This window comes from Pseudomonas sp. TE3728, from assembly GCF_056279145.1.
Genome location: NZ_JBWBQT010000001.1, coordinates 6255696 through 6715799, shown reverse-complemented (window position 1 = coordinate 6715799; position 460104 = coordinate 6255696). Strand labels below are relative to the sequence as shown.

General features: G+C 57.7%; 409 protein-coding genes, 5 tRNA genes and 37 pseudogenes (1 of these 451 cut by a window edge). 226 read left to right on the top strand and 225 right to left on the bottom strand.

Annotated features, from left to right (window positions below):
- Positions 1-216 precede the first annotated feature (216 nt).
- Positions 217-378, bottom strand: coding sequence for a hypothetical protein (locus ACZ89R_RS29940; RefSeq protein ID WP_429547211.1), 162 nt, complete (start codon positions 376-378; stop codon positions 217-219).
- 300 nt (positions 379-678) lie between these two features.
- On the opposite strand from ACZ89R_RS29940, the gene ACZ89R_RS29935 reads away from it, so the two are divergent.
- Complete coding sequence (locus ACZ89R_RS29935) at positions 679-867, top strand: AbrB/MazE/SpoVT family DNA-binding domain-containing protein (protein ID WP_429547212.1); 189 nt, start codon at positions 679-681, stop codon at positions 865-867.
- Between the two features lie 377 nt (positions 868-1244).
- On the opposite strand, the gene ACZ89R_RS29930 is transcribed toward ACZ89R_RS29935, so the two are convergent.
- Positions 1245-1820, bottom strand: a complete 576-nt coding sequence (locus ACZ89R_RS29930) for a TetR/AcrR family transcriptional regulator (protein ID WP_123494052.1) — start codon at positions 1818-1820, stop codon at positions 1245-1247.
- Positions 1821-1967: 147 nt separating this feature from the next.
- On the opposite strand from ACZ89R_RS29930, the gene ACZ89R_RS29925 reads away from it, so the two are divergent.
- From ACZ89R_RS29925 to ACZ89R_RS29905, 5 genes are all read left to right on the top strand, one after another.
- Positions 1968-3089 carry an alkene reductase gene (locus ACZ89R_RS29925; RefSeq protein WP_429547213.1) on the top strand — a complete coding sequence of 374 codons (1122 nt, stop codon included), beginning with the start codon at positions 1968-1970 and terminating at the stop codon, positions 3087-3089.
- A 52-nt stretch (positions 3090-3141) separates the two neighbouring features.
- Complete coding sequence (locus ACZ89R_RS29920; protein ID WP_123494049.1) at positions 3142-3930, top strand: SDR family NAD(P)-dependent oxidoreductase; 789 nt, start codon at positions 3142-3144, stop codon at positions 3928-3930.
- 47 nt (positions 3931-3977) lie between these two features.
- Positions 3978-4847 carry an alpha/beta fold hydrolase gene (locus ACZ89R_RS29915; protein ID WP_429547214.1) on the top strand — a complete coding sequence of 290 codons (870 nt, stop codon included), beginning with the start codon at positions 3978-3980 and terminating at the stop codon, positions 4845-4847.
- Between the two features lie 77 nt (positions 4848-4924).
- Positions 4925-5923, top strand: a complete 999-nt coding sequence (locus ACZ89R_RS29910; protein ID WP_429547215.1) for an NADP-dependent oxidoreductase — start codon at positions 4925-4927, stop codon at positions 5921-5923.
- Between the two features lie 423 nt (positions 5924-6346).
- Positions 6347-6802: a hypothetical protein gene (locus tag ACZ89R_RS29905; protein WP_095631877.1), complete on the top strand. Its 456-nt coding sequence runs from the start codon at positions 6347-6349 to the stop codon at positions 6800-6802.
- Between the two features lie 428 nt (positions 6803-7230).
- Here the strand turns inward: ACZ89R_RS29905 and ACZ89R_RS29900 are convergent, their stop codons facing one another.
- The 5 genes and pseudogenes from ACZ89R_RS29900 to ACZ89R_RS29880 all read right to left on the bottom strand — a co-directional run.
- Entirely contained in the window at positions 7231-8604 is a 1374-nt protein-coding gene (locus tag ACZ89R_RS29900; protein WP_429547216.1) for an IS1182 family transposase, read from the bottom strand.
- Positions 8605-8750: 146 nt separating this feature from the next.
- Positions 8751-8987, bottom strand: coding sequence for a hypothetical protein (locus ACZ89R_RS29895; protein WP_048381736.1), 237 nt, complete (start codon positions 8985-8987; stop codon positions 8751-8753).
- A gap of 202 nt (positions 8988-9189) precedes the next feature.
- Positions 9190-9495, bottom strand: coding sequence for an NIPSNAP family protein (locus ACZ89R_RS29890; RefSeq protein ID WP_253549348.1), 306 nt, complete (start codon positions 9493-9495; stop codon positions 9190-9192).
- A 122-nt stretch (positions 9496-9617) separates the two neighbouring features.
- Complete coding sequence (locus tag ACZ89R_RS29885; RefSeq protein ID WP_429547217.1) at positions 9618-10178, bottom strand: nucleotidyltransferase family protein; 561 nt, start codon at positions 10176-10178, stop codon at positions 9618-9620.
- Between the two features lie 311 nt (positions 10179-10489).
- A pseudogene (locus tag ACZ89R_RS29880) lies at positions 10490-11041 on the bottom strand (SDR family NAD(P)-dependent oxidoreductase); the annotation flags it as partial.
- Positions 11042-11199: 158 nt separating this feature from the next.
- Between ACZ89R_RS29880 and ACZ89R_RS29875 the strand changes: the two are divergent.
- Positions 11200-11824: pseudogene (locus tag ACZ89R_RS29875) on the top strand (AraC family transcriptional regulator); the annotation flags it as partial.
- A gap of 148 nt (positions 11825-11972) precedes the next feature.
- Here the strand turns inward: ACZ89R_RS29875 and ACZ89R_RS29870 are convergent.
- Positions 11973-12368 (bottom strand): cupin domain-containing protein, encoded by a 396-nt coding sequence (locus tag ACZ89R_RS29870; RefSeq protein ID WP_429547219.1) that lies wholly within the window; start codon positions 12366-12368, stop codon positions 11973-11975.
- A 102-nt stretch (positions 12369-12470) separates the two neighbouring features.
- On the opposite strand from ACZ89R_RS29870, the gene ACZ89R_RS29865 reads away from it, so the two are divergent.
- Complete coding sequence (locus ACZ89R_RS29865; protein ID WP_429547220.1) at positions 12471-13082, top strand: TetR/AcrR family transcriptional regulator; 612 nt, start codon at positions 12471-12473, stop codon at positions 13080-13082.
- Here ACZ89R_RS29865 and ACZ89R_RS29860 read toward each other — a convergent pair.
- Complete coding sequence (locus tag ACZ89R_RS29860; protein WP_429547221.1) at positions 13079-13654, bottom strand: TetR/AcrR family transcriptional regulator; 576 nt, start codon at positions 13652-13654, stop codon at positions 13079-13081. The two genes, ACZ89R_RS29865 and ACZ89R_RS29860, sit on opposite strands and share 4 nt — an antisense overlap.
- A 173-nt stretch (positions 13655-13827) precedes the next feature.
- Here ACZ89R_RS29860 and ACZ89R_RS29855 point away from each other — a divergent pair, with 173 nt between their 5' ends.
- The 6 genes from ACZ89R_RS29855 (at position 13828) to ACZ89R_RS29830 (ending at position 18003) form a co-directional block, all read left to right on the top strand.
- Positions 13828-14625 carry a crotonase/enoyl-CoA hydratase family protein gene (locus tag ACZ89R_RS29855; protein WP_429547222.1) on the top strand — a complete coding sequence of 266 codons (798 nt, stop codon included), beginning with the start codon at positions 13828-13830 and terminating at the stop codon, positions 14623-14625.
- Between the two features lie 130 nt (positions 14626-14755).
- Positions 14756-15067, top strand: coding sequence for an AMP-binding enzyme (locus ACZ89R_RS29850; protein ID WP_429547223.1), 312 nt, complete (start codon positions 14756-14758; stop codon positions 15065-15067).
- 47 nt (positions 15068-15114) lie between these two features.
- On the top strand, positions 15115-15945 hold the full coding sequence (locus ACZ89R_RS29845; protein ID WP_429547930.1) for an alpha/beta hydrolase family protein: 831 nt from the start codon (positions 15115-15117) through the stop codon (positions 15943-15945).
- A gap of 4 nt (positions 15946-15949) precedes the next feature.
- Positions 15950-16684 (top strand): nitroreductase family protein, encoded by a 735-nt coding sequence (locus tag ACZ89R_RS29840; RefSeq protein ID WP_429547224.1) that lies wholly within the window; start codon positions 15950-15952, stop codon positions 16682-16684.
- Positions 16685-16724: 40 nt separating this feature from the next.
- A complete protein-coding gene (locus ACZ89R_RS29835) occupies positions 16725-17558 on the top strand; it encodes an enoyl-CoA hydratase/isomerase family protein (protein WP_429547225.1) in 834 nt (277 codons plus the stop codon).
- Between the two features lie 7 nt (positions 17559-17565).
- On the top strand, positions 17566-18003 hold the full coding sequence (locus ACZ89R_RS29830) for a hypothetical protein (RefSeq protein WP_429547226.1): 438 nt from the start codon (positions 17566-17568) through the stop codon (positions 18001-18003).
- A gap of 130 nt (positions 18004-18133) precedes the next feature.
- On the opposite strand, the pseudogene ACZ89R_RS29825 reads toward ACZ89R_RS29830, so the two are convergent.
- Positions 18134-18977, bottom strand: a pseudogene (locus ACZ89R_RS29825) (LysR family transcriptional regulator); the annotation flags it as partial.
- Between the two features lie 453 nt (positions 18978-19430).
- Between ACZ89R_RS29825 and ACZ89R_RS29820 the strand changes: the two are divergent.
- Together ACZ89R_RS29820 and ACZ89R_RS29815 are read left to right on the top strand one after the other, a co-directional pair.
- Entirely contained in the window at positions 19431-19949 is a 519-nt protein-coding gene (locus ACZ89R_RS29820; RefSeq protein ID WP_429547227.1) for an isochorismatase family protein, read from the top strand.
- A 152-nt stretch (positions 19950-20101) separates the two neighbouring features.
- Positions 20102-20671: a DJ-1/PfpI family protein gene (locus ACZ89R_RS29815; RefSeq protein WP_429547228.1), complete on the top strand. Its 570-nt coding sequence runs from the start codon at positions 20102-20104 to the stop codon at positions 20669-20671.
- A gap of 204 nt (positions 20672-20875) precedes the next feature.
- Here the strand turns inward: ACZ89R_RS29815 and mqo are convergent, their stop codons facing one another.
- The 3 genes from mqo to ACZ89R_RS29800 all read right to left on the bottom strand — a co-directional run bounded on the left by mqo (position 20876) and on the right by ACZ89R_RS29800 (position 24179).
- Positions 20876-22522, bottom strand: coding sequence for a malate dehydrogenase (quinone) (mqo, locus tag ACZ89R_RS29810; RefSeq protein ID WP_429547229.1), 1647 nt, complete (start codon positions 22520-22522; stop codon positions 20876-20878).
- Between the two features lie 318 nt (positions 22523-22840).
- Positions 22841-23551: a GNAT family N-acetyltransferase gene (locus ACZ89R_RS29805; protein WP_429547230.1), complete on the bottom strand. Its 711-nt coding sequence runs from the start codon at positions 23549-23551 to the stop codon at positions 22841-22843.
- Between the two features lie 58 nt (positions 23552-23609).
- Positions 23610-24179, bottom strand: a complete 570-nt coding sequence (locus ACZ89R_RS29800; RefSeq protein WP_429547231.1) for a YceI family protein — start codon at positions 24177-24179, stop codon at positions 23610-23612.
- Between the two features lie 256 nt (positions 24180-24435).
- On the opposite strand from ACZ89R_RS29800, the gene ACZ89R_RS29795 reads away from it, so the two are divergent.
- Positions 24436-25197: a hypothetical protein gene (locus ACZ89R_RS29795; protein WP_429547232.1), complete on the top strand. Its 762-nt coding sequence runs from the start codon at positions 24436-24438 to the stop codon at positions 25195-25197.
- Positions 25198-25233: 36 nt separating this feature from the next.
- Here the strand turns inward: ACZ89R_RS29795 and ACZ89R_RS29790 are convergent, their stop codons facing one another.
- The 8 genes from ACZ89R_RS29790 to ACZ89R_RS29755 form a co-directional block, all read right to left on the bottom strand.
- Positions 25234-25674: an SRPBCC family protein gene (locus ACZ89R_RS29790; RefSeq protein ID WP_429547233.1), complete on the bottom strand. Its 441-nt coding sequence runs from the start codon at positions 25672-25674 to the stop codon at positions 25234-25236.
- A 51-nt stretch (positions 25675-25725) separates the two neighbouring features.
- Positions 25726-26355, bottom strand: coding sequence for a Rossmann-fold NAD(P)-binding domain-containing protein (locus ACZ89R_RS29785; RefSeq protein WP_429547234.1), 630 nt, complete (start codon positions 26353-26355; stop codon positions 25726-25728).
- Between the two features lie 122 nt (positions 26356-26477).
- Positions 26478-26864, bottom strand: a complete 387-nt coding sequence (locus tag ACZ89R_RS29780; RefSeq protein WP_429547235.1) for a nuclear transport factor 2 family protein — start codon at positions 26862-26864, stop codon at positions 26478-26480.
- Between the two features lie 29 nt (positions 26865-26893).
- Positions 26894-27274, bottom strand: coding sequence for a nuclear transport factor 2 family protein (locus ACZ89R_RS29775; RefSeq protein ID WP_429547236.1), 381 nt, complete (start codon positions 27272-27274; stop codon positions 26894-26896).
- A 79-nt stretch (positions 27275-27353) separates the two neighbouring features.
- Positions 27354-28388: an aldo/keto reductase gene (locus tag ACZ89R_RS29770; protein ID WP_429547237.1), complete on the bottom strand. Its 1035-nt coding sequence runs from the start codon at positions 28386-28388 to the stop codon at positions 27354-27356.
- The gene (locus tag ACZ89R_RS29765; protein ID WP_429547238.1) at positions 28381-29502 is read right to left on the bottom strand and encodes an alkene reductase; all 1122 of its coding nucleotides are present in this window, start codon (positions 29500-29502) and stop codon (positions 28381-28383) included. Before ACZ89R_RS29765 ends, ACZ89R_RS29770 begins: the two co-directional genes overlap by 8 nt.
- 60 nt (positions 29503-29562) lie before the next feature.
- On the bottom strand, positions 29563-30822 hold the full coding sequence (locus tag ACZ89R_RS29760; RefSeq protein ID WP_429547239.1) for a cation:dicarboxylate symporter family transporter: 1260 nt from the start codon (positions 30820-30822) through the stop codon (positions 29563-29565).
- A 113-nt stretch (positions 30823-30935) separates the two neighbouring features.
- A complete protein-coding gene (locus tag ACZ89R_RS29755) occupies positions 30936-31361 on the bottom strand; it encodes a VOC family protein (protein ID WP_008013629.1) in 426 nt (141 codons plus the stop codon).
- Between the two features lie 120 nt (positions 31362-31481).
- Here ACZ89R_RS29755 and ACZ89R_RS29750 point away from each other — a divergent pair, with 120 nt between their 5' ends.
- Positions 31482-32357 (top strand): LysR family transcriptional regulator, encoded by an 876-nt coding sequence (locus tag ACZ89R_RS29750; protein WP_476241483.1) that lies wholly within the window; start codon positions 31482-31484, stop codon positions 32355-32357.
- Between the two features lie 26 nt (positions 32358-32383).
- Here the strand turns inward: ACZ89R_RS29750 and ACZ89R_RS29745 are convergent, their stop codons facing one another.
- On the bottom strand, positions 32384-33715 hold the full coding sequence (locus tag ACZ89R_RS29745; RefSeq protein ID WP_429547240.1) for an aminotransferase-like domain-containing protein: 1332 nt from the start codon (positions 33713-33715) through the stop codon (positions 32384-32386).
- Positions 33716-33802: 87 nt separating this feature from the next.
- Between ACZ89R_RS29745 and ACZ89R_RS29740 the strand changes: the two genes are divergently transcribed.
- Entirely contained in the window at positions 33803-34699 is an 897-nt protein-coding gene (locus ACZ89R_RS29740) for a DMT family transporter (RefSeq protein ID WP_429377002.1), read from the top strand.
- A 145-nt stretch (positions 34700-34844) separates the two neighbouring features.
- On the top strand, positions 34845-35390 hold the full coding sequence (locus ACZ89R_RS29735) for an Hsp20/alpha crystallin family protein (RefSeq protein ID WP_123494025.1): 546 nt from the start codon (positions 34845-34847) through the stop codon (positions 35388-35390).
- A gap of 85 nt (positions 35391-35475) precedes the next feature.
- On the opposite strand, the gene ACZ89R_RS29730 is transcribed toward ACZ89R_RS29735, so the two are convergent.
- Positions 35476-36393 carry a universal stress protein gene (locus ACZ89R_RS29730; RefSeq protein WP_429547241.1) on the bottom strand — a complete coding sequence of 306 codons (918 nt, stop codon included), beginning with the start codon at positions 36391-36393 and terminating at the stop codon, positions 35476-35478.
- A gap of 440 nt (positions 36394-36833) precedes the next feature.
- On the opposite strand from ACZ89R_RS29730, the gene ACZ89R_RS29725 reads away from it, so the two are divergent.
- Positions 36834-37754, top strand: coding sequence for a universal stress protein (locus ACZ89R_RS29725; RefSeq protein WP_429377007.1), 921 nt, complete (start codon positions 36834-36836; stop codon positions 37752-37754).
- Between the two features lie 104 nt (positions 37755-37858).
- Positions 37859-38284 carry a potassium channel family protein gene (locus tag ACZ89R_RS29720; protein ID WP_429547242.1) on the top strand — a complete coding sequence of 142 codons (426 nt, stop codon included), beginning with the start codon at positions 37859-37861 and terminating at the stop codon, positions 38282-38284.
- A 45-nt stretch (positions 38285-38329) separates the two neighbouring features.
- Here the strand turns inward: ACZ89R_RS29720 and ACZ89R_RS29715 are convergent, their stop codons facing one another.
- Both ACZ89R_RS29715 and ACZ89R_RS29710 read right to left on the bottom strand, forming a co-directional pair.
- Complete coding sequence (locus ACZ89R_RS29715) at positions 38330-39007, bottom strand: dienelactone hydrolase family protein (RefSeq protein ID WP_429547243.1); 678 nt, start codon at positions 39005-39007, stop codon at positions 38330-38332.
- A 1-nt stretch (position 39008) separates the two neighbouring features.
- Positions 39009-39704, bottom strand: coding sequence for a phosphoribosyltransferase (locus tag ACZ89R_RS29710; protein ID WP_429547931.1), 696 nt, complete (start codon positions 39702-39704; stop codon positions 39009-39011).
- Between the two features lie 253 nt (positions 39705-39957).
- Between ACZ89R_RS29710 and ACZ89R_RS29705 the strand changes: the two genes are divergently transcribed.
- Positions 39958-40524 (top strand): phosphoribosyltransferase family protein, encoded by a 567-nt coding sequence (locus ACZ89R_RS29705; RefSeq protein WP_429547244.1) that lies wholly within the window; start codon positions 39958-39960, stop codon positions 40522-40524.
- Positions 40525-40729: 205 nt separating this feature from the next.
- Here the strand turns inward: ACZ89R_RS29705 and ACZ89R_RS29700 are convergent, their stop codons facing one another.
- A complete protein-coding gene (locus ACZ89R_RS29700; RefSeq protein WP_123494005.1) occupies positions 40730-41227 on the bottom strand; it encodes a BCAM0308 family protein in 498 nt (165 codons plus the stop codon).
- A 388-nt stretch (positions 41228-41615) separates the two neighbouring features.
- On the opposite strand from ACZ89R_RS29700, the gene ftsH reads away from it, so the two are divergent.
- A complete protein-coding gene (gene ftsH / locus ACZ89R_RS29695; RefSeq protein WP_429547245.1) occupies positions 41616-43442 on the top strand; it encodes an ATP-dependent zinc metalloprotease FtsH in 1827 nt (608 codons plus the stop codon).
- A gap of 6 nt (positions 43443-43448) precedes the next feature.
- Here the strand turns inward: ftsH and ACZ89R_RS29690 are convergent, their stop codons facing one another.
- Positions 43449-45830, bottom strand: a complete 2382-nt coding sequence (locus ACZ89R_RS29690; RefSeq protein ID WP_476241482.1) for a phosphoketolase family protein — start codon at positions 45828-45830, stop codon at positions 43449-43451.
- Positions 45831-46041: 211 nt separating this feature from the next.
- Between ACZ89R_RS29690 and fnr (ACZ89R_RS29685) the strand changes: the two genes are divergently transcribed.
- The 3 genes from fnr (ACZ89R_RS29685) (at position 46042) to ACZ89R_RS29675 (ending at position 49769) form a co-directional block, all read left to right on the top strand.
- Positions 46042-46788: a fumarate/nitrate reduction transcriptional regulator Fnr gene (gene fnr, locus ACZ89R_RS29685; protein ID WP_429547246.1), complete on the top strand. Its 747-nt coding sequence runs from the start codon at positions 46042-46044 to the stop codon at positions 46786-46788.
- Between the two features lie 33 nt (positions 46789-46821).
- Entirely contained in the window at positions 46822-47805 is a 984-nt protein-coding gene (locus tag ACZ89R_RS29680; RefSeq protein ID WP_429547247.1) for a zinc-dependent alcohol dehydrogenase family protein, read from the top strand.
- Positions 47806-47960: 155 nt separating this feature from the next.
- The gene (locus ACZ89R_RS29675) at positions 47961-49769 is read left to right on the top strand and encodes a DAHL domain-containing protein (RefSeq protein ID WP_429547248.1); all 1809 of its coding nucleotides are present in this window, start codon (positions 47961-47963) and stop codon (positions 49767-49769) included.
- A 58-nt stretch (positions 49770-49827) separates the two neighbouring features.
- Here the strand turns inward: ACZ89R_RS29675 and ACZ89R_RS29670 are convergent, their stop codons facing one another.
- Together ACZ89R_RS29670 and ACZ89R_RS29665 are read right to left on the bottom strand one after the other, a co-directional pair.
- Positions 49828-50646, bottom strand: coding sequence for an aldo/keto reductase (locus ACZ89R_RS29670; RefSeq protein WP_123493992.1), 819 nt, complete (start codon positions 50644-50646; stop codon positions 49828-49830).
- Between the two features lie 122 nt (positions 50647-50768).
- Positions 50769-52052, bottom strand: coding sequence for an NTP/NDP exchange transporter (locus tag ACZ89R_RS29665; protein ID WP_429547249.1), 1284 nt, complete (start codon positions 52050-52052; stop codon positions 50769-50771).
- A gap of 122 nt (positions 52053-52174) precedes the next feature.
- On the opposite strand from ACZ89R_RS29665, the gene ACZ89R_RS29660 reads away from it, so the two are divergent.
- Complete coding sequence (locus ACZ89R_RS29660) at positions 52175-52963, top strand: alpha/beta hydrolase (RefSeq protein WP_429547250.1); 789 nt, start codon at positions 52175-52177, stop codon at positions 52961-52963.
- Position 52964: 1 nt separating this feature from the next.
- Here the strand turns inward: ACZ89R_RS29660 and ACZ89R_RS29655 are convergent, their stop codons facing one another.
- From ACZ89R_RS29655 to ACZ89R_RS29610, 10 genes and pseudogenes are all read right to left on the bottom strand, one after another.
- Positions 52965-53477 carry a DUF6644 family protein gene (locus ACZ89R_RS29655; protein ID WP_429547251.1) on the bottom strand — a complete coding sequence of 171 codons (513 nt, stop codon included), beginning with the start codon at positions 53475-53477 and terminating at the stop codon, positions 52965-52967.
- Positions 53477-53827 carry a DUF6152 family protein gene (locus ACZ89R_RS29650; RefSeq protein WP_007895167.1) on the bottom strand — a complete coding sequence of 117 codons (351 nt, stop codon included), beginning with the start codon at positions 53825-53827 and terminating at the stop codon, positions 53477-53479. The genes ACZ89R_RS29655 and ACZ89R_RS29650 overlap by 1 nt, the downstream gene beginning before the upstream one ends.
- Before the next feature lie 71 nt (positions 53828-53898).
- The gene (locus ACZ89R_RS29645) at positions 53899-54219 is read right to left on the bottom strand and encodes a hypothetical protein (protein WP_429547252.1); all 321 of its coding nucleotides are present in this window, start codon (positions 54217-54219) and stop codon (positions 53899-53901) included.
- Positions 54220-54669: 450 nt separating this feature from the next.
- Positions 54670-55004: pseudogene (locus ACZ89R_RS29640) on the bottom strand (DUF1016 N-terminal domain-containing protein); the annotation flags it as partial.
- A 210-nt stretch (positions 55005-55214) separates the two neighbouring features.
- Positions 55215-56030 (bottom strand): YfaP family protein, encoded by an 816-nt coding sequence (locus ACZ89R_RS29635; RefSeq protein ID WP_429547253.1) that lies wholly within the window; start codon positions 56028-56030, stop codon positions 55215-55217.
- Between the two features lie 3 nt (positions 56031-56033).
- On the bottom strand, positions 56034-57653 hold the full coding sequence (locus ACZ89R_RS29630) for a DUF2300 domain-containing protein (protein WP_429547254.1): 1620 nt from the start codon (positions 57651-57653) through the stop codon (positions 56034-56036).
- Positions 57654-57655: 2 nt separating this feature from the next.
- Complete coding sequence (locus ACZ89R_RS29625) at positions 57656-62230, bottom strand: alpha-2-macroglobulin family protein (RefSeq protein ID WP_429547932.1); 4575 nt, start codon at positions 62228-62230, stop codon at positions 57656-57658.
- Positions 62227-62892 (bottom strand): DUF1175 domain-containing protein, encoded by a 666-nt coding sequence (locus tag ACZ89R_RS29620; RefSeq protein WP_429547255.1) that lies wholly within the window; start codon positions 62890-62892, stop codon positions 62227-62229. The genes ACZ89R_RS29625 and ACZ89R_RS29620 overlap by 4 nt, the downstream gene beginning before the upstream one ends.
- Positions 62862-64571 (bottom strand): DUF2138 domain-containing protein, encoded by a 1710-nt coding sequence (locus tag ACZ89R_RS29615; RefSeq protein ID WP_429547256.1) that lies wholly within the window; start codon positions 64569-64571, stop codon positions 62862-62864. Before ACZ89R_RS29615 ends, ACZ89R_RS29620 begins: the two co-directional genes overlap by 31 nt.
- Before the next feature lie 35 nt (positions 64572-64606).
- A complete protein-coding gene (locus tag ACZ89R_RS29610; RefSeq protein WP_429547257.1) occupies positions 64607-65398 on the bottom strand; it encodes a YfaP family protein in 792 nt (263 codons plus the stop codon).
- Between the two features lie 342 nt (positions 65399-65740).
- Here ACZ89R_RS29610 and ACZ89R_RS29605 point away from each other — a divergent pair, with 342 nt between their 5' ends.
- From ACZ89R_RS29605 to ACZ89R_RS29585, 5 genes and pseudogenes are all read left to right on the top strand, one after another.
- Entirely contained in the window at positions 65741-66490 is a 750-nt protein-coding gene (locus tag ACZ89R_RS29605) for an SDR family oxidoreductase (protein ID WP_429547258.1), read from the top strand.
- A 198-nt stretch (positions 66491-66688) separates the two neighbouring features.
- Entirely contained in the window at positions 66689-66958 is a 270-nt protein-coding gene (locus tag ACZ89R_RS29600; protein WP_007985568.1) for a hypothetical protein, read from the top strand.
- A gap of 237 nt (positions 66959-67195) precedes the next feature.
- Positions 67196-68063: pseudogene (locus tag ACZ89R_RS29595) on the top strand (AraC family transcriptional regulator).
- Between the two features lie 170 nt (positions 68064-68233).
- Positions 68234-68448 (top strand): annotated as a pseudogene (locus tag ACZ89R_RS29590) (hypothetical protein).
- A 196-nt stretch (positions 68449-68644) separates the two neighbouring features.
- Positions 68645-69025 carry a hypothetical protein gene (locus tag ACZ89R_RS29585; protein ID WP_008075478.1) on the top strand — a complete coding sequence of 127 codons (381 nt, stop codon included), beginning with the start codon at positions 68645-68647 and terminating at the stop codon, positions 69023-69025.
- Between the two features lie 356 nt (positions 69026-69381).
- On the opposite strand, the gene ACZ89R_RS29580 is transcribed toward ACZ89R_RS29585, so the two are convergent.
- Positions 69382-69837, bottom strand: coding sequence for a hypothetical protein (locus tag ACZ89R_RS29580; protein ID WP_123493965.1), 456 nt, complete (start codon positions 69835-69837; stop codon positions 69382-69384).
- A 239-nt stretch (positions 69838-70076) separates the two neighbouring features.
- On the opposite strand from ACZ89R_RS29580, the gene ACZ89R_RS29575 reads away from it, so the two are divergent.
- Positions 70077-70373 carry a DUF3144 domain-containing protein gene (locus tag ACZ89R_RS29575; RefSeq protein ID WP_429547259.1) on the top strand — a complete coding sequence of 99 codons (297 nt, stop codon included), beginning with the start codon at positions 70077-70079 and terminating at the stop codon, positions 70371-70373.
- Positions 70374-70492: 119 nt separating this feature from the next.
- A complete protein-coding gene (locus tag ACZ89R_RS29570) occupies positions 70493-70810 on the top strand; it encodes a hypothetical protein (RefSeq protein ID WP_123493961.1) in 318 nt (105 codons plus the stop codon).
- A gap of 179 nt (positions 70811-70989) precedes the next feature.
- Here the strand turns inward: ACZ89R_RS29570 and ACZ89R_RS29565 are convergent, their stop codons facing one another.
- The 3 genes from ACZ89R_RS29565 to ACZ89R_RS29555 form a co-directional block, all read right to left on the bottom strand.
- Complete coding sequence (locus ACZ89R_RS29565) at positions 70990-72909, bottom strand: FAD-binding oxidoreductase (protein WP_429547260.1); 1920 nt, start codon at positions 72907-72909, stop codon at positions 70990-70992.
- Positions 72910-73067: 158 nt separating this feature from the next.
- Entirely contained in the window at positions 73068-73592 is a 525-nt protein-coding gene (locus ACZ89R_RS29560; RefSeq protein WP_429547261.1) for an SPOR domain-containing protein, read from the bottom strand.
- A 454-nt stretch (positions 73593-74046) separates the two neighbouring features.
- Entirely contained in the window at positions 74047-75099 is a 1053-nt protein-coding gene (locus ACZ89R_RS29555; RefSeq protein ID WP_429547933.1) for an alpha/beta hydrolase family protein, read from the bottom strand.
- Positions 75100-75579: 480 nt separating this feature from the next.
- Here ACZ89R_RS29555 and ACZ89R_RS29550 point away from each other — a divergent pair.
- Positions 75580-76178, top strand: a pseudogene (locus tag ACZ89R_RS29550) (class I SAM-dependent methyltransferase).
- Between the two features lie 146 nt (positions 76179-76324).
- Here the strand turns inward: ACZ89R_RS29550 and ACZ89R_RS29545 are convergent.
- The 6 genes and pseudogenes from ACZ89R_RS29545 to ACZ89R_RS29520 all read right to left on the bottom strand — a co-directional run.
- Positions 76325-77351: pseudogene (locus ACZ89R_RS29545) on the bottom strand (IS1182 family transposase); the annotation flags it as partial.
- A gap of 74 nt (positions 77352-77425) precedes the next feature.
- The gene (locus ACZ89R_RS29540) at positions 77426-78043 is read right to left on the bottom strand and encodes a LysE family translocator (RefSeq protein WP_429547262.1); all 618 of its coding nucleotides are present in this window, start codon (positions 78041-78043) and stop codon (positions 77426-77428) included.
- Between the two features lie 186 nt (positions 78044-78229).
- Positions 78230-78655, bottom strand: a complete 426-nt coding sequence (locus ACZ89R_RS29535; RefSeq protein WP_123493953.1) for a GNAT family N-acetyltransferase — start codon at positions 78653-78655, stop codon at positions 78230-78232.
- 27 nt (positions 78656-78682) lie between these two features.
- Positions 78683-80041, bottom strand: coding sequence for an MATE family efflux transporter (locus tag ACZ89R_RS29530; protein WP_429547263.1), 1359 nt, complete (start codon positions 80039-80041; stop codon positions 78683-78685).
- A 223-nt stretch (positions 80042-80264) separates the two neighbouring features.
- A complete protein-coding gene (locus tag ACZ89R_RS29525; RefSeq protein WP_429547264.1) occupies positions 80265-80771 on the bottom strand; it encodes a hypothetical protein in 507 nt (168 codons plus the stop codon).
- A 395-nt stretch (positions 80772-81166) separates the two neighbouring features.
- Positions 81167-81592, bottom strand: coding sequence for an ester cyclase (locus tag ACZ89R_RS29520; protein ID WP_429547265.1), 426 nt, complete (start codon positions 81590-81592; stop codon positions 81167-81169).
- 238 nt (positions 81593-81830) lie between these two features.
- On the opposite strand from ACZ89R_RS29520, the gene ACZ89R_RS29515 reads away from it, so the two are divergent.
- Both ACZ89R_RS29515 and ACZ89R_RS29510 read left to right on the top strand, forming a co-directional pair.
- Positions 81831-82781 carry a LysR family transcriptional regulator gene (locus ACZ89R_RS29515; RefSeq protein WP_429547266.1) on the top strand — a complete coding sequence of 317 codons (951 nt, stop codon included), beginning with the start codon at positions 81831-81833 and terminating at the stop codon, positions 82779-82781.
- Between the two features lie 177 nt (positions 82782-82958).
- On the top strand, positions 82959-83219 hold the full coding sequence (locus ACZ89R_RS29510) for a hypothetical protein (protein WP_429547267.1): 261 nt from the start codon (positions 82959-82961) through the stop codon (positions 83217-83219).
- Positions 83220-83273: 54 nt separating this feature from the next.
- On the opposite strand, the gene ACZ89R_RS29505 is transcribed toward ACZ89R_RS29510, so the two are convergent.
- Entirely contained in the window at positions 83274-84230 is a 957-nt protein-coding gene (locus ACZ89R_RS29505; protein WP_429547268.1) for an AraC family transcriptional regulator, read from the bottom strand.
- A gap of 199 nt (positions 84231-84429) precedes the next feature.
- On the opposite strand from ACZ89R_RS29505, the gene ACZ89R_RS29500 reads away from it, so the two are divergent.
- On the top strand, positions 84430-85383 hold the full coding sequence (locus tag ACZ89R_RS29500; protein WP_429547269.1) for a diiron oxygenase: 954 nt from the start codon (positions 84430-84432) through the stop codon (positions 85381-85383).
- A gap of 81 nt (positions 85384-85464) precedes the next feature.
- Positions 85465-85887, top strand: coding sequence for an MAPEG family protein (locus ACZ89R_RS29495; protein WP_429547270.1), 423 nt, complete (start codon positions 85465-85467; stop codon positions 85885-85887).
- A gap of 282 nt (positions 85888-86169) precedes the next feature.
- Here ACZ89R_RS29495 and ACZ89R_RS29490 read toward each other — a convergent pair whose 3' ends face one another.
- Together ACZ89R_RS29490 and ACZ89R_RS29485 are read right to left on the bottom strand one after the other, a co-directional pair.
- Complete coding sequence (locus tag ACZ89R_RS29490) at positions 86170-86796, bottom strand: LysE family translocator (protein ID WP_429547271.1); 627 nt, start codon at positions 86794-86796, stop codon at positions 86170-86172.
- Between the two features lie 110 nt (positions 86797-86906).
- Positions 86907-87818, bottom strand: a complete 912-nt coding sequence (locus ACZ89R_RS29485) for a LysR family transcriptional regulator (RefSeq protein ID WP_429547272.1) — start codon at positions 87816-87818, stop codon at positions 86907-86909.
- 116 nt (positions 87819-87934) lie between these two features.
- Between ACZ89R_RS29485 and ACZ89R_RS29480 the strand changes: the two genes are divergently transcribed.
- From ACZ89R_RS29480 to ACZ89R_RS29455, 6 genes are all read left to right on the top strand, one after another.
- Complete coding sequence (locus ACZ89R_RS29480) at positions 87935-88351, top strand: ester cyclase (RefSeq protein WP_429547273.1); 417 nt, start codon at positions 87935-87937, stop codon at positions 88349-88351.
- A gap of 10 nt (positions 88352-88361) precedes the next feature.
- Positions 88362-89402: an SDR family oxidoreductase gene (locus ACZ89R_RS29475; RefSeq protein ID WP_429547274.1), complete on the top strand. Its 1041-nt coding sequence runs from the start codon at positions 88362-88364 to the stop codon at positions 89400-89402.
- A gap of 89 nt (positions 89403-89491) precedes the next feature.
- Positions 89492-90037 carry a histidine phosphatase family protein gene (locus ACZ89R_RS29470; RefSeq protein WP_429547275.1) on the top strand — a complete coding sequence of 182 codons (546 nt, stop codon included), beginning with the start codon at positions 89492-89494 and terminating at the stop codon, positions 90035-90037.
- A 41-nt stretch (positions 90038-90078) separates the two neighbouring features.
- On the top strand, positions 90079-90399 hold the full coding sequence (locus ACZ89R_RS29465) for an isochorismate lyase (protein ID WP_429547276.1): 321 nt from the start codon (positions 90079-90081) through the stop codon (positions 90397-90399).
- A 48-nt stretch (positions 90400-90447) separates the two neighbouring features.
- A complete protein-coding gene (locus tag ACZ89R_RS29460; protein WP_429547277.1) occupies positions 90448-90948 on the top strand; it encodes a GNAT family N-acetyltransferase in 501 nt (166 codons plus the stop codon).
- Positions 90949-91207: 259 nt separating this feature from the next.
- Positions 91208-91762 (top strand): lipid-binding SYLF domain-containing protein, encoded by a 555-nt coding sequence (locus ACZ89R_RS29455; RefSeq protein WP_429547278.1) that lies wholly within the window; start codon positions 91208-91210, stop codon positions 91760-91762.
- A gap of 106 nt (positions 91763-91868) precedes the next feature.
- Here ACZ89R_RS29455 and ACZ89R_RS29450 read toward each other — a convergent pair.
- Both ACZ89R_RS29450 and ACZ89R_RS29445 read right to left on the bottom strand, forming a co-directional pair.
- Positions 91869-91997: pseudogene (locus ACZ89R_RS29450) on the bottom strand (LysE family translocator); the annotation flags it as partial.
- 221 nt (positions 91998-92218) lie between these two features.
- Positions 92219-93745, bottom strand: coding sequence for an MFS transporter (locus ACZ89R_RS29445; RefSeq protein WP_429547279.1), 1527 nt, complete (start codon positions 93743-93745; stop codon positions 92219-92221).
- Between the two features lie 192 nt (positions 93746-93937).
- On the opposite strand from ACZ89R_RS29445, the gene ACZ89R_RS29440 reads away from it, so the two are divergent.
- A complete protein-coding gene (locus ACZ89R_RS29440) occupies positions 93938-94798 on the top strand; it encodes a LysR family transcriptional regulator (RefSeq protein WP_429547280.1) in 861 nt (286 codons plus the stop codon).
- A gap of 220 nt (positions 94799-95018) precedes the next feature.
- Positions 95019-96152, top strand: a complete 1134-nt coding sequence (locus ACZ89R_RS29435; RefSeq protein WP_429547281.1) for an aminotransferase class V-fold PLP-dependent enzyme — start codon at positions 95019-95021, stop codon at positions 96150-96152.
- Positions 96153-96486: 334 nt separating this feature from the next.
- Here ACZ89R_RS29435 and ACZ89R_RS29430 read toward each other — a convergent pair.
- Positions 96487-96630: pseudogene (locus ACZ89R_RS29430) on the bottom strand (ATP-binding protein); the annotation flags it as partial.
- Between ACZ89R_RS29430 and ACZ89R_RS29425 the strand changes: the two are divergent.
- Both ACZ89R_RS29425 and ACZ89R_RS29420 read left to right on the top strand, forming a co-directional pair.
- Positions 96599-97105: pseudogene (locus ACZ89R_RS29425) on the top strand (type 1 glutamine amidotransferase domain-containing protein); the annotation flags it as partial. The pseudogenes ACZ89R_RS29430 and ACZ89R_RS29425 sit on opposite strands and share 32 nt — an antisense overlap.
- Positions 97106-97120: 15 nt before the next feature.
- Complete coding sequence (locus tag ACZ89R_RS29420) at positions 97121-97843, top strand: SDR family oxidoreductase (RefSeq protein WP_429547282.1); 723 nt, start codon at positions 97121-97123, stop codon at positions 97841-97843.
- Positions 97844-98017: 174 nt separating this feature from the next.
- Here the strand turns inward: ACZ89R_RS29420 and ACZ89R_RS29415 are convergent, their stop codons facing one another.
- A complete protein-coding gene (locus ACZ89R_RS29415) occupies positions 98018-98947 on the bottom strand; it encodes a LysR family transcriptional regulator (RefSeq protein WP_429547283.1) in 930 nt (309 codons plus the stop codon).
- 155 nt (positions 98948-99102) lie between these two features.
- Here ACZ89R_RS29415 and ACZ89R_RS29410 point away from each other — a divergent pair, with 155 nt between their 5' ends.
- Both ACZ89R_RS29410 and ACZ89R_RS29405 read left to right on the top strand, forming a co-directional pair.
- The gene (locus ACZ89R_RS29410; protein WP_429547284.1) at positions 99103-99861 is read left to right on the top strand and encodes a sulfite exporter TauE/SafE family protein; all 759 of its coding nucleotides are present in this window, start codon (positions 99103-99105) and stop codon (positions 99859-99861) included.
- Between the two features lie 288 nt (positions 99862-100149).
- On the top strand, positions 100150-100590 hold the full coding sequence (locus ACZ89R_RS29405) for a phage infection protein (RefSeq protein ID WP_429547285.1): 441 nt from the start codon (positions 100150-100152) through the stop codon (positions 100588-100590).
- Between the two features lie 200 nt (positions 100591-100790).
- On the opposite strand, the pseudogene ACZ89R_RS29400 reads toward ACZ89R_RS29405, so the two are convergent.
- Positions 100791-101348 (bottom strand): annotated as a pseudogene (locus ACZ89R_RS29400) (Ppx/GppA phosphatase family protein); the annotation flags it as partial.
- 183 nt (positions 101349-101531) lie between these two features.
- Here ACZ89R_RS29400 and istA (ACZ89R_RS29395) point away from each other — a divergent pair.
- Entirely contained in the window at positions 101532-103046 is a 1515-nt protein-coding gene (gene istA, locus ACZ89R_RS29395) for an IS21 family transposase (protein WP_429545484.1), read from the top strand.
- 20 nt (positions 103047-103066) lie between these two features.
- Positions 103067-103816 (top strand): IS21-like element ISPsy14 family helper ATPase IstB, encoded by a 750-nt coding sequence (gene istB / locus ACZ89R_RS29390; RefSeq protein ID WP_429545483.1) that lies wholly within the window; start codon positions 103067-103069, stop codon positions 103814-103816.
- Between the two features lie 110 nt (positions 103817-103926).
- Here istB (ACZ89R_RS29390) and ACZ89R_RS29385 read toward each other — a convergent pair.
- A pseudogene (locus tag ACZ89R_RS29385) lies at positions 103927-104310 on the bottom strand (Ppx/GppA phosphatase family protein); the annotation flags it as partial.
- A 198-nt stretch (positions 104311-104508) separates the two neighbouring features.
- Between ACZ89R_RS29385 and ACZ89R_RS29380 the strand changes: the two are divergent.
- Positions 104509-104901: a VOC family protein gene (locus ACZ89R_RS29380; protein ID WP_192342667.1), complete on the top strand. Its 393-nt coding sequence runs from the start codon at positions 104509-104511 to the stop codon at positions 104899-104901.
- Between the two features lie 310 nt (positions 104902-105211).
- Entirely contained in the window at positions 105212-105517 is a 306-nt protein-coding gene (locus ACZ89R_RS29375) for a panthothenate synthetase (protein ID WP_429547286.1), read from the top strand.
- Positions 105518-105692: 175 nt separating this feature from the next.
- On the opposite strand, the gene ACZ89R_RS29370 is transcribed toward ACZ89R_RS29375, so the two are convergent.
- Together ACZ89R_RS29370 and ACZ89R_RS29365 are read right to left on the bottom strand one after the other, a co-directional pair.
- Positions 105693-106028, bottom strand: coding sequence for a hypothetical protein (locus ACZ89R_RS29370; RefSeq protein ID WP_050683375.1), 336 nt, complete (start codon positions 106026-106028; stop codon positions 105693-105695).
- A 124-nt stretch (positions 106029-106152) separates the two neighbouring features.
- The gene (locus ACZ89R_RS29365; RefSeq protein ID WP_192342665.1) at positions 106153-106542 is read right to left on the bottom strand and encodes a c-type cytochrome; all 390 of its coding nucleotides are present in this window, start codon (positions 106540-106542) and stop codon (positions 106153-106155) included.
- Positions 106543-106675: 133 nt separating this feature from the next.
- Between ACZ89R_RS29365 and ACZ89R_RS29360 the strand changes: the two genes are divergently transcribed.
- Positions 106676-107473, top strand: coding sequence for an alpha/beta fold hydrolase (locus ACZ89R_RS29360; protein WP_429547287.1), 798 nt, complete (start codon positions 106676-106678; stop codon positions 107471-107473).
- A 411-nt stretch (positions 107474-107884) separates the two neighbouring features.
- Entirely contained in the window at positions 107885-108478 is a 594-nt protein-coding gene (locus ACZ89R_RS29355; RefSeq protein WP_429547288.1) for an AidA/PixA family protein, read from the top strand.
- A gap of 145 nt (positions 108479-108623) precedes the next feature.
- Here the strand turns inward: ACZ89R_RS29355 and yfcF are convergent, their stop codons facing one another.
- The gene (gene yfcF, locus ACZ89R_RS29350; protein WP_429547289.1) at positions 108624-109256 is read right to left on the bottom strand and encodes a glutathione transferase; all 633 of its coding nucleotides are present in this window, start codon (positions 109254-109256) and stop codon (positions 108624-108626) included.
- A 241-nt stretch (positions 109257-109497) separates the two neighbouring features.
- Here yfcF and ACZ89R_RS29345 point away from each other — a divergent pair, with 241 nt between their 5' ends.
- Genes ACZ89R_RS29345 through ACZ89R_RS29335 form a run of 3 tightly spaced genes read left to right on the top strand, consistent with a single transcriptional unit; the run spans position 109498 to position 111164 of the window.
- Positions 109498-110070: a thioesterase family protein gene (locus ACZ89R_RS29345; protein ID WP_429547290.1), complete on the top strand. Its 573-nt coding sequence runs from the start codon at positions 109498-109500 to the stop codon at positions 110068-110070.
- Positions 110071-110127: 57 nt separating this feature from the next.
- The gene (locus tag ACZ89R_RS29340; RefSeq protein ID WP_123493859.1) at positions 110128-110631 is read left to right on the top strand and encodes an SLATT domain-containing protein; all 504 of its coding nucleotides are present in this window, start codon (positions 110128-110130) and stop codon (positions 110629-110631) included.
- Positions 110632-110678: 47 nt separating this feature from the next.
- Positions 110679-111164 carry an adenosine-specific kinase gene (locus ACZ89R_RS29335; RefSeq protein ID WP_123493857.1) on the top strand — a complete coding sequence of 162 codons (486 nt, stop codon included), beginning with the start codon at positions 110679-110681 and terminating at the stop codon, positions 111162-111164.
- 200 nt (positions 111165-111364) lie between these two features.
- On the opposite strand, the gene ACZ89R_RS29330 is transcribed toward ACZ89R_RS29335, so the two are convergent.
- The 3 genes from ACZ89R_RS29330 to ACZ89R_RS29320 form a co-directional block, all read right to left on the bottom strand.
- Positions 111365-112186: a MinD/ParA family protein gene (locus ACZ89R_RS29330; RefSeq protein WP_008008512.1), complete on the bottom strand. Its 822-nt coding sequence runs from the start codon at positions 112184-112186 to the stop codon at positions 111365-111367.
- Between the two features lie 285 nt (positions 112187-112471).
- The gene (locus ACZ89R_RS29325) at positions 112472-112858 is read right to left on the bottom strand and encodes a cupin domain-containing protein (protein WP_429547291.1); all 387 of its coding nucleotides are present in this window, start codon (positions 112856-112858) and stop codon (positions 112472-112474) included.
- A gap of 90 nt (positions 112859-112948) precedes the next feature.
- Entirely contained in the window at positions 112949-113761 is an 813-nt protein-coding gene (locus tag ACZ89R_RS29320) for an AraC family transcriptional regulator (RefSeq protein WP_429547292.1), read from the bottom strand.
- 253 nt (positions 113762-114014) lie between these two features.
- Between ACZ89R_RS29320 and ACZ89R_RS29315 the strand changes: the two genes are divergently transcribed.
- Positions 114015-114875 carry a CAP domain-containing protein gene (locus ACZ89R_RS29315; RefSeq protein ID WP_429547293.1) on the top strand — a complete coding sequence of 287 codons (861 nt, stop codon included), beginning with the start codon at positions 114015-114017 and terminating at the stop codon, positions 114873-114875.
- Positions 114876-115095: 220 nt separating this feature from the next.
- On the opposite strand, the gene ACZ89R_RS29310 is transcribed toward ACZ89R_RS29315, so the two are convergent.
- From ACZ89R_RS29310 to ACZ89R_RS29300, 3 genes are read right to left on the bottom strand one after another with little or no spacing between them, the layout of a single operon-like run.
- Positions 115096-116328 (bottom strand): nucleoside permease, encoded by a 1233-nt coding sequence (locus ACZ89R_RS29310; RefSeq protein WP_429547294.1) that lies wholly within the window; start codon positions 116326-116328, stop codon positions 115096-115098.
- A 50-nt stretch (positions 116329-116378) separates the two neighbouring features.
- Positions 116379-117482, bottom strand: a complete 1104-nt coding sequence (locus tag ACZ89R_RS29305; RefSeq protein WP_429547295.1) for a sugar phosphate isomerase/epimerase family protein — start codon at positions 117480-117482, stop codon at positions 116379-116381.
- The gene (locus tag ACZ89R_RS29300) at positions 117479-118645 is read right to left on the bottom strand and encodes a Gfo/Idh/MocA family protein (RefSeq protein ID WP_429547296.1); all 1167 of its coding nucleotides are present in this window, start codon (positions 118643-118645) and stop codon (positions 117479-117481) included. The genes ACZ89R_RS29305 and ACZ89R_RS29300 overlap by 4 nt, the downstream gene beginning before the upstream one ends.
- Positions 118646-118846: 201 nt before the next feature.
- On the opposite strand from ACZ89R_RS29300, the gene ACZ89R_RS29295 reads away from it, so the two are divergent.
- Together ACZ89R_RS29295 and ACZ89R_RS29290 are read left to right on the top strand one after the other, a co-directional pair.
- On the top strand, positions 118847-119848 hold the full coding sequence (locus tag ACZ89R_RS29295; RefSeq protein ID WP_429547297.1) for a LacI family DNA-binding transcriptional regulator: 1002 nt from the start codon (positions 118847-118849) through the stop codon (positions 119846-119848).
- Between the two features lie 10 nt (positions 119849-119858).
- On the top strand, positions 119859-120356 hold the full coding sequence (locus ACZ89R_RS29290) for a heme-degrading domain-containing protein (RefSeq protein ID WP_429547298.1): 498 nt from the start codon (positions 119859-119861) through the stop codon (positions 120354-120356).
- 219 nt (positions 120357-120575) lie between these two features.
- On the opposite strand, the gene ACZ89R_RS29285 is transcribed toward ACZ89R_RS29290, so the two are convergent.
- The 5 genes from ACZ89R_RS29285 to ACZ89R_RS29265 form a co-directional block, all read right to left on the bottom strand.
- Positions 120576-121229, bottom strand: a complete 654-nt coding sequence (locus tag ACZ89R_RS29285) for a peroxiredoxin (RefSeq protein WP_429547299.1) — start codon at positions 121227-121229, stop codon at positions 120576-120578.
- A gap of 119 nt (positions 121230-121348) precedes the next feature.
- Complete coding sequence (locus ACZ89R_RS29280; protein WP_429547300.1) at positions 121349-122089, bottom strand: TorF family putative porin; 741 nt, start codon at positions 122087-122089, stop codon at positions 121349-121351.
- 110 nt (positions 122090-122199) lie between these two features.
- On the bottom strand, positions 122200-123942 hold the full coding sequence (locus tag ACZ89R_RS29275; protein ID WP_429547301.1) for an amidohydrolase: 1743 nt from the start codon (positions 123940-123942) through the stop codon (positions 122200-122202).
- An 18-nt stretch (positions 123943-123960) separates the two neighbouring features.
- A complete protein-coding gene (locus ACZ89R_RS29270) occupies positions 123961-125841 on the bottom strand; it encodes an amidohydrolase (RefSeq protein ID WP_429547302.1) in 1881 nt (626 codons plus the stop codon).
- 289 nt (positions 125842-126130) lie between these two features.
- Positions 126131-127018 (bottom strand): LysR family transcriptional regulator, encoded by an 888-nt coding sequence (locus ACZ89R_RS29265; RefSeq protein ID WP_429547303.1) that lies wholly within the window; start codon positions 127016-127018, stop codon positions 126131-126133.
- Between the two features lie 173 nt (positions 127019-127191).
- Between ACZ89R_RS29265 and ACZ89R_RS29260 the strand changes: the two genes are divergently transcribed.
- Together ACZ89R_RS29260 and ACZ89R_RS29255 are read left to right on the top strand one after the other, a co-directional pair.
- Positions 127192-128724 carry an MFS transporter gene (locus tag ACZ89R_RS29260; protein WP_429547304.1) on the top strand — a complete coding sequence of 511 codons (1533 nt, stop codon included), beginning with the start codon at positions 127192-127194 and terminating at the stop codon, positions 128722-128724.
- 421 nt (positions 128725-129145) lie between these two features.
- Entirely contained in the window at positions 129146-129502 is a 357-nt protein-coding gene (locus ACZ89R_RS29255) for a DUF6124 family protein (protein WP_429547305.1), read from the top strand.
- A gap of 232 nt (positions 129503-129734) precedes the next feature.
- Here ACZ89R_RS29255 and ACZ89R_RS29250 read toward each other — a convergent pair whose 3' ends face one another.
- From ACZ89R_RS29250 to ggt, 3 genes are all read right to left on the bottom strand, one after another.
- Positions 129735-130757, bottom strand: coding sequence for a helix-turn-helix transcriptional regulator (locus ACZ89R_RS29250; RefSeq protein ID WP_429547934.1), 1023 nt, complete (start codon positions 130755-130757; stop codon positions 129735-129737).
- A 110-nt stretch (positions 130758-130867) separates the two neighbouring features.
- Positions 130868-131401 carry a cysteine hydrolase family protein gene (locus tag ACZ89R_RS29245; protein ID WP_429547306.1) on the bottom strand — a complete coding sequence of 178 codons (534 nt, stop codon included), beginning with the start codon at positions 131399-131401 and terminating at the stop codon, positions 130868-130870.
- Positions 131402-131631: 230 nt separating this feature from the next.
- Positions 131632-133359, bottom strand: coding sequence for a gamma-glutamyltransferase (ggt, locus tag ACZ89R_RS29240; RefSeq protein ID WP_429547307.1), 1728 nt, complete (start codon positions 133357-133359; stop codon positions 131632-131634).
- 152 nt (positions 133360-133511) lie between these two features.
- On the opposite strand from ggt, the gene ACZ89R_RS29235 reads away from it, so the two are divergent.
- Positions 133512-134030: a methylated-DNA--[protein]-cysteine S-methyltransferase gene (locus ACZ89R_RS29235; RefSeq protein ID WP_429547935.1), complete on the top strand. Its 519-nt coding sequence runs from the start codon at positions 133512-133514 to the stop codon at positions 134028-134030.
- Between the two features lie 41 nt (positions 134031-134071).
- Here the strand turns inward: ACZ89R_RS29235 and ACZ89R_RS29230 are convergent, their stop codons facing one another.
- From ACZ89R_RS29230 to ACZ89R_RS29205, 6 genes and pseudogenes are all read right to left on the bottom strand, one after another.
- Positions 134072-134890, bottom strand: coding sequence for a helix-turn-helix transcriptional regulator (locus ACZ89R_RS29230; RefSeq protein WP_429547308.1), 819 nt, complete (start codon positions 134888-134890; stop codon positions 134072-134074).
- Between the two features lie 5 nt (positions 134891-134895).
- Positions 134896-135435: a kinase inhibitor gene (locus ACZ89R_RS29225; RefSeq protein ID WP_030130954.1), complete on the bottom strand. Its 540-nt coding sequence runs from the start codon at positions 135433-135435 to the stop codon at positions 134896-134898.
- 125 nt (positions 135436-135560) lie between these two features.
- Complete coding sequence (locus ACZ89R_RS29220; protein ID WP_429547309.1) at positions 135561-136154, bottom strand: NUDIX domain-containing protein; 594 nt, start codon at positions 136152-136154, stop codon at positions 135561-135563.
- A gap of 112 nt (positions 136155-136266) precedes the next feature.
- A pseudogene (locus ACZ89R_RS29215) lies at positions 136267-137301 on the bottom strand (chitinase); the annotation flags it as partial.
- Positions 137302-137341: 40 nt separating this feature from the next.
- On the bottom strand, positions 137342-137977 hold the full coding sequence (locus ACZ89R_RS29210; protein WP_429547310.1) for a lytic polysaccharide monooxygenase auxiliary activity family 9 protein: 636 nt from the start codon (positions 137975-137977) through the stop codon (positions 137342-137344).
- A 222-nt stretch (positions 137978-138199) separates the two neighbouring features.
- Positions 138200-138637 (bottom strand): hemerythrin domain-containing protein, encoded by a 438-nt coding sequence (locus ACZ89R_RS29205; RefSeq protein ID WP_429547311.1) that lies wholly within the window; start codon positions 138635-138637, stop codon positions 138200-138202.
- Positions 138638-138784: 147 nt separating this feature from the next.
- Here ACZ89R_RS29205 and ACZ89R_RS29200 point away from each other — a divergent pair, with 147 nt between their 5' ends.
- Positions 138785-139213: a GNAT family N-acetyltransferase gene (locus ACZ89R_RS29200; RefSeq protein ID WP_429547312.1), complete on the top strand. Its 429-nt coding sequence runs from the start codon at positions 138785-138787 to the stop codon at positions 139211-139213.
- Between the two features lie 110 nt (positions 139214-139323).
- On the opposite strand, the gene ACZ89R_RS29195 is transcribed toward ACZ89R_RS29200, so the two are convergent.
- Positions 139324-139674, bottom strand: coding sequence for a hypothetical protein (locus tag ACZ89R_RS29195; protein WP_429547313.1), 351 nt, complete (start codon positions 139672-139674; stop codon positions 139324-139326).
- Between the two features lie 163 nt (positions 139675-139837).
- On the opposite strand from ACZ89R_RS29195, the gene ACZ89R_RS29190 reads away from it, so the two are divergent.
- The 9 genes from ACZ89R_RS29190 to ACZ89R_RS29150 all read left to right on the top strand — a co-directional run bounded on the left by ACZ89R_RS29190 (position 139838) and on the right by ACZ89R_RS29150 (position 144854).
- The gene (locus tag ACZ89R_RS29190; RefSeq protein ID WP_429547314.1) at positions 139838-140092 is read left to right on the top strand and encodes a hypothetical protein; all 255 of its coding nucleotides are present in this window, start codon (positions 139838-139840) and stop codon (positions 140090-140092) included.
- A gap of 2 nt (positions 140093-140094) precedes the next feature.
- Positions 140095-140424, top strand: a complete 330-nt coding sequence (locus ACZ89R_RS29185) for a DUF6388 family protein (protein ID WP_038982575.1) — start codon at positions 140095-140097, stop codon at positions 140422-140424.
- Positions 140425-140452: 28 nt separating this feature from the next.
- Entirely contained in the window at positions 140453-141157 is a 705-nt protein-coding gene (locus ACZ89R_RS29180) for a YoaK family protein (protein ID WP_476241481.1), read from the top strand.
- Positions 141158-141379: 222 nt separating this feature from the next.
- Entirely contained in the window at positions 141380-141772 is a 393-nt protein-coding gene (tusD, locus tag ACZ89R_RS29175) for a sulfurtransferase complex subunit TusD (RefSeq protein WP_218394454.1), read from the top strand.
- Between the two features lies 1 nt (position 141773).
- Entirely contained in the window at positions 141774-142136 is a 363-nt protein-coding gene (tusC, locus tag ACZ89R_RS29170) for a sulfurtransferase complex subunit TusC (RefSeq protein WP_123493807.1), read from the top strand.
- Positions 142136-142429 (top strand): sulfurtransferase complex subunit TusB, encoded by a 294-nt coding sequence (tusB, locus tag ACZ89R_RS29165; RefSeq protein ID WP_429547315.1) that lies wholly within the window; start codon positions 142136-142138, stop codon positions 142427-142429. Before tusC ends, tusB begins: the two co-directional genes overlap by 1 nt.
- On the top strand, positions 142426-142761 hold the full coding sequence (locus ACZ89R_RS29160; protein WP_429547316.1) for a TusE/DsrC/DsvC family sulfur relay protein: 336 nt from the start codon (positions 142426-142428) through the stop codon (positions 142759-142761). Before tusB ends, ACZ89R_RS29160 begins: the two co-directional genes overlap by 4 nt.
- Positions 142758-143759 (top strand): glycosyl transferase family protein, encoded by a 1002-nt coding sequence (locus ACZ89R_RS29155; protein WP_429547317.1) that lies wholly within the window; start codon positions 142758-142760, stop codon positions 143757-143759. The genes ACZ89R_RS29160 and ACZ89R_RS29155 overlap by 4 nt, the downstream gene beginning before the upstream one ends.
- Positions 143760-143849: 90 nt before the next feature.
- Entirely contained in the window at positions 143850-144854 is a 1005-nt protein-coding gene (locus ACZ89R_RS29150) for a glutathione S-transferase family protein (protein WP_429547318.1), read from the top strand.
- A gap of 122 nt (positions 144855-144976) precedes the next feature.
- On the opposite strand, the gene cysG is transcribed toward ACZ89R_RS29150, so the two are convergent.
- The 6 genes from cysG to ACZ89R_RS29120 form a co-directional block, all read right to left on the bottom strand.
- Entirely contained in the window at positions 144977-146371 is a 1395-nt protein-coding gene (cysG, locus tag ACZ89R_RS29145) for a siroheme synthase CysG (protein ID WP_476241480.1), read from the bottom strand.
- Entirely contained in the window at positions 146372-147652 is a 1281-nt protein-coding gene (gene serS, locus ACZ89R_RS29140) for a serine--tRNA ligase (protein WP_429547319.1), read from the bottom strand.
- Positions 147653-147667: 15 nt separating this feature from the next.
- On the bottom strand, positions 147668-148042 hold the full coding sequence (crcB, locus tag ACZ89R_RS29135; RefSeq protein ID WP_008008558.1) for a fluoride efflux transporter CrcB: 375 nt from the start codon (positions 148040-148042) through the stop codon (positions 147668-147670).
- A complete protein-coding gene (locus ACZ89R_RS29130) occupies positions 148042-149364 on the bottom strand; it encodes a replication-associated recombination protein A (protein ID WP_429547320.1) in 1323 nt (440 codons plus the stop codon). The genes crcB and ACZ89R_RS29130 overlap by 1 nt, the downstream gene beginning before the upstream one ends.
- A 165-nt stretch (positions 149365-149529) precedes the next feature.
- Positions 149530-150153 (bottom strand): outer membrane lipoprotein periplasmic chaperone LolA, encoded by a 624-nt coding sequence (gene lolA, locus ACZ89R_RS29125; protein WP_007904916.1) that lies wholly within the window; start codon positions 150151-150153, stop codon positions 149530-149532.
- A gap of 68 nt (positions 150154-150221) precedes the next feature.
- A complete protein-coding gene (locus tag ACZ89R_RS29120) occupies positions 150222-152627 on the bottom strand; it encodes a DNA translocase FtsK (RefSeq protein WP_032830114.1) in 2406 nt (801 codons plus the stop codon).
- A 306-nt stretch (positions 152628-152933) separates the two neighbouring features.
- Between ACZ89R_RS29120 and trxB the strand changes: the two genes are divergently transcribed.
- The 4 genes from trxB to infA all read left to right on the top strand — a co-directional run bounded on the left by trxB (position 152934) and on the right by infA (position 155913).
- Complete coding sequence (gene trxB, locus ACZ89R_RS29115; protein WP_429547321.1) at positions 152934-153893, top strand: thioredoxin-disulfide reductase; 960 nt, start codon at positions 152934-152936, stop codon at positions 153891-153893.
- 67 nt (positions 153894-153960) lie between these two features.
- Positions 153961-154641 carry a leucyl/phenylalanyl-tRNA--protein transferase gene (gene aat / locus ACZ89R_RS29110; protein ID WP_192342631.1) on the top strand — a complete coding sequence of 227 codons (681 nt, stop codon included), beginning with the start codon at positions 153961-153963 and terminating at the stop codon, positions 154639-154641.
- An 87-nt stretch (positions 154642-154728) separates the two neighbouring features.
- Positions 154729-155436: an arginyltransferase gene (locus ACZ89R_RS29105; RefSeq protein ID WP_429547322.1), complete on the top strand. Its 708-nt coding sequence runs from the start codon at positions 154729-154731 to the stop codon at positions 155434-155436.
- A 258-nt stretch (positions 155437-155694) separates the two neighbouring features.
- Positions 155695-155913: a translation initiation factor IF-1 gene (infA, locus tag ACZ89R_RS29100; protein WP_002553999.1), complete on the top strand. Its 219-nt coding sequence runs from the start codon at positions 155695-155697 to the stop codon at positions 155911-155913.
- A 248-nt stretch (positions 155914-156161) separates the two neighbouring features.
- Here the strand turns inward: infA and clpA are convergent, their stop codons facing one another.
- Both clpA and clpS read right to left on the bottom strand, forming a co-directional pair.
- A complete protein-coding gene (gene clpA, locus ACZ89R_RS29095; RefSeq protein ID WP_007905018.1) occupies positions 156162-158432 on the bottom strand; it encodes an ATP-dependent Clp protease ATP-binding subunit ClpA in 2271 nt (756 codons plus the stop codon).
- 30 nt (positions 158433-158462) lie between these two features.
- Complete coding sequence (clpS, locus tag ACZ89R_RS29090; protein WP_015094394.1) at positions 158463-158825, bottom strand: ATP-dependent Clp protease adapter ClpS; 363 nt, start codon at positions 158823-158825, stop codon at positions 158463-158465.
- Between the two features lie 224 nt (positions 158826-159049).
- On the opposite strand from clpS, the gene ACZ89R_RS29085 reads away from it, so the two are divergent.
- A complete protein-coding gene (locus ACZ89R_RS29085) occupies positions 159050-159331 on the top strand; it encodes a cold shock domain-containing protein (RefSeq protein ID WP_429547323.1) in 282 nt (93 codons plus the stop codon).
- Between the two features lie 57 nt (positions 159332-159388).
- Here the strand turns inward: ACZ89R_RS29085 and icd are convergent, their stop codons facing one another.
- The gene (gene icd / locus ACZ89R_RS29080) at positions 159389-160645 is read right to left on the bottom strand and encodes an NADP-dependent isocitrate dehydrogenase (protein ID WP_123358348.1); all 1257 of its coding nucleotides are present in this window, start codon (positions 160643-160645) and stop codon (positions 159389-159391) included.
- A 493-nt stretch (positions 160646-161138) separates the two neighbouring features.
- Here icd and ACZ89R_RS29075 point away from each other — a divergent pair, with 493 nt between their 5' ends.
- The 24 genes from ACZ89R_RS29075 to ACZ89R_RS28960 all read left to right on the top strand — a co-directional run bounded on the left by ACZ89R_RS29075 (position 161139) and on the right by ACZ89R_RS28960 (position 188374).
- Positions 161139-163364, top strand: a complete 2226-nt coding sequence (locus ACZ89R_RS29075; RefSeq protein ID WP_429547324.1) for an NADP-dependent isocitrate dehydrogenase — start codon at positions 161139-161141, stop codon at positions 163362-163364.
- A 213-nt stretch (positions 163365-163577) separates the two neighbouring features.
- Positions 163578-164024 (top strand): NUDIX hydrolase, encoded by a 447-nt coding sequence (locus tag ACZ89R_RS29070; protein WP_008014882.1) that lies wholly within the window; start codon positions 163578-163580, stop codon positions 164022-164024.
- Positions 164025-164083: 59 nt separating this feature from the next.
- A complete protein-coding gene (gene mnmA, locus ACZ89R_RS29065) occupies positions 164084-165217 on the top strand; it encodes a tRNA 2-thiouridine(34) synthase MnmA (protein WP_429547325.1) in 1134 nt (377 codons plus the stop codon).
- On the top strand, positions 165214-165837 hold the full coding sequence (gene hflD / locus ACZ89R_RS29060) for a high frequency lysogenization protein HflD (RefSeq protein WP_401177492.1): 624 nt from the start codon (positions 165214-165216) through the stop codon (positions 165835-165837). The genes mnmA and hflD overlap by 4 nt, the downstream gene beginning before the upstream one ends.
- Positions 165838-165964: 127 nt before the next feature.
- On the top strand, positions 165965-167335 hold the full coding sequence (gene purB, locus ACZ89R_RS29055) for an adenylosuccinate lyase (RefSeq protein ID WP_123493780.1): 1371 nt from the start codon (positions 165965-165967) through the stop codon (positions 167333-167335).
- An 86-nt stretch (positions 167336-167421) separates the two neighbouring features.
- Positions 167422-168591, top strand: a complete 1170-nt coding sequence (locus tag ACZ89R_RS29050) for a ribosomal protein uL16 3-hydroxylase (RefSeq protein ID WP_123493778.1) — start codon at positions 167422-167424, stop codon at positions 168589-168591.
- Positions 168584-169009 carry a GNAT family N-acetyltransferase gene (locus ACZ89R_RS29045; RefSeq protein ID WP_095631549.1) on the top strand — a complete coding sequence of 142 codons (426 nt, stop codon included), beginning with the start codon at positions 168584-168586 and terminating at the stop codon, positions 169007-169009. The genes ACZ89R_RS29050 and ACZ89R_RS29045 overlap by 8 nt, the downstream gene beginning before the upstream one ends.
- 226 nt (positions 169010-169235) lie before the next feature.
- Complete coding sequence (locus ACZ89R_RS29040) at positions 169236-169997, top strand: secretin N-terminal domain-containing protein (protein ID WP_429547326.1); 762 nt, start codon at positions 169236-169238, stop codon at positions 169995-169997.
- A gap of 513 nt (positions 169998-170510) precedes the next feature.
- Positions 170511-171836 (top strand): isocitrate lyase, encoded by a 1326-nt coding sequence (gene aceA / locus ACZ89R_RS29035; protein ID WP_095053167.1) that lies wholly within the window; start codon positions 170511-170513, stop codon positions 171834-171836.
- A 622-nt stretch (positions 171837-172458) separates the two neighbouring features.
- Positions 172459-172872 carry an NADH-quinone oxidoreductase subunit A gene (locus ACZ89R_RS29030; RefSeq protein ID WP_007905050.1) on the top strand — a complete coding sequence of 138 codons (414 nt, stop codon included), beginning with the start codon at positions 172459-172461 and terminating at the stop codon, positions 172870-172872.
- A gap of 10 nt (positions 172873-172882) precedes the next feature.
- Positions 172883-173557 carry a NuoB/complex I 20 kDa subunit family protein gene (locus tag ACZ89R_RS29025; RefSeq protein ID WP_007905053.1) on the top strand — a complete coding sequence of 225 codons (675 nt, stop codon included), beginning with the start codon at positions 172883-172885 and terminating at the stop codon, positions 173555-173557.
- Positions 173558-173629: 72 nt separating this feature from the next.
- Positions 173630-175414, top strand: a complete 1785-nt coding sequence (gene nuoC, locus ACZ89R_RS29020; RefSeq protein ID WP_008014895.1) for an NADH-quinone oxidoreductase subunit C/D — start codon at positions 173630-173632, stop codon at positions 175412-175414.
- 2 nt (positions 175415-175416) lie between these two features.
- Positions 175417-175914 carry an NADH-quinone oxidoreductase subunit NuoE gene (gene nuoE, locus ACZ89R_RS29015; protein WP_007905058.1) on the top strand — a complete coding sequence of 166 codons (498 nt, stop codon included), beginning with the start codon at positions 175417-175419 and terminating at the stop codon, positions 175912-175914.
- A complete protein-coding gene (nuoF, locus tag ACZ89R_RS29010) occupies positions 175911-177266 on the top strand; it encodes an NADH-quinone oxidoreductase subunit NuoF (protein WP_007905061.1) in 1356 nt (451 codons plus the stop codon). Before nuoE ends, nuoF begins: the two co-directional genes overlap by 4 nt.
- 137 nt (positions 177267-177403) lie before the next feature.
- The gene (nuoG, locus tag ACZ89R_RS29005) at positions 177404-180118 is read left to right on the top strand and encodes an NADH-quinone oxidoreductase subunit NuoG (protein WP_429547327.1); all 2715 of its coding nucleotides are present in this window, start codon (positions 177404-177406) and stop codon (positions 180116-180118) included.
- On the top strand, positions 180115-181122 hold the full coding sequence (gene nuoH, locus ACZ89R_RS29000; RefSeq protein ID WP_052967022.1) for an NADH-quinone oxidoreductase subunit NuoH: 1008 nt from the start codon (positions 180115-180117) through the stop codon (positions 181120-181122). The genes nuoG and nuoH overlap by 4 nt, the downstream gene beginning before the upstream one ends.
- Before the next feature lie 12 nt (positions 181123-181134).
- Positions 181135-181680, top strand: a complete 546-nt coding sequence (nuoI, locus tag ACZ89R_RS28995; protein ID WP_008014903.1) for an NADH-quinone oxidoreductase subunit NuoI — start codon at positions 181135-181137, stop codon at positions 181678-181680.
- A 9-nt stretch (positions 181681-181689) separates the two neighbouring features.
- Positions 181690-182193 (top strand): NADH-quinone oxidoreductase subunit J, encoded by a 504-nt coding sequence (gene nuoJ / locus ACZ89R_RS28990; protein WP_095631557.1) that lies wholly within the window; start codon positions 181690-181692, stop codon positions 182191-182193.
- A gap of 2 nt (positions 182194-182195) precedes the next feature.
- Positions 182196-182504: an NADH-quinone oxidoreductase subunit NuoK gene (gene nuoK / locus ACZ89R_RS28985; RefSeq protein WP_007905077.1), complete on the top strand. Its 309-nt coding sequence runs from the start codon at positions 182196-182198 to the stop codon at positions 182502-182504.
- On the top strand, positions 182501-184354 hold the full coding sequence (gene nuoL, locus ACZ89R_RS28980; RefSeq protein WP_429547328.1) for an NADH-quinone oxidoreductase subunit L: 1854 nt from the start codon (positions 182501-182503) through the stop codon (positions 184352-184354). Before nuoK ends, nuoL begins: the two co-directional genes overlap by 4 nt.
- Before the next feature lie 39 nt (positions 184355-184393).
- Positions 184394-185926 carry an NADH-quinone oxidoreductase subunit M gene (nuoM, locus tag ACZ89R_RS28975; protein WP_429547329.1) on the top strand — a complete coding sequence of 511 codons (1533 nt, stop codon included), beginning with the start codon at positions 184394-184396 and terminating at the stop codon, positions 185924-185926.
- Between the two features lie 7 nt (positions 185927-185933).
- Entirely contained in the window at positions 185934-187397 is a 1464-nt protein-coding gene (gene nuoN / locus ACZ89R_RS28970) for an NADH-quinone oxidoreductase subunit NuoN (RefSeq protein ID WP_123493766.1), read from the top strand.
- Between the two features lie 322 nt (positions 187398-187719).
- Positions 187720-188070, top strand: coding sequence for a toxin (locus ACZ89R_RS28965; protein WP_429547936.1), 351 nt, complete (start codon positions 187720-187722; stop codon positions 188068-188070).
- Positions 188060-188374 carry a helix-turn-helix domain-containing protein gene (locus ACZ89R_RS28960; RefSeq protein WP_429547330.1) on the top strand — a complete coding sequence of 105 codons (315 nt, stop codon included), beginning with the start codon at positions 188060-188062 and terminating at the stop codon, positions 188372-188374. The genes ACZ89R_RS28965 and ACZ89R_RS28960 overlap by 11 nt, the downstream gene beginning before the upstream one ends.
- A 177-nt stretch (positions 188375-188551) precedes the next feature.
- On the opposite strand, the gene ACZ89R_RS28955 is transcribed toward ACZ89R_RS28960, so the two are convergent.
- From ACZ89R_RS28955 to ACZ89R_RS28930, 6 genes are read right to left on the bottom strand one after another with little or no spacing between them, the layout of a single operon-like run.
- A complete protein-coding gene (locus tag ACZ89R_RS28955; RefSeq protein ID WP_123496647.1) occupies positions 188552-190294 on the bottom strand; it encodes an ABC transporter substrate-binding protein in 1743 nt (580 codons plus the stop codon).
- Between the two features lie 47 nt (positions 190295-190341).
- Positions 190342-190614, bottom strand: coding sequence for a DUF2160 domain-containing protein (locus tag ACZ89R_RS28950; RefSeq protein WP_032830117.1), 273 nt, complete (start codon positions 190612-190614; stop codon positions 190342-190344).
- A 10-nt stretch (positions 190615-190624) separates the two neighbouring features.
- Entirely contained in the window at positions 190625-191425 is an 801-nt protein-coding gene (locus ACZ89R_RS28945; protein ID WP_007896138.1) for a carbohydrate ABC transporter permease, read from the bottom strand.
- Positions 191426-191433: 8 nt separating this feature from the next.
- Positions 191434-192300 (bottom strand): carbohydrate ABC transporter permease, encoded by an 867-nt coding sequence (locus tag ACZ89R_RS28940; protein WP_007896139.1) that lies wholly within the window; start codon positions 192298-192300, stop codon positions 191434-191436.
- A complete protein-coding gene (locus tag ACZ89R_RS28935; protein ID WP_429547331.1) occupies positions 192297-193394 on the bottom strand; it encodes an ABC transporter ATP-binding protein in 1098 nt (365 codons plus the stop codon). The genes ACZ89R_RS28940 and ACZ89R_RS28935 overlap by 4 nt, the downstream gene beginning before the upstream one ends.
- Entirely contained in the window at positions 193394-194488 is a 1095-nt protein-coding gene (locus tag ACZ89R_RS28930) for an ABC transporter ATP-binding protein (protein WP_030130905.1), read from the bottom strand. The genes ACZ89R_RS28935 and ACZ89R_RS28930 overlap by 1 nt, the downstream gene beginning before the upstream one ends.
- Before the next feature lie 454 nt (positions 194489-194942).
- Between ACZ89R_RS28930 and ACZ89R_RS28925 the strand changes: the two genes are divergently transcribed.
- Complete coding sequence (locus tag ACZ89R_RS28925; protein WP_429547332.1) at positions 194943-196793, top strand: sigma-54-dependent Fis family transcriptional regulator; 1851 nt, start codon at positions 194943-194945, stop codon at positions 196791-196793.
- Positions 196794-196969: 176 nt separating this feature from the next.
- Here the strand turns inward: ACZ89R_RS28925 and cysS are convergent, their stop codons facing one another.
- On the bottom strand, positions 196970-198352 hold the full coding sequence (cysS, locus tag ACZ89R_RS28920) for a cysteine--tRNA ligase (RefSeq protein WP_429547333.1): 1383 nt from the start codon (positions 198350-198352) through the stop codon (positions 196970-196972).
- An 18-nt stretch (positions 198353-198370) separates the two neighbouring features.
- Positions 198371-200068: a glutamine--tRNA ligase/YqeY domain fusion protein gene (locus tag ACZ89R_RS28915; RefSeq protein ID WP_429547334.1), complete on the bottom strand. Its 1698-nt coding sequence runs from the start codon at positions 200066-200068 to the stop codon at positions 198371-198373.
- Positions 200069-200333: 265 nt separating this feature from the next.
- Between ACZ89R_RS28915 and ACZ89R_RS28910 the strand changes: the two genes are divergently transcribed.
- Complete coding sequence (locus ACZ89R_RS28910; RefSeq protein ID WP_429547335.1) at positions 200334-200837, top strand: peptidylprolyl isomerase; 504 nt, start codon at positions 200334-200336, stop codon at positions 200835-200837.
- On the top strand, positions 200834-201562 hold the full coding sequence (gene lpxH / locus ACZ89R_RS28905) for a UDP-2,3-diacylglucosamine diphosphatase (protein WP_429547336.1): 729 nt from the start codon (positions 200834-200836) through the stop codon (positions 201560-201562). Before ACZ89R_RS28910 ends, lpxH begins: the two co-directional genes overlap by 4 nt.
- Before the next feature lie 140 nt (positions 201563-201702).
- Here lpxH and ACZ89R_RS28900 read toward each other — a convergent pair whose 3' ends face one another.
- The 7 genes and pseudogenes from ACZ89R_RS28900 to ACZ89R_RS28870 all read right to left on the bottom strand — a co-directional run bounded on the left by ACZ89R_RS28900 (position 201703) and on the right by ACZ89R_RS28870 (position 212942).
- Positions 201703-203232: a DHA2 family efflux MFS transporter permease subunit gene (locus ACZ89R_RS28900; RefSeq protein ID WP_429547337.1), complete on the bottom strand. Its 1530-nt coding sequence runs from the start codon at positions 203230-203232 to the stop codon at positions 201703-201705.
- A 201-nt stretch (positions 203233-203433) separates the two neighbouring features.
- Positions 203434-204637, bottom strand: a pseudogene (locus ACZ89R_RS28895) (HlyD family secretion protein).
- A gap of 15 nt (positions 204638-204652) precedes the next feature.
- The gene (locus ACZ89R_RS28890) at positions 204653-206122 is read right to left on the bottom strand and encodes an efflux transporter outer membrane subunit (protein ID WP_429547339.1); all 1470 of its coding nucleotides are present in this window, start codon (positions 206120-206122) and stop codon (positions 204653-204655) included.
- Positions 206112-206591 (bottom strand): MarR family winged helix-turn-helix transcriptional regulator, encoded by a 480-nt coding sequence (locus ACZ89R_RS28885; RefSeq protein ID WP_123496625.1) that lies wholly within the window; start codon positions 206589-206591, stop codon positions 206112-206114. Before ACZ89R_RS28885 ends, ACZ89R_RS28890 begins: the two co-directional genes overlap by 11 nt.
- 237 nt (positions 206592-206828) lie before the next feature.
- On the bottom strand, positions 206829-210503 hold the full coding sequence (locus ACZ89R_RS28880; RefSeq protein ID WP_429547340.1) for a translocation/assembly module TamB domain-containing protein: 3675 nt from the start codon (positions 210501-210503) through the stop codon (positions 206829-206831).
- Entirely contained in the window at positions 210500-212227 is a 1728-nt protein-coding gene (locus ACZ89R_RS28875) for an autotransporter assembly complex protein TamA (RefSeq protein WP_429547341.1), read from the bottom strand. The genes ACZ89R_RS28880 and ACZ89R_RS28875 overlap by 4 nt, the downstream gene beginning before the upstream one ends.
- Before the next feature lie 64 nt (positions 212228-212291).
- Entirely contained in the window at positions 212292-212942 is a 651-nt protein-coding gene (locus tag ACZ89R_RS28870; protein WP_429547342.1) for a GNAT family N-acetyltransferase, read from the bottom strand.
- A 300-nt stretch (positions 212943-213242) separates the two neighbouring features.
- Between ACZ89R_RS28870 and xthA the strand changes: the two genes are divergently transcribed.
- Both xthA and ACZ89R_RS28860 read left to right on the top strand, forming a co-directional pair.
- Positions 213243-214055 carry an exodeoxyribonuclease III gene (xthA, locus tag ACZ89R_RS28865; RefSeq protein WP_429547343.1) on the top strand — a complete coding sequence of 271 codons (813 nt, stop codon included), beginning with the start codon at positions 213243-213245 and terminating at the stop codon, positions 214053-214055.
- 153 nt (positions 214056-214208) lie between these two features.
- Positions 214209-215549, top strand: a complete 1341-nt coding sequence (locus ACZ89R_RS28860; RefSeq protein WP_429547344.1) for a substrate-binding domain-containing protein — start codon at positions 214209-214211, stop codon at positions 215547-215549.
- 165 nt (positions 215550-215714) lie between these two features.
- Here the strand turns inward: ACZ89R_RS28860 and ACZ89R_RS28855 are convergent, their stop codons facing one another.
- Positions 215715-216944 (bottom strand): acyl-CoA dehydrogenase, encoded by a 1230-nt coding sequence (locus ACZ89R_RS28855; RefSeq protein ID WP_030130892.1) that lies wholly within the window; start codon positions 216942-216944, stop codon positions 215715-215717.
- 165 nt (positions 216945-217109) lie between these two features.
- On the opposite strand from ACZ89R_RS28855, the gene ACZ89R_RS28850 reads away from it, so the two are divergent.
- The 4 genes from ACZ89R_RS28850 to ACZ89R_RS28835 all read left to right on the top strand — a co-directional run bounded on the left by ACZ89R_RS28850 (position 217110) and on the right by ACZ89R_RS28835 (position 221537).
- The gene (locus ACZ89R_RS28850) at positions 217110-218039 is read left to right on the top strand and encodes a LysR family transcriptional regulator (RefSeq protein WP_007904083.1); all 930 of its coding nucleotides are present in this window, start codon (positions 217110-217112) and stop codon (positions 218037-218039) included.
- 206 nt (positions 218040-218245) lie between these two features.
- On the top strand, positions 218246-218647 hold the full coding sequence (locus ACZ89R_RS28845) for a MerR family transcriptional regulator (protein ID WP_008068244.1): 402 nt from the start codon (positions 218246-218248) through the stop codon (positions 218645-218647).
- A gap of 147 nt (positions 218648-218794) precedes the next feature.
- Positions 218795-219694 carry a hydroxymethylglutaryl-CoA lyase gene (locus ACZ89R_RS28840; RefSeq protein WP_063343084.1) on the top strand — a complete coding sequence of 300 codons (900 nt, stop codon included), beginning with the start codon at positions 218795-218797 and terminating at the stop codon, positions 219692-219694.
- Between the two features lie 781 nt (positions 219695-220475).
- Positions 220476-221537 (top strand): 2-oxoglutarate and iron-dependent oxygenase domain-containing protein, encoded by a 1062-nt coding sequence (locus ACZ89R_RS28835; protein ID WP_429547345.1) that lies wholly within the window; start codon positions 220476-220478, stop codon positions 221535-221537.
- A 38-nt stretch (positions 221538-221575) separates the two neighbouring features.
- Here the strand turns inward: ACZ89R_RS28835 and ACZ89R_RS28830 are convergent, their stop codons facing one another.
- Positions 221576-223282, bottom strand: coding sequence for an AMP-binding protein (locus ACZ89R_RS28830; protein WP_429547346.1), 1707 nt, complete (start codon positions 223280-223282; stop codon positions 221576-221578).
- Positions 223283-223612: 330 nt separating this feature from the next.
- On the opposite strand from ACZ89R_RS28830, the pseudogene ACZ89R_RS28825 reads away from it, so the two are divergent.
- From ACZ89R_RS28825 to ACZ89R_RS28810, 4 genes and pseudogenes are all read left to right on the top strand, one after another.
- Positions 223613-224777: pseudogene (locus tag ACZ89R_RS28825) on the top strand (isovaleryl-CoA dehydrogenase).
- Positions 224778-224789: 12 nt separating this feature from the next.
- A complete protein-coding gene (locus ACZ89R_RS28820; protein WP_429547347.1) occupies positions 224790-226397 on the top strand; it encodes a carboxyl transferase domain-containing protein in 1608 nt (535 codons plus the stop codon).
- A 13-nt stretch (positions 226398-226410) separates the two neighbouring features.
- A complete protein-coding gene (locus ACZ89R_RS28815; RefSeq protein ID WP_123496604.1) occupies positions 226411-227226 on the top strand; it encodes a gamma-carboxygeranoyl-CoA hydratase in 816 nt (271 codons plus the stop codon).
- A complete protein-coding gene (locus ACZ89R_RS28810) occupies positions 227226-229181 on the top strand; it encodes an acetyl/propionyl/methylcrotonyl-CoA carboxylase subunit alpha (RefSeq protein WP_429547348.1) in 1956 nt (651 codons plus the stop codon). The genes ACZ89R_RS28815 and ACZ89R_RS28810 overlap by 1 nt, the downstream gene beginning before the upstream one ends.
- A gap of 39 nt (positions 229182-229220) precedes the next feature.
- Here the strand turns inward: ACZ89R_RS28810 and ACZ89R_RS28805 are convergent, their stop codons facing one another.
- A complete protein-coding gene (locus ACZ89R_RS28805) occupies positions 229221-229886 on the bottom strand; it encodes a LexA family protein (protein WP_123496600.1) in 666 nt (221 codons plus the stop codon).
- Between the two features lie 129 nt (positions 229887-230015).
- On the opposite strand from ACZ89R_RS28805, the gene ACZ89R_RS28800 reads away from it, so the two are divergent.
- On the top strand, positions 230016-230357 hold the full coding sequence (locus ACZ89R_RS28800; RefSeq protein WP_123496598.1) for a DUF6124 family protein: 342 nt from the start codon (positions 230016-230018) through the stop codon (positions 230355-230357).
- A 481-nt stretch (positions 230358-230838) separates the two neighbouring features.
- The gene (locus tag ACZ89R_RS28795) at positions 230839-231990 is read left to right on the top strand and encodes a M14 family metallopeptidase (protein WP_429547349.1); all 1152 of its coding nucleotides are present in this window, start codon (positions 230839-230841) and stop codon (positions 231988-231990) included.
- 98 nt (positions 231991-232088) lie between these two features.
- Here the strand turns inward: ACZ89R_RS28795 and ACZ89R_RS28790 are convergent, their stop codons facing one another.
- Positions 232089-232535, bottom strand: a complete 447-nt coding sequence (locus ACZ89R_RS28790; protein ID WP_429547350.1) for a winged helix-turn-helix transcriptional regulator — start codon at positions 232533-232535, stop codon at positions 232089-232091.
- 97 nt (positions 232536-232632) lie between these two features.
- Here ACZ89R_RS28790 and ACZ89R_RS28785 point away from each other — a divergent pair, with 97 nt between their 5' ends.
- The gene (locus ACZ89R_RS28785) at positions 232633-233832 is read left to right on the top strand and encodes an MFS transporter (RefSeq protein WP_429547351.1); all 1200 of its coding nucleotides are present in this window, start codon (positions 232633-232635) and stop codon (positions 233830-233832) included.
- A gap of 140 nt (positions 233833-233972) precedes the next feature.
- Here ACZ89R_RS28785 and ACZ89R_RS28780 read toward each other — a convergent pair whose 3' ends face one another.
- Both ACZ89R_RS28780 and ACZ89R_RS28775 read right to left on the bottom strand, forming a co-directional pair.
- On the bottom strand, positions 233973-234518 hold the full coding sequence (locus ACZ89R_RS28780) for a cytochrome b (protein ID WP_429547352.1): 546 nt from the start codon (positions 234516-234518) through the stop codon (positions 233973-233975).
- The gene (locus ACZ89R_RS28775; protein WP_429547353.1) at positions 234515-235612 is read right to left on the bottom strand and encodes a catalase family peroxidase; all 1098 of its coding nucleotides are present in this window, start codon (positions 235610-235612) and stop codon (positions 234515-234517) included. Before ACZ89R_RS28775 ends, ACZ89R_RS28780 begins: the two co-directional genes overlap by 4 nt.
- A gap of 164 nt (positions 235613-235776) precedes the next feature.
- Here ACZ89R_RS28775 and ACZ89R_RS28770 point away from each other — a divergent pair, with 164 nt between their 5' ends.
- Both ACZ89R_RS28770 and ACZ89R_RS28765 read left to right on the top strand, forming a co-directional pair.
- Positions 235777-236283: an RNA polymerase sigma factor gene (locus ACZ89R_RS28770; RefSeq protein ID WP_429547937.1), complete on the top strand. Its 507-nt coding sequence runs from the start codon at positions 235777-235779 to the stop codon at positions 236281-236283.
- Positions 236280-237032 carry an anti-sigma factor family protein gene (locus tag ACZ89R_RS28765; protein ID WP_429547354.1) on the top strand — a complete coding sequence of 251 codons (753 nt, stop codon included), beginning with the start codon at positions 236280-236282 and terminating at the stop codon, positions 237030-237032. The genes ACZ89R_RS28770 and ACZ89R_RS28765 overlap by 4 nt, the downstream gene beginning before the upstream one ends.
- 132 nt (positions 237033-237164) lie before the next feature.
- Here the strand turns inward: ACZ89R_RS28765 and ACZ89R_RS28760 are convergent, their stop codons facing one another.
- The gene (locus ACZ89R_RS28760; RefSeq protein WP_429542897.1) at positions 237165-238001 is read right to left on the bottom strand and encodes an IclR family transcriptional regulator; all 837 of its coding nucleotides are present in this window, start codon (positions 237999-238001) and stop codon (positions 237165-237167) included.
- 244 nt (positions 238002-238245) lie between these two features.
- Here ACZ89R_RS28760 and ACZ89R_RS28755 point away from each other — a divergent pair, with 244 nt between their 5' ends.
- The 9 genes and pseudogenes from ACZ89R_RS28755 (at position 238246) to ACZ89R_RS28715 (ending at position 246826) form a co-directional block, all read left to right on the top strand.
- Positions 238246-239271 (top strand): ABC transporter ATP-binding protein, encoded by a 1026-nt coding sequence (locus tag ACZ89R_RS28755; protein ID WP_429547355.1) that lies wholly within the window; start codon positions 238246-238248, stop codon positions 239269-239271.
- Entirely contained in the window at positions 239268-240137 is an 870-nt protein-coding gene (locus ACZ89R_RS28750) for an ABC transporter permease (RefSeq protein ID WP_429547356.1), read from the top strand. Before ACZ89R_RS28755 ends, ACZ89R_RS28750 begins: the two co-directional genes overlap by 4 nt.
- 6 nt (positions 240138-240143) lie before the next feature.
- Positions 240144-240938, top strand: coding sequence for an ABC transporter permease (locus ACZ89R_RS28745; RefSeq protein WP_007896923.1), 795 nt, complete (start codon positions 240144-240146; stop codon positions 240936-240938).
- A gap of 7 nt (positions 240939-240945) precedes the next feature.
- Positions 240946-241236: a (2Fe-2S)-binding protein gene (locus tag ACZ89R_RS28740; RefSeq protein WP_429547357.1), complete on the top strand. Its 291-nt coding sequence runs from the start codon at positions 240946-240948 to the stop codon at positions 241234-241236.
- Between the two features lie 121 nt (positions 241237-241357).
- Positions 241358-242713, top strand: a complete 1356-nt coding sequence (locus tag ACZ89R_RS28735; RefSeq protein ID WP_429547358.1) for an FAD/NAD(P)-dependent oxidoreductase — start codon at positions 241358-241360, stop codon at positions 242711-242713.
- Entirely contained in the window at positions 242710-243825 is a 1116-nt protein-coding gene (locus tag ACZ89R_RS28730; protein ID WP_429547359.1) for an NAD(P)/FAD-dependent oxidoreductase, read from the top strand. The genes ACZ89R_RS28735 and ACZ89R_RS28730 overlap by 4 nt, the downstream gene beginning before the upstream one ends.
- Positions 243826-243843: 18 nt before the next feature.
- Positions 243844-244890, top strand: coding sequence for an ABC transporter substrate-binding protein (locus ACZ89R_RS28725; RefSeq protein ID WP_429547360.1), 1047 nt, complete (start codon positions 243844-243846; stop codon positions 244888-244890).
- A gap of 243 nt (positions 244891-245133) precedes the next feature.
- Positions 245134-245311 (top strand): annotated as a pseudogene (gene zapE / locus ACZ89R_RS28720) (AFG1/ZapE family ATPase); the annotation flags it as partial.
- A gap of 210 nt (positions 245312-245521) precedes the next feature.
- Positions 245522-246826, top strand: a complete 1305-nt coding sequence (locus tag ACZ89R_RS28715) for a leucine-rich repeat-containing protein kinase family protein (RefSeq protein ID WP_429547361.1) — start codon at positions 245522-245524, stop codon at positions 246824-246826.
- Between the two features lie 150 nt (positions 246827-246976).
- Here the strand turns inward: ACZ89R_RS28715 and ACZ89R_RS28710 are convergent, their stop codons facing one another.
- Positions 246977-247681 (bottom strand): YebC/PmpR family DNA-binding transcriptional regulator, encoded by a 705-nt coding sequence (locus ACZ89R_RS28710; protein ID WP_007903391.1) that lies wholly within the window; start codon positions 247679-247681, stop codon positions 246977-246979.
- A 231-nt stretch (positions 247682-247912) separates the two neighbouring features.
- Here ACZ89R_RS28710 and ACZ89R_RS28705 point away from each other — a divergent pair, with 231 nt between their 5' ends.
- On the top strand, positions 247913-249337 hold the full coding sequence (locus ACZ89R_RS28705) for a type VI secretion system Vgr family protein (RefSeq protein WP_429547362.1): 1425 nt from the start codon (positions 247913-247915) through the stop codon (positions 249335-249337).
- Between the two features lie 3 nt (positions 249338-249340).
- Here the strand turns inward: ACZ89R_RS28705 and ACZ89R_RS28700 are convergent.
- Positions 249341-249415: pseudogene (locus tag ACZ89R_RS28700) on the bottom strand (hypothetical protein); the annotation flags it as partial.
- 123 nt (positions 249416-249538) lie between these two features.
- On the bottom strand, positions 249539-250402 hold the full coding sequence (locus ACZ89R_RS28695; RefSeq protein ID WP_429547363.1) for a LysR substrate-binding domain-containing protein: 864 nt from the start codon (positions 250400-250402) through the stop codon (positions 249539-249541).
- A gap of 113 nt (positions 250403-250515) precedes the next feature.
- Here ACZ89R_RS28695 and ACZ89R_RS28690 point away from each other — a divergent pair, with 113 nt between their 5' ends.
- The 3 genes from ACZ89R_RS28690 (at position 250516) to ACZ89R_RS28680 (ending at position 253344) form a co-directional block, all read left to right on the top strand.
- Entirely contained in the window at positions 250516-251625 is a 1110-nt protein-coding gene (locus ACZ89R_RS28690) for a 2-aminoethylphosphonate--pyruvate transaminase (RefSeq protein WP_429547364.1), read from the top strand.
- Positions 251626-251777: 152 nt separating this feature from the next.
- Complete coding sequence (gene phnX, locus ACZ89R_RS28685) at positions 251778-252605, top strand: phosphonoacetaldehyde hydrolase (RefSeq protein ID WP_429547365.1); 828 nt, start codon at positions 251778-251780, stop codon at positions 252603-252605.
- 190 nt (positions 252606-252795) lie between these two features.
- Positions 252796-253344 (top strand): cytochrome b, encoded by a 549-nt coding sequence (locus ACZ89R_RS28680; protein ID WP_429377180.1) that lies wholly within the window; start codon positions 252796-252798, stop codon positions 253342-253344.
- A 170-nt stretch (positions 253345-253514) separates the two neighbouring features.
- Here the strand turns inward: ACZ89R_RS28680 and ACZ89R_RS28675 are convergent, their stop codons facing one another.
- From ACZ89R_RS28675 to ACZ89R_RS28665, 3 genes and pseudogenes are all read right to left on the bottom strand, one after another.
- A complete protein-coding gene (locus ACZ89R_RS28675) occupies positions 253515-254441 on the bottom strand; it encodes a 1-aminocyclopropane-1-carboxylate deaminase/D-cysteine desulfhydrase (protein ID WP_429542888.1) in 927 nt (308 codons plus the stop codon).
- A gap of 188 nt (positions 254442-254629) precedes the next feature.
- Positions 254630-256669, bottom strand: coding sequence for a 2,4-dienoyl-CoA reductase FMN-binding domain-containing protein (locus ACZ89R_RS28670; RefSeq protein WP_429542887.1), 2040 nt, complete (start codon positions 256667-256669; stop codon positions 254630-254632).
- 336 nt (positions 256670-257005) lie between these two features.
- Positions 257006-257164, bottom strand: a pseudogene (locus tag ACZ89R_RS28665) (LysR family transcriptional regulator); the annotation flags it as partial.
- 226 nt (positions 257165-257390) lie between these two features.
- Here ACZ89R_RS28665 and ACZ89R_RS28660 point away from each other — a divergent pair.
- The 3 genes and pseudogenes from ACZ89R_RS28660 to ACZ89R_RS28650 all read left to right on the top strand — a co-directional run.
- Positions 257391-257485, top strand: a pseudogene (locus ACZ89R_RS28660) (hypothetical protein); the annotation flags it as partial.
- A 1219-nt stretch (positions 257486-258704) separates the two neighbouring features.
- Positions 258705-258857, top strand: a complete 153-nt coding sequence (locus ACZ89R_RS28655; RefSeq protein WP_429547366.1) for a helix-turn-helix domain-containing protein — start codon at positions 258705-258707, stop codon at positions 258855-258857.
- A gap of 64 nt (positions 258858-258921) precedes the next feature.
- Positions 258922-260808: an SRPBCC family protein gene (locus ACZ89R_RS28650; protein ID WP_429547367.1), complete on the top strand. Its 1887-nt coding sequence runs from the start codon at positions 258922-258924 to the stop codon at positions 260806-260808.
- 302 nt (positions 260809-261110) lie between these two features.
- On the opposite strand, the gene ACZ89R_RS28645 is transcribed toward ACZ89R_RS28650, so the two are convergent.
- The 10 genes and pseudogenes from ACZ89R_RS28645 to ACZ89R_RS28600 all read right to left on the bottom strand — a co-directional run bounded on the left by ACZ89R_RS28645 (position 261111) and on the right by ACZ89R_RS28600 (position 269962).
- Positions 261111-261911 (bottom strand): HvfC/BufC family peptide modification chaperone, encoded by an 801-nt coding sequence (locus ACZ89R_RS28645; protein ID WP_429547368.1) that lies wholly within the window; start codon positions 261909-261911, stop codon positions 261111-261113.
- 2 nt (positions 261912-261913) lie between these two features.
- Positions 261914-262747, bottom strand: a complete 834-nt coding sequence (gene bufB, locus ACZ89R_RS28640; protein WP_429547369.1) for an MNIO family bufferin maturase — start codon at positions 262745-262747, stop codon at positions 261914-261916.
- A gap of 60 nt (positions 262748-262807) precedes the next feature.
- Complete coding sequence (bufA2, locus tag ACZ89R_RS28635; RefSeq protein WP_429547938.1) at positions 262808-263062, bottom strand: BufA2 family periplasmic bufferin-type metallophore; 255 nt, start codon at positions 263060-263062, stop codon at positions 262808-262810.
- A 357-nt stretch (positions 263063-263419) separates the two neighbouring features.
- The gene (locus tag ACZ89R_RS28630) at positions 263420-263653 is read right to left on the bottom strand and encodes an anti-sigma factor family protein (protein WP_429547370.1); all 234 of its coding nucleotides are present in this window, start codon (positions 263651-263653) and stop codon (positions 263420-263422) included.
- Positions 263647-264255, bottom strand: coding sequence for an RNA polymerase sigma factor (locus ACZ89R_RS28625; protein WP_429547371.1), 609 nt, complete (start codon positions 264253-264255; stop codon positions 263647-263649). Before ACZ89R_RS28625 ends, ACZ89R_RS28630 begins: the two co-directional genes overlap by 7 nt.
- Before the next feature lie 194 nt (positions 264256-264449).
- A pseudogene (locus ACZ89R_RS28620) lies at positions 264450-264866 on the bottom strand (DoxX family protein); the annotation flags it as partial.
- 50 nt (positions 264867-264916) lie between these two features.
- Positions 264917-265387: pseudogene (locus tag ACZ89R_RS28615) on the bottom strand (DUF2063 domain-containing protein); the annotation flags it as partial.
- Positions 265305-265619 (bottom strand): annotated as a pseudogene (locus ACZ89R_RS28610) (multinuclear nonheme iron-dependent oxidase); the annotation flags it as partial. The pseudogenes ACZ89R_RS28610 and ACZ89R_RS28615, both read right to left, overlap by 83 nt.
- Positions 265620-265767: 148 nt before the next feature.
- Positions 265768-266997, bottom strand: coding sequence for an anthrax toxin-like adenylyl cyclase domain-containing protein (locus ACZ89R_RS28605; RefSeq protein ID WP_429547372.1), 1230 nt, complete (start codon positions 266995-266997; stop codon positions 265768-265770).
- Between the two features lie 226 nt (positions 266998-267223).
- A complete protein-coding gene (locus ACZ89R_RS28600; protein WP_429547373.1) occupies positions 267224-269962 on the bottom strand; it encodes a TcdA/TcdB catalytic glycosyltransferase domain-containing protein in 2739 nt (912 codons plus the stop codon).
- A gap of 344 nt (positions 269963-270306) precedes the next feature.
- On the opposite strand from ACZ89R_RS28600, the gene ACZ89R_RS28595 reads away from it, so the two are divergent.
- On the top strand, positions 270307-270507 hold the full coding sequence (locus tag ACZ89R_RS28595) for a hypothetical protein (RefSeq protein WP_429547953.1): 201 nt from the start codon (positions 270307-270309) through the stop codon (positions 270505-270507).
- 105 nt (positions 270508-270612) lie between these two features.
- On the opposite strand, the pseudogene ACZ89R_RS28590 reads toward ACZ89R_RS28595, so the two are convergent.
- Positions 270613-270794 (bottom strand): annotated as a pseudogene (locus ACZ89R_RS28590) (IS5/IS1182 family transposase); the annotation flags it as partial.
- Between the two features lie 103 nt (positions 270795-270897).
- On the opposite strand from ACZ89R_RS28590, the gene istA (ACZ89R_RS28585) reads away from it, so the two are divergent.
- On the top strand, positions 270898-272412 hold the full coding sequence (istA, locus tag ACZ89R_RS28585) for an IS21 family transposase (protein WP_429547374.1): 1515 nt from the start codon (positions 270898-270900) through the stop codon (positions 272410-272412).
- A 20-nt stretch (positions 272413-272432) separates the two neighbouring features.
- Positions 272433-273188, top strand: a complete 756-nt coding sequence (gene istB / locus ACZ89R_RS28580) for an IS21-like element ISPsy14 family helper ATPase IstB (RefSeq protein WP_429547375.1) — start codon at positions 272433-272435, stop codon at positions 273186-273188.
- Positions 273189-273293: 105 nt separating this feature from the next.
- Here istB (ACZ89R_RS28580) and ACZ89R_RS28575 read toward each other — a convergent pair.
- Together ACZ89R_RS28575 and ACZ89R_RS28570 are read right to left on the bottom strand one after the other, a co-directional pair.
- Positions 273294-274416: pseudogene (locus tag ACZ89R_RS28575) on the bottom strand (IS1182 family transposase); the annotation flags it as partial.
- Positions 274417-274473: 57 nt separating this feature from the next.
- Positions 274474-274752 carry a helix-turn-helix domain-containing protein gene (locus ACZ89R_RS28570; protein ID WP_429547376.1) on the bottom strand — a complete coding sequence of 93 codons (279 nt, stop codon included), beginning with the start codon at positions 274750-274752 and terminating at the stop codon, positions 274474-274476.
- A gap of 1206 nt (positions 274753-275958) precedes the next feature.
- Between ACZ89R_RS28570 and ACZ89R_RS28565 the strand changes: the two genes are divergently transcribed.
- Together ACZ89R_RS28565 and ACZ89R_RS28560 are read left to right on the top strand one after the other, a co-directional pair.
- Positions 275959-276594, top strand: a complete 636-nt coding sequence (locus ACZ89R_RS28565; RefSeq protein WP_429547377.1) for a response regulator — start codon at positions 275959-275961, stop codon at positions 276592-276594.
- A 221-nt stretch (positions 276595-276815) separates the two neighbouring features.
- On the top strand, positions 276816-277208 hold the full coding sequence (locus tag ACZ89R_RS28560; protein ID WP_429547378.1) for a cell wall hydrolase: 393 nt from the start codon (positions 276816-276818) through the stop codon (positions 277206-277208).
- A 44-nt stretch (positions 277209-277252) separates the two neighbouring features.
- On the opposite strand, the gene ACZ89R_RS28555 is transcribed toward ACZ89R_RS28560, so the two are convergent.
- Entirely contained in the window at positions 277253-277945 is a 693-nt protein-coding gene (locus tag ACZ89R_RS28555) for a response regulator (protein ID WP_429547379.1), read from the bottom strand.
- A gap of 437 nt (positions 277946-278382) precedes the next feature.
- On the opposite strand from ACZ89R_RS28555, the gene ACZ89R_RS28550 reads away from it, so the two are divergent.
- From ACZ89R_RS28550 to ACZ89R_RS28535, 4 genes are all read left to right on the top strand, one after another.
- Positions 278383-280758: a type I secretion system permease/ATPase gene (locus ACZ89R_RS28550; RefSeq protein WP_429547380.1), complete on the top strand. Its 2376-nt coding sequence runs from the start codon at positions 278383-278385 to the stop codon at positions 280756-280758.
- A gap of 8 nt (positions 280759-280766) precedes the next feature.
- Positions 280767-281999: an HlyD family type I secretion periplasmic adaptor subunit gene (locus ACZ89R_RS28545; protein WP_429547381.1), complete on the top strand. Its 1233-nt coding sequence runs from the start codon at positions 280767-280769 to the stop codon at positions 281997-281999.
- Positions 282000-282001: 2 nt separating this feature from the next.
- On the top strand, positions 282002-283804 hold the full coding sequence (locus ACZ89R_RS28540) for a TolC family protein (protein WP_429547382.1): 1803 nt from the start codon (positions 282002-282004) through the stop codon (positions 283802-283804).
- 234 nt (positions 283805-284038) lie between these two features.
- Positions 284039-287653 carry a transporter substrate-binding domain-containing protein gene (locus tag ACZ89R_RS28535; protein ID WP_429547383.1) on the top strand — a complete coding sequence of 1205 codons (3615 nt, stop codon included), beginning with the start codon at positions 284039-284041 and terminating at the stop codon, positions 287651-287653.
- A 189-nt stretch (positions 287654-287842) separates the two neighbouring features.
- Here ACZ89R_RS28535 and ACZ89R_RS28530 read toward each other — a convergent pair whose 3' ends face one another.
- From ACZ89R_RS28530 to ACZ89R_RS28520, 3 genes are all read right to left on the bottom strand, one after another.
- The gene (locus ACZ89R_RS28530) at positions 287843-288781 is read right to left on the bottom strand and encodes an OmpA family protein (RefSeq protein WP_429547384.1); all 939 of its coding nucleotides are present in this window, start codon (positions 288779-288781) and stop codon (positions 287843-287845) included.
- A 251-nt stretch (positions 288782-289032) separates the two neighbouring features.
- On the bottom strand, positions 289033-289956 hold the full coding sequence (locus ACZ89R_RS28525; protein ID WP_429547385.1) for an OmpA family protein: 924 nt from the start codon (positions 289954-289956) through the stop codon (positions 289033-289035).
- A 124-nt stretch (positions 289957-290080) separates the two neighbouring features.
- Complete coding sequence (locus ACZ89R_RS28520) at positions 290081-295507, bottom strand: Ig-like domain-containing protein (RefSeq protein ID WP_429547386.1); 5427 nt, start codon at positions 295505-295507, stop codon at positions 290081-290083.
- A 492-nt stretch (positions 295508-295999) separates the two neighbouring features.
- Between ACZ89R_RS28520 and ACZ89R_RS28515 the strand changes: the two genes are divergently transcribed.
- Genes ACZ89R_RS28515 through aqpZ form a run of 6 tightly spaced genes read left to right on the top strand, consistent with a single transcriptional unit; the run spans position 296000 to position 300225 of the window.
- Entirely contained in the window at positions 296000-297541 is a 1542-nt protein-coding gene (locus tag ACZ89R_RS28515; RefSeq protein WP_429547387.1) for a catalase, read from the top strand.
- A gap of 59 nt (positions 297542-297600) precedes the next feature.
- The gene (locus tag ACZ89R_RS28510) at positions 297601-298425 is read left to right on the top strand and encodes a mechanosensitive ion channel family protein (protein ID WP_429547388.1); all 825 of its coding nucleotides are present in this window, start codon (positions 297601-297603) and stop codon (positions 298423-298425) included.
- Positions 298426-298453: 28 nt separating this feature from the next.
- The gene (locus ACZ89R_RS28505; RefSeq protein ID WP_429547389.1) at positions 298454-298939 is read left to right on the top strand and encodes a histidine kinase; all 486 of its coding nucleotides are present in this window, start codon (positions 298454-298456) and stop codon (positions 298937-298939) included.
- A gap of 4 nt (positions 298940-298943) precedes the next feature.
- Entirely contained in the window at positions 298944-299252 is a 309-nt protein-coding gene (locus ACZ89R_RS28500) for a hypothetical protein (RefSeq protein WP_429547390.1), read from the top strand.
- A gap of 25 nt (positions 299253-299277) precedes the next feature.
- Positions 299278-299499 (top strand): hypothetical protein, encoded by a 222-nt coding sequence (locus ACZ89R_RS28495; RefSeq protein ID WP_429547391.1) that lies wholly within the window; start codon positions 299278-299280, stop codon positions 299497-299499.
- Positions 299500-299526: 27 nt separating this feature from the next.
- Entirely contained in the window at positions 299527-300225 is a 699-nt protein-coding gene (aqpZ, locus tag ACZ89R_RS28490; RefSeq protein WP_429547392.1) for an aquaporin Z, read from the top strand.
- Between the two features lie 97 nt (positions 300226-300322).
- Here the strand turns inward: aqpZ and ACZ89R_RS28485 are convergent, their stop codons facing one another.
- The 8 genes from ACZ89R_RS28485 to ACZ89R_RS28450 all read right to left on the bottom strand — a co-directional run bounded on the left by ACZ89R_RS28485 (position 300323) and on the right by ACZ89R_RS28450 (position 306174).
- Positions 300323-300724 carry a C40 family peptidase gene (locus ACZ89R_RS28485; protein WP_429547939.1) on the bottom strand — a complete coding sequence of 134 codons (402 nt, stop codon included), beginning with the start codon at positions 300722-300724 and terminating at the stop codon, positions 300323-300325.
- Positions 300725-301241: 517 nt separating this feature from the next.
- Entirely contained in the window at positions 301242-301859 is a 618-nt protein-coding gene (locus ACZ89R_RS28480) for an LbetaH domain-containing protein (RefSeq protein WP_429547393.1), read from the bottom strand.
- A gap of 256 nt (positions 301860-302115) precedes the next feature.
- Entirely contained in the window at positions 302116-302547 is a 432-nt protein-coding gene (sseE, locus tag ACZ89R_RS28475) for a type III secretion system effector protein SseE (RefSeq protein WP_429547394.1), read from the bottom strand.
- 1 nt (position 302548) lies between these two features.
- Complete coding sequence (sseD, locus tag ACZ89R_RS28470) at positions 302549-303130, bottom strand: type III secretion system translocon protein SseD (protein ID WP_429547395.1); 582 nt, start codon at positions 303128-303130, stop codon at positions 302549-302551.
- Positions 303131-303146: 16 nt separating this feature from the next.
- Complete coding sequence (gene sctE / locus ACZ89R_RS28465; protein ID WP_429547396.1) at positions 303147-304634, bottom strand: type III secretion system translocon subunit SseC family protein; 1488 nt, start codon at positions 304632-304634, stop codon at positions 303147-303149.
- Positions 304631-305116 carry a SycD/LcrH family type III secretion system chaperone gene (locus ACZ89R_RS28460; protein ID WP_429547397.1) on the bottom strand — a complete coding sequence of 162 codons (486 nt, stop codon included), beginning with the start codon at positions 305114-305116 and terminating at the stop codon, positions 304631-304633. The genes sctE and ACZ89R_RS28460 overlap by 4 nt, the downstream gene beginning before the upstream one ends.
- A gap of 130 nt (positions 305117-305246) precedes the next feature.
- Entirely contained in the window at positions 305247-305795 is a 549-nt protein-coding gene (locus ACZ89R_RS28455; protein ID WP_429547398.1) for a hypothetical protein, read from the bottom strand.
- 19 nt (positions 305796-305814) lie between these two features.
- Positions 305815-306174 carry a hypothetical protein gene (locus ACZ89R_RS28450; RefSeq protein WP_429547399.1) on the bottom strand — a complete coding sequence of 120 codons (360 nt, stop codon included), beginning with the start codon at positions 306172-306174 and terminating at the stop codon, positions 305815-305817.
- Positions 306175-306517: 343 nt separating this feature from the next.
- Between ACZ89R_RS28450 and ACZ89R_RS28445 the strand changes: the two genes are divergently transcribed.
- The 9 genes and pseudogenes from ACZ89R_RS28445 to ACZ89R_RS28405 all read left to right on the top strand — a co-directional run.
- Entirely contained in the window at positions 306518-307243 is a 726-nt protein-coding gene (locus ACZ89R_RS28445) for a helix-turn-helix transcriptional regulator (protein ID WP_429547400.1), read from the top strand.
- A 6-nt stretch (positions 307244-307249) separates the two neighbouring features.
- Positions 307250-307465: a type III secretion system needle filament subunit SctF gene (gene sctF / locus ACZ89R_RS28440; RefSeq protein ID WP_429547401.1), complete on the top strand. Its 216-nt coding sequence runs from the start codon at positions 307250-307252 to the stop codon at positions 307463-307465.
- Entirely contained in the window at positions 307462-307797 is a 336-nt protein-coding gene (locus tag ACZ89R_RS28435; protein ID WP_429547402.1) for an EscG/YscG/SsaH family type III secretion system needle protein co-chaperone, read from the top strand. Before sctF ends, ACZ89R_RS28435 begins: the two co-directional genes overlap by 4 nt.
- Positions 307779-308105: a type III secretion system inner rod subunit SctI gene (gene sctI, locus ACZ89R_RS28430; RefSeq protein ID WP_429547403.1), complete on the top strand. Its 327-nt coding sequence runs from the start codon at positions 307779-307781 to the stop codon at positions 308103-308105. Before ACZ89R_RS28435 ends, sctI begins: the two co-directional genes overlap by 19 nt.
- Positions 308102-308836 carry a type III secretion system inner membrane ring lipoprotein SctJ gene (gene sctJ, locus ACZ89R_RS28425; protein ID WP_429547404.1) on the top strand — a complete coding sequence of 245 codons (735 nt, stop codon included), beginning with the start codon at positions 308102-308104 and terminating at the stop codon, positions 308834-308836. Before sctI ends, sctJ begins: the two co-directional genes overlap by 4 nt.
- Positions 308833-309423, top strand: a complete 591-nt coding sequence (locus tag ACZ89R_RS28420) for a type III secretion system domain-containing protein (RefSeq protein ID WP_429547405.1) — start codon at positions 308833-308835, stop codon at positions 309421-309423. The genes sctJ and ACZ89R_RS28420 overlap by 4 nt, the downstream gene beginning before the upstream one ends.
- Complete coding sequence (locus ACZ89R_RS28415) at positions 309420-310094, top strand: hypothetical protein (protein WP_429547406.1); 675 nt, start codon at positions 309420-309422, stop codon at positions 310092-310094. Before ACZ89R_RS28420 ends, ACZ89R_RS28415 begins: the two co-directional genes overlap by 4 nt.
- A complete protein-coding gene (locus ACZ89R_RS28410) occupies positions 310078-311175 on the top strand; it encodes a TyeA family type III secretion system gatekeeper subunit (protein WP_429547407.1) in 1098 nt (365 codons plus the stop codon). The genes ACZ89R_RS28415 and ACZ89R_RS28410 overlap by 17 nt, the downstream gene beginning before the upstream one ends.
- 438 nt (positions 311176-311613) lie before the next feature.
- A pseudogene (locus tag ACZ89R_RS28405) lies at positions 311614-311766 on the top strand (transposase domain-containing protein); the annotation flags it as partial.
- A 119-nt stretch (positions 311767-311885) separates the two neighbouring features.
- On the opposite strand, the gene ACZ89R_RS28400 reads toward ACZ89R_RS28405, so the two are convergent.
- From ACZ89R_RS28400 to ACZ89R_RS28380, 5 genes are read right to left on the bottom strand one after another with little or no spacing between them, the layout of a single operon-like run.
- Entirely contained in the window at positions 311886-316220 is a 4335-nt protein-coding gene (locus ACZ89R_RS28400; protein WP_429547408.1) for an AvrE-family type 3 secretion system effector, read from the bottom strand.
- Between the two features lie 41 nt (positions 316221-316261).
- Positions 316262-316489 carry an EscE/YscE/SsaE family type III secretion system needle protein co-chaperone gene (locus ACZ89R_RS28395; RefSeq protein WP_429547409.1) on the bottom strand — a complete coding sequence of 76 codons (228 nt, stop codon included), beginning with the start codon at positions 316487-316489 and terminating at the stop codon, positions 316262-316264.
- Between the two features lie 26 nt (positions 316490-316515).
- Complete coding sequence (gene sctD / locus ACZ89R_RS28390; protein ID WP_429547410.1) at positions 316516-317733, bottom strand: type III secretion system inner membrane ring subunit SctD; 1218 nt, start codon at positions 317731-317733, stop codon at positions 316516-316518.
- A 16-nt stretch (positions 317734-317749) separates the two neighbouring features.
- The gene (locus ACZ89R_RS28385) at positions 317750-319210 is read right to left on the bottom strand and encodes an EscC/YscC/HrcC family type III secretion system outer membrane ring protein (RefSeq protein WP_429547411.1); all 1461 of its coding nucleotides are present in this window, start codon (positions 319208-319210) and stop codon (positions 317750-317752) included.
- 20 nt (positions 319211-319230) lie between these two features.
- Positions 319231-319626 (bottom strand): hypothetical protein, encoded by a 396-nt coding sequence (locus ACZ89R_RS28380; RefSeq protein WP_429547412.1) that lies wholly within the window; start codon positions 319624-319626, stop codon positions 319231-319233.
- Between the two features lie 133 nt (positions 319627-319759).
- Between ACZ89R_RS28380 and ACZ89R_RS28375 the strand changes: the two genes are divergently transcribed.
- Entirely contained in the window at positions 319760-320398 is a 639-nt protein-coding gene (locus tag ACZ89R_RS28375) for a two component system response regulator (RefSeq protein WP_429547413.1), read from the top strand.
- Here ACZ89R_RS28375 and ACZ89R_RS28370 read toward each other — a convergent pair.
- Genes ACZ89R_RS28370 through ACZ89R_RS28350 form a run of 5 tightly spaced genes read right to left on the bottom strand, consistent with a single transcriptional unit; the run spans position 320367 to position 323096 of the window.
- Positions 320367-320627: an Hpt domain-containing protein gene (locus ACZ89R_RS28370; protein WP_429547414.1), complete on the bottom strand. Its 261-nt coding sequence runs from the start codon at positions 320625-320627 to the stop codon at positions 320367-320369. The two genes, ACZ89R_RS28375 and ACZ89R_RS28370, sit on opposite strands and share 32 nt — an antisense overlap.
- The gene (locus ACZ89R_RS28365; RefSeq protein WP_429547415.1) at positions 320570-321844 is read right to left on the bottom strand and encodes an ATP-binding protein; all 1275 of its coding nucleotides are present in this window, start codon (positions 321842-321844) and stop codon (positions 320570-320572) included. Before ACZ89R_RS28365 ends, ACZ89R_RS28370 begins: the two co-directional genes overlap by 58 nt.
- The gene (locus ACZ89R_RS28360; RefSeq protein ID WP_429547940.1) at positions 321789-322103 is read right to left on the bottom strand and encodes a histidine kinase dimerization/phospho-acceptor domain-containing protein; all 315 of its coding nucleotides are present in this window, start codon (positions 322101-322103) and stop codon (positions 321789-321791) included. Before ACZ89R_RS28360 ends, ACZ89R_RS28365 begins: the two co-directional genes overlap by 56 nt.
- Entirely contained in the window at positions 322048-322686 is a 639-nt protein-coding gene (locus ACZ89R_RS28355) for a hypothetical protein (protein ID WP_429547416.1), read from the bottom strand. The genes ACZ89R_RS28360 and ACZ89R_RS28355 overlap by 56 nt, the downstream gene beginning before the upstream one ends.
- 8 nt (positions 322687-322694) lie before the next feature.
- The gene (locus ACZ89R_RS28350; RefSeq protein WP_429547417.1) at positions 322695-323096 is read right to left on the bottom strand and encodes a hypothetical protein; all 402 of its coding nucleotides are present in this window, start codon (positions 323094-323096) and stop codon (positions 322695-322697) included.
- A gap of 244 nt (positions 323097-323340) precedes the next feature.
- Between ACZ89R_RS28350 and ACZ89R_RS28345 the strand changes: the two genes are divergently transcribed.
- The 10 genes from ACZ89R_RS28345 (at position 323341) to ACZ89R_RS28300 (ending at position 331734) form a co-directional block, all read left to right on the top strand.
- Entirely contained in the window at positions 323341-323709 is a 369-nt protein-coding gene (locus tag ACZ89R_RS28345) for a hypothetical protein (protein ID WP_429547418.1), read from the top strand.
- Positions 323706-325748: an EscV/YscV/HrcV family type III secretion system export apparatus protein gene (locus ACZ89R_RS28340; RefSeq protein ID WP_429547419.1), complete on the top strand. Its 2043-nt coding sequence runs from the start codon at positions 323706-323708 to the stop codon at positions 325746-325748. Before ACZ89R_RS28345 ends, ACZ89R_RS28340 begins: the two co-directional genes overlap by 4 nt.
- Before the next feature lie 73 nt (positions 325749-325821).
- Positions 325822-327090, top strand: a complete 1269-nt coding sequence (gene sctN, locus ACZ89R_RS28335; protein WP_429547420.1) for a type III secretion system ATPase SctN — start codon at positions 325822-325824, stop codon at positions 327088-327090.
- Positions 327069-327452 carry a hypothetical protein gene (locus tag ACZ89R_RS28330; RefSeq protein WP_429547421.1) on the top strand — a complete coding sequence of 128 codons (384 nt, stop codon included), beginning with the start codon at positions 327069-327071 and terminating at the stop codon, positions 327450-327452. The genes sctN and ACZ89R_RS28330 overlap by 22 nt, the downstream gene beginning before the upstream one ends.
- Positions 327453-327454: 2 nt before the next feature.
- Positions 327455-327919 carry a hypothetical protein gene (locus ACZ89R_RS28325; protein ID WP_429547422.1) on the top strand — a complete coding sequence of 155 codons (465 nt, stop codon included), beginning with the start codon at positions 327455-327457 and terminating at the stop codon, positions 327917-327919.
- Between the two features lie 83 nt (positions 327920-328002).
- On the top strand, positions 328003-328875 hold the full coding sequence (gene sctQ, locus ACZ89R_RS28320; protein WP_429547423.1) for a type III secretion system cytoplasmic ring protein SctQ: 873 nt from the start codon (positions 328003-328005) through the stop codon (positions 328873-328875).
- An 86-nt stretch (positions 328876-328961) separates the two neighbouring features.
- Positions 328962-329612, top strand: coding sequence for a type III secretion system export apparatus subunit SctR (gene sctR, locus ACZ89R_RS28315; RefSeq protein WP_429547424.1), 651 nt, complete (start codon positions 328962-328964; stop codon positions 329610-329612).
- 12 nt (positions 329613-329624) lie between these two features.
- Positions 329625-329894 carry a type III secretion system export apparatus subunit SctS gene (gene sctS, locus ACZ89R_RS28310; protein ID WP_429547425.1) on the top strand — a complete coding sequence of 90 codons (270 nt, stop codon included), beginning with the start codon at positions 329625-329627 and terminating at the stop codon, positions 329892-329894.
- 2 nt (positions 329895-329896) lie between these two features.
- A complete protein-coding gene (gene sctT, locus ACZ89R_RS28305; RefSeq protein ID WP_429547426.1) occupies positions 329897-330685 on the top strand; it encodes a type III secretion system export apparatus subunit SctT in 789 nt (262 codons plus the stop codon).
- On the top strand, positions 330682-331734 hold the full coding sequence (locus ACZ89R_RS28300; RefSeq protein WP_429547427.1) for an EscU/YscU/HrcU family type III secretion system export apparatus switch protein: 1053 nt from the start codon (positions 330682-330684) through the stop codon (positions 331732-331734). The genes sctT and ACZ89R_RS28300 overlap by 4 nt, the downstream gene beginning before the upstream one ends.
- 54 nt (positions 331735-331788) lie before the next feature.
- Here ACZ89R_RS28300 and ACZ89R_RS28295 read toward each other — a convergent pair.
- The 3 genes and pseudogenes from ACZ89R_RS28295 to ACZ89R_RS28285 all read right to left on the bottom strand — a co-directional run.
- Positions 331789-332706: pseudogene (locus ACZ89R_RS28295) on the bottom strand (IS3 family transposase); the annotation flags it as partial.
- A gap of 310 nt (positions 332707-333016) precedes the next feature.
- Positions 333017-333724, bottom strand: coding sequence for a hypothetical protein (locus ACZ89R_RS28290; protein ID WP_429547428.1), 708 nt, complete (start codon positions 333722-333724; stop codon positions 333017-333019).
- Between the two features lie 243 nt (positions 333725-333967).
- Positions 333968-334217 (bottom strand): annotated as a pseudogene (locus tag ACZ89R_RS28285) (transposase); the annotation flags it as partial.
- Between the two features lie 160 nt (positions 334218-334377).
- Between ACZ89R_RS28285 and ACZ89R_RS28280 the strand changes: the two are divergent.
- Positions 334378-334506 (top strand): annotated as a pseudogene (locus tag ACZ89R_RS28280) (IS481 family transposase); the annotation flags it as partial.
- A gap of 119 nt (positions 334507-334625) precedes the next feature.
- Here ACZ89R_RS28280 and ACZ89R_RS28275 read toward each other — a convergent pair.
- From ACZ89R_RS28275 to ACZ89R_RS28215, 13 genes and pseudogenes are all read right to left on the bottom strand, one after another.
- Positions 334626-335549 (bottom strand): hypothetical protein, encoded by a 924-nt coding sequence (locus tag ACZ89R_RS28275; protein WP_429547429.1) that lies wholly within the window; start codon positions 335547-335549, stop codon positions 334626-334628.
- Positions 335550-336042: 493 nt separating this feature from the next.
- Positions 336043-336522 (bottom strand): annotated as a pseudogene (locus ACZ89R_RS28270) (transposase); the annotation flags it as partial.
- 131 nt (positions 336523-336653) lie between these two features.
- Positions 336654-337230 (bottom strand): annotated as a pseudogene (locus ACZ89R_RS28265) (IS66 family transposase zinc-finger binding domain-containing protein); the annotation flags it as partial.
- Between the two features lie 167 nt (positions 337231-337397).
- Positions 337398-337599, bottom strand: a pseudogene (gene tnpB, locus ACZ89R_RS28260) (IS66 family insertion sequence element accessory protein TnpB).
- Between the two features lie 41 nt (positions 337600-337640).
- Positions 337641-337889, bottom strand: a complete 249-nt coding sequence (locus tag ACZ89R_RS28255; protein WP_429547430.1) for a hypothetical protein — start codon at positions 337887-337889, stop codon at positions 337641-337643.
- Positions 337890-338038: 149 nt separating this feature from the next.
- A pseudogene (locus tag ACZ89R_RS28250) lies at positions 338039-338988 on the bottom strand (IS3 family transposase); the annotation flags it as partial.
- A 59-nt stretch (positions 338989-339047) separates the two neighbouring features.
- Positions 339048-340334 carry a group II intron reverse transcriptase/maturase gene (gene ltrA / locus ACZ89R_RS28245; protein WP_429547431.1) on the bottom strand — a complete coding sequence of 429 codons (1287 nt, stop codon included), beginning with the start codon at positions 340332-340334 and terminating at the stop codon, positions 339048-339050.
- Positions 340335-340929: 595 nt separating this feature from the next.
- Positions 340930-341151, bottom strand: a pseudogene (locus tag ACZ89R_RS28240) (transposase domain-containing protein); the annotation flags it as partial.
- A gap of 104 nt (positions 341152-341255) precedes the next feature.
- Positions 341256-342917 carry a group II intron reverse transcriptase/maturase gene (gene ltrA / locus ACZ89R_RS28235; protein ID WP_429547432.1) on the bottom strand — a complete coding sequence of 554 codons (1662 nt, stop codon included), beginning with the start codon at positions 342915-342917 and terminating at the stop codon, positions 341256-341258.
- Positions 342918-343494: 577 nt separating this feature from the next.
- Positions 343495-344844 (bottom strand): annotated as a pseudogene (gene tnpC / locus ACZ89R_RS28230) (IS66 family transposase); the annotation flags it as partial.
- A 61-nt stretch (positions 344845-344905) separates the two neighbouring features.
- On the bottom strand, positions 344906-345241 hold the full coding sequence (tnpB, locus tag ACZ89R_RS28225; RefSeq protein ID WP_429547433.1) for an IS66 family insertion sequence element accessory protein TnpB: 336 nt from the start codon (positions 345239-345241) through the stop codon (positions 344906-344908).
- Positions 345238-345555, bottom strand: a complete 318-nt coding sequence (tnpA, locus tag ACZ89R_RS28220) for an IS66-like element accessory protein TnpA (RefSeq protein WP_429547434.1) — start codon at positions 345553-345555, stop codon at positions 345238-345240. The genes tnpB (ACZ89R_RS28225) and tnpA overlap by 4 nt, the downstream gene beginning before the upstream one ends.
- Before the next feature lie 502 nt (positions 345556-346057).
- A pseudogene (locus ACZ89R_RS28215) lies at positions 346058-346486 on the bottom strand (transposase); the annotation flags it as partial.
- 104 nt (positions 346487-346590) lie between these two features.
- On the opposite strand from ACZ89R_RS28215, the pseudogene ACZ89R_RS28210 reads away from it, so the two are divergent.
- A pseudogene (locus tag ACZ89R_RS28210) lies at positions 346591-346886 on the top strand (IS3 family transposase); the annotation flags it as partial.
- A 112-nt stretch (positions 346887-346998) separates the two neighbouring features.
- Here ACZ89R_RS28210 and nhaA read toward each other — a convergent pair.
- Positions 346999-348210 (bottom strand): Na+/H+ antiporter NhaA, encoded by a 1212-nt coding sequence (gene nhaA / locus ACZ89R_RS28205; RefSeq protein ID WP_429547435.1) that lies wholly within the window; start codon positions 348208-348210, stop codon positions 346999-347001.
- Positions 348211-348644: 434 nt separating this feature from the next.
- Between nhaA and ACZ89R_RS28200 the strand changes: the two genes are divergently transcribed.
- Entirely contained in the window at positions 348645-349058 is a 414-nt protein-coding gene (locus ACZ89R_RS28200) for a DUF4398 domain-containing protein (protein WP_429547436.1), read from the top strand.
- 10 nt (positions 349059-349068) lie between these two features.
- On the top strand, positions 349069-349842 hold the full coding sequence (locus ACZ89R_RS28195) for an OmpA family protein (protein ID WP_429547437.1): 774 nt from the start codon (positions 349069-349071) through the stop codon (positions 349840-349842).
- A 357-nt stretch (positions 349843-350199) separates the two neighbouring features.
- On the opposite strand, the gene ACZ89R_RS28190 is transcribed toward ACZ89R_RS28195, so the two are convergent.
- From ACZ89R_RS28190 to ACZ89R_RS28180, 3 genes are all read right to left on the bottom strand, one after another.
- Positions 350200-350910, bottom strand: coding sequence for a hypothetical protein (locus tag ACZ89R_RS28190; protein ID WP_429547438.1), 711 nt, complete (start codon positions 350908-350910; stop codon positions 350200-350202).
- Positions 350911-350945: 35 nt separating this feature from the next.
- A complete protein-coding gene (locus tag ACZ89R_RS28185; protein ID WP_429547439.1) occupies positions 350946-351650 on the bottom strand; it encodes a hypothetical protein in 705 nt (234 codons plus the stop codon).
- 352 nt (positions 351651-352002) lie between these two features.
- On the bottom strand, positions 352003-353178 hold the full coding sequence (locus ACZ89R_RS28180) for an ATP-binding protein (RefSeq protein ID WP_476241501.1): 1176 nt from the start codon (positions 353176-353178) through the stop codon (positions 352003-352005).
- Positions 353179-353703: 525 nt separating this feature from the next.
- Between ACZ89R_RS28180 and ACZ89R_RS28175 the strand changes: the two genes are divergently transcribed.
- Entirely contained in the window at positions 353704-354660 is a 957-nt protein-coding gene (locus tag ACZ89R_RS28175; protein ID WP_429547440.1) for a DNA-binding protein, read from the top strand.
- 836 nt (positions 354661-355496) lie between these two features.
- On the opposite strand, the gene ACZ89R_RS28170 is transcribed toward ACZ89R_RS28175, so the two are convergent.
- Entirely contained in the window at positions 355497-356276 is a 780-nt protein-coding gene (locus ACZ89R_RS28170; RefSeq protein ID WP_429547441.1) for a hypothetical protein, read from the bottom strand.
- A 456-nt stretch (positions 356277-356732) separates the two neighbouring features.
- On the opposite strand from ACZ89R_RS28170, the gene ACZ89R_RS28165 reads away from it, so the two are divergent.
- The 6 genes from ACZ89R_RS28165 to ACZ89R_RS28140 all read left to right on the top strand — a co-directional run bounded on the left by ACZ89R_RS28165 (position 356733) and on the right by ACZ89R_RS28140 (position 364934).
- Positions 356733-357398: a restriction endonuclease gene (locus tag ACZ89R_RS28165; RefSeq protein ID WP_429547442.1), complete on the top strand. Its 666-nt coding sequence runs from the start codon at positions 356733-356735 to the stop codon at positions 357396-357398.
- Complete coding sequence (locus tag ACZ89R_RS28160; RefSeq protein WP_429547443.1) at positions 357361-359208, top strand: hypothetical protein; 1848 nt, start codon at positions 357361-357363, stop codon at positions 359206-359208. Before ACZ89R_RS28165 ends, ACZ89R_RS28160 begins: the two co-directional genes overlap by 38 nt.
- A complete protein-coding gene (locus tag ACZ89R_RS28155; RefSeq protein ID WP_429547444.1) occupies positions 359201-360133 on the top strand; it encodes a TniB family NTP-binding protein in 933 nt (310 codons plus the stop codon). Before ACZ89R_RS28160 ends, ACZ89R_RS28155 begins: the two co-directional genes overlap by 8 nt.
- Positions 360134-360142: 9 nt before the next feature.
- The gene (locus ACZ89R_RS28150) at positions 360143-362143 is read left to right on the top strand and encodes a hypothetical protein (RefSeq protein ID WP_429547445.1); all 2001 of its coding nucleotides are present in this window, start codon (positions 360143-360145) and stop codon (positions 362141-362143) included.
- A 615-nt stretch (positions 362144-362758) separates the two neighbouring features.
- Complete coding sequence (locus ACZ89R_RS28145; RefSeq protein WP_429547446.1) at positions 362759-363889, top strand: carbon-nitrogen hydrolase family protein; 1131 nt, start codon at positions 362759-362761, stop codon at positions 363887-363889.
- A gap of 4 nt (positions 363890-363893) precedes the next feature.
- Positions 363894-364934, top strand: a complete 1041-nt coding sequence (locus ACZ89R_RS28140; RefSeq protein ID WP_429547447.1) for an AraC family transcriptional regulator — start codon at positions 363894-363896, stop codon at positions 364932-364934.
- On the opposite strand, the gene ACZ89R_RS28135 is transcribed toward ACZ89R_RS28140, so the two are convergent.
- The 13 genes from ACZ89R_RS28135 to ACZ89R_RS28075 all read right to left on the bottom strand — a co-directional run bounded on the left by ACZ89R_RS28135 (position 364931) and on the right by ACZ89R_RS28075 (position 375863).
- Positions 364931-365113 carry a hypothetical protein gene (locus tag ACZ89R_RS28135; protein ID WP_429547448.1) on the bottom strand — a complete coding sequence of 61 codons (183 nt, stop codon included), beginning with the start codon at positions 365111-365113 and terminating at the stop codon, positions 364931-364933. The genes ACZ89R_RS28140 and ACZ89R_RS28135 overlap by 4 nt on opposite strands.
- 162 nt (positions 365114-365275) lie before the next feature.
- Positions 365276-366130, bottom strand: a complete 855-nt coding sequence (locus ACZ89R_RS28130; protein ID WP_192342579.1) for a DUF2242 domain-containing protein — start codon at positions 366128-366130, stop codon at positions 365276-365278.
- A gap of 229 nt (positions 366131-366359) precedes the next feature.
- Complete coding sequence (locus ACZ89R_RS28125; protein WP_427622722.1) at positions 366360-368231, bottom strand: SurA N-terminal domain-containing protein; 1872 nt, start codon at positions 368229-368231, stop codon at positions 366360-366362.
- Positions 368232-368333: 102 nt separating this feature from the next.
- Positions 368334-368410 (bottom strand) — tRNA-Asp (locus ACZ89R_RS28120).
- Positions 368411-368463: 53 nt separating this feature from the next.
- Positions 368464-368736 carry an HU family DNA-binding protein gene (locus ACZ89R_RS28115; RefSeq protein WP_002552737.1) on the bottom strand — a complete coding sequence of 91 codons (273 nt, stop codon included), beginning with the start codon at positions 368734-368736 and terminating at the stop codon, positions 368464-368466.
- A 149-nt stretch (positions 368737-368885) separates the two neighbouring features.
- Positions 368886-371282, bottom strand: a complete 2397-nt coding sequence (lon, locus tag ACZ89R_RS28110) for an endopeptidase La (RefSeq protein WP_008073094.1) — start codon at positions 371280-371282, stop codon at positions 368886-368888.
- A gap of 263 nt (positions 371283-371545) precedes the next feature.
- Positions 371546-372829 carry an ATP-dependent Clp protease ATP-binding subunit ClpX gene (gene clpX, locus ACZ89R_RS28105; RefSeq protein ID WP_007946893.1) on the bottom strand — a complete coding sequence of 428 codons (1284 nt, stop codon included), beginning with the start codon at positions 372827-372829 and terminating at the stop codon, positions 371546-371548.
- Between the two features lie 113 nt (positions 372830-372942).
- Complete coding sequence (clpP, locus tag ACZ89R_RS28100) at positions 372943-373578, bottom strand: ATP-dependent Clp endopeptidase proteolytic subunit ClpP (protein ID WP_007901795.1); 636 nt, start codon at positions 373576-373578, stop codon at positions 372943-372945.
- A 93-nt stretch (positions 373579-373671) separates the two neighbouring features.
- Entirely contained in the window at positions 373672-374982 is a 1311-nt protein-coding gene (tig, locus tag ACZ89R_RS28095; RefSeq protein ID WP_429547449.1) for a trigger factor, read from the bottom strand.
- 400 nt (positions 374983-375382) lie between these two features.
- Positions 375383-375458: transfer RNA gene (locus tag ACZ89R_RS28090), tRNA-His, on the bottom strand.
- Between the two features lie 78 nt (positions 375459-375536).
- Positions 375537-375621 (bottom strand) — tRNA-Leu (locus tag ACZ89R_RS28085).
- A gap of 57 nt (positions 375622-375678) precedes the next feature.
- Positions 375679-375754 (bottom strand) — tRNA-His (locus tag ACZ89R_RS28080).
- Between the two features lie 32 nt (positions 375755-375786).
- Positions 375787-375863, bottom strand: a tRNA-Arg gene (locus ACZ89R_RS28075).
- A 275-nt stretch (positions 375864-376138) separates the two neighbouring features.
- On the opposite strand from ACZ89R_RS28075, the gene folD reads away from it, so the two are divergent.
- Together folD and pbpG are read left to right on the top strand one after the other, a co-directional pair.
- Positions 376139-376993 (top strand): bifunctional methylenetetrahydrofolate dehydrogenase/methenyltetrahydrofolate cyclohydrolase FolD, encoded by an 855-nt coding sequence (folD, locus tag ACZ89R_RS28070; protein WP_429547450.1) that lies wholly within the window; start codon positions 376139-376141, stop codon positions 376991-376993.
- 238 nt (positions 376994-377231) lie between these two features.
- Complete coding sequence (gene pbpG / locus ACZ89R_RS28065; protein WP_123496540.1) at positions 377232-378170, top strand: D-alanyl-D-alanine endopeptidase; 939 nt, start codon at positions 377232-377234, stop codon at positions 378168-378170.
- A 68-nt stretch (positions 378171-378238) separates the two neighbouring features.
- Here the strand turns inward: pbpG and ACZ89R_RS28060 are convergent, their stop codons facing one another.
- From ACZ89R_RS28060 to ACZ89R_RS28050, 3 genes are all read right to left on the bottom strand, one after another.
- Complete coding sequence (locus ACZ89R_RS28060; RefSeq protein WP_123496538.1) at positions 378239-378463, bottom strand: hypothetical protein; 225 nt, start codon at positions 378461-378463, stop codon at positions 378239-378241.
- A 12-nt stretch (positions 378464-378475) separates the two neighbouring features.
- The gene (locus ACZ89R_RS28055; protein WP_123496536.1) at positions 378476-378691 is read right to left on the bottom strand and encodes a DUF6021 family protein; all 216 of its coding nucleotides are present in this window, start codon (positions 378689-378691) and stop codon (positions 378476-378478) included.
- A gap of 96 nt (positions 378692-378787) precedes the next feature.
- Positions 378788-379516, bottom strand: coding sequence for a cysteine peptidase family C39 domain-containing protein (locus ACZ89R_RS28050; protein ID WP_429547451.1), 729 nt, complete (start codon positions 379514-379516; stop codon positions 378788-378790).
- Positions 379517-379687: 171 nt separating this feature from the next.
- Here ACZ89R_RS28050 and ACZ89R_RS28045 point away from each other — a divergent pair, with 171 nt between their 5' ends.
- The gene (locus ACZ89R_RS28045; RefSeq protein WP_429547452.1) at positions 379688-379858 is read left to right on the top strand and encodes a hypothetical protein; all 171 of its coding nucleotides are present in this window, start codon (positions 379688-379690) and stop codon (positions 379856-379858) included.
- Between the two features lie 79 nt (positions 379859-379937).
- Here ACZ89R_RS28045 and ACZ89R_RS28040 read toward each other — a convergent pair whose 3' ends face one another.
- Together ACZ89R_RS28040 and ACZ89R_RS28035 are read right to left on the bottom strand one after the other, a co-directional pair.
- Positions 379938-380687, bottom strand: coding sequence for a TerC family protein (locus tag ACZ89R_RS28040; protein WP_007901783.1), 750 nt, complete (start codon positions 380685-380687; stop codon positions 379938-379940).
- A gap of 27 nt (positions 380688-380714) precedes the next feature.
- The gene (locus ACZ89R_RS28035) at positions 380715-380957 is read right to left on the bottom strand and encodes a hypothetical protein (protein WP_123496528.1); all 243 of its coding nucleotides are present in this window, start codon (positions 380955-380957) and stop codon (positions 380715-380717) included.
- Positions 380958-381138: 181 nt separating this feature from the next.
- Here ACZ89R_RS28035 and nhaR point away from each other — a divergent pair, with 181 nt between their 5' ends.
- Positions 381139-382038, top strand: a complete 900-nt coding sequence (gene nhaR, locus ACZ89R_RS28030; RefSeq protein ID WP_429547453.1) for a transcriptional activator NhaR — start codon at positions 381139-381141, stop codon at positions 382036-382038.
- A gap of 4 nt (positions 382039-382042) precedes the next feature.
- On the opposite strand, the gene ACZ89R_RS28025 is transcribed toward nhaR, so the two are convergent.
- Positions 382043-383197, bottom strand: a complete 1155-nt coding sequence (locus ACZ89R_RS28025) for an MFS transporter (RefSeq protein ID WP_123496524.1) — start codon at positions 383195-383197, stop codon at positions 382043-382045.
- 330 nt (positions 383198-383527) lie between these two features.
- Here ACZ89R_RS28025 and sstT point away from each other — a divergent pair, with 330 nt between their 5' ends.
- Positions 383528-384778 carry a serine/threonine transporter SstT gene (gene sstT / locus ACZ89R_RS28020; RefSeq protein WP_429547454.1) on the top strand — a complete coding sequence of 417 codons (1251 nt, stop codon included), beginning with the start codon at positions 383528-383530 and terminating at the stop codon, positions 384776-384778.
- Between the two features lie 140 nt (positions 384779-384918).
- Here sstT and ACZ89R_RS28015 read toward each other — a convergent pair whose 3' ends face one another.
- Complete coding sequence (locus ACZ89R_RS28015) at positions 384919-385428, bottom strand: DUF1993 domain-containing protein (protein WP_429547455.1); 510 nt, start codon at positions 385426-385428, stop codon at positions 384919-384921.
- A gap of 140 nt (positions 385429-385568) precedes the next feature.
- Between ACZ89R_RS28015 and ACZ89R_RS28010 the strand changes: the two genes are divergently transcribed.
- Positions 385569-386216 (top strand): YceH family protein, encoded by a 648-nt coding sequence (locus tag ACZ89R_RS28010; protein WP_429547456.1) that lies wholly within the window; start codon positions 385569-385571, stop codon positions 386214-386216.
- A 168-nt stretch (positions 386217-386384) separates the two neighbouring features.
- Here ACZ89R_RS28010 and ACZ89R_RS28005 read toward each other — a convergent pair whose 3' ends face one another.
- Entirely contained in the window at positions 386385-386903 is a 519-nt protein-coding gene (locus tag ACZ89R_RS28005) for a cupin domain-containing protein (RefSeq protein ID WP_007901772.1), read from the bottom strand.
- A 226-nt stretch (positions 386904-387129) separates the two neighbouring features.
- Positions 387130-387948, bottom strand: a complete 819-nt coding sequence (locus ACZ89R_RS28000) for a shikimate 5-dehydrogenase (RefSeq protein WP_429547457.1) — start codon at positions 387946-387948, stop codon at positions 387130-387132.
- Positions 387949-388189: 241 nt separating this feature from the next.
- Between ACZ89R_RS28000 and ACZ89R_RS27995 the strand changes: the two genes are divergently transcribed.
- The 3 genes from ACZ89R_RS27995 to ACZ89R_RS27985 all read left to right on the top strand — a co-directional run bounded on the left by ACZ89R_RS27995 (position 388190) and on the right by ACZ89R_RS27985 (position 389446).
- Positions 388190-388564, top strand: coding sequence for a hypothetical protein (locus ACZ89R_RS27995; protein WP_429547458.1), 375 nt, complete (start codon positions 388190-388192; stop codon positions 388562-388564).
- A gap of 404 nt (positions 388565-388968) precedes the next feature.
- On the top strand, positions 388969-389163 hold the full coding sequence (locus ACZ89R_RS27990) for a hypothetical protein (protein ID WP_030131554.1): 195 nt from the start codon (positions 388969-388971) through the stop codon (positions 389161-389163).
- A 100-nt stretch (positions 389164-389263) separates the two neighbouring features.
- Positions 389264-389446 (top strand): hypothetical protein, encoded by a 183-nt coding sequence (locus tag ACZ89R_RS27985; protein WP_429425658.1) that lies wholly within the window; start codon positions 389264-389266, stop codon positions 389444-389446.
- Here the strand turns inward: ACZ89R_RS27985 and ACZ89R_RS27980 are convergent.
- Positions 389443-390504 (bottom strand): AI-2E family transporter, encoded by a 1062-nt coding sequence (locus tag ACZ89R_RS27980; RefSeq protein WP_429547459.1) that lies wholly within the window; start codon positions 390502-390504, stop codon positions 389443-389445. The genes ACZ89R_RS27985 and ACZ89R_RS27980 overlap by 4 nt on opposite strands.
- A gap of 176 nt (positions 390505-390680) precedes the next feature.
- Here ACZ89R_RS27980 and trhP point away from each other — a divergent pair, with 176 nt between their 5' ends.
- Entirely contained in the window at positions 390681-392006 is a 1326-nt protein-coding gene (gene trhP, locus ACZ89R_RS27975) for a prephenate-dependent tRNA uridine(34) hydroxylase TrhP (RefSeq protein WP_429547460.1), read from the top strand.
- A gap of 217 nt (positions 392007-392223) precedes the next feature.
- On the opposite strand, the gene ACZ89R_RS27970 is transcribed toward trhP, so the two are convergent.
- From ACZ89R_RS27970 to ACZ89R_RS27960, 3 genes are all read right to left on the bottom strand, one after another.
- The gene (locus ACZ89R_RS27970) at positions 392224-393468 is read right to left on the bottom strand and encodes a lipoprotein-releasing ABC transporter permease subunit (protein ID WP_429547461.1); all 1245 of its coding nucleotides are present in this window, start codon (positions 393466-393468) and stop codon (positions 392224-392226) included.
- Between the two features lie 64 nt (positions 393469-393532).
- Positions 393533-394216 (bottom strand): lipoprotein-releasing ABC transporter ATP-binding protein LolD, encoded by a 684-nt coding sequence (gene lolD / locus ACZ89R_RS27965; RefSeq protein ID WP_020700644.1) that lies wholly within the window; start codon positions 394214-394216, stop codon positions 393533-393535.
- Between the two features lie 7 nt (positions 394217-394223).
- Positions 394224-395474, bottom strand: a complete 1251-nt coding sequence (locus ACZ89R_RS27960; RefSeq protein WP_007907747.1) for a lipoprotein-releasing ABC transporter permease subunit — start codon at positions 395472-395474, stop codon at positions 394224-394226.
- A gap of 94 nt (positions 395475-395568) precedes the next feature.
- Here ACZ89R_RS27960 and ACZ89R_RS27955 point away from each other — a divergent pair, with 94 nt between their 5' ends.
- Positions 395569-396150 (top strand): PilZ domain-containing protein, encoded by a 582-nt coding sequence (locus tag ACZ89R_RS27955; protein ID WP_429547462.1) that lies wholly within the window; start codon positions 395569-395571, stop codon positions 396148-396150.
- Positions 396151-396164: 14 nt separating this feature from the next.
- On the top strand, positions 396165-396887 hold the full coding sequence (locus tag ACZ89R_RS27950) for a glycerophosphodiester phosphodiesterase (protein ID WP_429547463.1): 723 nt from the start codon (positions 396165-396167) through the stop codon (positions 396885-396887).
- Positions 396888-396929: 42 nt separating this feature from the next.
- On the opposite strand, the gene sthA is transcribed toward ACZ89R_RS27950, so the two are convergent.
- From sthA to ACZ89R_RS27935, 3 genes are all read right to left on the bottom strand, one after another.
- Positions 396930-398324, bottom strand: coding sequence for a Si-specific NAD(P)(+) transhydrogenase (gene sthA / locus ACZ89R_RS27945; protein ID WP_008073074.1), 1395 nt, complete (start codon positions 398322-398324; stop codon positions 396930-396932).
- Positions 398325-398530: 206 nt separating this feature from the next.
- Entirely contained in the window at positions 398531-399565 is a 1035-nt protein-coding gene (locus tag ACZ89R_RS27940; RefSeq protein ID WP_429547464.1) for an FAD:protein FMN transferase, read from the bottom strand.
- 183 nt (positions 399566-399748) lie between these two features.
- Entirely contained in the window at positions 399749-401212 is a 1464-nt protein-coding gene (locus ACZ89R_RS27935) for a glyceraldehyde-3-phosphate dehydrogenase (RefSeq protein ID WP_429547465.1), read from the bottom strand.
- Positions 401213-401566: 354 nt separating this feature from the next.
- On the opposite strand from ACZ89R_RS27935, the gene mfd reads away from it, so the two are divergent.
- From mfd to ACZ89R_RS27920, 3 genes are read left to right on the top strand one after another with little or no spacing between them, the layout of a single operon-like run.
- Positions 401567-405016, top strand: a complete 3450-nt coding sequence (gene mfd, locus ACZ89R_RS27930) for a transcription-repair coupling factor (RefSeq protein ID WP_427625569.1) — start codon at positions 401567-401569, stop codon at positions 405014-405016.
- A 10-nt stretch (positions 405017-405026) separates the two neighbouring features.
- A complete protein-coding gene (locus ACZ89R_RS27925; RefSeq protein ID WP_429547466.1) occupies positions 405027-405602 on the top strand; it encodes a CsiV family protein in 576 nt (191 codons plus the stop codon).
- Position 405603: 1 nt separating this feature from the next.
- On the top strand, positions 405604-408294 hold the full coding sequence (locus tag ACZ89R_RS27920) for an SNF2-related protein (RefSeq protein WP_429547467.1): 2691 nt from the start codon (positions 405604-405606) through the stop codon (positions 408292-408294).
- Positions 408295-408431: 137 nt separating this feature from the next.
- On the opposite strand, the gene ACZ89R_RS27915 is transcribed toward ACZ89R_RS27920, so the two are convergent.
- From ACZ89R_RS27915 to ACZ89R_RS27905, 3 genes are all read right to left on the bottom strand, one after another.
- The gene (locus tag ACZ89R_RS27915; RefSeq protein ID WP_429547468.1) at positions 408432-409169 is read right to left on the bottom strand and encodes an S-methyl-5'-thioinosine phosphorylase; all 738 of its coding nucleotides are present in this window, start codon (positions 409167-409169) and stop codon (positions 408432-408434) included.
- A gap of 12 nt (positions 409170-409181) precedes the next feature.
- Positions 409182-410192: a beta-N-acetylhexosaminidase gene (gene nagZ, locus ACZ89R_RS27910; RefSeq protein ID WP_429547469.1), complete on the bottom strand. Its 1011-nt coding sequence runs from the start codon at positions 410190-410192 to the stop codon at positions 409182-409184.
- Between the two features lie 158 nt (positions 410193-410350).
- Positions 410351-411058: a TetR/AcrR family transcriptional regulator gene (locus ACZ89R_RS27905; RefSeq protein ID WP_007907768.1), complete on the bottom strand. Its 708-nt coding sequence runs from the start codon at positions 411056-411058 to the stop codon at positions 410351-410353.
- Positions 411059-411287: 229 nt separating this feature from the next.
- Here ACZ89R_RS27905 and lexA point away from each other — a divergent pair, with 229 nt between their 5' ends.
- Positions 411288-411896: a transcriptional repressor LexA gene (gene lexA / locus ACZ89R_RS27900; RefSeq protein WP_007907770.1), complete on the top strand. Its 609-nt coding sequence runs from the start codon at positions 411288-411290 to the stop codon at positions 411894-411896.
- Between the two features lie 10 nt (positions 411897-411906).
- Entirely contained in the window at positions 411907-412380 is a 474-nt protein-coding gene (gene sulA / locus ACZ89R_RS27895; RefSeq protein WP_123496491.1) for an SOS-induced cell division inhibitor SulA, read from the top strand.
- A gap of 93 nt (positions 412381-412473) precedes the next feature.
- On the opposite strand, the gene ACZ89R_RS27890 is transcribed toward sulA, so the two are convergent.
- The 7 genes from ACZ89R_RS27890 to ACZ89R_RS27860 all read right to left on the bottom strand — a co-directional run bounded on the left by ACZ89R_RS27890 (position 412474) and on the right by ACZ89R_RS27860 (position 420979).
- The gene (locus ACZ89R_RS27890; protein WP_007907774.1) at positions 412474-412707 is read right to left on the bottom strand and encodes a hypothetical protein; all 234 of its coding nucleotides are present in this window, start codon (positions 412705-412707) and stop codon (positions 412474-412476) included.
- A 141-nt stretch (positions 412708-412848) separates the two neighbouring features.
- On the bottom strand, positions 412849-413373 hold the full coding sequence (locus tag ACZ89R_RS27885) for a DUF6586 family protein (protein WP_429547470.1): 525 nt from the start codon (positions 413371-413373) through the stop codon (positions 412849-412851).
- Between the two features lie 138 nt (positions 413374-413511).
- Positions 413512-416139: a type I DNA topoisomerase gene (gene topA / locus ACZ89R_RS27880; protein WP_123496489.1), complete on the bottom strand. Its 2628-nt coding sequence runs from the start codon at positions 416137-416139 to the stop codon at positions 413512-413514.
- Positions 416140-416253: 114 nt separating this feature from the next.
- A complete protein-coding gene (locus ACZ89R_RS27875; protein WP_007907781.1) occupies positions 416254-416490 on the bottom strand; it encodes a DUF1653 domain-containing protein in 237 nt (78 codons plus the stop codon).
- 98 nt (positions 416491-416588) lie between these two features.
- The gene (gene fadA / locus ACZ89R_RS27870) at positions 416589-417764 is read right to left on the bottom strand and encodes an acetyl-CoA C-acyltransferase FadA (protein WP_008007076.1); all 1176 of its coding nucleotides are present in this window, start codon (positions 417762-417764) and stop codon (positions 416589-416591) included.
- A gap of 30 nt (positions 417765-417794) precedes the next feature.
- Positions 417795-419942, bottom strand: a complete 2148-nt coding sequence (gene fadB, locus ACZ89R_RS27865) for a fatty acid oxidation complex subunit alpha FadB (RefSeq protein ID WP_429547471.1) — start codon at positions 419940-419942, stop codon at positions 417795-417797.
- Positions 419943-420541: 599 nt separating this feature from the next.
- Positions 420542-420979, bottom strand: coding sequence for a hypothetical protein (locus ACZ89R_RS27860; RefSeq protein ID WP_429547472.1), 438 nt, complete (start codon positions 420977-420979; stop codon positions 420542-420544).
- 104 nt (positions 420980-421083) lie between these two features.
- On the opposite strand from ACZ89R_RS27860, the gene ACZ89R_RS27855 reads away from it, so the two are divergent.
- Positions 421084-421521, top strand: a complete 438-nt coding sequence (locus ACZ89R_RS27855) for a universal stress protein (RefSeq protein ID WP_030128421.1) — start codon at positions 421084-421086, stop codon at positions 421519-421521.
- A 148-nt stretch (positions 421522-421669) separates the two neighbouring features.
- Here ACZ89R_RS27855 and ACZ89R_RS27850 read toward each other — a convergent pair whose 3' ends face one another.
- On the bottom strand, positions 421670-423589 hold the full coding sequence (locus ACZ89R_RS27850; protein ID WP_429547473.1) for an ATP-binding cassette domain-containing protein: 1920 nt from the start codon (positions 423587-423589) through the stop codon (positions 421670-421672).
- 214 nt (positions 423590-423803) lie between these two features.
- On the opposite strand from ACZ89R_RS27850, the gene ACZ89R_RS27845 reads away from it, so the two are divergent.
- Positions 423804-425732, top strand: a complete 1929-nt coding sequence (locus tag ACZ89R_RS27845) for a transglycosylase SLT domain-containing protein (protein ID WP_429547474.1) — start codon at positions 423804-423806, stop codon at positions 425730-425732.
- Between the two features lie 172 nt (positions 425733-425904).
- On the opposite strand, the gene ACZ89R_RS27840 is transcribed toward ACZ89R_RS27845, so the two are convergent.
- Entirely contained in the window at positions 425905-427692 is a 1788-nt protein-coding gene (locus ACZ89R_RS27840; protein ID WP_429547475.1) for an ABC transporter transmembrane domain-containing protein, read from the bottom strand.
- 257 nt (positions 427693-427949) lie between these two features.
- Here ACZ89R_RS27840 and ACZ89R_RS27835 point away from each other — a divergent pair, with 257 nt between their 5' ends.
- Positions 427950-428129: a PA1571 family protein gene (locus ACZ89R_RS27835; protein WP_095634240.1), complete on the top strand. Its 180-nt coding sequence runs from the start codon at positions 427950-427952 to the stop codon at positions 428127-428129.
- A 190-nt stretch (positions 428130-428319) separates the two neighbouring features.
- Here the strand turns inward: ACZ89R_RS27835 and pdxB are convergent, their stop codons facing one another.
- Positions 428320-429462, bottom strand: coding sequence for a 4-phosphoerythronate dehydrogenase PdxB (gene pdxB, locus ACZ89R_RS27830; RefSeq protein ID WP_429547476.1), 1143 nt, complete (start codon positions 429460-429462; stop codon positions 428320-428322).
- A gap of 293 nt (positions 429463-429755) precedes the next feature.
- Between pdxB and ACZ89R_RS27825 the strand changes: the two genes are divergently transcribed.
- Positions 429756-431165: an MATE family efflux transporter gene (locus ACZ89R_RS27825; protein WP_429547477.1), complete on the top strand. Its 1410-nt coding sequence runs from the start codon at positions 429756-429758 to the stop codon at positions 431163-431165.
- On the opposite strand, the gene tusA is transcribed toward ACZ89R_RS27825, so the two are convergent.
- Both tusA and rlmM read right to left on the bottom strand, forming a co-directional pair.
- Positions 431162-431413: a sulfurtransferase TusA gene (tusA, locus tag ACZ89R_RS27820; RefSeq protein ID WP_007907805.1), complete on the bottom strand. Its 252-nt coding sequence runs from the start codon at positions 431411-431413 to the stop codon at positions 431162-431164. The two genes, ACZ89R_RS27825 and tusA, sit on opposite strands and share 4 nt — an antisense overlap.
- Before the next feature lie 180 nt (positions 431414-431593).
- On the bottom strand, positions 431594-432667 hold the full coding sequence (gene rlmM / locus ACZ89R_RS27815; RefSeq protein ID WP_427625553.1) for a 23S rRNA (cytidine(2498)-2'-O)-methyltransferase RlmM: 1074 nt from the start codon (positions 432665-432667) through the stop codon (positions 431594-431596).
- 221 nt (positions 432668-432888) lie between these two features.
- On the opposite strand from rlmM, the gene acnA reads away from it, so the two are divergent.
- The 3 genes from acnA to ACZ89R_RS27800 all read left to right on the top strand — a co-directional run bounded on the left by acnA (position 432889) and on the right by ACZ89R_RS27800 (position 438283).
- Positions 432889-435630 (top strand): aconitate hydratase AcnA, encoded by a 2742-nt coding sequence (gene acnA / locus ACZ89R_RS27810; RefSeq protein ID WP_429547478.1) that lies wholly within the window; start codon positions 432889-432891, stop codon positions 435628-435630.
- Between the two features lie 191 nt (positions 435631-435821).
- The gene (locus ACZ89R_RS27805; RefSeq protein WP_123496468.1) at positions 435822-436613 is read left to right on the top strand and encodes a CPBP family intramembrane glutamic endopeptidase; all 792 of its coding nucleotides are present in this window, start codon (positions 435822-435824) and stop codon (positions 436611-436613) included.
- A gap of 104 nt (positions 436614-436717) precedes the next feature.
- Positions 436718-438283 carry a methyl-accepting chemotaxis protein gene (locus ACZ89R_RS27800; RefSeq protein WP_429547479.1) on the top strand — a complete coding sequence of 522 codons (1566 nt, stop codon included), beginning with the start codon at positions 436718-436720 and terminating at the stop codon, positions 438281-438283.
- Between the two features lie 99 nt (positions 438284-438382).
- On the opposite strand, the gene ACZ89R_RS27795 is transcribed toward ACZ89R_RS27800, so the two are convergent.
- A complete protein-coding gene (locus tag ACZ89R_RS27795; protein WP_429547480.1) occupies positions 438383-439057 on the bottom strand; it encodes an alpha/beta family hydrolase in 675 nt (224 codons plus the stop codon).
- A 95-nt stretch (positions 439058-439152) separates the two neighbouring features.
- Between ACZ89R_RS27795 and ccoN (ACZ89R_RS27790) the strand changes: the two genes are divergently transcribed.
- The 8 genes from ccoN (ACZ89R_RS27790) to ccoP (ACZ89R_RS27755) all read left to right on the top strand — a co-directional run bounded on the left by ccoN (ACZ89R_RS27790) (position 439153) and on the right by ccoP (ACZ89R_RS27755) (position 446078).
- Positions 439153-440577, top strand: coding sequence for a cytochrome-c oxidase, cbb3-type subunit I (ccoN, locus tag ACZ89R_RS27790; RefSeq protein ID WP_074875101.1), 1425 nt, complete (start codon positions 439153-439155; stop codon positions 440575-440577).
- 10 nt (positions 440578-440587) lie between these two features.
- Positions 440588-441196 (top strand): cytochrome-c oxidase, cbb3-type subunit II, encoded by a 609-nt coding sequence (ccoO, locus tag ACZ89R_RS27785; protein ID WP_074875099.1) that lies wholly within the window; start codon positions 440588-440590, stop codon positions 441194-441196.
- 21 nt (positions 441197-441217) lie between these two features.
- Entirely contained in the window at positions 441218-441424 is a 207-nt protein-coding gene (locus ACZ89R_RS27780; RefSeq protein ID WP_427625570.1) for a cbb3-type cytochrome oxidase subunit 3, read from the top strand.
- Entirely contained in the window at positions 441421-442374 is a 954-nt protein-coding gene (ccoP, locus tag ACZ89R_RS27775; RefSeq protein WP_429547481.1) for a cytochrome-c oxidase, cbb3-type subunit III, read from the top strand. Before ACZ89R_RS27780 ends, ccoP (ACZ89R_RS27775) begins: the two co-directional genes overlap by 4 nt.
- 482 nt (positions 442375-442856) lie before the next feature.
- Positions 442857-444299 carry a cytochrome-c oxidase, cbb3-type subunit I gene (ccoN, locus tag ACZ89R_RS27770; RefSeq protein WP_007905436.1) on the top strand — a complete coding sequence of 481 codons (1443 nt, stop codon included), beginning with the start codon at positions 442857-442859 and terminating at the stop codon, positions 444297-444299.
- Positions 444299-444907, top strand: a complete 609-nt coding sequence (ccoO, locus tag ACZ89R_RS27765; protein ID WP_009042961.1) for a cytochrome-c oxidase, cbb3-type subunit II — start codon at positions 444299-444301, stop codon at positions 444905-444907. Before ccoN (ACZ89R_RS27770) ends, ccoO (ACZ89R_RS27765) begins: the two co-directional genes overlap by 1 nt.
- Before the next feature lie 5 nt (positions 444908-444912).
- Complete coding sequence (locus ACZ89R_RS27760; RefSeq protein ID WP_003175465.1) at positions 444913-445098, top strand: CcoQ/FixQ family Cbb3-type cytochrome c oxidase assembly chaperone; 186 nt, start codon at positions 444913-444915, stop codon at positions 445096-445098.
- On the top strand, positions 445095-446078 hold the full coding sequence (ccoP, locus tag ACZ89R_RS27755; RefSeq protein WP_429547482.1) for a cytochrome-c oxidase, cbb3-type subunit III: 984 nt from the start codon (positions 445095-445097) through the stop codon (positions 446076-446078). Before ACZ89R_RS27760 ends, ccoP (ACZ89R_RS27755) begins: the two co-directional genes overlap by 4 nt.
- Positions 446079-446157: 79 nt before the next feature.
- On the opposite strand, the gene ACZ89R_RS27750 is transcribed toward ccoP (ACZ89R_RS27755), so the two are convergent.
- Positions 446158-447153, bottom strand: a complete 996-nt coding sequence (locus ACZ89R_RS27750) for a metallophosphoesterase family protein (RefSeq protein ID WP_429547483.1) — start codon at positions 447151-447153, stop codon at positions 446158-446160.
- Positions 447154-447954: 801 nt separating this feature from the next.
- Between ACZ89R_RS27750 and ccoG the strand changes: the two genes are divergently transcribed.
- From ccoG to ACZ89R_RS27710, 8 genes are all read left to right on the top strand, one after another.
- Positions 447955-449370 carry a cytochrome c oxidase accessory protein CcoG gene (gene ccoG / locus ACZ89R_RS27745; protein WP_429547484.1) on the top strand — a complete coding sequence of 472 codons (1416 nt, stop codon included), beginning with the start codon at positions 447955-447957 and terminating at the stop codon, positions 449368-449370.
- 11 nt (positions 449371-449381) lie between these two features.
- Positions 449382-449921: a FixH family protein gene (locus ACZ89R_RS27740; RefSeq protein ID WP_123360013.1), complete on the top strand. Its 540-nt coding sequence runs from the start codon at positions 449382-449384 to the stop codon at positions 449919-449921.
- Between the two features lie 186 nt (positions 449922-450107).
- Positions 450108-452558: a heavy metal translocating P-type ATPase gene (locus ACZ89R_RS27735; protein WP_429547485.1), complete on the top strand. Its 2451-nt coding sequence runs from the start codon at positions 450108-450110 to the stop codon at positions 452556-452558.
- A gap of 22 nt (positions 452559-452580) precedes the next feature.
- A complete protein-coding gene (gene ccoS / locus ACZ89R_RS27730; protein WP_008075166.1) occupies positions 452581-452799 on the top strand; it encodes a cbb3-type cytochrome oxidase assembly protein CcoS in 219 nt (72 codons plus the stop codon).
- Positions 452792-453475, top strand: a complete 684-nt coding sequence (locus ACZ89R_RS27725; RefSeq protein WP_429547486.1) for a sulfite exporter TauE/SafE family protein — start codon at positions 452792-452794, stop codon at positions 453473-453475. The genes ccoS and ACZ89R_RS27725 overlap by 8 nt, the downstream gene beginning before the upstream one ends.
- Before the next feature lie 171 nt (positions 453476-453646).
- On the top strand, positions 453647-455029 hold the full coding sequence (gene hemN / locus ACZ89R_RS27720; RefSeq protein WP_429547487.1) for an oxygen-independent coproporphyrinogen III oxidase: 1383 nt from the start codon (positions 453647-453649) through the stop codon (positions 455027-455029).
- A gap of 93 nt (positions 455030-455122) precedes the next feature.
- Positions 455123-455857 carry a fumarate/nitrate reduction transcriptional regulator Fnr gene (gene fnr / locus ACZ89R_RS27715; protein ID WP_218394353.1) on the top strand — a complete coding sequence of 245 codons (735 nt, stop codon included), beginning with the start codon at positions 455123-455125 and terminating at the stop codon, positions 455855-455857.
- A 79-nt stretch (positions 455858-455936) separates the two neighbouring features.
- Positions 455937-456494, top strand: a complete 558-nt coding sequence (locus tag ACZ89R_RS27710; protein WP_429547488.1) for an adenine phosphoribosyltransferase — start codon at positions 455937-455939, stop codon at positions 456492-456494.
- Between the two features lie 26 nt (positions 456495-456520).
- Here the strand turns inward: ACZ89R_RS27710 and ACZ89R_RS27705 are convergent, their stop codons facing one another.
- The 4 genes from ACZ89R_RS27705 to dnaX form a co-directional block, all read right to left on the bottom strand.
- Positions 456521-457669, bottom strand: coding sequence for an acyl-CoA dehydrogenase family protein (locus ACZ89R_RS27705; RefSeq protein ID WP_429547489.1), 1149 nt, complete (start codon positions 457667-457669; stop codon positions 456521-456523).
- Between the two features lie 163 nt (positions 457670-457832).
- A complete protein-coding gene (gene recR, locus ACZ89R_RS27700; protein ID WP_123496446.1) occupies positions 457833-458435 on the bottom strand; it encodes a recombination mediator RecR in 603 nt (200 codons plus the stop codon).
- Between the two features lie 204 nt (positions 458436-458639).
- Positions 458640-458978: a YbaB/EbfC family nucleoid-associated protein gene (locus ACZ89R_RS27695; protein WP_007905413.1), complete on the bottom strand. Its 339-nt coding sequence runs from the start codon at positions 458976-458978 to the stop codon at positions 458640-458642.
- Between the two features lie 67 nt (positions 458979-459045).
- On the bottom strand, positions 459046-460104 hold the 3' portion of the coding sequence (gene dnaX / locus ACZ89R_RS27690; protein ID WP_429547490.1) for a DNA polymerase III subunit gamma/tau. Its footprint extends 1029 nt past the window's final position; only the last 1059 of its 2088 coding nucleotides appear in the window; the start codon falls outside the window, past its right edge; its stop codon occupies positions 459046-459048.

Genomic DNA, 460104 nt, shown 5'->3' with positions numbered 1-460104 from the left:
TCAATGAGAAGATCCTCTTCTCATTGAGGGAAAGCCTAATATGCTAAAAACGTTTTGTAAACATTTTCTGAGTATAAGATTCGCCGGAGACTCGCAAACGCATCTGCGTACTAGCTAAAACAAGTGTTCACCGCCCGACGGTCCCCCACCACCAGATTTGGACATCGAGATCAAGCAAGCGTGAGCAACCCTGCGGTGAAAGCAATCCTCGCAAAATCAGGCTTCTGGTTCAGCGTAAAAAAAGGTGGATAAAGACTGTTGTGTGCGGAAGTGATCGTAACCACGAAGGGCATCGCCATGATCGATACCGTGGACGTTGCGCAGGGTGCTGCCAAAGCGAAGTGATTGGCTGCTCTTGGCCGAAAGTGCTCCCGCCATGAACGTCCGCTTGTGGCCCAGGCTGTGTAAAAACGTTTTAGAACAGGTTTGGCAGTCAGGATGGGGACGAAAATCGCGTTTCTACGCAAATTTTTGCGCCACTGACCAACCAACCGCCGACAGATTTTACATAGCAACGCAGTCTTCAAGATGGTGACCGCGTTTTTACACAGTCTGGGCCGGTTTCAGCCGGTCGTGGCAGACAGTACTCTGCCAGAAGATCAGCATCACGCTTCAACTTGCGAAGACATTGCAAGCATAATCAGTCTTCCCCACCAAGACCAAAGCGTAAGAGACATCATGACCGAAGCCCAACGCTGGACAGTGAAATGCCAGGATCCTGCGGATGGAAGTGACGACGTTATAATTGACTTGCCGCCTGAGCTACTCGCCAGCTTAGGACTGAGCATCGGTGACGTGCTGACGATTGAAGTGATCGACGACGCGATAGTTCTGACGCCGAAGTCGAGCGACTCAGCTACACCCTGAGTCGAGGCCGCGCGCTCCACCTAATCTTCAAACGGGCATAAGCAAACGGCACGTCTTAGCGGCGGCGATTGGCATGAGTCGCCGGCGGCGGTAGTCCGTATTGGGTCGATTGTGTTGAAAAAGTCGACCCGGCCGGGCTTCCCGTGCGTTGAGCGGTGAAAGCGCCTTTTTTTGTACGCTGCTACCTCAAATCTGAGTCCTAAACCTTCTGCGCAAAACCCAGCTTTTAATCTCAGGCGCGTACTTTTCTGTCGTGGAAACCGAAGCCGACTTTTTCAACACAATCGGCCAAAAACGGTCATTCGTGCGTGTCGTCCAACGACGAAGCGAGTCAGCGCGCTTTGTGCTACATCCATTTATCCCCTCTACGACTGAATCTACGATTGAACAGATAATGATGCGGTCATTTGCGCGTGACACACCGCCAGAATTTCATCGGCCAGCGCCGAGTCGTCAGGACAGGCGCGCGATAACATGATCGCGCCGACCGCGCGCGCGAGCAGGTCGATCATTTTCACCCTCGCCTCACCCGGCGCCGCATCCGGCCCGGTCGGGTATTTTTCGCCGAGCGTTTGCAACGTGCGCTCGATGCCTTCAGCGAATGCCGACTTCAAATCGCCTGACTGACGCGCCGCGTCGCCGCACAACGCCGCCATGGTGCAACCCGTGGCGCGCCCGTCGCGATGATCCCTGGACACATACACATCGATGAAATCCTTCACGCTCAATGCTTCGGCGCTGGCCAGTGACTGCGCAAGACTGTTGGCCGAGGCTTCGGCCATCAGGTCAGCCTTCGAACCGAAATGTTTATAGAAACCGCCATGGGTGAAACCGGCGGCGGCCATCAGGTCGGCCACGCCGACACCGTCAAAACCGCGCTCGCGAAACACGACTGAGGCCGTTTCGACGATGTGTTCCCGATTTGCCTGGGCCTGGGCCTTGGACACTCGCATATTCGATACCTCACTACCGCTGGAAATTCATCACCTGATGATACATAGATGTTGACCATAATCAAAACCATTGACAGTTTAGATTTCGATCATCATCCTAATCGTAAGCGATATGACCATTTACCCACGGGCACGGAACAAACACCCATGAGCGACCAGAATCTGTTTACCCCTTACACGCTTGGCGCCCTGACGCTGTTGAACCGCGTGGTTCTCGCTCCACTGACGCGCAATCGCGCAGGCAAAGGCTTTGTGCCGAGTGAGTTTGCTGCTGCCTATTACAGCCAGCGGGCCAGCGCGGGCTTGCTGATTTCCGAAGCCTCGCAGATATCCCAGCAGGGACAGGGCTATCAGGACACCCCGGGCATTTACACGCAGTCGCAGATAGAGGGATGGCGCAAGGTGACCGATGCCGTGCATGCCAAGGGCGGGAGAATTTTCCTGCAGCTGTGGCATGTGGGCCGTGTTTCCCACGTGGATCTGCAACAGCAAGGCGCGGCGCCGGTAGCCCCTTCCGCGCTTCGTCCCGCGACCAAGGTGTTCGTCAACAACCGATTCGAGGACGTTTCCGAGCCGCGAGCGCTGGAGACTGACGAACTGCCGGGCATCGTCAACGATTTCCGCCAAGCGGCGGCAAACGCCATTGCGGCAGGCTTCGACGGCGTGGAAATCCACGGTGCAAACGGCTATTTGCTGGATCAGTTCATTAAGGACGGCGCCAACCTGCGTACTGATGCCTACGGCGGCTCGATCGCAAACCGTGCGCGTCTACTGCTGGAAGTGACGGCTGCCGTGGCCGCCGAGATTGGTGCTGATCGCACGGGCATTCGCCTTTCGCCTGTCTCGCCGGCCAATGGTGTATCGAGCAGTGATCCACAGGCTCAGTTCGATTACATCGTCGACCAACTCAATGCTCTGGACATCGTTTATCTGCACGTCGTCGAAGGCGCGACCGGTGGGCCACGCGACGTGGCGCCCTTTGATTTCGACGCCTTGCGCCAGCGCTTCAAGAACACCTACATCGCCAACAACGGCTATGACCTGGACCTGGCCACGGCACGCCTTACGCATGACAAGGCCGACCTGATCGCCTTTGGCCGCCCTTTTATCGGCAACCCTGATCTGGTGGAGCGGCTCAAGAACGGTGCGCCACTGTCCGCCTTCGACCCCTCCACGCTCTACGGCGGCGGTGCGGCGGGATACATCGACTACCCGACGCTTGCCGAATCAAGCGCTGCCGCGAACCAGGCACAAGCTGATCGGGCCTGATTTCGATCGTGCATCCATCCCCATTCATGTTCCCGAAAAAAGAGCTGACATCATGACGACTCACCCTACCGTTCTCATCACTGGCGCTTCCACCGGCATCGGCGCGGTTTACGCCGAGCGTTTCGCCCAACGCGGGCATGATCTGGTGTTGGTCGCCCGCGACCATTCGCGCCTGGAAACGCTCGCCGCAAAGTTGCGTGGCGAACACAACGTCGCCATTGAAGTGCTTCAGGCCGACCTGACTCAACTCAGCGACCTGCACACCGTCGAAGCGCGCCTGCGGGATGACGGACGCATCGGCATCCTCGTCAACAATGCCGGCGCCGCACAGTCCGGCAACTTCATCGAGCAAAGCACTGACAGCGTTGCGCAACTGGTGGCCCTCAACACCACCGCACTGGTGCGGCTCGCCAGCGCCATCGCGCCACGCCTGGCCAAAGCAGGTGAAGGTGCGATCATCAACATTGGTTCGGTGGTGGGTCTGGCGCCTGAGTTTGGCATGTCGGTCTACGGGGCGACCAAGGCGTTTGTGCTGTTCCTGTCCCAAGGCCTGAGCCTGGAACTTTCGCCTCAGGGTGTTTATGTGCAGGCCGTACTGCCCGCCGCCACCCGCACGGAGATTTGGGATCGCGCCGGTATCGACATCAACACCTTGAGCGAAATCATGGAAGTGGGTGATCTGGTCGATGCCGCACTGGTTGGCTTCGACCGTCGCGAACCGGTGACCATTCCTCCGCTGCATGAAGGCGAGCGCTGGGATGCCCTGCAAACCGCGCGTCAGGGTCTTTTGTCGCAGATCAGGCAGTCCGCCGTGGCGCAACGCTATTTGACTCAAGCCTGACCCATGTCGAGCAGGTCGGCCTCGCCCCGCAATCGGACGGAATAAACATGACTGTTTTGGCTAGAAGCAATCATCCAGGTTCGCAGTCGTCATTTATCAACGCGGCGAACCAGTCGGTTCTGGTAGGCGGGATCCCCTTCGCCTATCGTGACCTGGGACCCAGGACGGAGGTCCCGCTGGTCATGTTCAACCATTGGGGGGCAGTGTTGGATAACTTTGACCCCAGGATCATCGACGGTCTGGCAAAAAACCGGCGTGTCATCACCACCGATTACCGCGGTATCGGTGGCTCGGGTGGCGCCGCGCCATTGACCGTCGGTGAGATGGCTGACGATGGCATCGGCTTTATTCGTGCGTTGGGTTTGGACAAGGTTGACCTGCTCGGCTTTTCACTCGGCGGCTTCGTCGCTCAAGACATCGCCATGAAAGCACCCGAACGAGTGCGCAGATTGATCCTCACCGGATCCGGACCGGCTGGCGGCATAGGCATCGACAACGTCGGCTCGGTGACCTGGCCGTTAATGATCAAGGGTCTGCTGACGCTCCGAGATCCCAAGTTCTACCTGTTCTTTACCACCACGGCCAACGGACAACGCGCCGCGTCCGAGTATTTGCAACGATTGAAAGAGCGCCGGCAAGACCGGGACAAAGGCCCCACATCCCGCGCGTTTTTACGGCAATTGAAAGCCATAACTGCGTGGGGCAAGCAGGCGCCGCAAGAACTCGGTCGCCTGCGTATGCCGACGCTGATAGCCAACGGGGACAACGACATCATGGTGCCCACTGTCAACTCGCTTGAGCTGGCAAAGCGAATCCCCAACGCGCAACTGATCATTTACCAGGACGCCGGGCACGGCAGCATTTTCCAGCACCATACCGATTTCGTGGCCAACGCTTTGGCATTCCTCAACACCTGACAGCCTGGCACGTCTAATCGCATCAACGTTGTCGGGGCCTGCCCCATTCTCATTCCACCGACAAGAGCAGCTGCAACATGAAGGCATTTTTTATCGACCGCTACGGCAAGCAGAACGGAACGATTGGCGAAGTGCCCGACCCCGCGGTCGGTGTGCATGACGTTCTGATCCAGGTGCATGCAACGAGCGTGAACCCGTTGGACTCGAAGATCAGAACCGGGGAATTCAAACTGATCCTGCCCTATACATTCCCATTGGTATTGGGCAATGACTTGGCCGGAGTGGTCGTTCGTACAGGTTCGGCGGTGAAGCGATTCAAGCCAGGAGACGAAGTCTATGCACGCCCTCCCGAGGCACGGATCGGGACGTTTGCCGAACTGATCGCCGTGAACGAAAACGCGCTCGCGCTGAAACCCTCGAATCTCGATATGGCCGAAGCGGCGTCCGTCCCCTTGGCCGCCTTGACGGCCTGGCAGGCGCTGGTTGAGACCGCCCAGGTGAAAAAAGGCCAGAAGGTGTTGATTCATGCCGGATCCGGCGGTGTCGGCACGTTTGCCATCCAGCTCGCCAAACACCTCGGCGCCTTCGTTGCGACCACCACCAGCACGGCAAATGTCGAATGGGTGAAAGCACTCGGGGCGGATGTGGTCATCGATTACAAACAGCAGGATTTTGCAAACGAGTTGCGCGATTTCGACGTGGTGTTGAACAGCCTCGGTGCCGATGTACTGGAGAAATCGGTCAAGGTTCTCAAGCACGGCGGACAGCTCATTTCCCTCTCCGGACCACCGACAGCAGAATTTGCCCAAGAGCAAGGCTTGTCCTGGATGCTACGGCAAGTCATGCGCCTGCTGAGCAGCGGTATTCGCAGAAAAGCCCGCAAGCATGGGGTGAGCTATGCATTTTTGTTTATGCGTGCCGACGGGGTACAACTGCAAAGAATCACCTCGCTTATCGAGGCTGGCGTCATCAAACCGGTCATCGATCGTTCCTTCCCTTTTGAATCGACTGCAGAGGCGTTGCGGTACGTCGAGCAGGGCAGATCAAAAGGCAAAGTCACCATAACAATCAAATAAGCGCACTACAAAAAATGTCAGTAGATAACGTGCATGCCGCCGAGTGTCACATTCCAGCGCCTGAACCAGAGGAGCAGCCACCGCACAACAGGCCCACACAGGAGCAGTTGCAACCGGAAGTCGTGCCTGTAGAAAAGCCGATGATCATTTGGCGCAGCTTGATGCTCGAGCAGTAACGAGAAATGGTTGAAGCCACTCCTCAATCGAAACAATGCTCACATCGCCACAAGCTCGGAGCGAATGGCAAGTTTGCATCAAAAGCGGATGTAGGCCGAACGTCCGCTAATGGCCCGATTTCTGCCTGTCACGAGGGGCAGAAATCGGCCAGAAGCGGTCAGTCGGCGGATGAAATTTGGCTTGTACCAACCCACGATGTTGTATGTAATTTCACGCCAATTCAGTGCATAAAGGTCGTTCGCAGTTATGGAAGCCAGTACCCTCACATTTCAAGAGTTGTTTCGTCCGGGAAGCGCCTCAAATGGCTGCACCGTGGCCGAACGATGCTCCTCCGATTTTCTGATAAACGAACGTTCGTTGCTCAATGCTATCGTTATGGCTGATGGTGGACATTCCGACTTTATGGGTTGTTTTGTTAAGGGCTTCCTAGAGCAAAACAAACAATCTAATTCTCGTCTGCTATTACGCGAGCCCGCTGAAACAGAAAGCGGTCGGATACTCCTTTACATCTGCCCCGAGTGCGGCGACATCGGGTGTGGCGCCTACGCAGTATCTGTTCGCCAAAACGATGACTTTTTCACGTGGGATTCCTTTGCTTACGAGAACGGTTATGAAGAGCCTCGCATCATTGAAGGAGTCGGCCCCTTCACATTTGAGAAGCATGCCTATGAGGCAGTTATCAACGATGCGGCTACGTTCTGAAAGGTAATTCAACTTGCACTGCAAAAGCGGGCCGATTGTGTCCGTCGACCGCCGCTTTTGGTCAATCGTGATAGGCAGAAATCGGCCGATTCTGTTGAAAAAGTCGGCCATGGTTTCCACGGTAGAAAAGTACGCGTTTGAGATTGAAATCTTTACATTGAGCAGTGGATTCCGGGTTCAGATTTCGCGTAGCAGCGCGCAAAAAAGGTGTTTTCAGCGGTCAGTATCCGGGCCGTCTGGAAGAACCGACTTTTTCAACAGAATCGGCCGATTCTGTTGAAAAAGTCGGATTTTCAGATCACCTGAACTCAGGCACGACCACCACCGAAGAACCAACTCACCACTTTGAGTGGTTTCTCGGCCCTTCGTTGAGCTTTGCAGCTCGGTTATTGGGTTGGTTTGAGGTTTTTGGCTTAGTGCAGGCGCACCTATCCCGTGACCGGTGGCCCTTGAGACGTAAATTTGGCCAGCCGGCGCAGGTTCTGCACCGCAGCGGCCAGCGTGAACTCATCGGTCGCACCGCTCATGCCACGTAGTCGCAAGCGATCCAGTTTCAGGATGCGTTTGAGGTGGGCAAACAACATTTCGACCTTTTTACGCTCGTGGCGAGAGCGCACGTACTCCGGCGTCGCTGCGATGCGCCGAGCCACATCACGAGCGGCTTCATGGACGCTGCGAGCGATCTTGCAAAACGCAGTGTTGGGGCAACACTTGGCCTTCATCGGACAGACTACGCAGTCGACCTGTCGGGATCGGAAGATGATGGTGTTGGCTTTTGTGACGTGCGAACGCTCGTTCTTGAAGGCTCGCCATTCGCTGCGTAATACGTTGCCGGCTGGGCAGCTGTATTCCTCAGCCTCTTCATTCCAGAGGAAATCGTTACTCGAAAAGCTGTCGTTCTTGCGCTCAGTTTTGTCCCACACCGGCACATGCGGTTCGATGTCTTTTTCCTCCACCATCCAGGCCAGCATCGGCGCGGTGCCGTAAGCGGTGTCGCCAATGAGGCGCTCTGGCTTGATGTCGAACTGCGCTTCGACCCGATCGATCATCGTCTTGGTGCTCTCGACTTCTGCGGTTCGATGAGCCGGTGTGGGTTCCACATCCATGATCACGCCGTGCTCGGTATCGATCAGATAATTCGTGGAGTAAGCGTAGAACGCTGGGCCACCTGGAGCTGCGGTCCAGCGGGCTTGAGGATCCGTCAGCGACAGGCGCTTCGGTAGCGTTTCGGCCAGAGCCTCTTCATCGAGGCCTTCAAGGTACTCACGCACGGCGCGGGTACTCAGGGCCGGATCGCTCCAGTTGACCTGTTCATCACCCGGTACGCCGCGCTGCCGGCTCGCATCCGCTTTGATGATGCTGGCGTCCACGGCAAAGCCTTCGCCTTTGACCAGGCCAGCATCCATGCAACGACGCAGCACCTCGTTGAACAACCAGCGAAACAGATCGCTGTCCCGAAAACGGCCGTGTCGATTTTTGGAAAAGGTCGAGTGGTTGGGGACTTCATCTTCAAGGCTCAACCGGCAGAACCAGCGATACGCCAGGTTCAAATGGGCCTCTTCGCACAACCGCCGTTCGGAGCGAATGCCGTAGCAGTAGCCGACGATCAGCATGCGAATCATCAGTTCTGGATCAATCGACGGACGCCCAATCGGGCTATAAAAATCGGCGAGGTAATGGCGCAGGTCGCTCAGATCGAGACATTGATCAATGCTGCGCAGAAGGTGATTGGCTGGGATGTGATCTTCAAGGTTGAACGAGTAAAACAGTCGATCCTGCCCACTCGATAACTGTCCCATCATGCTGCGTACTCTCTCGCTGGCCGATGGAGTGATTTTGCCGTAGACGACACAGGGGCGCCATTCTTAGCAAAGTCGACCCAAAGCAGACCATGGCAAGTGGTTATCAGATAGAGAGGGTTCCGCAGTTTTATCCGACTCTTGACTGGTCATTCCCAGCCCAGTTTCCTGTAGGAAGTCTTGTCTTGTTCGGGAAAGTCCGTCAGGTACTCGCCCCACTGCATGTGCGCATAATATTTAGTCATCGCTTCGAAATGACTTTCAGCCTCAACCTCCCAAACAAGCTTCGCTTCCGAATGCATAAGCGCACGCGCACCATCACCTTCAGCACCGGCTAGACAAAAGGTCTGACAGCCATCAGGTTCCTGCCAAAGTTCATGATTCATATTCAAGGTTCTGTTTTTTAAGGTCGTTATGGTGCCCGAAACTCTGATGGAACGGCCGTTATGGATCGGCTCTGTAGAAGAGACTGAATCCGAACGCCGACTTTTTCAACAGAATCGGCCGATTCTTGCCTGTCGCGAAGTGCTGCAATCGACCCATATCGGAAAAGGGTGCAACCGACCAACGTCCGAAAGGTTAATTAACTCAATCCAGTACGGGGCGCAGAAAAGTGCGTTCATAGCTCAAGATAAATCTTTGCTGGGTAGCCTCCGCCACCAATCTGATGCACTCCTCGTCCAGCTCGCTTTCTTTGCGATAGCGCTCGTACTCAGCGAGGTTGGCAAAGCTGAACAGGCAGTAAGCAATGTTGTTGGCACCTTCAGCCGGTAGAAAGTAGCCGTGATGCTGGCCGCCCATGCGGGTCACAACACCGATCCACTGGCGGGAATAGCTTTCGAAAGCCGGGAGTTGGTATGGGTCAATGGCATACCTGACATGGCAAGTAATCACTGGTCAGTCCTTTGAGAGGGGTGAGGCCACCATTTTACACTCCCAACGGCGCAACGCCGAGTGGACCGCTTTTGGCTGACTGCTGCTTGTCGCGAGAGGCTGCAACGACCCGCAGCGGACGTTTAGCTGACTAGTGTCAACCATGGCCAGCGCTCCCGATAGCTAGCCGCTTTTTGGCTAAACAAGCTAGGCAGAGGGTTCAGTTCGTTTAGTCTGAGCAGGTTGTTCTGAAGATCGTCCAGGCCGTGTGTGCTGTACAACTCCCCTGTGGAGACATCAACTCCCAGGCAGGTCGAGTTGATCAGATAGCGATCTATGCCATCGGTTACCTTTCTCAATTGAGGATAGGCAGCGCCGAATTTGGATTCGTACCACAAGTGAACGCGGGCCTGATTGCGTACCTCTACGTTGACGTCGAGATGGGAACAGGCATGGCGAACCCGTGTGATCACTCGATCCTCGGCTTCCCATGAAAGATCCTGATCGAAATAAGCGATGTCGTAATCCTTGATTCCCCATTCGGCAGGCTGTCCTGCTTGATGATTCCAGAAGGTCTGGAACAGACATCCCGCTGTCAGCATGCAGTGAGGGACTTCCAGCGTCGGCAGGAGCGTCAGCAATTGCTGGTTGATGACGTTTCCTTTGGCGATCGCCAGTACTTGCTCGTTGGTCAGTGAATGCATCAATACCCTCCATGGTGACTGGAGGTGAGCTTACCTGACCGAGGCCTTGGGTGAATTATTTAATGTCCGCTTTTGGCCCGATTGCGGGCCTTCGCGACAGGCAGAAATCGGCACAGAAGCGATTGGATTTAGGGTGCTTGCGCCTCTAGTTGTAGCTTTGCAGGATCCTGCGAGCGCACCGACATTAGCGGTTCACATGAACAGCAGATCAAGCCTGGAAATCGAGGGTGTTGATTTAGATTCCGAGACTTCGATTGCGCTGCTATCAGATATGGAGGGTCTTCTGCTTTGAATCATGAATGCGGCTGTGGCTACAGCAACTGCCCGCCCGAGACATCAAAAGTCGTCCCGTTAGCCCAGGCCATGTCATCGGACAGGATCGCGGCAACCGCACCGCCTATGTCGTCCGGTAGACCGACACGGCCCAGCGCGATGCTCTGTGCTACATAGGCGTTCACATCCTTGTTATCGCGCACCGCACCACCGCCAAAATCGGTTGCGATGGCGCCTGGGGCAATCGCATTCACCCGAATTTGGCGCGAACCAAGCTCTACGGCCATGTAACGGGTGAGCACTTCAACTGCGGCCTTCACCGCCGCATAAACGCTGTACCCCGGCAAAGTAAAGCGCACGAAGCCGGAGGAAACGTTCAGGATACGACCGCCGTCTTCCACGAGCGGTAACAGCTTCTGAGTCAGGAAAATCGGGCCGCGAAGGTGCGTGGCGACCAGTGAGCCAAACTGGTCTTCGGTCGCGTCAATAAAGTTCGCAAAGAGGCCATTGCCGGCATTGTTGACGAGGAAGTCGAAGCGCTCGCGGCCGAAATCGGTCTTCAGCGTATCAGTCAGTGCGTTTGAAAAAGCCTGGCGGTATCGCTCGCGCGGCCCTGCGCCTCTGCTGAAGGGGGCAGCCCTCGGCGGTGATGGCCATACGGCGGAGCGGCGACCATGCAAGAGCGAACAAAAAGGGATTGGCATCCTGATAAACCCGATGCCTTGCCGCCCTGCGCCTCTGCTGAAGGGGGCAGCCCTACGTTGCGGTATCGCTCGTGCTGGATCCGGCCATACTGGCGGAATTGGCGGCGACCATGCCGCCGGTTCGCAAGAGCGAACAAAAAGGGATTGGCATCCTGATAAACCCGATGACCGCTTCGCTTCGCGACACATTGCTGCGCTTATTGTGATTGCTCGACACGCCTGCCGATATCCCGGTTCTCGGCTCCATGGTCGAACGGGAATTGCTCTATCGTCTTCTACAGGGCGCCCAAGGGCGGCTGTTGCGTCAGATTGCCCAACCCGATGGCGCACTGGGTCGCATCCGGCGATGCCGTTGCCTGGATCAGGGACAACTACAACACTAGACTTCGCATCGAGGCGTTGTGCGATGCAAGCGGGATGAGCCGGGCAAGCCTGCATCGCCATTTTCTGTCGATGACAGGCCTCAGTCCCATCCAGTATCAGAAACAGCTTAGGCTGCAGGAAGCTCGCCAGCTTTTGCTTGCTGGCGAGCATCGCGCGTCTGACGTGGCGTTCGCTGTCGGCTATGAAAGCGCATCCCAGTTTAGCCGCGAATACCTACGGCAATTCGGCGCATCGCCTGCCCGCGACGCGCGCGAGATACGGCAGGCAATCACTGGCGAGGCTTGACAACCATGAGTGGAGCCAGCCAAGACTGCTTGATTAAACCGATTGCCACTTATGCGGCAGCAACTGATCGATCTCGCTCACTCCGTGCAAGACGGAGGTTCAGGCTACGTATCGAGTCAGCCTGAACGCACGATACGTCCGAGCTAAATCAGTCAACGGTTCCGCTGGTAACCACAGTGAATTTACGGCTGAATTCAAGTACCTCACAGACCCCCGTGTGCCCTGCCGGAATCGAAACGGCATCGCCCGCCGTCATCTCGAATCGTTCCCCTGTATCCATAGTGATAGCAATGCGTCCTTCGATCAGCACGAAAGCTTCATCGTTGTCGAAGCGCCAATCGAACTTCGAAGGTTGTGAAGTGAAGAATGCCACGACTTTGTATGGAGTTTTCACGCCGACAGTACGAAGAAGCTTCATCCGGGTATCGGGATTGCCTTCGATCACATCATCACCCAGCGGGTATTCAAGCCAGCCGTCGGGTGCGTCCAGTGATGCCAGCGCTACGGAGTCGATCGGGTTGGGAAGCGTAGGACGAGTTGTCATTTTTTTGTTGCCTCGTATCGGAAGAGGTGGATAGCGGCTATGACAAGTGGCATAGTCGAGCCTCAGACTACACCAGAATATGACGGATGGCATAATTTTTAGATGAGCACTTCTACGCGTGACCGAATGATCGTGGGGGCAGCGGATCTGCTGCGCCGTAAGGGCATGACAGCGACCAGCATGCGTGAGGTTGTGCGCCACTCGAACACCCCTCGCGGGTCCATCGCCCACCATTTCCCCGGCGGTAAGCGCCAATTACTTGAAGCTGCTGTTGAACATGCCGGCCGGGAAGTCAGCGAGCCGCTAACACTGCTTTTGAGCAAACATGGGCCAGTGAAAGGTATGGAATTATTCGTTGCTTCATGGCGGAAAATGCTTGAAGAGACAGCCTTCCAGGCTGGCTGTGCGGTGTTGGCCGTAGCGGTTGAGCAGTACACGTCCGACCAGCGCGGCGAGTCTGCTCCCGAGTTGGAAGCGCAGATCCAGCAGCAGCTTCTGGATCAGGCCAATGCAATCTTCGGGGAATGGAGAGAAATCGTTGCCAGAGCTCTACAGCAGGCTGGAGTGACTGCCGTCCGCTCGCATAGTCTTGCACTGTTGGCAATTGCTTCTATCGAGGGGTCCGTGGCTCTCTGCAGAGCTGCGCGTAGCGCGACGCCGCTCGATCTCATCTGGCAGGAGCTTAAGCAGAGTTTTGAGCGGGAGCTAGCCTAGACACCAGCGCCAACGGGCTCCAACTGATGGAGCCCACGGGCGGTCACTGCATCGATGTAACTCGGATCACCGTAGATCCGAGCCAGCAAAATTGCCCCCTCAAAATCGGCTACGAGTTGCCGCGCCAAGCTTTGCGCCTCAGCTTGACTGTGGGCGACGCTATAGAGCTGGGCGAACGCCGCAGTCCAGTCATCCAGAAAGCGCCGGATCGGTCCCATCAGCTCTGTCTTTCCATAAGTGGCATCGACCGCAACGACACCCATGAGACAACCAATAGAGTCGTCTTGAAAGAGCCTCTTGGCCTTGCGCCCCATGCGTGTGAGTCGTTCTTGCACATCCAGGCTTTCATCGAACGCGATGGAGAACAGCGTCTGTTTCAATCGCTCGTGCGTCCAGTCCAGCACGTCCCGCAGGAGCGCTTCCTTGTTGGGATAGTGGTGATAGAAAGACGCCTTGGTCAGGCCGCAGGCAGACGACAACACATCCATAGTGGTGCCGTGGTAGCCAAAACGTTTGAAGGTGTTGGCGCAGCGCTGCAGAAGCTCATCGCGTGGAATTTTCAGTGGTCGCACGGGCAACTCCTACTCTAAATCATGCAGATTGATTCTACGTCATAAGCGTTGGCGTCTCAATTTGACGGTTACCGAATGTTTGTTTAGTTTCTAGTAACCGAACGTTCGGTAGGTTACTAGGCTTGCCTGAAAAAACAGGCAACACCCTCTCATACAACCAGGAGATGCCTCCAATGAGCGAAGCAAACAGCGGTCCGGGTCGCGTCACCCGAGAGCAGCGTGATCATCTGTTCCTTATCGGCCTGGACCGGGCTGGCAAACGTAATGCTTTCGATAGTGTCATGTTGAACGACCTGGCTCTGGCCTTGGGCGAATACGAACGCAACGATGAGATGCGTTGCGCCGTCGTGTTCGCTCACGGTGCGCACTTCACAGCGGGACTCGATCTGATGGAGCTGACGCCGAAGCTGGCGTCGGGTGGCTTCAAATATCCGGATGAAGGCATCGATCCATGGGGCGTCTCGAAACCGCGTCGCACTAAGCCGGTGGTACTCGCCGTGCAAGGCACTTGCTGGACCGCCGGCATCGAACTGGTGCTCAACGCCGACATCGCGATTGCTGCCAGCAATACCCGCTTCGCCCACCTGGAAGTACTGCGCGGCATTCCGCCGTCCGGTGGCTCCACCGTGCGCTTTACCCAGGCCGCAGGCTGGACCAATGCCATGCGCTACATGTTGACCGGCGAAGAGTTTGGGGCTGACGAGGCGTTGGCCATGCGTTTGCTGACCGAGGTCGTTGAGCCCGGCCAAGAGCGGGTGCGCGCCATCGAATATGCCGAGAGCATCGCCAAAGCGGCACCGCTGGCAATCAAGGCCACGCTGCAGTCGGCTTTCCAGGCGCGCGATGAAGGTGATGCCGCTGCGCTCTCCAAGCTCAACGAACTGCTGTTCACGCTGATCAAGAGCGAAGACGTGCGTGAAGGCGTCATGGCGATGATGCAGAAACGTGCACCGGTATTCAAAGGCCGTTAACGGATAAGTCAGGGGCAAGAAATGCTGAAGTGCCAAGCACCATTGGAGGAGTTCAACCTCCTCGCTCGCAAGGTTCTTCAACTTTCAGAGCTGTTGCCTCTATCTGCGCCTGGTCGACCGCAAGAAGGAAATGATCATTTCCTCGGGATTCAAAGTCTTCCCCTCGGAGATCGAGCGAGTTCTGAACGCTCACCCAGGGGTGATGGAGTCGGCGGTCGTGTCGGCCCCTGACGAGAAGGCCGGGGAGATACCCATCGCCTACGTCGTTCGTCGCCAACCCAATCTGGAGGAGATCCACGTGATTGCACACTGCGAAAAGCATCTGGTCAGCTACAAACGTCCTCGTCGCATCATCTTCCTGGACGACTTGCCCAAGTGCAATGTCGGCAAGATTCTGTGCAAAGAACTGGTCGGTGCAAAACCGCAGGAGTTTTCTCGGTGATTGATCAGCTCACGCTAGTGGCCGACGACGGCTACCGCCTCGCCGCCATGCGCTATTCAGCACAAGGGGCATTGAAGGGCAACCTCATCATGGCGGGCGCAACGGGTGTACAACAGCGCTTCTATCGCCGCTTTGCCGAGCACGCCAGCAAGCAGGGCTTCAACGTCATGACGGTCGATTACCGAGGTATTGGAAAGTCCAGGCCCAAACGCCTCAAAGGTTTCGAGATGTCATATCTGGATTGGGGATTTCTCGATCTGGCGGCCGCCGTCGAACACATGGACGATGGTACGACTCCCCTGTACTGGATCGGTCACTCCTTTGGTGGGCATGCTCTGGGTCTGCTGCCGAACCATCATAAGATCACTGCAGCCTACTGCTTCGGTACCGGTGCCGGATGGACTGGGTGGATGCCCAAATTCGAGGCCTTCAAGGTTCGCTTGCTGTGGTCGGTCATTTTGCCGCTGATCGTCGCGCGCAAGGGCTATATGGCCTGGAGTCTGCTGGGAATGGGTGATGACCTGCCACTCGGGGTCTACGAAGATTGGCGACGCTGGTGCGCCTACCCTCATTACTTCTTCGACGACCCGTCAATGGCTGCTATCGCACAACTCTATGCAGAGGTGCGCATACCCTGTGTGTTCTCCAACGCCGTAGATGACCCGTGGGCCCCGCCAGCGTCACGCGATGCGTTTGTCAAAGGCTATTGCAATGCTGCAATACACACACGGGATCTGCAGCCCGAATCAAGGAAGAGCCCGATCGGTCACATGGGCTACTTCCGCCCATCTGCCATGCCGATTTGGAACGAAGTACTCGACTGGCTCGCCGCTCAAAAATCCGCAGCGGCGACTCAGCACTGTCTGGCCGAGGCCTGAAAACATGAATTCACTGGCACCTCATTCCAAATTTTCGGAGTCCGCAACGACATTTCGCACCTTGGTGGAAAGCCGGCGAGCTGCACGCCAGTTCACGGCTGAAACAGTCCCCGAAGCGATCATCCGAGACTGTCTGGAACTTGCGACGCTGGCCCCCAGTTCCTGCAACCTGCAGCCATGGTCTTTCCAAGTAGTGCGTGATCCAGCCTGTCTCCAACAACTGCAGTCGGTTTGCCTTGGACAAAGTGCCGCGAAGGCACCTTTGATCATTGCTGTTCTGGCGCGAACGGACGCTTGGGAGCAGGCCTGTGCGGACGTCCTCAAACTATGGCCTGAACCTGCGGTGCCCAGAGTCATTGATCAGTTCTACAAGAGAGCGGCTCCCTACCAGTACAACCAGGGCTGGATGGGCTGGCGTGGTTTTATCAAACGCCAGATGGTAAGGCTGCTCGGTTACAAGCGGCCCATCATGCGCACCCCCAACAGTCTGGCGCAAATGCAACTCTGGGCGGTGAAATCGACAGCGCTGGCGGCACAGAACCTGATGCTGGCATTCCAGAGCCACGGCTACAGCACCTGCCCCATGGAGGGCTTCGATGTGAAGCGCTTGCACAAGGTATTGCCCCTTTCTAAAGGCGCTATTCCCATCATGCTACTGGCGGTGGGAATGCCGGGAGAGCGTGCGATTCGTAATCCCCGATTACGCTTTCCTCTCGGTCAAAACGTGACGTGGCATTGACCCATCCCAACGGCTGAAAACAACAAGAGGACTACCCGTTATGGCCTTTCTTGAGATCGAATACGAAGTGCATGGCCCGATAAGAGTCATCCGCTTCAATCGCCCGGAGAAGCGCAACTGCATCGGCCCCACCACCCACCTGGAACTGGTGGAAGCCTGGACCCGCTTTCGGGACGATCCCGAGGCTCTGGTCGCCATCATCACCGGTGCCGGCGACAAGGCGTTCTGTGCCGGTGGTGATCTTGAAGCAGGTTTTGACTTGGTACCCAGTAGCCCGGACGAGATTGCCGCACACGACCGCGGTGAACGTCCAGGCATTCTCGGACCCAGCCGCTGGACCGATATCTACAAACCGGTGATTGCTGCAGTAAACGGTGCAGCCTATGCCGGTGGCCTGGAATGGGCGTGCTTTGCCGACATGCGCATTGCCGAAGAACACGCCTCCTTTGGCGTGACCTGTCGGCGTTGGAATATCGGTCTCGCCGATGGAGGCAGCCAGCGTCTGCCACGAATAGTGGGAATGGGCCGGGCGATGGAGCTGATACTCACGGGTAAAGTCATCTGCGCTGCAGAAGCCCTCAGCATTGGCCTGGCCAATGAGGTAGTCCCCACAGGGCAGTCGCTGCCACGAGCGATGGAATTGGCACAGTTTCTCTGCAGCCTGCCCCAACCTGCCATACGCTCGGACAAGGAGGCGGCTGTCCGGGGCTACGGCCAGCCCTTGGCGGAAGGCTTGCGCATCGAGGCGCAATGCTTCAACCGCTCCATACATAAAGAAGAAACTCGTGAGGGGTTGCGCCAATTCCTGGAGCGCGACCACCCCGACCGGTCCACCAAAACCATGGCCAAAACACCTGGCCTGGTCAGGGACTGAGGTGACCATGCGATTCGACATCCTGCTTCAGCTGCACCTGTTCGCCGTGGCCTTCTGGCTGGGTGTCGTCGCGGTCGAGTACCTGATCGAGCGAAGTCGTGCGCAGAGCCGCAGCCAAGGGTTCACCGTCGCCAGGCTGCATCGCAAGATTGATTTGTTTTTTGAGATGCCGGCCTTCAGCGTGGTGCTGGTGACCGGGATATTGCTTATCGAGCCTTCACGCTTCGATGGAATCTATGCCCTGAAGGTGTTTGCCGGCGGCATCGCGGTTATCGGCAATCTGCTTTGTCTGGTGCCGGTTCTGAAGCGCCGTGCCGCAGCGGAAAACGACGACCTGTCGGATGTGATCCGTCAATCCAGACTAATCGACATCATTTCCCTGGCGGCTATCCCGGCAGGACTCCTCACGCTGGCTTGCGGTGTTTACCTGATGCTGCAACGCTGAGCCTCTGCTTGGTCAGCACTGCGTACATTCACACAGTGCTGGACCTCCTGAGCCTGTGTTCATGTCCCTTTAACCGCCGCGTAGGCGGTTTTTTTTACGATGCCTTCAAACCAATACTTCATCCTTCACGCTAAAGGTTTCCCGACGCTTTGATGAAGTCTACAAACGCTCTCAGCGGTGAGGGCAGGTAGCGGCGGCCGGGATAGTAGAGAAAGGGCCGGAGAAACTTTGCCACCAAGGTTCGAGCACCGGTTCCAATGCTCCGCTTGCGTATCCAGTCTTCAAATAGGTGGATGATACCCAAGCCGTCGACTGCTGCTTGTACCGCAAGGTCGGCAGCACCACCGATACGCACTACCAACGGCCCGGTGGGATCGAGGCTGATGGTTTCGCCGTTGCGTTCATAATCCCACAACGGCATCGCTCCGCTGGGAAACTTGCCGCGCAGACAGGCGTGATGCAACAGGTCCCGCGGGTGCTGCGGGCGACCGCGAGCGTTGAGGTAGGCCCGAAGCAGCTGTGGCGCAACGTTGCCGGCGCGGACCAATGGGTACGGCGATCATGTCCTGTTCCAAGCGTTCGTCGTAGCGAATACCGGCATCGCAACCGGCCGCCAGTACATCAACAAAGCTTTCCTCGGCGATTACTTCAAGACGAATGTCAGGGTAGGTTTGCAGGAACGGGACGATGATCGATGGCAGCACTAGCCGCGCCGCGCTCAAGGGCACGTTGAGTTTCAAGGTGCCGGAGGGGCGGTCTCGGAAGTCGTTGACTACATCCAGTGCCGACTCCACTTCGCCCAGCGCCGGCACGATGCGCTCCATCAATCGCGCACCGGCTTCGGTGGGTTTTACGCTGCGTGTGGTGCGGTTAAGCAGGCGCACACCTAGCCCGGCCTCCATACGCCGCACCACATCACTGAGGCTGGAGGCGGATTTTCCGCTGAGCCGCGCCCCTTCGCGAAACCCACTTGCAGGAAAACCTTAGCGCCAGTGAGTTGGTGATTACGCCTGAATTGCTGGCGGAGCTGGATAGACTGGCGTAGCGCTAGAGGAGAATCGGGACAGCTTCGCCGGTTGCTGCCTCAACCATTCGTTCTTATAAGTCCATCCGAAATCCAAGGGATAGACACTCCAAATTAAATCGACTCTCAACGGCTGCCCTCGGCCAGAATCGGCCCCCAACGATCAATATAAGAAGTAGCCGTTGTGCAGGTCATGTCCCCTTGCCAACCAGGCACCGTGCGGCTACTGTCGACTTTATGAATCAGTTACGCATTGCCTCGACCACCACTACCACGACCGCCCGAGGCGGGTCGTGAGAGGTGTCGTGAACCAATAACGCACGAACTTCAAAGGCCCGCCAGCGATGGATAGGGCCTTTTCTTTTGCCCTTGTGTCGTTGGTCCAAACGCAAGGAAAAGCACTATGCATGCACTGTTGATTCTCGATATGCAGGTTGGATTGTTTCATGGCCCGGATAAACCATGGGATGGCGAAGCGCTGCTGAATACTTTGAACAGCCTGTTGAGCAAAGCCCGCAGGGCAGGCGCGCCTATTTTTCTTGCTCGCCACGTAGGTCCGCCTGGCTCGCCTATCGAACCTGGGAGCCCGTTGACGCAACTGGTGCAGGAACTGTTACTGGAAGGCGACGAGGTGATCTTCGAAAAAAGCCGACCCAACGCTTTCTACATGACTGATCTGGCCGATCGGTTAAAAGCTTGTGGATCTCAGGGCGTGGTTATTGCCGGAATGAAGACCCAGTATTGTGTCGACAGTACCTGTCGCGCTGCACGAGATCTTGGATTCGATGCGGTGCTGATCGCCGATGGTCATACTTGCGCCGACACTCCTGCGTTGAAGGCCGAAAATATCGTCGCTCATCACAACGCAACCCTGGGCGGCCCATTCTGTCGTGTAGTGCATGCTGAGGACTGGCGTTTCTAACCGGCATTGATAGATCGGCTCAAGACTGGGTCGATCTCCACTTTGGGTCGATTGCAGCCCTTTGCGACCGGTTGAATCCACCACCCAAAGCAGCCCTTGATGTATGTTTGTTGTCGCCATATGTTATTGGCATTCATGGAGGATTCTGACTGATGGCACGCGTGGGATTGATACTGACACCCGGCTTTGCGGACTGGGTATATGCTTTCATTGCTGGAACTGCCTCCCCGTTTTACGGGATCGACGTCAGGTTTTTCGCTTCTGCTATGGGGCAGTTCCGCTCACAGGGTGGATTGGCTGTAACGGTTGATAGCAGTTTGCAACAATGTCTGGACTGGAAACCGGACGTTGTTGTCGTCATTGGAGGAATGGTCTGGGAACGTGCAGAAGCACCGGATATTCGAGACTTTCTTCATGCTAGTCGTTCAAGTGGAGCGACAATTGCCGGTATCTGTGGGGGAACGCTGGCACTTGCGAGGGCCGGGCTTCTCGACACGGTTCCTCATACCTCGAACAGCGCTGACTTCTTACAACAGAATGCCGTAGGTTATGAGGGGCGCACGCTTTATCGAAGCAGTCCAGTGGCTGTGGTTGCAGACCGCATCATAACTGCTCCAGGCCCTGCACCCGTTAGCTTCACCTGCGCAGTGTTCGAAGGTGCCGGGCTATCTTCAGAGATCATTTCTCAGTTCAGGTCAATGTTGGCAGCGGAACATCGGTGACTGCTTGGTCCTACAAAACAGCCGATCAGGTGATGTGTTCGAGTGGCCGCTCATGGCTGATAGCGGAACGTTCATGACTAACCGCTTGCGGCCCGAACGCTGACACGTGAAACGAGATGAATCTGCCCCTTGCAGAAAACACTCCCCCACAAAAAAGCCCACTGACCGTCACCGATCCAGTGGGCTTTGCGATTACGCTTCTACTTACAAAGCCATATCCGTCGCAGCATTAGCCTTCGGCGCCTTGGCCGGAGCAGCCGGAGCAGCAGCCGTAGCCGCCACCTGACCAATCGCCGGCGGCGGAGTCAGCTCCAGCACCTTGGAGGTGTAAGCCCACTCTTGAGCCACTTTCTCAGGGTTGCTGTTCAGCTGAGTGCCATAGCTAGGCACGATCTGGTGCAGCTTTTCCTGCCAGGCTTGCGAGGCAACCTTGTCCTTGAACACTTTCTGCAGCACGGTCAGCATGATCGGTGCGGCAGTCGATGCACCCGGCGATGCACCCAGCAGGCCGGCGATGGTGCCGTCTGCGGAAGCAACGATTTCGGTGCCCAACTTCAGCACGCCACCGGCAGCTTCATCACGCTTGATGATTTGCACGCGTTGGCCGGCTTGCCACAGGCGCCAGTCTTCGGCTTTGGCGTTCGGGAAGTATTCTTTCAGGGCGTTGAGGCGGTCTTCGTCAGACAGCATCAGTTGGCCTGCAAGGTACTCGACCAGCGGGTATTCCTTGATGCCGACCTTGGTCATTGGCCACACGTTGTGTGTGGTGGTGGTGGTCAGCAGGTCCAGGTACGAGCCTTCTTTGAGGAACTTGGTGCTGAAGGTCGCGAATGGGCCAAACAGGATGACGCGCTTGCCGTCCAGGACACGGGTGTCCAGGTGCGGAACCGACATGGGCGGTGCGCCAACGGAGGCTTTGCCGTAGGCCTTGGCCAGGTGTTGCTCGGCAATGGTCGGGTTTTCGGTCACGAGGAACGAGCCGCCAACCGGGAAGCCTGCGTATTCCTGGGCTTCAGGAATGCCGGACTTCTGCAGCAGGTGCAGTGCACCGCCGCCCGCGCCGATGAAGACGAACTTGGCGTCGGTTTCGGTTTTGGTGCCGTCTTTCAGGTTTTTGTAGCTGACGCGCCAGCTGCCGTCTTCGTTCTTGGTGATGTCTTGCACTTCGCTAGACAGTTTCAAGTCGAACTTCGGCGTGGTTTGCAGGTGCGCGACGAACTGGCGGGTGATCTCGCCAAAGTTCATGTCGGTACCGAGCGGGCTCCAGGTGGCCGCGACTTTCTGGTTCGGGTCACGCCCTTCCATCATCAGCGGAACCCACTTCTTGATGACAGCCGGGTCTTCGGAGTACTGCATGCCGGCGAACAGCGGGCTCGCTTGCAGGGCTTCGTAGCGTTTCTTCAGGAACTTGATGTTGTCATCGCCCCACACAAAGCTCATGTGCGGAGTGGAGTTGATGAACGAACGCGGGTTCTTCAGCACGCCTTGCTGAACTTGCCAGGCCCAGAACTGACGGGAGATCTGGAAGGCTTCGTTGATTTCAACGGCTTTCGCGATCTGAACGTTGCCCTTGTCATCTTCCGGGGTGTAGTTCAACTCGGCCAGGGCGGAGTGACCGGTACCGGCGTTGTTCCAGCCGTTGGAGCTTTCCTGGGCGACGCCGTCGAGGCGTTCGACCATTTCCATCGACAGACCAGGTTCCAGCTCATTGAGCCAGACACCCAGCGTTGCACTCATGATGCCGCCGCCAATGAGCAGCACATCGACTTTCTTTGCCTCTTCCGCGTGAACGGACGTGATCCCCATCGACAAAGCCAGCCCCAGCAGGGCCGTGTTCAGTTTCTTAAACATCTGTAGCACCTATGATAAACGCCATCCGCCTCCAATCCTCAACATGAGCAACCCAAGAGTACGGGTACGCAGGCAGCGTGCCATGGGTTCCTGCACTTACAAGGATTTGAAGGTGGGCACACAAGGCCGACGTGTCTCCATCGACCTCAGTTATATGTCCCTCGTGCACTGACTTTTTATCATTATTGGCTCAGTTACTTGAGCGACATTGATTCTGTCGGACGTCTATGGACGTACGAACCGAATAAGTCAAACCAAGTTAATGCGACAGAATATCACGCCTCGACCAGCCTGCGCGCCCCGAAAGGACTCAACAGTCTAGACGGGACGGGGTCCGCGACCGGCGTCTTTGCTCAAACGATCCAGCACAAACGCCTTGGCATTGCGCGTCATCTGGTCGAGATGCCGGTCGCGCTGCTTCTCCGCATCGATCATCGCCCGCTTGCCGTGTTTGTGCAGCAGATACGTATGTATCTGCCGCACCTCCAGAGAACTGTAGATTGATGTGACATCCAGTAAGCCCATCAAGCCTTCGGTGCCGTGATCACGGGTGTTCATCAGTACCTGAGTGCCACGCACGCCCAGCACCTGGAAGCCCATCGACTCGAACCAGGGCACCTTGGCGACGGTGCAGGTCAGTTCGGCATGCGGGTAGCGATCGAGCATGTCTTGCAGCATCGCCCGGGCGACGCCCCGCCGCCGGTGGCTGGCCTGCACCGCCATGTACGCCACGCCGCACGCCTCGGGGTCGTCCTTGACCGGCAGGTACAGCAGAAAGCCGATGACCTGCTCAGGGTCTTCATCATCCGTGGCGACGATCAGTTCGACCGCAATGCCTTTGGCGCCGCCGAGCGCTTCGAGGTAGAGATGAACCTCATAGCCCACCGCGTATTGATAGACGTTGTACAACGGGTTGCTCGGCGCGATGCCCACCATGCTGATGTCGGTCAGGTTGTCGACGACCATCTGCAGAATCTGGCTGTTGATGGGCTCTGGGCATGGGGTGGCAAAGTGGGTGAGCTGGGGCATTGCGTTTTAGACTCCGGGTTAAGCCCGCTATTGTCACAGATCGAGCCCTCGCAGGAAATCAACGCTCGGGCGCGACGATGCGGAAGCGGATGTTGATGTCGTTGGAGACAACATTGTCCGCCCACTCCCCTTCGCCGATCTTGAAGTCCCTGCGTTTCACGATGATGTCGCCATCGAAGATGCCAATGGCCTTCTCCGGCTTCAGCAATACCTTGACCTGCAACTCACGCGTCATGCCCCTGAGCGTGAGATTGCCGGTGATCAAGTAGCGATGGCCGCCCAGCGCTTTCACCCCGGTTGATTCAAAGGTCGCCACCGGATACTCCGCCGTGTTGAACCAGGCAGGCTTTTGCAGCTCGCTGTTGGCGTCGCTGCCCCCGGCGTCGATGCTGGCAAGGTCGATGGTCATCTTGGCGTGGGCCGCGGTGGGGTTCGCCGTGTCGAAATCGAGCGTGGCGTCGAACTTGCCGAAGGTGCCATACGCCCTGGAGCCGAACTGGTTATAGGTGAAAGAGATCTTGCTGGCGGTGGTGTTCACCTGGGTGTATTCGACGGCGTGGGCGCAGGGCAAGGTGCCGACCAGGAGAATGGCGAGCAATGCGGCGAAACGCGGGAATCGAGGGGGCATGGGATTCTCCGGTTGAAGCGCCCTTCAGGAATTGAAGTACCGCACCGACGTGGCTGCGATAGCTGGACTTAAGCAAATAATCGTTGGTTATTCCAGTGCAGCCGTACCGCGCGCCTTTACCCACAGCGCCATTACTGGATAATGGCATCCCGCCACAATCAGGCCCCTGACCTTGATATTTCAAGGTTTTCTATTCTACAGCCTGACAGTCGCCTTCAAGGACGGACGATCGGCTACGAAACAAGGAGTCAACACAGTGATATCCCCGCAAGATTCAGCAATACCGCTTACCCGCACTCAGAAATTCACTTCATTGATCACCCGCGGCATGGCAGGGCTCAGTATCGTGCTGGGCGCCATGTGGGCGTTAATCACTTATGCGGTGCCGGACCCCAGCGTGTTCGGCTTCAGCTTCATCAGTTGGAAAAACGTGGTATTGCTGGTGAGTACCTTTCTGTTTCTGGGAACCGTTTCAATCGGCTGGCAGATTCGTAACTTCACACCGATGCTGCGCGGAACGCTGCAGTTTTTCATGGTCGCCGGCTTGTCTTTCGGCTTTTTTATCCTCGGCACCGAATACGCCAAGCCCTCTTTCGAATTCGCCAAACTGCAAGCCAAGATCGTCGAAAACGAAGGCAACAACCTGCTCGGCAAGCGCATGGAAGTGCTGGATAACGTACGCATCGAATTGGAGGGCTGCGAAAATATCGGCCGTTTGCCCACCTGTACGTTTGAACTGACCAACCTGAACGTGGACCGCAGCTTTCGCTTCGATGACGGCACCCGGCTGTTTGACGAGTCCGGCGGTCCGCTCGAGTTCGAGTCGATCCGGGTGGGCCAGGTCGAGGACAGCGCCCGGCTACGCTTTCAGCTGATTCGCAACGTACCTACCCGAGTGACGCTGATCTTCCAGCAGAGCAACAGCAAGCTGAGCAAAACGCCTGCGATCAAACTGGCGTTTCGGGATGGGAATGATGAGACGCTTACCGTCAAATTCAGTGAGATTGTAATGCGCTAGGTGCAGGAATAAAGGCTCTTCACTGTCTGGTTCAGCTCAGCTCTGCCCCAGGAATGTCTGGAGGCTGTGATGCCCCTCGACGATCAACTCCCGAATAACTTCCTGGTACTGTTCTGCCCTACTCGGTTCGCGCAGCTCAAAGCTGGCGGACCAACTGATAAACGCCTTGGACTGGCCTGTCAGGGGCGCCAGTTTCACGGTGGCCACGTAATTATCCAAGGGTAATGGCGCCTCTTCGAAGCGGTATGAGAATGTCAGATTGCGGTCATCGACTGACAACAAACGCTCCCTGACGACCGCGCCATCGGCCAATACGAGTTTGCGAATGCAACCCACCATGCCATCAGGCTGGTTGTCCTCAATGCCGCTTTCGACAATCGTCGGATGCCACCTTTGAATCTCGCCAAACTTCTTCAACACGCTCCACGCGTGTGCTGCGTCACTGTCCAGAACAGCGGAAAATTCAACCATCGGCATTTGTGTTCCTCCTAGAAAAAACCTGCTTAAAAACCCCCACCGAACCTGTACTCAAATGCAGCGTTCGGAGGAGATGACATGAATGCCCGGCGCGCGCTCAAGGGCGGACTCGAGTAACGCTCGGGCGATCCGCGACGCGGGGTTAAGTCGCCAGCGAGCGGGCAACAGCCGTCCGGTCAGGCCAAGTGCGCAAACCAGAGCACACTCACCCAATCGCAACTCGTCCCGCTGCCCACCGATGACGCCGGGCCTTACATAGGTGAGTGAGTCAAAGCCAAGCCCGGCCAGATGCATCTCCAGTTCGCCCTTCACTCGGTTGTAGAAGAAACGCGAAGTCGGATTCGCCCCGATGGCCGAATTGAGTACATATGCTGAGGTGCCATGCCGCTTGGCCAAGCGCGCCACATGCATCGGGTACTCGAGATCGACGCGTCGAAAGGCGTCTCTCGAACCGGCACTGCGCATCGTTGTGCCCAAGGTGCAGATCACGGCATCGGCCTGCCACCAGTCAACCGTTTCGGGCAAAATGTCGAAATCGACCAGAGGCGCCTGCAGCTTGGGATGAGCGACAAGTGCCCGGCGAACCGGAGCTACCACACGACTGATACGTGGATCGGCGAGCGCCAGTTTCAGCACCTCTCGCCCTACAAGCCCAGTGGAGCCAACCAAAACCAACTTCATTGCGAATACCGCTGGTCGAGTCCGCCCGCGCCGATGATAAAAACGTCACTCACGATCGCTTCTCCCCTTGGTGATGGACGAACTCCGGTCCCGGCACTGCCTCAACCGGGACCGGTGGACGCTCAACCTTCGAACTGGTGATAGACCTTGGCGATGACCTTCCAGGCACCATCGATTTTGATCAGGGTCAGGTAATCGTTGTAGTCGGCACCGATCGCATCCTTCTCCATATCAACACGCACAACAGCGGACGTCGGCGTGATCGCCAGTACGTCGAGACGGGTCGTAATGTTGGGGGCACTGCCGTTTTTCTGAACGAAATCAAACAGGTTTTTGATCGGGCCGCCGAGCAGTTGGCCATTAGTGAAGCCATACATCACCGCGTCTTGGTGGAATGCCTTCGCGACACCTTCCGTACTACCCGCCCGCAGTCCTTCAACGTATTGATTGGCGACTGCAATGACGGCGCTGTACTCGGCGGTCGGTACTGCCTTGATGTTCTTTGACATGGTGCTCTCCTTTCAGTGAGTACGAGGGATCAGGCGTTCGGATGGGTGTGGTAGATCTTGCTGACGATGGTCCACTTGCCCTCTACCTTCAGCAGGTTGAAGAAGTCGGTGAAGCGGAATCCGGAAACGTTGTCGGTATCGACCCGCGCACTGGCAGCCGTGCCGACGATGTCGATGCGTACGATGGCGGCTTTGGCTTCCGGGGACGGACGGAACGCGGTGTCGATGACGTCATAGAGATTCTGGATCGCGCCGCCGACGAGCTTGTCGCCATCGACGCCAAACATGGTGGCCTGCTCGTTGAAGGCGGGCTTCATCAGTGCGCTATCGGCCTTCGCGCCACCTTCGTTGTACTGGTTAAGCACCTCGACAATCGCGTTGTATTCCTGAACGTAAGTAAGACTGCTCATTGCATGACTCCTGATAAGTAACTGACACGGGATTAGTTTTTTTCGCTCTCATGCGCGGTTGCAAGGCGCCGGCCTGCAATCATTCAACCGGCGCTTTTTCGGGGATCAAGCCGTGCACTTTCAACGTTTCCCAGAAGGCCTTGGGGGCTGATCTGGACGCCGCTTGAAGATTCGTGCTGACGGCCTCTGCGTTCTGCACACCGAGCAACACCGTGCTGACGGCGGGGTGCAATTTGACGAACTCGATCGCGGCGGACACGAGTTCGACATTGAACGCATCGCACACTTTTTCGATGCTCCTGACGCGCGTCAGGATGTCCTCGGGGACGGTGTTGTAGTCATACGTCAGGTTGCCGGCTTTCGTTCCTGTCGCCAGAATTCCCGAGTTGAAAACACCTGCCGCGATGATCGAGACATTGCGCTTTTGGAGTTCGTCAAAGGCACCGTCCAACGGCGCGTGATTGAGCAATGAGTAGCGCCCGGCAATCAGTGCACAATCGAAGTCGAACTCGGACGAGGCGCGAAGTACCGAATCGGTGTCGTTTACGCCGAGGCCAACGGCCGATATATAGCCGCCTCCGCGCAACTCATCGAGCGCCCGGTAGCCACCGCTTTTATTGAGCTGATCCCAATAGATGGCGGCCTGATCGCCGTGCCAGGCTTCGCCCACATCATGCAAAAGCAGAACGTCGATGAAGTCTTGCCCCAGGCGAAACTGGCTGTCTTCGAACGAACGCATGATGCCGTCGTAGGAGTAGTCGTACTCCGCCACAAAGGGCAGCGGCTCGACCCAATCAATTGCATATCGCCCCTTCACTTCCCTGAAGCGATTGGCGGGCTTCAGAATCCGGCCAGCCTTGGTGCTGAGCGTTACGTGTTGGCGAATTCCCAGCTCTCGGATCGCATGCCCCAAGTAATACTCGGCCTTGCCATGCCCATAGAACGGCGCTGCGTCGAAGTGTTGGATGCCTCCTTCGAAAGCCACACCGATGGCTTCTTCGAACTGGCGATAGTTGACGTGGTTGTTGAAGCCCGCCATGCCGACGGTGCCCAGCCCGATGGGGCTGACCAGCGCCTGGGATTTGCCGAGTGGAGTTTTCCGTTGATCAGACATTCACTTCACCTCCAGCGTCGGTGGTGGGCCAGTCGGTGTAACCCTCTGCCCCACCGCCGTAGTAAGCCTCACGGGGTGCAACGACCAACTCGAAGCCAAAGCGCAGACGCTCGACCAGATCCGGGTTGGCGATAAAAGGTCGGCCGAATGCGACGGCATCGACCTTGCCTTGCGCGCGCCGCGAAACGGCCAGATCAAGGTCATAACCGTTGTTGCCAATGTACGGGCCGTCGAACAACGCCCGTAGCGCGTCCAGGTCAATGCCTTCCGGTACATCGCGAGATGTGGCGGTGGCCCCTTCGACGATATGCAGATAAGCCAGTTGGAACGCGTTCAGTCGCTTGATCAGATAGCCGTAGGTGACCATGACGTTGCTGTCGGGCGGTGTATTGCCCGCGTCCGGCGTCACCGGCGAGAGGCGGATGCCAACCCGGTCGCTGCCCCAGATCGCGACCACGGCTTCGGTGACTTCGAGGGTCAACCGAGTCCGGTTCTCGATGGAACCGCCGTATTGGTCGGTGCGCTGATTGGTGGAATCGCGCAAGAACTGGTCTAGCAGATAGCTGTTGGCAGAGTGAACTTCAACGCCGTCGAAGCCTGCGCGTTTTGCACATTTTGCTGCGTGCTTGTACTGCTCGATGATGCCCGGGATCTCCGATGTCTCCAGAGCGCGGGGCATGGACACTTCAACCACGCCGTTGGCGGTGTAGGTGGTGCCTTGGGCTTTGATCGCCGATGGCGCCACCGGAAGTGCGCCATCCGGTTGCAGGTCTACGTGGGAGAAGCGTCCCACGTGCCACAGCTGGCAAACGATTCGCCCCCCCGCGGCATGGACGGCATCGGTCACCTTCTTCCAGCCAGCCACCTGCTCTGGCGTCCAGATACCAGGGGTCATGGCATAGCCGCGACCCTGGGCGGAAATATTGGTGGCCTCGCTGATAAGCAGTCCGGCGCTGGCCCGCTGGGCGTAGTAAGTGGCATGCAGTTCGTCAGGCACACCGTCTTCACCCATGCGGCTACGGGTGACTGGCGCCATGACAATACGGTTGGGGAGATCGAATGCGCCCATTCGGTACGCAGAAAAAAGATCGGCTCTCAGGCTGTTATCGGTCATGTTTTACCTCGAATAAAAGACCAGAGCCATCGCCCGGGGTTGGCCGACGGCTCTTCATGGCTAGGTTTTCTGCACCACCCGGGCTACACCTGAAGGCTCAATGCTGACCTTTTCCCACTTGGCGATGACCAAGGGTGCAATCGCATTGCCCAGCACGTTCAGGGTGGTGGTACCGCTGTCGATAATCCGGAAGATGCCGGCAATCAGTGCGACCCCTTCCAATGGAAGACCGGCGGATGCCAAGGTGGCGGACAGGATGATGATGGCGAAGCCGGGAACCCCGGCGGCCCCTTTGGAGGTCAGCACCATCGTCACCACCAGCAGTATCTGCTGGGACAGCGACAGGTCGATCCCATAGAGTTGCGCGACAAAAATCGTTGCTACGCCGAGGAAGATCGACGCGCCATCCAGGTTGAATGCATACCCCACCGGCACCACGAAACTGACGATACGGCGCGGCACGCCATAGTGTTCCAGCTTGCTCATCAGCTGCGGCATGACTGACGCCGATGCGGCGCTGGAGAACGCCAGAATCAGCTCATTACGGAAGTACTTGATGAGTTTGAAAATATTCTCGCCAATCAGGTAGCAAATACCGCCCAGCACCACCAGCGCAAAGACAATCAGTGCCAGGTAAACCACACCGATCAACTTGAGCAAAGGCAAGAGTGAGGCAAAACCGAAGGTCGCCACGGTAGCGCCGATCATGCCGAACACCCCGATCGGCGCATAAGCCATGACAATACTGACGACCTTGAACATGGCATCAGAGATGCCTTGAACCACCGCCACCACCGGTGCGCTTTTTTCTCTGGGGAGCGAGTTCAATGCCAGGCCAAACAACACGGCGAAGAACAGTACCGAGAGCAACTTCGCTTCCGACATTGCGACAAAAACGTTATCGGGAACGATGTTTTGCAGGATGACGAGAGCGCCCTTCGAAGGCTCCATGTTGACCGACGCAGTACTGTGGGAAATGCCCGAAATATCAGTGCCCGTGCCGGGCTCGAAGATATTGGCGAAACACAGCCCCATCACAATGGCCAGGCCGGTAATCGCGAAGAAATACCCCAGCGACTTGACGCCCATGCGCCCAAAAGACTTGTTATCACCGCCGCCGGCAATCCCCAGAATCATGCAACAGAACACAATGGGAACCACGACCATCTTCATCATCTTGATGAAGATATCGCCAAGGGGTTTGAGGACTTCAGAACTGATCCACCCTTGATACTGCGGGTGTGTATTGAAGTACCAACCGACGAGCACGCCAAGCAACAGCCCGGCAACTATTTGCCAAACCAAAGGGATACGTTTCATGTCTAGCCTTCTTGTTGGAATGAAAGGACTGCGTTACGTAGCAGTTGCTAGAGTCATGAGCTTCCAGCTCACTTGAAATCGAATGGCACAACAAGGTTGTGCCATTACTTCTATTACTTGGCGAAGAGCTGGCTCATATCCTTGAACGCCTTGAACTCAAGTGCGTTGCCACACGGATCGAACAGGAACATGGTGGCTTGTTCGCCGACCTGCCCCTTGAATCGAATGTAGGGCTCGATCACAAACTCGGTACCAAAGGACTTCAGGCGCTCGGCCAGGGCTTCCCACTGCTGCCACTCCAGGATGATGCCGAAGTGCGGAACGGGGACGTCGTGCCCGTCTACCGGATTGCTATGCACGCTCTCCTGAGAAGCAGTCTTTGGGTGCTCATGAATAACCAGTTGGTGACCGTAGAAATCAAAGTCGACCCACTGCGTGCTGGAGCGACCCTCTTGCAGCCCGAACACTTCACCGTAAAAGGTGCGTGCCGCCGCGAGGTCATAAACAGGGATCGCCAGGTGAAAAGGAGAAAGGCTCATCGGAACTCCAATCAAGGTGTTTTTATCGGTTTTGTTTTTGAGAACGGAGCCAATCGTAGAGCCGCAGACCAAACAAAAAAATCAATATATATTTCTTAGAAACACAATTAATATTTGTGAATGATCAAAGAACTGAAAACACTTATCGCCGTCGCACGGGAAGGCACCTTTGCCGCTGCCGGCAACAGGATCGGGCTGACGCAGGCCGCCGTGAGCGCCCAGATGCAACGTCTGGAGGCCGAGCTGGGTTTCCAGATTTTCGACCGCAAGGGCCGCTCGGCTCACCTGAACAGGATGGGGCATCAGATACTTCTGCAGGCGCAGGAGCTGCTTCGCCTTTATGACAATCTGGGTTCCACCACGGTTGGGCTGCCGGCCAGCGTGCTGGTGAACATCGGCGCCATCGCTTCCGTGCAGCGCTCGTTCTTGCCGGATGCGCTCGCCAGATTTCACCAGCAATGTCCGCAATGCCGAACCCGTGTGATCCCGGGCCTGTCGATGGAGTTGGTCAACCTGGTGGATGCCGGCGAGATCGACATGGCGGTGATCATTCGCCCGCCCTTCTCGCTGCAAAGCGATCTGCGCTGGACGACTCTGGCACTTGAGCCCTACCGGCTGATCGTTCCGCGCGATGTGCCCGGAGAAGACTGGTCGGCACTGCTTTCCAGCCAACCCTTCATTCGCTATGACCGGTCATCGTTCGGCGGCAGGCAGGTCGATCGCTTCTTGCGGCAGATGCATTTCACCTTGCGTGAAGTGTGCGAGCTGGATGAACTGGAGGCCATTATCAAGCTGGTCGAAAATGGCGTCGGTGTAGCGCTGGTGCCGCAGACGGCGACCCATCAGGATTGGCCGGCCGGGGTGCGTGCGCTGGACTTGGGGCCACACACCTTTCATCGTGATATCGGCCTCGTCCATCGGGCTCGGCAAAGTTTTACCGAGCCGGTACGGGTATTGGCCCAACTTATTAGTGAGCAGGTTCAGAGCGGCGCTTGAATCAAATCTGCACAGCCCTCTTCCGATTACGAATAAGCCCCAATCATCCACTTCACTTTTTCCAGCGCCTCGCGTAATGCACCCATCTCCACCGAGCCCAGCGCCAAGCGAAACGCATGCGGGACGTTGACCGAAGTGGCAAAAGGTTCGGCGGTGGAAACCGAGACGTTTTCCCGCATCAACGCCATGGCGATCTGGTCGGCTCTTGCGTCTTCCGACAACGGCAGCCAAAGAAAATACGACGAGGGATGGCGAATGCAGCGCAGCCCCGCCAGTACCTCGCCGGCCACGACTTGCCTCGCTTGCGCGTCCTGGCGCTTCTCGGCTTCCAGTTGCATGACGGTGCCGTCGTCGAGCCATGCAGTGGCGATTGCTGTCATCACGCCCGGGGTATTCCAGGTGGTCGCTTTGATCGTGCGTTCCAGCGCGGGCACGTGTTGAAGGGGGGCGACGACGAAGCCGATGCGCAGTCCGGTGGCCACGCTCTTGGAGAGGCCTGATACGTACACCGTTCTCTCAGGGGCGAGGTCCGCCAGCGGTGCGGGAGGATTTTCCGCCAGGAAGGCGTAAGCGGCGTCCTCAATGATCAGCAGCCCATGACGGCGCGCAATCGTCACCAGGCAGTCGCGTTGATCGGCACTCATCACCCATCCCAGCGGATTGTGCAGGGTCGGCATCGTGTACACGGCCCGCACGCGCCTGTGCCGGCACAGGCTTTCCAGCGCCTCCAGATCAGGGCCGTGATCGAGCACCGGAATGGGCACGATTTCAAGGTGCAGTGAGTCGGCCAGGGCCTTGAATCCTGAATAGGTCAAGGCATCCGCCGCAATCACGTCACCGGGTTGCAACAGCGCCATCATCGTCACGGCCAGCCCCTGCTGGGCACCGGTAACGATCAGCACCTGCTCCGCCTCAACCGCCAGGCCTCGGACGCGCAGATGGCGCGCCACCGAGGCGCGTTCATGCAGGCGCCCCGCGTGTGGCTGGTAGCGCAGCAGCGATTCCAGATCGCCGGCCGATGCGAGCTGGCGCAGGGCATTTCGTAGCAGTTCTGCCTGCCCGGGAAGCGCTGGATAGTTGAAGTTCAGGTCCGTCATGCCAGCGGCAACGCTATGCTGGTCGATACTCTGACCCGGTGACCACGAGGTTTCCCTCACAAAGGTGCCCCGCCCCATTTCCCCGCTGACCAGGCCCATGGCTTCCAGCTCCGCGTAAACGCGGCTAGCCGTCACCAGCGCCAGGCCTTCCGTTGCCGCCAACTGACGGTGGGTCGGCAAGCGCGTGCCCGGCAACAGTCGTCCTGAGCGGATGTCCGCGGCAAATTCATCCACCAGTGATTTGTAGCGTGAACGAGGCATGCGCAAGTGTATCCATGACAATATTTTGATTGTATTGAGTTTCGTCCATAGGATGCCTCCCATGCAACCGGCATAAAGGGAGTCCTCATGGAACGCACATCGAATCTGCAAACCCACACCACGGAAAAGACCGCGAGCGGCTGGCTCAACGGGTTTATCGGCGTGCTCATTTTCAGCGGCTCGCTGCCGGCGACGCGGGTGGCCGTTCTGGAGTTTGACCCGGTCTTTTTGACGGTTGCGCGGGCCAGCATCGCTGCCCTTCTGGCGCTGTGCATGTTGCTGCTTTTCAACGAAAAACGACCGGCCAAGAGTCAGCTTCTCTCCCTGGCAATCGTGGCCTTGGGCGTTGTATTGGGGTTTCCGCTGCTGACGGCGCTGGCACTGCAATATGTGACGTCTGCGCATTCCATCGTCTTCGTTGGCCTGTTGCCACTCGCCACAGCAGCCTTCGGCGTCTGGCGCGGTGGCGAGCGTCCCCGGCCGGTTTTCTGGTTCTTCTCAGTGTTGGGAAGCCTGCTGGTGGTAGGTTTTGCCGTTTCCCAAGGCCTGACCGCCTCTCCTGCGGGGGACATTCTGATGTTGCTGGCCATCCTCGCCTGCGGATTGGGCTATGCAGAAGGCGCAAAGCTTTCAAGAACACTGGGCGGCTGGCAGGTGATTTCCTGGGCCCTGGTGCTGTCGCTTCCCGTCATGGTGCCGCTGACCTGGTTCCTGGCCCCGCCTTCGCTCTCGGGAATCACCCCGACCGCATGGTTCAGCCTGGCTTATGTCTCGCTGTTCAGCATGTTTCTCGGCTTCGTGTTCTGGTATCGCGGGCTGGCCCAGGGCGGGATTGCCGCCGTCGGTCAGCTTCAGCTGCTACAGCCGTTTTTTGGCCTGGCGCTGGCGGCCACGCTGCTGCATGAGCAGGTCAGCCTTGGCATGTTGGGTGTGACCGTTGCGGTGATCCTTTGCGTGGTCGGTGCGCGCAAGTTCTCGAAATAGACGGCTCGCCGTCAGAAACCGACTGTTGGTCGGTCTGGCGGCTGCAGGAATACTAACCTTTTAAGGTAAGGCCTGAATTTGTCGTGGTGGACCGGCCTCCGAGACGTTCCCGGCCCACCGCAGTGCTCGATAGGAGGAATGAAAAATGGCCAATTTCGAGAAGAAAATGCCGGTGCAGACCGACGACGAAAAAACCGATCAGCAACCGACGGTGGCAGACCCTTGGCGGCCCCTGGAAAAACTGCGCCAGCAGGTCGATCACCTGTTCGAAGACTTCAATCGTGGCTCGGGGTTGACCCCTTTCCGGCGTGGGCTGTTCGATGTCGAACCGTTCTGGAGTCGGGAATTTATCGGCCGCAGCCTGCCTGCGGTAGACATTACCGAGAAGGATGAAAGCTTCGAAATCACCGCCGAACTGCCGGGCATGGATCAGGAAAATATCGACATCAAATTGTCCAATGGCAACCTGATCATCAAGGGTGAAAAGAAAGAGGACAAGGAAGAAAAAAGAAAGGGCTATCACTTGTCAGAGCGTCACTATGGTTCCTTCCAGCGGGCATTCAGCCTGCCTAAAGGTGTCGATGCCGACAAGATCGAAGCGAACTTCAGTAAAGGTGTGCTGAGCATTTCGCTGCCGAAGAAGCCCGAAGCCATGAACGCGGACAAAAAGGTGCAAATCAAATCAAGCTGAATCGCCCTTCGCGCGACAGAAAGCCCCTTGCCGGGAAACCGGTCAGGGGCTTTTTTGTGGTCGCGAGGGCGCCAGGCAGAACCTGTCAGTCGACCCGGGGCAATGGCTTGACGATCGTCAGACTGGAGGGCGACCGGTTCAACACACTTTCGGCCGTACTGCCGATGAACATATCGATCCCGCGATGGTAGGTTGTCCCCAGTACTACCATGTCGAAGGCATGTCGTTGTACAAAATGTGCGATCACCTCAGAGGGAATCCCAGGCAGTAGATGTTGCTGTTGTTTCTCGATTCCGTAGCGCTCGGCAAGCACCTCAAAGGCCTCCAGCTGAGCATCGATGACCGCGTCTCTCAAACTGCCATCCAGTGTCGCTGTCGGCACGTTCACCTCAGACTCCCCCAACTCCGACCAGCCGTCGACATTGAGCAGGTGCAAGGTGGCGCCGCAGGATTCAGCCAGCGTCGAGGCCAGGTCGAGAATCCGGTCATTAAGCCCTTGGGTCAGCGCCTCCAGATGGGACAGGTCAACGGTGGCGAGTATGCTCAACGGGTTTGCATTTGCGGCATCGGTGACCAGGTGCAAAGGGGCCGGACAGTTGCGCAGCAACTGCCAGTCCAGAGGCCGGTGAAAGACGCGATCGAGTGCCGACACGCGATGTGTGTCCTTGATCACCAGGTCCGCATGGAAGTCATTCACGTACTCAAGCAGATGCGCCAGGCTCGGTCTGGCCCAGACCACTTCAGTGGTCACCTGCAACCCTTCGCATCGTTGAAACCGGGCTTGCTGCTCCAGCCAGTGACGATGCACCTGCAAGTAACCTTCCCGCGCCTGAGCCATTGCGTCGTGGTCAAACAGGCCGGCCACCGCCAGTGCCTGGACATGATCGAAAGCGACGATGTGAAACATTGCACCGGTTGCACAGGCCAGGGCTCGCGCCCGATCGAAAGCCGGGGTGCGGACCATTTCGGTCGGGGCAATCAATAGCAGACGTTGAATTTTCACCACTACTCTCCTTGCAACATCGGCAATTGTATCGCGCGGGCCAACATGGTGGCCCGGTCGAACGCTGGAGTACGAGTCATGGCGGAAGGAGCGATCAACAGTAAACGCTGTGTCTGCGACATAGGGCACCTCGGCGCACGGCCATCTCGATGCAGTGGGTAGAACCACAGAGTGAGCGCTTCAGAACCGGGGGATTTGATCTTTGTCAGCTATAGGGTCGACCGTTCTTCTGAATCGTCAGTTTGCTGGAAACAAACCCGAAAGCGGCTCTACAACGCCCCCACCACACGTCGGGGCGCATGCAGCATCACTCGCCAGGTTGATAAAGATCAATCCCGTTCCTCCCGTCAGTGACAGGATAAAAAACAGGGCATCGGTGCCCAAACGCATGGGTGCCATGGAGCACAGGTGTTTCCGCAGTTTTTGACAGGAGCTTGGTCATGTCTGAGCAATTACGCTTCATGCTGGTCGTCTCGCCGCTCATGGAAAACAGCCCCGCGTTCGATCGGGCCGCCGCGTTGGCCAAGGCCGCGGGCGCGGCCCTGCACATCGTCGCCTTCGATTACCTGGAAGGTTTGGCAACGGCCAGCCTGGTCAATGAACAAGTGCAGGAGCAGATGCGGCTCGGGTATGTCGAGCGCCATCGCCAGTGGCTCGAAGAACAGGCCCGTCCCTTGCGTAAAATCGGTGTGCCTGTCACCACTGAAGTGGTTTGGGTAGAAAGACCGTTGCAGGAAATCCTCGTTCACCTCAAAGAACAGCCGATGGCAGTCCTGATCAAGGCTCTGGAGTACGAGTCGCTGCTGTCACGGATCATGTTCACGCCCCTGGATATTCATCTGCTGCGCGAATGCCCGGTTCCGCTGCATTTTGTCAGCCATGTGCAGCACGCGTTGCCACGCAAGATCGTCGCCGCGGTCGACCCCTTCCACAGCAATACTCAGTACAAGGATTTCAACGACAGGATTCTGCGCGAGGCGTCAAAGCTGGCTAGTACCTGCAACGCCGAGCTCGATGTTATCTATGCCCATGACCTGTCATCGATCAGCGCGGACGAGTTCGATTTCGACAACGCCTCGACGTTTTTCTCTTCAGGCAAAGCCAAGACACTGTTCGATGCACAGGGCGATGCCTTCCGCGAATTGGCCGAGCGCAACGGTATTGCGCCGGAGCAACAGCACATGATCATGGGCAACCCGGCCAAGGTCCTTACCCATTACGCCGATGCGTACAACGTCGATGTGATTGTCATGGGTCGGGTCGGCCATCGTGGCATGGGTCGATTGGTGGGCAGCACCGTGGAGCATCTGCTGTACAAAATGCCGTGCAGTGTATGGGTGGTTTCACCTGAAGATCTGTAGAGGGACAGGCTGTGATGACAGCATCTGGCGTTATGACCGTGGGGGCGTGATTTTTGTCAATTAATGACCGGTTAGTGATAGCCGGACACACTCACAGGTGCATGATGCTCGCGGTCACATTGATCAATACGCTGGTGGTGATCGTCGCAGTGGTGATCCATTACGAATGCCTGTTACGCCTCAATGACTGGTTGCCGAGGCTTAAACTCTGGAGCCGCTTCAGGATTGTCGTCGGGGTGTTCGGTGCTCTGCTGGCCCATGCCATAGAGGTGTGGTGCTTCGCGCTGGTCTATTACCTGATGGTGCGCTCCGGAGAATGGGGCAGCCTGACTGGCAACTTCGATGGTTCACTGATGGACTGCGTGTACTTTTCATTCACCACGTACACGACAATCGGTTTCGGCGATATTGCACCGGTGGGCAACCTCAAGTACCTGACGGGTCTGGAGGCCCTGACCGGTCTGGTACTCATCACCTGGACGGCATCCTTTCTGTTTATCGAAATGCAGAAATACTGGAAGCGCAAATAACCCGCCGCCCTTCCCTTGCACGGACCATTTGGCGTATGACAAGCATCAGACAGTGGTGGTCGACGCTGGACGACCCTCGTGCAGATACCGCTCGAACCAGTCGCCAGCCAGCCTGGCGACTGTTTCAAGCGCGCCTGTTTCTTCAAAAAGATGCGTAGCGCCCGGCACGACTTCCAGACATTTCTCACACCGCAAGGCATGACTGCTTTGCACATTCAGATTGATCACCACCGGATCTTGCTCACCGACAATCTGCAGGGTCGCAGCCTTCACGCGGGCCAGCGCCGCACCCGCAAGGTCGGTCCGCCCTCCTCGGCTCACCACGGCATGCACCACGTCCGCACGCTCGGCCGCTGCCATTAGCGCCGCAGCGGCACCGGTGCTGGCGCCGAACAATCCGATCCGAAGCTGTTGCAGTTCGGCATCCTGGCCAATCCAGTCGATCACCTTCACTAACCGCCCGCAAAGCAGTGCGATATCGAAACGCAGCTCCCGGGTCTGATTGTCCAGGCGTTGCTCCGGTTCAGTGAGCAGATCGAACAGTAATGTGCCCAGCCCTCGCCGGGCCAGCGACTCGGCAACTTGTTGATTACGCGGGCTTGAACGACTGCTGCCGCTGCCATGGACGAAGACCACCAGGCCGACAGCGTTCTTGGGCAGACGCAGGTCGGCAGACAGCGCCACGTCCCCCAGGTCCAGCTTTCGATAGCGAGCCTCAATCATTTCAATCCTCCTGACCGGGAACACTCCCGCCGGATTCTCTGTGCCAGGCCCGTTGCAAAAGATCGATGACTTCATCGTCCGAGGTCTGGGAAAAGTTCATGTACCAATAACCGATCGACATCATCCACTCAGGAATCAGCGGGCAGATCACCTCATCGACTTCGCTATACAGGGCCTCTAGCGTATCAAGCGGTGCCACTGGCACCGCAACGACGATGCGCGACGGTGATTGCAGGCGCACCGCGTGTATCGCCGCCATCATCGAGGCGCCGGTCGCCAGGCCGTCGTCAACCAGAATCGCCACCTGATCCTTGAGTTGCACCGGCGCCCGCGTCCCACGGTAGGCACGCTCGCGACGCACCAGCTCCTGCGTTTCCCGTGCAACCACGTTATCGAGTGTGCGTTGATCGATACGGTTCGCCCGCAGCGCCTCTTCATTGACGATTTGTATGCCGCCACTGGCAATCGCGCCCATGGCGAACTCCTCATGGAATGGCACCCCCAGCTTGCGGACCAGCATCAGGTCGAGGCGCACCTCCAGAGCCGTGGCAATTTCATAGGCAACCGGCACGCCGCCACGGGGCAAAGCGAGAACGATGACATCGGGTCGATGAGCGTATTTGAGCAACGGTTCTACCAGTCTCCGACCGGCATCAACCCGGTCGCACAAGAGGGTTTGCGATGAGGGACTCCGAATCACTTGAAACCTCCCCGGCGATCACGCCTGTCGGTTCGTATCACACCGCCCTGACTTCTCCAGACCGTGGGCAGCTGTCGCGTCCTCACTGAATCAAGCATCATCCTTAGTTTAGATTCCGCTCCTGAAATCTCCTTGTTGTTGATTTATATCAAGTCCCCGCGCAAGGCTGTCCAGTGGTCCTCCCAAGGCGCATGCTCTACACAGCCCTTACGCTATGATTCACCCATCGGGCTTTCGACGGGAGACTGCCATGCCTACTCTGCCTTCGAGTCAGCGGTTGCGCTTGTACGACAGCGATGAACTCGATTCGGTGCTGCAGGCGATGGCGCGCCAGGCCGCAACACTGTTGCCGCCCGCTCAAGCGGCATTGGTCGGCATCCAGCGCCGTGGTGAGCCTCTGGCACAGCGTTTACGGCAACATCTGTCACGTCAGACCGGCCAGCCAGAACTGCCTCTCTACCCACTGAAGGTCAAGCGCTATGCCGATGACCTCAAGGTGCTGCATGCACACACGGCACTGACCGAGAACCCGCTTCTCAACACACTGGACCTTGCCAATACCACCCTGCTGATTGTCGATGATGTGCTGTTTGAAGGCCATTCGCTCCTGCGCACCTGCGCGTACCTGGCGCAACTCGGTGCTCGTCGGGTCTACACGGCAGTACTGGTCGACCGGCATGTCTGCCAGCAGCCGATCCATGCCGATATTGTCGGAGTGCACCTGCAAGTGGCCGCCCATGACATCGTCGAATGCAACGTGCCCCCCTACGAAATGGAGTTTTGCATTGAAGTGCTGCGTCATGGCGCCGCCCGCTGACTCGCTTTCCAGCCAATTGAGTATAGTCGGCAAGGTCCGCCCCTAGACTGCCAGAACGCTGCAAGGCACCTGATACAGGATATGTTCGGTCGTGATCTCCCTGGCGTTGATAAATATCAAATACCTGCGCCAGGCAGGCTACCCGCATAAACCTGCCTGGTAAGCGATAGCAGTTTGTGCGCGTCGAGTACAAGCTCGCCTGCTTCTAGTCGTCACGCGTCCAGCTGACGCTCAGCCCGTACTCATTATCGTTGTACTGATAATCGGAGTGTCCTTTGAAAGCCGCTTCAAGTGCATGACCCAGACGGTTCGCGAGATGGATACCGGTGGTGGTCACAATCAGCGCATCCTCTGAGTCGGTCAGGCTGATGAGGCGCTCCAGGGCATGTTCCGCTTTTTCCTGTTCCTCGGTATTTTTGATCAGGTTGACGATTTCATTCAGATGCTCAAGCAAGAAGCTGCCCGATAGCGTCAGCGTACCGGCAGGCCTGTTGTCATTGGTACGCCGACAGGCAGGGCAGATCATCGATTGCGCGTCATGAATCACCGTGTTCTCAGGAATCTTCCAGGTCCAGTTACCCGCTTGATAAGCGGCTCCACACTCCGAACAGATGGCAGAACCTTCGACTCGCGGCAAACAATACGGATCATGCGCCGGGGTTTTGAACAGGTTGTTTTTTTGACTCTGCTGATACTTGTCCATGGTCTTTTCCTCACAAATGACTTGGATAAAAATCCCACGCGAAGCTGTGCTTTCAAATCGCCACCTTGCAGAGGCGCGCATTGAAAACACCGTGAACCTCAAGACTTAATTTGGACCCGGTTCCTTGCTGCACAGGTTGATAATTGTCAATTCGGGCCAACAACCGACAGTCGGTCACCCCGCTATTGCCAGGGTCCGCATGGCGTAGCGCTTCACCCGCGAGGGAGAAGCTGAAGCAGGCTATCTTTAGTAAAGGGGTCGGTCGCTGGCCTGCAGAAACAGGGTGTCGCTTTTCAATGACTTTTCATCCCCTGGGCGTGGAACAACCCTGACCGCGCGGTGGCGGCCCGTTATAAACGACCCTGCGTTCCCACTCTGAGCCAAGGCCATGAAAAAGAACGACCAGTGGAATCTGTCCTACTTCGCGATCGCTTTTATCGTGCTGAGCCTCGCACAGATATTCTTCGGTGAGCGCCAGGCGGTGCAGCCCCTCCCGTACAGCCAATTCCTGCAACTGTTGAACGAGCAAAAAGTCAGTGATTTGCGGGTCGATAAGGACCAGATCAGCGGCAAGTTGCAAGAGCCCATCGACGGACGCGAGCGGTTCTCCACCGTGCGGGTCGACCCGGCGCTGGCGACCGAACTGTCTCAATCGGGCGTCGGTTTTACCGGAACCACCGAAAACACCTTCATGAACAGCCTGTTGGGCTGGTTGTTGCCGTTTGTCCTGATCATGGTGTTCTGGAATTTCCTGTTTCGCGGGATGGCGGACAAACAAGGCCTTGGCGGGCTGATGAATGTCGGTAAATCCCGGGCCAAGGTGTTTGTCGAACGCGACACCGGGGTCACCTTCGCCGATGTCGCGGGCATCGATGAAGCCAAGGCCGAGCTGGTGGAAATCGTCTCGTTTCTCAAGGACACGGCCCGATACGAACGCCTGGGCGCACACATTCCCAAGGGCACCTTGCTCGTCGGCCCGCCAGGCACCGGCAAGACCCTGGTGGCCAAAGCCATCGCCGGTGAAGCCGGTGTACCGTTTTTCTCGATCTCCGGCTCCGAGTTCGTCGAGATGTTCGTCGGAGTCGGCGCAGCCCGGGTACGCGACCTGTTCGAGCAGGCCAGGCAGGCGGCGCCCTGCATCATCTTCATCGATGAACTCGACGCATTGGGCAAGATGCGCGGCATCGGTACGCTGGGCGGCAATGACGAAAAAGAACAGACCCTCAACCAGTTACTGGCTGAACTGGACGGCTTCGATCCCCGTGAGGGCGTGGTGTTGCTGGCCGCGACCAACCGGCCTGAGGTCCTCGACCCGGCGTTGTTGCGGGCGGGGCGCTTCGACCGGCAGATTCTGATCGACCGCCCCGACCGCAAAGGTCGGGAGGCGATCCTCAAGGTTCATATGCAGAAAATCACCGTGGAGCCAGGGCTTGATGGCGCACGTATCGCCGAGATCACCACCGGCTTCACCGGCGCCGACCTGGCCAATCTGGTTAACGAAGCGGCCATCGTCGCCACTCGACGCGGTGCCGAAGCGGTCAGCCTGAACGATTTCACCGCGGCCGTAGAGCGGCTCATCGCGGGGCTCGAACGCAAGAGCAGCCTGCTCGATCCCGACGAGCGCCGGGTGGTGGCCTATCACGAAATGGGGCATGCCCTGGCCGCCAGCACGCTGCCGGCGATGGACCCGGTGCATAAAGTGTCGATCGTGCCCCGCGCCATCGGCTCGCTCGGCTATACCCTGCAACGACCGACCGAGGATCACTTCCTGATCAGTTGCCAGACCCTCAAGGACCGGATTGTCGTGCTGATGGCCGGGCGTGCCGCTGAAGACCTGATCTATGGCCAGATCTCCACCGGGGCCGCCGATGATCTTGTCCGCGCGACCGATATCGCCCGGCAACTGATCACCCGGTTCGGCATGAGCGCCGAACTCGGACAATCGGTGCTGGAGCGGCAAAACGCAACGTACCTGGGAGACCGCATGGCCACGGTAGGCGAGAAGGATTATTCGGAACAGACCGCCCGGGAAATCGATCTGGGTATCCGCGCCCTGCTCGATGAAGCCTACCAACGGGCCAAGGCATTGCTGGAGAGTCGCCGGGCCGACCTGGATGAGGGGGCCCGTCTGTTGCTGGAAAAGGAAACCCTCACCCCCGAGGAATTCCCGCCGCTGATGCCACTCAAGCCTGCCCCGGCAATACCGAAACTGTGATCCCCATCAAGCCCGGTTATCCGGCGCCGGTGTCCATTGCCACTGCATCACTTCGGGCATGTCTTGCCCGTGTTCGATGAGGTAAAGCTTGTGTTTCTCCATCGTCGCCCAGTAGCGCGCCCGGGCGGTCTGGAGCTGATCATGCAGTCGGGGCACGCGCTCGATGACATCCAGTGCCAGCTGATACCGATCCAGGTTGTTGAGCACCGCCATGTCGAACGGTGTGGTGGTCGCCCCCTCGTCCTTGAAGCCGCGAACATGAAAGTTTTCGTGATTGGTGCGTTTGTACAGCAGTCGGTGGATCAGCGCGGGATAGCCGTGGAAAGCGAAAATCACGGGCCGGTCGACGGTGAACAGTTCATCGAATGCGTTGTCCGGCAAACCATGGGGATGATGGTACGACGGTTGCAACACCATCAGATCGACGACATTGATCACCCTCACCCGCAAATCCGGCACGTATTCGCGCAGCAAAGTGACCGCGGCCAGGGTTTCCAGGGTCGGCACGTCGCCGGCACAGGCCATGACCACGTCGGGGTCGCTATCGTCCCGGCAGGCCCAATCCCACCGTCCGATACCAACCTGGCAATGACGAATCGCCGCATCGATATTCAGCCATTGCCATTCCGGTTGCTTGCCGGCCACGATCACGTTGACGTAGTCGCGGCTTCTGAGGCAATGATCGGTCACCGACAAGAGGCAATTGGCGTCGGGCGGCAGATAGATCCGGACCACGTCCGCGGTCTTGTTCGCCACCAGATCAATGAACCCCGGGTCCTGGTGGGAGAAGCCGTTATGGTCCTGGCGCCAGACATGGGACGTGAGCAAATAGTTGAGCGAGGCAATGGGTTTGCGCCATGGCACTTCAGCAGCGGTTTTCAGCCATTTGGCATGCTGGTTGAACATCGAGTCGACAATGTGGATGAACGCCTCGTAACAGGAAAACAGCCCATGCCGGCCCGTCAGTAAATAGCCTTCAAGCCAGCCTTCGCACACCTGTTCGCTCAGAATCTCCATCACCCGGCCATCGGCTGCCAGATTGACGTCGTCGACGCCCAGCGGCTCCATCCATGCCTTGGCGCTGACTTCATACACCGCATCCAGCCGGTTCGAGGCGGTTTCGTCCGGGCCGAACAGACGAAAATTGCTCGACGTCAGATTGTCTTTCATCACGTCTCGCAAAAACGCTCCCAGCACCCGTGTGGCTTCTGCGCGCAGACCACCGGGAACCTCGATGTTCACCGCATAATCGGTGAACCGCGGCAGCTCCAGCGGTCGTAACAGCAGCCCACCGTTGGCGTGTGGATTGGCGCTCATTCGCCGGTGGCCGGTCGGTGCCAGGGCGGCGATTTCGGGCAGCAAGGTGCCATTGGCGTCAAACAGCTCGTCAGGGCGGTAGCTGTAAAGCCATTCCTCCAATTGCCGCAAGTGTGTGGGTTGCTGGAAATCGGCCAAGGGGACTTGATGCGCGCGCCAGGTGCCTTCGACTCGACGGCCATCGACGATTTTCGGTCCCGTCCAGCCCTTGGGCGTGCGTAATACCAGCATCGGCCACAAGGGCCGCTCCGGTGTCCGGGTTTGCGGCCGTTGGCGCGCGATCCGCTGAATTTCCCGAATCTCCAGCACGATGGTGTCCAGCGTTTTGGCCAGGGCTTGATGAACCTCTTGCGGGTCATCGCCCTCGACGAAATACGGATCGTAGCCATAGCCATACATCAAGGCCGATAACTCCTCCTCGCTGATGCTGGAGAGCACGGTCGGGTTGGCGATTTTGTACCCGTTCAGATGCAAAATCGGCAGCACCGCCCCGTCACGCGCCGGGTTGAGAAACTTGTTGGAGTGCCAACTGGCCGCCAACGTCCCGGTTTCGGCCTCGCCGTCGCCAATGACACACGCCACCATCAAATCCGGGTTATCGAACGCGGCGCCGTAGGCATGGGCCAGGCTATAGCCCAGCTCGCCTCCTTCATGGATCGACCCCGGAATCTGCGCTGAAACATGGCTGGAAATGCCGTAGGGCCAGGAAAACTGCCGAAACAGTCGGGTCAGACCGTTGGTGTTGCACCCTACCGACGGGTTGAATTCGGTGTACGTCCCTTCCATGTAGGTCTGGGCCACGACCGCCGGGCCGCCATGCCCGGGGCCGGCGATGAAGATCATGTTCAGGTCGTGGGTCGTGATCAGGTGGTTGAGGTGCGTATAGATCAGGTTCAACCCCGGCGTCGTGCCCCAGTGTCCCAGTAACCGTGGCTTTACATGCGCCAGCGTCAGCGGATCCTTCATCAACGGGTTGTCCTTGAGGTAGATCTGCCCGACCGCCAGATAGTTGGAGGCCCGCCAGTAGGCATCCAGCCCTTCCAGTTGCTCGGCACTCAAAAAATCGCTCATGACGTTCTCCGCAAGGGGCTCGGTATACCGATAAACATGCGCCAATTCTGGGAGTCTGCAACGCGCAGGACTTGATTTACATCAAGTCCTGCGCCGGCTGCCCCGTCTTGACGAGGACGAGCCTTTTCCCGCTCGTCGATTGCCCCCGTAAACGCCCGATTGAAGTTGCGATCCAAACTATCCTTTACCCACTATCAGGGGGCTACAAGCGATGCCCGAAACCCGACCCTACCCACATCATTATCTGAAGGCCGCGTGCTCCAACTGCAGCGTCCTGGAGTTATGCCTGCCGATCGGCTTGACCGGCCAGGAGGTCGAGCGGCTGGATACCCTGATCGTTCAGCGGGTAAAGGTGAAAAAAGGTGCCGCCCTGTACCGGGCCGGTGATCCGTTGCGCTCGCTGTATGCGGTACGCATTGGTGCATTCAAGACCAGCATGCTGTCGGTCGATGGCCGCGAGCAGGTGACCGGTTTTCAGATACCCGGCGAGATGCTCGGTCTGGACGCCATCAGCGACGATCGGCACGCCTGCAGCGCCTTTGCCATGGAAGACAGCGAAGTCTGCCCCCTGCACTACGCACAACTGGAGAAACTCGCCCAGGAGTTGCCCTCACTGCAACACAACATGAACAAGCTCCTGAGCCGGGAGATCGTGCGTGATCACAGCATGCTCATGATGATGGGTAACATGAACTCCGATGAACGCCTGGCAGCCTTCCTGCTGAACCTGTCGCAACGGCTGAGCATTCGCGGGTACTCGTCCAGAGACTTCGTGCTGAAGATGCGCCGTGAAGAGATCGGCTCGTATCTGGGCCTGCGCCTGGAAACCATCTGTCGGGGCATCGCTCATCTACGGGATCAGGGGGTGGTCGAGATTTCCGGGCGTAATGTCAAAGTCCTGAATCTGGAGGGGCTCAAGCAATTGGTCGTCGGCTGTCACCAGCAGTCGCCCCCCTGACGCCCCAGGTGCATCGGCTTTTGGAGAATCGTCATGCGCGCGATGGTTTTGCATGCCCCCGGCCAGCCGCTGCAACGGGAGGAGCGTGCCAACCCGATACCCGACGCACACCAACTGTTAATCAAAGTCCTGGCCTGTGGCGTGTGCCGCACCGACCTGCATCTGGTGGATGGTGAATTGCCGCAAGCAGTGCTGCCGCGGGTGCCGGGCCATGAAATCGTCGGTGAAGTGACGGCGGTGGGTGCCAACGTCGCGCCCGACTGGGTCGGTAAGCGCGTCGGCGTTCCCTGGCTCGGCTGGACGTGCGGTGAGTGCACATTCTGCCGCTCGGGCCGGGAGAACCTCTGCGATCGCGCCCGGTTCACCGGCTGTCACCTGGATGGCGGTTATGCCGAGTACACCGTTGCCGACGCCCATTTCTGTTTTCCCATCCCGGACGCGCTCTCGGCCGCCGAAGCCGCACCGCTGCTGTGTGCCGGGCTGATCGGTTTTCGCGCCTTGCAAATGGCCAAAGGGGCGCGTCATCTGGGTCTTTATGGCTTCGGCGCGGCGGCGCATCTGGCGATTCAGGTGGCACGGGGCCGGGGGCAGCAGGTGTATGCCTTCACCCGACCGGGCGATAGCGAGGGCCAGGCCTATGCCCGAACCCTGGGCGCCGAATGGGCAGGTCCCTCGGATCAACCGCCGCCGCACCCGCTCGACGCCAGCCTGATCTTCGCCCCCGTCGGTGCGCTGGTGCCACTGGCGCTGGAAGCCACCGTCAAGGGCGGCTGTGTAATTTGCGCGGGCATCCACATGAGCGACATCCCCAGCTTCCCCTATCGCCTGCTGTGGGGCGAACGCAGCATCCGTTCAGTGGCAAACCTGACCCGCGAGGACGGCACGGCGTTTTTTGCAGAGCTGCGTCATACGCCCGTGCACAGCAATGTCACCTGTTTCGCCCTGGACGATGCCAATCAGGCACTGGCCAGCCTGCGGGCCGGTCAGGTCAAAGGCGCGATTGTGCTCATCCCCTGATAGGTGATTTCTGTTTTTTTCAACGGTATCCGCCAACAACGCTAGGCTTACAAACAATGTGGTGATCATCGCCATTTTGCAGGGAGCGCAAAAATGGAATTCATTAACCGTTGGCAAGACCTCTCCCTCAGGATGGCCCAGAGAGGAATGCCGCAATGAAGCTTTCCAATCATTACAAATGGACTGCCTTGGGCGCCATTGCGCTGACCCTTTTCAGCGTACTGGTATTTTTGCTGATCAAATCCTTCTCGTACGATACGTCGACCTACTTCGAGTCGCGCGACTTCGTTCGCCAACTCAAGCAGTTCGATGCCAACTGGAACGTGAAGGTTCTGAGAGCAAAAATCGGCATGAACAACAACCTGCTTCTGGTGGCGCACCCTGAAGCAGAGCAGCGATGGGAGCAGCTCGACAACCTCAACGCTACCAGCCCGCTTTCGACCCTTTGGCAATCTCGACGCCAGGGTTATCTGGATGCGGTGGAAAACAAAACCCGCCTGGTCGAGCAATTCAAACAGCACAACACGGTATTGCGAACTTCACTGGATGCCCTGCCTGAACAGGAAGATGACATTCAGGCATTACTGGACAATAACAACAACCAGGATTTGACCGCCGCCTCAAAGGTATTCGATCTCACGCTGGCAACCCTTGAATACGCCCTCTATGTATCCCGTAACAAAGCCGACGAGATCGCCCATCAACTGAACGAACTCAACGAATACATCGATCAACTGCCACTTGATCGGCGCCAGCCTTTTACTGCATTTGTCGAGCATGTAAACGCCATCGTTCGAGAGCAGCCCATCGTCAATGATCTGCTTGACCGCATCAGTGTGATTCCGGTCGCACAGCAACTGGACAGCATCAACGAATTATTGAACGAGACACAACGGCGCACCGGCGCAACAGACCGCCAATATCACCTTTATCTCGGAATATGCGCCGGCATCATGGCGCTGCTGTTGTTGTATCTGGCCGGCCGCCTGATTCGCAGTTATGCCCTGATCAACAAAATGAACAGTGAGTTGCAAACGGCAAACGAGCGACTGGAACAACGCGTCGAGGAACGCACCCGCGAGTTGATTGAAGCCGAGCGCGAACTGGTCGATGCCGCGCGAATGGCCGGCATGGCGGAGATCGCGACCAATGTGCTGCACAACGTCGGTAATGTGCTGAACAGCGTAAACGTCTCGGCAGATGTGATCACCCGCAAATTGGCGGTCAGTAAAACCCTGGGCCTGGGTAAAGCGGTCAACATGATGAACGAGCATGCCGAAGACCTGGGGCAGTTCATGACCTTCGATGAAAAAGGCAAACTGCTTCGCGGTTACCTCAATCAACTGGTCGACTCCATCGCGACCGAGCAATCGAGCATCGTTGACGAACTGTCACAACTCACCAAAAGCATCGATCACATCAAGGACATCGTTTCCACTCAACAGGCCTATGCCGGTGCCGCCAGGCTGGTCGAGCCGTTGAACGTCGTCGATCTGTTCGAGGATGCGTTACGCATGAATTCCGGCGCGTTAAGCCGGCACCATGTCGTCGTCACCAAGGACTACCAGGACACGCCGACGATCATCGGCGACAAACACCGACTGCTGTTGATCCTGATCAACCTGATCAGCAATGCCAAATATGCAATGTCCAAGATCAGCGACCGTCAGCGCCAGATGACGCTGGGCGTCAAGATTGTCGATAACACAACGCTGCGCCTCAGCGTAGAGGATCAGGGCGAAGGGATCGCTGCCGAGAACATCACCCGCATCTTTAATCACGGCTTCACCACGCGCAAGGAAGGCCACGGTTTTGGCCTGCACAGTTGTGCGCTCGCAGCGGTGGAGATGAACGGGCACCTTCGCGTGCATAGCGATGGACCGGGCCACGGAGCGGTTTTCACCCTGGAGATACCGCTGGAGACAGCGCATGCATTGCCGACCGCTGGAATGTCAGTCAGTTAAGCGCAGAACCTGTGGGAGCGGGCTTGACTGACTGGCATTAATCGCCCCACCAACGCGACTACCCCACCAAGGCCATCAACTGTTGACGCTGCGCATCCGTGAGCATCGGGCCAAAACCGGCACCGGCGTTTTCCGCCATGTAGCGCGGGTTGCTGGTGCCGGGGATGACACAGGTCACCGCCGGATGAGCCAGCAGGAACTTGAGCGCCAATTGCGCCCAGCTAATGACCCCCACTTGCGCGGCCCATCCCGGCAGCGGTTTGCCTTTCAAACGCGCGAGCAAACCGCCGCCGCCGAAAGGTCGATTGCAGATCACCGCCACGCCGCGCTCACGGCACAGCGGCAGGATTCGCTTCTCGACACCGCGGTCGTCCAGGGCATAGTTGATCTGCAAAAAGTCCATCGGCTCGGCTTTCAATACCGCTTCCACCTCGTCATACGCCGACGCGGTGTAATGGGTGATGCCGATGTAGCGGATGCGCCCTTCTGCCTTCCATTGGCGCAGGGTGGGCAGGTGGGTTTTCCAGTCCAGCAGGTTGTGAATCTGCATCAGATCGATACGGTCGGTCTGCAACAGCTTGAACGACTGTTCCATCTGCGCGATGCCTTCTTCGCGACCCTGGGTCCAGACCTTGGTGGCCAGAAACGCAGGCGAACGAGGCCGATGGATCGACAGCAATTCACCGGTCGTCTGCTCGGCGCGACCATACATCGGCGAGCTGTCAATCACCGTCCCGCCCTTCTCGAACAACGCGATGAGCACGGCGGGCAATTGCTTGTAGGCGGCGTCGGAAGGCGCGACATCAAAGCCGCGATAGGTGCCCAACCCGACCATGGGTAACGGCTCGTTGCTGGAAGGAATGGCTCGGGTCAGCATGTTCTTGCCTCCTGTTTCCGTCGACGGCGCCGATGCAGCAAAGGCCGGATCGAAGGTGAAGACCGCCGAAACACCGGCAGCCAGCGTGAGTAGTCTTCTACGCGTGAAGACAGCAGGATCGGTCATGGAATTCCCCCTGGCTGTTCATTCATGGTCGCCCTTTGCTCTTGTCGTCTGGCCAGCCACAGACATAACCAGCCCCACAGCCCGGCAAACGGCACAATCACCACCGCCACCAGCCCAAACCCCGCACCCAGTGCCGTCAACCCGGCGGAGAGCCAGCCACTGGCGGCATCGCCGCCGCGATACACCAGGGTTTCGATCACATTCTTGGCCTTGTACTTTTCCTCGCGGCTCACCACCGTCCACAGCACTTCTCGCGCCGGACGCACGATGGCGAACTCGACGGCGCGGCGCAGCCCTTGCGCCAGCGCGACGGATGCCGGCACGGGCGCCAGGGCCATGGCGCTAAACGCCACAATCGTCGCCAACGGCAACGCCACCAACGCCCCGCCGATACCAATCAGACGGATCAATGGCGCGGTCAGCAGCAGTTGAAACAGCAACGTCAGCGCCGACACGATCAAATCAACGACGGCGAAGAATTGCGTCCTGCTGGCCACATCAGCATAGCTGCCAGCCACAATCCGTCCCTGTTCGAAATACAGCAAGGTTGCGGCACTGGTGTGCAACAACATGAACAGCACCAGCCCCATCAGATAGGGCGAGCGCAGGATCAGTGTGATCCCGGCCAGCATGCTGCCGCCCATGCGCCGCTCATCCTGCCAGCGACTGCCAGACTGCGACGCTGTGCGCGACAACAGCGCCCGATAGCAACGCACCGCACATTCCAGCAGCACGGCCGCCGCGACGGTCAACGCCACCGGCCCAAGATTTGTGGCCATGGTCGCGGCCAGCAACGGCCCGATGAACGTGCCCAGGGTGCCACCCGCCGCGATAAAGCCGAACAGCCGCCGCCCTTGCTCGCTGGAAAAGCGGTCGACCAGCACGCTCCAGAAAATCGAAACGATGAACAGGTTGTAGATGCTGATCCAGACGAAAAACACCCGCCCTACTGTCACCGGCGCAATGCGCTGAGCGATCAACACGCCAAACACCAGCATCGACAAGGCAATCAAGCGGTAGATCAACGGCACGAAGCGCATGGCAGGCAGCCGCGAAACCAGCGCGCCGAACAGCGGCACCATTAGCAGCATCACCACGAAAGTGGCGGTGAACAGCCACTGCAACTTGTCGGCACCGCCCTCCAGGCCCAAGGCATCGCGCAAGGGTCGCACCAGGTAATAACTGGCAAGCACGCAGAAATGGAAGGCGAAACCCAACATCAGGGCCGTTCGTTCGGACGGCAGAACCTTGACCCATTTCAGCGTATCGCTGGCCGTCATGGGACGGCGCCCGGATACAAGCGTCGAATCTTGGACATCGGTGCGCTCCCCGTACCGCAACTATCGATGTACTACACTCTGACAGCGCTCAAGCGATAGCCGTCGTCAGGCCAGAGCAGTCCATGTCGTCCACTAAACTTAGCCGAATGTCGCGCCCCCTGATGTCTCTCTTCGCATTCGTTGCCGTTGCGTACCTGGTGCTCTGCGCGGCGCTGTTCGTCTTTCAGCGCGCCCTGATCTACTACCCGCAACCCCGCGCGATCGACGCGCCCGAAACGCTGCTGACGCTGCAAGTCGCCGATGCTCAAGTGCTGGTGACCGTCAGGCCGCACGACGGTCCGAAGGCGTTGATCTACTTTGGTGGCAATGCCGAGGACGTTTCCCGCAGCCTGCCCGATTTTTCCCAGGCCTTTGCGGATCATGCGATCTACTTGCTGCATTACCGAGGCTACGGTGGCAGTTCCGGATCGCCGTCCGAGGAGGCGATTCAGCAAGATGCCATGACCTTGTTCGACATGGTCTACAACACCCATCCCACTATCGCCGTGGTCGGGCGCAGCCTGGGTTCGGGCGTCGCCGTGCGTCTCGCCAGCCAGCGCCCGGCTTCGCGGCTGATCCTGATCACACCCTACAACAGCCTTGAAGACCTCGCCGCCCGCCAGTTCCGCTGGTTCCCGGTGAAGTGGCTGCTTCAGGACAGGTTCGAATCCTGGAGATACGCCGCTCATATCACCGTACCGACGCTGTTGATTGCCGCCGAGCACGACGAAGTCATACCGCGCTCAAGCACGGACGAGCTCTACACCCATTTCACCAAGGGCGTGGCCACGCTGCAGGTGATACCGGGCACGGGCCACAACTCGATATCCGAGAGCCCGCTGTATCTCCAGTTGCTGGGTTCAGCGTTGTGAGTCAGGTATAGGCCAACAGTCGGCCGCACAGCACCACGGTGACCCATAACCCCATCGAAAGCGCTGCCTGCACTTTGGCCATTGCAGGTGCCGCAATGTCTGTATTCCATTGGGTGACTGAACGGTAAACACCGACGTGAAAAAGGGCTGCGTTGAGGCCCGCCGTCGCGATCAGGCACAACTTTAAAATGAAAATATTGTTGGTGGCGAAGTCATGGGGATGGGCTGTAAACATCATCAGGCCAGCCGGTACGATCAATATCAGGGCAGCGACGGACCATCTCAGCAGATGGCGAGCCAGCGCCGTCACCGGAATATCTTTGGACAGGCCAAGCACCCGCAGATCGAACATGAAAACCGAGCCGACCAGCACCACGAAGCCAATGATATGAACCACCTCGACTATCGGGTAAAGCCACAACTCACTGCGCATGGCCAGCCCGAGTCGCGAGTCATCCAACCAGTCCAGCCAGCTATCCGGACCTGTCCCCGCGCGGGCACTTGTGGTGTCCATCAGCGCAACTCGGTGGTTTTATCGCCGATGGTGATGCGCTCTGCTCGCAGTTCATCGGGCTTGTTTCGATTCGGATAGCCGACCACGGTAGCCGTCGTGCCGACATTCAGCATGTCCTTGGACAGCCCACGGTTCTCCATGCGCGAGGGTGGTGCCAGAACGATGATCCACGTCTTGTCGGCTGTTTTGAGCCGCAAGAGCCCGTGCGGATGGGAATAACCGGATTCCTCGATGGTTCCGTTGAGCTGCATGGAGTTGCTGGAGTCGTATTCACTCCAGCCGTGATGAGCAAACGCCGCAGTGGCCACCAGTAGCGATGACAGTCCGATGCTTCTTAGCAAGACTTTCATGATGCGGTTCTCCTGTTGCAGTCATTGATTAGCGTCAGTCGTGTCGAGAACAGCAGTGCCCGAACAACCGATCAATCGTCGCCGTCGCATTTGACCTCTTTCTTGTACTCATCCCGCTTGGCTTCGATCTTGACCTTGCAGCCACGCTCCCGGTACTCGTCTTTCCACTCGCCACGACGCCAATTGGCGCCGCGGCCGTTTGGGCATTTGATTTCTTCCTTGTATTCATCGTTTTTGGATTCGACCTTTACCTTGCATGGCCCGTCCCAGTATTCGTCCTTCCACTCGCCACCCTCGCGCCCGCCTCGCCAATGATCCGCTGACGCCGGCGTCAAGATGACTGAACTCATCGCAGCCACCATCCACATGCCCAGCATGGATCTCGCGCTCATTTCACTTCCTCTGCAATTAAAGACGATATGCCTGCTGCTGATACGACAACGCTTTGCGGCAGGTTTCTCCTATGGCGAGACGAAACCGTGGGCTGATCGTCGGAAACGAAACGCCTTATCTACGTTGATCACTGGGTTCTGAACGAAATTTCCAGCAGGATTCTGTGGGTTTTTGGATGGCCGGCCCCATCACGAGCAGGCTCGCTCCCACAAGGGATTTGCTGTGAACCCATTTTTTGCAATCGCCGCAGATCAAGTGTGGGAGCGAGCCTGCTCGCGATGAGGCCCGCAAGAACACCCTCAAACATAACCGCGGTTTACTCGTCAGCATTCAGCGCATAAAACTCATGCAACTTGGCCTGCAACAGTTTCTTGTCAGGCAGCTGAGTCTGATATTCCGCAATCAATGCTGGCGAAAGCGAATGGTTCAGGGCGTACTCGACGACTTCGGTTTTGGGTCCAGGGCAATTGTGACAGCAGTGATGTCACAATTGCGTCGTCCTTGTAGGTCTCGTAAAACTGAAGCATGCGGAACAGATTTCGCTGCGTGAAACCACGCAATCCCGGCTGAGTACACGCGAGGTGAGTAGCCAATTGAGCGACCACTGCATCCCCCCGCTCCGCCGCTTCGATCTTCCGGTGATGTAAGCCCCGACCTGCCAATGCAGTTCAATCAACTCGGTATTAACTGCCTGCACCGCTCGCTGCCGGGCAGTGATGATCAGTTGCGTGATTTCGTTAAAGCTTGTATCAACGGACCGCGCAGTAGCGCTGAGGTCATTCACGTGAAGGCGTTCCTGTTTAGTAGGCGACGCTCTCTAGTACTCCTTACCTTGAAACAATAAAAATCACGAAGTGTTTCGGCGTGAAACAGTGTCACTTGATTACGGAATTGGTCAGCAGCCTGCTGACCAATTCTGCCGGCCTCACTCAGGCAGTTGGGCAGCAGCCTGCTGCCCAACTCAAAAGTCTCAGCACTGCTGCGACTATTTCACTCACGGATAGCTAAACCCCTTAACCAACGTCAACTCCCCCACCGCCCGCATCGGCACCAGGAACGTTTCCATCTTCTCATTCGGCGTCCCCTCCTCCGTAATCACCGTAATCTGCGCCGTGGTCAGCGGCTGGACCGCATCCTCCTGCCCCTCCTCATCACTGCGATACCCACCCCCGTAGTAGTTCACGTACACCAGGTATTGGCCCTTGATCGGCGCTGGCATGGCGAAAATTTCCGGGCCGTAGCCGGTGGTGACGTCGACGTCGAGTGCGCCGCCGTTGTCCGCGACGCGGTTGCCATACCAGATGTGGCCGCCGTCAGGCGTGACGAGGTGCAGGTCAAGGTCGGTGCCGTCGCTGTCCCAGCCCAGCAATACGCGCAACTTGGCCGGGGTAGCGCCGCCGCTGGTGTTGAGGAACTGCGTGCGATGGCGTTGTTGGCCGTCGGGGCTGCGGACTTCAACGCTGTTGCTGCCGTTGGGGAATGAGAACGGGCGATCATAGCGGCCGGCGGGGTCGATTTTCAGCGGCATGCTGACGCCGTTGACGATCAGCTTGCCGGGCTCATTGCCCTTGGGCGCGGATTTGATTTGGCCGGTGATGCGAGCGGTATTGGCCTGCCCCACCGGTGTGTTGACCGAGGACGCCGGGTAATTAACCGTCTGACGAAAGTTTTCGCCTTCGCCTTGCGGCGCGCCGGTGCGCCAGCCGCCGACAGGGGTGTCGAGTTTGACCGCGCTATCGGCGGCGAACGTGCTCGGCCATGCGCAAAAGGAACAAAGGAACAGGAGGACCTGTGGGTAACGGAGTTTCATGGCCTATTCCAGCAAGAGGTGGCGGGCGAGCCCTTCGATGTAGGTTTCATCCTGGCCGTTGGGGTGTGCTTCGAAGGCCAGGTGCAGGTATTCGTGAGTCAGGTCGAGGCGGTCTTGCAGCGACAGCACGCCGCGCACGTAAATGCGCTGGCGTTCGCGATCGACAAAAGGACGGCCGAAGGCCAGGCGGCAGACGGCGAAAGTGTTGACTTCGTTGTAGCCAACTTCGCTTTCCAGCCGTGGTCGCCAGCCTCGACGTTGTTTTTGCAGCCAGTCTTGCGCGGCGGGCAATGCGTCGCAGGAAGCGACGGGATTGTCCCAGCGGCTGAGGCTGGCGCGCGGGTAAGCGTGCAGCAGGATGGCGTCGTAGCGTTGACCGGCATTGGCCTGTTCGACGGCTTGCAGCCAGGAGAGCTTGTCCGGGCCCGGTTGATCGGAGTGATAGGTGACGTTGCTGCCGGCGAGGACCAGGTCGCTGGTCCACGCGGCGATGCTGCGTGATTCGGTCGCGGCCGGGCGTGGGGCGACGCGCTGTCGGCTGCTGCTGTCGTCGATGCTCAGGCAGTCGCCGTTGCGGGTGGCGTTTTGCAGCAGGTAGGTGCGGATCGCGACGCTCAGGGCTTTGGCGGCTTCGGCAGGTTCCGGTCTGGCTTCGCGCTGCAGGACGCGGGCGACGTACTCTTCGCGGTCCAGGCGGGCGACGAGTTTGTCCTTGAGCAGGAACAACTCGCCGTCGCTATGGATATCGAGTTGATTGCCATTGGCGAACTCGACGCGATAGTCGCCTTGCAAGGGCCCGGGCGCTAACACGCGATCCCCCGACAGCACGCGTTTCAGCGGATAACGCGCGAACAGGCCGACCTCGACGCACTTCCCCGCCTCGGCGGGCCATGACGAGGGCAACACCGTTGCCAACGCCGGACCATAAGCGCGCAAGACCATTTGACTGGTGCCGCGCCCACCGGCCCAGATCGGTGTGCCGTCCGCCGTCCAGCCAGCGAACCCGCCCTGACGCGATGAAGGATCCTGATCCCCCAACCAACTCCAGGTTTTCACCCGCAACCGGCCGCCAAGCTCACCGACGACATTGCCGTCAGCCGCATTCAGCACCACATCAAGCAACACCCGCCGCGCCTGATCCTGCGCCGGCATCACGGCCAATACCTTTAGCAACTCAGACACCGAAACCCGGGTCTGCGGTTGCAACGACGGCAAGTCCAACAGCCACTTCGGCGCTTGTCTCGCCTGCCAATACTCGCGCCATTCAGCGCCGGCAATGCCCAAGCGCGCAGGCTCGAAATACAACCCGCAAGACTTCACCAACGCCTGATCGCGTTCAATCCTGCCGCCCGCCGTGCAGCAGTACACTTCTTCCTTCGATTGCCCGCGACACTCATATGCCGGTTCCCGCGCGCCGGTGTCCACCAGCCAGCCGTAGACAAACAGCTTCCACAAACTGCCCAGAGGGGTTTGCAGATCAGCAGGCAATGGCTCACGCGAGATCACCTGAATCTGGCTCAACGAAAGCAATTCATCCTTGAAGCCCAGTCGCAACGGTTCGTCCTGCGCTGTCGCCAGCGCAGGCATCAAACACAACAACCACCAGACCAGACGCCGGGTCATCGTCAGTGGACCGTGACCTGACCGAGTGCCGGTTTCTGTTCCTGAGCCTGATGCTGTGGCGCATAGACCTGAGTGAAACGCACCGGCGGCAGGTTGAACTGACCTTTTTGCGAGAAACGCACCAGATGACGCAGGCGCAATTCACCGCTCAAGGCATCCACCGGGATCGCGTAAGCCATTTGCCCCGGTTCGAAACGGGCTTTCTCCAGCGAAGTCGGCTCGGTGCCGGCCTTGCCCATCAGCTTGATGCCCCACGTGGTGCGCTCGACGTCCGCACCCGGTGGCAGCGGCACTTCGAGCATGCCGTAGCGCAGCGGTTTCGCAGCCTTGCTGGTGATGATCACTTCGTCCAGGTACAGGCTGTCGCTGGACAACGGTTTGGTCCCGACCGCTTCGAGTTTGAACTCGAACGCTTCGTCACCCGGCACCAGACGCGACAGACGACGAGTGATGGTGACGGCCATCGGGTCTACCGGCGGTTGCTTGCTCTGGAAGCTCAACGCAGCGCGAAGCGGGCGCTCTTGCTCCCCGGTCAGCGACAACACTGTCGGCACGGGCGCAGCACCCTGCCACGTCCAATACATCTCACCGGTATCACCATACTTTTTCTTCCAGCCTTCACCCGGTGCCAGTGCGATGGTGGGCGAGGCCTGTTCGATGCTGCGTTGCAGCCAGGTCAGCGCCAAGGCGCGTTCCAGGGTCGATTGCTGTGGCAACAGGCGTTGCAACAGCGCTTGAGCGTGAGCCTGATCGAAGGCTTGCAGCGACAGGTTCAACGCTTCGACAAACGGCTGGGAACTGGCGGCCACGTGTTGCTGCGCTGCCTCCAGTTGACCATTGAAAGCCTCCGGCAAATTGACCTTGGCCTGACGCGCCAACGATGCGGTCAACAGTCGAGCGCTGGCCAGCCCCAATGCCGAATCCGGATCGCTCATGACGAGGCTCTCTTCGCCGTCGTCCATCACGCTCGCCGTATGCCCTTCGCCGGCCTTCACCAAGTCGTCGATCAAACCACTGAGCAACGTGTTCACTGGCAATTGCATCTGCTTGGCAAACGACAGAATCAACGCCCGCTGCAACAGCGGCGTATTCTGCGATTGCTTGGCGTACACCTCCAGCACCCGCTGCCAATGCTCCGGCGGCAGGCTCAGTTCCAGCGCTTTGCTGGCGTGCCAGTCGGCGTAATAGGCATACGCGGTGAGGAACGCATCCGGCTCACCGTCAAAGCCCCACCAGGTGAAGCTCGCCGACGGGCCGGCCATTTGCACCAGCCGCAGACGGCTGTTTTGCATGATCAAGCGCAAGCGATCGCGGATCTGCGGGTTCGACGACAAGGTCGGATAAGCGATGCTCAACGGCAGCAAACGGCTGGCGGTTTGCTCGACGCCGCCGTACGGATAGCTCAGCAGATCATCAAGCGCCGAACGGAACAGCGCTTGCGGGCTGTCGTCCAGACGCAGGCGAATATCCGTGGCGTCTGCCGGCAAGGTCAGCGGCGTATCACCGCTGGCCACGTCCAGGCTTTGACTCTGCGTTACCTGCCAGCCTTCGCCGGTCGCGGTCAGGCGCACGGCCAGGGCATCAGCGGTTTTGCCGTCCTGCACCAGCTCGGCAGTCCACTCGCCATTGGCCACTGTGAGCGCCGGCAAGGCGATGTAGTTGATGCCGTTGTTCAACGTGACCGGCACCCGTTGCTCGGCGCCCGCGTAATGAATCACCAGCTCAGCCTTGACCGGTTTCTCGGCCTGACTGAACGCGAACACACCGAGATCCGGTTTGTCGCTGTTGCGGAACTTGGTCGGGCCGCTCCACTTCAGGTACAGCGGTTTTTCCGAGCGCACGAATTGCTTCTTCTGCCCGACCTGGCCGTCATCGGCGATGGCCCGGGCGGTGATGCGCCAGCGGGTCAGCGAGTCCGGCATCTTGAAGGTAAAGCGGGTTTTGCCATTCGCATCGGTGATCAATTCAGGCTGCCACGCGGCGGTGTCGACGTCTTCGCGACGTGGCCGCTCCAACACTTTCACGCCACGCTCGCTGCGGTTGGCTTTGCCTGGCGCACCTGGGCTGCCCGGCAATGCCACGTCGTAGCTGATGAACGACAAACTGGCGCTGGTGCGCACGTTGTTGCGGCGTGGGTGATAGAAGAACTGGTCGATGGTCGGCGCGACTTCCGGTTGCAAGGCGTAGACCATCTCGTCCACGACACTGACCGTCAGGTGCGCCGGAATGGCTTTGCCGGCGAACTGGGTAGCGAGATCGACGGTAACCGTATCCCCTGGTTGATACGCTTCTTTGTCGGTGGTGATCGCCACATCGATTTGCGGCGCGATCACCTTGATACCGGCGTTCTGGAAGCTGTATTGGCCACCCTTGGTGTAGAGCACAGAGAAGGTCAGGTTCGGCGCGAAGTTGTCCTTCACCAGGATGCGCGCGCGGTATTGGGTGTCGCTGATTTTTTCCATCTTCAGCCAGTCGCTGCCCTTGGACAGCAGCGCCGTGGCCTCGACCTTGTCGCGCTCCAGCGACAACAGCGCATCGATAATCGGCTCGGGGAAAGTGATCAACGCGAGGGCTTCGTCGCCGGCCTTGTACTCGGGTTTATCGAGGACGATTTCCACGGTGCCGGGCACGGCTTTGACGCCGTCGCCGGTGACCGAATGACCGGTCGCGCCAAGCACGCGGCCGTGATCATCTTTCAACGTCAGGTTGTAAGTGCCCGGACGGTCGAAGGCCAGGGTGAAGCCTTTATCTTTGGCGGTGAGTTTACCTTCGCCAGTGGTCTGATCTTCGAGTCGCACCCAGCTGTAGCTGCTCGGGTTGACCGCTTTGCTCTGCTCGCTGCCCCCTTCGTTGGCATAGCTGAAGGCAACCTTGCCGCCCACCGCGCTGAACCGCTGAGGCGCGCTCAGGCGGAAACTCGCAGCACCGCGATCGATGAGGATTTCCTTGGTGGTCTTGACCCGATACGCCGCGCCATCGCTGGCGAACACGGTGAGCATGTAGCGGCTCGGTTTCTCGGCGGCGGGCAGATCGAGGCTGGCGTTGCCCTTGGAGTCGGTGGTCAGTTCGGCGCTGGTCAGCTCCACCGGGAATTGCCCGAGGTATTGCAGCTCGTTATCGACCATCGACAATTGCTGGGCGCGCAGGCTCAGGCTCAACTTGGCGTTGGCCACCGGTTTGCCGTCCGGGTACAACAGCACCAGACTGCCCTTCACCGGTTCGCCGGTGCGGTAATCCTGCTTGGCCAGGTTCATGGAAATTTCAAAGTGCGGCTTGATGTATTCAGCGACACGGAAGGCGCTGCTATAGGCCTGATCCTTGTAGCTGAAACGCAGCTCATAGCCGCCAGCCACGGCGTTGTCCGGCAACTGGAAACGGCCCTGAGTACCGGCCTTGGAATCGAGCTTCAGCGCCAACGATTGCAGCGCCGTGCCAGTGGCATCGAGCACAGTCACATTCACGTCGGCAGCAGTCGGTGTCACGGAATCCCGCGCATTCTTGAACTCGCGGCCGACGATTTTCAGCGACACCCAATCCCCCGGCCGATACAGCGGCCGGTCGGTGAATGCATAAAGTTTGGTGTCGTAGATTTCGCTGTCGTAATAGAAGTTCTCGGAGACGAACACCCCGCCCTCTTCGTCCTCGCCGATCACGAACGAACGCTCCGGGCTGACGTGTTTCAGACGCAGCAAACCGTCGGCGTCAGTCGCGCCGCTGCTCATCACGCCCAGGCCGTCGGTCCACAGCACATTGACCTTGGGCACCGAACTGCCTTCGTGTTTGCGCGCGGCCCACACCAGCAATTCATCACCAGCAATCTTGCTCACGGCCACGGTGTTGGAGACGAAAACCATGGTGGTCGCGCGGTATTTACCGATCAGCGCTTCCACCAGATACAGGCCCGGCTTCAGGTTGCCCAACGGGATGTACACGTTGCCCGGCGAGACACTGACGAACTCGCTGGAAGAACCCGCGAGGTTCACCCCTGGAGGCGGCTGGATCGGTTTGGCTTGCCACAGCGGATAACGGAATTGACTGACCACCGGCAGGCCTGGAATCAACGCGAATTGCGGCTGTGCGTCGTAGGGCGTTGGCGCGGCGATGGCGGTGCCCATCTTCAGTTCCGGCACTTCCTCGGTGACTTGTTTACGCGACTCGTAGGAAAACGCCCGCTGCATCACCCGACGGGATTTGCGGTACCAGTTGTCCCACAGGTACGCGAGAGTGTTCGACAGGCCTTCGCCCTTGAACTGGCCGTCACTGACCACGCGGTGCAGGTTCTTCTGGCGCTTGAGGAAATCCAGCGGTTTGTCGATGCGATACACACGAATGTCCGCGCCGCCGTAAGGTTCCATGCGGAACCGGCGGTAGTCACGGCCCGGCGCTTCGAGGCGAACCATCGCCTGTTCGTCGCTGGCGAAACTGCTGTCGGCCAGCAGGAAAAAACTTTCACCGGCCACCGGCGTATAGCCGCTTGGCTCGACGGTGTCTTCGGCGTTGACCGTGGATAAAGGCGCCAGAAGGGCCAGCAGCAATGGAATTCGAGAGCAAATGCGCAGCATGCGGGCACCGATCATTGGGAGAGGAAGTTCAGTCGATAGACGCCGATGAAGTTGGGGTTGGCTGCGTCGGGTATCCATCGGGTGTCCTTCCATGTCATGAGTTGTTGCAGGCTTGCAGAGCGCATGCCGTTGTCAGTGGGGGTGGTGGTGCCGGTGTGATAGGCGATGAAGCGGCCCATCCAGATCATTAGGTGCTGGTCGTCGCCCTGATCGAAAAACATCAAGTCGCCGGGTCGGGCCTGGGCTAGATCACGGCCAACCAAATGGCTGTTGAACTGGATCAGTTTGATCGCGTTGACGTAAGGCCCGACCTTGCCACCGCCCTGCTGCCATTGCTGGGCAAGGCTGCGTTGGCCATCGCTCAGTTGCAGTTCTGGCGGCAGGTAGCGATTGGACAGGCCATTGCTGCGCAGCCACTTGTCGTCATGGACTTTCAGCGCTTCGTTGGCGGCAAACCGCACCAGCCCGGCGCAGTCCTGCTGATACCAGCGCGGGCTCGGGCCTTGGGTCAGTTGTTCCTGGGCGATGCGCACGAACCAGGCGCGGAATACCTGGGATTGCTGCGGGTCGAGCGCTGCGGCTTCGCTGGCAAAGGTGCGAGTCCCCAGCAGCAACGCCAGCAGGCCGAGGCCTCGGATGAGTGCAGTCACAGGGCTTTCCACTCCAGCGGCAGCCATTGCCAGTGGCCGTCGGGCTCGCTGCCTTTGGGCAAGGTCAGGGCATATTTGCCATAGCCGCCGAGGGTGCGCAGTTTCGGGATCAGGTAGGTTTGTGCGGCGTTGTAGAATACCGGTTCCATGTCTTGCGGCAGGCTGTCGAGGGTTTCCTGTTGCATCAGCTGCGCCATGGAATCCGGGCCGAAATAGATCGGCATCAGCAGGTCTTTCGGCACGACGTCAGCCATGGGCGGGAAGCGTTTGTCGAGGGTGCCGAGGGCTTTGTCGACCAATTTGTCGTCCAGGGAGAACAGCAGCGTCGAACCGTGGCGCGCCAGGCTGACGCGCAGAAAGGCTTTGCCGGTGATCGCGTCCGGTTGCTCGGCATCCTTGGCTTTATAGGGGCCGAAATTGGAGCTGACCTGGCGCTGCCACTGATGGGCCTGGCCTTCCTGTTTCTCGACCACCGGGAACGCGTGCTCGGCCACGTTGCCTTCGTAGGCGCCGACCATCGAGCCGAACAAGTTGCCCAGGTCGCCGTCGAGCTTGGCGCTGTCATCGTCATTCAGGCTGGCCACCAGCAGCGGCGTGTACAGCCGCGAATCGGCGTACCAGCACAAGCCGGCGGCACCGGCCATGTGTTCGGTCAGGGCTTGGGCCACGGCGTTGTCGGCGCCGAGTTTCACCAACAGCGGTTTCTGTTGTTCGGCGGCCAGCGGCAAGGTCACGCAGGCACTGGCGCCCATCGGCATGGCCTGCCAGATCGGTTTGAAGTCGAAGTCTGGCTGGTTTTCCAGTTCATCCATGGCGAGGAAGCTGTGCCAGCCCTTGTCGTCCATGTCGAAACGCAGGCCGGCGAAATTCGGGATGAAGCGCTGGTAACCCATGGCCAGGACGCTGGAATTGACCGAGAGGCGTTGCTTCACTTCAGGCGCGCGGGGTTGCAGGCCGAAGGCTTCGGGGAACAGTTTCTGGCCGCCGAGCAATGCTTCCAGCGATTCGGTCGATACCATGCCGGGTTCGTCGACTGGACCGTGGCCGGCGTCATAAAGCTTGGCCGGATTGGACAGCACCACCAGTTTGTCGCCATGTGAGGCGAACAGCAGCGTTTTGCTGTTGTTGTAGGAGAGTTGATAAAGCGGCACCACATCGCCGGCGACCTTGATTTCAGTCAGCTTGCTCAGCTGCGTATCATCCAACGCCACTTTCGCCAGCGGCTCCAGCACCTTGGCCAGCCCGCCGCGATCCATCACCAACAGGAAATCCTTGAGACGCCCATCCGCCCCGCGCCACAGCGCCACGTCCGCCGGTTGATCGAACAGCTGCTCGATCAGGCTGTCCTGCAACTTCAGGTCATGCTCGTAAATGATCCGCCGCAGACTGCCGATCAAACCGAGACGATCGGCGTGGGCCTGGTAATAGAAGACGAAATCTTCGGTCAGGGTTTCCTTGAGAAACGGTACCGCCAGCAGATCCTTGGGCAGTTGGCTCAGGGAATGGGTTTCGAGCAGACCGTCCGGCCGGCCCATGCCCAGTTTGTCACTGGCCAGTTCCGCAGGCGGAGCCTTGGGTTTGTTCAGGAACCACCCCAACCCGCCCGCCACGCCGGCCACCAGGCACAGCCCGATGACCAGCGCCGGCCAGCGACGGGAAGTGTTGGCGGCTGGCGAAACGCCCGGGGAAACAGTGTTATCACTCATGTTCACAAACCCAATTCATCCGTGGTGCGGGATGTTTAATAGTTGAAAGTCTTGACCAGCAGCAGGTCGCCGATCGCTCGCAAAGGCACGATGAAGGTCTCGCGTTTTTCGTCGACGGTGTTTTCGTTGAGCACCAGATTGATTTGCGAGGTGATCACCTCGTTCTGGTTGCTGGTCTCATCGAAGTTATAGCCGCCGCTGCCGAAGTTGCCCCAATAGTTCACGTAAACCAGATAAGTGCCATGCATCGGCGCGGTCATGGTGAACATTTCCGGGCCGGGGCCATCGACCCCGTCCGGGTCCAGGCCGCCGCCATTGCTCATTGCCGGGCGAGCCCAGAACGCATGCTGGCCATCGGGGGTAATGATGTGCAGATCAAGTTCGGCCTTGGGATCGTCCCAACCCAGCACCACGCGAATTCGCGCCGGCGTGCGCAGGTTGTTGGCTTCGTAGAATTGAACGCGCTTGAGCGACTTGCCCTCGGAACTGCGCACTTCGACGCTGTTGGAGCCGGCGCCGAACGCATACGGCCGGGCGAAACGCCCTTGGTCGTCGGTGTACAGATTCAGGGGATTGCCGTTGACCGCCAGGCTATGGGGCGGACGCAACGTGCCGAGAGCCTTGAGCTGGCCTTCGATCATCGTGCGATTGCGCTGCACGCCCCGGTCGATGGGCGGCGTGGGATAGGCGACTCGAGGATTTTCACTACGGTCCAGCAGGCCGTGATAGCGCCAGCCACCCACCGGTTCCGACAACTCGGCCGTGGGCTCGGCCCATGCCACGTGGGCGCAGACCAGCGTGATCAGCAGTGAAAGAACACAACGCATGTAACGCCTCCTGCCATGCATAACGAAGCCTTGCGCCCGATCCTCGGCGCGTTATTAATCTTACTGCTGGATACTGAAAAGCTGTTTGAGTCGCCTCAAACACACCGTCATGTTTCAAAACATGACGGGATACAAAGGCTGGCAATATAACATTCCCGCCAATCTGTTTTTCCGGTCTTTTTGTGCGCATCTCTGCATTTTTTCAAGTTGACCCGATCGTTGTCTGAGCGAACCACCTATCGGACAACACGAAGCAATTCCATTGCGGGTCTTTAATGGTTGCAGGATTCAACGTCAGCCCCTCGATCTGTCCGGGACTGACATCCCATCGGGAGACTCGTCATGAAAATCGTCGTCATTGGCGGTACCGGGCTGATCGGCAAACACCTGTGCAAAAATCTGCAAGACCTGGGGCATGAAACCCTGGCCGCATCACCCAGCACCGGCGTCAACGTCCTCACCGGCGAAGGACTGCAAACCGCCTTGCAAGGCGCCGACGTGGTGGTCGACGTGGCCAACTCGCCCTCCTTCGAAGACGCTGCCGTGCTCGAATTCTTCGAAACCAGCGGGCGTAACCTGCTCGCCGCCGAGAAAACCGCCGGCGTCAAACACCATATCGCCCTGTCGGTGGTGGGCACCGAGCGCATGCTCGACAGCGGTTACTTCCGCGCGAAGATGGCGCAGGAAACACTCATCAAGGACTCAGGCATCCCCTACTCAATCCTGCGGGCTACGCAGTTCTTCGAATTCATCGGGGCGATTTCGCACTCGGGCGTTCAGGACGGCGACACCGTCCGCCTGACCTCCGCTGAGCTACAACCGATTGCCGCGGTCGATGTCGCGACGGCGCTGGCAAAGGTCGCCGTGCAAGCGCCGAGCAATAAGACATTGGAGGTCGCAGGCCCTGAGCGCTGGCCGCTGGTGGAATTCGTGCGCCTGTTTTTGCAACACACCAACGACCCGCGCCAAGCCCAAGCGGACGACACGGTCCCCTACTTCGGCGCGCCCATCGATGACCATTCGCTCACGCCAGGGGAACATCCCATCATCGGGCCGACGCGCTTTGAAACCTGGCTCAAGAGCAGCGTTTGATATGCAAATGGGTAATTGCAAAGACTTGCCCACCCATTTGCATTCGACCTGACCAGTCATTTGCATCGGAATTGACCATCACGCTTCGTGACCATGACCGGCAGAGAACGGCCAGAAGCGGGCATTCGATTTCGCTATTCACCAATCTCCCGAGCGTGCGAAATTACCAGTCCTTCAATTTCTCTCAAAGGCAGGCTCATGACCTCCACCCTGGCAGTCTCGGATATTTTAGGTCCATGGAGTGGGGATGCCCCCACAGGACTCATTCAGCGTTGCAGGGAGGCATGGGACACACCTCTAGAGAGTTTGAATGATCTTATGGTCGCTACTTTTTTGAATCAGAACATCGCGACCAAACACCTGCTCATTGAGGCGAAGCGCCGCATGAAAGACCAGGAACGAGATGAAACCGAGTACTTCGACGGCCAGCTTCTCGAAGCTATCGAGCGCTTGCAATCCGGGGAGTAATTCATCCCGACGGTTTGTTGCGTTCGACACGGACTATCTATATTGGGTCGCTTTCTGTCTCACGGGACTGGCAGAGAACGGCCAGAAGTGGACACCTGGAATGCCCCGACCTTTACATCGCCTTGGAAAAGGTCGCATAGGCCAACCCAAAACGTACCTTGAGCAAACGCGGCTAGGCGCGTTCACGCCGTTATAGTCGACTCTATTGCCGACCGTACTTCCAGGAACCTTTTCCCAGTGTCTGACATGCCGACCCACTTCGCTTATGCAAAACGCTTCAACACCGTACTCGCCTACATTGATGCCCATCTCGAAGGTGACCTGTCGGTGAAGACGTTGAGCCATGTGGCGAACTTTTCGGTGTTTCACTTCCATCGACAATTCACCGCGTTCGCAGGAGTGCCTGTCTCACGTTATGTGCAACTGATGCGGCTACGACGCGCGGCACATCGCCTGGCCGCCCTCGCTGATCACTCGGTACTGGACGCCACTCGGTGCCGGCTTTGAAAGTCCCGAGGCATTTTGCAGGGCGTTCAGGCGGGCGTTCGGTATGACGCCGAGTGCGTTCAGGAAGGAACCGAACTGGCAGGTCTGGAATGCGGTATTCGCAATCCCTCACTTTTCCAGGACTATCATCATGCAAGTACGAATCGTGGAATTCCCTGAAATCAGGGTGGCAGCGCTTGAGCACTGCGGACCAGCCGCGCTCGTCAATGAGAGCGTGCGCAAGTTCATCGAGTGGCGCATGCAGAGCGGACAGTCGCCGGTGGCATCGAGTCGCACCTTTGGCATTCCCTATGGCAACCCCGATACGACACCTCCACAAGCATTCCGCTTCGCAATTTGCGGCGAGATTCACGAGGCGGTGGCGCCGAATGAGTTCGGCGTGCACGAGATCGTCATTCCTGGCGGTCGCTGCGTCGTGGTGCGACACGCGGGTTCACCGGATCACATCGGCGAAACGATCTATCCGATTTACCGCGATTGGCTTCCCTCCAGTGGAGAGGAACTTCGTGACCAGCCGCTGTTCTTTCATTACCTGAGCGTCTATCCCGAGACACCGCAGGATCAATGGCATACTGATGTGTATGTTCCGCTGCAATAGCGGAGCAAGCAGCTTTCGACCTTGAGCTGACGTTGACGAGTGTCCGCTCCGGGTCGAAAGTAGCCGGTGACAGCTTCATCAATTGACCACACCCCAATCAACCTATTGCAGGTTCCAATTGGGGGCACTGTCGCTGCTATGCTTGAGCTTTCTCGAAAAGAATCGACACCATGCCAAGCGATTATTCACTGTCGGATGTACTGGAAAGGCTGTTCGAAAATCAGCAGGCCTTAGAGGCGGCCATTATGGAGTTGACCCTGCTGATTGAGGAGCAAGGGGCACGGAAGTGGGCGGAAATGTCCGTGGTGCACTGTGGACCATGGGTGAAAACGCCGGTCATATCAAACAAGGCCTGGCTCGTTTGGAGAAATTGGACATCGGCTAGGTGCAACACCTTTGCCAAGGCTGCCTGAATCCGACTCCAAAGTGCCTATGGGCGCATCGTTCGAGGGTTCTGACGACGATCAGACGCTTGATACCAAAAAGAGGCGGAGAATTGATTCTGGCAAGCGATGAGCAGACATTTTTTTGCGATTTACTCTGATACGCTGCTGAAGCACTCGTTTACAGGAGTTGTTCGCATGATTGGCAAGTTAATTTCGACGGGTTTCAGTTTGGCCACCTTGCCCGCCCGCCTGACTTTTCGCAGCGTCCGCGCCTTGGCCATGACGCCTGCCGAAGCCAGCCGCCTGCTGGCGGACATGCGTCAGGCATCGGATCAGGCGGTGCAGGAACTCCAGGGGCTGTTGGCCAACGTCGATGCGGACATGACCCACAAAACGGCGCACCTCAGTGCTGCCGACAAGCGCTTGGCAGCCGAACTGGCCCTGCACGCCGCCGAACAACACCTGAACATGGCCGCGATCAACATTCTGCGGGCCGTCTGGCTGACGCTTCACTCGACGCCGAACTTGCCGCCAAGCGAGCTTGATAAGCGGCTTGAACAGAGACGTAACGACTAACAGACCGTCCGGCGGATCGGTCGATCCGAGCGAGAAATGGGAGCTCAGCAGTAAGCGCTGATCAGGGTGCGAACTCGCCAAATGCCTCAGCTATCGCAGCCTTGTCTCCGGACTCCGCAGCCTCTATCAGAGGTTTGAGCTCACGGTGCACTTCATCCCAGAATTCATTTTCTACCTCGTCGCGAAGCAGGCTCGCCTTAAAGGGGAGCTGTCGGTCTGATAGGTAATCACATGGCCACACTTGCAACCCAGTTTGCTCATTTGCGGTTCATCACCCTGGCGTTCGATCACTTCGTGAAATGGCGGATAACTCTTTGGCAAAACTTTCGACTTGGGCAGGAGAATTCACTCAGCCCTCAGGCTTTCATCAGCCTGTAAAAGTCCTCCAGCGCCTCGCGAAATTCCGCCAGGGAAAAACTGATCGGGCGATTCTCGGCGTCCCATCGAGTGGTAATACCGACTTCCAGGCCGCTGGACACGCTCAACCCAAAACGGCGCCAGTGCAGAGTATCTCCGTCAATCACCTGTTCGGTCATCAGCACAAAGCAATCGAAGTCCATGTCATCGCCGCAGACCAGCAGCGGAACCGGCGTCGATGTGCCGTCTTCTGCAGGCGCGAAACGCCGTTGGGCGAGCGCGTCTTCTTCCTCGTCCAACAACCACATCAATGAAAGACCGTTCAGGTCTAGATCGGGGTATTCGAGGTGACTGTTTAGCCACTCCTCGATAGGTACATCGTCGATAAACAGCCAGGCACAGCGGCTACGGCTAAACTTCGCTTGATGGTAAGCGGCATGGATGCGGTGATGCATAGGAAGTCCATTCAACGATAGAGGGCCAAGGGATCGGTGGGAAAACGCTCGAGCCCGCGTGAGTCGCCGAACAGGTTATCGCCAGGTTCAACGCTTGCTGAAGGGCAACCGCGCGATAAACGGCTCGTGCCAATAGCGGACGTCAAACCTTGGCATTTATCGTTTACGTCTCGTAGCTAGCCGATGCGGGAAGTGTTCCAATTACGGAATTTCCGAAAATGATTGAAAGGTAATCAGCAATGCCAGATGCGACCGATGAAGCATTCTATGATCGTACAGACGCGCATATAAACCTGTCGAACAAGCAGCTTAGGGAGTTCGGAGACCTTGGCAAGGTAAGCGCGTCGATGATGTTTGGCACCACTCGATTCAATGCTTGGGTGAGCGCTCGCAACTTCAAATCAGGCGAGGAAATGGCGCAGGCTCGCGAAGCGATGTTGAAGTATTTTTGTGAGCAGTACCGGATGATGCTCGAGGATAATCTCGACGACCATATCAACAACTTCAGCAAGTACATGACTGCGAAAGACGCCTGATTGATCTTGGTTGCTCTCGGTGATTGACTGTTTTTGATCGTTGGCAGTCGATCTCGATGCACCGCTATCGACCAGAAGCACGCCGACCGCAAGTTATCTTAATCGAAGGAGTGTTTTTAGTGAGCGGCCATAACCACGATTTTAGAACCGACTTCATAGAGGCGCTCAAGGAAATCACCGCGCTGATGTCCATTGCATACGAACAAACCGGCCCAGTACCGGATGACCATGCGTTAGCTCAGGCAGGTTTAGAGAATGGTGGTGAAATCGTACTGGATTATGTCGATCACAACGAGGCTGGAATAGCGTTCGAACACCTGCTTTACATGATTAATGAGCCACCACTCATTGTTTCTGAAAAATGCACAAAGATATTGGCCCGAATCGCAAAGACTCTGGAGATGCCGTTTACAGGGGACGAACGCAGCCGCCTATGAAGGGCAGCTTTTGGCCGTTTTCTGCCTGTCACGACCGACCGAAATCGACCCATAGCTGACCTTCGCGGAGGGCAGCTGACGACCCGGACCTGCCTCACAGTTTGCCAAATAACGGATGCTCAATGGACAACGGGTATCACCCATATCGGGTTCAGGTTTCCATTGCCATGGACCTTGCTCTACCCCGTGTAGTACTTGTCCCAGAGCTTGTTCCGGAATCGCTTGTCCGGATCGAATTGCGCCTTGAGTGCGAACAGGCGTGGCGCGTCGGGGTAGGCACGTGAGAACTGCTCCCGCGTCGCATGCAGCTGATAGGGCAGATAATAGGTACCGCCAAGCGACAGTGCGGCGTCGATAAGTTCGCGTGTCCACGTGCCGACTTCCTCGCGGTCAACCACGGAAACGTGTTGCCAGTAATAGAGTACGAAGGAAAACACTTCTTCGCGTGCCCAAGACAGAAACGAATCGGGGTCGCCCTGAGTGTGCCGGATGGAGATATTAACGGCGTCAACGCGGTGCGCCTGTAGGATGGCGGCCATTTGCTTTACGAACGCATTGAACTGTGCCACCGGCACAAAATATTCCTGCAACGCGTAAGTACTGTTTCGGGTTGCGATAGGGCCAAGTGAGGCGACATCCGCACTGGCCTCGTAATTGCGCCGCACAACCGGGTGGTTGAGGTAGCGCAGTGGATCGATCACATCCTTGCGAATCAGCGGGCCGCCGGGAAGCTTGGCCACACTCCACATGAGGGTCTGGTTTAATTTGTACGATTGACCCGGCGCGACCAGCCTTTCTGCGACTGTCAGCTCTTTGTCCGAGGCGCGCCAGGTGACGGAAGTGGCCTGGTCAAAGTAAGGGGGGGCCAGATCGGCGTTGTGCAGGATAGTCTGTTTGTTCCCGCGGACTTGGTCATTGAAAAAAATCGGGTAATCGGCAGCTGACATGCAGTGTATCTGACGTTCCATCGTGACGTTGGACGCAAGGTCCAGTTCGACCTCAGTGATCACCCCCAGCGCACCATAGCCACCGATGGCAGCGTGGAACAAGTCGGCATTTTCGGTGCGGGACGCTTCTACTACCGAACCGTTGGCGAGCACCAGTTGCAGAGAACGCACAGAGTTGATTACCGGGCCAGCGCCGACATAGCGCCCATGAGCATTGACCGATAGCGATCCGCCGACGGTGAAGTTGGCATAGCTCTGCATGATTTTTATCGAGAGATCGTGCGGGTCTATGACCGACTGCAGGTCACGCCACCGCATCCCTGTTTGCACGCGTATGACCCTGCTCTCAGGCGAGTAACGGACTACCTGATTGAACTGACGCATGTCGAGGTGCAGGCTGTCTTCGGTGGCAATCTGTCCACCCATGCTATAGCGGCCACCACCGATACTGACCGGGCCTGACCACATAGCAAGCGCCTGTTGAATTTCGTCGGTGGTGCGCGGTGCGAACAGGCGATTAACCCAAATCGGATTGAGCAGCGTCACATCGTTAACCAAGACGCCCGATGGTGCCGCCCATAACGACCAAGGTGAAAGCACACTGACTGCAATCCCGGCCATGCCAGCCTGGAGTAGATTGCGCCGAGTGAGAATATGCGACGACTCTGAAGTGGAGTGCGGTTGCGTATTGCCGATCATATTGCGTTCCCTCGCTGTAAATCGAAAATAACGCGCACATTCGGACTTCGAAGCAGACTCGCTGAATTGACGGTACACCGTTGCTACGGAAGTCGTCCGAAATACCACAGAAAGTGGAAATTCGACCCGGGAGCCTGACGCTTTTGCTTTGCCATCATCTTGTCCACTGCCCGCTTTTGGCCGATTGTGTTGAAAAAGTCGGTCCTTCCAGACTGCCCGCGTACTGACTGCTGAAAACGCCTTTTTTTGCTCGCAGCTACGCGAAATCTGAGCCCGGAATCCTCTGTTCAAAGTAAAGATTTCAATCTCAAGCGCGTACTTTTCTGCCGTGGAATCCATGGCCGACTTTTTCAATAGAATCGGCCGTTTACTGCCTGTTGCGAAGCGCTTCTTTCGATCAGTTGCAGTCGCATAGGTGGCAGCCTGTCTAATCACGCAAGGCGTGATGCCCAAACGCTTTCACTTTTTCGAACGAAACTGATGTCACAAGGGGGCGGCGCATTCACTGTTTCAAACCGGGCTATCCGAACTAAACGCACTTCTGTTCCGTTGCGCCCCCCTAAAACAGAAATTCAGACAACCTCAATTCGTACTGCTCCATTGCTCCCCGATTAAGCACCAGTGTCGCGTCGCGGCACTACGCCAAGGGCTTCTCTGGCCACGAATATCTCCTTGCCGGTGACAAAGACTCGGTACCGAGGATCATGTTTACCACCGTAGGGAATTTGATCGGACCAGCTAAGTACCCCTAGCTCTCTGAGCTCGTGGTCCAGGGCCACGGCGTTGCCTTTGGACTTAAAGAAGCCAACACAGTGGTCATGACGCATTGCCATGATGTATTGAAAGAAGAAGTCGCATGCTTGGGACTCACTGTCTGAGATATAGATTGGCTGTAAATCTTGACCTCGTTCCGTATAACAAACCTGCCACTGCGCGCCCCTGCGGCTCAGATAAAAGGCGTCGGACGCCCCTCCACGGGAGCCGATGGCATACTTGGACGGGTTGCATCCTTCTTCTAACAGGCGCTTTGCGAGCTCGATTGAATTCATTGCGTCCAAGAGATTGTCCTCGGTGCCGGCAAATGTGAGGGCGAAAAGGCAGGGTTTAATTGCACCTTCGTCGGGTAACTGCCGCACACTCCTGCGCCGCCATCCCCTAAGTGTAAGGACCTGTAATCGAAAAGTAACCGGCCAGCAAAATCACCTACCCGACCCCAGCGATAAGGGCGATGTTCTCCACTTAAAAATACGCAAACACACTCGTCCTTAACGACCGGGCGAGGAAGGTTTGTTCCCCGGTCCCTTGCAACTGAACAGAAGCCGTAACAGAAACGGAACGTTTAGAACTAGTGTTCGTGCATTTCCGAAAGAAACGCTGGGTTAACCAGCACGTTAGATGCTGAACTGAATTGCCTCTGATTTCGTTGACGCGGACTGTCCGCTTCTGACCGACTGCTGTCTTTTGCGAAGGGCAGCTTTTGGCCGAGGCTGTGTAAAAACGTTTTTGATCGTAATAGGTGGCTGGATTCGACACAAAAATTGCGCTCCTACGCAAATTTCAGGTCTGCTGAGTTGCCGAGTGCCAGCAATCCTAGAGCTCCACTTTGTTGTTCGCGGACTGCGTCAAAAACTCGGTGATCAGTGACGTAACCTGCTGTTGGATTACCTCGCGCGGGCGAGCATTGTCGCCATCCCCGCAAATGATGCCATCGCCAGGAATGTCCTCTTCGAGCAATGCCACTGCACCTGGTTTGCAAATCGGCAAGAAGCTGAAATGGCTGGCGTCACTGATCTCGACATAGCGGCTGGACGCTTGGGGCAGGCGTGTGGCCAGGTTGGCGGACTCCAACTGAGCAGGCAGTTCCACCGATGGTGCGCCGGCAGCGATAACTAGCACCGGCACCGGCAGTGCCGCAAGGCTCTCATCGGTCATCCCGCGCGAGAGTCCCAGGTCCAAAGAAACCACAGCGGTGACGCGTTGATCGCGCAAATCGCCGGCCAGAGCAGCCTTTAATGCCGGAGTACTCTCAGGGTTGATCTTTTGATAATTGGTGCAACTGGATAACTGCGGATGGAGTTTGCAGTCACGGGCAAACAGGGCCGGGTCGAAACGAGCACCGGCGATCTCCATTGCAGTCCAGCCGCCGAGTGAATGGCCCACTACAGCAATTTGACGCTTTGCGACCACGCCAAATTTTTCAGGTTGAGTGGTGACCGCCTCAATGGCCCGATGCAGGTCAATGGGCCGCTGCCATAACTGCGCCGCCGCTTGCGGGCTGCGATCATGGGTCGTGGTGCCGGGGTGGTTGACCGCTGCGACAATGTAACCCTTATGGGCCAATGCACTCGCCAACCAGTTCTGATTGTTCCAATTGCCTCTGAATCCATGGGAGAGCACCACCAATGGGTGCTCGCCGGCAGAGGGTGGCGCGTTGCGAACCGCAGAAGCACCGACAAACACCACATCGTCGCCGATCAACTGTGGGGTGACGGTCGTTGTACTGGGATACCAGACGACCATCTCCAGCGGACGCTCATTGTGTGGGTCCGGCAGGGTGGAGGATTGGAAGCCGACAGAGTTGACGTCAGCGAGAGCGCTGGTCGTCAGACAGGTTAAAAGCAGGGCGCCGAGAGCTGTTTTCAATGGGGTTTGTCTTCCTTGATTTAGATAGGGGTTCAGAACCTGAAACCCAACGATAGCGTGCATCACATCTCGCAAGTTATAGAAATCCAGCGCCGTGAGCAGGTGAATCTGCACCGACATTAAAGCCGATACTCCGACTGACATGCATAGTTTTCGTTATCTGCATTGACCGGTCAGCAGCCGGGCTTTCAGGGCAAGTCCGAAGGGCCGCGACGGCCAGCAATCGACCAAAGCTGACGGTCGACCAAGCAAGCTCAGAGCCAAAGATGCATTCCCAATAGGAATGCATTGCATAAAATTAATGAATTTTTATTATCGCCCTGTATGACCTAACTTGATTCAAGGACATGGAGAAGCGCCTTGAAATCATTACCGCTCAACTCAGCTGAAAAATTTGATACCCATCGGGCCAATGAGTACGGAAGACAGAGTCGTATCGCATTAGCAGGCTATGACGCCTGCCACGATCTTGTTGCGTGCATGCTAGCGGCAAGCCTCGGCGATAGAAATTCGGCGAAAGTACTGGTGGTTGGCGCTGGCGGCACTGCGCAGGAAATTGTTGCGATGGCAACGCTGGAGCCCTGCCTGGCGCTTCACTGCCGTTGATCCATCCGCGCCCATGCTGGAGGCTGCGAAGCACCAGTTGGAGGCCAACGACTTGCTTGAAAGAACGGACCTGCATCTTGGGCATGTTGAAGACCTGGCAGCAGGCCCGTCCTACGACGCAGCCACCTTGATCGGTGTCCTGCATCATCTCGAAGGTGATGATGCCAAGCACCAGCTTTTACGTTCCATTCGGGCTCGTCTGAAACCCGATGCGCCACTGACTTGTCGCGGGAAATCAGTACGCGTATGCCAGCCAACCGCTATTGCTGGCTGCCTGGGGCCAACGGTGGCGGCAGCACGGAGCCAGCCCGGATGAAGTGAAGGTCAAGCAGGGAAAAATCCTCCAGGGCGCTGACCCGCCACATTCTGAGGCGGCGGTTCAAAAACTGTTGAACGACGCCGGGTTCGGGGACGCTACGCGTTTCTTCAGCAGCCTGTTCTGGGGTGCCTGGTTGACGTGCAAAAGGGTTTGAAGGTGGACGCGACAGGCCGCAAATGAGCCAGAGTGTGTAAAAACGCTCTGACCTCATCGTCTTGAATCATCGACGTTCGTTGGCTGAGCGATCGCACGGTCAATACTGCGGGCCGCATCGGTCGCGACCTGGAACACGTCAATGCTGTTTTTTGCCACGTCATAGATGAAGGCATCGTTATTGAAACGCCCGTCAGCCTTGGCTCCAGAGGTCATCGGCTTGGGCACGTAGGCGGTGATACCTGCATCGTGAAAGCGAGGATTTGTTCGCTTTTGAAGTAACCTCGGTCAGCCACTACCGACAACGTATCTGACGCCATCGCCTCGCGGGCTTGCTTGGCCATCGAGCTGAGTTGATCGCGGTCGGAACCGACGTTGGTCACCTCGTGCGCAACGATCAAATGGTGCTGAGTATCGACCGCCGTCTGCACGTTGTAACCGACGATTCCCGTGCCACGCGTCATCATGGAACGGGCGCCTGGATCGGTCAGTGAGACCTGTTTATCCGGTGATTCATTGAGCTGGATTTCGATCGCCTGAAGCTCTTTCATTTGAGTTTTGAGCTTGGCGATTTTCTCTTCCAGCCGAACGGCACTGGGCTCGGTAGCTGTTGGTTCTTGCCGATCGGCAGCATCGAGTGCCGCCAGGTAACGGCTGATGCTCGATTCAATTTCTTCCATTCACCGTTTCAGTTTGGCGCTGGTGAAATTGCGGTCACGATTGTTGACCGCTTTGAATTTACTGCCATCGATGGCAACCAGATTTTCTCCAAACAATCCCAACTGCTGGCAGAGCACGACGAACTGGCGACAAACGCCTCGGATGGCCTTGCTGTTGTCTTTTCGGAAGTTGGCAATGGTCTTGAAATCGGCATCAAACGCCCGGTCAGCCACATCAGCTCAATGTTGCGTTGGGCTTCTCGTTCCAGCCGTCGGCTCGACTGAATGCGGTTGAGATAGCCGTAGATATAGATCTTCAGCAGGATCGCCGGGTGATAAGCAGGACGGCCTGTGTCAGCGGGAATAGCGCCGTCAAAACCCAAGGAGACCAAGTCGAGTTCGTCGACGAAAACGTCGACTACACGCACTGGATTGGTGTCGCTGACGTAATCGTCGAGGCTCTCGGGAAGCAAGGTGCCTTGACCCCGATGTTCACCTTGAATAAAGCGCTTCATGGGCGATCCTTGCGATGAAATCCTCGGAAATCATAGCAAGGGTTTTCGGGCTGGATAGATACTCAATCGTAGACTTATTGAACCAGCTGCCGGATCCCTAGAGACAAAATCAAACCACCGCATAATCGATCAATAGCTTTTTTCCTCCTTCGATACGCTGAAGCGATCTCAGGTTGCGAAAGAGCGATTGCGACCACTCCGTACCAAGTCATCGAAACCACCACTACGACTGCCAGCATCGATAAAAACGTGCTTGGTGAAAGGTGGGTGGGGGCTGCCGCTGAGAAAATAGCGGCATAGAAGGCCATGGATTTAGGGTTGCCGATGTTCGTAACGACCCCCTGAATGAATGACTGCCGAAAGTTTCCAACGACAGCATTATTACAGGGGGAAAGCGCGCTCTTCCCGGCCTTGAGCAGCAGTCGGAATCCAAACCACATCAGATAGGCTGCCCCCAGAACTTTTACGATCAGCGCCGCCCAAGGGAACGCAGCAAATACAACGCCGATACCTGCGATTGCACAGGTGGCCCAGAATAAATTGACCAATACGATGCCTGCTACCAAGGCCAAAGCTTCTGACCGCGTAGCAGCTACCGCTTTGTGGACTACTGCAACGAAATTTGGCCCAGGAATAACGACACCGGCCAGGTAAACCAAAAAGACTGTCAAAACGGCGGGACCATCGATCATGTGCATTCCTTTGCGAGTATTGTGGCCGGGGACGGTCATCATTCAGTTCAAGGCCGCCCGCGGCTTCAACGTACAACGAAATAAAAATTGGATACAGGGCTTTGAGCGTAGTTGTGTTTTTACACACTCTGGGCCGATTGCTGCCCGCTACGAAGCACAGCTATCGGCCCAAGATCCAAAACGCGGTCAGCACAACGACTTCTGGTAATAGAGCCGGATATGTCCCGGTGGATAGTCTGCCAGGCGTCCGAATTCGGAGTAACCCAGTTTTCGATAAAACCCGGGAGCCTGAAAGCTGAAGGTCTCCAGCCAGATACCAATGCAGTGTTTTTTCTGCGCAACTTCTTCAGCCATGCGCATTAGCCGTTCTCCGATACCCTGACCACGCATCGACTCGGGAACGCTGATAAGATCGATGAGCAGCCATCGATAAGAGACCTTGCCGTACAGCCCGCCAATAACTTCATTGCTGTCAGCGTCTCGTAGCAACAGAGCAAAAGTTTCATAGGCGTCGTCTCCACCGTTGGCCAGGTTATGGGCCAGCAATGGGGTCAAAATTCCTATTCGCTCTGCTTCAGAGGCATTTTCCGAAAGTTGAATTTCTACAGACATGGCGCTCTCCCTGAGCAAAACGAAGGCCTAAACCAACCGCTCAATCTTCTGATGCTGCCAGATCATTTTGTAATACAGCGTCTGCAGCATCAGCATCCCCAGATAGGCCACCGGAAACGCCATCCACACACCTTGCAGCCCAAAGCGTGCATCCAGCAGATACGCCACCGGCAACTGCACCCCAACCACGCAAACGATCGAAACCGCCACCGGCACCAACACCGTGCCGCTGGCGCGCATGATGCCGCCGACAATCGCCTGAAAGCCAAACACCAGCAGACTCCAAAGCATGATGTGCAACAGGTGTTCCGCCATCGCCCGGGTGGAATTTTCCGTCAGGAACAACCCCAGCAACCAGTGCGACAACAGGTAACCCAACACCACCAAACCACCGGTCAGGCACACGTTGATCAACAGCCCCGTGCGCAAAATCGGCCCCATGCGCTCGATGCGCCCTGCCCCAATCGCCTGCGCGCCGAGGATCGACGCCGTGATCGCAATCGACAGCGCCGGGAACTGCACGTAATTGACGATCTGCGTCACCGCCCCGTACGCCGCCGTCGCCTGGGAACCGTGCTGATTCACCAGCGCCAGAATCACCAGCTCCGACAACGACAGCACCACCATCTGCAACCCGGTCGGCAGCCCAATGCGCAACACCTTGCCGAGGATGTCCATGTCCAGCCGCATCGACGCAAACATCTCCCGATCCGGCGCCAAAGGATGCCCCTTGCGAATCAACCGCCACGCCAGCCACCCCATCGCCGCCAAGTTACCCGCCAACCCCGCCCACGCCGCACTCTGAATCCCCATCGGCGGCAGCCCCAACCACCCGAGAATCAACGCCGGCGTCAGCGCCAGCCCGACACACGTCGACACCACCAGCGCCAACAACGGCGACACCGTATCGCTCACCCCTCGCAGCAACTGCGTGAACAACACAAACACCAACAGCGACGGCAAGATCCACATCATCACATGCGCATACGCCACCGCATCGTCCAGCACATCCACCGGCGTGCCCAAACCCTGCAACGCCGGCCGGGCAAACACACTCCCCAACACCGCCGCCGCCAACCCGATCATCGCCCCCAACAGCAACGTCGAACCGGCAATGGCCTTCACCAAATGCAACTCGCGAGCGCCCCAGGCTTGACCGATCAACACGCCCGCGCCGGCGCCGAGGCCGATGACCAGGGCGATGAAGAAGAACACCACGGGGAACATGCCTGATACTGCCGCGAGAGCCTGGGTGCCGAGCATTTGGCCGATGTAGATGCTGTTGATCGTGCCCGACATGGATTGGAGGAAGTTGGAGAGGACCATGGGGGCGAGGAACAGGAGGTAGGTTTGCCAGAGGGGGTGGTGGGTGGTGGGGGTTTGCATTGAGGTTCCGTCTCGGGTGGGGGCTGGCGTTTGGGAAATTCTACGCTACGGAACTGGGAACAACGCGCTTCTATTTTGCGGATTTGGGGAGCAGAAGTAATGTCTGCTTTCGGGCCAAAAGCGGTCATTCATACTGCGCCGGCTTTAGCCGGCGAGCGACAGGAGTCGACCCAAAAGAAGATATAGCTAACGTCGTGTCACAGGAAGCCATATATGAAACTCTTCATAACTTAGGGTCTGTCTTGAGCGTAAAGTCTAAAAAAGCCTCTTCTGATGTCTTGGGCACTTTGAACTTAATAAAGCCATACCCGAGTGCTGTATGGCATGCATTACACGCGATCTCAGCTTCTGAAAATTTCTCATTGAAAGTCTTCGTGTTCTTATTCAAAATAGCCTGGCCAAGCGGTAGAAGATAAGTACTCTCAAAAGCCTTCAACATGCCAGCCCTTTGTGGCCTGGTAATCTCCGCCACTTCTTGCGACTCACGCAATTCCTTTAGCTGGTACTGAGCCAGCCCCCAGTTACCGCCATTCGCCGCCCAGTATATATTGGCAAACCGATAACCGAACTCATGCATTACCACCCCTAAGCCTGGCTGAATGGAGGAAAGCACATCAACACGGCTCTCGACACTGCCCTCAGTTATACTTTTTGCAACTTCATCACTCGCGTGAGCTACAAGGAACGGCGCCAAAAACAGACCAATGAGAACCATTCGTTTGCGAAGCATAATGCCACCTCATTTAACTAGGTATTGATAGTTTTTCGGGAACTTAGCGCTTTAATCATTGAAAACGCTAAAGCCGAAAGACACCGTGCGAAATGCATTCAGGAGTGAGCGTTGCACTTATATGTTGAGTTCAAGCCAAGTGTAGTCGACCAGCGTAGTCTATTGACGCTTCACGGAGCTGGGCCGACGAAAGGTCTCCCCCCCATCGATACTTGTTAAGCAACTCATTCAGCAAGGTGAGTCGGCCTTGCTTACATGGATACATGCGACTGTCCGTTTTGGGTCGATTGCCGCCCCTCACGACAGGCAGAAATCGGCCAATAGCGGCCTCTGACCACCGTAGAGAAAATAATTTCACCACGGTGGATTTAGCTCCCTTGAGAATTAACTAAATGTTACTCGTAACTGATGATTCCGAGTTGCTTTGCCATGAACAGTTCGTTCCGCTCAACGATCTCCTCGATCACTTTACCCTCTTTGTTGAACCGGAAATACGTCAGGGCCGTCCACGTCAAGCTCTTGCCTTCTACGTTAAAGCCGTGCCATGTATTGGAGCCAGTTGCACAGTGTGTCAACGCGACTACAACAACGTCATCTGTGACAACTTCCTTGCTGAACGTAGTTTTAATTGTCTTATATCGTTCGAGAACATTTGCGCTCAAGGCTCGCTTGAAATTTTCCAAACCACCTATCGGAGCATCGCAGTCCGGCCGATGCACGACCACGTCGACATCGAAATACTCGGAAACTCGCTCAACATCCTTACCATCCACACAGTATTTAAAGTAGCTCTTCACCGCATCTAGATTTTTGACGCTCATACGAACCTTACTCCTCTCACCTTGATAACAGGCAATAAATTCAAAGCTTTTATAAAAGGCCGCCCCGCTTAAAAGGAGTCGTACCCCAGAGATGTTAAATCAATACGGACAAGACCTTTTGCACACTTCGCAAGTGTTTAATTGGAACGATCCAGCGCGTCAGGCACATTCTAGGAGGAGTTATGGTATTCGTAAATCTATAATATACTAGGTGTGATATCGACTATAGGAATACCACATGAGTCTGGAACGGTTGGAAAAATGGGCGACAGTCAGGCATTTCCGCTTGGCAATTGCATTGTTTGAATATGGCAGTGTTTTGCACGCTGCACGCTCGCTGAACCTCTCACAGCCTACAGCGAGCAAGCTGCTACAAGATCTGGAAGAGGCTGTAGAGGCTCAACTCTACACTCGGAATCGCAGGGGGGTTACGCCTACAGAGCTTGGTCGGGACTTTGTGCAGCGCAGCCGGATGATCCTTGCCCAGCTGGATCATGTATCCCAAGCAATCGACGCTCTTGGAAAAGGGCATGCCGGGCGTGTTGCCATAGGAAGCGTGTTAACAGGGTCAAGCTATCTTGTGCCTGCAGCCATCGCGCGACTCTGGGCAAGCCGACCAAGCATCCGCATCAAAATCGTCGATGGTGTGAGCGGAGAACTGATACCTCGGCTTATCTCAGGCGAACTGGACTTCTTGATTGGGAGACTTTCCGATGTCAGCTCAAGCGTCGTTGTCGCTCAGGAGGCGCTCTTTAGCGAAAACGCCATCATCGTTGCGCGCCGTGACCACCCTCTTGCTCAGCAACCTGGGGTTAAACTGGAAGAGCTCGCGCGCGAAGCATGGATTCTGCCGCCAATAGAAACTACTTTACGGAAGCAGTTCGATAACATCTTCCATCGAAAGGACATTGACCCACCACATGCAACTATAGAAACAGCATCATTCTTTAATATTCTTTGGTTATTAAAACAGACCGATCTTCTTGGAATATTACCTCAATCAGTTATTTCTGACCCAGCACATAGTAATGAGCTAGTTCGCCTCCCGGCTTTCGAACCTCTAATCCTGGAGCAAATCGGTGTTTCCCGACTAGGAGACGCTACATTGTCACCTGCCGCTTCCGCTTTATTGGACGCACTAAGAGAGGTTATGCACAGCCCCCCAAAAACGGGGGAGTACCTTGTGTAAGAGAAGGAGTTCTAATCTTTGCAATAGCCCATCGTATGGATAGAAATCGCGCCTATCCCCACTGGAGCGATAAAACCTATAGTCACTCCGTCACCCACAAAGCGACCAGGTTTGGCGACCTGCAGATCGGATCAGTCCCCATCAATCTGATTCGGAGTTTCACCTACGGATAGATACATGCCCTTAACCGGAATCGACCTGATCCCGGCCTCCCTCCTCATCGACACCCAAACCCCGCTCGACGTCCTGCACGCCATGGCCGACTACCGCATCCGTACGGTCACCCAAGTTTTGGAAAACATCGCCTTCCGCGCCGAGATCGGTTGCGACACGGTGGTGCTGTCAGACTTTTCCAAACTGCTGGCCATTCCGTTGCGCGATGGCTGTGATTTGATGGATGTGATCGGCCGACGCTTGCGGGCTCAAGCCGCGGAGTAAATGAAAACGGGCGACCTGAGTGGCGCCCGTTTTTGTATCCGCGCACCGGACTTCTCACGCTGATTGTCTACGCCAAGTGCCGGGTGATGTGCCGAACTGGCGTTTGAATGCGCGACTGAACGCGGCTTCGGATTCGTAGCCCACTGCAAAGCCGATTTGCGCCACATTACCGCGACCTTCGCGCAGCTGTTGAGCCGCTACGTGCATACGCCAGAGCGTTAGGTATTGCATCGGTGGCTGTCCGACCAATGCCGTGAATCGCTCCGCGAATACCGAGCGCGACATGCCCACTTCAAGCGCCAGGGCTTCTGCAGTCCAGCCCTCAGTTGGACGGGCATGGAGCAGCGCCAGTGCGCGCCCGATATGCGGATCTCGCAAACCCGCCAGCCATCCGCGCCGCTCAGGAGGGAGGCTCGCGACGTACTGGCTGACGGCTTCGACGAATAGCAATTCGGAGAGCTTGGCGATGACCGTTGTCGAGCCGAGGCGCCCCGCCGCAATCTCACTGACAGCGAACCGGAATGAGCTTTCAATCCAGGCTCCCGAAGCCGTCGCGCGCAAGTCTAGTTTCAATAAGGATGGCAGCGACGAAAGCAACGGACTGAAGGGGGTTTCAGAGCCGAGGAATCCGCACAATAGTTGCGTGACCTCGCCGCCCCCGCCGTACTTGATTCGTGAAATAGCGCCGACTTCCGGCGGCTGAATAACTTCGCCCGCCGGCATGGGAGCAATGCTTAGATCACTGCCAAAAGAATGAGCGTCATTGTGAGGAAGCAGAACGAGTTCGCCTGCCCGCACGTCAATGGCGGCACCGCCGTCGACTTGTAATTGCATATGCCCTGCAGCGACAAAATGCGACGCAATGATATGTCGAGGTGCCGCCAGGAACGGTTTGCAATCGTCCGCAGAGATTCGTCCCTTGATGCACCAGGGCGCAGTGAACTCCGACTCGAGAAAAACCCCTCCAGACAGCCGAATCACACGCAACACATCAGAAAACGCATCCAACAATTGCCAGCCCTCCTTTCCGGAGTCCGGAGCATGTAATCAGGCGCACTGGTCATTCATCGCCTGAACTGCGAGGCCTAGATTAGCACCAACGCGGACTCCGTGATCGAGACGATCCCCAGACGTTTCACCGATGGTCATTGGCTCCGACGTTAACCGTAATTGCCCCATTCCAACTCGACCAGGCAAGCAGGAGATCGATATGAACACCGTTGCTACCATGCCCAGCGCAGATTCGGATAACGCCGCCCGTTATGCTCAACTTGTCAGATCATCGAAGAAAGCGGAATGGCAGATCGATCGTGATTTGCTACAGGATCGGAGTTTCGACTTCTCGCGCAAATTTTTGCCCGACGGGCTGTCGCGGATCGACCGCCTGACCTTTCTCGCCGCGGATGAGGCGCGCCTGCTCAGTCAGATTCAGGGCCGAACCTATGCGTATATCTTTGGCTTGGTCGAGCGTTTTATCAGCGCCAAAATGCTCGATCAAGGTCGGGCCCATGTCTTTGATGATCAGCTCGCACTCGAAGCGCTGGTGCGCTTTTCTAACGACGAGATCAAGCACCAGGAACTGTTCCGGCGCATGGAGACGATGATTAGTTCGCACTTGCCAGCGGGATATCGTCAAGTTGCCGATCCAAACGATGTGGCGCGCTCGGTTCTTGCGGCCAGCACTTGGTCGGTGCTGGCGTTGACCTGTCATATCGAGCTGTTTGTTCAGGCGCACTACGTGCAAAGCATCGCCCCGCGTGAGGAGTTGTGCCCACTGTTCAAGGATGTTTTCAAATTTCACTGGAAGGATGAAAGCCGGCACGTCGTACTCGATGAACTGGAGTGGAAGGCGGAGCACGCGAAACTCTCGCCAGCCGAGCGCGACCAGGCAGTGAATGATCTGATCGCATTGGTGGCGGCCGTCGATGCAATCCTGCAGGCACAATCGGCATCCGATGCCGACTACTTTATTCGCAATGTTTCACGGTCATTCAGTGTCGATGAGACAGCGCAAATCAAAGCCTCCGTGCTGAGCGCCTACCGCTGGCAATACATAATCTCGGGCGTGGAGCATCCACACTTTGGCCGGCTGCTTACGCGCATGACAACACCCGCACAGATGTCCACGATTCAGACCGCACTGGCGCCAATCATGAGCAATTGATCGACAAGGGGCGGCCGACCGTACGTCGGCCGCGCGACTGTGGGATGACGTGTTGAAAACGATTTATCGAGGCTGGCAGCCATGACAATACCGATGTGGATGTTGCTTGGATTTGCGACCTGGACTTTGCTGCTGTTGATGGCAACCGTCGGGGTGTATCGCTGGGTCAGAATCTTGTTCTCGAATGTTCCGATTGCCTCTTTCCGATGCGATCAACTCGAAGGCGAGGATTGGTATCGGCGTGGGATAAGAGCACACGCGAACTGTGTGGAAAATCTGCCGGTCTTTGGCGCCATTGTGTGGGTGATTTCAACCCTTGGTGTTGACGCCCCTGCAGTGAGCTACTTGTCCGTAATCGTCCTGATTGCCCGCGTGTGCCAGTCTGTGGTTCACGTATCCCATGTGCAAACCAATACGTTCGTGGCGGTTCGGTTTGCCTTTTTTTTCGTTCAGTTGGTCTGTTTTTTCGCGCTCATTGTTATAGCCGCTAGTTATGGCGTATGAATCTCTTGAATCAAGGGATTCCTGGCTTGTTCCTGCAAATCAACATTGCGTTCGGACGCGCGCTCTAGCGATTCAATGGTTAGATTTCAAAATTACCAGCTTCACTTCACCATGCTGCCAGCGACGGGCGAACACACCTCCCTCCTACAAGGCTAAGGGAGGCGAAATCATGCTTTTCGCCGCCACCCACTGATGCGGAAGCAGTTGCCCGTCGTCAGCTTTCATAATCACCGGGGCTCAGCGAAGCTGAAATCTTAGCCCCGCGACGCCAATATACTGATCCTATTTTTGGCTGAGTGCCGCTATCGATACTCCCGAAGCAACGAAGGTGAGTCCTGCCCCTACGTTCAGGCCATTTACCAGTCGTGGCCTCTGACACAAAAATCGGGACAGTGCAGTGGCAAATACGCCCATAAGTGCGAACCCCACTGCCGTAAGTGCGGCGAACCATATGCCGTACACCAGCATCTGCACGCTCACTGAGCCGCGTTGCGGGTCGACGAACTGAGGGATGAACGCAAGAACGAAAAACCCGGGCTTCGGATTGAGTGCTGCCGAGAGTAATCCCGTGAGGAAAATGCTCGGCAGTGATTGCCGAGTCGTTGGCTGGAAGCTAATCAGGCTACGAGAGCGTAGGACTTTTATGCCAAGCCAAAGTAGATAACCGGCGCCGATGAGCTTGACGACCCAGAAGGCAACTGCAGACGTCTGCATAAGCAAAGTCAGTCCGAGTGAAGCAGTTGCCACATGAAAGAGAATTCCCGCCCCGGATGCCATGCCCGATACGATAGCGGCTATCCTGCCCTGACTGAGTCCTCGGCCTACGGCCAGCAGATTGTCCGGGCCTGGTGCGAGTACCAATAGCAAGCACGCGGCAGTATAGGTAAGCCAGATATTGATCGGAAACACGGCATTCTCCTTAAGCTTCACCGAGGCATCCATCCTCACGTAGCGCCAGACTGTGCCCGTACCAGATTGCAAAGTCAAAGCCACTGAATTTGAGAAGATCTATTTACCCTTCACCCATTTCGGGGCGTCCCCCCCAAGAGGGAACCTTCGACACTTTCTATGGAAAGCGTTTCCAGCAGCACCTGCTCCAAAATGACAAAAAAACACTTGATGTGAGCCTGCTTCAACGCCTGCGGCCGGGTCACCAGAAAGACCTCCATATCTGGAAGCTGGATCTCCGGAAACACCCCGATCAGGTCCTTCGCCAGAATACAGGGCAGCACTGCCACGCCCATACCTCGCCTCACCGATTCGAGCTGAGCCGCGAACGAACTCACGCTGATCTGCGTGCGGTCCAGACCCGCGGCCTTTGCCACACACAGTTGCGGCAACATATCCAGCGGAGGTAGCAAGGCAATATTGACTGCCATGGCCGGTGTCACTTCTGGAAACCGCTTCAGATAACTTGCATCGGCGAAGACTCCGTAAGCGAGCCTGCCGAGGGGTCGATAAATCAGCGACGGCTCGCCCAGATGAACTGTGCGTACGGCAATGTCTGCAGCGCCGCGAACGATCTTGTGAAAGTCGGCTGTTATCAGCAACTCCACCGAGCATCGCGGGTGCGCTGAGGTGAAGCGACTCGCTGCCTCCAACACGCAAGACGAGAACCCCTCCCCTGCACTGACCACGACAGTGCCAGAGAGCTCTGTGTGTGGTTCGGACATGCCCGTAACGGTTTGACGCCTCAAGCCCGCTTCTGCAGCCTGGGCAACGTCCACGAGGGATTGGCCTCGCGGGGTCAACCAGCATCCTTCAACGCCCCGCTCCACGAGTGGCTCGCCCAGTGCCCTTTCAAGTTGGGTCAGCCGTCGCGACACAGTAGACGCCGCAATCCCCAACAATTGGCCGGCCTGAAGAAAGCTGCCACGTCGTGAGACGGCCAACAGCAGGCGAAGATCGTCCCAGTTTGCTTGCAAAGCCATGCTTCATATCTTCCCTGATTTGCAAATGTGCAAAGCCATTATGCAGCAGTCGCTATTTTTCGGCAGAGGCGTGAACGGTATATCTACACGCCCTCGAAACGAATGGAACGGACTGTATGACTACTGGCCCCAACGACTTTGCGGAACGCGCCGCCAGCGCCTTCAATCGCCGTGATGTGGAAACGATGCTTACGCTGGTTTGCGAAGACTTCATCTACTTCGATGGGATGGGGATGCAAACCGGTCGCGAATCCATGCGCAAACGAGAAATCGCATTACTCGAAGCCTTCCCCGATGCCCAGCTGACCTTCAGCCCATTTGCCGTCAGTGACGATCGTTTGGCACTGACCGCCTTCCTGACCGGCACCTTCACCGCACCATTGGTGATGCCGGACCGGGTGATTCCACCCCATGGCCGCCATATTGCCGTGTACTACGCCGCACACTTCACCTTCAAAGACGGGCTGGCCATCCGTGAAGAGGCCTTCTTCGACAGTGCGGTGTTGATGTCATTTTTTAGCCGATCAGAGTGAGGGTTGACCGATGCATAGCACATTCGTCACTGGCGCGACCGGCTTGTTGGGCAACAACCTGGTGCGAGAACTGGTCGCTCGTGGCTGCGCGGTCAAAGCCCTGGTTCGCTCAAGAGCCAAAGGTGAACAACAGTTCAAGCATTTGCAGGGTGTGGAACTGGTCGTTGGGGACATGGCCGATGTCGACGCGTTCGCAACGTCGTTGCAAGGCTGCGATACGGTGTTTCACACCGCCGCATTCTTTCGCGACAACTACAAGGGCGGCAGCCATTGGAAGGAACTCGAAAAGATTAACGTGGAGGGTACGCGACGCCTGCTTGCCCAGGCCTACAACGCCGGTATCCGACGTTTCATCCATACCTCTTCCATCGCCGTGCTCGACGGCGCCCCCGGCACGTCAATCGATGAAACTTGCCTACGGGCCGACGCCGACGCGGATGACTACTACCGTAGCAAGATCCTCGCCGACCGTGTCGTCTTGTCGTTCCTGGAACGCCATCCCGAGATGCATGCCTGCATGGTCTTGCCTGGCTGGATGTGGGGCCCTGCCGACATTGGCCCGACCTCCTCGGGGCAGTTGGTTAACGATGTCGTGCGCGGCAAATTGCCCGGACTGATCCCCGGTAGTTTCTCTGTTGTCGATGCCCGCGATGTGGCATTGGCGCAAATAGCCGCAGCCAGACATGGACGGCGCGGTGAGCGCTATCTCGCGGCGGGCCGGCATATGACCATGCGTGAGCTGGTGCCTGTTCTGGGACGCATAGCGGGCGTCAAGACACCCGTTCAACAACTACCGCTGCCCTTTCTATACGCCTTGGCGGCGGTGCAGGAGATTTATGCGCGTGTCACCGGCAAGCCCATTCTGCTGAGCATGGCCACACTGCGCCTGTTGATACGAGAGAAGGACCGCACCTGTTTCAACCACAGCAAGAGTGAACAAGAGCTTGGCCTGAGTTTCCGGGCGCTGGAGCTGACACTCAGTGACACTGTGGCGTGGTACCGCGATCACGGTTGGTTTGAAAAACGCACATCCGTCATGGTCGACGACTGACTTTCGCAGATAAGATGACCGTCGAGCTCCACATTCACCGCATACCAGGACAAGGACGTAAACATTCTGTGAGTAGGAAAATAATCCTGATGCGTCACGGCCAGCCAAAGTTGGTCGCAACCGACAAAATGTCAGCGCTCGAGATGAAAGACTGGATCGAACACTACAACCGGTCCGAAATCACCAGCCAGCCCGTCCCGGATGCCAGCCTGCAGCTCGCCGCAACCGCCACGGTGATCGTCTCAAGCAACGCGCCTCGTGCGCTGACTTCCGTCCAGGCTCTTGGCCTGAAACCCGCCCTCGTCGACGCACTTTTCTGTGAAGCACAACTGCCTTATGGTCACTGGAAACTGCCACGGCTATCGCCGTTTACCTGGGCATTTATCCTTCGTGTTTTATGGTTGTGCGGTTACTCACGCAGCGTCGAATCCGTCGCCACTGCCAGGATGCGGGCCAGCACGGCAGCTCAACGACTTCAGTCCCTTGCTGCCAGCGACGGACCGGTTCTACTGCTCGGTCATGGCTTTATGAATCGAATGATCGCCAAACAACTGGTGGCAGATGGATGGACTCGCCAAAAACGTAACGGCAGCCAGTATTGGAGTGCGACGGTGTATCAATATGGCGGTGTTTAAGAGGTGCTTCACAATCTTTTTCAGCAAATGGAGTCACTTACATGGAAGTCATCAATCAATTACAACCCGCAGAGTGTGAAGGCATGGAGGACATCCGACGCGAAATCGATGCCCTTGATCACGCCGTTATCAAGCTGTTGGGCAAGCGTTTTCAGTACGTCTTGGCTGCCTCGAAGTTCAAGACCTCGGCGACTTCGGTGCGTGCTCCGGAGCGTTTCAAGGCGATGCTGGCGACACGTCGCGAGTGGGCCGAGGCCGAGGGCTTGAGCCCGGATGCCATCGAGAAGATGTACAGCGACCTGGTGAACCACTTCATTGCCGAAGAGATGAAACACTGGGCGGCTCATCAATCCGAAAACTGATCCGCTGCACAACGACCAAGTAGTTCTACCAGAAAGGGAAGCGACCTTATGAGCCCCGTCAGAATTCGTACCCTACAAAGTACTGACGCTGAGGCGTTGTTGGCATTTGAAATGGACAATCGCGAGTGGTTCGAGCGTTTCATTGACGCGCGCGATGCTGCTTTTTACACGGTGCAGGGCGTCACCGACCACATTGCGGCTTATTTATCTGGTTTTACCGCCGGAACCTGGCACCCATTTGTCCTCGAAGAGGCTGGCGGAACTATTGTTGGACGCGCGAACCTGAAAGGCATCGACATGTCCGAGCGGTCGGCAGAAGTTGGCTATCGGATTGCTCAAAGCGCTTGCGGACGGGGACTGGCAACGCTGGCGGTGAGGCATCTGATTCAGGAGGCGCAGTTACATTGGAACCTTAAACAACTGGTTGCCAACGTCTACGCTGGAAATATGGGTTCGGCAAAAGTACTCGAACGGTGTGGCTTTTTGATCGAACCTCTATCCCGGCAAGAAACGACAGAGCATGAATATCGGTTTGATCTTTCGATTTAGATGATTGAAAAACGGGCGCCTTGTCAGGTGTCCGTTTTTTTTACAGTTGGTCATCGCAGTTTCTGACGACGAACCTGGCTGATACACAGAGGTCAAAGCAGGTGATGACGTCGCCAATGATCAAAGGCCTCACTCAGGTGCGAAGTCAGTAGCTCACATATTTTAGGGTGCGCCGGATAGTTTCAGCAGGCTCGGATTGTTCCGAGGGGCAAGTGCTGACTGCTGCTCATATCCAATGCTCCCGTATCGGAGTACTAACATGACTCAGTCAATGCGGTTCTTCCTATCGATTGTCCTTGCGACACTGGCATCGGCCAGCTTCTTGAACACTGCTAGTGCGGCAACTGCCGAGGATCTGGATGTCGACTCTCGGCAAGCGTTGCAAACTCTGTACAAGTCCACGCCATTTGCTGAAAGTATTTCGCACAACGCCAAAGCGATTCTTGTCTTCCCGAAAATCATCAAGGCGGGCCTTGTGTTTGGCGGCAGCTATGGTGAAGGCGTGTTGTTGAAGGACAAGAAGGTAGAGAATTATTACAACTCCGTAACCGGGTCCTGGGGGCTGCAAGCAGGTGCCCAGTCGTATGGCTATGCGGTTTTCCTGATGACCGACAAAGCCGTGGACTACATACGCAAAACCAAGGGTTGGGAAGTCGGCGTAGGACCCACCGTTGTAATGGTTGATGAAGGGGTGGCGAAGAATCTGTCCAGCACGACCGTGAAGGACGATGCCTACGCGTTCATTTTCGACCAGCAGGGGTTGATGGCTGGGATCAGCATCGAAGGAACCAAGATTTCGCTGATCAAGCGCTAACACCGGTCGTTTGGCGCATGGATGCGCCAGTCCATGAATGCGCGCTCTTTAAACCATGGGGGGTCCATCCGCTGATTAAAGCGCCCTGCCCTGGCTAATGTTATTTCTACACCAGCACGGTTAACCAGGCCGACACCAGCAGCAAAAAAGCCAGTGCAGTGTTCATGCGTTTGAATGCCCGCGGCGAACCAAAAGCCCGGGCACTGCCCACGCCGAGCAACGCCCACAGGGAAACTGGCGACACTCGCCACGCCAGTCACTCGGCAAAAATTACCGCCGGACATGCGTACACCGGAGCTACCGGCGACATTGTTGGCACAGATCAGCGCCCTGCCTCAGGGACAACCGACCCACACGCTCAGACATTTGCAATTCACATACAACGCTAGCTCCCCTATGGTGCCCAGTCGTTTGTGACAGGCAACAATCGGCCAAAAGCGGTCCTTCGAATTACAGTCACAGCTGAGAATGAACGGCTTTGCTCGAACGAAAGACCAGGCAACTCGCCGCCACTAGCACCCACGCAGCAATACCGCCATACAGCATCACCCAGCCAAACCCGTGCGCCAAAGCTGCGTTGGCGACATCGACCGAAATCGTAGTCCCCTGGCCAGTCTGCGCCAACACAGTAGTGTTGCCGGCCGAAATATTCTCCGCCAGCAACCGTAGTTGCACATCATCGGGCGAGCCATTTAACTGATTGCGCAGGGAAGACAGGATGCCTTCCACCAAGATGAATCCCATAAGCGCGATGTTGATGGCAAGACTGATCATTCGAGCGCTGATATCGATGCCCGATGCCATGCCAGCACGCTCACTGGGCACCGATCCGGTGGTGGTATTGGTAACCGGCGTATTGGTCAGCCCCAGTCCGATCCCGGCAATCAGGCAGCCTGGAAGCATTGTCAACCAGCTGGCATGCGTGACACTGCTGCCCCATTTCATCAGCAGGAACCCCAGACCTATGGTGAACAAGCCTGCGGGAATCACCACGTCAGGTCGATAGCGCAGCGCCAGCCGTTCGCCTAACGGGGGGACAACCAGCGTCGGCAGCGTGTAGGCCAGCAGTGCCAGGCCGGTGCCGACACTGGCGTAGCCCAGGCTATTTTGAAAGTACAGAGGCAGGTAAATCATGAATGGCCAGAAGCTGAAGTTCATGCCTGCCGACCCTAGCAAGGCACCCGAGAAGCGGCGGATCCGGAATACAGAGAAGTCGAACATCGGATCGACATAGCGTTGCTGCGCGACGACAAAGACGATGAAGCTGACCATCGCCACAACCAGGCTGGCAATGGCCGAACCGCTGGAGAAACCCACCCCCGCTCCCTGAGTAATGAACCAGGAAAGACCTAACACTGCCAGCGATAACGAAATAATGCCCAACACATCCAGCCTGCGACGCTGCGGATCGCGTGATTCGTCGACACCGGCGATTACCAGCACCAGCGCAAGCACCGCAATGGGTGCATGCACCAGGAACACCCATTCCCAACTCGACAACGCCACGATTACTGCGCCAATAATCGGACCGAACCCCAAACCGATGCCGAACACGATCCCCCAGGCACTGAAAGCTTTGCCGCGCGCAGCTCCCGACTGGAATCGGTGAGACAGCACTGCCACCTGACAGATCAGCATGGCACCACCGGACATACCTTGCAGGAATCGGCTTGCGATCAACACGCTAGCGCTTTGCGCCCATCCACAGCCCAGTGAGGTAATGCCGAAAAGCACCAGGCTGATGACAAACACCCGCTTGCGCCCATACCGATCTGCCAGTGTGCCGGTGGCCATCAGCACCGTGGTGCAGGCGATAGTGTAGGCATTCATGATCCACTGCATATCTTTGAAATCGCTGCGCAGAACCGATTCAAGAGTGGGTAGGATTGCCGGTACGCTCGAGATTTCCAGGCCGAACATCAGCGAGGCCAGGCAAACAGCGGCTATTGTGAAAGCATCTTTTTGCGAAGAAGAGAACTGCATCGTGATCTTCCAGATCAAGTTGATGGGCACTGGCAAGACCGCTCTGAACATCGTCAGGGGGGAGACCCGATAGCCTCGCCAGCGTCACCAGACATAACTCCAAGTGACCGGCCGCATTCTGGAAGTAATTAAAAAATGACAGAAATGATTTAATTTCGTAAGTTTTATTAATATTCGTCATGAGTTGACTTAATGGACTTCGACCCAGCTCTATTGCGTGCTTTTGTCGCGATCAAGGAAACCGGTAGTTTCACTCGTGCCGCAGAGCGGCTGCACTTGAGCCAGTCAGCGATCAGTCATCAGATCCGGCGTTTGGAAGAACAGGCCGGTACCGCGCTGCTGATGCGCACCACTCGACGTTTGACGCTGACAGAAGATGGCGAAGATTTTCTGCGCCATGCCGAACAAATCCTCAGAGCACAAGACGCCCTCTCCCGGCGTTTCGAAGCGTCGCCGGTATCCGGGGCCGTGCGTTTCGGTGTGCCAGAAAATTTTATCGGCGACGGCCTGCCACCGTTACTGACTCGGTTCGCCAGACAATTTCCCGCCGTACGTCTGGATGTAACCGTCGGCACCTACCTCGATCTGCGCGCGCAGGTCGATGCCGATGGGCTCGATCTGGCCGTGGTCATGGCATTGCCGGGCAGCCAGGCCGGCGGTACCGTGCTGCGCGAAACCCGGTTTGTCTGGGCTGCTGCGCATAATTTCGACTTTACTGGCGATGCTCCTTTGCCGCTGGCGTTCTCACCAGCGCCCTGCTTACACCGCCAGGTGGCCGTAGAAGCGTTGGAGAGTTCCACCGTGGATTGGCGGGTCGCCTTTACCTCTCCAAGTCAACAAGGACTGCGGGCGGCGGTACTGGCGGGGCTTGCCGTCACCGCTCTACCGCTGGGCGATCTAGAGCCCGGTATGGTGGTGATTGACGGTCAATTTGGCCTGCCATCGCTGCTGGATGCTGATTTCAGACTTATATGGAGTGTCACGGGAAAGACGCCCGCGGCCAATGCATTTGGACAACTGCTGGTGGAGATGTCTGAGTCGCCATTGATCTAGAACAAGCGGACTGCCATTGGCATTCCAGGAATAAGTGCCCTGTTGATTGCGAATGGTTTCTTTGGATCATTTCCGGCCGCTCCTGACAGGCAGCGATCGGCCCAGAGTGTGTAAAAACCCGCTCGACAGAAGTCGCAATTCAATCCCGAGCAATCTTGTCATTTGCCAAGGCTTAGGGCAGGGTCGATACCACTGAGATCTCTGCCAAAGGAGTCACCCCATGTCAAAGCTATATCCCAGTATCGATCCCGAGGGGCTGCTCGAGTACTCAGTGGTCTACACCGACCGCTCGCTCAACCACATGTCGCAGTCATTTCAAGGCGTGATGAAGAACATTTCCAGAACCCTGAAACAGGTCTACAACGCCCAGGCTGTTGCGGTGGTCCCGGGCAGCGGCACATTCGGCATGGAAGCGGTGGCGCGACAGTTTGCCACCGACCAGCAATGCCTGGTGATACGCAACGGCTGGTTCAGCTATCGCTGGAGCCAGATCCTTGAGATGGGCAACATCCCGGCGGCCACCACGGTGCTGAAAGCCCGACCGGTCGACACTGGTCGCCAGGCTGCCTACGCCCCACCCCCTCTGGACGAAGTGCTGGCAGCCATTCACGCGCAGAAGCCGCAGATTGTCTTCGCCCCCCACGTTGAAACCTCATCAGGGATCATCCTGCCCGACGAGTACCTGCGGGCCGTCGGCGACGCCGTGCATGCGGTGGGTGGCCTGTTCGTGCTGGACTGCATCGCCTCAGGCACGCTTTGGGTTGATATGCAGAAATGCGCAGTCGACCTGCTGATCAGCGCACCGCAGAAAGGCTGGAGCGCCTCCCCTTGCTGCGCCCTGGTGATGCTCAGTTCTTTGGCCCTCGAGCGCATCGAACAGACGCATAGCAGCAGCTTCGCCTGCGACCTGAAAAAGTGGCTCCAGATCATGCAGGCCTACGAACAGGGCGGACATGCCTACCATGCGACCATGCCCAGCGATTCTCTCGCACGATTTAACGACGTGATGAAAGAGACGCAAGCCTACGGTTTCGACAAGGTCCGCGGCGAACAACAGGCTCTGGGCGATCGGGTGCGCGCAATGTTGACCGGCAAAGGTATCAAAAGCGTGGCCGCAGCCGGCTTTCAGGCCCCTGGCGTAGTGGTGAGCTACACCGATGATGCCGACATCAAGAGCGGTAAGAAATTTGCCAACCACGGCCTACAGATCGCCGCCGGAGTGCCGTTGCAATGCGACGAGCCGGCCGACTTCCAGACCTTCCGCATCGGTCTGTTCGGACTTGAAAAGCTGCACAATATCGAGCGCACGGTCAGCACCCTCGAGCAGGCACTGGACGAGGTGATGGTTAACTAAGCCCTCATCTTGCCCGCAGCACATACCGAACTTGTGAATTATGGGAAGGCATCCAGCCCTGGGCACTGCCGGCCGATGGCGCTGATCTTCGACGAATATGACGCTGGTCGCCCGGACGTCATGTTAAAACCATAAGGGAAAGCCCGTGCACGCGTCTTACTGACACGTGCGCCCTTCAGCGCTATCAGAAAAGGTTTCCAACGACGCCTTTCACGAGGCGGATGATTGGCGGCTGTATGACTTGGATCGACCCAAAGCTGACGATGGCGACAGGCAGCAATCGGTCCATTAGCAGACCTTCCAGATACCTCATTACCTTGGCGATTACTGGCCGTCAGAGACGGTGAATTTTAATCTGGAGCCCCTCCTGCTCCTCGGGTGTCCGAAAGTAGCTTGTGATCAAATCGAACTCAGCGTCGGTTGCTGCAAACTCATGCTCTGCGCGGCCATTGCGAAGATGCAACCGGCCTCGGCAAGTCGGATATGCCCATTTTGATGCCCTCTACGTGCCTGGTGGCCATGCCCCTATGCAGGACTTGATCTCGGATCCTGCCCTCGGCCGCTTGCTGCGTGCCTTCCATGCCGCTGGAAAGACAACTGCACTGGTATGCCATGGCCCAATAGCCTTGTTATCGGCACTGGATCAACCCCAAAGACTGATCGATGCACTCGAAGTCGGCGAACAAGCGGTTGAGCCGGCCGGATGGATCTACGCCGGTTACCGCATGACCGTCATCAGTAACCAGGAGGAAGAACAAGCCAAAGGCCTTTTAGGAGGCGGACAAATGAAGTTCTATCCGCAAACAGCACTGGAGCGCGCTGGCGGGCAATATCAAAGCAACCAGTCGCCGTGGACGTCCAACGTCGTGATCGATCGGGAATTGATCACCGGGCAGAACCCTGCATCTGCAGCAGCGGTCGGACAAGCCATCCTGCAACGCTTCAAGAACTGAGTCGAGGATAGCCCAATGTCGGTACGCACCTTCCTCATTACTGGGGCCAGCAAAGGCATTGGACGAGCCGTCTCCGAGCAACTGGCGCGCGATGGCCACCGTGTCGTAGGCATCGCCCGTCGGGCTAACGACAATCGATTCCCCGGCGAATTGATTGCTGCCGACCTGGGCGACACGGATAGCACTATTGATGCACTTAAGCGCCTGAATGCCCGCTATGTCTTCGACGGTCTTGTTAACAACGTGGGCTTAGTCAAGCCACAAGGAATCGCAGAAGTCGACCTGGCCAGCTTCGACGACGTCATGAAGGTCAACCTGCATCCGGCGTTGTTAGCGACCCAAGCTCTTCTGCCAGGTATGTCTGCCAGGAGATGGGGCAGAATAGTGAACATTTCGAGCCTGACGGTTCTCGGAATCCGTCAGCGCACATCCTACGCTGCCGCGAAGGCCGCTTTGATTAGCTTCACGCGAAGTTGGGCATTGGAGCTGGCGCAAACCGGGATTACCGTTAATGCGATAGCGCCTGGCCCCATCGAGACAGATCTTTTCCGAAGTGGAAACCCTGAAGGTAGCTCAGGCGAGGCCGCCTACATTGCAGCGGTGCCGATGGGGCGTCTCGGGCATCCGCATGAGGTTGCTGCCGCAGCGACCTTCCTGCTGGAAGAGCGCAGCTCTTTTATCACTGGGCAAACGCTCTACGTCGATGGTGGTGCTTCAATTGGTAGAAGCTGTTTTTAGCTTGAAGCAACAACAGTGGCCAATCGGTGATTGGCTCTCGCGCTCCATGTCCGTTTGCGGCACGAAAGCGACCTTGGGCGAAGGTCTACTTTTGGCCGACTACTACCCTTCGCGACAGGGCAGCCATCGGCCAAAAACGGTCATTCAGTTCAAGGTGCCTTGCAGTCCAGCCGACTAAAGTGTCCCCGCATGCTTTCGACCAAGGCTGTCGCCAAAACCACGGATCACCTCCAACAACGACTTCACCCGCAGCGGCAGATCCCCGGCCGGGTACACCGCATGCATCTGCGGGCTTTCACCGCCGCTGGAGGTAAGTTTGTACTCGGGACAGACCCGCAGCAGGCGCCCCGCTTCCACTTCGGGCTCCGCAATCCAGTCCGCCAGTCGGGCGATCCCGACGCCCGCCAGGGCCGCCTGTAACACTGCCGAACCGGAGTTGAAGCGAAACTTGGGATCAGCCCGAAAGCTGATGGCCCGCTCTTCACTGCGAAAATTCCACTCCTTGAGAATCCGCGGCGCCGTATGCAGGATCAGCGAGTGCGCCTCCAGCGCCTCGATGGAGTCGGGCATCCCGCGCCGCTCCAGATACCCGGGGCTGGCATACAGGTAGCGTGAATAATTCCAGAGCGGATAGCCGATTAGGTCACTGGATTGCGGATACCCGCCACGAATCGAGAAATCCAGTTTGCTCTTGGCCGGGTCGATGGTTTCATCGGTGAAAATCCCATCGACGTTCACGTCTGGATAACGCTCACCGTACTGCGCGATCAACCGGGGCAATACCCCGTGTCCGAGAAACTCGGGGGCGGAAAAGCGGACCCAGCCATAGGCCTGGCCGCTGATGCCGGCCAGGTCTTCATCCGCCTCACGTTGCAGATCCAGCATTTTGTAGGCGTGGGGCAACAAGCGTTCACCCGCCTCGGTCAAGCTCACGGCATTGGAGGAGCGATTGAACAACTTGACCCCGACACTTTCCTCCAGGGCTTGAACGGCGCGGGTCAGCGCGCTGGGGGAGCGCCCCAGTGTACGTGCCGCCGCGACGAAGCTGCGCTTGCGAGCCACCGTTGCGAAGGCTTCAAGTTCCCCCAACATATCCAATGCCATGCGCCACCTCGTTGCACTTTTCACAACGTGGTATTGCAACACATTAAAAGCCCTTCCGTTAACCTTCCTGCTCAAGGACGCAGGCAAGCCGATGCGATGAAACACGTAGAAGCCGCCGGACGCTCACCTCCCCTTCATCGTCAGAGCCTGATTTCATGGTCGATATTTTCATCCTTTGCGTGTTCGCCTTCGCCGCTGGCCTGATCGATGCGGCGGTGGGCGGCGGCGGACTGATCCAGATACCCGCGTTGTTCAACGTGCTGCCCTCGGCACAACCGGCGGCGCTGCTGGGCACCAACAAGGTCGCGGCAGCCTGCGGCACCGCATTCGCGGCCCGGTCCTTCGTGCGTAAGGTGGTGATCGACTGGGGTCTGGTGATCCCCGCCGCCTGTTCGGCCTTTGTCATGGCCTTCTTCGGAGCGGCCACGGTGTCGTCCGTCCCCCAGTCGATGATCCGGCCGGCGGTGCTGGTATTGATCGTGCTGATGGCGATCTACACCTTCTGGAAAAAAGACTTCGGCGCCCTGCACAAACCCATGCGCATCGGTACCAAGGAAAAACTGCTGGCGATCGTCATCGGCGGCGCCATCGGCTTCTACGACGGACTGTTCGGTCCCGGCACTGGCAGTTTCCTGATCTTCCTGTTTATTCGCTGCTTCGCCTTCGACTTCCTTCATGCCTCGGCGTCGGCCAAGCTGGTGAACATCGCAACCAACATAGCGGCGCTGATATTCTTCATTCCGACGGGTAACGTGCTCTACCTGATCGCAATCCCCATGGCGGCATTCAACATCCTGGGCGCGCTAACCGGCACGTGGCTGGCGGTTCATAAGGGCGTGCCCTTTGTCCGGACTCTGTTCCTGGTGTTGCTGGTGATCCTGATCAGCAAGCTGTCCTACGATCTGTTCGTGTAAACCTGAGGAAAACTACATGCATCCCGCGATCTGTAGCAGCTGGCGAAGCCTGCTGCTACAAGGAGTGCGTCACGCCTTAAACGGCTTAACTGACTGGCATTGTGCTTTGTCGTTGAGACGTGTGCGCTCATGGCGCCGGTTTGCCCGGCATGGACGCGGCACTTGCCCACGACCTTTCAACCATTGCTGGCATCGATAGTCACCATCACGTCAATGAAGTTCTCATAAAAAATCCTCGGCGTAACATCCGCTCCATACCCAACCAATAACACCCCGGAGCACACCATCATGAAACGCCAAATCATCCTCAGTATCGCTTTCTCGGTTTTTGCAGTTAACGCTTTTGCCGCGTCTTCTACTCACCCGGTTGTCGCTGAAGGCGGCTCGGATCGTCTGATCGAAAGTCGCATCGCTGAAGGGGGTTCGGATCGTCTGATCGAGAACCGCATCGTTGAAGGTGGTTCGGATCGTCTGATCGAGAACCGCGTTGCTGAAGGCGGCTCGGATCGTCTGATCGAGAACCGCGTCGCTGAAGGCGGCTCGGACCGTCTGATCGAGAACCGCGTCGCTGAAGGTGGTTCGGATCGTCTGATCGAGAACCGCGTTGCTGAAGGTGGTTCGGATCGTTTGATCGAGAACCGCGTCGCTGAAGGCGACTCGGACCGTCTGATCGAGAACCGCGTCGCTGAAGGTGGTTCGGATCGTCTGATTCAGAATCGTGCGGCATGAATGAGTGGCTTTATCGCAACACTCAACCAGAAAACCCGGCCTCATCAGCCGGGTTTTTTCATGCGTTTTTAGTGCCCGACGGGATCATCAAAGATAGTCAGCGCTGGTACTCGAGCATCGCTGACGGGTCTTCACAGTGACATTCTTTTTGATCTAAATAACAATTCTTTTTACAGCAGCGTTTTGCCTATAACAGCCATTTAGTGTTTGGACATAAGGCCATGAAGAACGCCCAACCTTAGTCCCGGTTCGGAAGGACTCATGTGCGAGATGCCGAATACCTTGAACGCCGCCAGCATGAGCACCAGGCCACCGGGCAAGATACTCAGGCGATGGGGTGGCAAGCCCGCCAATTTGAGTTGTTTAACATGCCCCACTTCCAGCAGACGCAACGATAAGCGCAACAGGCCGCCGTAGGTGATACCGCTTTGACCATTGTCATTCAAGCCATTGGCCTTGAGCACTTTGGCCAGCATCCGTGCAGTACCTGAAGAGCCAATAGTTTGCTGCCAACCCAGCGCGCGATAACGACGGGTAACTTTTTCAAACTGCAGAGTGGCTACGCGCTCGGCCTCCAGGAGCGCCTTCGCCGATATGCAGCCGCCCTGAAAGTAACGCGCGCCAAAAATGCCGCTGCCAATGGCAATGCTCTCGGTCAAGAGAGGCTGAGTGCCCTGCCCCAGAATCAATTCAGTAGAGCCGCCGCCAATGTCCACGACCAGACGCAAACTTTCTGTGCTGGGTATCGCATGGGCAACACTGCGGATTCCACGGCCATCCGGCCACCTATTCCATGAACATCCGGCCACTGATTCCACGGTGATCCGGCCACCCATTCCACGCTCATCCGGCCACCCTTAAGGCAGGCAGCAACGCAGGATTAATTCACTACCATCGACCTCTTTTATCGAAGCAGAGAGGTCGTCGTGGAGCGGTTATCCATGCGTAAGATTCGAGAAGTGCTACGTCTCAAATTCGAGGTCGGCCTATCTGCCCGCCAGGTCGCTATCAGCTTGCAAGTAGGTCGAGCTAGCGTCGGTGAGTACCTCAATCGCTTTGCTGCCAGCGGCCTGACCTGGCCCTCTGCGCTGACTGACGCCGAGTTGCAACGGCATCTTTTTCCGCCGCCGCCCGCTGTCCCCAGTGATCAACGTCCGGTACCAGACTGGGCTCATGTCCACGCCGAGTTGCGCCGCCCCGGCGTAACGCTGGCTTTGCTTTGGCAGGAATATCGACTCGCTCACCCGCAAGGCTTCCAGTACAGCTGGTTCTGCGAGCACTACCGCCTCTGGGCCGCCAAGGTCGACGTGGTCATGCGCCAGGAACATCGAGCTGGCGAGAAGCTGTTCGTCGATTACGCCGGACAGACCGCGCCGGTCATCGACCGGCGAACCGGAGAGATCCGTCAGGCCCAGATCTTCGTCGCCGTGCTGGGGGCATCGAGCTACACCTTTGCCGAAGCCACCTGGTCGCAGAAACTGCCCGACTGGCTGGGCTCACACGTCCGATGTTTTGCCTTTCTCGGCGGTACGTCGCAGATCCTGGTGCCCGATAATCTGCGCAGCGGCGTCACCAAAGCGCACCGTTACGAGCCGGATATCAACCCCAGCTACCGCGACTTGGCCGAGCATTACGGCATCGCCGTATTACCTGCTCGCTCACGAAAACCCAAGGACAAAGCCAAGGTAGAAGTCGGCGTGCAAGTGGTCGAGCGCTGGATATTGGCGGTCTTGCGCAACCGCCAGTTCTTCTCGCTGGGCGAACTCAACACGGCGATCGGCGTGCTGCTGGAGCGGCTCAACAACAAGCCCTTCAAAAAGCTGCCCGGCTCACGCCGATCAGCCTTCGAAAGCATCGACCAACCGGCACTGCAAGCGCTGCCGGAACGCCCATACATCTACGCGGAATGGAAAAAAGTGCGAGTCCATATCGACTACCACGTCGAGGTCGATGGCCACTTTTACTCGGTACCGTACCAGTTGGTGAAGCACCAACTCGAAGTGCGGCTGACCGAGAAGACCGTCGAGTGCTTCCACGCCAACCAGCGCGTGGCCAGCCATCTGCGCTCGCAGCACAAAGGTCGCCACACCACCCAAACCGAGCACATGCCCAAGAGCCACCGAGAACATGCAGAGTGGACGCCGCAACGGTTGATCCGCTGGGCGGAGCAAACTGGGCCCAACACTGCTGGCGTCATCGCCTACATCCTCGAACGCCGAATCCACCCGCAGCAGGGCTTCCGCGCCTGCCTGGGCATCCTGCGCCTGAGCAAACAGCACGGCGAAGAGCGGCTGGAAGCCGCTTGTCAGCGTGCGCTGGCACTGGGCGCGTGCAGTTACAAAAGCCTCGAATCGATCCTGCGCCAAGGGCTGGAACGGCTGCCGCTGGCCCAGCAAAACCTGCCGCTGTTGCCCGACGAACACATCAACCTGCGCGGCCCCGGCTACTACCACTGACCTGAAAAAGGAGCTTCGAAATGCTACCGAATCCGACCTTGGACAAGCTGCAAACCCTTCGCCTGCACGGCATGATCAAGGCGCTTGGCGAACAACATGCGACACCGGACATCAACGATCTCAGCTTCGATGAACGCCTGGGCTTGATGGTCGACCGGGAGCTAACCGAGCGTGAAAATGCGCGCCTGAGCACTCGTCTCAAAGCCGCCCGACTGCGCCACAACGCTTGCCTGGAAGACATCGATTACCGCAGCCCGCGTGGCCTGGACAAGTCCATGATCCTGCAACTGGGCAGCGGCCAGTGGCTGCGCGATGGCTTGAACCTGATCATCGGCGGCCCGACCGGTGTAGGCAAAACCTGGCTCGCCTGCGCGCTGGCCCACAAGGCCTGCCGGGACGGCTACAGCGTGCGCTACTTGCGTCTGCCGCGCCTGATGGAGGAACTGGGCCTGGCCCACGGAGACGGTCGCTTCGCCAAATTAATGGCCGGCTATGCCAAGACCGACCTGCTGATCTTGGACGACTGGGGCCTAGCGCCGTTTACCGCTGCACAAAGGCGCGACATGCTTGAACTGCTGGACGACCGTTACGGCAACCGCTCGACGCTGGTGACAAGCCAGATGCCGGTGGACAAATGGCACGCGCTGATCGGCGATCCGACCTTGGGCGATGCGATCCTCGACAGGCTGGTGCACAACGCTTATCGGATCGAACTGAAGGGTGAATCGATGCGCAGGCGCGCAACGAAATTGACGGCGGCAGGGGCTTAAGACTAACAATGCAAACCTGCGTCGCTGCGCTCCGACTGCCTGGCCGGATGAGCGTGGAACAGGTGGCCGGATGTTGGTGGGCTGGGTGGCCGGATGGCATGGAATGCGCAGGCAACACCGGCGTACACCAGTTGCGCCTCTTCATGCCCAGAGATGACATCTATACGAAAGCCCAGATGCCGCTCCGCGCTGGCCAGAAACAGTTGGGCATTATCGGCTTCGCGGACGGCACTGGTCGCCACTGCCCGCACGCGACCAGCCTCAAAGCCGCGCAGTTTCTTGCCAAATCGCGCGAGCGCTTGCCATCCCCGATCCAGCGCCAACTCGTCCAGCGCCCCTCCCTGAAACCCTTCCGCCAAACGGACAGGCTCTCGCAAGGTTTTCACTTCCTGGATCATGAACCCCTGATTGCGCCTGACCGACTGGCCGATCATCATGCGAAACGCATTGGACCCCAAATCAATGGCCGCAAACAGGGAGGCGTCTCCTTTCATAGGGGGATTCCTGGCAAATACATCAGCCCGCAGACGGCGTTCCGTCTGAGCGCTCAAGATGGTTTGCGAGGAGCTTGCCATTCGTTCGATGACACCGTGATGACACCCTCTAACCTTTTCGAAAGAACAGACACCGGGCAAATCTGCCTGGGTAACCGTGATTTGCCACTCAATAAACACGACAAGGAATGCCCGCTTATGAAATTTGGCTACATGATCATCTACGTCCCGGACGTTGTTGCCTCACTCCAGTTCTTTTCGTCAGCCTTCGGGCTTGGCGTGCGCTTCCTCCATGAATCCAACACCTACGGCGAACTCGAAACAGGGGAAACTGCGCTGGCATTCGCCGCCGATGAATTGGCAGCGATGAACTTCAGCACGGGGCATGTCTCGGCACACTCGTCCCCCAAACCACTTGGAATCGAAGTAGGCCTGGTGACCGAGGACGTTCCGGCAGCGCATGCCAGAGCGTTGAAGGCGGGAGCCAGCGAAATCTCCGCACCAAGCGCCAAGCCCTGGGGACAAATCATCTCCTACGTTCGATGCCCTGACGGAACGTTGGTAGAACTCTGCACACCGGTACAGCAATAATCGGGGATCGGTGAGTCGGCATCGCCTCTATAGGCGATGCTGGCGAGTCCCTCTTTGAACGTCCAAAGCCGCGCAGCATAAAGCTGCCTTCATCACAGAACGGCATGACTGCAGCCAACAAACCCTACCCCTTCGCCTCGCGCTGAATCATCAAGAACGACCGTCCGTAACTCTGCCCCGGCAGCCTCGAACCCTTCGCTATTCTTAACCACACACCACCGCTGGCACGGCTGAACGCCCGGCTTGCGGCATCATTGTCAGGAGTAAGGATCCGGGTAAGGAGCGCGCCACCTCAACAGAGTATCGAATAATGAAAATGCTACTGATGGTCGAGTTTCCCCATGAGCCTTTCAACGTGCTTGTCCGGTCGGGGAAAATCGGCGAAATCATGAACCGCGTGCTGGAAACCATTAAGCCGGAGGCGACTTATTTCACTGAGCAGGATGGAATGCGAAGTGGGATTTTTCTGATCGATATAGAAGACCCTTCCGAAATTCCCGGCTATGCAGAACCCTTCTTTCTCAACTTCCAGGCCAACTGCAAATTCCGAGTGGTCATGAGTGCGCAGAACCTGCAAGACGCGGGTCTGGAGGAGCTCGGAAAAGCCTGGGGGTGAGGTGCGATCAATGAGAGGGAAACCTGTGGCGAGGGAGCTTGCTCGCGCTTGAGTGCGTAGCACTCACAAAAATCGGCAATTGCTGTCGGACTTTTTGGGGCCGCTACGCAGCCCAGCGCGAGCAAGCTCGCTCGCTCGCCACAAGCGTGCTCGCCACAAAGGCAGAGCCTGTTGCTTACTGAACAGTTTTCAGCTTGACCACATCACCGGAGATTGTGGTGGTGTAACCGGTCAGGACCCAAGCCCAGAACCAGTTTTCCTGCACTTGGGTGTTGATCATCGCGTCACCACCACGGGCTTTGATCGCGGCGTTCTGAGCGCGGATGAAACGGTTGTTCTGCTGGATCGGGATGAGGCCGAACAGCAGGAGGCCAGTGGCGGTCGCTTCACTGTGGCCGACAACGGTGTACTGGTTGCTGTCGTACTGCTGAGTCTTCATCGGTGTGCCGGTGCAACCCGCCAGAACCAGACCGAACAGGGCTACGGCAACTACTTTGCTGAGGTAATTCACTGCGTCACTCCATTAGAAATACCCGGGATCCGTCTCTCGGGCGGCACATACTTTAACGGATGAAGTGGCTCATTGATATCAGCCATACAGCCTTTACGCGGCAAACATTTTGATGAGGCACAGATTATTGCGGCTGAAATGTCTGAAGGTAGGCCAAAAGGTTTTCGATCTTCTGCGGATCGCTCAGGCCCCAGAAAATCATCCGGGTTCCGGGGACTACTTCTTTTGGCGCTTCGATGTAGGCGGTCAGTGTTTCGCGAGTCCAGACGAGGCCTGATGATTTCATCGCCGATGAGTATTGGTAGTCCGTCGTGCTTCCCGCAGGGCGCCCGAAGATTGCATTGAGTTGCGGACCAAAAGAGCCCCGCGCCGAAGTCCCTACCTGATGACAGCCGCCGCAGATACGGTTAAACAGTTTCTGACCGGCTTCAGCATCCCCCGCCGCTTCGGCTTGCATGCTGAATAACCCGGTAGTGAGCATCAAGGCGAAGGTAAGTACGGCGGCATTTTTCATGTGGTGCTCCCAATCAGGTGTTGCTGACAGCAAAAACGGGCGGCTATTTCATCATGACTGGCTGCTACACCGAAGCCTTGAAGTTAATCTATAACTCTCTTCGTCCCTTTAACGTCGTTGCAGGAGAGCCAGAATGAAACCCGTCGAACCCTTTTATCGGGACGCCGGCAAGGGCCCGGGCGTTGTCTGCTTTCATGCCAATGCAAGTCACTCGGTGCAGTGGCGTGGACTGCAAGATCACCTGGCCGCAAAGTTTCGGGTTCTGGCGCTCGATTCGTTTGGCGCCGGCAAGAGCCCGGCGTGGCCCACCGATCGAATCGTCACCCTCAGTGAAGAAGCACGCTTCGCCGAATCGGTACTCGCCCGCGCCGGCGAACCGCTCATTCTGGTCGGTCACTCTTATGGTGGAGCGGTGGCGTTGATTACGGCGTTGCAGAACCCTGGCCGGGTGCGCGCCATGGCTTTGTATGAGCCAACATTGTTTGCCCTGCTCGACGCCGAATCGCCCCCACCCAATGAGGCGGATGCCATCCGTGAAGTCGTCGCAAACGCCGGGCTCGCGCTTGAGGCGGGTAACCTGGATGCAGCAGCCCAGCACTTCATTGACTACTGGATGGGTACCGGGGCCTGGGAGCAAACCCCGGAACAACGCAAGCCTTCCATCGCCGCCGCGGTGGCCAATGTGCAGGGCTGGGCTCACGCGTTGTTGAACGAGCCGACGCCATTGCAGGCGTTCCGCTCGCTCAACCTGCCGGTGCTTTTCATGGTCGGCAAGGATTCACCGGCATCCTCACGGGCAGTGGCGCGGCTACTGACCGGCACACTGCCGAACGTTGAAGTGGTGGAGCTCGAGGGGCTCGGTCATATGGGGCCCATTACGCATCCGGAGATCGTCAATCAGGTCATCGTGCAATTTATTGAGCGCAATTGACCTGACTGCACGCGGCTACACGCTTGGCTTCGTTCAGGTTTTTCAATGCGTGCACGAACCAATTGCGCTCTTCTCGCATTAAAAAGGTCATTTTCGAATCTACCTTAACTTGCACGCCCTGCCTAAAGTGCACCACGGGTTCCGATTTTCCCTATGCTGATTCGTCGTATAACCGTTCGGCATTAGTTAAATCACCAATGGAAATAAACACCGTTCGTCTTTTCTAGAATATTTCAAGCCCATCAATTTGACTTAGAGCCCTTTTCATCTAGAGTCCACTTCGCGCTCTTCAGAAAGCTACTCAATATCAATAAGCACCCGACTATGAGTGGAAGATCCGGGGATCGCACAACATAAACTTCATGCAACACTTGGCTAAACACTATTTACCGCAAAAACAAGGAGCTGGACATGTCTAACGACATAGTGGATATACTGGTCGCCATTGATACAGACACTCTACTTAACATGGAAGGTAAAGAATTTAAAGGAGGAATGGTATTTTCCCTCGCTAACAGTACATCAGCAGATCCCATCCAGATTGGCAGCTATTACGGTATTAACGATGGCAAGGGGCTTGACACAAAAGTCATATACATGATCGCTCCATACAGTAACGTCATCGCTTCGGAGGGAATCGCCGAACTCAATATTCAGGTAAAAGTTGGTGATGTTATCCGCTGGCGCTCGACAGCATTGTCCAAAGGACTGGACCATGCCGTCCTCCTGTATCGATACACTAAAAGCAGTGGCCAGGGAATAATTGGTCATGGGGACAAGCTTGGGCCAGACGTTTCCCCCGTATATACCTCGCCACTTCCAATTATTAACTTCGACAACCCCGGGTCTACGCCAACAAAACAGAACGTTGAAAACTTCTACTGGCAGGGAGAGGCACAAATGCAGGGCCAACTCACGTACTCCTGGGACTTCATGATTGTAGACAGCAGTAATAAAGTTCTTGGTTATTGCACATGGGACCCCTACATTACAATCAATCCTTAAGCGCATCAGCTCTTCTCCATTCAATTAAGAAGTAGAGAGCGTATAGAAACCCCGGAGGCCAACTTCCGGGGTTTTCTACATTCTGATACCGACGCGCATCACCCAGCCCTTCCATCCTGGATCATCTACGGCATCGCGGACTGGACTACAGCGCAGGACGTTGCAGTTTGACCCACTCCTGCACCGTAGGCCGCTGCCATGGACGCTGCGCGTATTCCACCAGTGCGGATGGCACGGCGTCGCCGTTGAGTATCAGCCGGTTGAGCATCAAGGCCAGGTCCACATCGGCGATCGACCATTGCCCGAACAGGTACTCGCGACCGTCAGCCAGTAGCGCTTGTGCAGCACCGATCAGTTTGCGCGCGGCCGACTCGGCGGCGGGCGACAAGGGCGCTGATTTGAGGCCATAAAACACCACCAGTGTGGAACGTTCCTGCCGGATGGGCAGCAGGTCACTGCGCAGCCACGCCTGGATTTGTCGTGCCTTCGCGCGCTGCCTCAATTCTTGCGGGTAAACCGGCGTCTGAGGAAAAACGTCTTCCAGGTATTCAGTGATCGCCGACGATTCAGACAAGGCAAAATCGCCATGCAAGAGCGTCGGTACACGCTGGGTCAGCGAGAGGCTGGCATAGTCTTCTGACTGGTTTTCGAACGCGTCGAGGTCCAGCGTGCTCAGTTCGAATTCGATGCCCTTTTCGCGAAGGGCCACGAAAACCGACATGGCATAGGGGCTGGTGAATTGAGCATCAACGTACAGGCGCAGGCGGGAATCATTCACGAGGACATCTCCATAGGGTGAGCAGACACGCTACGAGATCCAATTCCATAAAGAAAATGCATGATTTTTATGGGGGCATTCCTGAGCGGAATATCTGGTTGGCGGGCAGCCGCTGAAATGACTGCCCCAGCGCATGAATGATCCAATTGCGCTTTTCACATGAAAAAAGTCATTTGTGCACCTATCTCGCTCGCAGTCCCCGCCCTAAAGTGCACCGATCTACTCAACCCTCGGCATCCTTATGAATCTCTGGTTTCGACTGTTCCTGATGCTGTTTCGTCGCCCATGGCGCAAGCCGGTTGATGGGCTGGCCACTACCGTCATCCGCATGCGCGTCTGGCCGCTCGATCTTGACCTCAACCGGCACGTCACCAATGGCCGTTATTTCACTATGGCCGACATAGGCCGCATGGACTTCGTCCTGCGCAGCGGTGCCTACCGCGTAGCTCTGCGCCACAAGGCGGTGCCAATCGTCGGGGATACCTGGGGCAAGTTTCGTCGAGAGCTGAAGCTGTTCGAATCGTTTGAGATTCATACCCGCATACTCGGCTGGGACGATAAGTGGAGCTTTATGGAACACCGCTTCGTGAGCAAAGGACGGGTAGTTGGCGTCGTCATCATGCGGGGCCTGTTCCGCGCGGCCAAAGGCACGGTCGCACCTGCCGAGTTTGTCCGGGAGCTGGGATTGGCTGAACAGTCACCCGAGATGTCGCCGTGGCTGACAACCTGGTCGCAAAGCTGCGACGATATGAGCCGCCAACTCCGAGAGGAAGAAGGCCTGGCGCCTAAGCTTCATCCTGTCTCCGAACCCTAACAGGCGGCCAAATAGAAGCTAATATTCCTCTGAATCCCCCTGCCAAGGACTGCAACCATGAGCCGGCTCGAGCTACTGACCAAATGGAATCGCATGATCGTTCGGTTGCAGATTGAACATGAAATCAGTGCCCGGGATTTCGAGAAATTCAGCTGGAAACTGGGCATTCCCTGCGTGGTGCTGTCGGCGATCGTCAGCGCCAGCGTCTTTGGCTCGATCAGTGATTCCTCGCCCGTGTGGCTCCAATACGTAGCCGGTGTCCTGTCACTCCTGACCCTGGTGTTGAGTTCGGTTCAGACCTTCCTGAACTTTGACACCCGGGCTGCCGGGCACAAAGACACCGCCGAGAAACTCGGGGCGATATCGCGTGAGATTCAGGACGAAATCGCCAGCGGCAAGGACGAAGCGATCCTGGGCCCAATCGTTTTTGACATCCGCAAGCGCATTGATTCGATTCTGCTTGATGCGCCGACCTTGCCCAAGTCGACGATAAGGAGACTGGGGGATGTTCGCGTCTCCACAGAGCCACCGCCAGCGGGGCAAGACACCGTCCCGGCTTGATCAACGGCCAGACCTGGCCCGCAGCATCGTGAAAGGAGGCGTTTGCCATGCAACTCATCACGTTGAAAATCGACAAGCCAGAAGCGACGAACTTCATTTTGGGCCAGACGCATTTCATCAAGTCCGTCGAGGATATCCATGAAGCGTTGGTCAATGCCGTGCCAGGTATTCAGTTTGGCGTGGCCTTTTGTGAAGCCTCCGGCAAATGCCTGGTGCGCTGGTCCGGCACCGATACCGCCATGATCGAACTTGCGCAGAAAAACGCGCAAGCCATTGCCGCAGGCCATAGCTTCATCATTTTCCTGGGCGACGGTTTCTATCCGCTGAACGTGTTGAACACCGTCAAAATGGTGCCAGAGGTGTGCCGTATTTTTTGTGCAACGGCCAATCCCACCGAGGTGATTCTCGCTGAGACGGAACAGGGACGCGGGATTCTGGGCGTGGTGGATGGCTTCTGTGCCAAAGACATTGAAGGTGATGAAGACATTCTGTGGCGCAAGAACCTGTTGCGGCAGATCGGCTACAAGTTGTGATTTGAGGCTGGTTTTGAGTCAGTGAGAAACCTGTGGCGAGGGAGCTTGCTCCCGCTTGAGTGCGTAGCACTCACAAAAATCGGCAATAGTTGTCAGATTTTTGGGGCCGCTGCGCAGCCCAACGCGAGCAAGCTCGCTCGCCACAAAGGCAGGTATGACTGATGAGCGCTTAAGTGAACAACATGACAAGGCCTTGCGCCTCACCTGCCCGAATTCTGCACAAGTTGCTCAACAAAAAACTCAACATGCCCTCTCGGATGAGTGGGCAATGGCCAGGTGTCGACGTTGTGAGCCAGGGCCTGGAAGGCTTGAGCGCATTTGGAACGGGGAAAGGCTTCAAGCACTGCACGCCCCTTCTGCACGGCTTTGTGCGCACATTCATCGTTGGGTATCGCGCCGACGTATTGCAGCGAGACATCGAGGAACATGTCGGTAATCTTTTCCAGCTTGGCAAACAGATTGCGGCCTTCCGACGGACTGCCCGTCATGTTGACCAACACCCGAAAACGGTGCAGACCGTAGTTCAGGTTGAGCAGCTTGATCAGCCCGTAGGCGCCGCTGATTGAGGTGGGTTCATCGCACACGACCACCATCACTTCCTGCGCCGCGCGGATGAAGTTGACCACTGAGCCACCGATACCGGCGGCGGTATCGATCACCAGCACATCCAGCTTGTCGCCAATATCGCTAAAGGACTGGATCAGCGCACGGTATTGCGCCGGTTCCAGATGAATCATGCTCTGCAAGCCCGAAGAGGCCGGGGCAACACGAATGCCTCCAGGCCCAGGCAACAGCGCCTCGGACAGCTCGCAACGCCCTTCGATGACATCGGCCAGCGTGTAGCGCGGCGTCAGCCCCAACAGAATATCGATATTCGCCAGGCCCAGATCGGCGTCCAGCAATACGACGCGCCGCCCCATTTTGGCCAGCGCCAGCGAAAGGTTAACTGCCACCGTTGTCTTGCCCACGCCACCTTTACCGCCAGTTACAGCGATAACCTGCACGCAATGCACATCATCCATTTTGTCTTCCTTCCTTGCGCATCGTGTGCCAGTACGTCATGGCCACCGTCCAGATGCCGCAAGAATAGCTGAAAAGCGCGAAATAGCCGCGTTGTCTTCCGACGAGAGGCACTTCGCCACCTGCCATCGAACCTTTTCAACGAAAACGCCGCTAATGGGTTGATTCAGAGAATGACACTGCGCTGCTGAATGCTTGCTGGCAGATGTACCGATAGAGGCGGCTGAACTGGCGCCATACTCTCAGGCGCCCTGCTCATCCCATAGATGACGAAACGACCAAGACGTCTAAATCCAGACATCATTGATTGCGGTTCTTTCTCCGTCCTGATCACCGGTATTCAGCACGCCACGCGGCTCGATCAGTAACATCTTCACTTCTCGCTCAGCATAAGGCTTGTGTTCGACGCCCTTGGGGACGACGTACATTTCTCCCTGCCGAACCACTACGGCGCCCTGTCGAAGATCAATGCGAAGCTCACCCTCAAGGACGATGAATGTTTCATCGGTGTCGGCATGGGAATGCCAGACAAAGTCGCCTTCGATTTTCACCACCTTGAACTGGTAGTCGTTCATTTCGGCAATGACTTTGGGCGCCCATTGCTCACTGAACAAAGCAAATTTCTCGGCAAAGTTAATCGCGGTGCAGGTTGTCACGCCGGGTTGGGAATGCATTTGAATCGCCCTCACTAGACACGTTATAGAGGTCTGACTTTAGGAGAAGATCAGCACTGCGTATTGCATGATTGTGCAAGTCGAGCGCCCTTAAACAAGGCCCAGCCTTTTCATCCATCGACCGGGTGAGACGCCGTAGGTCTGGGTGAACTGACGCGTCATGTGGCTTTGATCGAAAAAGCCTGCGGAGACGGCCGCCTCTGCCATCGAGTAGCCGCCGAACATCAGTGCTCTTGCCAGATCGAGACGTCGTTGAGTCATGTATCGATAGGGGCTAGTACCGTACAGCGCACGAAAATCACGGCTCAGGCTCCAGCGGTCTCGACCACTGGCCTGCGCTAACTCCTCCAGGGTAATGACTCGATCCAGCGACTCATGAATCAGCGCACGCGCGCGTTCGGCCGCTACAAAATCAAACGACTTGCGCCGCCCGCGGCGCCCCGAGGTCACATCCAGCGCCTGCGCGAGATCGTAAATGGCATCGTCTTCTTCCAGGGGCTCGATGCAAGCGTCGAGGTTTTGCAGTAGCACCTGGGTCGCGGCATAAAGCCGTGGGTCGTTGGATATACCACCCTCGATGAAGGGCAAGGGCTTGCCGCCTAATACTTGCTGAATCAAAGCAGGTTCGATGTAGATCATCCGATAATGAAAACCCGCTTCGGTGCCGGCTTCACCGTCATGCACCTCGTCTGGATGCAAAACGATGGTTTTCCCGGGCAGGCTGTGACGCTTGGTGTTGCGGTACTGGAAGCTTTGTACACCCGACAGCGTTCGTCCGATGGCATACGTATCGTGGCGATGCGGCGTAAACCCATGGCCGCCAAAAAAGGCTTCGATACGCTCCATCTTCAACGGCTGAGCCGAGCGCTTTACCCAATCCTTGTCACCCCTGGCTTTCGTCATGTCCCTGTACCACCTGAATGATGTCAGTACGGTACCAGCCCGCGTGTCCGATGTCCTCCGACGGGCTGACCCGTGCAAGCCTGAATCAGCCCCCACGGCGGCAGTGCTAAATTTGTCTCTTCCCCTCGTGAACCAGTCTTCAGACCCGCAGTCTTAGCCGTGCCGTAAAAGAAGCTCACCCAACGAAGCGCTCCTACGGTCATTGCTCGTTCCTGTCCCCTTATCGTCGTCATCTCATCAGAGCTGTCCGTTCATGCCCCTAACCGTCCGCCGCTGTCGCTTTATCTCGCTGTGCCTGATGCCTTTGCTCCCGCTACTCGCCAGCCCCGCCCATGCCAGTGGGGAGCGGCAACTGGTGGAGGTCATCAACGACTACCGCGCCGATCCCGATCGCTGCGCGGGGCGTACGGTCAAGCCGTTGCGGCCGTTGTCGCTGAAATCGAACCTGGCCTTGCCGGTCGGCTATGGCGGCGGTTTGCGAAGTGCCTTGAAGGCCAACGGCTATCAAGCGGTGACGGTGCGCACCCTTCGCGTGGTCGGCGCGCAAGATGCCGATGAGGCGTTTGACATGCTTGAGAGCGACTACTGCGGGGCGCTACTTGATACTCAGTTCGCCGACATCGGCGTCACTCGCTCCCGTAGCGAATGGCAGATAGTGCTGGCGCAACCGGTGTTAGACGGACGTGCCGGTGATTCGCGAGCAGCGGGCAAGGCGTTGCTGGCACAGGTCAACGCGGCACGGGCCAAGCCGCGCTTGTGCGGGCGCCAGCGCTTCGCCGCCGCACGACCGTTGACCTGGAATGCCGCTCTGGGGGCCGCCGCGCAAGGCCACAGCAAGGCAATGGCCTACGGCAATTACTTCGCCCACCGCGATCCTGACGGTGATATGCCATTGGATCGGGCCAAAGCCGCCGGCTATCGAGGCCGGCAGATCGGCGAAAACATCGCCGCCGGGCAAAGCTCACCGAACAAAGCGATGGCCAGCTGGCTGGCCAGCCCCGGGCACTGCGCCAACCTGATGAACCCGATGTTTACCCAGGTCGGCGCAGCCTATGCCGCCGATTCGCGCAGCGATAAAGGTGTTTATTGGACGATGTTGTTTGGTGCGCCTTGAATCAGGCGCGTTCCATAACCCCAAAAATGCCAGTCGGTTAATCGCAAGCCCGCTCCCACAAAGAGATTGGCGACGTACACAAACTTTGCGAACAACACCGACCACTGTGGGAGCGGGCTTGCCCGCGAAGACGGCGGCACAGTCAACATTGATGTTGTCTGACACATCGCTTTCGCGAGCAAGCCCGCTCCCACAGGTTCCGCCGGTATTCGGGCATCATTCAAATACTCGACGGCACCGCCACGCGTTGCCGCCCTTTGAACGCCAGCGAAAAACAGAAAAATATCGCCAGCGCAAACCCTGCCGGGAACAGCCAGATGCTTTTCCAGTCATGACTATCCGCCGACGCATAGTGATCGGTGACCGCCCCGGCCACCCAAAAGCCAATCAGCATGCCCACGCCGTACGTCGCGAGGGTGATCAAGCCTTGCGCGGAGCTTCTGAAACGCTCCGAGGCTTTGGCATCGGTGTAGATCTGCCCCGAAACAAAGAAGAAGTCGTAGCAGATGCCGTGCAAGGCAATGCCGGTGAACAACATGAAAGCGAGGTCCCCGTTGTTGCCATAGGCGAACAGCAGGTAGCGCAATGCCCACGCCAGCATTCCCACCAGCAGTGCGATCTTGATGCCGAAACGCTGGATGAACAGCGGCAGGAGCAACATGAACAGCACTTCCGAGACTTGCCCGATCGCCATCTTGGCGGTTGGATTGGTCACGCCGATTTCCGCCAGGAACGGGTTGGCATTCTGGTAATAAAACGCCAATGGAATGCAGATCAGAATAGACGCGATGAAGAACACCAGGTAACTGCGGTCCTTCAACAAACCCAAGGCGTCCAGCCCCAGTATTTGCTTCAAGCCGACACTGCCTGGTTCAGGTTTGAGCGGCGCGGTGCGCGGCAGACTGAAGCTGTAGATTCCAAGTACAAAGGAGGCAATGGCCGACATCAGAAACGTGTTGCGCAAGCCACCGGATGAGATCGCTTGTTGCGAATCCCAGGCAAACACAAAACTGATCACCACGCCCGCCACAATCCAGCCAATGGTGCCCCACACTCTGATCCGCGAGAACTCCAGGGCCGGGTCGCGCATCTGCCGGAACGCCACCGAATTCACCAACGCCAGCGTCGGCATGTAGATCATCATGTAGGCCAGCACGAACGGGTAAAACGCACTGAAGTCAGGCGCTCGATAGAGTTGCAACAGCAGCACCGCGCCGATCAGATGCAACACCGCGAGGATGCGCTCGGCATTGAAGTAGCGGTCGGCAATCAGACCGATCACAAAAGGCGCGATGATCGCACCCCAGGACTGCGTCGAGAACGCCATGCCGATCTGCCCGCCACTGGCCCCAAGATTACTGGAGAGGAAGGTGCCGAGGGTCACGAACCATCCGCCCCAGATAAAGAACTGCAAGAACATCATTACGCTTAATCGCGCAGTCATCGTGGTCATATCAATCACCGTCTTATTGTTTTTTTTTGGAGAGAGGGGCAACAGATTTTTCAGGCGTCGGGTAAACCCAATAACCGTCGATTGAAATGCTCGTCGGACGCCACGCTGGCGAAATCGTCAAACGCCTTTCGGGTTTTGCTGATCATGTGCTGCCGGATGAACGCCGCGCCTTCTGCGGCGCCCTGCTGCGAATCCTTCAGGCAACACTCCCATTCCAGAACCGCCCAGCCGGCAAAGTCGTACTGCGTTAACTTGCTGAAAATCGATTTGAAATCGATCTGCCCATCGCCCAAAGAACGGAAGCGGCCAGGCCGCTCGACCCAACCTTGATAACCGCCGTAGACACCCGAACGGGCATCGGGCCGGAACTCGGCGTCCTTGACGTGGAACATGCGGATGCGCTCGTGGTAGCGATCGATGAAGCCCAGATAGTCCATTTGCTGAAGCAGCAGGTGGCTCGGGTCGTAGAGGATCGCGGCGCGCGGATGGTGATCGACGGCCTCAAGGAAACGCTCGAACGAGGCACCGTCGTGCAGGTCTTCACCGGGATGGATCTCGTAGCAGAGGTCGACACCGGCCTGTTCGAAACAATCGAGGATCGGCAACCAGCGCCTGGCCAGTTCGGCAAATCCCTGCTCGACCAGACCGCTCGGGCGTTGCGGCCACGGGTAGACGTAAGGCCAGAGCAACGCACCGGAAAACGTCGCGTGCGCCTTCAGCCCCAAGCGCTGGCTGGCGCGCGCGGCGAGCTTCAGCTGATCGATGGCCCACTCGGTGCGGGCCTGAGGCTGACCGCGCAGATGCTCGGGGGCAAAGTCATCGAACAACGTATCGAACGCCGGATGCACCGCCACCAGTTGGCCCTGCAGATGCGTCGACAGTTCGCTGATTTCGACTCCTGCCTGGGCGCAGACGGCTTTCAACTCGTCACAGTAATCCTGACTGTCGGCGGCGCGCGCCAGGTCGATGTATTGCGTGCCCAAGGTCGGCAATTGAATGGCTTTGTAACCCTGCGCTGCAGCCCAATGAGCAATGTTGGCGAGCGTGTCGAAGGGCGCTTCGGCGGACATGAACTGCGCGAGGAAAATACCCGGGCCGCGCAGGCCTGTCGGTGTTGGGGAGGTGTGGTTCACGGGAGGGTTCTCCGGATTCATGGGTTGCAGACCAGTGGGGTCCACTTCGCGTCGCCGCGATGATTGGCGACCACCGCCTCGATGAACGCCATGCCCCGCAACCCGACGTCGATTCCCGGCACGCCGGGGGCATCGTTGCCTTCAATGTTGCCGCGGATCGCGGTGGCGAAATCACCATAGAGATTGGCCATGGCCTCGAGATAACCTTCGGGATGCCCGGCAGGCAAACGCATGCGCTGGCTGGCGGCGTCGCATAACCAGGGCTGGCCGACACCGGAACGAAGGATGCTCAATGGTTGATCGAGGGAGCGATGGATCAGGCTCGCGGGCTCTTCCTGACGCCACTCCAGCCCGCCTTTGTCGCCATAGACGCGGATCTTCAACGGGTTCTCTTCGCCGGCGCAGACCTGGCTGGCGATCAACACCCCGCTGGCCCCGGCGGCCATCTTGAATAGCATCGCCGCGTCATCGTCCAGTTGCCGCCCGGCAATGTGCGAACCCAAGGTTGCGCACACCTGTTCGATGGGTTGGTCCGCGACGAATTCGGCCAGTGAAAAGGCATGGGTGCCGATGTCGCCAATGCAGCCGCCCAACCCGGACTGCTCGGGCTGATCGCGCCAACTCGCCTGCTTGTTGCCCTGCCCGGCCACATCCCGGCTCAGCCAGCCCTGCGGGTACTCGACGATGACCTTGCGCACTGCGCCGATCACGCCGGTACGCACCATCTTGCGCGCCTGCCAGACCATCGGGTAACCCAGATACGTGTGGGCTAGCCCATAGAGACGATCGCTGCTTTTCACCACGGCCTTGAGCGCCAGCAGTTCAGACAGATTCAGTGCCGCGGGCTTTTCGCTGAACACATGAAAACCCGCGCTCAGGGCCTGGCTGGCAATCGGCGCGTGCAAGTGATTGGGCGTGACGATGACCAACAACTCCATGCGCTGGTCGGCAGGCAGTGCGCGCTCGCTGGCCAGCATCTGTTGCCAGTCGCTGTAGCAGCGTGAGGCGGACAATCCCAGCGCGGCGCCGGTGTCATGATTGTTGCGGGCGTCTCGGCTGAATGCACCGCATACCAGTTCAAAACGACCATCGAGGCCGGCGGCCTGGCGGTGGGCTTTGCCGATGAAGGCGCCCTCGCCGCCGCCGACAAACCCCATTCTTATTTTTGCCATTGCACCATTCATCGCGAATTTTCTCTTGTTCGGGGCGGATTAACGCTCCAGGTTTGACTATGATGTAACCGGTTACATCATGCCGGAAATTTAGGCTCAGTTACTTCCAGTGTCAAACCCGGGATTAAAAATGAAGCTCATTTCAGCGCACGGCCGGACTGCGGTAAGCTCGCCGGCCACGTTTGCATCTGTCGGTTCGATAACGAGGTCGTCTTGTCCAATATCCGTGAAGTAGCCCGGCTGGCCGGCGTCTCGGTGGCCACCGTATCCAGAACGCTGAAGTCGCCCGAGCGCGTACTCCCCGAAACCCGGGACAAGGTCAATGCAGCCGTGGAACAGGCCGGCTACCGGCCGAACCTCATGGCCGTGCAGTTTCGTTCGCGCAGAACCGGCAACCTGGTGATTCTGGTCCCGGCCATCGCCAACACGTTTTTCGCACGGGTGATCAGCGGTGCCCAACAGGCGGCGCAGGCGGCCGGATACCGACTGCTGCTGTGCGACACCCAGGGCCGCGAGGAAATCGAACGGGAATTTGCCGAGCTGGCGTACGCCCACCAGGCCGACGGCGTGATTCAGTTGCGCGCCTACGACCCTTTTGAATCGCCCTTCCCCCATGGCGAATCACCGCCCTTGGTCAACGCCTGCGAGGTGATTCAAGGCGGGCGGCATCCGACCATCAGCCTCGACAACCGGGCAGCGGCCAAGGCCATGACGGAGCATCTGATCGATCTGGGCCATCGCCGGATCGGCCTGATCAAAGGCCCGAAAAGCAGCCCGCTCACACGCGACCGAGTGGCCGGTTATCAGGATGCATTACTCCAGGCCGGTATCGCCCCGGACGCGCAATTGATCTGCCACGGGGACTTCACGTTGAAGGCCGGTTTTGATGGCGCGGGAATGCTGCTGGAACTGCCCGACCGTCCAACCGCGTTCTTTTGCGAAAATGATGAAATGGCGATCGGTGCATTGAAGCGCATCAAACAACAGGGTTTGCGGGTCCCCGAAGATATTTCGTTGGTCGGTTTCGATGACATTCCGTTCGCGGCCTACTGTGATCCCGCGTTGACGACCATCGCGCAACCCGCCGAAATCTTTGGCCAAAAGGCCGTTGAAATGCTGATCGCCCTCATCGAAAAAAAGCCCATCCCGGACCGCCATGTGGTGCTGCCGTTCACATTAACCGTGCGTAACAGTACGACCGCCCGAAAGGGATGAGGGAGAAACCATGGACATCAAAACCGACCTGCAACGCATCGCACTCCAGGAAGAAACCCTGAAGTTTGAGCGCTTCGATAAAGCGACGGCCTGGGACTTGGGCACCCGTTTGAAAACCGCCTGCGAGGAGCAAGGCGTGTCCGCCACAATTGAGGTCAGGCTGGCGCGGGACACGGTGTTTTTCTACTCGATGCCAGGAACCTCCGCCAGCAATGCCGACTGGGCACGACGCAAGCGAAATGTCGTGGAACTGATGGAACTCAGCTCATACCGCGTAGGCCGGTCCTTTGCGCTTCAGGGCGACTCACTCGAAGGTTTGATGGGGTTGCCCCTGCGTGATTACGCCGATCATGGCGGCAGCTTCCCGATATCGGTCAAAGGCGTGGGATGCATTGGCGCCGTCACCGTTTCAGGGCTGCCCCAGCGTGAGGATCATGCTTTGGTGGTTCAGGTGTTGGCCCAGATGTGTGGGGTCGACCCGAGCGAACTTGCGCTTGAGGATGAGTAGCCCCGCCGCACGCGGGTTGTGGGAGCGGGCTTGCTCTAATGCCAGTCAGTTAAGAGATAGAACAAGCGATGAGTAACCTGTGGCGAGGGAGCTTGCTCCCGCTGGGTCGCGAAGCGGCCCCCCTTATCCCCAAAAAGAGGGGGACTGCTTCGCAGTCCAACGGGAGCAAGCTCCCTCGCCACAAGTTCAGTATCACGCTCAACTGACTGGACGGATCGGTTACTTCGGTTGCGCCACCGTGCGCAAATAAGGTTTCAGCGTTTTGAAGCCATCCGGATATTTCTTCCTGGCGTCCTCGTCGGAGACCCAAGTGGGAATAATCACATCCTCGCCCGGGCGCCAGTTCACCGGGGTGGCGACGGTGTGCTTGGCGTTCAATTGCAGAGAATCAAGCAGACGCAGCACTTCATCGAAGTTGCGCCCGGCACTCATCGGGTAGATCAGCATCGCCTTGACCTTTTTGTCCGGGCCGATAATGAACACTGACCGCACCGTAGCGTTGTCCACGGCAGTCCGTGCGCCGCCACTGGCATTCGGATGAATCATGTCGTAGAGCTTCGCCACCACCAGGTTCTCGTCACCGATCATCGGATAGTTGACCGCATGCCCCTGGGTCTCTTCGATGTCTTTGGCCCAGGTCTGGTGATTACTGACAGGGTCGACGCTGAGCCCGACGATCTTGGTGTTGCGTTTATCGAACTCCGGCTTGAGCCCTGCCATGTAGCCGAGCTCAGTAGTGCACACCGGGGTGAAATCCTTGGGGTGCGAAAACAGAATCGCCCACTTGTCGCCTATCCACTCGTGGAAATGCAGCGGGCCTTCGGTGCTTTCGACGGTAAAGTCCGGTGCTTCGTCGCCAATACGGATTGCCATGTTCGTTCTCCTTACTGTTGAGTCGTAGGGAAGCCGCTGGCTGCTGCTCCAACGGCATTCAGGATCTGCGTTGAACCTGTCAACGCGGATCAGTATAGGAGACGCTTGAACACACGGGCTTAGAAGGCCTTGCTGGCACTGGCGACCACGGTGGCCGTGCACAGATCGCCATAGCCGTACCAGCTCGCGCATTCGCTTTTCGACAGGTCGGTATCGATGTAGCTGAGGCCCCAGGTCACACCCACGAAATCACGGGTCAGTTTGGCCTCCCACTCGGTGTAGGCATCGCGACTTTCACCGTTGTCGGACCAGAAAGCCGGGTCTTTGACATCGTTGCGCCCCACGCGCAGGTCCAGGCCGAGCTCGGCCGGCAATTCGATTTTGTAGCTGAGGTAGGTGTAGAGGGTGTCCTGGTCCTCGCCAAAGAAGTTCGGCGTATCGTTTGAGTAGTTGGCGCCGAGCTTCACGCCATAAACGTCAAGGATGGCGTAGACCTCACTCATGTTGAATTGGCCTTCCTTTGGATAGTCGTACTTGAGGTACCCCAGATCCAGACTGATTGCTTCGCTCGCCTGCCAGTAGTAGCCCGCGTAGTACTCGAGTTCCTGCCGGGTTTTGTAGGGGCTGCCGAAATCGACATTCGAGGTCCAGGCGCCAATGTACAAGCCGCTGCTGTGCACCAGCGTGGCGCCGGCCTGAACCGCCGGATCCCCCAGGGTTTGCGAAATGCCACGCGAACGGTAGTCACTGAAAACGCCCAGAGTCATGTCCAGGCTGAAATTATCGTCAAGCGTCAGTGCCTGGCTGGTCAGGGGAGCCAATACAAGGCTGGCAAGGGTCAATGCTGAGCGTACGTTCATACAAGTCTCTTATTTTTATGGATCAGCGGGTGATGTCGGGCACGGCTTTGCCCTGCCCCTCGCAATACGAGGAGCAGGAGCATTTTTTCGGTACTGCCGGCGGGTAGTCGTCAGGACGCGGGCGCGTAAACCTGCTTGCCAGCGAAGAAAGTCTTCAGGACCTTGGTGTCGAACAGTTCGTCGTCGCTGACCTTGAACACATCGCGGTCGAGGATGATCAGATCGGCCTGCTTGCCGGGCGCCAGCGAACCAATCTGTTGCTCCAGCCGCAGGGCTTTGGCGGCATTGAGGGTGTAGGCGTAGAACATGGTCTGGCGATCAATGCTTTCTTTGGCATTCAATACACCCAGCGGCCCTTTGCGAGTGCTGGCCTGGGCGATGGCATTCCACGGGTTGGGGCTGGACACCGGCCAGTCACTGCCACCGGCGATGACCGCACCGGCGTTATGCAAGGACCCGGCGGGATACTGGTAACCGTAAGCGAACGCGCTGATATACGGCTTAACCAATTCCACCGTGTAAGACTCGCCGGTAGCCCACAACAGCTGCATGGAAGCGATCACGCCAAGTTGCTTGAAGCGCGGGAACTCCTTTGGATTGACCAGTTGCAGGTGGGTAATGCTGTGGGCCATCGGTGTCGGGTTGAGTTTGCGCGCGTATTCAAAACCATTGAGTGACTCACGTACGGCACGGTCGCCGACCGCATGCGTATGCACAATCCAGTCACGCTTCTCCGCCGCGACCACCAATTCACCAAAGTGCGCCGGGTCGATCAGCAACTGACCGTTTTTTTGACTGTTCGTAAACGGAACAATCACCGCTGCCGTCTGCCCCGGAAACTCCAGAACGCCGTCAGCGAAAACCTTGATGCCAGGAAAGCTCAGGTTGGGCACGCCCTCGAATTTCTTCATCACCTTGGCCAGCACTTCCAGATCGGCCGGCCGGCTTTTTGGGTTGGCCAGCAGCAGCGCCGCGACGTGGGCATTGAGTTCGCCCTTCTGCGCCAGTTCGCGGTAAAGCGGTAGAACACCGTAACTCTGCTCGGTGGCCTGGAAATCGAGCAGCGAATCGCCACTTCCGGCATTCGCTGCCGCGTCCATCCAGGCGGTAACGCCATATTGATTATTGACCTTCACCGCCTCGCGGGCAGCCTTGAGCATGACCTCTTTGCCGGGCGCGGGGATCTGACTGCGTATCTTGTCCCAGCGCGACTCGGCAAAATAACCATTGGGAGAGAAGTCCGCTTCGTGCCCTACGAAACTGCGATCCTGTTCCGACAGACCTTTTACCAATGCCGCGTCGATCTTCAGACGCTTGAGCATCGCGTTGTTGGCCCAGCCGGTATGCCCGTCAATCCCGCTGAGGACCACCGGTTGGTCCGCCCAGCGTCCCTGATTGAAGCGCTGGCCGAGCTCGCGGCTTTTCTCCCAATAGGCCGAACTCACCCCGGCAATGCTGATCACATCACCGGCCCGTGCCCGCCCCGCTTCATCCTGCTCGATCACCCATTGCTCAAGTTCCGGCAACGGCTTTACTTCATCCAGCAGGTTGGCCCCCTGACTGTTGAAGGCCGCGACGACCGGGTGACTATGGGTATCAATCATTCCAGGCATCAGTACTTTGCCCGCCAGATCGATTCGTTGCGTCTGGGCATCGGCCAAGGCGTTGATCTCGGCATCGCTGCCCACTTTTAGAATCTTGCCGTCTTGCACCGCCACGGCCTGAACCAGTGCTTGACCGGGTTCGGCGGTAAAGACCTTGCCGTTGAACAGCACAAGATCAGCAGCGGCCATGGCCTGCGCCGAGGAAAGGGCCAGGGCTGCGGTCAACAGGTTGGGAATGAATAGTCGCATCGGAACACTCTCTTGTTTTTATCGGGCGATTCGGGATGTGGACGCTTGTGACAATGCCTTCGGATCAAGTCCAACGAACGGCGCCTTGGCCCACACGACCTTGCCGCCGACCACCGTCAGCAGTACTTCGTTTCGGCCCAGCTCATTCTCCGGCACCTGCATGAAGTTCTTGTCCAGCACGATCAAGTCGGCGAACTTTCCAACCTCGACCGAACCGACGACAGCGTCCAGTTTCAGTTGCTCGGCGGCGTTCATGGTGATGGTGCGCAGCACGTCAGTACGCGACAGCGCCGGGTCGGCATTCAACCTGCCCGCATACTTGGGGCCATAGCTGTGCGGGTTCAGCGGGTCGCCTGAACGGGTGACACCGATCTTCAGCGCCAGGAATTCATCGAGCGGGTCGACGGGCCAGTCGCTGCCATAAGTAACCCGGCCACCCGCGCGGCTGATGCTGCCCGATGGCTCCATGCGGGCAAAACGCGTCGGGCCGAGATGATCGCTGGTGCCGTCGACCGTGGACGGCGCCTGCTGGGCCCACTGGAACGACATGTTGGCGGTCACATCGAGCACCTTGAAGCGTGCATAGTCTGCGGGGTCCACCGACTCGGCGTGAGTAATGGCCGGACGAAAACCATTGCCCGGCAGTTGCTGGCGCACGTATTCGATACCGTTCAACGAGTCACGCACCGCTCGGTCCCCGGTGGCGTGAAGGTGCGGGTCGAGGCCGGCCTGCACCGCTTGCAACAGCAGCGGATTGAGCACTTGCGGCGGGTAGTACAGCTCACCGGTATTCTTGCCAGGCGTCCACTTGGGCGCGGCATCGGTGCCGGCATTGCGCAGGTAAGGCGTCAACATTGCTCCGGTATCCGCTGGAGCGTTGATGATGCCGTCCATGAACAATTTGACGTGACGCATGCTCACGCCCGGCGCGACTTTGGCTTCGCCCTGGTCGTAGGTGTTGGCCAATGCCTTGGCCTCGGCAATGGTTTTCGCCGGGGCTGCAGCGGCGGCGGCAGGGTCGAGTTTGATCGCCAGCAAGGCCCGTGCGGTCAACTCGCCCGACTGTTGCAGGGAGGTAAACGCTTTGCCATTTTCAGGCCCCGACAAGGCATCGAAGAAACTGGTGATGCCTTGCTGGCGCATGGCGTCGAGCGCCGCGCGGGTCTGGTTGAGTTTTTCTGCGTCGCTGGCTGGCGGCACCACGGCGGCCATGGCATCGGCGGCACCGTCTTCGCAGATACCGGTCGGGTTACCGGCGCTGTCACGCACATACTTGCCATCGCCGGGATTGGCCGTGTGCTTGTTGATGCCAGCCACCGCCAGGCCACGGGAGTTTGTCAGCACGGTATGGAAGTCGGTGGAACGGACTTGAATCGGGCGATTGGTCTTGAGCGCATCCAGCGTCGATTTGTCGGGATCGCCGTCAAGCCCGGCCATGCCCATGCGGTCCCAGCTGCCCACTTCGAGCCAGACATCGGGGCCCTTGCCCTTGCCCTTGCCCTTGCCGGCATCCAGACACGCCTGAATGGTTTCCTGGAAAACCTTGCGAGTCATCGTCTGGTATTTCAGGTCGCACAACGTCATGGCGCGACCGCCGTCCCCCGGATGCATGTGCGCATCGACAAAGCCGGGCATCAACATGCGTCCCGCCAGATCAATCAGCTGTGTCTGCGTGCCGATGTACGAAGCAACGCCTTCATCGCTGCCGACATAGACGATCTTCCCGCCCGTGACGGCGATCGCCTGTTGCACGGAATTCTTGCCATTGACGGTGTAGACATAGCCGTTGCGCATCACCATGTCAGCCGGCGTCGAACCCTGTGTCTGACACCCCACCAGCGCCATGCAGGAAAATGCCGTTGTCGACGCAACGGCGATAAACAGCCTGGAAAATTTCAACTGCCTCACCTCTATTTTTATAGTTTTGGAAGTAGCCCGAACAGACGACCGCAAGCCTCTGATATGCAGGCATACCCTATAGGGCGCGGGCGTCGGATGGACCTCTACAAATGAGGAGGGGTGAGGCAATTAAATGACAGGGGTCCGATCGGGTGTAGCGGCGGAACCTGTGGGAGCGGGCTTGCTCGCGAAGACGGCGGCACATTCAACGTTGATGTGGCCTGACACGCCGCTGAACTCGATGACGCCTTGCTCGCCATCGGCCAGCTCGATCGGGCGTAAGCCTTTATCAGGTTTTGAAAAGCTCCGCGCCCATGAAGTCGATGAACGCACGCAGCTTCGGCGCCAGGTGCTTGCTCGACGGCCAGAGCATGCGGAAGGTGCCCTGATGATAGTTGTAGTCGTCCAGCACTCTCACCAGTTCGCCGGCAGCGATAGCATCGTGCACCATGAAATCCGGCAGGCAGGCGATTCCAAGGCCATCGCGGGCAACATGAAACAAGGCCTCGGTGGTGTTGCACACCATCGAGGCCAAGAGGACCGGTTCTGCCTCGCCCTCCGGCCTGCGCAAGGGCCATGACTCGAACTTGCCGGTACTCGGGAACTTGTGTTGCAGGCAGGCGTGGTCCTTCAGGTCGGCGGGCACGCACGGAGTGCCGCGCGCGGCGAAGTACCGGGGCGAGGCAACTAACAACAGCTTGAAGGTGCCCAGTGCACGGGACATCAACCGGGAATCAGTCGGTTCTCCGGTGCGAATGACGGCATCGAATCCGTCCTCGATTACATCGACCAACCGATCCGAGAAATCCACGTCCAGTTCGATAGCGGGGTAGCGGTGCATGAAGGCCGTCAGCGCCGGCATGACCAAGCCACTGGCCAGCGGCAGGCTCACGCGCAGCTTCCCTTGGGGTGCCTGACGAGTTACCAACAACTCAAGCTTGGCCGCCTCGACCTCGCAAAGGATGCGCCGGCAACGCTCCAGGAACAGTGTGCCCTCGGAGGTCAGCGTGATGCTGCGCGTGCTGCGATGGAGGAGGCGCACGCCCAGCCGCTCCTCCAGCCGGGCCACGCTTTTGCCCACGGCGGAAGACGAGATGCCGAGCACGCGCCCGGCCTCCGAAAAGCTGCGGGCTTCGGCCGCCTGCACGAAGAACGCGATGCCGTTGAGAGAGTCCATTCTTCACCGCTCTAAGAAAATTTGTCCGATATGTTCGGAACCTTAGCCCATTTTTCTTAATCGAGCCCGCACTTACGCTGATGGCTGCACAGGTTGGATGCGGCTGTCTTGGCTTTCGAGATACGGCTTTGACGTCTGCCTGACCCTCTACTGAATCTTTGCGGATGTTTCCCATGACACAAGCCCTGACCGCCACAAGCGGTACCACCGGACGCGACTGGCTGCAACTGCTTGCCGCCTGCCTTACCGGCATCCTGATCCCGCTGTGCTTCACTGGGCCGGCCGTCGTGCTGCCGTCCATCAGTCAGGAACTAGGCGGGACGGCGGTGCAACTGAACTGGGTGGTCAACGGCTACATCCTGACCTACGGCAGCGCCATGATGGCGGCCGGCAGCCTGACCGACACCTATGGCCGCAAGCGCGTGTGGCTGGTCGGCCTGGCGCTATTCGTACTGATGACGTTCTTAATCCCCCTTGCGCCGACGGTCGGCTGGATCGACGGGCTGCGCCTTGCGCAAGGGCTGGGCGGCGCAGCCGCCTTCGCGGGCGCCATGTCCTCGCTGGCGCAGACCTTCCACGGCCCGATCCGCACACGTGTGTTCAGCCTGCTCGGCACCACGTTTGGCATCGGCCTGGCCTTCGGGCCACTGGCGGCAGGCTGGCTGGTGGAGGTGGCGGGCTGGCGCTGGGTGTTCCTGGCGACGGCGCTGATCGGGGTGGCCGGTTTCCTGCTGGTATGGGTCAGCGCCACGGAGTCCCGAGACCCAGACTCTACCGGCCTGGACTGGCCCGGCGCCCTCAGCTTCACCGCCGCGCTGACCTTGTTCACCTACGGCATCCTGCTGGCGCCGGAAGAAGGCTGGCGCAGCGCTTCGGTGCTCGGCACGCTGTTGGCCTCAGTCGTATTGTTCATCGCATTCGTACGCATCGAACGCCGCGTCGCGCGCCCGATGCTCGACCTGTCGTTGTTCGGCAGTGGCCGCTTCGTCGGCGTGCAGGTGTTGGCCGCATCGCCGGCCTTCTTCTTTGTCACACTGATCGTGATGCTGCCGGGCCGCTTCATCGGCATCGACGGACTGAGCGCATTGGAAGCGGGCCAAATGATGATCGCCTTGGCAGCGCCGCTGCTGGTCGTGCCGTTCCTTGCCTCGTTGTTGTCGCGCTGGTTCACCTCCGACTTGCTGTCTGGCGTCGGGCTGCTGCTGGTGGCGGCCGGACTGGTCTGGGTGGGCCAGGTGTTGTCCGGCGGGGCCGGCCCTGCGCTGGTAGCGCCACTGGCGCTGATCGGCGCAGGCATTGGTCTGCCTTGGGGGCTGATGGATGGCATGGCCGTGAGCGTGGTGGAGAAAGAACGTGCAGGCATGGCGACGGGCATCTTCAACTGCGTGCGTGTTTCGGCCGACGGGATTGCCATCGCGGTGGCGGGCGCGCTGCTGGCGTTCTTGATTCAGGGCGGGTTGCTCGGCACCTTGGCCGCGGTCGATCCAGCCGTTGTGATCGAGGCCGCCAATCGCGCCGCGCTCGGCGATCTGGCGCAGGCCAGTGCCCTTGTCAGCGGAGAGCGCGCCTTGCTGCTGGCGACCTATGACCAGGCATTCCGTTGGGTCTTGTACGTCCTGGCCGCATCTTCGGCACTGACTGCGTTGCTGGTGTTCGCCTTGCTGGGTCGATCGCGGGCGCATGAAGAAGTGGGAGCAGCGGCATGAATCCGATTGGGACAGGCTCTCAGCCCCCCGACCGCACACGGCATCGGGCTCGCCCGCAGCACATTCAACACTCACCGAAGAAGCTTGTTTAAAAGACCTCAAAGTTACTTCCTGAAAGCTACAAAACCTTGCGCCGTTGCCTACGGCTGCACCAGAATCCGCCGGCTTGTGCGCCTTGGACCCGCTCGGTAACTTGATTCCTGTCACTGCCCATCAGTGATCGGGTTTAGCAGCCCGTCGTGACGAAGCGCATTTGCATCCAGACAGTCAGGTCATTTCATGCCTGCACTTTATGGTAGCTGTGCGCAGGGCGCCCTCGGGCGCGCCGGATTCGTCTCTGCCGGTCTGCTAACCTGCACACAGCTGCCACCTTCGTTTAGCAGCGATTCGGTGATGGCTCCATATTGTTGGAGACGTAAATATGTTCAAGGTAACGCCAAACCCGCCAGACGCCGATCCGATATCCCCATACGAACCCGATTCAAAAAAGCTCAATGAGGCCGCCGAGCGGGCTCTGAACTTCCACTTCCCGTCGAATGCCGACATCAAAGCCACCGCGCGTACACCCAGCACTATGTTTTCCGTGGCCCCACAGGCCACGGCCGAAACACTCGCGGTTGTTTTGGTCGAGACACTGGCCTCGGTCGATGTGATGGTCCATCAGTTGGTGGATCATCTGGAGGGTGAGTCGCGCTACGCCCTGCTGGGCATTTCGAACAGCATCATGGTGGCAGAGATCGCCGCGAACCGGGTGCTGGATAAAATTGCTACGCCTTAGAACTGTGAGCTCCATTCCTCTGTAGGAGCGAGGCTGTTCACTTAAGCGAGACGCTTCAGTAATGCTTACCTTTGTGGCGAGCGAGCTTGCTCGCGCTGGGCTGCGTAGCGGCCCCAAAATCTGATAACAATCGCCGATTTTTGTGAGTGCTACGCACTCAAGCGGGAGCAAGCTCCCTCGCCACAGGTTTCTCACTGACTCAAGACGTTCTTAAGTGAACAGCATTGCGCTCCTACAAGGGGCGCGGCGCATCCGCAAGCGAGGTCGCTGAGCGCAGCACCGATCCCAGTTCCACCTTGCTCTTCACGCCCAGTTGCAGGTAGCAGTTACGCAGGTAGGTGCGCACTGTCGCGGGACTCAACTCCAGGATTTTGGCAATTTCCTTGTAGGAATGGCCGGCGGCGAACAGCATCGCTGCCGTTCGCTCCCGTGGCGCCAGCATCGCCCCGCGCGACTGGGCTTCGAGCGACAGGATGACGTGCTCGGCGTTTGGGCTCAGTGTCAGGGCGCAGCGGCCCAGGCGCATGACGCAGGGCGCCTTTGGCAGTTGCGCGATCACCTGCGCGGGAAGCATTGAACCGTTCCAGCCGGGTAGCTCACGTTCAATGGCTGCACACAGCGTTGCTCCCACGTACAGCAAGCTGCCGTCCATGCGCGCGACGCCAAAATCAGACGCCCCGTTGCCCGTGTCGAAGCGGATCATGTCCTGCACCTGGAATCGCCACAGCTGCAACAGATGGTCGCAGAAGGCCGAAAACAGATCGGCCTCATTGTCGTTGAAAGCCCAGGCATCAATACCTCGGTAGAGGCAGACGAAGAACATCAAGCCGCTTTCGGGTAACTCAAAGGTGATGCACATCAGGTAGTAGAGATCGTGGCGCCGAGCGAATACATTTACTTCTTCATTGGGGTCGGTGAAGCCGCTGTCGCGCACAACCTCACCGGGTCGACTCATGGTGTCATCGGAGAATTTGTCATTGCGCGCACACGTGTGCCACTCGGCGGTAAACGACTCGGGCAGATTGATTCGCCCGTGCATCCAGTTTCTGGTCGAAACATCGACGCCCGGCGCAGACATCTCGCCCCACCAGGCCGAAGCGAAGGGCACCAGTTGGCTGAACGCCTGCAGGCCGTCGGTGATGAAGCGGGACGAACCGCGATCTCGGGCAAGACGCCCCAGGTGCAATACACAAAGGTTGAACGCTTGCAGCGTTGCCATCGACGCCTTGGCGCCGACCTCATCACCCTCCTCCATCGCTCTGATCCTGTTCGCTACATGGCGTATTTTTTTTGAACATGCCATAGGCGTAGCGATTGCGTCCAGCCCCGGGCGCGCAAGCTCGCCCGCCACGGGGCTGGCGGTTGTCAGATATTGATTTCGCTGGCCGGCATCACATCGATCCGCGCCACGGAGCCGGTCAGGTGTGCCAGATCCTTGTTGTGTTCGGCGATGATGTCTTCGGCGCTCATCGTGCCGTTGTCGATGGTGGAATGGGCGTCGGCCACCAGCACGACGTCGTAGCCCAATTGATGCGCCTGGCGAACGGTGGCGTTGATGCAGTAGTCGGTTTGCAGGCCGCAGATGATCAGGCGGTCGGCGTCCCGCTCTTGCAGCTGTTCATGCAAGTGGGTCTGGTAAAACGAATCCGGGGTGGTTTTGCGCAGCCGCAGGTCCTGGGGTGAAGTCTTCAGACCGTCGGCCAGTTGCCAGCCTTCGCTGCCGTATTGCAGCAGGTCGCCCTCTTCTTCGTGCTGGATCAGGATCACCGGGATGTTGGTTGCCCGGGCTTTGGTGCTGAGGTCGTTGATGGTGTCGATGACGCGCTGGATGTCGAAGCATTCATACTCGCCGGTGCACAGCGCGCGTTGGACATCGATGATCAGGAGTGCGGTGCTCATGGCTTCCTTCCTTAGATAGGTCGGTAAAACGATGCAATTCAACTCCCTTTTTAACCTGTAGCAACTGTCGAGCTTGCGAGGCTGCGTTCGAACCCCTGTCGGAGCTGCCGAAGGCTGCGATCTTTTGATCTTGCTTTCGCTGACATCAAAGGCAAAAGATCGCAGCCTTCGGCAGCTCCTACGGGGATCAGGGCCACCCGGGGAGTTCAGGTGGCCGGTGATCGCCTGTTTCAGTAACCGAGTGACAACCCGGTATTACGCCGTGGATCGTTCGCGCCATAAAAGCGGTTCTTGCCCACTGGCTTGCCTTCCAGCGAAGGCGCACCTACCAGAATAGCTGCGATATGGTTCGGGTCCTGCGGCCCGGCAAATTTGTGCCCCCAGCTTTCGAGCATCTTCTTGGTGTCTGGGCTGGTGGCGAAGTTCTCCAGGTTGGTTTCTTCCGGCAGCCATTGCTGGTGGAAGCGCGGCGCATCCACCGCTTCCTGGATGTTCATGCCGTAGTCGATCACGTTGAGGATGGTCAACAGGGTTGCGGTGATGATGCGGCTGCCACCGGGAGTGCCGACGACCATGACGACCTTGCCGTCCTTGGTGACGATGGTCGGGCTCATGGACGACAGCGGCGCCTTGCCTGGGGCGATGGCGTTGGCTTCGCCCTGCACCAGACCGTACATGTTCGGCACGCCGATTTTCGAGGTGAAGTCGTCCATTTCATCGTTAAGGATGACCCCGGTTTTGCTCGCCATGACGCCGGCGCCGAACCAGTCGTTGAGGGTGTAGGTCACCGACACCGCATTGCCCCATTTGTCGACGATCGAGTAATGGGTGGTATTGCTGCCTTCGTGGGGCGCTACGCCGGGTTTGATCTCACGGGACACGCCGGCCTTTTGCGGATCGATGACTTCGCGGATTTTGGTCGCGTAGTTTTTATCCAGCAGATGGGCGATCGGATTTTTCACGAAGTCCGGGTCGCCGAGGTAGCTGTTGCGGTCCACATACGCGTGACGCATCGCTTCGATCTGGTAGTGCATCGCCTGAGCCGAGCGGAAGCCCAGCTCTTTCATCGGGTAGCCGTCGAGAATGTTCATGATCTCGCAGATCACCACGCCACCGGAGCTTGGCGGTGGCGCCGAGACCACATGATAGCCACGGTAATCGCACTCGATCGGCGCCAGTTCGCGGGTCTGGTATTTGTCGAGGTCGGCCTGGGTGATGATGCCCTTGTTGGCCTGACTGGAAGTGACAATGGCGTCAGCCACCCAGCCTTTATAGAAACCGTCGGCGCCCTTCTCGGAAATTTCCCGCAGGGTTTTGCTCAAGTCTTTTTGTACGAGTTTCTGGCCCACCTGCATCGGTTCGCCATTGCTCAGGAAGATCGAGCCCGAGTCGCGCATGTCTTTCTTGAAGACGTCGGTGGCGTACTCCAGCAGGTCGACATCGCCCTGCTCCAGCACAAAACCGTCTTCGGCAAGTTTGATGGCCGGGGCGATCACTTCCTTGCGGGGTTTGGTACCGTATTTCTTCAGGGCCAGTTCCATGCCCGAGACAGTGCCCGGCACGCCAACGGCAAGATGGCCGCGTGTGCTCAGGTCCGGGATGACGTTGCCCGCTTTGTCGAGGTACATGTCGGGGGTCGCGGCCAGCGGGGCTTTTTCACGGAAGTCGAGGAAGGTCTTGCGCCCGTCCGCCAATTGAATCGTCATGAAACCGCCGCCGCCCAGGTTGCCCGCCGCGGGGTACACCACCGCCAGCGCATAACCTACTGCAACGGCGGCATCGACGGCGTTGCCACCATTCTTGAGCACATCGACGCCGACGTGGCTGGCCAGATGCTGGGCGGTGACGACCATGCCGTTTTCGGCCGCGACCGGGGCAACGGAGGCCGCGTGGGCGGTCAGGCAGCTCAGCGCCAATGCGGTTGCCACGAGCGATTTGGTAAAAGGTTCGAACTTCATGAGTCGGTCTCTTTTTGTTTTTAGGTTCTGTTCAAAAACAGCGGGAACGGTTCAAGAGCAGTAGGCAAGTATGGCTGGGATTGCGTATTGCGCCTCCCCGACGAGGCAGTATGCTGGGCCCCCTGTTCAGCACTTTTGCGGAGTCCGCCGGCATGTCCTACACCTTCACCACCCTGGCGTCTCCGGTCGGCGAATTGAAACTGGTGGCGAAAGGCGCACGACTGGCGGCCATCCTCTGGGAAAACGACAAACCGGGCCGGGTAAGGCTGGGGCCGATGACGCAAGCAACAGACAACCCGATCCTGGTGCGCACCGCACAGCAGTTGCAGGAATACTTTGCTGGCACGCGTAACCGTTTCGAGCTGGAACTGGACTTTGCCGGGACGGAATTTCAGCAGAAGGTATGGCAGGCGTTACTGACCATTCCGTTTGGCGAGACTCGCAGCTACAGCGAGATTGCCCGGCAAATCGGCAATCCCAGTGCGGTTCGCGCGGTGGGTGCGGCGAATGGCAAGAATCCGATTTCGATTATCGCGCCGTGTCATCGGGTGATCGGTGCGTCGGGGAAACTGACGGGGTTTGCCGGTGGGCTTGAGGCGAAAGAGCGGTTGCTGACGCTGGAGGGGTACGAGTGCCACGGGGCCGGCAGGATGGATGATTTGTTTATCTAACGGCCCCTACAAAAAGACAGGGAACATCTCTCAGCAACTACCTAAATCGCTGCCCGTAATTCCCGTGGCGACAGGCCATAGTGTGAGCGAAAGCGCACTGCAAAACGTGAGGCCGAGGCATAGCCGCTGGCACCGGCAATTTCACCGATGGGACGAGACGTGGTTTGCAACCATTGCAACGCCGTCGCCAGCCGAACGTTTTCCAGAATATTCCTGAAACTGCTCCCCTCATTGGCCAGTTGGCGACGCAACGTCGACTCCCCCAGGTTCAGGTGTTGTGCCACGTGCGCAACAGTCCAGTCTCTTTCCGGGCTGCTCATTACCAGTTGCTGCACCCGTTCGCACAGTGGATCGTTGCGATCCATCAGCAGCGGCCCGGCCTGGCCGCCGAGGCACAGGCTCAGGAGAACCGCTTCCCCATAGTGGGTGCGTAATGCATCCGGAGCATCCGCATTGATGGAGGCCAATAACTGATCCCATGCCTGTGTGGTATGCCTGTCCAGAGGGACACATAGGTCTGTCTTCGGGGCGCGGCGATGGCTGATGATCTGCTGGCCATATCGGCTGCTGAAGTTACGCAGTGTCGAACCGGGAAAGGTCACCACATCAGCGATGTAGTGACCGTGAAGGCCGGGGAAGTTCGAGATGCCAAGCTCGCGCCCGGCCGGCATCAGAATCAGATGTTGCGGCCCGGCACGCATTTCCCGGTCATCCCATTGCAGCAGTTTTTCCCCCTGCCGCACTCGACACAAGGCGGTGGCGAATATCGGCACCCGTTGCAATGTATGGGGCTGTCGCGCCCGTATGACACACGCATCGATAATGTTTTCCCGGTGCTGTATGCCGACACAAGGGCGCATTGTTCTTAACGTCCGTAAGTTGAAGTGATGGTCGCTTTGGCCAAGGCGTTGGCATTGAGCATATAGCCCACCAAGGCGCCACTGGCCTGGTTGTCGAGCGGTAGCTTATCGACTTTCAACGCCCATACGGTGAATTGATAGCGATGGGGCTTGTCGCCTACAGGCGGGCAAGCCCCGCCAAATCCCGGCTGGCCATAATCGGTTCGCCCTTGTACTGCACCGGCAGGCAGGTTCGAACCGACCCCTCTTGGCAAACTGCTGGTTGAAGCGGGCAAGTTGACCACCGTCCAATGCCACCAGCCGCTGCCGGTCGGCGCATCAGGATCGTAGACCGTGATCGCGTAACTCTTGGTGCCCGCCGGGGCGTTGCGCCAGGAAAGCTCGGGCGAAGTATTACCACCTTCGCAACCGAAGCCCTGGAACACCTCGCGGCTGGTCAACGGGCGGTTTTCAGCAATATCCTGGCTCGTCAGCGAGAAGTCGGCAGCGTGTCCCGTGAGCACGACCCCCATGGACAATGCGGATAGGATTATTCTGATGTTCATCGTGACCTCATCTGAGTGTTGGCGTGAGGCACGAGTTTAGAGAGAGCAAAGGCTGGTTACTGTGCCGAAATGCTCGACCATTGTGCCTGAACGCTCTCTCGATTCAGAAGCCAATCCAATCCTGCTCAAACCGCTCCGAAGATGTTTTTCATCGCCGCATACTGCAGCAGCATGATGGTCTTGGCATCGCAGATCTCCCCGCGATAGAACGCCGCCAGCGCCTCGTCGAACGTCCACTCCAGTACTTCCAGTTCTTCGGTTTCCTCCTCCAGCCCGCCGCCATCACTGACCTTCGAAGAGGCGTCGTACTCGGCCATGAAGAAATGCAGCTTTTCAGTCACCGAACCGGGGCTCATGTACGCCTCGAAAACCTTCTGCACATGGTGGACGCGATAGCCGGTTTCCTCCTCGGCCTCAGCACGAATGCGCTCTTCAGGCGCAACGCCTTCCAGCAGCCCCGCTGCCACTTCAATCAACAAACCATCGTGGCCGTTGACGAACACCGGCAGCCTGAACTGACGGGTCAGCACAACAGTTTTCTTCTCGCGATTGAACAGCAAAATCGCCGCACCGTTGCCCCGGTCGTAGACTTCGCGAGTCTGACGCTGCCAGTCGCCGTTGTTGCGCAAGTAATCGAAAGTGATTTTCTTCAGCAGATACCAGTCGTGGGACAGCACCTGGGACTCGATGATGTTGACCCGCTCGGCTGTGTTCGACATGACAATCCATCCTTATGTTCGTCAGAAAGCGTCCATGTTAGGCGAAAACAGAAAAGCCCGGCATGACTGCCGGGCTTCTTTTTTATCGCTGGTTGGCGACTTCAGGAGTCGTTGCGTTTTCCTCTTGAGAAGACAGCTGCTGGCCGTGGATCAACGGCCCATAACGCCGACTGAACTCCCAGTTGTACGCAACGTTGTCCTTGCTGACCCCGTTGTCCCAGTTCACCGACCAAGTCATCAGGCCTTTGATGGGAAGCCCCTTGGCGTCGAGGCGCTTGAAGGCGTTCACCACAGCGGTCGGGTTGATCACATAGCCGGTGGCCGCCGCATCGACGTTGGACGGCAGGCCAATGACGAACTTGTCTGCAGGAATCTTCGTATACCCGCGAGTGCCGGTCACCAGACTTTCGGTCAGGTAGAACAGGAAGTCCTCCTTCATCGCGTCATTGTTCTGAGCGATCCAGGCGCCAGCGCCGTTGTTGGCTTCCGGCACCCAGAGCCCGTCGCCGCCCTGGTTGTAATACTGCGGCGCGATGAAGTCGTAATAGCCTTCCAGCGCCTGAAGGTAGCCGACATATTTGCCAGAAGTGGACAGGTACGGAAACTCCGGCGCCATGCTGATGATGAAGTGTTTGCCTTCGCCGGCGTAATGATCCTTCACCAGTTTCAGGGCAGCGGGCAGGACGGTCTTGTTGTCGGCGAAATCAATCGCGCTCTGTTCAAGATCGATGTCCAGCCCATCGAAGCCGTAGGTTTCGACCAGTCGGATGATTTCGTTGGCCAGCGGCTGTTCGTTACCTTTGTGCAGCTCGATATGCGCGTCGGCGCCACCAAGGGAAATCAGTACCGCCCTGCCCTGGCTGTTCAGCACGCCGACCTGACGGCGGAACTCGGCGTCGGACAGGTTGTAAGGCTTGAAGGTCGGGATGCCGTTGCCCTTCATGAAGGCCACGGCCACCACGTTGTACTCCTTGGGTACGTCCGCCAGGTTCATGTTGGCGAATTTCCCGCGCTGGTAACCGTCACTCGGGCCAGCCGGCCAGTTGTGCCAGAAGCCCATGAGGATCTTTTTACCGGCGATCGAGGGCATCAACGAAGCGGCATCGCTCAGTTGAGACTTCAGTAGTGAAAAGTCGATTTTTGACATGTTCTAATCCTTCAGAACGTGTTGATTAAGAGGTTTGGCGTTACTTGAAATCCACGTCGAACGCTTGATAGAACGCGTTGCCGGTGTTGGCCACGATCCACATCAGCACGATGACGTGATGGCCTTTCTTGTTGGCCGGCAATTTCACTTCGTGGTTGACCTTGGCCTTCATCTCGGCGGAATGGCTGTAGTACGGCACCTGGATGTAGAAGTCCTCGAAGAACGGTTGTGCCTCCAGTTGCGCGCGGCTGATGCGTTGTTTCGGGTCCCAGCCGTCCTTGGTGATGAGCCAGCGGTAGCCACGGGTGACGTGGGGCGCGGTGTATTCCCAAGTGACCTTGAAGGTCTGGCCAGGGTCGACATTCAATAGCGGCCAGGTGAACGGACGATTGAGTTTTTTGCTCATTTCTTCGTTGGTGAAGTTGATGCAATCACGGTCGTCGACCTTGCCGCCACTGAGGATGTGGCCATCGGAGGGAGGGGTAACACTGTCGCTGTCGGTTTGATACGGCGCCGGGAACGGGCCTGCGGCAAGCGCCGGGAAATTCTTGCCACCTTCCATTTCGTTGACCTGCCAGTTACCCAGCAGCCCCTGCTCCACGGCAACCGCGCCGCGGCTGGAGGGGGATGTGACACGACCGTGTCGAAGTTGTGTTTGAGTCTGTGGTTGGTTCATCTTTTTCACTCCGTTGATTTAAGAACTCTCCTTCCCGAGGAGAGGCCTTCAACCTAACGGAGCTGGTTTTTTTGTCCATTGGCCCATTTCTCAGGTGGATCATGCGTTTGCGAACTATTCGCCCGCAAATACTGGATGTATAACCAGCACACCAAATCAAATCCTACGAACCTTGTGGTAAAAGGATTACAGCGCAAGGTAACGATCGGCACGCTTTCAGCCTCAGGAAAGTTGCGCCTTGTATTCTTTCTGATACTGCCCGGCGAGGGTTTCTTTCTGTTGCTCGTCGAGCAACTTGCCGGCCATCTGGAAGAACTTCTGCTCCTCCTCTTTGAGGTGGTGATGGACCTTCTCCGAAAGCTTTTTCGCCGTTGCCAACCAGGACGGACTGGACATTTCGGTCGCATCCAGCGCTTCCATCATCTCGTCCATTTCGTGATGTTCGGAGATGGCGTGGCGGCTAAGATCCACGCCGTTGTCGAACGCCATCAGCGGCATGTAGAAATGGCGTTCTTCAGCGGTTTCGTGGGCCTGAAGCTCGGATTTGAGCCGTTTGTAAGCCTCGACCCGTTCCGGGGTGTCGCCCCGGGTTTGAATCAGCGCATCGGCATAGCGGCGCTGACGGTCGTGGCTTTCGCGCAAGGCTTCAAAAATGTTCACGGACTGTCCTCAATGGCTGCGTTCAGCAATGATGCTGTTCAGGCTAGACATTCCTGGAGTCCCCGGGGTTCCTTCGGTTGCGGGGGATAGAACAATCGCCACAACCGGGATAGGCTCCGTGTTCACTGCCATAAGGATGTGTAGCCTATGACCCTGCGAATCGAATTGTCGAAAAATGCCACTCAGGAAGAGCGCGAGGCGATCCTCACACCGCTGCGCGCCTACAACGCCTCAAAGGCCGGGGCCACGGTGTCGGAGCAGATTGCTTTGCTGGTACGCAATGACAGCGACGAGATTCTCGGCGGGCTTTATGGCCGAGTGTTTTACCGGTGGTTTTTCATTGAATTGTTGTCGGTGCCGGAGCTGGCCCGGGGACAAGGGATGGGCTCGAAGCTGATGCAGATGGCCGAAGACCTGGCGCGGGAAAAGGAATGCGTGGGGATCTGGCTGGACACCTTCGACTTCCAGGCGCCGGAGTTTTACAAGAAGCATGGCTACAGCGAGTTGGGGCACATTGCCGATTACCCGCCGGGCCATAAGCGCTTCTTTTTTCAGAAGCGTTTGGTGGATTTGTAACCTTCGATTGTCGGGGGGGCGCCCCAAAAGATCGCAGCCTTCGGCAGCTCCTACATGGGATTGCGTTCACCCTGTAGGAGCTGCCGAAGGCTGCGATCTTTTGATCTTGCTTACAAACAGGTCGCCAATGCCGCCAATCGGCGTTTGGCGACAAAATCGTCATGCTGCGCGTAGTAGCTCAACGCTGTACCCGAGGCATCGGTGGTCACGTCCACGAAGGACTCGGCCGAACGGGTATACACCGTCGAGCCACCCTTCTTGCCCGGCTGCAAATAAGCGCCCGCATCGACGCCGAACACCGCTTCGTCCTGCCAGGCAAACTGCACGCACTGGGCGACGATTTTTTCCGGTTTGTCCGAGGTCAGGGTTTTGTACGGGGTTTTGGTGCGGGCGTCATTCATCGCCGATCCGGCGCAGCCCGCCAGCAAGGTTGCGGCCAGCGCCATCATCAGAATTCGCATTGCATTCGCTCATCAGGAAAAAGCGGACTGTATCACTGCGACGCAGCGTATCGTTCTGCTTTACTTCATTTATACCGCGACACCGCGCAACGATTCGCGCACCCTGTCGCGCCATTAACGCCGCATCGCCCATTTTTTCCGGGCGCATTTTTCTGGAAAGGTCATGACACCCAACGCCGAATACTACAAACCGACCGCTGAATACGCCGACAAGCTGATCAGCCAGATCGGTCAGACGCCGTCCTGGATCGCCAAGCGAATTGGCGTCACCGACAAGCGGATTCGCTACATTCTCGATGGCGAAAGAACCGTTAAAGGCGAAACCACGCCGATCCAGATGACCTACCCCGAGCAATTTGCCCTGGAGTGTCTGGCCGCGGCTGCCAAGGCGAGCAAAAAGCAGCCTTCCAAGGAGTGACCATGGCGGCAACCGAACAGCAACACGAGCAGGCGCTGAAAAAGTTTCTCGATGAGCGTCCTGAGCTGCGCATCGAACTGGACAACCTGAATCCACTGTTGGCCCAGGCCAAGGGCGTGACAGTGGCGCAGTACCGCGACGAGCGTTTGCATGAAGCGTTCGAAGCCGAGGCTGAGCGCCTGGGTTTGTTTGCCTGGGAGCTGACACTGCAACTGACGGCCGCCACGCCGGAGGATTACCAGGCCCAACGCCTGGAGGTGCACAAGGAAGTCGCGGAGATGGCCGGCATGGACTGGCTGGAGTATTGCGAGTTATATGGGCTAACCAAATAATCATCGCTGCTCAAGGAAGTCCTCTTCAATGCTGCCTTCTCCGTCAGGCACCCGGGCCACGCCGGGCCATCTGCATACCCATAAATGGCGCGGACGCATCGGCTTGGCGCTGGTCGCCGGTTTGTCGGTGCTCGCCGGCATGACCGATGCCATCGGCTTCATGGCCAGCGGCGACTTCGTGTCCTTCATGAGCGGCAACACCACACGCCTTGCCGTAGCGATCAGCGATGGCGATCTCGGGCTGACCCTGCGTCTGCTGATTCTCGTGGCCACGTTCGTCATCGGTAATGCCTTGGGCATTGTCGTCAGCCGGTTCGGTGGCCGACGGGCGCTGCCATTGATGCTGTGCATCGCCACGTTGCTGTGCGGCGCCGCAGCCTGGCCCTATGACAGGCAACTGCCGGCGCTGCTGGCGACGATCATTGCCATGGGCATGCTCAATGCCGCCGTGGAAGAGGTGAATGGACTGCCGGTCGGCCTGACCTACGTCACCGGCGCGCTGTCGCGGTTCGGCCGAGGGCTGGGGCGGTGGATGCTTGGCGAGCGGCGCAATGGCTGGCGGGTGCAGTTGGTCCCATGGACCGGGATGTTTGCCGGCGCGGTGATTGGGGCTTTAATGGAGCATCATCTGGGGCTCAAGGCCTTGTTTGTCAGTGGTCTGCTGGCCGGGGCGCTGGGGTTGCTGTCGTTGAAGATTCCGCGACGTTGGCAGTTGGGTTATATGCCGCGCTGATCGGGTTATCAATTCAGCATTGATGTTGCCTGACACTCCGCTATCGCGAGCAGGCTCGCCCCCACAGGGGTCTGTAGTGGATTTCAGTGTTCTGTACGACACAAATCCCTTGTGGGAGCGAGCCTGCTCGCGATAGCAGCGACTCGGTCTTCAAGTAAACGCCCTTCGCCGCCCCGCTGATAAAGCTTTATCATGGCCGCAGTTTTGCTGATCGAGCCCATCATGAAATTCGCCATTGCGCTGTTTTCCGCCGCCCATGCACCCTCCTCGCGCCGTGCCCTGCTGTTCGCCCAGGCCGCGCTGGCCGGCGGGCATGAGATTGTCCGGCTGTTTTTCTATCAGGATGGCGTCTACAACGCGTCCGGCAGCGTGGTCACGCCTCAGGACGAGCAGGATTTGCCCAAGCAATGGCACAACTTTGTCACCGAGCATCAACTCGATGGCGTGGTCTGCATCGCCGCCGCCCTGCGCCGTGGGGTGTTGAACGAGGAAGAAGCCCAGCGCTATCAGCGTGAAGCGATAGCGGTGGGTGCGCCGTGGGAATTGTCCGGCCTCGGCCAGTTGCATGACGCGGTGCAGGACGCTGACCGTTTGATCTGTTTCGGAGGCACGTGAGATGGCTAAATCCTTGCTGATTATCAGCCGTCAGGCGCCGTGGTCCGGGCCGAATGCGCGCGAAGCGCTGGACATCGTGCTGGCCGGCGGTGCCTTCGATCTGCCGATCGGCCTGCTGTTTCTCGATGACGGCGTGTTCCAGCTCGCCAATAAACAGAACGCCAAGGCCCTGCAACAGAAAGACCTGAGCGCCAACCTGCAAGCCTTGCCGATGTTTGGCGTCGAAGACCTGTTCGTCTGCGGTGAAAGCGCCGCGACACGTGGTCTGGATCCCGAAAACCTGTCGCTTGAAGAAGCCCAGGTGTTGGCTGCCCAGGAAATCACTGCCCTTATTGATCGTTACGACCAGGTGATCACCCTCTGATGTCGACTTTGCATGTGTTGTCTCATTCCCCTTTCGGCGATGACCGCCTGAACAGTTGCCTGCGCGTGATCGGCGCCAACGATGCGCTTTTGCTGAGTGGCGATGCGGCTTATGCCTTGCAGCCAGGCACCGCGCCATTCAGCGCGCTGCACGCCCGCGGCCTGAAGTTGTTCGTACTGGCCGAAGATGCTCAAGCACGGGCGCTGCAAGTCCCGGACTGGGCCAAGGCCATCGACTACCCGGCCTTCGTCGAACTGTCGATTCACTACGACAAGGTCAACAGTTGGCTATGAGATCCCTGACGGTCGGCGCCCGCGCCATTGAACTGGACAAGGACGGTTTCCTCGTCGAACTGAGCGACTGGTCTGTCGAGGTGGCCGCCGCCCTCGCTGCCGCCGAAGACATCGAGTTGAGCCCGGAACACTGGGAGATCCTCGAACTGCTGCGCAGTTTCTACGACGAATTCCAGCTGTCCCCGGCGACCCGCCCGCTGATCAAGTACACCGCATTGAAACTCGGCCCCGACAAGGGCAACAGCCTGCACCTGAACCGACTGTTCAAAGGCACCCCTGCCAAACTCGCCGCGAAACTGGCGGGCCTGCCCAAACCGACGAATTGCTTATGACCGACTATCCAGCACTGACCCTCGAAACACCCGCCGAGCACCCGTTCGCCCAGTTCGTGCGGATGCTTGGCAAGGGCAAACGCGGTGCCCGCAACCTGACCCGCGAAGAAGCCCGCGAGGCCATGGGCCTGTTGCTCGACGACAAGGTCGAAGACACCCAGCTCGGCGCCTTCCTGATGCTGTTGCGGCACAAGGAAGAAAGCGCCGAGGAAATGGCCGGGTTCACCGAAGCCGTGCGTGAACGCCTGAATCCGCCAGCGCTGGCGGTTGATCTGGACTGGCCGACGTATGCCGGCAAGAAGCGTCACTTGCCGTGGTACCTGCTGGCGGCCAAGTGCCTGGCACAGAACGGCGTGCGCATCTTCATGCATGGCGGCGGCGCGCACACGGCCGGTCGGCTGTACAGCGAACAACTGCTCGATACGCTGAACATTCCACTGTGCCGCAACTGGCAGCAGGTCGACGCGGCGCTCGATCAGGGCGGGCTGGCGTTCATGCCATTGGTGGACTGGGCGCCGCAACTTCAGCGAATGATCGACCTGCGCAACACCTTGGGCCTGCGCTCGCCGATCCATTCCCTGGCGCGAATTCTAAATCCGTTGGGCGCTCGTTGCGGCCTGCAAAGCATTTTCCATCCCGGCTATCAGGCCGTGCATCGCGAGGCCAGCGGTTTGCTCGGCGACACTGCCATCGTCATCAAGGGCGATGGCGGCGAAATCGAGATCAACCCGGATGCCGACAGTCACCTGTATGGCACCACCGGCGGCGAAAGCTGGGATGAAGAATGGCCACAGCTGTCGACCCAGCGCCACGTCAAACCGGCCAGCCTTGATCCCGAGCATTTGAAAGCGGTGTGGCGTGGCGACGTGGTCGATAGCTACCCGCAAATGGCGTTGATCTCGACCATGGCCCTGGCGTTGCGCGGCCTCGGTCTGCCCCGCGAGCAAGCGTTCGAAACCGCACAGCAATATTGGGATGCAAGGGACCGATCGATTTAACCGATCATAAACGCCCAACCTTTGCGCTTTTTGTTCGAACCTATGCGCATAGACTCTTCTCCAACGCTTATCGGTTGAGGAGTTTTGCACATGGGTTTGTTAGTCGAAGGCCGCTGGCAGGATCAGTGGTATGAAAGCAAGGACGGCACGTTCCAGCGTGAACAGGCACAACGTCGCAACTGGCTGACCGCCGACGGCAAGCCAGGCCCCACCGGCATCGGTGGTTTTTCCGCCGAGGCGGGTCGCTATCATCTCTACGTCTCCCTCGCCTGCCCGTGGGCCCATCGCACGTTGATCCTGCGTAAGCTCAAAGGCCTGGAAAGCCTGATCGATGTGTCGGTGGTGAGCTTTCTGATGCTGGAGAACGGCTGGACCTTCGACAAGGCTCACGGCTCGACCGGCGACAAGCTTGGCGATCTGAAATTTCTGCACCAGCGCTACACCACTGATACCGCTAACTACACCGGTCGCGTCACGGTGCCGGTGCTGTGGGACAAACAGACAAATCGCATCGTCAACAATGAATCGGCGGAGATCATCCGCATGTTCAACAGTGCTTTTGATGAGCTGACCGGCAATGACCTGGATTTCTACCCGGCGCCCTTGCGAAACGAAATCGACGCCATGAACGAGCGGATTTATCCAGCGGTGAACAACGGCGTCTATCGCGCCGGTTTTGCTACGTCGCAGCAGGCTTATGAAGAAGCGTTCGATGAATTGTTTGCTGAGCTGGATCGGCTGGAGCAATTGCTGGGCGCGAATCGATACCTGACGGGCGAATACCTGACGGAAGCGGATATTCGGCTGTTCACTACGATGATTCGTTTCGATGCGGTGTACTTCGGACACTTCAAGTGCAACCTGCGACGGATTGCCGATTATCCGAATCTGTCGAACTGGCTACGGGAGATTTATCAATGGCCGGGGATAGCCGAGACGGTGAGTTTTGAGCACATCAAGAATCACTACTACGGCAGCCACAAGACCATCAATCCGACCGGGATCGTGCCTAAAGGGCCGGCGCAGGACTTCACTGCGGCTCATGATCGGGCGCGGTTGAGTGGGAAAGGGGTTTGGCGCAAGAACCAGGACTGATCGTAATTCTGTATTGACTTTGAGGGCCCCATCGCGAGCAGGCTCGCTCCCACATTGGATTTGCGTCGTTCACAAATCCCCTGTGGGAGCGAGCCTGCTCGCGATGGGGGGCGACTCGGTCCTCAGACCTGCCCCTGAGCCCCTTCAAACCACGCCAGTTTCTCGCGCAGTTGCACCACTTCCCCGACGATCACCAGCGTCGGCGCATGTACTTCATGCTCCGCCACCAGCCGTGGAAGATCGGCCAGGGTGCCGGTAAACACCCGCTGATTGACCGTGGTGCCCTGCTGGATCAACGCCGCCGGGGTATCGGCCGCGCGACCGTGCTTGATCAACTGCTCGCAGATGATCGGCAGGCCCACCAGCCCCATGTAAAACACCAGGGTTTGCGCCGGCGCGACCAGGTCAGCCCATGGCAAATCGGTGGAACCGTCCTTGAGGTGCCCGGTGACGAACCGCACCGACTGCGCGTAATCGCGGTGAGTCAGCGGAATCCCGGCATAGGCCGCGCAACCACTGGCTGCGGTAATGCCCGGGACGACCTGGAACGGAATGCCATGGGCCGCCAGCTCTTCGATCTCTTCGCCACCGCGCCCGAAAATGAACGGATCGCCGCCCTTCAACCGCACCACGCGCTTGCCGGCCTTGGCCAGATCCACCAGATGCTGGTTGATCTGTTCCTGAGGCACGGCGTGATCGGCGCGGCGCTTGCCAACGTAGACCCGCTCGGCATCGCGACGGCACAAATCCAGAATCGCCGGCGCCACCAGACGGTCATACAGCACCACATCGGCTTGCTGCATCAGACGCAAGGCGCGGAAGGTCAACAGGTCGGGATCACCCGGCCCGGCACCCACCAGATAAACCTCGCCGGTAGCGACAGGCGCTTCGCCATTGATTTTCGCCAGCATCAAGCGCTCGGCCTCGGCGCCCTGCCCGGCCAGTTGCCGGTCGGCAATCGGGCCCTGGAATACATCCTCCCAGAACGCCCGGCGCTGCTGCACATCCGGGAACAGACCTTTGACCTGAGTACGGAAACGCGCCGCCAGACCGGCCAGTTGGCCATAGGTGGAAGGAATCCAGGTTTCCAGCTTGGCGCGAATCAACCGCGCCAGCACCGGCGCATCGCCGCCGCTGGACACCGCGATGATCAACGGAGAACGGTCGACGATCGCCGGGAAGATCACGCTGCACAGGGCCGGAGCGTCCACCACGTTGACCGGCACGCAACGCCGATGAGCATCGGCGGAGACTTGCGCGTTCAGCGGTTCGTCGTCGGTGGCGGCGATGATCAGCCCGCAACCGTCCAGATCCGTTTCGGCGTAGCCACGTACCAGGCACTCGCCACCGCTGCCGACCACTAGCTCGCGCAGTTGCGGTTCGATTTGCGGTGCAACCACCCGCAGCAGCGCACCGGCTTCGGCCAGCAGGCGGGATTTGCGCAAGGCAATCTCCCCTCCGCCGACGACCAATACACGACTGCCGCGAAGGTTATGAAACAGCGGCAGATAGTCCATTTAGCCGATGACCTCAAGGCCACCCATGTACGGCTTGAGCACTTCAGGTACACGGATCGAACCGTCGGCCTGCTGGTAGTTCTCGAGCACCGCCACCAGGGTACGGCCGACCGCCAGGCCGGAACCGTTCAGGGTGTGAACCAGCTCAGGCTTGCCGGTTTCCGGGTTGCGGAAACGCGCTTGCATGCGGCGGGCCTGGAAATCGCCGCAGTTGGAGCACGAGGAAATTTCGCGGTATTTGTCCTGGCTCGGAATCCACACTTCCAGATCGTAAGTCTTGACCGCGCTGAAGCCCATGTCGCCCGTGCAAAGCGCCAGGGTGCGATAGGGCAGTTCCAGCAGTTGCAGGACTTTTTCGGCGTTGGCAGTCAGGCCTTCCAGCGCTTCCATCGAGGTCGATGGCTCGACGATCTGCACCATCTCGACCTTGTCGAACTGGTGCTGACGGATCATGCCGCGAGTGTCGCGCCCCGATGCACCGGCCTCGCTGCGGAAGCACGGTGTGTGCGCCACGAACTTTATCGGCAGCAGCTTCGAATCGACGATCTCGCCAGCGACGATGTTGGTCAGCGACACTTCAGCGGTCGGGATCAGGTACAGATCGGCTTCGCCTTCGCGGCTGATCTTGAACAGGTCTTCTTCGAACTTCGGCAGCTGACCGGTGCCCTGCAACGCAGGCGCCTGCACCAGGTACGGAGTGTATGCCTCTTCGTAACCGTGTTCGTTGATGTGCAGGTTGATCATGAACTGCGCCAGCGCACGGTGCAGACGGGCGATCGGGCCACGCAGCAGGGCGAAACGGGCGCCGGACAGTTTGGCGGCGGTTTCGAAGTCCAGCCAGCCGAATTTCTCGCCCAGGGCCACGTGGTCCTGAACCGGGAAATCGAAGGCCTTAGGCGTGCCCCAGCGGCGCACTTCAACGTTGCCTTCTTCGTCATCGCCGACCGGCACCGATTCGTGCGGCAGGTTCGGGATGCCCAGCAGGATCGAATCCAGCTCGGTCTGGATCGCGTCCAGCTCGACTTTACCGGTGCTCAACTCCCCCGCCATGCGCTCGACGTCCGCCATCAACGGCGCGATGTCTTCGCCGCGCTGCTTGGCCTGACCGATGGACTTGGAGCGCGCGTTACGTTCAGCCTGCAGAGCTTCGGTGCGGGTCTGGACGGTCTTGCGCTGTTCTTCCAGCGCTTCGATGCGCGCAACATCCAGGGCAAAGCCACGGGATGCCAGGCGGTCCGCTACGTCCTGAAGGTTGCTACGTAACAGTTTGGAATCGAGCATGTCGGTTTCTCGTTATCAAAGTTTGGTCAGGGACAGGCCAGCCCAGGTGGCGAGCAGCCCGCCGAATACGCTGATGACCGCATAGCCCAGGGCCAGCGGCACTTGCCCGGTTTCCAGCAAGCGCACCGTATCCAGTGAAAAGGATGAAAAAGTCGTCAGCCCCCCGAGGAAGCCGACCATCAACCCGGCGCGCACCGCAAACGGTACCTCCGGGCGAATCAAAAACAGACCGTATAGAACGCCGATCAGCAAACAGCCCACGATATTAACGGCCAGCGTCGCGGTATAGAAGTGCCGCGGCCAATTCGCGTTGATCCAGTTACCGGTGGCGAAACGCAATAGCGTACCGGCGACACCGCCGACAGAAACGGCAACGATCAATGGAATCACTATTTTCTCCGCTGTCGGGGGCTTAGACGATCAAGCTGCGCGAGGTGGTTAAGCTTTTCGCCGATCTTCAGCTCCAGGCCGCGGGGCACAGGTTGATAGAACCGTTGTGGCTCCAGCTCTTGCGGGAAGTAGTCTTCGCCAGCGGCGTAAGCATCCGGTTCATCGTGGGCATAGCGGTATTCATCGCCATAACCCAATTGCTTCATCAACTTGGTCGGCGCATTGCGCAAGTGCAGCGGCACTTCGAGCGAACCGTGTTCGGTGGCGCTGCGCATCGCGGCTTTGAAGCCCATGTACACCGCATTGCTTTTCGGCGCGCAGGCCAGATACGTAATGGCCTGGGCCACCGCCAACTCACCTTCGGGGCTGCCAAGGCGCTCCTGCACTTCCCACGCCGCCAGGCACAGGCTCAGGGCGCGAGGGTCGGCATTACCGATGTCTTCGCTGGCCATGCGCACCACACGCCGGGCCAAGTACAGCGGGTCGCAACCGCCGTCGATCATCCGCGCGAACCAGTACAGCGCGCCATCGGGATTGGAGCCGCGCACCGACTTATGCAGCGCGGAAATCTGATCGTAGAAAGCTTCGCCGCCCTTGTCGAAGCGCCGACGGGTGTCACCGAGCAGACTTTGCAGCAGGTCGACGCCGATTTCGCTGTTGTCTTCGGCCAGGTCCGAGGCGTTTTCCAGCAGATTGAGCAGACGCCGGCCATCGCCATCGGCAGCGGATAACAGCATCCGGAAACCTTCATCGCTGAGGGTCAGTTGCCGCTTGCCCAGCCCACGCTCTTCGGTCAGCGCGCGATGCACCAGCTTGCGCAGGGCCGCTTCGTCGAGGCTTTTGAGCACATAGACGCGAGCCCGGGACAGCAGCGCGTTATTGAGTTCGAACGAGGGGTTTTCGGTGGTCGCACCGATGAAAATCAGCGTGCCGTCTTCGACGTACGGCAGGAATGCATCCTGCTGGGACTTGTTGAAGCGGTGTACTTCGTCGACAAACAGGATGGTGCGTTTACCGTACTGCCCGGCCTGCTGCTTGGCGACTTCCACCGCCTGGCGGATTTCCTTCACGCCAGCCAGCACCGCCGAAACCGTTTCGAAGTGCGCATCGGAGACTTCCGCGAGCAGCCGCGCCAACGTGGTTTTACCCACCCCCGGCGGCCCCCAGAAAATCATCGAATGCAGGGCACCCTGCTCCAGCGCTTCGCGCAAAGGCTTGCCGCGAGCGAGCAGGTGTTCCTGACCGACGTACTCGTCCAGATTGGTCGCACGCAGGCGTGCGGCCAAGGGCTGAGCAATCGGGGCGCTGCGAAACAGGTCCATCACTACTTATGAAACCTCACTGGGTCCTGATGCCGATCAGTCAAAGCACTAACACCGCATAACCTGTGGGAGCGGGCTTGCTCGCGAATGCGGTGTATCAGTCGCCATCAATGCTGTCTGACACACCGCATTCGCGAGCAAGCCCGCTCCCACAGGTTATGCGTCTTACTCCTGGATCACGTCCGCCCCTTTAGGGATGTCGAACTTGAACTTGGACGCAGGAATCGGCTCGTTGGCCTTCACGCCGGTGAACAGGATATTGGTGCGCTGACCGACGCTATCAATCAGTTGCATGTCATTGACCAGACCGTTGCGGAACGACAGACGCAGGCTGTCGAACAGGGTGTCTTTGGTTTTCGGCTTCAGGGTGAAGTCGATCACGCCGCCAGCTTCCTTGGCGCTGATGTCGAAGCTCTGGCTGATCTTGGACACATCACCGGACAACAACAGTGCCGGAGTCTGGGTCAGACGCTGGTCGAGGGTCTTGATGGTGACCTGCTCCAGGTCCGGGTCCCACAGGGAAACCTTCTTGCCGTCGGACACCATCAGTTGCTCTTGCGGCGCATCGGTGTGCCAGTAGAACAGGCCCGGGCGCTGCAAGGACATTTGACCGGCGGTTTCCTGCAACTGGGTGCCGCTGCCATCAAGAGTCAGCTGGGAGAAACGCGCGGTCAGGGTCTGGGATTTTTCCAGCAGTTGAGTCAGACGCGCCACGTCCTTGTCATCGGCGTGGGCCGAAAGCGTGGTCAAAGCCAGTACCGGCAGCAGCAACATGCGGATAAGACGCATGGGAGTCCTCATAAACATTCGTGGGAGTGCGGGCGGCGCCTCAAGACACCGCCCCTTTCAAAACCGGATCAGTCGCGCACCGGGCCAGGGGCCAGGACTTCACGCGAACCGTTGGTGTTCATGGATGTCACGACCCCGGCCATTTCCATGGCTTCGATCATGCGCGCCGCGCGGTTGTAGCCGATTTTCAGCTTGCGCTGAACCGCGGAGATGGACGCACGGCGGCTTTCCAGGACGAACTGCACCGCTTCATCGTAGAGCGCATCGGTTTCGGCATCATCGTCACCGCCACCGCCGCCGTTTTCAAAGCCGCTACCGGGCTCTTCGACACCGGCGAGGATGTCGTCGTTGTATTCCGGCGCACCGCGCAGTTTCCAGGCTTCAACCACCCGGTGAACCTCGTCATCGGACACGAACGCGCCGTGAACACGAATCGGAAGACTGGTGCCCGGCGGCATGTACAACATATCACCGTGGCCCAGCAGTTGTTCGGCGCCGCCCTGGTCGATGATGGTCCGCGAATCGATCTTGCTCGATACCTGGAACGCCATACGGGTCGGAATGTTCGCCTTGATCAGACCGGTGATCACGTCCACCGACGGCCGCTGGGTCGCGAGAATCAAGTGGATACCGGCCGCACGGGCCTTCTGGGCGATACGGGCGATCAGCTCTTCAACCTTCTTGCCGACGATCATCATCATGTCGGCGAATTCGTCGACGACCACGACGATGGTCGGCAGTTTTTGCAGCAACGGTGCTTCGTCGTGGATGCTTTCGCGCTTGTACAGCGGATCGCTCAACGGCTCCCCAGCGTCCTGGGCTTCCTTGACCTTGGCGTTGAAGCCCGAGAGGTTACGCACGCCCATTTTCGCCATCAGTTTGTAGCGCCGCTCCATCTCGGCGACGCTCCAGCGCAAGGCGTTGGCGGCGTCCTTCATGTCGGTCACCACCGGGCACAGCAGGTGCGGAATGCCTTCGTAGATAGACAACTCAAGCATTTTCGGGTCGATCATGATCAGCTTGGCGTCTTCCGGGCCGGACTTGAACAGGATCGACAGGATCATCGCGTTCACGCCCACCGATTTACCGGAACCGGTCGTACCGGCCACCAGCAAGTGCGGCATTTTCGCCAGGTCGGTGATCACCGGTTTGCCGCCGATGTCATGACCCAGGGCCAGAGTGACCGGCGACTTGAAGTTATCGTACTCAGGGGTCGACAAGACCTCGGAGAACCGCACGATCTGCCGGTCTTCGTTAGGGATCTCGATACCGACCGTGGTCTTGCCCGGGATCACTTCCACGACACGCACGCTGGTCACGGCCAGGGAACGGGCCAGGTCTTTCGCCAGGTTGGAGATGCGGCTGACTTTGACGCCGGCCGCTGGCTGGATTTCGTAACGGGTAATGACCGGGCCCGGGTGAATCGAATCCACCGAGACCTCGACGCCAAATTCCTTGAGCTTGATTTCCAGCAAGTGGCCGACGGCCGCCAGGGATTCAGGCGAATAGTTGAGTTGTTTCTTTTCCGCGGGGTCGAGAATCGAGATCGGTGGCAAGGTGCCTTCCACGGCGCTGTCGACGAACAACGGCGCCTGTTTCTCTTTTTCCACGCGCTTGCTGGGAGCTGCCGGTTTGGGCGGAGCCGGGGCAATCACCGGCGGCACCTGCTTCTCGCGCTCGGACATGTGCTTGCTCAGGGCTTGCTCACGCTCGATCAGGCGCTCCTTGACCTTGGCCTGCTCGCGTTTGTCGGTGACAGTCGGCGCGACCACGTCATGCACGCGATCGTCGACTTCACGCAGCTGGGCGACCAGTTGCTTGCGTTCGACACGGGCCGCCCACCAGCGATTGGCCGCGCCCTGAAACAGTTCGAACAGATCAAGGGTGATCTTGCCGGTGACGTCCATCACCTTGAACCACGACAGGTCGGTGAACACTGTCAGGCCGAACAGGAACAGCGCGATGAACAACAGTGTGCTGCCCTGGATGTTCAGCGCGTTCCGGGCCAGATCGCCGAGGCTTTCGCCCAACGCGCCGCCCGCGCCGGCCGGCAGACCGGTCGCCGCATGGAAATGGATGTGGGCCAGCGCCGCACCCGACAGCACCAGGAATACCAGGCCGATCAGGCGCCAGGAGAACAGCCAGCCGCTCCACTGCCACGGCTCGTGGCGCTGGCGGAAGATCTGATACGCCTTGATCGCCAGCAACAGCGGGAAAATGTAGGCGAAGTAACCCAGGACCATGAACAGGATGTCGGCGCTGTAAGAGCCGGCCGGCCCGCCGAAGTTCTGCACATCGTCGATCTTGCTGTTATGGCTCCAGCCCGGATCGTCTTTGCCATAGGTCAACAAAGCCATCATCAGGAACAGGCACAAGGCGCCGATGGCGATCAATGCACCTTCCTTGAGCCGGTAGTGCAATTGCTGGCGCCAGAGCGGGACGACTGTTTTAGGTGCTGCGGTGGATTTCTTCAAAACGCTTCTTTTCCTGCGCCCATGGCGCGTCCATCTGTTGAATGACTATAAAAACTGCCCAATCCAGGCAGGTAAAAAAGTTAACAGGCGCAACTGGGACTACTTTTAACACTGCGCCCCGGTTTTTCGAAATACGGCACGCACCGCTTTTTTGATACAAACACTGTTACAAGCGAGCATTGTACGGGTTTGTTCACCCGATGCCATGCTTGAGACCCTTGGGTGCAGCATAGCCAACAGCACAGTACGCGCAGTCCAATTTGAGCATGCATTCTCTTTTGTGACAAAGGCTTATGAGGTGTTTTTATGACTGAAGCGAAGCATTCCCGCCTGATCATTCTGGGTTCCGGCCCCGCCGGTTACAGCGCAGCCGTTTATGCCGCTCGCGCCAACCTCAAACCCGTTGTCATCACCGGCATACAGGCAGGTGGCCAGCTCACCACCACCGTCGAAGTCGACAACTGGCCCGGCGACGTCGAAGGCCTGACTGGCCCGGTACTGATGGAACGCATGCAAAAACACGCCGAACGCTTCGACACAGAGATCGTTTACGACCACATCCATATGGCCAAGTTGCAACAGCGCCCGTTCGAGCTCATCGGCGACAGCGGCACCTACACCTGCGATGCGCTGATTATCGCCACCGGCGCTTCGGCCCAATACCTGGGGCTGCCATCGGAAGAAGCCTTTGCCGGCAAAGGGGTTTCGGCCTGCGCCACCTGCGATGGCTTCTTTTACCGCAATCAGGTGGTCGCGGTGGTCGGCGGAGGTAACACGGCCGTGGAAGAAGCGCTGTACTTGTCGAATATCGCCAAGGAAGTTCATTTGATTCACCGTCGCGACAAATTGCGCTCGGAGAAGATCCTCCAGGACAAGCTCTTCGAAAAAGCCGCCAATGGCAATATCCGCCTGCACTGGAACCAGAATCTGGACGAAGTACTGGGCGATGCCAGCGGCGTGACCGGTGCCCGCCTGCGGCACAGCCATACGGGCGAAACCAATGACTTGCCGCTGGCCGGCGTATTCATCGCCATTGGCCACAAGCCCAATACCGATCTGTTCCAGGGCCAGCTGAAAATGCGCGACGGTTATCTGCTGGTCAAGGGTGGCAGCGAAGGTGATGCCACCGCCACGGACATTGCAGGCGTGTTCGCCGCCGGTGACGTGGCCGATCATATTTACCGCCAGGCGGTGACGTCCGCCGGGGCCGGCTGCATGGCCGCGCTGGATGCCGAGAAGTATCTCGATGACATCCCCACCGTTTGACGGTTAACCTCCTCAAGGCGGGCTCAACGGCCCGCTACCGCCCTCCCCTTCTGCAAGCCCGGATGCCATGCTGACTTGGTTACAACGCAACACCCTGACCTTCCCGCCGCTGGAAAAAGCCATGCGCGATCCCAACGGGCTGCTGGCCGCGGGCGGCGATCTGTCCGCCGATCGCCTGATTCAAGCCTATCGTCACGGCTGCTTTCCGTGGTTCTCGGAGGGCCAGCCGATTCTCTGGTGGTCGCCGGACCCGCGCACAGTACTGTTTCCCGACGAACTGCATGTCTCCCGTAGTTTGAACAAACTGCTGCGCCAACAACGCTATCAAGTGACCTTCGATCGGGATTTTGCCGCGGTCATCCGCGCCTGCGCCGCACCGCGCGAGTACGCTGACGGCACTTGGATCACCCAAGCGATGCAGGATGCCTATGTCGAACTGCACAGGCGTGGTTACGCCCATTCGGTGGAAGTCTGGGACGATGGCGCGCTGGTCGGTGGGCTCTACGGCCTGGCTATGGGGCAGTTGTTTTTTGGCGAGTCGATGTTCAGCCGCGCCGACAACGCTTCCAAATATGGCTTCGCCACCCTGGTGCGACACCTGAAAGACTCAGGTTTTGTGCTGATCGACTGCCAGATGCCTACCGATCATCTGCACAGCCTGGGTGCCCGAGCGATTCCCCGCCGCGAATTTGCCGGCTACCTTGCGCGGCACCTGGATCAACCCGGCCGTGCCACTTGGGTTTGCTGAGCGACATTGGCGCGTGTGGCTTACACTTAATGCGGGGAAACTCATTGAGAGCGCCCCCTAATCAAAAGCTTATCCCGAGGGTTGATCATGACCGAGTTGGCGCGTTTGAAGTTTTATGCCACTCAGCCCCACTCTTGCAGCTATCTGCCCGAGGAACAGGCCACGACGCTGTTCCTCGACCCTAGTCAGCCCATGGATGTGCATGTCTACGCAGATCTGTCGGAAATGGGCTTTCGTCGTAGTGGCGATCATCTCTACCGGCCTCATTGCCAGCATTGCAATGCGTGCGTACCGGCGCGCATTCCTGTGGCGCAATTTACCCCCGACCGTCAGCAGAAACGCATTGTCAAACGCAATGCCGACTTACAGGTGCGTCCGGCCAGACCAAAGTTCAGCGAAGAGTACTTCGACCTTTATCAGCGCTACATCGAACAACGTCATGCCGACGGCGATATGTATCCGCCGAGCCGCGACCAGTTTTCGACCTTCCTGGTACGTGATCTGCCATTCTCCCGCTTCTACGAATTTCGTCTCGAAGGCCGCCTGCTGGCCGTGGCCGTCACTGACTTGCTGCCCAACGGCCTGTCGGCGGTCTACACCTTCTATGAACCCGCGGAGGAGCGTCGTAGCCTGGGGCGCTATGCAATCCTCTGGCAAATCGGCGAAGCCCGACGCCTGGGGCTGGAAGCCGTCTATCTCGGCTACTGGATCAAAAACTGCAAAAAAATGAGCTACAAGACCCAATATCGCCCTATCGAACTGCTGATTAATCAACGTTGGGTCATCCTGAGCTAGTGCCCTGTCTCGCAAATACTGTTCCTTTTTGACGGCGTCTGTTGTCATCATGCTGCGTTGCCGCTCCTTGCCATAGCGGGCTATGACTCGTCGCGGCGCCTTGCCTGACGACAACAGCCACTCGCCAAAAGAGGAACGTATTTGTGAGACAGGACACTAACCCCTTGGCTTAAACCCCATTTTTCGGGCACAATGCACGCCGCTTTTGCCTGGCGCAGTTGCACCGGGCCATTCATTGGACACCGAGGGCTTTACTGCATGTCGAAAGAAGACAGCTTCGAAATGGAAGGCACTGTCGTCGACACCCTGCCCAACACCATGTTTCGTGTGGAGTTGGAAAATGGGCACGTCGTAACCGCGCATATCTCCGGCAAGATGCGCAAGAACTACATCCGTATTCTTACCGGCGACAAAGTGCGCGTCGAGCTGACGCCCTATGACTTGAGCAAAGGGCGCATCACCTACCGCGCTCGCTAATCAAGTCAATACAAAACGCCCGGCTATGCCGGGCGTTTTTGTTTGCCTGTGATTTAACAACCGCCGAAACCTGCTTGCGTAGGAGCTGCCGAAGGCTGCGATCTTTTGATCTTGATTTTGCCTATGGCCGGTAACAGCAAGATCAAAAGATCGCAGCCTTCGGCAGCTCCTACAGGGGGATCGGCGTATAACAGACAGGCAGCAAAAAGGCGCCAATCGGCGCCTTTTTGCTTTGTTGCGGTTTAACGTCAGGCCATTTCAGCCGTGGTCTCGAACTCGAAGGTCAGCTCGCCGTCCTTGAGGTCGATGTGTACCACACCACCATGGTCGGCCAGTTCGCCAAAGAGGATCTCTTCGGCCAGTGGACGCTTGATCTTGTCCTGGATCAAACGCGCCATTGGACGAGCGCCCATCGCCGTGTCGTAGCCACTCGCTGCCAGCCAGCCACGCGCTGCGTCCGTCACTTCCAGCTGCACGCGCTTGTCTTCCAGCTGCGCCTGAAGTTCGGTAAGGAACTTGTCCACCACGCTTTTGATGACCTCATGGCTGAGGCGACCAAACTGGATAATGGTGTCCAGACGGTTACGGAATTCCGGCGTGAAGCTCTTCTTGATCACTTCCATCGCATCGGACGAGTGGTCCTGATAGGTGAAACCGATCGAAGCACGTGCCGCAGTTTCGGCACCGGCGTTGGTCGTCATGATGACGATCACGTTACGGAAGTCCGCCTTGCGCCCGTTATTATCGGTCAGCGTACCGTGGTCCATGACCTGCAACAGCAGGTTGAAGACTTCCGGATGCGCCTTCTCGATTTCATCGAGCAACAGCACGCAGTGAGGCTGCTTGGTGATGGCTTCGGTCAGCAAACCGCCCTGATCGAACCCGACATAGCCTGGAGGCGCACCGATCAGACGCGATACGGTGTGGCGCTCCATGTACTCGGACATGTCGAAGCGAACCAGCTCGACACCCAACGCCTTGGCCAGTTGCCGCGCGGCTTCGGTTTTACCGACACCGGTCGGCCCTGCGAACAGGAACGAACCGACTGGCTTGTCAGGCGACTTGAGGCCGGCACGGGACAGTTTGATCGCAGTCGACAGCGAGTCGATCGCCGCATCCTGGCCAAAGACCGTGAGTTTCAGATCACGCTCAAGGTTACGCAGCAGCTCTTTGTCGGAACTGGTGACGTGTTTTGGCGGAATTCGCGCGATTTTCGCGACGATGTCCTCGACCTGAGGCACTTCGATGCGTTTCACGCGTTTCTCGATCGGCTGCAGACGCTGGTAGGCGCCCGCCTCGTCGATGACGTCGATCGCCTTGTCCGGCATGTGCCGGTCATTGATGTAACGCGAGGCCAGTTCAGCAGCGGCGCGCAGGGCTTCATCGCTGTATTCGATGTTGTGGTGCGCTTCGAAACGTCCTTTCAGGCCGCGCAGGATGCCAATGGTGTCTTCCACCGAAGGTTCCGACACATCGACCTTCTGGAAGCGCCGAGCCAGGGCACGGTCCTTCTCGAAGATCCCACGGAATTCCTGGAACGTGGTCGAACCGATGCAGCGAATGTCGCCCGAAGACAGCAATGGCTTGAGCAGGTTCGACGCATCCATGACGCCACCGGACGCAGCGCCCGCACCGATGATGGTGTGGATCTCGTCGATGAACAGAATCGCCTGCGGACGTTTTTTCAGCTCATTGAGCAGCGCCTTGAAGCGCTTCTCGAAATCGCCGCGGTATTTGGTCCCGGCCAGCAAAGCCCCCAGATCGAGGGAATACACCACGCTGTTGGCCAGCAGATCCGGCACCTGGTTGTCGACAATGCGTTTGGCCAGGCCTTCGGCAATCGCGGTTTTACCCACGCCTGCCTCGCCCACCAGCAGCGGGTTGTTTTTGCGGCGACGCGCGAGGATCTGCGCGACGCGCTCGACTTCCAGCTCACGACCTACCAACGGATCGATACGACCCTGGCGCGCGAGTTCGTTGAGGTTGCTGGCATAAGCATCCAGAGGATTGCCTGAAGAGGAAGACTCACCGCCCTCGTCGTCCTGCATATCTTGTTCACCTTCAGAGTGATCGCCATGCCCCGGCACTTTGGAAATGCCATGGGCGATGTAGTTGACGACATCGATGCGCGCAACGCTCTGCTGTTTCAGCAGAAACACTGCCTGACTCTCTTGCTCACTGAAGATTGCGACCAGCACGTTAGCGCCAGTCACTTCGCGTTTGCCCGAGCTCTGTACATGAAAGACAGCACGTTGCAATACACGCTGGAAGCCCAGGGTTGGCTGGGTTTCACGATCCTCGTCATGAAGTGGGATCAATGGCGTGGTGGAGTCGATGAACTCCTGCAGATCATGCTTGAGTTTGTCGAGGTTTGCGCCGCAGGCACGCAAAACGGTGGCGGCAGCCTCATTATCCAATAGGGCCAGCAGAAGGTGCTCGACAGTCATGAATTCATGACGTTTCGAGCGAGCCTCCTTGAAGGCAAGATTGAGGGTGACTTCGAGCTCGCGGTTTAACATAGCTTCACCTCATACCCAAGTGGTCGGCGATTAACCGTCCTTCTCGATTTCACAGAGTAGCGGATGCTGGCTTTCCCTGGCGTACTGGTTGACCTGCATGGCCTTGGTCTCCGCGATGTCGCGGGTAAACACTCCACATACTGCCCGTCCTTCTGTATGGACGGCCAGCATGACCTTGGTCGCCAGCTCGCGATTCAGGTTAAAAAACACCTCGAGCACTTCGACGACGAAATCCATCGGTGTGTAGTCATCGTTGAACAAAACCACCTTGTACATCGGTGGCGCCTGTAGAGCAGGCTTAGCCTCCTGAACAGCAATGCCTGCGGAATCGTCGTCGTGTAAATCAGGGCGATCCTGATTGAATGTTAGTCGAATCTGGCTGATTGCATGCATGGAAAGAAAGGTTCGTCAGTTGTGCAAATACAGTGGTGGGGGCTGTTATGAACGTTTTCAACTCCGACTGCCCGGTCACCTTGACTATCGGAAAATCGGTGTTACAAACAATAGAGCCCACAGTGGGTAAAAAAGGTCCGCGGAGTCAATCCTATTTGCAAGATAGACTGCGGATTAACTGGATGATACTCCAGTGATGGAGTCTGTTGCAGAGGGATATGGGTATGGCTGTCGGTAAGGTGAAATGGTTCAACAATGCCAAGGGGTTCGGTTTCATTAACACCGACGCCAGAGAAGGTCGCGACGAGGATGGCAAGGACATCGATTTCTTTGCCCACTATTCGGCTATTGAAATGGACGGATATAAAACCCTCAAGGCTGGGCAAATTGTTAGCTTTGAGATCATCCAGGGCCCCAAAGGACTGCATGCAGTAAAGATCACATCTGCCACCTCTCCGAACGAACAGAGCGCCATTGCCACCCGGCAAGAAACAGTGTCGAACTGACGCAGCTCATCCAGTCATAAAAAAACCGCCCGAGGGCGGTTTTTTTTGTCAGCTGGTTTACATGTGCGAGATCAACGCATCACCAAACGCGGAAGACGACAGCAGTTTCGCGCCCTCCATCAGACGTTCGAAGTCATAGGTCACGGTTTTCGCGGAGATCGCGCCGTTGGTGCCTTTGATGATCAGGTCGGCCGCTTCGGTCCAGCCCATGTGACGCAGCATCATCTCGGCGGACAGGATCAACGAACCCGGGTTGACCTGGTCCTTGCCGGCGTACTTCGGCGCAGTACCGTGGGTGGCTTCGAACATGGCCACGGTGTCGGACAGGTTGGCACCCGGCGCGATACCGATACCGCCCACTTCGGCCGCCAGGGCGTCGGAGAGGTAGTCGCCGTTGAGGTTCAGGGTCGCGATGACATCGTATTCAGCCGGGCGCAGCAGGATCTGCTGGAGCATGGCGTCGGCGATGGCGTCCTTGACGATGACGTTCTTGCCGGTTTTCGGGTTCTTGAACTGCATCCACGGACCGCCGTCGAGCAGGGTCGCGCCGAATTCTTCAGCGGCCACTTCGTAGGCCCATTCCTTGAAGGCACCTTCGGTGAACTTCATGATGTTGCCTTTGTGCACGATGGTCAGCGAGTCACGGTCGTTGTCGACCACATACTGCAGAGCCTTGCGCGCCAGACGCTTGGTGCCTTCCAGGGACACCGGCTTGATGCCGATACCGCAGTTTTCGTCGAAACGGATCTTGGTGACGCCCATTTCTTCTTTAAGGAACTTGATAACCTTGGTCGCTTCCGGCGAACCGGCTTTCCATTCGATACCGGCATAAATGTCTTCCGAGTTTTCACGGAAGATGGTCATGTCGACATCGCCTGGCTTCTTAACCGGGCTCGGTACGCCTTCGAACCAGCGCACCGGGCGCAGGCACACATACAGGTCGAGTTGCTGACGCAGGGCCACGTTCAGCGAACGGATGCCACCGCCGACCGGGGTGGTCAGAGGGCCTTTGATGGAAACTACATAATCCTTGACCGCGTCCAGGGTTTCCTGAGGCAGCCAGGTGTCCTGATCGTAAACCTGAGTCGCTTTCTCCCCGGCGTAGACTTCCATCCAGGAAATTTTGCGCTCGCCGCCGTAAGCTTTCTTAACAGCAGCATCGACAACCTTGATCATGACCGGGCTGATATCAACGCCAATACCATCGCCTTCGATGAAGGGGATGATCGGGTTGTTAGGAACATTGAGAGAATGGTCTGCGTTGACGGTGATTTTGTCGCCGACGGCTGGAACCTGAATCTTCTTGTATCCCATGCTGTACTCCATTGTTTGGATTGAACATCTGGCTGCGTTCGAGCGTACCCCAGTTAAATCGGCGCGCAAACCCTATGTTCCGCCCATCTGCCGCAAAGCTGCACAGTTCGCGACGTACAAGCCTGAAAGCAAAGGGAAAAGCGCCAAACTCAAGCACGGCGAACGACTCTACGCGTCACACTCGCCTGCGACCTTTAGACCAATGGACGAAAAACGTTGCATATGAACCATCGGCAGATTGCCAGCTACCTATGTATAATGCCGCCGCTGACCACAGAGTCACGACGGCCGACCGCTCTATCACACGACGTTGGGCCCGAATAAGCCGGATTGTTACCGCAGTCCACCCGCTTGACGCTCGACTGATGCACCCAACATCACCGCGAAGAAACCTCGACATTCGGCTCATGGATGACTTTGAACGAACGCGCTTACCCGGCGCCCCTCGAGTTTCTGCGCACGCTTTAGCAAAGAAGAGAGAGTTAATCCGAATATGCCCACCCGCTCGAAGATCATCTATACCTTCACCGACGAAGCCCCAGCCCTCGCCACCTATTCACTGTTGCCTATCGTAGAGGCTTTCACCGCCTCGGCTGATATCGCCGTTGAAACCCGCGATATCTCTCTTGCAGGGCGCATTCTGGCCAGCTTCCCCGAGCAATTGGGTGACAAAGCCGTAGCCGACCACCTCGCCGAACTGGGCGACCTGGCCGTTACACCTGAAGCCAACATCATCAAGCTGCCGAACATCAGCGCTTCGGTTCCGCAACTGCAGGCTGCGATCAAAGAGCTGCAAGCCCAGGGCTTCGCACTGCCGGACTACCCGGAAACCGTGACCAGCGATGCCGATAAGCTCGCCAAGTCGCGTTACGACAAGATCAAGGGCAGCGCCGTAAACCCGGTTCTGCGCGAAGGTAACTCTGATCGTCGTGCACCGCTGTCGGTCAAGAACTACGCGCGCAAGCACCCGCACAAAATGGGCGCATGGGCCAAAGACTCCAAGTCCCACGTCGCTCACATGAGCACCGGCGATTTCTACGGCAGCGAAAAAGCCGCCCTGATCGACGCCGCTGACGCCGTCAAAATCGAACTGATCGCTCAAGACGGCACCACCACCGTCCTGAAAGAAAAAACCACCGTACAAGCCGGTGAGATCCTCGATTGCGCCGTTCTGAGCAAAAACGCGCTGCGCAGCTTCATCGCAGCCGAGATCGAAGACGCCAAACAAAAAGGCGTACTTCTGTCGGTTCACCTGAAAGCCACCATGATGAAGGTCTCCGACCCGATCATGTTCGGCCAGATCGTTGCCGAGTTCTATAAAGACGCACTGGCCAAGCACGCTGACGTGCTGGCCCAGATCGGCTTCAACCTGAACAACGGCATCGGCGACCTGTACGCTCGCATCAAGGCTTTGCCTGCCGAGCAACAAGCGCAGATCGAAGCGGACATCCAGGCGGTCTACGCCGTTCGTCCATCGTTGGCCATGGTCAACTCCGACAAAGGCATCACCAACCTGCACGTGCCGAGCGACGTTATCGTCGACGCCTCGATGCCAGCGATGATCCGTGACTCCGGCAAAATGTGGGGCACCGACGGTCAGCTGCACGACACCAAGGCTGTGATCCCGGATCGTTGCTACGCCACCATCTACCAGGCAGTGATCGAAGACTGCAAGCTGCACGGCGCCTTTGATCCAACCACCATGGGCAGCGTGCCAAACGTTGGCCTGATGGCGAAGAAAGCCGAAGAGTACGGCTCCCACGACAAGACCTTCCAGATCAAGGCAAATGGCGTAGTTCGGGTTTCCGACAGCGCTGGCCGCACTCTGCTGGAACAGTCGGTTGAAGCCGGCGATATCTTCCGCATGTGCCAGACCAAAGACGCGCCGATCCAGGACTGGGTCAAACTGGCCGTCAACCGTGCCCGTGCAAGCGCAACTCCGGCGATTTTCTGGCTGGACCCAATGCGCGCCCACGACGGCGTAGTGATCGAGAAAGTTCAGGCGTACCTGAAGGATCACGATACTTCCGGCCTGGACATCCGCATCATGTCGCCTGTCGACGCGATGAAGTTCACCCTGGACCGCACCCGTGAAGGCAAGGACACCATTTCGGTGACCGGCAACGTATTGCGCGACTACCTGACTGACCTGTTCCCGATCATGGAACTGGGCACCAGCGCCAAGATGCTGTCGATCGTTCCGCTGATGAACGGCGGTGGTCTGTTCGAAACCGGCGCCGGCGGTTCGGCACCGAAGCATGTTCAGCAGTTGCTGGAAGAAAACTTCCTGCGCTGGGATTCCCTGGGTGAATTCCTGGCCCTGGCTGCCTCCCTCGAGCACTTGGGTGTTACCTACAACAATCCTAAAGCGCTGGTTCTGGCCAAGACCCTGGATCAGGCCACTGGCCAGTTCCTGGACAACAACAAGTCGCCATCGCGCAAAGTCGGCAACATCGACAACCGCGGCAGCCACTTCTACCTGGCGCTGTACTGGGCACAAGCCCTGGCCGCCCAGACCGAAGACAATGCACTGCAAGCGCAGTTCGGCGAACTGGCCAAAACCCTGACCGAGAACGAAGCGACCATCGTCGCCGAGCTCAACGCCGTGCAGGGCAAGCCAGTGGACATCGGCGGTTACTACCACGCCAATGCCGAGCTGATCAGCAAGGCCATGCGCCCGAGCAACACCTTCAACGCCGCGATCGCTGCGCTGGTTTAAGGTTGTAAGGATGCAAAGAAGCCCCGGCCCAGTGCCGGGGTTTCTGTTTGCGCCCCACACTTTTCATCTGCGAAATATGCACCCATGTGGGAGCGAGCCTGCTCGCGATAGCGATATATCATTCAACATTGATGTCGACTGACCCACCGTCATCGCGAGCAGGCTCGCTCCCACACTGTTCTTTATTCCAACATTAGAAACCGAGGAAGCTTCATGGATTGGCTACCCCACATCACCGTCGCCACCATCGTCGAAGACAATGGTCGCTTCCTGATGGTCGAAGAGCTCAAGCACGGACAAACGGTACTCAACCAACCCGCCGGCCATCTGGACCCGGACGAAACCCTGATCGAAGCCGCCGTGCGCGAAACCCTCGAGGAAACCGGCTGGGACGTCGAACCGACGGGCGTGGTGGGCATTTATCTCTATACCGCTCCGAGCAACGGCGTGACTTATCAGCGGGTCTGTTTCACCGCAAAACCGCTCAAACACCACCCGGATTATCAACTGGATGACGGTATCGTCGGCGCAAAATGGCTGACGCGTGACGAACTGCTGCAACAGCGCGCAAACTGGCGCAGTGAGCTGATCATCCGCTGTATCGATGATTATCTGGACGGTAAACACTTCAGCCTCGAGCTGATCCGCCCTTCTCTTTAGCCTTGCGGGCTTCAGCCTGCTAGAATCGCGTCCTTTTTCAAGACACTCATTGAATCCCTATGCGTGATCCAGCCCCTTCTGACACACAAAAGAAGCGCGTCATTGTCGGCATGTCCGGCGGCGTGGACTCTTCCGTTTCCGCTCTCCTGCTGATCGAGCAGGGTTATGAGGTGGAAGGCCTGTTCATGAAGAACTGGGAAGAAGACGATGGAACGGAATACTGCACCGCCATGGATGACCTGGCGGACGCTCAGGCTGTGTGCGACAAGATTGGCATCAAGCTGCACACCGCCAACTTCGCCGCCGAGTACTGGGACAACGTGTTCGAGCATTTCCTGGCCGAGTACAAGGCCGGTCGCACGCCGAACCCGGACATCCTCTGCAACCGTGAAATCAAGTTCAAGGCGTTCCTCGACTACGCCATGATGCTCGGCGCCGATCTGATCGCCACCGGCCACTACGTGCGCCGCCGTGACATCGATGGCCGCACCGAATTGCTCAAGGGCCTGGATCCGAACAAGGACCAGAGCTATTTCCTGCACGCTGTCGGCGGCGAACAGATCGCCAAGACCCTGTTCCCGGTCGGCGAGCTGGAAAAACCCGAAGTGCGCGCGATTGCCGAGAAACACGACCTGGCCACCGCGAAGAAAAAGGATTCCACCGGGATCTGCTTTATCGGCGAACGCCGCTTCAGCGACTTCCTCAAGCAATACCTGCCGGCCCAGCCGGGCGAGATCAAGACCACCGAAGGCGAAGTCATTGGCCGTCACCACGGCTTGATGTACCACACCATCGGCCAGCGTCAGGGCCTGGGCATCGGCGGCTTGAAAGACGCCGGCGACGAGCCGTGGTATGTGCTGATCAAGGACCTGGAACACAACGAGCTGATCGTTGGCCAGGGCAATGATCACCCTTATCTGTTCTCCCGCGCCCTGCTCGCCTCGGACATCTATTGGGTCAACCCGATCGATTTGACCGAGCCGCGCAAACTGACCGCCAAGGTGCGTTATCGCCAGAGCGACCAGCCTTGCACGCTGGAGAAGACCGCCAACGGCTACCGCGCGACCTTCGATGACCCGCAACGCGCGGTCACTCCAGGCCAATCCGTGGTGTTCTACGACGGTGAAATCTGCCTCGGCGGCGGCGTGATCGAAGTGGCCGAACCCTGGACCAGCAAGGACCAGCTTTCATGAGCCCGACTCAGGAGCAACTGACGGCCCTGGGCGGCGTGTTTCTCGCGGCGGTGCTGGTCGACAAGATCGCCAAGACCGGCCAGACCAATGAAGCCGGGCTGACCTGCATGCTCGGCAGCCTGTTGATTCGCGACCCCAAGGACACGCTGGAAGTCTATGGCGGTGACGATATCAATTTGCGTGACGGCTACCGTGCATTGATCGGCGCCCTGGAACGCGATCCCAGCACCCTTCAGCGCGAACCGCTGCGCTACGCCTTGGCGATGCTGGGGCTGGAGCGCCAGCTGGCAAAGCGCGACGACATGCTGGAAGTGATCGGCAAGCGTCTGCCGCAGATTCAGTCCCAGGTCGAGCACTTCGGCCCGGCTCACGAAAACGTGATCGCCGCCTGCGGTGCGTTGTACCAGGACACCCTGAGCACCCTGCGCCAACGGATTCAAGTGCATGGTGACATGCGCAACCTGCAGCAACCGAGCAATGCCTCGAAGATCCGTGCGCTGTTATTGGCCGGAATTCGATCGGCGCGCCTGTGGCGGCAGCTGGGCGGTCATCGCTGGCAGTTGGTGATCAGCCGGCGCAAGCTGCTTAAAGAGCTTTACCCGCTGATGCGCAGCAGCTGAACCGCACCCGCAATACCGTTTTGTAGTCAGTAACGCGTAATACGCCGGTCAGTTGGCAACGGACCGGCGGATTTTTTCATGTATGATACGCGCCCCATTTCGTTGCCCGACTGTCCGAGAACACCCCATGCAGCTCTCTTCGCTCACTGCGGTTTCCCCTGTTGACGGCCGCTACGCCGGCAAAACCCAGGCCCTGCGCCCGATTTTCAGCGAATACGGTCTGATCCGTGCTCGCGTTCTGGTTGAAGTGCGCTGGCTCCAGCGCCTGGCCGCTCACCCTGCCATCAGCGAAGTGCCGGCGTTCTCTGCCGAAGCCAACGCGGTGTTGAACACCTTGGCGGAAAACTTCTCTCTGGAGCACGCCGAGCGTGTCAAAGAGATCGAGCGCACCACCAACCACGACGTCAAAGCCATTGAGTACCTGCTCAAAGAGCAAGCGGCCAAGTTGCCGGAACTGGCTGCCGTCAGCGAATTCATCCACTTTGCCTGCACCAGCGAGGACATCAATAATCTGTCCCACGCCCTGATGCTGCGCGAAGGCCGTGATGATGTGATGCTGCCGCTGATGCGCCAGACCGCCGAAGCCATCCGTGAACTGGCGATCCGCTTCGCTGACGTACCGATGCTGTCGCGCACCCACGGCCAACCGGCTTCGCCGACCACCCTGGGCAAAGAGCTGGCGAACGTGGTTTACCGTCTGGAGCGTCAGATCGCTCAAGTCGCCGCCGTTCCGCTGCTGGGCAAAATCAACGGCGCTGTCGGCAACTACAACGCTCACCTGTCGGCCTACCCTGAGATCGACTGGGAAGCCAACGCCCGCGCCTTCATCGAAGACGAGCTGGGCCTGGGCTTCAACCCGTACACCACGCAGATCGAACCGCACGACTACATCGCCGAGCTGTTCGACGCAATCGCGCGCTTCAACACCATCCTGATCGACTTCGACCGCGACATCTGGGGCTACATCTCCCTGGGTTATTTCAAACAGCGCACCATCGCTGGCGAAATCGGTTCCTCGACCATGCCGCACAAGGTCAACCCGATTGACTTCGAAAACTCCGAAGGCAACCTGGGCATCGCCAACGCACTGTTCCAGCACCTGGCGAGCAAGCTGCCGATCTCCCGCTGGCAGCGCGACCTGACCGACTCCACCGTACTGCGCAACCTCGGTGTCGGCTTCGCCCACAGCGTGATTGCCTACGAAGCCAGCCTCAAAGGCATCAGCAAGCTGGAGCTCAACCAGCAGAAGATTGCTGCTGACCTGGACGCGTGCTGGGAAGTATTGGCCGAGCCGATCCAGACTGTGATGCGCCGCTACAACATCGAAAACCCGTACGAGAAATTGAAAGAGCTGACTCGCGGCAAGGGCATCAGCCCTGAAGCGCTGCAGACCTTCATCGACGGCCTGGACATGCCTGCGCAAGCCAAGGCCGAGCTGAAACTGCTCACCCCGGCCAACTACATCGGCAACGCTGTAGCGCAAGCCAAACGCATCTGATCGACCGCTTTACCCGTTTGAGACGCCCGGCAGCGCCGGGCGTTTTTATTCCCGTCTGAAAAGTGCTTTTTTTCAATAGGTTACACATGAATCCTGATATTCCTCTTCAACTTCTGGGCGGCATCACGGCGCGCGAATTCCTGCGTGACTACTGGCAGAAAAAACCCCTGCTGATCCGTCAGGCGATCCCTGATTTCGAAAGTCCGATCGACGCCGACGAACTGGCCGGCCTTGCGCTGGAAGAAGAAGTCGAATCGCGCCTGGTGATCGAGAACGGCGAGCGCCCCTGGGAATTGCGCCGTGGTCCGTTCGCCGAAGACGAATTCAGCAAACTGCCGGAACGTGACTGGACCCTGCTGGTTCAAGCGGTCGACCAGTTCGTGCCGGAGGTCGCTGAGCTGCTGGAGAACTTCCGCTTCCTGCCGAGCTGGCGCGTCGACGATGTGATGATCAGCTTCGCCGCCCCGGGTGGCAGTGTTGGCCCGCACTTCGACAACTACGATGTGTTCCTACTGCAGGGTCACGGCAAGCGCAACTGGAAAATCGGCCAGATGTGCGATTCCGAGAGCAAGCTGCTGCAACACGCCGACTTGCGCATCCTCGCTGATTTCGACGCCACCGACGAATGGGTGCTGGAACCGGGCGACATGCTCTACTTGCCGCCGCGTCTGGCTCACTGCGGTGTGGCCGTTGACAACTGCCTGACTTACTCGGTCGGTTTCCGCGCACCAAGCGCCTCTGAAGTGCTGACCCACTTCACCGATTTCCTCAGCCAGTTCCTGTCGGACGAAGAGCGTTACACCGACGCCGACGCCCTGCCGGCGGTCGATCCTCATCAGATCCAGCACGACGCCCTCGATCGCCTGAAAAGCTTGCTGGCCGAGCATATGAGCGACGAGCGCTTGCTGCTGACCTGGTTCGGCCAGTTCATGACCGAGCCGCGCTACCCGGAGCTGGTGGTGGGCCCGGAAGAGGTCGAAGAAGAGGACCTGCTCGCCAGCCTCGAGCAAGGCGCGATCCTGATCCGCAACCCGAGCGCGCGCCTGGCCTGGTCTGAAGTCGATGATGATCTTTTGCTGTTCGCCAGCGGCCAGAGCCGTTACCTGCCGGGCAAACTGCGCGAGCTGCTGAAAATGATCTGCGCCGCCGACTCCCTGCATACCGACAACCTTGGCGAGTGGCTGAACGACGAAGACGGTCGCGGCCTGCTGTGCGAGTTGGTCAAGCAAGGCAGCCTGGGGTTTGCTGATGAATAAAATTCACGTACGTGTCGCAGACTGGCAAAAGGACAACGCCGAGATCCGGCGCATTCGTGAGACGGTGTTCATCGCCGAGCAATCCGTTCCGCCTGAGCTGGAATGGGATGCTGATGACGCAACGGCAGTCCACTTTTTGGCCTTTGAAGGCGACTTCCCAATCGGCACCGCTCGGCTGCTGCCCGATGGTCACATTGGCCGGGTGTCGGTACTCAAAGACTGGCGCGGCTTGAAAGTCGGCGATGCGCTGATGCAAGCGGTGATCGGTGAAGCCGAGAAGCGCGGGCTGAAGCAGCAGATGCTGAGCGCGCAAGTGCAGGCCACGGCGTTCTATGAGCGTTTGGGCTTCAGCATGGTCAGTGAGGAGTTCCTGGAAGCCGGGATTCCGCATGTAGACATGGTGCGTCACTCCGCCTGAGACTGTGGCGAGGGGGCTTGCCCCCGTTGGGGTGCGCAGCAGCCCATTTGGGGCCGCTTCGCGCCCCAACGGGAGCAAGCTCCCTCGCCACAAAAGCCTTCAGGAACACCCAAAACGCCCCGCCATCCTCCGATGCCGGGGCGTTTTGCTGTCTACGATTCAACTTGCCCCACCGCGGGCCGACAAACTGGCAATATCAAGACTTTAAAGGCCGGAGATAACGGATATGTCCCTACGCACCCTGCTCACAACGCTGCTGCTGACCTGCAGTTTTTCGGTCATGGCCGCCACCGAGATCGTGCCCCTGAACTATCGCACCAGCGCCGACCTGCTGCCGGTGGCGCAGAATTTCATCGGCAAGGACGGCCAGGTCAGCGCCTATGGCAATCAGCTCATCGTCAACGCAGAACAGCGCAAGATCGACGAACTTAAGGCCTTTATCAGCCAACTCGACGTGGCCGCCAAGCGCTTGCTGATCACCGTCGATACCAACGAAAACAACTTCCAGGGTGATCAGGGTTATTCGGTGAACGGTGCCAAGCCGAGCCAGACTCGCATCATCAACCGCAGCACCGACAGCCGCGACGGCGGTATCCAGCAGGTTCAGGCCAGCGAAGGCACACCCGCGCTGATCCAGGTCGGCCAGAGCGTGCCGTTGACCAGCACGCAGACCGATTCCTATGGCGATCTGCGCAGCCAGACCGAATACCGCAACGTCACCCAAGGCTTCTACGTGACTGCTAGCGTCACCGGCGACATCGTTCATCTGGCAATCAGTACCAACCGTGACCGGATGAGCCAGGAACGTCCCGATGTAGTGAACGTGCAAAGTACCGACACAACTGTCAGCGGTCGATTGGGCGAGTGGATCACCCTGGCCGGCGTGAACCGCCAGACTCAGGCCGACAAACAGGGCCAGACCCGCAGCTACTCGACTCAGGGCCGGGACGACATGACCCTGCGGGTGAAAGTCGATACTTTGGACTAAACCACCGAAAACTGACTGATTAGTCGTATTAGACCAAAGATGTAGTGCTTGAAAAAAAGCACTACAAAACGTTTGACGAGCCAAAAAAGCAAAGGCATGATGGCCTCGCTCCCGCTAATCAGAGGCCCTGGCAAGGGCTTTCGAGTCGCTGTTCGCACCTACCCCGCGAGCCGATTCGTGTCTGTACCGCCCACAAGGTGTGTTTGACGAGGTTGCCGACTGGAACGAAGTTGTCCCGAGGGACGGAAGCGTAATAGGTAAACCCGGCTCCACACTGAAGTTCGCACCAAGGCCCACGACGCCCGAATGCGCCCGACAGTTCGCCCTTACCTGCTCACTTTCCCCTCGAGCCCATCGTTCATCCCGTCGCATCCCCCGCCGAACCCGACTTGACCGCCTAAGCTTCTGGTCAGCGAGCAGCCTTTTACGCCCCTTTAAAATGCGTTATCTGGCTGGAGCAGGAATTTCCACCAAGAACGACTTTTTATCAAAGACGCGACGAGGTTTATCTCCATGGCACTGACACGCGAACAGCAAATTGCAGCCCTCGAAAAAGACTGGGCTGAAAACCCGCGCTGGAAAGGCGTGACACGCAATTACTCCGCTGCTGACGTCGTCCGTCTGCGTGGCTCGGTTCAACCTGAGCACACCTTTGCAAAAATGGGCGCCGAGAAGCTTTGGAACCTGGTCACCCAGGGTGCCAAGCCGTCCTTCCGTCCTGAGAAAGATTTCGTCAACTGCATGGGCGCCCTGACCGGCGGCCAGGCTGTGCAACAAGTCAAGGCCGGTATCCAGGCGATCTACCTGTCGGGCTGGCAAGTAGCTGCGGACAACAACTCCGCCGAATCGATGTACCCGGACCAGTCGCTGTACCCGGTGGATTCGGTTCCAACCGTGGTCAAGCGCATCAACAACTCGTTCCGTCGCGCCGACCAGATCCAGTGGAAAGCCGGCAAGAACCCGGGCGACGAAGGCTACATCGACTACTTCGCGCCGATCGTGGCTGACGCTGAAGCCGGTTTCGGTGGCGTACTGAACGCTTACGAGTTGATGAAGAGCATGATCGAAGCAGGCGCCGCCGGCGTTCACTTCGAAGACCAACTGGCTTCCGTGAAAAAATGCGGCCACATGGGCGGCAAGGTACTGGTTCCTACCCAGGAAGCTGTGCAGAAGCTGACCGCTGCTCGTCTGGCAGCTGACGTTGCCGGTACACCGACCATCATCCTGGCCCGTACCGACGCTAACGCAGCCGACTTGCTGACTTCCGATTGCGACCCGTACGACCAGCCATTCGTGACTGGCGAGCGTACCCAGGAAGGCTTCTACAAAGTACGCGCCGGTCTCGACCAGGCCATCGCTCGCGGCCTGGCCTACGCACCGTTCGCCGACCTGATCTGGTGCGAAACCGCCAAGCCGGATCTGGACGAGGCTCGTCGCTTCGCCGAAGCGATCAAAAAGGAATACCCGGACCAACTGCTGTCGTACAACTGCTCGCCTTCCTTCAACTGGAAGAAAAACCTGGACGACGCGACCATCGCCAAGTTCCAGCGCGAACTGTCCGCCATGGGTTACAAGCACCAGTTCATCACCCTGGCCGGCATTCACAACATGTGGCACAGCATGTTCAACCTGGCGCACGACTACGCCCGCAACGACATGACTGCCTACGTGAAGCTGCAAGAGCAAGAGTTCGCTGACGCTGCCAAGGGTTACACCTTCGTGGCTCACCAGCAGGAAGTGGGCACCGGCTACTTCGACGACATGACCACCGTGATTCAGGGTGGCACGTCCTCGGTGACCGCGCTGACCGGTTCGACCGAAGAAGAACAGTTCCACTGATCTGCTTCATCTGAGTAAACGGCCGTTGCGGACCGAATAAAAGCTAACCGCAGCGCTGCATATCTGACGCCCCGACTGGTTCGGGGCGTTTTTTTGCCTGCGATTCCCCTCTCCTCTGTAGGAGCGAGGCTTGCCCGCGAAGAACGATGACGCGGTATGCCTGAAAAACCGCAGCGCATTCTTCGCGGGCAAGCCTCGCTCCTACAGACTCAGGCGGACAAAAACATTGATCCAGAGCGGTGTCGCGATCAGAAAAAGAGGGTAAAACGGGGGCGCCTGCTACTTGCAGTAACGCGCATATAAGACAACTTCCCAGCCACTCACCTGTTAAACAGTTTGAAAAGCGCGACAAATAATATTGATTATCATTTAGCAACAAGTATGTTCGTTACATTCCCTACAAAACATATTTGACAAAACCCCCGCTAATGCCCGAGCGGCATGGGCTACAGGGCTTTGGAGGCACGCTATGTCCTTATTCTTGTAAATAATTTCGCTATCTGAATTTTACTTGCTCGGTGTTTAGCCATAAAATCACCGCGATTGATTGCTGCGACATATCGTCACTGCTTTGTTTCTTTTCAAGCTCAGAGACCTTTGCTCTCTGTTAAGGATTTCCAGCATGCCCGAAGCGACCGGACTCATGGCCCACAACTGGGGCTTTGCCATTTTCCTTCTGGGTGTCGGCGGCCTTTGCGCCTTCATGCTCGGCGTCTCCAGCCTCCTCGGGTCAAAAGCCTGGGGCCGCAGCAAAAACGAACCGTTCGAGTCCGGCATGCTACCTACCGGTGGCGCCCGCTTGCGGCTCTCAGCCAAATTCTATCTGGTCGCGATGCTCTTCGTGATCTTCGATATCGAAGCCCTTTTTCTCTTTGCCTGGTCTGTGTCCGTCCGCGAAAGCGGCTGGACCGGATTCGTCGAAGCTCTCGTTTTCATAGCAATTCTGTTGGCAGGTCTTGTCTACCTATTCCGAGTGGGTGCCCTTGACTGGGCTCCGGAAGCTCGGCGCAAGCGGCAAGCGAAGCTGAAACAATGAGGCTTTGGCAATGCAATACAATCTCACCAGGATCGACCCCGATGCTCCTAACGAGCAGTATCCGATTGGCAAACGGGAAACCGTTTCCGATCCGTTAGAAGATCAAGTCCACAAAAACATTTTCATGGGCAAGCTCGAAGACGTGCTCAACGGCACGATCAACTGGGGGCGCAAGAACTCACTGTGGCCGTATAACTTCGGTCTTTCGTGCTGCTACGTGGAAATGACCACCGCCTTCACGGCGCCCCACGACATCGCGCGCTTTGGCGCCGAGGTTATCCGGGCATCGCCGCGTCAGGCGGATTTCATGGTTATCGCCGGTACCTGCTTCATCAAGATGGCGCCGATCATTCAGCGTCTCTACGAGCAAATGCTCGAGCCTAAATGGGTCATCTCCATGGGTTCGTGCGCCAACTCCGGTGGCATGTACGACATCTATTCCGTCGTTCAAGGGGTGGACAAGTTCCTGCCCGTGGACGTCTACGTGCCTGGCTGCCCGCCCCGCCCTGAAGCTTTTCTGCAAGGCTTGATGCTGTTGCAGGAGTCGATTGGCCAGGAGCGTCGTCCACTTTCCTGGGTCGTTGGTGATCAAGGCGTCTATCGCGCCGAGATGCCTTCCGAAAAGGAAAAGCGCCGCGAACAGCGTATTCAGGTAACCAACCTGCGCAGCCCCGACGAAGTCTGATCCAGATCTGTTCTTACAAAGAAACGAGAAACTGGCTTCATTCTTTACGTTGACCGAAAGCGATAAATAACCATGACTACAGGCAGTGCTCTGTACATCCCGCCTTACAAGGCAGACGACCAGGATGTGGTCGTCGAACTGAACAATCGTTTTGGCCCGGAGGCGTTCACCGCCCAGCCGACCCGCACCGGCATGCCGGTGCTTTGGGTTGCCCGCGCCAAACTCGTCGAAGTCCTGACCTTCCTGCGCAATCTGCCCAAGCCGTACGTCATGCTCTATGACCTGCACGGCGTGGACGAGCGTCTGCGCACCAAGCGTCAAGGGCTGCCAAGCGGCGCCGACTTCACTGTGTTCTATCACTTGATGTCGATCGAACGTAATAGTGACGTAATGATCAAGGTCGCCTTGTCCGAGAGCGACCTCAGCGTGCCGACCGTTACCGGTCTCTGGCCAAACGCCAACTGGTACGAGCGTGAAGTGTGGGACATGTACGGCATCAACTTTGCCGGTCACCCACACCTGACCCGCATCATGATGCCGCCGACCTGGGAAGGTCACCCGCTGCGCAAGGACTTCCCGGCCCGCGCCACCGAGTTCGACCCGTTCAGCCTGACCCTGGCCAAGCAACAGCTTGAGGAAGAAGCCGCGCGCTTCAAGCCTGAAGACTGGGGCATGAAGCGTTCCGGTGCGAACGAGGACTACATGTTCCTCAACCTCGGCCCTAACCACCCTTCGGCGCACGGTGCGTTCCGCATCATTCTGCAGCTGGACGGTGAAGAGATCGTCGACTGCGTGCCGGACGTCGGTTACCACCACCGTGGTGCCGAGAAGATGGCCGAGCGTCAGTCCTGGCACAGCTTCATTCCGTACACCGACCGTATCGACTATCTCGGCGGCGTGATGAACAACCTGCCGTACGTGCTTTCGGTCGAGAAGCTGGCCGGCATCAAGGTGCCCGAGAAGGTCGACGTCATCCGCATCATGATGGCCGAGTTCTTCCGGATCACCAGCCACCTGCTGTTCCTGGGTACTTACATCCAGGACGTCGGCGCCATGACCCCGGTGTTCTTCACCTTCACCGACCGCCAGAAGGCGTACACGGTGATCGAAGCCATCACCGGTTTCCGTCTGCACCCGGCCTGGTACCGCATCGGTGGCGTCGCTCACGACTTGCCGCGCGGCTGGGAAAAACTGGTCAAGGATTTCGTCGAGTGGATGCCAAAGCGTCTGGACGAATACCAGAAAGCCGCACTGGACAACAGCATCCTGCGTGGCCGGACCATCGGCGTCGCCGCCTACAACACCAAAGAAGCCCTGGAATGGGGTGTCACCGGTGCCGGCCTGCGTTCGACCGGTTGCGATTTCGACCTGCGTAAGGCGCGCCCTTACTCCGGCTACGAAAACTTCGAATTCGAAATCCCGCTGGCGGCCAATGGCGATGCCTACGACCGTTGCATCGTTCGCGTCGAAGAAATGCGCCAGAGCCTCAAGATCATCGAGCAGTGCATGCGCAACATGCCGGAAGGCCCGTACAAGGCGGATCACCCGCTGACCACGCCGCCACCCAAAGAGCGCACGCTGCAACACATCGAGACCCTGATCACGCACTTCCTGCAAGTTTCGTGGGGCCCGGTCATGCCGGCCAACGAATCCTTCCAGATGATCGAAGCGACCAAGGGCATCAACAGTTATTACCTGACGAGCGATGGCGGCACCATGAGCTACCGCACCCGGATTCGTACCCCAAGCTTCCCGCACCTGCAGCAGATCCCTTCGGTGATCAAAGGCAGCATGGTCGCGGACTTGATCGCGTACCTGGGTAGTATCGATTTCGTTATGGCCGACGTGGACCGTTAAGCATGAACAGCACGCTTATCCTGACAGACCGTTTCGCCCTGAGCGAAACCGAGCGCTCGGCCATCGAGCATGAGCTGCATCACTACGAAGACCCGCGCGCGGCGTCGATCGAAGCCCTGAAGATCGTCCAGAAGGAACGTGGCTGGGTGCCTGACGGCGCGCTCTACGCCATCGGCGAAATCCTCGGCATCCCGGCCAGCGACGTTGAAGGCGTGGCAACGTTCTACAGCCAGATCTTCCGTCAGCCTGTGGGCCGTCACATCATTCGCGTCTGCGACAGCATGGTCTGCTACATCGGTGGCCACGAGTCGGTGGTCAGCGAAATCCAGAGCAAGCTGGGCATCGGCCTGGGTCAGACCACCGCCGACGGTCGTTTCACCCTGCTGCCGGTCTGCTGCCTCGGCAACTGCGACAAGGCGCCGGCGTTGATGATCGACGACGACACATTCGGTGATGTGCAGCCTGCCGGCGTTGCCAAATTGCTCGAGGGCTACGTATGACCCTGACTTCCTTCGGTCCAGCCAACCGCATCAAGCGTTCGGCCGAGACTCACCCGCTCACCTGGCGTCTGCGTGACGACGGCGAAGCCGTATGGCTCGACGAGTACCAGGCCAAGAACGGTTACGCCGCTGCGCGCAAGGCCTTCGCCGACATGGCCCAGGACGACATCGTCCAGACCGTGAAAGATTCCGGCCTCAAGGGCCGCGGCGGTGCAGGCTTCCCCACGGGCGTGAAGTGGGGCCTGATGCCCAAGGACGAATCCATCAACATCCGCTACCTGCTGTGCAACGCGGATGAGATGGAGCCGAACACCTGGAAAGACCGCATGCTGATGGAGCAACTGCCCCATCTGCTGATCGAAGGCATGCTGATCAGTGCTCGCGCGCTGAAAACCTACCGTGGCTACATCTTCCTGCGTGGCGAATACACCACCGCCGCCAAGCACCTCAACCGTGCCGTGGAAGAAGCCAAGGCAGCAGGCCTGCTGGGTAAAAACATCCTGGGCAGCGGCTTCGATTTCGAGCTGTTCGTCCACACCGGCGCCGGGCGTTACATCTGCGGTGAAGAAACCGCACTGATCAACTCCCTCGAAGGCCGCCGCGCCAACCCGCGCTCCAAGCCGCCCTTCCCTGCCGCCGTGGGCGTGTGGGGCAAGCCGACTTGCGTGAACAACGTTGAAACCCTGTGCAACGTACCGGCGATCATTGCCGACGGCGTGGACTGGTACAAATCGTTGGCCCGCGAAGGCAGCGAAGACATGGGCACCAAGCTCATGGGCTTCTCCGGCAAGGTCAAGAACCCGGGCCTGTGGGAATTGCCGTTCGGCGTCACCGGTCGCGAGTTGTTCGAAGACTACGCCGGCGGCATGCGCGACGGTTACAAGCTCAAGTGCTGGCAGCCAGGCGGCGCCGGTACCGGTTTCCTGTTGCCGGAACACCTGGACGCACAAATGTATGCCGGCGGCATCGCCAAAGTGGGCACCCGTATGGGTACCGGCCTGGCCATGGCGGTGGACGACAGCGTCAACATGGTGTCGTTGCTGCGCAACATGGAAGAGTTCTTCTCCCGCGAATCCTGCGGCTTCTGCACCCCATGCCGTGATGGTCTGCCGTGGAGCGTCAAGCTGCTGCGCGCGATCGAGAACGGTGAAGGGCAAGCCGGCGATATCGAGACCCTGCTGGGTCTGGTCGGTTTCCTCGGCCCGGGCAAGACCTTCTGTGCACACGCACCGGGTGCCGTGGAGCCGTTGGGCAGCGCCATCAAATACTTCCGTCCAGAGTTCGAAGCCGGCATCGCGCCCACCAGCGCCGTCGTCCCGCCTCTGGCAAAGCCGATCGTAGTCGGCGCGTAAACGCTTAAAAAGGCGAAGGGTCCGTGCCCTTCGCTTTGTCGTGTGATGACGCCGTAAACGGCTGTGTAGATTCGCGCGAATAACAAGATTCCATTAGCCACGCCCGCTGACACCGGGCCAACGAAGAACTTTGAACCATGGCCACTATCCACGTAGACGGCAAAGAGCTCGAAGTCGATGGGGCAGACAACCTGTTACAGGCGTGTCTGTCGCTAGGCCTCGATATCCCTTATTTCTGCTGGCACCCAGCCCTTGGCAGCGTTGGCGCTTGCCGCCAGTGCGCGGTCAAGCAGTACACCGACGAGAACGACAAGCGTGGTCGGATCGTCATGTCCTGCATGACCCCCGCCACCGACGGCAGCTGGATCTCCATCGACGACGAAGAAGCGAAAGTGTTTCGCGCAAGCGTCGTTGAATGGCTGATGACCAACCACCCTCACGACTGCCCGGTCTGTGAGGAAGGCGGTCACTGCCACCTGCAAGACATGACCGTGATGACCGGCCACAACGAGCGCCGCTATCGCTTCACCAAGCGTACTCACCAGAACCAGCAACTGGGCCCGTTCATTTCCCACGAAATGAACCGCTGCATCGCTTGCTATCGCTGCGTGCGCTTCTATAAAGACTACGCCGGCGGCACCGACCTCGGTGTATTCGGCGCCCACGACAACGTGTACTTCGGGCGCGTTGAAGACGGCACCCTCGAAAGCGAGTTCTCCGGCAACCTCACCGAGGTCTGCCCGACCGGTGTGTTCACCGACAAGACTCACTCCGAGCGCTACAACCGTAAGTGGGACATGCAGTTCTCGCCGAGCATCTGCCATGGCTGCTCCAGCGGTTGCAACATTTCCCCGGGCGAGCGTTACGGCGAACTGCGTCGCATCGAAAACCGTTTCAACGGTTCGGTGAACCAGTACTTCCTGTGCGACCGTGGCCGTTTCGGCTATGGCTACGTCAACCGCGAAGACCGCCCGCGTCAGCCACTGCTGGCCAACGGCGCCAAGCTGGGCCTCGACGAAGCACTGGATAAAGCCGCTGACCTGCTGCGCGGTCGCAACATCGTTGGTATCGGTTCGCCGCGCGCCAGCCTCGAAAGCAACTACGCGTTGCTTGAACTGGTCGGCGCCGAGCACTTCTACTCCGGTATCGAAGCCGCTGAACTTGAGCGCATTCGCCTGGTTATGCAGGTGCTCAAAGACAGCCCGCTGCCGATCCCGAACATGCGAGACATCGAAGATCACGATGCGATTTTCGTCCTCGGCGAAGACCTGACCCAGACAGCTGCGCGCATGGCCCTGGCCCTGCGTCAATCGGTCAAGGGCAAAGCCGAAGACATGGCCGACGCCATGCGCGTTCAGCCATGGCTCGATGCTGCGGTGAAGAACATCGGTCAGGACGCGCTGAACCCGCTGTTCATCGCCAGCCTGGCTGAAACCAAGCTCGACGACGTGGCTGAAGAATGCGTTCATGCCGCTCCCGACGATCTGGCCCGCATCGGTTTCGCCGTGGCTCACGCCCTCGATGCCAGCGCGCCGGCCGTTGAAGGCCTGGACGCTGAAGCCCTCGAACTGGCTCAGCGCATCGCCAACGCCTTGCTCGCTGCAAAGCGTCCGTTGATCATTGCCGGTACCTCGCTGGGTTCCAAGGCGTTGATCGAAGCCGCGGCGAACATCGCCAAGGCCCTGAAGCTGCGCGAGAAGAACGGTTCCATCAGCCTGATCGTGCCAGAGGCCAACAGCCTCGGCCTGGCCATGCTCGGTGGTGACTCGGTCGACGCAGCCCTGCAAGCGGTGATCGATGGCAAGGCGGACGCCATCGTCGTGCTGGAAAACGATCTGTACACCCGTACCGACAAAGCTCGTGTCGATGCTGCCCTGAACGCCGCGAAAGTGGTGATCGTGGCGGACCATCAGAAGACCGCCACCAGCGATCGCGCGCACCTGGTGCTGCCAGCTGCCAGCTTCGCTGAAGGCGACGGTACGCTGGTCAGCCAGGAAGGCCGCGCCCAGCGTTTCTTCCAGGTCTTCGACCCGACTTACCTCGACGCAAGCATTCTGGTTCACGAAGGCTGGCGCTGGCTGCATGCCCTGCGTTCGACCCTGCTGAACCAGCCGATCGACTGGACCCAACTGGATCACGTCACCGCTGCCGTTGCTGCGAGCAAACCGCAACTGGCGCGCATCGTCGATGCCGCACCGTCCGCCGCGTTCCGCATCAAAGGCCTGAAACTGGCTCGCGAACCGCTGCGTTACAGCGGCCGGACTGCCATGCGCGCCGACATCAGCGTGCACGAACCGCGCACGTCCCAGGACAACGACACCGCGTTCTCGTTCTCCATGGAAGGTTACTCGGGCTCGGTCGAACCGCGTCAGCAAGTGCCATTCGCCTGGTCTCCGGGCTGGAACTCGCCGCAAGCCTGGAACAAGTTCCAGGACGAAGTCGGTGGTCACCTCCGTGCGGGCGACCCAGGCACTCGTCTGATCGAAAGCACCGGTGATTCGCTGAACTGGTTCGCCAGTGTTCCGCGCGCGTTCAACCCGGCTCCGGGCACCTGGCAGGTCGTGCCGTTCTTCCACCTGTTCGGCAGCGAAGAGAACTCTTCCAAAGCCGCGCCGGTTCAAGAACGCATTCCAGCCCCTTACCTGTCGCTGGCCAAGTCTGAAGCCGATCGTCTGGGCGTCAATGACGGTGCCCTGCTGAGCCTGAACGTGGCCGGCCAGACCCTGCGTCTGCCGCTGCGCATCAACGAAGAGCTGGGCGCCGGTCTGGTCGCATTGCCGGCGGGTATTGCCGGCATTCCGCCAGCGATCTTCGGCAAATCCGTTGACGGTCTGCAGGAGGCAGCGCTATGACCTGGTTCACTCCTGAAGTGATCGACGTAATCATCGCGGTCCTCAAGGCCATCGTGATTCTGCTCGCCGTGGTGGTGTGCGGCGCGCTGCTGAGCTGGGTCGAGCGTCGTCTGCTCGCCCTCTGGCAGGACCGTTACGGTCCGAACCGCGTCGGCCCGTTCGGCGCGTTCCAGATCGCCGCCGACATGATCAAGATGTTCTTCAAGGAAGACTGGACCCCGCCGTTCGCCGACAAAGTGATCTTCACGTTGGCGCCGGTCGTGGCCATGAGCGCCTTGCTGATGGCCTTCGCGATCATCCCGATCACCCCGACCTGGGGCGTGGCGGATATCAACATCGGCATCCTGTTCTTCTTCGCCATGGCCGGTCTGTCGGTCTACGCGGTGCTGTTCGCCGGCTGGTCGAGTAACAACAAGTTCGCCCTGTTGGGCAGCTTGCGGGCCTCAGCGCAAACCGTGTCGTACGAAGTGTTCATGGGCCTGTCGCTGATGGGCATCGTGATCCAGGTTGGCTCGTTCAACATGCGCGACATCGTTGAATACCAGGCGCAGAACCTGTGGTTCGTCATTCCGCAGATCTTCGGTTTCCTGACCTTCTTCATCGCTGGCGTCGCCGTGACTCACCGTCACCCGTTCGACCAGCCGGAAGCGGAACAGGAACTGGCTGACGGTTACCACATTGAATACGCCGGCATGAAATGGGGCATGTTCTTCGTTGGTGAGTACATCGGCATCGTGCTGATTTCGGCGCTGCTGGTGACCTTGTTCTTCGGTGGCTGGCACGGTCCGTTCGGCATTCTGCCGCAGATCCCGTTCATCTGGTTTGCACTGAAAACCGCGTTCTTCATCATGTTCTTCATCCTGTTGCGCGCCTCGATTCCGCGCCCACGGTATGACCAAGTGATGGATTTCAGCTGGAAGTTCTGCCTGCCGCTGACCCTCGTCAACATGCTGGTGACCGCTGCGGTCGTGTTGCTCAACACGCCCGCCGTCGCGGCTCAGTGAGGATAGAGAATCATGAAGTACATTTTTGACATCGTGCATGGCTTCTTCACCCAGCTTCGCAGCCTGGTGATGATTTTCGGCCACGCCTTCCGCAAGCGCGACACGCTGCAGTACCCGGAAGAAGCCGTGTACCTGCCGCCGCGCTTCCGTGGCCGTATCGTGCTGACCCGCGACCCCGACGGCGAAGAACGTTGTGTAGCCTGCAACCTGTGCGCCGTGGCGTGCCCGGTCGGTTGCATCTCGCTGCAGAAAGCTGAAACCGAAGACGGTCGCTGGTACCCGGACTTCTTCCGCATCAACTTCTCGCGCTGCATTTTCTGCGGCCTCTGCGAGGAAGCCTGCCCGACCACCGCGATCCAGCTGACACCGGATTTCGAAATGGCCGAGTTCAAACGTCAGGACCTGGTGTACGAGAAAGAAGATCTGCTGATCTCCGGCCCCGGCAAAAACCCTGATTACAACTTCTATCGTGTTGCAGGTATGGCGATTGCCGGTAAGCCTAAAGGCGCCGCGCAGAATGAAGCCCAGCCGATCAACGTGAAGAGCTTGCTGCCTTAAGGAAGAAAGATGGAATTCGCTTTCTATTTCGCATCGGGTATCGCTGTTGTGTCCACGCTTCGCGTGATCACCAACACCAACCCCGTGCACGCCCTGCTCTACCTGATCATTTCGCTGATCGCCGTGGCCATGACGTTCTTCGCCCTCGGCGCACCGTTTGCCGGTGTATTGGAAGTGATCGCCTACGCCGGCGCCATCATGGTGCTGTTCGTGTTCGTGGTGATGATGCTGAACCTGGGCCCGGCCTCGGTTCAGCAAGAGCGCGTCTGGCTCAAGCCCGGCATCTGGCTGGGCCCCGTCGCCCTCGGCGCCCTGCTGCTGGTTGAACTGCTGTATGTGCTGTTCAGCGATGCCAGCGGCCAGGCCATCGGCCACACCACCGTAGACGCCAAGGCCGTGGGCATCAGCCTGTTCGGTCCTTACCTGCTGGTGGTCGAACTCGCCTCGATGCTGCTGCTCGCCGCGGCCGTCACGGCGTTCCACTTGGGCCGCAACGAAGCCAAGGAGCAATGACGATGCCTGCTATCCCTTTGGAGCATGGTCTGGCGGTCGCCGGCATCCTGTTCTGCCTCGGTCTGGTCGGCCTGATGGTCCGGCGCAACATTCTCTTCGTGCTGATGAGCCTGGAGGTCATGATGAATGCCTCCGCTTTGGCGTTCATCGTTGCCGGTAGCCGCTGGGGTCAACCGGATGGACAGATCATGTTCATCCTGGTGATCAGCCTTGCAGCCGCCGAGGCCAGTATTGGCCTGGCGATTCTGTTGCAGCTGTATCGCCGCTTCCACACTCTCGATATCGACGCTGCCAGCGAGATGCGCGGATGAACCTTCTCTATTTGACTTTCCTGTTCCCCCTGATCGGTTTTGTGCTGCTGGCGTTCTCCCGGGGACGCCTCTCGGAAAACCTCTCGGCGCTGATCGGCGTCGGTTCCATCGGCCTGTCGGCGATCGTCGCGGCCTATGTGATCTGGCAGTTCAATGTTGCGCCACCGGAAGGTGGTCACTACACCCAGATGCTGTGGCAATGGATGGCGGTGGAAGGCTTTACGCCGACCTTCACCCTCTACCTGGACGGCCTGTCTGTGACCATGCTCGGCGTGGTGGTGGGCGTGGGCTTCCTGATCCATCTGTTCGCGTCCTGGTACATGCGTGGTGAAGCCGGTTACTCGCGCTTCTTTGCTTACACCAACCTGTTTATCGCCAGCATGCTGTTCCTGGTCCTGGCCGATAACCTGCTGTTCGTGTACTTCGGCTGGGAAGGCGTGGGCCTGTGCTCGTACCTGTTGATCGGTTTCTACTACAGCAACCGCAACAACGGTAACGCGGCACTCAAAGCCTTCATCGTGACCCGTGTCGGCGACGTGTTCATGGCCATCGGCCTGTTCATCCTGTTCCAACAGTTGGGCACGCTGAACATCCAGGAACTGCTGGTCAAGGCGCCTGAGCACTTCAAGGCCGGTGACTTCTGGATCGTTCTGGCGACCCTGATGCTGCTGGGCGGCGCTGTCGGTAAATCCGCGCAACTGCCGCTGCAAACCTGGCTGGCGGATGCGATGGCCGGCCCGACTCCGGTTTCGGCACTGATCCACGCCGCGACCATGGTGACCGCCGGTGTCTACCTGATTGCCCGTACCCACGGTCTGTTCGCCCTGGCGCCGGACATCCTGCACCTGGTGGGTGTTGTGGGTGGCGTGACACTGGTATTGGCAGGTTTTGCCGCACTGGTTCAGACCGACATCAAACGTATCCTCGCCTACTCGACCATGAGCCAGATCGGCTACATGTTCCTGGCCCTGGGCGTAGGTGCGTGGGAAGGCGCGATCTTCCACCTGATGACCCACGCCTTCTTCAAGGCGCTGCTGTTCCTTGCGTCCGGTTCGGTGATCGTTGCCTGCCACCACGAGCAGAACATCTTCAAGATGGGCGGCCTGTGGAAGAAGCTGCCACTGGCCTACGCCAGCTTCATCGTCGGCGGCGCGGCCCTGGCGGCCTTGCCGCTGGTGACAGCGGGCTTCTACTCCAAGGATGAAATCCTTTGGGAAGCGTTCGCCAGCGGTAACCAGGGTCTGCTTTATGCCGGTCTGGTTGGTGCCTTCATGACCTCGCTGTACACCTTCCGCCTGATCTTCATCGCGTTCCACGGTGAAGCGAAGACCGAAGCGCATGCCGGTCACGGCATTGCTCACTGGCTGCCGCTGTCGGTGCTGATCGTACTGTCGACGTTCGTCGGCGCGATGATCGTTCCGCCGCTGCACGGTGTACTGCCGCAAAGCGTCGGCCATGCCGGCGGCGACGCCAAGCACAGTCTGGAAATCGCCTCGGGCGCCATCGCCCTGGCCGGTATCCTGCTGGCCGCGCTGCTGTTCCTCGGCAAGCGCCGCTTCGTCACCGCCATCGCCAACAGCGGCGTCGGCCGCTTCCTTTCGGCCTGGTGGTTCGCTGCCTGGGGCTTCGACTGGATCTACGACAAACTGTTCGTCAAGCCTTACCTTGCGATCAGCCACATTCTGCGCAAAGACCCGCTCGACCAGACCATCGGTCTGATCCCGCGTATGGCCAAAGGCGGTCACACCGCCCTGAGCCGCACCGAGACCGGTCAATTGCGTTGGTATGCCGCCTCGATGGCTGCTGGTGCCGTGCTGGTAATCGGCGCCGTCGTGCTGGTAGCGGTCTGATATGAACCTTGCGAACTTGCGAAAGGAAACGAGCCCGTCATGATTCTGCCCTGGCTAATCTTGATCCCCTTCATCGGCGGCCTGCTGTGCTGGATGGGTGAGCGCTTCGGCGCCACCCTCCCCCGCTGGATTGCGCTGATCACCATGTCCCTGCTGCTCTCCCTCGGCCTCTGGCTGTGGGCCAACGGTGACTATTCATTTGCACCGGCGCCTGGCGCCGATCCGACCTGGGTGATTGAGTTCAAACACGTCTGGATCCAGCGTTTCGGCATCAACGTGCACTTGGCCCTCGACGGCCTGTCGCTGTTGATGATCCTGCTGACCGGCTTGCTGGGTGTCCTCTCGGTACTCTGCTCCTGGAAAGAGATCCAGCGTCATGTGGGCTTCTTCCACCTGAACCTGATGTGGATCCTGGGCGGTGTCGTCGGCGTGTTCCTCGCCCTCGACCTGTTCATGTTCTTCTTCTTCTGGGAAATGATGCTGGTGCCGATGTACTTCCTCATCGCGCTCTGGGGTCACAGTTCTTCGGACGGCAAAAAAACCCGGATCTACGCGGCAACCAAGTTCTTCATCTTCACTCAGGCTTCCGGCCTGATCATGTTGGTGGCGATCCTGGGTCTGGTACTGGTCAACTTCAACGACACCGGCGTGATTACCTTCAACTACGCCGATCTGTTGAAGACCAAGATGTCGATGACCACCGAGTACATCCTGATGCTCGGCTTCTTCATCGCCTTCGCGGTCAAGCTGCCAGTTGTGCCGTTCCACTCATGGTTGCCTGACGCTCACGCCCAGGCACCGACCGCGGGTTCCGTGGACCTGGCCGGTATCTTGTTGAAGACTGCTGCGTATGGCTTGCTGCGTTTCGCCCTGCCGCTGTTCCCGAATGCCTCGGCCGAGTTCGCGCCGTTCGCCATGACTCTGGGTCTGATCGGGATCTTCTACGGTGCGTTCCTGGCCTTCGCACAAACCGACATCAAGCGTCTGATCGCCTTCTCGTCCGTTTCCCACATGGGCTTCGTACTGATCGGCATCTACTCCGGCAGCCAACTGGCGCTGCAGGGCGCAGTGATGCAGATGCTGGCGCACGGTCTGTCGGCCGCGGCACTCTTTATCCTCTCCGGTCAGCTGTACGAGCGTACTCACACCCGCGATATGCGTGAGATGGGTGGCCTGTGGTCGAAGATTGCCTACCTGCCGGCTCTTAGCCTGTTCTTCGCCGCCGCGTCCCTGGGCTTGCCGGCGACCGGTAACTTTGTCGGCGAGTTCCTGATCCTGATCGGCACCTTTGCCAGCTCGCCATGGATCACTGTGATTGCGACGTCCGGCCTGGTGTTCGGTTCGGTCTACTCGCTGATCATGGTCCACCGTGCCTTCTTCGGCCCGTCGAAATCGGACGCGGTGCTGCATGGCATGGACGGTCGCGAACTGATCATGGTGGTTGGGCTTGCGGCGCTGCTGATCTACATCGGCGTGTACCCGCAACCGTTCCTCGATACCTCTGCCGCGACGATGCATGGCGTGCAGCAGTGGCTCGGCACCGCCTTCACTCAACTCGCTTCGGCCCGGTAAGAGCGCTATGGAATTCACGACTCAACACTTTATCGCGCTTGCGCCGTTGTTGATCACCAGCGCCACGATCATCGTGGTGATGCTGGCTATCGCATGGCGCCGCAACCACTCTCAGACCTTCCTGCTGTCGGTGGCAGGTCTGAACCTGGCTCTGCTGTCGATCCTGCCAGCCCTGAAAGTCGCGCCGCTGGCCGTGACTCCGCTGCTGCAGATCGACACCTTCGCTTGCCTGTACATGGCGCTGATCCTGGTCGCCACCCTCGCCTGTGTGACCCTCGCCCACGCCTACCTCGGCGATGGCGGTTCGGGTTACCCGGGCAACCGTGAAGAACTTTACCTGCTGATCCTGATGTCCGCCGCCGGTGGCCTGGTCTTGGTCAGCGCGCAGCACCTGGCTGGCTTGTTCGTCGGTCTGGAGCTGCTCTCGGTACCGGTTTACGGTCTGGTGGCGTATGCCTTCTTCAACAAACGTTCGCTGGAAGCCGGCATCAAGTACATGGTGCTGTCGGCTGCCGGTTCCGCGTTCCTGTTGTTCGGCATGGCCTTGCTCTACGCCGACGCCGGCAGCCTGAGCTTCAACGGCATCGGTCAGGCCCTGGCGGCCACCGGTCTGCCAAGTTCGCTGGCTCAAATGGGCCTGGGCATGATGCTGATCGGCCTGGCGTTCAAACTGTCGCTGGTACCGTTCCACCTCTGGACCCCGGACGTTTACGAAGGTGCTCCGGCACCGGTGGCAGCGTTCCTGGCCACCGCGTCGAAAGTCGCCGTGTTCGCGGTGATGGTGCGTCTGTTCCAGATCTCGCCAGCGGCGAGCAGTGGCGTGCTGAGCGATGTGCTGACCATCATTGCCATCGCGTCGATCCTGTTCGGTAACCTGCTGGCACTGACCCAGAGCAACCTCAAGCGTCTGCTGGGTTACTCGTCCATCGCCCACTTCGGCTACCTGCTGATCGCCCTGGTGGCGAGCAAAGGCCTGGCCGTGGAAGCCATCGGCGTGTACCTGGTCACTTACGTGATCACCAGCCTCGGCGCTTTCGGTGTGATCACCCTGATGTCCTCGCCGTACAACGGCCGTGACGCGGATGCCCTGTACGAATACCGCGGCCTGTTCTGGCGCCGTCCGTACCTGACCGCCGTCCTGACCGTGATGATGCTGTCCCTGGCCGGTATCCCGCTGACCGCGGGCTTCATCGGCAAGTTCTACATCATCGCCACCGGTGTCGAGTCGCAGCAATGGTGGCTGGTCGGCTCCCTGGTACTGGGCAGCGCCATCGGCGTCTTCTACTACCTGCGTGTGATGGTCACCCTGTACTTGATGGAACCGAACCTGCGTCGCCACGACGCGCAACTGCACTGGGAACAACGTGCAGGCGGCGTGATGCTGCTGGCGATTGCCGTACTGGCGTTCTTCCTCGGCCTGTACCCACAGCCGCTGCTGAACCTGGTTCAGCAATCGGGGCTGGCGGGTTGATCGCGTAAGCGATACTCGGTAACAAACAAAAACGGCACCTTCGGGTGCCGTTTTTGCGTTTGGGGACTCAACATCAAAAGATCGCAGCCTTCGGCGGCGCCCACAAGCGCGTAGGAGCTGCCGAAGGCTGCGATCTTTTGATCTTCATTGCTCCCCCCCTCCTCCCCGATATCCAGAATCGCCTCGCGGATGAATCAGCCGCGTCCTACATCCAGATCCTGCCTTCGACTTTAACGTAATGACTTGACCGAATTGGGCAGGAACAGAAGCCTTGACCTATTCGATTCTTGTGATAGAACTATACGCAGGTAACGTACAGAACATGGACGCTCTTTTTATCGAATTACCCGTATTTCAAAAGCATCGAAGTGACTACCTGGATGATGATCTGTTTCACTGTTTCCAGCAGGAGCTGCTGCAAAACCCGGAAGCGGGAGATGTCGTCGAAGGCACCGGAGGTCTGCGCAAAATTCGAGTGGTGGATGAGCGGCGAAACAAGGGAAAGCGCGGTGGGCTGAGGGTGATTTATTACTGGTGGTCCGGTTTCGACCAATTCTGGCTCTTTACCTTGTATGGCAAAAACGAACAGGACGATCTGACGCCACAACAGAAAAAACTGCTTAAAGAAATGCTTTATCGAGAAATCAAAGCGAGAACGAGCGATGAAACGTGACATTTTTTCCGAGCTGGTAGAGGGGTTTGAAGCCTTGGCCGATGAGCGCCAAGGTAAAGTCACTCTACGCACGCACAAAGTAAAACTGGCCAAACTGGCTCCGATTACGGCAGAGGAAGTGGTTGGCATCCGCCAGCAACTGAATCTCTCCCGGCCGGTGTTTGCGATGTACTTGCGCACCAACACCCGGACGCTGGAGAACTGGGAGCAAGGACGGGCGAAACCTAATGCTCAGGCGACAACACTGATCCGGCTGGTTGAGCGCTTTCCGGAGACGGTTGAACAACTGGCGGCGCTGACCTGAAGTGTTTGCGGCGTACTCAATGACGCCATCGCGAGCAGGCTCGCTCCCACAGGGGACTACGTTCTGTCAGAAAGAATGCGGTTCAATGTGGGAGCGAGCCTGCTCGCGATGGCGGTGGCACAGAGACAAATAAAAACGGCACCTTACGGTGCCGTTCGCCTTTCACATTACAGACGCTTACTTACGCGCCGCCTCCCACGATTTCAGCAGTTCGGCATAGCTCACGGTTTCGCCTTTAGGCTTCTCGTTCGCCAGTTTCGCTTTCGGCGCACCCGGCTGATCGAACCAGTACTGCGCATCTCGCTCAGGATTCATTTTCGGCCCGCAGGTCGGTTGTACCTTGGAGCGTTCCAGACGGGTCATGATCGCATCCTGATCCTTGGCCAGACCGTCCAGTGCCTGTTGTGGTGTTTTCTCGCCACTGGCCGCTTCCGCGATGTGGCTCCACCACAGTTGTGCCAAACGAGGATAGTCCGGCACGTTGGTCCCGGTCGGGGTCCATTGCACGCGGGCCGGGCTGCGATAGAACTCCACCAGACCACCGAGTTTCGGTGCCAGGTCGGTCATGGCTTGCGAGTTGATGTCCGACTCGCGAATCGGCGTCAGGCCGACGATGGTTTTCTTCAGGGATACGGTTTTCGAGGTCACGAACTGCGCGTACAGCCAGGCCGCGAGTTTTTGCTTTTCAGGCGTGGACTTGAGGAAGGTCCAGGAACCGGCGTCCTGATAGCCGAGCTTCATGCCCTCCTCCCAGTACGGACCTTTCGGCGAGGGTGCCATGCGCCATTTCGGCGTGCCGTCGGCGTTCATCACCGGCAGGCCCGGTTTGGTCATGTCGGCGGTAAAGGCGGTGTACCAGAAGATTTGCTGGGCGATGTTGCCCTGGGACGGCACCGGCCCGGATTCGGAGAAGGTCATGCCCGCCGCTTCCGGTGGCGCATATTTTTTCATCCAGTCTACGTACTTGGTGGTCGCATACACCGCCGCCGGGCCATTGGTATCGCCGCCGCGGGTCACGCTGGAGCCGACCGGATGACAATCCTCGACGCGGATACCCCACTCGTCCACCGGCAAACCGTTGGGTATGCCTTTATCGCCAGCACCCGCCATGGAGAACCAGGCATCGGTGAAGCGCCAGCCAAGGGACGGGTCTTTCTTGCCGTAGTCCATGTGGCCGTAGACGCGTTTGCCGTCAATTTCCTTGACGTCTTCGCTGAAGAATTTGGCAATGTCTTCATAGGCCGACCAGTTCACCGGTACGCCCAGTTCATAACCGTATTTTTCTTTGAATTTCGCTTTCAGATCCGCCCGCTCGAACCAGTCGGCGCGAAACCAGTAGAGGTTGGCGAACTGCTGGTCGGGCAGTTGATAGACTTTGCCATCCGGCGCGGTGGTGAACGAGATACCGATGAAGTCTTTGATGTCCAGGGTCGGTGAGGTGTAAGCCTTGCCTTCGTTGGCCATCAGGTCGGTGATCGATTCGGTCTTGCCGTAGCGAAAGTGCGTACCGATCAGGTCCGAGTCGTTGACCCAGCCGTCATAGATGTTCTTGTCCGATTGCATCTGGGTCTGCAGCTTTTCCACCACGTCGCCTTCTTGCAGCAAGTCGTGGGTCAACTTGATCCCGGTGATCTCGGTAAAGGCCTTGGCCAGCGTTTTGGATTCATATTCGTGGGTCGCGATGGTCTCCGAAACCACCTTGATGCTCATCCCGCGAAAAGGCTCGGACGCTTTGATAAACCACTTCAGCTCTTCGAGCTGCTGGGCTTCGGTCAGGGTGGACGGTTTGAACTCGCTGCCAATCCATTTCTTGGCGGCGTCTTCATAGGCATCGGCCCAGGCCGCAGCGCTCAACCCGCTGAGTGCCAGCATGGCTGCCAATGAAACGCTATGTCGCAGCTTATTGTTTTTGTCGAACATAGAGACCTCCTGTTTAGGTTTCGGAGCAACATTGCCGAGCGATTCGACTAGCCCCAACGCATCACAGCCAACAGCCACACCAGGGACAACGCGAACGCTACCCAGATGCTCCAGTCGGTGACGCCGATTACCAGCAAATGCAGGTAGGCGCTGCCGAGAAGACCGATAAACAGCCGATCACCACGGGTAGTGGCAATCGGCAAAAAACCACGCCGAGGGATACTCGGCGAACGCAATTCCCAGGTCGTCATGCCCGTCAGGATCAAGGCAATGACGCTGAAGAACGCCGCCGTGGGGCCCGTCCAACTCATCCATTCCATCATCAGTTCCTCATACCCGGCCCAGGGCAAAGCCCTTGGCCACGTGGTTGCGAACAAACCAGATCACCAACATGCCCGGCAGGATAGTCAACACCCCCGCTGCCGCCAGCACGCCCCAGTCGATGCCGGACGCCGAGACCGTGCGGGTCATCACCGCCGCGATGGGTTTGGCGTTCACTGAGGTCAGGGTTCGCGCCAGCAACAGTTCGACCCAGGAAAACATGAAGCAGAAAAACGCCGTGACGCCGATCCCGGAGCCGATCAGCGGGACGAAGATCTTCACGAAGAACTTGGGGAAACTGTAGCCGTCGATGTAGGCGGTTTCGTCAATTTCCTTGGGAACACCGGACATGAAGCCTTCAAGAATCCACACCGCCAACGGCACGTTGAACAAACAGTGAGCCAGCGCAACCGCGATGTGGGTGTCGAACAGCCCGATCGAGGAATACAACTGGAAGAACGGCAGCAGGAAAACTGCCGGTGGCGCCATGCGGTTAGTCAGCAGCCAGAAAAACAGGTGCTTGTCACCGAGGAAACGATAGCGTGAAAACGCATACGCCGCCGGCAGCGCCACGCTCAAGGAAATCACCGTGTTCAGGCTCACGTAGTACAGCGAGTTGAGATAACCGGTGTACCAGCTCGGGTCAGTGAAGATCACCTTGTAGTTGGCGAAGGTGAAATCCTGGGGAAACAGGGTCAGACCACCGAGGATTTCGGTGTTGCTCTTGAAGGACATGTTCAGCAGCCAATAGATCGGCACCAGCAGGAACAGGATGTAGATCAGCAGTGGAATCAGCTTTCTCTTGCTCATGGCGGGCCTCACCGATTGGCGTCAGAGTGAGTCATGGCGGTGTAGAACAGCCACGACACCAACAGAATGATCAGGAAGTACACCAGTGAGAAAGCTGCCGCCGGGCCGAGGTCGAATTGCCCTACGGCCATTTGGGTCAGCGTCTGACTCAAGAAGGTCGTGGCATTCCCCGGACCGCCCCCCGTCAGTACGAACGGCTCGGTGTAGATCATGAAGCTGTCCATGAACCGCAGCATCACCGCGATCAGCAGCACGCTCTTGAGCTTGGGCAACTGGATGTGTCGGAAAACCGCCCAGGCCGACGCTCGATCAATCCGCGCCGCCTGGTAATACACGTCCGGAATCGCCCGTAAACCGGAGAAACACAACAGCGCCACCAGCGATGTCCAGTGCCACACGTCCATCACCAACACCGTGACCCAGGCGTCCATGGTATTGGACGCATAGTTGTAGCTGATACCCATGGCATTGAGGCTCGAACCGAGCAAACCGATGTCGGCCCGGCCGAAAATCTGCCAGATGGTGCCAACCACGTTCCACGGAATCAGCAGCGGAATCGCCAGAATAATCAGCACAACCGACGACCAGCGGCCCTTGGTCGGCATGGTCAGGGCGATGGCGATGCCCAAGGGGATTTCGATCAGCAGCACGCAAGCGGAGTAGATGAACTGGCGCAGCAGCGAGTCATGCAACCGAGGGTCGAGCAGCACTTGCTTGTACCAGTCGGCGCCGACGAAGTAGCGGCTGGACTGGTCGAAGATGTCCTGCACCGAGTAGTTGACCACGGTCATCATCGGGATCACCGCACTGAACGCCACCAGCAAAAACACCGGCAACACCAGCCACCAGGCCTTGTTGTTCTGCACCTTGTTCATGGCAGCACCTCCAACAGGTAATCATTGGCATAGACCATCAGCCATTGCGCCGGAAAACTGATGTATGCCGTGCCTTCGGGCACCGGTTTGTCTTCGGCCAGGCGTACTTTCAGCGGAGCGCCGTCGAGGTTCAGGGTCATGATCTTGTAGGTGCCCAGGTCTTCGACGTGTACGACCTGTGCCTGCATCGCGTCATCACAGGGTTCGTCCCACACATGAACGAACTCCGGGCGAATGCCGACCTTCAGGGTTTTCCATTCGGATTCGGCGATTCGTTTCTGCATCGCGTCGGACAATGGCAAGTGAGTCCCGGCAAAACCGACACCGCCGGCTTGTGGCTGGACCTCGATCAGGTTCATCCCCGGGCTGCCGATGAAATAGCCTACAAAGGTGTGGCTCGGCCGCTCGAACAATTCCCTCGGCGTGCCGAACTGCACGATTTGGCCGCCATACATCACAGCGATCTTGTCAGCGAAGGTCGAAGCTTCGAGCTGATCGTGGGTGACGTAGACCATGGTGATGTTGAACTGCTCGTGGATCTGCTTGAGCTTGCGCCGCAGTTTCCATTTCAGGTGTGGGTCGATCACTGTCAGCGGTTCATCGAAGAGAATCGCCGACACGTCATCGCGCACCAGCCCACGGCCCATGGAGACTTTCTGCTTTTCATCGGCCGTGAGGTTGCGCGCCTTTTTGTACAGCAAAGCCTGAAGGTCGAGGACTTCGGCGATTTCCTGCACCTTGGTGTGAATTTTCGCTTCCGCCATGCCCTGATTGCGCAACGGGAAGGCCAGGTTATCGAACACCGTCATGGTGTCGTAGACCACCGGAAACTGGAAAACCTGGGCGATGTTGCGCTTTTCCGGGGTCAGCTCGTTGACCACTTTGCTGTCGAACAGCACTTGGCCCTGGGACGGGCTCAGCAACCCGGAAATGATATTGAGCAAGGTCGACTTGCCACACCCCGAAGGCCCGAGCAGCGCATAAGCACCGCCCTGCTCCCAGACGTGGTCCATCTCGCGGATTGCGTAATCCTCAGGGCCAGTCGGCGTCGAGGTGTAGCTGTGGGCAAGGTTCTGCAAACGGATTTCGGCCATCAGGCAACCCTCGCAATGCGCCGACCGGGCGCCTGAACCAGCCGCCCCTGCATATCGAACACAAACAGTTTATGGGTCGGGATATAGATGCGAATCGGCGCGTCGACGTCGTATTCGTGAACACCCGGCAAGTGCAGCACCAGCAGGAAATACTCGTTGCGCACGTGCAGGAAGGTTTCCGAACCGCTGATCTCGGCCACCTCGACGGTCACCGCCAACTCCAGATCGTCGTCGTTGCTCGGCACCAGCGAAATGTGGCTAGGGCGCACACCAAAACGGAACTCGCCCTCGCCCACCGGCCTCAGATCGACGTTCAACGGGAAGTGCACGAAGTTGGCGAAACTGACTTCGTTGCCGGCAATGCGCCCCGGCATCAGGTTGATCGGCGGTTCGGAGAACAATTCCGCCGCCAGCACGGTTTGCGGCTGGTGATACACCTCGGAGGACTTGCCGCTCTGAATCACCCGACCTTCGTGAAGAATCGTGGTGGTACCGCCCAGCGCCAGGGCCTCGTTGGGCTCCGTGGTGGCGTAAATCGCGATGGTGTGCCGGGCCTTGAACAGCTCGCGCATTTCCTGGCGCAGCTCTTCGCGCAGCTTGTAGTCGAGGTTGACCAGCGGCTCGTCGAACAGAATCAGCTCGGCATCCTTGACCAGCGCCCGGGCCATGGCTGTGCGCTGTTGCTGGCCGCCGGAGAGTTCCAGAGGATAACGCTGGAGGAATTTCTCGATGCGCAGCATCTTCGCGGTTTCCAGCACTTTGCTCTGGATCAGCTCGTTGGAGACGCCGGACTGACGCAGCGGCGAGGCGATGTTCTCGAACACCGTCATGGTCGGATAATTGATGAACTGCTGATAGACCATCGACACGTTGCGCAAACGCACCGGGCGCTGGGTGACGTCGACGCCGTTCATCAGGATGCGGCCGCTGTCGGGCTTGTCCAGACCGGCCATCAGGCGCATGAGACTGGTTTTGCCGGACAGCGTGCGACCGAGCAAAACGTTGAACGATCCGGGTTCGAAGTTAAGGCACGCATCGTCGATCCAGGTCTGACCCTCGACGGTACGGCTGACGTGCTCCAGGATTAGTGACATGGCTCGGCCTTTTTATTATTGGAGTCAAGCGACCGGAGCACTACAGCGACATTCGTGCCAGAAATTCCAAGCGGTTGATCTGGCTTGGAAATCCGTCAAATGGAGGAAAAACCGCGTTCGTAGCTGAACAGAAATGAACAACCGCGACTGAACAATTGAACAGTTAAAAGATTGACAATGAACAAATGTGAACAACACTCTACGGATGCTTTCTGCGTGATCCACCGCATTCATCTCGTGATGAACGCGGCCACCGTAGGAGCTGCCGAAGGCTGCGATCTTTTGACTTTTAGCGTCTGTACAAACGCCGAAGATCAAAAGATCGCAGCCTGCGGCAGCTCCTACAGGTATTGTTTTCGGCGTGATATCGCGGCGCCCAAAGAGGTTCTGTGGCGCGCTGAACGTTTTGCAAAACCCATAAAAACAATAAAAGCTTGCTCAGAGATCGACCGCCATGGCCGCACCTGCCCCGCCGCTCTCCCACGACGCCATCATCCAGGACTCCTGGTCCCGCTGCCGCGCGTTCGGGCTCGATCATCAAAGCGCACCAGCGTTCGATCAACTGCCGGCCGATGGCATCGCCCAGTTGCTGGAGAGCCAGCATTCACTGGTGCAGACCACCCATCAGGAAGTCCTGCCGTATTACGAGAACATCCTCAGCAACTCCAATTGCCTGATCATGCTCGCCGACAATCAGGGCCAGGTGCTGACGTCCTGGGGTACCCAGCGTTTCATTGAGCCGAGCCTGGCTCGCGGTTTCAGCGCCGGCGCCAGCTGGATGGAGCGTTGCAGCGGAACCAATGCGATCGGCACTGCGCTAGCCTGCGAACAGGCAGTGCACATTGAACACGATGAACATTTTCTCAAGGCCAACCGCTTCATGACCGGCTCCGCCGCGCCGATTTTCGATGCCGAGCGCAAGGTGATCGCGGTGCTGGATGTGTCCAGCGACAGCTACCTGCCGCCGTCGCACACCTTGGGCATGGTCAAGATGATGAGCCAGACCGTGGAGAATCGGCTGATTCTCAACCTGTTCCATGGCCAACATTTCCAGCTGACCTTCAACACCGGACTGAACAACCTCGACAGCCAATGGGCCGGGTTGCTGATCTTCGACGAAACCGGTCAGGTACTGTCCGCCAATCGCCGGGCCGACAACCTGCTGGGCATCAGCCTGTCGCGGGTAAGCGTCGAAAGCCTGTTCAAAGTCTCTTTGCTGGAACTGATGAACCAGCCGGACGGCCTGCCGTTTGCCCTGCAAGCCTCGGGGCGCAACCGTTTCCAGTGCCTGCTGAAACGACCGAAACAGGCGCCGATTCGGGCTCGTCTGTTTTCTGAACCTGAGCGTGCTGAACCCTCGGCGCCAGCGCCCGCCGTGATCAGCCTCAACACCCTGCATTTTGGCGACAGCCGCGTGGAAAAAGCCGTGCGCCAGGCCGAGCGTTTGCTGGAAAAAGACATTCCGCTGTTAATTCACGGGGAAACCGGCGTCGGCAAGGAAGTCTTCGTCAAAGCCCTGCATCAGGCCAGTTCACGCAGCAAACAGCCGTTCATTGCCGTCAACTGTGCAGCGATCCCCGCCGAACTGGTGGAATCCGAGCTGTTTGGCTATGAGAAAGGTGCGTTCACCGGCGCCAATCAGAAAGGCAGCATCGGGCTGATCCGCAAGGCCGACAAAGGCACACTGTTCCTCGATGAAATCGGCGACATGCCGCTGCCGACCCAAGCCCGGCTGTTACGGGTATTGCAAGAGCGTTGCGTGCAACCGGTGGGCAGCAGCGAGTTGTTCCCGGTGGACATTCGGATCATTTCAGCGACCAACCGCTCGTTGCGCGAACAGGTTCAGTTGGGGCGGTTTCGTGAGGATTTGTATTACCGCATCGGTGGTTTGACCCTGGAACTGCCGCCACTGCGGGAACGCAGCGATAAGGAAGCGTTGTTCAAACGGCTGTGGGAACAGCACCGCGAACCGAGCCAATGGGCGGGCTTGAGCCGTGAAGTGATGGAGCTGTTCAGTCGTCATCCGTGGCCGGGGAATTTGCGTCAGGTCAGCAGCGTGATGCAAGTAGCGCTGGCCATGGCCGAGGAACAACCGGTGCGGGCGGAGCATTTGCCGGATGATTTCTTTGTTGATCTGGAGATGGAGCCGATGGATTCGCCGGAGCCGGTAGCGGTCGACCTCAATGATGCCGAGGCATTGAATCGGCAGTTGCAGGCGGCTGGGGGGAATATTTCCCATTTAGCCCGCAGGCTCGGGGTTAGTCGCAACACCCTTTACAAGCGATTGCGCCAGTTGGATGGTTAAAAGCGAAGATCAAAAGATCGCAGCCTTCGGCAGCTCCTACAGGATTTCGTTCGCCCACAATGATGCGGTTGGACGCGGACCTGTGTAGGAGCTGCCGAAGGCTGCGATCTTTTGATCTTCAACCACCAAACAAAAACCCGCACAAGGCGGGTTTTGTTTTGTAGCAAACGCAGCAATCAGTCAGCCAATCGCCAGGTCGTCCCGCCCTTGCCGTCTTCCAGCACCACGCCCATGGCGGTGAGCTGGTCGCGGATGCGGTCGGATTCGGCCCAGTCCTTGTTGGCACGAGCCGTCAAACGAGCCTGGATCAACGCATCAACCTCAGCCGCATCGACCCGCCCTTCGGCACCGGCCTGCAAGAAGTCATCGGCTTCAAGCTGCAACACACCCAACACGCTCGCCAATTCTTTCAAACGAGCCGCCAGACCGGCCGCTGCATCGAGATCGCTCTCGCGCAGACGGTTGATCTCGCGGACCATCTCGAACAGCACCGCACAGGCTTCCGGCGTGCCGAAGTCGTCGTTCATCACCTGAGTGAAGCGCTCGACAAAGGCTTCGCCACCAGCCGGTGCCACGTTCGGCAGGCCTTTCAACGCGTGGTAGAAACGCTCGAGCGCGCCTTTGGCGTCCTTGAGGTTGTCTTCCGAATAGTTGATCGCGCTGCGGTAGTGGCTGGACACCAGCAGGTAACGCACGACTTCCGGGTGGTACTTTTCCAGTACGTCGCGAATGGTGAAGAAGTTGTTCAAGGACTTGGACATCTTCTCGCCATTGATGCGAATCATGCCGCAATGCATCCACGCGTTGGCGTAGGTCTTGCCGGTGGCCGCTTCGCTCTGGGCGATTTCGTTTTCGTGGTGCGGGAACTCGAGGTCGCTGCCGCCGCCATGAATGTCGAAGGTCTCGCCGAGGCAGCAAGTCGACATCACCGAGCACTCGATGTGCCAACCCGGACGTCCGTCGCCCCATGGCGAAGGCCAGCTCGGCTCGCCCGGCTTGGCGGCTTTCCACAGCACGAAGTCCAGCGGATCCTGCTTGGACTCGTCGACTTCGATCCGTGCGCCGATGCGCAGGTCTTCGATCTTCTTGCGCGACAGCTTGCCGTAGCCCATGAACTTGGCGACACGGTAGTACACGTCGCCATTACCCGGTGCGTAGGCGTAGCCCTTGTCGATCAAGGTCTGGATCATCGCGTGCATGCCCGGGATATGGTCGGTGGCACGCGGCTCCATGTCCGGCTTCTTGATATTCAGGCGCGCTTCATCTTCGTGCATCGCCGCGATCATGCGCTCGGTCAAAGCTTCGAACGACTCGCCGTTCTCGTTGGCCCGATTGATGATCTTGTCGTCGATGTCGGTGATGTTGCGCACGTAGGTCAGGTCGTAACCGCTGAACCGCAACCAGCGGGTCACCAGGTCGAACGCGACCATGCTGCGGCCATGGCCCAGGTGGCAGTAGTCGTACACGGTCATCCCGCAGACGTACATGCGCACCTTGTTGCCATCCAGCGGCTTGAAGACTTCTTTGCTCTTGGTGAGCGTGTTGTAGATCGTAAGCACTTTATGTTGTTCCTTGAATCACTGGCCCCACGAATCACGCAAGGTCACGGTACGGTTGAACACCGGAGCGCCCGGTTTCGAGTCCTTGATATCCGCGACGAAGTAACCTTCGCGCTCGAACTGGAAACGGTCTTCCGGCTGTGCATTGCCCAGCGAAGGCTCGGCACGACAACCAGTGAGAACTTGCAGCGAGTCAGGGTTGATGTTGTCCAGGAAACTGGCGCTGTCTTCGGCCTTCTCAGGGTTGGCCGAACGGAACAGGCGATCGTACAGACGCACTTCGCACTCGACGCTGGCAGCCGCCGGCACCCAGTGAACCACGCCTTTGACCTTGCGGCCTTCAGGGTTCTTGCCGAGCGTTTCCGGATCGTAGGAGCAACGCAGTTCGACGATGTTGCCATCGGCATCCTTGATCGCTTCGTCGGCACGGATCACGTAGCTGCCGCGCAGGCGCACTTCGCCGTTCGGCTCCAGGCGCTTGTAGCCTTTTGGCGGCTCTTCCATGAAGTCTTCACGGTCGATGTAGAGCTCACGGGCGAACGGCAGAACGCGCACGCCCATGTCTTCTTTCGGGTGGCACGCCAACTCGAGGTTTTCGACCTGGCCTTCCGGGTAGTTGGTGATCACGACTTTCAGCGGACGCAATACGCACATGGCGCGTGGGGCGCTGTGGTCGAGGTCATCACGGATGCTGAATTCGAGCATGCCGAAATCGACGACGCCGTCGGAACGGTTGGTGCCGATCATTTCGCAGAAGTTGCGGATCGATTTCGGCGTGTAGCCACGGCGACGGAAACCCGACAGCGTGGACATGCGCGGATCGTCCCAGCCATGAACGTGCTTTTCATCGACCAGTTGCTTGAGCTTGCGCTTGCTGGTGATGGTGTAGTTCAGGTTCAGGCGGCTGAACTCGTACTGACGCGGTTTCGCCGGTACTGGCAGGTTCTCGAGGAACCACTCGTACAGCGGACGATGGCTTTCGAACTCCAGGGTGCAGATCGAGTGGGTGATACCTTCGATGGCATCCGACTGACCGTGGGTGAAGTCGTAGTTCGGGTAGATGCACCACTTGTCACCGGTCTGGTGGTGATGCGCGTGACGGATGCGATACATGATCGGGTCGCGCAGGTTCATGTTCGGCGAGGCCATGTCGATCTTCGCCCGCAGCACGCGTGCACCGTCCGGGAATTCACCGGCACGCATGCGGGCGAACCAGTCGAGGTTTTCTTCAACCGAGCGGTCACGGAACGGGCTGTTCTTGCCCGGCTCGGTCAGGCTGCCACGGTATTCCTTGGCTTGCTCGGGGGTCAGGTCGTCGACGTAGGCCTTGCCGGCCTTGATCAGCTCTACCGCCCAGTCGTGCAACTGGTCGAAATACTGCGAGGCATAGCGCACTTCACCGGACCATTCGAAGCCCAGCCATTTGACGTCGCTTTCGATTGCGTCGATGTATTCCTGGTCTTCCTTGGCCGGGTTGGTGTCGTCGAAACGCAGGTGCGTGACGCCGCCGAATTCCTGGGCCAGACCGAAGTTCACACAGATCGACTTGGCGTGACCGATGTGCAGGTAGCCGTTGGGCTCAGGCGGGAAACGGGTGACGATCTGCGTGTGCTTACCCGAGTCCAGGTCCGCCTGGATGATCGGGCGCAGGAAATTGACCGGCACGGCAGGGCCGGTCTTGGAATTCGAGGTAGGGTCGACAGTGGGCTTGCTCATAGGATCCTTGAACGTACAAGTGCGCGGCCAGTTGGCCAAATCAAAGCGGCTGTTATAAATCAAAGGGGCTTATCATAGCCGATGCTGTCAAGTGGCTGACAGAGCAGGCCGGCAATCGGCTGCATTTAATCGGCTGGCAATGAAAAACAGCCTCGAAATTCGCGCCCGGCACGCTAAACTGCCTGCCTTGGCCGACACTGGCCGGACTGGTTGAGGGCTGTAGAGCCCCGAAACCCACGAATTCATAGAAAAAAGAGTACCGATCATGACCCAAGTCAAACTGTCCACCAACTTCGGCGACATCGTCCTGGAACTGAACGCTGAGAAAGCCCCGATCACCGTGGCCAACTTCATCGAATACGTCAAAGCCGGTCACTACGAAAACACCGTTTTCCACCGTGTCATCGGCAACTTCATGATCCAGGGCGGCGGTTTCGAGCCAGGTATGAAAGAAAAGAAAGACAAGCGCCCAAGCATCCAGAACGAAGCCGACAACGGCCTGCCGAACGTGAAGTACAGCGTGGCCATGGCCCGCACCATGGAGCCGCATTCGGCCTCCGCCCAGTTCTTCATCAACGTGGCTGACAACAGCTTCCTGAACCACAGCGGCAAAACCGCTCAGGGTTGGGGCTACGCTGTATTCGCCAAAGTAGTCGAAGGCACCGACGTGGTTGACAAGATCAAAGGCGTGGCCACGACTTCCAAAGCCGGCCACCAGGACGTACCCGCAGAAGACGTGATCATCGAGAAAGCCGAGATCATTGAGTGATACTGCTGATTTCAGACTTGCATCTGGAAGAGGAGCGCCCGGACATTACCCGGGCGTTTCTGGATTTGCTCGCTAGACGTGCCCGCTCAGCGAGTGCGTTGTACATTCTGGGCGACTTTTTCGAGGCGTGGATTGGCGACGATGCCATGACGCCGTTCCAGCGTTCCATCTGCCAGGCCCTGCGCGACCTCAGCGACAGCGGCACGGCCATTTTTCTGATGCACGGCAATCGCGACTTCATGCTCGGCCAGGCTTTCTGCAAACAGGCCGGCTGCACGTTGTTGAAAGACCCAAGTGTCGTGCAGTTTTACGGCGAGCCCGTGCTATTGATGCACGGCGACAGTCTCTGCACCCGCGACGAAGCGTATATGAAGCTGCGGCGCTACCTGCGCAACCCGATCACCCGGTTCATCCTGCGAAATCTGCCCTTGCGCACTCGGCATAAACTGGCGCGCAAGCTGCGCAGCGAAAGCCGCGCGCAAACGCGGATGAAGGCCAATGACATTGTCGATGTCACGCCGGAAGAAGTGCCGCGGGTCATGCAGCAATATGGCGTGAAAACCTTGATCCACGGGCACACCCATCGCCCGGCCATCCACAAGTTGCAGATTGGCGAGCAGGCGGCCAAACGTATTGTATTGGGGGATTGGGATCGTCAGGGGTGGGCGTTGCAGGTGGATGAGAATGGGTTTGCGCTGGCGCCATTTGATTTCGTTACGCCATAAAAACCAAAGATCAAAAGATCGCAGCCTCGCTCCGCTCGACAGCTCCTACAGGTGTATCGCCTAACGCGGTCAATGTAGGAGCTGTGTAGGAGCTGTCGAGTGGAACGAGGCTGCGATCTTTTAACCAGGCGCCGCTAAAATCAATGCCCCGCCGAGGCCGGCCCCGCCTTCGCCGCAAACGGCGGTTTCGCCAGCCACACCAGCAGAATCAACCCCATGAACGCCCACCCCAGCAACGTGAAGTAATCCACGGTGGAGAGCATGTACGCCTGGCTGGTCAGCACATGATCCAGTTGCGCGTAAGCCGGGTTACCCGCCTCACCGAGCGTGTTCAACGCCTCCCGGGTCGCCGGCTCATACGTGGTAATGCTTTCACTCAAATATGCATGGTGTTGATCGGCCCGGCGAATCCAGATCCAGGTGGTCAACGATGCCGCAAAACTACCGCCCAGGGTCCGCAGGAAGGTCGCAAGTCCTGCGCCGTCGGCAATCTGGCTCGGCGGCAAGTCTGACATCAAAATGCTCAGAGTCGGCATGAAGAACAGCGCCACGCCAATGCCCATGAACAATTGCACCAGCGCGATGTGCTGGAAGTCCACTTCGTTGGTAAACCCGGCGCGCATGAAGCAACTCAAACCGATGCACAGGAACGCGCCACCGGCCAATAGTCGGAGGTCGAACTTGTGCGCGTACTTGCCGACAAACGGCGACAGCAGCACCGGCAAAATACCGATCGGCGCCACCGCCAATCCGGCCCAGGTGGCGGTGTAGCCCATTTGGGTTTGCAGCCATTGTGGCAGGATCAGGTTGATGCCGAAAAACCCGGCATAACCGCCCACCAGCACAATGGTGCCGATACGGAAGTTGCGGTAAGCGAACAGCCGCAGGTTGACCACCGGGTGTTTGTCGGTCATTTCCCAGATCACGAACACCGCCAGGGCAATCACTGAAATAGCCGCGCCGACGATGATGAAGTTCGATTCGAACCAGTCCAGATCATTGCCCTTGTCGAGGATCACCTGCAATGCGCCGACACCGATGATCAAGGTGATCAAACCGACGTAATCCATTGGCTGGTAACTGGTCACCACTGGACGCGCCTTGAGTTGCTGGCGCACGACCATCACCGCGAAAACCCCGATCGGTACGTTGATAAAGAAAATCCATGGCCAGCTGTAGCTGTCAGTAATCCAGCCGCCGAGGATCGGCCCTGCAATCGGCGCCACCACCGTGACCATCGCCAGCAACGCCAGGGCCATGCCTCGCCTGGCGGGTGGATAGACTGCGATCAACAGCGTCTGGGTCATCGGGTACAAGGGACCTGCCACCAGGCCTTGAAGCACCCGAAAGCCGATCAGCTCCGGCATCGAGGTTGAGATGCCACAGAGAAACGAGGCCAGCACGAACAGCATCGTCGCCCAGAAAAACAGCTTCACCTCGCCGAAACGCCGGCTGAGCCAACCGGTCAGCGGCAGCGCGATGGCGTTGCTCACGGCAAACGAGGTGATGACCCAGGTGCCCTGCTCCGAACTCACGCCCAGGTTGCCGGAAATCGTCGGCAAGGCCACGTTGGCGATGGTGGTGTCGAGCACCTGCATGAAGGTCGCCAGCGACAGACCGATGGTACTGAGCAGCAGGCTGGGCGGCGTGAAAGACGCGTTATTGCTCATCGCAAATCCTTTGAAACCTAATTGGCACGGCGCCTGTTACTGACGCAGCTGACCTTTTGGGAGCGAGCTTTTGTGGCGAGGGAGCTTGCTCCCGCTCGGCTGCGAAGCAGTCGCAGAGCTTTTGGGGTCGCTTCGCGACCCAGCGGGAGCAAGCTCCCTCGCCACAAAGGCTCACTCCAACAGGGTCGGCGTGATGACCAATCAGCGGTGCGCGGTTTTACTGACCGCGGCGCTGTTGTCGTGGATCAGCTGGGTGATCATCGCGTCGGCCTCGGCCAACTGACGGTCATAGATGCTGGTGCTGAAAGAGGCCTTTTGCGGCGACTGTTGGGCCAGCACCGGACCACTCTGGTCACGCAGATTCACATCGACCTGAGTCGACAGGCCGACCCGCAATGGGTGCCTGGCCAGCTCTTCGGCATTGATGTGAATCCGCACCGGCACCCGCTGGACGATCTTGATCCAGTTACCGGTGGCGTTCTGCGCCGGCAGCAAGGCAAACGCGCTGCCGGTCCCGGCGCCGAGGCTGTCGATGGTGCCGCTGTATTTGACGTCGCTGCCGTAGAGGTCGGCCTCGATGTCCACCGGGCTGACCGATGCGCATGTCACGCAGCTGGGTTTCCTTGAAGTTGGCGTCGATCCACAGTTGATCCAGCGGAATCACCGCCATCAGCGCGGTACCCGGCTGGACCCGCTGGCCCAGTTGCACGCTGCGTTTGGCAACGTAACCGGTGACCGGCGCGATCAAGGTGCTACGGGCATGGGTCAGGTACGCCTGACGCAATTGCGCGGCGGCGGACATCACGTCCGGGTGCGACGACACCACGGTGTCATCGACCAGCGCGCTGGTGGTCATGAGCTGTTGTTTGGCGTTGGCCAGGGCGTTCTGCGCCGAGGTCAGGTCATCACGGGCGTGGGACAGTTCTTCCTGGGAGATCGCCCCGCCAGCGGCGAGGTTTTTCCGGCGATTGAAGTTGTCCTGGGCCTTTTGCACTTCGGCCTGTTGCGCATTGACCTGGGCTTTCATGCCGTCGACATTGCTGTACAAACCGCGCACCTGGCGCACGGTGCGAGCCAGATTGGCCTGGGCACTTTGCAGACCGACTTCCGCGTCGTTCGGGTCGAAGTTGACCAGCACCTGACCTTCGTGGACCAGATCGCCATCGTCGGCACCGATGCTGACCACTGTGCCGGTAACCAACGGAGTGATTTCCACCACGTTGCCGTTCACATAGGCGTCGTCGGTGCTTTCATTCCAGCGACCGTAAAATTGGTGATAACCCCAGACGCCGAGCCCGGCGAGGATCACCACGATGGTCAGTGCAAACAGCATCACTTTGCGCTTGCGTGGATTGCTCGTGTCTTGAGCGTTGTCAGGGGCTTGGGATGTATCGACAGTGGCCATGACGGGTACCTCGAATTAGTTGTGCTGCGTGGCTGGGGTTGCGTTGGCTGCGGTCAGGGTTTCGCCCTGGAAGCCGCCGCCCAGCGCTTGCATCAGTTGAATCGACAGGTCGATCTGCTCGGCATTCAGGTTGGCCAGTTGACGCTGGGCCTGGAGCAATTGCTGCTCGATGCTGAGCACGTCCAGGTAATTACCGATGCCGGAACCGTAGCGCTGGACCACGGTGTTGTAAGAATCCTGGGCAATGTCGGTGGCGTGCTGCTGGGCGCCGATTTGCCGGCCGATATCGCGCAACTGATTGATGGTGTCGCTGACATCTCCCAGCGCTTTCACCAGGCTTTTGTTGTACTGCGCCACCGCGAGGTCGTAATCGGCGTCGCGGGAATCGAGGTCGGCACGCAGGCGGCCACCGTCGAAAATCGGCACCGAGATTGTCGGCGCGACGTTGAAGAAACGACTGGCGGAACCGAACATCGCATCGCCCAGCAACGACTCCACGCCCGCCGCCGCACTCAGGTTGAGATTGGGGTAGAACCGGGTCTTGCCCGCCGCGATGTTTTTGCTCGCGGCTTCAACCCGCCAGCGTGCCGCCACCAGGTCCGGGCGACGACCGAGCAACTCCGCCGGCAGCACTGACGGCAACGCCACGGCGCTGGCCTGGAGAACTTTCGGTCGGGCGATTTCATTGCCGCGATCCGGGCCTTTGCCCAGCAGTACCGCCAAGGCGATTTTCGCGCTTTGCAGGCGTTTCTCGGCGTCGATCAGGCTGGCTTCGGCGCTGGCTTCCAGGCTTTCGGTCTGCTGGAACTGGTACTGGCTGTCGATCCCCGAGCTCAGGCGACGCTGGCTGAGGTCGAGCATTTGTTGGGTGCGTTTGAGGTCTTCGCTGGCCAGGTCATGGATGATGTGCGCCTGCCCCAGATCGCTGTAGGCGCGGGCGACATCGGTGGACAAGGTCAGCTGCGCAGCCTGCTGATCGACTTCGGCGGCGCGGGCCTGGCCCAATGCGGCTTCCCAGGCAGCGCGCTGACCGCCCCATAGGTCGAAGTTGTAATTGAAACTGGCACCGAGATTACGCACGGTGGAATAGGTGCCGCCCTGCCCGCTCGGGTCCTGATCGCGGGCCAGACGCGAACGGCTGACGCCGGCGCTGGCATCGAGGGTCGGCATCCGCGCAGCGTCGGCGGCATACGCGGCAGCACTGGCCTGATGGACCCGGGCGTCGGCGATTTGCATGTCGGGGCTGTCGTGTAGGGCTTCGCGGATCAGGCCGTCGAGCTGCGGATCGCCGAGGCTTTTCCACCAGTCGCTTTTCGGCCACGCCGCGGGCGACAGCGTCACGCCGTTGAGGGATTGCCCGGCCTTTAGATTTTTCGCATCGAGGCTGACGCCTTCGGTGGTCAGGCCGCTGTAACTGGCGCAGCCGGCGAGGCTCATGGCCAACAGCACCAGGCTCAGGCCGCTACGCAGGCTTTTACTGTTCATGGCCACCTACCCGCAGCAGGGTGATCGAGTCACCCGCGGCTACCAGAATTTTCTTCAGGATCTGTTCCAGGGTTTTCAATTCTTCCGGGGTGATGGCGCCGGCCAGTTCATTCATAGCGTCGGCGCCGATCTGCGGCAACTGATCGGTCAGCTGCTGGCCCTGTTCGGTCAGCACCAACTGAACCTGACGCCGGTCTGCCTCGGAGCGTTGGCGGGCGAGGAAACCTTTCTGTTCCAGACGATCGAGCATGCGGGTCATCGAACCGCTGTCCAGCGACAGGTGACGGCACAGCTCGGCCGGGGTATCGACACCGAACTGGGCCATGATGATCAGCACTTTGAACTGCGCGGCGGTGATGCCATGGGGCTCCATGTGCGTGTCGATGATCCGGTCCTTGAGCAGCGCGGCGCGCCCGAGCAAAAGGCCGAGATGGCAATGCTGGAAATTTTCTGGAGTGAAATGCTTCATCTGACCACCGATTAGCTGCCTAGGCAGAGAATGTATGTCGAGATGTTACTGCCTAGGCAGAGAATGTCAACGCAATAGTTAGGTTGCTTTGTATTTAGTTGATAAATGGTGGGACTAAAAGCAAAAAGATCGCAGCCTTCGGCAGCTCCTACGGGATCGCGTACCCCCATGAATATGGATGTACGCTGCCTTTGTAGGAGCTGCCGAAGGCTGCGATCTTTTGATCTTCAGGAGGGCCTAGAAATCCCGCTTGTAGAAGATGTCCAGCGAACTGGCCACGCCGCTGGCGGCTTCGAGGTAGACCTTTTTGCTCAGTTTGTAGCGCAAGGCGATGGTGTTGGCCGGTTCGAACACCCCGACGCCATAACGCAGGCTGAGCTTTTCCGAAATATTGCCGCTGGCCACCACGGCGGTGTTGGCACCGCTGCCTTGGGTGTCGAGCTGGAAGTCCTGAATGCCCAGGTCCTTGGCCAAACCGCTGGTCACCCCGGAACTGCCCATCAAACCCAACCCGAGAGCAGCCTGGGCAAGCATGTTGTTGTCTTCACCGGTAGTGCTCAGCGGACGCCCCAGCACCAGATAGGACAATGCCTGCTCCTGACTCATCGCCGGTTCGGAAAAGATCTGCGTGGTCGGCTGCTCGGCACTGCCACTCAGGCGAATGCCGGCGATGACGTCGTCGGTCTGGCGAATCGCTTCGATGTCCAGATACGGCTGATCGATGGGACCGGCAAACAACAGACGCGCCCGGCGCACCGTCAGTCGCTGACCGTAAGCGCGGTAACGCCCGTCGTTGAGCCACAGCTCGCCACGGGTGTCCATGTTGTCGCCGATGTGCACCTGGCCTTGCAGGTTAGCGGTCAGGCCGAACCCGGCAAAGCTGAGTTTGTCCTGCCCCACCACCACATCGATGTCCATCGCCATGGCCATCGGCGGTTTGCCCTCTTCGGTCTGCTGACCGACGATCACCGTGTCATCGGAGACCTTGACCGTGGACGGCGGCAGCTCGCGCACGATGATCTCGCCCTTTGGCACCAGCACTTTGCCGACGATTGCCAGTCTGTCGTCCTTCATGGAGATCTTCAGGTCCGGCGCGACTTCCAGCGCGGCGTAGGGCTCGACGGTGACCGGCAACTGCGAGCCCTTGAGCGCCAGATCCACCACCAGCGCCTGCCCCCAGGCGATGTTGCCATTGAGGCTGCCCTGCCCGCTCTTGCCGCTTTTCCAGCCGCCGTTCAGTTGCACGGTTTCGCCGGCAATCACGGCTTGAAGTTGCAAGGCTTCGAGCGCCATCGGCAACTCAGGCCCGGAGATTTCACCGTCGCGCAGCTCAAGGTTGCCATTGACCAGCGGTGCCAGCAGTCCGCCGGACAATGTGCCGCTGCCGCTCAAATGCCCGGTGAGTTTCTCGACCATCGGCACAAACGGCCGCGCCACCGACAAGTCCAGGCCACTGAGGCGGAATGAACCGGTCAGCGGTTTGTTCTTCGGTAGCGGGTTGATTTGCGCCTGAACCATCAGTTCACCGAGCTTGCCGCCGACAAAGTTGAGGTCGGTGTCGATGCGTTTTGGCGTGAGTTTGCTGGTGAGTTTCAGGGTCTGATACGGGAAGTCCAGCCATTGCTCCTTCTCACGCATACGCAAGGTGCCGCCACTGGCGTCGATGCTGACCAGGCCGTTCGGGCCGCTGGCCGGCAAGTCCAGTTGCAGGTCGGCGTTGAGCTTGCCCTGCCAGGCGAAATCCTTCGGCAACCACTGCGCGAGGCTGTCGATGGGGAACTGCTTGAGGTGATAACGAAGCTTCGGCTCGGGCATCAAACGCTGGTCTTCGCCGCACAGGCTGGCCGGGCCGGACATCCAGCAATGGGCGCCGAAGTTGATTTTGCCGTCCGCCAGTCGCTCAAGCTTCGCCGGATTTTGCAGTTTCCAGGCCTGACCGCCGGCCTGGATATCGCCACTGGCCAGACGCCCACGCCAATTGCCCTTGTCCAGCGTGCCATCAAGACCGAGCGCCAGTTTCAGCTTCGGTCCTTGCAGATCGAGGGCGAGCTTCTGGTTTTTGATGTCGCCCTGACCGCTGGCGGTCAACGTGCCCAGTGACGTGTCGCCGGTCTGGATGCCGCTGCCCTTGAGGTCGATTTTCGCCCGCTGGGCGCTGTCGAGGGTGGCGTCCAGATTTAGGCTTTGCAGGCGATTGTCTTCGAACGCCAGTTGCGTGCCTTGCAGACCGAGCTTGCCTTGTGGCGCTTTGAGCGTGCCGGCGACATCGACCCGACCATTGAGCTGACCGCGCAGTTGCGGCCAGAGCTGGGCCAGACGCGGCAGCTTGATGTCGAGCTGGCCGGTGAGCTTCTGTTGCAGGCTGCCTTTGCCGTTGATGCTGTTGTCGCCGAGGCGAATCTGCAAGGTATTGAGGTTCCACTGCTCGCCGGCGCCATCGGCCTTGGCTTGCAACACCGCCGGTTGCCCGCGCAGCTTGCCTTTCAGGTCCAGATCGGCGGTCAGGCTGAGTTGTTCATTTTTCATCTCGCCTTTGCTGCGCAATGGCCCAGCCAAGGTGCCCGGCAATTCCGCGAGCCAGTACGCCGGGTTGATTGCCGAGAGGTCCAGCGCCGTATCCCAGGCGATACCGTCGGCGAACTGCAGATTCAGGTGCCCTTCGGCCTTGCCCTGCCCTGCTTCGAGTTTGAATTGCGGCAGGTGGATTTTGCTCAAGTCGCCGCTGAACGGGCTGTTCAGACTGAACGCCCCCGCCGGGCCATCCAGTGCGGCTTTGAAGTTACCGATGTAGTTGCCGTCGGTGTAGGAGACTTCACCGTTGAAGCTACGCAGCGCCACTTGCGGCTCGTCGATCAGCGGATAGAGACGGCGCCACGGGAAATCCAGCCAGTCGATTTTCGCTTCAGCACTCAGGCCTTTGCTCCAGTCCACTTGCCCGGTGAGTTTGAGGCTCTGTTTGTCGTTGGCCGTCAAATCAAGACCGGCGATCTGCGCGCCCTTGGCGTCGACCTTGCCTTGCAGCAACAGAGCAACCGGGCCTTGCTCTGCGGGTAACGTGGCTTTGCCGAGCAATTGGTAACCGTTTTTCAGGTCGCCGTCGCCGGTGAGCTCCAGTTGATTGAGTTGCAGGGTGTCCGGCAGATCGGCGCTAGGTTTGAAGCCGTCGGCGGTGATGCGCACGTTGGCCGGGAGGTTTTCAACGAGCGGTTGCAGTTCACCGGTGAGTTGCCCGTTCAGGTAGCCGCTGCTGTCGGCTTTCAGGTTCAGGGTTTTCAGCAGATCGCCGTCGACCTTCAGGGTCAGTGCCCATGGTTCGGTACCCGGAGACGGTAAAGTCAGTTTGCCTTCAGCGGTCAGCGGCCAGTTGCCGCTGGGTTGCAGCAGGCCGGACAGGTTCAGGCTCAGTTCATCACGCTGCAAATGCACCGAGTCGATCTGCAAACCCTTCTCGGTCCAGTGCGCTGCCAGTTGCAGCCCCTTGAGTTCTTCACTGCCGTTGAACAGCAGGCGGCCGATTTTGACGTCGCCCAATTCGATGGCCAGCGGCAATTTCAAGTCCGGCAGACTGATCGGCCCGCTGCTTTCCTCTTCCACGCCCGGCGGGAATTGCAGGCTGACCTGCTCCGCCTGCAATTGCTCGATGCACAACGTCATGCGCATCAGGCACAGCGGCGACCAGGCGAAAATCGCTTTGTCCAGCTCGACCCGGCTGCTGTCCTGCTGCCACTCCAGATGATCGGCGCTCCACTGCCCACCCAAACGGCCCTGGAAATTCTCCACGGTCAAACCCGGCACAAACCCGAGCGCCCAGCGACTGCCCGTCGGAGTACCCAGCACGGTGACCAGTGTCAGAACGATCAGCATCAGCAGCGCCGGGATCGCCAGCAGCGTTATTTTCAAACCACGCTTCACAGCTCAGGCCCCATGGAAAAGTGCAGTCGAATGCCGCCGTCGTCGTCCATCGCGTGGGCCAGGTCGAGGCGAATCGGCCCCACCGGAGAGACCCAGCGCACGCCAATACCGACCCCGGTTTTGAGGTTCGGCAGTTCGAGTGTGTTGAAGGAGTTGCCCTGGTCGATGAAGGTTGCGACCCGCCATTTTTCGGCGATGGAATATTGATACTCGACGCTGCCGGCCACCATGTAACGGCCACCGATACGGTCGCCATCAGAGTTTTCCGGGGACAGGCTCTGGTAATCGTAACCGCGCACGCTCTGATCGCCACCGGCGAAGAAGCGCAAGGACGGCGGCACCGATTTGTAGCCGTTGGTGGCGCTGCCGCCGACCTGCACCCGACCGAGCAAGCGGTGTTTGTCAAAGACCGTGGTCAGGCCTTTAACCAGCGCCGTGCCGTAGAGCAAGTTGGTGTCCGAACCCAATCCTTCCTTGGCGACTTTGGTTTCGAATTGCAGGCGATAACCGTTGTGCGGATCGATGCGGTTGTCGCTTTTCAGGTACGAATAGCTCACGCCGGGCATTAGCAGGGTGCTAAGCCCCGAATCGTCACCGAGTTGGTATTCCTCGCGCTGCCATTTGAGTGATACCACCCGCTGCCAGCCGCTGGGCAACTTGCTGTGCCATTCGGGGCCGAGGGTCAGCAGTTTGCTGAGGGTATCGGTGCCAGAGATTTCTTCATATTGATAACCACCGGCAAAACGCAGTTTGTCGGTCAATGGTGGGTCCAGCGGAACGTCGTAAAACAGCCCGACGTTCTGCCGTGGCGCCGAAATCTCCGCCTCCCAGCCGTAACTATGCCCTTGAGGATTGACCCAATGCCGCGTCCAGTTGGCTTTGACCCGTGGACCGACGTCGGTGGAAAAGCCCAGACCGAGGCCCATGGTCCGTGGCTTGCGGGTTTCCAGTTTGACCGCCACCGGGATCACGTCATCCTTGGATGCGGTCGGCGCCGCGTCGACGCGCACGCCCTCGAAATAACCGCTCGATTGCAGCGCCTGATTGAGTTCGGCGATCAGTTCGGAGTCGTAAGGCGTACCGGCCTTGAACGGCACCATGCGTTGCAGCAGGTCTTCGTCGAACGGCGTGTCGCCTTCAAAACTGACTTTGCCCAGCGCATAGCGCGGGCCGCTGTCGTAGATCAATTCGATGTCGGCGACGCCGGCGCGCGGGTCCACCAAGAGTTTCTGGCGGGTGAAGCGCCCACTGAAAAAGCCGTAGCGCGAGGCCTGGTTCTGGATCAGCCGCTTGGCGTCTTCGTAACGGCCATGGTTCAGCACCGCGCCGGGTTTGAGCAGATCGCTTTTCGGTACTCGAAAGGACTTGAAGGAGGCCGCCGGGCCGTCGATGCGCACCGTGACGTTGCGCAAATGGATCGGCTCACCGGGGTCGATGTTCAGCACCAGGCGCGGCGTCTTGCCGCCCTTCACGTCGCTGTCGATTTGCGGCTGGTAATAACCCAATGCCTGGGCGGCCTTGCGCGCCTGTTCTTCGGCGCCGCGACTGAAGCGCAGCAAGGCTTCTTCATCGCGATCGCCGAGGCTACCGATATAGCCTTCTATATTGGCCTTCAGTTCATCGTTGGACGGTTTGATCCGCACATCCAATTCACTTTGCGCCAGCGCCGCGCAGCTGGAGATCAGCATCAGCACGCCACTGGTAAATCTTCCGGGAAACTTCATAGCGCGGATGCTATCACGAGCTTGGGAGCCTGATAGAGCCTGACCTGCCGCAAAAGTTCTACCCTTATGCCGTTGCTGTTTGTAACACCTGCGGATTCGCGTGGAAAAACACGTGCTCAAGAATCGGGCCTACTGCTACTTCGCCGATTTCCTCATAGCCCTGTCGCTTATAGAACTCCAGATAACGAGGATTCCCGGTGTCGAGGATCACGCCTTGGGAGTGTTCATCGACCGCGCACCAGTTGTGCACCGCTTGCAGCAATTGTTCGCCGAAGTGCTTGCCCTGGAATTGCGGATGAACCCCCAGCAGCGGCAGGACATGCACCGAGTCAGACGGCACGCACGCCATCACGGCGGCGTGGTAATCGAGGTAGCGTCGGGTACAGCGAAACCCGGTGCTGAGCACCATCCGCAGACGCCAGGCCCAGCTTTCGGTAATGCCCAGGCGGCGTTGCGGCGGCGCGATCAGAGCAATGCCAATCAAGCGGTCATTGACCAGCAGGCCGATGGCCGGCAACTCCTGAAGAAAGTGTTGCTTGACCAGTTCGCGCACCGTCGCCCGTACTCGCTGTTCGTAACCGGGGCGTTCGGCCTCGAACAGATAGCCGAATGTCGGCTCGTGCCGGTACGCCTGATACAACAGGGAGCGGGCTTCACGGGAATAGCCGCTGTCGAGCATGTGAATATCGGCGATGAGGGTCGAGGTTTCAGGCATAGCGGTAGATCTCCCCTGGGCGCGGCTCAAAAATGGCGGCGCTCTTATTGTTACGAGCATGTTGGCGCTGGCACAGTTCCTGATTGATCCGAAATCAGTGGTGGTACTAAACCGTCATCGCGAGCAGGCTCGCTCCCACAAGGTATAGACCAGACTCATAACCTGAGGGAGCGAGCCTGCTCGCGATTGGGCCATAACGGCCTACACAAAGCTGACGGGCAAAAACGAATCGCCTTACCCCAAGGCTGGCCCCATTCCTACATGTCAGCTAGCATCGCATTTTTGCCAGGACTGCCGACCATGAAGATCGTCTCCTTCAACATCAACGGGCTGCGCGCTCGCCCGCATCAGCTGGCGGCGCTGATTGAAAAGCATCAACCGGACGTGATCGGCCTGCAGGAAACCAAGGTCCACGACGACCAGTTCCCCCTGGCCGAGGTTCAGGCACTGGGTTATCACGTGCATTTCCATGGGCAAAAAGGCCATTACGGCGTGGCCCTGCTCTCGCGCCAGGAACCGATTGCCTTGTACAAAGGTTTCACCACTGACGAAGAAGACGCCCAGCGACGCTTCATCTGGGGCACTTTCGCCGACGCCAATGGCTTGCCGGTGACCATCATGAACGGCTATTTCCCACAGGGCGAAAGCCGCGATCACCCCACCAAATTCCCAGCCAAGGAACGTTTCTACAGCGATTTGCAGCAGTTGCTGGAAAGCCAGTTCAGCAACGACCAGCCGATTGTGGTGATGGGCGATGTGAACATTTCCCCGGAAGACTGCGACATCGGCATCGGCCCGGACAACATGAAGCGTTGGCTGAAAACCGGCAAATGCAGCTTCCTGCCCGAAGAGCGCGAATGGATGGCCCGCCTGAAGAATTGGGGCCTGGTCGACAGTTTCCGTCACCTGAACCCAGACGTTGCCGACCGTTTCAGCTGGTTCGACTACCGCAGCCGCGGGTTTGAAGATGAGCCCAAGCGCGGGCTGCGGATTGACCTGATCATGGCGTCCCATGGGTTGTTGCCGCGCGTGAAGGATGCCGGCGTGGATTACGATTTGCGCGCAATGGAAAAGCCCTCCGATCACGCACCGATCTGGCTTGAGTTGAGCTAAGAAACAAAAGATCGCAGCCTTCGGCAGCTCCTACAGAATGTACGCCACCCCAGTGTAGGAACTGCCGAAGGCTGCGATCTTTTGATCTGTCATCGTTCAGAAACCTTACTGACTTATTCTCCCGGCACTTTCCCAGGCTTATAAGGTGCCGGCATGACGCTGCGCGTGTTGTTTGTGTCGATGCTCGCCGCCCTGCTGCCGTTAACGGTGTCGGCCAGCGATTTGCCGACGCCCGAACGTGGCCCGGTGTTGCGCATTCAGGGCTCCAACACCATTGGCGCGGCATTGGGCCCGGCGCTGGTCGAGGGCTTGATGCGCGAACAGGGCCTGCTCAAGGTTCATCGCGAAGCCCCGGACAAAGCCAACGAACAACGCATCGTCGGCGAAACCGTTCAGGGACGCCGAGTCGAGGTGGAGGTCGCGGCCCATGGTTCCAGCACCGGGTTCAAAGCCCTGAGAATCGCCTCTGCCGATCTCGCGGCTTCGTCGCGCCCGATCAAGGACAACGAGCGGCTGGATCTTGAGCCGCTGGGCGACCTGAAAAGCCTGATTGCCGAGCAAGTCATCGCCATCGACGGGCTGGCAATCATCCTTCATCCGCACAATCCGCTGAAGCAACTCAACACCGAACAACTGGCGCGAATCTTCAGCGGCGAAGTGAAAACCTGGGAAGCACTCGGCAGCAGCGGTGGGACGATTCATCTCTATGCGCGGGATGATCAATCAGGCACCTATGACACGTTCAAGGAACTGGTCCTCAGCCCGCGTGGGAAAACCCTGAGCGGCAACGCGAAACGCTTCGAATCCAGCGAGCAATTGTCGGATGCCGTCAGTCTGGACCCGCAAGGCATCGGCTTCATCGGTTTGCCTTATGTGCGCCAGGCCAAAGCCGTGGCCATTGTCGATGGCGACTCCCAGGCCATGCTGCCGGTCAATAGCCTAATCGCGACGGAAGATTACCCGCTATCCCGTCGGCTGTTCTTTTACCTGCCGCCAAATGGGAAAAATCCCTGGGCCAAGGCCTTGGTGAAGTTTGCCCAAAGCAGCAAAGGTCAGGCGATCGTCGCAGCCAATGGCTTTATCGCACAGACCGTTCAGGCCATGGCCGTCACACCGAATGCGCTGATGCCCGAGGATTATCAGGCACTCAGTCGCCATGCCCAGCGGCTGACGGTGAATTTCCGTTTCGAAGAAGGCAGCGCGACGCTGGACAACAAGGCCCGACAAGACCTGTCGCGGGTACTCGACTATATAAAGCTGCACGACAAAACCAATCGGCAGGTGACGCTAGTGGGGTTTGGCGACGCCAAGAGCGACCCGGCGCGGGCCGATCTGCTGTCGAAACTGCGGGCCATGGCGGTGCGGCGAGAGCTGGTGAAAAGCGGCGTGGTGTTTCGCGAGATTCGCGGGTTCGGCGCCGAGATGCCGGTGGCGACCAACAGCGGGGATGAGGGGCGGATCAAGAATCGGCGGGTTGAGGTTTGGGTGTATTGAAACGGAGTGCGAACAACTGTGGCGAGGGAGCTTGCTCCCGCTCGGCTGCGAAGCAGCCGTAAAACCAGGCGATCCGGTACATCTGAAACAACCGGATTGCCGTATTTTAGGGCCGCTTCGCGCCCCAGCGGGAGCAAGCTCCCTCGCCACAAAAGCCCACCCGTCTTACTGACCGCTACGCATCATTTCCTTCGGCACATATTTGCCGATCTCGAACTTGCCGATCGCCGCGCGGTGCACTTCGTCCGGGCCGTCGGCCAGACGCAGGGTGCGTTGCATGGCGTACATGTAGGCCAGCGGGAAATCGTTGGAAACCCCTGCCCCGCCATGGATCTGGATCGCCCGATCGATCACCCGCAATGCCACGTTCGGCGCCACGACTTTGATCTGCGCGATTTCGCTCTTCGCCACCTTGTTGCCGACGGTGTCCATCATGTACGCCGCTTTCAACGTCAGCAGGCGCGCCATGTCGATCTCCATCCGCGAGTCGGCGATTTTGTCGATGTTACCGCCCAGACGCGCCAGGGGTTTGCCGAACGCAGTGCGGTTGACCGCACGCTTGCACATCAACTCCAGCGCACGCTCAGCCATGCCGATCGAACGCATGCAGTGGTGAATCCGGCCCGGGCCGAGGCGACCCTGAGCAATTTCGAAGCCGCGCCCTTCGCCCAACAGGACGTTTTCGTACGGCACCCGGACGTTTTCGAACAGTACTTCGGCGTGACCGTGAGGCGCGTCGTCATAACCGAACACCGGCAGCGGACGCACAATCTTCACGCCAGGGGTATCCACCGGCACCAGAATCATCGAGTGCTGCGCATGACGCGGTGCATCCGGATTACTCAGGCCCATAAAGATCAGGATCTTGCAGCGTGGATCGCAGGCGCCAGAGGTCCACCATTTCTTGCCGTTGATCACCCATTCGTCGCCATCACGCACAGCGCGGGCGGCCATGTTGGTGGCATCAGACGAGGCCACGTCCGGCTCAGTCATGGCGAACGCCGAGCGGATCTCGCCGCGCAACAGCGGTTCGAGCCAGCGTTGCTTCTGCTCTTCATTGGCGTAACGCACCAGCACTTCCATGTTGCCGGTGTCCGGCGCGGAGCAGTTGAACGGCTCAGGGCCCAGCAGCGAGCGGCCCATGATTTCCGCCAATGGCGCATATTCGAGGTTGGTCAGGCCGGCGCCGAGTTCGGATTCAGGCAGAAACAAATTCCACAGGCCTTCAGCTTTGGCCTTGAGTTTGAGTTCTTCCATGATCGCTGTCGGCTGCCAGCGATCGCCCTCGGCGACCTGGCGTTCGAACACCGCTTCAGCGGGATAAACGTAGGTGTCCATGAACGCGGTCACGCGCTCACGCAGTTCTTGCACTTTGGGCGAATAAGCGAAATCCATGGGCAGCTACCTTCTAAAGGGAGGTTGTTCAGGTCATGCAATCGATGCTAGAACAGCGTTGATAATTTACCTAGCCTATTCTCGGCGTGTATTAACATTCATCACCGATATATGATCGACTGATCGAGCCACCTTCCTAAAACAAGAAGCAGAGAGCGCAGCGCAATGAATCTGAGCAAGGTCGACCTCAACCTTTTCATCGTCTTCGACGCGATCTACACCGAAGCCAACCTGACGCGCGCCGGGCAGATTGTCGGCATCACTCAACCAGCCGTCTCGAACGCTCTGGCCCGCCTGCGCGAGACCTTCAACGATCCGCTTTTCGTGCGTACCGCCCAAGGCATGGTGCCCACACCGATGGCGCAGAACATCATCGGCCCCGTGCGCAACGCCCTCTCCTTGCTGCGGGTGTCGGTGCAGGAAAGCCGCATCTTCAACCCGTTGCAGGCGGTCAAGACTTACCGCATCAGCATGACCGACCTCACTGAAGCGGTGATCCTGCCGCCGCTGTTCCAGCGCCTGCGACGCCTGGCGCCGACGGTAATCATCGAAAGCTTCTTGTCCAAACGGCGTGAGACCACCAAGGAATTGGCCGCCGGTCGTCTCGATTTTGCGGTGGATGCGCCACTCAACACCGACCCGCAGGTGCGTCACGTCAAGTTGATGGAGGACCGTTACGTGTGCGCCATGCGCAAGGGCCATCCGTTGGCGGGCAAAGAGAAATTCACCCTCGACGATTATCTGTCCCTGACCCACATCCATATCTCCAGCCGTCGCAGCGGTCTGGGTTATGTCGACCTGGCCCTGGGCAAAATGGGTATCCAGCGCAAGATCGCCCTGCGCTCCCAGCATTACCTGATGGCGTCCCAGGTGTTGCAACAGACTGACATGGTAATGACCGTGCCGGAACGCTTCGCCCGTCGCCATGACTTGTACGCGGTGAACCTGCCGGTTAAAGAGGTTCCGCCGGTGGAAACTCACCTCTACTGGCACGAAAGCACTGACCAGGACCCGGCCAACCGCTGGATGCGCGAGCAAATGATCGAGTTGTGCCAACAGGTTACGGCGCATGAGAAGAAGCTGGATAAGGTGTAGGGCTTTGGACCGCAGCGCCCTCATCGCGAGCAGGCTCGCCCCCACAGGGAATCTCTGTTTTACACAAATGTTGTGTTCACCGTAGATCTATTGTGGGAGCGAGCCTGCTCGCGATGGGGCCAGCAAGAACAGTGGAAACCTCTGCCCCTTGACGTAAACGTCAACCTGCCATTAGCTTAGCGCCATGACCTTTTTCGAGCGCTTCCATGAGCAGCCAGACCTATAGCATTTCCGACCTCGCCCGCGAGCTCGACATCACCACCCGGGCTATTCGCTTCTATGAAGAGCAAGGCCTGCTCAGCCCCGAGCGTCGTGGCCAGGAACGCATTTACTCGCCCCGTGACAAGGTCAGCCTGAAGCTGATCCTGCGGGGCAAGCGCATTGGTTTTTCCCTGGCCGAATGCCGCGAGCTGATCGAGCTCTATGACCCCTCCAGCGGTAACACCAAGCAACTGCACAGCATGCTGGCGAAAATCGCCGAGCGTCGGGAACAACTTGAACAGCAACTGCTGGACATCGAACAGATGAAACTGGAACTCGACACGGCCGAAGAGCGCTGTACTCAGGCGCTGGAACAGACAATCAAGAGCCAGCAGGCCGTCCAGTAGGTCTACATAATCCCCTGTGGGAGCGAGCCTGCTCGCGAAAGCGCCGGGTCAGTCGACATCAATGTTGAATGTGCTACCGCCATCGCGAGCAGGCTCGCTCCCACAGGGTTCTCTGAACATTCAGACAATCAGCACAGGTCCATTGCCATGTCCCTACCCACCCACGTACGCCTGGTCGAAGTCGGCCCCCGCGACGGTCTGCAAAACGAAGCCCAGCCCATCAGCGTTGCAGACAAGGTGCAACTGGTCGACGCACTGACCGCTGCAGGCCTGGGTTATATAGAAGTCGGCAGTTTCGTCTCGCCCAAATGGGTGCCGCAAATGGCCGGCTCCGCCGAGGTCTTCGCGCAGATCCAGCGCAAGCCGGGCGTGACCTATGGCGCCCTCGCCCCCAACCTGCGGGGCTTTGAAGATGCCATCGCCGCCGGGGTCAAGGAAGTCGCCGTGTTTGCCGCAGCATCCGAATCGTTTTCCCAGCGCAACATCAATTGCTCGATCAGCGAGAGCCTCGAGCGCTTCGTACCGATCATGGACGCCGCCAGACAACATGGCGTCAGCGTGCGCGGTTACGTGTCCTGCGTGCTGGGCTGCCCTTACGAAGGGGACATCGCACCGGAACAAGTCGCCCGGGTTGCTCGTGAGCTCTATGCGATGGGCTGCTACGAGGTTTCGCTGGGAGACACCATCGGCACCGGCACCGCTGGCGCGACCCGCAAGATGTTCGAAGTGGTATCGGCCGATGTACCACGTGAAAAACTGGCCGGGCACTTTCACGATACTTACGGCCAGGCCATGGCCAACATCTACGCCAGCCTGCTGGAAGGCATCGCGGTGTTCGACAGTTCCATCGCCGGCCTCGGCGGCTGCCCATACGCCAAGGGCGCCAGCGGTAATGTCGCGACCGAAGACGTGGTTTACCTGCTCAACGGCCTGGGTATTGAAACCGGAATCGACCTGGACGCCTTGATTCGAGCCGGCCAACAGATTTGCGCGGTGCTGGGGCGCCCTACCGGTTCGCGCGTGGCCAAGGCCCGCAGCGCACAGTGACAGTGTGAATGTGTCCGGGTGTTACCGCGTGTTCTGAAACGTGGGCGGAAACGAGTAACACGGAAACAAATTGTCGGGTTTGGGTTGGATGAAAAACCCTACGAAAAACTCAAGGCATTGAATTTAAAGGGTTTTTAAAAGTTGGCACGGCTTCTGCTATCTCTATGGCATAACAAGAATAAAAACTGCAAACCAATAAAAATAAGACGTAACGACTCTGACATAACAAGAACAACACGGCAGAGACGCAGCTAACAGATTTTTTTGGAGAGGATGTGCTTTTCAGGGTGCTTTTCGAAGTAACCCGCAACCGGGCAGAGAACAATAAAACTACCTTCAGGTAGCTCCCGAACTGGTTGGATCGCTTAGCGAAAAAGTAGATCAGCGCTCAAAAAAATACGTTTGCTCTTGATCCCGGATGGGGATCGACAAAAACAGCGGTAAAGGGCCACGGTTGCCAAAAACAACAACAGACCGCCCCTCAATAATAAAAAAAGAGCACGTACGACAAAATTAAAGGGGAGCTTCGGCTCCCCTTTGTGCTTTCTGCCCCTTGTATACCCCCTGCGCAACACCCTCTGACTGCCCGCTCGTCGAAACTGTCATAAATGGCAGGTCAAATCAAAACCCGGATCTCCTATAACTCGCCTTCCCTTCGGGGATTGCAGGGACGCTCATGATCCATGCCATGAAGGTCTGGAGCTGTTCCGTTGGCCACCGCTGTTCGTCAACGTCTCTCGAATGAGTACACGTCCCTTTACTGGATAAAAAGGAGACGAACATGATCACGTTGAAAACCTTCAAGCTGCCCGCCAAGGTAACGGGCAGCACCGCCGATATCACGTTGGGAGAACAACTGATCCGCGCCTGGCGGACAGATGGCATTTTCCAGATCAAGACCCGTGTCGAACAGGATCGCAAGACGCAAGCGGCAATAGCCGTCAGCAAGCGCTTTTTCAAGAAACCTCAAACCTTCAAAAGCGGTTGCATCAACGATTCAGCCTACAGCGGCTATATCGCTTCCGGCGAGGAGATCACTGCCGGCCAGGCGGATTACTCGGAGATTTTCACCATTTGCAAAGACTTGCCCGAGAGTGATCCGCGCGTCCAGAAGGGCTGGCCTTGCCATGGTCCGGTGCCATGGCCCGATAGCGTTTATCACAAACGCATGAAAGCGTTCATGGACGAGCTCGGCGCAGCAGGCGAGAAACTACTCAAACTCACGGCGCTAGGCATGAACCTGCCAATCAGCACCTTCACCGACCTGACACGCGATGGCTGGCACCACATGCGCGTATTGCGCTTCCCGACCGAAACCTCTAAATCATCCCGTGGCATTGGCGCGCACACGGACTATGGCCTGCTGGTCATCGCGGCCCAGGACGACGTCGGCGGTCTGTACATTCGCCCACCGGTCGAGGGCGAGAAGCGCAACCGCAACTGGCTGCCGGAAGAAAGTTCGGCAGGCTTGTTCGAACACGAGGCCCCCTGGACTTTCGTGACACCCACGCCAAGGGTGTGGACGGTGTTCCCTGGCGACATCATGCAGTTCATGACCAATGGCTACCTGCTTTCCACCCCACACAAGGTCAAGCTCAATACTCGTGAACGCTTCGCCTGCGCGTACTTCCACGAACCGGGTTTCGAAGCTTCTGCCCGACCGTTGTTCGAACCAGGCAGCCAAGAGCGCATTCATTACGGCGAGCACTTCACCCATATGTTCATGCGCTGCTACCCGGATCGAATCACCACCCGACGCATCCACGAGCAAAATAGCCTCGCGCGGCTGGAAGAACTGAAAGCGCGCGACAAGCGAGCTCCGCAATTTGCAACCCACTCATAGGCTGAGCGTGCCCTGGCCGGTATTGCCGGTCAGGGCATTCAAACCTCGTGGCGATCCGTTGAGGCCAACTCCTCGATGCTGATCTCACGCATCCGGAACTTCTGGATCTTGCCAGTCACCGTCATCGGAAACTCCTCGACGAACTTGAAGTAACGCGGCGTCTTGAAGTGTGCGATGCGCTCCTTGCACCAGGCTTGCAGTTCCTGCTCGGTGGCGCTGTGGCCGGGGTGGAATTTGATCCAGGCGACGATCTCTTCACCATAACGGGAACAAGGGATGCCGATCACCTGCACGTCGGCTACCGCCGGGTGGGTGAAGAAGAACTCTTCCAGTTCCCTTGGGTAAACATTCTCACCGCCACGGATGATCATGTCCTTGTTACGCCCGGCGATGCACACGTAGCCTTCGTCGTTCATGCTCGCCAGATCGCCGGTGTGCATCCAGCCCGCCTCATCGATAGCCTCGGCGGTGCCTTGCGGGTTGTTCCAGTAGCCGAGCATCACGCTGTAGCCCCGAGTACACAGCTCACCGATGGTGCCACGTGGCACCAGGTTGCCCGCCTCGTCGATGATTTTGCTTTCCAGTTGCGGCTGTGTTCGGCCAACGGTGGTGACGCGCAATTCCAGCTCGTCTGACGGACCGGTCTGCAAAGACACAGGGCTGGTTTCCGTCATGCCGTAGGCAATCTGCACTTCGCTCATGTGCATTTCATTGATAACCCGGCGCATCACCTCGATCGGACACGTCGCCCCAGCCATGATCCCGGTGCGCAGGCTCGACAAATCAAACTCGGCGCGCTTGGGCTGATCGAGCATGGCGATGAACATGGTTGGCACGCCGTAAAGCGCGGTGGCTTTCTCTTCGTCGACGGTGCTCAGCGTCAGCAATGGATCAAAGGCGTCGTTGGGGTAAATCATGGTGCTGGCGTGGGTGACACAGCCAAGGTTGCCCATGACCATGCCGAAGCAGTGGTACAGCGGCACCGGAATCACCAGCCGATCATTGGCCGTCAGCCCCAGGCTTTCGCCGACCATGTAACCGTTGTTGAGAATGTTGTAGTGGCTGAGGGTCGCGCCCTTGGGGAAACCGGTGGTGCCGGAGGTGTACTGGATGTTTACCGCTTGATCGAAATGCAGACTGTCCTGGCGTTCGCGCAATTGCTCGATTGACACGCTGGCCGCCAAATCATTCAGCTGCGACCACGGCAGGAAACCCGATGGCGGTTGCGCATCCAGGCTGATCACCCCGCGCAGTTCCGGCAGGCGTTCGCTCTGCAACTGGCCGATGGATTGCTCCGTCAGTTCCGGAACCAATCCTTGCAACATGCCGTGATAGTCGGAGGTCTTGAAGGCCCCGGCACAGACCAGCCATTGACAACCGGACTGCTTCAACACGTATTCGAGTTCGGAACTGCGGTAAGCCGGGTTGATGTTGACCAGGATCACGCCGATTTTCGCGCTGGCGAACTGGCTGATGCACCACTGGGCACAGTTCGGTGCCCAGATGCCGAGCCGGTCACCGGCCTGCAAGCCCAACGCCAAAAATGCTCTGGCGTGCAGGTCGACGGTCTCTGACAGTTGCTGCCAGGTGTAGCGCAACCGCTGATGGCGCACGACCAGCGCCTCCCCGTTCGGGTATTGCGCGACCGTATTATCGAACGCCTGCCCGATGGTCATCGCCAGCAAGGCTTTGTCCTGGGAACCACGGGTATAGCTGCGCTGCGGGCTTGCACTGGGTTGATCCATGACGACCCCTATTGTCTTTATTGTAGGAGCGAGGCTTGTGTGGCGAGGGAGCTTGCTCCTGCTCGGCTGCGCAGCAGTCGTGAAATCAGCTATCGGGGGATGCCTGACACACCTCGGATGCTGACTTTGCGACCGCTTCGCGCTCGAACGGGAGCAAGCTCCCTCGCCACTGAGTGCGACGCTGGTCTTTCAGAACTGACTCTACTCTCGCTCAAGTTGACGTTAACGTAAAGGGTCATTGACAGCCATTCGTCACAGGCTTACGTTAACGTAAAGGTGAGAGCCGAATCACTGCCCTCCCCACCCTACAAAAAAGCCAAAAGGTGCCCCATGAGCTACCCATCCCTGAACTTTGCCCTCGGTGAAACCATCGACATGCTGCGCGATCAGGTTCAGTCCTTCGTCGCTAAAGAGATCGCCCCGCGCGCCGCTCAGATCGACATCGACAACCTGTTCCCCGCCGACCTGTGGCGCAAATTCGGCGACATGGGCCTGCTGGGTATCACCGTGCCGGAAGAGTACGGCGGTGCGGGCCTGGGTTACCTGGCGCACGTCGTCGCCATGGAAGAAATCAGCCGTGGTTCGGCCTCGGTCGCCCTGTCCTACGGCGCCCACTCCAACCTCTGCGTCAACCAGATCAACCGCAACGGCACTCACGAACAGAAAAGCAAATACCTGCCGAAGCTGATCAGCGGCGAGCACATCGGTGCCCTGGCCATGAGCGAACCAAATGCCGGTTCCGACGTGGTGTCGATGAAACTGCGCGCCGATAAACGTGGCGACCACTACGTACTCAACGGCAGCAAAACCTGGATCACCAACGGCCCTGACGCCAACACCTACGTGATCTACGCCAAGACCGACCTGGAAAAAGGCCCGCATGGCATCACTGCGTTCATCGTTGAACGTGATTCCAAAGGCTTCAGCCGCAGCAACAAATTCGACAAGCTCGGCATGCGCGGTTCGAACACCTGTGAGCTGTTTTTCGATGACGTCGAAGTGCCGGAAGAAAACATCCTCGGCGTGCTCAACGGCGGCAGTGAAAGTGTTGATGAGCGGCCTCGACTACGAGCGCGTGGTGCTCTCGGGTGGTCCAACCGGGATCATGCAGGCTTGCATGGACCTGATCGTTCCGTACATCCATGACCGCAAACAGTTCGGCCAGAGCATCGGCGAATTTCAGCTGATCCAGGGCAAAGTCGCCGACATGTACACCCAACTCAATGCCAGCCGCGCCTACCTTTATGCGGTGGCCCAAGCCTGCGAACGCGGCGAAACGGCCCGCAAGGACGCCGCCGGAGTCATCCTCTACAGCGCCGAATGCGCGACCCGAATGGCCCTCGACGCGATCCAGATTCTCGGCGGTAACGGCTACATCAACGAATTCCCCGCCGGTCGTCTGCTGCGTGACGCCAAGCTGTACGAAATCGGCGCCGGCACCAGTGAGATCCGTCGCATGCTCATCGGTCGCGAACTGTTCAACGAAACCCGCTAAACGGAGCTGCACATGGCTATCCTGCATACCCAGCTCAACCCCCGTTCGGCGGAGTTCGCGGCCAACAGCGCGGCAATGCTCAAGCAGGTCGACGCCCTGCACACCCTGCTTGCGCAAGTGCAGCAAGGTGGCGGTCCGAAGGCTCAGGAGCGGCATACATCGCGGGGCAAACTGCTGCCCCGTGAACGGATCAATCGCCTGCTCGATCCCGGCTCGCCATTTCTGGAAATAAGCCAACTGGCGGCCTACGCGGTGTATGGCGAAGACGTTCCCGCCGCTGGCGTGATTGCCGGAATCGGCCGGGTGGAAGGCGTCGAATGCATGATCGTCGCCAACGATGCCACCGTGAAAGGTGGCTCGTACTACCCGCTGACCGTGAAAAAACACCTGCGCGCGCAAACCATCGCCCAGCAAAATCGCCTGCCCTGCATCTATCTGGTGGACTCCGGCGGCGCCAACCTGCCGCGTCAGGATGAAGTGTTTCCGGACCGCGAACACTTCGGGCGGATCTTCTTCAACCAGGCCAACATGAGCGCCATGGGCATTCCGCAGATTGCGGTGGTCATGGGCTCCTGCACCGCCGGTGGCGCTTATGTACCCGCGATGGCCGACGAGGCGATCATGGTTCGTCAGCAGGCAACGATTTTCCTTGCCGGCCCACCGCTGGTGAAAGCCGCGACGGGTGAAGTGGTCAGCGCCGAAGACCTCGGCGGGGCCGATGTCCACTGCAAGATTTCCGGGGTTGCCGACCACTACGCCGAAAGCGATGAACACGCCCTCGCCTTGGCCCGGCGCAGCGTCACCAACCTCAATTGGCGCAAGCTCGGTGAACTGCAACAACGCACGCCGATCGCGCCGCTGTACAGCAGCGACGAGTTGTACGGCGTGGTGTCGGCGGACGCCAAGCAACCGTTCGACGTGCGCGAAGTGATCGCGCGGCTGGTGGATGGCTCGGTGTTCGATGAGTTCAAGGCATTGTTCGGCACTACGTTGGTCTGCGGCTTTGCCCACCTGCACGGTTACCCGATCGCGATCCTCGCCAACAACGGCATCCTGTTCGCCGAAGCCGCGCAAAAAGGCGCGCACTTCATCGAACTGGCCTGCCAGCGCGGCATCCCGTTGCTGTTCCTGCAAAACATCACCGGTTTCATGGTCGGTCAGAAATACGAAGCCGGCGGCATCGCCAAGCACGGCGCGAAACTGGTGACGGCCGTGGCCTGCGCCAAGGTGCCGAAATTCACCGTGATCATCGGCGGCAGCTTCGGCGCCGGTAACTACGGCATGTGCGGTCGGGCCTACGATCCACGCTTCCTGTGGATGTGGCCGAACGCACGGATCGGCGTGATGGGAGCCGAACAGGCGGCAGGCGTGCTGGTGCAGGTCAAGCGTGAGCAGGCCGAGCGCAGTGGTCATCGCTTCAGCGCCGAGCAGGAAGCCGAGATCAAGCAACCGATCCTCGATCAGTACGAAGAACAGGGTCACCCCTACTACTCCAGCGCCCGGCTGTGGGACGACGGCGTCATCGACCCGGCGCAGACCCGCGACGTGTTGGCCCTGGCCTTGTCGGCGTCGCTGAACGCGCCAATCGAACCGAGCCGCTTCGGCGTGTTCCGGATGTGATCGGGAGAAAATCATGAGCGACTTCAACACCCTCGAACTGCTGACCGATCCGCGGGGTTTTGCGACCTTGTGGCTCAGCCGTGAAGAAAAAAACAACGCCTTCAACGCCGAAATGATCCGCGAACTGATCCTCGCGCTGGACAAAGTGTCGAGCGATGCCAGCCTGCGTTTTCTGTTGATCCGCGGACGCGGCAAGCATTTCAGCGCCGGTGCCGATCTGGCCTGGATGCAGCAATCGGCCGAACTCGATTACCACACCAACCTGGATGACGCCCGGGAACTGGCGGAGTTGATGTACAACCTCGCCAAACTGAAAGTTCCGACGCTGGCCGTGGTGCAAGGCGCGGCGTTCGGCGGCGCGCTGGGCCTGATCAGTTGCTGTGACATGGCCATCGGTGCCGATGACGCACAGTTCTGCCTGTCGGAAGTGCGCATCGGCCTGGCGCCGGCGGTCATCAGCCCGTTCGTGGTGCAAGCCATCGGCGAGCGCGCGGCACGCCGCTATGCCTTGACCGCAGAACGTTTCGGCGGGCAACGGGCTCGGGAAATCGGCTTGTTGTCGGAAAGCTACCCAATGGCTGAGCTGGAGCAGAAAGTCGATCAGTGGATCGACAACCTGCTGCTCAACAGTCCGGCGGCCATGCGCGCCAGCAAGGACTTGCTGCGTGAAGTCGGCCATGGCGCGCTGACTCCGGCGCTGCGACGCTACACCGAAAACGCCATCGCCCGAATCCGCGTCAGTCCCGAAGGCCAGGAAGGCCTGCGCGCCTTCCTGCAAAAACGCTCGCCAACCTGGCAAGCCGAAACCACCCTCAAGGAGCCGCGTTGATGAGCGCACCTGTTCTCACCACCTTGCTGGTGGCCAACCGCGGCGAAATCGCTTGCCGGGTGATGCGCACCGCCAAAGCCCTGGGCCTGACCACCGTGGCCGTGCACAGCGCCACCGACCGGGATGCCCGGCACAGCCGCGAAGCCGATATCCGCGTTGACCTGGGCGGCAGCAAAGCCGCCGACAGTTACCTGCAAATCGATAAACTGATCGCCGCCGCGAAAGCCAGCGGCGCTCAGGCGATTCATCCCGGTTATGGTTTTCTCTCGGAGAACGCCGGGTTCGCCCGCGCAATCGAAGCGGCCGGTCTGATTTTTCTCGGCCCGCCCGCCTCGGCCATCGACGCCATGGGCAGCAAGTCCGCGGCCAAAGCCCTGATGGAAACTGCAGGCGTGCCACTGGTGCCCGGCTATCACGGTGAAGCCCAGGACCTCGAAACCTTCCGCGACGCCTGCGCACGCATCGGTTATCCGGTGCTGCTCAAGGCCACGGCGGGCGGCGGCGGCAAAGGCATGAAAGTGGTCGAGGACGTCAGCCAACTGGCCGAAGCCCTGGCCTCGGCGCAACGTGAAGCGCTGTCCTCGTTCGGCGACTCGCGGATGTTGGTGGAGAAGTACCTGCTCAAGCCACGCCACGTGGAAATCCAGGTATTCGCCGACCAGCATGGCAACTGCTTGTACCTCAATGAACGTGATTGCTCGATCCAGCGTCGGCATCAGAAAGTCGTCGAGGAAGCCCCGGCTCCGGGTCTGAGCCCGGAACTGCGTCGCGCCATGGGCGAAGCCGCTGTGCGCTCGGCACAGGCCATCGGTTACGTCGGCGCCGGCACCGTGGAGTTTTTGCTGGATGCGCGCGGTGAGTTCTTCTTCATGGAGATGAACACGCGCCTGCAAGTTGAACACCCGGTCACCGAAGCGATCACCGGCCTCGATCTGGTGGCCTGGCAAATTCGCGTGGCCCGCGGTGAAGCGCTGCCGATGACTCAAGACCAGGTGCCGCTGATCGGCCATGCGATTGAAGTGCGGCTGTACGCCGAAGACCCGGGCAACGATTTTCTACCGGCGACCGGGCGTCTGGCGTTGTATCGTGAATCCGCCGCAGGACCGGGGCGTCGCGTCGACAGTGGTGTCGAAGAAGGCGACGAGATTTCGCCCTTCTACGACCCGATGCTCGGCAAGCTGATTGCCTGGGGCGAAGACCGTGAGCAGGCGCGGCTGCGTTTGCTGAGCATGCTTGATGAGTTTGCCATCGGCGGGCTGAAAACCAACATCAACTTCCTGCGCCGAATCATCGGCCACCCTGCATTTGCCGCAGCGGAGCTGGATACCGGGTTTATTCCGCGTTATCAGGAACAACTGCTGCCAGCACCTTCAGACCTCAGCGATGAATTCTGGCAAGCGGCCGCGCAGGCATTTGCCCAGAGCCAGCCGAGCACGACCCGCACTGATGACCTGAGTTCGCCTTGGGGTATCGGCAACGGATTCCGCGCCGGACTGCCAACAGAAATCACCCTGCATTTGAGTTGCGAAGAGCAAGACCGGGCGTTGACTTTGGGTGATGCCGACGCTCATACCGCGCAGCTCAAGGGTGAATACCTGCTGACCGAACACAACGGTTTGCGTCGCCAGCACCGGGCAATCCGCCGGGGCGATACGCTGTATCTGCAATGGGACGGTGAGCTGCGCCGCATCGAGTCGTATGACCCGATCAGTGCCGTCGAAGCCAGTCACAGCCATCAGGGCGGACTCACCGCGCCTATGAACGGCAGCATCGTGCGAGTGCTGGTGGAGGCTGGGCAAACGGTCGAAGCCGGGGCGCAATTGGTGGTGCTGGAAGCGATGAAAATGGAGCACAGCATTCGCGCGCCACACGCTGGAATTATCAGGGCGTTGTATTGCCAGGAAGGCGAGATGGTCAGCGAAGGCAGTGCGTTGGTGGAGTTGGAACACGCGTAAAATGAAGATCGGTCCTACGCGTTGCGAGGACCGATCTGATTAGAATTTGGCAGTCGCCTGAACCACTACGCCGATAATTCGGCATTCCTCGGTGAAAAGGGCTTTCGGATAGGTCGGATTGAGCGGGACCAGGTAACGCTGCCCACCCTCTTCGATCAGCTTGCGAAAAACCGCCTCGGCGCTGCCGGGCCATTGGGCGATCACCAGTTTGCCAGGCTCGGGCACGATGGCCGGGTCCACCAGAATCAACATGTCCGCGGCAATGCTCACCCCCGTGGGTGCGGTCATCGCATCGCCAACCACCACCAGCCAGAACGCTGCGCCCTGGGCATGGTAATCGGACAACTCGAAGCGCGGCTTGCTGACAGTCGATGAGGCACCGTAAGCCGATAGTTCTCCATCGCGCACCTCTCCGGTTTCCCGCCAGTCACTGACCGGGTAGCGAAAGTACGGGTTGTACTTTTGCGTCAGAGAGATCTCCTCATCCTGTGAGATCTGCGGTTCCCTGATCACCATCGCGACTTCCAGATAGTCCATCCCCAGCGCCTTCAAGACACGGTTCATCTCTTGGATGCGGGGCTGACGACGTTTATTCAGCCAATGGCCGACGCCGCCCTGGGACATTCCGATGCGCTCGGCGAGTATTTCTTGAGTGACTTTGAGTTCACTCATTTTGGCCTTGACCAATTCAATCCATTTATCCATGTGCGGCACGATACGTGGGGTACTCCGACCAACAAAACACAAATTGTAGTATTTAAATTCAAGACACAAATACAGTACGTACTAAGCTGGGCTCACGGATTTGAATCTCTCACGGAGCTTGCCATCGTCATGACCATCCCCAGCATTACCCTGCCCGACATGCAATTCGACACCACACTCAACTCGCCAAAAGGCTCGGCTGCCGCGCAGCGGGCACTGGACTATTACTTGAAACCAGCTGTGTCAGAACAGGCCGGCGAAGAACGTTTCTTCGATGTGAACCGTAACATCAGCAGCGAAGAGGCATTGGTCCATGCTTCGGATCTGTTGCGATGTGCCGCCGCCACCGCGCACGAATCAGCCAACCAGCTGCAGGGCGCAAGCCGGGATCTGGCGTTTTCGACGGTGCACATGATCGACATGGCCAAGGCGATGGTCGATCGATCCCTGGAAGGGGCACAGCAGGGCTGAGGCGAATACGCAGGAGTAGAAAGGAAAGAATTTTCCAATCACGCAGATAAAACATTTGACTTGCAAATGATAATGATTATTATTGCATGCATCTGGTCGCGAGATCAGTCGATGGACCAGGGACCTTAGGTCGGTCTCCTGGACTATCTCCTCATCAGGCTAATCACGGTTTTTGACCCGGCTTTTTGCCGGGTCTTTTTTTGCCAGTTATTCTGGCTTTGGCTTCAGGCTAATGAAGTCTGTGGGTGCTGCAAAATTCGATTGGCGCGGATGATATCAAAAGAATATCTGTTGGCAAGAGAGGCCCGGTAGCATTGGGCCAAACTAACGCAAAATAGCACTTGAGAATCACTTGCACAGTCTCTAAGCTGCATCGGCGTCAAGGAGGACGCCCCCCCTTTTCACCCTCGCAATTTCCCCCGGTTTTTCCCTCCCTTGCGTGTAAAGTAGCAGCCATAAAAAACATACTCAGGAATTGATTATGGCCGTGGCTAGATCTTCTTTCGACATCAACGCGAACTTCGACAGTGGCAACATCGAAGTGCTGGACATCAGCAATCCTTTGCAAGCACTGCTGGCGATCAAGCCAGACACTCGCAGCCAGCATTTCCAGTGGTTCCACTTCAAGGCCAGCGGTCTGCACGTCGGACAGGAGCATTGGTTTCGCCTGAACAACGCCAGCAAATCCTCGTACAACAAAGCCTGGGATGGCTATCAGGCGGTAGCGTCCTATGACCACGTCAACTGGTTCCGGGTGCCGACCATCTTTGAAGGCGACTGCCTGCGTTTCAGCCTGGAAGCCACTGCCACCCATGCCTGGTTCGCCTACTTCGAACCTTACAGCCGGGGCCGTCATGACTGGCTGATCGAACAGGCATTGACCAAAGCGGGCACTGAACTGCTGGCCACCGGCAAAAGCGTTGAAGGTCGCGACATCCAGTTGTTGCGCAAAGGGACGGGTGCCGAAGGTCAGCGCAAGGTCTGGATCATCGCCCAGCAACACCCGGGCGAACACATGGCCGAATGGTTCATGGAAGGCGTGATCGAGCGTCTGGAAAAACACGACGACCCGGTGCTGAAAAAACTCCTGGCCAGCGCCGACCTGTACCTGGTGCCGAACATGAACCCGGACGGCGCTTTCCACGGTCATTTGCGCACGAACGCCATGGGCCAGGACCTGAACCGCGCCTGGCAGAGCGCCAGCCAGGAAGTCTGCCCGGAAGTGCTGTTCGTTCAGCAACAGATGGAAAAGTATGGCGTCGACCTGTTCCTCGACATCCATGGCGATGAAGAAATCCCCCACGTGTTCACCGCCGGTTGCGAAGGCAACCCGGGCTATACGCCGCGGATCGAAAAACTCGAAGAGCATTTCCGCAGTCATCTGAAACATCAGACCAAAGACTTCCAGACCAAGTACGGCTACACCCGCGACGAGCCTGGCAAAGCCAACATGACCCTGGCCTGCAACAGCGTCGGTCAGAAGTTCGACTGCCTGTCGCTGACCCTGGAAATGCCCTTCAAAGACCACAATGACGCACCGAACCCGCTGACCGGCTGGTCCGGCAAACGCTCCAAGCAATTGGGCAAGGACGTGCTGACGACCATCGCCGACATGGTCGATACCCTGCGCTGATTATTTAAGATCAAAAGATCGCAGGCTTCGCCAGCTCCTACAGGGTTTTGTGTACGCCTGGAGCTGGCGAAGGCTGCGATCTTTATTCTTTTGATCTTTTACTCAGCCACAATCCGCACACAATCCTCCGGTCCCAACAAACGCCCATCCTCGGCACGCAATTCCAGCGGCCGCACCGGTCGACCGTTCTCACGATCGACAACCCGCGAATGCGTCTCCCCCGCCTCAAAGAAAAACGCCTCGCCCCACTGCCGCAATCCGATGATCAACGGGAACAGGCCGTTGCCCTTCTCCGTCAGCACGTATTCCTGATACGCGCTGCCGTCCGACGCTGGCACCAGATCGAAAATCCCGTGAGCCACCAACGTACGCAGGCGTGCCGAGAGGATGTTTTTGGCCATGCCCAGATTGCGCTGGAACTCACCGAATCGCCGCAAGCCATCGAACGCATCGCGCACGATCAATAACGACCACCAATCACCAATCGCGTCCAGTGAACGGGCGACCGGGCATTCGGCGCCTTCCATGCTTGTACGTTTAACCATGACCGCGTCCGCCGGCAAACAAATGTGGTTGCAATATAAAACCAGACTCCCTACCGTACAACTGGTTTTATTTTGAAACCACAAAAGGAAACCCGTGATGAAACCTGACCACCCGTTAAGCGGCGCAGTGGTGCTGCTGTTTGCCGTTGCCTGCGGCCTGGCCGTCGGTAATGTGTATTACGCACAACCGCTGCTCGATGCCATGGCCGAAGCCTTCGCCATAGACCGGGCTACCATCGGTATCGTCGTCACCCTTACCCAGATCGGTTATGGCGTGGGTCTGTTGCTGCTGGTTCCGCTAGGGGATCTGCTCAACCGCCGCCGGCTGATCGTCGTGCAAACCCTGCTGTCGGCGCTGGCTTTATTGATGATTACGTTTGCCTCGAATAGCATCTGGCTATTGCTCGGCATGGCGCTGACCGGGTTACTGGCAGTCGTAACGCAAGTTCTGGTGGCCTACGCCGCGACCCTGGCTATCCCGGCGCAACGTGGACGTGTGGTGGGCGTGATTACCAGCGGCATTGTCGTCGGCATTCTGTTGGCACGAACGGTGGCGGGCGGCATGGCCGATCTGGCCGGTTGGCGTTCGATTTATCTGTTGTCCGCCGGGTTGACCCTGGTGATGGCGCTGCTGTTGTTTCGTGTGCTGCCCAAGCACGAAGATGCGCGACCGGATAGCGCTTACGCTGCGTTGATCGGCTCGGTGTTCACGTTATTCAAGGAAGAACCGGTATTGCGTCAACGAGCCATGCTTGCCCTGCTGACCTTCGCCAGCGCCATGGTGTTGTGGACACCCTTGGTGCTGCCGCTGAGTGCCCCGCCGCTTTCACTTTCCCACACCGAAATCGGACTGTTCGGCCTGGCCGGAGCCGCCGGCGCGCTAGCCGCTGCCCGTGCCGGGCATCTGGCCGACCGCGGTTTGGGCCAATGGACCAGTGGACTGTCGTTGCTGCTGATGCTCGCCTCATGGCTGCCCATCGCACTCACCCAATCCTCGCTATGGGCGCTGCTGCTCGGGGTGATTACGCTGGATCTGGGTTTGCAAGCCGTTCATGTCACCAGCCAGAGCATGATCTACAGCGTGCGCCCCGAAGCGCAAAGCCGACTCACCGCCGGCTACATGCTGTTCTATTCGATCGGCAGCGCCTTGGGTTCTATCGGTTCCACGGCGATGTACGCTTGGGCGGGATGGATCGGGGTGTGTTGGCTGGGTGCGGGGATCAATGCCGTGGCGTTGATTTATTGGTGCATGACGTTGGCCACGAAGAACCAACCTGTGGAAGCAACTTCACGCTGACGCGTAGGAGCTGCCGCAGGCTGCGATCTTTTGATCTTGGGGACACCTTCGATTCTTAAGATCAAAAGAAAAGATCGCAGCCTGCGGCAGCTCCTACATTGACCGTGTACATCCGCAGAATTTGGCTGTAGCTGTTGGGATCACCCGCGATCTTTCCCCCGCAGCATACTGTTCAGCACATCGTCGCGGCGCACCCAACCATGAAACAACGCCGCCGCTAAATGCAGCAGCACAGTCAGAAACAGCAGATACGCCAGATACCCGTGCGCCTTGCGCAGGAACGCAAACACCTGCGCATTCGCTGGCAGAATCGACGGCAACTGCAACGAACTACTGAGCATCACTGGATCGCCAGCCGCCGAAATCATCGCCCAGCCCAGCAGCGGCAAAATCAGCATCAAGGCGTACAGCAAGGCATGCGAGGCCTTGGCCGCGACCACTTGCCAACCCGGCAGGTCCGCCGGCAGCGGTGGTTGGCGGGTCGAAAAACGCACGGCCAGGCGCACGATCACCAGCAACAGAATCGCAAGGCCCAAAGGTTTGTGCAGATGGATCAGCCACTGATGGCGTTCGGACACCGAGGCCGCCATGCCCGCGCCGATAAACAGCATCGAGAGGATCATCAGCGCCATCAGCCAGTGCAGCAGCCGCGCCAATGGCGCGAAATGGTTCGGTTGAGCGCTCATTGTTGAGACTCCTGTTTGGCGTTGGGCAACTGCTTCACTTCGCTGGTGCGGCGCAGGTAGGAGCGGGCGTAACCCGCTGAGCGAGCAGCAAGCAGCGGGTCGTCGGAGCCTTCGATACCGCTGGGCAATACCAGTGGGTCGTAGTTGATGTCACGGCATTCGCCATTGAGTTGCGGCTGGGTGCTTTCGAGCACCAGCGTGCCGGCGTTCAGCACTTTTCGGCCGTCGGGCCACACTTTGCTCGCGTCGTTGACCGGGTCCCCAGGGTTCGCCAGGGTGATGTTCAACTGCCAACGCAGCGGGCCGGCGGACAAGCGCTGCACCAGATCTTTCTCTAGGAAATCACCGCCCTCGGGAGCCGTCGCACCTGCCGCGTCCTGAGCAACCGGCGTCATGCTCCAACGCACCGCCTGCCGTTGCCCGGCCGCGTTCACCAGGTAAAACGCGTTGACGCTGTTATAGGTTTCCGTCGCGTAACTGGCCGACGGTTTGGCGGTTTTGATCCAGGCCAGAAACGGCGCGGCTTCCGGGTGAGAACCGAAAAACGCTGGAACAGCCGCCGGGTTTGGTTTGCCGGTAGACGGATCCGGTGACTGTGCTTGTTGCAACTGATAGAACGCCTCGGGCGTGCCCACCGGGAACACCGGCATGCTATTCATCCCGGTGCGCCACTGCTGGCCGTTAGCCTGAGTAAAACGCAACGCCAGACTACGGATCGGCACGCTGTTGTCCGGCGCGTAAGGGTTACCGGCAGGCAGCGCGAAACGCCCGACCACCGGGGTCCGCGCTTCGCTGAACACTTGGGCGCTGGAATACTCGCGCGCTTGGCTGCTGCTCTCGAAATGCCCGATCACGCACACGCCTTTGGCGTGGTTACGACGGAATCCCGGGTGTACGCCGTTGTTTTTCTCCAGCACATTGACCAAGGCTTTCGGCGTCAGGCGCTGTGGGTCGAGTGTGCCGTTGACGTAGGCAAAAGCCCCGGCCAGTGCCGCGACCACTGCGGCAATGCCGGTCAGGCGCAACGTCAGGCTCGCGGCACTCAGCGGTGGCCGGTGGTCAGGCCCCGTTGGCGGTGATGAGCGATCTACCATGAATGACTCCAGGGCCATCGGCCACAAGTGAGAAGAATCAGGCAGACGAACCGCGCCAAGGTTTATTCCATCGCCCGGTGTTTATTTTTCCAGGCGTGGAATAACCTCGAATGCCGGGCGTCTTCCTGAACACTCACCATAGCGTAGTGACTGGTCAGAACTTCATGAACGATATCGACGAACAACTCAGGGAAGTCATTCCCAGGCTGCGGCGTTTCGCCGTATCGCTGACGCGCAACCCCAGCAGCGCCGATGATCTGGTGCAGGCCTGCCTTGAGCGCGCGCTGTCGAGTTGGGGCGACAAACGTCCCGAGGGCGACTTGCGTGCCTGGCTGTTTTCGATTCTTTATCGGCAGTTTCTCGACGCCCATCGCCGCTCCCGGCGTTATGCGCGCATGCTCGAATTCTTTACCGGCCGTGACGATGCGCAGCCTTCGGCAGAGCGCACCGTGATCGCCCAATCGACCCTGCAAGCCTTCGATCAGCTCAGCACCGAACAGCGCGCACTGCTGCTCTGGGTGTCGGTGGAAGGCTTGAGTTATAAGGCGGTCGCCGAGATCCTCGACGTCCCCACCGGCACCGTGATGTCGCGCCTGTCCCGCGCACGCCAGGCCTTTCGCCAGCTCAGCGACGGCGAAATCAACCGCCCTTCCCTGCGGAGACTCAAATGATCAGCATGCCTCCCAGCGAGCGTGACCTGCACGCCTACGTCGATCACCAACTCAGCGATGCCGACCGACATCGGGTGGAGACTTATCTGGCCAACAACGCCGAAGTGGCCGCGCAAGTACGCGCCTGGCAACACGATGCCCAACAGTTGCGCGCGGCCCTGAGCGGCGCCTTGCAGCAACCGGCCAACCCGCAACTCGACCCGGCAATGATTCGCCAGCGAGCCAAACGCCAGTCACGCCGCCATCTGGCCAACGCCGCGATGCTGCTGATCGCAGTCAGCGTCGGCGGATTGGGCGGTTGGCAGGCGCGACAAATGACCCTGGCCAGCGCCCCGCTACCAATGACCGACGCCATGCAGGCCTACCGGCTGATTGCCCAGCAAGGCATCCTGCCGGCGGACTACAAAGTGAGCGATGACGGCGATATGCAGGGCTGGCTCGATCAATATTTCAGCCAGGCCCAACGCCTGCCGAACCTGACCGCTGCCGGATACACACCCGTCAGCGGGCGACTGCTCAGTACCGAACAAGGGCCGGCGGCGATGGTGGTTTATGAGGATCAGAGCGGCCATAAAGTCAGCTTCTACGTCCGCCCGCCAGGACCTAAAAACTTCCTCCTGCCTCGGGGGAGCCGCAGCGATGGTGAGTTGCAGGCCGAGTATTGGTCCGGGGCTGGGTACAACTATGCGATGGTCAGCCCGAGTGATACACCGGCGGCGCAGATGCTCAAGCAAACTGCGCAGTTCTGATCACCACCATTCCCCTGTGGGAGCGGGCTTGCCCGCGATTGCGGCAGCACATCCAACACTGATGGTGACTGATCCACCGCTATCGCGGGCAAGCCCGCTCCCACTGGGTCAGCGATTATTTGGAGATTGTGGTCACCCCTGCCCAAACACCTGCGAAGGCCTTCGCAACAGCGGATCAAACGGATTGATCCGCGGCCCGATCAGCGCGGCTTCGCGTTTGAGCATTTCCACCACCGTCGGCAAGCGATCCGGCCCCAGGCGATCGCTGACCGTGGCCACACTCAACGCCGCCACCGCCCGGCCTTCGCGGTCGAGGATCGGCACGGCCACCCCGGCCATGCCTTGCAATACGCCGGTGTTGCGCCCGGCGTAGCCGAGGGTGCGCACATTCTCGACTTCCGAGCGCAGGAACACCTCGTCATACAGGTGAAAATCCTTGAGCCGCGGCAAGTTGTAATGAATCACCGTGTCGCGCTCCTCTTCCGGCAGAAACGCCAGAATCGCCAGACTTCCTTGCCCTACGCCGAGCGCCACCCGCCCGCCGATGTCACCGGTAAACGTGCGGATCGGAAACGGCCCTTCACTGCGGTCCAGGCAGATCGCATCAAAGCCGCTGCGCGCCAGCAAAAACAACGAGTCCCCCAACGACGCCGACAGCCGCAGCAATGCCGGCCGCGCCAGTTCGCGCAAGTTGCCGGTGTTGCCGGCGCGGGCCGCCAATGCAAAAAACTCCAGGCTCAGGCGATAGCGTTTGCTGCGCACGTCCTGCTCGACCATGCCCTCGTCCATCAGGCTACGCAGCAAGCGGTGGGTGGTCGGTTGCGACAAACCGATGCGTTGCGCCAGTTGCGTTACGCGCTCTCCACCCTCGATGGTATCCCCCAGACTGCGCAGCACTGCAAACAGTCTTGAGACCGCACCAACACCGACTTCATTTTTATTTTCATTCCGCTCAATGGAATCAGGCATGTGATTTCTCGACAATAAATTTACTCACTGAATGAAACTGAAAATAGTCATCGCTTCAGTGAAATAGGCCATTGAGCCCATCCTATTCTTCGTCCTACTCTGCGTCCATCAGGGGCGATTCGAACAACAGCGGCAGCCGACAGAAGTCGAGCGCCAACGCACCCCGGCAACATCCTTTTCGTATCTGCCCATACAAAAAAGCGCGCCTTTGGCGACGCATAACAATCTCAGGTGGAGCGCAGTCATGGCCTTCGTGCAACTTGAAAACCTCGGCAAACGTTACGGCGAAATCGACGCGGTCGTCGCCACCAACCTGTCCGTGGAAAAAGGCGAGTTCGTCTCCTTGCTCGGCCCCTCCGGCTGCGGCAAAACCACCACCCTGCAAATGATTGCCGGCTTCGTCGAAGTCAGCAGCGGGCGCATTGTGCTGGATGGTCGCGACATCACCCACGCCAAACCCGCCAGTCGTGGTCTGGGCGTGGTGTTCCAGAGTTACGCGCTGTTCCCGCACATGACCGTGCAAGACAACGTCGCCTTCGGCCTGCGCATGCGTAAAGTGCCCAACGGCGAGTTGCAGCAACGGGTGGATCGGGTGCTGAAGCTGGTGCGGTTACACCTGCACGCCGAGCGTTATCCACGGGAATTGTCAGGTGGTCAGCGCCAACGTGTTGCGCTGGCCCGGGCGTTGGTGATCGAGCCGCCGGTGCTGCTGCTCGACGAACCGCTGTCCAACCTCGACGCCAATCTGCGCGAGGAGATGCAGTTCGAAATCCGCCGCATCCAGCGTGAAGTCGGCATCACCACGCTGATGGTCACCCATGACCAGTCCGAAGCGCTGTCGATCAGCGACCGGGTGGTGGTGATGCAGGCCGGGCGCATCACTCAGATTGACGCGCCCTACACCCTCTACGAACACCCGCGCACCGAGTTCATTTCCGGCTTCGTCGGCAAGGCCAATCTGCTACCCGGTGAGCGGGACAGCACTGGTGTCGTGCAGGTCTGCAATCGTGGCGACGGCGAACTGACCCTGAGCCTGCGCCCGGAAAAAATCGATCTGCGTGATGTTGGCCATGGTCGTTTGCAAGGCAGGATCGTCAGCCGCTTCTTCCTCGGAAGCCAATGGCTGTACAGCGTATCGACATCGTTGGGCGAACTTAGCGTGGTGCGCCGCAACGACGGTTCAGCCCCCTTGATCGAAGGCACGGCGGTCGGCCTCGATTGGGATGCAACATTGCTGCGGGTGCTGAGTGTCGACGAGGTGTCGGCATGAGTACGCTTGTCGTCATCCGCCAGGGACGTCAGGGTTATTGGTTATCCGCACCGGCCCTGGCGTTGTACTTCGGTCTGCTGGTGATCCCGTTGCTGCTGACGCTGGTGCTGTCGTTCAACGTTTTCGACTACAGCTCGGGGATCAACAGCGACGCCTACACCCTCGATCACTACAGCAGCCTGCTGGGCGATCCGTACTTCTACGAGATCTTTCTGAGGACGTTCTGGATCAGTGCCCTGACCACCCTGCTCTGCGTGGTGATCGGCGTGCCCGAGGCCTACATCCTCAGCCGCATGGGCGCGCCGTGGCGCTCGATCTTCCTGATTCTGATCCTCACGCCGTTGCTGATTTCGGTGGTGGTGCGCGCCTTCGGTTGGAGCCTGTTGCTCGGTGCCGACGGCCTGGTCAACCAGACCCTGCAAGCCTTCGGTGGCTCGCCGATGAAACTGCTTTACACGCCATTCGCCGTGGTGATCGCCCTGGTCCACGTGATGCTGCCATTCATGATCATTCCGGTCTGGACCTCGCTGCAGAAACTCGACCCGGCCGCCGAACAGGCCGCGCTGTCACTGGGCGCCAGCCACCTCACGGTGATGCGCAAAGTGGTGTTGCCGCAAATCATGCCCGGCGTGCTCTCCGGCACCTTGATCGTGTTCGGCCTCGCGGCCAGTTCATTTGCCATTCCCGGACTGCTCGGCGGACGCCGGATAAAGATGGTCGCCACACTGATCTACGACCAGTACCTGTCGGAGCTCAACTGGCCGATGGGCGCGGCCATCGCCGTCGCGCTGCTGTTGCTCAACCTGCTGATCATGCTGTCGTGGAACCGGATGATCGAAGGCCGCTACAAGAAGTCATTGGGATAACTCGTCATGTCCAGAAACGGTCCTTTCGCCCTGCTGTTCCATACCCTTGTGGTGCTGTTCATGCTCGCGCCGCTGGTGGTGGTGTGCCTCGTCGCCTTCACCCCGGAAAACACCCTGAGCTTGCCGACCACAGAGTTTTCCCTGCGCTGGTTCCGTGCAGTGTTCGAGCGCGCAGACTTTGTCGATGCGTTCTACAACAGCCTGATCCTGGCGTTCTGCGCCGCCACGCTGGCGACGCTGATCGCGGTGCCGGCAGCTTTGGCGATCACTCGATTCGAGTTCCCCGGCCGGGACTTTTTCAACGGGCTGTTCCTGTCGCCGATCATCATTCCGCACCTGGTACTGGGCGTCGCGTTGCTGCGCTTGTTTGCGCTGATGGGTGTCAACGGCAGCTTCGCCTGGCTGATCTTCGCCCATGTGCTGGTGATCACGCCGTACGTGCTGCGACTGGTGTTGGCCTCGGCCATTGGCCTGGACCGCAGCGCCGAGCATGCCGCGCAATCCCTCGGTGCCGGACGCTTCACGTTGTTCCGGCAAATCACCTTGCCGATGATTTTGCCGGGGGTCGCCGGTGGCTGGCTGCTGGCGTTCATCAACAGTTTCGATGAGGTCACGTTGTCGATCTTCGTCACCTCGCCAGCCACGCAAACGCTGCCGGTGCGCATGTACGTGTACGCCACCGAATCCATCGATCCGATGATGGCGGCGGTGTCGGCCCTGGTGATTGCGCTGACGGCGTTGACGATGATTCTGCTCGATCGGGTCTATGGCCTGGATCGGGTGCTGGTGGGTAAACAATGAGGTCGCCATGGCTCTGCTGAAACGACTGGCCGAAGGCGACCGCCCGGCCCTGGACTTTATCCTCGACGGCAAGCCTGCCCGTGGCTTGCTCGGCGACACCCTGCTGACCGCCGTGCTGACCTGCAGCGAACACCTGCGCGGCAGCGACTTCAGCGCCGAACCCCGCGCCGGTTTCTGCCTGATGGGCGCCTGCCAGGACTGCTGGGTACGCCTGGGCGATGGCCGCCGGGTGCGAGCTTGCTCGACGCTGCTCGAAGCCGGTCACCACATCAACCGCGAACCGGGGCGTTGCATATGACATCGATTTATTCAGCGTCCCCAAAAGATCGCAGCCTTCGTCAGCTCCCACGCCGTACGCGATCCCCTGTAGGAGCTGGCGAAGCCTGCGATCTTTTGATCTTTAATGTCGTGGGGTTTGAATGAAGTCGGTAGTCATCATCGGCGCCGGCCCCGCCGGAATCCGTGCGGCGCAAACCCTCGTTGCCCACGGCGTGCACCCCGTGCTGCTGGACGAAGCCGCGCGCAGTGGCGGGCAGATTTATCGGCGTCAGCCGGCGAATTTCAAGCGTTCGGCGGTCAAGCTGTATGGCTTCGAAGCACACAAGGCCAACGCGCTGCACCAGACAATCGATGCACTGCGCGAGCAACTCGATTACCGTCCTGACACGCTGGTGTGGAACGCCGAAGCTGGGGCGCTCGACACCTTGCATGAGGGCCGCGCCGCACGGCTGGAATTCTCCCGGGTGATAGTTGCCACGGGCGCCACCGACCGGATTCTGCCGGTGCCAGGCTGGACGTTGCCGGGGGCATACAGCCTCGGTGCGGCGCAGATTGCCTTGAAGTTTCAAGGCTGTGCCATCGGTGAACGGGTAGTGTTCGCCGGCAGCGGGCCGTTGCTGTATCTGGTGGCGTACCAATATGCCAAGGCCGGCGCCAACGTGATCGCCGTGCTCGACAGCTCGCCCTTCAGCGCTCAGGCCCGCGCCCTGCCCGGTCTGCTGGCGCAACCGACCACGTTGGCCAAAGGCATTTATTACCGCACCTGGCTGACCGCCCATGGCATCCCGGTGCACCAGGGCGCTACCTTGAAACGCATCGATGGCGAACACCGCGTGCAATCGCTGAATTGGCATAACGCAGCAAGTGAACATCGAATCGAATGCGACGCCGTAGCCTTCGCCCACGGCCTGCGCAGTGAAACCCAACTTGCCGACCTGCTGGGCTGCGAATTCACCTGGAACCCACTCAACCGCGCCTGGCTGCCGCAGCGCGACAGCGCCGGTCGCAGCAGTGTCGCCGAGGTGTACCTGGCCGGTGACGGCGCCGGCATCATGGGCGCCGACGCCGCGGAAATGGCCGGTGAACGGGCAGCCCTGGCGCTGCTTGAAGACATCGGTTACCTGATCCCGCCGCACCGTGCCACCCAGCTGGAACAATCGCTGAACACTATTGGCAGATTCCGCCAAGGCCTGGAGCGCGCCTTTGTCTTTCCCGAAGGCTGGGCCGCCGACGCCGCGGATGACCTGATGATCTGCCGCTGCGAAGAAGTGCGCGCCGGCGACATCCGCCAGGTGGTGCGCGACGGCCATTGGGAGATCAATCGGGTCAAGGCCCATTGCCGGGTCGGCATGGGTCGCTGCCAAGGACGGATGTGTGGCGCCGCCGCAGCGGAAATCATCGCCTGCGAAAGCCAGCGCAACCTGTCCGACATCGGCCGGTTGCGGGCTCAGGCGCCGATCAAACCCCTGCCATTCGGTCTGGAGGTCGAGCCATGATCGAGGTCGATGCAATCATCATTGGCGGCGGCATTGTCGGCTCCTCCGCCGCCCTGTTCTTGAGCAAGGCCGGCCGTCGCGTCGCATTGCTGGAGCGGGACTTTTGCGGTTCGCACTCCAGCGGTGTGAACTACGGCGGCGTGCGTCGTCAGGGCCGGCCGCTGTCGCAATTGCCGCTGTCGCAACGGGCTCACGAGATCTGGGGGCAACTGCCGCAGTTGATCGGCATCAACGGCGAGTATCAGCGCAGCGGTCACCTGAAGCTCGCCCGCAGCCTCAACGACCTGCACGCCTTGCAGGATTACGCCGCCAGCAGCCAGGGGTTCGGCCTCGATTTGCAGGTACTCGACCGCAATCAGTTGCGCGCACGGTTTCCGTGGGTCGGCGAGGTCGCGGTCGGTGCCTCGTTGTGCCCGGACGACGGCCACGCCAACCCGCGACTGGTGTCTCCGGCCTTCGCGCAGGCGGCGCGTCGGCACGGTGCGCAAATCCATGAACAATGCGCAGTGACGGCGGTGGAACATGACGGTCAGCGCTTTCACGTCAGCACTCAATCCGGCCTCGAGCTGCACGCCCCCTGGCTGCTGAATTGCGCCGGTGCCTGGGCCGGAAACCTCGCCGCGCAATTCGGCGAAGCGGTGCCAATGCATGCCGGTCACCCGGCGATGCTGGTCACCGAACCGTTGCCGCTGGTGATGAATGCCAGCACCGGCGTCGAGGGCGGCGGCATCTATGCCCGTCAGGTCGCTCGCGGCAATTGTGTGTTGGGCGGCGGCCAGGGCTTTGCCCTTGATGACGCCCGCGCCCGGCCTGGTCAGAACGCCGTCATCGAGATCTTGCGCCAGGCCGTCGAACTCTACCCGTTTCTCGAAGGTGCCCAGGCGATTCGCACCTGGAGCGGCACCGAAGGTTATTTGCCCGATCGCCAACCGGTGATCGGCCACAGCAGCACCCAACCCGGTCTGTTGCACGCGTTCGGCTTTGCCGGCGCAGGCTTTCAGATCGGGCCCGCGGTGGGCCAGGCGCTCACCGAGATCATCTGTAGCGGCGCGTCAAAGACGTCGCTGGATGCGTTTTCCATCACCCGGTTTCACTCCATCTCCGTTGCTTGATAGAGGAAGGTCGCGCCAATGAATAACCTCAAACGCACTGCACTGCTCGGTTTGTCCTGCATGAGCGCTCTGCTCACGGTCGCTCAGGCCCACGCCGAACCGACGCTTTACCTGGGCATGAACGGCGGAACCATGGAGCGGCTCTATGCTGACAAGGTGCTGCCGGCTTTCGAGAAAGCCAACAACGTCAAAGTGGTGATCGTGCCGGGAACTTCCGCCGATATTCTGGCCAAGGTCCAGGCCAGCAAAGGCAACCCGCAGATGCACGTGATGTTCCTCGACGACGGCATCATGTACCGCGCCATTGCCATGGGCTTGTGCGACAAACTCGAAGACAGCCCGCCCCTGGCGCAGATTCCGGCCAAGGGTCGCATCAAGGATCAAGCGGTGGCGGTCAGCCTTGGGGTCACCGGGCTGGCGTACAACACGCGGCTGTTCAAGGAAAAAGGCTGGAGCGCGCCGACCTCATGGATGGACATGGCCGACCCGCGTTTCAAGGACAAACTGGTGTTTCAGTCGATGGCGTCTTCGACCTTCGGCCTGCACGGTTTTCTGATGTTCAACCGGATTCAGGGCGGCAGCGAAACCGACGTCGAACCGGGGTTCAAGGCGTGGCCGAACACCGTCGGGCGCAACGTGCTGGAGTACATTCCGAGTTCAGCGAAGATCTCCGAAATGCTCCAGACCGACGAAGCGGCGCTGTTCCCGCTGACGCCGACCCAGGTCACCGCGCTGAAACTCAAGGGCATGCCGGTGGAATATGCACAGCCCAAGGAAGGCTCCGTGGTGCTCAACGTCGCCGAATGCGCCATCGCCAACAACACCCAACCGGAACTGGCGCAGAAACTCGCCGCTTTCCTGCTGACGCCCGAAGCGCAAGCCGCCGCGCTTGAAGACGGCGATCAGATTCCGTCCAACCCGAATACGCCAACCACCGACAAGACCCGCGGTCAGGTCGAGGCGATGAAGCAGTATCTGACGACCGCGATCGCCATCGACTGGGATCAGGTCAACGAACAGCGCCCGGCGTGGAATGCCCGGTGGAATCGCAGTATCGAGCGCTAACCTCGAAGATCAAAAGATCAAAAGATCAAAAGATCAAAAGATCAAAAGATCAAAAGATCGCAGCCTGCGGCAGCTCCTACAGGGGGTGGTGTTCATCCGCGATATTTCGGTGAGCATCGATCCTTGTAGGAGCTGCCGCAGGCTGCGATCTTTTGCGGCACCTCTTAATTGCCAAAGTGGTCGGGTTATTCCCCATTTGGTTAAACTACGCCGCCGCGGCGCAGGGTGAGCCGCCCCAAGACTTCAATTGCCGCCCAGCAGCGCTTCATCAACCCTGATCGACGTCTTGTACGACCAGGACAAGCACCTGATTCTGCTCGGTCACCAGTCATTGCGCGAAAGCCTGAGTGGCGATGCTATCGATCTGGCGCGTACGCGCAGTCGGTTGGGGCAGTTGGTGGAGGTCAGGGATCTGGCTTGACCCAAGAGATTGGGCTTGGGCTGCAGGCCTCTTCGCGAGCAAGCCCCACATTGAGCTTGTGTCGTACACATAATGTGTGAGCAAAACCGATTCACTGTGGGAGCGGGCTTGCTCGCGAAGAGGCCCTGACAGCCACCACAACTTTCCCGCTATCATGTCGCCCATTTCCAGGCCCCCACGCCCTCCTCCTGATCAATAGCGAACCTGCCCATGGATACCCTCGCCCTACTGCGCGCCGGCCAACTGTCGGGCATCACCCGTCTGGATCTGTCCTGCGGCCTGACCGAGTTCCCCCGGGAAATCTTCGACCTGGCGGACTCGCTGGAAGTGCTCAACCTCAGCGGCAACGCCTTGTGCAGCCTGCCGGACGACCTGCATCGCCTGACCCGTTTACGCGTGCTGTTCTGCTCGGACAATCAGTTCACCGAACTGCCCGCTTGCCTTGGCCAGTGCACCGCGCTGACGATGATCGGCTTCAAGGCCAACGCCATCGAAAACGTGCCGGGCGCCGCCCTGCCGCCGCTGTTGCGCTGGCTGATCCTGACTGACAACCGCCTCACGGAACTGCCGACCGAACTGGGTGAATGCCCGCATCTGCAAAAGCTCATGCTCGCCGGCAACCGGTTACAGCGTCTCCCCGAAAGCCTGATTCATTGCCATCGACTCGAGCTGATCCGCATCGCCGCCAATCAGCTCACCGAGCTTCCCGAGTGGCTGCTGACCCTGCCGAGCCTGACCTGGCTGGCGTACGCCGGTAACCCGCTGGAAACCGAAGCCGACGCGGCTGCGCTTGAAGCCACGGCGAGCATTCCCTGGTCCCAACTGAACCTGGAGAAAAAACTCGGCGAAGGCGCGTCGGGGGTTATCCATCAGGCGTTGTGGGAACAGACGAAACAGGTCGCGGTAAAGCTCTACAAAGGAGAAATGACCAGCGATGGCTCGCCGTTGCACGAAATGAACGCCTGCATCACCGCCGGCATCCACCCCAATCTGATCCGGGTCGAAGGGCGAATCGTCGGCCATCCGCAAGCGCAGGCCGGGCTGGTGATGCAACTGATCGATCCGAGTTATCGCAACCTGGCCGGGCTACCGAGCCTGGCGTCCTGCACCCGCGACGTCTACGCCGACCACACCCGGTTCAGCGCTGGCGTGGCGCTGCGCATCGCCAGTGGCATTGCTTCAGTGGCTGAACATTTGCACCGTCAAGGCATCACCCACGGCGACCTCTATGGTCACAACATCATGTGGAACGAGCACGGTGATTGCCTGTTGGGCGACTTTGGCGCGGCGTCTTTCCATGCCACTTCGGACAGCCTTGAAAGCCGCGCGCTGCAACGGATCGAGGTGCGGGCGTTTGGGGTGCTGCTGGGGGAATTGCTGGAGCGCATCGACTCGGGGTTGAGTGATGAACAGCGGATCGCGTTAGAGGGTCTACAGCAGCGTTGCTGTCAGCCGGATGTGCTGGCGCGGCCGGGGTTCAGCGAGGTTGTGCGGGAGTTGGCTGCGTTCAACTAGCGGCAAATATAAAACCTGTGGCGAGGGAGCTTGCTCCCGTTGGGTTGCGAAGCGACCCCAAAAGCGACGGCTGCTGCGCAACCGAACGGGAGCAAGCTCCCTCGCCACAATGCCCTCGCCACAAGTCAGACCACAAACTGTCGGAACCGCTTACCCCGCCAACCCGACAAACATGTCCTGCACGTCATCGTGGTTATCGAGGCCTTCGAGGAACGCTTCGACTTCTGCCATCTGCTCATCGCTCAGGCCACTGACCGGGTTCTTCGGCTGGTAGCCCAACTTGGCCGACAACACGGTGAAACCCTGCTCTGGCAGCGCTTTCTGTACCGCATCCAGGTCTGCAGGTTCGGTCAGGAACAGCGTCGCGCCGTCTTCACCTGGCTCGAAATCCTGGGCACCGGCTTCGATCGCAGCCATTTCCGGGTCGGCGTCAGGGCTGTCCGGGGACGCCTCGATCATGCCGACGTGGTTGAAGTCCCAGGCCACCGAACCGGAAGCGCCCAACTGCCCCTTACGGAACGCGACGCGGATTTCAGCGACGGTGCGGTTGATGTTGTCAGTCACGCATTCAACGATCAGCGGCACCTGATGCGGTGCGAACCCTTCATACGTCACGCGATGGTATTGCACGGTTTCGCCGAGCTGGCCGGAGCCTTTCTTGATCGCGCGTTCCAGGGTTTCGCGGGGCATCGAGGCTTTTTTCGCCTGTTCGACCACCAGACGCAGGTGTGCGTTGGTGGTGGTATCGGCACCGTTGCGGGCAGCGATGGTGATTTCTTTCACCAGTTTGCCGAAGATCTTGCCTTTGGCGTTGGCTGCCGCTTCTTTGTGTTTAACCTTCCACTGTGCGCCCATTACTCACTCTCTTGATCTGTGGCGCCGAGACATCTATTGGCCGACGCGTTGCGCAAGTTTATACGGCCTAAAGACGCCAATCGACCAAAAATTCCAAGATCTTCACCCCGTGACGAATCGACATCTTCATCAGTGTTTGTAGGGCGATTCTGAAAAGTCGATTTGCGGTGACGCTTCAGGGCTGTGGTTTCGTACCCTCTGCGCCCATCCTCCCTGGCAGAAGCGCGTTCGATGCACAACGACAAGGAAAGCCCCTTTACCCTGACACTGCTCGACGGCGGTTTGAGTCTGCAGGTGTTGCAGTTCAGCGGCCGTGAAGGTCTCAACCAGCCCTATCGATTCGACATCGACGTGATCGGCCTCGCACCGGCGATGCACCTCGACCAATGGCTGCAACAACCGGCGTTTTTGCGGCTGGCGGATGACCAGGGCATTCACGGCGTGATCCACAGCATCAGTCGCGAACATCGCGGCCCGCACCGGGTCGGCTATTCCCTGGTGCTGACGCCCCATCTGCAACACTTGGATCGACACAGTGTACGTCGGGTGTTTCATCGTCTCAGCGTGCCCGCGATCGTGCGCCAGTTGCTGGAGGAGCATCAATTGCCCGAGCACAGTTACCGTTTCGAATTGGCAAACGGCGGCTACCCGCCCCGGCCTTTTTGCATTCAATACGATGAGAGCGATCTGGCCTTCCTGCAGCGGCTGTGTGAGGAAGAGGGCATCCACTATCACTTCGAACATCAGCCCGATGGACACGTGCTGGTGCTGGCCGATGACAGCTTGAGTTTCCCCCAGGAGCCACTGCTGATGCCGTTCCAGGACGAAGCATTCAACGACTCCGTCTTGCCGGTCATCAGCGAACTGTTCCAGCGCCATGAGCCGGTCCCCGCCCCGGCACGATGGGAAGCCAGAAACCGCGGCGCGCCGGTGGTCGGCGATGGAGCGGCTAATCATATGCTCGCCAGAACGGGCCCGGTCACGGCACGCCCTGCACCTGCACAGCTTCATCACGACCAGCTCAGCCGCCGACGGCTGGAACGCCTGCGTTGCCCGCAACGGCAGATCCACGGCCAAAGCAACCAGAGCGAACTGCGCAGTGGACGGATCCTGCAAGTGGCGCAGCATCCGCTCTCGAGTTTCAACGATCAGTGGCTGCTCACCGATATCCGGCACCAGGGGCAGCAACCCTCGATTCTCGCCGAGGATCAGCCCGGCAGTGCCCGGCGCTATAGCAATCAGTTCACGGCCATTCCCTGGTCAACGGTCTTCAGGCCGGCGCTTAAACAGATCAAGCCGAGCATCCCGGGCTATCAGATCGCCCGGGTACTCGGCCCCGCCGGGCAACCGGCGGCACTCGATGATCAAGGCCGGATACAGGTCAGGTTATGGCCGACGCCGGCGTTCGAGGCGGATGAATCCGTCGGTCTCTGGCTACCGATCGCCCTCGCGGCGCCGGACGGTCGGATCGATCCGGCCAGGCTGCCCACGGCCGGCACCGACGTGCTGATCAGTTTTCTCGACAGCGATCCGGACCGGCCAGTGCTGTGTGCCGGCATGGGCCATCCAAAGCCTTCCCGGCCTGCTTCCGAGCCACGCCGCGATGGCCGTCTGCTACTCGATTGGCTGGTCAACCGCTCGGATCTCGTCCCTTGAGTTTCATCCCTTGTCGGCCTCGCCCGTCGCCGCGGCAAACTTCGCCAGACGCACGTCGAGGTGCCGTGGCCGATGCCCCTAATAGGCAGGCCCGGCCCCATCGCGAGCAGGCTCGCTCCCACATTGGTTTTGCATCGCTCGCATAATTTGTGATCCACATAGATCCCTGTGGGAGCCTGCTCGCGATGCAGGCGCCTTGGTCTATCTGCCAGGCGCCAACCCAAAAAACGCCTGGATCAAGCGCAAATCCCGCCGCCGCTCCATGCACCCGATCATGTGCCGATTGACCAACCCCTCGCCAATAATCGGCACCGCCGCCACCCGCGGGTCATGGCTGACTTCCACCGACGACACCACGCCCACGCCCAATTCTGCGGCCACGGCCTCGGTCACTGCCTCGCGACTGTCCAACTCCAGCAACACCCGTGGATTGACCCTGGCCTGAGCGCACGCCTCGTCGAACGTGCGTCGGGTAATCGAACTCGGTTCACGCAAGACCATGATCACCTGGTCGAGCTCCTTGAGCTGTACCCCTTTCGACTGCTGCGCCCACGGATGTCCAGCAGGCACCAATGCACAAATCCTCGACTCGCTCAACGCTTGCAGGTGCAGCCCCTTGCGCGGCTCGACCTCGGTCAGCACCGCCACGTCGGCATGCTCCGACAACAACGCCGCCAATGTTTCCTGAGCATTGCCCAACCGCAGGTTCACGGTGATCCCCGGATAACGCGCACGCAAACTGGCGAGCATCGGCATGACCATGTGCGGCCCGTCCGCCGCCACTTCCAGGCGCCCGGTCAGTAACTGCCGGTTGGCTTCCAGCATCACCTGCGCCTCTTCGGCCAGGCCAAACATCGCTCGAGTGATCGCTGCCAGTTTGGTGCCCTCTTCCGTCAGCTCGACGCGCCGCGCGGTGCGTCGCAACAAGGTGATCTGGTAGTGCTCCTCCAGCGACTTGATGTGCCCGGTGACCGCCGGCTGGCTGATAAACAGGCGCTCGGCGGCGCGGGTGAAGCTGCCTTCCCGGGCTACGGCGTCGAAGGCGCGCAGCTGAAACAGATTCATGAATAACCCTCACTGATGGCTGGCATAACAACAAACAATTTGATTGATAGCTCACCGAATTGCAATTTATGTCCCGTAGTTTCATCCCACTGAGCTTTTGCGAGGACACAAGAATGAGTACTGCCGAGCCCATCCTGCTCACTCCCGGCCCATTGACCACATCGAGCCGCACCCGTCAGGCAATGATGGTCGACTGGGGCTCATGGGATGACCGCTTCAACCAACTGACCGCCAGCCTTTGCGAACAGTTGCTGGCGATCATCAACGGTGCCGACAGCCATCACTGCGTGCCGTTGCAAGGCAGCGGCACGTTTGCGGTCGAAGCGGCCATCGGCACACTGGTGCCTCGCAACGGTAAAGTTCTGGTGCTTATCAATGGCGCCTACGGCAAGCGCCTGGCGAAGATCTGCGAAGTGCTCGGCCGCTCGTTCAGCACCTTCGAAACCGCCGAAGACGAACCGACCACCGCCGTTGACGTCGACCGCCTGCTGCGGGCCGATGCCAGCATCACCCACGTCGCGCTGATTCACTGCGAAACCAGCACCGGTGTCCTCAACCCGCTGGCGGACATCGCCCACGTCGTCGAGCAGCACGGCAAACACCTGATCATCGACGCCATGAGTTCGTTTGGCGCCCTGCTGATTGACGCCCAAGATGTGCCGTTCGATGCGCTGATCGCCGCCTCGGGCAAATGCCTGGAAGGTGTGCCGGGGATGGGCTTCGTTTTTGCGCGAAAAGAAGCGCTGGCCAATGCCGCCGGCAATTCGCACTCACTGGCAATGGACTTGTTCGACCAGCACACCTACATGGCCAAGACCGGCCAATGGCGCTTCACCCCGCCGACCCACGTGGTCGCGGCGCTGCACGAAGCGCTGCTGCAATACAACGAAGAAGGTGGTTTGCCCGCACGGTATCAGCGCTACGTCAATAATTGCCAGGTGCTGCTCGATGACATGGCCAAACTGGGACTGCGCAGCTTCCTGCCCGCCGCGATCCAGGCGCCGATCATCGTCACCTTCCACGCGCCGAAAGACCCGCGCTATCAGTTCAAGGAATTCTACGAACGGGTCAAGGCCAAGGGTTTCATCCTCTACCCCGGCAAACTGACCCAGGTCGAAACCTTCCGCGTCGGCTGCATCGGCCACGTCAACCAGGCCGAAATGCACGCCGCGGTGGCGGCAGTGGCCGAAGTGCTGCGCGAGATGGAAGTACTCGAAATCTAAACCACACCACCTTCCCCTGTGGGAGCGAGCCTGCTCGCGATAGCGGACTGTCATTCAACATCGACGTCGGCTGACAGAGCCTCATCGCGAGCAAGCTCGCTCCCACAAAAAGCTGTTCCCATATATAGCCAGTTACCAGGATCCTAATCACCATGAACTACAGCAACCCAACCAAACTCCAAGCCGCCATCCTCGACTGGGCCGGCACCGTGGTCGACTTCGGCTCCTTCGCCCCGACGCAGATTTTTGTCGAAGCCTTCGCCGAGTTCGACGTCCAGGTTTCCATCGAAGAAGCCCGCGGGCCGATGGGCATGGGCAAATGGGATCACATTCGTACCCTGTGCGATCAGCCGCAAGTCGCCGAGCGTTACCGCAACGTGTTTGGTCGCACACCGACCGACGATGACGTCACTGCCATTTACAAACGCTTCATGCCGCTGCAGACCGAAAAAATCGCCGAACACTCGGCCCTGATTCCGGGCGCCCTGGACACCATCGCCAACCTGCGCCAACAAGGGATCAAGATCGGCTCATGCTCCGGCTACCCGAAACAGGTCATGGACAAAGTCGTCGAACTGGCCGCCACCAACGGCTACATCGCCGATCACGTGGTCGCCACCGACGAAGTGCCCAACGGCCGCCCATGGCCGGCTCAGGCACTGGCCAACGTGATTGCCCTGGGCATCGACGACGTCGCGGCCTGCGTGAAGATCGACGACACTGTGCCGGGCATTCTCGAAGGTCGCCGCGCCGGCATGTGGACCGTGGCGTTGATTTGCTCCGGCAACGCGCTGGGTCTGGACTACGAAGGCTATCGCGCCCTGAGCAGCGATAAACTGGCCAGCGAACGCAAGCGCATTCACGCCATGTTCGAAGGCTCGCGGCCGCACTACATGATCGACACCATCACCGACTTGCCCGAGGTGATCGCCGACATCAACAAGCGCCTGGCCAAGGGCGAGATGCCGCAAACCAACTGATTGCATCCCTCTCCTCACAAAAAAGCGTCAGTTCCTTTAACGGAACTGGCGCTTTTTTGTGGTCGATTACTTGATTCAGAGCATTGAACAGCCCATTGGTCTCAGGCAAATCCCCCAAACAGGATTACAGTTAACCCACGCCGTCGAACAAGAACGGTGACTTCAGACCAGACCTGTGAGGAAACACCGTATGCCCTGGAAGAATTCCGAATCACGCTACAGCACCGTATCGATCGCGCTGCACTGGTTGATGCTGGTTCTGCTAATCGTGGTTTACGCCTGCATCGAATTGCGCGGGATATTCCCCAAAGGCAGTGGCGGCCGGACGCTGATCAAGGAAGCCCACTTCATGCTCGGCTTGACGGTGTTCGTGCTGGTCTGGCTGCGGCTGTTCGCCCGCAGCCTGGGGCCCGCGCCGCAGATCTTTCCCGCCTCGCCTCGCTGGCAGACCCTGCTCGCCAAACTGATGCATTGGGCGCTGTATATTTTCATGATCACCATGCCGATTCTGGGCTGGCTGATTACCAGCGCCGAGGGGCATCAGGTGATGTTCTATGGCATTGATCTGCCGTTGCTGATCGAAGAAAACAAACCGCTGGCCAAGCAGCTTGAGGGCTGGCATGTGCTCGGCGGGACGATCGGCTATTGGCTGATCGGCCTGCACGCCGTAGCCGGGCTGCACCACCACTATGTGGTGCGCGATAACACCTTGCTGCGGATGATGCCCAAGCGCGGTTGAGTTCGGTAAGTCAAGACGCAGAACCTGTGGGAGCGTGGCTTGCCCGCGAAGAACGATGACGCGTAATACCTGAAAACCGCGGTGCATTTTTCGCGGGCAAGCCACGCTCCCACAGGATTATCGTCGCTCAAATTTCTTGGCCCCTCTCCACAAAAGTACAATGCGCCCATTCAGGTGCGTGAACTGAAACCCCGACGGCCCTGCAAGCCGCCGGTATGGATGAAGATCAGTCGCGTGCCCCGGGCAAATTTACCCGCCTCGACTTGCTGCTTGAGCGCCAGCAGCGCTTTGCCGGTGTACAGCGGCTCGAGGGGAATGCCACTGGCCTGTTCAGTCTGCTCGATGAACTCGAGTAACAGCGGATCGACCTTGGCAAAACCGCCACGGCTGGCGTCGAGCAATTCATAAGCCGTCGTCGATAATCGCGCCTCGCGCAGAATCATCTCGACCTGCTGCGCCACGCCATGATCGTCAGGCACCGCCAACGCGCCATACACTGGATGCTCACCCGCCTCTGCCAAAACCAGACCGGCCAGGGTGGTACCCGTTCCGCAGGCCAGCCACCAGCCGTCGTAGTGGCTCCAGCCCAGACCGCTCAATTGCTCGCAGGCCAGAGCCACCAATTGCCCGCAGCCCTTCGCCCCAAGCAAGCCGCCGCCACCTTCCGGCACTGGATGTAGCTGGGGGTATTGCTCGCGCCATGGCTGCCAGAAGCCCGGTTCATGTCGCGCGCGATAACCGCCATAACCCAACCAGTGCAAGTGCATGCCGAATGCCTGCAAGTCCTTTACCGTCGGCGTGTCTTGCGGATGCCCACGCAGCAGTCCGAGCGTGGTGAAACCGAAGCGTTTGCCCGCTGCGGCCAATGCATGGAGATGGTTGGAATGGGCACCGCCCAGGCTGATGATGCCTTGGGCGCCATTCTGGTCAGCGGCTTTGAGGTGTTCGATGAGTTTGAACCACTTGTTGCCGCTGATCAGCGGGTCGATCTGGTCCAGACGCAGGATCGCGACGTCGATGCCGGCAGTGGTGAGCCAGTCCAGGTGAAGGGATTCGAGGGGGGCTTGGGGAAGCCAGTCTGTTGGTGGGGAAAGCATTGATGCCGGCTCGATGTAAAGAGCCAGTATCTTAGCAGTCCACATGTGGCGAGGGAGCTTGCTCCCGCTCGGCTGCGCAGCAGCCGTAAAATCAGCGACGGTGATTAACCTGACACAACACCATCGCTGAAAGGGGAGTCCTTCGGCCTCCAGCGGGAGCAAGCTCCCTCGCCACAGGGTTATGGGTATTACAACTGCGCCGCCAACCGCGACCCCTGGTTGATCGCGCGCTTGGCATCCAGCTCCGCCGCCACGTCCGCGCCGCCGATCAAATGCACGTTCTGCCCGGCCGCAACCAGGCCGTCCTGCAACTCACGCAACGGATCCTGTCCGGCGCAGATCACGATGTTGTCCACCGGCAGCACCTGCGGTTCGCCGCTTTCACCGATACGGATGTGCAGGCCTTCATCGTCGATCTTCAGGTACTCGACGCTGTTGAGCATCTGCACCTGCTTGTTCTTCAGACCCGTGCGGTGAATCCAGCCAGTGGTCTTGCCCAGGCCGTCGCCGACCTTGGATGTCTTGCGTTGCAGCAGGAACACTTCACGGGCCGGCGCATGGGGTTCAGCCTTGATGCCCGCAACGCCGCCGCGCGCTTCCAGGTGTGTATCGATGCCCCATTCTTTCCAGAATGCTTCGCGGTCCTGACTGGTGGCCACGCCCTCGTGAACGAGGAACTCCGACACGTCGAAACCGATACCGCCGGCGCCGATCACCGCGACGCGCTTGCCCACAGGTTTACGCTCGAGGATCACGTCCAGGTAGCTCAGCACCTTGGCGTGTTCGACGCCCGGAATCGCCGGCACCCGCGGCGCAATGCCAGTCGCCAGGATGATTTCGTCATAACCGCCATCGACCAGCTGCGCCACATCCACACGGGTGTTCAGGCACAGTTCGACGTGGGTGGTCTGCAATTTGCGGTTGAAGTAGCGCAGGGTTTCGAAGAACTCTTCTTTGCCCGGCACGCGCTTGGCGATGTTGAACTGACCGCCGATTTCGCTGGCCGAATCGAACAACGTCACCTGGTGACCACGTTCAGCAGCCACGGTCGCGGCGGACAGGCCAGCAGGGCCGGCACCGACCACGGCGATTTTCTTGATCTGCTGCACCGGCAGGTAATTGAGTTCGGTTTCATGGCAGGCCCGTGGGTTCACCAGGCAACTGGTCAACTTGCCGCCAAAGGTGTGATCCAGGCACGCCTGATTGCAACCGATGCAGGTGTTGATTTCATCGCCACGACCGGCCGCAGCCTTGTTGACGAAATCCGGATCGGCGAGGAAAGGGCGCGCCATGGACACCATGTCGGCATCGCCTTCGGCCAGAATCTGCTCGGCGACTTCCGGGGTATTGATACGGTTGGTGGTGATCAGCGGAATGCCCACCGAGCCACGCAGCTTGGCCGTGACTTTGCTGAACGCCGCACGCGGCACCTTGGTGGCGATGGTCGGAATCCGCGCTTCGTGCCAGCCGATGCCAGTGTTGATGATCGTTGCACCGGCCTGCTCGATGGCCTTGGCCAATTGCACGATCTCTTCCCAGCTGCTGCCGCCTTCCACCAGATCGAGCATCGACAGGCGGAAGATAATGATGAAGTTCGGGCCGACCGCTTCGCGCACCCGGCGGACGATTTCCACCGGCAGGCGCATGCGGTTTTCGTAAGCACCGCCCCAGCGGTCAGTGCGATGGTTGGTGTGGGCCGCGAGAAACTGGTTAATGAAATAACCTTCGGAGCCCATGATCTCGACGCCGTCGTACTCGGCTTTTTGCGCCAAGGTCGAGCAAGTGACGAAATCGCTGATCTGCTTCTCGATGCCTTCTTCGTCCAGCTCTTTAGGCTTGAACGGGTTGATCGGCGCCTGAATCGCGCTCGGGGCCACTTGTTTCGGGCTGTAGGCATAACGCCCGGCATGGAGAATCTGCATGCAGATCTTGCCGCCCGCCTCGTGCACTGCTCGGGTGACGATCAGGTGTTTGAGTGCTTCTTCCTCGGTGGTCAGCTTGGCCGCGCCGGAGTAAACCCCGCCCTCATCATTCGGGCCGATACCGCCGGTGACCATCAGGCCAACGCCACCACGGGCACGCTCGGCGAAGTACGCGGCCATGCGCTCGAAACCGCCGGGCTTCTCCTCAAGACCCGTGTGCATCGAGCCCATCAGGGTGCGGTTGCGCAACGTGGTAAAACCCAGGTCCAGCGGGGCCAACAGGTGCGGGTAATGAGCGGCGGCCATCGGTAACTCCACAACGAGCGATCACGGAAAAAATGCAGGAGCTCTTCGGCCCCCGTCAGTCATGTTCGACAGACTAAGAGGCGCACCGCTGTCACTCAATGACCGTAACTGACAACTTATTGATCCAAATGTGCAGCGCCCCTTGGCAAGCGCGGGCATGCGCCCTACCCTAGTCGCGAACCCTGCCATGAGTTTTCACTCCGATTGGAATTCTTTTCATTAAGAATGGAATCGGCCAACCATAGCCAGCCGTGTCGCGAAAACCTTAAACGCCAGCATGGGCGCCGTTTGTGAAAGGTTTTATGTCGTGATGTCGGGCCATTGCTAGAAAAATTTCCGCGGTGCGGCGCTGAACAGCCGCACTCCGAAGCACACCTCCAGCTTGGCGACACTCATGGCCCCGCAGTTGGTATAGCTCAAGCATCAAGCGATCTTGGCGAAGCTACCGACCCCGGCACTGCGCACAAAGCATTCGATACACCTGAAGGTTTCCATAGATGTCACTATAAACTTTGGGTTTACACAGCTTATTGCAATTACCGCCTACCTTACCTTCGGCGGTCATTAGAAAATAAAATGAAGTCATTAGATTTTTAAATGAAACTGTCCCCAGAGGAGTAATGTTTCACATCCAACTGCTTGTGTAATTGCAGCACAGTTGACCACCACGCCTTTGCATCGATCTGACCAGTCCTTTGCATAGGGCTCGGCAACCCTACCTTATCCGAGGACGACCAATTCGTTTCCATGGATTAGCAAAATCATGGACTGAAGAAAGAGAAGAACTTCTTTGAGTCGCGGTTTATTGAGTATTAGGTGGGTGGGGCTTTAATCTGGGTTCTATTTGATGTTATTTTTCAGCCCGCGTTGAACTGTTTTCACTAAAGCTGGACTGAGCGCACCAAGTCAGTGCTAAAAATGTAAAAAGCCCCCTAAGCGCAAGTGCCAAGTTGGCTTTTTTGCATAAGCGGTTTGAGTTCAACCGTCGAACGGGAACGCATCTGCAGGATGGTCACCCTCCTACACAGAGCACGCCCTATTATAATGGGTACCTCGAATCACGGAATAAGGTCGAACAATGACCGGCAGCGAACGGTGGATAGTCAAATGGCGCCAGGCCCGATTGATCTTCGTGAACCAGTAACGACAGTAAACCATCGATAGAATTAGCCTCGCTATGGCCACCTATTAGCTTTTGGTTACCTTCTCCAGTCTCTTCACTCGAGCCTGGCCTTGATTTATATGGCCAGCGCTTGCACTAATCGTCTCCAGTGTTCCGCGAAACTTTCGCCAACTTCTTTGTAGCTTGATGCGGCGCAAGTTGATTTAAGCCTCCTCAAGTCGAGTCTTTTTGTCTGCTACGTCTCGAAAAGTTCTCCGTCACTTCGGAGACATAAACCTCTTCATTTCAGCCGCAATAAAACTAGCGGCATTAGCTTTCATTAGTCGAGCGCTCTATTTAATTTTTCGTTCGGGACTCTTAAAACGTGACTACAAGTCGACGCACAGATCAATCCGGACAAAATCCGCAATTTTGAGACAAATCCTAAATACAAGATAAGATTGTAGACAGTCATGAAAACTCATGACTGTCGTTTGTTTTTATAGGTTGTTTTTAATCTTGTGAATTGACTAGAATCGGCTCGAGATGGGGCTACACACAACATTACAAGTGTTACCTTTACGTTGAGTGACAAGCATTGATCTTTTTTTAATTGTGTCATTGGCATCTTAGCTTAAGGGGTGAGCTGTAGATGAGCTATCCAGACAAGCTGTCGGCTCACTAATTTCCGCGGACAAAGAAGCCTGCCAAGATGCGTGGTTTTTCGGGGTTTCCCGCTACTCCACTGAGCTTGAATCACTTGAAACCGAACAGAGCAATGCTGTTTCCCTACAAGAGAGCGAAGTCACTGAAGGGTGTCGGGGCAATCATGAGCTACATGAAAGCGAAGATGAGATTCACCACAGGTTTGTCACTTAGACTTGAGATGGAATGGGGTGAGGCATTTTTGGCCCTCAGGCCAGGAATAGCAGCATGGCCAAGAAGCCTTCCATACGCGTGCTCGAAATTGCCCTCGAGTACGGCTTTTCCAACCATGGGCACTTCAATGAAAGCATTCGCAAGCGCTATATCTGCAACCCCAGCCAGTGCCGCCTGCGTATGAAGGCCTCTCACTCAAACCAATAAGTTTAAGTTTACTGAAGGCCAGGGTGTCACTGTCTAACCCACATTTTAAAAAGAGGAACAAAACATGCTTACTCCCAGTCATTCCTTACCTAACTTGCACACCACCAACCCCGCAAATAGATCATCAGGTGAGAGCAATACGCCTACAGCAGAAAGTAGCTCTTCTGATTCTGCTATTTTTTCATACAACCCATCTGCGGCGATATTAGCCAAAATGGACAATGCGTCCAAAATATTACAAGAATCGACTTGTGCACTAAATGGCAGTTCGCTTGAATTGTTAAGCTTGGCACTTGTTAAGGACAAAGACTGGCCAGATGGTATCTCCCTGGCATGGAAGCATTATGCTAATACAAGGCCCAGCACGGCCTTCAGCCCCAACGAGGAGAAAGTCTGGGTAAATTTTGAAACACTATCCGAACAGCATAAATCACAGAGCATTGAGATATACCATGACGACAAAGAGAACTATTCAGCAACAATGTGTGAAAAAACATGGAAAGCATCAGGCGAAGATGCCTTTTTTAAAATTATGTTGGCTATTAAGTCTAACGTCATTGTAGATACTATTAGCGACAAGCAAGCCACTGAGTTCCGAAGAGACTTGTCGAAAAACATCCTTGATCAGCGCGCCATGCTGAGCATGCTGTGGCAAAACGGGCAGAGCCACATAACATCAGATAGCGTAAGCGCTGTCGTGGCCCCAAGCAATGTTACGAGCAATGTGAATAATCCCCCCATCCGTTTGGAATGCCATCCTAGATGGGTCAACCCCGAGACGAGGCCAGCTTGTAAATATTCCCCAGTTAACGTCACTGGATTGCCCCATAAAGATGCCATCAAAAGTATGCAAGCGGTGCTACACAACCGAATTGATACATGCAGAAAACTTGCCATGGATCGGAGCATACCAGGAGACGGCAGTTGGTTCTCATTTATCAGAGCCCCCCAGCCATACGAGCCATATCTGAACAAAGGTACTGTTCCTGCGCTTGTCATAAGTGGGGGGAGTGCCAATAAGCTCACTGCGGACCTAAGCAAAGATTATAGTTTGGCATGGCACCCAAAGAACATGAGGAGCGAGATTGACACTCGTGCTGAACCTGTCTATCTGCTTGTCCATAAATTGGATTACCCGACTTACAAATCCACAATGAGAGAGGTGCTTGAACAGTATCCAAATCTGCACCTTATTGGTTGGGATGGTGGCAAGTTGACTGGTTTTGGCGCTGCAAGGGCATCAGCATTGGCGTTTGCCGATACACTATCGTATCGTCCTGAACGAATCATGATGATCGATCAGGATGTGGTAAAGACGGAACAGACTAGACACACTAATCCAACGATACGGAGTAAAGTTGAAAGTCTGCACGAAACGACAAAACAGCCGATTGTTGGCTACGGAGTCGGATACCCTACCCGGCAATCAACCCCTTTACCTTTCAGGGAAACACTACCACCTAGACCGTCGGATTTTAACGGGCCGGCAGAACAGTTTGTTTCAATCAAGGCCCCGTTCCGCAAACAGTGGGATGATGGTATCTACCCTCCTTATATGGTGGCAGGTGGCGAAGATATGCTGATGAGTAAGGAGCTGGGCTTGAGCAAAGAGAACCGCAATATGGTTCTGCCAGGAGAAAGAATTGTAAAAAAAGAACTGAAAGGGCCGCCAGATATACCGAATGCTTACTGGAATGAAGGGCGCGCTGAGACTCTTAAAGCTCTTTTTGAAGCGGAAAAAAACACCTTAGTACAATTCGAAGATCAAAAAATTAGCCTGGATGGTTTGATGTCGAAATTCCAAGAGAACGGGTGGATTTCTTCACATCCAAGTGTCGAGTCTTACAATATTGCAGCATGTGTTATTGAACGTATTATTTTGCGCCTGAATAAAGAGTTAGCTAAGGAGGAGCTGAAAAATAGCACCTTCAATCAGCCGCCCTCTTCCTGAGTATCTGTACGTGTAGCGGCTTGCGTCTGAAAACATGCGGGCCGTATTCAACGACATTTTTGGCTCAAATAAACTGCGATAGTCAAGATCACCGGCACACACAAACTGAAAGTCAGCTTGGTTTTCGACGGCACCGGCTTGAATTCATTGCTGCAGGCTCACGTAATATACAATTGACAGGGGGCAGCTTTCCGCCCCCGATATGCTTTTTCTAAACTTTAGGGAAGGTCTGAAATACCCAACGTTATTTGATGCCCTCTGCCGGTTCCCCTAAAAAGAATTTAGTGGGTCTGGACTTATAGTTAATGACGCTGGATTCTTCGGATGCTTTGCAGCCAACCGTCGTGAATCCACCGCTTCAACCAAGTCGCGGCTTGAAGTGGGGCCTCCTCGCCGTAGATAACCGCTAACTCGGTGCACAGTTCGGCAAAACTCCAGCCTTCCTGAATCATGCGATTTAGAGCGGTCGATTCCGTTGACTCCAAGCTGCGATACTGACAAATCATCTCGGCCCGCCAAATCACGAGTACCTGGGGCATAGCCAACACTAAACTCCCGGGGAACTCGGTCTCATCTTTTACCGAGCGCCACAGTGCAAGGCTGTTGAAACTACACTTGAGCCACTGCACGCCGGGGTTCAGGCAGAACCGCAATGTCGGCCAATCTTCTGGCGGCAGACGGGCCATGTCCTGCAGCGTTATCGGCGTTCCGGGTGGGGCATCGAAGGCCAGAGTAAATGCCCACTCAAGCGCAGCCAGTTCGGCCAACGCGGCACCCTGCTCGAGCACCAGGTGCTGGTGGATGAACGCCTCGAAGCCTTTTCCCAGCCAGCGCAGGCTATAGTGGGCCGATGGGAATTTACGGATATATGCGGCGGCGAGCTGCTCGAACTCGTTATCACCGAGCCAATGCCAGATTGCCGGATAGTCGCCGCGCAACACTTCCTGCAGGCGTGCCTGATAAGCGTTGTGATAGATCGCCAAACCATTATCTACAGCCAGCGTCGGACCACCGATCAGGCTGGCGCCAAACTCGGGATTTGCCGTCGCCGAGTGACCCAACAGATAACGTTCAAAAGTCAGTTGCCAGTCGCTCAAGCGCATTTCTACCTCCCGACCAGTGCGATTTCGCCTAGCGCTCGAGCCTTTTGCAGCTCGGCGAGCAGCTCTTCAAAAGGCGGGAAATGGTCATCGCGCTCCAGCAAGGTGGCGACCGGGCCGAGGTGTTCCAGGGTTCGTTGATACAGTGCCCAGACAGGGTCACTCACCGGATGATCATGGGTGTCGATCACGTAGTCTCCGTAATCGCTGTGACCGGCCAGGTGCAGTTGGCGAACCTTGTTTGCCGGTAGGCCCTGAATGAACGTCCATGGATCGAAGCCATGATTGCGGGAACTGACGTAAACGTTGTTGACGTCCAGCAACAGCTCGCAGTCGCTGAGGCGGCTCAGCGACTCAAGAAACTCCCACTCGCTAAACTCAAACGAAGCGGCACGCACATAGCTGGAGACATTCTCCAGCACCAATGGCCGCTGCAGCACCTCCTGGACCTGACGCACACGACGGGCCACGTAATAGAGGCTTTCTTCGGTGTAGGGTAGCGGCAACAAGTCATGAAGTTGATGGGCGTTGCCTCGGCTCCAACACAGATGATCAGAGATCCACGCTGGTTTGACTCTGTCTGCCAGCCGCTTGAGTTGATTCAGATAGTCCGTATCGAGGGCATGTGGCCCGCCGATGGACATGGACACGCCATGCATGACCAACGGATAGCGCTCGGCGATGGCGTCCAGGTAGTAAAGGGCTTTGCCGCCCTGGACCATGAAATTTTCGGAGACTACTTCGAACCAGTCCACGGCTGGCGACTGTTCTAGAATCTGTTGGTAGTAGGCACTGCGCAAGCCCAGGCCATAACCCAGGCAAGGAAAGGATGCAGACATTTGCGGGGTCCTCGCAATATGACCGCAGTGGAAACCACTGCGGCCAGACTCGGTGGTCGGTTACTCGCCGACTTTGCCGCCTTCTTTCGTGCATTCGGCTTGGGTCATTGACTTGAAGCCGTGGCCTTTGCAAACAGCCTGACCTTTACAGGCGTTTTCAGCAGTCTTGCAATCGTTCATGCCTTTGCACGAAGTCACGCCGTAGCAATGAACTTTGGCAGCGTCAGCGGCCTGGACCTGAGTGGCAACGCCGGCAAACATGGTTGCGGCGGCGAAAGCGAGAGCGGCACCGGCGGTGGCGGATTTGAAATTCATTTTTTTATCCTCGGTAATCGTCAAGGTGTCGGCTGGACGGTTGTTCAGTTGCGACACACCACTAGAGAGTCCTGCCCCGACGGTATTACAGTTAAAAAAAAAGACCCCGGTTGTGCGCTTTTTTGTTGCAGCCGGCTTCGCCAGCTGCAACAGGTTGCCCTCGCGCTTTCGAGACAAACTTTAAATACCGGCTCTGGCGCAATGGGTGAAGATCGAACTGCCTCAGGGATGAGGTGTACCGTGTTTTTTTGTACTGTGTAACCGGTCTTTTTTTCGCATCCATGAGATTAGGCTGTAGATGATTTTTACCCCGCCACTGTGTTTTTTGATTCCGGTTCGGCGAGTCTTGAACCTGTATCACTGGTCCTCACGACGTTCGGCAGCGAGGCGCTCGGGGAGTGTATCGACGTCCGGCACGCTGTCCTCCGGCATGGCGCGTAGCGTTGCTTGCATCAGGCGCATCTGTCGAATGAACCGTCGGCAATTGGGACAAAAAATCAAATGGTGCCGCACCATCAAGTTCTCCCGAAGGCTCAACTGCCCATCGAGATAGTCACTTGACCGCGCCACTTGTTCTTTACAAGTCAGCATTCACCGGTTTCCTCAAAATGTTCTACGGTCGCAAAGACCTTCAACCGTGCCCTATGCAGCAGTACACTGACGTTGGAGAGCGAAATGTCCAGAAGAATACAGATCTCTTCCAGTTCCATCCCCTGGCGCTCTCGCAGCAGCAACACACCGCTTTGCAATTGCGGCAAGCACTGCAACGTGCGCTCCAGGCATTGACGCAACTCGTTTTCGGTTAGCAGCGCTTCAGGCGTGTCTTGATGCCAGGCGAATGGCGCCAGCAGCCAATGTCCATCGCCGGGCGAAAAACGATCATCATCGATACTGCCATGAGGTGACGGCAAATCATCAAGCAACACTTCCCGACGGTTCTGCTTGTAGCGACTTTTGGCCGAGTTGGCGGTGATGGTCAGCAGCCAGGTCTTGAGGCTTGAGCGGCCTTGAAACCCTGCCAGATTACGCACCACTGACAACCAGGCATCCTGCACTACATCATCGGCGCCTCTCGCGCCTACGATAGCGTAGGCCACAGCCCGCATGGCGCTCTGATAAGTGCTGACGAGTTCCTTGTAAGCCTGAGATTCGCCCGCCAACAGGCGCTTGACCAGTTTGGCGTCATTATTCATGTGTATGCCACACCGTTTGAGCAGCGTCAGTCATTATCAAAATTAAGAGCACAGTAATACCGTCAAGGGCAGTGAGATAAGGAACCAGATAGTACTGCTGACACCTGCGCCGTAACTTTAGGACTAGTCTTGAAACACCAGTTTTTTTGGGTAAGAGGATAGGAGCATTCTTTACTGAAATTATCGCATAAGCAGGCATAGCGCCGGGCAATCAGTTTATCGATCGACAGCTTGCCAGGCCCGGTAGCCATCAAGTACAGCAGCACCGCGGCCCAGGTGCCGTGGGTCGGATAAGCGTCGGGGTACACGAACAACTGAATGGTCAGGGTCATGCCCAGCAGTGCCAATGCTGAAAACCGTGTACCGAAGCCAATCAGGATCAGTGCCGGGAAGAAATGTTCGGCGAACGCGGCCATGTGAGCTGCGGCCTCCGCAGACAACAATGGCACTTGATACTCACTCTTGAACAACGGGATGGTTGAATCCGCCAGACATGGTAAGCCCATCTGAAACGTCCCGTAGAACAAGTCAATGGCCAGGTCCTCGATCTTGGTCTGCCCGGACTTCCAGAACACGGCCGCAATGGAGAATCGTGCGATAAAAGCAGTCAGGCTCTAGGGAATCATGCCTAGCAAGGTGATGGCGCGGGAGACGGGATTGTTCATGGCGATACCTTGAGGTGTAAGTGGGTGATGGCGTTGTGGCGGATCAACGGGGCGAGGGTTTGGCTGAGATCGAATATCGGTGCTGTCTCCAGCGCCTGAGTCAGGGATTGGCCATTTAGCAGGTAATGGATGAATGCGCAGGCACCGTCCCCGATGTCAAAGATCTCGACCTCCAGTCCGTTACGCAATACCAGCGCGTTTTGTCCTTTGTATGGATCGATGCCCGCCAGCGTTGCGCCCTGCTGGTGAGCAGCCCAGATTGCGACCACCGCGAAGGCTGAATTCAAAAGGCCCAGGGAGGGATGAAACCCAATGTGCAGTTCATTCAGAACGCTCGGGGCCGACAGCACGGCAGCGATCTGTTCACGGTTCAGTGGCGGCACATCAGCAACGTGATAGGCACTGACCCGCCAGCGCTCCAGCCGTGCGATATCCGCCAGATACGGCACGCTGGCGGCCAGTTCGAAGCATGCTAAAGGTCGGCAATTGATTGTCGCGCTCGATGAGTGTGGCGATCGGCCCGACTCGCTCCAGCACCTGTCGATATAAGGCCCAGACCGCGTTGTCGATGGGCGTGCCGTGATCGTCGATCAGCAGTCGGTTGCCGAGGCTATCGGTGTCTTCGGCAAACCCTGCCAGATGAATCTCACCCACGGCGTGAAGCGGCAAGGCATCGATGTAGGCCAAGGGGGCTCGTTCAATAGCCAAAGATCCCCACCTCTAAAATGTAATTTTTATGGAGTGCCTTATTGGCGTTTTCCGAGTACCAGAAAAAACTGTCGGAAGTTGGGATTTGAAAACGGCCCTGGCTCACCATGGATCAACCAGGATCAACCAGGATCAGTCATCAAGCGCGATTGATACTAGCCTGAGCAAGAGTGAAGTCTGCACGCTTGACGCTGGTCACTTCCGGCTCCCATAACGGGTTTAACGGAATATGGTAACCGCTGTTCTTCGCTTGCAGGATCAGGTCGGCCATTTGCTGACGGTTCTCGATCACACAAATTTCATCAAAATCCCCCAGTCTGGCGGGCAAAAAGAAAGTGGCAGGATAGTTGGCAGCGGCATCGGCGGCTGGGCTGCCCGAGTCCGCGTTGTGGTGAACTACCCGTTCGCCCCCGCCGACCAGGACCGCATTGATCACCGGAATCATCTCGGCGATACGGCTCGTGGCATTGCCAATGTCGGGATCTTCCCTCCTGTAAAAACTGGCGGCGCTTGCATAATCCTGGCGCAGTTCCTGAGCCAGGTTCTTAGGGAACGAGTCTGTTACCCGGCCGCTATAACCGTTGATACGAGCTTTGAACACACTATGTGCGACATCAGGCACTGGGAGATTGTCTTGCGGCCCCAAGTCGCTCAAATGCGGTCCGATCAGATGCAGGTCATAGTCGGCCGTCAGCGCCTTGCCCCCCTGCTCTTTCCCCAGGACTTCCAGCGGCTGTCCCTCTTGGCTGACCAGGTACAGACCCTCGACCGCACCGGACTGGGGCGTGACCTCGAACTTATACAGTCCGCCGCTGGGGGCTTTTGCACTGAACCTGATCACACCCTCTGCATCCGCAAGCCGCATGTCAGTAATGTGATCACTGGCCAGCAGCATACCCATGCGCTCTTTGGAAATCGTCAGGGGAATGGCAACGGCATGACCGTCCTTGATGCACTGGCGAGTTTGCCCATTGAATTTCTCGATACGCGCCGGATCGGACGTTAGACAGCCCTCCAATTTGCTGAATGCCTGATCGACACAGATCATCCCGGCTTGGGGTCCCCAGTTGGCGCTCTTGCCTTTGATATGAAAGTCCTTGGTGGGGTGGCCCTCTTCGATCAGCCCTGTCGCCACGGTTTCAACCGGACGAATACCAATAATGCAGTTGTGCTGTTTCGCTACACCCTGCAAGGGCACCAAGTGACTGGTCACAATTCCTGTCCGATGCCGAACCTTATCGATAACCTGAAACAAATCAGATGCCGTGTTTTTGGCGCCACCTGGAATCGTCTGGCTCTGAATTGCCTTGTTTAGCGATTCAAGACTGAGTCCACTGGGTTGAATGTTATTGAGCGACAAACCGTTCATCCACACACCCCCAAAAAAATCAAGAAACACAAACCTGACCATCAGCAGAAAACTTTCATCCCCTGAAGATCAACTAATAGCCACATCAGGTGCTATCGACCATCACAATCAATACTCATATAGCCGATCAGAAATCCGTTCATGCCGGTAGAACTAAAGTACCAGGGCAAGTTAGCCCCAACGGCACTTTGTTCAAGGCAGGAAACGTCAACCCACCACTGCATGATTAAAACAACAGAAAACGCCCCGGGGTCATCCTGGTTGAGCTAAGATGAAGATCAGGTACTATTTCCAGCCGGCCCATCGCCTGCTCGAATGCGTCATACTGACCTTTATCTTCAAGATACTTGACGTCCTCCGGAATCGCCTCATCAAGCTTACGTTTAGCACGCCTATCTACAGTTTCTTCGAACTCACAATCGAGACGCACCAACACATGGGACGCATCCTTGACCAAGTGTGGCGTAGAGATACCTTCAATCAGATAAGTATCACCAGCGGGCACCTTGATTTCCTTGTGTGGCCCGTTGGGATCACGCTCACCACGTGGATAACCTCCAATCATCACCCCCTCGCGATAATTGCTCGGCAAATTATAGCTGGAGCCCTTTCCGCTCGAAAGTTCCTGCAGCACTCGGGCCGCTAACTCACTGTCGAACGAATCTGCGTGCCCATGAACCACAGACCACTCTTCCACTGAACCGCGATTGGCGGGATTCTTACTCAGCTCTGAGAACGACTTCAGGAAATGGTCAGTCTTGACCGACTCGAACTTCAACTCTGCTTTCTCCAAGGCTTTGGTTAGTGCAGACTTCCCGGATGCCGAAGGTCCGGCGATGAAGATGATCATTGGCTTATCGGGTTGCCGTTTCTCCTGGATCTTCTCCAGAATAAGAGCGGCAACCCTTTCAGTCGTCACGACCTCATTTGAGCGAACGCCCGCATTTGCCGCTACCACCCCTCCAGTTGTTTGCAATAAAACTTTGAAGGTTGCACCATCATGGCCCGAGGCTGCCGTCAACGGGACTACACCGCCCATGGTTTTGGTCGCACTGTTCTCTTGCTCCTCGGTTTCGAAGTTCACTAAGTTGTCCGGGAACTTGAAATGCGATTCCATCGATGACCAAAAGTCTTTGTTCTTCGGCTGACTCTGGTCCCAGATACGCTCCGACAGAGACAGAACATCGTTGCGCATCGATTCTGGCTGCTCCTGTGCCTGACGAATTACGGTATCGACGTGACCGCGCAAGCCGTTGGGGCCGGTGGCTTCGATCGTGTATTTGTTGGGGCGGCTGAAATAACGATCGCCTCCGAATTCATTACCCTTCAGAGTCTGGTAATCCTCACCGATCTTGTCGATGAAGTCAGAAAGCATTTTGCTGCCTGGGTGGCTGGCCAGCAACGCGTTGGCAAAATAGGGCGTGGCACTACCGCTGGCCTCATTCTTGCCCTCCGCCAAGCCCACCAACATCAGATTCGGATGCGCTTGCAGCGCACCGCTGAGTGGCTGCATGCACTCCAGATCGATATCAGCGTATACGCCACCGTGAACGTGCAGTATTTCGTAGCGAGCAATATCGGAAGCTGCCGGGTAAGCGCCATTACGACCGATGATTTCGTGTTGATAGGCGTCCTTGTTCTTGAGCTGGATATCGCTGGGATTGCTCAAGTCACAAATCTCGACATTCTTGATATCGCGGAATTGCTCCTGCAATGCCCTCAACGTCGCGACATCACGAGGCGGATTACTGACACATCGGTCCCAGGACTTGACGGTCTGGTCTAGTATCATCCGCTCAGCCTGAAAGAACCTTTCTTCATGGGCACCGGTGTGATGCGCGAACATCGCCATGGTCTGCCTTCCGTTCTGTGCGGTCACTTTGCTGGGCAGCACCTTCACTTTCCAGGACTCATTAGCCGCAGACGATAGCTTTTCGTTCAGCTCACTCAAAATTTTTTCTCGACCACCAAGTGCGGCCTCGAGTTTTTTGAACAGACTAGGCAACGGTTCCTCAGACTGATACTCCGGAAATACTCGCTGGAACGCAGCCAGGGCTGGTCCCGCATTATGTACAGTCACTTGGGTGGGCAGCACCTTCTCTTTCCAGAACTCATTAGCCTGGGACGACAGCTCTTCGTTCAGTTTACTCAAAATTTTTTCTTGGCCATAATGCGTGGTCCCAAGTGTGGTCTCGAGTTCTCTGAACAGACTAGGTAACGGTTCCTTAGACTGATAGTCCGGAAACACTCGCTGGAACGCAGTCAAGGCCTCCTCTGCACCCTGTGCGGTCACTTTGGTGGGCAGCACCTTCTCTTTCCAGGACTCATTAGCCGCAGACGATAATTTTTCGTTCAGATCGCTCAAAGTTTTTTTTTGGTCATCAAGTGTGGTCTCGAGTTTTCTGAACAGACTAGGCAACGTCTCCTCGGACTGATATTCCGGAAACACTCGCTGAAACGTAGCCAGGACTGGTTCTGCATTCTGTACGGTCACTAGGGTGGGCAGCACCTTCTCTTTCCAGAACTCGTTAGTCGACAGTTCTTTGTTCAGTTCACTCAAGGCCTGTTTTTGAGCCGCGAAGTTCAGAACTGCGCCCGGATTACCCAATGTGATCTTGAGTTGGCTAAAAAGACCACGCAACGGCTTCTCGAACGGATACACCGGACATACCTTCTTGGCTTCTTCCCGGACGGCCTGGTTGGTGGTGAAAGCATCGAACTGCGTGGAATCTACCCACAATCTTATCTCACTGCCCGGATTTTTCTCCGCCCATTGCCGCAGGTATTCCTGCTGCTTTTCGCGGGGCCGAGAGCCCACCCAAACCATATGAATATTGGGATCAACCGCCGTGAATTCACTTTTGGGGTAAACTTCGGAAAAAGCTTTGGGTGCCTGAGATGCGTCAATGCCAGAAGCTGAATAGAGTGCTTGTTGAGACGAAACAGGGATATTCTGGATAGCCATTGAAAACTCCTTGAATCCAAGTATTGAGCAGTCGGAGAAATTAAATAGCATCTCAGCAGACTCTTGTTCATTTACTCAATGCGGTTCGCTAAACATCCATGGCTTCACCCCTTAACTTAATAAGATTAGGCCATAAATATTCTTATGCATTGTCACAAGACGCAGCCCTGCCGACTTACGATTTTATCGGTTTTATAATGGATTCGACGACAACCGCTGTCTCGACCAACAATGGGGTTTGGGACTGTACGGTTGGTTGCGGCTGACGCAATAGCTCGTGCAAGTGCTGCCCAGCCTGCTGCATGGATCTAACAACCAGAACTTGCGTTGCATATTGGTAATGTTTGAACGAAGCGGTACCCCTGCTGCTGATCTGCACCGCATTTCTGAAAATCTCCATGGTTTTGCTGATCACCCGCAACGCCATCGGCGTGCAGCAGGCGCCATGGCTTTTCACTTGGATTGAAATTCTTTTGATTAAGATCGAAATTGATCAGTGCGTTGGAGGTTTCGAAGGAGAAGCATCCCCCCACCGTCTTCAATGAGAACCTGTGCATCTTGCTGATGGAAGACCATCCCCTTCAACTCCGACTGACTTAATGTCTATTTCAGGGCTGGTCGGCGTAGATATTCATTAGATTTTTAGCGGTCAGCTTTCGCGTCAGGAAGTGCGTCGCACCCATCCATTGTTTGAGCGTCCCGAAGGAATGCTCAATCGTCCGTTTTCGGACTCGCATCATCTCTGGCGCCTGCTCAGCCGAAGCTGCATCTCCTCCAATACGGCTTCATGCTCCCAGCGCCGAACTCGTCGTTCCGTGCTCGGTGTGCACTGCGGATTCCACGGCCATCCGGCCACCCTTAAGGCAGGCAGCAACGCAGGATTAATTCACTACCACTTTTATCGAAGCAGAGAGGTCGTCGTGGAGCGGTTATCCATGCGTAAGATTCGAGAAGTGCTACGTCTCAAATTCGAGGTCGGCCTATCTGCCCGGCAGGTCGCTGTCAGCTTGCAAGTAGGACGAGCCAGCGTCGGTGAGTACCTCAATCGTTTTGCTGCCAGCGGGCTGACTTGGCCCTCTGCGCTAACGGACGTCGAGTTGCAACGGCGACTTTTTCCACCTCCGCCTGCCGTCCCCAGCGATCAACGTCCAATACCCGACTGGGCATGGGCTCATGCCGAACTACGCCGCCCCGGCGTAACGTTGGCCCTGCTCTGGCAAGAGTACCGACTCGCCCATCCGCAAGGCTTCCAATACAGCTGGTTCTGCGAGCACTACCGCCTCTGGGCCGCCAAGGTCGACGTGGTCATGCGCCAGGAGCACCGTGCGGGCGAAAAGCTGTTTGTCGATTACGCTGGCCAGACCGTGCCGGTCATTGATCGGCGAACCGGCGAGATCCGCCAGACGCAGATATTCGTCGCCGTCCTCGGCGCGTCCAGCTACACCTTCGCCGAGGCCACCTGGTCGCAGAAACTGCCCGACTGGCTGGGCCCGCACGTACGCTGCTTCGCCTTTCTCGGCGGTATATCGCAGATCCTGGTACCGGACAATCTGCGCAGCGGCGTCACCAAGGCGCATCGCTACGAGCCGGATATCAACCCCAGTTACCGCGATCTCGCCGAGCATTACGGCGTAGCCGTGCTGCCCGCGCGCTCGCGTAAACCCAAGGACAAAGCCAAGGTTGAAGTCGGCGTACAGGTAGTCGAGCGGTGGATCCTGGCGGTGCTGCGCAACCGCCAGTTCTTCTCCTTGGGCGAACTCAACACAGCCATCGCGCTGCTGCTGGATCGCCTCAATCAGAAGCCCTTCAAGAAGCTGCCCGGCTCACGCCGCTCGGCCTTCGAGACCATCGACCAACCCGCACTGCAACCGCTACCAGAACATCCGTATGTCTACGCCGAATGGAAAAAGGTGCGGGTGCACATCGACTACCACGTCGAGGTCGACGGCCATTACTACTCGGTGCCGTACCAGCTGGTGAAGCACCAACTCGAAGTGCGGCTAACCGCTAAGACCGTCGAGTGCTTCCACGCCAACCAGCGGGTGGCCAGCCATCTGCGCTCGCCGCACAAAGGCCGCCACACCACCCAAACCGAGCACATGCCCAAAAGTCACCGCGAACATGCCGAATGGACGCCGCAGCGACTGATCCACTGGGCTGAGCAGACCGGGCCGAATACGGCCGGTGTCATCGCTCATATCCTCGAACGCCGAATCCATCCGCAGCACGGCTTCCGCGCCTGCCTGGGGATCCTGCGCCTGAGCAAACAGCACGGCGAAGAGCGCCTGGAAGCCGCTTGCCAACGTGCGCTGGCACTGGGCGCGTGCAGCTACAAAAGCTTGGAATCGATCCTGCGCCAAGGGCTGGAACGGCTGCCTCTTGCCCAGCAAAACCTGCCGTTACTGCCCGAAGAACATATCAATCTGCGCGGCCCTGGCTACTACCACTGACCTGAAAAAGGAGCTTTGAAATGCTACCCAACCCGACCCTGGACAAGCTGCAAACCCTGCGCCTGCACGGCATGATCAAGGCGCTTGGCGAACAACACGCAACGCCTGACATCAACGATCTCAGCTTTGACGAACGCCTCGGCCTGATGGTCGACCGCGAGCTGACCGAGCGCGAAGATGCACGCCTAACTACTCGCCTCAAAGCCGCACGTCTGCGCCATAACGCCTGCCTCGAAGACATCGACTACCGCAGCCCACGTGGCCTGGACAAGTCACTGATCTTGCAACTGGGCAGCGGCCAATGGCTACGCGACGGCCTGAACCTGATCATCGGCGGCCCGACTGGCGTAGGCAAAACCTGGCTCGCCTGCGCGCTGGCCCACAAGGCCTGCCGCGACGGTTACAGCGTGCGTTATCTGCGCTTGCCGCGCTTGATGGAAGAACTAGGCCTGGCCCACGGCGACGGCCGCTTCGCGAAACTGATGGCGGGTTATGCCAAGACCGACTTGCTGATCCTGGACGACTGGGGCTTGGCGCCGTTTACCGCTGCGCAACGGCGCGACATGCTTGAACTGCTGGACGACCGTTACGGCAACCGCTCGACGCTGGTGACCAGCCAAATGCCGGTGGACAAATGGCATGCACTGATCGGCGATCCGACCTTGGGCGATGCGATCCTCGACCGGCTGGTGCACAACGCTTATCGAATCGAACTGAAGGGCGAATCGATGCGCAGGCGCGCAACGAAATTGACGACGGCAGGGACTTCAGACTAACAATGCAAACCTGCGTCGCTGCGCTCCGACTGCCCGGCCGGATGAGCGTGGAACAGGTGGCCGGATGTTGGTGGGCTGAGTGGCCGGATGGCGTGGAATGCGCAGTGTGCACTGCAATTTCAACGCGCAGCCCTGGCATTTCGAACTCCGGTAACGGTGCAACTTCAGGCCTTTTTCAACGTAGGAATAGTGCCAGATTAGCGACTCTCCAGCCGGGTAAATGTATTCTTTTTTTGCCGCGTCATAGATGAAGGCATCGTTATTGAAACGCCCGTCAGCCTCGGCTCCAGAGGTCATCGGCTTGGGCACATAGGCGGTGATGCCTGCATCGTGACAAGCCAGGATCTGTTCGCTTTTGAAGTAACCTCGGTCAAGCCACTACCGACAACGTATCTGACGCCCTCGCCTCGCGAGCCTGCTTAGCCATCGAGCTGAGTTGATCGCGGTCGGAACCGACGTTAATCACCTCGTGGGCAACGATCAAATGGTGCTGAGTATCGACCGCTGTCTGCACGTTGTAGCCGACGATTACCGTGCCGCGCGTCATCATGGAGCGGCTGGCTGGATCGATCAGTGATACCTGTTTATCCGGCGATTCATTGAGCTGGATTTCGATTGTCTGAAGCTCTTTCATTTGAGATTTGAGCTTGGCGATCTTCTCCTCGCGCCGTACGGCACTGGGCTCGGAAGCTGTTGGTTCTTGCCATCGGCAGCATCGAGTGCCGTCAGGTAACGGTTGATGCTCGATTCAACTTCTCCCTCCGCCGCTTCAGTTTGGCGCTGGTGAAATTGCGGTCACGGTTGTTGACTGCTTTGAATTTGCTGCCAGTCCCAACTGCCGACACAGCACCACGAACTGACGACAGACGCCTCGGATGGCCTTGCTATTGTCTTTTCGGAAGTTGGCGATGGTCTTGAAGTCCGGTATCAAACGCCCGGTTAGCCACATCAATTCGACGTTACGCTGGGCTTCTCGCTCCAGACGCCGGCTCGACTGAATGCGGTTGGGATCGCCGTAGATGTAGATCTTCCGGAGGATCGCGGGATGGTAAGCAGGCCCGCCAGTATCGGCGCGAATAGCACCTTAAAAACCCAGATTGACCAGGTCAAGTTCGTCGACAAAGACGTCGACTACGCGCACCGGATTGGTATCGCTGACGTAGTCGTCGAGGCTCTCGGGAAGTAAGGTGCCTTGGCCTCGATGTTCACCTTGGATGAAGCGCTTCATGGGCGAGCCCTGCGATGAAATCCTCAGAAATCATAGCAAGTGTTCGCGAAGGCGTTTTTACACACGCTGGACCGATTGCTGGCCTCTTAAAAAGTAGAAATGTCTGCGAGACTTGGAAAAACTACTCTGCCACGGGGGATGATCTTGCAGCAGGTCCGCAGGCTGGCAATCTAGGAAAGCGCAGATCGCTTCTAGGGTCGCTAGTCGTATACCCTTAACCTTTCCCTGTTTAAGCAAAGAAAGGTTCTGCTCCGTAATTCCAATTGCTGACGCGAGATCCTTGGACTTGACCTTACGCATCGCCAGCATCACGTCCAGCTTAATTTCTATCGGCATACTGGTCCCTTAAACGAACTGCTGGTTCTCACGCGCTAACACGCTCCCCTACATTGTCCCGGTAGAAGACCGGAAGGTCTTCTCGAGTCGATACGGACAAGGTTTCGTCCGCCTGGCAACGAAGCGTCGATGAACACAATCCAAACTGGATGACGATAACGTCCCGTTTCTGCTCGCCCGATTGGGTGAGTTACCGTGCAGGGTCGCGGAGTGCAGTGCCAGACCAGCGCCGAGCGCCACATTAGGGCATAGCGCAGTTTCGATAGCCGTGTCGTTTTGCAGGTGAAAGCGGGGAACAACCGCTGTACCCATTACAAACGGACATGAACTATAGCGGGATCAACAACCGCACAGTGCGTCCGTCATGGCTGGCGAAGTATCTATTGTCAGCGTCCCGATGCCACCCTGCAGCGGGACTTATCTCGCTGGGTTTACGTGTGAGATTGCAGAAGTGAAACAGCACTTCGCGGGGAGGGCAGTCGAGTAGCTCGGCGACGCAGGTCCAGGTGGACTGCAGGGAGAGTAGCCGCGCAAATCGGGGCTCCAGCTATGATGAAGGGTTCATGCTTCCATCGATCGGGATCAATGTCTGGATTGCGCTGTGGGTGTTTGTTGACTCCAACAGACCCTGCGGCCGGTTCACCGCCATGGGAGGCAAATGTCACAGTCCTTGTATTCCAAACTCCGGTTGCCAGGTAGTCGATGTCTCAGGTGACGCGAGCTTAATCTGCACAGATGGATGCGTCCATCTGTGTCCGCTTTTGGCTGTGGCTTCAACCGGTTGATGCAACGGTTTGCCATATACTGTTAGCTACCTACCCTTGCGCAGCAAAAAAATGGACTTCTTCTAACAATTAGAAAACGGCAATACCCCTGAATTATTGGGCTCGGCAGTGGAGCGTGAATTTTGGTGAAAACCTATACCCCGAGCCCTCTACCCGTATTTTGCAAGGTGGTTTCACCCTACAAGTTACGCACATACAGACCAACATAAAGAGCAGACAAACAATCGACTGCAAAAAAACAAACTAATTAACCCAGACAGCCAACTTACCCTGCACATAATAATAGAAAAACTTCTTCGCCAAGCCTACAACTGCACACTTGGACCACTCGAGATTTGTCTCAAAAATATAACTATGAATTGCTAAGGCCAGGGTTATCGGTGAAGAATTGCCCACATTAATTTTCCCAATGGCCCCCACCATGAACAATCAGGTTGTAATCGTCGACGACCATCCAGCAATCCGCATGACCGTCCGCTTTTTGCTGGAGGGTGAGGGCTATCAGATTGTTGGAGAAGCAGAAAATGGCGCCGATGCGCTGAATCTCATTCCTGAGCTTCAGCCTGGGACACTGATTCTCGACATAGGATTGCCTAAAATTGACGGATTGACGGTAATCAGCCGCCTGGCAACGCTACGCATACCGGTAAAGATCATCGTATTGACCGCCCAGGAATCAGACCACATAGCAATACGCTGCATGAAAGCTGGCGCTCACGGCTTCGTGAACAAGCAGGACGATTTGTGCGAACTAATCAATGCCATCCGAGCAGTAAGTAGCGGATATAGTTATTTCCCTGAGCGGGCTTTTTGTCTTACCCGTTGTGATGGGAGTCAAGATGGAGAAGAAGAGCTTCTAAAAGCACTTTCCACTCGCGAATTGAGAGTATTACAACAATTGGCTCAAGGACTGAGTAACAAACAGATAGCCGAACGTATGTTACTGAGCAGCAAGACAATAAGCACTTACAAAACCCGTCTGTTGGTAAAGTTGAATGCCAGTACATTGCTGGATCTTTATGATCTGGCAAAGCGTAACGGACTGGCCGAGCATTGATGGCGTGATACTTGTAATGAATCCGCAAGTTAATTCAGTGAGACGGCCTGATCTCAATCGCCCTTTATTAAACCCGACTTTTACCTCAAAAGGTAAACCAGACAAATCCTATAGAGCGCTGATCGTCCTCCCGACAGACTCAACGAACGGTAGGGCAGTGACCTGGAGCCGGTACCAGCAACATCAGTTCGGATGCTAAAGAAAACCTGGAGAACATATCAATGTCACCTAGCAGCGCACTCGTCTGCCTAGCCTTGAATATCTATCATGAGGCTCGCGGAGAACCCCGAAATGGCCAGGTCGCTATTGCGATGGTGACAATGAACCGCGCGGAATGGGAGTCGGATAATGTTTGTCAGGTCGTCTATGAACACGGGCAATTTTCCTGGACGCATTCAAAACGTGACCATACCCCCCAAGACCCCAAAGCCTGGAAAAAAGCCCAGGAGATCGCCAAAGGCGTCATCAATGGCCATCATCAGGACATTACCCTAGGCGCCACGCATTTCCATGCCCACCGGCTCCAGCCGATCTGGAGCCTATCGCTGGAGAAGACCGTTCGCATCGGCAGTCACATCTTCTATACCCAAGACAAGCAATCGCAGTCCTTCTGAGTCCGCAATCACCCAAAGCTCATCAGTACAAACGCCCGACCGGCTTAAATGTCCTTAAGGTCCAGATGCAATTTAAATAACTCAGTGTCCGTGCGTACATTCAGCTTGCGCAATGCGGCCTGCTTCTGCCCGCTGATGGTCTTGCGGCTGCGCAGGAATTTGATCGCAATCTGAGAAACTGACATTCCGTCCAGACAGCAGCGCAACACCTCACGCTCCTTGGGCGACAGCGCCGGATAGTTCACCAGCGTGTCAGCCTCCACGGCGCCTCCTTCTTGAGCTATCACCGTTGACATTTTAGGCGTCGAGTCCAGTTCGGCGGCCATGGAGGGCGAAAGGTACAAACGGTCCAGCGCCACGGTCCGAATCGCACGAATCAGTTCTTCGGTTTCCTGAGATTTCCCGAAAAAACCGTTGGCGCCGGCACGGATGGCCATATTGACCGTCGCCGGTCGTTCCACGGAAGAGAAAATCAGAATTCGCAGCTCCGGATAATGGCTGCGTAACAACTGAATCAACCTCAAGCCATCCAGCTCGCCATCGCTCAATTGGTAATCGAGGATCAGCAGATCGGCCTTCTCACTGCGTAGCACTTCAAGCAATTCGGCGCTTCCCGAATACACCCCGACCACCTTGAAATCCGACTCGGTGGACAGTCGGACTTTCAACGCTTCCCGAATTAAGGCGTGATCATCGAGTAGAACAATCCGCAGAGGTGAAACAACCGACCACTTCATTTTCAGGACTCCATAACGCTGACAATAGGCTCGGAAATTTCCTACAAGATTTGTACCTCTCGTAGCACCTTATCCTATGTGCGGATTGAAAGAAAACCTCAAAAAGTTTTGGCTATGCACCCGATTACAAGAAGTCATTCGACTACTTTTAATTGATCGAATCCGGTTCAGCGCCTCAAAGAGTTAAACAGCGATTCCCACCTATGGGCGGTTCTCTCGAAAACGTCTGTATCGCGTCATCCTTTGCTGGCGATCAGTGCCTGCTGCGGGGCTTTTGGGACAAGTCTCGTTCACACATGTCCGCTGCCTCGTCAGAATTATCCCAATGGTTAGGGAGACGTTTGACACCTCGTTAATACCGTTTACCCAAGCGTCCACCCTCCGCAAACATGCCGATAAGCTCGCCATCAGGCGAGCCCAGCCCAGGACTAAATCTGATGGCTATTCATAGCGCGCCTGTCGATTCAAGCGTGGACGCACAGGCAATGCCTGCGCCTCAAACACAGATCCAAGACACTCTTTTGCAGAGCGTTTCGTGGATCTGCGATCACTACAATCTGGGCAAATCGTCTCAGGTCCTGACAGCGGGACTGCCTAAGGTCGGACTGCTGACGCCGTCGCTAGCCATGCGCAGTCTGACCAACGCCGGCCTGAGCGCCGGAATGGTAGAGCGTCCTGTGCGGGCTTTACCCAAACAGCTGATGCCAATCATTCTGCTGCGCAAAGACCGGGGTGGCTGCATTTTGCTGGGGTATCGCCCCGACCCCGATGCCGAGGACAAACGTGCCTGCCTGTACCAATTGATCCTGCCCGAGATCAGCGATGAGGCGGTAGAGATCGGCCAAGCCGACATGGACGAGTTGTATACCGGCTTCGCCATTCTCATGAAGCCCAAAGCCAAAGTCGACATGCGCGCAGGGGATGAAACGCCGCAAGCCGCCGGCCACTGGCTGTTCTCCACACTGTGGCGCTATCGCCGCTATTACCGCAGCGCGGCGATTGGCGCAGTCCTGATCAACGTGCTGGCCCTGGCCAGTATTTTCTTCACCATGAACGTCTACGACCGCGTTGTGCCGAACCAGGCCTTTATCACGCTCTGGTCGCTGGCGATCGGTGTGATTGTAGCTATGGTGTTCGAGGCCATCGCTCGTTATGTACGAGCGCACTTGCTCGACCTCGCGGGGAAGAAAGCCGACCTGGTGTTGGGCACGATGTTGTTTCGCCAAGCCCTGTCGATCCAGATGGAGCACAAACCCGCCTCCTCCGGCTCGTTCGCCAACCAGTTGCGTGAGTTCGAATCGGTTCGAGACTTCGCCACCTCGGCCACCCTTGCAACCATTTCCGACCTGCCATTCGTGCTGCTGTTCGTGGGTGTGATTTTTGCCGTGGGCGGCCCGTTGGGTTGGGTACCGCTGCTGTTGATCCCATTGATTCTGATCATCAGCGTGGCGATCCAATGGCCGCTTGCACGCACCATGAAGGAAAACCTGCGTGAGTCTTCCCTCAAGCAAGGGGTGTTGATCGAGTCCATAGAAGGTCTGGAAACCCTTAAGGCCATCGGCGGTGAAGCCTATATGCAGCGTCGCTGGGAAACCTTCAGTGCGCTGGCCGCCAGCACGTCGATGAAATCCCGCGAGCTGTCCAGCATGGCTTCCGGTTCCGTCGCTTTCTTTCAGCAAATCCAGACTGTCGCGCTGATCGTCATTGGCGTTTACCTGATCGATGCCGGAGACCTGACCATGGGCGCATTGATCGCCACGGTAATGCTCGCCGGTCGCGCTACCGCCCCGCTGAGCCAGGTCGTCGGTCTGGCTTTGCGCTACCAACAGGCCAAAGCGGCGTTGAGTTCACTCAACGGCTTGATGGCGATGCCGGTCGATCGCGACGTCACTCGAGAGTACCTGGCCAAGCCAACCATCAGCGGCCAGCTCAACCTCAAGGATGTCGGGTTCGCTTATCCGGCCCCACCGATGCAGCCCAACCCACCCGTGCTGCAAGGCATCAATCTGTCGATCAAGCCTGGTGAGCGTGTGGCGATTCTGGGCCGCATCGGCAGCGGCAAATCCACCCTGCTGCGGGTCATGGCGCGCCTTTATCTGCCGGTTGAAGGCCAGATGTTCACCGATGGTCTGGACGTTAGTCAGATCGACCCGGCGGACTGGCGTAAAGCGGTCGGTTATGTCGGCCAGGACGCACGCCTGTTCTACGGTTCGCTGCGGGAAAACGTCATGATCGGTCGGCCTGAAGCCACAGCCGAAGAATTCCTGCGGGTACTACGCCTGACGGGTCTGGACCATGTCGCGGGGCGTCATCCCAAGGGCATCAACCTGCCTATTGGTGAAATGGGGGAAGGTTTGTCGGGCGGCCAGCGCCAACTGGTTTCTCTGGCTCGCAGCCTGCTGGCACGTCCCAGCCTGCTGTTGCTGGATGAACCCACCAGCGCGATGGACGGCCAGACTGAGGTGCAGTTTCTCGAGCACCTCAAGCGCGCCACCGAAGGCCAGACCCTGGTGGTGGTAACCCACCGACCGTCCCTGCTCTCGCTAGTCGACCGGATCATTATCGTTGACGACGGCAAGGTCACCGCCGACGGCCCCAAGGACAAGATCCTCGAAGCCCTGAATGGCAATACCACCAGGAACGCGGAGAAAACCACCGCCTCTACGTCTGCCAAACCTCGTGCCAGCGTGAAGATCGGCCCGGCTCGTCCGGTCCCCCCTCAACGCGGCGCAACGCCTGCGTCCGCCACTGAAAACGACGCTCCGACCGAGCCTGCGACAACCTCGGCACAACCTGCGGTGACTGAGCAATGATCAAAAAAATGTTTGGACGCGGCGAGTCCGCCTCCCCCCTGATGCCCGGCGATGCCGCGTTCATGAATGATGTTCAGGAGTCGCTGCTGGCGCAAACCACCCCTGGTTCCCGGCTGATTCTCCAGCTCATTGCCGCCGTGCTGATCGGCGGGTTGGTCTGGGCCTATTTCGCTCGTGTCGAAGAGATCACGCTGGGAGAGGCCAAGATTATTTCAAAGAGCCGTGAACAGGTCATCCAAAGCCTGGAGGGCGGCATTCTCGCCGAAATGAATGTGCGCGAAGGCGATGTTGTGGAGAAGGGTCAGGTGCTGCTCAAGATCGATCCGACCCGCGCCCAGGCCAGCTACAGAGAAACCTTGTCCAAGGTGATCGGCCTGAAGGCAAGCATCACCCGCCTGCGCGCCGAAGCCTACCAGCAGCCGCTGGAGTTCGACGAGATGGTCATGACCGACCCGGCAGTGGTGCAGCAGGAACAGCAAGCCTACAAGGCGCGCAAGAATGCGTTGGATGAAAGCATAGGCGCATTGCAGCGCAGCTATGCCCTGTCGGCCCGCGAGATTCAACTGGCTGAACCCCTGGCGGCCAAGGGCCTGATGTCCGAAGTCGAAATCCTGCGCATGCGCCGTTCGGCCAACGAAATCAAATCGCAGATAGTGGAGCGGATTAATCGCTATCAGGCCGAGGCCAACTCGGAACTGGCCAAGTTCGAACTGGAGCTATCGCAAACTACCGAAAACCTGGTGGGCCGTGCAGACGTAGTCGAACGCACCACCATCAATGCGCCGGTGCGCGGCACTGTGAAGAACGTACGCGTCAACACTCGCGGCGGGGTGATTCAGCCTGGCGAACACATTCTGGAAATCGTGCCCCTGGAAGACCAGTTGCTGGTCGAAGGCAAAATCCGCCCGGCCGATGTGGCGTTCCTGCGTCCCGGCTTGCCAGCGACGGTCAAAATCACCGCCTACGACTACGCCATTTACGGTGGGCTCAAGGGCCACGTCGAACACATCAGCCCCGACACCCTCAAAGATGATCAAAAAGCCGCAGCCGGACGCCCGGATGACACCTATTACCGGGTCTTGGTCTTGACCGACAGCAGCACTCTGGAAGCGGGCGGCCAGTCATTGCCGATCATCCCCGGGATGGTCGCCTCGGTTGAAGTGCGCACCGGTGAAAAGACCATTCTCGATTACCTGCTCAAGCCCGTGCTCAAGGCACGTGAAGCTTTTCGGGAGCGATAAGCATGAAACTCTCGAAACATCATCGCATTCAACTGGCCCCTGCCGCCTGGCTGGTCTCCTTCTGCCTGTTCGGCGGCCTGAGCGCCAACCTTGCCATCGCTGACGAGCTGCCGAGCTTTACTCGCGCCACGCCGCCGGAGCGGGACGTGACACCGGTAAAAAAGTCATCTGCCACTCCGGTGACGGCGCAACGGCGCGTGACAGTCCTCAACAACGACGCCGATCTGCCTTCGTTCAGCCAGGTACCGGCCGCGGATGTTGCGCGCCCACTTAAACCCGAAAGAAGCCCAACCTCCACAGCGAGGCCCGCCACGGCTGCAACTGTCAGCAAAAAAACCAATGAATTGCTCACGTTCGAGCCAAGCACATCCACTGCAGCAGCCAGGACAATCACACCGGCGCGCCCAACCGCTACACCACCGACAGGCACCGGCCAGCCGGTCAGTACGGCTGATACACCAGCATTCACCCGTGCATCGAATGCAGCGCAGGCGGCCGAACAGCAAGTTCACAGCGTTTCAGCGTTGTCGTTGGCGGCACTGCCACCGCGTTTGGCCGCCCGACGCGGTGAAGGCAACGCCATCTCCGGGCCGTCTGAAGCCGAGTTACGCCAGGTATTCAATCGCGCCGTAGATGCAGCCATTGATCGTGCCCCGGCGATTTTTCGGGCCAAGGCCGAACAACAGGCCGCCCAGGAAGATATCGACGAAGCCAAAGGACAGCGCTGGCCGCAAGTGGATCTGAGCACTCAGACCTCGCCCGTAAAATTCGGCAAAGGCTCCGATACAGAGTCAGGTAGCGGTGGCATCAACCTGGCCGTCACCACGTCAGTGTACGATTGGGGCCGTATACGAAACTCCATTGACAGTCGCAAGCACCTGTCGCAGGCGGCCGACGAAAGCCTTAACGCCGAAAAGGAAACACTGGGCTACGAAGTGGTCACCACCATGATCGAGTTGGGCAAACAACGCATCATCGTCGACCTTAGCCAACAGTTCGCCGACCGCATGGAAGATTTGGTCAAAATGCTTGCCGGCATTGTCGCCGTGGACAAGGGACGCTCCAGCGAATTGACCCAGGCCAAGGCACGCCTGCTTCAGGCACAAGCCTTGCGCGACTCAGCCAATGCCAAGGCTCGTGACGCCGAAATCACCCTGCGCAAACTGGTGGGCGAACGTCCGGTGCCAATCCCACGGACCAAAGAGTGGAACATCCGGCTGGCGAACCTCGACCTGCTGCTCGAAGACGCCAAGGAGCATCCGACCATCCGCCAGGGTACCGCCGAAGCGAAGTCCGCCGAATTGCAAGCCAAGGCCGTACGTGCAGGCGGGCTGCCGCAATTGAACTGGGTGGTCAGCAAGAGCACCGCCGAAGATTCTCTGGGCCGCGAACAGGCATGGCAGACCAACCTGTCGATGACCTGGGGAGCATTTCGTGGTGGTTCAACCCGCGCCGCCGAACGTGCCGCGCTGCAACGGGCCGAAGCCAGCCGCTACGAAACCGATCAACAGCGTCGCGACCTGGAGTTTCGTATCCGCACCGCCGATCACGACGCTCGAACCCTGCTGGAGCGATCTGAACTTTACCGTGACCTGTCTGTGGAGTCGGGTCGTATCCGCGAAGACTTCTTTCAGCAATGGCACCATTTGGGCCGGCGTACACTGCTCGATGTGCTGAGCGCCGAAAGCGAGCACTACAGTAATCAGGTCAGCGAGATCAACAACCGCTTTGACGGTTATCAGGCAATTCTGCGTCAATACGCCGGGGCCGGTACGTTGGCCCGTTGGTTGCACACAGGCAAATGATCGCGGTGCCGCATTCCGAGTTGCCAGTTGGTAGTGTCCCAAGATGTAGCTAACCGACGGCAGCGCAGCGTTTAGCCGGCCATTCCCCCTTTGGACTCGAGAAGGGACGTCTATGTGAGCGATTCGGGACAAGGGCGCACAAGATTGTTAAATTCATCTTCGTGACGCCTATGATCCGCCAGGACTGTCCCACCGCGTCCTGATTATTAGTGCTCTCAACGGAACTGAACCGCCTTGAAAACTCTTCGCACCTCATTCGCCTGGCCGCTGGGCCTGCTGCTGTTGCTGCTGACAGCGAACCTGCACGCCCAGCCACCGGAGCCGACCGAACTGCTGGTCAACGCCCCGATCACCGCGCCAAAAGTCACCTTCGATACGCAAACCCGCGCCTGGCTCGACACCCACCCGCAAGTTACCGTGGCCATTTGGAGGGGGGCGTTACCGCCGCTGCACATGGGATTCGAGCAAAGCAAGTTCGAAGGTGTCGCGGCGGATTACCTAGGTGTGATACGCGAAACCACAGGATTGCGCTTGAACATCTGGCGCTTCGCGACCCGCGCCAAGGCCAGAGAGGCGCTCGAGCAAGGTCAGGTCGACATGCTCGCGCTACATGACGTGAGTGAAGGACAGGACGGTGCTATCACCCAGTCCAGGCCCTATCTGTTGAACCGCAAAGTCATTGTCCGGCGCATTGGCGAAACCCTGTTGCCCTCTCAGGATCTGCGGGGGCAGCGTCTGGCCTACGTCGGTGATGACTCGGTTGGCACCCTTTTACACAAACAATATCCACACGCGACACTGATCCGGCACTCCAACCACTTGAATAGTCTGACCTCGCTGGTGTATGACCAAGCGGATGCCCTCTGGACTGATGCCATCACCGCCGAATTCCTGATCAGGCTGCTTTACAGCAACGACGTTTATATTGCTGGCGACGCCCTCTCCACCTCGGCCAATATCAACTTTGCCGTCAGTGATCGCAAACCGCAGTTATTGGCGGCGATCAACACCACCCTGGACGCGATATCTCCCACCGACATGATGCGGATCACCACGCGCTGGGGGCTGAGCAACAATTTCGTCGTCGACGAACCGCCACTGAACCTGGATGCGGCCGAGACCGCCTGGCTCGCAGCCCATCGAAAGATCAGGGTATTGGTAGCCGGTTCCTACGCCCCCCTGACGTTTTTTGATGACCATGACCGACTCCAAGGCCTGAGCGCGGACTTGTTGAAAATCGTCCGGCAACGCACTGGCCTAGAGCTTGAAATCATTCGCAGCAACAGCATCCCCAACATGCTCAAGCAGCTTCAGGACAAACAGGCAGATCTCATCGCGGCATTAAGCATCGGCGACTTGCGGCTGGACCCCGAGCAATACACCCGGCCTTACCTCATCAGCCCGTTCGTCGTGGTGACCCGGAGCTCAGGGGCCACTATTCGCAGTCTTGAAGAACTCAAAGACAAGCGCCTGGCCATCCCTGCCGGCAATCCGCTTTCCAATTGGCTCGCACAACACCATCCCGATATCATTCAGGTTCCAGTCGCCACGGCAGTGCGTGGCATCGAACTGCTCTCCAAGGGTGACGTGGGCGCCAGCGTGCATACCCGGTTTGGTGCCGATTATTTCATCAAGCACCATTTCCAGCAGGACCTGAAGATTGCCGCAGTGATCGGCCCCTATCCCGGGCGTATCGCGATGGCGGTCGCTACCGACGACATGATCCTCAAAAGCATCATCAACAAGGTGCTGCTGGGCATCCCGCCCGAAGAATTCAAGACCCTGAGCGATCGCTGGCGCAATCACGCTGCCCCTGCCGTTTCCAGTTCCTGGAGCACCTATAAGGACGACGTTTATAAAGTCATCGGCGTAGCCATTGCATTCGTCCTGGCGTTTCTTGTCTGGAATTATTACCTGCAAATCCAGATCAAAAAACGACGCAGCGCCGAGTTGGCCCTCAGTGACCAGCTGACCTTCAGCAAAACCCTGATCGATGGCTCGCCCATTGCACTTTATGTACGAGACAAGGCCGGCCGTCTGGCTCATTGCAACCGGGCCTATCTGGGGTTTTTACAGACGACCCAGGAAGAAGTTATTGGAAAGACATTGCTCGATGCCGGCGTCATCTCGCCGGAATTGAGCCGCCAGTACCAGCAGATCTATCGGGACACCGAGCGGCATGGAAAACCAACGTTCGCCGACCTAGAAATCGAAGTGAAAGGCCAGCCACACCGCATTTATCACTGGACCCTGCCCTTCCAGAGCAGCACGGGCGAATTTTCCGGTGTGATCGGCGGCTGGCTGGACATCAGCGAACGTGAGCAATTGATGGAACAGCTACGCCTGGCCAAGGAAGCCGCCGATGAGGCCAACGAGTCCAAATCGATTTTCCTGGCGAGCATGAGCCATGAAATCCGCACGCCGATCAGCGCCCTGATCGGCCTGATCGAAATGCTCCGCGTACGCGGTGGCAGTCCGCAGCAGATCGATGAAAACCTGGCGGTGGCCCATCAGTCCGCGCAGTCGTTGTTGTCGTTGATTGGTGACATTTTGGACCTGTCGAAAATCGAAGCCGGCGCCATGGTCCCATCGCCTCGGCCGACAAAACTCAATGAGCTGCTGCATTCCGTCCACAAGCTGTTCGAGATCAACGCAAAAAACAAACACCTGACGTTTGATCTGGTGATCGAGGCGAGTGATCAACAGGTGATTATCGACGCGTTGATGCTCAACCAGATCATCGCCAACCTGATCAGCAACGCCATCAAGTTTACTCAGCAAGGTTTTGTCGAACTGTCATTGAAGCAGTTGCCCGATGACGCCAAGTCAGGCTTGGGGCGCTACTCGATCGAGGTTCGCGATTCCGGTAGTGGTTTGACCGAACGTCAGAAAAAAGCCGTTTTCGAGCCGTTTGTTCAGGTCGCGCAAAACGCCAGCGCCGGCAGAAGTACCGGGCTGGGTCTGAGCATTTGCACTCGTCTGGCTCAGTTGCTCGATGCCCGACTGAGTGTCGACAGCCAGCCCGGCAAGGGCTCATGCTTCAAACTGGAATTCGCCGCCGAGCGCACCCGACAAGACCTGGCCCCGGCAGCTCCCCAAGCCCCTGCGCAATCGGGCCGAGTTCTGAATATTCTGGTGGTCGAAGACCATGCACCCAATCGTCTGCTGCTCTGCCAGCAGATCGAATACCTCGGCCACTGCGCCATGCCCTGTGATGATGGCGAAGCCGCGCTGGCGCAATGGAAACAGGCCGACCCACCGTTCGACCTGACCATCACCGACTGCAACATGCCACGCATGGATGGATATGAACTGACCCGCCAGATGCGCCGCATCGAACAGGCCCGAGCCGAAGGAGCCCACCCGATCTTCGGCCTCACCGCCAATGCGCAGTCGCAGATCATTCAGGATTGCCTTGATGCCGGCATGACCCAATGTCTGTTCAAACCCATAGGTATCGAAGCCCTGACCGAACACATCGGCACGGTCTCGGCCCAAATCGAACGCAGGGCCAATTCCGCCCGAACCACCGGCGGCGAGCTGCAAAAACTCAGAGTGCTGGCGCCCGAAGCATATGCGCCTTTGGTGGATGAACTCATCCGTACCAACCGCGAGGACGGTGCCCGGCTCGAGCAACTGGTGCTCAACAACGACTTCGAAAAAATCATCGGCCTGGCCCACAAGATCAAGGGCGGTGCCCAACTGGCCGACGCCCGGGACCTTATCGAGGCCTGCGTGCAGCTGGAGTCGCTGGGGTTTCAGGCAAATGCGTCTTCGTGTGATGCACAGGCCAAGATGCTGTTAAGCGCCATGCAAGCATTGGAGGAGCGGTTGCTGGAAGATCTTTAGCGACAACTGGGTGTTTGGATATCGTTGATCCCAGACACCGCCATCACAAATGCTCGGGTATCTACATCGACAATCGCGTATATCCACGAGGCAGGCCAAATACAGGCAAAAAAAAACCGTCGCTCCTGGGGTTCAAGCACGACGGGTAAAAAAGCAAGAAGCAGCGATTCTCGCAGACTGATCAGTTCTTTATGGATTGACGCGATTAAGCTCTACGCGTATGGCCACTCGGCGATTCGGCGCATAACAACTGATCTGTTCAGTCCGCGGGCCATAGCAGGTGTGAACCACTGGTTCGCGGCTGCCGGCGCTTCCGGTGCTGAGGATCGATTCAGCAATGCCGCCGTCGATCAGCATCTGGCGTACCGTGTTGGCCCGTCGCTCGCCTAGCAGCTGATTGTCGAACACCGTGCCGAACTGGTCGGTGTGGCCGGTCACCTGGACATGCTTGATCTGCGCATCATCGCGCTGCAACTCACCCAGCAACTGGCCGATGGCGTTGCGCCCAGCGGCGCTGATGTCACGGTAATCGGACTTGCCATAAGCAAATAGCACGTCGCTGGCCAGGGTGTAATGCTTGAAGCGCGCATCGTCCTTCAAATACTCGTAGTAACGGCAGGTCTCGACATTCGCAGCACGGGAGAGCGTGTGCATCTGGGAGCGTGTGGCCTTCAACTCACGTTCAGCCTCTTCGCGTTTGATCGGCATGGGGAAGGTATTACCGTCCTCACGCACCTTCAGGTAGTAGGTTTGCCCACCTTCCAGGTTAGCCAGATAAAGGTCGTTATTCTTGCCGTTGTAGGTCGGGGCATCGTCCAGATAAGCGCCTAGGGTGTGACTACCCGGGGCTAGGCAGAAGCTGGTGAAACCGCCCGGCAACAGGCCAGTGTGGAACTCGCGGTCGATGTACACATGGGCCGCGCCTTTCCGCTGTACGCCGTACTTGTGCCGGTAATACACCACTTGTGCCTGATCGACCGCCACCGGCGGCACCCCCACGTAAGCGGCATAGAACACCCGCCCGGCGACCTGACCGGCCTTGGGTTCTTGCGCAAGCGCAGGATGAGCGGACAGTAACGTGAAGCCTGTCAGCAGCGCAGCTCGATTCATGTTTCGCATAAGAGTCATCTGGGTACCATCGCCAGCGCCGGTCATTGGGGCGCCTGGAAAATCAAATCAAACACCATGGGGTTGCCGTTCGCGGCACACCGCTCGAGCCGTCATTATCTGAGCGCACAACTCCGGACGATATAAGACCCGTCTCAGAAATCGCCTACAAAATAATGAAAGCGGGGCAGTCGAAAAACAGGCAAAAAAAACCCGACGCAGCCATTGCGTCGGGTAAAAACAGGGAGGAGCACCAACCTCCCCGGGAAGCATCAACGTTGGGTGTCGACCCGCACCACCACACGACGATCCTCGGCATAGCAAGCGATCTGCTCGGAGCGAGAACCGTAGCAGCCGTTGGTCACAGGCTGATCGGAACCGGCACTGCTGGCGCTGACCGCCGATGCAGGCAAGCCACCCTCAAGCAACATGCGACGCACGGTTTGCGCACGCTTGAGGCCCAGCAGGTGATTGCTCGCCTGCGAACCGATCGGATCGGTGTGGCCGACCACTTCGACGCGGTCAAGGTTGGCGTTTTCCTGCTTGAGCTGGGTCACCAACTGACGGATCGCTTCGCGGCCCTGGAAGGTGATGTCCTGGTAGCCCGACTTGCCAAAAGCAAACAGAACGTCGCCGGCCAAGGCATAGTCCTTGTACTGCGGTTGCGCCACCATCGGCAGGTAACCACAGGCCTGCACGGTCGAAGCGCGGGACAGCGCCTGAACCTGCATGCGCATACCGCTCAGCTCACGCTCGGCGTCTGCGCGGGTAATGGCCTGAGGCGCGCCGTAACCGTCTTCATTGACCCGCAGGAAGTAAGTCTTGCCGCCGTCCAGGTTGGCCGAAAACACATCAGTGCTTTTGCCTTTGTACTGCGGCGCATCCTTCACATAGGCACCCAGGCTGTGATTGCCCGGCGCCACGCAAAACGCGGTGTAACCGCCCGGCAACAGACCGGCGTGAAACTCACGGTCCACATACACGTGGGCAGCGCCCTGCTGCGTGCCCATGCCGCTGGCACGGTAATAAACCACTTGCACCTGACGGTCGGCGACCGGTGCCACTGGCGAGTATTGAGCGCCGAAGACCTTACTGGAGACACTGCCGGGCTTGAACTCCTCGGCTGTGGCGAACTGAGCACTGGCCAAGGCCGCGCTCAGTACTGCAATGTTAAGGAAAGTAATACGTTTAAACATGATCATGACTCCACCGCGAACACTCTGAGGTGCCCGCCGTTATAAATTGGATTGAGGCTGGAACGAACCAACCGCTTGGCACGGTGAGCCGTGCGCAGGCATGACCTGCGCACGGCGTTCACGTTTACACCAGGTTGGTGGTGACTCCGTCCTGTACCAGCAACTGGGCGTCGAGTGACGAGTGTTGGAATACGTTGTAAACCACACCCTCGACCGTGACCTGGCCCTGGCCCGCCCAGTCACCCGGGTCGGTGCCGTCGGCCATCAGATCGTCCAGATTCACCACATCGCCGGTGTTGCCCTTGACCATCATCTGCACCGTGTCGTCGTCGGTGAACAACGACGTATCGCCCTGTGCAAGCACATCGTTCAGCGACAGGTTTAGGGTGTTGTCGCCAGTGCCGGTCAGGTCAATCACCTCGATGGAGTTGATCTGGTCGCTCAACGCGGTCAGATCCAATACCTGGTCGGCGCCGGTCAGTGCCAGGGTATCGATACCGCCCCCGCCATGCACCGTGGTCTGCACGTTCTGCAGTACCTCAACGTCGTCGATCAAAAACAGATTGCTGGCCTCATCACCAACCTGGCTCAGGTCCAGGCTGGTGCTGTCGTCGCCGATATCGCCGCCCACAAGGAGCGAGTTGATAAAAACGGTACCGATCCCAAGCACCTTGAAACTGGCGAATTCCTGCCCGTCGGGCATGCTGATCGATAGCACCTCATAAGCGGTAGCATGGTTGGCGGGCAGCTCTGCCGTGTGGATCAGGGTTCCGTCGGCATCAAAAAACTCGAGGTATCCCCCTAATGGAACGAAATCATGGGGAGGAAAATTGTAATCGATCGTCAGTGTGTTGCCAGCTTTGCCCTTCAGATCGAAATTGGCCATCTCAACGGCAGATTCGTTATTTTTGGTACCTAGTCCTAGGCCTTCGTTGTTGTGCCCAAAACTTGCGTTGGCGCCTATCGCCTCAGTAATGGCAAACAGACCTGTGTCATAGCTGGCCTCTTCACCCGCCCAAGCATCAAGGGGGATCTCATCGAAACTTTCGTATATTGGCGGCCCATTCGATACAACCATGCTTCCGATAAAAACGGCACCGATCCCAAGCACCTTGAAACTGGCGAATTCCTGCCCGTCGGGCATGCTGATCGATAGCACCTCATAAGCGGTAGCATGGTTGGCGGGCAGCTCTGCCGTGTGGATCAGGGTTCCGTCGGCATCAAAAAACTCGAGGTATCCCCCTAATGGAACGAAATCATGGGGAGGAAAATTGTAATCGATCGTCAGTGTGTTGCCAGCTTTGCCCTTCAGATCGAAATTGGCCATCTCAACGGCAGATTCGTTATTTTTGGTACCTAGTCCTAGGCCTTCGTTGTTGTGCCCAAAACTTGCGTTGGCGCCTATCGCCTCAGTAATGGCAAACAGACCTGTGTCATAGCTGGCCTCTTCACCCGCCCAAGCATCAAGGGGGATCTCATCGAAACTTTCGTACCCAATAACAGAGCCTAACCTGAAGACATCCACACGAAAATCAAACGGCTCGCTCCGCTCGCTGATATTGCCAGCGGCGTCCACCGCTTCCACGGTCAGCTCATGGCCACCGTTGCTCAGCGGGGTTTCTGGAGTAAACGTCCAGTTGCCGTCAAAATCCACCAACTCGCGGCCGATTTCCTCGCCATTGTCATAGATGATCACGGTGCTGCCTGACTCGGCGGTGCCGCTGATAGTCGGCCGCGCGTCGTCGGTGGTGTCGCCAGGATCTAGGTTGCCAGTACTGTCGCCTTGATCATCAAATACCGTATCGATGGTCGGCCGGGACGGTGCCTGGGTGTCGATGATGATGGTCCAGGGGGCGGACGGTTCGCTTTGGTTACCGGCCAGATCCTGGGAAATCACGTCGAACTGATGAGAGCCATCGTTCAACGGCGGATTGGGCGTGAAGCTCCAGCTGCCGTCAGAGAGGACGGGTACGCGATCGATCTCGACACCATTGTCGCGAATGATCACCACATCACCGGCTACGCCGCGGCCCACCAGGGTCGGGGTCGTATCGTCAGTGGTTGAGCCGTCGGCCAGCGGATCCTGAATGTCGCCCACATCATCAAGGATCTGGTCGATGGTCGGCGATGCCGAAGCAGTCGTATCGATCTCCAGATTGAAGTCAGCGGTCGGAGCACTTTCGCCACTGGCTGCGGTGACCACGGTAGCACTGAAGGCATAGCTCCCGTCACCCAAGGCCGGGTTGACGGAGTACTCCCATTCCCCACGAGCGTTGACCGGTACACCTTCTTGCAGTAACACGCCGTCTAGATAAACGTTGACGGTCGAGCCCGGCGTTGCCCGGCCACTCAGGGTCGGGGTAGTGTCATCGGTGACGCTGCCACTGGCCAGAGGGCCCTGGTTGACGCCTTCGTTGTCAAACACCTGTTCGATGCTGATGGCAACGGCACTGGTGTCCACAGAGAAGCCAATCGGCGTGCTTTCTGGGCTACGGTTACCGGCGGCGTCGACCACCACGGAGCTGAAACTGTGAGCGCCATCGGCCAGAGGTGGCGCCGGAGTAAACGTCCAGTTGCCTGCTCCATCCACCGGTACGCGATCAATCTCTATGCCATTGTCATAGATGATCAGGGTCGTGTTCGGCTCAGCGGTGCCGCTGAAGGTCGGCGTGTTGTCGTCGGTGACATCGCCGTCGTTAATCGAACCGGTAATCGGGCCAACGTTGTCTTCAAGGTCGCTGCCATCGGCCGCCACTGGCGGGGTGGTATCGACGTTGATCGGATAAACACCGGTCGGATCGCTTTCATTCCCGGCCGCGTTGGTGGCCGTGGCGGTCAGGTTGTTCAAGCCCTCGGCCAGCGGTGGGTTCGGAGTAATGCTCCAATTGCCCAACTCATCTGCCCTGTCAGTGCCCACCAGAACACCATTGGCGTACAGGTTAACAATAGAGAACGGGGCAGCGGTACCACCCACCTCAGGCTCGGTATCGTTGGTGCTGCCGCCAGGCATGATGTTACCGATGCCATCAGGCACGTCATCAGTCACACCGGTGATGCTCGGCGCTGTCGGCCGGCCACCTGCGATCAGCTCGAAGTCGAAACCCTCGGTTGGCGCACTGACGTTGCCGGCCGCATCCACCGCCTCGACGGTCAGTACATGGTTGCCGTTAAGCAAAGGAGGCACCGGTGTATGTGTCCAGAGGCCCTCGGGACCAACGGTTTCACGGCCAATTTCGCGACCATTGTCATAGATGATGACGGTGCTGCCGGGCTCGGCGCTGCCGCTGATATCTGGCTGGGCGTCATCGGTAATGTCACCCGGCATGAGGTTGCCGGTGGAAGTGCCCTGGTCGTCGAAGACCGAGTCGATAGTCGGACGCTCAGGTGCGGTGGTGTCAACGATCACAATGTACGGATCGGAAGGTTCGCTGGCGTTGCCAGCCGGGTCGGTGACGATTACCGTGATCGGGTGCGGGCCTTCTGCCAGCGCCGGGTTCGGAGTGAATTCCCAACGGCCGTCTTCGCCGACGATGACTTCATCAATGATCACACCGTCGTCGATGATGGTGACTTTATCGCCCGGATTCAGGCCGCCGCCACCAAAGGTTGGCGTGGCGTCGTCAGTGACATCACCATTTTCGATGTTGCCCTGGATAGGACCGACATTGTCGATGGCTTCCTCAATGCCACCGGTACCCGGACCCGGTTTGACCGGTGCGGTGGTGTCAACGATCACGATGTACGGATCGGAAGGTTCGCTGGCGTTGCCAGCCGGGTCGGTGACGATCACCGTGATCGGGTGCGGGCCTTCTGCCAGTGCCGGGTCCGGAGTGAATTCCCAACGGCCGTCTTCGCCGACAATGACCTCACCAATGATCACACCGTCGTCGATGATGGTGACTTTATCGCCCGGATTCAGGCCGCCGCCACCAAAGGTTGGCGTGGTGTCGTCAGTGACATCACCATTTTCGATGTTGCCCTGGATAGGACCGACATTGTCGATGGCTTCCTCAATGCCACCGGTACCCGGACCCGGTTTGACCGGTGCGGTGGTGTCAACGATCACGATGTACGGATCGGACGGTTCGCTGGCGTTGCCGGCCGGGTCGGTGACGATTACCGTGATCGGGTGCGGGCCTTCTGCCAGCGCCGGGTCCGGAGTGAATTCCCAACGGCCGTCTTCGCCGACGATGACTTCACCAATGATCACACCGTCGTCGATGATGGTGACTTTATCGCCCGGATTCAGGCCGCCGCCACCAAAGGTTGGCGTGGTGTCGTCGGTGACATCACCATTTTCGATGTTGCCCTGGATAGGGCCGACGTTGTCGATGGCTTCCTCAATGCCACCGGTACCCGGGCCAGGTTTGACCGGTGCGACGGTGTCGATTGTGATGATGTACGGGTCAGACGGCAGACCGACGTTACCAGCGACGTCAGTGGCAACCGTGGTAAAGCTGTACTCACCATCGGTCAAGGCTGGCGACGGTGTGTACGACCAGGTGCCGTCTGGATTGACGGTGGTTTCGCCAATTTTTTCGCCGTTGGCAAAGATTTCAAGCTTGGCGCCCGCCTCGGCGGTACCGCTAAGGGTCGGAGTGTTGTCGTCGGTGTGGCCGTTCGAGGCAACAACACCTTGCTGATCACCAAAATCATCGACGATCGAGTTGATTACCGACTTGCCCGGGGCGGTGATGTCGACAATGAAATCGAACTCATCGGACGGCTGGCTGACATTACCATCCTTGTCCTTCTCGACAACGATGATCGAATGCTCGCCCTCAGGCAGCGGTGTGGTCGGGGTGAATTCCCACTTGCCATCTTCGCCGACGATCACTTCGCCGATCGGCTTGCCGTTGTCTTCGATGATGATGGTGTTGCCGGGGGTGCCGACACCGGTGAAGGTCGGGGTTCGGTCGTCTGTCGAGTCACCCTTGTTGATTGGCCCTTGAACGGCACCGACGTTGTCAGTGGCGCCACCAATGCCGGGCGTGCTCGGAATGCCCGGAATGATCGCTGCGTCGTCGTGTTTGTTATCGTCGTCACGAGTCAGCGCATAGGCTGCGCCCAGCAGGCCAAGTGCGCCCAGGCCCAGCAAGGCCGGCCAGAACCAGCCGATGCCGCCGCCGGCGACCAGGCCATTGCCGAAGCCAACCAGCTCCTGAGCACCCAGCACCTGCGGCGAGGAAACGCCGTCGGAGAGGAAAGCCGCCGCATGGTCTTGCTCAGCGTCGGACGAGATGTACTCATAGTAGGCGCCGTCTTCGGCGATACCGACCAATTGACCGCTGCTCTCGTAGAAACCTTCGATGATCAGTTGCGGCTGGTTAGGGTCGGTCCCTTCGGTGGCCACGTGCAGGTCGTTGCCGACGCGCTTGATGGTGAGGTTTTCCGGGGCAACCGGGTTTTCGCCACCTTCGGCGAGAATGTATTTACCGTCTTTCACCGCTTTGATGCGGACGGGCTCGCCCTGTTTAGTGGTGCGAAGTTCCACCGATTCGGTAATCGTTTTGCCGTCCACTACGGCGACGTTCACTGCGTTTGTATTCACTCTATTGCCTTCATTCGTCAGGTTGGTCTCTCCGCACCGGCGTTCCGGCACGTCCTAATCATCCAAGGCCTGCACGGTTAGAAGGCAGCACCTCGGGATAGGCAAATGTTGAGCCCTGACGTCTGCTGGCGATATGAGACCTGTCCCAAAACAGGAATAGTCCTACAAGACACATCGACCATTACCTGACTCAACTCGCGTTGTTTCGTCCATACCCGTATTGGCGGATCGAATATGCCTACAGATTTTTCCCTCTATTTAAATAAGGTCCTTCAAAGACCTCTGCGGATGTATGCCAGATTTTCAATTATCAAAATTGAGACAAGTCCTACATTGAGCACGCACTATTCTGGGTGAACCTAGAAAGGCAGTCATCACATTGAGTGGGTAACGCGGCCGGTGGCCGCCATTGCAAGGAAGCTATCAACTTTCCCGGAGAAGAATCATCGGGGCCACGACTGTTTCTTTCATAAACCATTCCAGGAGCCTCGAATGACGGCCACTCCTCGCCTCAGTGTTTTTACCCCACAACAATTACTGTGCATCTTTACCAGCAGCGCACTTTCTTTCTCGGCCCAGGCCGCTGAACTGACGCGCGACAATGGCGCAGCGGTTGGCGACAACCAGAACTCACAAACCGCAGGTGCAAACGGCCCAGTGTTGCTGCAAGACGCACAGTTAATCCAGAAACTTCAGCGCTTTGATCGTGAGCGCATTCCCGAGCGTGTGGTGCATGCTCGTGGCACCGGTGCCCACGGTATATTTACCGCCACTGACGACCTCAGCGACCTGACCAAAGCCAAGGTATTTACCACCGGCACCGTCACGCCAGTGTTCGTACGATTCTCGTCCGTGGTACACGGCAATCACTCACCGGAAACACTGCGCGACCCTCGCGGCTTCGCTACCAAGTTTTATACCGCCGATGGCAATTGGGACTTGGTCGGCAACAACTTCCCAACTTTTTTCATCCGTGATGCCATCAAGTTTCCTGACATGGTCCATGCGTTCAAACCTGATCCGCGCACCAACCTTGACGATGATTCGCGTCGCTTCGATTTCTTTTCCCATGTGCCTGAAGCCACCCGTACGTTGACCGAGCTGTATTCCAACGCTGGCATCCCGTCCAGCTATCGGGAAATGGATGGCAACAGCGTCCATGCCTACAAGTTCGTTAATGCCAAAGACGAAGTGCATTACGTCAAGTTCCACTGGAAGAGCCTGCAAGGCACCAAGAATCTTTCACCGAGAGATGTCGCTCAGGTGCAAGGAGCTGATTACAGCCACATGACCAACGACCTGGTCAACCATATCAGTAAGGGAGACTTCCCAAGGTGGGATTTATATGTGCAGGTGCTCAAACCTGAAGAACTGAGCCGGTTCGAGTTCGATCCACTGGACGCCACCAAGGTCTGGCCGGACGTACCGTTCCGTAAAGCCGGGCAAATGGTGTTGAACCGCAACACGGCAAACGTTTTCCAGGAAACCGAGCAGGTCGCCATGGCCCCTTCCAATCTAATCCCGGGTATCGAGCCATCAGAAGACCGTCTCTTGCAGGGACGCCTGTTTTCCTACGCCGATGCACAGATGTATCGCCTGGGCGCCAATGCGTTTCAGGTGCCGATCAACACGTCGAAAAAAGCCATCAACAACGGGAATCAGGATGGCGCGCTCAATTCGGCCAGCACCACTACGGGCATCAACTACCAACCAAGCCGCTTGTTGCCACGCGAAGAATCCCCCAACGCTCGTTACAGTTCGCTCGCCCTGTCTGGCAGTACCCAACAAGCAAAAATCCAGCGTGAGCAGAACTTCAAGCAAGCCGGCGATCTGTATCGCTCGTTCAGCAGGAAAGAGCGCCATGACCTGATCGAAAGCTTTGGCGGCTCGTTAGCCAGTGCGGACGATGTGAGCAAGCACCACATCCTGTCTTTCCTTTACAAGGCCGACCCCGAATACGGTGCCGGCGTCACCAAAGCCGTGAAAGGCGATCTTCTTCGCGTTCAAGCGCTGGCTTCGCGTCTGACCGACTGATCCATCTTCTCGCTGCATCCCCGGGGATGCAGCGACGCAACCGCTGAGCAAGGTGTTACATGGATTCAGATTTTAATGAACTGATTAAACATACAGTGACCTGGCTGCCTGTTGTGTTGGAGTACAGCATCAACATTGCATTGGCGGCCACGACGCTGGCTGTTGGTTGGTGGCTGATCAGCACGGTGACTGGACGAATCGGTGTTGTTTTGGGAAAACGCAGTGTCGATAAAACCTTGCAAGGTTTTATCGGTAGCCTGGTCAACATTGCACTTAAAATCATGCTGATCATCAGCGTCGCTTCAATGATCGGCGTTCAAACTACCAGTTTTGTTGCCGCTCTCGGTGCTGCCGGTCTGGCGATAGGCCTCGCATTACAGGGCAGTTTATCCAACTTCGCTGGTGGAGTACTGATCCTGTTGTTTCGTCCGTTCAAAGTGGGCGATACGATCGAAGTACAGGATGTGTATGGCAAAGTAGACTCCATCCTGATTTTTCACACCGTTATCCTCAGCCCCGATAACAAGCGCATGGTTGTTCCCAACGGTAGTTTGTCCAATGGCGTCATCATCAACTTTTCCAGCGAACCACTGCGCAAAGTAGTGTTCGATGTCGGAGTGGATTACAACGCCAACCTGGAAATAGCCCGGCAAGTTTTGTTGGGGTTGTGTAACGACGCCAGAATACACACAGACCCGGCCCCCATCGTGGTGGTGACGACATTGGGCGATAGCGCAGTGACTTTGTCGCTACGCGTCTGGGCTGACAATGCCGACTATTGGGACCTGATGTTTCTGTTCAACGAAAAGACGCGCGATGCACTGGCTCAGAAAGGCATTGGGATACCATTTCCGCAACGAGTCGTCACGGTCATCCAGGGTTGACTGACAGCCTCTTACAGGACAAATAGCAATGCCCGATAAAGAATTAAGAATAGTGATAGCGGACACGAGCCTGCCCCGGTTGATTCAACTTGAAAAATCTTTAAATAGATTGGGCTACCACAGAATATTGCCCGTACAGGTCTTCGAAGATTTATGGGTGTTGACCCACAAACTTAATGACACTTCTTATGTACTAATCGCAAACAAAGACTTGGCACTAGACGCTAAATTTGACTGGGTCGCATTTTGTCAAACGATCCGCAAAACAAATCATGCTCTACTCTATGAGAGCCATCCCGCAGAGTTGATTTCGATTTCGCTTACATCGTCCAGGGCATTCTCTACCCGTTGCGTGAGTGTACCCAATGACGAACTCATCGAAGCGTTCATGATTAGCGCTGACCCAACGTCACCTTGGGAGGCTACTTGGACAAATAACCCATGCGAGGCTAATAGCCAATTGCTCGTATTAGAGAACAACGATATTCGCGAGCCTCTCAAACCGTCAGAATAAATCCATGAACACAACCCTTTTCGTCATTGCGGCGTTCGGTCTGATACTAACGGGGTGCGCAAAAGCGACAACAAACCCTAGCCTCGTTGAGGCACGCGAACTCTTTACTCTGTTACAGAGCAAACCCGAGGCACATACGTTGGCAGCTAATGAAGTAAAAGAAGCATTCGCGGTGCTTATTCAGGCCGATCTATTATCTAACACAGATATTAGCTCACCTGAGATTGACAAGCTTTCGCGCATAGCGAAGCAAAAAATTGCACTCGCAGAGCAGGCAATATCAGATCGCAAAATCGAGCAACACGTTCATTGATTTCACATTCTATCGGGAAGGCACCATGCAATACGATTCGCTACATACCCTGCTTTACCAACTCAACCAGAACGTATTATCGCTAAGCAGAGCTACCGATGCAATCGGAGACTGGATTGGCAATACCGGATCCACATCAACTTCGACAAAAATTTCTGAGCATCTTGATATGGTAGAAAGAAACTCAGAAGCCATCGCCAATGCCATGGCCGATCTGGCCATAAGCAGGACACCATTAGCCAAGTAACGGTTATTCAAATAAAAGGAAATCATGATGCAAAAAAAGATCGCAGCTGAGTTTTTGGGGACTTTTTGGTTAACCTTCGGAGGTTGTGGCAGCGCGCTCCTGGCCGCCGGATTTCCAATGCTGGGCATCGGATTCGCTGGGGTGGCATTGGCCTTTGGCCTGACCGTGCTCACAATGGCCTACGCTGTAGGCTCTATCTCCGGCGGGCATTTCAATCCTGCCGTCACGATTGGTTTGTGGGCGGGTCGTCGATTTCCAGCGCACGATATCCTTCCTTACATTGCCGCCCAAGTCATGGGTGCCATCGCAGCGGCAGCAGCGCTTTATCTCATTGCCAGCGGCAAACCCGAGTTCATCGCCGGTGGATTTGCCGCTAACGGATACGCGTCTCTCAGCCCCGGAGGCTATAGCCTGTTGGCCGCACTTTTAATCGAAGTTATCGCAACCTTTTTCTTTCTGTTCATTATCATGAGGGTCACCTCTCCCACTGCACCCAATGGATTTGCACCCATTTCCATTGGCCTTGCCTTAACGCTTATTCACCTGATATCGATTCCTGTCACCAACACTTCGGTCAATCCAGCCCGAAGTACTGGACCCGCTCTGTTTGCGGGAGTGGCCTACCTGGAACAGCTTTGGTTATTCTGGGTCGCGCCAATTGCAGGGGGTATCCTTGGGGCTTTAGCGGCGCGCGCGCTGGACGATAAAAAATCTTCTTCTCTGTAAGCAACTGATAATCAAATAATATTTTTCTTCTGCTGGGTTCAAACGCGAGGCTCCAGGCCTCGCGCTTGGGCCTGTCATTTAATAGCACCTAAGAAAACTAGTGAAAACGCTTGGCAGTGAGGTAACTCTTATTCCAATAACTATTTTCCAGGGAATCGATACGGATACTTTTTCCTGCTCTTGGTGCATGAATGAATCGATTATTACCGATGTAAATACCCACATGCTCCATACGATTGCGACCGTTATGTTTGAAGAACACGGCGTCCCCGGATTTTAGATTTCGACGATAAATCGTTTTAGCCTTTGAGTTCAGCATCGAGGATGTTGATCTTGGGATATGAATTCCAGCCTCGCTGCGAAAGAGATAAAAGAGCAACCCACTACAGTCAAAACCTTTACTGACGGAAGAGCCTCCCCAGCGATAAGGGGTTCCAATTAGTTCATGCGCCCGGCTTATTACTTTCTCCACATGCCTGGAGGAATCAGGGGCGACAATTGAACTATTATCCCTGTACGCTTTGCTTGTATAAGCAGTCTGCTTTGTGGATGCAAACAGATAACCAGAGAATAAATAACCGACAACTATAATCAATATAATTTTTGACACGACATGCACCAGAAGTAGAGTTTAGACCATCTGGAACACAGGGTATTTAGAAGACCAAGACCATCAAATAGGATTTGTCTGAGTCATGGCCAGGGGAAGGGTTTGGGCCGACGAACGGAGCTCAGGCAGTTAGCTTCAGCCTAATACAGGCCTCGTCGCCTGACGAGCCGAACAGAGCAGAGCTCCTTTCCCTATATGCCAGCAGTGCTATGCGCGCGATAAATTTCAAGCCATTTGCGTAACGATTGCTATTTAAGCTCAACGAAAACTAATTCGCCTTTGTTTTAAGCAGTTGCTCCCGCATAAATGGATACCAATCTAGTCAAATTAGTTGTGATTGGCGGACGTTTAGCCCGAAATCGCAGCGGTGTTTTCATGTGTGCGACATTGCTCATCATCTTTTTCGTCAAACGCGTACGAGCTGATCAATAAGTCCTAAACGGGGCACAATCGTACCAGGCCTAAGCAATGCACCTGGCGCCACCACCGCGTTTGCACCGATTTTAGTACCGTCCCCTACCAATGCACCGAACTTGCTAACGCCAGTCTCAATGACGCTTTGGTTGTATAAGAGGCTGATGCTTGTCCCATTCAGTTCGTTGCGGTAATTGGCGATCACAGCCCCGGCTTCGATATTGACGTTCTCGCCCAGCAGGGAGTCGCCAACAAAGTTGAAATGTGCCAGCTTGCTACCGTTGAGCATGAAGCTGCTTTTCAGTTCGCAGCTAGGGCCAATGATGCAATGACTACCAAGGTATACCCCTCCCCGTAGGTAAGCCCCAGTAGCTACAAAGCAATCTGGACCTATAATTACTGGACCCTTGATGACCGCCCCAGGCTCCACCCTAGCAGTCTCATGCACCGCAACTTCACCTTGCAGCCGGTATCCGGGCCCGAGTCGGGCGAGCAAAGCGCGCACCAAATTTTCGGATGCTTCAGTGACGTGCCACGCCACATTGGCGGTGTCTCCCAAGCCTAAATCCTGCCAACGAGCAATAAATTGGGTGATATTGACTGCTTTCATCGAGACGACCTCCTAGATAATTCAGGGACATAGCTGCATTTTACCTCGGATGTTCGTTGCCCACCGATCAAACCGCAGTGGTACTTGAAACCTAGTCGACCCTGCCAGGTCAATGAGCTGTGCCCCCCCTCGATACCGAATGCAGCTTTCAATTAACCACTAACTCGTATGACAGCAGCTTCATCGGGACTTTCTCATATAGCAATGGATAAGCGGAGTTGAGGGGAAACACTTCTCCCCTCGCTCCCCCGTATTGCTATTGCGACCGTCCCTCCCTCGAAGCAAGTGGGTAAACCAGCCAGGACTCTCCATCGATTTGTTGCCAGGACGCACCTTTCGCCATCAATATGCTCGCCAATCGCTCACGAACCTGATTGATTTCCGGATTTGAGAAACTTTCGATAAAACGTCCCCGCACCGAATAAAGCTGTTTGATATTTCGCTCTATTCGGTGAATCAAAAAGACAAACTGGGAAATGGCTCGACCCATTACTTTAGCCTCTTCCTTGGCGATGAAATTGCACACTATCAACGTATTGTTCTCACATCGATAAACCAGTTCAAAATCTTCCAAGTGAACCCGCCACCCCAACACATAATCGCTTCTTTCAAAATAAGCGACTTCTGGCAGCAACCCTTGCGACTTAAGAAAATGCGTGACGGGATCAAGAGATTGGAGAGCAGACATATCACTTCAGCACCATCTGCAGCGCACTCACTATGCGCTCAAAGAGGCCGACCAGTTCACGGGTGACATCCCGCAATTGTCGGGAGGCCTCAGCGGCAGTCTCAGCGGCAGTGCTAAGAATTTTTGCAAAGCTTTCCGCGGCACTGGCAAAGAAATCCCCAAGTACCTGAGTTTGTTGTCCATCGCGACTGTTCCCCGCCGCCACAACACCACCAATCCCTTCTGAAGCTTTGCCCGCCCCCGTGCCTAGGGCTGACGCCACTGCGCTCCCCCTAGCCCCACCTAAAAGACTAAAACCGCCAGATGCAATTTGACTAATCGCACCAGCCATCGCCCCCTTGTAAGTGGAGTCAATTCCGTCTTGCTTGGTCTCAAACGCCAACACCTGTTTGTCAAAACCCATTTTTTGCATGTCACTGTGAAACCCACGCATTGTATCGCGCATGTCGGTGTTCATTTTCTTCATCAATATAATGATGTCATTGATGCTCGTGAATGCGTTGCCTTCCGTACCGGAAGTCCCGGCACCTGAATACTGTGCGGGCAAAGAAACAGCGAGCGGTTGGGTATTGATTGTAGTCATTTTTCTTCTCCTGATATCAAACCATTGCCGAGGCAATCTGAACTTGCACCGCACCGGCATTTGCGATCGTTTTACTACCGCCTTGAGCAACTTGGGCCTGCCCTTCGAGCAACTCACCTATCCGCTTCATGGCGACGTCCTTTTCTTCTTTATAGAAATTGAAAACCGACTGCAGCCATTGCTGATCGAGTATCAACTGGCTGATCTCTTTTTGCATCTTGGCACGCTCTACCGCTAACGCTCCGGCGCTGATTGCATTCACACCGCCGACAGCACTTCGCGTGACATTGATGGCCGTATAAGTCGACGCCTTGAGCGCAGCTTTCAGCACTTCGTGATTGATCTCTTTGGTGGCCGCCTTGGCGACTTCCTTAGCGGTCATTTCTATACCTTGATCAATCGCACTGTCTCCGACTTTCTTCACCGCTTTAGTGACAAGCTTTTCGATGCCTTCCTGAGAAAATTTCTCCAACATCCGATTCACACCGATTTGTTGCAGAACTTTCCCGGCCGTTTCCTTAGCAGCGGTCTTGGACGCCTCCATTGCAGTTCTGCCCAGACTCTGGGCAATTTGAGTGGACACCTGCGACGCCACCTCCTTAGCAATCGTCTTCGCAGTCCCTTCGACAGCGGCTTTGCTCCCGGCCTTGATACCCTCCATCAGGACTTGTTCGGCCCCCTCCTTGAGAACCGTACTGGCAACTTTTGGAATCACTTTGGTCATCAACATATTGCGAGCAGCACTGGTGATGTCGACCAAGGCCCCGGCAATTTCAAAACCCATCTGGACTGTGCTGGCTGCATCGGCGATTGCTCTGTACTTTTCAGCATTGGCGGTATCGATCAAAGCCATGGTGTTGGCTGTCGCCTTGACCACACCGGAGAGTCCCGCCATCAAGTCCATAGCACCACCGGCGACCAGCATGGGATTGCCCGTCATCACCCCACCGACAATTTTTGCCGCCCCTGAGACAACTTCAACCGCAGCGATGATCCAATCGAAGATCACCCCAGCGATACCTGCTTTCTTGACATTCTCCTGCTGCTCAATACCTTTATCCATTTGCTCGCGGTACTGGAGCACTTCTTGCTGACGTACTTCTTGTTGCTTGTCCGACATGATCTTCAAGGCTTTTGACTTGGCAATCGCGGTGTCGCCAAGAATCTCACCGGACAGGAGTGCCGAGGCCAGCATGATCGAATCCATTGGAATCTTTTCGAGCCCCTTCAGCGTTCTCGTTGCACCGCCTTCCCCCTTAACCGGCACATTCGAAAAAATCCGATCCAAGGCTTGCATCGCCTCAAATTGAGAAACCTGGTATTTGGCTGCCGGCGGTGTGTTGACTTGTGAATGGTGTTGACTGATATCGCCGAATACAGTCGATGCCCCGCGAGAGCCATCCCCCCCCACGCGTGCCATTTCTCGAGTTTTCACAGGGTTGGAATCGAGCAACGGCTCGGTTTGCAGCGGATCCAATGGACGAAGGTTCAATATGATACTCATACCGATACCTCCATCGCACAATGTGCCAGCATCTGCGCAGCACTGTGCTGAATGGCCTCATATTTGGGTTGTTGGTTGCACCATCTGATTGCAGCATTGAATGCTTTGCGGGCACACTCGATCTGCCCCAGCAGGCTATGGCTGATTCCTGCGAAGTAGGCCGAGCGGGGATCATCCACATTGATCATGCCGGCACGACCGAAACTGTTGACAGCCTCCTCGTGCAAACCTAGGCGCTGATTACACAACCCCAAAGCCAACCAGCACTCAAAGTTCCAGTGATCGATACGCACCAACAAGGTGTAGAGATTACGTGCTGCTTGAATGTCATCAGCGTTAAATAGCTGCGTCGCGTAGGCATATAATCCGTCGATATCATCTTGCTGGATATCCGCCAACATACGGATCGAGCCACCGCGTGCAAAGAAGCACTGAAGCACTTCGTGTTCGTCCTGACCAGCGTTAAAAACAGGTTGTGTCATGATGACTCCTTGCAATAGCAACCGATCAATCTACCTTCCTCACCTCCAGTTCCCGCTACAGAAGGACGAAAGGCACCCTCGACCATCGCTGGCCACAACGGAGAAAACCGGTGACCAGCGTGCTATACAATCAGCGGATAGCCGCTGCCGTCCCCTTGTTCATTTCAGCGAGCAGGCTTTGCATGCTCTGCACCTGTTGGCTCGATGTGCTGTAGTTTTGCATCACCTGCTGCAACTTCAACTGACTTTGTTGATTGAAATCGGTGGCACTACTCGACACTGACTCCAGCTCGGACTTGACCGCCATCAGGCTGCCCTTATCAAGTTGCTCGCCGCTCTCGCTTATAAAATCATCAATGGTCTTGCCATTAACATGAATATTGTTGGCTCTCATATATTCAATGACGCTGTCTGGCAAACTCCCCTTGGCGTCTGGAGCCGTCATTTTGACCATTTCCGCCTCCACCAAGTTGGCATTTTTTTGTGCATCACGTGCGATCGCGGACTTCTCATCCATCTGTTTGAAGAGATCATTACCCTTCTGAGTCAACTGCAACATGATGGTTTGCATGGTTTGAATACCACCACTGAACATTGACTGAGAGTTCACGTAGACTGCTGGGCGCGACGGCACGGAGCTCGAGGCGTTAATCGAACCAAAATCATTAATAGGACCCATGATAACTTCTCCAAATAGTTCAAATGAAATTGCGACTGCTTTTTTTTAGCGCATTGCTTTTGGGTGCTGACACTTCGTTTTCTGGCGAACCTTGATGAACGACTGTCAGCGCCAAAAGTTGCTCTCCAACTTTTTTCAAACTTGATTCCGATTTTGCCATTTTCTCGACAACCTGACGCTGCGAGTCATTACCCTCACGACTCATATAGTCATTTAGGTTGCTCAACTTCTTTCTGGCCGCAGGATCAAAGTCCGCACGTTGCTGAAGCTTAACCAGTTGCGACTGTAACGCTTCAAACTCCTGAGCTTGACGAAAAAACAGCGCCTTACTCTTTTCCAACTCTGCCAGCATGCTTTTCAGCTTTTCCAAATCGTCCATCACACAGCTCCTACGTCAGGACAACACCAAATTACTTCGAGTTCAATTTCGAAACTTACAAAAACCAATGACACTTTACTTTTTCAACCTTTTCTATTTTGAACATCAAGAACCTTGGACCCGTTTCACATGACACACAAGGAGAGTACAACCCACTGCCGCACACACTTCCGAATTTCTCTCAAATTTTCTTTTTTCGCTACAACTTCAGAATACTATCTATCTATTTGAGCTCTCACGAAGTGACCACCCCACCCTATCCTTCAGGTGATCACCCGATGCCTATTTTTCATCGCCCACGCAACAATCCCACCCTCACGAGCACAAGAATAACGGGGGACCGATGCAGGCAGTACGACTTCTATTCGGAAAGTACGGCGGTAAGGTAAAAGTGAGCGGCGAGATGCAACTCATACCGCCAAATTCTGTCGCCATGGCAAATGGCGATATAGCGCCTTGCACAAACAGTGACCTTCAGCACTTTGACTTCTACCCTGCCGACTTCCAGCATTTGTACGCGGATGTCGTGGACTTACTCGGTGCCACTCACAACATCCTTTTCTGGCGAGCGCCAATCAGATTGGTGACGGCTCAAGATGACGTGATCCGCGTGCTGGAGTTACTAGCCAAAGGACCGCCCAATACGCTACTGCGCTTTGCCTACATCTATTGCCTGGGGATGGATCGGCGCTACTTCTCCGGGCTGCTGCATCACATCATGACTGGCGACGAACCGTTCTTTGAGTTCATTGAGGCGAGCGCGCTCAATCAGTGGTCGGTGGCCCGCTATGCACTGGAGTTCGACATGCCACTACGCAAGTTCAACCTGTTGTTCCAAGAGAAATATGGCCTCTCTGCGAAACGCTGGCTTTTGGAGCGTCGACTGACACACGCCCGAGAACTACTGTTGTCCACCCCCATGCGCGTACTGGACATTGCCCTTGAATGCGGCTTCTCCAACCATGGACATTTCACCGAAAGTTTTCGTAAGCGTTACCTCTGCAATCCCACCCAATATCGCGTGCGTGCACACTCAGCACGCACTCAGGCCATCGGCTGCAAGGGATAACAGGTCATGGATATCGAAAGCGTCAATAACCAGCTCTCACGACTGGTCGAAAAAGCCAGCATTGAGGCTCAGTCAAAGATGAGCGCCTCTGATATGAACGACCCTGCGCGCTTGCTCCAGGCACAGTTCGCGATTCAGCAATACTCAACCTTCGTCACTTATCAAAGTGCGGTAATGAAAGCCGTCAAGGACATGCTTTCAGGGATCATTCAAAAGATATGAACGTCCTTGAACGTGACATTTGCCGCATCGTTTGCGAAACCGGTCTCGCAGCTGTCAATCACGGTTTTATCGAGCAGGTCGAAACAATTCGCAACGCCTTGCCCTATCTAGTCAAAGAACACGCTGATCGCCGGATTCTTGAAGCGACACTATTGATCGGCCTGGGACAAACACACAGGGCGATGAAACTGTTGGTCGGCGATAGCTCAGACGAAGCCAATACACTCAGGTGCTTGATCGAAAGCACTGCTCGTGATGACAGATCCTTACCAAAACCACCGTCCTCATACTCACCACTTACCCGAGAGTCCCTATGGAAATCGAAGCCGTGACTGCCTCACCTATGCGGGAAGATTCCATGCCCCCCATCGCCACGCCGTCTGACATCGCGGCGTTCAACCAGGCTTTGTTCGGTCAAGCGAACACCTCCCCCGAAATATCGGCCATCACCGAGCTGCAGAAACAATCCCGATCCATGAGCAGCGCCATTGCTACGGCCCAGGAAGACGTGCTGAATGACCCACTGAAAATGATGGCTGCGCAGTCAAAAATGTTGCACGCCATCGTCGAAGTGGACCTGATCGCCAAAACCGCCGGGGCTCTTTCCCAAGGCGTGAACAAGCTGGTAAGCATGCAATGAACAGAGGCTGGTTACGCCTGAGCTGCATCGGCGCGCTGGCGCTGATACTCAGCGGATGCAAAGTCGGGCTGTACAGTGAGCTGTCCGAAGTCGAAGCCAATCAGATGCTGGCGTTGTTGTTACTGCGCAATATCGATGCCAGCAAGGAAGTCAACAAGGACGGTCTTGTCACGATCAAGGTCGATAAGACCCAGTTCATCAATGCCGTCGAACTATTGCGTCAGGAAGGACTGCCACGCCAAAAAGTAGCAACCCTGGAGGACCTGTTTCCCTCCGGCCAACTGGTGACTTCACCAGTCCAGGAACATGCAAAAATCCTCTACCTGAAAGAACAACAGCTGGGAAAAATGTTGCAGTCCATGGACGGAGTGATCATCGCCCAAGTGTCCATCGGCGAAGCACTCAGGCAAAATCCGCGTGAAATCCTCAAGCCTTCAGCTTCTGTTTTCATCAAATACAGCCCCGACCGCAACATACTCAACCGCGAAGCAACGATCAAAAGCCTTATCATCAACAGCGTGCCCAACTTGCTGACCGAGAACACCAGCATCGTCATGCAAGCCGCCGAGTACCGCTATCAGCAGACCTCGCACAATCCTCAAGAGTCGACCGATACACAGAGCACATCGCTCGTGCAGTATCGCCTGCCCCTTATATTCTTACTGTTGGCTGTATCAGTTCTGAGCCTTGCCGGCGCGCTCGGCTATAGGTTTTGGTCCAAACGTCGATGACCCAGGCAGCCATCGACCAGACCGTACGACACTTGCATCAATGGGGTTGGCAACCGGGCATCTGGATGCATGTAGATTGGTGGCCCCGCCTCGGGCTTACCGCCTGGCACATCGCCTACCTACATCTGCCTGCCTGTCGCTCGAGTATCGACCGCTTGATCCTACAACGTCACGGTGTCACCTGGACGTCATTGCCCGACAGCCTCGACACCGAACAGCATGCAGTGTTTGCACTGGAGCCACGCTTTCCCCAACTTATTATTGCCCTCGGGATCGTAGCGTTGAACTGTCCCGACCATCTATTGTTAAGAGACAGACGCCTGGCCTTGCAGCCCCACTTGGATGGACGGAGTTGTGATCAGTTGCTGGCCTTGCACCAAGGCTGGAGCCGGACCGAACAGGCGCTACCCGCCGAAGCCCTGAGCGCCGCCGCCCTGCACACCGGTACCCGCTGGTGGTTGCGCGACACCGAACGACTCCCCCTCAACGATCTGCTCGCCCTGCGCCTACCACCGGTTATCGACGCTCCTCTCCAAGTCCAGGAAAACGCGATTCAGTGGTTAACCAAGGTCGGACGCTTTCTATGAACGCACTTATCATCCCCTGTATTTTCTTACCCGGCAGCATGCCCCACGCCACGCTCATTCCCGCGACAGAGCTGGCGGAGTATTTCAGCGCCACTTCGGTGCTTGCTCAGGCGCACGCAGAAGCTGAATTGATACAACAACAAGCACGTGAATGCCTGGCCCAGGCCGAGGAGCAAGCCCAGCTGATTCTCGATCAAGCTCGCGATCAAAGCCTTGCCGAGGCGGCCCACGAACTGAACACCTTACGCCAAGAACTCATCGAGGAAACTCTGGACTGGCATGTGGCTGAAACCACGTTGGAGATCACTCTTGCCCAGCACCTCGACACCCGGCTGCGAGCACTGGTCGCCTTGGTGCTAGAGGAGTTTATCGGTGAACAAGATGGCGCTGAGCTAATGGTTCGGCGAGTACAACAGCGACTTTTGACCTTTCTGACGGAGGGCGCTCTCACCGTCCGCGTGTCCCCTGCCAGTGAGAATCAAGCCCAGCGCGCGTTCGCTGCCTATCCCCAGGTTCAGGTGATCAGTACCCCTTCGTTGACGATGACTGAAGCCCTGCTGGAAACACACCTGTTCACTCTGCGCATCGACCTGGACGCCCACCTCCAGTCACTCCTGTCGCGCCTGAAACAAACCCCACGCGAGCCCGCCATCGATGATTACCAAGATTGATCCAAACAGCCCCCCATCGGCTTCAGTGATTCAAAACACACCTCCTCGCCCCCTGTCCGGGGCCACGCAAATTTTTCCGCCGCAATCAGCTCTTGAACTGGCACGTACTGAACTCGATATGCAGACCCAAGGCCTTGACTTCACCCCCATCGACGGGCAGGGGAATGCCTTGTCCGAAACTTTGGAAAACATGGGCTTCACCCTTGGCTCGCGTCAACAATCCACTGGCCGAGGGACGAACGATGGCAAGCCTGAACGCCCACGTACCCGCGCCATGCTCCAGCAACTAGTCAAGCACGTCACGGAAACGGCCCCCGCGCAAATGGAGGCTCTGCATGAACACAATTGGGTTATCGCTGAAGCGTCAGACCTACTGGGAGCAATGGCCGCAAGAGGGCTCAATGCCGGAGAAATAGCCTTGCTGCTAAGTTCGCTGCTCGGACGCAAAGACCTCGCTGGTGCGGACCGCAAGCGCTTGGAGGACGCCCTATCCACAGTGTTGGACGACGATGAATGGACGTTGAAACTCTTCAACCACCTGGAGCTGGGGCCCACCGGCAAAAGCGACTTCTTCGCGCTCAAGCAACTCTATCAACGCGCAACGTCACGCCGCACAGGTTTGGTACAGTGGTTCGAAGAGTTTCGCCAGCTGCATGATCGCAAACGCAAACTGAAAACGCTGATCCGCACATTGGCGTTCGAACTTTCGGCCGGAGGTCCGGCCATGGACGCCCAATTGGGCGCTGTGATTGCCGACCTAAAACGCATCATGATATTTATGGGCATGGAGGATCACTCTAGCCGTGTCGCCCATACACTGGATATCGACGGTCTTGACGGTGATGGGGTAATCAGCACACTACTGGAGGTTATACAGCAGTCTTGGATGCATGTGGATTGGCTCGAAAGACAGACCTTACGCCAAGTGCCCGACGCTCGTTTGCGTTACGCCTATGTACGACAGATGGGCGAGTTGGTGAAACTAATGACCGATGAGTGCTTTGAAGATGACGAGCAGCGCAGGATGATCACCGACGCGTTTTCCGAGTATCAGGAGAAGCTGTCGGAAGAAGAGCAGTGATCACAACCTAAGACTCTCCATGGATCAGCTCAATAACCAGCGTTATCAGTTTTACCAACAACAAAGCGTTTATCAGAGCCTAAAGGTCGCGGTAGGGATGGCAGTTACCTGCCCCTCCCCGCACAGATCCGTACGTAAGACGTATCAGGTTTCCCGGCACCGCGTGGTAATTGAAGTACCCACCAGTAATCCGGGTAAGCCACTGACTCACGACTCGAACAGTCTCATGACATCGGCGTTTCAGCTCATCCCGCATAGCCAGCAGTGTTGTACGCATTCGCTTCTTGACCGTCAGTCACAGCATTTGAAATCCACCTTCTGTTGACACTACAGCAGTGCGTGAATTCCAGGAAATCAAACGTCTCCAGTTTACCTAACCCTCGCTTCCTACAATTTCTCGCAGCCGCTGGCGCCACTGCCTTGCCCACAAATCCAGCACGTAGTGAAGATAGATTCGCAAGCAACGGCGATATCACTGCGCCGGCGCGGCTCAATGGGCATGATCAGTACGCCTATTTGAAGGACGTCCTCACACGCCTGTCGATGCAGTGGGCGTGTGATATCGAGGAGCTGCTACCGCATAGGTGGTAACCGGTTTAGTTGCGCAAGACGGAATGCCCGGACGCATACGCGTCAACGAGGGGAAGTTTCATGCGTACACCTTAGGGAGGGGGCTTGCGCTCCTGGTCTCTTCCATGCACCAACGCCACTCAGGATACCGGCAAGTTAGGTGTCCTCACTCTCAGGTCCGCCAAATCAATAGTTAAATCATGGCTCGGCGGGCTGTCCAGCGTATCGCTCAGGTTCATTCTCAACGGTTTATCCGCATTCGTGCCGTACTCAAGGTCGGCATTGACCCGTTTATGGGAATGGCTAAGTCCTGCATTGCTCGAAAAACCGATATTCGTCATGGACGGTATCGTCATGCCATGGGATTGGCTCGCGGTATAACTGAGGCTCATGCTTTTGATTCGCAGGTTATCGCGGTCACTCAACGCTCGCTCGACCAGTTGCTCGGTACTTTCACCGTCGAGGTAACGGCGCTCAATGACGCGTAGCACATCCGGCTTGAGCTCCAGGCCGATTCTCACCGACGTCCCCTCGCCGTTCTCCAACTGGTCGAGTACCTGGGCAAACTGCGGGTCATCCTTGAGCCACTGCACAATGTTAGCCTTGTTGGCCGGTGCAACATCGTTCAGCCAGGCATGGTGTCCATCGTCACGCAACCCGACAGAGGTTACCGAAGCCTCGACCGACGCTAACTGGCGAAGCCCGTTCCCCACCAGATGATGCTGGTGAACCAACTTATCCAGTGACTGGCCAATGGCATGGTAAGCCTCAGGTTTTGTCGCCACCAGCGGATGTGTCGCCAGGAACTGCTGCAGCTTGAGCAGTTGTTCACCCGCCGTATCTCCCGAAAGCTCAAGGGCGGCTAGGTCACGCCTGAACCCCGGGGAATAGCGAGACAAACTGCTGGTGATTTCGTCAACCTGCGACTGGGCCACGGGTTGTGGCTGCTTGAAAGTGAAGCTGAAAACCCGCGATTGCCCGCGATCAAACTTCACCATGACCGACACCTCTGGCAGCGCAAATGCGGCGACGCTTGCACCGGCTCCAGTAATACCCAGCGCCACCGCATTGAGGGGAGCGATGTTGGCACCGACACCGCCCTGCCTTAGCAGTTGCAGATTCGCTCCGCCACCATGGCTGGTGCTCGTCGCGCCGCGACTTGTTGACTGGCTCGTATCCGCATGTACCAGATTGAGGTTGCCCACTATGCCGATACCTGCTCGAATCACTGAGGCTAGCTCGGCGATGTCCTCTGACGGGTTGTAAAGCAAACGCAATTGCGCAAGAGCATCCAGGTTTAGATCGGCGCTGGTTTTCGAACTTTCTCCAGCGACATGCGCCTCGCCCAACGCCAGCAAATCGTAGACGTTGCCATGCTCCGCCGTGAGGATCGACATCATCCTGGGAAAATCCGCTTCCTTCACATCGAAACTGATTGTCGAACCGTTGTTCCTTGCCACCGCCACAGTCATCTCCCCTGCGACCCTCAGGCCGGGCCCCACAGCGTCCGGCCCTCGACCCAAGGTCAGCCCCGAAGCGACCGAGGCCGCTAATCGACGGGTGTCATCGATACTGATTTCAAGCCTGGCGCCTTTATCGGTGCGACTGATGCTGACGCCATTGGTACGGGCCTTGGAAACTCCCACGAAGAACTCCACCGGTGCCACCGGCTTTATCCCCGTCACCATGACCCCAAGGCTTTTTCCTTGGGTACGGCTCGGCGTAAGGGTCTGGCCGCTGCCAAGCTGCTGGACCTCCCGGGTCATTGCCTCCTTGAGGCCAGCATCGGCCGGCAGGCCCAGCAAACGCGTGAGGTGCCAATGGAGTGCGGACCCTGGCGTTCCAAGATCCTTTGCCAGCAGCTTGAAATTATTGTAAAGGGATTCGGCCTTGTCATAGCTGGGTATGTTTTGGGTAGCCAGTTTATGCACGGGGCTCTGGGCATAGGCCTGCATCACAGTTTGCAAGGACTGCTCGATTCTCGCCAGCGCGCTCGGGCTATGACCTGAGGCGCTTTCGAGTTTGGCCGCCAGATCGGTGAGTTGCTTGAGGGTGTTCGCATGGTGAATCAGATCACCCTCGATCACAGCCGAAGGGTGGCTGCGATCACGCTTGCGCTCGGGGTCCCATGCCGGAAGCGACAAGGCCTGCCCCTCAAAATTGGCAAGTAGGGTAGCGGTTGGCTTCTCTGGGGAGGGCGACACCCTTTTGAAAGCCTCATATAGTTGATGAAGCGTCGACTCAGGTTGAATGTTCGCCCGACTCAAGCAGGGCTTTGGATCAAACGCTAGTCCATGCACCTCGCCCAAGCTCCGGGCAGATGCCTCACTGTTTTTTTCCACCTGAACCAGCGCGTCACTGACTGCCTTGGCCAACACCTGTCGCGACCCGGACTCGCTCAAGGAGGCAAGGCGTACCTTAAGATTGGCAGGTACTGGCCTGGCGTGCGAAAGCGGCTTGAGTTGTTCATGCAATTGTTTGTCGTCAGCGTAGACACTCTCCAGGCCCTTGCGGCCGCTGAAGCGATGCTGAATGTCCAGCCCCATTCCCCTGAGGCTGTCCAAAGGATGAAAGTGCGCTTTCAGCCCCGAGAAAAAGCCACGATCGCGCGGGATATTCTCAGTGGTTTGCCCCATCACGCTACTGCTGGCTGTCAGGGCTCCACCCGGGAACTGTGCCCGCAGTGGAGCACCTGATAGCTTCTCGGCCAATGACTGACCTGGCGCCTGTGTGACGGATTGCACCGCCCCCCACTCCATCTTCCCCTTGGCAGAAGTGTCCAATCGACAGAAACGATTATCCCACCCCCCAATCAGGTGCTTGTCGGCCCCCATCCGCAACGAATCCAGCCGTTGGCCGTACGGCAACTCGACCTTGCTCCAGCTCGACGTTGCCCCGGAGCGGCCCTGCCAGTCCTGGCGATCCAACCTGAACAACTCACCGTTTTTGCTCTGTACGTAGAGATGGCTTTCATGATCCAGGGCCAATGCTTGCACGGGGACGGACATAGAAAATGCCAACGACCTGGCAACGCCATCCAAGTGAACCTGAAGCCGATTATCTTGATCGATGGTCACGAAGGTTCGGCCATCCGCTACGGCGAATCCTGTGATACGCCGCTGACTATCCCCAGCCAGCACCTCGTCAACAATGACTTGAGGGCGCGGCGCGGGAACAGCGGCCAACTCGTGGCTGGCTCCTTCATGAATCGGCGCCCGTACTTGTCGGGTCGCCACTGCCTTCAGCTGCCCTTCCTGCAGCACATAGGCACGACCATCAAGCCCCCGCTCCATGCTCTCGATACCATTTTGCGAGGTACCTTCCCAGCGTTGTGCCACCGCATCCCAGGACAACAGGCTGCCTGCGTCAAACGCGAGCCTTCCCCGCGGCCCGAGATCAACCGCCGCCGCCAGTGCTTGCAGGCTGGGCAGGGGCAAACCTTTCTCGATGCCCTTGACCAGCACGTCGCTGAGGTTCCATTCCGGCCTCAACGAGTCCGCGCCGGTCAACGGGGAACTATGCAGTTGCTGGCGTGAGTCCCGCACCTGGGCATTGAGTTGTCCCACATCGTCATGAAAAAAGCCCTCGACGCTGACCGCCCCGTTCAGCGCCCGCTCCAGCGACTCGACAGGTTGCCAGGTCATCAACAGCACGCCGTCCTGGACCTTGCCCAGATCGGCTCGCAGCAACTCGCCATAGACATTGGCCCCATAGAGGGTATTGCCGGCCAGCCCGATGCGCATGAGTTCCACAGGCTCCCCGGTCTCATCCACCGGGCGCAAGATCTGCTCGCCAGCCCCTTGATGGCGCAAGGCCGAAGCGCCCTGGACATGAGTCAGGGAAACCGTTGTTCTCCCTTCGGTGCTGCTGTCTGCTACGCCCTCGGGTATCTTTAGCAACTGGCCCTCCCTGGTTAGGCCAAGCCGACTGAACGTGCGGTTGTCAGCGTCGGGAAGCCAGGAGATGACTTGTGGCTCAAAGCGATACAGACGTCCGTTCTCCAGACGGTGCTGCTGGCCATCAACGGTGGTTTGCACATGGCTGATGAGCCCAAGGTGGGCCCTGCCTGGACTGTTTGAAGGCTGCGCCGATCCGTTCCCGGTCTCTTCAGGTCGACTGCTTTTGAATACCGCTGCGGCAGCAGGTGTGGACTGAATATGAAACAGATGCTGCCGTTCATCTTTGATACGCAACGTGTTCGTTCCCGTCCCAGCGGGAAAGTCGGCGACATAATGCTTGTTCGCCCGGTTGAGATGAAGCGCGATATCTTGACCCGCCACCGTCGCGTCTGCCTGGACCTTTCCGTCCTTGAGACTGACGTCGAACAACATCGAGGCCGGTTGCAGCGTTTTATAATGAGTCAATTCGACGGGTGGCGGTGTGTTCCCGCGAGACGTTTTTTCGGTTTCCGAACTTACCGAGTATTCCTTGGTATTGCGCAGCGAACCGACCATACCCTCTAATCTTGAATACATTACAAACTCCTGAAAAGTTCCTCGGCGTCGGCGAGTTGGCACTACGCATCAGCGTGATACCGCGCCCACAATATCTCAATAACCTGCACCGCACTGGCGCAAGCATTGGCAGAATGCTCCAGTGCCTGGAACCTCGCCGCTGGTTGTGGCTCACGCAATTGTCCGCGCGCGCCGTGTTCAGCTTCTCGAAGAGCGGCCAGCAAGTGCCGGCACAATGTGCCCTCCGTATCGGCGTACAAGACGTCTTCCAGGTACGTGAGACGGGCCATTCAACTTCCCCTACTAATCCAGCGTTTTACAGATCCAACGGTAGCGATATCAGGTCCTGGTCCTTGAGCAAGGTCAACGAAGAGCGATTAAGCTCGTAAATCCGGTAGCCACTCGGCAAGACGCCGCCCGGCTGCAAGCGCATGCCATTGGCCAGTTGGATATAGGGAAACTCTTCATTGCCAGCGATACCGACGACGGGGGAGGGTAAATATCGATCAGCAGAGGCCATTCCTGGAATTTTTTGAAAAACAGCCAACAAGCGCGGCGGGCCCTCGCGGTTAAATGCATCGAGTACTTCGGTCACGACAGCCAAGCTCTGGGCATCCAATTGACCACTGACCCACAAGGTACTGTCGGAGACCCTGATGCTCAGGCCGTCCAACACTTGCTGAGACTCGAGACGAGTCAGCAAGTCATCGAATAAAAGCGCCTGATCGTTGACCACCCTCCACCCTTCCAACGCCTGGATCGTTCTCAACTGAGCGCTGGTACGCCGCCAGGCCGAATCAGCGACGATGTTGCCGAAAATCACAACGCGACTTAGAAGCGCCTCGCTCTGGACCTCGACATCCCGATATCCGTTCAAGTTCAGTACCGAACGTACACTGTCACGCAAAGTGTCGGCACAAACGCTTTCGTCGTATAAAAACACACCTACTTCCCGTAGCTTCAGGCGCAGCCCCTCGACACTGTGTGAAGAGTGACACAGGCCCGTGAGGACCAGGCCGCCCCATTTATCCCGCTGGACACTCAAACCAGAGAGCTGAGGGTCTTGCAATTGCGTCGCCAGCCAGTCATCCAGATCTACGGGCAACGCCGTAGTGACCGGTCGCAAGGCCATCAGCCCCATGACCAATACCAGCCCACAAACCAGCACACCCGCCCCCCAACGCCATATAGACCGGCCCTTCGCAGGGTGCCGCGTCAAACGCGCCGGCACGCCCTGCATCGACAGCTCATCGCCGGACAGCCCCAGAATAAAGGCCTGCCCGGCAAGGTCGATCACACGCCCCAAAGGCAGTACCTGCTCTAGCTCCCAAACCTGCCCGTCGACCCAGACAGGCGTCACGGATACCAGCCTGATGGCCTCCTCTTCAATCGACAACCTTGCCTGTGCATCCAGCTCAAGGCACAGCGCAATGTCCGAGTCCTGTCCCCCTATCTCCAGCTCGCCCACCGGCAATGCCAATTCGCGACCCGTTAACGGTCCGTTCAGCCACTTGAGTTTGTAGGTACAGTCCATCAGCAGCCTATCAGGGTTATTGCCAAGGATCGGCTTTGATCAGAAACAAACGGACGGTTTGGCGGCTCACCTTCTGAGTCGATCTAAACAACGAGCCAATGAAAGGAATATCCCCCAGCAGGGGAACCTTACGCACGCCTTCGCTTTCTTCATCCTGGACAAATCCGCCCAGCAATAACGCTTGTCCTGCCTTAAGCAAAGCTTGGGTAGATATCTCCGAATTCAGCGTTTGGGGCAAAGGCTCACTCTCACTGATCGGACCGATCTGCCGTCCATCTTGGACGTTCAGCGTCAACATGACTTCCTGCTGGCCCTCTTCGCCAATCAATCGTGGCGTCACTCGCAGCAGTGAACCGGCCGAAATAGACTCAAGCTTAGCGACGTTTTCCGACACCAGCTTGGTGTAGAAAGTGGTATTACGATCAAGCACTGCTTGCATGTTGCTCAGCGTGAGCACCGAGGGACGCGATAAAATGCGCGCCTTGGCTTTTCGCTGAAGGGCGTTAAGACGGACCATGAAGTTTCCGGTGTTGGAGATCACTGTAGAAAAATTTTCGCCCCCCCCCTCCACACCGCTGTTGAAGCTGACACCCACACCACCGATGCGCGCCCCCCCCGACCAATCGACCCCCAGGGCACTAAGGTCCTGGGAATTGACATCGATGATCGCCACCGAAATCTCGATCAACGATGGCTTGTTATCAAGCCGGGCGATCAGGTCGGCATACAGCGGCAGGTTGAGCTTGCGATCGCGCACCAGAACCGCGTTCTGTCGTGGGTCGGCGGAGAACGTGGGCGAGCTACGGTCATCCGCTGACGGTTCGCCCTGATTCTCATTGAGCGGCAAGGTTCTGCCTTGCGCCATGTCCTTGAGCACCGACACAACCCCAGGAACCACCACCTGCTGGGTACGATAGGTGTAATGGGTATCGGCAGCCGCGGCGTACTTCAGAACAAACACCCCAATCTCCTCCTGGTTGCGCTCACGATTGAACTTCTGTTGATCGAGCCCTTCTGCCAGGCGTGATACTCGCTCCATGCACGCGGGAACACCCAGCACCTCCAGCGCATTGGAGCTCGGCACGCTGCGTACACGGCAGTAACCCTTATCCAGGACTCCGGTGGACTGCAATTGAGTAATCAAAGTCTGTACCGTCAGATAAGCCGGTGTCAGCAATCGACTGCCCACCTCCTGCGCCTTGTAGACATGAATCGCTTGTCCGTCGTAGTGCCAGGCAAGCTTGTAGAGCTGCGCCAGATGTTCAAGCATTTGTTCGGGTGTATGACCGTCCAAACGCCCGATAAAGGATTCGCTTATCTGAGGGCTAACGATCACGGGAACTTGATAGTTGGCCCCCAAGTCACGCAAGACATCCGCCAGCTTGGCGCCACGGGTGTTCAAGAAAAAGGCTGACGAACCAGGGGGCGCAATCGCTCCGTTTGCACTCATAGCTACGCTCAGTACTGCCACCCCCATCAGGCAGCTCTTCAACCGTCTCATGCAAGTTGCCCCACTGCGCGCGTCTCGGTGGACAATACAGACGAGTCGTCATGGGTCGCGAACCAACAAGCGATGGACAATTGTTGTTGAACACGCGCTTGCAGCTCCTCGGGCGGACATTGGCATTCATGCCGACGCACCAGAAAAACACGCTCCCCTTCCAATAAAAGACTGTCGTCCCGCCCCTCCGGGATCGATGCCAGCCACAAACTGGTGCGAACCAACCACTCATCATCAATGGATGGGTGCTCAATCGCCAAGGCAACGCACAGGCCCAGTGGATATTCCCAGTACCACCCGGGGACACCGGACAGGGTCAGATGCCAGCGTTGCCCCCCCCGTTCAAGGACGCGAATCGTTTCAAGCCCTGCCAAAGAAGAAGAAAATTTCATAGCGTTATCACTGGAAGTGAATTACACGATTTTCTCAGTTTTGAGCCAAGTCTCAATCCGGTAATAACCTGAACCCTATAGCCTTTACCCCCTGTCTCTAATGAAAGTCAGGTTTTTGATCATGCAGCCACACATGAAACTCACACCCAACCCACAACGAATATTGATCGTCGAAGATCATCACTTGCTCCTTTACGGCATCAAAATCCTGATGTCGACGCAACCCAACTATGAGGTCGTCGGAGAAATTGTTGATGGTTTGAGCGTCTATGCGGCCTGTCAGGAACTTGACCCTGACGTTGTTCTGCTAGATTTGGGCCTGCCTGGCATGGACGGCATCGATGTCATCCACCAACTGAAACGGCGCAAGCCCGAGCTGATCATCGTTGTGTTCACGGCAGACGCATCCGAACACCGTGCCCGCGATGCATTAGCTGCGGGCGCGCTCGGCTACGTATTAAAAAAAAGTTCACAGCAAACATTGTTGACCGGCCTCCAAACTGCCATCGCGGGCAAGGTTTTCCTCGACCCCGCGCTCAACCTGGCCCACGTGACAAACACTCCGAATGTCGGCGGACTGAGCACCCTGACCACCCGCGAACGCCAAATACTCAAACTGATTGCCGAAGGCGACCGTAACCGCGATATATCCGAAAAGCTGTCGATTACTGTCAAGACGGTCGAAACTCACCGCCTGAACCTCATGCGCAAACTCAACGCACATAACATCGCGGATCTGGTCAACTGGGCTTACCGTCTGGGTATCCACTGACGGCATGTGACGGACCTTCTTCCTTCTGCCGAATACCTACAAGCAAGTCTCTGATGTCTTGGCTACTTGGCCACCCGCCCTGGCTAATCAGGGTTTCCTGGCCCTGTGCCAATTCGTGCACGTACTCCAGGCCACCCTGTCCGGCACACCCCTTAAGGGTGTGCAACAACCTCAACAAACACGACTCTTTCTGATTGCGCCACGACACTTCAATACCCTGATAAAGCATCTCGAGCGTCTCATAAAGGTTGGCGCGCAAAACCCTGTCGGTAAGGTCGAAGAGCGGTTGCTACAGCTTGCGGTTCGGCGCCAGGTCGATCCCACGCGCCAGTTGCAGAGACACGACTTGCCCCCCTTTCTCGCCAATTGTTCCAGGCTCAACGGCTTGACCAGATACCCATTCATGCCGACTGCCCGAGCCTTGTGACGATCAACGGGGAGTGTGCTGGCTGTGAGTGCCATAATGGGAGTGTCCGGATCAAGGATTCCTTTACTCATATCGCGCCAGAGGCGGGTGACTTGCAAGCCCTCCATGTCCGGCATGCGGATATCCACCAACACCCAATCGAACACATGCGCTCGCCCAAGACTCAAAGCCTCTTCGCCCGAGGACGCTGAATATGAGTGATGCCCGAGCGCATGGAGCATCTTGCGTACGATATCGCGATTGATTTGGAGGTCATCGACAATCAAGACTTTCAGTATCCACGGGCAACGGGCAATTGAGATGAGTTTTTCACCCACAAACTTTTCTTCGAATAAAATGGCGCTGATCTTCTGCCATAACCTGCCAGGCAAGTAGACCAGTTCCGGCATGTCCAGTAACGGTGAATCGCCCGGCTGGGTCTCGATCCCCCAAATGGACAGCTGCGGCTGCAACGCAACGGGGACAGGAACGGGCAGCCTGGCGGAGAAGACCAATGACGGCCCATCGGGATCGCGTATCGGCAGCAACATAGTAAAGGTCGATCCAACCCCGACCTGACTGGAAAGCAGAATTTCTGCTCCCATCAGGCTGGCGAGCCGCGACGCGATCGCCAATCCCATCCCGCTTCCGTTGTCATGGGCGCGCACTTGGATGAACGGCATGAAGATATCAAGCTGATTATCTTCCGGTATGCCATTACCCGTGTCCTGCACCGCAATTGCCATCATCTCTGCCCGACGCTCCACCCACACATACACCCCGCCTTGAGCAGTGAACTTCACTGCATTGGCCAAGAGGTTGATCAGAATCTGTTGCACCCGAACCCCATCGACTGACATCGACCGAGGCACATTGGCCGCCACCTGGGTGCGCAGCTCCAAGCCCTTTTCCTGGCCCCCCAGATTGATCGTCAGAAGTGCCCGATCAAGCATCGAAAAGATTGCCGTTTGCTCGTAAGACAACTCAAGTTGCCCAGCTTCGATCCGAGAGAAATCCAACAGGTTGTTGATGATACTCAACAGAAAATCGGAGGACTGGCGCGCGGGCGATCAACTCCTGTTGCTGCTCGGACAAGGTGCTGCGCTCCAGCAGGCTGAGAGCCCCCATAATGCCGTTGAGAGGCGTACGTATCTCATGGCTGATATGTATCAGATGTTCGCTCTTAAGATGGCTCGCTCGTTCGGCAATACACTTGGCAACATCCAGCTCGCGGGTCTGACTTCTAACTTTGTCTTTCCAAGGTCTGGTGATAGGCACCAAGGGTCTTGAGCAGCGCATTGTAGGCAATGGCGATGCATCCCAGCTCGTCCTTGCGCCTCTCTGGCAGTCGGAAGTTCAAGTCGGTGAATTGTTTTTGGAGATGCATGAGTTCGATGATGGCTTTCAACGGCCGCCCCAACTGGCGCTGGAGGATCAGAGCAATAACCAATAACAGCAGCAAGTGAGCCAGAAATGTCCAAGGTAGCAGCGGCAGCACCCGACTCATTACGACATCACTGCGTACAAAAGCGGACAACTGCAATGGCGGCCCCTTCAGCGGGGTACAGTCCACAATCCAGCCCACGACGCGTGCGGCCCCCTGATCACAATCCGGCAGAACGCCAAGTGACTCCTGTAGCACGCTCCTTGTTCCGATATCGCTCCACAGGCTCCTGCCGCTGGTATTGCGCAAGATGTACGAGAATTCAGATTTGCGTGCGCTCAAATCGTCAACCCGCACTAACTGCCCCGCTGTAATACCCGAACGCAGATCGATCGCAGCCACAGCACTACGCAGATGACCACGACCATCCTCGAACACGGCTCCCCAACTGTTGTCACTGGTGGTCGAACCATACTGATGGGACAGTACCGTCTGCATCCTGAGTTTCATATCGACGGCTGATCGGCCCACAGGACGATAACCCCCCCCTGGCCCGGCACCAACAAAAAAGTGTCAACCCGACTGGCCGGGTCTGAGTTACCGAAAGTCTCAATCACCTTACCAGCAACGGCAACACGCTCCTGATCCACGCGAACCCCGTCGAAGGGAACGAATACCGTGTGCTTCAGACCCACGCCCGGCGCCGCCAACAAACGCGCATTTCCGAGCAACTCACTCCACAGACGCAGCAAAATGTCGACCCGTACCTGGGCCAACTGATAGCGGCGGTTTTCTGCTTGCGCCACCCTACTCAACTCCCAGCCTAGTTCTATCCTGACCTCAGCCACGGCTTTGCTGTAGCGGTAGTAAAAACCGATGGCCTCGGACAGCAACCAGAAAGCGCTCATGGCGCAGAACAGAGTGACGATGACACTGCGAGTCAGTGAGGCTTACCAAAACTTATACATACGGATTGGTCTCGACACGTTGCGCCACGCACGCATGGCGTACAAAACGATACACCACGAGACACTGCTAATAACTCAGGTGAAGGCCGTATAGCTCAAAGGCCTGCTGACTCTGGATCATCCCCTCCGGTTTACCGGTCTGGCTTCATAGCTCCAACAGCCCCCCCCCGTGAAGAGAATAAGGATGGACCTACAAACACAACGCAGTATTGAAGGGTTCCTGCGTTTGTCGGACCTTGGCCCTTGTCGTATTGAATCCCGTATGGAGTTTTCCTTGCCCCCCTTTCGGCTGTATCTCGAAAATACCCAGGGTCGCGTGTTGATCTCACTGGCTCGCCCAGTCGAAGCCTGCCGACGTATCAGTACGCTCAAGATCCTCTTGGGACGCTGCCACCCTGCCTTCACCCAAGGGATTGCGCTACGCGCTTATGTCGTGGGCAACCAGCAAATGCTCAGTGCCACGTTGGCGCCCGGCAGTGACGTCAATCAATGGGTTGCATGCTTGCACACCATGCGTCGGCTGCTCGAACGCCATGCAGGGGATAACCAATGAAACATATCAACCGCTGGCTCGTGCTGGCAGCAGGCCGTCAGGACATTGCACTCGCGGTGCTCCTGCTACTAGCTGTATTCATGATGATCATTCCCCTGCCCACCGGGCTCGTGGACCTGTTGATCACCATCAACCTAACCATGTCCATTATGCTGTTGATGATGGCCCTGTACATCCGTGAGCCACTGGAGTTCTCGACCTTCCCGGCAGTTTTGCTGATTACTACCCTGTTTCGCCTGGCGCTGACCATCAGCACCACCCGACTGATTCTGCTGCAAGCCGACGCTGGGGAAATCATTTACACATTCGGTAACTTCGCCGTCGGAGGTAACCTGGGTGTCGGGCTGATCGTATTCACCATCATCACCATTGTGCAATTCATCGTGATCACCAAAGGCTCCGAACGCGTCGCCGAAGTCGGCGCACGTTTTTCCCTTGATGCCATGCCGGGCAAGCAGATGAGCATCGATGGCGACATGCGCGCCGGAATCATCGACGCCAATGAAGCCCGTCGCCAGCGCGGCTTGGTGCAGAAGGAAAGCCAACTGTACGGTGCGATGGATGGCGCGATGAAATTCGTCAAGGGCGATGCCATCGCAGGCATCATCATTATTCTGGTCAACATCCTTGGTGGCACTGCCGTAGGCGTGTTCATGCATGACATGAGCGCAAGTGCCGCCATGTCCACCTACTCCATTCTGTCAATCGGCGATGGTCTGATCAGCCAGATTCCGGCACTCCTGATTTCCATCACTGCGGGCATTATTGTCACCCGCGTACCGGGGGAGCTGCGCCAGAACCTGGCAAATGACCTGACTGAACAAATCAGCCGGCAACCCCAGGCATTGAGCCTGGCCGCTGGGGTATTGTTGGTATTCGCCCTGATCCCCGGCTTCCCGGCCATCTACTTTATCGGCCTGGCCGGAGCGGTCTATGGAGGTTCTTGGTGGATCAATAAACGTCCACCCCGTAGGAGCAGCACATCACCCGATGGGCAGTCAGGCTTGAGCGGTGAAGATGCTCAACCGACGATGACACCCGGTGCGACACCGTTGATAGTACGAATTGCCAGTGACGGCGGCCGCTCCAGAGCGCTGGGCGAAGCTTTTCGCCAGTTGCGCCAGAAAAAATTTGAGCACTTGGGTATCCCCCTGCCCGACATCCTCCTCCAGATCGACGCCTCACTTGAACCCGGCACCTTGCGCATCCTGCTATACCAAGAGCCGGTCCTGACGTTAATAGTGCCCGAAGGGTTGTTCCTGGCCGACGCGCACTCCATGCCTTTGGCTCAAACACTACGTAATGACAAATTGCACTTTGGCGGCCATACCTTGCAATGGCTCGCCCCCGAACACAATGAAACACTGAGCGCCCTGGGCGTCGTGTTGCATAGGGACGAAGCCCGCATCACCCACTGCCTGTCCCTGGTCGTGGACTACTACGCTGCAGACTTTATCGGTGTGCAAGAAACGCGCTACCTCATGGACTCTATGGAAAATAGCCATGCCGAACTGGTCAAGGAGGTTCAAAGACAAATGCCCATCGGGCGCATTGCCGATGTACTGCAGCGCCTGGTAGGTGAAGGCGTTTCTATCCGCGATCTGCGCAGCATTCTCGAAGCCTTGTCAGAATGGTCACCCCGGGAAAAAGACCCCATCATGCTCAATGAGTACGTACGGGTGGCCTTACGTCGCCACATCACCACACGCTACCGCGGCAACCAAGGCTGGATCAGTGGCTGGATGATCGGCGACCGCATCGAAGGCCTGGTCCGCGAATCGATCCGGCAGACGGCCGCCGGGTCTTATTCAACGCTGGAAGCGACTCAGAATCAGGCAATAATCGAAGGTATCCGCGAGCGCGTCGGCGACAGCGACCCACGCCGCGCCGTGCTGATCACCGCCATTGATGTGCGGCGTTTTGTGCGCAAGATTGTCGAGCGTGAATACTCAGGCCTGCATGTCCTGTCGTTTCAGGAGCTGGGCGATGAAGTCGAATTGCGCGTCATAGGCAATATCGACTTGATCGGGCAGGCCTGATATGCGCGCACCAGAATATCCCACCCTTCTAGACTTGCTCGGCCAACAGCCGTCCTTTGTACCGGCGCAGGCAATGACGGCAGAGGTCGGTGAACACTTAAACGGTCGAATCACCGAAGTCGGCCCCACTTTGTTACGGGCATCCCTGCCTGGCGTCGGGCTAGGCGAACGGTGCCGCTTGGAACCGTCTAACATCGAGGCTGAAGTGGTGGCCATTGACGGTGATTACGCCGTGTTATCGCCCTTCAGCGCTCCCCTTGGCGTAACCACGGGCAGTCATGTACACGCACTGGGAAAACCCCATGAAATCGCCTTGGGCGAGTTCCTGCTTGGCAGCGTCGTTGATGGCCTGGGTCGTCCACTGGATGGCAGCAATCCCCCCTCCGATTGCCTGTGGCGCGGTCTCGAACGTCATGCACCCAACGCCCTCACCCGCCCAATCATAGACACCCCCTTACCACTGGGGGTACGGGCAATTGACGCACTGCTGACCTGCGGAGTCGGTCAGAGGATCGGCATTTTTGCCGCCGCAGGAGGCGGTAAAAGTACGTTACTGGCGATGGTATGTGATGGCAACCTGGCCGATGTGATCGTGATAGCCCTGATCGGGGAGCGGGGACGAGAGGTCAGTGAGTTCCTTGAACACACTCTATCCCCAGCCGCCCGCGAACGCACCATTGTGGTGGTATCGACCTCCGACCGCCCCGCACTCGAACGACTGTACGCCGCCTACACGGCGACCACCATCGCTGAGTATTTCCGTGATCAAGGCAAAACCGTCCTGCTGATGATGGATTCATTAACCCGGTTTGCCCGTGCCGCTCGGGAGATTGGCGTGGCCGCTGGGGAGCCGTGCAGCACGGGCGGCTATCCGCCCAGCTTCTTCGCCCGCCTGCCTGGCCTGCTAGAGCGTGCGGGACCTGCCGCCGTCGGTAGTATCACCGGGATCTATACCGTACTGGTCGAAGGCGACAACATGAACGAACCGGTGGCTGACGAAGTGCGCTCGATTCTCGACGGCCATATCGTGCTGTCACGCAAGCTTGCCGAAGCCAATCACTATCCTGCAATTGACATTGGAGCCAGCATCAGTCGGGTGATGAGCCAGATCGTCGATGCCGAGCACCAGCAAATGGCCGGAAAAGTGCGGCGGCTGATGTCGGCCTACAAGGACATCGAGTTACTGGTCAGGGTGGGTGAGTACCAGACTGGTCAAGACAGCGAAGCCGATGAAGCTCTCGCCCGCCGCGAAGCGATCCAAGGATTTTTGTGCCAGCCCACCAGGCAAAAGAACACGTTCCACGAAACAATCGAGCGCCTATGCCAAACATTGAAAGACTGACCCTTAGGCGCTTGCTATCACTCAAGCAACAACGCGAAAAACGCCAGCGCGCCGCGCTGAGCGCTTTGGCACACCAGCAAATCGAACTGCAAGACAGCATTGCCCGGGTAACGGAGCAACGCTGTCAACTCTGGAACCACTGGCGTGAGCGTAGCGCGACATCGCAGGTCCTCGACCACATCGCACTGCAAAAACTGAAAATCGAGCTTGCCCATTTCCACCATCAAGACCATCTCATGGCTGACCGACTCGAAACTCTGGACACCGAACAACACCGAATACACCGTGAACAAGCAGAAGGCCAGCTACAACTGCACAAACTGCTGGTGGAGCAAGAAAAACTGAATTGGCTTCTGGAGTGACCATGACTTACTTGAAAAACCTATCCGCCCCCTTGTGGCGCTACACGCCACACAATCCCTCCGACCCTCACACCAGCCACGAACAACAACGCGATTTCGAGGCATTTCTGAACCCACCTCCCCCCAAGAACATGTTTCAAACACCTCTCCCCCTCGATGACGCAGGGCAGCAGAACTTGCGACCGGCCCTGGCACAAGCATTCGCCCCTGACATCACACGTCTGCGCAGCCTAGGCCGGACGTGCCCAGGCCCCCTTGACCTGCGGTTGACCAATGGCCCCTTGGCGGGGTTGGAGATACGCGCCAGCGCCCAGGCCGACCTGCTGCGTCTGAGCATCAAGGTCCCCGAGCGCAGCACTTTTGAACGCATCGTCGGTACTCGCGCGACGCTCGAAGTCGAACTGGTCGCGATATTCAATCGTCCGGTGGCACTGGAACTACAGTACATAAATGGAGAGCCTTGGTGAAACTACCGAAACTGAGCCAAGCCGAAGGTGATTTGCTACGGAAAATCGGTCCCGGACGGCGATTTGAATGCTACGATGGAGCCATGACCATTACCTATGGCATCGGCGCAGGCGATGGGTTGATCATGCACGCCCAAGTCCTGGATCAGCCGGTTCGCCTCTGGTTCGCGCCCCACGCCTGGTGCCACTGGATCAGCCCCGTTCTCGAAGTACCCGACTGGTCAGCCGTCCCCCCTGAACTGCATGCGGTCCTGGCGAGCTGGACCCTCGCTTCGGCGGGTATAGCGCTGGAGAACAGCACGATTGCCTGGCCCACGGCCCCCACTCTGGAAGCGGCAACGGTCAAGACGGCTCCCTACTGGTGCCTGCGCTTCGAACACAAAGATCGACGACTGGATGCCTGGGTACTGGAAGCACCGGTGCAATGGATCGATAGCCTCAGTGAAGTGTTCCTGGCGATAGACATGAATAACGACTGTGGCAATCGCACGCTCCCCGTTGCCCTGATCGCCGGCTGGAGCTATCTCGATCAACACACTCTTGAACGCCTGCAACCAGGTGATGGCCTGCTGTTACACCACACCTACCGGGTATCCGATGGCCAGCTGGGTTTATTCCTGACCCGCCCACTGGCCACACTCTCGACTCACGGCACGACGACCCTTACCCTGGAGGCTGTTATGGACGACGTCAACGACTGGCTGGACGCTTTCCCCGCCCCTTGCGAATCCAACGCGCCACAAGGGAACACGTTTCTGCTGACTGTCGTCGCTCAAGTGGCCACGTTCGAAGTCCCCCTGCATCAATTGGCGCACCTGCGGGTCGGAGATGTACTGGAAGGGCCGACCCACGCCGATCACATCGTCACGCTAAAGGTAGCTGGCAAACCCATCGCTCATGGCCTGCTGTTGGAGATCGATGGAAGACTGGCCGTACGCATCGATCGTCTTCTCTGACGTCGAAGAAAAAACTCAGGTATGCGCCGGATAGCCGGGAGGTAATGCTCAGCCAATAATGGAAGAACAGCCCCCGGAGCGAATCAATGAACTTGCTGGACCAGCCACTGCATCTGATCCTTCTGCTGTCTGCCGTATCAATATTGCCGCTATTGATGATCCTGGGGACATCCTTCCTGAAGCTCGCGGTAGTTTTCTCACTACTGCGCAATGCTCTGGGCATCCAACAAATCCCGCCCAATATTGCCATGTACGGTCTGGCATTGATCCTGACGATGTTTATCATGGCCCCGATCGGCTTTGAGATTCAGGACAATCTGGCGGCCAACCCCATTCAAAGCGAGTCCGACGACTTCATCAAACAAATTGACAGCGGCATTCTGGCACCCTACAGGGTCTTCCTCGAGCGCAATACTGCCCCGGACCAGGCGCTTTTTTTCTCAAGCATCGGCCGTGATATCTGGCCGGAAAAATACCACGAACGCCTCCCCGCCAACTCCTTGCTGGTGCTGTTGCCGGCCTTCACCGTCAGCCAGTTGATCGAAGCGTTCAAGATCGGCCTGTTGCTGTATCTGCCCTTTATCGCCATCGACCTGATCGTCTCCAACGTCCTGCTCGCCATGGGCATGATGATGGTTTCACCGATGACCATCTCGATGCCCCTGAAGCTACTGGTGTTCGTGCTGATGAATGGCTGGGAAAAGCTGCTAGGCCAACTTATGCTTTCGTTTAACTGAGGGAATGGCACGATGAGCGAAGCCCTGATCACCCAACTGGCCATGCAGATGATGTGGTTGGTCCTGCTACTGTCGTTACCAGTGGTAGTGGTCGCCTCCGTGGTCGGGGTACTCATCAGCCTCGTGCAAGCCCTGACCCAGGTGCAGGACCAAACCATCCAGTTTTTGATTAAACTGGTGGCCGTCGCCATTACCCTGGCGATGACCTTCAGCTGGATGGGCGACATCCTTCTCGCCTACACCAACCGCTCGTTCGACTTGATCAATCAAATGAGAGCCTGAGCGTGGAGGTCCTCACCCAATGGCTGCCCATTGTCGGCCTCTGCATGCTGCGCCCCCTAGGGGTGATGTTGATGGTACCGCTGTTCAATCAGGCAGCCTTGGGCGGCACCTTGGTGCGCAACGCTCTGGTGCTGATGATAGCCCTGCCGCTGATTCCGCTTCATGACACCTGGCCCACCCTGGAAGCCGTCCGCCAGAACGCCACGGCCGGACGCTACCTGATACTGATCGTCGGTGAGTTGAGCATCGGCCTGTTGATGGGTTTTTGCGCAGCCATTCCGTTCTGGGCCATGGACATGGCCGGGTTTCTCATCGACACCCTGCGCGGGTCTTCAATGGCCAGTGTGCTCAACCCGCTACTGGGTGAACAATCATCGTTGTTCGGCATTCTGTTTACTCAGATATTCGGCGTATTGTTCCTGGTAAGCGGGGGGCTCAACCAGCTAATCGCAGGGATCTATCACTCCTACACCGCTCTCCCCCCTGGGGAGGTCTTTCATTTCGGCCTCGGCTTTCTGGCGTTCCTGTCACAGCAGTGGCAACTGACCTATGAGCTATGCCTGCGTTTCTCGATGCCCGCGATTGTCGTCATTCTTCTGGTCGATATGGCCTTGGGATTGGTCAACCGCTCGGCCCGGCAACTGAATGTATTTTTTCTGTCGATGCCAATCAAAAGCGCCTTCGTCCTGCTGATGTTGGTAATGAGCCTGGAGTTCGCGTTTAACGCCCCTCTTGAACAAAGCACGCAATGGGTGAAACACGTGCTCACGTTAATGGACCAACTGCGATGAGCGAAAAAACCGAGCAGCCCACGGCGAAAAAAATTCGCGAAGCCCGAGCCAAGGGACAAGTCGCCAAAAGCATGGAGGTTACCAGCGGCGTGCAATTAGCAGTAATGCTCGGCTATTTCATATTCGAAGGTGACTATCTGCTCGACAGTTGCACGCTCCTGATTGACACCACCATCAACACCATCAACCGGGACCTAGCCTCGGCGATCAAGCAAGTGGGCGAGCTGCTTGCAAGTATCGTAGTTCGCGTGGCAGGAGGCATCGCCGCCATACTGATCGCAATGACCATTGTGGCCGTCATTGTCCAGACCGGGCCGCTGCTCGCATCCGAGGCGCTCAAGCCATCCCTGGAACGACTCAGCCCACTGGCAAACGCCAAACAAATGTTCTCCATGCACAGCCTGTTCGAATTTAGCAAGTCCATTGCCAAAGTCGGAGTGTTATCACTGATATTTTTCTACCTGATCCGACAGTACGCACCATCCATTCAATTCCTGCCCCTGTGCAGCGTGGCTTGCGGTTTAGAGGTCAGCATACAATTGCTGTATTGGATGTGGGCGGTGCTGATTGGCTTTTACGTGATAGTGGGCACCGCTGACGCTGCCTTCCAGCGATACAACACCAATCAGCAATTGATGATGTCACTGGAGGACATCAAGCAAGAGTACAAAAACGCCGAAGGCGATCCGCAGATGAAACAAAAACGCAAGGAAACCCATCGGGAAGTGCAAAGCGGCAGTCTGGCAGCGAACGTCTCAAAATCCACAGTGGTAGTGCGTAACCCCACCCACATTGCGGTCTGCCTGTACTTCAAACCGGGTGAAACCCCCTTGCCAAAGGTCATCGAAATCGGTCACGACCATGTTGCACTCAACATAATCGCCCTCGCCGAGAAGGCCGGCATCCCGGTGGTCGAGAACATCCTTACCGCCCGCGCCCTAGCCGCCCAGTGCGACGTAGGGCGCTACATTCCTGCGGAACTGTTCGAACCAGTGGCCCATATTCTGCGAATCGCCATGAAACTGGACTATGAGCATGAGACGCCATGATCGCGCGACGAGCCTTTTGGACTTGCCCCTGCAAAACCGGACACTAACTCCCTGTTAAATTGATGCGACCGCCAAGCGCCTGAACTCCCTCGGCGAGCGATAGTTCAAAGCGCTGTGCGGATGCTGCTCATTGTAATGTTCGAAGGCAATTGCCAAGTTACGCAGCGCCGTTTCTCGATCCGACTTGGGCATGTGCGCCACGTAGTCACGCTTGATCGTCTTCACGAAGCTCTCGGCAATGCCGTTGCTCTGCGGGCTGCGAACTGGGGTAGTCACCGGCTGCAAGCCAATCTGTCGAGCAAACAGGCGTGTCTGTTCGGCGGTGTACGCCGAACCGTTGTCGCTTAACCATTGCACCGGCGTGGCGGGCAGTTGACCACCAAAGCGTTTCTCCACGCTTTCCAGCATCAAATCGCGGATATCATCGCCACTGTACCCGGTCGGGCTCGCGACCTAGCCGATGGCTTCGCGATCACAGCAATCCAGTGCGAAGGTCACGCTCAGTTTGGCGCCGTCCTCGCAACGGAACTCAAAGCCGTCCGAACACCAACGCGTATCGCTGATTTGCACCGCAATACGGCCTTCGTGCCGATTTGGCACACTGGGCTGTTTGAGGCGGCGCTACAAGCAGCAAGTTGTGATCACACATGACCCGGTATACCCGCTTCACGTTGATCGCGGGCAGCAACTGGGTTTCACGGACGCGACGCAGCAACCCCCAGACACGACGGTAACCATAGCTGGGTAACTCGCTGACTTGTTGCTGAATTTCGACCACCAATTCAGCGTCATTCACAAGCCTCCTTCGCCGTGCTTTGGGCGACGCCGACTGCTTGATTCGAACCGTTAATTGCGAGCGCGCCACACAGAGACATTCGCTGACCAGCTTCACTGGTCGTCCCCCGGCAGCAAGGGTGAGTGCGCAATCCATTTTCGCGACCGAGCGATCTCCACGGCCTCTTTGAGGATTTCTGTTTACCATGGCCAGTTTTTGCTCTGGGCTTCAGCGGCGTCGCCTCTCCTGGCCCTAAAGCTCCCCACTCTTGGCGTTGCAACTAGGCTCTGTACGAAATCCTTTGAAACCTCATTGCAGTCTTTCAAGCACCACCATCCAGTAGAGTCCGCGCTTATTGGATGAAGGAGAACCGTCGCATCGTTATGCGCCTCGATAAGCTTGCGAAAAGTTTTGCGGAGATGGTCTCATTGGTCTATGCCATTTAGTGTTTGCGACAATATTCTTTGTACAGAGCCTAAGTGCCAATATAATAAATTATCGCAGAGATTATATTCCGTCATGGTCGACGCTGTAGTTTTTTATCATGGTTTTCTTAATTTCTTTCCCCTCCTCTTCGTCAAACATAATGGTGGAATAATAAGCAGGAAGAGACATTATCCCTCTCGGGGCATCCCCTTCAAATACGCCAACTATCGCATAGCTTGGTATTCTAGTAATGTTGACCTCGCTCGAATCGTCGTAGGTCAGCTTATTGCTTTTGGTATTGTTTTCCATATCAAAAGCTTTTTCGCTTGGGGGGAGCAACCGCGTATCGACTACATAATGAATGTTTCCGTAGCTTTTACATTTATCATACTCTTTTGCTGTGGAGACGCCGCTCTGGCCAGTAGCGCCGACGCCGACTCCACTATCGGAATTTCCGTCTTTAATGCCAATCCCGGTGCTTTCTCGATAATTTTCAGGGGTGGAGATATCGTTTTTTGATTCAAATCCATTTTCTAATATAGAAGGCCTGAACTCGCTCTCGCTTCTGTAGACTAGCCCTTTGAATTGGTGCAGGTCGTGGCCGTCAAGTGTCGAGTCAAATACTACTGATCCCTCTACTAAATTTCCAGTAGAGATGTTTTTAACAATCTGCTCCCTAAAAGCTGGGCAGTTGTCAATTTTAGTCGGGTCGACACCCTTCATGATGGGTGCGCTCACTGATCGATGCAAGCCATTGGTAAAAGGGGTCGAGATGCAAGCTGCTTCCATGTTTTACTCCTGATATTGATGCTGCAGTAGGTGTTATTGCGCGCGCAGGGAGAAAGGCTTATATATCACGACTAGTCTTGAATTTTTGTTTTTCACTTAGGCCGTAATGCGGGGGGGGGGGGGGGGGGGGGAGACCATCTCATTAGTAATGTCATAAACACCGCATAGAACAAGCCAACGAGGCCGCTGAATAGCTTTTCGCGAGCTTGTCGAAGAGCGTAACGATGCGACGGGTTTCCTTCAGCCAACCCAGTTCAGCCTGATGTACAATCGCTTGAGCATCAGGTCGAACGTGCCTCGATTACACCAATCCCGAAACCGCTGGTAGACAGTTGACCACAAGCCGAAACGCTCGGGCATATCCGCCAGGCGGCGCCGGAACAGAGCACATCAGGCAGTCATCGACGCGGGGCCGGCCGCTTCACCAGCTTTCCGTAAAGAGGTCTGCAACCATTTCCCAGGCTGCATCGGGAAGTTCATACCGCTTTGCCATCGCCTGAATAGGCGCGGACTCTACTGGATGGTGACACTTGAAAGGCTGCAATGAGGTTTCAAAGGATTTCGTACAGAGCCTAGTCATAAACATAACCGTTTGCCTATCCCTTATCGTAAGGGAGAAACGGTGTCCTGTCTTTCATGGGGCTCGTTCACAAAGCATGGAGCAATTACAAACCTATCTTGACCAGTGGATCACTCACTACAATGATGAACGACCCCCTCAGGGAAAAATGTGTTGTGGCCGTACACTAGTCGCGACATTTGAGGATGAAAGTAAAATCTGACACGCCAGAATGGTCAACTGAACTTGACCTGCCAGTCACGACCGAAAACTCAGTAACTGTCAGATCAAGTCTGAGCTTCTACATGTGGTTTGAAAAGTGGTCTTTATTACACCCTCAGCTTAAACAAGACCCGTGACAAACCCCCATGTGGGAGCGCCTCCAGGTCGACCCCAGAGCTCTTCACGACCATTTATTACCGCCACGGAATGACCACCCCGCTCTACTGTACCGATCATGCCATTTTGCAGAAACTCCAAAGGGACTGTTCTGATATGGTCTTTCAAGCCAAGCCGCAGCAAGCCTTCTCTGGAGTGCTCACCATCATTCAGCGTATATATCGCCCAACTAAAACTGCGATTCGCAGTGCCATCATTATTTTCCATTTGTGCTCTCTTGGCACTCGCGGCAAACAGAAAATTGGCATCATCGAACATTTCCCGATTACTCCCTCGAAACTGTGCACGGCTGGACGCTAACTGCAATTCTGATTCGCTTAGTTGAAGCTTAAATCCGTCCCTCATCACCACTTCATAACCGTTATTAATTTTCTTCACCTCTGTGAATATATCGGTAGGCTTCTGACCAAACTTCATCATGGCCGCCTTGATCCCGGCAACAGTGACACAGTTACCGTCGGGGCCTTGCGCGAAGCCTCCCCATATGTCATCTGGTTTTTTACCCGAGGCAGGACTTGGGGAATATGGGAACGGATTAACAGGAGTGGGGTTGACAGGTGCAGGGTTGAACGGCGCAGGCCCGACTAGCCAAGGGGGCACTGGCAAAGGTATGTTCGGGAACAACCCCTTGAAAAAATTAACTGCCTTGTTCAGCACAGTAAAAAGCGTTTGAGCAATGCCGAAAATCCCTTTCGAGCCATTTTCTACAACCGCACTTTCGGGCGATTGAACAGCGGCACCCATATGCACAATCGAAGTCCCGGCTTGCATATTTTTCACGGGAGCCGCACTGGCTTTTTTTTCCAATCCCTCATTATTTCCAACAGAGCCAAAATCAACTAAACCAAACGCACTTGATATCCGCATATACTTCCCCAGGATGCCATATTGAGACAAGCACTAGACAATTAAAATATGGCCTTACTTGACCACCAATCCCAGCCACCATCAATAGATGTTTAATAACGCTCTGAAATACCCATCGACTTTTGATACCCTCGCTGCTTGAAGTTAAAACATCTAAGCCGAATCGAAAAATATAGCCCCCACCAATAATCCATGGCTTTCCCCTCTATCGCTGTTTTTCATAGCCGTCAACATTTAAGTTTATGTGCGGAGATTATTTCGCCAAACATGGAAGTCTTTTTCAGAGCGCCCTAATAGAGTACAACCCACTGCAGCACACTCTTCCGAAATCCCCTCAAATATTCTTTTTTTACCGTAGCCCCGGCCTATTTGTTCGTAGCCGAGCGATGAACCTTATATTCAAACCCATCACCTGATCCCGGATGCTCTGCTCCCGGTTCCTTTCTGGAGCCCACCGTCATGATGCGTCCCGACGCAAAAATCGACACAGCCGAATCGCCGAGATCAGGCTGGGAGAGACCTCAGTACCGTACATTTCCTGCATATGCGCCTGGATTTCGCTGACGCTCAGGCCTCGGGCGTAGAGGAAAATGACTTTGTCATCGAAGCCTGTCCAGCGGGTTTGGCGCTTGGCTACCAACTGCGGCTCGAAGGACGCCTGACGGTCGCGAGGATGTCGAGCGGCAGTTCGCTGAAATTACCCTTCAGGGTTTACCGCTGTGACCGTTGCGGGCATTGGGGGCATTGGGGGCGGGGTTGGTGATCGTCGCGCTTTTGTCGTGCGCCAAATGTTCGGTCTCATTTGGCTTCAAGGGCTCGCTCGACCAGCATCTTGGTCAACTGCTTGAGCAGGCCGTTTTCGCCGATGAGAACCTTGGGCTATTTTGTAATTGGCCAACAGGCTGTTGGCCAATTTAACCAGCTCAGGATTGGGCTTGACTCGTTTGGCGTGCTTGGGTTTTGGATCGGTCATGGGATGACCTTGAGGTAGGCAGTTTCCTGCCAAATAACCATTTACACAAAACGAATTACACCTTCGCGCTGGCCGTTATCGGTCACAACTGTGACGGTCTTTCGGTTGAACCCGCGGTGTGGTGAATCGAACAGCCCTGCGGTTGGGATGCCCTTGTCGATGACTTGAGCCGGAACCGGTGCTTGGATCAGGGTTTCGCTTTGATCGTAGACCCACTTGCCACGGATGTGCAGCTCAACGGTGAATACGCCCGGCGTGTAGTCGAGTTTCTCGCTGACATCCTCGCCGATACGTTTGAGGGCGCAGCCGCACTGGCAATGACTGTTTAACGGGTTCATGGTGGATCAAGGCGCGCGGAAACTGCGGCGGCAAGACGGCACGTTTAGGTTTCTGCCGAGCCTCGGTCGAAACGCAAGCGGGTTGCAGTGCTTCAAGTTCGGCTTCGATGGCCGCGATGTCGGTATCGATCAGGTCATCGAGCAGGCTGGCTTGATCCGGGCTCAGTTGCTCGTTGCGCTTGGCAAACTTGAAGCGCTTGAGCTGCGCGATCTCGCGGGCCAGTTTTTCGTTGACCGTTTTGTGGTGGTGGATTTGCCTGCCCATGGTCTCGATTTTTTGATCGAGATTCTCGACGCGTTGCATCAACTGCGCCGCCAGAGCGCGCAGTTGTTCAGGGGTTAGTTGGTCGAGATAGGGCAGCGAAGTCATGCTGCAGATTTTGCCAGAGCAGGCCAAAACCGACGATAGGCTCATCGGACAATTGCACGGCCTGGCTGGTCATAGCAGGCGTTATACGATGGAAATCGCGTTGCCTGGTTCGACACTTTGCCAAGGCAAACCCAGCACCAGGGCGTGCAGTTGTTCGGTGTCCATTTCTATTTGCAAACCATGCCGAGACCCGGCCAGAAGAACTTGCCTTGATGCAGGCGGCGCGCCGCCAGCCAGATACCCAAACCGTCATGCACCAGCACCTTGATGCGCGTGGCGGCGATTGGCAAACAGATAAGCACCGTGCGGCTGCGCCGCACCGAACACGGCGACCACCCGCGCCAGCGCGGTGTCGGTGCCGGCGCGCATGTCCATGGGCTCGGTGGCGAGCCAGATGGCGTCGATGCGGATCACTGGGCAAGCTCACGGATAAAACGGGCGCACCCATCAGGATCTGAGGATGGCCACTTCACAGTGAGTTTTTGCTGGCCAAAAGGAACCTCGATGCTTACAGATGTTTGTTGATCGGACTGGGTTTGGGATTCAAGCTTCATTGGAACGAAAGCGGGCAACGCCGCCGGTTGATGATCACGATAAGCGGGTATCCATTTACGAGCGAGGTTGGCGTTGATGCCGTGGCGCAAAGCTATGCTGACCATCGAGACGCTTGGTTACAGGCATTCCTGGACGACTTGGGCTTTGAAGGGTTTGGGATAAGAGGTTCGTTGGCGCATGGTAATCCTGACGATAAGGGCGATGGTGTCCACGTACTTTTGATCTGACCCCAAAAAGCTGGACGTTTACATGTCTATGCCTGAGCGGCCTGAGTTCTGTATTCGACAGGACTCAGGCCGTTCAGCTTCAGCCTGATACGAGAGTGATTGTAATACTGTATGTACTCGTCTATGCCCGCGTGAAGCTCATCAAGGTCGTTGAATTTATTCAGATAGAAAAACTCGGACTTCAGTGTGCCGAAAAAGCTCTCCATGGCCGCATTGTCGTAACAGTTGCCTTTACGAGACATGCTTGGCGTGACTGAGCGCTCTTTGAGAATCCGGCAATAAATGGGCATTCGATACTGCCAGCCCTAGTCTGAATGCAAGATCGGGTTTTCATGCGGTTGAAGTCGCTCAAATGCGCCTTTGAGCATCTTCCCGACCATATCAAACAAGGGGCGTCTGGTAATATCGTAGGAAATGATCTCGCCGTTGTAGAGATCCAGAATGGGCGACAGATAAAGCTTCTGACCGCCGACTTTGAACTCAGTAACGTCAGTTACCCACTTTTGATTGGGCTGCAACGCCTCAAACTCGCGCTTTAGAAGATCAGGCGCCGCCTGACCGACTTCCCCTTTGTAGGCTCGATATTTTTTCTCGCGCACCAGACTCTTCAACTGAAGCTGCGCCATCAGTCGCTGAACAGTCTTGTGGTTGACCAGGTGGCCGGCGTTTCGTACTGCAGTCGTTATACGGCGATAACCATACCGCCCCTTGTGGTCGTCGAACGTTGAGCGAATCCTGGCTTTTAGATCCGCATATTTATCAGCCGTTTGCAGCACCTTTTGCTGATAGTAAAACGTGCTGCGTGCCAATCCGGCCACTTTCAGCAAGCCTTCTAAAGAGTGGCGCTGCCTTAGCTCTATCACGATTTGCGCTTCTTCTGCTGCGCTGCTCGTTTCTTCTCCTGAACCAAGGCATCGAGCTTTTTTAGATAATCGTTTTCCATCCGCAACTGCTTCAGCTCGGCAAGCAACTCATCGGGTCGCGGTAGGGACGGCAGTTGCCTGCCGCCCCCCGCACAGATCCGTACGTGCGGAACTACCGCATACGGCTCCTGCCTTGGGTACGTGACGCGAAGCGATCCTCAGGATAAGGATGTGCATTTCTGGGTCTAGGTATGTAGAGATCGGCAAGCCGTCCGTAGCGTGACCACTGGAGTCGGTTACGCTGGCTGCGTCGCTTGAGAGCTTGCCGCCATAGACGGCATACCGCCAACCGAAAACCGCCAAGACGTATCAGATTTCCCGGCACCGCGTGGTAATTGAAGTACCCACTGACCACTCGGTTAAGCCACTGACCCACGACTCGAACAGGCTCATGACGTCGGCGTTTCAGCTCATCCCGAATAGCCAGCAGCGTCGCACGCATTCGCTTCTTGACCGTCAGTCGCAGTATTTGAAATCCACCGCTTCTGTTGGCACTACAACAGTGTGTGAAGCCCAGGAAGTCAAAAGTCTCCGGTTTACCTAAGCCTCGCTTCCTACGATTTCTCGCAGCAAAACGACCAAACTCAATCAGCCGTGTCTTCGAAGCGTTGAGTGATAAACCGAACCTGGCCAAGCGTTCCTGCAACTGCACCAGAAATTGCTGAGCCTGCCATTGCGTCCTGAAACCCACCACGCTGTCGTCCGCGTAGCGCACCACAATCACATCGCCACGAGCATGCCGCTGGCGCCACTGTCTTGCCCACAGATCCAGCACGTAGTGCAGATAGATATTCGCCAACACGGGTGAAATCACTGCCCCCTGAGGGGATCCCTTGGTAGCAGCTACCCTACGGCCATCTTCCATTACTCCCGCCTGAAGCCATTTGCAGATAAGCCCGAGCAGGCGCCGGTCTGCAATCCGGTGTCCCAGAAACATCAGCATCCATTCATGGTCGATCTCATCAAAGAACGACGTGATATCCGCATCCAATATCCAGTTCACCTTCTGGCCTTTGAGCGCGACCGTTAATGCATCCAGCGCATCGTGCTGGCTGCGTCCCGGCCGAAACCCGTACGAGAATCCTAGAAAGTCTTCTTCATAGATCGCATTCAGAACAGTAACAACTGCCTGCTGTACGATCTTATCCTCCAGAGAGGCAATACCCAGCGGACGCTGCCTACCGTCGGCTTTGGGGATGTAGACCCGCCGCGACGGCGTTGCCCGATAGGCTCCACTGTGAAGCCTTCCGTGCAAATCGTTCACCCGCTGGAGAAGACCTTCCTCATACTCTCGCCACGACATGCCGTCCACGCCCACCGCTGCATCGCGGCGCAGTGCATAGAAGCTCTGCGCCAATAACTGCGGTGTGATGTGGTGCAGTAATGCCGTGAACTGCATGCCCTTGTTCCTTCGGGCTGCTTCACGTACACCTTCAAGTCCCATCGACGCGCAACTGATCCGGCTCTGTGTCCGGGGCACGGGGGGCATGTCGGTGTTTCCCTTGGCTACGTCCCTTTCCTCCACTATCTCCGCGGGGCTTGGCCCTTTGTTCGATGGCTTCTCAGGTACTACGGACGTATCCGACTTCTCAGCGGCGTGGATAGCAGGGTTACGGCTTTTGGCCTTTCCTGCTCCGCCCGGTGTTTGCGCACCGGGCACCGCTGAGATCTCCCAGTTTCTGTGCGAAGGACTTCCCGACGTGCACAGGGTCTCCGACCGCGCGGGATCAGAGCATGACTGGCGTATAACGCCATGCTCCGTATTGCCTTCTGCTTCGCATAACAGCATCAGCATCCCGGATTCCTGATTACGCGGCTCAATGGCTGGCCCATCGGTTTCCCCTGTCAACGCTTCACCCTGCACCTCACGGTGCAACATGCATGACTCGGGGTCTGGTTGATTCGCCATTTCTTACCAGTATCGAACTTTCATCGACTATCCTTCGCCAGCTTTAACTGGCGCACTATGCGTCCGGCGATCACACCTTGCGTAACTAAACCGGCTGCCACTTATGCGGCAGCAACTGATCGATCTCACTTGCCCGCTGCATCGGCAGGCGCGTGAGGACATCCTTTAGATACGCGTACGGATCATGGCCATTCAGCCGCGCAGACTGGATCAAGCTCATGATCGCCGCTGCCCGTTTGCCGCTGCGTAGCGACCCTGCGAAGAGCCAGTTCTTGCGTCCAAGAGCCCACGGACGGATCTGGTTGTCGGGTAGTCAGACGCGGTTACCCGCGTCCAACCCCCTAAGAACCGTGCATGCGAGTTTCCCAGCACACGGCTCAAGCCTCTACAAAGGCACTGTTAAGTACCCGGCTATACCTCTTTGACATTGGCGTACTGCTGATCTCTGGGGCAACGCAGATGATAGATCTCAAGATTGACTGCGGCCTCCGTTCCGCCGTCGGCCAACTTTACGATGTGGCGACTATGCCACGGCGTATCTTTGGTAACGGGCTTATGACAAACAGAGCATAGGCCGCCTTGTTGTCGCCAGACGCGATACAGCTTCGCTCGTCCCTTCGTTGATTTGAGCATTTTCTTGCCCCATCGGAACTCGAAATACTCATCCCAATTGGGGTCATGCGGGTTGGCAGCAGCCTTGATCTTGATGTGCCGCACTATCGGCGTATCCGATTCCTTCAGTAAGGTGTATTCCCTTGCCTTACCGTCTGCGTATTTTTCAACGATGAAGAACACCCACCGGCGCGATCCTCGGACTTTGAAATACCTGTCCTTGACCCACCGGGTTCCTTTGCGCGGATGCCGTCTCACCGCCCAGCGCCAGAGCATTGTCCAGACTTCGCTGTCTACCTGATTGAAGACTTTCTTGGCGACCACGTGGCTGTGATAGTTCGCCCACCCCCGTAAAATCGGGTTGAGCAGCCCAATCAAATTGACCTGTTTAATCGACTTGTTGGTCTTGATCACTTCCCGGAGCTTGGCAAGGTGAGCCCTGATGTTCGCTTTCGATGGCTTGATTAGGAGCTTGCCGTTGTACTTGCGCAAGTTCCATCCGAGGAAGTCGAACCCGTCCCCTATGTGCGTTATTTTGGTTTTTTCCGGAGAGAGGACAAGTCCACGCTCTGCTAGAAACTCAACCACAGCGGGCCTGACTTCATTCTCCAGCCACTCTTTCGAACAGCCAGTGATGATGAAGTCATCTGCATAACGCACCATCTGCATTTTTCGGGCTGTCCACTTTGCATTGGGAAACCTCTTCGCCAGCATCGCTTCCAAACCGTCCAGCGCCATGTTCGCCAACACCGGGGATATGATGCCTCCCTGCGGGGTTCCGGCGTGGCTGGGGAATAGCTCATTCCGGTAGACGTAGCCGGCCTTGAGCCATTTCTGCAAAATCGCTTTATCCATGGGGATGTGGGCGATCAACCAGTCATGGCTGATATTGTCGAAACAGCCTTGAATGTCGCCCTCTAACACCCACTCCGCGTTTGCTTTTCGTGACAGCACACCAAAGCACTGTGCGGCGGCATCCGCAGTTGAGCGTTCCGGCCTGAATCCATAAGAGTTCGGATCGGCGGTGGTTTCCGCTATCGGTTCCAGAGCCAGCAAATGGAGTGCCTGCATGGCCCGGCATTTCATCGCGGGAATTCCGAGAGGTCTAGTCTTACCGTTTTTCTTCGGAATGAGGACTCTCCGAAGCGGAAGCGGCGAGTAGCCTCGCCGCTTCAACGACTCTATCGCACCGATCTTGGCCCTAGGCGTATTCCAAGTGACCTTGTCCACACCGGGAGTATTTTTGCCTTTGTTTTCAGACACACGTTTCACGGCTAAAGCTTTGCCGCTAAACGAGTGAGTCAGCAGCCATTGCAGGGCTCTCGCCTTGTTATGCCTGCCGTCTTGTACGGCCTTCACAATACGCGCTTGCAGCCCTCTTACTCGACGTTGAGCGTCGGCCCAATTGATGCCGTCCCACGACGTGCCGGAAGGTGCACACGCCAATGCTGCTGCGTTCATTTGCTCTCCTTCCGTTGAAAGGGTTCTACCTACTCTCTTGTGAAGAGAGACCATGAGGACGTCTGCCCGCTTTCGCGTGAAGTGATGTTTCAACTCCTATCCAGCCCGTTACAGGATGGCGTTCGCTTTTTCCTCGTTCCTTCGCCCGCACCACCATGGGCCGTTTTTGCAAACGGCTGTCCCCCAGGGGAGCGATACGGGATTTCCACGTTCCGCTTACTGAAGTACGTCGGGTTAGGTGCCTGCTATCGACCGGGAGGCATGTGGGTCACGAACGCGCGTGCAGAAAAACGCTGTTCCCACCTCCGCTACCTTTTGGTTCGAGCGTATAAGCCATTTCCGCTCGTTCAATTTAACGATCTTTACGCAGGTTCACATGTGTTCACCATACCGACTATCTAGCCCTTGTCCGGCCATGGCTGCCAGAAGAGTACGCCTCTCACGATTAGTACCCCACACCCTGCGGTGCCTCGTCACATTGTCGAAAGCGCTCTTGATTCAGCCTTCTAGATTCACCCGGTGACACGGGTGGTTCCCTCAAGGGGGAACAACTTCTGTAAGCGACTTCGTGTCGCACTTCGCACCAATTATTATCGATGGGTACGGCCCCGTCATCGAGGTAGCGCGACAGCGCTGCCCAGCGTTTCAGGCTGTAGTCCAGCGCCCTGCTAATAGCCGAGCCTTCAGGCACGAGATCACGCTGGGCGATCATCCAGGCATGCAGCATATCCATCACCGGTACGGCTTTTTCTTGCCGTATTCGGCGCCGTAAATCCGGCTCCAGGTCGCGGGCTTCGCTCTCGACTTCGTACAGCAACTGGATGTAGCGCAGCGCCTGCTCGGCGAGCATGCTCTTATTGGTGGCATGCAATTCGAAGAACTTACGTCGTGCATGGGCCATGCAGCCAATCTCGGTGACACCGAGTTCGAAGCTGGCCTTGTAGCCACCAAAATCATCGCAGACCAGCTTGCCCTTCCAGTCTTGCAGGAAGTTGCGGGCGTGTTCTCCGGCGCGGCTGGGGCTGAAGTCATAAACGACAGCCGCTGTTTCGCAGAACTGGCTGGTGGCGTAGGCCCAAACATAGGAACGGTGGGTTTTCTTTGAGCCCGGAACGAGCATCTGCACGGGTGTTTCATCAGCATGGATAACCTGCTGCCCGAGCACTACGTCGCGCAGCGCATCGACCAGAGGCTGCAACTGCACGCCGGTAACGCCAACCCATTGAGCCAAAGTTGAACGTGGAATTGCCAAGCCGGCACGACCGAAAATCGATTCCTGACGATAAAGAGGCAGATGGTCAGCAAACTTCGCGATCATGACGTGGGCCAGTAGTCCGGCTGTCGGGATGCCCTTGTCGATGACCTGCGCCGGAACGGGTGCCTGGATCAGCGTTTCGCAGTCATCGCATACCCACTTGCCACGGACATGGCGTTCAACGGTAAACACGCCGGGCGTGTAGTCCAGTTTCTCGCTGACGTCTTCACCGATGCGCTTGAGTGCGCAGCCACATGGGCAGTGAGTGTTGTCCGGCTCGTGATGGATCAAGGTGCGTGGAAACTCTGCCGGTAAAGCAGTGCGTTTGGGCTTTTGCTTTTTCTCGGTCGGCGACGGAGCGGGTTGCAAGGCTTGAAGTTCTGCTTCAATCGCCGCGATATCGGTATCGATCAGGTCATCGAGCAAGCTGGCCTGCTCAGGATTCATCTGCTCGCTGCGCTTGGCAAACTTCAAACGCTTGAGTTGTGCGATTTCGTGGGTCAGCTTCTCGATCACCGTTTGGTCGCGGTTGATCTTCTTGCCCATGGTCTCGACCGTCTTGCCCATCGTCTCGACTTGCTGGTCGAGTGTCTTGACACGCTGTATCAACTGCGCCGCCAAAGCGCGCAGTTGTTCAGGGGTAAGGTGATCGAGATTGGGGAGCGAAGTCATGGTGCCGATTTTGCCAGACCAGACAATTCGCGACGATAGACCGATAGGCTAATGGCAGCCGTTAAAGCAGTGTGATCGCGCCGCCGAAGCCCGCGCGCTGCCATGGCAGGCCCAACACCAAAGCCTGGAGTTGCTCGGTATCCAACTCTATTTCAGCGCCATGGCGAATGCCTGGCCAGTGGAACTTGCCTTGGTTTAACCGACGAGCAGCCAGCCAGATGCCGAAGCCGTCATGCACCAGCACTTTCATGCGATTGGCGCGGCGGTTGGCGAACAGATAAGCACAGTGCGGCTTCGCCGCACCGAACACCGTGATCACCCGGGCTAACGCGGTCTCGGTGCCTGCGCGCATGTCCATCGGCTCGGTGGCGAGCCAGATGGAATCGATGCGGATCATTGGACGAGTCCACGGATGAATCGGGCGCACCCTTCAGGATCGGAAGTTGGCCACCTCACCGTGAGCGTTTGCTGGCAGAGCGGTAATTCAATGATCGCCAACGCTTCGGTCTTTCGCTTTGGTTCGACTTTCAAAGGAATGAAAGCTGGCAGAGCGACTGCCTGCTGATCCCGGTAAAGCGGTATCCACCGGCGAACGACATTGGCGTTGATACCGTGCCTCATCGCAATAGCCGCCACGGACACACCGGGCTGTTCGCACTCTTGGACGACTTGGGTTTTGAAGGATTTCGGGTAGGACTTACGTTGGCGCATGGCGATCCTGACGTTAAGGGTAATTACGTCCGCTTAAAAATACGCGGACACAATCGCCCTTATCGGCCTGGCTCGGAAGGTGTGTTCGCCGGCCCCTTACGGTCAAGAAGCGAATGCGTGCGACGCTGCTGGCTATTCGGGATGAGCTGAAACGCCGACGTCATGAGCCTGTTCGAGTCGTGGGTCAGTGGCTTAACCGAGTGGTCAGTGGGTACTTCAATTACCACGCGGTGCCGGGAAATCTGATACGTCTTGGCGGTTTTCGGTTGGCGGTATGCCGTCTATGGCGGCAAGCTCTCAAGCGACGCAGCCAGCGTAACCGACTCCAGTGGTCACGCTACGGACGGCTTGCCGATCTCTACATACCTAGACCCAGAAATGCACATCCTTATCCTGAGGATCGCTTCGCGTCACGTACCCAAGGCAGGAGCCGTATGCGGTAGTTCCGCACGTACGGATCTGCGCGGGGGGCGGCAGGCAACTGCCGTCCCTACCGCGACCACTCATCGCGCGAACGTGACTCATCATCTGGGGAATCAGGCTGAACAGGGGAAGTTGGTGTTGGCATTTTTTTTGGGCGTCCGGCTCTTTTAGGTTGCTTGGTTAAGGCATCAAAACCACCCACATCATAACGGCGCTCCCAGAGACCGATGATGTTGAATTTACGGATGTCGAACAATGCCGCCGCTTGACGATAGGAAAGCTGTTCCTCGCGCATGCGTTTCAAGACCACCAGTTTGAAGTCGGCGCTGTAGTGCTGCAGCCTTTTTTCTTTCAACCCAGCAGCACCGTGCACCTGATAAGCCGCGACCCACTGTCGAAGGGAGGAGAAGTCCACACCGTGACGGTGTGCCACATCCCTCAACCCCCCGTTACCGGAACAGTAGTCTTGTACTGCTGTGAGCTTCGTTTGCTCTGTGTACTTACCCATGAAACACCCCATCGGTTGTGTCCAACCTTTGGGGTGCAGATCACTTTTAAGTGGAGAACATAGCTCTTATCACAGGTATAGGGTAGGTGACTTCGCCGGACGCTTCACTATTCAGAACGTTGAAGTACTGCCCGCAATGGCCGGCGGATGGCTTTGCCAGTCTTGACGCCACACGCACGTGGGTCAGGGATTTTATGCGCTGGTACAACCACGAGCACCGGCATAGCCGGATCCGCTTCGTGACCCCGGCAGAGCGACACCGAGGGCAGGATCTGCAGATCCTGGCTCGGCGACTTGAGCTGTACGAACGAGCCAAAGAGCAAAAGCCGGACACTGGTCGGGTCGAACACGTAACTGGGAGCCGATCGGCACTGTGCTGTTGATCCCGGATCGAGAGTAACAGGTCGAGAAAAGAGCGGCATAGTTAGACGGTTGAAGCGACAAGCACCTTGAAAAACGCCGCGGTTACAAAACAAGTCAGGGTGATCGGACGGATACTCTAATCCTGATGCTTAGGCTTGAACAACCTTTGAGCGTCTAGCCCTCAGCAGAACGGCAACCCCCAAAATGGCGGAAAGGATCGAGCCCAAAAGCACTCCTACTTTTACCTCGTCTATCAGATGCGGAGCACCTGGGAATGCCAATACCCCTATAAAAAGGCTCATCGTGAATCCAATACCGCACAAGAGTGCTATTCCATAAAGCTGAAGCCAGCTGCAACCCTCGGGTAGTTTTGCCAAACCTAAGCGAATAGCTAGGACTGCCAGGCCGAATATTCCTATTTGCTTACCTAGCAATAGCCCTAGAGCTATCCCCAGCGGGACCGGATCAATTAGATTATTTGGCGAGATACCAGCAAGGGATACGCCGGCATTGGTAAAACCGAAGATCGGCACAACCGCGAAAGCTACCCATGGATGCATTTTCTCTTCGAGATAGAGAAGTGGTGATTTACGCTCGTTATTCGGATCACCCAGCGGTATGCAGAGGGCAAGAATGACGCCAGCCAAGGTCGCATGGATACCGGATTGGAGCATGAAAAACCATAGCAACCCGCCTGCTGCCACGTAAGGAAGGAGTCTTCTCACGCCACAACGATTTAGTACCACCAGGAAAACAGTAACCCCCAGCGAAGCCAGCAGCATGCCGACGGACAGCCCACTGGTATAGAACAGGGCGATGATGAGTACTGCCCCAAGATCATCAAGAATCGCTAGTGCGGACAGAAAAATTTTCAAGGAAACGGGAACACGCTTGCCGAGCAATGATAGGACGCCCAAGGCAAACGCGATATCGGTTGCGGCTGGAATGGCCCATCCACTGATGGTCTCAGTGTTACCCCAGTTGACGACGATGTAGATTAAAGCAGGTAACAGCATACCGCCGAGAGCGGCGAAACCTGGAAGAGAGCGCTGGCTCCAGGTCGATAACTGGCCTACCAGCATTTCCCGCTTGATCTCTAGGCCGACCAACATGAAAAAAATAGCCATCAGACCATCATTAACCCAGTGTTCTATCGAGAGCCCGGAGATTTTGATTTGCAGTGTCGAGAAGTAAGCGGCAGACCAAGTAGTGTTTGCCACGACGAGCGCTGTCAGAGCAGCGGCCATCAGGATCAAGCCACCTGCTGATTCAGCGGCGAGAAATCGAGAGAGAAAAGCCAGAGTGGAAGGTGACTCACGATGGGTATGGGTTATACGCAGAGGCGAAGGATCACGGCTCATAGGCAAGGGACTCCCGCGAGGCGGCCCGACCTACGCTAAATAAAACCTGCCCTACCGCGCTTTTGCGGTGGCACCCAGGGCGACATTCTACACAAAAAGTTTATCGTTGAGTGGTCATGATGAAAGTGCCATACACCCGTGCCGAACAGAGCCGGATTCTTGCTGCAATCCGGTGTCAATATAATGCGGCCCATCGTTTATTTGGCTAGGTTCTCCCGGGGGCGCCTGTTTCGGAAGGTGTATAGATGCCTGAGAGGCATCACACCAGGCTCAAAAGATCGCAGCCTGCAGCAGCTTCTGTTCAAGCATCCTTTCTCCCCGTCTGGACTGCCTGTCCTATTTTGGGACATTTCCTACATCCCCCTCCGTATTACCTCCTTTAACGTGCAGGTGTTTCAAGGCTTTTCGATCTTACTTTTAGTTTGGAGCAGTTGATGAAGACTCAACGTGTGTTTTCCCGTACGCGTCGTTCCGTGTGCCTGCTGGTCATGGCCGGCGCCTTGAGTGCCTGCGCCAGTGCACCGATTCCGGAGCAGCAGATCACGTTGTCTCGCGACGCGCTCAACCGGGCGGTGTCCGCCGAAGCGACCCAATACGCACCGCTGGAAATGAAAGCCGCACAGGACAAGATGTTCATGATGGAACGTGCTCTGGGCGAGAAAAACTATCCCCAGGCCAAACTGTTGGCTGAGCAGATCGAAGCCGATGCCAACTTGGCCGAGAGCAAGGCTCGATCCGTGAAGTGGCAGAAGCAACTGACTGACGCACGCAATGGCATCCAGGTGCTCAAGCAGGAAATGCTGCAAGACCCGATCAGCGGTTTCAATACGCCGTCCAGCACTCAATAAGGAATTGTCCATGCGTACTTTTATGTTGTTACCCGCTGTTTCTGCGGTTGCTGTGTTACTCACCGGCTGCGCAACGCCTCCGGAAAATGCGCAGCTGCTTGACGCTCGCCAAAAATTTGCCGACCTACAACACAAGCCGGAATCGAGCACCCTCGCGGCCATCGAAACCAAGGACGCATTTACTGCGCTGAACAAGGCCGATCAAGCGTCCCTCAAAGACCGCAAGGCACCGGAGATCAATCAGCTGGCTTACTTGGCGGCGCAGAAAATCAATTTGGCCGAACAAACCATTGCCGGACGCAAGGCTGAGGTCGACCTGAAAAAAATCGATGCCGAGCGTACTCAAGTGCAACTCGACGTGCGTACCCAACAGCTCAAGGCCCTGCAAGCGATGAAGGCACAGAAAACCGAGCGCGGCGAAGTCGTGACGTTCGGCGATGTGCTGTTCGACACCGGCAAAGCCGATCTGAAATACGGCAGCCAGCGACAATTCCGGCAACTGGCGGACTTCCTGCAAAACAATCCAGAGCGCAAAGTCCGGGTCGAAGGCTTTACCGATAATGTGGGAGGCGATGATTTCAACCAGCGGCTCTCCGAGCGTCGCGCTGCCTCCGTGGCCACGGCGCTGGTGCAATTGGGCGTTGATCGCCAGCGGATCGCCACCCAGGGTTTCGGCAAGCAGTATCCGATTGCCGACAACGGCAACGCTCAGTCCCGTCAGCACAACCGTCGGGTCGAGGTGATTGTGTCCAACGGTGCCGCGATGGTGGGCACTCGCAATTGAGGTAAAAACGGGAGAGCCCCGCTTAAAAAAACCGCTGACCGGAACTGGCAGCGGTTTTTTTATGGATCTCGTCGCTTAGCCGCCAGCATTCGTTACGATCAAAATTTGTCCACAGCGTGAGAGTGGTTGGTAGTGCTGAAGGGAAAACGAGATGCGCGCTTATGAACATGTTCTATCCGCGCTCGGAAAACAGGGTGCGAGCCTACGCACCCTGTTCTGGGTTACGCAGGAATCATCAGCGCGGAGGCGGTTAAAGGAGGAAGCCAACTCCCAGGCACAAGGGAGCACCAAAATCAGAGCATGGAGCGACTTCAGTCTTTCAGCACTTTTTGCAGCTCCCCTTCAAGGTGCTTGACCTTAACGGCTCCAACGCGGCCCTTTCATTTCAGGCCCATCATCTTTGTCCATGGCGCGCTGATACCCTGGGCCTAGGCTGGAATAGTGCTGACGTACCCGACGCTGAAGATCGAGACTGTAATCACCACCCCCAGCAGCCACCACAATCAGTCGACTGGGTAGAAGTTGGCGATGACCACCGCTCAGGACGGCCAGTGCGTCCTCGTGGTCCTCCAACATTCGCCCGACCCCACTGGTATCGTTGCACAGCCCAAAGGCGATAAAAGAGGGCCAGTCCCAACCGCTTTCCCGGGTTGAGATTCTGATCGACTCCGCTTGCAGATCAGTAGCGGGCGTGACCAATGCACACGCTCGGTTAACGGTCGGCCAGGGAACACTCGCCTTCCGTAATCCTCGGTGGTAGAACGCGTAAAAATCCCGCTGTGGGTCATTCAGTTTTTGCAGTTGGGTCAAGTGCTGCGGACCACTGGGCTTACTCCCGATATCAGCTTTGCCATTTGTACTTACCTTGCCCTGCACCAACGCGACCTTATGCACCACTAGCCCACCCACGTTGACCTCCACGATGATGCCGAAATCCGCCCCGAGATGGGCTTCAGCCGTGGTCCCCCCTAAGGCCAATGTGCCCATGAAAGACGTCACATTGGGATAGCCCATGGCGTCGATTCTCGGTCCCGCCCAGCGCTCGAGTTCCGTACGAAAACTGTTCAAAAAGCCTCCCGTAGAATGCTCTTCGTGCGCATCGGCTAATGACAGGTCCTTGGAAAACCGGCCCAGTACAGCGCCCATTGCACCCAGTGCACGACATGTCCAGGTTGGGTTAACTGGTGCGCCAGGTGATACCAGCGATCCACTGGATCGGGATCTTGCTGTACCGCTCGTTGGACGGGTGACGTGCAGCCTGCCAGTACCAGCTCTGTGACATCGCTCACAATTGATCTGAAGGAAGCCAATGCCGTGAACCCCACTCCCTCCTCGCTACGCGCTTGTTCCAGGAGGCGCTCAGTTTCTGCAACCCACTGCGCAATCTGCGCCGGCGCGGGCATCGTCTGAAAGAGCAGAGTGCTTGCTACCTGAAGCGCCGCCAATACGTCACGTCGGATCAACTGCTGAAGAATTTTATCCAGGACGGCAGCGGTGGTGCTGCTGACCCAGCCATAGCGCGAGAACGCCTGCTCCAACAGGTCCAGCTGCGCTTGCAGATTCCTGCCAGCCGTCAACCATGTCTTGCCCTGTTCTATCGTCTGGCCGACCTGCTTGCGCTGCCGGGCCACCTCCTCAACGTGGTGATTGTGAGTGGTGACCTGTTGAGTCCGAAGCGCTGTTTCGCTGAGACCACTGGCTTTGCCCTGCTGATCCGCCAATACCTGCGCAGCCGCGGTAACCTCCTTACTGGCCTGAAACCATGCTATTGGTTGGCCCCAGCGGCCTTCGGCCTTGATCGCAAGCAATTGCCTGCTGAGCCCGATGTAGCGCCTCCGAGGCCGGCCGTAGGGCGTTTTTTAGCTCAATCGCCTCGGTAGTTCGTTGCAACCAAGGCAATTGATCGTGTGTTTCGTGTGCTTGTCGCAATCTTAAGGCCACCTCATCAGCGGCAGCGCGTAAGGTCGATTGAACACGGTTGAAACTGCCTATGACATCGGCGGAAAGAGCTGCACGCATGTATGAAACACATCCTGGTGAGTGGTCACAACGTCAGCGCCACTGTAGCGCAGAGGCTGGATCACGCACTAGCAAAAAGCCATCGCTTAAATGCTTGGCTCGCGCGTGAGCCTGCGCGATCCCAGGTGGCGAGCCGGTGCATCAGCTGACAACCCTCCGGTCATCGCATGGCATGATCCGCTGCATGAATTCGTCAAAAAACGGCACCGTGAACGCCGTGTCCCCATGACCGGGGCTCCAGATCATCCCTTTGCCGATCAAGCCATTTCTGAGCGGCGCGACGGCTTGGACTCGACGGCCTCGACGGTCGGCAATCTCGCCCGAGCGGTGCGGCCCCGGGCCAAGGTCAGCCATAGCTCGCAGATACTGCTTTTCCGTCGGCGTTAGACGGTCAAAGTAGGCCCGAAAAAAACGCTCATCAAGCGATACGATAGCTGGAGTCCAAGCCCGCTCCACGTCGGCCAACGAGATGGGGCTTGTTGATGCCGCATCCCATGCATGGCTGGCCCACGCCTGGAGAAAAAACGGATACCCTCGTGTCTTCTCGACGATCAGGTCGACCGCCTCCGCGTCGAAGGCCACCCCCTCCTCTGCAGCCGGCTGCACAATGGCCTGGGCAGCCTCGACCTCAGACAGTGGGCCAATGGCCGGATAGTCAAACAACCGCTCGGCGTACGCCTTGGCGTTGCCCACTCGAGCCCGAAGCTGGGGCAGGCCAGCGCCCACCACCATGATGGGCAAACGGGATTGCGCGCAGCGCTGTAAGACGACGATCAGGCCGGAGAGCTGGGCCGCTTCGATACAGTGAAACTCATCGATAAACAGCACCAGCGCGGAGCTGGCCTGCTTAGCCGCCAAACCGGCGTGTTCCAGCAATGTGGTGAAACCGCCCTCCAGGTGGCCGTGCTCAGCCAAGCCCGCCGCTTCGGTGTCAAAATCCAGGTCAATTAGCCTGTCGTTGAGCGGCCCCTCCAGCGCCTGGGTAAAACCCGCCAGGGCGCTTAATGCACGCTGGGCGGTGTCTTGCGCCGCCTCGATTTGACTGAGGTGCAGCAGCACCAGTCGTAACTGAGGCGCCAGCACCGGGGGCAGTGATCGCTGTTCAGGGTCGTCAATCCAGAGGGTGTGCACGCCCTCGCCTTCTGCATCGAGGCGCATTTGCTCGAGCAGCACGGTTTTACCGACGCCGTGCAGGCCGACCATCAGCACGCTCTTGGCCGATCGGCCCACCCGCAGGCGCGCCATGCCAATCCGCACCCGCTCACGCAAGGCCTCTCGCCCCGCTAGCACCGGGGGTGGTAGGCCTGCGCCTGGCATGTAGGGATTGCTAATGGGGTTCATAAGCAGACCAAAGTTAGTGAAATTATGCTGACAACATAAACCAACTAACATCTTTATAAATTGGTAAATGTTAAACCCCGAAAGAGCAGACAGGCCCCATAAAGCCGGGTCAATGTTTGTCTCTACTAGGCGAAACTCGATATATCCAATCGACCTGCCAACGTTGTGCCGCCCAGACACTTTTCGGCCAGGAACTCCGTCATTCTAGCCGTTAACCGCGGCACTCGCCGGTGCCTACTCCGGCGATGAATAAACAACGAATACCGGAGGAACGTCATCAGCAAAGACAACTACGCTAATAAGAAGCAAATCGCCTTGTTGGCGGCTAACACGCTTGTTGTACCGAGCTTAACGGCAAAAACGGCAAATAAATGCGCTGACACGGGGTAACTCCGGCTTACCCCGCGTCAGTAATCGTCGGCGAAACGCATAGCAGGCAGGGTTTGATAGCCCGTAATTACATGACTCATGACACAGTACGAAATCGTCGGGAGAGCGACCATGGCCCGCGGTGGCATTAACAAGGCGCTGGTCAAAGAGGCCTGCACTGCCCTGCTCCAACGCGGACGCCGGCCGAGTATCGACGCGGTGCGCATTGAGCTCGGCAACACCGGTTCGAAAACCACCATCGCCCGCTACCTCAAGGAAATCCAGGCGGTGCCGAGCAGCGCCGTGCTCAGCCCCCAAGAACGCGTCAGCGCCCCGCTGCTGGCGGTGGTTGCCTCGCTGAGCGAGCAACTGGCGCAAGAGGCCGAGGTGACGCTGATCCACGAGCGTGAGCAATTTGCCGCGGAACGCACAGACTTACGCACCAACCTGTCCCAGCGCACCCGCGAGCTGGAACAGGCACAGATGCAAATCCACGACGTGGCCGCCGAACTGGCGCAGGCACGAGCCCAAAATGAGACGTTGTGCACGCAGTTGGTTGCCGAGCAGCAGCTGACGGCGACGCTGCAGGCCAAAGTGCAGGAGCTGCGCACGCAACTGGCAGAAAAGCAGAACCAACTGCAGACCCTGAACGAGACCAGCGCCCATGCCCGTGAGTCTTTGCTGCATTTTCGCGAGGCGAGCAAGGAGCAACGCGATACCCTGCTGCACCAACATGAACAGCAAGTGCAGCAGGTCGAGCAACAGCTACGGGCGGTGGCGCGGATACTGGACAGCAAGCAGGACGACGTCGTTGGCCTGAGCCGTGACAATGAACGCTTAACCAGCGAGCTGGTCGCCAGCCGCAAACAGACCCAGCACGAGGAGCGCCAAGTCGACCAGCTGACCCAGCAATTGGCCGAACGTGGCCACGCCCAGGATCAGATCAATGCCCGATTGATTCGTCTCAGCTCACAGCTGGAACGTGCGACTGCGCGCAACGACGTGTTGCAACAGACGCACACCAGCACCTTGCTCGAGAATGAACGGTTGCAGCAGCGCTTGCTTGAACTCGAAGCACGACAGCCCTGAGCGATCAGTACCTATTGATTCAGTGAACGTTACAACCTAAAGGATGCGTCATCGAGCGCATCAGAATCGGTCCATTCAGACCTTATTCAACCGGTTGCATGACTGTTTCGGAGCACAGACGCACGGCAACTCAGTATGCGTGGAAACCGGAAGACTCACCTCATCAGCAACCCAGTTGTACCTCGGGAGCTTAATCGGCCCCGCTGAGATGCAGCTTCAATCATAATTCCCCGTAGGCCGGTACATGATGTGCCTATGATGATTAAAGGGCGTTCGGGGCAAACCTGGAAGCACTGGCAACGCCTTTGGCACTTCCATCAGCAGGCCAAGCTATCGCGCTGTTTCCACCCCTCGGAACTCGCATGCGTAGTGAGTTAGGATGGACTGTTGAAACTTACTGGGTACGGAAATTCCGCTGCGACGTTAGGCGCACTGAGGCCAGGCTAAACAAGTATTCTGGTCCGGAATTACCATGCACCATGCAAGTGATAGGCCCAAGGCACACAGTGGCAAAACCGAAACAGCACGAACTTAATAAATTCATCAAGTTTATGTTCAGAACACAATTTCGCTAAGTTCATTTGCTTTCACCGGCTATCCCCTAGACTTCACCGCGTTGATCTTTACGACTGCAAATGACTGCCACGACATGTACACTGATTGACACGCCCTGTTCACCCCTTTTAAATCTACCCTTACGAATCATCAAACAGTAGCTTTTTCCAAGTCCAAACTCGCAGAGTTCCGTCAACTCGAAAAATATCTGTGATAGATCGGCGCAATTCGGAACACACCCGGAGGTTAGTTTGCACAACGTCAGCATTGAGTGTGCTTTCTCAGAGAGGAGCCGGTAACTGGTAACCGTCTAACGCAATAGGCATACCCTTCCAAAGCTTGCTTTGTCGCAGCCATATCCGCCTTACCTTAAGTGGCCATTGGAGAGGCCAACGCCCACGCACCACAGCGATGTAAGTCATGAGCCCAGAATCGACCTCAATCAGAATCCACAGCAGTAATGCGCGTTGCGCTTCAACGTCATCCAGCCAATTGAGCGCCTTGATCCCGTCGAGTAAATAGAAATAGACCTCAAGCTGCTCCTTAAACTCTTCGACAGTGCCTGGCCAGTTTTTGAATGCATACAGATCAAAATCCCGCGACAGCAGGTTTTTCAGCAGGCCGTACAACTCAGCATAGAAATCCCGTAACGGTGCTTGCAGGCATGCCAAGTAGAAGAAATGACTGAAATTCATCTGCAACCATTTTCGGTGCATCGCAAACCTGTTCGACCGCGTCCTGAGCAAGATAATCATCAAACCCAAACAAGGCCAATCCACCCGGCTGAACAACAGGGACGAAGTACTACTGTCGAACGCGCCCAAGGGTTGGCCACCTACTCGTATGCCTTCGGCGAGGCAATCCCAATCCTGTCTCTTCCCAGCATCGTCGGACAGTGCTAACCACAGGGGATTATCAAAAAGCGCTTTAAGCGAGGGATAGTCCGCATACATATCTCTCAGCAAGCTTGGCCGGGGTGTGGCACCTTCAAAATACGCCGCCCATTTCCGATTGGGTTTATCTTCCAATCCCTCATGGTGCTTTTGCCACCAGATTCGCAAGCTATACGGCTTCCTTCGACATCCAGCTAAATCGCATAACGTCCTCACCAATGCCTTGGCCCTCAGGTGCCCAACAACATGGTCAACGCGGGTTGCTAACATGATCGTTCCACCTCTCTGCCGGTCCATTACATGTCAGTCGTGCACGCTGTGTATCCTTGTGTATCCATTCATATGATTGATTTCAAACACTTTTCCTTTCTGAAAAAAAAATCGTACACGCGCTTTTTTCGCAAATAAGTACAGGTAAAAATAAAACCTCATCCAGCCAACGTCCAATATCCAAAACAGGCGCTCGGCAATATGTAGTAGAACTACAAGTTCATAAAATTGACGGTAACCATGAACCACGGTTCTAGCTTGGTATGACAGTGTTGGTATTGAGCGCGAAGAGACCGCTTGAGGCGGTACTGGTACCCTATGAGGTGCCGTTAATGCGAGAAAACAGGAGTTTTTATGCCTATCTTAGACGCTCCTAGGGAATGCCCAATAAAGTCTCACTACGGCAAGCACTCAGTGTACTTTCCCTCTCAGAAAAACCAGACACAGATCGTGTGCGATAGCACACTGGAAGCCGATTATTGCGTTCTACTGGAGTTTGAGCCCACGGTGGAGCGCTACCAATCTCGACCTGGCATCTTCAAAATCAGCGTCGACGAACGAATCCACGATTACACCCCCGACTTCCTGGTAGAAACTACCGAACTGGTTTACTACACCGAAATCAAACTTGACTTCACCAAACTTTCCGCCCGAGTCAATGCTAAATTACAGGCCGCCAGTTGCTACTTTAATCAGCTGGGTCGCTTATTAAGATTCGCCGACGAGAACAGCATTCGTCGAGGTGAGTACCTGCGGAACTTAAAATATCTGTACTTGCACTCTTTCAACGTTGGGGCAGATGAGCGCGGCGACTGCGCGAGGCAATTAGAGGCACTCACCTTGCCGATCCGGCTGGGGGATCTGTTGACGAAACAGAACGGCCCCAGCACTCGCTCCATTTACAAAGCAATATTCGACCAAGTCCTAATATTCGATTTGCGTCAACGACTGACAATCAATACGCAACTAGAGGTCCGCAACGATGGACATCAGCATTCCGAAAGTTGGTGCTCAGTATAAATTGGATAACCAGGTGTATGAAATCATCTCAATTGTCGACGATAGCATTTCACTATGCTCACTGATTCATCAGTACCACCGCTACCTTGACGTCAACCTGTTTGCATCAATGGAGCAGCGCGGCGTCTTAGTAAAACATCAACAGGCGCCGACGGACTTGACCGAGGCGGCGCAATTGATGTCACTCCCCCCTAAACAACGAGGACATTTCAACTACCGTCGCTGCTATGTCGATGCTTATGACAAGTCATCCCATGGTCGGTTATCAAAAGTGGCGACCCAGGAACTGATTGGCCATGTGGCCAAAAAAATCGACGATCATCACCCGCCCAGCGTATCGACGGTGTGGCGCTGGACGCACAAATATCGCATGAGTAATCGAAATCCCTTTTCGATACTCAAGCGCTACGACACCAAACGCATAAAACGCATTCTTCACACAACAGAGGAACTCATAACCCATTATATCCAAACATCTTACCTGCAGCGGGAATGTCCAAGCGTTATGCATGTTTACCAGCTACTAAAGTCGCAAATGACGGTGGAGAACAAAGAGCGGCATAGATATGGAGCCTTAACCCTCGAAATACCTTCATACGCCACATTCAGACGGCGAGTTCTAGCGTTGGACCGCTATTGGGTGACCCTAAAGCGTCAGGGATTGAAAGCTGCGCAGCGCATTCATAAATTTGGAGGGCACTTGTACGTGGAGAATGATCTATACGGTAACAGCCACTTTGATTCGCAGAGAATGGATGTCAATATTATCGATCAGCAAGGCAACTGTATCGGTCGTCCTAGTCTATCGGCATTCTTAGATCTTGCTTGGCGTGGGTGCTCAGGGCATGACATCGACATCGGGTCGCCCTGTGCCGAAAAAACCATGCGTGCTGCGATCCGAGCCATTATAAAACACGGTAAATTTTCGGCTGTTACCACCGATCATGGCAAGGAAATATTTAATAACTGGATACAAAACACATTCAATACGCTTGGTGTCGTCATCGACTATGTCCCCGTCGGGGATCCCGATGCCAAGGCATTCATAGAGCGTTTTTTTCGTACGGTTAATACGAGTTTTTGCCATAACTTGCCCGGCACAACGAAAAGCAACCCTACCGCCCTGGGTGATTACCCATCACAGGAACTCGCGTGCATGGAACTCGATGACCTGCGTCGTGCATTCGACGCGTGGCTCGAGGTTTACCACAATACGTACCATTCTGGCTTAAACACCAGCCCGGCAAAGAAACGGGAAGAGCTGGAACAGCTGTCTCCTCCGCCAGAACATTATTCCCTGGAAGACCTGCAACAACTGTGTCTCAGCGTTTGGCGATTGAGGATCTCCAGAGGCAGAGTGCAATGCAAGCAGCTGTTTTGGACCGGGCCCGGACTTCCGGAAATTGCTCAACGACTGACACCCAAACAGACCGCCATTGTCTATTTTAACCCTTGCGATCTTGGCACAGTCTGGGTCGCCCATCCCGACAGTCCCAAAGAGTGGCACCCAGCCTATGCGACTCGCAGTAATTATCAGAATGGTTTGACCCTTACTGACCATGAAGAAGTCGTGCAGGCATTCAAAGATGAGAAAAAGAAGTTTGATGATAGTCAAGCCTGTCAGAAAAAATACGAACTGAACCAGATGCTTGAATCGTTCAAAGACCAATCACGTAAAAAACGGGTAAAGAAAAAAACCAAGCATTCGCTATCGTCAGCACTATCAACATCGCCAAAGAGCGGGCCAACATCCTCGCTTGACTTGACAGACTATCCTACCTTCCGCGTCAAGGGTGATCATCATGAATAAGGAAGCGCAAGACAAATTGTTGCAGTTCAAGGCATTTACTATCGCACATCCGCAGTTTCGTGAGGCATTGGATACTCTTCACCGCTCTATACAAGCCACCCAACTCCGAGGCGAACCAAGCTGCTCGTTATTGCTGGGTGCCCCCGGCACGGGCAAGACACGTATGTGTCAACAACTTACGAGCGAATTTGGGCCACGAACGATTATGCGTACAGATGGAGGAATACAGGACATCTATCCTTCGATTTATTGCGGAATCCCTAACAATGTAACGATCAAGGGTGTGGTCATTGCCCTGCTACAACGATTTGAGACCTACAACCTATACCAGCCGATGGCGTCTCTGGAACATCGCCTGATGAACTTATTAAAGAACTGCCAAACAAAACTCATCATACTGGATGAATGGCAACACTTGTTACGCCGCGGGGCTGCGCGAACACAGGAAACAGTCTGCGATTGGGTTAAGGTACTCACCGACATATTTTCGGGCGAAGTCGTGTTAGCGGGCACACCGGAGTGCGAGCTGATTATAAAAAACCACCAAGCCTTGGCTGGCCGCTTCCCTTACTTGGCACATCTTCACCCTTTTACCTTGAGTTCGCCAGAAGACTACAACGACTTCGTGCGGCTGATCAGAGCTTTTGCCCAGGAAATAGTTAAGACAATGGAGTTCGAGGAGATCCCACCCCTAACAGACGAAAAGCTGATTTTGGCTTTGTATGCCATAACCGGTGGAAACATGCGTTCCATTCGAATCCTGTTATACGAAACGCTGAGTGACGCCTTGGAGCGGAACGATAAAAACCTACTGGTATCCGACTTTGAGGTTGCTGCCGAACGCATAATTTTAAGCACACGCCTGACCAATAACAACCCGTTTACCATGACACTCAGCCAGCTTCGAAAAACCCTATATAAATAGGTATCAATCATGTTTCGCTTGAACTACACCCCATTACCTTTGCCCAACGAGAGCGCTGTCAGCATGTTACTGCGCTGCGCCACTATCAACGGATATAAAAGCCTTAAACTCCTTAATCGCGCCTTTGAACTGGAGCTAAATGATAATGTTGCGCGACTTTGGCAAGGATGCGCCACTCACCGCCTCCTCACACGACACTCCGCGATAACGCCTGAGGACAAGGCCCAGATAGACAACGCCTTTCATCAATTGACACATGAAAAAGGAAGGAACTTCATGAACATCCACGGGGTGACATTTCCCGCGTCGATCTTGAGACAGGAATTGGCCCTGTGCCCAACTTGCATCCGCACCGGATGCCTCAACCGAATGCACATCTACCGTTGGTCAGACGTTTGCCCTCTACACGGTGAGAGCTTTCTCCAACGTTGCCCACAGTGCAGTAGTCCGTTTCAGTGGTTGAAGCTTGACGATTTTTATTGCCCATGCGGTTTCGATTTGCGCACCGCACCCACGACTCTACAAGAACACCACTCCAGCAAAATCATTGATCGCGCCATGTCAGAGAATAATAATGAATTTTTCTCATTGCTCATGGCGTGCATGAACGCACTTCGGTATCTGTCGACAACCGACAATCGCGCCATGCTTTTAGATGTCTGCGTTAATATTGCTGATGGAAAAAAATCGTCTTTTTTTGAGGAAATGTTCAAATTACAGAAAAAAATGCCTTCTCTGCATCGTCGCGCCTTGGTCGCGCCCTTTATCCTGAGTCAGCATCCGATCCTCAGCGGATATGGTATGGAATATTACTTTGTCACACAACAATCAAAACCTGCAGGACATCCAGTTGATTGTAGTTGTGGGAATTTATTATTCACCGACAAGGAACTTGAATTTGTGTTTGCAACCAAGGAAAACGTCACCCAGTTAAAGTTAGATAAACGCTGCATCTCCGCCCACAATCGGACAATCTTCCAAACAACCTTGTACAACTGCCCTGACATGTGCGCCTCGCTAATCAACCATAATGCCATCACCTGGGATGAAAAAGATAAAATCACAATAAAACCATCACCATCAAAGCTGCTCAACGTCAACGAGGCAGCAGAAGTCTTGCACACCAGCACTGCCAGAATCCGTAAGCTTGAACGAGCAGGGTTATTAAAATCAGTCGTACTGCATAAGATGGAAGGATTATTCACAACTCTACCCTTGATCAAAGAATTCAATGATAGGTATATATTGAAATCAGAAATCCGCTCGAGAACCACACTAAAGCCTGCTGTAGTCAATTACTTTCTATCTCAAACTTCCCCTTTAAAAATAGGTGGTGCGCCTTATGCTGCTGACCTTCCAGTTTACCGGCGAGACAGCCTACCTAAGGAGTTACTGCGCGCAATGAATGACACCGCAACCAATATTATTCAGCACCCACTTGGACCAAACAGCCTGATTACGTTCTCCGAGGCATCCAAACAACTAAAAGTCAATGTTAAAGACATAAAACCTATGTTGGAATTGGGAATTCTTAGAGTTGCGCATACGACAAAACCGAATGGTGCGGTCGGACGAGATTTCTGCACCGGCAACAGTTTGGAAGAAGCGCTAATATGGCGCGCCAGCCATTCCTCCTTGTCTGAAGTTTCCACTAAAGCCAAGTGCAACCAACATCTGGTCCACTCGAGATACATTACCAGTGGTTTCGCCGAATTCATCGAGCTCAGCTGCAATAAATTTGTTACTACAGAAACTGCAGACAAAATCGTCGCTCACTACAAGAAATTTACAACGCTCCATTATTTTGCAAATGAAGCGGGATGCACCATCAAATCAATTTCAAAACTCATATTGAGTGAAAAGATTTTCGCACTACCCAGCGACGACCCTAACTATATAAATGGACAAATTATCTTTGACCGAATTCAAGCAAAGCAAGCCCTGTCCGAATTCTACTCAGCAAAGCCTCGATCCATTCGAATCGCGTCAAAGGACATTCACTACATTTGACGACGCCAACCGTTTCACACAATCGTGGAACTCATCCGCGCCAACCAGAAATATATTATTCAACCGAAACCATCACTAACTCAAAGCGCATTCTTGAATTAACGCAACCGGGCACCCAACCGGCTACTTCCAATGCATTCATACAAAGCAGCTAACACGAAGCGCCTATTATCTGATCTCGGTTAAGCACGCAAGCGAACAATAACCGGCATTGTATTTTAACTTACCTACTCTCTATTAGCACATTTTCAAGCGAGGTTTTATGGGATTTTATAGCAACTAACTATCATCGAGCCATCCAGAGCAGAAATCACTCATACCAACGTGCACACCACAAATAAAGCGATCGAGCTATTCCTGAGCTCGATCATGATTGCGCTCTTACTTTACATCCCCCGCCTATAACTTCCGACCTCACGCGCCGAACGCCTTAACCTCCCCGCACCTGCGTGCAGTCTCAACTCAAACGACCGAAACGCTCGCCGATTTCATTTGAAACGGAAAAAAAAATCATTTCAGGTGGGAAAATTCTCGCCAACCTATTGATTTGCCGTACCCTTCGATTCTATCCATACTGAGAATTCATGCCTGCACACGGCCGTTGACTGTTTCCCCATGCGCAAACTTTTGTACCTGACCCTCTCCATGGCGTTGATCGCCACCCTCACGACCTACGCCATGTGGGCCGCGGACCGTCCGGTGGGTCATTACCTGTCGGATTTGCGTATCAGCCTTGCGGTCGATCAGGGCACCCCCGCCGATCGCGGCAATCTGCTGGGTATCCAGCCCGAGCTGTTCCCCACCGATTATCAAAGCCCCGAACGCTTGCACCGCAAGCTCGCGGCTTACTTGCAGAAGGCTCAGGATCAAGGCCTGCTGAATGAAAAAACCATCGTCGTACTGCCCGAACATGTCGGTACCTGGCTGATGATCAGTGGCGAAAAAGATGAGTTGTACCAGGCCACTACGCTCAAGGAAGCGATGAACTGGCTGGCGGTGAGCAATCCGTTGCAGTTCATCCGCGCCCTGATCAGTGCCGAGGGCGGTAGCCGTCTCGACGATGCGCACTTGCGGATGAAAGCCAAGAAAATGGCCAAGAGTTACCAGGCGCTGTTCGGCGGCTTGGCGAAAGAATTCGGCATCACTCTGGTGGCGGGTTCCATCGTGTTGCCCGAGCCGAGTGTCAGCGATGGCACCCTGAAGATTGGCCGCGGTGCCCTGTACAACAGCAGCGTCGTGTTCGGTCGCGACGGTTTGCCGATCGGCCAGCCGCAGCGGCAAATGCACCCGACTTTCGCTGGTCACGACACCGTCGATGCCAATTCCGAACACACGATCAACGTCGTCGACACACCGGCCGGACGCTTGGGCGTGTTGATCGGCAGCGACAGTTGGTATCCGGAAAACTATCGCAAACTCGACGATCAAGGCGCGCAATTAGTGGCGGTCCCGGCGTTCGTCGTCGGGCGCGGGTCTTGGGACCAACCGTGGCGCGGCTACAAAGGCCAGTCCACTCCGAGCTCTGTCAGTCTCAAGGCTGGCGAACTCAGCGAAGGTCAGGCCTGGCATCGGCTGACGCTGATTGCCCAACCGTCCGGCAGCCAGGCCATCGCCGGCATGAGCGTGTTCCTGCGCGGTCAGTTCTGGGACAAGGGCAGCGCCGGTCAAAGTTTCCTCAGCAGCAACGGGCAACAATTCGCCGACGGCGATGCCCGGGGCGCGCGTTTGCTGAACCTCTGGCTGTAAGCCGATGAAACCGCAGCCGATGCGCCTCGGGGATTTGTCGGTGGGCTTCGTCCATAGCCTGGCCGACGCCGTGCGCAGCCATGGCCTGGACCCACAACCGCTGCTCGAACAGTACGGCCTCGACGCCGCGCGACTGGCAGAGGCCGGCGCCCGCCTCTCGATCCCGCGCTACATGCGCCTGGGTCACGGGGCCATTCAACTGACTGACGACCCGGCACTGGGTTTGCGCATGGGCCAGCTCAGCCGTCTGAGCCAGGCCGGCCTGGCCGGAGTCACCGCCGCCCAGGCCCCCACCGTGCGGGAAGCGGCGCGCTGCCTGATTCGCTTTGAAGCGCTGTATGGCTCCAACTATCGCGGCCAATCGAGCTTTCATGAAGATGCCCAAGGCGCCTGGCTGCGGTTCTATTCCATCAGTCCCTATAACGCCTACAACCGCTTCGTGGTGGATTCCATCATCGCCGGCTGGTTGCAGCAATTATCCAGCGTAAGCCCTGCCCCGCTACGCGCCGAACGGATCGAGATCGAATTCCAGGCGCCGGATTACCGTGAGGCCTATGCCGTGTTGGGGGATTGTCCGATTCAGTTTGGCGCCGAACAGAATCAACTGCGCCTGAACCTGGAGAGCCTCGCCCAGCGCAATCCGCAGCACTGCCCCAGTACCTGGCGGCACCTGCTGCAACTGTGTGAACGGGAACTGGAGCAACTGACACGCACCCGCAGCCTGCGTGAACGCATCACTCAGTTACTGGGGCCGTTGCTCAATGGTGGTCGGGAACCCGACCTGGAAGAAGTGGCGGCACGCCTGAAGCTGCCGACCTGGACCTTGCGTCGCAAACTCGCCGAGGAAGGCACGCAGTTTCGTGCAATTCTCAACGACACGCGCCGCGACCTCGCCATGACTTACATCCGAGACACCGAACTGGCGTTCGGGGAAATCGCCTACCTGCTGGGATTTGCCTCTGCCGAAGCCTTTCAACGGGCTTTCAAACGCTGGAACGGCCAGACCCCCGGCGAGTTTCGCCGCAGTCATCGCCAATCCCCCTAAAGCTCGGTAGCGTCTTCGGCCGGCTCCAGCGGGTCCAGTTCAAACGCCTGGTATTCGAGCAGTTCTTCTTGATAATCGTCCATTATTAAACCCCCATCGCTTGTTGAAAAAATCGCTTGAATAAATGACCAGCGCCCTGAGCATAAAGTGCCCGCATGAAAGAAAAATGACGCGCGCATGACACTACATCTCTACTGAATAAAACGTAGCAGGTGGTCAGGAATTTATCACAGGATTTTTTCGATACGAGCGGTAGGAATACGGCCCGATTTGATGTGGATCAATCTTGGAAGGTGTTGCGGGATCGGAGTCGTCTGACCCGATCCCGTAACATCAGGCTATTACTGGCCGGAGACAGGCATGGCCGAAATTGGCTCGGTCGGTGCTGGCATGGTGCTTGAATCCGCCGGTGGAGCCACTGTTTCGGTGGACGAACTCGGCTCGCTGCTCTGCACCGGGGTAATCGGCGCCGTTTCAGCAGGTGGCACAACAGGCTCCGAACTGGCTGGAGCGGTTTCAGCGGGTGCAGGTTCGGCTGCCGGCGCTGGAGCAGGCGCAGGTTCTGCCGCTGGGGTCGAGGTCGGCGCCAACTGAGCCGGCGCAGCCTTGGCTTCGGGCACACCCAGATCAGTCTTCGGCTTCTCGGTAATGTGTGCCGCCTTCTTCGCCTCCGGTGGGAGGAACAACTCGACCAAGGCAAAGAAACGCTCGTAGAACTTGGCCGAGGACACGGTTTCACTGGCGACCTTGACCATCGAATCGTCAGACGAGCCGATCGGCATCGATACCGAGCCCAACACACCGACACCGAGGCTGGCGGAGTTGTTGGTCTTCTTCAACGCATAACGGTCCTGCAGGGCGTTGGCGAACATTGTCGCGTGATGCCCTTCGCTGCCGTCATCGGCACAGACCACGCTGAAGCTGATCTCCATGTGGGTCTCACCAGTCTGCTGGAAGCTCTTGTGTCCACTGACCAGCTTCGGATCGGCGCTGGTGATGATGTAACCCTGGCTGAGCAAAGCCCGACGGGCGGCCTCGCAGGTTTGCGCATCGGTCACCGGGTAATTGCGCGAGAACGTTCCGGAGTCGTCGAAGTTCTCATGCTCGTAGATGGCGGCTTTCTTCGACGAACAACCGGCAGCGGCGGCCAGCACCAAGGCCAGCCCGACAACACGCATGGGAATTGATTTAAACATTGAACATCCTGAGGAAAACGGTTCGGGGCGTATTGTGCAACAGATCGATGCTTAGCGTCGCACCGTTTGGTGTCTTAAAACAGTTACAAGTCTACTGACTGTTACTGACAGGAAAAAGTCGCGCGGTAAATAAGCAGGCGACGGGTAGCTCATGCCGTTTTTGTTTCCCCCATAAAAAACCCCAGCCTTACGGCCGGGGTTTTTGTGTCGCGCAAAGCTCAGTCAAGCATCAGAAACGCTTGATCTCAGCCTCGCTCTCCAACAGTTTGCGGTAAGCCGCGAAGTCTTGCTGGCCAATGCGCGAGGCGAGGAAGCGACGGTATTGAACCTTCTCTTCTTCGGTCGGCGCCGCAGCTTCGTTCACGGCGTTCAGACGCACGATCACCAGGCTACCATCGGCCAGGGTCACGCTGCTGAAGGTCGGCTTGTCTTTGGAGACAGGCTTGGGCATGCGGAACAGCGCTTGCAGCACGGTTGGGTCGACCCCTTCCTGAGCACGCGTCGCAGCTTGAGTCACTTTCCAGTTCTGGCCATCGATCGCCTGGTCCAGTGCAGTCTTGCCATCGCGCAGGCTGACGATCAGTTGATCAGCCTTGGTCTTGGCGGCAGCACTGGCATGCTCCTTGGTCAGCTGCGCACGGATGCTGGCAGCCACGCTTTCCAGCGGCAGTTGCTCAGGCTTGCGGTGTTCCTTGGCGCGCAGCACGATCACGGTTTCCGGGTCCAGCTCGATGGCGGTGCTGTTGGCACCCTCATCCAGCACTTCAGGACTGAACGCAGCGGTCACTACGGCACGGTTGGCCGCAATTCCTTCGCCACCTTCCCGGCCGAATGGCGCGGACGTGTGGACAGTCAGCTTCAGGTCTTGTGCCGGCTGGGCCAGATCGGAGGCTTCGAACGACGAGTCTTCCAATTGCTTGGTCGCCTCGACGAAGCGCTGCTCGACCTGCTGGGTTTTCAGCTCGCGGGTCAGCTTGTCTTTCAGGCTGGCAAACGTCGGCACTTCAGGGGCTTCAACGCCCAGCAGCTTGATCAGGTGGAAACCGAAGTCAGTGCGAACCGGCTCCGAAACCTGATCCTTGGCCAACGAATACAGGGCTTTTTCAAACGCTGGATCGTAGACGCCTGGACCTGCATAACCGAGGTCTCCGCCGTTGTTCGCCGAGCCTGGATCCTGGGAGAACTCCTTGGCCAGAGCCTCGAATTTCTCGCCTTTGGCCAGACGCGCCTGCACTTCTTCGATCTTGGCCTTGGCTTGCGCCTCGCTCACCTTATCGTTCACTTCGACCAGAATATGCGCAGCCCGGCGTTGCTCGGACAGGTTCGCGGTTTCTTTCTGATACGCCGCTTGCAAGTCTTCGTCCTTGACGCTGACCTGATCAAAGAAGGACGCCTTCTTCAATTCGAGGTAGTCGATGACCACCTGATCCGGCGTCATGAATTCCTTGGCGTGTTCGTCGTAGTAGGCTTTGACTTCGTCGTCAGTCAGTTTCACCGCCGCAGGATCTGCCTTGACGTTCAAGGTGGCGAAATCGCGGGTCTGTTTTTCCAGACGGGCGAAGGCCAGAACCTGTGCATCGGTGACAAAGCCGCTACCGGCCAAGCCAGCACGTAGCTGACCGATCAGCATTTCCTGAGCCAGCATCTGGCGAAATTGCAGACGGCTATAGCCCAGTTGACGGATCACCTGATCGAAGCGATCGGCGTTGAATTTGCCTTCCACCTGGAATTCAGGCGTTTGCAGGATCACCTGATCCAAAGCCGCTTCGGAGAAAGCGAATTTCGATTTTTCTGCGCCTTGCAGCAGCAGTTTGCGATCGATCAGGCCTTTGAGGGCCGATTCGCGCAGCATTTTTTCGTCGAGCAAGGAAGCATCGAAATCCTTGCCAAGCTGTTGCATGAGCTGACGGCGTTGCATATCAACCGCCTGGTTCAGCTCGTTTTGACTGATTTCTTCACCATTGACCTTGGCCGCATCCTGGCTGTTGGTCGTCGCCTGGAAAATGGCCTCGATACCGGTGAAAGCCATCAGTACAACGATGATCCCGATAATGGTCTTGGCAATCCAGCCTTGTGAATTGTCCCTGATATTCTGCAGCATGCGTCCCCCAGAAACGGTTGAACTTCAAAATTAGGCAACCGTGGAGCGTGGGTAGAATCCGGATAGAAGAAAGGCGCATCCGAGGATGCGCCTTCTCGTAACTGGCGGAGCGGACGGGACTCGAACCCGCGACCCTCGGCGTGACAGGCCGGTATTCTAACCGACTGAACTACCGCTCCGCTGCCAAGTCAGGAATGACCCCGACCCGGATAGGCAAAAACCTGAATCGAACTTAGTTGACAGCTTCTTTCAGTGCTTTACCGGCTTTGAAACCTGGCTTTTTGGCAGCAGCGATTTCCAGCGTCTTACCGGTCTGTGGGTTACGACCAATGCGAGCTGGACGATCGGTTACGGAGAAGGTACCGAAACCAACCAGAACAACAGAGTCGCCAGCCTTGAGAGCGCCAGTGACGGATTCGATTACAGCGTCCAGCGCACGGCCAGCAGCAGCTTTCGGGATATCAGCGGATGCAGCGATAGCATCAATCAGTTCCGACTTGTTCACTCTAAGTCCCCTTATATCTATTTGAGTTTGATTCTAAGTTTTTTGGTGAAAGCAAAAAAACGAGTGCTGAATGGCCTACAGACACTTAAGAGCCGCTTTATAACAAGGGCTCTAAAAAACTGTCAACAAGCCCCCCAGGCAAATGCGTACTAATGCGTGCTAATTCTTTCCTTAGAGTCAGTCTCGCGTTTTTCATCCTTTGCAACGATCTCCGGAACCACATCCGGCAAGGGCTCCGGCGCGTATTGCAGCGCAATTTGCAGGACCTCGTCAATCCATTTAACTGGTTTAATCTGTAGATCTTGCTTGATATTGTCAGGAATTTCCTTCAGATCGCGTACGTTCTCTTCAGGAATGATCACCGTCTTGATTCCACCACGGTGAGCAGCCAGCAGTTTTTCTTTCAAACCACCAATCGCCAACACCTGACCACGCAAGGTGATTTCGCCGGTCATGGCAACATCTGCGCGTACAGGAATGCCAGTCAATGCTGACACCAGGGCCGTGCACATGCCTACACCGGCGCTAGGGCCATCTTTCGGCGTTGCCCCTTCAGGCATATGGATGTGGGTGTCGCGCTTCTCGTGGAAGTCCAGAGGAATCCCCAGGCTCTTCGCACGGCTGCGGACAACGGTCAGGGCTGCGGTGATCGATTCGACCATCACGTCACCCAGAGAACCGGTTTTGATCAACTGGCCTTTACCCGGCACGACCGCGGCTTCGATGGTCAGCAATTCGCCACCCACCTGAGTCCACGCCAAGCCTGTGACCTGACCGATCTGATCCTGCGACTCAGCCAGACCGTAGCGGAATTTACGCACGCCCAGGAAGTGCTCGAGCATGTCGGCAGTGACCTTCACCGAGAAGCGTTTTTCCATCGCATGCTCTTTGACCGCCTTGCGGCAAACCTTGGCAATCTGGCGCTCCAGCCCACGTACACCGGCTTCGCGGGTGTAGTAGCGGATGATGTCGCGGATCGCTTCGGCGTCGAATTCCAGCTCGCCTTTCTTCAGTCCGTTGGCCGTAATCTGCTTCGGCGAAAGGTATTTGACAGCGATGTTGATCTTCTCGTCTTCGGTGTAACCCGGCAGACGAATCACTTCCATCCGGTCCAGCAGCGCCGGCGGAATGTTCATGGAGTTGGAGGTGCACAGGAACATCACATCGGACAGGTCGTAATCGACTTCCAGATAGTGATCGTTGAAGTTGTGGTTCTGCTCGGGATCGAGCACTTCCAGCAACGCCGACGCCGGATCGCCACGCATGTCGCTGCCCATTTTGTCGATTTCATCGAGCAGGAACAGCGGGTTGCGGACGCCCACCTTTGTCATTTTTTGAATCAATCTTCCTGGCATCGAACCGATATAAGTCCGGCGATGACCACGAATTTCCGCCTCATCGCGCACACCACCGAGGGCCATGCGCACGAATTTGCGGTTGGTGGCGTGAGCGATCGACTCCGCCAGAGAGGTTTTACCCACCCCGGGAGGACCGACCAGGCACAGCACCGGACCACGAATCTTCTTCACGCGCTTCTGCACGGCGAGGTATTCGAGGATCCGCTCTTTGACTTCTTCCAGACCATAGTGGTCGGCGTCGAGAATGTCTTCGGCACGAGCGAGGTCCAGACGCACCTTGCTCTGGGCCTTCCACGGCACTTGAACCAGCCAGTCGATATACGAACGCACCACCGTCGCTTCCGCGGACATTGGCGACATTTGCTTGAGCTTGTTCAGTTCGGCCTGAGCCTTGGCCAACGCGTCTTTCGGCAGGCCGGCGGCATCGATACGCTTCTTCAGCTCTTCGATTTCGTTGTGGCCTTCGTCGCTGTCGCCCAGTTCTTTCTGAATGGCCTTCATCTGCTCATTCAGGTAGTACTCGCGCTGGCTGCGCTCCATTTGCTTTTTAACGCGGCCGCGAATGCGTTTTTCGACTTGCAGCAGATCGATCTCGGCATCCAGCAACGCCAGAACGTGCTCGACCCGGGCCGACAAATCGATGATTTCGAGGATTTCCTGCTTCTGCTCGATTTTCAGGGCCATGTGCGCAGCCATGGTGTCAACCAGGCGGCCTGGCTCGTCGATGCTGTTAAGCGACGACAGGACTTCAGCGGGGACTTTCTTGCCCAGCTGCACATATTGTTCGAACTGAGCCAGCAGGCTGCGGACAAACACTTCCGACTCGCGCTCAGGCGCGTCGACTTCGTCGATCAGCGAAACTTCGGCACGGCAGTGGCCGTCGACTTCGCTGAAGCGCTCCACGGCGCCCCGCTGCTCGCCTTCGACAAGAACCTTGACCGTGCCGTCAGGCAGCTTGAGCAGCTGCAGAACGGTGGCGATGGTGCCTACGCGATAAAGTGCTTCTTCACCGGGATCGTCGTCAGCAGGATTTCGCTGAGCCAGCAGAAGGATCTGCTTGTCGCCCGTCATCGCTGCCTCGAGGGCTTCGATGGATTTCTCGCGCCCCACGAACAGCGGGATAACCATGTGCGGATAAACCACGACATCACGCAATGGCAGGAGAGGCAATTCGATGGTTGTCTTCATGATTTCGCCTCTACGGCGGCCATAAGGCCGTAAACAGATGGAAGTAAGCTTTAAACCAAGATGGGGGCTGTTTTCAAAAAAAACAAGCGGATAAAAAAACCACTTTAAAGATCGCCGCTTACGGTAGCGCCTGCGTGGGCCCGGATACATCCAAAAAGGTCGGATGTCATGCTGCCTTCACAGCGGTTCGACGATCCGACAAGCCAGCGCCCACAATAGCAAAGGGGCCCGAAGGCCCCTTCTTTATTTCAGCAGTGTGACGCTCAGGCGTCTGGCGCTGCCTTGGCAGCCGGCTCACTGTTTTCGTAGATATACAGTGGCTTGGACTTGCCTTCTATAACGCTTTCATCGATCACTACTTTACTCACCTCGGACTGCGAGGGGATTTCATACATAGTGTCGAGCAATACACCTTCGAGAATCGAACGCAGACCACGGGCACCGGTTTTGCGTTCCAGGGCACGTTTGGCGACCGATTTCAGCGCGTCAGCCCGGAATTCCAGGTCCACGCCTTCCATCTCGAACAGCTTGGCATACTGTTTGGTCAGAGCATTTTTCGGCTCGGTGAGAATCTGCATCAACGCAGCCTCATCAAGCTCGTCCAGCGTAGCAAGTACCGGCAGACGACCAACGAACTCAGGGATCAGACCGAACTTGACCAGATCGTCAGGCTCGACTTCACGCAGGGATTCACCGACTTTCTTGCCTTCTTCCTTGCTGCGCACTTCCGCGTTGAAACCAATGCCACCCTTGGTGGAACGGTTTTGAATAACCTTTTCCAGACCGGAGAACGCACCACCGCAGATGAACAGGATGTTACGGGTGTCGACCTGAAGGAATTCCTGCTGCGGATGCTTGCGACCACCTTGAGGTGGAACGGAAGCGACCGTACCTTCGATCAACTTGAGCAGGGCCTGCTGTACGCCTTCACCGGAAACGTCCCGAGTGATCGACGGGTTGTCAGATTTACGTGAGATCTTGTCGATCTCATCGATGTAGACGATACCCATCTGGGCTTTTTCTACATCGTAATCGCACTTCTGCAGCAGCTTCTGAATGATGTTCTCGACATCTTCACCTACATAACCCGCCTCGGTGAGGGTGGTTGCGTCGGCGATGGTGAACGGAACGTTCAGCAAGCGGGCCAATGTTTCGGCAAGCAGGGTTTTACCCGAGCCTGTCGGGCCGATCAGCAAGATGTTGCTTTTGCCGAGTTCGACGTCGTCATTCTTTTTGTCACGCTGGTTCAAACGCTTGTAGTGGTTGTACACCGCTACGGCCAGAACCTTTTTCGCACGCTCCTGACCAATCACGTACTGATCAAGGATGCCGCTGATTTCTTTAGGCGAAGGCAATTTATGCGCGCTGCTTTCGGCCTGGGCTTCCTGCACCTCCTCACGGATGATGTCATTGCACAGGTCGACGCACTCGTCGCAGATAAAGACCGAGGGGCCGGCAATCAATTTGCGTACTTCATGCTGGCTTTTGCCACAGAAGGAGCAATAGAGCAGCTTGCCGTTGTCCTCGCCGTTGCGGGTGTCAGTCATTCGTTCGATCCAAATCCGATAGGCTTGCAACACAAGATGAAGGCTATTGCGGGCTTTTTCAAGCCCGCCGGTGATCAGACCAGCTGACCAACCCTATTTTGAGCTGCTTATTATTAAGCGGGGCGCTGGTTGATCACTTCATCGATCAACCCGTATTCACGCGCGGCTTCAGCGCTCATGAAATTATCGCGGTTGGTATCGCGCTCGATTTCTTCAAGAGTGCGCCCGCTATGCTTGGCCATCAGCGTGTTGAGACGCTCACGAATGAAGAGGATTTCCTTGGCATGGATTTCAATATCCGAAGCCTGGCCCTGGAAACCGCCCAGTGGCTGGTGAATCATCACACGCGAGTTCGGCAGGCAGTAACGCTTGCCCTGGGCACCGGCCGTCAGAAGAAACGCGCCCATGCTGCACGCTTGACCGATACAAGTGGTCGACACGTTTGGCTTGATGAACTGCATGGTGTCATAGATCGACATGCCCGCCGTGACCGAACCGCCCGGGGAGTTGATATAGAGATGGATGTCCTTGTCCGGGTTTTCCGCTTCAAGGAACAGCAGTTGCGCACAGATCAGGTTGGCCATGTAGTCCTCTACCGGACCAACCAGAAAAATCACTCGCTCCTTGAGAAGGCGCGAGTAGATGTCATAGGCGCGCTCGCCACGAGCAGACTGCTCGACAACCATCGGGACCAGGCCGCCTGCGGCCTGGATATCAGAGTTCTGCTGAATATAGGAATTACGGAACATGCTCTGCAGTCACTCCCAAATAGTTATGTCTTGAATACGCATAAGCCAGCACGAAGGCTGGCTTATGGTGTGTGCTTCTTACCGCAAAAACGATCAGTCGGCTTGTGGAGCTTCTACCGGCTTGACAGCTTCTTCGTAAGAGACCGATTTGTCGGTCACGCTAGCTTTCTGCAGAACAGTATCCACAACTTGCTCTTCCAGCACAACCGAACGGACTTCGTTCAGTTGCTGGTCGTTCTTGTAGTACCAAGACACAACCTGCTCAGGCTCCTGGTAAGCCGAAGCCATTTCCTGAATCATCTCGCGAACGCGGGCTTCGTCAGGCTTGAGGTCGAATTGCTTGACCACTTCAGCCACGATCAGACCCAGCACAACGCGGCGCTTGGCTTGCTCTTCGAACAGCTCGGCCGGCAGTTGGTCAGGCTTGATGTTGCCGCCGAACTGCTGAACAGCCTGCACGCGCAGACGGTCAACTTCGTTGGACAGCAGAGCCTTTGGCACTTCGATCGGGTTGGTGGCCAGCAGACCGTCCATAACCTGATTCTTGACCTTGGATTTGATCGCCTGACGCAGTTCGCGCTCCATGTTCTTGCGAACTTCGGTGCGGAAGCCTTCCAGACCGGTTTCCTTGATGCCGAATTGAGCGAAGAATTCTTCGGTCAGCTCTGGCAGTTTAGGCTCGGAAACGGTGTTCACGGTCACGGTGAACTCAGCGACTTTGCCTGCCAGGTCGAGGTTCTGATAGTCCTCAGGGAAGGTCAGGTTCAGAACGCGCTCTTCGCCGGCTTTAGCGCCGACCAGACCGTCTTCGAAGCCAGGGATCATGCGGCCGGAACCCAGCACCAGCTGGGTGCCTTTGGCGGAACCGCCAGCGAACACTTCACCGTCGACCTTGCCGACGAAATCGATGTTCAGTTGATCTTCGTTCTGAGCAGCGCGATCGGCGACTTCGAAACGGGTGTTCTGCTTGCGCAGGATTTCCAGCATCTTGTCCAGATCGGCGTCCGCCACGTCAGCGCTCAGGCGCTCGACAGCGATGCCTTCGAAACCGGCAACGGTGAACTCAGGGAACACTTCGAAAATTGCGACGTATTCCAGGTCCTTGCCTGCTTCCAGGGATTTAGGCTCGATCGAAGGCTGACCAGCCGGGTTCAGCTTCTGCTCAACCACAGCTTCGTAGAAAGAAGACTGGATCACGTCGCCTACAGCTTCCTGGCGAGCGTCAGCACCGAAACGGCGCTTGATTTCGCTCATTGGCACTTTGCCTGGACGGAAGCCAGCAATCTTGGCCTTTTGGGCGGTCTGCTGCAGACGCTTGTTGACCTGGCTCTCGATGCGCTCAGCCGGCACGGTGACGCTCATGCGGCGCTCAAGAGCAGTAGTATTTTCAACAGAAACTTGCATGGATATTCCTCGTTGCACAGACGTTAGCCGGCCGTTTCCGACCCCAGAATCAAGGGCATGCATTCTAGTGGGTCAAACTCAAGAAGTCACCCTACTGAAAACGGGTAAAAAAGCAGCAGGCAATTTATAGGCGGGGACAAACGGTTGTGCCTCGCCCTGTTAGCAAATACAGCCAGTCATGCCAAGGCTCTGCACCAATCCTTCTATATATAGAAGGAATCGGCAATCCATCCCTGACAGCCGACCCCGCGAGGGGATCGGCGGGCAAATCGTGCATCATCGAGAAACATAAATACGATGAAACGACCCGCCCCTGCGACCCACAACCTGCAGTCGTCGACACTCAAACAACTGAAACAAAAAAGGCGCCAGACTGTTAAATCTGGCGCCTTTCGAAATATGGGGTGGACGATGGGGATCGAACCCACGACAACGGGAGTCACAATCCCGTGCTCTACCAACTGAGCTACGCCCACCATATTGCGTGACAAAGAAGCCAAACAACTTCTTTGCTGAGCCCCAACCAAGCCAAGCGGCAAGAGTGAAGCTTTATTTGGTGCGGATGAAGAGACTCGAACTCTTACGCCTCGCGGCGCTGGAACCTAAATCCAGTGTGTCTACCAATTCCACCACATCCGCGGATTGAAGCTGTTAAAGCAAAGGCGCCAGACTGTTAATCTGGCGCCTTTCGAAATATGGGGTGGACGATGGGGATCGAACCCACGACAACGGGAGTCACAATCCCGTGCTCTACCAACTGAGCTACGCCCACCATATCGCGTTACTTGTGCCAAAGTTGCCTAATGGCGCACCCGGCAGGACTCGAACCTGCGACCATCCGCTTAGAAGGCGGATGCTCTATCCAGCTGAGCTACGGGCGCCTTGTTAATCTGTACCCTTGAAGGACTACAAACTAAGTGCTTTTCAGCCTTGCGGAAGCGTAACTCCGCTCGACCTTCTCAACCAGTGCTAGGCTGTGCCCGACAAGTGCGACGAATAGTATAGAGCCCCCCAGAGGTCGTCAAATCCTTTTTAAAAAAAATTCATTTAATTAAAGGGGTTAGGGGAATTTGCAGACCAAGCGCCTTTGCCCTCACCTCATGACATGCGAGAATGCGCTCTCTTTTTTTCCCCTCTCGATGGTTAATCACGCGCAATGACTGCACAACTAATCGACGGCAAATCGATCGCCGCCAGCCTGCGCCAGCAGATCGCCAAACGAGTCGCCGAGCGTCGCCAGCAAGGTCTGCGCACGCCTGGCCTCGCGGTGATCCTGGTCGGCAGCGATCCTGCCTCTCAGGTTTATGTCTCGCACAAGCGTAAAGACTGTGAAGAGGTCGGCTTCCTTTCGCAAGCCTATGACCTGCCTGCCGAAACCACTCAAGAAGCACTGACCGATCTGATCGATCGCCTGAACGATAACCCGGCGATTGACGGCGTTCTGCTTCAGCTGCCCTTACCTCAACATCTGGACGCATCCAAATTGCTGGAGCGCATTCGTCCTGACAAGGATGTCGACGGTTTCCACCCTTATAACGTCGGCCGTCTGGCCCAGCGTATTCCGCTGCTGCGTCCGTGCACACCTAAAGGCATCATGACGCTGCTGGAAAGCACCGGTGCCAATCTATACGGAATGGACGCGGTCATTGTCGGGGCGTCCAACATTGTTGGTCGCCCGATGGCAATGGAACTGCTGCTGGCCGGTTGCACCGTGACCGTTACCCACCGCTTCACCAAGGATCTGGCGGGCCATGTCGGTCGCGCCGACCTGGTGGTGGTTGCCGCCGGCAAGCCGGGCCTGGTCAAAGGTGAGTGGATCAAGGAAGGCGCGATCGTGATCGACGTTGGCATCAATCGCCAGGAAGACGGCAAGCTGGTCGGTGACGTGATCTATGAAACCGCCCTGCCCCGCGCCGGCTGGATCACTCCGGTACCGGGTGGCGTTGGCCCGATGACCCGCGCATGCCTGCTGGAAAACACGCTGTACGCCGCGGAAACGCTGCACGGCTGAGTTCACGCTGGCTTGCAGCGCCGCATAAAGGAACCCCGCCAGTCGCGGGGTTCTTTTTACCTGCAGAAAAAGCTCGACCATCCGCCGGAAAAGCCCGTTTTTATCAGGCGCCCAGGCACTTTCATCTGAACATCGAACAACCATCGACAGTTCTTCAGCCATACTCCTAAAATGCGTCGCTTTTTAAAGAAACAGCCCGTTACAAAACGGTATATCCACCCTTTATGAGTCCGCCAGCGTGAAAATCCGTCTTTCAATCCTGAGCCTGTTTTTTGCATTTACAGGGACTTTCACCACGCCAACGATCAACGCTGCAGAAACCACTGCCGCACCCCGAGACACTTCACAGCTGAAGATCGCTTCCGGCAGTGTCTTGCTGATGGATATGCAAACCAACAAAGTGATCTATGCCAGCAACCCTGACGTCGTAGTGCCAATCGCATCCGTCAGCAAACTGATGACCGGCCTGGTGGTGGTAGAAGCCCGGCAGAACATGGACGAGTATCTTTCCATCAACATCAGTGATACCCCGGAAATGAAAGGCGTGTTTTCCCGGGTCAAACTCAAAAGCGAATTGCCACGCCGAGAAATGCTGCTGATTGCCCTGATGTCCTCGGAAAACCGTGCCGCTGCGAGTCTGGCCCATCACTATCCGGGCGGCTATGTCGCGTTCATTGCCGCCATGAACGCCAAAGCCAAAGCGCTGGGAATGACCAGCACCCACTTTGTCGAACCGACGGGCCTCTCTCCTCGCAATGTGTCCACCGCCCGCGATTTGAGCAAACTGCTGATCGCCGCACACAAGTACCCGCTATTGACTCAATTGAGCACCACCAAGGAAAAAACCGTTTCGTTCCGCAAACCCAACTACAGCTTGGGTTTCCGCAACACCGACCATTTGGTCAACAAGCCTAACTGGGACATCAAACTGACCAAAACCGGCTTTACCAACGCGGCCGGTCACTGCCTGGTGCTGGTGACCCACATGGGAGATCGGCCGATGGCGCTGGTGATTCTCGATGCCTTCGGCAAGTACACGCACTTTGCCGATGCCAGCCGGATTCGCAGCTGGGTCGAAACCGGCAAGAGCGCCAACGTGCCGTCCGTAGCCCTGCAGTACAAATCCGACAAGAACCTCAAGCATCGCCAAAGCGGTGTGGTTGAAGCATCGAAGTAAACTCGAAACGCCTCCAAACGAAAGCCCCTAATAAAAAGCCCCGAATATTCGGGGCTTTTTATTAGGGATTAATCATTGGGCAACGGCATCTGATCGTCATCCGGAATGCCGTCCCCCGCACTCGGGTCTTTCCAACCTTGCGGATGCTTTGTGGGTACCACGGTCGGTCTGGCCAATGGGTCCCGTAACGGACTGTCCGGGTCCATCACCGGATCCAGATCCGACTCGGGGGTTGTTGGAACACTGTCTGGAGGATCTGGACGTTTGTCGTCGAAGCTCGAATCGGTAGACATATGCACCTCTGACTAGGTCTTGGGTTTCAGATCGCCCAGTGGATCGTAAGGTTTCGCGGGAGCCTTCTTGCCCGCCTCACCCGGTTTTATATCCTTGGGCGCCTTGGCAGGGCCGATGGGATCGACCTGAGGATCGGCGAGGTCCGGAGAATCGGGGTCGAATCCCAACTCATTATCGGACGAATGCTCAGATGAGTGCGGGCCGACAGGGGTATTGGAATGAGCCATGGGCGCCTCCTGGTCACGACCCGGCAAAGTAATCCGGGCCCTTTACATGAGAGGCCAATAACCCTGAGTGGTGCCCTGCAAGATGACGAACGGAAACTACTGCGCGCTCAACGCTTTTTTTGCCCGGGCCGCCGCCTGCTCTTGACCTGACTGGGCAAGATCGCTCGCCGCCTTCAGCCAGCGCTGCTGATCGACATTGGCCGGAATCTGGTCCGGCTTCTGGATCAATACGGCCCAGCCACCGGCATTCTCGAACGCCGATTCAAAGGCGCTGAACCCCATCAGCAACCGACGATCCATCCCGGCGCGCAGCAACACAGTCTGCTTCTGACGATTGTAACCGGCGAGAATGGCGTATCGCGGCTCTGCCCAAAACGCCGAACCTTCAGTGAAGCGCACCATCACCGGATAACCGGCCGCAACCTGGGCCAGCAGCGCCGACGAATGGCTGTCGAGGGGATAGACCACCATCCCGTACTCACGGGCAAGATTCTGCATGTTCTGCTGCAATCGATCTTCGGCACCCGGCAAATGCAGGGGTTTGTCGAGCAACCCCGGGGTTATCACGATGCCCTGCTGGGACAGCAGACTAGCCAGCACCTGAGGCCCGCTTTGATAACTTTGCCCACGGTAGAACGTACCGCTGAGTTCGACCCGCTCCGGCAGACGCTTGATCTCAGGCGCCACGCTCCCCACACAGCCAGCCAGGCCAGCAACGCAGCCAACGATCAGTACCAAAGATCGAATTCGAGAAAATACCCGCACCATCATCACTCTCTTGTTCAGACGCCAGGCAATCGCACAGCCGGCTTGGCCGTCGATCATAGGATGCCGCGCGACAGCGGTATAGCCTTAACCGGCAGTTGATAGCATTCGATAGAGCGAACTGGTTGGAGGCAGGCGACTTTTGGTCAATAGCCTGAAATACAGCAGCGGCTAGACTGTCACTTACCAAGGACGAATGTGTGCCCGATGCAGGGCAAAGAGGAGGCACTGATGAGCCTGACAATAACCATTGTAATGTTGATCTCCGGCTGGCTGGCCGTGGCCGCCGCCATGCTGTGGGGTGTTTTGCGTATTACCCGCCGGCACCATCAGCACCCGGTTCAATCGGCACCTGTGGCGAAAACCGATCAGCCGGCTGCCCGCCCCGCCACCGCGCACTGACCGGCGCTTTTCGGTCATCCAAACAAAAACGGCCGCCTGGACTCTTTCGAGTTCAGACGGCCGTTTCATTTAACGAAGGTTAAGCTTCAGCGGCGATGCGCTTCTGCCTGGCCCGACGCGACAGCATGTTCAAGCCTTCGATCGTGGCCGAGAACGCCATGGCCGCATAGACGTAGCCTTTCGGTACGTGGGCGCCAAAACCTTCGGCGATCAGCGTCATGCCAATCATGATCAGGAAGCCCAGCGCCAGCATCACCACCGTCGGGTTGTCGTTGATGAACTTGGCCAGAGGGTCAGCCGCCAGCAACATCACCAGTACCGACACCACCACCGCGATGATCATGATCGGCAAATGCTCGGTCATGCCGACGGCGGTAATGATGCTGTCGATGGAGAACACCATGTCCAGCATCAGGATCTGCCCAATCGCAGCAGCAAAACCCAGGGTCACGGTCGAGGTGGCCGAGGTCGGATCATCCGGCGCCGGGTCCATGCTGTGATGGATCTCGGTGGTCGCCTTCCACAACAGGAACAGGCCGCCGGCGATCAGGATCATGTCTTTCCAGGAGAACGCATGGCCGAGAATCTCGATCACCGGCTCCGTCAGCTGGACGATGAACGCGATGGTGCTCAACAGTGCCAGGCGCAGGATCAACGCCATGCCGATACCAATCCGTCGCGCCTTCTGGCGATGCTGTTCGGGCAGCTTGTTGGTGAGGATCGAGATAAAGATCAGGTTATCAATGCCGAGCACGATTTCCATCACCACCAGCGTGGCCAGGGCGACCCAGGCAGTGGGGCTTGCAGCAAGTTCTAAAAGGTATTCCATGGGTCAGTCCTGACTCGTTTGAACGGTTTAGATTTCCTGGGACGAAGAGTCGGTTTTGTCCGTCTCTTTGGCCGGTTGTTCTTTCTTGCTGATCAAACCGCCCGTGGCATCGCTGAGCGCTTGCTCGGCCGCTTTGTGGGTATCGTCAATCGCCTGTTTGGCGGTTTCGGCAGCCTTGCCCATCAATTGCTGAGCGCTTTTCTCGGCCTGGTCGCAACCGGCCAACACCAGTAAAGACGTGATCAGCAGTGCCGTGGTTTTAAGCTTCATGATGCTTACCTCGATAGAACAGACAGAACCGAAAAGGCGATCCGTCGATGGCGAAGCATTCTAAGGAAGCAAACACTTCAGGAAAATTCGTATTTTTAGCGGCTATACTTCGTTTTTAACGAATCCAGATAGTGTATGGCGTATGCCCTACGGATGATGTGAACAAGGGGATTTCACCAACATGCTTAATTATCGACAGCTGCATTACTTCTGGGTGGTGGCCAAGACCGGCAGCATCGTGCGCGCCTGCGAGCAATTGAACCTGACGCCACAGACCATCAGCGGGCAGATTTCCCTGCTCGAGCAAACCTATGGCATCGAGTTGTTTCGCCGGGTCGGCCGACAGTTGGAACTCACCGAAGCCGGACGTCAGACGCTCCCTTACGCCGAGCAGATGTTCCAACTCGGTGGCGAACTGGAGTTGATGCTGCGGGCGCAGCCCAATGAGCAACAGATTCTGTTTCGGGTGGGCGTCGCCGATGTGGTGCCCAAATCCATCGTTTATCGCCTGATCGCACCGACCATGGAGTTGAGCGAGCCCCTGCGTATCACCTGTCGCGAAGACAAACTGGAACGTTTGCTTGCCGACCTGGCGATTCAACGCCTTGATCTGGTGATCTCCGACAGCCCGATGCCCTCGAATCTGGACATCAAAGGCTACAGCCAGAAGCTCGGCGAATGCGGCATCAGCTTCTTCGCCACCGCCGAACTGACCGCGCGATATGGCCAGGACTTCCCTCATAGCCTGCACGGCGCCCCACTGCTGATTCCCGGACCGGAAACCGTGGTGCGCAGTCGCTTGCAACGCTGGTTTGCCGAACAGCAGATCCAGCCGCGGATCGTCGGCGAATTCGACGACAGCGCCCTGATGCAGGCCTTCGGCCAATCCGGCAGCGGGATATTCATCGGCCCGAGCGTGATTGCCGACGAAGTGAAACGCCAATGCGACGTGGAGTTGATCGGCCAGACCGACGCGGTGCGCGAGTCGTTCTACGCCATCTCAGTGGAACGCAAGGTCAAGCACCCCGGCATTGTCGCCATTACCGAAGGTGCCCGACGCGAGTTGTTTGTCGAGATGTGAGGCGTCAGGCGCAGATTTCGCGAGGTTTGAAGGTCATCAGCGCCATCGCCAACAGAATCGAGACCAAGATAAAACCGGCCGCCGCGAAACCCAGGCCACCCAGGCCCACACTGTCGATCACTCGCCCACCGACCATCGCGCCCAGACCGATTCCGAGGTTGGCCCCGGCAATGTTCAGCGATGCAGCAAAGGCCGGAGCTTCAGGCGCAGCCTTCATCAGGCGCACGTGGCTGACCAGGAACAGCGCGGCCTGAGTCACGCCCCAAATCCCCATCGCTGCCGCCAGACCAAGGGGTGAATGAATGTTCGGCACCAAGGCCACCATGCCGGCAATCATGAACGCACAAAACGTCACAGAAGCGATCAGCGGATGCCGATCCACCGCACGACCGCCCAACGAGTTGCCGATCAAGCCGACCGCGCCAAAGCCCATCAGGCACCAGCCGACCACCGTGCCGTTGAAACCGGCGAGCCGCTCAAGAATGTCTGCCAGGTAGGTGTACGCGGTGAACATGCCGCTGAACACCAGGATCGACAACAGCACATGCCCCAGCATCAACGGGCTGCGCAGAATTTTGAACTGCGAGCGAAAACTCACCTGATGCTGGTGCAGGTTGGTTTTCGGCAGGTAGATAAACAGCAGCAATGCCTTGGCAAACGCGATCACCGCCAGAATGCCGAAAGCACTGCGCCAGCCGAACGCATCGGAAATCAGCGTACCCACCGGAATGCCGAACACCGTGGCGCAGACGATACCGAAACCGATCTTGGCGATGGCCCGCCCGGCATAGTCCGGCCCGACGATGTCCACTGCAGTTTCACTGGCCAATGCCCAGAACACCGGCAGCCCCAGCGCCGGAATCAATCGCGCAATGGCCATCACCCCGATGTTCGGCGCCAGTGCCGCCAGCGTGTTGGCCAGGCCGAACATGATCAGCACGCTGATAAACAGTTTGCGCCGTTCAAACCTGGCGAAGTACGCCGTCAGGAACGGCCCGAAAGCGGCTACGGTAAAGGCGAACAGTGTCACCAGCAAACCCGCTTGAGGGATGCTGACGTCCAAGTCACGGGCGATTGCCGGCAACAGACCGACGATAATGAACTCCGTGGTCAGCACCGTAAAACCGGCGGCGGACAACAGAAGGATGGGCAACAGCATGCAGAACTCCAGGAAAACGACGACACCAGCGACAGCCCGAAGGCTCACTGGCAGAACTTGAAAATGAGGATGGCGAAGCTTAACAGAGTGTTTCCGGACGAGGTTGCACGAACCTGCAAATCGCGTTGAGCAATCGGGTGGCAGATCGTCACAGGTCTGAAGGATCACGGCTACGCTGTGATAAAGTCCGCGACCTGCGGTACTTACACTTTGCTCATCGGCCATTCATTGGCATTGATGTAGCGACCCTTCGGTTCCCTCCATGTGGCCTGCCCGGCTTTTTGCTGCATGAGCACAACCCTGCACCCTAATAAAATCAGAGATGCCGTTATGACCGCTTCATCCCCTTCTCTCTTGCAACGCCTGAAACGCAGCAGCCTGGTCACGCAAATCATCATCGGCCTGATCGCCGGGATTGCCTTGGCGTTGTTCGCGCCTGAGCTGGCCAAGTCCACTGCCTTTATTGGCAAAGTGTTCGTCTCGGCGCTCAAGGCTGTTGCGCCGATTCTGGTGTTCGTGCTGGTCATGGCCTCGATTGCCAACCATAAGCACGGCCAGGAAACCCACATCCGGCCGATTCTGTTTCTATACCTGCTGGGCACCTTCGCGGCGGCCGTGGTGGCGGTGATCGCCAGTACGCTGTTTCCGTCGAGTCTGGTGCTGTCGACCCAAGACGTTGCGGTGACCGCACCGGGGGGCATCAGCGAAGTGTTGCAGAGTCTGTTGCTCAGCGTGGTCGACAATCCGGTCAGTGCGCTGATGAACGCCAACTTCATCGGCATTCTGGCTTGGGCGATCGGCATGGGTGTTGCGATTCGCCATGCCGGCGAGACGACGCGCGAAGTACTGGGCGATCTGTCCAATGGCGTGACCCTGATCGTGCGTCTGGTGATTCGCTTTGCGCCATTGGGGATCTTCGGTCTAGTGGCCTCGACCCTCGCCACCTCCGGTTTCGGTGCCTTGATCGGTTACATGCATCTGCTGGCTGTGTTGTTGGGCTGCATGCTGTTCGTGGCGCTGGTGATGAACCCGGCCATTGTGTTCTGGAAGCTACGTCGCAACCCGTATCCGCTGGTATTCACCTGCCTGCGCGAGAGCGGCATCACTGCGTTTTTCACTCGCAGTTCGGCGGCGAACATTCCGGTCAACCTGGAGCTGAGCAAGCGCCTGGGCCTGCACGAAGACACCTATTCGGTGTCGATCCCGCTGGGCGCCACCATCAACATGGCCGGCGCCGCGATCACCATCACCGTGTTGACCCTGGCCGCCGTGCACACCTTGGGCATCGCTGTGGACATTCCGACAGCCATCCTGCTCAGCATCGTCGCGGCGATCTGTGCCTGTGGCGCCTCGGGCGTGGCCGGGGGTTCGCTGTTGCTGATTCCACTGGCGTGCAGCCTGTTCGGCATCCCGAGCGAAATCGCCATGCAAGTGGTAGCGGTCGGCTTCATCATCGGTGTGTTGCAGGACTCGGCGGAAACCGCGCTGAACTCCTCCACCGACGTGCTGTTCACCGCGGCGGCGTGCCAGGGTGAGGAGCAGAAGACCCAGAAAGCCCGGGAAGCCCAGCGTTTGGCATAACGACGCAGAAGATCAAAAGATCGCAGCCTTCGGCAGCGCCTACGCGCCTGCGGGCGCTGCCGAAGGCTGCGATCTTTTATCCCTGCAAAAAAAGCCCGCCAAGGCTTACACCTTGGCGGGCTTTTTTGTATCTGGGCGGTTTAGAACGCGCCCATGTAATCGCGCTTGCCCACTTCCACGCCGTTGTGACGCAGCAGTGCGTAAGCGGTGGTCACGTGGAAGAAGAACTGCGGCAAACCATAGCTCAGCAGGTAAGCCTGGCCAGTGAAGCGCTTCTCTTTAGGCGTGCCTGGACGGGTAACGATCTCGATGCCTTCCTTGCCGTCGATCTGCTCGGGTTTGATCTCGCCGATGAAAGCCAGGACCTTGGCGATCAACGCTTGCAGCTCGGCGAAGGTGGTTTCGGTGTCATCGTATTTCGGCAGTTCGACTTCAGCCAGACGCGCCGAAACACCTTTGGCGAAATCAACAGCGATCTGCACCTGACGCATCAGCGGGAACATGTCCGGGTACAGACGGGCTTGCAGGAACGCGTTCGGATCAATGTTTTTCGCGGTAGCGTGGGCTTCGGCCTTGCTCAGGTTGTTGCTCAGGGCATTGAGCATTTGCTGGAAAACCGGAACGGAAGCGGCGTACAGGGAAATAGTCATGATGGTCTCGTGTGGTGACAGGAGTAAAAACCTGGAGCGATTATAGCCATGCTCGACTGCCCTGCGGCTTGTCTTTTATCCTGCAAGGATTAGGCTAGGCGGCTTCGACTGCATGCTTCGACTGCATAGGGAAAAGCGCGATGAGCACTGAGCAAGAAACGACCTCCGACAAACCGCGGCTCAACAGCACGGAAATCCGCATTCTGGGCTCGTTGATCGAGAAACAGGCCACCAGCCCGGAAACCTATCCGCTGACGCTTAATGCGCTGGTGATTGCCTGCAACCAGAAAACCAGCCGAGAACCGGTGATGAACCTCAGCCAGGGCCAGGTTGGCCAGAGCCTGCGCGTTCTGGAAGGTCGCGGCTTCACAAGACTGGTAATGGGCAGCCGTGCCGACCGCTGGGAGCATCGGGTCGACAAGGCGCTGGAACTGGTGCCGGCGCAGGTGATTCTGACGGGGCTGTTATTTCTGCGCGGCCCGCAGACGGTCAACGAACTGCTGACCCGCAGCGGCCGCATGCATGACTTCGAAGATGCCGAGCAGGTGGTGCATCAACTGGAGCGCTTGATCGCCAGGGGTCTGGCGCTGTTGATCCCGCGCCAGGCCGGCCAGCGCGAAGACCGTTACATGCATGCACTGGGCGATCCGGCGGATATCGAAGTGATCCTGGCTGCCCGGCAAAATCCTGTGGAGCGTGGCACCAGTGGCGGTGTGTCGGTAGAGCGAATCGAAGAGCTTGAAGCGCGGATTGCGGCGCTGGAAGAGCGACTGGCACGTCTCGAATAATCACTGAGGTCCTTGTGGCAGGGAGCTTGCTCCCGCTGGGTCGCGAAGCGGCCCCAAACCTGTCAACGCATTACGTCTGGCTCACCGCGCTTGCTTGCCTTGCGACTGCTTCGCAGCCGAACGGGAGCAAGCTCCCTCGCCACAGGGTTCGCGCTCAACTCTGAACTGCTACTCGCCGTCCCAATAATCCACGCCATCGGCCTGCCTGGCGACGGCGACGAAACCCGAAGCATTGCCTTGGGCATCGACCTTGAAGTCGTCCATCACCACGTATTTGCCGGAATCCGGGTATTCGCAAATGTCCGGTGATTGCTGGCTGCTGACCGCCAGATAGCGCAATTCGCCGTTGCTGGTGTTGATGATCTGGTGCGCGGCTTCAGGACCACCCGCCGGGCAGGCAATCACATCACCAGCGCGGATCGGAAAGCGTTCGGCACCCAGGCGAATCTCCCCCTCCCCGGCCACGATGTAGAACATCTCCTCGTTGACCCGATGGTTATGAAAAGGACTGCCACGCATGCCAGGCTCCAAGGCATATAACCGATAACCCAGCTTTTGCGCGCCCAGTTGCTGGCCGATGCGTGCCAGGCGTTGCTGATAGCGGCCGGCGGCGTCTCCGGTGGGGGCAAACTCTTCGGGCAGCGGTAAAAGTTCGGCCTGATCCAGGTTGAGAATGGCGGGATGCATGAAAACCTCGGTCACGGTGGCTGGAGAGCAAGTCTTCGCTTGCTGGCGAGCAGTATAGGCGGGGATTCGCGGGTAAATGACCGGGGCAGACTGAAGACCGAGTCGCGGCAATCGCGAGCAGGCTCGCTCCCACAGGTGACCAAGTTGATTCAGACTAATGCGGTCAAGTGTGGGAGCGGGCTTGCTCGCGAAAGGGCCGGGACATCCAACGAATATTTGGGAATGATCAGCTGCGGGCAAACGCCACGGCTTTCCGGAACTGCTCATCGGTCGGCCGCACACCGGTGTACAACACGAACTGTTCCAGCGCCTGGATCGCAATTACTTCCAGCCCGGTGATCACCCGTTTGCCTTCGGCACGACCGCGCACGATCAATGGTGTTTCCGAGGGGATCGCCACCACATCGAAGACAGTTTCCGCCGCAGCGATAACATCAGGCTCAAACGCCAGTTGATCGGCCTCCGGCCCGCCGGTCATGCCGATGGGCGTGACGTTGATCAGCATCTGCGGGCGTTGGCTTCCCAACTCCGCCAGCCATGAGTAACCCAACGATTCAGCCAAGGCACGCCCGGCGCGCTCGTTCCGGGCCACAATCAGGCCATTTTTGTAGCCGCCATCGCGCAAGGCACTGGCCACAGCCTTGGCCATGCCGCCACTGCCACGCAGGGCAAAGGTCGAATCCTTGGGCACCTGATGGGTTTCAAGCAACTGGGCGATGGCAATGTAATCGGTGTTGTAGGCCTTGAGATGACCGCTGGTATTCACAATAGTGTTGATCGATTGGATGGCCTCAGCCGATGCATCCAGCTCATCGACCAACGCAATACAAGCTTCCTTGAACGGCATCGATACCCCGCAACCCCGGATGCCCAAGGCGCGAATTCCGCCCACAGCGCCCGGCAAGTCCTGGCTGCTGAAGGCCTTGTAGTAAAAATTCAGGCCCAATTGTTCGTACAGATGGTTGTGAAACCGCAGACCGAAGTTGCCAGGGCGCCCCGAGAGTGACATGCACAGCTGAGTGTCTCTGTTGGGGTTCATCTGCATTGGAATCTCCTTCAATAGCACTTTCGGATGGACGGGATTAGCCATTCCATCGGGTCTGATCAATCATAAAAGCCTGTCCACGCGAGGCACACAGGAGCGTAAAGAAGCCGGTACAGACCTTACACAAAATTTACCCAATGGCTGTGCTGATTTTCAAAAAAATGCTGTCTTAGAAGTATCCCCGCGACAACTTGTGTCTATTGCAGACGCGAGCGCCGGGTCGAAGAACCGAGGACTTATCATGATCCGTAAAATCCCCACAGTAGCCTTGCTGATCGGTGCTCTTGCTATCGCAGGGCAGGCAGAAGCAGGTGGTCATGGTCATGGCGGCTGGGAAGGTCCGGCTGTGTTTGGTGCGATCGTCGGCTCGGCAATCATTGGCTCAGCAATAATCGGCCGCGACCGTCCAGTGTATGTGGAGCAACCGGTCTACGTTCAGCCACAACCGGTGTACGTGCAGCCACCGCCTGTCTATTACCAACCGGCGCCGGTCTATGTTCAACAACCGATCTACTACCGCCCGGCACCGATCTATTACGGTCCGCCACGCGGGTATGGTCCACCACGCGGCTATTACGGCCACCCCCATGGTTATTATCGTGGCGACCGCTGGTAACACGCTCATCAGGCCCCGCTTTAACAGCGTAATTCTGTTTATTTAGGCGCGCTCTTGGATCGTGCGTACCTTTGTGGCGAGCTAGCTTGCTCGCGCTGGGCTGCGTAGCGGCCCCAAAAACCTGACAATCATTGCCGATTTTTTGTGAGTGCTACGCACTCAAGCGGGAGCAAGCTCCCTCGCCACAGGTTTCTCTGATTCAAGACTCTCTTAAGTGAACAGCATTACGTTTTAACAGCGGGGCCTTTTTTATGACCACTGGCTGGACGTAGTCTGAATAAATCTCGTCAAGGTCGCTGTCGGGACAGTACCGGCAGGTAAAGTTGGTCATATTTATGTCATGTCCGATCCGCAAGCTTGGATCTGTCCGTAAACAACAGTTGATAAAAACAAGGACGACCTTCATGCCCACACAAAACCCGCATCGCATTGTCGGCTTGTGCACTTCCGGCAAGGTGTACAACGCACTGACCGAACTCAAACACCTGGAAGGCCATCGCAGCGCAAAATTTCTTTCGCTGCTGGCAGAAAACCTGGTGCGCAAAGGCCTGCTCAATGAGCAGGAGGTAGTGCATATGCTCGATCAAGTAGTGGATTGAACGTGGGACTCATTGGCATCAATGACGACTATCGAAAGCGTTGATTGTCCGTTCAAGCGTCCGATCCGTAAGGTAGCTCCATAGATTAATGGAGGTACTTATGACTCAGGTTCAGATCATGTCTGTTATCGGCAGCGCCGTACCCGCATCGCTCAGAGCGCGGGGGTTACTCGCTTGCTGGTATCTGATGCAGGACGGTGAGCCTATCAGCGGTCCACTCACCTCGCTTCCCGCCGCCCAAGCCTTATCGCAACGTATCGGCTCGGGCCAGCTCAGCGCTTAAGGCAGCTGAACCTTGGGCTTGGAATCGATGAAAATCGCCCAGCTCGACACGAACAATGCGGCGATCAATGGTCCGATGACAAAACCGTTCAGGCCAAAAAGCGCGAGGCCGCCCAAGGTCGAGATAAGGATTAGGTAGTCCGGCATTTTGGTGTCCTTGCCCACCAGGATCGGTCGCAGGACGTTGTCCACCAGGCCGATCACGAACACTCCGAACAAGGTCAGCACCGTGGCCTGCCAGATCGCGCCGCTGAACAGGAAATACGCCGCCACCGGTATCCAGACGATCCCCGCCCCCACCGCCGGCAACAGCGAAAGAAACGCCATCAACACCGCCCAGAGCAGCACGCTCGGGATGCCCAGAAACCAGAAAATAAAACCACCCAATGCCCCTTGCGTGATCGCTACCACCACATTGCCCTTCACCGTGGCCCGCACCACTCGATTGAACTTGAGTTGCAAACGACGTTTCTGGTTGTCTTCCAGCGGTATCGCCGCGCGCACTTTGCGCGCCAGTTCGGACCCGTCCCGCAGGAAGAAAAACAGCAGATAGAGCATGACAAAAAAACCCACCACGAACTCGAACGTGCCCTGACCAAAACTGAACGCCTTGGTCGCAACAAACTGGCTGCCTTGCATCGTGCTCCTGATGATTTTTTCCCGCAGCCCGCTCAGCTCGCCCATACCGAAACGATCGAGCAAGTACTGAACGTAGGGCGGCAGGCTTTGTTTGAACTGCGACACATAGCCGGCAATGTCCAGTTCGCCGCTTTCGATTCTGTTGTAGAGCGCCGCGCCTTCTTGAACCAGCAAGGTACTGATGGTGATCACCGGCAAGATCGCGATCAGTACACAGAGAATCAAGGTGCACAGGGCCGTGAGATTGTGGGGCAAGCCAAACTTGCGTTGCAGTTGGTGCTGCAACGGCGCAAACAGAATACCGAGGATGACCGCCCAGAACACCGCACCGTAAAACGGCAGCAGAATCCAGATGAAGGCGATGCTCACCAGCGTCAGCAAGACCATCAGCGAGGTGTTTTGCAGCTTCGTTTCGTTCATGTCCGATCCATGTCAGTGCGCAGGGGCGCCGTTTGCGCGTCTTGATATTTAGTCCGCCACGGCTCGCACGAGTGCCATCCGTTTATTCATCAAGCATAGATCCAGATCAATAAACCCCACGGACAAGCCAATTATCCTTGCCCGCTTTTGCGATCGACACTGCCATGACCTGCGCCATGACGCTCACGCCCCCGGAACTGCTCGCCCCCGCCGGCACCCTGAAAAATATGCGATATGCCTTCGCCTATGGCGCCGACGCGGTGTACGCCGGCCAGCCGCGCTACAGCCTGCGGGTGCGCAACAACGAATTCGATCACGCCAACCTCGCGCTCGGCATCGCCGAGGCCCAGGCTCAGGGCAAGCGTTTCTATGTGGTGGTGAACATCGCCCCGCACAACGCCAAGCTCAAAACATTCTTGAAAGACCTGGAACCGGTGATCGCCATGGCGCCGGACGCGCTGATCATGTCCGACCCGGGCCTGATCATGCTGGTGCGCCGGCACTTCCCGCAGATGCCGATCCACTTGTCAGTGCAGGCCAACACGGTGAACTGGGCCAGCGTCGAGTTCTGGCAGCAACAGGGCTTGAGCCGGATCATCTTGTCCCGCGAACTGTCGCTGGAAGAAATCGCCGAAATCCGCCAGCACGTCCCGGCGATGGAGCTGGAAGTGTTCGTCCACGGCGCGTTGTGCATGGCCTATTCCGGGCGCTGTCTGTTATCGGGCTATATGAACAAGCGCGACGCCAATCAGGGCAGTTGCACCAACGCCTGTCGCTGGAAATACTCGGCGACACCGGCCAGCGAAAATCAGCTCGGCGAAATCGTTCAGCAGTTCCGCCCCGAACCGACCCTGGGCATCGGCGCGCCGACCGATCAAGTGTTCCTGCTGCAAGAAGCCAATCGCCCTGACGACCTGATGCCGGCATTCGAGGATGAACATGGCACCTACATCATGAATGCCAAGGACCTGCGCGCCGTGCAGCATGTCGAGCGCCTGACGCAGATGGGCGTGCATTCATTGAAGATCGAAGGCCGGACCAAATCGCACTTCTATTGCGCGCGCACCACCCAGGTGTATCGCCGCGCAATCGATGATGCGGTGGCTGGCCGAGCGTTTGATCGCAGCTTGATGACTGATCTGGAATCCCTGGCCCAACGTGGTTATACCGAAGGTTTTCTGCGTCGACATGTGCATGACGAATATCAGAATTACCAGAACGGCAGCTCGGTTTCAGAGCGTCAGCAGTTCGTGGGCGAGCTGACCGGCGAACGCCGGGATCGGCTGGCCGAGGTGCGGGTAAAGAATCGCTTTGGTCTGGGCGATCACATGGAACTGATGACGCCCAAGGGTAATTTCCACTTCGACTTGCATCAGTTGCAGAACGTCAAAGGCGAGGCCGTTGAAGTGGCGCCGGGGGATGGGCACACGGTGTATTTGCCGATACCGGACGCGGTGGATCTGCGCTTTGGGTTGTTAATGCGCGATGTCAGCATGAGCTAGAAAACCTGAGCGAGTAACCTGTGGCGAGGGAGCTTGCTCCCGCTTGAGTGCGTAGCACTCACAAAAATCAGTGATTGTTATCAGATTTTTGGGCCGCTACGCAGCCCAACGCGAGCAAGCTCGCTCGCCACAAAGGTTGGCATGACAGAAAGTCGCGCTTAAGTGAACAGCATTGCCCTGTAGGAGCGAGGCTTGCCCGCGAAAGCGATGTAATGACTTACGAATACCGCAACGCAGTAGCCGGCTCGACTTTCGCCGCCCGCCACGCCGGATACACCGTCGCCAAAAAGCTCATGATGAAACCGGCGGAACAGATCAACAACACATCCGCGCCCTGCAGTTCCGAAGGCAAGTTACTGACAAAGTACACGTCGGAACTGAAGATGTGCTGCCCGCTGACCCGCTCCATCCAGCCCACCAGTTCACTGACGTTCAGCGCTGCGATCACGCCTAGTACGCCGCCGATCAAGGTGCCGACAACCCCGATCACCGTGCCCTGCACCATGAAGATCGCCATGATCTGCCGAGGTGTCGCGCCGATGGTGCGCAGGATTGCGATGTCCGCGCCCTTGTCGTTCACCACCATGATCAGGGTGGCGATGATGTTGAACGCCGCCACCGCGACGATCATAAGCAGCAGCAAGCCGATCATGGTTTTTTCCATCTTCATCGCGCTGAACAGACTGCCCTGGGTGTGGGTCCAGTCGTCAGCCTTGTAGGCAGTGCCCAGGCCGGTCGCGATGTCGCTCGACACTTGCGGCGCGGCGTACAGATCCTTCACCGCCAGGCGCACGCTCTGCACCTGATTCGGCTGCCAGTGTTGCATCTGCGCGGCATCAGCGAGGTGGATCAGCGCCATGGAGCCATCCAGCTCGGCGCCAACCTTGAACACGCCCACCACGTTCAGTCGTTGCATGCGCGGGGTAATCCCGCCCGGTGCGGTGCTGATTTCCGGCACGATCAGGGTGATCCTGTCGCCGACGTTCAAGCGAAAGCGTCGTGCGGTGATCTCACCGATCACCACGCCAAACTCGCCGGGCTTCAAGGCGTCGAGACGCCCCTGAACGATATGCTTGGCAACGATCGAGACCTTGCCTTCCAGCGCCGGGTCGACACCGCTGACCTGGATCGGCTGCATCGTGCCCTTATAGGACAGCATGCCTTCCATCTCGGTGAACGGCACCGCCGCCGTCACTTCAGGATTTTTCATCGCCGCGGCGGCCACCGGCTGCCAATCATCGATAGGGTTCACGCCGACGATAGTCGCGTGGGGCACCATGCCAAGGATGCGCGAGCTCATTTCGCGCTGGAAGCCGTTCATTACCGACAACACCACGATCATCGCCAACACGCCCAGGGCGAGGCCGATCATCGAGGTCATCGAGATGAAGGAAACAAAGCGATTGCGGCGCTTGGCGCGGGTATAGCGCGCGCCGATAAAGATCGATAACGGTCTGAACATTCGCTGGGCACCGTATAAAAATAAAAGACCCGACGTACTGTTCAGTACGTCGGGTTTCGGTCAATCAGATGGGTGTCAGGTAACCTTCCTGCAAATGCAGGACACGATCCATCTGGCGGGCCAGGTTCATGTCGTGGGTCACCACCAGGAACGCGGTGCGCATCGAAGTGCTGAGTTCCAGCATCAAATCCTGAATGCCCTGGGCGGTGTGGGAGTCGAGGTTGCCGGTCGGCTCGTCGAGCATCACCAGGCCTGGCTTGTTCACCAGGGCACGGGCAATGGCCACACGCTGGCGTTCGCCACCGGACAATTCCGCCGGTTTGTGCTCCAGACGATGGCCCAGCCCTACCCGCTCCAGCAACGCCGTCGCACGCTGACGCGCTTCCGGGATCGCGGTTTTACCGATCAGCAGCGGCATGCAGACGTTTTCCAGCGCGGTGAACTCAGGCAGCAAGTGGTGGAACTGGTAAACGAAACCCAGCGACCGATTGCGCAGCAGGCCACGGGCCTTTTCGTTCAGTGCCGAGAGCTCTTCACCGGCCAGCCAGACGCTGCCCTTGGTCGGCGTATCGAGGCCGCCCAGCAGGTTGAGCAAGGTACTTTTGCCCGAACCCGAGGTACCGACGATCGCCACGCGCTCACCAGGGTGCAGCTCCAGTTGCAGACCCGCCAGAACCTCTACCGATTCCGGGCCTTCCACGTAGGATTTGCCCAGGTTGCGGCAGCTCAAGATTGCTTTATCACTCATGCCCGACTCACTCATAACGTAGCGCCTCCGCAGGCTGGGTGCGCGCGGCACGCCAGGCTGGATACAGGGTGGCGAGGAAACTCAGAACCAACGCGGCAGCGCAGACCATCAACACGTCCTGGCTCTGCACTTGCGACGGCAGGTAATCGATGAAATACACGTCGGCGTTCAGGAATTTATGGCCAATCAGCCCTTCAAGGGCCGAGATCGCCGCGCTGACGTTCAGCGCCGCGAAGATCCCGACCACAGCGCCGATCAGCGTACCGACCACACCAATGACAGTGCCCTGGACCATGAAGATCGCCATGATCTGCCCCGGCGTGGAACCGAGGGTGCGCAAAATCGCGATGTCGCCCTTCTTGTCGTTCACCACCATTACCAGCGTGGAGATGATGTTGAACGCCGCAACGGCGACGATCAGCAGCAGCAGCAGGCCGATCATGGCTTTTTCCATGCGGATCGCTTGATACAGATTGCCGTGGGTGCGGGTCCAGTCTCGGGCGTAATACTGGTCTTCGCCGAGCTGCTGAGCGATGGTCCACGCCACGCGTGGTGCCTGGAACAGATCGTCGAACTTCAAGCGCAAGCCCTGGACCTGATCCGGCTTCCAGCGGTGCAGCTTCGCCAGATCCTGCAAATTGGTGATGCCCAGATAGCCGTCGATCTCACCGGCACCGACGTGGAAGATGCCGACCACGGTAAAGCGTTTCATGCGCGGGAACATCCCGGCCGGGGTCACGGTGACTTCCGGTGCGACAAACGTCAGTTTGTCGCCGACCGCCACGCCGAGCTTGGCCGCGGCCTTGTCGCCGATGACGATGCCGAAACTGCCCGGTGCCAGGTCGTCGAGTTTGCCCTGCTGCATGAAGTTATCAATGATCGACACCTGCCGTTCCTGCACAGGGTCGATGGCATTGAGCAGCACCTTGGAGACCTTGCCGTTGTTGGTCAGCAGGCCCTGCATCTGAACGAAGGGCGCAACCGCCGCCACCTGGGGGTTCTGCTTGACCTTGGCGGCCAGGCTTTGCCAGTCGCTGATCGGCTCACCGGACTCGATGGTCGCGTGGGGCACCATGCCCAGCACGCGGGTGCGCATCTCATGATCGAAGCCGTTCATGACCGACAGCACGACGATCATCACGACCACGCCAAGGGCGAGTCCGATCATTGAGGTCAGGGAAATGAACGACACAAAATGATTGCGACGCTTTGCACGGGTATAACGCGTGCCAATAAATACGAAGAGAGGTCTGAACATGTCGGGGCTTGTTCGGAGGGAAAAGGAACGTCCTTGTGGCGGGGGTCGATAACCAGCTTTACACTCAGACCACCGCCGCTACCATGGGTTCGCCATGTCGACATTAGATGAAGAAGATCGCCGCGAATACTACCGTATCGAGGACACGATCGCACTGGAAATTCGGCCCCTGTCTGCTCCCGAAGCCGCAGGCCAGGAAGTGTTGCAGGATGCTTCCCCACTATTCAACCTGCTCAGCGAACTGCACCTGAGCGAATTCGAGTCGCAACACCTGCTGCGACAGATCAGCGAACGCGACCGGACCATCGCCGCGTTCCTGAAATCCCAGAACAAACGCATCGACCTGCTGAGCCAGGTGGTCGCCCTGACGGTGCTCGGACAGATCGGCGAACCGCAGCCGGTCATCCTCTCCGAAGGAGGTATCGACTTCCAGCATCCGACGCCCATCGCCACTGGCGCGCACCTGTCGGTGAAACTGGTGCTAATGCCGCAAGCCCTTGGCCTGCTGCTGCGAGCGCGCGTCACTCATTGCGACCGCAAGGGCCAAGGCTACGATGTCGGCACCGAGTTCGAATACCTGTCCGATGCCCAGCGGCAATTGCTGGCCCGTTACATCTTGCAGCGACAGGCACAAGAACGACGCCTGGCCCGCGAACAAAACGAATCAGGCATTTAATTTAAGGAAGAACCGTGACCCTCATCTACGGCCATCGCGGCGCCAAGGGCGAAGCACCGGAAAACACCCTGACCAGCTTTCAGGAATGCCTCAAGCACGGCGTACGCCGTTGCGAACTGGACTTGCACCTGTCCAAGGATGGCGAGTTGATGGTGATCCACGACCCGACCCTCAAACGCACCACCGAGCGTCGCGGCAAAGTAGTCGAACATACCGCCGCGGAACTGGTGACCTACGACGCGCGCAAGGGCGGCCCGGGCTGGATCAAACCCTGCCCGATTCCAACGCTGGAAGAATTGTTCGAGAAATGTGATTTCGAGCACTGGCAACTGGAAGTCAAAAGCGCATCACGCACCCGTGCCGCGACCACCGTGCTGGCGATTCGTGAAATGGCGCAGCGTTTCGGTATGCGGGACAAGATCACGATTACGTCAAGCTCACGCGAAGTGTTGAAAGCTGCGCTGGACCTGGTGCCGGACGTGTCTCGCGGTTTGGTGGCCGAGTACGCCTGGCTCGACCCGTTGAAGGTCGCGCAAAACTATGGCTGTGGGATTCTGGCGCTGAACTGGACCCTGTGTACACCGGAACGCCTGCAGAAGGCGCAGCGTCAAGGGCTGCATGTGTCGGTGTGGACAGTCAACGAGCCCGCGCTGATGCGCAGACTCGCCGACTTCGGCGTTGACAGCCTGATTACAGACTTTCCCGGTTTGGCCACTGCCACGCTCGAGAATTGCTGAAATCGGTCTCCCCGGCCGGCTCAGGCCACCGGCCGGAGCCGCTCAAAAAAGCCGGTTGAGGCCATCGTACGCCGCTACCCGATAGGCTTCAGCCATGGTCGGGTAGTTGAACGTCGTGTTGACGAAGTACTTCAGGGTGTTCTGTTCGCCCGGCTGACTCATGATCGCCTGACCGATGTGCACGATCTCCGACGCCTGATAACCGAAGCAGTGAACGCCCAGCACTTCCAGGGTATCGCGGTGGAACAGGATCTTCAGCATGCCTTGCGGTTCGCCGGCAATCTGCGCACGCGCCATGCCCTTGAAGAACGCCTTGCCCACTTCGTACGGCACCTTGGCCTGAGTCAGCTCCTGCTCGTTCTTGCCGATCGAGCTGATCTCCGGAATGGTGTAGATGCCGGTTGGCACATCGTTGACGAAGCGCCAGCTGCCATTGTCGACAATGCTGCCAGCGGCCGAACGCCCCTGGTCGTGGGCGGCACTGGCCAGGCTTGGCCAGCCAATCACGTCACCGGCGCCGTAAATATTCGGCACGCAGGTGCGGTAGTTTTCATCGACTTCGATCTGGCCACGGCTGTTGACCTTCACGCCGATATTTTCCAGACCCAGCTGATCGGTGTTGCCGGTACGACCGTTGCACCAGAGCAAGGCATCGGCCTTAATCTTCTTGCCGGACTTCAGGTGCAGGATCACGCCGTTGTCCACGCCTTCGACGCGGTCGTAATCTTCGTTGTGGCGAACCGTGATGTTGTTATTGCTGAAGTGGTAACTCAGCGCCTGGGAAATTTCCGAGTCGAGGAAGCTCAGCAACTGACCACGGTTGTCCACCAGCTCGACCAGCACACCCAGACCACTGAAGATCGAGGCGTATTCGCAACCGATCACACCAGCGCCGTAAACGATGAGTTTGCGCGGGGTGTGGCCGAGGCTGAGGATGGTGTCGCTATCGTAGATACGCGGGTGATGGAAATCGATGTCCGCCGGGCGATAAGGGCGCGAACCGGTGGCGATGATGATGTGCTTGGCCACCAGTTTTTCGACCACGCCGTTGGCGCAGACCACTTCGATGGTTTGCTCGTCAGCGAAGCTGCCAGTACCGAAGAACACGTCGACACGGTTACGGGCGTAGTAACCGGTGCGCGAGGCGACTTGTTTGGAGATGACTTTTTCGGCGCTTTTCAAAACGTCCGGGAACGAGAACCAGCGCGGCTCACCAATGGCCCGGAACATCGGGTTGGTGTTGAACTGCATGATCTGCCGGACCGAGTGACGCAAGGCCTTGGACGGGATGGTGCCCAGGTGGGTGCAGTTGCCGCCGACCTGGCGACGGCTATCGACCATCGCCACCTTGCGTCCTGCTTTGGCGGCATTCATTGCCGCGCCTTCTCCGGCCGGGCCGGAACCCAACACCACCACGTCGTAGTTGTAGACAGCCATGCATACTCCTCAGAACAGGCCGCGGCGCCCTCGGCACCTGCGGCTAAATCACGCCGATCTGCGGCGTGAAGGAACAATTTGGGGCCAGTGCAGAACCCGGACACAGTCTATAGAAGCGTCAACGCCGGGCACATTAACCCTTGGTCGCGTCGTAGGCTAGTTTTGCCTGCACTACAACGCCATCAAAAACGCTTTTGATGCCGCAATCACTTGGTTTTCTCACCCACCAGGCGCTCAAAAGCCTGATTGGTGCGTGTGACGAAACCTGTATCGGCACGAATCACAAAGAATGCACCAATGTCATGGGTTTCGGCATAGTCCCAACCCCGTTCAGGACCGAGAATCAGCAACAGCGTCGATAGGCCATCGGCCATTAACGCTGAAGGATGAATCACTGTGACTGACGCCAGGGTGTGTAGGACCGGAGCTCCGGTACGGGCATCGAAGGTGTGGGAATAGCGCTGGCCACCCTGCTCGAAATAATTACGGTAGTCACCGGAGGTGGACACGCCATAGCCGTCGATGGCGATGATTTTTTGCAGGACTTGCTGATCGTTTCGGGGTTCTTCCAGGGCGATGCGCCAAGGCGAGCCATCGAGTTTTTTGCCGGCGGCCTTTAGTTCGCCAGTGACTTCAGTCAGGTAACTGTGGATACCCATTGCTTCGAGTCTCGCGGCAATCGTATCGACCGCGTAACCGGCAGCGATGCTGTTGAAGTCGAGCTCGATTGCCACGTCCTTGCACAACTGATCACCGTCGATGTGCAAGTGGTTGTGGCCGACGCGTTGCTGCACCTCGGCGAGCGCCTCGGCACTCGGCACTTTTTCCTCTCGCGCTTGCGGCCCGAACCCCCAGAGGTTGAGCAGCGGCTCCACCGTCAGGTCGAAGGAGCCATCGCTTTGCGAAGACAGTCGCTCGCCGACGCGGACCAGTTCGAGGATAGGCGCGGGCATTGTCTGACAGCGGTTAGCGGGCAAATTATTGAAGCGTTCAATGTCGGAGTCGCTGCGATAGGTCGACATTTGCTGATCGACATCCGCGAGGATTTTTTCGACCTGGACGCGGACGTCTGCCGGGGCGGGAAGTCCGGCATAGCGCACGTACTTGATCGAATAGGTGCTGCCCATGGTCGGGCCACCGAAACTCTCCATGGAGTCTCCGTTGCCACAGCCGAACAACGTACCCGCCAACATCACAACAACACCCAACCGCCTGCTTAACAAATCCTGCCTCCCCCACATTAATGTTGACCGGCAGACCGCAATCGCGAGCAGGCTCGCTCCCACAATGGATCGATACAGATCTACTGTGGGAGCGAGCCTGCTCGCGATGAGGCCGGCCCTGACACCACATCTATAGCTGACAAACTGCGCAAACAAAAACGCCCCAACCAAAGTCGGGGCGTTTTCATTTGCAGCTAAGGCTTAGCGCGGGAATGCTGGCGGGTTTACACCGGCCATGTCTTCCATCACGCGAACGACCTGGCAGCTGTAACCGAACTCGTTGTCGTACCAGACGTACAGAACAACGCGGTTGTCCTGAACGATGGTCGCTTCAGCGTCCACAACGCCTGCGTGGCGCGAGCCAACGAAGTCGGTGGAAACCACTTCCTGCGAATTGACGTAGTCGATTTGCTTGTGCAGATCGGAGTGCAGCGCCATGTAGCGCAGGTACTCGTTCATCTCTTCACGGGTGGCGGCTTTCTCAAGGTTCAGGTTGAGAATGGCCATCGACACGTTCGGCGTCGGAACACGGATCGCGTTACCGGTCAGCTTGCCGGCCAGCTCAGGCAGCGCCTTGGCGGCAGCGGTGGCAGCACCAGTCTCGGTGATAACCATGTTCAGCGCGGCGCTACGGCCACGGCGATCACCCTTGTGGAAGTTGTCGATCAGGTTCTGGTCGTTGGTGTACGAGTGAACAGTTTCGACGTGACCGTTGATGATGCCGAACTTGTCATTCACAGCTTTGAGCACCGGCACGATGGCGTTGGTGGTGCAGGAAGCGGCGGACACGATCTTGTCGTCAGCGGTGATTTCACCGTGGTTGATGCCGTGAACGATGTTCTTCAGCTTGCCTTTGCCAGGCGCGGTCAGAACAACGCGGTCGATACCTGGGCAGGATAGGTGCTGGCCCAGGCCGTCGGCGTCACGCCATACACCGGTGTTATCCACCAGCAGCGCGTTTTTGATGCCGTACTGGGTGTAGTCCACTTCAGTCGGGTTCTTCGCGTAGATAACCTGGATCAGGTTGCCGTTGGCGGTGATGGTGTTATTGGCTTCATCAATGGTGATGGTGCCATTGAACGAACCGTGCACCGAGTCCCGACGCAGCAGGCTGGCACGCTTGACCAGATCGTTCTCGGCGCCCTTGCGGACAACGATGGCGCGCAGACGCAGGCCGTCGCCACCACCGGTTTTCTCGATCAGGATGCGCGCCAGCAGACGGCCGATACGACCGAAGCCATACAGGACAACGTCGGTGCCGGTACGGCCGGAACCATTCTGCTTGCCGACCACATCGGCCAGTTCGTCACGGACGAACGCTTCGGCAGTACGGCCACTACCTTCGGCTTTGAATTTGACAGCCAGCTTGCCCAGATCTACCGAAGCAGCGCCGAGCTTGAGCTCGCTCATTGCCTTGAGCAGCGGGAATGTTTCGTGGACGGACAATTCGCTGTCATCGGACTGGCGATGGCGAGCAAAGCGGTGAGCTTTGAGAATCGCGATGACAGACTGGTTGATCAGACTGCGGCCATAGATCGAGCTCACCACGTTGTTATTGCGGTAGAGCTGACCGATAAGCGGAATCATCGCTTCTGCGAGTGCTTCACGGTCGATCCATTCACCAAGACACTGGTCGGGCTTCTGAGTCACGGGAACCTTCCACATGTAGGGGCAGAAAAAAGGGGCTACATTATGCCGCCGAGTGGCTCCCGTAGCAATGCGCGCCTGTCGCACAGACGGTAACAAAATCCCGTTCAAAAAAATCACGCCCCACGCCAGCCCAGTAAAACCGGGGCTTTCAGCGCAGTCAATTTTCCGACGACAACATTGCCGTGTCCGTAACCCTCCGTAACACCGAGCGTTTTTGGCACTACATTTTCAGTGTCAAACCGCCAGTTTTTGTCATTACCACTACATTTCACCCAGCTTGTGCATATAGACACAGTCTGCAACTGACAGCCGGCACCTGAGGCCGTTACAATTGTCGACTTTGTCGCAACGCTTGGAGCTCAACCTTCCGTGCCCGTTCTGCGTCTACCGCTTCTCCCTGCCGCGGCAGGTAAACAGCACTGGGGCAACCTGCCCGGTGCCGCCCTGAGCCTGGCCATCGCCGAGGCCGCCAGCGCTGCCAAGCGCTTTACCCTGCTACTGACCGCCGACAGCCAGAGTGCCGAACGGCTGGAACAGGAGCTGAGTTTCTTCGCCCCGGATTTGCCTGTTCTGCATTTCCCCGACTGGGAAACCCTGCCCTACGATCTGTTCTCGCCACATCAGGACATCATCTCTCAGCGCATCTCCAGCCTTTATCGGTTGCCGGAGCTGGAGCATGGCGTGCTGGTCGTGCCGATCACCACGGCCCTGCACCGCCTGGCGCCGACCAGATTCCTGCTCGGCAGCAGTCTGGTGCTGGATGTCGGCCAGAAGCTCGATGTCGAGCAAATGCGCAGCCGGCTTGAGGCCAGCGGCTATCGTTACGTCGATACAGTTTATGAGCACGGCGAATTCACCGTGCGCGGCTCGCTGATCGATCTGTTCCCGATGGGCAGCAAACTGCCCTTCCGCATCGATCTGTTCGACGACGAAATCGAAACCCTGCGTACCTTCGATCCGGAAAACCAGCGCTCAATCGACAAGGTGGACACTGTTCGCCTGCTGCCGGCGCGGGAGTTCCCGCTGCAAAAGGACGCAGTCACCCGTTTCAAGGCGCGCTTTCGCGAGCGCTTCGATGTCGACTTCCGTCGCTGCCCGATCTTTCAGGATTTGAGCAGCGGGATTACACCGGCGGGTATCGAGTACTACTTGCCGTTGTTCTTCGACGAAACCTCCACCCTGTTCGATTACCTGCCTCAGGACACACAAGTGTTCTCTTTGCCTGGCATCGAACAGGCGGCGGAGAATTTCTGGAACGACGTGCGCAATCGTTACGAAGAGCGCCGCGTCGACCCATCCCGTCCTTTATTGCCACCGGCCGAGCTGTTCTTGCCCGTGGAAGATTGTTTTGCTCGCCTGAAGAGCTGGCCTCGTGTGGTTGCCAGTCAACAGGACGTGGAAACCGGTGTCGGTCGCGAACGCTTCCCGGCTCAGCCACTGCCGAACCTGGCCATCGAAGCCAAGGCCACTCAGCCGTTGGCGGCGCTGGCCGGTTTCCTCGACGAGTTTCCTGGCCGCGTACTGTTTACCGCCGAGTCCGCGGGCCGTCGTGAAGTGCTGCTGGAATTGCTGGAGCGCCTGAAACTGCGACCGAAAACCGTCGACAGCTGGCCAGACTTTGTTGCGAGCAAGGAGCGCTTGGCGATCACCATCGCACCGCTCGACGAAGGTCTGTTGCTGGACGATCCAGCCCTGGCCCTGGTCGCTGAAAGCCCGTTATTCGGTCAGCGCGTGATGCAGCGTCGCCGTCGCGAGAAACGCGCTGACGCCAACAACGATGCAGTGATCAAAAACCTCACCGAACTGCGCGAAGGCGCGCCGGTGGTGCACATCGATCATGGTGTCGGCCGCTATCTGGGACTGACGATCCTGGAAATCGATAATCAAGCCGCCGAATTCCTGACCCTTGAATATGCCGAGAACGCCAAGCTGTACGTCCCGGTAGCCAACCTGCACTTGATCGCCCGCTACACCGGCAGCGACGATGCCTTGGCGCCGCTGCACCGCCTCGGCTCCGAAACCTGGCAGAAAGCCAAACGCAAAGCCGCCGAACAGGTGCGCGATGTGGCCGCCGAGTTGCTCGACATCTATGCCCGTCGCGCCGCTCGCGAGGGTTATGCCTTCGCTGACCCCAAAGCCGATTACGCGACCTTCAGCGCCGGTTTCCCGTTCGAAGAAACCCCGGACCAGCAAACCACCATCGAAGCGGTGCGCGCCGACATGCTCGCGCCGAAACCGATGGATCGCCTGGTCTGCGGCGACGTCGGTTTCGGCAAGACTGAAGTGGCGATGCGCGCAGCGTTCATCGCGGTGCATGGCGGTCGTCAGGTGGCGATTCTGGTGCCGACCACCCTGCTCGCCCAGCAACATTACAACAGCTTCCGCGACCGCTTCGCCGACTGGCCGGTGAGCGTGGAAGTGATGAGCCGCTTCAAGTCGACCAAGGAAGTCAACGCCGCGGTCGCGGACCTGGCCGAAGGCAAGATCGACATCGTCATCGGCACACACAAGCTGCTGCAAGACGACGTCAAAATCAAAAACCTCGGGCTGGTGATCATCGACGAAGAGCACCGTTTCGGTGTCCGTCAGAAAGAACAGCTCAAGGCGCTGCGCAGTGAAGTCGACATCCTGACGCTGACCGCCACGCCAATTCCGCGCACGTTGAACATGGCGGTATCGGGCATGCGCGACCTGTCGATCATCGCCACGCCGCCGGCCCGCCGCCTGTCGGTGCGCACGTTCGTCATGGAGCAGAACAAGAGCACGGTAAAAGAAGCCCTGCTCCGCGAGTTGCTGCGTGGCGGCCAGGTCTACTACCTGCACAACGACGTGAAGACCATCGAGAAATGCGCCGCCGACCTCGCCGAACTGGTGCCGGAAGCACGGATCGGCATCGGCCACGGGCAGATGCGTGAACGCGATCTCGAACAGGTGATGAGCGACTTCTACCACAAGCGCTTCAACGTGCTGATCGCCTCGACCATCATCGAGACCGGCATTGACGTGCCGAGCGCCAACACCATCATCATTGAGCGTGCCGACAAGTTCGGCCTGGCGCAGTTGCATCAATTGCGTGGCCGCGTCGGTCGCAGCCACCACCAGGCGTATGCTTACCTGCTGACACCGCCGCGCCAGCAGATCACTCCCGACGCAGAAAAGCGCCTCGAAGCGATTGCCAACACCCAAGACCTCGGCGCGGGCTTCGTGCTCGCGACCAACGACCTGGAAATCCGCGGTGCCGGCGAACTGCTGGGCGACGGTCAGAGCGGGCAGATCCAGGCCGTCGGTTTCACGCTGTACATGGAAATGCTCGAGCGCGCGGTGAAGTCGATCCGCAAGGGCGAACAGCCGAACCTCGACCAACCGCTGGGCGGTGGCCCCGAAGTCAATCTGCGTGTACCGGCGCTGATCCCCGAGGACTATCTGCCGGATGTTCACGCGCGACTGATTCTCTACAAGCGCATTGCCTCGGCCACCGATGAGGAAGGCCTCAAGGATCTGCAAGTGGAGATGATCGACCGTTTCGGCCTGCTGCCGGAGCCGACCAAGAACCTGGTGCGGATAACGGCGCTGAAATTGCAGGCCGAACAGCTGGGCATCAAGAAAGTCGACGGTGGTCCGCAAGGCGGTCGTATCGAGTTCGCAGCACAGACCCCGGTCGACCCGCTGACACTGATCAAACTGATTCAGAGCCAACCCAAACGCTACAAATTCGAAGGCGCCACGATGTTCAAATTCCAGGTCCCCATGGAGCGCCCGGAAGAACGTTTTAATACTGTAGAGGCGCTATTCGAGCGCCTCATTCCGACCACTGCTTGAAGGACGCCGCATGCGCCTGTTTCGCTCACTGACCTTGTTGATGTCGTTGTTTTCGCCGTTCGCCTCGACGGCGTTTGCCGATGATCTGTATCAGGTTGAAATGATTCTGGTGCGGCAAAACGCCGTGCCCGCCATCGTCAGCCACGCCGCGCCGGAAGATTGGGCTGCCGGCGCCCAACGCATCAGCCCCGACAGTTTTCGCACGCCGAGCCTTAATCCCGAAGTGGAAAAGCTCACCGCCAGCAATGAGTACACAGTGCTGTTGCACAAGGCCTGGCAACAGAACCTGGGTGAAGAAGCCAGCAAAGTCGCGATCAGCGAAGGCACCGAGCAGTTCGGCCAGTTCCCGATCGAAGGCACGCTGAGCCTGAAACTGGGGCGCTTCACCGACGTCGATGCAGACTTCTGGGTCAATAAGATTGATGCCAACGGCCTGGTCACCGCCAGCGAACGCCTGAAGCAGGAAAGCCACACCAAGAACGGTCAACTGAACTTCCTCGACAACGGTCACCTGGGCCTGCTGATCAAGATCACCTCGCTGACCGCCCCTGCACCTCGGCCAGTCCCCGATGTAATTCCGGACTGATATGCCCCCGACCCTGAGCAAACCCCTGGCAACATCCTGGGTCAGCCGATTCAAGGAACAGAGCCTGGAGCGTGGCCGCCGCTACGCGCTGGAAAACCGCGTCAGGATCGTCGAAGTCGGCGACGCCACCATCACCGCCAGTTGCGAAGGCTCTGGCGGCAACGTTTACCGTCAGACCATTCGCCTGCGCGAGTCGGCCAAAGGCACGTTGCTGATGATCGACGCCACGTGCACCTGCCCGGTTCATAGCAATTGCAAACATTGCGCGGCGGTGTTGCTGCAAGTGCAGGAAACCCTCGCCTACCCGGCGGCGGCGAAAGACGCCGAACTGCTGGAAAAACTTCAGGCCGTACTGGAAAACCGTAGCCCGAAAGCGCCGCCGCAAGTGCTGGTGGACAACGTGCAACCGGTGCCGCGCCTGTGGCTGGCAAGTATCGAATTCAGTGCCTTTGAACCACGCAATGGCAAGATGCAGCGCTACATCCAGCATCGCGCGGCGCTGTCCTTCAGCTATCTGGACGAATACGTCAGTGGACAGAAAAACACTGACATCCTGATTCGTCAGGAGACACAGACGCTGCGGATAAAACGTCACCCGGAAGTCGAACAGGCCTACAGGGAACAGCTGCGAATCCTCGGTTTCAAGATCGCCACCCGACAAAGCAAGGCCTTGCCCGAAAGTGCCGGCGAACTCTACGAGATGGTCAACGACAGCGCCTGGCTGACTTTCACCCTCAACGAGCTGCCGAAGCTGCGCACCCAAGGGTGGGAGTTGCAGATCGACGAGGACTTCGGCTTCGACCTGACCGCAGTTGAAGACTGGTACGCCACCGTCGAGCAGGCACCGGAGCGCGACTGGTTCGACCTGGAATTGGGGATCATCGTCAACGGCGAACGGCTGAGCCTGTTGCCGATCCTGTTAAACCTGATGCGCTCCCATACCGAGCTTCTCAACCCGGAACGCCTCGCCCGACGCCGCGACGACGAATTGATTCTGGTGAACATCCCGCAGCGCCGCAGCACCGACCAAGGCCCGCTGCAGGTCGCTCTGCCCTTCGGCCGCTTGAAACCGGTGCTGGCCACTCTCGGCGAGTTTTACCTGCAAGAGCCCGGTGAAACCACGCTGCGCCTGAGCAAGGCCGACGCCACGCGACTGAATCCGCTGGAAGGCCTGCCGCTGCTCTGGGAAGGTGGCGAGCAGATCCGCACCTTTGCCCAGCGCCTGCGTGACATCAAAGACCACACCGCAATGGCACCCGAAGGCTTGAATGCCACCTTGCGCCCGTATCAGCTGGAAGGCCTGAGCTGGATGCAGTCGTTACGGCAACTGGAAGTCGGCGGGATTCTCGCGGACGACATGGGCCTGGGCAAAACCCTACAGACCCTGGCGCACATTCTCAGCGAGAAGAATGCCGGGCGTCTCGATCGGCCGTGCATGGTGGTCATGCCCACCAGCCTGATCCCCAACTGGCTCGACGAAGCCGCGCATTTCACGCCTCAGCTCAAAGTGCTGGCGCTGTACGGCGCCAGTCGCAAGAAGCACTTCGGCGATCTGGCCGACTACGACCTGATTCTGACCACTTATGCGCTGCTGCCCAAGGACGTCGAACGCCTCACCGCGCAGCCATTGCACGTATTGGTGCTGGATGAAGCGCAGTACATCAAGAATCCCAACAGCAAGGCCGCCCACGCCGCCCGCGAGCTGAATGCTCGCCAGCGCCTGTGCCTGAGTGGCACGCCATTGGAAAATCACCTCGGTGAGCTGTGGTCGCTGTTCCACTTCCTGCTGCCCGGCTGGCTCGGTGACGTGAAAAGCTTCAACCGCGATTACCGCGTACCGATAGAAAAGCGTGCCAGCGACGTAAGACTTCAGCACCTCAACGGTCGGATAAAACCGTTCCTGCTGCGCAGAACCAAGGAACAGGTGGCCACCGAACTGCCGCCGAAAACCGAGATCGTCCATTGGGTCGAGCTCAACGAAGCGCAGCGCGACGTGTACGAAACCATGCGCCTGGCCATGGACAAGAAAGTCCGCGACGAGATCACTCGCAAAGGCGTGGCGCGCAGCCAGATCATCATTCTTGAAGCCCTGCTGAAGCTGCGCCAGGTGTGCTGTGATTTACGCCTGGTCAACGATGCTGCCCTACCCGCGCGCGGTAGCACCTCCGGCAAGCTTGATAGCCTGATGGAAATGCTTGAAGAGTTGTTCGAGGAAGGTCGGCGGATTCTGCTGTTTTCGCAGTTCACCTCAATGCTGTCGTTGATCGAGGACGAGCTGAAAAAACGCGGCGTGGCGTATGCGATCCTGACCGGACAAACCCGCGACCGACGCACGCCGGTGAAGGAATTCCAGAGCGGCAAGCGTCAGATCTTTCTGATCAGCTTGAAGGCCGGCGGTGTGGGGCTGAACCTGACCGAAGCCGACACGGTGATTCACTACGATCCATGGTGGAACCCGGCGACGGAAAATCAGGCGACGGATCGTGCCTATCGCATTGGTCAGGAGAAGCCGGTATTCGTCTACAAGATGATTGCCAGGGGCACGGTGGAAGAGAAAATTCAGCATCTGCAGAAGGAAAAATCCGATCTTGCCGCAGGCGTGCTGGATGGGCGCAAAACCGGAGACTGGAAGTTGCAGAGCGATGATATCGAGGCGCTGTTTGCGCCGTTGCCGGAAAAAATTGATAAGTAGCGGCGATTATTGAATTGCCATCGCGAGCAGGCTCGCTCCCACATTAATTTTGTATTGTCTCCATTATGGTGGGCAAACACAGATCCAATGTGGGAGCGAGCCTGCTCGCGATGGGGTCGACTCGATGTAACGACTGATTAACCCTTAAGTACCCGCGCCAACGTCGACTTCACCTTACCCATCCCGTCACGCAATGCCTGCTCGATCTCGGCCATGGTGATCACCGCTGTCGACTTTCCTGCCGCCGGGTTCACCACCAGCGCCAGACAGGCGTAATCCAGTTCCAACTCGCGGGCCAACGCCGCTTCAGGCATCCCGGTCATGCCGACAATGTCGCAACCGTCACGTTCCAGCCTCGCAACTTCAGCCACTGTTTCCAGACGCGGGCCCTGAGTGCAGGCGTACACGCCTTGGCTGCTGTAGCCAACGCCTTCAGCCGCCAACGCCGCGATCAATTGCTGACGCAGGGGCTCGCTGTAGGGATAGCTGAAATCGATGTGTGTAACCTGCTCCAGGTCATCGGCGAAATAGGTGTGTTCGCGGCCGCTGGTGTAGTCGATCAATTGATGTGGCACGCAGAAATGTCCGACGCCCATCGCAGTGTGAATCCCGCCCACGGCGTTGACCGCGAGAATCGCTTCGGCACCAGCCTGCTTCAAGGCCCACAGGTTGGCGCGGTAGTTCACCTGATGCGGCGGGAAACGGTGTGGGTGCCCATGACGCGCGAGAAACAGCACTTCCTTGCCGGCATACTCACCGATCTGCACTTCGGCCGAAGGCGTGCCGTAAGGCGTGTCCACCGCCAATGACTGACGAATGCTCAAGCCTTCGAGTTGAGTCAGGCCGGTGCCACCGATAATCGCGTAAACCGTCATGACGAGAAGTCCTTAATCAATCAATTGAGCTTCTTTGAGCGCGCCGATGGCTGCCAGCCAGCGTGGGTCTTGACGATATTCGGTGCTGGCGTACGCCTGCCCGCGCATTCGCGCAATACGTGCCGAAGGTTTGACCTTCAAACGCTGGGCGGCGCTCAAGGCCAGCTCGGCAGCTGCGCGATCGTTGCACACCAGGCCCATGTCGCAACCGGCGGTCAATGCCGCTTCGATGCGACTGGCGGCATCGCCGACCACATGGGCACCGGCCATCGACAGGTCATCACTGAAGATCACGCCATCGAACTGCAGCTCCCCACGCAGGATGTCCTGCAACCAGCGACGGGAGAAACCCGCAGGCTGGGAATCGACTTGTGGATAAATCACGTGGGCTGGCATGACGGCGGCCAGTTGCTTGCTCAATCGCGCAAACGGTACAAGATCGTTGGCGCGGATTTCGTCGAGGCTGCGCTCGTCGTTGGGAATCGCGACGTGGGAATCGGCTTCGGCCCAGCCATGCCCGGGGAAATGCTTGCCAGTGGCGGCCATTCCGGCGCTGTTCATGCCACGGATGAATGCACCGGCGAGCAAGGCTGCACGCTCGGGATCACCTTCGAACGAACGAGTGCCAACCACTGCACTGCGCTGGTAATCCAGGTCCAGCACGGGGGCGAAGCTCAGGTCGAGACCGACTGCGAGCACTTCGGTCGCCATGATCCAGCCACACAGCTCGGCCAGGTCCTCGGCATTCGGATTATCGGCGATGGCGCGCATGGCTGGCAACCGCACGAAGCCCTGACGAAGCCGTTGAACCCGACCGCCCTCTTGATCCACCGCCAGCAGCAGATCGGGACGAATGGCGCGAATCGAAGCGCTCAATTCGCGCACTTGGCGAGGATGCTCGATGTTGCGGGCAAAAATGATCAGGCCGCCCACTTCGGGCTGGCGCAACAATTGGCGATCTTCAGCCGTCAGCCAGGTACCGGCGACGTCCACCATCAACGAGCCTTGCAGGCCAGCAGTCATAGAGATTCCTTGATTACGATAAACCCGGCTCGCACGAATTCGCCGCCATGGGCTGTGCCCGGCGGGTCGGCGATTTCAATGAGGAGCGGGTTCAGAACGAGAGTCGGCATGGGCGGCTAGCTTAGCGGATGTCAGCTGCCGCGCCCACCCGTGTGCGGTTAAACCTTGGCGGCGACCGGGGCCGATTTGCTGCGCGGACGCAACTGCGCGGTGGCCATGGCAGTGTCAGTGACGCCGGTTTCTGCCCGCATGCCAGCGGCCAGGAACGGCACCATCAGACGCATCACCTGTTCGATGGAAGTGTTGACGCCGAAGTCGGTCTCGGCAATCGCACGCAAGGCCTTGATCCCCGACATACTGAATGCCGCGGCACCCAGCATGAAGTGCACACGCCAGAACAGTTCGATCGGGGGAATGCGCGGCGCGGCCTCGTTGACCAGCATCATGTAGCGGCGGAACACCTTGCCGTACATATCTTCCAGATAACGACGCAAGTGCCCTTGGCTCTGACTGAACGCCAGCCCCAGCAAACGCATGAAGATGGACAGGTCGTTGCCGCTGCGCGGCTGCACCACCAGAGCTTGCTCGACCAGAATCTCCAGCAACTCTTCAAGGGTCGGCTTGTTCTCGGGTTTGGCCTGACGGCGCTCCAGCTCTTTATCGAGACTGAGGCAGAATGGCCCGAGAAAACGCGAGAAGACCGCCTGGATCAGCGCCTTCTTCGAGCCGAAGTGATAATTCACCGCCGCCAGATTGACACCGGCCTTGCTGGTGATCAGACGCAACGAGGTTTCAGCAAAACCTTTTTCCGCGAACAACTGCTCGGCAGCATCGAGAATGCGTTCAACGGTTTCCGACTGGGCCATGGCTACTCCGCCTGACAAACACTTGTTTGAAACATACGTTTCAGCCCTGGCCTTGTCAAGTCTGGCGGTTCGTTTTGGGAATGGTCGGTCAGGTATTTAACCATACAACAGCAGCGCATCAATCAGCGAGCGAAATGACCGTCCAGCGCCCGGCGAAAAAAGGGGCATTGCCAAGACCGGTTCACTGTATATAATCCCAGTCACTGTATAAAAAGACAGAGCGATCAATATGCTAAAGCTGACGCCACGCCAAGCAGAGATTCTGGCCTTCATCAAACGTTGCCTTGAAGACAACGGCTACCCGCCGACCCGCGCGGAAATCGCTCAGGAACTGGGTTTCAAGTCGCCCAATGCGGCGGAAGAACACCTCAAGGCGCTGGCCCGCAAGGGGGCGATCGAGATGACACCGGGCGCCTCCCGCGGCATCCGCATCCCCGGCTTCGAAGCCAAGGCCGACGAGTCCAGCTTGCCGATCATTGGCCGGGTGGCTGCCGGTGCGCCGATCCTCGCCCAGCAGCACATCGAAGAATCCTGCAACATCAATCCTTCATTCTTCCATCCTCGCGCTGACTATCTGCTGCGGGTCCATGGCATGAGCATGAAAGATGTCGGCATTTTCGACGGCGACCTGCTGGCCGTTCATACCACCCGCGAAGCCCGCAATGGCCAGATCGTGGTGGCGCGAATCGGTGACGAAGTGACCGTCAAGCGCTTCAAGCGCGATGGCAGCAAGGTCTGGTTGATTGCCGAAAACCCTGAATTCGCCCCTATCGAAGTCAACCTGAAAGATCAGGAGCTGGTCATCGAAGGCTTGAGTGTCGGCGTGATTCGCCGCTAAAGGAGACTTTATGCAGTTCCCACATACTCCACAGCAAGCCCAACTGCCGTTGTTTGAGGCGTTCATGGCGCAGCCATTGGCGCCGATCCTGAAGGACGTAGTCGAATCGCCCTGGAGCGCCGAACCCGAAGTCTTCAGCGAGCTGTCACTGCGCGGCGCGGCCGGGAACTGCCTGAACCTTCTGGCACCGATTCTCCGGGAACTGAGCCAGGATCAGGATGCACGCTGGCTGACACTCATCGCCCCGCCTGCCAGCCTGACACAAGCCTGGTTACGGGACGCCGGCCTGAACCGTGAGCGCATTTTGCTCCTGCAACCGCGCGGCACGCAGAGCGCCCAGCAGTTGACCTGCGAAGCCTTGCGACTTGGCCGCAGCCATACAGTCGTCAGCTGGCTTAACCCGCTGAGCACAACGTCGCGGCAACAGTTGATCAGCGCTGCCCGTATCGGGGATGCGCAAAGTCTGAATATTCGACTGGGTTAACTGACAAACACGGTGCGCGCTGAACGGCGCGGGGCTTCTCCAGGGATAGAGAAGCCAATCTGTAGAAGTATTCGAAGAATCCGACGGGCGGGATCAATGAAGAACCCGTGGCCCCTCTTCCTTATCAAATTCGCCTTCAACCAGGCGTCCTGCCATCTGAACACCGACGCTCAACATCGCCTTGGCGACTTCCACATGCTGGCCTTGCAGGAAAACCTTGGCATCCTCGGAGAAATCCAAAGTAACCAGAGAACCCTCGTCCTCGGCCCTGCGCAGCTCGATTCGGCCGTCTGGTAACTCGACAATTTCTAGAAAGGACGTTGGCATAAAGGTCTGTTCTCCACGAAAGGCGGGGATTATATAGGCATCAGCCAAGCTTCGCTCGGGATCTTGACCAAATGCCATCACGAAGAGAAATTTCTGACATCACTCTTCCTTGAGCAGACTCATCCCTAAACACTCAATCTTTCAGCACTCGTTCAACCCTTCGCGAAACCGAATCGCCAGGCCTTTAAGGTTCTGACGCCAGCTCTCCAGCTCTTCCCGACTCAACTCCTCAGGTGCCTCTTCTTCATCCAGATTAACAGCCTGGATTAGCGGCTGCGTCACATCACCCTTGGGCTTATGCGGCGCGCGAGGCGGCTGGAACAGTGCGGCATGAGCCGACAGCAGTTTGGCCAGCCAGGTTTCAGGGTTTTGGGCCAGTTCGACCATCTCGGCCATTTCCGGAATAGCGATGGTTTCGAGCACTTCGCGGGTCAGCAGCATCTCTGCCCGCGGCGCATTGGCCTGAGGCAGGCGATAGAAACCGGCGATTTCATGGCACAGTCCCAACAGCGCACCGTACAGGTGAAACAACGCCGATTCGCGCCCGGCCTGAATCTGCGCAAGGGAATTCATCGCCCGCCCCTCTTCGGCTTTGGCCAGCGCTTCGAGCGATAAGCCGGCGAAATAAATCTTCTGGTTGGTACGGGTATAGAGTTCGTGGGCCATGACGGCAGCCTCCACAACGAAATAATTGCTTCACGCAGGTCAGACAGTGTCGTGGATCACCTGAGCTTCCCGCAAGCCCAAAACAAAAGGCCGCATGAAAACCCGAGGGTTGTCATGCGGCCTTTTGTGTACAAGCCTTTAAGCTTTGGCTGATGGACGCTTGTCTTCAACCGTCCACTTGCCGCCGTCGTAATACGCCTTCCAGCCAGTCGGTTTACCGTCAACCTCAGTCTGCACATATTGCTCTTTGGTCTTGCGGCTGTAACGAATGACCGAAGGAAGGCCGTCCGGATCTTTCTTCGGCGCTTCGCAGAGGAAATGGTATTTCGGATCGATCTCATCCTTGTGCGGCACAATCTCCATGACCAATGGAGCACGGGTCTCGCGGTTTTTCGGGAACTGGCTGGCCGCCAGGAACAAGCCGGAAGCACCGTCGCGCAAGATATAGGTGTCGTTGACCTTTTCGCATTTGAGCTCAGGCATCTTCACCGGGTCCATCTTCGGCGGCGCCGCGTCACCGCTTTTCAGCAGCTTGCGAGTGTTCTTGCAGGTGGCGTTGGTGCAACCGAAGAACTTGCCGAAACGACCGGTCTTGAGCTGCATCTCGCTGCCGCACTTGTCGCACTCCAGGCTCGGACCTTCATAGCCTTTGATGCGATAGGTGCCCTCTTCGATTTCGTAGCCAGAGCAATCCGGGTTGTTACCGCAGATGTGCAGCTTGCGCTTCTCGTCGAGCAGGTAAGCGTCCATGGCCGTGCTGCAGATCGGGCAGCGATGCTTGCCACGCAGGACCAGCGATTCGGACTCACCCTCGTCGTCCGCGGCGATTTCATCGCCCGGCACCAGGTTGACGGTGGCCTTGCAGCGCTCTTTCGGCGGCAGGCTATAGCCCGAGCAACCGAGGAACACGCCCGTCGAAGCAGTACGGATCTGCATCGGACGACCGCACAACACGCACGGAATGTCAGTCATCACCGGCTGATTGGCGCGCATGCCGCCTTCGGCACTTTCGGCTACTTCGAGTTTCTTCTTGAAGTCGCCGTAGAACTCGTCGAGCACGTTTTTCCAGTCGCGTTCGCCCTGAGCCACGTCATCGAGGTTCTCTTCCATGCCGGCGGTGAAGCCGTAGTCCATGAGATTGGAGAAGCTCTCGGCCAGACGCTCGGTGACAATGTCGCCCATCTTTTCCGAATAGAAACGACGGTTGTGCAGCGCCACGTAGCCGCGGTCCTGGATGGTCGAAATGATCGCGGCATAGGTCGAAGGACGACCGATGCCGCGCTTTTCCATTTCTTTAACCAGGCTCGCTTCCGAGTAACGCGCCGGCGGCTTGGTGAAGTGCTGGGTCGGATCAAGCTTGATCAGCTTCATCGCGTCGCCCTGGGCCATGTCCGGCAGCACGTCGTCATCGCCAGGCTTGGCAATTTGCGGCATGACGCGGGTGTAACCGTCGAACTTCAGGATGCGGCCCTTGGCACGCAACTCGAAGTCGCCGGCACCAACGGTGACCGTGGTCGACAGGTATTGCGCCGGCAGCATCTGGCAAGCGAGGAACTGGCGCCAGATCAGCTCGTAGAGCCGTTCTGCATCACGCTCCATGCCCGACAGCTTGCTTGGCTCGGTATTGGCGTCGGACGGACGAATCGCTTCGTGAGCCTCTTGTGCGCCTTCCTTGCTGCTGTAGACGTTCGGGTTTTCCGGCAGGTATTTCTTGCCGAACTCGCCTTCAATATAGGTACGTGCCATCGTCACGGCATCGGCCGAGAGGTTGGTGGAGTCGGTACGCATATAGGTGATGTAGCCGGCTTCGTACAAACGCTGGGCCATCATCATGGTTTTCTTCACACCGAAGCCCAGGCGGTTACTCGCGGCCTGTTGCAGGGTGGAGGTGATGAACGGCGCCGACGGCTTGCTGCTGGTCGGTTTGTCTTCACGCTTGACGATGCTGTAGCTGGAAGCCTTGAGCTTTTCCAGCGCGGCCATGGCCTGGGTTTCGTTGAGCGGCTTGAAGGCTTCGCCTTTCTCGCGGGCCACGTCGAAGCGCACGGTCGCGCCCTTGGCAGTGCCGAGGTCGGCATGAACTTCCCAGTACTCTTCCGGGTTGAACGCGCGGATTTCACGCTCACGCTCGACCACCAGCTTCACGGCAACCGATTGCACGCGACCGGCGGACAGGCCACGAGCGACCTTGGCCCACAGCAGCGGCGAAACCATGTAACCCACCACGCGGTCGAGGAAACGACGCGCTTGCTGGGCGTTTACTCGATCGATGTCCAGCTCGCCCGGTTTGGAGAAGGCTTCCTGGATCGCTTTCTTGGTGATTTCGTTGAACACCACGCGCTTGTAGCGGCTGTCGTCACCACCGATGGCTTCGCGCAGGTGCCAGGCAATGGCTTCCCCCTCGCGATCCAAGTCGGTTGCGAGATAGATGGTGTCAGCATCTTTGGCGAGCCGGCGCAGCTCTTCGATGACTTTTTCCTTGCCCGGGAGGATCTCGTACTTGGCTTTCCAGCCATGATCGGGATCGACACCCATGCGCGAGACCAGCTGCTTGCGCGCTTTCTCTTTCGGCGTGAGCACCGGACCTTCACCTGCGGCGGCCTTGCCGCGCTTGGCGGCAGGCTCTTTGCTGGCGCTAGCCGAACCACTGGTGGGCAGGTCTCGGATATGGCCGATACTCGACTTCACCACGTATTGGTTACCCAGATACTTGTTGATGGTCTTGGCCTTAGCCGGGGATTCCACAATGACCAGCGATTTGCCCATGGATCAGAAAATTCCTGAATTCTAGAAGTGAAAGGCGGTTGGCGCCTGACGCGGCACCGCTATATATAGTGGCTACAAGGTGAGGTCAAGCGCAGGGTTCTGCGCGCACTCCCCTTATGGCTGTGGAAAAACGCTCGGTTCGGCTTGCACCAAAGCAAAGCGTGGCACCTGTTCGCCGTCAACCTCGACCGACTCCAGGAACATGCTCAAGGGACGCACCCAAAAGCCGTAATCGCCATACAGGGCTTGGTAGAAGACCACTTCCTCTTCGGTTTCCGAATGCCGCGCAACAGCGAATACGCGGTACTGCGGACCTTTGTAATGTTCGTAGAGCCCAGGTTGTATCGGCATGTTTTGGCCCTCACTGAAATTTTTTCAAAATAAAAACAAAATAAATCCGGAAAAACAAAAACCGGGGCACTTGGCCCCGGCTTCCATCAGCGAAACGCTTAAACGCGTTCGAAGACGGTGGAGATGCCTTGGCCGAGACCAATGCACATGGTAGCCACCCCGAAGGTGCCGCCATTCTGCTTCATCACGTTCAGCAAAGTGCCGGAGATACGGGCACCAGAGCAACCGAACGGGTGACCCAGGGCGATCGCGCCGCCGTGCAGGTTAACCTTCTCGTTCATCTTGTCGAGCACTTTCAAATCTTTCAGCACTGGCAGCGCCTGCGCGGCGAAAGCTTCGTTGAGCTCGAAGAAGTCGATATCGTTGATACCAAGACCCGCGCGCTTCAGTGCTTTCTGCGTTGCCGGTACTGGACCATAGCCCATGATCGCCGGGTCCACACCTGCCACTGCCATCGAACGGATCACCGCCATTGGCTGGATACCCAGGTCTTGGGCACGCTGCGCCGACATCACGATCATGCACGAAGCACCGTCGGTGATCTGCGACGAAGTACCGGCTGTCACGGTGCCGCCCTTCGGGTTAAACGCCGGCTTCAGAGCCGCCAGGCTTTCCAGGGTGGTTTCCGGACGAATGGTTTCGTCGTAGTCGAACAGTTTCAGGAAACCGTTCTCGTCGTAGCCCTGCATCGGGATGATTTCGTCTTTGAACTTGCCTTCCAGAGTCGCCTTGTGGGCGAGCTGGTGGGAACGCACGCCAAAGGCGTCCTGTTGTTCGCGAGTAATGCCGTGCATTTTGCCGAGCATTTCCGCGGTCAGGCCCATCATGCCCGAGGCTTTCGCCGCATACAGAGACATGTGCGGGTTAGGATCGACACCGTGCATCATGCTCACGTGGCCCATATGCTCGACGCCACCAACCACGAACACGTCACCGTTACCGGTCATGATCGCTTGCGCAGCGGTGTGCAGAGCACTCATCGACGAGCCACACAGACGGCTGACGGTCTGGCCGGCCGCGGTGTGAGGGATCTGCGTCATCAGGGACGCCATGCGGGCGATGTTCCAGCCCTGTTCCAGGGTCTGGTTCACACAGCCCCAGATCACGTCTTCAACTTCGCTCGGGTCGACCTTGACGTTGCGCTCCAGCAATTTGCTGATCAGGTGCGCCGACATGTCTTCGGCGCGGGTGTTGCGGTGCATGCCGCCCTTGGAGCGGCCCATCGGCGTACGACCGAAGTCGACAATCACGACGTCTCTAGGATTCAAGCTCATATACTTTCACTCTCGCTCTAGTGTGGGCGCTTAACCGAAGAAGCTCTGACCGTTTTTGGCCATTTCACGCAGCTTCGCGGTCGGGTGGTACAGCGCGCCCAAATCAGCGTACTGGTCAGCCAGGGCAACGAACTCTGCAACACCGATCGAGTCGATGTAGCGCAGCGCCCCGCCACGGAATGGAGGGAAACCAATGCCGTAGACCAGACCCATGTCGGCTTCGGCGGCGGTTTCGACGATGCCATCTTCCAGGCAACGCACGGTTTCCAGGCACAGCGGGATCATCATCCAGTTGATGATGTCTTCGTCAGTGACTTCGCGCTGTTCAAACACGATTGGCTTGAGCACTTCCAGTACCGAAGGATCGGCGACTTTCTTCTGCTTGCCGCGCTTGTCGGTCTCATAGGCGTAGAAGCCCTTGCCATTCTTCTGGCCCAGGCGCTTGGCTTCGTAGAGCACGTCGACGGCCGAACGGCGGTCGTCTTTCATGCGATCCGGGAAGCCTTCAGCCATGACGTCACGACCGTGGTGACCGGTGTCGATACCGACCACGTCCATCAGGTAGGCCGGGCCCATCGGCCAGCCGAATTTTTCCATGACCTTGTCGATGCGCACGAAATCCACGCCGGCGCTGACCAGTTTGGCGAAACCGCCAAAATACGGGAACAGCACGCGGTTGACCAGGAAGCCCGGGCAGTCATTGACGACGATCGGGTTCTTGCCCATTTTCTTGGCGTAGGCAACGGTGGTGGCAACGGCCACTTCGCTGGACTTCTCGCCACGGATCACTTCAACCAGCGGCATCATGTGTACCGGGTTGAAGAAGTGCATGCCGACGAAGTTTTCCGGACGCTTGAGGGCTTTGGCCAGCAAGGTGATGGAAATGGTCGAAGTGTTGGACGCGAGGATGGTGTCCTCTTTGACCTTGTCTTCAACTTCGGCCAGAACGGCTTGCTTGACCTTCGGGTTCTCGACAACGGCTTCGACAACCAGGTCGACGTGACCGAAATCGCCGTAGGACAGGGTCGGACGAATGCCATTGAGCACTTCGGCCATTTTCGCCGGCGTCATGCGACCTTTATCAACGCGGCCCACCAGCAGCTTGGCGGCTTCGGCCAGACCTTGCTCGATGCCGTGCTCGTTGATGTCTTTCATCAGGATCGGCGTACCTTTGGAGGCCGACTGATAAGCGATACCGCCACCCATGATGCCGGCGCCCAATACGGCGGCCTGCTTCACGTCTTTGGCGATTTCGTCGTAGGCCTTGGCCTTTTTCTTCAGTTCCTGATCGTTCAGGAACAGACCGATCAAGCTCTGCGCGGCAGAGGTCTTGGCCAGTTTGACGAAACCGGTGGCTTCGACTTCCAGCGCCTTGTCGCGACCGAAGTTCGCGGCTTTCTGGATGGTCTTGATCGCTTCGACCGGTGCCGGATAGTTCGGGCCTGCTTGACCGGCCACGAAACCTTTGGCGGTTTCGAACGACATCATTTGTTCGATGGCGTTGAGCTTGAGCTTTTCGAGCTTCGGCTGACGCTTGGCCTTGTAGTCAAATTCGCCAGAGATGGCGCCCTTGAGCAGGTTCAGAGCCGCTTCCTGCAATTTCTCCGGAGCGACCACGGCGTCGACAGCACCGACTTTCAACGCGTCTTCAGCGCGGTTTTCCTTACCGGCGGCAATCCACTCGATAGCGTTGTCGGCACCGATGATGCGCGGCAAACGCACAGTACCGCCGAAGCCTGGGTAGATGCCCAGCTTGACTTCCGGCAGACCGATTTTGGCGGTATTGGCCATGACGCGGAAATCTGCCGCCAGGCACATTTCCAGACCGCCACCCAGTGCGATGCCATTGATCGCGGCGACAGTCGGGACGTTGAGGTCTTCGAAATCGCTGAAAATCTTGTTGGCTTCGAGGTTGCCAGCAACAAGCTCTGCATCCGGCAGCTTGAAGTTGTCGACGAATTCGGTGATGTCGGCGCCGACGATGAACACGTCCTTGCCACTGCTGACGATCACACCCTTGATCGAAGCATCTGCCTTGATGGTGTCTACAGCCTGACGCAGTTCGTTCAGGGTAAGACGGTTGAACTTGTTGACGGACTCACCCTTGAGGTCGAATTTCAATTCGACGATGCCACTTTCAAGAGCCTTAACCGTGATGGCTTTACCTTCGTAAATCATCAACTGATCTCCACGATATGGAAGCTGAACAGTACACGTCGGACGCAGGCGATTGGCTCGGCAAGGACGTTTATCGTCGATGCTACGCCAATTCACCCGGCACACCCGCCAACGCGATAGTCGGGATTCTGTAGGAGCGCTCTGTAATACAAACGCTCAATTCATACGCCCGTTTGATTTGGGTATGTCACCTTCACGGAATTTCCGGCAATTGTCAATCGCCCAAAATACTGGTTAAAACGCGACTTTCCGGTCACTTCCGTACCACGAAGCCCTGCAACACGCTCATGCATGTGAGGCCATTCATAGAATCAATAGTTAGAAAAGTCGCCCTAATTACCGGCAGCCTGTGTTTAACAAGCTACGCTGGCGGGCCCCTGAAGAAAAAATTTGAACGCTTTGACGAATGCCCAGCGTAAGATCAGCGCACAAAGAATTACCGGCCTGCCTGGCCAACCTCAGCCCGATGATGATGTCGGGCTTTTTATTGCCTGCCTGTCGGGCGCTGGCGCTGGCTTTTGTAGGAGTTGCCGCAGGCTGCAATCCTTGATCTCGCCTTTGAAAAAGATCAAAAGATCGCAGCCTGCGGGGGTCGGGTTTCAAGCGAGTGCTTTGAGCGTGGCATCGATCTGTTGCAGAACCTCGGCCTCGCCCTTCTCGCCCCAATACAGGGCAATCATTTGCTTGTCTGCCTCGACCTTGTAGACGTTGGCAGGCAATTTTTCGAAATGATTCAGCAGCATCCCATCCTCACAGACCTCCTGCCACTGATTGACCCACACGCCCGGCGCCTTCTGCCAGTAACTCCAGCACGCCGGTCGCGTGCCACGGCGCGGCCGATGGTACTGGGCGCAAGGGCTCGGTGGCTCCTCGTTCAGCCAGTGCGGCCACTCCTGGGGCGCTAGCTGCATGGCCAGGCCAATGCGTCGCGCCTCCATGCGCAGGGCCATGCGCCCGCTCTGAGCATGAGAGGGTCGCAACCAGGCCAGCGGACTCAAGACCACCAGCAGGATTGACACCACTATCCAGACCGTCATATGTGTACTCCCGATTCTTGATGAGCCCATTGAGTCACTTTGAAACCAATGCGCTTGAAACCAGCCATACTTACCAATATTGCAATCCTCAGGAGGAGCACCTCATGCCCTACCACCATATTCTGGTCGCTGTAGACCTAACGGAAGAGTGCGATCCTGTCATCCACCGAGCTCGCGAGCTCTCGGTGAGCAATGGCGCAAAGCTGTCCCTGGTGCATATTGTCGAACCGATGGCGATGGCCTTTGGCGGCGACGTGCCGATGGACCTTTCCCAGTTGCAACAGCAACAGTTCGATCAGGCCAAGGAGCGCCTTGAGCGATTGATCGTGAAATACCCGGAACTCTCCAAGGAATACAGTCACTTGACCTACGGCCAGCCGCGCCAGGAGATTCACCACCTCGCCAAGGAGCAAACGTGCGACCTGATCGTGGTGGGCAGTCATGGCCGACATGGTCTGGCACTGTTGCTCGGCTCCACCGCCAATGACGTACTGCACGGCGCGCCTTGCGATGTGCTGGCGGTGCGCCTGATCAAAAGCTGATAACACAACCCCCCTGTAGGAGCTGCCGAAGGCTGCGATCTTTTGATTCTGGCTTTCTTGAAGATCAAAAGATCGCAGCCTTCCGCAGCTCCTACGAAAAGCCCGGCATTCACGTGAGTGAAGCCGGGCTTTTTTATCGCCGGATCAATCAGGCATCCAGCTCGGCCCAGCGCTCGACCATCACGTCGAGTTCAGCCTGCAACTGCTCCAGCTGAGCGATCACCGCAGCTGTCTCGGCAGCAGGGCGCTGATAGAAACCGGCATCCGCCATCTGCGCTTCAACCACCATGATCTGCTGCTCCATGGCTTCGATCTGACTCGGCAACATTTCCAGCTCACGTTGCAACTTGTAGCTGAGCTTTTTCTTTACCACCGGCGCTTCTACTGCCGCAGCGACTGGCACTGGTTCAGCAGTGACGACAGCCGAGTTCAGGTCGGCCTTGCCGGATTTGCTCTCGGTCACGCCCAGCAGGCGCGGCGAGCCGCCCTGACGCAGCCAGTCCTGATAACCACCGACGTATTCGCGAACCTTGCCTTCGCCTTCGAAGACCAGGGTGCTGGTGACCACGTTGTCGAGGAATGCCCGGTCGTGACTGACCATCAGCACGGTGCCGTTGAAGGTCAGCAAAACCTCTTCCAGCAGTTCGAGGGTTTCCACGTCCAGATCGTTGGTCGGTTCGTCGAGTACCAGCAGGTTCGCCGGTTTGCTGAACAGTTTGGCCAGCAACAGACGGGCACGCTCACCACCGGACAGCGCCTTGACCGGCGTGCGGGCACGCTGTGGGCTGAACAGGAAGTCGCCGAGGTAGCTCAGCACATGGCGGCTCTGACCATCGATATCGATGAAATCGCGACCTTCGGCCACGTTGTCGATCACGGTCTTTTCCAGGTCCAACTGATGGCGCAACTGGTCGAAGTAGGCCACGTCGATGCGCGTCCCCTCTTCCACTTTGCCGCTGGTCGGTTGCAGACCGCTGAGCATCAGTTTGAGCAGCGTGGTCTTGCCGGTACCGTTGGCGCCAAGCAGACCGATACGATCGCCGCGCGTCAGGACCATCGAGAAATCCTTGATCAGGAACGGGCCACCCGGGTGAGCGAAGCTCACATTCTCGAGGACCATGACCTGCTTGCCGGACTTGTCGGCGGTATCCAGCTGAATATTGGCCTTGCCGGTGCGTTCACGACGCTCGCTGCGTTCGACGCGCAGGGCTTTCAATGCGCGAACACGGCCTTCGTTACGGGTGCGACGAGCCTTGATGCCCTGGCGGATCCAGACTTCTTCCTGGGCCAGCTTCTTGTCGAACAGCGCGTTGGCGGTTTCTTCAGCAGCCAGAGACGCCTCTTTATGCACAAGGAAACTGGCGTAGTCGCCGTTCCAGTCGATCAGGCCGCCACGATCCAGTTCCAGGATGCGGGTCGCAAGGTTCTGTAGGAATGAACGGTCGTGCGTGATGAACAGCACGGCGCCCTGGAAATCCTTCAGCGCTTCTTCGAGCCAGGCAATGGCACCGATGTCCAGGTGGTTGGTCGGTTCGTCGAGCAACAGCAGATCCGGTTCGGAAACCAGGGCCTGAGCCAGCAAGACACGGCGACGCCAGCCGCCGGACAATTCGGCGAGGGTCTTGTCGGCCGGCAGTTGCAAACGGCTCAAGGTGCTGTCTACCAATTGCTGCAAACGCCAGCCGTCGCGGGCTTCGAGGTCATGCTGGACGTGCATCAGTTTGTCCAGGTCGGCGTCGGTGACGATGTTCTGGCTCAGGTGGTGATACTGGGCGAGCAGCTCGCCGACACCGTCCAGGCCTTCGGCAACCACGTCGAACACGGTCCGCTCGTCGGCTACCGGCAATTCTTGGGGCAATTCGCCAATCTTTAGGCCAGGTGCGCGCCAAACAGAGCCGTCATCAGGCTTCTGGTCGCCCTTGACGAGCTTCATCATGCTGGACTTGCCAGTGCCGTTGCGGCCGATGATGCACACCCGCTCACCACGGGCGATCTGCCAGGACACCTTGTCCAACAACGGCATAGCGCCGAAAGCAAGGGACACATCGCTGAATTTGAGCAGGGTCATGAGCTTCTCCAAAAACCGGGCGCGCATTCTACCTGACTTGAGGCTGCAGAAGGCCGGCAATTTCAATGTCGAAGCACTCTGCACAACAATTGTTGCGAACTTGTGCCGACAGCTCGGCAAAGCTTTCGCCCCTTGCTGGCAAAAGGCTAAGCTACAGACAATTCAGTGCCGCGCTTGCCGGCACTTGTCATGATTTTCTCTGCCCGGACGTCTCATGCGCAGTCGCCTTTTCAGTCTTTTTTCGTGTTTGCTTCTTACAGCCGCTGTCGCTCAATCCGCCCAGGCGGTGGACTTGTCCACCCAACGCCAGTACTACGATGAAGCCAAGCGCGCCTTGGCCAAAGGCGATTCCGGCCCTTACTTCCGTTACCGCCAGGCCCTGCGCGATTATCCGCTGGAGCCCTATCTGGCTTATGACGAACTGACCGCGCGCCTGAAAACCGCGAGCAACGCCGAAATCGAGAAATTCCTCGCCGAACACGGTGACCTGCCACAAGCCAACTGGATGAAGTTGCGCTGGTTGCGCTGGCTGGCCGAGCGCGGCGACTGGGCAACCTTCGTCAAATATTATGACCCCAAACTCAATTTCACCGAACTGGACTGCCTGAACGCGCAGTATCAGATCAGCCATAACCGCAAGGCCGAAGGCTACGCCAACGCCGATAAACTCTGGCTGACCGGCAAAACCCAGCCCGACGCCTGTGACGGTTTGTTCGGCATGTGGGCCGCCGAGGGTCAACTGACCGAGCAGAAACGCTGGGAGCGCACCAAACTCGCCGCCCAGGCACGCAACTATGCGCTGGCCAACAGCCTGATCAATGGTCTGAGCACCCTCGCCCCGCGCGGTCGCCTGCTGGTGGATGTGGCGCAGAAACCCGAGCTGCTCAATCAGCCGTCGCGCTTCATCCCGGCCGATGAACCGATGTCCGACATCGTCAGCCTCGGCCTGCGCCGTCTGGCTCGTCAGGATCCGGACAAGGCCATGGCCCTGCTCGACGGTTACGCCAACAGCATGCACTTCTCCCGCGACGAAAAAGTCGCGATTGCCCGGGAAATCGGGCTGACCCTTGCTCGTCGTTTCGACAGCCGCGCGCTGGACGTGATGACCAAATACGACCCGGAGCTGCGGGACAACACCGTTTCTGAATGGCGCCTGCGCCTGCTATTGCGCCTGGCCCGTTGGGATGATGCCTATCAATTGACCCGCCGCCTGCCTCAGGATCTGGCCACCACCAACCGCTGGCGTTACTGGCAGGCTCGTAGTCTTGAACTGGCCCAGCCACAGAATCCGGAAGCACAAACGCTTTACAAGAACCTGGCTCACGAGCGCGACTTCTATGGTTTCCTGGCGGCCGACCGCTCGCAATCCCCCTATTCGCTGAACAACAAACCGCTGGTGCTCAGTCAGGCGCTGATCAACAAAGTGCGCAATACCCCCGGCATACGACGCGCCCTGGAATTCCATGCCCGCGGGCAGATCGTCGACGGTCGTCGCGAGTGGTACCACGTCAGCCGGCATTTCAGCCGTGACGAAATGGTCGCCCAGGCGAAACTGGCTTACGACCTGAAATGGTATTTCCCGGCGATCCGCACCATCAGTCAGGCGAAGTACTGGGACGACCTCGATATCCGCTTCCCGATGGCCCACCGCGAAACCCTGGTCCGTGAAGCCAAGGTCCGTGGCCTGCACTCCAGCTGGGTATTCGCCATCACCCGCCAGGAAAGCGCCTTCATGGCCGATGCGCGCTCCGGCGTCGGCGCCAGCGGCCTGATGCAACTGATGCCCGGCACCGCCAAGGAAACCGCGCGCAAGTTCAGCATTCCCCTCGCATCGCCGCAGCAAGTGTTCGATCCGGACAAGAACATTCAGCTCGGTGCCGCTTACCTGAGCCAGGTCCACAGCCAGTTCAACGGCAACCGCGTCCTCGCCTCCGCCGCCTACAACGCCGGCCCCGGCCGCGTACGTCAATGGCTGCGTGGCGCCGATCACCTGAGCTTCGATGTGTGGGTGGAAAGCATTCCGTTCGACGAAACCCGCCAATATGTGCAAAACGTGCTGTCGTACTCGGTGATCTACGGCCAGAAGCTCAACTCACCACAACCGTTGGTGGATTGGCATGAACGGTATTTCGACGATCAATAAGCGGTAATGCCGGGTATGCCGGATATGTAGGAGCTGTCGAGTGAAACGAGGCTGCGATCTTTTGATCTTGATCTTTAGCTGTGCTGAAAAAGATCAAAAGATCGCAGCCTCGTTTCACTCGACAGCTCCTACACAGCTCCTACATAGCTTCTACATAGCTTCTACATAGCTCCTACAGGTGAAGATCGGTTTCAACCTTGCCGTCATTGAACTGCAACGCCGCCAGCCGTGCATACAGCGCATTACTCGCAATCAACTCTTGATGCGTTCCCACCGCCACCACTTTTCCTTGATCCATCACCGCGATCCTGTCAGCGTTTTTCACCGTGGCAAGTCGGTGGGCAATGACCAGCGTGGTGCGATTTTTCATCAGGCTGGGCAGGGCTTGCTGGATCAGGTGTTCGCTCTGGGCGTCGAGGGCGCTGGTGGCTTCGTCCAGCAGCAGGATCGGCGCGTCCACCAGCAGCGCCCGGGCGATGGCCAGGCGCTGGCGTTGCCCGCCGGATAAACCGAGACCCGCGTCGCCGAGGTGAGTCTGGTAGCCGTTGGGCATTTGCTCGATGAAGTCGTGGGCGTAGGCGATTTTCGCGGCTTCCTGGACCTGGGCCAACGTTGCCGTCGGGCGGCCGTAGCGAATGTTCTCTTCGATGCTGCCGAAGAACAGCGCCGGGGATTGCGAGACAAGGGCGAAGCAGCGACGCAGGTCCAGAGGGTCGAGTTGGGTCAGCGGCACGCCGTCCAGCAGGATGTGTCCTTCGATGGGGTCGTAAAAGCGCAGTAGCAGGTCATACACGGTCGACTTGCCGGCACCGGACGGGCCGACCAATGCAAGGGTTTCGCCGGCGTTGATCATCAGATTAAGGCCATCGACGGCATAGCTTTGCGGACGCGACGGGTAGGAAAAGCGCACATCTTGCAGCACCAGATTGCCCTTCACCCGCTCGGGCAACGTCACCAGCCCCTGGGTCGGTGGCTGGATGATGTTTTCCGAACGCAATAACTCGGCAATCCGCTCCGCCGCCCCCGCTGCTCGCTGCAGTTCGCCGATCACTTCACTCAACGTGCCAAAGGCACCGCCGACGATCAGGCTGTAAAAGACGAACGCTGCCAGCTCACCCGCGGAAATCCGCCCGGCGATGACATCCATGCCGCCGACCCAGAGCATCACCCCGACCGCGCCCAACACCAACAGGATCACCAGGGTAATCAGCCAGGCGCGCTGGAAAATGCGCTTGCGGGCAGTGTTGAAAGCCTCTTCCACCGTCGTGGCAAAACGCTGCTCGTCCTGAACCTGATGGTTGTAGGCCTGCACGGTTTTGATCTGGCTCAGGGTTTCGGAGACATAGCTGCCGATATCGGCAATCCGGTCCTGGCTCAGACGCGACAGCGTGCGCACCCGGCGACCAAAAATCAGGATCGGCGCGACCACCAGCGGCAACGCGACCACCACGATGCTGGTGAGTTTGGGGTTGGTGATAAACAGCAAGACAATCCCGCCGATCACCATCAGCCCGTTACGCAGGAACAGCGACAGCGAAGAGCCGATCACCGATTGCAGCAGCGTGGTGTCGGCGGTCAGCCGCGACTGGATCTCGGAGCTGCGGTTGTCTTCATAGAACCCCGGATGCAGGTAGACCAGATGATTGAATACCCGTCGGCGGATGTCGGCGACAACGCGTTCGCCGATCCACGACACCAGGTAAAACCGTACAAAGGTGCCAATCGCCAGACCGACCACCAGCAACATGAATACGCCGATGGATCGGTTGAGCAAATGCGCCGACTGGGTCATGAAACCCTGATCCACCAGCAGGCGAATCCCCTGCCCCATGGACAAAGTGATGCCGGCAGTGACGATCAGCGCCAGCAAAGCGCCCAAGGCCGGCCAACGATAAGGTGCGAGAAAACGGCTGGCCAATCGAATGGCGCGGCGGTGACGGGAAGAGAGCATGAAGATCATCCGAGGTGCAACCAATGGCTGTGACCCGATCAAGCCTACACCGACCGATGGGATTGAACGCTGTAAATCATAATGAGTCAGGTTAATTATGACCGCCAAGACTAGTGGCTAGAGATTATTGGTCTAAAGTCCGGGTGGAAAGGTCCGGGTATTTCTGATGGACTGAAGAGGCCGTCCTGAAAGATCGCAGGAAGTTGTCATAGCCCGGTCACTTGGCGGTTTTACAGTAAGCACACAACCTGATGAGGAGACAGGCCATGTCCTTGCAAAACAGCAGCGATGACAAGATTCCAGTGATCCGCACGCAGCCAGACCAGTCTTTGGGTTGCTCGATTATTGATAAGGATGGGCGCGAAGTACCGATCACTGAAAACATGATCCAGGACGCTTGCCGCGAACTGGAGAAGCGATTGGTCAAGCCTGCCGAACAAGAGTGATATAGCCACCGTCTTCTTGACCCGGCTCTTTTAGCCGGGTTTTTTATGAGTGCCTGTTTTGTGTGGCCCTTTCTTTTGGGAGCTGGCGAAGGCTGCGATCTTTTGATCCTGGTTTTTGATTGCCGAGGATCACAAGCAAGATCAAAAGATCGCAGCCTTCGGCAGCTTCTACAGGGATCCGGTCAGTACGTTAGACCGAGGTTGCGCCTAAGGCCGCCACGATCCGCTGCAACGCCGGCGAATCCCCCTCGATCCGCACCTTCAAGCCATCGATCTCACGCCGTAGCGGGTAATGCTTGCGCAGTGCATCGAACGCCGCACGCTGCTCGCTCACGCTGCCTACAAGGTTGCGACGGAAGTTCGCATCGTCACGGCGCGGGTCGTACACGCCACGGCACAACATCGCCAGCGCCCAGGCCGGATCGCTGTCGGCATTCAACGTCACTGCCGACAACCACGGTGCTGGCAGCAAATCGTTCAGGCTGACCTGTTCCGGCTGCCCAAGGAACTCGCAAAGCGCCTGATAGATCTGCGCCGTCCCGCGCTGTCTGCCGTCGAGGCTGTAACCGGCAATGTGTGGCGTCGCTAGCACACACAACTCGGCCAGTGCCACATCGACCTCAGGTTCCCCCTCCCAGACATCCAGCACCGCTTGCAGGTCTTCACGCTCCAACAGCACCTGGCGCAGGGCGGCGTTGTCGATGACCGGGCCACGACTGGCGTTGATCAGCCAGGCGCCGGGCTTGAGTTGGTTCAAACGGTTTTTATCGAACAGATGCCAGGTCGACTGAGGGCCTTGCTTGTCCAGCGGAGTGTGCAGACTGATGACGTCGCATTGCTCGATGATCTGCTCGAGGCTGACGTAATCACCCCCTTCGGCCGCTTGCCTTGGGGGATCGCAGACCAGCACGTTCCAACCCAGACCTTGCAAAACCTTGACCAGCCGCCCGCCCACTTCACCGGCGCCGACCACACCGTAGGTGCGTTGAGTCAGGTCGGCACCTTCGATTTCGGCCAGGGTCAGCAGGCTGCCCAGCACGTAATCGACCACACCCCGGGCATTGCAGCCTGGCGCGCTGGACCAGGTAACGCCGGCCTGTCGGAAGTAATCCAGATCCAGGTGATCGGTGCCGATGGTGCACGTGCCGACAAAGCGCACCTTGCTGCCTTCGAGCAATGCGCGGTTGACGTTGGTCACCGAGCGCACCAACAGCACATCGGCCTGTTCGACAGTGGCGCGGTCGATGGCACGTCCAGGTACCCGGCGGATTTCACCGAAACCTGCGAAGAAGGCATCGAGTAGCGGGATATTTTCGTCGGCAACAATCAGCATGGCAGGCTCCTTTGGCGGATCGGCAGTTTAGGCGCAGATGACACCAAACGACTAGCACCGATCCCCCGTAGGAGCTGCCGAAGGCTGCGATCTTTTGATCTTCTCTTTTAGCTAGAAAAATTTGGTTAGCTTTACTTAAAGACAAGATCAAAAGATCGCAGCCTTCGGCAGCTCCTACACAGTGTGCGCGGTATTGAGAGATTACAAATCCCTAACACAGGACTTTTCCTGACCACTGCGTCAAGGCGTAGAATGCGCCGCCTCGCGCATCAAAATCTTTTGGACGTTTCGCCTTGAATTCCGTGACTGACCGCCCCGCCGCTATTTCTCTCAACCGCCCGGCCCGGGTTCGCCTGGAGCTGAAAAACCTGCTTGGCCTGGCGTTGCCGATCATGATCGCGCAACTGGCGACCACCGCCATGGGCTTCGTCGATGCGGTAATGGCCGGTCGTGTCGGGCCTCGAGATCTGGCGGCCGTCGCGCTGGGCAACTCGATCTGGGTGCCGGTGTTTCTGCTGATGACCGGCACACTGCTGGCCACCACCCCGAAAGTCGCTCAGCGCTTCGGCGCCGGCACCCACAGCGAGATCGGCCCGATCGTGCGTCAGGCCTTGTGGCTGGCGCTGGTAGTGGGCTTGATGGCAACCGGCATGCTGTTCAGCGCCGAACCGATCCTGCACATCATGAAGGTCGATCCCGAGCTGATCGGCCCATGCATGCAGTATCTGCACGGCATCGCCAGCGGCCTGCCTGCCGTCGCGTTCTATCACGTGCTGCGCTGCTTCAGTGATGGCCTGGGGCGCACCCGCCCGGCCATGGTCCTTGGCCTGTGTGGGCTGGCGCTGAATATTCCACTCAATTACATCTTCATCTATGGCCACTTCGGTGTGCCGGCCATGGGCGGTGTCGGCTGCGGCTGGGCCACGGCGATCGTGATGTGGGTCATGGCGTTGGGCATGGCCGGCTGGGAGCGCTGGGCGCCGGCCTATCAGTCGAGTAAGTTGTTCAGCCGTTTCGACTGGCCACAGTGGTCGGTGATCAAGCGTCTGCTGGGCATCGGCCTGCCAATCGGAATCGCGGTGTTCGCCGAGTCGAGCATCTTCGCCGTGATCGCCCTGCTGATCGGCAGCCTCGGCGCCACCGTGGTCGCCGGGCACCAGATTGCGCTGAACTTCAGCTCGCTGGTGTTCATGATCCCCTACTCCCTGGGCATGGCCGTGACCGTGCGTGTGGGCCAGGCACTCGGCCGTGAGGAACCACGCGAAGCCCGCTTCGCCGCCGGTGTCGGCATGGCCACCGCCCTGGCTTATGCGTGCTTGTCGGCGAGCCTGATGCTATTGCTGCGTGAACCCATCGCTGCGATTTACACCGCCGACCCGACGGTGATTCAGGTGGCCGCGATGTTGATCGTGTATTCGGCGCTGTTCCAGTTTTCCGATGCGATCCAGGTGACGGCGGCGGGCGCACTGCGCGGCTATCAGGACACGCGGGTGACGATGATCCTCACACTGTTCGCGTATTGGGGGATTGGTTTGCCGGTGGGTTACGCCTTGGGCCTGACCGACTGGCTCGGCGCGCCGAGCGGCCCGAGCGGGCTGTGGCAGGGTTTGATCGTCGGCTTGAGTTGCGCAGCGCTGATGCTGTCGATCCGCCTGACGCGCAGTGCACGCAAGCGGATCCGCATCAGTCGTTCGGCGGGTTAAGCGAGTTTCTTGCGGATCCAGTAGAGGTAGGTGCCTGCCTCTTCGTGCTGCGCGACCAGTTCGTGGTCGAGAAACACGCAAAACTTGGGAATGTCGCGACGGGTCGACGGGTCGGTGGCGATCACCTTCAGCAGGCCGCCAGGCACCAGGTCACGGATGTGCTGGTGCAGCATCATCACCGGTTCCGGGCAATTGAGGCCGGTGGCGTCGAGGGTGCCGTCTACCGGCGTATCGATCATTTCACTCATGATTTACTCCTGAAACTTGCCGGCATTGTCGCGCATTGCCGGGTGTTCGGTCATCTATGGCAGAACGCCGCCCTTCTGTAGGAGCTGCCGAAGGCTGCGATCTTTTGATCTTGTTTCTAAAAAAGCAAAGTCAAAAGATCGCAGCCTTCGGCAGCTCCTACAGAGACCACATCTCATTGATTATCGGGATTTCGGTTTCTTCACGTCCAATCGGCGCAAATGGCAGGTCACTTCTTCACGGTCGTGATACAACTGCTTGCAGCCGATCTCGACCCGAATACCCCGCGCCTTGAAGCCGTCGGCAATACGCTCCAGCAAGCGCTTCACTTCGGCATAGCGCTGTTTCATCGGCAGCTTGAGGTTGACCACCGCTTCCCGGCAATGCCCCTCGCCGATCCATTCTTCCAGCATCGCCGCGTTGCGCGCCGGTTTCTCGACGATGTCGCAGACCATCCAGTCGACCGGTTGCTTGGGCTTGAAGGTGAAACCGTCAGCCATCAAATGCTGCACCAAACCAGTGTCCATCAGGCTTTCGGCCATCGGGCCGTTGTCGATGGCCGTCACCAGCATGCCGCGGTTGACCAGTTGCCAGGTCCAGCCACCGGGTGCAGCGCCGAGGTCGACACCGGTCATGTCACTGTGCAGGCGCTCGTCCCACTGGTCGCGGGGAATGAAATGGTGCCAGGCTTCTTCCAGCTTGAGGGTCGAACGGCTCGGCGCTTCACGCGGGAATTTAAGGCGTGGAATGCCCATTGGCCACATCGCCGAATTGTTCGATTCCGCCAGCCCCATGAACACTTCGCGACCACTCTTGAAGGTCAGCAGCAGCCGTGGCTTGTGGGGGTCTTCCACCAGTTTGCCGGCCGCCATCAGCGCCTTGCGCAGGTGGCCTTCAAACTTCTTGCAGAAGTTCGACAGCTCCTTGCCATCGTTGGTGTCGACCATTTCCAGCCACAGGCTGCCGCACAGCGGGAAGTCCGCCATGTGCGCAAGGATCACGCTGATGCGGTCGGTTTCCGGCAGATCGATGAAGATCCCGCGAGCCCACTGGCGAGGGAAGATCAGATCGGCGAAACGCTGGCCACGCATCAGGCGCTCGGCGCCGTCTTCTTCGGTGCAGATAAATTCGGCGCAGGCGCTGGCGGTTTTGGCCTTGGCATAACCGGCCACGTTCAGCCGCGCGGCATGTTCGGAAATCTCGGAACAGACTTCGCTTTCGAAGCCCGGCCGGCAATGCATAAAGAGGGTGTTCATTCTTACTCCTGGGCAGTTGGCGAAGAATTCAGCCACTGCGCGATGCCCAGACTTGCGTTGAAGCAAAGCCTGTCACGAAAATCGGCGCATGATAGCCGAGATCGGAACCTTGGACTTGTCCTTAGGGTCCAGTTATTAGCCTTAATGTCTAAACGGGGCTAGGTTAAAAGCTCTGCCCGCCCCTCAGTCCGTAGCCGTGCGGATTTAAAGGAGTCATTTCAATGCCATCCCTCGATAGCCTGAAAACCCTTAAAACCTTACAAGTCGACGACAAGACCTATCACTATTTCAGCCTGCCCGAAGCCGCCAAGAGCCTGGGTGATCTGGACAAGCTGCCGATGTCGTTGAAAGTGTTGCTGGAAAACCTGCTGCGCTGGGAGGACGAGAAAACCGTCACTGGCGCTGATCTCAAAGCAATTGCCGCCTGGCTGAAGGAGCGCCGCTCCGATCGCGAAATCCAGTACCGGCCCGCGCGGGTATTGATGCAGGACTTTACCGGCGTCCCCGCCGTGGTCGACCTGGCCGCCATGCGCGCGGCCATGGCCAAGGCCGGTGGCGACCCGCAGCGAATCAATCCGCTGTCGCCGGTGGACTTGGTGATCGACCACTCGGTGATGGTCGACAAATACGCCAGCGCAAGCGCCTTCGGACAAAACGTCGACATCGAAATGCAGCGCAACCACGAGCGTTATGCCTTTCTGCGCTGGGGTCAGAGCGCCTTTAACAATTTCAGCGTGGTGCCACCGGGCACCGGCATTTGCCACCAGGTCAACCTCGAGTATCTGGGCCGCACGGTCTGGACCAAGGACGAGGACGGGCGCACCTATGCCTTTCCGGACACGTTGGTCGGCACCGACTCCCACACCACCATGATCAACGGCCTCGGCGTACTCGGCTGGGGTGTCGGCGGGATCGAAGCGGAAGCAGCGATGCTCGGCCAACCGGTGTCGATGCTGATTCCGGAAGTGATCGGTTTCAAACTCACCGGCAAACTCAAGGAAGGCATTACCGCCACCGACCTGGTGCTGACAGTCACCCAGATGCTGCGCAAGAAAGGTGTGGTGGGGAAATTCGTCGAGTTCTACGGCGACGGTCTCGCCGATTTGCCGCTGGCCGATCGCGCGACCATCGCCAACATGGCCCCGGAATATGGCGCCACCTGCGGCTTCTTCCCCGTGGACGAGGTGACACTGGAGTACTTGCGTTTGTCCGGTCGCACTCCGGAAACCGTGAAACTGGTGGAGGCCTACAGCAAGATCCAGGGCCTGTGGCGCCTGCCCGGCAAGGAGCCGGTGTTCACCGACAGCCTGGCCCTGGACATGGGTAGCGTCGAAGCCAGCCTCGCCGGGCCAAAACGTCCCCAGGACCGTGTCTCGTTGCCGAATGTCGCGCAAGCGTTTACTGACTTTCTCGGCCTGCAGTTCAAACCCTCCAGCAAGGAAGAAGGTCGCCTCGAAAGTGAGGGTGGCGGTGGCGTCGCTGTGGGTAACGCCGACCTGATCGGCGAAGCGGATTACCACCACGAAGGGAGTACTTATCGGCTGAAAAACGGTGCGGTGGTGATCGCCGCCATCACGTCCTGCACCAACACCTCCAACCCCAGCGTGATGATGGCGGCCGGGCTGGTGGCGAAAAAAGCCGTGGAGAAAGGCCTGAAACGCAAACCGTGGGTCAAAAGCTCGCTGGCTCCCGGTTCGAAAGTGGTCACCGACTACTACAAGGCAGCGGGCCTGACCCAATACCTTGATCAGCTCGGTTTTGCGCTAGTCGGTTATGGCTGCACCACCTGCATCGGCAACTCCGGGCCGTTGCCGGAGCCGATCGAAAAAGCCATTCAGAAAGCCGACCTGACCGTCGCCTCGGTGCTCTCGGGCAACCGCAACTTCGAAGGTCGCGTGCATCCGCTGGTAAAAACCAACTGGCTGGCCTCCCCGCCTCTGGTCGTCGCCTATGCATTGGCCGGGACGGTGCGCATCGACATCAGCAGCGAGCCATTGGGCAACGACAAGGACGGCCACCCGGTTTATCTGCGAGACATTTGGCCGAGCACCAAAGAAATCGCCGACGCGGTGACTCAGGTGAACACCGCCATGTTCCACAAGGAGTACGCCGAAGTGTTTGCCGGCGACGAACAGTGGCAGGCGATCGAAGTGCCGCAGGCGGCGACTTATGTGTGGAACAACGATTCAACGTATATCCAGCATCCGCCCTTCTTCGATGACATCGGCGGCCCTGCGCCGGTGGTCAAGGACGTCGAAGGGGCGAAAGTCCTCGCGTTGCTTGGCGATTCGGTGACCACCGACCACATTTCCCCGGCCGGTAACATCAAGGCGGACAGCCCTGCCGGCCAGTACCTGCGCGAGCAAGGGGTGGAACCGCGGGACTTCAACTCCTACGGCTCCCGTCGCGGCAACCATCAAGTAATGATGCGCGGTACCTTCGCCAATATCCGGATTCGCAACGAGATGCTCGGCGGCGAAGAAGGCGGCAACACGATTTATATTCCGACCGGGGAGAAGCTGCCGATCTACGACGCGGCCATGCGGTACCAGGCGTCGGGGACACCGCTGGTGGTGATCGCCGGGCAAGAATACGGCACCGGTTCGAGCCGCGACTGGGCGGCCAAGGGCACCAATCTGCTGGGCGTGAAAGCAGTCATCGCCGAGAGCTTCGAGCGAATTCACCGTTCCAACTTGGTCGGCATGGGTGTGTTGCCGTTGCAGTTCAAGCTGGATCAGAACCGCAAGAGCCTGAACCTCACCGGCAAGGAAACCGTGGACATCCTTGGCCTGACGGGCGTTGAACTGACTCCGCGGATGAACCTGACCCTGGTTGTCTCCCGTGAAGACGGTAGCAAGGAAAAGATTGAGGTGTTGTGCCGGATCGATACCCTCAACGAGGTGGAGTACTTCAAGGCCGGGGGGATTTTGCATTACGTGTTGCGGCAATTGATTGCCTCGTAACAGCCTGCTGATAAAACACCGCCTTCGGGCGGTGTTTTTGTTTACGCGGTGTGCGTCTCTATAATCGCCGCGCGCCCGAAAAGATCGCAGCCTTCGGCAGCTCCTACATTGGATTGCATTCCCCTGTAGGAGCTGCCGAAGGCTGCGATCTTTGGCGCCCACACAGACATACCCGCTCTCAAGGACTTCAAATGATCGCTCTGCCATGGACTTATCTGGCACTTCTCTCCATGGGCTATGGCCTGGCGTTGATCTACGGCCATCTCGGCTGGCTGGCCTCGATTTCTTTCGCGCTGCTGCTGTTCGCCGGTTTCGCCGTTCGCCAACAACAGATCCCCATTGGCCGCTACCTCGGCCACGGCCTGTTCATCGTCCTGGCGGTAGCGCTGGCAATGCACTGGCTTCCCGGCTTCTTCAACGGTCGCGCCATTGATCCCCAGCGTTTCACCGACGATGCCGTGCCGTTTGCGATGTACCTGAATCAGGACAAACCGCTGATCGGTTTCTGGCTGTTGCTGATTTGCCCATGGATTGTCGGCCGGCGCTCGTTGCGGCTGTCCGTTTATGCCACCGCCCTCGCCCTGACCGTAAGTGCCGTGCTGGCCTTGGGTGGCGCGCTGTTGCTGGGCGTGATCAGTTGGGCACCGAAGTGGCCGGATCAGGCCTGGTTGTGGGTGTTGAACAATCTGCTACTGGTGACGCTGGTGGAAGAAGCGCTGTTTCGCGGCTACATCCAGGGCGGTCTGAGCCGGCAGTTCAAACACCTGTCTTACGGCGACAACCTCGCGTTATTGCTCGCCTCAATGCTGTTCGGCCTCGCTCATCTGGGTGCCGGTTGGCAATGGGTGTTGTTGGCGGGCCTCGCGGGGGTCGGTTATGGCCTGGCCTACCGTTTCGGCGGATTGGGCGCGGCCATCGCCACCCACTTTGGTTTGAATCTGCTGCATTTCGGGCTGTTCACTTATCCGATGCTCGTTGGCTGACGCAATGGTCGTTTTGCGACGCGTCACTGATTTATGAAAAAAACACTTCAATAAATGCCTGACGATGCCGACAACCTCTCAAAGCCTTGCGGATTGAAAAAGCCATGCGTAACAACCAGCCCATTACCCAACGCGAACGGACCTTCCCGGCTCAGCAACGGTTGATTTCCACCACCGATGCCAAGGGCGTGATCACCTACTGCAACGACGCTTTCGTCGACATCAGCGGGTTTTCTCGTGAGGAACTGATCCGTGCGCCGCATAACCTGGTCCGTCACCCCGACGTCCCGGCTGCGGTGTTCGCGCACATGTGGGGCACACTGAAACAAGGCTTGCCATGGATGGGCATTGTCAAGAATCGCTGCAAGACCGGTGACCACTACTGGGTTAACGCCTATGTCACACCGGTATTCGAGGGCAATCAGCTGGTCGGTTACGAGTCGGTGCGGGTCAAACCCACCGCCGAGCAGATCCGCCGTGCCGAAGCGCTCTACCAACGCATCAACCAGGGCAAGTCAGCCATTCCTCAAAGCGACAAATGGCTGCCGGTGCTTCAGGACTGGCTGCCGTTCATTCTGGTCAGCCAGTTGAGCTTCATGATCGGCGCCACCCTGACGTCCCAATGGGGCTTCGCCCTCGCCGCCGGCCTTTCGGTGCCGTTGGGCTTGATGGGCTTGAGCTGGCAACAGCGCGGTATCAAGCGTTTGCTGCGCCTGGCCGAGCAGACCACGTCCGACCCGCTGATCGCGCAGATGTATACCGACAGCCGTGGCGCCCAGGCACGTTTAGAGATGTCGATCCTCAGTCAGGAAGCACGTTTGAAAACCTGCCTGACCCGCCTGCAGGACACCGCCGAACACCTGACCGAGCAAGCGAAACAGTCCGACACCCTGGCCCACAACAGCTCCACCGGCCTGGAACGTCAACGCGTGGAAACCGAGCAAGTGGCGACCGCTGTGAATCAGATGGCGGCCACCACTCAGGAAGTCGCCAGCCACGTGCAGCGCACCGCCGACGCCACTCAGGAAGCCAATCGCCTGACCGGTCGCGGTCGCGACATCGCCGGGGAAACCCGTGAAGCCATTCAACGCCTGTCGGTGGTGGTCGGTGAAACCGGCCTGACGGTCACGCAACTGGCCAAGGACAGCGACGAAATCGGCGGCGTGGTCGATGTGATCAAAGGCATCGCCGACCAGACCAACCTGCTGGCCTTGAACGCTGCGATTGAAGCCGCGCGTGCCGGCGAGATGGGCCGTGGTTTTGCGGTGGTGGCCGACGAAGTGCGTCAACTGGCGCAACGCACCAGCGAATCCACCGGGCAGATTCACGCCCTGATCGCCAAGCTGCAACAAACCGCCAGCACCGCGGTGCAAACCATGGAAGCCGGGCATCGCCAGGCCGAAGAAGGAGTGGCGCGGGTATTGGAAGCGGATCAGGCGCTGGTGGGCATCAGCGAAGCGGTGGCCAATATCACCGACATGACCACCCAGATCGCTGCCGCCACCGAAGAGCAAAGTGCAGTGGCCGAAGAAATCAGCCGCAATATCAGCAACATCTCGCAACTGGCTGACCAGACCTCGGAACAGGCACAGCACTCGGCGCTGTTGAGCGAAGAATTGACGAAGACCGCGAATACCCAGTATTCGTTGGTGGAGCGGTTTAACCGCTAACAACAAAGTCAAAAGATCGCAGGCTGCGCCAGCTCCTACATTTGAACGGCGTACACCCTGTAGGAGCTGCCGAAGGCTGCGATCTTTTTATCTTGCTTCTCACAGAAATCCGGCGACCTTCTTCGCTGTCGTGTCCAAGTGCTGCTCATGCGTAAACCCGGAAGCCTTCAATGGCTTCAAATCATGATCCCCCGCGACCAGCCAAAACACCTCGATGCTCGGCGCCAATTCATACCCCTCAACCGCCTCACGATTACCCAACGCATCCCGCTCACCCTGCACAATCAACGTCCGCGTCTTCAGCCCAGCCAGATGCTCGACCCGTGGTGTCTCCGGTTTGCCGACGGCATAAAACGGATACCCCAGGCACACCAGCGCATCCGCGCCCAACTCATCGGCCAACAAACTCGCCATCCGCCCGCCCATGGACTTGCCGCCAATGGCCAGGCGTCCAGCGACATGGCGTCGCACCACGGCATACACCTCACGCCAGCATTCCTGCAATTTGGGCGCCGGGTTCGGGGGACGTTTACCGCCATCGATACGCCGCTGCGCCATGTAGGGAAACTCGAAGCGCAACACGTTGACCCCATGCGCGGCAAGGCGCTCAGCCATGTCGCTCATCCAGACGCTATCCATCGGCGCACCGGCACCGTGAGCGAGAATCAGCGTCGCCGAGGCCGGCGCTGTGGCGGCATTCCACAACCATCCATGATCTCGCACACACTGCGCCCATTGATCCCCGTCAATACTGGCCTTGTGCTCTTTGTCCATGCTTGCCTCGCTTTTAGTCTGCCTATAACTCCAGGCGAAGGGAGCGTTGCCTCGCGCAAACGCCCTCACTTCGACTGAACCGTGGATGGGGAACCATGAACACTTCTATCAGTACCGCCTACAACTACAAGGTGGTCCGCCAATTCGCCATTATGACGGTGGTGTGGGGCATCGTCGGCATGGGGCTCGGGGTTTTTCTCGCCGCCCAATTGGTCTGGCCTGAACTCAACTTCAACCTGCCGTGGACCAGCTTCGGCCGTCTGCGCCCGTTGCATACCAACGCGGTGATCTTCGCTTTCGGCGGTTGTGCCCTGTTCGCCAGTTCGTTCTACTCGGTACAACGCACCTGCCAGACCCGACTGTTCGCGCCGAAAATCGCCGCGTTCTGCTTCTGGGGCTGGCAACTGGTGATCTTGCTGGCGGCCATCAGCCTGCCACTGGGTTACACCAGTTCCAAGGAGTACGCCGAGCTGGAATGGCCGATCGACATCCTGATCACCATCGTCTGGGTGGCTTATGCCGTCGTGTTCTTCGGCACGATCATGCAGCGCAAGACCAAACACATTTATGTCGGTAACTGGTTCTTCGGTGGCTTCATCATCACCGTGGCGATCCTGCACATCGTCAACAACCTGGAATTGCCGGTAAGTTTCACCAAGTCCTACTCGCTGTACGCCGGTGCGACCGATGCCATGGTGCAGTGGTGGTACGGACACAACGCCGTAGGCTTTTTCCTCACCGCCGGTTTCCTCGGGATGATGTACTACTTCGTGCCAAAACAGGCCGAGCGTCCGGTGTATTCCTATCGCTTGTCGATCGTGCACTTCTGGGCGCTGATCACCCTGTACATCTGGGCCGGCCCACACCACTTGCACTACACCGCGCTGCCGGACTGGGCGCAGTCGTTGGGCATGGTGATGTCGCTGATCCTGTTGGCACCGAGCTGGGGCGGGATGATCAACGGCATGATGACGCTGTCGGGCGCCTGGCATAAGTTGCGCAGCGACCCGATCCTGCGCTTCCTCGTGGTGTCGCTGGCGTTCTACGGCATGTCGACCTTCGAAGGGCCGATGATGGCGATCAAAACCGTGAACGCCCTCTCCCACTACACCGACTGGACCATCGGCCACGTTCACGCCGGCGCCCTCGGTTGGGTAGCGATGATCTCCATTGGCGCGCTGTACCACATGATCCCGAAAATCTTCGGCCGCACACAGATGCACAGCATCGGCCTGATCAACGCGCACTTCTGGCTCGCGACCATCGGCACCGTGCTGTACATCGCTTCGATGTGGGTCAACGGCATCGCCCAAGGCCTCATGTGGCGCGCTGTCAATGAGGACGGCACGCTGACCTACTCCTTCGTCGAAACCCTGGTGGCCAGCCACCCAGGCTTCGTCGTGCGTCTGGTAGGCGGTGCGATTTTCTTCAGCGGCATGTTGCTGATGGCCTACAACACCTGGCGCACCGTGCGGGCCTCGCAGCCTGCCGAAGCCGCCGCTGCCGCGCAGATCGCCTGAGGAGGCCGCCATGAAACACGAAACAATCGAGAAAAACGTCGGCCTGCTGATGTTGCTGATGGTGCTGGCCGTGAGCATCGGCGGCCTGACCCAGATCGTCCCGCTGTTCTTCCAGGACGTGACCAATAAACCGGTGGAAGGCATGAAGCCCTACACCGCGTTGCAACTGGAAGGTCGTGACATCTACATCCGCGAAGGCTGCGTCGGTTGCCATTCGCAGATGATCCGTCCGTTCCGCGCCGAGACCGAACGCTACGGCCACTACTCGGTGGCCGGTGAAAGCGTGTGGGATCACCCGTTCCTGTGGGGCTCGAAACGTACCGGCCCGGACCTCGCCCGGGTCGGTGGTCGCTACTCCGAAGACTGGCACCGCGCGCACTTGTACAACCCGCGCAACGTGGTGCCTGAATCGAAGATGCCGGCCTACCCGTGGCTGGTGGACAACAAGGTCGATAGCAGCCACACCGAAACCAAGATCCGCGCCATGCGCACCCTCGGCGTGCCGTACACCGATGAAGACATTACAGGTTCAGTCGCCTCACTCCAGGGCAAGACCGAAATGGACGCATTGGTTGCTTACCTGCAAGTGCTCGGCACATCCATCAAGAGCAAGAGGTGAGCCATGGCCATGCCCTTTGAAATCGTAAGCGTAATGAGCAGTGGAATGATCCGCGGCCTGGGCACGGTCGTGGTGTTCGTAGCCTTCGTCGGCCTGACGCTGTGGGTGTTCAACCGCAAGCGCAATCCGGAATTCGCCGAAGCACGCCTGCTGCCGTTCGCCGACGAGCCGCATCCCGACAACGCCAACACTCAAGAATCTGCAACAACAAGGAGTACCCGGCCATGACCATCTTCTGGAGTACGTGGATCTGCGTACTGACCATTGGCAGCCTGATCGGCCTGACCTGGCTGCTGATCGGCACCCGCAAGGGCGAAACCAAGGGCAGCGTCGACCAGACCATGGGCCACAGCTTCGACGGCATCGAGGAGTACGACAACCCGCTGCCGCAGTGGTGGTTCATGCTGTTCGCCGGCACGTTGGTGTTTGCCGTCGGTTATCTGGTGCTTTACCCGGGCCTGGGCAACTGGAAAGGCATCTTGCCCGGTTATGAGGACGGCTGGACTGGTGTCCACGAATGGGAAAAGGAGATGAACAAGGCTGACGCGAAGTTCCGGCCGATCTTCGCCAAATTCGCTGCCATGCCCATCGAAGAAGTGGCCAAGGACCCGCTAGCCCTGAAAATGGGCGGTCGTCTGTTTGCGTCCAATTGCTCGGTGTGCCACGGCTCGGATGCCAAGGGCGCGTTCGGTTTCCCCAACCTGGCGGACAACAACTGGCGCTGGGGCGGCGATGCCGAAATGATCAAAACGACCATCATGGGCGGTCGCATGGCCGCGATGCCGGCCTGGGGAGAAATCCTCGGTGACGCCGGCGTGAAGAACGTCGCCGCTTATGTGCGTCACGAACTGGCCGGCCTGCCCTTGCCGGAAGGCAGCACAGCCGATCTGCACGCTGGACAGCAAGCGTTCAGCACCACCTGCGTAGCCTGTCATGGGGCAAACGGCCAGGGCACTGAAGCCATGGGGGCGCCGAACCTGACGCAACCGGCCGGATTTATCTACGGTACAAGCCTGGCGCAACTGCAACAAACCATTCGTCATGGCCGCCAGGGCCATATGCCGGCGCAGAACGAACTGCTCGGCAACGACAAGGTGCAATTGCTGGCCGCTTACGTATACAGCCTGTCTCAAGGTCTGAGCACCGAGCGTTTACAGGCTGAAGGCAAAAGCGAATAAATCTCGTCCGCGCAACGCCGCATTCACCCGGATGCGGCAGTTCCCTGCCCCTTTGCGACGCATTGTCGCACCCTCCCTTGGTCTTCCTTTCGGTTCGCCGGATTCGGGTCTAAGCTTCCCTGCGATGCGGACTGGCCAGCGCCGGTTCCAGGTCGATTCAACCCGATGTGTTCGACGAATTTGCTCGATGACAGGCCGCAAAGGCTGGTAGACACCGGCTATCGTCCCCGTTGCCCTCTGTTACCCGATCGTCGTGTTTGAACATACCCCGTTACAACTGACCTGAACCCCTCGCCTCTTTGATCCGTTACGACATTTTGTCCGAGGGCAATTTTGTCCTTACGCGGCGCATGGAAAGGCCGCAGAATAAGCTTTTGAAAGCATTGACCTACGTCATGGCGCGTTGCAATGACCCCCCGCTTTCTACATACTTGCGGCCGATTTTTACTCCTAATAAAACACCCAAACCGTGGAACCTTAGAATGAGCACAGCAATCAGTCCGACTGCTTATAACTATAAGGTAGTCCGCCAGTTCGCCATCATGACGGTGGTCTGGGGGATCCTTGGCATGGGGCTCGGTGTCTTCATCGCCTCGCAACTGGTCTGGCCGGAGTTGAACTTCGGTCTGGCATGGACGAGCTTTGGACGCCTGCGCCCGCTGCACACCAACCTGGTGATTTTCGCCTTCGGTGGGTGTGCTCTGTTTGCCACTTCCTATTACGTCGTGCAGCGAACCTGCCAAACGCGACTGATTTCCGACAGCCTCGCGGCCTTCACCTTCTGGGGTTGGCAAGCGGTGATAGTCGGCGCGATCGTTACCTTGCCGATGGGTTTCACGACCACCAAGGAATACGCGGAACTTGAATGGCCTCTGGCTATTCTGCTGGCCATCGTCTGGGTCACCTACGGTCTGGTGTTCTTCGGCACCATCGTCAAGCGCAAGACCAAGCACATCTATGTCGGTAACTGGTTCTACGGTGCCTTCATCGTCGTGACCGCGATGCTGCACATCGTCAACCACGCGTCCCTGCCGGTCAGTTTCTTCAAGTCCTACTCGGCTTACTCGGGTGCGACTGATGCGATGATCCAGTGGTGGTACGGCCACAACGCGGTAGGTTTCTTCCTGACCACCGGCTTCCTGGGGATGATGTACTACTTCGTTCCGAAGCAGGCCGAGCGTCCGATCTACTCCTATCGTCTGTCGATCGTGCACTTCTGGGCGCTGATCACCCTGTACATCTGGGCCGGTCCACACCACCTGCACTACACCGCGCTGCCGGACTGGGCTCAATCCCTGGGCATGGCCATGTCGATCATCCTGCTGGCACCCAGCTGGGGCGGCATGATCAACGGCATGATGACCTTGTCGGGTGCCTGGCATAAGCTGCGCACCGACCCGATCCTGCGCTTCCTCGTGGTATCGCTGGCGTTCTACGGCATGTCGACCTTCGAAGGCCCGATGATGGCCATCAAGACCGTCAACTCGCTGTCGCACTACACCGACTGGACCATTGGCCACGTACACGCCGGCGCGCTTGGCTGGGTAGCGATGATTTCGATCGGCGCGATCTACCACATGATCCCGAAACTGTTCGGTCGTACGCAGATGCACAGCATCGGCCTGATCAACACGCACTTCTGGCTCGCGACCATCGGTACCGTTCTGTACATCGCGTCGATGTGGGTCAACGGCATCACCCAGGGCCTGATGTGGCGTGCAATCAACGACGACGGCACCCTCACCTACTCGTTCGTTGAAGCGCTGCAAGCCAGCCACCCAGGTTTCATCGTTCGCGCCCTGGGCGGTGCGTTCTTTGCCAGCGGCATGCTGTTCATGGCCTACAACGTATGGCGTACCGTACGTGCCTCGAACCCGGCTGAAGCCAAAGCTGCTGAACAGATTGCTGTAGTTGGAGCTCACTGATGAAGCATGAAGCAGTCGAGAAGAATATTGGCCTGCTGGCCTTCTTCATGGTTATCGCCGTCAGCATTGGCGGCCTGACTCAAATCGTTCCGCTGTTTTTCCAGGACGTCACCAACAAGCCGGTCGAGGGCATGAAGCCGCGTACCGCCCTTGAGCTGGAAGGCCGCGACGTGTACATCGCCAACGGTTGTGTCGGCTGCCACTCGCAGATGATCCGCCCGTTCCGTGCTGAAACCGAACGTTACGGCCACTACTCGGTCGCCGGTGAAAGCGTTTGGGACCACCCGTTCCTGTGGGGTTCCAAGCGTACCGGTCCGGACCTGGCCCGTGTCGGTGGTCGTTACTCCGATGACTGGCAGCGTGCGCACTTGTACAACCCGCGCAACGTGGTGCCTGAGTCGAAAATGCCGGCCTACCCGTTCCTCGTGGAAAACAAGCTCGACGGCAAAGACACCGCCAAGAAAATGGAAGTCTTGCGCACGCTCGGCGTCCCTTACACCGACGAAGACATCGCCGGTGCCAAGGATGCTGTGAAGGGCAAAACCGAAATGGACGCGCTGGTGGCCTATCTGCAAGGCCTGGGCACCATCATCAAAAGCAAACGGTGATTTAGATGGATATCGGGATGATTCGTGGCCTGGGCACCGTTGTTGTGATGGTGGCCTTCATCGGTCTGGCGCTGTGGGTGTTCAGCCCCAAGCGCAAGTCGGAGTTTGAAGACGCGACCTTGCTGCCTTTCGCGGATGATCCCGAAGCCATCAAGCACGTCGAGCAAGCTTCTAGGAGTAACAAAGAATGACTACGTTCTGGAGTCTGTACGTCACAGTCCTCAGTCTCGGCACCATCTTCGCCCTGACCTGGCTGCTGCTGTCCACCCGCAAGGGTCAGCGCAGCGAATCCACCGATGAAACGGTCGGCCACTCCTTCGACGGGATCGAGGAGTATGACAACCCGCTGCCGAAATGGTGGTTCATGCTGTTCGTGGGCACCATCATCTTCGCCCTCGGCTACCTGGTGCTGTACCCGGGCCTGGGTAACTGGAAAGGCCTGTTGCCGGGTTACAACTACCTGGATAACGAGAAGCAGACCGCGTTCGCCAACGGCCAGACCGGCTGGACCGGCGTTCACGAATGGGAAAAGGAAATGCTCAGGTCGGACGCCAAGTTTGGCCCGATCTTCGCCAAGTTCGCCTCCATGCCAATCGAAGAAGTTGCCAAAGACCCGCAAGCCCTGAAGATGGGTGGCCGCCTGTTCGCCTCCAACTGCTCGGTCTGCCACGGTTCCGACGCCAAAGGCGCCTATGGTTTTCCTAACCTGACCGACGCCGACTGGCGCTGGGGCGGTGAGGCGCAAACCATCAAGACCACCATCATGGGCGGTCGTCACGCCGTGATGCCGGCTTGGGCTGAAGTGATCGGCGAGCAAGGCGTTGCTGACGTTGCCGCGTTCGTACTGACCAACCTGGATGGCCGCAAGCTGCCTGAAGGCACCAAGGCTGACCCGGTTGCCGGGCAGAAACTGTTCGCCGCCAACTGCGTGGCGTGCCACGGCCCGGCCGGCAAAGGTACGCCAGCCATGGGCGCCCCTGACCTGACCCACCCGGCGGCGTTCATCTACGGTTCGAGCTTCGCTCAACTGCAGCAGACCATCCGTTACGGTCGTCAGGGCCAGATGCCTGCGCAAGAACAGCTGCAAGGCAACGACAAGGTTCACCTGCTGGCCGCTTACGTCTACAGCCTCTCTCACGGTGAGAAAGCGCCGGAAGCGGACGCCCAGTAAGGCAAACGCTTGATCGCAACAACAAACGGCCCCGCCCATGTAAATTGGCGGGGCCGTTTTCATTTCAGCTCAAACCTGCTTACTTCAAGACAGGAATGACCCTCACGGCTTCACGGCTGGGCCAGTTACTGTTATGTACTGCGCTGATTTTCAGAGACTGTCGATCATCGGTAAAACTGGCAATAAGATAGGTTTGCTGGGAAGCAGAACCACTCATGAATACGGGCACTTCGCCAAACAGCTCCCATTTTCTGGAGTACATATGGATCCCTACTCCCTTGTGATCATGCCCGCCAAATACAGCGGTCACCTTGTAGTGGTTGATCATCTGTTTAAATCGGGAAATCTGCGCATCATTGCCAGCCCAGTCATAGACCTTGTGCATATTGAGAATAATGATTTTCCCCTGTGCTCTCGCGCTTTTCAGATCACGCTCAAGCCAGTCCAGCGCATCAGTAATTTCAAAGGACGTTCGAGCCAACGGATTACCGGAAGTAAAATTAACTGTATAGGTCGGCTCATTATTCAATTGTACAAAATGCACATCACCAAAACCCTTTGAGTAGGCGAGACTGCCGTAATAAATTTTCCCAAGACCCGAACTTCTTGCCGCCAAGTCCATGGACACCCCATTTCCCCAATAGCGTGTCTTGAGGTCATTGATACTCCCGGCCGCACAATTATTCCAAAAACAATCATCTACATTATTGGCATAATCATGGTTCCCCAAACCATAGTCATAAAGCCCCAGCAGCTTCTTCTCAAAAACCCCCCTCATGTACGAACGCTCGCCTCCATGACCAAACGCCGTGATATCTCCATTAATCATTACAGGTATACGGTGAGCGCCGCCATTAAGGCTTCTGAAGCTCGCGATATCGGAATACTGCAACTCGATCAGTTCTCTTGACCGAGCTTCCTTGTTGGGATCCTGTTCACCCTTATCGGTAAGATCACTCCAGGGATATTGCGAATCCGAGGCAAATATCATGTGTTGCGGTGCTTCTGCAAAAGCAACACTTGAGCCCCAGCAATTAACTAACGCCAAGGCAAGGCATGCCAGCCACTTATTCATTGATAACTTCATTGAAACCCATTTCCATTGATATTGATTAGCCGCTCTTCGCAGCCATTACGTTGAAGCCGCAAAATACAATAAGCCCTGTTAACTCGCAAACAAATGAAACTTTCAAACCAATTAAATATATGTCTGACATTTCGTTAGTTAAGAATAAAATATATGAACTCACTCTAACGAGTGCCGAGCAAGCAGAAAAAAACGCCCCCGCCAATGAGAATTGGCGGGGGCGTTTGCATTTCGACGCCTTCATAATTTGAGACGAATGCTCAATAGACTCGTATTTCAGCGCCCTGTAGCTTCCCTTTTCACCCTGACGAGCAACGTGAGGACCACCGTTCAATAGATGCATTTCAAGGAAGAACCCTATGCGAGAGTCTGACTACGATTGTGTGCTATCCCACGAGGATTTCACTTACGTTATCAACGATGTTGAGGACACGCCCTCAGACAACGAAAGCACAAAACCGGCCACCGAAGATGTCGGTAGAAAAAAAGACAGCGGGCTGGACAGCCTGGGAGACGGAAGGCTGCCTTGATGCCTTCTCAGAATAAATGAGCCGCTGCGCTCCAAGGAGCGGCTCATGAGAGGTGATTCATGGATCGTCTATAGTCAATTGATCTGGATCATGACTTGTTGCATCTGCTACACCATCCACGCCCTCCCCCCAACGCGACCAAAGGTCGCACCCTTGATCTAGAGCGACAGGCGTATCATTGCGCCACTGCAACACCTCTTTTTGACCGCGGTCGGCACGTACTGACCGAGGCATTTTTCCACTGCCGTGGGATGCAACGATGAGCAATCAGATTCCGGTACACGACGTCACTCCGCCTGCCAAGAACGCGAACAACAGCGTCGACCTCTACGCCTCTCGAGAAAAGATCTACACCCGCGCCTTCACCGGCCTATTCCGCAATTTGCGGATGATCGGCGGGGCCGGGCTGTTTCTGCTGTATTTCGGCACGGTGTGGCTGAACTGGGGCGGTCATCAGGCCGTCTGGTGGAACCTGCCGGAGCGTAAATTCTTCATTTTTGGCGCGACCTTCTGGCCTCAGGATTTCATCCTGCTCTCGGGCATTCTGATCATCAGTGCCTTCGGCCTGTTTTTCATTACCGTGTATGCCGGTCGGGTCTGGTGTGGCTACACCTGCCCGCAAAGCGTCTGGACCTGGATCTTCATGTGGTGCGAAAAGGTCACCGAAGGCGACCGCAACCAGCGTATCAAGCTCGACAAGGCGCCGATGAGCGCCAACAAATTCCTGCGCAAGTTCAGCAAGCACACAATGTGGCTGCTGATCGGTTTCGTGACCGGCATGACCTTCGTCGGTTACTTCTCGCCGATTCGCGAACTGGTGATCGAGTTCTTCACCGGCCAGGCGGATGGCTGGTCGTATTTCTGGGTCGGCTTCTTCACCCTCGCCACTTACGGCAACGCCGGCTGGTTGCGCGAGCAGGTGTGCATCTACATGTGCCCGTATGCACGCTTCCAGAGCGTGATGTTCGACAAGGACACGCTGATCGTCTCCTACGACCCGCGCCGTGGCGAAAGCCGTGGCCCGCGCAAGAAAGGCATCGACTACAAGGCTCAGGGTCTTGGCGATTGCATCGACTGCACGATGTGCGTCCAGGTCTGCCCCACCGGTATCGACATCCGCGACGGCCTGCAAGTCGAATGCATCGGCTGCGCGGCGTGCATTGACGCCTGCGACAGCATCATGGACAAGATGGATTACCCGCGCGGCCTGATCAGCTACACCACCGAGCACAACCTGTCGGGGCAAAAAACCAATAAACTGCGTCCACGCCTGATCGGCTATGCCACAGTGCTGCTGGCGATGATCGCGCTGCTGATGACTGCATTCTTCATGCGCTCGCTGGTCGGCTTCGATGTCAGTAAAGACCGTGTGTTGTACCGCGAGAACGCTGAAGGCCGGATCGAAAACGTCTACAGCCTGAAGATCATGAACAAGGACCAGCACGACCATACCTATGTGCTCGAAGCTACCGGCCTGCCGGACCTCAAGCTGCAAGGCAAGCGCGAGATCAAAGTCGCCGCCGGGGAGATTTTCAGCCAGCCGGTGGAACTGTCCAGCGCACCGGAACAACTGCCGTCGAGCACCAACGAGGTGACATTCATCCTCAAGGATGCCGACGACGCCAACGTCCACGTTGAAGCCAAGAGCCGATTCATCGGCCCACAAACTCGTTGAGAGAAATGACCATGCCCGCTGCAACTGCCGCAAGTCCCTGGTACAAGCACCTTTGGCCGTGGATCATCATCGCCATCCTGGCTTGCTCGGTGACCTTGACCCTGTCGATGGTGACCATCGCGGTGAACAACCCGGACAACCTGGTCAACGACAACTATTACGAGGCCGGCAAGGGTATTAACCGTTCACTGGACCGTGAACTGCTGGCCCAGACCCTGCAACTGCGTGCCAGCGTGCATCTGGATGACGTGACCGGCGAAGTCGACCTGCGCCTGAGCGGCAACAGCCAGCCGAAAACCCTTGAACTGAACCTGATTTCACCCACCCAGCCGGAGAAGGATCGCAAGATCACCCTGGCCCGCAGTGAAACCGAACAGGGCCGTTACATTGGCCAGTTGAGTGACAAAATTGAAGGTCGTCGCTTCGTCGAGTTGCTGGGTGTTCAGGATGACAAGATCTGGCGCATGTTCGAAGAAGAACAGGTCAGCCATGCCAAGGATCTGCTGCTGGGCGATGAGCCGCTGCAGGGCGCGGAAGACCTGAAGAAATAAGCCCTACCCTGATCGTTCCCATGCTCTGCGTGGGAACGCCGCCAAACCCTGTAGGAGCTGACGAGTGCAACGAGGCTGCGATCTTTTGATCTTGCCTTTGTGTTTACGCCGAAAAGATCGCAGCCTCGTTGCACTCGACAGCTCCTACAGCAATGAGGCCCTCCCGGACGATATAGATTTCACCTCATGACCAGTCCAACCCCCTGCTACCACTGCGCCCTGCCCGTCCCGGCCGGCAGCCGCTTCACCGCCGCCGTCCTCGGGGATACCCGCGAGTTCTGCTGCCCGGGTTGCCAGGCAGTGGCCGAGGCCATCGTGGCCGGTGGGTTGGAAAGCTATTATCAGCATCGCAGCGAAGCCTCGGCCAACCCCGAAGCCTTGCCGGTGCAGTTGGTGGATGAGCTGGCGCTGTACGACCGCGCCGACGTGCAGCAACCCTTTGTCCGCCACGAAGGCGAACTCGCCGAAACCACCCTGTTGATGGAAGGCATCAGTTGCGCCGCCTGCGGCTGGTTGATCGAGAAACACCTGCGCGCCTTGCCGGCGGTGGCCGAAGCACGCTTGAACCTGTCCAACCACCGCCTGCATGTGCGCTGGGCCGATGCGCAATTGCCATTGAGTCAAGTGCTCAGTGAATTGCGCCACATCGGTTACGCCGCCCACCCTTATCAGGCCGACCGCGCCAGTGAACAACTGGCCAGCGAAAACCGTCTGGCGCTACGTCAACTCGGCGTTGCCGGACTGCTGTGGTTCCAGGCGATGATGGCAACCATGGCCACCTGGCCGGAATTCAACATTGACCTCAGCCCCGAGCTCCACACCATCTTGCGCTGGGTCGCGCTGTTTCTGACCACGCCGATCGTGTTCTACAGCTGCGCGCCGTTCTTCAAAGGGGCGATGCGCGACTTGCGCACCCGTCACCTGACCATGGACGTCTCGGTGTCGCTGGCGATCGGCAGTGCCTATATCGCCGGGATCTGGACCTCGATCACCGGGGTAGGCGAGCTGTATTTCGATGCAGTAGGGATGTTTGCGCTATTCCTGCTGGCCGGGCGTTATCTGGAACGTCGAGCCCGGGAACGCACCGCCGCCGCTACCGCACAGCTGGTCAATCTGTTGCCCGCCTCCTGCCTGCGGCTGAGTGCCGACGGCCAGAGCGAACGGATTCTGCTCAGCGAATTGCTCGTGGGCGATCAGGTGCTGGTGCATCCCGGAGCAATTCTGCCGGCCGATGGCAAGATCCTCGATGGTCAATCGAGCATCGACGAATCCCTGCTGACCGGCGAATACCTGCCACAACCACGGACCCCGGGCGATGCTGTCACCGCCGGCACCTTGAACGTTGAAGGTGCGCTGACCGTGGAAGTCCTGGCGCTGGGACAGGACACGCGACTGTCGGCCATCGTCCGCCTGCTGGATCGCGCCCAGGCCGAAAAGCCACGACTGGCGGAAATCGCCGACCACGCCGCGCAATGGTTTTTGCTGTTGTCGCTTATCGCGGTGGCTGCCATTGGCCTGCTGTGGTGGGAACTGGATTCTTCGCGGGCGTTCTGGATCGTCCTGGCGATGCTGGTTGCGACGTGCCCGTGCGCCTTGTCGCTGGCCACGCCAACCGCCCTGACCGCCGCCACCGGCACGCTGCACAAGCTCGGTCTTTTGTTGACACGCGGCCATGTGCTGGAAGGCCTGAACCAGATCGACACGGTGATTTTCGACAAGACCGGCACCCTCACCGAAGGTCGCCTGGCCTTGCGTTCGATCCGGCCACTTGGAGCCTTGACCAGCGATCAATGCCTGAGCCTCGCCGCCGCCCTGGAAAACCGCTCCGAGCACCCGATTGCCCGGGCTTTTGGCCGCGCGCCGCTGGCCGCCGAAGAAGTTCACAGCACGCCGGGCCTGGGCCTTGAGGGGTTGGTCGGCACACAACGCCTGCGCATTGGCCAACCGGGGTTTGTCTGCGAACTCAGCGGCGCTCAAACGCCAGTAATGCCCGATGAGCCTGGCCAATGGCTGCTGCTCGGCGACAGCCAGGGGCCGCTGGCGTGGTTCGTACTCGACGACCGGTTGCGCGCCGACGCGCCCGCCCTGTTGGCGGCCTGCAAGGCTCGCGGCTGGCGCACGTTGCTGCTGTCCGGCGACAGCTCGCCGATGGTCGCCAGCGTCGCGGCCGAATTGGGCATCGACGAGGCCCGAGGCGGTTTGCGTCCGGACGATAAATTGCAGGTGCTGCAACAACTGCACAAGGAAGGTCGCAAGGTGTTGATGCTCGGTGACGGGGTCAATGATGTGCCGGTGCTGGCCGCCGCCGACATCAGCGTGGCGATGGGTTCGGCCACCGATCTGGCGAAAACCAGTGCCGACGCGGTGCTGTTGTCGAACCGCCTCGACGCGCTGGTGCAAGCCTTCAGCCTGGCCCGCCGCACCCGTCGGGTCATCATCGAGAATTTGCTGTGGGCAGCGCTGTACAATGGCCTCATGTTGCCGTTCGCCGCCCTCGGCTGGATCACTCCGGTATGGGCAGCGGTTGGCATGTCGATCAGTTCGTTGACCGTGGTATTGAATGCCCTGCGCCTGACTCGCCTGCCGAGCGCGCCGGCTGCCGGCACCACGCCAGAAACCCGTCCGCTGCCGGCCTGAGCCGCGCGGGCATGGAGTCCAGATGCCAGCTCTCTACGTGATGATCCCGGCCGCGCTGCTGATCGTAGCCATCGCTATCTACATCTTCTTCTGGGCAGTCGACAGCGGTCAGTACGACGATCTCGACGGCCCGGCCCACAGCATCCTGTTCGACGATCAGGACCCGAACCACAAGGCAGCGGTCGACGAGGCCGGCGGCCATCCGGCCAAACCGGACGATAAGGCGCCGCCCCATGCTTGAGTTGGCGCCACTGTTGGTGTCTGCGCTGATCCTCGGCTTGCTCGGCGGCGGGCATTGCCTGGGCATGTGCGGCGGCTTGATGGGCGCGTTGACCCTGGCGATCCCCAAAAAACAACGCAGCCGACGCTTTCGACTATTGCTGGCCTACAACCTGGGGCGCATTCTCAGCTACGCCGCGGCCGGCCTGCTGATCGGCCTGGCCGGTTGGGCCGTAGCCAATAGCCCGGCGGCGATGTTCATGCGCATTCTCGCCGGACTTCTGCTGATCGCCATGGGCCTGTACCTGGCCGGCTGGTGGAGCGGCCTGACCCGCATCGAAAGCCTCGGTCGCGGCCTGTGGCGGCATATCCAGCCGGTGGCCAACACATTATTACCCGTGTCGAACCTGCCCCGCGCCCTGCTGCTGGGCGCGCTATGGGGCTGGCTGCCGTGCGGGCTGGTTTACAGCACATTGCTGTGGTCGGCGAGCCAGGGCAATGCGCTGGACAGTGCATTGCTGATGCTGGCATTCGGGCTGGGCACCTGGCCGGTGCTGCTCGCCACAGGGCTTGCCGCCGAGCGCGTCACGGCGCTATTGCGCAAACGCAGCGTCCGCATGACCGGTGGCTTGCTGGTGATGGTGTTCGGAATCTGGACCTTGCCAGGGCCGCATCAGCATTGGCTTATGGGGCATTAAAAAAAAACAAAGATCAAAAGATCGCAGCCTTCGGCAGCTCCTACGCGCCTGTGGGCGCCGCCGAAGGCTGCGATCTTTTGATCTTGAAGCCCGTTGATTCAAATCAAGATGCCGCAACGCCGCCCCCCCTAGACTCGCCGACATTGCCAGCCTATCCGGGGGAATGCCCGCATGCTCGACGCCATTCGTTGGGACACAGATCTGATCCGCCGTTATGACCTGGCGGGACCGCGCTATACCTCGTACCCGACCGCCGTGCAATTCGACAGCCAGGTCGGCACCTTCGACCTGTTTCATGCCCTTCGCGACAGCCGTAAAGCCCTGCGGCCGCTATCACTGTATGTGCACGTGCCGTTCTGCGCGAATATTTGCTACTACTGCGCCTGCAACAAAGTCATCACCAAGGACCGTGGCCGCGCCCTGCCCTATTTGCAGCGCCTGGAACAGGAAATCCAGCTGATTGCCTGCCACCTCGACCCGACGCAAAAAGTCGAGCAACTGCATTTCGGCGGCGGCACACCGACCTTTCTCAGCCACGACGAACTGCGCCAGTTGATGGCTCAGCTGCGCAAGCATTTCAATCTGCTGGACGACGATTCCGGCGACTATGGCATCGAAATCGACCCTCGCGAGGCTGATTGGTCGACCATGGGCCTGCTCCGGGAACTGGGTTTCAACCGGATCAGCATTGGCGTTCAAGACCTCGATCCGGCGGTACAACGGGCGGTCAATCGCCTGCAAAGCCTGGAAGAAACCCGTGCGGTGATCGACGCTGCCCGGACCCTGCAATTTCGCTCGATCAACATCGATCTGATCTACGGCCTGCCCAAGCAGACGCCCGAGAACTTCGCCCGCACCGTCGACGAAGTCATCAGCCTGCAACCGGACCGGCTCTCGGTGTTCAACTACGCCCATCTGCCGGAACGCTTCATGCCGCAACGGCGGATCAATGACAACGATCTACCGGCACCGGCACAGAAGCTGGAAATGCTCCAGCGCACCATCGAACAACTAACGGCCGCCGGTTACCGCTACATCGGCATGGACCATTTCGCCCTGCCTGACGATGACTTGGCGATTGCTCAGGAAGAATCGACGCTGCAACGCAACTTCCAGGGCTACACCACGCATGGTCATTGCGATTTGATCGGCCTGGGGGTATCGGCAATCAGCCAGATCGGCGATTTGTACTGCCAGAACAGCAGCGACCTGAACCAGTACCAGAACGCGTTGGCGTCCGCTCAACTGGCCACCAGCCGTGGCCTGATATGCACCGCTGACGATCGCTTGCGCAGAGCCGTGATTCAGCAATTGATTTGCCATTTCAGCCTGGAATTCCTGGAAATCGAGCGAGTCTTCAATATCGATTTTCGTGGTTATTTCGCCGAGCTTTGGCCACAGCTATTGGATATGACCGAAGATGGGCTGATCGAGTTGGACAACGAGCGGATCACCGTACAGCCCGCAGGCCGGCTGCTGGTGCGTTCGGTGTGCATGGTTTTCGATGCGTATCTGGAACACACCAATCGTCAACGCTTTTCACGAGTGATCTAAGGCCTTGCGGTTAAATTGTCGCAGGCTGGCCCGAATGTCCTCCCGTGAGTTACCCTTACGGCTTATGTGTGTTTTCCCACAAGGATTAAAGAAATGTCCGAGCCAGTAAAGCTGCGCGCTCATAGCCAGGCCCATTGCAAGGATTGCAGCCTGGCACCTCTCTGCCTGCCACTTTCTTTGAATCTGGAAGACATGGATGCGCTGGACGAAATCGTCAAACGAGGTCGCCCGCTGAAAAAAAACGAATTCCTGTTTCGTCAGGGCGACACGTTCGATTCCGTTTATGCAGTACGCTCCGGCGCTCTCAAGACCTTCAGCCTGAGCGATGGCGGCGAAGAACAGCTCACTGGCTTCCATTTGCCGAGTGAACTGGTCGGCCTGTCAGGCATGGACACTGAAAAGCACCCTGTCTCGGCGCAAGCCCTGGAAACCACTTCGGTGTGCGAAATCCCTTTCGAACGCCTCGATGAACTGGCTCTGCAACTGCCGCAACTGCGCCGTCAGTTGATGCGCGTGATGAGCCGCGAGATTCGTGACGATCAGCAAATGATGTTGCTGCTGTCGAAGAAAACTGCCGACGAGCGCATCGCCACGTTCCTGGTCAACCTGTCGGCCCGTTTCCGCGCTCGGGGCTTCTCGGCCAACCAGTTCCGGCTGAGCATGTCGCGCAACGAAATCGGCAATTACCTGGGTCTGGCGGTGGAAACCGTGTCCCGGGTGTTCACCCGTTTCCAGCAAAACGAACTGATCGCCGCCGAAGGCAAGGAAATCCACATCCTCGACCCGATCCAGCTCTGCGCCCTGGCCGGCGGCTCGCTCGACGGCTGATCCTGGCAATGGCGGCTGAGCGAAACGGTTCAGCCGCCGTTATACTGCGACGTTTGCAGCCTGCCAGGACACTTCGACGATGGTCTTCGACTCCTTCGACTCCTTCGACATCAAATCCCTGATCCGTCCCGTGATCGATTTCCCCAAGCCGGGCGTGATCTTTCGCGATATCACTCCGTTGTTCCAGTCACCCACGGCCCTGCGCCTGGTGATGGACAGCTTCGCCCATCGTTACGTTGAAGCCGACTTCACCCACATCGGCGCCATGGATGCCCGTGGCTTCCTGATCGGTTCAATCCTGGCCTATCAGTTGAACAAACCGCTGGTGCTATTCCGCAAGCAGGGCAAACTGCCGGCCGACGTGTTGGCCGAGGGTTATCAGACCGAGTACGGCGAAGCCTTTCTCGAAGTCCATGCCGACAGCCTGTGCGAGGGTGACTCGGTAGTGATGTTCGATGACCTGATCGCCACCGGCGGCACGCTGATCGCGGCGGCGAACCTGATTCGGCGCATGGGCGCGCGGGTGCATGAAGCGGCGGCGATCATTGACTTGCCGGAACTGGGTGGTTCGCAGCGGCTGGAAGATATGGGGATTCCTACTTTCTGTCTGACGCAGTTTGCATTAAGCGATAAGTAAGCCGGCGTCAGCCGCTACACCGCAGATTAGAGCCCCATCTGCTTACTGATGATCTCATTCATCACTTCCCGCGTTCCCCCACCAATCGACAGAATCCGGTTATCGCGATACAGCCGCTCCACCAGGCTCTCGCGCATATAACCCAGGCCACCGAGGATCTGCACGGCGTCGTTGGTAATGCGATCAGCCGTGTCGGTAGCAAAATTCTTGGCCATGGAAATCTCCTTGATCACGCTCTGCCCGGCGGCCATTTTCGCTGCCTGGCGGTAGGTGAACTCCCGTGACACCTCCAGCGCCGTGGCCATTTCCGCGAGCCGGTGCTTGAGCACCTGGAACTTGCCGATGGGTTTGCCGAAGGCTTCACGCTGACGAGCCCATTTCAGGCTCTCCTCCAGCGCCAACTGCGCGGTCATGTTGGCCATCAACGCCAGGGCCAGGCGCTCACTCTGGAAGTTGCCCATGATGCAGGCGAAGCCCATGTTCTCGGCACCGATCAGATGACCCGCCGACACCCGGCAATCATCGAAAAACAGTTCGGCGGTGTCTGACGCCCACCAGCCCATTTTCTTCAACTGACGACCGACGGTGAAACCGGGTGTGCCCTTCTCGATCAGCAGCAAACTGATGCCGCCAAAACCCGGCTCGCCAGTGCGCACCGCGACGGTGTAGAAATCCGCGCGAACGCCGCTGGTAATGAAGGTTTTGCTGCCGCTGACCCGGTAAAAGTCGCCGTCTCGCACGGCGCGGGTTTGCAGGTTGGCGACGTCGGAGCCGCCGCTGGGCTCGGTGACAGCCAGGGCGCTGATCTTCTCGCCCGCCAGCACCTGAGGCACAACGCGATCGCGAACTTCGGGCCTGGCCCACTTGAGGATCGGCGGCAGACCAATGTCCAGCGAGCCCAGCCCCGCGACCAGACCACCGGAACCACAGCGCATCAGCTCTTCACTGGCAGCGATCTTGGCAAACAGGTCCCCTTCATGGCTACCGCCCAAGGCTTCGGGATAACCAATACCCAGAATCCCCGCCGCACCGGCCTTTAGGTAGAGTTCACGAGGGAAGCTTTCGGCTTCTTCCCACTGGTCGATGTCCGGAAGAATCTCACGCTCGACGAAACGTCTGACGCTGTCGCGGACCAATTGGTGGCTGGGGTCGAAGTATTCCTGAAAGGCAGGCATCGGCGAGCTCCACTGAAGGTTCAGCGAAGTTAACCGAGCGCTTGCTTGGTTATCAAGTGAGGATTTGAAGATCAAAAGATCGCAGCCTTCGGCAGCTCCTACATTCGGATGACGTACACCCTGTAGGAGCTGCCGAAGGCTGCGATCTTTTGATTTTGAGCGGTTACAGCGAAATCGGCTTACGCCCGGCAAACGAATGCGCCAATGTCCCGCCGTCCACCAGTTCCAGCTCGCCACCCAACGGTACGCCATGGGCGATGCGCGAGGCGATCAGGCCTTTGTTGCTCAGCAACTGGGCGATGTAATGTGCCGTGGCCTCGCCTTCCACCGTCGGGTTGGTGGCGAGGATGACTTCGGCAAACGTGCCCGCTTCTTCGATCCGCGCCATCAATTGTGGAATGCCGATGGCATCCGGCCCTAATCCGTCGAGGGGTGACAGATGGCCTTTGAGTACGAAGTAGCGACCGCGGAAACCGGTCTGCTCCACCGCATAAACGTCCATCGGACCTTCCACCACACACAGCAAAGTGTCGTCGCGGCGTGGATCGGCGCATTGCGGGCACAGATCGTCTTCGGTCAGCGTGCGGCACAAGCGGCAGTGGCCCACTCCTTCCATGGCCTGGCTCAGCGCCTGGGCCAGTCGCAAACCGCCGCTGCGATCACGCTCAAGCAGTTGCAACGCCATGCGCTGGGCAGTTTTCTGACCCACCCCCGGCAAAATTCGCAGGGCATCGATCAGTTGGCGAATCAAAGGGCTGAAGCTCATGGGGAAAAATCCGACATAACAACGAGACGCGGTTTATACCCGCGCCTCTGTTTAGCGTCAAATAACAGCGTCAATTACTCAGTCCACGCAACCCGCACCACCCGTTTACCGTCGCCACAGGGATCAACAAAAACCAGCCAAAACAAAAATGCCAGGCGCGATGCCTGGCATTTTTTTGTAACCCATCCGACGCGCGTTGGCGAATCAGAATGGCAGTTTCATACCCGGTGGCAATTGCATGCCAGCGGTCACGCCGGACATTTTGTCTTGGCTGTTGGCTTCGATCTTGCGCACGGCGTCGTTGACGGCTGCGGCGAATACCGCTTCCAGCATTTCCTTGTCGTCTTCGCTCAGGCCTTCGACCAGGCTTGGGTCGATGGTTACGCGCTTGACGTCGTGACGACCGGTCATCACCACGGTGACCATGTCGCCGCCGGCTTTACCGGTGACTTCGGCGTTGGCCAGCTCTTCCTGCATCTTGGCCATTTTTTCCTGCATCTGCTGCGCCTGCTTCATCAGGCCGGCCATGCCACCTTTCATCATGGGAATCACCTCAAAAGTACTTGGATAAAAACAGCGCCCGGCGAATGTGGCCAAGCGCCTTCAGTTATTAGCCCTGACTGACCAGGGCCTCGACAGGTTCAATAGTATCGTGACGGACCACCGCCTCGAACTGCTGCATCATTTGCTGGATGAACGGATCGCCGTGGATCGATTCCTCGGCCTCACGCTGACGATTGGCACGACGCCGGGACGAGGCCTGAGCCGGGGTTTCCTGCTCAGGCTTGATCAGCTCCATGTTCAGGGTCAGCGTGCGCCCGTGAAACTGGTTCAATGCATCGTTGAGCCGACGTTGTTGTGTCGCGTTGAACAAGGCGCTGTGGGCCGGGTCCAGGTGCAACAACCAATGGTCGCCATCGACGGCGATCAGCGTGCAGTTGGCGGCGATACTGGCGGTCATGCCGGACACCGGCAGTTTCGGGAATATCTCCAGCCATTGCAGGGCAAGGCCGGTGGCCGGCATCGTGGCCGGTTCTGGCTCGGGTTCCGGCGCAGGTTCCGCGGCGTGCTCACTGGCCAGTTCATCGAGATAGCTATAGGCCGAGTCCATGTCCGGCTCAATGTAGTCCTCGTCCAGCGGCGGCTCGTCGTCCTGATCCAGGCCTGGCGTGGCGGTATCGACTTCAGCCACGGACGGTTCCGGGATCGGCGCAGCGGCCCATTCCGGCGCATCCGGCACCACACTGTCCGGCGTCGGCATGGGCATCGGTGGCAATTCGGGTTGTTCACCAGCCGTTTCCAGCACCGGCTCGATGGCAGGCTGCTGGACAACTTCGGGCTCTACCGGGTCGTTCCACGGCAGATCGACGACCTCTTCGACCGCTACGGGTTCGACAACAGGCTCAGGCTCGGGCGCGATCACGGGCGCGACCGGCTCAAGCGCAGCTACCGGGACAGGGGGTGGTGCAACCACAGGCACAACCGGAGGCGGTGCAACGGCCGTAGCGACTACCGGCGCAACAACTGGCGCGGCAGCCACTGAGTTTGCGGAATCAACTGTGGCCTGGCTGATCCCCACTGGCTTTAGCGGTTGCCTCGGCGCGTCCGCAGTGTCTGCCGGCCGGAACGCGAGCATTCGCAGCAGGACCATTTCGAAGCCACCGCGCGG

Coding starts and splice junctions, on each gene's coding strand:
- ACZ89R_RS29535 (WP_123493953.1), bottom strand. CDS start 78,655: ATGTCTGTAGAAATTCAACTTTCGGAAAATGCCTCTGAAGCAGAGCGA.
- icd (WP_123358348.1), bottom strand. CDS start 160,645: ATGGGATACAAGAAGATTCAGGTTCCAGCCGTCGGCGACAAAATCACC.
- ACZ89R_RS29715 (WP_429547243.1), bottom strand. CDS start 39,007: ATGATTGAGGCTCGCTATCGAAAGCTGGACCTGGGGGACGTGGCGCTG.
- ACZ89R_RS28495 (WP_429547391.1), top strand. CDS start 299,278: ATGCAATACGATTCGCTACATACCCTGCTTTACCAACTCAACCAGAAC.
- ACZ89R_RS28725 (WP_429547360.1), top strand. CDS start 243,844: ATGAATAACCTCAAACGCACTGCACTGCTCGGTTTGTCCTGCATGAGC.
- ACZ89R_RS29200 (WP_429547312.1), top strand. CDS start 138,785: ATGACCCTGCGAATCGAATTGTCGAAAAATGCCACTCAGGAAGAGCGC.
- ACZ89R_RS29415 (WP_429547283.1), bottom strand. CDS start 98,947: ATGGCATTGGATATGTTGGGGGAACTTGAAGCCTTCGCAACGGTGGCT.
- ACZ89R_RS29885 (WP_429547217.1), bottom strand. CDS start 10,178: ATGCATTCACTGACCAACGAGCAAGTACTGGCGATCGCCAAAGGAAAC.
- ACZ89R_RS29575 (WP_429547259.1), top strand. CDS start 70,077: ATGCCAGATGCGACCGATGAAGCATTCTATGATCGTACAGACGCGCAT.
- nagZ (WP_429547469.1), bottom strand. CDS start 410,192: ATGACTGCTGGCCTGCAAGGCTCGTTGATGGTGGACGTCGCCGGTACC.
- sctD (WP_429547410.1), bottom strand. CDS start 317,733: ATGGACTGTACCTACAAACTCAAGTGGCTGAACGGACCGTTAACGGGT.
- ACZ89R_RS28835 (WP_429547345.1), top strand. CDS start 220,476: ATGATCACGTTGAAAACCTTCAAGCTGCCCGCCAAGGTAACGGGCAGC.
- ACZ89R_RS29775 (WP_429547236.1), bottom strand. CDS start 27,274: ATGAGCAGTCTTACTTACGTTCAGGAATACAACGCGATTGTCGAGGTG.
- fnr (WP_429547246.1), top strand. CDS start 46,042: ATGCCCGAAACCCGACCCTACCCACATCATTATCTGAAGGCCGCGTGC.
- ACZ89R_RS28930 (WP_030130905.1), bottom strand. CDS start 194,488: ATGTCACTAATCCTGGAGCACGTCAGCCGTACCGTCGAGGGTCAGACC.
- ACZ89R_RS28840 (WP_063343084.1), top strand. CDS start 218,795: ATGTCCCTACCCACCCACGTACGCCTGGTCGAAGTCGGCCCCCGCGAC.
- ACZ89R_RS29375 (WP_429547286.1), top strand. CDS start 105,212: ATGAAAATGCTACTGATGGTCGAGTTTCCCCATGAGCCTTTCAACGTG.
- mqo (WP_429547229.1), bottom strand. CDS start 22,522: ATGTTTAAGAAACTGAACACGGCCCTGCTGGGGCTGGCTTTGTCGATG.
- trxB (WP_429547321.1), top strand. CDS start 152,934: ATGACTGAAGCGAAGCATTCCCGCCTGATCATTCTGGGTTCCGGCCCC.
- ACZ89R_RS29360 (WP_429547287.1), top strand. CDS start 106,676: ATGAAACCCGTCGAACCCTTTTATCGGGACGCCGGCAAGGGCCCGGGC.
- ACZ89R_RS28670 (WP_429542887.1), bottom strand. CDS start 256,669: ATGGCCGCCGCTCATTACCCGCACCTGTTGGCCCCGCTGGACCTGGGT.
- ACZ89R_RS28800 (WP_123496598.1), top strand. CDS start 230,016: ATGACCATCCCCAGCATTACCCTGCCCGACATGCAATTCGACACCACA.
- ACZ89R_RS29320 (WP_429547292.1), bottom strand. CDS start 113,761: ATGACGAAAGCCAGGGGTGACAAGGATTGGGTAAAGCGCTCGGCTCAG.
- tusB (WP_429547315.1), top strand. CDS start 142,136: ATGTCGACTTTGCATGTGTTGTCTCATTCCCCTTTCGGCGATGACCGC.
- ACZ89R_RS28770 (WP_429547937.1), top strand. CDS start 235,777: ATGAACGATATCGACGAACAACTCAGGGAAGTCATTCCCAGGCTGCGG.
- ACZ89R_RS28510 (WP_429547388.1), top strand. CDS start 297,601: ATGGATTCAGATTTTAATGAACTGATTAAACATACAGTGACCTGGCTG.
- ACZ89R_RS29070 (WP_008014882.1), top strand. CDS start 163,578: ATGGATTGGCTACCCCACATCACCGTCGCCACCATCGTCGAAGACAAT.
- nuoK (WP_007905077.1), top strand. CDS start 182,196: ATGCCTGCTATCCCTTTGGAGCATGGTCTGGCGGTCGCCGGCATCCTG.
- nuoH (WP_052967022.1), top strand. CDS start 180,115: ATGACCTGGTTCACTCCTGAAGTGATCGACGTAATCATCGCGGTCCTC.
- hflD (WP_401177492.1), top strand. CDS start 165,214: ATGAGCCCGACTCAGGAGCAACTGACGGCCCTGGGCGGCGTGTTTCTC.
- nuoF (WP_007905061.1), top strand. CDS start 175,911: ATGACCCTGACTTCCTTCGGTCCAGCCAACCGCATCAAGCGTTCGGCC.
- ACZ89R_RS27855 (WP_030128421.1), top strand. CDS start 421,084: ATGCCCTACCACCATATTCTGGTCGCTGTAGACCTAACGGAAGAGTGC.
- ACZ89R_RS29130 (WP_429547320.1), bottom strand. CDS start 149,364: ATGGACCTGTTTCGCAGCGCCCCGATTGCTCAGCCCTTGGCCGCACGC.
- ACZ89R_RS27695 (WP_007905413.1), bottom strand. CDS start 458,978: ATGATGAAAGGTGGCATGGCCGGCCTGATGAAGCAGGCGCAGCAGATG.
- ACZ89R_RS27920 (WP_429547467.1), top strand. CDS start 405,604: ATGCCCCCGACCCTGAGCAAACCCCTGGCAACATCCTGGGTCAGCCGA.
- ACZ89R_RS27985 (WP_429425658.1), top strand. CDS start 389,264: ATGACTCAGGTTCAGATCATGTCTGTTATCGGCAGCGCCGTACCCGCA.
- fnr (WP_218394353.1), top strand. CDS start 455,123: ATGTCCGAGCCAGTAAAGCTGCGCGCTCATAGCCAGGCCCATTGCAAG.
- ACZ89R_RS27805 (WP_123496468.1), top strand. CDS start 435,822: ATGATCGCTCTGCCATGGACTTATCTGGCACTTCTCTCCATGGGCTAT.
- sctQ (WP_429547423.1), top strand. CDS start 328,003: ATGACCATTACCTATGGCATCGGCGCAGGCGATGGGTTGATCATGCAC.
- ACZ89R_RS28830 (WP_429547346.1), bottom strand. CDS start 223,282: ATGGATCAACCCAGTGCAAGCCCGCAGCGCAGCTATACCCGTGGTTCC.
- ACZ89R_RS28790 (WP_429547350.1), bottom strand. CDS start 232,535: ATGGTTAAACGTACAAGCATGGAAGGCGCCGAATGCCCGGTCGCCCGT.
- ACZ89R_RS28560 (WP_429547378.1), top strand. CDS start 276,816: ATGTCACCTAGCAGCGCACTCGTCTGCCTAGCCTTGAATATCTATCAT.
- ACZ89R_RS29655 (WP_429547251.1), bottom strand. CDS start 53,477: ATGGACACCACAAGTGCCCGCGCGGGGACAGGTCCGGATAGCTGGCTG.
- ACZ89R_RS28165 (WP_429547442.1), top strand. CDS start 356,733: ATGCCTATCTTAGACGCTCCTAGGGAATGCCCAATAAAGTCTCACTAC.
- ACZ89R_RS29155 (WP_429547317.1), top strand. CDS start 142,758: ATGACCGACTATCCAGCACTGACCCTCGAAACACCCGCCGAGCACCCG.
- ACZ89R_RS29475 (WP_429547274.1), top strand. CDS start 88,362: ATGCATAGCACATTCGTCACTGGCGCGACCGGCTTGTTGGGCAACAAC.
- ACZ89R_RS28150 (WP_429547445.1), top strand. CDS start 360,143: ATGTTTCGCTTGAACTACACCCCATTACCTTTGCCCAACGAGAGCGCT.
- ACZ89R_RS28505 (WP_429547389.1), top strand. CDS start 298,454: ATGCCCGATAAAGAATTAAGAATAGTGATAGCGGACACGAGCCTGCCC.
- ACZ89R_RS28735 (WP_429547358.1), top strand. CDS start 241,358: ATGAAGTCGGTAGTCATCATCGGCGCCGGCCCCGCCGGAATCCGTGCG.
- ACZ89R_RS28325 (WP_429547422.1), top strand. CDS start 327,455: ATGACTTACTTGAAAAACCTATCCGCCCCCTTGTGGCGCTACACGCCA.
- clpA (WP_007905018.1), bottom strand. CDS start 158,432: ATGTTAAACCGCGAGCTCGAAGTCACCCTCAATCTTGCCTTCAAGGAG.
- ACZ89R_RS29905 (WP_095631877.1), top strand. CDS start 6,347: ATGGAAGCCAGTACCCTCACATTTCAAGAGTTGTTTCGTCCGGGAAGC.
- ltrA (WP_429547431.1), bottom strand. CDS start 340,334: ATGCAGTTCACGGCATTACTGCACCACATCACACCGCAGTTATTGGCG.
- ACZ89R_RS29355 (WP_429547288.1), top strand. CDS start 107,885: ATGTCTAACGACATAGTGGATATACTGGTCGCCATTGATACAGACACT.
- ACZ89R_RS28775 (WP_429547353.1), bottom strand. CDS start 235,612: ATGGTAGATCGCTCATCACCGCCAACGGGGCCTGACCACCGGCCACCG.
- ACZ89R_RS28890 (WP_429547339.1), bottom strand. CDS start 206,122: ATGAACAGTAAAAGCCTGCGTAGCGGCCTGAGCCTGGTGCTGTTGGCC.
- ACZ89R_RS29785 (WP_429547234.1), bottom strand. CDS start 26,355: ATGAAGTTGGTTTTGGTTGGCTCCACTGGGCTTGTAGGGCGAGAGGTG.
- ACZ89R_RS29780 (WP_429547235.1), bottom strand. CDS start 26,864: ATGTCAAAGAACATCAAGGCAGTACCGACCGCCGAGTACAGCGCCGTC.
- ACZ89R_RS29765 (WP_429547238.1), bottom strand. CDS start 29,502: ATGACCGATAACAGCCTGAGAGCCGATCTTTTTTCTGCGTACCGAATG.
- ACZ89R_RS29820 (WP_429547227.1), top strand. CDS start 19,431: ATGCATGCACTGTTGATTCTCGATATGCAGGTTGGATTGTTTCATGGC.
- ACZ89R_RS28845 (WP_008068244.1), top strand. CDS start 218,246: ATGAGCAGCCAGACCTATAGCATTTCCGACCTCGCCCGCGAGCTCGAC.
- ACZ89R_RS29865 (WP_429547220.1), top strand. CDS start 12,471: ATGAGCACTTCTACGCGTGACCGAATGATCGTGGGGGCAGCGGATCTG.
- ACZ89R_RS29340 (WP_123493859.1), top strand. CDS start 110,128: ATGAGCCGGCTCGAGCTACTGACCAAATGGAATCGCATGATCGTTCGG.
- ACZ89R_RS28820 (WP_429547347.1), top strand. CDS start 224,790: ATGGCTATCCTGCATACCCAGCTCAACCCCCGTTCGGCGGAGTTCGCG.
- ACZ89R_RS29410 (WP_429547284.1), top strand. CDS start 99,103: ATGGTCGATATTTTCATCCTTTGCGTGTTCGCCTTCGCCGCTGGCCTG.
- ACZ89R_RS29920 (WP_123494049.1), top strand. CDS start 3,142: ATGACGACTCACCCTACCGTTCTCATCACTGGCGCTTCCACCGGCATC.
- istA (WP_429545484.1), top strand. CDS start 101,532: ATGCGTAAGATTCGAGAAGTGCTACGTCTCAAATTCGAGGTCGGCCTA.
- ACZ89R_RS29845 (WP_429547930.1), top strand. CDS start 15,115: ATGCGCTATTCAGCACAAGGGGCATTGAAGGGCAACCTCATCATGGCG.
- ACZ89R_RS29745 (WP_429547240.1), bottom strand. CDS start 33,715: ATGCCTCGTTCACGCTACAAATCACTGGTGGATGAATTTGCCGCGGAC.
- ACZ89R_RS28175 (WP_429547440.1), top strand. CDS start 353,704: ATGGCCCGCGGTGGCATTAACAAGGCGCTGGTCAAAGAGGCCTGCACT.
- ACZ89R_RS28870 (WP_429547342.1), bottom strand. CDS start 212,942: ATGCCTGAAACCTCGACCCTCATCGCCGATATTCACATGCTCGACAGC.
- ACZ89R_RS29800 (WP_429547231.1), bottom strand. CDS start 24,179: ATGCCCCCTCGATTCCCGCGTTTCGCCGCATTGCTCGCCATTCTCCTG.
- ACZ89R_RS28925 (WP_429547332.1), top strand. CDS start 194,943: ATGGCCGCACCTGCCCCGCCGCTCTCCCACGACGCCATCATCCAGGAC.
- sctJ (WP_429547404.1), top strand. CDS start 308,102: ATGAACAGAGGCTGGTTACGCCTGAGCTGCATCGGCGCGCTGGCGCTG.
- ACZ89R_RS28360 (WP_429547940.1), bottom strand. CDS start 322,103: ATGCGCTGCTCAAGACCCTTGGTGCCTATCACCAGACCTTGGAAAGAC.
- ACZ89R_RS29230 (WP_429547308.1), bottom strand. CDS start 134,890: ATGCGCCCTTGTGTCGGCATACAGCACCGGGAAAACATTATCGATGCG.
- tusC (WP_123493807.1), top strand. CDS start 141,774: ATGGCTAAATCCTTGCTGATTATCAGCCGTCAGGCGCCGTGGTCCGGG.
- ACZ89R_RS29105 (WP_429547322.1), top strand. CDS start 154,729: ATGACCGAGTTGGCGCGTTTGAAGTTTTATGCCACTCAGCCCCACTCT.
- ACZ89R_RS28415 (WP_429547406.1), top strand. CDS start 309,420: ATGAACGCACTTATCATCCCCTGTATTTTCTTACCCGGCAGCATGCCC.
- ACZ89R_RS28045 (WP_429547452.1), top strand. CDS start 379,688: ATGAGCCTGACAATAACCATTGTAATGTTGATCTCCGGCTGGCTGGCC.
- ACZ89R_RS29210 (WP_429547310.1), bottom strand. CDS start 137,977: ATGAACCAACCACAGACTCAAACACAACTTCGACACGGTCGTGTCACA.
- clpS (WP_015094394.1), bottom strand. CDS start 158,825: ATGCATGCAATCAGCCAGATTCGACTAACATTCAATCAGGATCGCCCT.
- nuoI (WP_008014903.1), top strand. CDS start 181,135: ATGAAGTACATTTTTGACATCGTGCATGGCTTCTTCACCCAGCTTCGC.
- ACZ89R_RS28410 (WP_429547407.1), top strand. CDS start 310,078: ATGATTACCAAGATTGATCCAAACAGCCCCCCATCGGCTTCAGTGATT.
- fadB (WP_429547471.1), bottom strand. CDS start 419,942: ATGATTTACGAAGGTAAAGCCATCACGGTTAAGGCTCTTGAAAGTGGC.
- ccoO (WP_009042961.1), top strand. CDS start 444,299: ATGAAGCATGAAGCAGTCGAGAAGAATATTGGCCTGCTGGCCTTCTTC.
- ACZ89R_RS28350 (WP_429547417.1), bottom strand. CDS start 323,096: ATGAGCGCTTTCTGGTTGCTGTCCGAGGCCATCGGTTTTTACTACCGC.
- ACZ89R_RS27760 (WP_003175465.1), top strand. CDS start 444,913: ATGGATATCGGGATGATTCGTGGCCTGGGCACCGTTGTTGTGATGGTG.
- ACZ89R_RS28035 (WP_123496528.1), bottom strand. CDS start 380,957: ATGAAGCTTAAAACCACGGCACTGCTGATCACGTCTTTACTGGTGTTG.
- ACZ89R_RS28675 (WP_429542888.1), bottom strand. CDS start 254,441: ATGCTTTCCCCACCAACAGACTGGCTTCCCCAAGCCCCCCTCGAATCC.
- ACZ89R_RS28785 (WP_429547351.1), top strand. CDS start 232,633: ATGAAACCTGACCACCCGTTAAGCGGCGCAGTGGTGCTGCTGTTTGCC.
- sctI (WP_429547403.1), top strand. CDS start 307,779: ATGGAAATCGAAGCCGTGACTGCCTCACCTATGCGGGAAGATTCCATG.
- clpX (WP_007946893.1), bottom strand. CDS start 372,829: ATGACTGACACCCGCAACGGCGAGGACAACGGCAAGCTGCTCTATTGC.
- recR (WP_123496446.1), bottom strand. CDS start 458,435: ATGAGCTTCAGCCCTTTGATTCGCCAACTGATCGATGCCCTGCGAATT.
- sulA (WP_123496491.1), top strand. CDS start 411,907: ATGCAGTTCCCACATACTCCACAGCAAGCCCAACTGCCGTTGTTTGAG.
- ACZ89R_RS29460 (WP_429547277.1), top strand. CDS start 90,448: ATGAGCCCCGTCAGAATTCGTACCCTACAAAGTACTGACGCTGAGGCG.
- ACZ89R_RS28960 (WP_429547330.1), top strand. CDS start 188,060: ATGAAACGTGACATTTTTTCCGAGCTGGTAGAGGGGTTTGAAGCCTTG.
- tnpA (WP_429547434.1), bottom strand. CDS start 345,555: ATGCGCCAACGTAAGTCCTACCCGAAATCCTTCAAAACCCAAGTCGTC.
- ACZ89R_RS28060 (WP_123496538.1), bottom strand. CDS start 378,463: ATGTCTACCGATTCGAGCTTCGACGACAAACGTCCAGATCCTCCAGAC.
- ACZ89R_RS28780 (WP_429547352.1), bottom strand. CDS start 234,518: ATGAGCGCTCAACCGAACCATTTCGCGCCATTGGCGCGGCTGCTGCAC.
- ccoS (WP_008075166.1), top strand. CDS start 452,581: ATGCCAGCTCTCTACGTGATGATCCCGGCCGCGCTGCTGATCGTAGCC.
- aqpZ (WP_429547392.1), top strand. CDS start 299,527: ATGCAAAAAAAGATCGCAGCTGAGTTTTTGGGGACTTTTTGGTTAACC.
- nhaA (WP_429547435.1), bottom strand. CDS start 348,210: ATGAGCCGTGATCCTTCGCCTCTGCGTATAACCCATACCCATCGTGAG.
- ccoG (WP_429547484.1), top strand. CDS start 447,955: ATGAGCAATCAGATTCCGGTACACGACGTCACTCCGCCTGCCAAGAAC.
- cysG (WP_476241480.1), bottom strand. CDS start 146,371: ATGGACTATCTGCCGCTGTTTCATAACCTTCGCGGCAGTCGTGTATTG.
- ACZ89R_RS28655 (WP_429547366.1), top strand. CDS start 258,705: ATGGCCAAGAAGCCTTCCATACGCGTGCTCGAAATTGCCCTCGAGTAC.
- ACZ89R_RS29040 (WP_429547326.1), top strand. CDS start 169,236: ATGTCCCTACGCACCCTGCTCACAACGCTGCTGCTGACCTGCAGTTTT.
- bufB (WP_429547369.1), bottom strand. CDS start 262,747: ATGTCTGCATCCTTTCCTTGCCTGGGTTATGGCCTGGGCTTGCGCAGT.
- ACZ89R_RS29030 (WP_007905050.1), top strand. CDS start 172,459: ATGCCCGAAGCGACCGGACTCATGGCCCACAACTGGGGCTTTGCCATT.
- ACZ89R_RS29305 (WP_429547295.1), bottom strand. CDS start 117,482: ATGAATCCGGAGAACCCTCCCGTGAACCACACCTCCCCAACACCGACA.
- ACZ89R_RS28525 (WP_429547385.1), bottom strand. CDS start 289,956: ATGTTTAAACGTATTACTTTCCTTAACATTGCAGTACTGAGCGCGGCC.
- ACZ89R_RS28695 (WP_429547363.1), bottom strand. CDS start 250,402: ATGAATCTGTTTCAGCTGCGCGCCTTCGACGCCGTAGCCCGGGAAGGC.
- ACZ89R_RS28340 (WP_429547419.1), top strand. CDS start 323,706: ATGAAACATATCAACCGCTGGCTCGTGCTGGCAGCAGGCCGTCAGGAC.
- ACZ89R_RS28715 (WP_429547361.1), top strand. CDS start 245,522: ATGGATACCCTCGCCCTACTGCGCGCCGGCCAACTGTCGGGCATCACC.
- ACZ89R_RS29290 (WP_429547298.1), top strand. CDS start 119,859: ATGGACATCAAAACCGACCTGCAACGCATCGCACTCCAGGAAGAAACC.
- ACZ89R_RS28740 (WP_429547357.1), top strand. CDS start 240,946: ATGGCTCTGCTGAAACGACTGGCCGAAGGCGACCGCCCGGCCCTGGAC.
- ACZ89R_RS29250 (WP_429547934.1), bottom strand. CDS start 130,757: ATGGAGGAGGGTGATGAGGTCGGCGCCAAGGCGTCGATGGCAACGCTG.
- ACZ89R_RS27840 (WP_429547475.1), bottom strand. CDS start 427,692: ATGATCTTCATGCTCTCTTCCCGTCACCGCCGCGCCATTCGATTGGCC.
- ACZ89R_RS28275 (WP_429547429.1), bottom strand. CDS start 335,549: ATGCGGATATCAAGTGCGTTTGGTTTAGTTGATTTTGGCTCTGTTGGA.
- ACZ89R_RS28755 (WP_429547355.1), top strand. CDS start 238,246: ATGGCCTTCGTGCAACTTGAAAACCTCGGCAAACGTTACGGCGAAATC.
- ACZ89R_RS28380 (WP_429547412.1), bottom strand. CDS start 319,626: ATGAAATTTTCTTCTTCTTTGGCAGGGCTTGAAACGATTCGCGTCCTT.
- ACZ89R_RS29900 (WP_429547216.1), bottom strand. CDS start 8,604: ATGATGGGACAGTTATCGAGTGGGCAGGATCGACTGTTTTACTCGTTC.
- ACZ89R_RS28005 (WP_007901772.1), bottom strand. CDS start 386,903: ATGCATCCCGCCATTCTCAACCTGGATCAGGCCGAACTTTTACCGCTG.
- ACZ89R_RS28455 (WP_429547398.1), bottom strand. CDS start 305,795: ATGGGTCCTATTAATGATTTTGGTTCGATTAACGCCTCGAGCTCCGTG.
- ACZ89R_RS29930 (WP_123494052.1), bottom strand. CDS start 1,820: ATGCGAGTGTCCAAGGCCCAGGCCCAGGCAAATCGGGAACACATCGTC.
- ACZ89R_RS28950 (WP_032830117.1), bottom strand. CDS start 190,614: ATGGAATGGATGAGTTGGACGGGCCCCACGGCGGCGTTCTTCAGCGTC.
- ggt (WP_429547307.1), bottom strand. CDS start 133,359: ATGAAGTTCGAACCTTTTACCAAATCGCTCGTGGCAACCGCATTGGCG.
- ACZ89R_RS29445 (WP_429547279.1), bottom strand. CDS start 93,745: ATGCAGTTCTCTTCTTCGCAAAAAGATGCTTTCACAATAGCCGCTGTT.
- ACZ89R_RS28550 (WP_429547380.1), top strand. CDS start 278,383: ATGGCTATTCATAGCGCGCCTGTCGATTCAAGCGTGGACGCACAGGCA.
- ACZ89R_RS29225 (WP_030130954.1), bottom strand. CDS start 135,435: ATGAACATCAGAATAATCCTATCCGCATTGTCCATGGGGGTCGTGCTC.
- ACZ89R_RS27905 (WP_007907768.1), bottom strand. CDS start 411,058: ATGGCCCAGTCGGAAACCGTTGAACGCATTCTCGATGCTGCCGAGCAG.
- ACZ89R_RS29345 (WP_429547290.1), top strand. CDS start 109,498: ATGAATCTCTGGTTTCGACTGTTCCTGATGCTGTTTCGTCGCCCATGG.
- ACZ89R_RS29045 (WP_095631549.1), top strand. CDS start 168,584: ATGAATAAAATTCACGTACGTGTCGCAGACTGGCAAAAGGACAACGCC.
- ACZ89R_RS29580 (WP_123493965.1), bottom strand. CDS start 69,837: ATGCATCACCGCATCCATGCCGCTTACCATCAAGCGAAGTTTAGCCGT.
- ACZ89R_RS29520 (WP_429547265.1), bottom strand. CDS start 81,592: ATGAGCGTCAAAAATCTAGATGCGGTGAAGAGCTACTTTAAATACTGT.
- ACZ89R_RS28910 (WP_429547335.1), top strand. CDS start 200,334: ATGACCCAAGTCAAACTGTCCACCAACTTCGGCGACATCGTCCTGGAA.
- ACZ89R_RS28500 (WP_429547390.1), top strand. CDS start 298,944: ATGAACACAACCCTTTTCGTCATTGCGGCGTTCGGTCTGATACTAACG.
- ACZ89R_RS28200 (WP_429547436.1), top strand. CDS start 348,645: ATGAAGACTCAACGTGTGTTTTCCCGTACGCGTCGTTCCGTGTGCCTG.
- ACZ89R_RS28570 (WP_429547376.1), bottom strand. CDS start 274,752: ATGCCGATAGAAATTAAGCTGGACGTGATGCTGGCGATGCGTAAGGTC.
- ACZ89R_RS29510 (WP_429547267.1), top strand. CDS start 82,959: ATGCCCTTAACCGGAATCGACCTGATCCCGGCCTCCCTCCTCATCGAC.
- tusA (WP_007907805.1), bottom strand. CDS start 431,413: ATGAGTGAAATGATCGATACGCCGGTAGACGGCACCCTCGACGCCACC.
- ACZ89R_RS28645 (WP_429547368.1), bottom strand. CDS start 261,911: ATGCGCTTGAGCGACTGGCAACTGACTTTTGAACGTTATCTGTTGGGT.
- ACZ89R_RS28420 (WP_429547405.1), top strand. CDS start 308,833: ATGACCCAGGCAGCCATCGACCAGACCGTACGACACTTGCATCAATGG.
- ACZ89R_RS28605 (WP_429547372.1), bottom strand. CDS start 266,997: ATGAACGGTTTGTCGCTCAATAACATTCAACCCAGTGGACTCAGTCTT.
- ACZ89R_RS29665 (WP_429547249.1), bottom strand. CDS start 52,052: ATGACGGCCAGCGATACGCTGAAATGGGTCAAGGTTCTGCCGTCCGAA.
- ACZ89R_RS28630 (WP_429547370.1), bottom strand. CDS start 263,653: ATGCTGACTTGTAAAGAACAAGTGGCGCGGTCAAGTGACTATCTCGAT.
- ltrA (WP_429547432.1), bottom strand. CDS start 342,917: ATGAACGCAGCAGCATTGGCGTGTGCACCTTCCGGCACGTCGTGGGAC.
- ACZ89R_RS29720 (WP_429547242.1), top strand. CDS start 37,859: ATGCTCGCGGTCACATTGATCAATACGCTGGTGGTGATCGTCGCAGTG.
- ACZ89R_RS29870 (WP_429547219.1), bottom strand. CDS start 12,368: ATGACAACTCGTCCTACGCTTCCCAACCCGATCGACTCCGTAGCGCTG.
- ACZ89R_RS29855 (WP_429547222.1), top strand. CDS start 13,828: ATGAGCGAAGCAAACAGCGGTCCGGGTCGCGTCACCCGAGAGCAGCGT.
- ACZ89R_RS29910 (WP_429547215.1), top strand. CDS start 4,925: ATGAAGGCATTTTTTATCGACCGCTACGGCAAGCAGAACGGAACGATT.
- ACZ89R_RS27850 (WP_429547473.1), bottom strand. CDS start 423,589: ATGACCCTGCTCAAATTCAGCGATGTGTCCCTTGCTTTCGGCGCTATG.
- ACZ89R_RS27845 (WP_429547474.1), top strand. CDS start 423,804: ATGCGCAGTCGCCTTTTCAGTCTTTTTTCGTGTTTGCTTCTTACAGCC.
- fadA (WP_008007076.1), bottom strand. CDS start 417,764: ATGAGCTTGAATCCTAGAGACGTCGTGATTGTCGACTTCGGTCGTACG.
- ACZ89R_RS29150 (WP_429547318.1), top strand. CDS start 143,850: ATGGGTTTGTTAGTCGAAGGCCGCTGGCAGGATCAGTGGTATGAAAGC.
- ACZ89R_RS29615 (WP_429547256.1), bottom strand. CDS start 64,571: ATGAGTGATAACACTGTTTCCCCGGGCGTTTCGCCAGCCGCCAACACT.
- ACZ89R_RS29675 (WP_429547248.1), top strand. CDS start 47,961: ATGAAGCTTTCCAATCATTACAAATGGACTGCCTTGGGCGCCATTGCG.
- ACZ89R_RS28385 (WP_429547411.1), bottom strand. CDS start 319,210: ATGGGGGTGGCAGTACTGAGCGTAGCTATGAGTGCAAACGGAGCGATT.
- ACZ89R_RS28875 (WP_429547341.1), bottom strand. CDS start 212,227: ATGAAGTTTCCCGGAAGATTTACCAGTGGCGTGCTGATGCTGATCTCC.
- ACZ89R_RS29315 (WP_429547293.1), top strand. CDS start 114,015: ATGCCCCTAACCGTCCGCCGCTGTCGCTTTATCTCGCTGTGCCTGATG.
- clpP (WP_007901795.1), bottom strand. CDS start 373,578: ATGTTCCGTAATTCCTATATTCAGCAGAACTCTGATATCCAGGCCGCA.
- ACZ89R_RS28445 (WP_429547400.1), top strand. CDS start 306,518: ATGCAGGCAGTACGACTTCTATTCGGAAAGTACGGCGGTAAGGTAAAA.
- hemN (WP_429547487.1), top strand. CDS start 453,647: ATGCTCGACGCCATTCGTTGGGACACAGATCTGATCCGCCGTTATGAC.
- nuoG (WP_429547327.1), top strand. CDS start 177,404: ATGGCCACTATCCACGTAGACGGCAAAGAGCTCGAAGTCGATGGGGCA.
- ACZ89R_RS28300 (WP_429547427.1), top strand. CDS start 330,682: ATGAGCGAAAAAACCGAGCAGCCCACGGCGAAAAAAATTCGCGAAGCC.
- ACZ89R_RS27960 (WP_007907747.1), bottom strand. CDS start 395,474: ATGTTCAGACCTCTCTTCGTATTTATTGGCACGCGTTATACCCGTGCA.
- ACZ89R_RS28900 (WP_429547337.1), bottom strand. CDS start 203,232: ATGAGCAATAACGCGTCTTTCACGCCGCCCAGCCTGCTGCTCAGTACC.
- ACZ89R_RS27795 (WP_429547480.1), bottom strand. CDS start 439,057: ATGGACAAAGAGCACAAGGCCAGTATTGACGGGGATCAATGGGCGCAG.
- ACZ89R_RS28370 (WP_429547414.1), bottom strand. CDS start 320,627: ATGCTTTATCAGGGTATTGAAGTGTCGTGGCGCAATCAGAAAGAGTCG.
- ftsH (WP_429547245.1), top strand. CDS start 41,616: ATGAAAAAGAACGACCAGTGGAATCTGTCCTACTTCGCGATCGCTTTT.
- lolD (WP_020700644.1), bottom strand. CDS start 394,216: ATGAGTGATAAAGCAATCTTGAGCTGCCGCAACCTGGGCAAATCCTAC.
- ACZ89R_RS29540 (WP_429547262.1), bottom strand. CDS start 78,043: ATGATCGATGGTCCCGCCGTTTTGACAGTCTTTTTGGTTTACCTGGCC.
- ACZ89R_RS29025 (WP_007905053.1), top strand. CDS start 172,883: ATGCAATACAATCTCACCAGGATCGACCCCGATGCTCCTAACGAGCAG.
- ACZ89R_RS28290 (WP_429547428.1), bottom strand. CDS start 333,724: ATGGAAGCAGCTTGCATCTCGACCCCTTTTACCAATGGCTTGCATCGA.
- lexA (WP_007907770.1), top strand. CDS start 411,288: ATGCTAAAGCTGACGCCACGCCAAGCAGAGATTCTGGCCTTCATCAAA.
- ACZ89R_RS28540 (WP_429547382.1), top strand. CDS start 282,002: ATGAAACTCTCGAAACATCATCGCATTCAACTGGCCCCTGCCGCCTGG.
- ACZ89R_RS28180 (WP_476241501.1), bottom strand. CDS start 353,178: ATGCCAGGCGCAGGCCTACCACCCCCGGTGCTAGCGGGGCGAGAGGCC.
- nuoJ (WP_095631557.1), top strand. CDS start 181,690: ATGGAATTCGCTTTCTATTTCGCATCGGGTATCGCTGTTGTGTCCACG.
- sthA (WP_008073074.1), bottom strand. CDS start 398,324: ATGGCTGTCTACAACTACGACGTGGTGGTGTTGGGTTCCGGCCCGGCC.
- ACZ89R_RS29330 (WP_008008512.1), bottom strand. CDS start 112,186: ATGGATGATGTGCATTGCGTGCAGGTTATCGCTGTAACTGGCGGTAAA.
- ACZ89R_RS28130 (WP_192342579.1), bottom strand. CDS start 366,130: ATGTTTAAATCAATTCCCATGCGTGTTGTCGGGCTGGCCTTGGTGCTG.
- ACZ89R_RS29925 (WP_429547213.1), top strand. CDS start 1,968: ATGAGCGACCAGAATCTGTTTACCCCTTACACGCTTGGCGCCCTGACG.
- ACZ89R_RS29680 (WP_429547247.1), top strand. CDS start 46,822: ATGCGCGCGATGGTTTTGCATGCCCCCGGCCAGCCGCTGCAACGGGAG.
- aat (WP_192342631.1), top strand. CDS start 153,961: ATGCTGACTTGGTTACAACGCAACACCCTGACCTTCCCGCCGCTGGAA.
- ACZ89R_RS29265 (WP_429547303.1), bottom strand. CDS start 127,018: ATGGACTCTCTCAACGGCATCGCGTTCTTCGTGCAGGCGGCCGAAGCC.
- ACZ89R_RS28145 (WP_429547446.1), top strand. CDS start 362,759: ATGCGCAAACTTTTGTACCTGACCCTCTCCATGGCGTTGATCGCCACC.
- ACZ89R_RS29515 (WP_429547266.1), top strand. CDS start 81,831: ATGAGTCTGGAACGGTTGGAAAAATGGGCGACAGTCAGGCATTTCCGC.
- ACZ89R_RS28765 (WP_429547354.1), top strand. CDS start 236,280: ATGATCAGCATGCCTCCCAGCGAGCGTGACCTGCACGCCTACGTCGAT.
- ACZ89R_RS27800 (WP_429547479.1), top strand. CDS start 436,718: ATGCGTAACAACCAGCCCATTACCCAACGCGAACGGACCTTCCCGGCT.
- ACZ89R_RS27750 (WP_429547483.1), bottom strand. CDS start 447,153: ATGAATAAGTGGCTGGCATGCCTTGCCTTGGCGTTAGTTAATTGCTGG.
- ACZ89R_RS29495 (WP_429547270.1), top strand. CDS start 85,465: ATGACAATACCGATGTGGATGTTGCTTGGATTTGCGACCTGGACTTTG.
- ACZ89R_RS28375 (WP_429547413.1), top strand. CDS start 319,760: ATGAAACTCACACCCAACCCACAACGAATATTGATCGTCGAAGATCAT.
- ACZ89R_RS28400 (WP_429547408.1), bottom strand. CDS start 316,220: ATGTATTCAAGATTAGAGGGTATGGTCGGTTCGCTGCGCAATACCAAG.
- ACZ89R_RS29790 (WP_429547233.1), bottom strand. CDS start 25,674: ATGCCGATGGTTGAATTTTCCGCTGTTCTGGACAGTGACGCAGCACAC.
- ACZ89R_RS28140 (WP_429547447.1), top strand. CDS start 363,894: ATGAAACCGCAGCCGATGCGCCTCGGGGATTTGTCGGTGGGCTTCGTC.
- ACZ89R_RS29485 (WP_429547272.1), bottom strand. CDS start 87,818: ATGGCTTTGCAAGCAAACTGGGACGATCTTCGCCTGCTGTTGGCCGTC.
- ACZ89R_RS28515 (WP_429547387.1), top strand. CDS start 296,000: ATGACGGCCACTCCTCGCCTCAGTGTTTTTACCCCACAACAATTACTG.
- ACZ89R_RS29815 (WP_429547228.1), top strand. CDS start 20,102: ATGGCACGCGTGGGATTGATACTGACACCCGGCTTTGCGGACTGGGTA.
- ACZ89R_RS29440 (WP_429547280.1), top strand. CDS start 93,938: ATGGACTTCGACCCAGCTCTATTGCGTGCTTTTGTCGCGATCAAGGAA.
- ACZ89R_RS29280 (WP_429547300.1), bottom strand. CDS start 122,089: ATGAACGTACGCTCAGCATTGACCCTTGCCAGCCTTGTATTGGCTCCC.
- ACZ89R_RS28710 (WP_007903391.1), bottom strand. CDS start 247,681: ATGGGCGCACAGTGGAAGGTTAAACACAAAGAAGCGGCAGCCAACGCC.
- ACZ89R_RS29365 (WP_192342665.1), bottom strand. CDS start 106,542: ATGAAAAATGCCGCCGTACTTACCTTCGCCTTGATGCTCACTACCGGG.
- ACZ89R_RS29670 (WP_123493992.1), bottom strand. CDS start 50,646: ATGCTGACCCGAGCCATTCCTTCCAGCAACGAGCCGTTACCCATGGTC.
- nuoC (WP_008014895.1), top strand. CDS start 173,630: ATGACTACAGGCAGTGCTCTGTACATCCCGCCTTACAAGGCAGACGAC.
- sctS (WP_429547425.1), top strand. CDS start 329,625: ATGAGCGAAGCCCTGATCACCCAACTGGCCATGCAGATGATGTGGTTG.
- ACZ89R_RS28435 (WP_429547402.1), top strand. CDS start 307,462: ATGAACGTCCTTGAACGTGACATTTGCCGCATCGTTTGCGAAACCGGT.
- ACZ89R_RS29245 (WP_429547306.1), bottom strand. CDS start 131,401: ATGAGCACCGCACTCCTGATCATCGATGTCCAACGCGCGCTGTGCACC.
- ccoN (WP_007905436.1), top strand. CDS start 442,857: ATGAGCACAGCAATCAGTCCGACTGCTTATAACTATAAGGTAGTCCGC.
- ACZ89R_RS27995 (WP_429547458.1), top strand. CDS start 388,190: ATGATCCGTAAAATCCCCACAGTAGCCTTGCTGATCGGTGCTCTTGCT.
- sctF (WP_429547401.1), top strand. CDS start 307,250: ATGGATATCGAAAGCGTCAATAACCAGCTCTCACGACTGGTCGAAAAA.
- ACZ89R_RS28565 (WP_429547377.1), top strand. CDS start 275,959: ATGAACAATCAGGTTGTAATCGTCGACGACCATCCAGCAATCCGCATG.
- ACZ89R_RS29405 (WP_429547285.1), top strand. CDS start 100,150: ATGAAACGCCAAATCATCCTCAGTATCGCTTTCTCGGTTTTTGCAGTT.
- ACZ89R_RS28195 (WP_429547437.1), top strand. CDS start 349,069: ATGCGTACTTTTATGTTGTTACCCGCTGTTTCTGCGGTTGCTGTGTTA.
- istA (WP_429547374.1), top strand. CDS start 270,898: ATGCGTAAGATTCGAGAAGTGCTACGTCTCAAATTCGAGGTCGGCCTA.
- ACZ89R_RS28000 (WP_429547457.1), bottom strand. CDS start 387,948: ATGCAGATGAACCCCAACAGAGACACTCAGCTGTGCATGTCACTCTCG.
- ACZ89R_RS29455 (WP_429547278.1), top strand. CDS start 91,208: ATGACTCAGTCAATGCGGTTCTTCCTATCGATTGTCCTTGCGACACTG.
- ACZ89R_RS28690 (WP_429547364.1), top strand. CDS start 250,516: ATGAGTACTGCCGAGCCCATCCTGCTCACTCCCGGCCCATTGACCACA.
- ACZ89R_RS28955 (WP_123496647.1), bottom strand. CDS start 190,294: ATGTTCGACAAAAACAATAAGCTGCGACATAGCGTTTCATTGGCAGCC.
- bufA2 (WP_429547938.1), bottom strand. CDS start 263,062: ATGAATTTCAAATCCGCCACCGCCGGTGCCGCTCTCGCTTTCGCCGCC.
- ACZ89R_RS28650 (WP_429547367.1), top strand. CDS start 258,922: ATGCTTACTCCCAGTCATTCCTTACCTAACTTGCACACCACCAACCCC.
- ACZ89R_RS28055 (WP_123496536.1), bottom strand. CDS start 378,691: ATGGCTCATTCCAATACCCCTGTCGGCCCGCACTCATCTGAGCATTCG.
- ACZ89R_RS29530 (WP_429547263.1), bottom strand. CDS start 80,041: ATGCAAACCCCCACCACCCACCACCCCCTCTGGCAAACCTACCTCCTG.
- rlmM (WP_427625553.1), bottom strand. CDS start 432,667: ATGAACACCCTCTTTATGCATTGCCGGCCGGGCTTCGAAAGCGAAGTC.
- lolA (WP_007904916.1), bottom strand. CDS start 150,153: ATGCGTCTTATCCGCATGTTGCTGCTGCCGGTACTGGCTTTGACCACG.
- infA (WP_002553999.1), top strand. CDS start 155,695: ATGTCGAAAGAAGACAGCTTCGAAATGGAAGGCACTGTCGTCGACACC.
- lon (WP_008073094.1), bottom strand. CDS start 371,282: ATGAAGACAACCATCGAATTGCCTCTCCTGCCATTGCGTGATGTCGTG.
- ACZ89R_RS29650 (WP_007895167.1), bottom strand. CDS start 53,827: ATGAAAGTCTTGCTAAGAAGCATCGGACTGTCATCGCTACTGGTGGCC.
- ACZ89R_RS29260 (WP_429547304.1), top strand. CDS start 127,192: ATGACACAAGCCCTGACCGCCACAAGCGGTACCACCGGACGCGACTGG.
- ACZ89R_RS29380 (WP_192342667.1), top strand. CDS start 104,509: ATGAAATTTGGCTACATGATCATCTACGTCCCGGACGTTGTTGCCTCA.
- ACZ89R_RS29325 (WP_429547291.1), bottom strand. CDS start 112,858: ATGCATTCCCAACCCGGCGTGACAACCTGCACCGCGATTAACTTTGCC.
- ACZ89R_RS28460 (WP_429547397.1), bottom strand. CDS start 305,116: ATGACACAACCTGTTTTTAACGCTGGTCAGGACGAACACGAAGTGCTT.
- ACZ89R_RS29610 (WP_429547257.1), bottom strand. CDS start 65,398: ATGCGTTGTGTTCTTTCACTGCTGATCACGCTGGTCTGCGCCCACGTG.
- ACZ89R_RS27925 (WP_429547466.1), top strand. CDS start 405,027: ATGCGCCTGTTTCGCTCACTGACCTTGTTGATGTCGTTGTTTTCGCCG.
- ACZ89R_RS28705 (WP_429547362.1), top strand. CDS start 247,913: ATGCACAACGACAAGGAAAGCCCCTTTACCCTGACACTGCTCGACGGC.
- sctE (WP_429547396.1), bottom strand. CDS start 304,634: ATGAGTATCATATTGAACCTTCGTCCATTGGATCCGCTGCAAACCGAG.
- ACZ89R_RS29525 (WP_429547264.1), bottom strand. CDS start 80,771: ATGCTTCGCAAACGAATGGTTCTCATTGGTCTGTTTTTGGCGCCGTTC.
- xthA (WP_429547343.1), top strand. CDS start 213,243: ATGAAGATCGTCTCCTTCAACATCAACGGGCTGCGCGCTCGCCCGCAT.
- ACZ89R_RS28010 (WP_429547456.1), top strand. CDS start 385,569: ATGAGCACTGAGCAAGAAACGACCTCCGACAAACCGCGGCTCAACAGC.
- ACZ89R_RS29750 (WP_476241483.1), top strand. CDS start 31,482: ATGATCAAAGAACTGAAAACACTTATCGCCGTCGCACGGGAAGGCACC.
- ACZ89R_RS27890 (WP_007907774.1), bottom strand. CDS start 412,707: ATGCCAACGTCCTTTCTAGAAATTGTCGAGTTACCAGACGGCCGAATC.
- ACZ89R_RS29190 (WP_429547314.1), top strand. CDS start 139,838: ATGACACCCAACGCCGAATACTACAAACCGACCGCTGAATACGCCGAC.
- ACZ89R_RS28625 (WP_429547371.1), bottom strand. CDS start 264,255: ATGAATAATGACGCCAAACTGGTCAAGCGCCTGTTGGCGGGCGAATCT.
- ACZ89R_RS29480 (WP_429547273.1), top strand. CDS start 87,935: ATGACTACTGGCCCCAACGACTTTGCGGAACGCGCCGCCAGCGCCTTC.
- ACZ89R_RS28025 (WP_123496524.1), bottom strand. CDS start 383,197: ATGCTGTTGCCCATCCTTCTGTTGTCCGCCGCCGGTTTTACGGTGCTG.
- ACZ89R_RS28805 (WP_123496600.1), bottom strand. CDS start 229,886: ATGGATAAATGGATTGAATTGGTCAAGGCCAAAATGAGTGAACTCAAA.
- acnA (WP_429547478.1), top strand. CDS start 432,889: ATGCCATCCCTCGATAGCCTGAAAACCCTTAAAACCTTACAAGTCGAC.
- ACZ89R_RS29050 (WP_123493778.1), top strand. CDS start 167,422: ATGAATCCTGATATTCCTCTTCAACTTCTGGGCGGCATCACGGCGCGC.
- ACZ89R_RS27935 (WP_429547465.1), bottom strand. CDS start 401,212: ATGTGGAAGGTTCCCGTGACTCAGAAGCCCGACCAGTGTCTTGGTGAA.
- ACZ89R_RS27725 (WP_429547486.1), top strand. CDS start 452,792: ATGCTTGAGTTGGCGCCACTGTTGGTGTCTGCGCTGATCCTCGGCTTG.
- ACZ89R_RS27980 (WP_429547459.1), bottom strand. CDS start 390,504: ATGAACGAAACGAAGCTGCAAAACACCTCGCTGATGGTCTTGCTGACG.
- nuoL (WP_429547328.1), top strand. CDS start 182,501: ATGAACCTTCTCTATTTGACTTTCCTGTTCCCCCTGATCGGTTTTGTG.
- ACZ89R_RS29755 (WP_008013629.1), bottom strand. CDS start 31,361: ATGAGCCTTTCTCCTTTTCACCTGGCGATCCCTGTTTATGACCTCGCG.
- ACZ89R_RS28860 (WP_429547344.1), top strand. CDS start 214,209: ATGACGCTGCGCGTGTTGTTTGTGTCGATGCTCGCCGCCCTGCTGCCG.
- ACZ89R_RS27705 (WP_429547489.1), bottom strand. CDS start 457,669: ATGCCTGCCTTTCAGGAATACTTCGACCCCAGCCACCAATTGGTCCGC.
- ACZ89R_RS29725 (WP_429377007.1), top strand. CDS start 36,834: ATGTCTGAGCAATTACGCTTCATGCTGGTCGTCTCGCCGCTCATGGAA.
- nuoM (WP_429547329.1), top strand. CDS start 184,394: ATGATTCTGCCCTGGCTAATCTTGATCCCCTTCATCGGCGGCCTGCTG.
- ACZ89R_RS29605 (WP_429547258.1), top strand. CDS start 65,741: ATGAAAATCGTCGTCATTGGCGGTACCGGGCTGATCGGCAAACACCTG.
- phnX (WP_429547365.1), top strand. CDS start 251,778: ATGAACTACAGCAACCCAACCAAACTCCAAGCCGCCATCCTCGACTGG.
- ACZ89R_RS28795 (WP_429547349.1), top strand. CDS start 230,839: ATGGCCGTGGCTAGATCTTCTTTCGACATCAACGCGAACTTCGACAGT.
- ACZ89R_RS29235 (WP_429547935.1), top strand. CDS start 133,512: ATGTCCTACACCTTCACCACCCTGGCGTCTCCGGTCGGCGAATTGAAA.
- nuoN (WP_123493766.1), top strand. CDS start 185,934: ATGGAATTCACGACTCAACACTTTATCGCGCTTGCGCCGTTGTTGATC.
- tig (WP_429547449.1), bottom strand. CDS start 374,982: ATGCAAGTTTCTGTTGAAAATACTACTGCTCTTGAGCGCCGCATGAGC.
- istB (WP_429547375.1), top strand. CDS start 272,433: ATGCTACCCAACCCGACCCTGGACAAGCTGCAAACCCTGCGCCTGCAC.
- ACZ89R_RS29285 (WP_429547299.1), bottom strand. CDS start 121,229: ATGGCAATCCGTATTGGCGACGAAGCACCGGACTTTACCGTCGAAAGC.
- ACZ89R_RS29935 (WP_429547212.1), top strand. CDS start 679: ATGACCGAAGCCCAACGCTGGACAGTGAAATGCCAGGATCCTGCGGAT.
- ACZ89R_RS29660 (WP_429547250.1), top strand. CDS start 52,175: ATGTCGTCCACTAAACTTAGCCGAATGTCGCGCCCCCTGATGTCTCTC.
- ACZ89R_RS29840 (WP_429547224.1), top strand. CDS start 15,950: ATGAATTCACTGGCACCTCATTCCAAATTTTCGGAGTCCGCAACGACA.
- tnpB (WP_429547433.1), bottom strand. CDS start 345,241: ATGATCCGCATCGATTCCATCTGGCTCGCCACCGAGCCGATGGACATG.
- ACZ89R_RS29195 (WP_429547313.1), bottom strand. CDS start 139,674: ATGCGAATTCTGATGATGGCGCTGGCCGCAACCTTGCTGGCGGGCTGC.
- ACZ89R_RS28810 (WP_429547348.1), top strand. CDS start 227,226: ATGAGCGCACCTGTTCTCACCACCTTGCTGGTGGCCAACCGCGGCGAA.
- ACZ89R_RS28160 (WP_429547443.1), top strand. CDS start 357,361: ATGGACATCAGCATTCCGAAAGTTGGTGCTCAGTATAAATTGGATAAC.
- ACZ89R_RS28680 (WP_429377180.1), top strand. CDS start 252,796: ATGCCCTGGAAGAATTCCGAATCACGCTACAGCACCGTATCGATCGCG.
- ACZ89R_RS28395 (WP_429547409.1), bottom strand. CDS start 316,489: ATGGCCCGTCTCACGTACCTGGAAGACGTCTTGTACGCCGATACGGAG.
- ACZ89R_RS28760 (WP_429542897.1), bottom strand. CDS start 238,001: ATGCCTGATTCCATTGAGCGGAATGAAAATAAAAATGAAGTCGGTGTT.
- ACZ89R_RS27970 (WP_429547461.1), bottom strand. CDS start 393,468: ATGTTCAGACCGTTATCGATCTTTATCGGCGCGCGCTATACCCGCGCC.
- nhaR (WP_429547453.1), top strand. CDS start 381,139: ATGCTTAATTATCGACAGCTGCATTACTTCTGGGTGGTGGCCAAGACC.
- ACZ89R_RS29635 (WP_429547253.1), bottom strand. CDS start 56,030: ATGAAACTCCGTTACCCACAGGTCCTCCTGTTCCTTTGTTCCTTTTGC.
- ACZ89R_RS28545 (WP_429547381.1), top strand. CDS start 280,767: ATGTTTGGACGCGGCGAGTCCGCCTCCCCCCTGATGCCCGGCGATGCC.
- ACZ89R_RS29835 (WP_429547225.1), top strand. CDS start 16,725: ATGGCCTTTCTTGAGATCGAATACGAAGTGCATGGCCCGATAAGAGTC.
- serS (WP_429547319.1), bottom strand. CDS start 147,652: ATGCTCGATTCCAAACTGTTACGTAGCAACCTTCAGGACGTAGCGGAC.
- ACZ89R_RS29585 (WP_008075478.1), top strand. CDS start 68,645: ATGATTGGCAAGTTAATTTCGACGGGTTTCAGTTTGGCCACCTTGCCC.
- sctN (WP_429547420.1), top strand. CDS start 325,822: ATGACGGCAGAGGTCGGTGAACACTTAAACGGTCGAATCACCGAAGTC.
- mnmA (WP_429547325.1), top strand. CDS start 164,084: ATGCGTGATCCAGCCCCTTCTGACACACAAAAGAAGCGCGTCATTGTC.
- ACZ89R_RS27885 (WP_429547470.1), bottom strand. CDS start 413,373: ATGGCCCACGAACTCTATACCCGTACCAACCAGAAGATTTATTTCGCC.
- ACZ89R_RS29500 (WP_429547269.1), top strand. CDS start 84,430: ATGAACACCGTTGCTACCATGCCCAGCGCAGATTCGGATAACGCCGCC.
- sstT (WP_429547454.1), top strand. CDS start 383,528: ATGACCGCTTCATCCCCTTCTCTCTTGCAACGCCTGAAACGCAGCAGC.
- ACZ89R_RS27710 (WP_429547488.1), top strand. CDS start 455,937: ATGGTCTTCGACTCCTTCGACTCCTTCGACATCAAATCCCTGATCCGT.
- ACZ89R_RS28135 (WP_429547448.1), bottom strand. CDS start 365,113: ATGCGCGCGTCATTTTTCTTTCATGCGGGCACTTTATGCTCAGGGCGC.
- ACZ89R_RS29275 (WP_429547301.1), bottom strand. CDS start 123,942: ATGCGACTATTCATTCCCAACCTGTTGACCGCAGCCCTGGCCCTTTCC.
- ACZ89R_RS29735 (WP_123494025.1), top strand. CDS start 34,845: ATGGCCAATTTCGAGAAGAAAATGCCGGTGCAGACCGACGACGAAAAA.
- ACZ89R_RS27735 (WP_429547485.1), top strand. CDS start 450,108: ATGACCAGTCCAACCCCCTGCTACCACTGCGCCCTGCCCGTCCCGGCC.
- pdxB (WP_429547476.1), bottom strand. CDS start 429,462: ATGCTGATTGTTGCCGACGAAAATATCCCGCTACTCGATGCCTTCTTC.
- tusD (WP_218394454.1), top strand. CDS start 141,380: ATGAAATTCGCCATTGCGCTGTTTTCCGCCGCCCATGCACCCTCCTCG.
- ACZ89R_RS28855 (WP_030130892.1), bottom strand. CDS start 216,944: ATGGATTTCGCTTATTCGCCCAAAGTGCAAGAACTGCGTGAGCGCGTG.
- ACZ89R_RS29075 (WP_429547324.1), top strand. CDS start 161,139: ATGCCCACCCGCTCGAAGATCATCTATACCTTCACCGACGAAGCCCCA.
- ACZ89R_RS28480 (WP_429547393.1), bottom strand. CDS start 301,859: ATGAAAGCAGTCAATATCACCCAATTTATTGCTCGTTGGCAGGATTTA.
- ACZ89R_RS28940 (WP_007896139.1), bottom strand. CDS start 192,300: ATGAACAAGGTGCAGAACAACAAGGCCTGGTGGCTGGTGTTGCCGGTG.
- ACZ89R_RS28885 (WP_123496625.1), bottom strand. CDS start 206,591: ATGAAGCATTTCACTCCAGAAAATTTCCAGCATTGCCATCTCGGCCTT.
- ACZ89R_RS29435 (WP_429547281.1), top strand. CDS start 95,019: ATGTCAAAGCTATATCCCAGTATCGATCCCGAGGGGCTGCTCGAGTAC.
- ACZ89R_RS27955 (WP_429547462.1), top strand. CDS start 395,569: ATGTCGACATTAGATGAAGAAGATCGCCGCGAATACTACCGTATCGAG.
- ACZ89R_RS28750 (WP_429547356.1), top strand. CDS start 239,268: ATGAGTACGCTTGTCGTCATCCGCCAGGGACGTCAGGGTTATTGGTTA.
- purB (WP_123493780.1), top strand. CDS start 165,965: ATGCAGCTCTCTTCGCTCACTGCGGTTTCCCCTGTTGACGGCCGCTAC.
- ACZ89R_RS29645 (WP_429547252.1), bottom strand. CDS start 54,219: ATGAGCGCGAGATCCATGCTGGGCATGTGGATGGTGGCTGCGATGAGT.
- nuoE (WP_007905058.1), top strand. CDS start 175,417: ATGAACAGCACGCTTATCCTGACAGACCGTTTCGCCCTGAGCGAAACC.
- istB (WP_429545483.1), top strand. CDS start 103,067: ATGCTACCGAATCCGACCTTGGACAAGCTGCAAACCCTTCGCCTGCAC.
- ACZ89R_RS29335 (WP_123493857.1), top strand. CDS start 110,679: ATGCAACTCATCACGTTGAAAATCGACAAGCCAGAAGCGACGAACTTC.
- ACZ89R_RS29625 (WP_429547932.1), bottom strand. CDS start 62,230: ATGATCGGTGCCCGCATGCTGCGCATTTGCTCTCGAATTCCATTGCTG.
- ccoN (WP_074875101.1), top strand. CDS start 439,153: ATGAACACTTCTATCAGTACCGCCTACAACTACAAGGTGGTCCGCCAA.
- ACZ89R_RS29940 (WP_429547211.1), bottom strand. CDS start 378: ATGGCGGGAGCACTTTCGGCCAAGAGCAGCCAATCACTTCGCTTTGGC.
- ACZ89R_RS29895 (WP_048381736.1), bottom strand. CDS start 8,987: ATGAATCATGAACTTTGGCAGGAACCTGATGGCTGTCAGACCTTTTGT.
- topA (WP_123496489.1), bottom strand. CDS start 416,139: ATGGGCAAATCGCTGGTCATTGTGGAATCCCCGGCTAAGGCCAAGACC.
- ACZ89R_RS27835 (WP_095634240.1), top strand. CDS start 427,950: ATGTCCTTGCAAAACAGCAGCGATGACAAGATTCCAGTGATCCGCACG.
- ACZ89R_RS27990 (WP_030131554.1), top strand. CDS start 388,969: ATGCCCACACAAAACCCGCATCGCATTGTCGGCTTGTGCACTTCCGGC.
- ACZ89R_RS29085 (WP_429547323.1), top strand. CDS start 159,050: ATGGCTGTCGGTAAGGTGAAATGGTTCAACAATGCCAAGGGGTTCGGT.
- ACZ89R_RS28040 (WP_007901783.1), bottom strand. CDS start 380,687: ATGGAATACCTTTTAGAACTTGCTGCAAGCCCCACTGCCTGGGTCGCC.
- ACZ89R_RS27875 (WP_007907781.1), bottom strand. CDS start 416,490: ATGCCGATACAACCTGGGCTCTACGAACATTACAAAGGTCCGCAGTAC.
- ACZ89R_RS28815 (WP_123496604.1), top strand. CDS start 226,411: ATGAGCGACTTCAACACCCTCGAACTGCTGACCGATCCGCGGGGTTTT.
- ACZ89R_RS29180 (WP_476241481.1), top strand. CDS start 140,453: ATGCTGCCTTCTCCGTCAGGCACCCGGGCCACGCCGGGCCATCTGCAT.
- ACZ89R_RS28730 (WP_429547359.1), top strand. CDS start 242,710: ATGATCGAGGTCGATGCAATCATCATTGGCGGCGGCATTGTCGGCTCC.
- ACZ89R_RS27940 (WP_429547464.1), bottom strand. CDS start 399,565: ATGTGGGGGAGGCAGGATTTGTTAAGCAGGCGGTTGGGTGTTGTTGTG.
- ACZ89R_RS29700 (WP_123494005.1), bottom strand. CDS start 41,227: ATGGACAAGTATCAGCAGAGTCAAAAAAACAACCTGTTCAAAACCCCG.
- trhP (WP_429547460.1), top strand. CDS start 390,681: ATGACGCTCACGCCCCCGGAACTGCTCGCCCCCGCCGGCACCCTGAAA.
- ACZ89R_RS28050 (WP_429547451.1), bottom strand. CDS start 379,516: ATGATCGACGGCCAAGCCGGCTGTGCGATTGCCTGGCGTCTGAACAAG.
- ACZ89R_RS29185 (WP_038982575.1), top strand. CDS start 140,095: ATGGCGGCAACCGAACAGCAACACGAGCAGGCGCTGAAAAAGTTTCTC.
- ccoO (WP_074875099.1), top strand. CDS start 440,588: ATGAAACACGAAACAATCGAGAAAAACGTCGGCCTGCTGATGTTGCTG.
- sctR (WP_429547424.1), top strand. CDS start 328,962: ATGAACTTGCTGGACCAGCCACTGCATCTGATCCTTCTGCTGTCTGCC.
- ACZ89R_RS29620 (WP_429547255.1), bottom strand. CDS start 62,892: ATGGCTGCCGCTGGAGTGGAAAGCCCTGTGACTGCACTCATCCGAGGC.
- ACZ89R_RS29255 (WP_429547305.1), top strand. CDS start 129,146: ATGTTCAAGGTAACGCCAAACCCGCCAGACGCCGATCCGATATCCCCA.
- ACZ89R_RS28015 (WP_429547455.1), bottom strand. CDS start 385,428: ATGACTATTTCCCTGTACGCCGCTTCCGTTCCGGTTTTCCAGCAAATG.
- ACZ89R_RS29310 (WP_429547294.1), bottom strand. CDS start 116,328: ATGACCACGATGACTGCGCGATTAAGCGTAATGATGTTCTTGCAGTTC.
- ACZ89R_RS29760 (WP_429547239.1), bottom strand. CDS start 30,822: ATGAAACGTATCCCTTTGGTTTGGCAAATAGTTGCCGGGCTGTTGCTT.
- ACZ89R_RS27915 (WP_429547468.1), bottom strand. CDS start 409,169: ATGACGGTTTACGCGATTATCGGTGGCACCGGCCTGACTCAACTCGAA.
- ACZ89R_RS28945 (WP_007896138.1), bottom strand. CDS start 191,425: ATGAGCAAGAGAAAGCTGATTCCACTGCTGATCTACATCCTGTTCCTG.
- ACZ89R_RS27740 (WP_123360013.1), top strand. CDS start 449,382: ATGCCCGCTGCAACTGCCGCAAGTCCCTGGTACAAGCACCTTTGGCCG.
- ACZ89R_RS28850 (WP_007904083.1), top strand. CDS start 217,110: ATGAATCTGAGCAAGGTCGACCTCAACCTTTTCATCGTCTTCGACGCG.
- ACZ89R_RS28330 (WP_429547421.1), top strand. CDS start 327,069: ATGCCAAACATTGAAAGACTGACCCTTAGGCGCTTGCTATCACTCAAG.
- ACZ89R_RS29220 (WP_429547309.1), bottom strand. CDS start 136,154: ATGTCGAACACAGCCGAGCGGGTCAACATCATCGAGTCCCAGGTGCTG.
- ACZ89R_RS27860 (WP_429547472.1), bottom strand. CDS start 420,979: ATGACGGTCTGGATAGTGGTGTCAATCCTGCTGGTGGTCTTGAGTCCG.
- ACZ89R_RS29770 (WP_429547237.1), bottom strand. CDS start 28,388: ATGTCTGATCAACGGAAAACTCCACTCGGCAAATCCCAGGCGCTGGTC.
- ACZ89R_RS29160 (WP_429547316.1), top strand. CDS start 142,426: ATGAGATCCCTGACGGTCGGCGCCCGCGCCATTGAACTGGACAAGGAC.
- ACZ89R_RS28355 (WP_429547416.1), bottom strand. CDS start 322,686: ATGCAGACGGTACTGTCCCATCAGTATGGTTCGACCACCAGTGACAAC.
- ACZ89R_RS29915 (WP_429547214.1), top strand. CDS start 3,978: ATGACTGTTTTGGCTAGAAGCAATCATCCAGGTTCGCAGTCGTCATTT.
- ACZ89R_RS28125 (WP_427622722.1), bottom strand. CDS start 368,231: ATGCTGCAGAATATCAGGGACAATTCACAAGGCTGGATTGCCAAGACC.
- ACZ89R_RS28345 (WP_429547418.1), top strand. CDS start 323,341: ATGGACCTACAAACACAACGCAGTATTGAAGGGTTCCTGCGTTTGTCG.
- ccoP (WP_429547481.1), top strand. CDS start 441,421: ATGACCATCTTCTGGAGTACGTGGATCTGCGTACTGACCATTGGCAGC.
- ACZ89R_RS29420 (WP_429547282.1), top strand. CDS start 97,121: ATGTCGGTACGCACCTTCCTCATTACTGGGGCCAGCAAAGGCATTGGA.
- ACZ89R_RS29300 (WP_429547296.1), bottom strand. CDS start 118,645: ATGAATGGTGCAATGGCAAAAATAAGAATGGGGTTTGTCGGCGGCGGC.
- ACZ89R_RS28965 (WP_429547936.1), top strand. CDS start 187,720: ATGGACGCTCTTTTTATCGAATTACCCGTATTTCAAAAGCATCGAAGT.
- ACZ89R_RS29805 (WP_429547230.1), bottom strand. CDS start 23,551: ATGCCCCAGCTCACCCACTTTGCCACCCCATGCCCAGAGCCCATCAAC.
- ACZ89R_RS29830 (WP_429547226.1), top strand. CDS start 17,566: ATGCGATTCGACATCCTGCTTCAGCTGCACCTGTTCGCCGTGGCCTTC.
- ACZ89R_RS29705 (WP_429547244.1), top strand. CDS start 39,958: ATGCCTACTCTGCCTTCGAGTCAGCGGTTGCGCTTGTACGACAGCGAT.
- ACZ89R_RS29470 (WP_429547275.1), top strand. CDS start 89,492: ATGCGTCACGGCCAGCCAAAGTTGGTCGCAACCGACAAAATGTCAGCG.
- ACZ89R_RS28155 (WP_429547444.1), top strand. CDS start 359,201: ATGAATAAGGAAGCGCAAGACAAATTGTTGCAGTTCAAGGCATTTACT.
- ccoP (WP_429547482.1), top strand. CDS start 445,095: ATGACTACGTTCTGGAGTCTGTACGTCACAGTCCTCAGTCTCGGCACC.
- ACZ89R_RS28935 (WP_429547331.1), bottom strand. CDS start 193,394: ATGGCCGAAATCCGTTTGCAGAACCTTGCCCACAGCTACACCTCGACG.
- ACZ89R_RS28915 (WP_429547334.1), bottom strand. CDS start 200,068: ATGAGCAAGCCCACTGTCGACCCTACCTCGAATTCCAAGACCGGCCCT.
- ACZ89R_RS29850 (WP_429547223.1), top strand. CDS start 14,756: ATGATCATTTCCTCGGGATTCAAAGTCTTCCCCTCGGAGATCGAGCGA.
- ACZ89R_RS28600 (WP_429547373.1), bottom strand. CDS start 269,962: ATGGCTATCCAGAATATCCCTGTTTCGTCTCAACAAGCACTCTATTCA.
- aceA (WP_095053167.1), top strand. CDS start 170,511: ATGGCACTGACACGCGAACAGCAAATTGCAGCCCTCGAAAAAGACTGG.
- ACZ89R_RS29740 (WP_429377002.1), top strand. CDS start 33,803: ATGGAACGCACATCGAATCTGCAAACCCACACCACGGAAAAGACCGCG.
- sseD (WP_429547395.1), bottom strand. CDS start 303,130: ATGACTACAATCAATACCCAACCGCTCGCTGTTTCTTTGCCCGCACAG.
- ACZ89R_RS29630 (WP_429547254.1), bottom strand. CDS start 57,653: ATGACCCGGCGTCTGGTCTGGTGGTTGTTGTGTTTGATGCCTGCGCTG.
- ACZ89R_RS29600 (WP_007985568.1), top strand. CDS start 66,689: ATGACCTCCACCCTGGCAGTCTCGGATATTTTAGGTCCATGGAGTGGG.
- ACZ89R_RS28450 (WP_429547399.1), bottom strand. CDS start 306,174: ATGGACGATTTGGAAAAGCTGAAAAGCATGCTGGCAGAGTTGGAAAAG.
- sseE (WP_429547394.1), bottom strand. CDS start 302,547: ATGTCTGCTCTCCAATCTCTTGATCCCGTCACGCATTTTCTTAAGTCG.
- ACZ89R_RS28555 (WP_429547379.1), bottom strand. CDS start 277,945: ATGAAGTGGTCGGTTGTTTCACCTCTGCGGATTGTTCTACTCGATGAT.
- folD (WP_429547450.1), top strand. CDS start 376,139: ATGACTGCACAACTAATCGACGGCAAATCGATCGCCGCCAGCCTGCGC.
- ACZ89R_RS28745 (WP_007896923.1), top strand. CDS start 240,144: ATGTCCAGAAACGGTCCTTTCGCCCTGCTGTTCCATACCCTTGTGGTG.
- ACZ89R_RS29465 (WP_429547276.1), top strand. CDS start 90,079: ATGGAAGTCATCAATCAATTACAACCCGCAGAGTGTGAAGGCATGGAG.
- ACZ89R_RS28255 (WP_429547430.1), bottom strand. CDS start 337,889: ATGGTCAGCATAGCTTTGCGCCACGGCATCAACGCCAACCTCGCTCGT.
- ACZ89R_RS29690 (WP_476241482.1), bottom strand. CDS start 45,830: ATGAGCGATTTTTTGAGTGCCGAGCAACTGGAAGGGCTGGATGCCTAC.
- ACZ89R_RS28530 (WP_429547384.1), bottom strand. CDS start 288,781: ATGACTCTTATGCGAAACATGAATCGAGCTGCGCTGCTGACAGGCTTC.